266 protein-coding genes, 1 pseudogene and 1 riboswitch are annotated in these 331,797 nt (G+C 41.3%); of the genes and pseudogenes, 130 read left to right on the top strand and 137 right to left on the bottom strand.

The window, feature by feature from the left end; translation table 11 throughout:
* From RHS_RS10770 to RHS_RS10780, 3 genes are all read left to right on the top strand, one after another.
* Positions 1-1,389: histidine kinase (locus RHS_RS10770; protein ID WP_047833173.1), on the top strand; the 1,389-nt coding region annotated here is incomplete at its 5' end.
* Positions 1,382-4,087: a family 78 glycoside hydrolase catalytic domain gene (locus RHS_RS10775; protein WP_395022041.1), complete on the top strand. Its 2,706-nt coding sequence runs from the start codon at positions 1,382-1,384 to the stop codon at positions 4,085-4,087. The genes RHS_RS10770 and RHS_RS10775, both read left to right, overlap by 8 nt.
* Positions 4,088-4,105: 18 nt before the next feature.
* Positions 4,106-5,251, top strand: coding sequence for a glycerate kinase (locus RHS_RS10780; RefSeq protein WP_395022043.1), 1,146 nt, complete (start codon positions 4,106-4,108; stop codon positions 5,249-5,251).
* Position 5,252: 1 nt separating this feature from the next.
* Here RHS_RS10780 and RHS_RS10785 read toward each other — a convergent pair whose 3' ends face one another.
* On the bottom strand, positions 5,253-6,143 hold the full coding sequence (locus tag RHS_RS10785; RefSeq protein WP_047833174.1) for an AraC family transcriptional regulator: 891 nt from the start codon (positions 6,141-6,143) through the stop codon (positions 5,253-5,255).
* A 247-nt stretch (positions 6,144-6,390) separates the two neighbouring features.
* Here RHS_RS10785 and RHS_RS10790 point away from each other — a divergent pair, with 247 nt between their 5' ends.
* The 3 genes from RHS_RS10790 (at position 6,391) to RHS_RS10800 (ending at position 10,172) form a co-directional block, all read left to right on the top strand.
* Complete coding sequence (locus RHS_RS10790) at positions 6,391-7,584, top strand: uroporphyrinogen decarboxylase family protein (protein ID WP_047833175.1); 1,194 nt, start codon at positions 6,391-6,393, stop codon at positions 7,582-7,584.
* A gap of 97 nt (positions 7,585-7,681) precedes the next feature.
* Positions 7,682-8,122 carry a hypothetical protein gene (locus RHS_RS10795; protein WP_047833176.1) on the top strand — a complete coding sequence of 147 codons (441 nt, stop codon included), beginning with the start codon at positions 7,682-7,684 and terminating at the stop codon, positions 8,120-8,122.
* A 37-nt stretch (positions 8,123-8,159) separates the two neighbouring features.
* Complete coding sequence (locus RHS_RS10800) at positions 8,160-10,172, top strand: KUP/HAK/KT family potassium transporter (RefSeq protein WP_044295135.1); 2,013 nt, start codon at positions 8,160-8,162, stop codon at positions 10,170-10,172.
* A 117-nt stretch (positions 10,173-10,289) separates the two neighbouring features.
* Here the strand turns inward: RHS_RS10800 and RHS_RS10805 are convergent, their stop codons facing one another.
* Positions 10,290-11,180, bottom strand: coding sequence for an AraC family transcriptional regulator (locus RHS_RS10805; RefSeq protein ID WP_027292816.1), 891 nt, complete (start codon positions 11,178-11,180; stop codon positions 10,290-10,292).
* Between the two features lie 239 nt (positions 11,181-11,419).
* Here RHS_RS10805 and RHS_RS30800 point away from each other — a divergent pair, with 239 nt between their 5' ends.
* Positions 11,420-14,275 carry a cobalamin-dependent protein gene (locus RHS_RS30800; RefSeq protein WP_395022046.1) on the top strand — a complete coding sequence of 952 codons (2,856 nt, stop codon included), beginning with the start codon at positions 11,420-11,422 and terminating at the stop codon, positions 14,273-14,275.
* 29 nt (positions 14,276-14,304) lie between these two features.
* Here RHS_RS30800 and RHS_RS10820 read toward each other — a convergent pair whose 3' ends face one another.
* Positions 14,305-15,153, bottom strand: a complete 849-nt coding sequence (locus RHS_RS10820) for an AraC family transcriptional regulator (protein WP_047833177.1) — start codon at positions 15,151-15,153, stop codon at positions 14,305-14,307.
* Between the two features lie 265 nt (positions 15,154-15,418).
* On the opposite strand from RHS_RS10820, the gene RHS_RS10825 reads away from it, so the two are divergent.
* Positions 15,419-16,894 (top strand): alpha-L-fucosidase, encoded by a 1,476-nt coding sequence (locus RHS_RS10825; protein ID WP_047833178.1) that lies wholly within the window; start codon positions 15,419-15,421, stop codon positions 16,892-16,894.
* Between the two features lie 726 nt (positions 16,895-17,620).
* Here the strand turns inward: RHS_RS10825 and RHS_RS30805 are convergent.
* A complete protein-coding gene (locus RHS_RS30805; protein WP_255348041.1) occupies positions 17,621-17,743 on the bottom strand; it encodes a hypothetical protein in 123 nt (40 codons plus the stop codon).
* Between the two features lie 149 nt (positions 17,744-17,892).
* Here RHS_RS30805 and RHS_RS10835 point away from each other — a divergent pair, with 149 nt between their 5' ends.
* The 16 genes from RHS_RS10835 to RHS_RS10900 all read left to right on the top strand — a co-directional run bounded on the left by RHS_RS10835 (position 17,893) and on the right by RHS_RS10900 (position 35,222).
* Entirely contained in the window at positions 17,893-18,324 is a 432-nt protein-coding gene (locus RHS_RS10835) for a hypothetical protein (protein ID WP_027292820.1), read from the top strand.
* Between the two features lie 309 nt (positions 18,325-18,633).
* On the top strand, positions 18,634-20,445 hold the full coding sequence (locus RHS_RS10840; protein WP_047833180.1) for a sensor histidine kinase: 1,812 nt from the start codon (positions 18,634-18,636) through the stop codon (positions 20,443-20,445).
* Entirely contained in the window at positions 20,423-21,658 is a 1,236-nt protein-coding gene (locus RHS_RS10845; RefSeq protein ID WP_047833181.1) for a response regulator, read from the top strand. Before RHS_RS10840 ends, RHS_RS10845 begins: the two co-directional genes overlap by 23 nt.
* A gap of 114 nt (positions 21,659-21,772) precedes the next feature.
* A complete protein-coding gene (locus tag RHS_RS10850; protein ID WP_044294805.1) occupies positions 21,773-22,129 on the top strand; it encodes a helix-turn-helix domain-containing protein in 357 nt (118 codons plus the stop codon).
* Between the two features lie 73 nt (positions 22,130-22,202).
* Positions 22,203-22,622, top strand: a complete 420-nt coding sequence (locus tag RHS_RS10855) for a pyridoxamine 5'-phosphate oxidase family protein (protein WP_047833182.1) — start codon at positions 22,203-22,205, stop codon at positions 22,620-22,622.
* 306 nt (positions 22,623-22,928) lie between these two features.
* On the top strand, positions 22,929-24,770 hold the full coding sequence (locus tag RHS_RS10860; protein WP_044294807.1) for an extracellular solute-binding protein: 1,842 nt from the start codon (positions 22,929-22,931) through the stop codon (positions 24,768-24,770).
* A gap of 22 nt (positions 24,771-24,792) precedes the next feature.
* Positions 24,793-25,725: an ABC transporter permease subunit gene (locus tag RHS_RS10865; RefSeq protein WP_242849053.1), complete on the top strand. Its 933-nt coding sequence runs from the start codon at positions 24,793-24,795 to the stop codon at positions 25,723-25,725.
* A 166-nt stretch (positions 25,726-25,891) separates the two neighbouring features.
* Positions 25,892-26,764, top strand: a complete 873-nt coding sequence (locus RHS_RS10870) for a carbohydrate ABC transporter permease (protein ID WP_027292827.1) — start codon at positions 25,892-25,894, stop codon at positions 26,762-26,764.
* 42 nt (positions 26,765-26,806) lie between these two features.
* A complete protein-coding gene (locus tag RHS_RS10875) occupies positions 26,807-29,260 on the top strand; it encodes a glycosyl hydrolase family 95 catalytic domain-containing protein (protein ID WP_395022051.1) in 2,454 nt (817 codons plus the stop codon).
* 74 nt (positions 29,261-29,334) lie between these two features.
* Complete coding sequence (locus RHS_RS30810; protein WP_395022053.1) at positions 29,335-29,745, top strand: glycosyl hydrolase 2 galactose-binding domain-containing protein; 411 nt, start codon at positions 29,335-29,337, stop codon at positions 29,743-29,745.
* A complete protein-coding gene (locus tag RHS_RS30815; RefSeq protein ID WP_395022189.1) occupies positions 29,742-31,217 on the top strand; it encodes a glycosyl hydrolase 2 galactose-binding domain-containing protein in 1,476 nt (491 codons plus the stop codon). The genes RHS_RS30810 and RHS_RS30815 overlap by 4 nt, the downstream gene beginning before the upstream one ends.
* Complete coding sequence (locus RHS_RS30820; RefSeq protein WP_395022056.1) at positions 31,195-31,746, top strand: glycoside hydrolase family 2 protein; 552 nt, start codon at positions 31,195-31,197, stop codon at positions 31,744-31,746. The genes RHS_RS30815 and RHS_RS30820 overlap by 23 nt, the downstream gene beginning before the upstream one ends.
* 344 nt (positions 31,747-32,090) lie before the next feature.
* Positions 32,091-32,942: a TraX family protein gene (locus RHS_RS10885; protein ID WP_047833183.1), complete on the top strand. Its 852-nt coding sequence runs from the start codon at positions 32,091-32,093 to the stop codon at positions 32,940-32,942.
* 12 nt (positions 32,943-32,954) lie between these two features.
* Positions 32,955-33,323, top strand: coding sequence for a BlaI/MecI/CopY family transcriptional regulator (locus tag RHS_RS10890; RefSeq protein ID WP_027292831.1), 369 nt, complete (start codon positions 32,955-32,957; stop codon positions 33,321-33,323).
* Positions 33,268-34,899 carry a M56 family metallopeptidase gene (locus RHS_RS10895; RefSeq protein WP_161597383.1) on the top strand — a complete coding sequence of 544 codons (1,632 nt, stop codon included), beginning with the start codon at positions 33,268-33,270 and terminating at the stop codon, positions 34,897-34,899. Before RHS_RS10890 ends, RHS_RS10895 begins: the two co-directional genes overlap by 56 nt.
* Positions 34,900-35,012: 113 nt before the next feature.
* Entirely contained in the window at positions 35,013-35,222 is a 210-nt protein-coding gene (locus RHS_RS10900; protein ID WP_027292833.1) for a hypothetical protein, read from the top strand.
* Between the two features lie 230 nt (positions 35,223-35,452).
* On the opposite strand, the gene RHS_RS10905 is transcribed toward RHS_RS10900, so the two are convergent.
* Entirely contained in the window at positions 35,453-36,556 is a 1,104-nt protein-coding gene (locus RHS_RS10905) for a uroporphyrinogen decarboxylase family protein (protein ID WP_047833185.1), read from the bottom strand.
* Positions 36,557-36,681: 125 nt separating this feature from the next.
* On the opposite strand from RHS_RS10905, the gene RHS_RS10910 reads away from it, so the two are divergent.
* Positions 36,682-37,485: an AraC family transcriptional regulator gene (locus RHS_RS10910; protein WP_044294818.1), complete on the top strand. Its 804-nt coding sequence runs from the start codon at positions 36,682-36,684 to the stop codon at positions 37,483-37,485.
* A 65-nt stretch (positions 37,486-37,550) separates the two neighbouring features.
* On the opposite strand, the gene RHS_RS10915 is transcribed toward RHS_RS10910, so the two are convergent.
* From RHS_RS10915 to RHS_RS10940, 6 genes are all read right to left on the bottom strand, one after another.
* Positions 37,551-38,153, bottom strand: a complete 603-nt coding sequence (locus tag RHS_RS10915; RefSeq protein ID WP_027292836.1) for a response regulator transcription factor — start codon at positions 38,151-38,153, stop codon at positions 37,551-37,553.
* On the bottom strand, positions 38,131-39,696 hold the full coding sequence (locus RHS_RS10920) for a sensor histidine kinase (protein WP_047833186.1): 1,566 nt from the start codon (positions 39,694-39,696) through the stop codon (positions 38,131-38,133). Before RHS_RS10920 ends, RHS_RS10915 begins: the two co-directional genes overlap by 23 nt.
* Before the next feature lie 70 nt (positions 39,697-39,766).
* On the bottom strand, positions 39,767-41,857 hold the full coding sequence (locus RHS_RS10925) for an FtsX-like permease family protein (protein ID WP_047833187.1): 2,091 nt from the start codon (positions 41,855-41,857) through the stop codon (positions 39,767-39,769).
* 12 nt (positions 41,858-41,869) lie between these two features.
* Complete coding sequence (locus RHS_RS10930; RefSeq protein ID WP_027292838.1) at positions 41,870-42,616, bottom strand: ABC transporter ATP-binding protein; 747 nt, start codon at positions 42,614-42,616, stop codon at positions 41,870-41,872.
* A gap of 184 nt (positions 42,617-42,800) precedes the next feature.
* The gene (locus tag RHS_RS10935) at positions 42,801-43,979 is read right to left on the bottom strand and encodes a Gfo/Idh/MocA family protein (RefSeq protein ID WP_027292839.1); all 1,179 of its coding nucleotides are present in this window, start codon (positions 43,977-43,979) and stop codon (positions 42,801-42,803) included.
* A 12-nt stretch (positions 43,980-43,991) separates the two neighbouring features.
* Entirely contained in the window at positions 43,992-44,906 is a 915-nt protein-coding gene (locus RHS_RS10940) for a sugar phosphate isomerase/epimerase (protein ID WP_027292840.1), read from the bottom strand.
* Between the two features lie 407 nt (positions 44,907-45,313).
* On the opposite strand from RHS_RS10940, the gene RHS_RS10945 reads away from it, so the two are divergent.
* From RHS_RS10945 to RHS_RS10975, 7 genes are all read left to right on the top strand, one after another.
* The gene (locus RHS_RS10945) at positions 45,314-46,129 is read left to right on the top strand and encodes a sugar phosphate isomerase/epimerase (RefSeq protein WP_027292841.1); all 816 of its coding nucleotides are present in this window, start codon (positions 45,314-45,316) and stop codon (positions 46,127-46,129) included.
* 29 nt (positions 46,130-46,158) lie between these two features.
* Positions 46,159-47,319, top strand: a complete 1,161-nt coding sequence (locus RHS_RS10950; protein ID WP_047833188.1) for a substrate-binding domain-containing protein — start codon at positions 46,159-46,161, stop codon at positions 47,317-47,319.
* A gap of 117 nt (positions 47,320-47,436) precedes the next feature.
* Entirely contained in the window at positions 47,437-48,942 is a 1,506-nt protein-coding gene (locus tag RHS_RS10955) for a sugar ABC transporter ATP-binding protein (RefSeq protein ID WP_044294826.1), read from the top strand.
* On the top strand, positions 48,920-49,885 hold the full coding sequence (locus tag RHS_RS10960; RefSeq protein WP_027292844.1) for an ABC transporter permease: 966 nt from the start codon (positions 48,920-48,922) through the stop codon (positions 49,883-49,885). Before RHS_RS10955 ends, RHS_RS10960 begins: the two co-directional genes overlap by 23 nt.
* Before the next feature lie 57 nt (positions 49,886-49,942).
* Positions 49,943-51,118: a Gfo/Idh/MocA family protein gene (locus RHS_RS10965; protein ID WP_027292845.1), complete on the top strand. Its 1,176-nt coding sequence runs from the start codon at positions 49,943-49,945 to the stop codon at positions 51,116-51,118.
* A 594-nt stretch (positions 51,119-51,712) separates the two neighbouring features.
* Positions 51,713-52,288 carry a hypothetical protein gene (locus RHS_RS10970; RefSeq protein ID WP_047833189.1) on the top strand — a complete coding sequence of 192 codons (576 nt, stop codon included), beginning with the start codon at positions 51,713-51,715 and terminating at the stop codon, positions 52,286-52,288.
* Between the two features lie 45 nt (positions 52,289-52,333).
* Positions 52,334-52,540 carry a hypothetical protein gene (locus RHS_RS10975; RefSeq protein WP_047833190.1) on the top strand — a complete coding sequence of 69 codons (207 nt, stop codon included), beginning with the start codon at positions 52,334-52,336 and terminating at the stop codon, positions 52,538-52,540.
* A 161-nt stretch (positions 52,541-52,701) separates the two neighbouring features.
* On the opposite strand, the gene RHS_RS10980 is transcribed toward RHS_RS10975, so the two are convergent.
* The 3 genes from RHS_RS10980 to RHS_RS10990 form a co-directional block, all read right to left on the bottom strand.
* Positions 52,702-54,735, bottom strand: coding sequence for a LacI family DNA-binding transcriptional regulator (locus RHS_RS10980; protein WP_047833191.1), 2,034 nt, complete (start codon positions 54,733-54,735; stop codon positions 52,702-52,704).
* A gap of 196 nt (positions 54,736-54,931) precedes the next feature.
* Positions 54,932-56,077, bottom strand: a complete 1,146-nt coding sequence (locus RHS_RS10985; RefSeq protein ID WP_047833192.1) for an alpha/beta fold hydrolase — start codon at positions 56,075-56,077, stop codon at positions 54,932-54,934.
* A 73-nt stretch (positions 56,078-56,150) separates the two neighbouring features.
* Positions 56,151-56,741, bottom strand: coding sequence for a TetR/AcrR family transcriptional regulator (locus tag RHS_RS10990; protein WP_047833193.1), 591 nt, complete (start codon positions 56,739-56,741; stop codon positions 56,151-56,153).
* Positions 56,742-56,917: 176 nt separating this feature from the next.
* Between RHS_RS10990 and RHS_RS10995 the strand changes: the two genes are divergently transcribed.
* From RHS_RS10995 to RHS_RS11065, 15 genes are all read left to right on the top strand, one after another.
* Positions 56,918-57,601, top strand: coding sequence for a TetR/AcrR family transcriptional regulator (locus RHS_RS10995; protein WP_047833194.1), 684 nt, complete (start codon positions 56,918-56,920; stop codon positions 57,599-57,601).
* The gene (locus tag RHS_RS11000; protein WP_047833195.1) at positions 57,598-59,916 is read left to right on the top strand and encodes an FtsX-like permease family protein; all 2,319 of its coding nucleotides are present in this window, start codon (positions 57,598-57,600) and stop codon (positions 59,914-59,916) included. The genes RHS_RS10995 and RHS_RS11000 overlap by 4 nt, the downstream gene beginning before the upstream one ends.
* 3 nt (positions 59,917-59,919) lie before the next feature.
* The gene (locus tag RHS_RS11005) at positions 59,920-60,687 is read left to right on the top strand and encodes an ABC transporter ATP-binding protein (protein WP_047833196.1); all 768 of its coding nucleotides are present in this window, start codon (positions 59,920-59,922) and stop codon (positions 60,685-60,687) included.
* A 164-nt stretch (positions 60,688-60,851) separates the two neighbouring features.
* The gene (locus RHS_RS11010) at positions 60,852-61,736 is read left to right on the top strand and encodes an AraC family transcriptional regulator (RefSeq protein ID WP_027292863.1); all 885 of its coding nucleotides are present in this window, start codon (positions 60,852-60,854) and stop codon (positions 61,734-61,736) included.
* Complete coding sequence (locus RHS_RS11015; protein WP_027292864.1) at positions 61,733-62,191, top strand: GyrI-like domain-containing protein; 459 nt, start codon at positions 61,733-61,735, stop codon at positions 62,189-62,191. The genes RHS_RS11010 and RHS_RS11015 overlap by 4 nt, the downstream gene beginning before the upstream one ends.
* A gap of 1 nt (position 62,192) precedes the next feature.
* Positions 62,193-63,152, top strand: coding sequence for an ABC transporter ATP-binding protein (locus RHS_RS11020; protein ID WP_027292865.1), 960 nt, complete (start codon positions 62,193-62,195; stop codon positions 63,150-63,152).
* Positions 63,146-63,895 carry an ABC transporter permease gene (locus RHS_RS11025; RefSeq protein ID WP_047833197.1) on the top strand — a complete coding sequence of 250 codons (750 nt, stop codon included), beginning with the start codon at positions 63,146-63,148 and terminating at the stop codon, positions 63,893-63,895. The genes RHS_RS11020 and RHS_RS11025 overlap by 7 nt, the downstream gene beginning before the upstream one ends.
* A gap of 164 nt (positions 63,896-64,059) precedes the next feature.
* On the top strand, positions 64,060-65,118 hold the full coding sequence (locus RHS_RS11030; RefSeq protein ID WP_027292867.1) for a GGDEF domain-containing protein: 1,059 nt from the start codon (positions 64,060-64,062) through the stop codon (positions 65,116-65,118).
* A 333-nt stretch (positions 65,119-65,451) separates the two neighbouring features.
* Complete coding sequence (locus tag RHS_RS11035) at positions 65,452-66,009, top strand: GNAT family N-acetyltransferase (protein WP_027292868.1); 558 nt, start codon at positions 65,452-65,454, stop codon at positions 66,007-66,009.
* 154 nt (positions 66,010-66,163) lie between these two features.
* Positions 66,164-66,967 carry a response regulator gene (locus tag RHS_RS11040; RefSeq protein WP_047833198.1) on the top strand — a complete coding sequence of 268 codons (804 nt, stop codon included), beginning with the start codon at positions 66,164-66,166 and terminating at the stop codon, positions 66,965-66,967.
* On the top strand, positions 66,960-68,774 hold the full coding sequence (locus RHS_RS11045; protein ID WP_047833199.1) for a histidine kinase: 1,815 nt from the start codon (positions 66,960-66,962) through the stop codon (positions 68,772-68,774). The genes RHS_RS11040 and RHS_RS11045 overlap by 8 nt, the downstream gene beginning before the upstream one ends.
* Before the next feature lie 208 nt (positions 68,775-68,982).
* The gene (locus RHS_RS11050; protein ID WP_047833200.1) at positions 68,983-69,864 is read left to right on the top strand and encodes a carbohydrate ABC transporter permease; all 882 of its coding nucleotides are present in this window, start codon (positions 68,983-68,985) and stop codon (positions 69,862-69,864) included.
* Between the two features lie 12 nt (positions 69,865-69,876).
* Positions 69,877-70,692, top strand: a complete 816-nt coding sequence (locus tag RHS_RS11055; protein WP_044294850.1) for a carbohydrate ABC transporter permease — start codon at positions 69,877-69,879, stop codon at positions 70,690-70,692.
* 101 nt (positions 70,693-70,793) lie between these two features.
* A complete protein-coding gene (locus RHS_RS11060; RefSeq protein WP_047833201.1) occupies positions 70,794-72,320 on the top strand; it encodes an extracellular solute-binding protein in 1,527 nt (508 codons plus the stop codon).
* Between the two features lie 31 nt (positions 72,321-72,351).
* Positions 72,352-73,854, top strand: coding sequence for an arylsulfatase (locus RHS_RS11065; RefSeq protein WP_395022070.1), 1,503 nt, complete (start codon positions 72,352-72,354; stop codon positions 73,852-73,854).
* Positions 73,855-73,914: 60 nt separating this feature from the next.
* On the opposite strand, the gene RHS_RS11070 is transcribed toward RHS_RS11065, so the two are convergent.
* On the bottom strand, positions 73,915-75,207 hold the full coding sequence (locus tag RHS_RS11070; protein WP_395022073.1) for a hypothetical protein: 1,293 nt from the start codon (positions 75,205-75,207) through the stop codon (positions 73,915-73,917).
* A 75-nt stretch (positions 75,208-75,282) separates the two neighbouring features.
* The gene (locus RHS_RS11075) at positions 75,283-76,035 is read right to left on the bottom strand and encodes an AraC family transcriptional regulator (RefSeq protein ID WP_047833203.1); all 753 of its coding nucleotides are present in this window, start codon (positions 76,033-76,035) and stop codon (positions 75,283-75,285) included.
* A gap of 427 nt (positions 76,036-76,462) precedes the next feature.
* On the opposite strand from RHS_RS11075, the gene RHS_RS11080 reads away from it, so the two are divergent.
* The 6 genes from RHS_RS11080 to RHS_RS11105 all read left to right on the top strand — a co-directional run bounded on the left by RHS_RS11080 (position 76,463) and on the right by RHS_RS11105 (position 84,416).
* Positions 76,463-77,872, top strand: coding sequence for an ABC transporter substrate-binding protein (locus RHS_RS11080; RefSeq protein ID WP_047833204.1), 1,410 nt, complete (start codon positions 76,463-76,465; stop codon positions 77,870-77,872).
* Between the two features lie 56 nt (positions 77,873-77,928).
* A complete protein-coding gene (locus RHS_RS11085) occupies positions 77,929-78,801 on the top strand; it encodes a carbohydrate ABC transporter permease (RefSeq protein ID WP_160295798.1) in 873 nt (290 codons plus the stop codon).
* A 13-nt stretch (positions 78,802-78,814) separates the two neighbouring features.
* On the top strand, positions 78,815-79,639 hold the full coding sequence (locus RHS_RS11090; RefSeq protein WP_052377697.1) for a carbohydrate ABC transporter permease: 825 nt from the start codon (positions 78,815-78,817) through the stop codon (positions 79,637-79,639).
* Between the two features lie 40 nt (positions 79,640-79,679).
* Positions 79,680-81,470 (top strand): histidine kinase, encoded by a 1,791-nt coding sequence (locus RHS_RS11095; RefSeq protein WP_047833205.1) that lies wholly within the window; start codon positions 79,680-79,682, stop codon positions 81,468-81,470.
* 74 nt (positions 81,471-81,544) lie between these two features.
* Positions 81,545-82,615, top strand: coding sequence for a response regulator (locus tag RHS_RS30825; RefSeq protein ID WP_052377698.1), 1,071 nt, complete (start codon positions 81,545-81,547; stop codon positions 82,613-82,615).
* Positions 82,616-82,883: 268 nt separating this feature from the next.
* Complete coding sequence (locus RHS_RS11105) at positions 82,884-84,416, top strand: alpha-L-fucosidase (RefSeq protein WP_047833206.1); 1,533 nt, start codon at positions 82,884-82,886, stop codon at positions 84,414-84,416.
* A 145-nt stretch (positions 84,417-84,561) separates the two neighbouring features.
* Here the strand turns inward: RHS_RS11105 and RHS_RS30830 are convergent, their stop codons facing one another.
* The 3 genes from RHS_RS30830 to RHS_RS11115 all read right to left on the bottom strand — a co-directional run bounded on the left by RHS_RS30830 (position 84,562) and on the right by RHS_RS11115 (position 86,462).
* Positions 84,562-84,651 (bottom strand): FMN-binding protein, encoded by a 90-nt coding sequence (locus tag RHS_RS30830; RefSeq protein ID WP_081998859.1) that lies wholly within the window; start codon positions 84,649-84,651, stop codon positions 84,562-84,564.
* 48 nt (positions 84,652-84,699) lie between these two features.
* On the bottom strand, positions 84,700-85,311 hold the full coding sequence (locus tag RHS_RS11110; RefSeq protein ID WP_047833207.1) for a TetR/AcrR family transcriptional regulator: 612 nt from the start codon (positions 85,309-85,311) through the stop codon (positions 84,700-84,702).
* A 170-nt stretch (positions 85,312-85,481) separates the two neighbouring features.
* Entirely contained in the window at positions 85,482-86,462 is a 981-nt protein-coding gene (locus RHS_RS11115) for an Rpn family recombination-promoting nuclease/putative transposase (RefSeq protein ID WP_047833208.1), read from the bottom strand.
* A 311-nt stretch (positions 86,463-86,773) separates the two neighbouring features.
* Between RHS_RS11115 and RHS_RS11120 the strand changes: the two genes are divergently transcribed.
* Both RHS_RS11120 and RHS_RS11125 read left to right on the top strand, forming a co-directional pair.
* On the top strand, positions 86,774-88,513 hold the full coding sequence (locus tag RHS_RS11120; RefSeq protein ID WP_047833209.1) for an ABC transporter transmembrane domain-containing protein: 1,740 nt from the start codon (positions 86,774-86,776) through the stop codon (positions 88,511-88,513).
* Positions 88,510-90,297, top strand: a complete 1,788-nt coding sequence (locus RHS_RS11125) for an ABC transporter ATP-binding protein (protein WP_047833210.1) — start codon at positions 88,510-88,512, stop codon at positions 90,295-90,297. Before RHS_RS11120 ends, RHS_RS11125 begins: the two co-directional genes overlap by 4 nt.
* 278 nt (positions 90,298-90,575) lie before the next feature.
* Here RHS_RS11125 and RHS_RS11130 read toward each other — a convergent pair whose 3' ends face one another.
* Positions 90,576-91,463, bottom strand: coding sequence for a helix-turn-helix domain-containing protein (locus RHS_RS11130; RefSeq protein ID WP_395022078.1), 888 nt, complete (start codon positions 91,461-91,463; stop codon positions 90,576-90,578).
* Between the two features lie 153 nt (positions 91,464-91,616).
* On the opposite strand from RHS_RS11130, the gene RHS_RS11135 reads away from it, so the two are divergent.
* From RHS_RS11135 to RHS_RS11145, 3 genes are all read left to right on the top strand, one after another.
* Positions 91,617-94,424 (top strand): glycoside hydrolase family 3 N-terminal domain-containing protein, encoded by a 2,808-nt coding sequence (locus tag RHS_RS11135; RefSeq protein WP_047833211.1) that lies wholly within the window; start codon positions 91,617-91,619, stop codon positions 94,422-94,424.
* A 202-nt stretch (positions 94,425-94,626) separates the two neighbouring features.
* On the top strand, positions 94,627-97,002 hold the full coding sequence (locus tag RHS_RS11140; RefSeq protein WP_047833212.1) for a glycosyl hydrolase: 2,376 nt from the start codon (positions 94,627-94,629) through the stop codon (positions 97,000-97,002).
* A 223-nt stretch (positions 97,003-97,225) separates the two neighbouring features.
* A complete protein-coding gene (locus RHS_RS11145) occupies positions 97,226-97,915 on the top strand; it encodes a hypothetical protein (RefSeq protein ID WP_044294868.1) in 690 nt (229 codons plus the stop codon).
* Positions 97,916-98,006: 91 nt separating this feature from the next.
* Here RHS_RS11145 and RHS_RS11150 read toward each other — a convergent pair whose 3' ends face one another.
* Positions 98,007-99,839 carry an ABC transporter ATP-binding protein gene (locus RHS_RS11150; RefSeq protein ID WP_027292888.1) on the bottom strand — a complete coding sequence of 611 codons (1,833 nt, stop codon included), beginning with the start codon at positions 99,837-99,839 and terminating at the stop codon, positions 98,007-98,009.
* Complete coding sequence (locus RHS_RS11155; protein WP_047833213.1) at positions 99,836-101,572, bottom strand: ABC transporter transmembrane domain-containing protein; 1,737 nt, start codon at positions 101,570-101,572, stop codon at positions 99,836-99,838. The genes RHS_RS11150 and RHS_RS11155 overlap by 4 nt, the downstream gene beginning before the upstream one ends.
* Positions 101,573-101,787: 215 nt before the next feature.
* Between RHS_RS11155 and RHS_RS11160 the strand changes: the two genes are divergently transcribed.
* From RHS_RS11160 to RHS_RS11215, 13 genes are all read left to right on the top strand, one after another.
* A complete protein-coding gene (locus tag RHS_RS11160; protein WP_047833214.1) occupies positions 101,788-102,588 on the top strand; it encodes a MerR family transcriptional regulator in 801 nt (266 codons plus the stop codon).
* Between the two features lie 82 nt (positions 102,589-102,670).
* Positions 102,671-103,150 carry a helix-turn-helix domain-containing protein gene (locus tag RHS_RS11165; RefSeq protein ID WP_044294873.1) on the top strand — a complete coding sequence of 160 codons (480 nt, stop codon included), beginning with the start codon at positions 102,671-102,673 and terminating at the stop codon, positions 103,148-103,150.
* A gap of 74 nt (positions 103,151-103,224) precedes the next feature.
* Positions 103,225-104,262: a LacI family DNA-binding transcriptional regulator gene (locus RHS_RS11170; protein WP_027292892.1), complete on the top strand. Its 1,038-nt coding sequence runs from the start codon at positions 103,225-103,227 to the stop codon at positions 104,260-104,262.
* A gap of 418 nt (positions 104,263-104,680) precedes the next feature.
* Positions 104,681-105,724, top strand: a complete 1,044-nt coding sequence (locus tag RHS_RS11175) for an NAD(P)-dependent alcohol dehydrogenase (protein WP_047833215.1) — start codon at positions 104,681-104,683, stop codon at positions 105,722-105,724.
* A 242-nt stretch (positions 105,725-105,966) separates the two neighbouring features.
* A complete protein-coding gene (locus RHS_RS11180) occupies positions 105,967-107,109 on the top strand; it encodes an aldo/keto reductase (RefSeq protein WP_027292894.1) in 1,143 nt (380 codons plus the stop codon).
* Positions 107,110-107,584: 475 nt separating this feature from the next.
* Entirely contained in the window at positions 107,585-108,499 is a 915-nt protein-coding gene (locus RHS_RS11185; protein ID WP_047833216.1) for a YafY family protein, read from the top strand.
* A 3-nt stretch (positions 108,500-108,502) separates the two neighbouring features.
* Complete coding sequence (locus tag RHS_RS11190) at positions 108,503-109,096, top strand: uracil-DNA glycosylase family protein (RefSeq protein WP_047833217.1); 594 nt, start codon at positions 108,503-108,505, stop codon at positions 109,094-109,096.
* A 344-nt stretch (positions 109,097-109,440) separates the two neighbouring features.
* Entirely contained in the window at positions 109,441-110,724 is a 1,284-nt protein-coding gene (locus RHS_RS11195; RefSeq protein WP_047833218.1) for a hypothetical protein, read from the top strand.
* A gap of 99 nt (positions 110,725-110,823) precedes the next feature.
* Positions 110,824-111,054, top strand: coding sequence for a DUF6783 domain-containing protein (locus RHS_RS30835; RefSeq protein ID WP_081998860.1), 231 nt, complete (start codon positions 110,824-110,826; stop codon positions 111,052-111,054).
* A gap of 5 nt (positions 111,055-111,059) precedes the next feature.
* Positions 111,060-111,725, top strand: a complete 666-nt coding sequence (locus RHS_RS11200) for a response regulator transcription factor (protein ID WP_027292898.1) — start codon at positions 111,060-111,062, stop codon at positions 111,723-111,725.
* Positions 111,722-112,720, top strand: coding sequence for a HAMP domain-containing sensor histidine kinase (locus tag RHS_RS11205; RefSeq protein WP_047833219.1), 999 nt, complete (start codon positions 111,722-111,724; stop codon positions 112,718-112,720). The genes RHS_RS11200 and RHS_RS11205 overlap by 4 nt, the downstream gene beginning before the upstream one ends.
* 91 nt (positions 112,721-112,811) lie before the next feature.
* The gene (locus tag RHS_RS11210) at positions 112,812-113,579 is read left to right on the top strand and encodes an ABC transporter ATP-binding protein (RefSeq protein WP_047833220.1); all 768 of its coding nucleotides are present in this window, start codon (positions 112,812-112,814) and stop codon (positions 113,577-113,579) included.
* Entirely contained in the window at positions 113,569-115,290 is a 1,722-nt protein-coding gene (locus RHS_RS11215) for an ABC transporter permease (protein WP_047833221.1), read from the top strand. The genes RHS_RS11210 and RHS_RS11215 overlap by 11 nt, the downstream gene beginning before the upstream one ends.
* Before the next feature lie 134 nt (positions 115,291-115,424).
* Here RHS_RS11215 and RHS_RS11220 read toward each other — a convergent pair whose 3' ends face one another.
* The 3 genes from RHS_RS11220 to RHS_RS11230 all read right to left on the bottom strand — a co-directional run bounded on the left by RHS_RS11220 (position 115,425) and on the right by RHS_RS11230 (position 118,322).
* Positions 115,425-115,919, bottom strand: coding sequence for a DUF2798 domain-containing protein (locus RHS_RS11220; RefSeq protein ID WP_047833222.1), 495 nt, complete (start codon positions 115,917-115,919; stop codon positions 115,425-115,427).
* 173 nt (positions 115,920-116,092) lie between these two features.
* Positions 116,093-117,424, bottom strand: coding sequence for an MATE family efflux transporter (locus RHS_RS11225; protein ID WP_047833223.1), 1,332 nt, complete (start codon positions 117,422-117,424; stop codon positions 116,093-116,095).
* 76 nt (positions 117,425-117,500) lie between these two features.
* A complete protein-coding gene (locus RHS_RS11230; RefSeq protein WP_395022089.1) occupies positions 117,501-118,322 on the bottom strand; it encodes a MerR family transcriptional regulator in 822 nt (273 codons plus the stop codon).
* Between the two features lie 336 nt (positions 118,323-118,658).
* On the opposite strand from RHS_RS11230, the gene licT reads away from it, so the two are divergent.
* The 5 genes from licT to ptsP all read left to right on the top strand — a co-directional run bounded on the left by licT (position 118,659) and on the right by ptsP (position 125,019).
* Positions 118,659-119,504 (top strand): BglG family transcription antiterminator LicT, encoded by an 846-nt coding sequence (gene licT / locus RHS_RS11235; RefSeq protein ID WP_047833225.1) that lies wholly within the window; start codon positions 118,659-118,661, stop codon positions 119,502-119,504.
* Positions 119,505-119,591: 87 nt separating this feature from the next.
* Positions 119,592-121,586: a beta-glucoside-specific PTS transporter subunit IIABC gene (locus tag RHS_RS11240; protein ID WP_047833226.1), complete on the top strand. Its 1,995-nt coding sequence runs from the start codon at positions 119,592-119,594 to the stop codon at positions 121,584-121,586.
* Between the two features lie 11 nt (positions 121,587-121,597).
* A complete protein-coding gene (locus tag RHS_RS11245; RefSeq protein ID WP_027292906.1) occupies positions 121,598-123,049 on the top strand; it encodes a 6-phospho-beta-glucosidase in 1,452 nt (483 codons plus the stop codon).
* Positions 123,036-123,293, top strand: coding sequence for an HPr family phosphocarrier protein (locus RHS_RS11250; protein WP_027292907.1), 258 nt, complete (start codon positions 123,036-123,038; stop codon positions 123,291-123,293). Before RHS_RS11245 ends, RHS_RS11250 begins: the two co-directional genes overlap by 14 nt.
* Positions 123,294-123,396: 103 nt before the next feature.
* Positions 123,397-125,019: a phosphoenolpyruvate--protein phosphotransferase gene (gene ptsP / locus RHS_RS11255; protein ID WP_047833227.1), complete on the top strand. Its 1,623-nt coding sequence runs from the start codon at positions 123,397-123,399 to the stop codon at positions 125,017-125,019.
* Positions 125,020-125,187: 168 nt separating this feature from the next.
* Here ptsP and RHS_RS11260 read toward each other — a convergent pair whose 3' ends face one another.
* A complete protein-coding gene (locus RHS_RS11260; RefSeq protein ID WP_081820141.1) occupies positions 125,188-125,529 on the bottom strand; it encodes a YmaF family protein in 342 nt (113 codons plus the stop codon).
* A gap of 322 nt (positions 125,530-125,851) precedes the next feature.
* Between RHS_RS11260 and RHS_RS11265 the strand changes: the two genes are divergently transcribed.
* The 15 genes from RHS_RS11265 (at position 125,852) to RHS_RS11335 (ending at position 136,901) form a co-directional block, all read left to right on the top strand.
* A complete protein-coding gene (locus tag RHS_RS11265) occupies positions 125,852-126,181 on the top strand; it encodes a hypothetical protein (protein ID WP_047833228.1) in 330 nt (109 codons plus the stop codon).
* Between the two features lie 99 nt (positions 126,182-126,280).
* Positions 126,281-126,655 (top strand): GntR family transcriptional regulator, encoded by a 375-nt coding sequence (locus RHS_RS11270; RefSeq protein ID WP_152614199.1) that lies wholly within the window; start codon positions 126,281-126,283, stop codon positions 126,653-126,655.
* A gap of 20 nt (positions 126,656-126,675) precedes the next feature.
* The gene (locus RHS_RS11275) at positions 126,676-127,536 is read left to right on the top strand and encodes an ABC transporter ATP-binding protein (RefSeq protein ID WP_047833229.1); all 861 of its coding nucleotides are present in this window, start codon (positions 126,676-126,678) and stop codon (positions 127,534-127,536) included.
* Positions 127,533-128,168, top strand: a complete 636-nt coding sequence (locus RHS_RS11280) for an ABC-2 transporter permease (RefSeq protein WP_047833230.1) — start codon at positions 127,533-127,535, stop codon at positions 128,166-128,168. Before RHS_RS11275 ends, RHS_RS11280 begins: the two co-directional genes overlap by 4 nt.
* A gap of 155 nt (positions 128,169-128,323) precedes the next feature.
* The gene (locus RHS_RS11285) at positions 128,324-128,947 is read left to right on the top strand and encodes a DUF4317 family protein (protein ID WP_027292914.1); all 624 of its coding nucleotides are present in this window, start codon (positions 128,324-128,326) and stop codon (positions 128,945-128,947) included.
* 50 nt (positions 128,948-128,997) lie between these two features.
* Positions 128,998-129,112, top strand: a riboswitch (FMN riboswitch).
* Positions 129,113-129,319: 207 nt separating this feature from the next.
* Positions 129,320-130,432 (top strand): bifunctional diaminohydroxyphosphoribosylaminopyrimidine deaminase/5-amino-6-(5-phosphoribosylamino)uracil reductase RibD, encoded by a 1,113-nt coding sequence (gene ribD / locus RHS_RS11290; protein ID WP_047833231.1) that lies wholly within the window; start codon positions 129,320-129,322, stop codon positions 130,430-130,432.
* The gene (locus RHS_RS11295) at positions 130,414-131,055 is read left to right on the top strand and encodes a riboflavin synthase (protein WP_027292916.1); all 642 of its coding nucleotides are present in this window, start codon (positions 130,414-130,416) and stop codon (positions 131,053-131,055) included. Before ribD ends, RHS_RS11295 begins: the two co-directional genes overlap by 19 nt.
* 11 nt (positions 131,056-131,066) lie before the next feature.
* Positions 131,067-132,275 (top strand): bifunctional 3,4-dihydroxy-2-butanone-4-phosphate synthase/GTP cyclohydrolase II, encoded by a 1,209-nt coding sequence (locus RHS_RS11300; RefSeq protein WP_047833232.1) that lies wholly within the window; start codon positions 131,067-131,069, stop codon positions 132,273-132,275.
* Positions 132,276-132,737, top strand: coding sequence for a 6,7-dimethyl-8-ribityllumazine synthase (gene ribE, locus RHS_RS11305; RefSeq protein ID WP_047833233.1), 462 nt, complete (start codon positions 132,276-132,278; stop codon positions 132,735-132,737).
* A gap of 200 nt (positions 132,738-132,937) precedes the next feature.
* The gene (locus tag RHS_RS11310; protein WP_027292919.1) at positions 132,938-133,477 is read left to right on the top strand and encodes a methylated-DNA--[protein]-cysteine S-methyltransferase; all 540 of its coding nucleotides are present in this window, start codon (positions 132,938-132,940) and stop codon (positions 133,475-133,477) included.
* A 164-nt stretch (positions 133,478-133,641) separates the two neighbouring features.
* Positions 133,642-133,965 carry a PadR family transcriptional regulator gene (locus RHS_RS11315; RefSeq protein ID WP_027292920.1) on the top strand — a complete coding sequence of 108 codons (324 nt, stop codon included), beginning with the start codon at positions 133,642-133,644 and terminating at the stop codon, positions 133,963-133,965.
* Positions 133,966-133,967: 2 nt separating this feature from the next.
* A complete protein-coding gene (locus RHS_RS11320; RefSeq protein WP_047833234.1) occupies positions 133,968-134,312 on the top strand; it encodes a DUF1048 domain-containing protein in 345 nt (114 codons plus the stop codon).
* Between the two features lie 2 nt (positions 134,313-134,314).
* Positions 134,315-134,653, top strand: coding sequence for a DUF1048 domain-containing protein (locus tag RHS_RS11325; protein ID WP_047833235.1), 339 nt, complete (start codon positions 134,315-134,317; stop codon positions 134,651-134,653).
* 77 nt (positions 134,654-134,730) lie between these two features.
* Positions 134,731-135,936: a helix-turn-helix transcriptional regulator gene (locus tag RHS_RS30840; RefSeq protein ID WP_377143949.1), complete on the top strand. Its 1,206-nt coding sequence runs from the start codon at positions 134,731-134,733 to the stop codon at positions 135,934-135,936.
* Positions 135,937-136,304: 368 nt separating this feature from the next.
* Positions 136,305-136,901, top strand: a complete 597-nt coding sequence (locus RHS_RS11335; RefSeq protein ID WP_200889745.1) for a DapH/DapD/GlmU-related protein — start codon at positions 136,305-136,307, stop codon at positions 136,899-136,901.
* Positions 136,902-136,920: 19 nt separating this feature from the next.
* Here RHS_RS11335 and RHS_RS11340 read toward each other — a convergent pair whose 3' ends face one another.
* Positions 136,921-137,979 (bottom strand): tyrosine-type recombinase/integrase, encoded by a 1,059-nt coding sequence (locus tag RHS_RS11340; protein WP_044294926.1) that lies wholly within the window; start codon positions 137,977-137,979, stop codon positions 136,921-136,923.
* A gap of 145 nt (positions 137,980-138,124) precedes the next feature.
* Positions 138,125-139,084 carry a tRNA-dihydrouridine synthase gene (locus RHS_RS11345; protein WP_047833236.1) on the bottom strand — a complete coding sequence of 320 codons (960 nt, stop codon included), beginning with the start codon at positions 139,082-139,084 and terminating at the stop codon, positions 138,125-138,127.
* Positions 139,085-139,450: 366 nt separating this feature from the next.
* Here RHS_RS11345 and RHS_RS11350 point away from each other — a divergent pair, with 366 nt between their 5' ends.
* From RHS_RS11350 to RHS_RS11365, 4 genes are all read left to right on the top strand, one after another.
* Positions 139,451-140,209, top strand: a complete 759-nt coding sequence (locus RHS_RS11350; RefSeq protein WP_044288947.1) for a GntR family transcriptional regulator — start codon at positions 139,451-139,453, stop codon at positions 140,207-140,209.
* An 84-nt stretch (positions 140,210-140,293) separates the two neighbouring features.
* Entirely contained in the window at positions 140,294-141,676 is a 1,383-nt protein-coding gene (locus tag RHS_RS11355) for an NCS2 family permease (RefSeq protein WP_242858486.1), read from the top strand.
* 15 nt (positions 141,677-141,691) lie between these two features.
* Complete coding sequence (ade, locus tag RHS_RS11360; protein WP_047833237.1) at positions 141,692-143,455, top strand: adenine deaminase; 1,764 nt, start codon at positions 141,692-141,694, stop codon at positions 143,453-143,455.
* A 256-nt stretch (positions 143,456-143,711) separates the two neighbouring features.
* Positions 143,712-144,599, top strand: coding sequence for an aldose 1-epimerase family protein (locus tag RHS_RS11365; RefSeq protein WP_047833238.1), 888 nt, complete (start codon positions 143,712-143,714; stop codon positions 144,597-144,599).
* Positions 144,600-144,618: 19 nt separating this feature from the next.
* On the opposite strand, the gene RHS_RS11370 is transcribed toward RHS_RS11365, so the two are convergent.
* A complete protein-coding gene (locus RHS_RS11370; RefSeq protein ID WP_027292929.1) occupies positions 144,619-145,362 on the bottom strand; it encodes an EFR1 family ferrodoxin in 744 nt (247 codons plus the stop codon).
* A 270-nt stretch (positions 145,363-145,632) separates the two neighbouring features.
* Here RHS_RS11370 and RHS_RS11375 point away from each other — a divergent pair, with 270 nt between their 5' ends.
* Together RHS_RS11375 and RHS_RS11380 are read left to right on the top strand one after the other, a co-directional pair.
* A complete protein-coding gene (locus RHS_RS11375) occupies positions 145,633-146,175 on the top strand; it encodes a TetR/AcrR family transcriptional regulator (RefSeq protein WP_027292930.1) in 543 nt (180 codons plus the stop codon).
* A gap of 44 nt (positions 146,176-146,219) precedes the next feature.
* Complete coding sequence (locus RHS_RS11380) at positions 146,220-147,350, top strand: C40 family peptidase (protein ID WP_047833239.1); 1,131 nt, start codon at positions 146,220-146,222, stop codon at positions 147,348-147,350.
* Between the two features lie 426 nt (positions 147,351-147,776).
* Here the strand turns inward: RHS_RS11380 and RHS_RS11385 are convergent, their stop codons facing one another.
* The 6 genes from RHS_RS11385 to RHS_RS30850 all read right to left on the bottom strand — a co-directional run bounded on the left by RHS_RS11385 (position 147,777) and on the right by RHS_RS30850 (position 150,951).
* Complete coding sequence (locus RHS_RS11385) at positions 147,777-147,956, bottom strand: hypothetical protein (protein WP_047833240.1); 180 nt, start codon at positions 147,954-147,956, stop codon at positions 147,777-147,779.
* A gap of 249 nt (positions 147,957-148,205) precedes the next feature.
* Positions 148,206-148,340, bottom strand: a complete 135-nt coding sequence (locus RHS_RS30845) for a hypothetical protein (protein WP_395022100.1) — start codon at positions 148,338-148,340, stop codon at positions 148,206-148,208.
* Between the two features lie 5 nt (positions 148,341-148,345).
* Positions 148,346-148,732 carry a hypothetical protein gene (locus tag RHS_RS11395; RefSeq protein WP_047833242.1) on the bottom strand — a complete coding sequence of 129 codons (387 nt, stop codon included), beginning with the start codon at positions 148,730-148,732 and terminating at the stop codon, positions 148,346-148,348.
* 177 nt (positions 148,733-148,909) lie between these two features.
* A complete protein-coding gene (locus RHS_RS11400) occupies positions 148,910-149,149 on the bottom strand; it encodes a hypothetical protein (protein WP_047833243.1) in 240 nt (79 codons plus the stop codon).
* A gap of 804 nt (positions 149,150-149,953) precedes the next feature.
* On the bottom strand, positions 149,954-150,760 hold the full coding sequence (locus RHS_RS11405) for a choloylglycine hydrolase family protein (protein WP_395022104.1): 807 nt from the start codon (positions 150,758-150,760) through the stop codon (positions 149,954-149,956).
* A 23-nt stretch (positions 150,761-150,783) separates the two neighbouring features.
* The gene (locus tag RHS_RS30850; protein ID WP_395022106.1) at positions 150,784-150,951 is read right to left on the bottom strand and encodes a linear amide C-N hydrolase; all 168 of its coding nucleotides are present in this window, start codon (positions 150,949-150,951) and stop codon (positions 150,784-150,786) included.
* A gap of 189 nt (positions 150,952-151,140) precedes the next feature.
* Here RHS_RS30850 and RHS_RS11410 point away from each other — a divergent pair, with 189 nt between their 5' ends.
* The 5 genes from RHS_RS11410 (at position 151,141) to uvrA (ending at position 158,299) form a co-directional block, all read left to right on the top strand.
* Positions 151,141-151,857, top strand: coding sequence for a PadR family transcriptional regulator (locus RHS_RS11410; RefSeq protein ID WP_027292933.1), 717 nt, complete (start codon positions 151,141-151,143; stop codon positions 151,855-151,857).
* Positions 151,858-151,962: 105 nt separating this feature from the next.
* A complete protein-coding gene (locus RHS_RS11415; protein WP_027292934.1) occupies positions 151,963-152,721 on the top strand; it encodes an ABC transporter ATP-binding protein in 759 nt (252 codons plus the stop codon).
* 2 nt (positions 152,722-152,723) lie between these two features.
* A complete protein-coding gene (locus RHS_RS11420; protein ID WP_052430928.1) occupies positions 152,724-153,464 on the top strand; it encodes an ABC transporter permease in 741 nt (246 codons plus the stop codon).
* Entirely contained in the window at positions 153,464-154,480 is a 1,017-nt protein-coding gene (locus RHS_RS11425; RefSeq protein WP_047833244.1) for an ABC transporter permease, read from the top strand. The genes RHS_RS11420 and RHS_RS11425 overlap by 1 nt, the downstream gene beginning before the upstream one ends.
* Before the next feature lie 114 nt (positions 154,481-154,594).
* The gene (uvrA, locus tag RHS_RS11430) at positions 154,595-158,299 is read left to right on the top strand and encodes an excinuclease ABC subunit UvrA (protein WP_395022109.1); all 3,705 of its coding nucleotides are present in this window, start codon (positions 154,595-154,597) and stop codon (positions 158,297-158,299) included.
* Between the two features lie 121 nt (positions 158,300-158,420).
* Here the strand turns inward: uvrA and RHS_RS11435 are convergent, their stop codons facing one another.
* The 3 genes from RHS_RS11435 to RHS_RS11445 form a co-directional block, all read right to left on the bottom strand.
* Positions 158,421-158,996 (bottom strand): DUF1349 domain-containing protein, encoded by a 576-nt coding sequence (locus tag RHS_RS11435; RefSeq protein ID WP_047833245.1) that lies wholly within the window; start codon positions 158,994-158,996, stop codon positions 158,421-158,423.
* Positions 158,997-159,311: 315 nt separating this feature from the next.
* Positions 159,312-160,673, bottom strand: a complete 1,362-nt coding sequence (locus RHS_RS11440) for an MFS transporter (RefSeq protein WP_395022111.1) — start codon at positions 160,671-160,673, stop codon at positions 159,312-159,314.
* A 1-nt stretch (position 160,674) separates the two neighbouring features.
* Positions 160,675-161,634 carry a nucleoside hydrolase gene (locus tag RHS_RS11445; RefSeq protein ID WP_395022113.1) on the bottom strand — a complete coding sequence of 320 codons (960 nt, stop codon included), beginning with the start codon at positions 161,632-161,634 and terminating at the stop codon, positions 160,675-160,677.
* A 182-nt stretch (positions 161,635-161,816) separates the two neighbouring features.
* Between RHS_RS11445 and RHS_RS11450 the strand changes: the two genes are divergently transcribed.
* Positions 161,817-162,497: a cyclic nucleotide-binding domain-containing protein gene (locus RHS_RS11450; protein WP_047833247.1), complete on the top strand. Its 681-nt coding sequence runs from the start codon at positions 161,817-161,819 to the stop codon at positions 162,495-162,497.
* Between the two features lie 108 nt (positions 162,498-162,605).
* Here RHS_RS11450 and mmsB read toward each other — a convergent pair whose 3' ends face one another.
* The 9 genes from mmsB to RHS_RS11495 all read right to left on the bottom strand — a co-directional run bounded on the left by mmsB (position 162,606) and on the right by RHS_RS11495 (position 173,719).
* Positions 162,606-163,763, bottom strand: coding sequence for a multiple monosaccharide ABC transporter permease (gene mmsB, locus RHS_RS11455; RefSeq protein ID WP_047833248.1), 1,158 nt, complete (start codon positions 163,761-163,763; stop codon positions 162,606-162,608).
* 3 nt (positions 163,764-163,766) lie between these two features.
* Positions 163,767-165,305, bottom strand: a complete 1,539-nt coding sequence (gene mmsA, locus RHS_RS11460; protein WP_027292942.1) for a multiple monosaccharide ABC transporter ATP-binding protein — start codon at positions 165,303-165,305, stop codon at positions 163,767-163,769.
* Between the two features lie 81 nt (positions 165,306-165,386).
* A complete protein-coding gene (gene chvE / locus RHS_RS11465) occupies positions 165,387-166,583 on the bottom strand; it encodes a multiple monosaccharide ABC transporter substrate-binding protein (RefSeq protein WP_027292943.1) in 1,197 nt (398 codons plus the stop codon).
* 148 nt (positions 166,584-166,731) lie between these two features.
* A complete protein-coding gene (locus RHS_RS11470) occupies positions 166,732-167,775 on the bottom strand; it encodes a substrate-binding domain-containing protein (protein WP_044296331.1) in 1,044 nt (347 codons plus the stop codon).
* Positions 167,772-169,370 (bottom strand): response regulator, encoded by a 1,599-nt coding sequence (locus RHS_RS11475; RefSeq protein ID WP_047833249.1) that lies wholly within the window; start codon positions 169,368-169,370, stop codon positions 167,772-167,774. The genes RHS_RS11470 and RHS_RS11475 overlap by 4 nt, the downstream gene beginning before the upstream one ends.
* Positions 169,371-169,556: 186 nt before the next feature.
* On the bottom strand, positions 169,557-171,065 hold the full coding sequence (locus RHS_RS11480; protein WP_047833250.1) for a histidine kinase: 1,509 nt from the start codon (positions 171,063-171,065) through the stop codon (positions 169,557-169,559).
* The gene (locus tag RHS_RS11485) at positions 171,019-172,041 is read right to left on the bottom strand and encodes a substrate-binding domain-containing protein (RefSeq protein WP_044296333.1); all 1,023 of its coding nucleotides are present in this window, start codon (positions 172,039-172,041) and stop codon (positions 171,019-171,021) included. Before RHS_RS11485 ends, RHS_RS11480 begins: the two co-directional genes overlap by 47 nt.
* A 135-nt stretch (positions 172,042-172,176) precedes the next feature.
* Positions 172,177-172,587: a rubrerythrin family protein gene (locus RHS_RS11490; RefSeq protein ID WP_052377700.1), complete on the bottom strand. Its 411-nt coding sequence runs from the start codon at positions 172,585-172,587 to the stop codon at positions 172,177-172,179.
* Positions 172,588-172,669: 82 nt separating this feature from the next.
* Positions 172,670-173,719 carry a uroporphyrinogen decarboxylase family protein gene (locus RHS_RS11495; protein ID WP_047833251.1) on the bottom strand — a complete coding sequence of 350 codons (1,050 nt, stop codon included), beginning with the start codon at positions 173,717-173,719 and terminating at the stop codon, positions 172,670-172,672.
* 178 nt (positions 173,720-173,897) lie between these two features.
* On the opposite strand from RHS_RS11495, the gene RHS_RS30855 reads away from it, so the two are divergent.
* Entirely contained in the window at positions 173,898-174,782 is an 885-nt protein-coding gene (locus RHS_RS30855; RefSeq protein ID WP_138002132.1) for an AraC family transcriptional regulator, read from the top strand.
* A gap of 88 nt (positions 174,783-174,870) precedes the next feature.
* Here the strand turns inward: RHS_RS30855 and RHS_RS11505 are convergent, their stop codons facing one another.
* Positions 174,871-176,961, bottom strand: a complete 2,091-nt coding sequence (locus tag RHS_RS11505; RefSeq protein ID WP_047833252.1) for an exosporium glycoprotein BclB-related protein — start codon at positions 176,959-176,961, stop codon at positions 174,871-174,873.
* A gap of 29 nt (positions 176,962-176,990) precedes the next feature.
* A complete protein-coding gene (locus tag RHS_RS11510) occupies positions 176,991-178,061 on the bottom strand; it encodes a glycosyltransferase (protein WP_027292951.1) in 1,071 nt (356 codons plus the stop codon).
* Between the two features lie 273 nt (positions 178,062-178,334).
* Here RHS_RS11510 and RHS_RS11515 point away from each other — a divergent pair, with 273 nt between their 5' ends.
* Positions 178,335-178,958: a DUF4304 domain-containing protein gene (locus RHS_RS11515; protein WP_027292952.1), complete on the top strand. Its 624-nt coding sequence runs from the start codon at positions 178,335-178,337 to the stop codon at positions 178,956-178,958.
* 135 nt (positions 178,959-179,093) lie between these two features.
* Here RHS_RS11515 and RHS_RS11520 read toward each other — a convergent pair whose 3' ends face one another.
* The 3 genes from RHS_RS11520 to RHS_RS11530 are packed head-to-tail and all read right to left on the bottom strand — an operon-like array spanning position 179,094 to position 182,414.
* The gene (locus tag RHS_RS11520; protein ID WP_027292953.1) at positions 179,094-179,984 is read right to left on the bottom strand and encodes a carbohydrate ABC transporter permease; all 891 of its coding nucleotides are present in this window, start codon (positions 179,982-179,984) and stop codon (positions 179,094-179,096) included.
* A gap of 14 nt (positions 179,985-179,998) precedes the next feature.
* Complete coding sequence (locus tag RHS_RS11525) at positions 179,999-180,910, bottom strand: ABC transporter permease subunit (protein WP_047833253.1); 912 nt, start codon at positions 180,908-180,910, stop codon at positions 179,999-180,001.
* A 28-nt stretch (positions 180,911-180,938) separates the two neighbouring features.
* Positions 180,939-182,414 (bottom strand): DUF3502 domain-containing protein, encoded by a 1,476-nt coding sequence (locus tag RHS_RS11530; protein ID WP_047833254.1) that lies wholly within the window; start codon positions 182,412-182,414, stop codon positions 180,939-180,941.
* Between the two features lie 244 nt (positions 182,415-182,658).
* On the opposite strand from RHS_RS11530, the gene RHS_RS30860 reads away from it, so the two are divergent.
* Complete coding sequence (locus RHS_RS30860; RefSeq protein ID WP_395022124.1) at positions 182,659-184,413, top strand: sensor histidine kinase; 1,755 nt, start codon at positions 182,659-182,661, stop codon at positions 184,411-184,413.
* A gap of 97 nt (positions 184,414-184,510) precedes the next feature.
* Here the strand turns inward: RHS_RS30860 and RHS_RS11540 are convergent, their stop codons facing one another.
* From RHS_RS11540 to RHS_RS11565, 6 genes are all read right to left on the bottom strand, one after another.
* Positions 184,511-186,061 (bottom strand): response regulator, encoded by a 1,551-nt coding sequence (locus RHS_RS11540; RefSeq protein WP_047833255.1) that lies wholly within the window; start codon positions 186,059-186,061, stop codon positions 184,511-184,513.
* A gap of 216 nt (positions 186,062-186,277) precedes the next feature.
* Positions 186,278-188,002, bottom strand: a complete 1,725-nt coding sequence (locus RHS_RS11545; protein WP_161597331.1) for an ABC transporter permease — start codon at positions 188,000-188,002, stop codon at positions 186,278-186,280.
* Entirely contained in the window at positions 187,999-188,700 is a 702-nt protein-coding gene (locus RHS_RS11550) for an ABC transporter ATP-binding protein (RefSeq protein ID WP_027292958.1), read from the bottom strand. Before RHS_RS11550 ends, RHS_RS11545 begins: the two co-directional genes overlap by 4 nt.
* 189 nt (positions 188,701-188,889) lie before the next feature.
* Positions 188,890-189,288, bottom strand: coding sequence for a hypothetical protein (locus RHS_RS11555; RefSeq protein WP_027292959.1), 399 nt, complete (start codon positions 189,286-189,288; stop codon positions 188,890-188,892).
* A gap of 6 nt (positions 189,289-189,294) precedes the next feature.
* On the bottom strand, positions 189,295-189,735 hold the full coding sequence (locus RHS_RS11560; protein ID WP_027292960.1) for a LytTR family DNA-binding domain-containing protein: 441 nt from the start codon (positions 189,733-189,735) through the stop codon (positions 189,295-189,297).
* A 24-nt stretch (positions 189,736-189,759) separates the two neighbouring features.
* Entirely contained in the window at positions 189,760-189,963 is a 204-nt protein-coding gene (locus RHS_RS11565) for a hypothetical protein (RefSeq protein ID WP_047833256.1), read from the bottom strand.
* Positions 189,964-190,094: 131 nt separating this feature from the next.
* On the opposite strand from RHS_RS11565, the gene fabV reads away from it, so the two are divergent.
* Positions 190,095-191,261 (top strand): enoyl-ACP reductase FabV, encoded by a 1,167-nt coding sequence (gene fabV, locus RHS_RS11570; protein ID WP_044296346.1) that lies wholly within the window; start codon positions 190,095-190,097, stop codon positions 191,259-191,261.
* 2 nt (positions 191,262-191,263) lie between these two features.
* Here fabV and RHS_RS11575 read toward each other — a convergent pair whose 3' ends face one another.
* The 4 genes and pseudogenes from RHS_RS11575 to RHS_RS11590 all read right to left on the bottom strand — a co-directional run bounded on the left by RHS_RS11575 (position 191,264) and on the right by RHS_RS11590 (position 194,839).
* A complete protein-coding gene (locus tag RHS_RS11575) occupies positions 191,264-192,166 on the bottom strand; it encodes a site-specific integrase (RefSeq protein ID WP_047833257.1) in 903 nt (300 codons plus the stop codon).
* A 120-nt stretch (positions 192,167-192,286) separates the two neighbouring features.
* Positions 192,287-192,436: pseudogene (locus RHS_RS11580) on the bottom strand (ACT domain-containing protein); the annotation flags it as partial.
* Between the two features lie 2 nt (positions 192,437-192,438).
* Positions 192,439-194,175 carry a biosynthetic-type acetolactate synthase large subunit gene (ilvB, locus tag RHS_RS11585; RefSeq protein ID WP_047833259.1) on the bottom strand — a complete coding sequence of 579 codons (1,737 nt, stop codon included), beginning with the start codon at positions 194,173-194,175 and terminating at the stop codon, positions 192,439-192,441.
* An 85-nt stretch (positions 194,176-194,260) separates the two neighbouring features.
* Complete coding sequence (locus tag RHS_RS11590; RefSeq protein WP_047833260.1) at positions 194,261-194,839, bottom strand: TetR/AcrR family transcriptional regulator; 579 nt, start codon at positions 194,837-194,839, stop codon at positions 194,261-194,263.
* Positions 194,840-195,049: 210 nt separating this feature from the next.
* Here RHS_RS11590 and RHS_RS11595 point away from each other — a divergent pair, with 210 nt between their 5' ends.
* Positions 195,050-196,699, top strand: a complete 1,650-nt coding sequence (locus RHS_RS11595; RefSeq protein WP_047833261.1) for a diguanylate cyclase — start codon at positions 195,050-195,052, stop codon at positions 196,697-196,699.
* Between the two features lie 107 nt (positions 196,700-196,806).
* Here the strand turns inward: RHS_RS11595 and RHS_RS11600 are convergent, their stop codons facing one another.
* Positions 196,807-197,841, bottom strand: a complete 1,035-nt coding sequence (locus RHS_RS11600; protein WP_044288955.1) for a hypothetical protein — start codon at positions 197,839-197,841, stop codon at positions 196,807-196,809.
* Between the two features lie 194 nt (positions 197,842-198,035).
* Here RHS_RS11600 and RHS_RS11605 point away from each other — a divergent pair, with 194 nt between their 5' ends.
* The gene (locus tag RHS_RS11605; RefSeq protein ID WP_047833262.1) at positions 198,036-198,908 is read left to right on the top strand and encodes an AraC family transcriptional regulator; all 873 of its coding nucleotides are present in this window, start codon (positions 198,036-198,038) and stop codon (positions 198,906-198,908) included.
* Between the two features lie 179 nt (positions 198,909-199,087).
* Here RHS_RS11605 and RHS_RS11610 read toward each other — a convergent pair whose 3' ends face one another.
* From RHS_RS11610 to RHS_RS11635, 6 genes are all read right to left on the bottom strand, one after another.
* On the bottom strand, positions 199,088-200,224 hold the full coding sequence (locus RHS_RS11610; RefSeq protein WP_047833263.1) for an ABC transporter permease subunit: 1,137 nt from the start codon (positions 200,222-200,224) through the stop codon (positions 199,088-199,090).
* The gene (locus RHS_RS11615; protein WP_395022130.1) at positions 200,211-201,098 is read right to left on the bottom strand and encodes an ABC transporter ATP-binding protein; all 888 of its coding nucleotides are present in this window, start codon (positions 201,096-201,098) and stop codon (positions 200,211-200,213) included. Before RHS_RS11615 ends, RHS_RS11610 begins: the two co-directional genes overlap by 14 nt.
* Entirely contained in the window at positions 201,086-201,838 is a 753-nt protein-coding gene (locus RHS_RS11620; protein ID WP_027292971.1) for a bacteriorhodopsin, read from the bottom strand. Before RHS_RS11620 ends, RHS_RS11615 begins: the two co-directional genes overlap by 13 nt.
* The gene (locus tag RHS_RS11625; RefSeq protein ID WP_047833323.1) at positions 201,831-202,388 is read right to left on the bottom strand and encodes a sigma-70 family RNA polymerase sigma factor; all 558 of its coding nucleotides are present in this window, start codon (positions 202,386-202,388) and stop codon (positions 201,831-201,833) included. The genes RHS_RS11620 and RHS_RS11625 overlap by 8 nt, the downstream gene beginning before the upstream one ends.
* A 262-nt stretch (positions 202,389-202,650) precedes the next feature.
* Positions 202,651-203,922 carry a DUF4179 domain-containing protein gene (locus RHS_RS11630; protein ID WP_047833264.1) on the bottom strand — a complete coding sequence of 424 codons (1,272 nt, stop codon included), beginning with the start codon at positions 203,920-203,922 and terminating at the stop codon, positions 202,651-202,653.
* Entirely contained in the window at positions 203,912-204,436 is a 525-nt protein-coding gene (locus tag RHS_RS11635) for a sigma-70 family RNA polymerase sigma factor (protein ID WP_027292974.1), read from the bottom strand. Before RHS_RS11635 ends, RHS_RS11630 begins: the two co-directional genes overlap by 11 nt.
* Positions 204,437-204,672: 236 nt before the next feature.
* On the opposite strand from RHS_RS11635, the gene RHS_RS11640 reads away from it, so the two are divergent.
* Together RHS_RS11640 and RHS_RS11645 are read left to right on the top strand one after the other, a co-directional pair.
* Complete coding sequence (locus RHS_RS11640; protein ID WP_047833265.1) at positions 204,673-205,584, top strand: WYL domain-containing protein; 912 nt, start codon at positions 204,673-204,675, stop codon at positions 205,582-205,584.
* 74 nt (positions 205,585-205,658) lie between these two features.
* Positions 205,659-206,516 (top strand): prenyltransferase, encoded by an 858-nt coding sequence (locus RHS_RS11645; RefSeq protein ID WP_047833324.1) that lies wholly within the window; start codon positions 205,659-205,661, stop codon positions 206,514-206,516.
* A gap of 298 nt (positions 206,517-206,814) precedes the next feature.
* On the opposite strand, the gene RHS_RS11650 is transcribed toward RHS_RS11645, so the two are convergent.
* Complete coding sequence (locus tag RHS_RS11650) at positions 206,815-210,000, bottom strand: glycosyl hydrolase (RefSeq protein WP_047833266.1); 3,186 nt, start codon at positions 209,998-210,000, stop codon at positions 206,815-206,817.
* A 133-nt stretch (positions 210,001-210,133) separates the two neighbouring features.
* On the opposite strand from RHS_RS11650, the gene RHS_RS30865 reads away from it, so the two are divergent.
* Positions 210,134-210,994: a helix-turn-helix domain-containing protein gene (locus tag RHS_RS30865; RefSeq protein ID WP_395022136.1), complete on the top strand. Its 861-nt coding sequence runs from the start codon at positions 210,134-210,136 to the stop codon at positions 210,992-210,994.
* A 1-nt stretch (position 210,995) separates the two neighbouring features.
* Here the strand turns inward: RHS_RS30865 and mglC are convergent, their stop codons facing one another.
* The 12 genes from mglC to RHS_RS11715 all read right to left on the bottom strand — a co-directional run bounded on the left by mglC (position 210,996) and on the right by RHS_RS11715 (position 228,490).
* Positions 210,996-212,225, bottom strand: coding sequence for a galactose/methyl galactoside ABC transporter permease MglC (mglC, locus tag RHS_RS11660; RefSeq protein ID WP_027292979.1), 1,230 nt, complete (start codon positions 212,223-212,225; stop codon positions 210,996-210,998).
* A 54-nt stretch (positions 212,226-212,279) separates the two neighbouring features.
* Positions 212,280-213,779: a sugar ABC transporter ATP-binding protein gene (locus RHS_RS11665; RefSeq protein ID WP_027292980.1), complete on the bottom strand. Its 1,500-nt coding sequence runs from the start codon at positions 213,777-213,779 to the stop codon at positions 212,280-212,282.
* Between the two features lie 79 nt (positions 213,780-213,858).
* On the bottom strand, positions 213,859-214,974 hold the full coding sequence (locus tag RHS_RS11670) for a galactose ABC transporter substrate-binding protein (protein ID WP_047833267.1): 1,116 nt from the start codon (positions 214,972-214,974) through the stop codon (positions 213,859-213,861).
* 266 nt (positions 214,975-215,240) lie between these two features.
* On the bottom strand, positions 215,241-216,998 hold the full coding sequence (locus tag RHS_RS11675) for a heparinase II/III family protein (protein ID WP_047833268.1): 1,758 nt from the start codon (positions 216,996-216,998) through the stop codon (positions 215,241-215,243).
* A 31-nt stretch (positions 216,999-217,029) separates the two neighbouring features.
* Positions 217,030-218,337 (bottom strand): hypothetical protein, encoded by a 1,308-nt coding sequence (locus RHS_RS11680; protein ID WP_395022139.1) that lies wholly within the window; start codon positions 218,335-218,337, stop codon positions 217,030-217,032.
* 25 nt (positions 218,338-218,362) lie between these two features.
* Positions 218,363-220,087, bottom strand: a complete 1,725-nt coding sequence (locus RHS_RS11685) for a DUF2264 domain-containing protein (protein WP_044289197.1) — start codon at positions 220,085-220,087, stop codon at positions 218,363-218,365.
* 13 nt (positions 220,088-220,100) lie between these two features.
* Positions 220,101-221,231 carry a glycoside hydrolase family 88 protein gene (locus tag RHS_RS11690; protein ID WP_047833269.1) on the bottom strand — a complete coding sequence of 377 codons (1,131 nt, stop codon included), beginning with the start codon at positions 221,229-221,231 and terminating at the stop codon, positions 220,101-220,103.
* A 211-nt stretch (positions 221,232-221,442) separates the two neighbouring features.
* Complete coding sequence (locus tag RHS_RS11695) at positions 221,443-222,969, bottom strand: ABC transporter substrate-binding protein (RefSeq protein WP_044296353.1); 1,527 nt, start codon at positions 222,967-222,969, stop codon at positions 221,443-221,445.
* Positions 222,970-223,171: 202 nt separating this feature from the next.
* The gene (locus RHS_RS11700; protein WP_044288958.1) at positions 223,172-224,065 is read right to left on the bottom strand and encodes a carbohydrate ABC transporter permease; all 894 of its coding nucleotides are present in this window, start codon (positions 224,063-224,065) and stop codon (positions 223,172-223,174) included.
* 17 nt (positions 224,066-224,082) lie between these two features.
* Positions 224,083-224,997: a sugar ABC transporter permease gene (locus tag RHS_RS11705; RefSeq protein ID WP_047833327.1), complete on the bottom strand. Its 915-nt coding sequence runs from the start codon at positions 224,995-224,997 to the stop codon at positions 224,083-224,085.
* 156 nt (positions 224,998-225,153) lie between these two features.
* Positions 225,154-226,914 (bottom strand): sensor histidine kinase, encoded by a 1,761-nt coding sequence (locus RHS_RS11710; protein ID WP_047833270.1) that lies wholly within the window; start codon positions 226,912-226,914, stop codon positions 225,154-225,156.
* Entirely contained in the window at positions 226,904-228,490 is a 1,587-nt protein-coding gene (locus RHS_RS11715) for a response regulator (protein ID WP_047833271.1), read from the bottom strand. The genes RHS_RS11710 and RHS_RS11715 overlap by 11 nt, the downstream gene beginning before the upstream one ends.
* Before the next feature lie 181 nt (positions 228,491-228,671).
* On the opposite strand from RHS_RS11715, the gene RHS_RS11720 reads away from it, so the two are divergent.
* Together RHS_RS11720 and RHS_RS11725 are read left to right on the top strand one after the other, a co-directional pair.
* Positions 228,672-229,298, top strand: coding sequence for a TetR/AcrR family transcriptional regulator (locus RHS_RS11720; RefSeq protein ID WP_027292989.1), 627 nt, complete (start codon positions 228,672-228,674; stop codon positions 229,296-229,298).
* Positions 229,295-230,527, top strand: a complete 1,233-nt coding sequence (locus tag RHS_RS11725) for a cation:proton antiporter (RefSeq protein WP_047833272.1) — start codon at positions 229,295-229,297, stop codon at positions 230,525-230,527. Before RHS_RS11720 ends, RHS_RS11725 begins: the two co-directional genes overlap by 4 nt.
* Before the next feature lie 85 nt (positions 230,528-230,612).
* Here RHS_RS11725 and RHS_RS11730 read toward each other — a convergent pair whose 3' ends face one another.
* From RHS_RS11730 to RHS_RS11765, 8 genes are all read right to left on the bottom strand, one after another.
* On the bottom strand, positions 230,613-236,135 hold the full coding sequence (locus RHS_RS11730) for an Ig-like domain-containing protein (protein WP_047833273.1): 5,523 nt from the start codon (positions 236,133-236,135) through the stop codon (positions 230,613-230,615).
* A gap of 441 nt (positions 236,136-236,576) precedes the next feature.
* Complete coding sequence (locus RHS_RS11735) at positions 236,577-243,083, bottom strand: discoidin domain-containing protein (RefSeq protein WP_047833274.1); 6,507 nt, start codon at positions 243,081-243,083, stop codon at positions 236,577-236,579.
* 481 nt (positions 243,084-243,564) lie between these two features.
* Entirely contained in the window at positions 243,565-248,502 is a 4,938-nt protein-coding gene (locus tag RHS_RS11740; RefSeq protein WP_047833275.1) for an Ig-like domain-containing protein, read from the bottom strand.
* Positions 248,503-248,712: 210 nt separating this feature from the next.
* Entirely contained in the window at positions 248,713-249,927 is a 1,215-nt protein-coding gene (locus RHS_RS11745; RefSeq protein ID WP_207649237.1) for a Gfo/Idh/MocA family protein, read from the bottom strand.
* 7 nt (positions 249,928-249,934) lie between these two features.
* Positions 249,935-251,575, bottom strand: coding sequence for an ABC transporter substrate-binding protein (locus RHS_RS11750; protein WP_047833277.1), 1,641 nt, complete (start codon positions 251,573-251,575; stop codon positions 249,935-249,937).
* 55 nt (positions 251,576-251,630) lie between these two features.
* Positions 251,631-252,521 (bottom strand): carbohydrate ABC transporter permease, encoded by an 891-nt coding sequence (locus RHS_RS11755; protein WP_027292995.1) that lies wholly within the window; start codon positions 252,519-252,521, stop codon positions 251,631-251,633.
* Between the two features lie 14 nt (positions 252,522-252,535).
* Positions 252,536-253,516, bottom strand: coding sequence for an ABC transporter permease subunit (locus RHS_RS11760; RefSeq protein WP_027292996.1), 981 nt, complete (start codon positions 253,514-253,516; stop codon positions 252,536-252,538).
* Positions 253,517-253,737: 221 nt separating this feature from the next.
* The gene (locus RHS_RS11765; RefSeq protein WP_070041432.1) at positions 253,738-255,765 is read right to left on the bottom strand and encodes a hypothetical protein; all 2,028 of its coding nucleotides are present in this window, start codon (positions 255,763-255,765) and stop codon (positions 253,738-253,740) included.
* Positions 255,766-255,978: 213 nt separating this feature from the next.
* On the opposite strand from RHS_RS11765, the gene RHS_RS11770 reads away from it, so the two are divergent.
* A complete protein-coding gene (locus tag RHS_RS11770; protein WP_047833278.1) occupies positions 255,979-258,366 on the top strand; it encodes a helix-turn-helix domain-containing protein in 2,388 nt (795 codons plus the stop codon).
* 118 nt (positions 258,367-258,484) lie between these two features.
* Here RHS_RS11770 and RHS_RS11775 read toward each other — a convergent pair whose 3' ends face one another.
* Entirely contained in the window at positions 258,485-259,519 is a 1,035-nt protein-coding gene (locus RHS_RS11775) for a uroporphyrinogen decarboxylase family protein (RefSeq protein WP_047833279.1), read from the bottom strand.
* A gap of 27 nt (positions 259,520-259,546) precedes the next feature.
* The gene (locus RHS_RS11780) at positions 259,547-260,509 is read right to left on the bottom strand and encodes a uroporphyrinogen decarboxylase family protein (protein WP_047833329.1); all 963 of its coding nucleotides are present in this window, start codon (positions 260,507-260,509) and stop codon (positions 259,547-259,549) included.
* Between the two features lie 139 nt (positions 260,510-260,648).
* Between RHS_RS11780 and RHS_RS30870 the strand changes: the two genes are divergently transcribed.
* Positions 260,649-260,714 (top strand): DUF6783 domain-containing protein, encoded by a 66-nt coding sequence (locus RHS_RS30870; RefSeq protein WP_395022193.1) that lies wholly within the window; start codon positions 260,649-260,651, stop codon positions 260,712-260,714.
* A gap of 35 nt (positions 260,715-260,749) precedes the next feature.
* Here RHS_RS30870 and RHS_RS11785 read toward each other — a convergent pair whose 3' ends face one another.
* The 13 genes from RHS_RS11785 to RHS_RS11845 form a co-directional block, all read right to left on the bottom strand.
* Positions 260,750-263,020: an AraC family transcriptional regulator gene (locus RHS_RS11785; protein ID WP_047833280.1), complete on the bottom strand. Its 2,271-nt coding sequence runs from the start codon at positions 263,018-263,020 to the stop codon at positions 260,750-260,752.
* 177 nt (positions 263,021-263,197) lie between these two features.
* On the bottom strand, positions 263,198-264,754 hold the full coding sequence (locus tag RHS_RS11790) for an ABC transporter substrate-binding protein (RefSeq protein ID WP_047833281.1): 1,557 nt from the start codon (positions 264,752-264,754) through the stop codon (positions 263,198-263,200).
* A gap of 56 nt (positions 264,755-264,810) precedes the next feature.
* Entirely contained in the window at positions 264,811-265,695 is an 885-nt protein-coding gene (locus RHS_RS11795; RefSeq protein WP_395022151.1) for a carbohydrate ABC transporter permease, read from the bottom strand.
* Between the two features lie 15 nt (positions 265,696-265,710).
* The gene (locus RHS_RS11800) at positions 265,711-266,637 is read right to left on the bottom strand and encodes a sugar ABC transporter permease (protein WP_027291883.1); all 927 of its coding nucleotides are present in this window, start codon (positions 266,635-266,637) and stop codon (positions 265,711-265,713) included.
* A gap of 289 nt (positions 266,638-266,926) precedes the next feature.
* The gene (locus tag RHS_RS11805) at positions 266,927-268,042 is read right to left on the bottom strand and encodes a uroporphyrinogen decarboxylase family protein (protein ID WP_047833283.1); all 1,116 of its coding nucleotides are present in this window, start codon (positions 268,040-268,042) and stop codon (positions 266,927-266,929) included.
* A complete protein-coding gene (locus tag RHS_RS11810) occupies positions 268,039-269,064 on the bottom strand; it encodes a uroporphyrinogen decarboxylase family protein (RefSeq protein ID WP_047833284.1) in 1,026 nt (341 codons plus the stop codon). The genes RHS_RS11805 and RHS_RS11810 overlap by 4 nt, the downstream gene beginning before the upstream one ends.
* A gap of 87 nt (positions 269,065-269,151) precedes the next feature.
* Positions 269,152-271,368 (bottom strand): hypothetical protein, encoded by a 2,217-nt coding sequence (locus RHS_RS11815; RefSeq protein WP_047833285.1) that lies wholly within the window; start codon positions 271,366-271,368, stop codon positions 269,152-269,154.
* A 22-nt stretch (positions 271,369-271,390) separates the two neighbouring features.
* Positions 271,391-273,880, bottom strand: coding sequence for an alpha-mannosidase (locus RHS_RS11820; RefSeq protein WP_047833286.1), 2,490 nt, complete (start codon positions 273,878-273,880; stop codon positions 271,391-271,393).
* A 652-nt stretch (positions 273,881-274,532) separates the two neighbouring features.
* Positions 274,533-277,133, bottom strand: coding sequence for an ABC transporter permease (locus RHS_RS11825; RefSeq protein ID WP_047833287.1), 2,601 nt, complete (start codon positions 277,131-277,133; stop codon positions 274,533-274,535).
* Between the two features lie 12 nt (positions 277,134-277,145).
* Complete coding sequence (locus RHS_RS11830; RefSeq protein WP_027291890.1) at positions 277,146-277,814, bottom strand: ABC transporter ATP-binding protein; 669 nt, start codon at positions 277,812-277,814, stop codon at positions 277,146-277,148.
* Between the two features lie 170 nt (positions 277,815-277,984).
* Positions 277,985-279,016: a sensor histidine kinase gene (locus RHS_RS11835; RefSeq protein WP_395022156.1), complete on the bottom strand. Its 1,032-nt coding sequence runs from the start codon at positions 279,014-279,016 to the stop codon at positions 277,985-277,987.
* A complete protein-coding gene (locus RHS_RS11840) occupies positions 279,006-279,692 on the bottom strand; it encodes a response regulator (protein WP_047833331.1) in 687 nt (228 codons plus the stop codon). The genes RHS_RS11835 and RHS_RS11840 overlap by 11 nt, the downstream gene beginning before the upstream one ends.
* Positions 279,693-279,739: 47 nt before the next feature.
* Positions 279,740-280,612 (bottom strand): glycoside hydrolase family 43 protein, encoded by an 873-nt coding sequence (locus RHS_RS11845; protein WP_044296370.1) that lies wholly within the window; start codon positions 280,610-280,612, stop codon positions 279,740-279,742.
* 175 nt (positions 280,613-280,787) lie between these two features.
* Between RHS_RS11845 and RHS_RS11850 the strand changes: the two genes are divergently transcribed.
* The gene (locus tag RHS_RS11850) at positions 280,788-281,648 is read left to right on the top strand and encodes an AraC family transcriptional regulator (RefSeq protein WP_047833288.1); all 861 of its coding nucleotides are present in this window, start codon (positions 280,788-280,790) and stop codon (positions 281,646-281,648) included.
* A 35-nt stretch (positions 281,649-281,683) separates the two neighbouring features.
* Positions 281,684-282,139, top strand: a complete 456-nt coding sequence (locus RHS_RS11855) for a VOC family protein (protein WP_027291895.1) — start codon at positions 281,684-281,686, stop codon at positions 282,137-282,139.
* 177 nt (positions 282,140-282,316) lie between these two features.
* Here the strand turns inward: RHS_RS11855 and RHS_RS11860 are convergent, their stop codons facing one another.
* Positions 282,317-284,599, bottom strand: coding sequence for an extracellular solute-binding protein (locus tag RHS_RS11860; RefSeq protein ID WP_047833289.1), 2,283 nt, complete (start codon positions 284,597-284,599; stop codon positions 282,317-282,319).
* 184 nt (positions 284,600-284,783) lie between these two features.
* Between RHS_RS11860 and RHS_RS11865 the strand changes: the two genes are divergently transcribed.
* Genes RHS_RS11865 through RHS_RS11885 form a run of 5 tightly spaced genes read left to right on the top strand, consistent with a single transcriptional unit; the run spans position 284,784 to position 290,170 of the window.
* The gene (locus RHS_RS11865; RefSeq protein ID WP_160295843.1) at positions 284,784-285,665 is read left to right on the top strand and encodes an alpha/beta hydrolase; all 882 of its coding nucleotides are present in this window, start codon (positions 284,784-284,786) and stop codon (positions 285,663-285,665) included.
* Between the two features lie 32 nt (positions 285,666-285,697).
* A complete protein-coding gene (locus RHS_RS11870; RefSeq protein WP_027291898.1) occupies positions 285,698-286,735 on the top strand; it encodes a sugar ABC transporter substrate-binding protein in 1,038 nt (345 codons plus the stop codon).
* A 27-nt stretch (positions 286,736-286,762) separates the two neighbouring features.
* Positions 286,763-288,274 (top strand): ATP-binding cassette domain-containing protein, encoded by a 1,512-nt coding sequence (locus RHS_RS11875; RefSeq protein ID WP_047833290.1) that lies wholly within the window; start codon positions 286,763-286,765, stop codon positions 288,272-288,274.
* Positions 288,271-289,254: an ABC transporter permease gene (locus tag RHS_RS11880; RefSeq protein ID WP_047833291.1), complete on the top strand. Its 984-nt coding sequence runs from the start codon at positions 288,271-288,273 to the stop codon at positions 289,252-289,254. Before RHS_RS11875 ends, RHS_RS11880 begins: the two co-directional genes overlap by 4 nt.
* Complete coding sequence (locus RHS_RS11885) at positions 289,229-290,170, top strand: ABC transporter permease (protein WP_044296376.1); 942 nt, start codon at positions 289,229-289,231, stop codon at positions 290,168-290,170. Before RHS_RS11880 ends, RHS_RS11885 begins: the two co-directional genes overlap by 26 nt.
* A gap of 45 nt (positions 290,171-290,215) precedes the next feature.
* Here RHS_RS11885 and RHS_RS11890 read toward each other — a convergent pair whose 3' ends face one another.
* The 6 genes from RHS_RS11890 to dsdA all read right to left on the bottom strand — a co-directional run bounded on the left by RHS_RS11890 (position 290,216) and on the right by dsdA (position 295,741).
* Complete coding sequence (locus RHS_RS11890) at positions 290,216-290,557, bottom strand: arsenate reductase family protein (RefSeq protein ID WP_044296442.1); 342 nt, start codon at positions 290,555-290,557, stop codon at positions 290,216-290,218.
* A gap of 295 nt (positions 290,558-290,852) precedes the next feature.
* Positions 290,853-291,581, bottom strand: a complete 729-nt coding sequence (locus RHS_RS11895; protein ID WP_047833292.1) for an ABC transporter permease — start codon at positions 291,579-291,581, stop codon at positions 290,853-290,855.
* Positions 291,574-292,500 (bottom strand): ATP-binding cassette domain-containing protein, encoded by a 927-nt coding sequence (locus tag RHS_RS11900; protein ID WP_047833293.1) that lies wholly within the window; start codon positions 292,498-292,500, stop codon positions 291,574-291,576. Before RHS_RS11900 ends, RHS_RS11895 begins: the two co-directional genes overlap by 8 nt.
* Before the next feature lie 171 nt (positions 292,501-292,671).
* Positions 292,672-293,646: a sensor histidine kinase gene (locus tag RHS_RS11905; protein ID WP_395022164.1), complete on the bottom strand. Its 975-nt coding sequence runs from the start codon at positions 293,644-293,646 to the stop codon at positions 292,672-292,674.
* A 2-nt stretch (positions 293,647-293,648) separates the two neighbouring features.
* Positions 293,649-294,356 (bottom strand): response regulator transcription factor, encoded by a 708-nt coding sequence (locus RHS_RS11910; RefSeq protein WP_027291903.1) that lies wholly within the window; start codon positions 294,354-294,356, stop codon positions 293,649-293,651.
* 32 nt (positions 294,357-294,388) lie between these two features.
* Positions 294,389-295,741, bottom strand: a complete 1,353-nt coding sequence (gene dsdA / locus RHS_RS11915; RefSeq protein WP_047833294.1) for a D-serine ammonia-lyase — start codon at positions 295,739-295,741, stop codon at positions 294,389-294,391.
* Between the two features lie 385 nt (positions 295,742-296,126).
* On the opposite strand from dsdA, the gene RHS_RS11920 reads away from it, so the two are divergent.
* Entirely contained in the window at positions 296,127-297,068 is a 942-nt protein-coding gene (locus RHS_RS11920; RefSeq protein WP_027291905.1) for a class II fructose-bisphosphate aldolase, read from the top strand.
* A gap of 240 nt (positions 297,069-297,308) precedes the next feature.
* A complete protein-coding gene (locus RHS_RS11925; RefSeq protein WP_027291906.1) occupies positions 297,309-298,436 on the top strand; it encodes a carbohydrate kinase family protein in 1,128 nt (375 codons plus the stop codon).
* Between the two features lie 114 nt (positions 298,437-298,550).
* Here RHS_RS11925 and RHS_RS30875 read toward each other — a convergent pair whose 3' ends face one another.
* A complete protein-coding gene (locus RHS_RS30875; protein WP_052430942.1) occupies positions 298,551-299,483 on the bottom strand; it encodes an AraC family transcriptional regulator in 933 nt (310 codons plus the stop codon).
* A 322-nt stretch (positions 299,484-299,805) separates the two neighbouring features.
* Between RHS_RS30875 and RHS_RS11935 the strand changes: the two genes are divergently transcribed.
* Complete coding sequence (locus RHS_RS11935) at positions 299,806-300,840, top strand: TIM barrel protein (RefSeq protein ID WP_027291908.1); 1,035 nt, start codon at positions 299,806-299,808, stop codon at positions 300,838-300,840.
* Positions 300,841-300,941: 101 nt separating this feature from the next.
* Here the strand turns inward: RHS_RS11935 and pfkB are convergent, their stop codons facing one another.
* The 13 genes from pfkB to RHS_RS12000 all read right to left on the bottom strand — a co-directional run bounded on the left by pfkB (position 300,942) and on the right by RHS_RS12000 (position 314,745).
* Positions 300,942-301,853, bottom strand: a complete 912-nt coding sequence (gene pfkB / locus RHS_RS11940; protein ID WP_047833295.1) for a 1-phosphofructokinase — start codon at positions 301,851-301,853, stop codon at positions 300,942-300,944.
* A gap of 246 nt (positions 301,854-302,099) precedes the next feature.
* Positions 302,100-302,201 carry a sigma factor gene (locus tag RHS_RS30880; RefSeq protein WP_276327272.1) on the bottom strand — a complete coding sequence of 34 codons (102 nt, stop codon included), beginning with the start codon at positions 302,199-302,201 and terminating at the stop codon, positions 302,100-302,102.
* Between the two features lie 71 nt (positions 302,202-302,272).
* Positions 302,273-304,348 (bottom strand): heavy metal translocating P-type ATPase, encoded by a 2,076-nt coding sequence (locus RHS_RS11945; protein ID WP_047833296.1) that lies wholly within the window; start codon positions 304,346-304,348, stop codon positions 302,273-302,275.
* Between the two features lie 167 nt (positions 304,349-304,515).
* A complete protein-coding gene (locus RHS_RS11955) occupies positions 304,516-304,812 on the bottom strand; it encodes a DUF6110 family protein (RefSeq protein ID WP_027291912.1) in 297 nt (98 codons plus the stop codon).
* A 438-nt stretch (positions 304,813-305,250) separates the two neighbouring features.
* Positions 305,251-305,835 carry a maltose acetyltransferase domain-containing protein gene (locus tag RHS_RS11960; protein ID WP_047833298.1) on the bottom strand — a complete coding sequence of 195 codons (585 nt, stop codon included), beginning with the start codon at positions 305,833-305,835 and terminating at the stop codon, positions 305,251-305,253.
* A gap of 104 nt (positions 305,836-305,939) precedes the next feature.
* Positions 305,940-306,677 carry a creatininase family protein gene (locus RHS_RS11965; protein WP_047833299.1) on the bottom strand — a complete coding sequence of 246 codons (738 nt, stop codon included), beginning with the start codon at positions 306,675-306,677 and terminating at the stop codon, positions 305,940-305,942.
* A gap of 98 nt (positions 306,678-306,775) precedes the next feature.
* Positions 306,776-307,954, bottom strand: coding sequence for a Xaa-Pro peptidase family protein (locus RHS_RS11970; protein ID WP_047833300.1), 1,179 nt, complete (start codon positions 307,952-307,954; stop codon positions 306,776-306,778).
* Positions 307,955-308,027: 73 nt separating this feature from the next.
* Positions 308,028-308,390 carry a sensory rhodopsin transducer gene (locus RHS_RS11975; protein ID WP_395022172.1) on the bottom strand — a complete coding sequence of 121 codons (363 nt, stop codon included), beginning with the start codon at positions 308,388-308,390 and terminating at the stop codon, positions 308,028-308,030.
* A 93-nt stretch (positions 308,391-308,483) separates the two neighbouring features.
* Positions 308,484-308,873, bottom strand: coding sequence for an L-rhamnose mutarotase (locus RHS_RS11980; RefSeq protein WP_242881458.1), 390 nt, complete (start codon positions 308,871-308,873; stop codon positions 308,484-308,486).
* Positions 308,874-308,930: 57 nt separating this feature from the next.
* Positions 308,931-309,896, bottom strand: a complete 966-nt coding sequence (locus RHS_RS11985) for an ABC transporter permease (RefSeq protein ID WP_052377591.1) — start codon at positions 309,894-309,896, stop codon at positions 308,931-308,933.
* Positions 309,889-311,412 carry a sugar ABC transporter ATP-binding protein gene (locus tag RHS_RS11990; RefSeq protein WP_395022175.1) on the bottom strand — a complete coding sequence of 508 codons (1,524 nt, stop codon included), beginning with the start codon at positions 311,410-311,412 and terminating at the stop codon, positions 309,889-309,891. The genes RHS_RS11985 and RHS_RS11990 overlap by 8 nt, the downstream gene beginning before the upstream one ends.
* 16 nt (positions 311,413-311,428) lie before the next feature.
* Positions 311,429-313,540, bottom strand: a complete 2,112-nt coding sequence (locus RHS_RS11995) for a glycoside hydrolase family 20 zincin-like fold domain-containing protein (protein WP_047833301.1) — start codon at positions 313,538-313,540, stop codon at positions 311,429-311,431.
* 83 nt (positions 313,541-313,623) lie between these two features.
* Complete coding sequence (locus RHS_RS12000; protein ID WP_047833302.1) at positions 313,624-314,745, bottom strand: sugar ABC transporter substrate-binding protein; 1,122 nt, start codon at positions 314,743-314,745, stop codon at positions 313,624-313,626.
* Between the two features lie 322 nt (positions 314,746-315,067).
* Between RHS_RS12000 and RHS_RS12005 the strand changes: the two genes are divergently transcribed.
* A complete protein-coding gene (locus RHS_RS12005; RefSeq protein WP_047833303.1) occupies positions 315,068-317,329 on the top strand; it encodes an extracellular solute-binding protein in 2,262 nt (753 codons plus the stop codon).
* Between the two features lie 109 nt (positions 317,330-317,438).
* Here the strand turns inward: RHS_RS12005 and RHS_RS12010 are convergent, their stop codons facing one another.
* From RHS_RS12010 to RHS_RS12025, 4 genes are all read right to left on the bottom strand, one after another.
* Positions 317,439-318,290: a PocR ligand-binding domain-containing protein gene (locus RHS_RS12010; protein ID WP_395022180.1), complete on the bottom strand. Its 852-nt coding sequence runs from the start codon at positions 318,288-318,290 to the stop codon at positions 317,439-317,441.
* 163 nt (positions 318,291-318,453) lie between these two features.
* On the bottom strand, positions 318,454-319,383 hold the full coding sequence (locus tag RHS_RS12015; protein WP_047833305.1) for a ketose-bisphosphate aldolase: 930 nt from the start codon (positions 319,381-319,383) through the stop codon (positions 318,454-318,456).
* 111 nt (positions 319,384-319,494) lie between these two features.
* Entirely contained in the window at positions 319,495-320,988 is a 1,494-nt protein-coding gene (locus RHS_RS12020; protein ID WP_047833306.1) for an L-fuculokinase, read from the bottom strand.
* A 16-nt stretch (positions 320,989-321,004) separates the two neighbouring features.
* Complete coding sequence (locus RHS_RS12025; protein ID WP_047833307.1) at positions 321,005-322,402, bottom strand: L-fucose/L-arabinose isomerase family protein; 1,398 nt, start codon at positions 322,400-322,402, stop codon at positions 321,005-321,007.
* A gap of 220 nt (positions 322,403-322,622) precedes the next feature.
* On the opposite strand from RHS_RS12025, the gene RHS_RS12030 reads away from it, so the two are divergent.
* Positions 322,623-325,421 (top strand): ATP-binding protein, encoded by a 2,799-nt coding sequence (locus RHS_RS12030; protein ID WP_044297347.1) that lies wholly within the window; start codon positions 322,623-322,625, stop codon positions 325,419-325,421.
* A gap of 47 nt (positions 325,422-325,468) precedes the next feature.
* Here RHS_RS12030 and RHS_RS12035 read toward each other — a convergent pair whose 3' ends face one another.
* From RHS_RS12035 to RHS_RS12050, 5 genes are all read right to left on the bottom strand, one after another.
* Entirely contained in the window at positions 325,469-326,125 is a 657-nt protein-coding gene (locus RHS_RS12035) for a pentapeptide repeat-containing protein (RefSeq protein ID WP_044297345.1), read from the bottom strand.
* 22 nt (positions 326,126-326,147) lie between these two features.
* The gene (locus tag RHS_RS30885; RefSeq protein ID WP_395022184.1) at positions 326,148-326,336 is read right to left on the bottom strand and encodes an Ig domain-containing protein; all 189 of its coding nucleotides are present in this window, start codon (positions 326,334-326,336) and stop codon (positions 326,148-326,150) included.
* Entirely contained in the window at positions 326,320-327,078 is a 759-nt protein-coding gene (locus RHS_RS12040; RefSeq protein WP_027291926.1) for a 4Fe-4S binding protein, read from the bottom strand. Before RHS_RS12040 ends, RHS_RS30885 begins: the two co-directional genes overlap by 17 nt.
* A gap of 511 nt (positions 327,079-327,589) precedes the next feature.
* Positions 327,590-328,030: a DUF6773 family protein gene (locus RHS_RS12045; protein WP_047833308.1), complete on the bottom strand. Its 441-nt coding sequence runs from the start codon at positions 328,028-328,030 to the stop codon at positions 327,590-327,592.
* Entirely contained in the window at positions 328,027-328,227 is a 201-nt protein-coding gene (locus tag RHS_RS12050) for a helix-turn-helix transcriptional regulator (RefSeq protein ID WP_027291928.1), read from the bottom strand. The genes RHS_RS12045 and RHS_RS12050 overlap by 4 nt, the downstream gene beginning before the upstream one ends.
* 584 nt (positions 328,228-328,811) lie before the next feature.
* On the opposite strand from RHS_RS12050, the gene RHS_RS12055 reads away from it, so the two are divergent.
* Positions 328,812-329,750: a metallophosphoesterase gene (locus RHS_RS12055; RefSeq protein ID WP_052431052.1), complete on the top strand. Its 939-nt coding sequence runs from the start codon at positions 328,812-328,814 to the stop codon at positions 329,748-329,750.
* A gap of 99 nt (positions 329,751-329,849) precedes the next feature.
* Here the strand turns inward: RHS_RS12055 and RHS_RS12060 are convergent, their stop codons facing one another.
* Together RHS_RS12060 and RHS_RS12065 are read right to left on the bottom strand one after the other, a co-directional pair.
* A complete protein-coding gene (locus RHS_RS12060; protein WP_047833309.1) occupies positions 329,850-330,752 on the bottom strand; it encodes a hypothetical protein in 903 nt (300 codons plus the stop codon).
* On the bottom strand, positions 330,736-331,107 hold the full coding sequence (locus RHS_RS12065; RefSeq protein WP_047833310.1) for a hypothetical protein: 372 nt from the start codon (positions 331,105-331,107) through the stop codon (positions 330,736-330,738). The genes RHS_RS12060 and RHS_RS12065 overlap by 17 nt, the downstream gene beginning before the upstream one ends.
* A 295-nt stretch (positions 331,108-331,402) precedes the next feature.
* Between RHS_RS12065 and RHS_RS12070 the strand changes: the two genes are divergently transcribed.
* Complete coding sequence (locus RHS_RS12070) at positions 331,403-331,783, top strand: hypothetical protein (RefSeq protein WP_047833311.1); 381 nt, start codon at positions 331,403-331,405, stop codon at positions 331,781-331,783.
* The last annotated feature ends 14 nt before the right edge of the window (positions 331,784-331,797 follow it).

Below are 331,797 nucleotides of genomic sequence, written 5' to 3' on the forward strand. Positions count from 1 at the left end.
TCCTTGATACCTCCATCAGAAGCAGAGCAGGAAGTTCTTACAGGCAAATGGTATGAGGAACTCAGGGAGAGGAAAAGGGGCGGCGGATTTTCTCAGGGATTTTATGTCAAACAAGAGAATTCAAAAACCGTAAAGGTACTGGCTTACGGCAGGAATTTCCGGGTGCATGGACAGCGATTTACTGTAACAATTTTTCTGGACTATACAGAACTTTTTGGAAAAATAGAACGGTTCCGGGGACGGGAATTTGATAACTCGGCATGGCTGACATCCCAGAGGGAACCTCTTTTTCCAGAGCAGAATCATAAAGGGCAGGAACAGTTAGAAGAACTGATTGCTACTGGGCAGGAGGTTGTAGAAACATCCAAAGGGGTCTGCTATATTCGTCATATTTATCAGTATCCTTATATTTCTGTAGCTTTTGTTTCAGAAAAGAGGTTATATGGTGTTTTCTCTGAATATATCAGCATGATTTTTCTGTTTCTGGCAGCATTTTTTCTGGCTTCACTTATCGGTATATTGCTGATGATACGAAAAATTACGCGTCCTGTCTCTGATCTGTCACAAGTAATGTCAGAGGCGGTTAATCAGGATCTCAATGTCCAGCTTAATGTGGATTCTGATGACGAAATAGGAGATTTAAGCAGGATCTTCAATAATATGATGGTAGATTTAAAGGATTATGTGGAAAGACTGGTCGAAAAAGAAAAGAGAGAGCAGGAGATGCGCTTTGGACTTTTGGCAAGCCAGATAGATCCACACTTTGTGTGTAATACGCTCAATACAGTGAATTACCTTGCAAAACAGAAGCGGGATGAGGATGTGATTGTTGTCAGTACTGCACTATCAAATATATTGCGGGACAGATTGAGGCTGAAAGATTTTCAGATATATGATACGGTGAAGCAGGAGGTTCTGACGGTACAGAGGTATCTGAAAATTCAGGAATACCGATATGGAAAAAAGGTAGAGGTCAGTTGGAATGTGAGCCAGGAAGTGAAGGAATGTAACATACCTAAAAATCTGATACAGCCTCTGATAGAAAATTCTCTGTTTCACGGATTAGCAGATGAAGATACAGGAGAAATTGAAGGATACATAAAAATAGATATATATCAACGGGATAATGACCTTTTGATTCGTGTAACGGACAGCGGAAGAGGGATGACCCCTTCCAAAGTACAGAAACTTAGGGCAGAGCAGGCTGATACTTTCTTAAAAGGCAGAGGAATCGGCATATCGGGAATACGGGAAAGACTAAAGATTTTATATCACGACAAATATGCATTCAGTATCGAAAGTACAATAGGCAGGGGGACTGCAGTGCAGATAGAGATTTTAAATGTGTGTAAATCAGAGGAACTTATGGAGGTGGATAGTATTGAATAGTACAATGAGAATTGTAAATACCTATGTGGAGTACAGGGAGAATCCTTTGGGAATTGATGTAGAGAAACCCAGATTTTCCTGGATACTGGAAGATGAAAGACGCGACAGCTTCCAGGAAGCTTATCAGATTCAAACAGCAGCAGATGATGAATACGGGCATATATTATGGGATACCGGAAGGATTCATTCAAGCGATTCTATACAGATACCCTATGGTGGAGAACCTATGAAATCCAGAAAACGGTACTATTATCGCATTAAGGTATGGAATCATAAGTGGGAGGAAAGCGAATGGAGTAAAACGGCATGGTGGGAAACCGCTTTTATGGATTACCGGGAGTGGAATGCAGACTGGATAACACCGGAATATGATTTTCAGGCACCTAAAAGCGCCTGCCCCGTCATGCGTACTGAGTTTCAACTAACAAAAAAAGTAAAGAAAGCCAGGGTATATGTAACAGCAAAAGGGGTATATGAACTTCGCTTAAATGGAAATAAAGTTGGTGAGGATTTTCTTACTCCAGGATGGACTTCTTATAATAAACGGATTTTATATCAGACTTATGATGTAACAAAAATGCTTCAAACAGGAAATAACGCAATTGGTGCAGTGATTGGAAGCGGATGGTATAAAGGGGAACTTGGATGGAGATCCAGAAGAAATCTGTATGGTGGTAGGGAAGCTTTGATACTGGAACTTCACATCATTTATGAAGATGGGACTTCTCAGGAAATTCTAAGCGGACCAGACTGGACTTCTTCTTACCGGGGACCGATTCTTTATGCAGAAAATTATCATGGGGAGACATATGATGCGAGGCTTGAAATGCCGTGGGATATTTCCGGGATTGAGAGGGAAGCATGGTTTGGAGTACGACCAATGGGTAGAATGCCAAAAGATATACTAAGGGCACAGGAATGTGAGTGTGTGAAAATCCGGGAGATCCTCAGACCAAAGGCACTATTCCGTACCCCCAACGGAGAAACTATACTGGATATGGGACAAAACATGACAGGCTGGATACGTTTTCGAGTGAGTGGGAAGCCTGGCAGCAGGGTAGTTTTAACCCATGCGGAAATTCTGGATACGGATGGAAATTTCTATGTTGATAACTTAAAGGGAGCTAAGCAGAGGATAGAATATGTCTTAAAGGGCAAAGGAACAGAAGTATTCCAGCCTCACTTTACATTTCAGGGTTTTCGTTATGTTATGATAGAAGAATTTCCAGGTGAACCTCAGATAGAACAATTTGAAGGCCTGGTTTTATATTCAGATATGGAACGGACTGGATTTTTTTCCTGCTCAGATACACTATTAAATAAGCTTTATGAAAATGTGCTGTGGAGCCAGAAAGGCAATTTTTTAGATATTCCAACGGACTGTCCTCAGAGATGTGAACGTCTGGGATGGACAGCAGATATACAAATATTTGCAGCAACGGCTGCAATGAATATGAAAATTCCGCTTTTTTTAACGAAATGGCTCCGTGATCTGGCTGCAGAACAATTCGAGAGTGGCGGAGTACCCTGGGTGGTTCCTGATATTTACGATGATACTTATGCTTATGATCTCGCCGGATATACCGGTCAAAGTGAGCAGGTAGCTGCTGCATGGGGAGATGCGGCTACAATATGTCCCTGGACACTGTATCAGCATTATGGAGATATCCGTATTTTACAGGAACAATATGACAGTATGAAAAAATATGTTGATTACATATACCATCAGGGCGACAATCCCTTTTGTTGGGATACTGGACATCAGTTGGGAGACTGGGTGGCGCTTGATGCACCTTATGGCAGCTTTGTAGGTGCAACGGATACGGCCTTTGTTGCTACAGCCTATTATGCTTATTCCACCCGCATTCTGTATCAGGCGGCTGAAATAATTGGAAACCTGAAAGATGCAAGAGATTATCGTCAGTTATATGAGAAGATACGGAGTGAATTTCAAAATAAATATGTGAGGAAAGATGGCAGCCTGAGTGTAAAAACACAGACGGCAATTGTTCTGGCACTTCATTTCCAGTTAGTGCAGAACGAATTCAGGCAAGGCCTGGCAGATGAATTGGCAGCCTGGCTGGAAAGAACTAATTATGATCTGATAACGGGATTTGTAGGTACACCTTATATCTGTCATGTGCTCACTGCATATGGACATGCAGCTACTGCGTATCGTTTGCTTTTGAAACAAGATTATCCGTCTTGGCTTTATCAGGTTACAAAGGGAGCCACTACGGTTTGGGAACATCTGGATGGTCTAAAACCGGATGGCACTTTATGGAATCCGAGAATGAATTCTTTTAATCACTATGCATATGGTTCTGTAGCCGAATGGCTTTATAAAGGTGTTACAGGAATTAGTATTGGTGAGCATGGAGCAGGATACAGACATTTTCAGTTTGCACCTGAAATAGGAGGTGGTATCAACTGGGCAGAGACTGTTTTAACAACGATGTATGGAGAAATACGGGCATTCTGGCGACGATGTGAAGATAAAATAGACTTCCATTTGAAGGTTCCTGTAAATACAACAGCGGAAATCATACTTCCGGTAAGTCAATTGGAAAGTATTAGGGAATCAGGTAAGAGGCCGGAGCTTGGAAATGGCATACACCATATAAAAACAGAAGGCGCCCAAATTTATATCCATGTTGGTTCAGGGAATTATAATTTTGAGTGTATGGAAACTAAGTAGGCAAAGGCAGGTAGAAATATGAGTTTTAATTTGAAAAAATGTATTGTTATCCCAGACTCATTTAAAGGGACAATGACATCTTTGGAAGTGTGCCGGATCATGGAGCGTGCAATCAGAAAACATTTTCCAAACTGCCTGGTACACAGTATTCCTGTAGCTGACGGAGGTGAAGGAACAGTAGAATGTTTTGTGGCAGTGCTTGAGATGGAAAGGATAAAAAAGGAGGTTACAGGACCTTATGGAGAAAGACTGACTGCGGCTTATGCCGTTAAGGATACCATTGCAGTAATAGAAACTGCCAGTGTGGCAGGGCTGCCATATGCGGAGAGTATTGGCCATCTGTCTCCCAGAGAAGGAATGACCTATGGTCTGGGAGAGCTGATCAGGGATGCTGTGGGACGGGGATGTAAAACTATTATTTTAGGGCTTGGAGGAAGTTGTACCAATGACGGAGGAACCGGGATGGCACTGGCTGCAGGCGTAGTATTTTATGATAGCCATGGAAGGGAATTTACTCCCCGTCCCGATACGCTATGCAGGATTGCCGGTATAAACACGGAAAAAGCAGAAGAGCTTTTGGCAGGCTGTACAGTTATAGGTATGTGCGATATTGATAATCCCATGTACGGAGAATCTGGAGCGGCTTACATATTTGCTCCGCAGAAAGGAGCAGATTCGGCGGATGTCAGAATTTTAAACGAGAATCTCATAATATTGGGTCAGGTACTGGAAAAACATACTGGAAAGCAAATTGCACAAATGAAAGGAAGCGGTGCGGCAGGTGCCCTGGGAGCAGGGATACTGGGATTTTTAGGAGGAAAACTAGAATCCGGAATAGATACGGTTCTGGATCAGATTGAATATGAAAAAATGTTACAGGGGGCTGACATGGTTTTCACAGGAGAAGGAAGATTTGATAGTCAGAGTCTAAGAGGAAAAGTCATTGCCGGAACATCGAAGAGAGCAGGTGCATGCCAGGTCCCTGTTACGGCTGTGGTTGGCTCTATAGAGCCGGATACGGAAAAAGCATATTCCATGGGCGTTACATCCGTATTTTCCATAAACCAGAAAGCCGAAGATTTTCAAACCTCAAAATATTCCAGTAAAGAAAATCTGCATAAAACAATGGATAACCTGATGCGCTTTTACAAATCTGCAAGATAAGTTACAGCTTTAACAACACCTGCGTTTTCTTCCGATATGCGCTGGGCGAAATCCCAATGTATCTGGTGAAATATTTATTATAGTGGGAATGGTCATAGAACCCTAATGTGTGGGCGATTTCTGTGACAGGAGCATCCGTCAGAAGCAGGCGGATGCTTTTTTCAAGTTTGCATTCAATAATATAATTACTCAATGTGGAGCCGCTGATCTTTTTGACAATGCGGTTGACCTGCTGGGGATGCAGCATCAGGGTGTCAGAAATCAGAGAGATAATATCACCGCTCTGTTCATAAATATGTTCATTAATCAGCTCAGTTATCCGAATGATCCGTTCGTCAAGCTCATCTTTTTGAAAAGAATGGGATTGATAAAAGTTATCGCATAAAAGCAGTAGGATATTAAACAGACAGTTGAACTCATATAAATCAGATAGTTCTCCAGTTATCATTTTTTTTCCAAAATAAGCAGTAAAGAAGGCATCTGCAATAGACATGGTGTTTTCTTCTAATTCCAGATGGAGCGGAGCAGAAGAAGAATTTCCATGTTTTAATAAAAAATATTGCATCGTAGAGCAATGCAGCGATGCTGATGATAATTCATGAAACAACAATTTTGGCAGCAGATAGATATTTTTAACATGCCAGTTTTGTACCTGGGAAATGGCATGGGTTGAGCCTATGGGGATGAAGTAAATGCTCCCACGCTTCAGAGGATATACCCCATGGGAGGTGTGGTGTAAAGCACTCCCGTGGGTAGTGATGCCGATTTCAACAAATTCATGGGAATGTTCTCCCAGCCGCTCTGAATTCTCAAAAGAATAATCTTCTGAGAATATAGGGAGCGATGTGTAGTTATGTATATAATTTGTAGTTAAAATATTTTCACTTTTCATAATTAAATTATATATATATTACCATGAAAAATCAATAGTTATCATTAAAAATAAAATGAAAAGGCATTATTTTACACAAAGAAATACTTCATTTACAAGCAATTCAAATCCTTCTTTATTATAATAGAGTAAGATATCCCGAGACATGAGCAGAGAGGTATCTTACCCTCGCGGCAGCAGCCAGATGATCCCGCAAGCGCGCCCATTTGACTTGTTGTTCGCGGAAATGAAAAAGGAGAAAAATAATATGACGGCTGCGGAACGTATGTTTAAAACACTGAATTTTGAGAAAATGGATGGGGGAGGGGCTTTTGCGGAAACCTTCTTTCCCTGGGACTTAAGTGTAGACCGGTGGGTGCAGGAAGGGCTCCCGGAAAAATTTACTTCCTCGTATTTATATCCTATGCCCAAGGAGCGTTATATGAGGTATTTTAATGACTTAATGACAGAACACGTTTATGAATATGAGCAGTTTCTGGGATATGACGGAGTAAAAAGAATGTCATTTTGCATTCCGTTTAAAGGCTTTGACGAGAAGATTCTGGAGGATAATGAGGAATATATTCTGAAAATGGATGAAGATGGCTGGCAGAGAGCTTATTATAAAAAGCGCTCTCTGGTAAAAGAGATTAAGCCGGTTGTGGATGGGGAAGAGGCCTGGGAGCGGTTAAAAGAAAATACTTTGCGGGAAATTGAAAAATACTGTACGGACGAAAATCTTCAGCGTACATATGGCAAATACAAAGAGGGGCATGAACGGGGAGACTTTTCTATCCGGTTCCGGGCTTCCGGATTTTTCTGGACACCCCGGGAACTGATGGGTGTGGAAGAACAGCTAATGGCATTTTATGAAATGCCTGAATTACTCCACGAGATCAATGACTTTGTTCTGGAAATATATTTACACTTTTTTGATAAGATTTTTGACATCATTAAACCGGACGTTCTCTTATTTCCTGAGGATTTGAGCGGTGCAAACGGGCCGATGATATCACCTGGAATGTTTGACGAATTTGTAGGTTCTTATTATGAAAAATTAATTCCGTTTTTGAAGAAAAAAGGAGTAAAAAATGTATTCGTGGATACCGATGGTGATTTCCGGCAATTAATTCCTAATTTCAGAAAAGCAGGTGTGGATGGATTTCTGCCAATGGATGTTAATGCAGGAATGGATATCGTGAAGGTCAGAGAAGAGTTTCCGGACATCAAATTTATCGGGGCATACAATAAATTAGTGATCGCAGAGGGAGAAGAAGCAATCGACCGTGAATTTCAGCGGCTGCTTCCGGTAATCCGCCAGGGAGGATATGTGCCGGGAGCGGATCATCAGGTGGCACCTTCTACTTCTTTTCAAAATTATATGTACTATATAAAAAGATTAAAGGAAGTGATGCAGCAGGCTGGGGCTGACAGTAAAAAAGTAAGTGAAAGCTGCGGGTGAATTGCAGGATAATAATGAAGGTTGACACCAGGCTCTATTTGTGCTAATATGCCGATGAAATGAATATATTACATGCAAACATAGTATGGGAGAAAAAATGAAAAATAATATCTGGTCAATTATTTTATTGATTGCATTGTTTTTATGCCTCCCCGTTCTTTTTTATAGCAATAAGCCTAAGCAGCCCGACAGCATAAATCAAAAGCTGAATTCTCAGGAGTCAGTAGTTATCGGTATGAATCATGCAATACAACAGCTGGATACGCCGGATTTTCAAAACACTGAGACTATATTTAGGACCTGTTCAGTGGGAAATGAGGGGAAAAGTATTCAGGAGGTTTTAAGAAGCCAGAAGCTTTATTTAAGAGGGCTTTGTGCACTGCTTTTCTATACACTCTTTTTATTTGTATTTGGAGGTGTCTGGGGCAGGCCTTATGTTTTTTTATGCAATTGTTTTCAATTGATGGAAAAATATATGTTGATGATACGAACGAACCATCGAAAGGATGGAAAAAAAAGAACCCTTTCTTTTAGCTGATATAATTCAAAAGCAGTAAAGAGAAAGGGTGAATAATATGAGAAAACAGGAGAGTTCTGCGAAAATTCCTGTAAGTCTTGGCGCAGTTTTAATATCGATTGGAGTGGTTTACGGGGACATCGGGACTTCACCGATGTATGTAATGAAATCAATTATATATGGCAACGGAGGTTTGGCACATGTGGATGAGGAACTGATTCTGGGTTCATTGTCCCTGGTCATCTGGACGGTCATACTGCTGACTACGGTGAAGTACGTATTGATTGCCATGCAGGCGGATAATCATGGTGAGGGAGGAATTTTCTCTCTTTACAGCCTGGTGAAAAAATATGGAAAGTGGCTGATTGTACCGGCAATGATTGGTGGAGCTGCCCTGCTGGCAGATGGTGTGCTTACGCCGGCAGTTACGGTAACTACGGCTATTGAAGGACTTCGCAGTATTCCGGCGATGCATTCCTTATTGGGGAGCGGTCAAAATAAAATTGTAGTGATAACGCTGATTATCATTGCCGGTTTATTTCTGGTTCAAAAGGCGGGAACCAGCTCGATAGGTAAAGCATTTGGACCGGTTATGACGATTTGGTTTTTCTTTCTGGCAGCGGCAGGTATTCTAAATATTTCCGGCAATCCATTAATTTTTCGTGCACTTAACCCCCTGTGGGCTGTGAAAATTCTGATCAGTCCGGCTAATCATATGGGGTTTATGATTTTGGGGAGCGTTTTCCTTGCAACCACAGGAGCGGAAGCGCTGTACTCGGATATGGGGCATGTTGGAAAAGGCAATATCTATATAAGCTGGCCATTTGTAAAAATATGCCTGATACTGAATTATCTTGGACAGGGAGCATGGCTCATGGGAAATCAGAAGCAGAGTGCATTATACAGCATTCCCGATATGAATCCCTTTTTCCAGATGCTTCCGGAAGGAGTTCGTCCTCTGGCTGTTTTACTGGGAGCGATGGCTGCAATTATTGCTTCCCAGGCGTTGATCACAGGTTCATTTACCCTGGTATCCGAGGCAAGCCGGCTGGACTTGATGCCCCATATGCAGATATCTTATCCGTCTAAGACAAAAGGACAGCTTTTTATTCCGCTTGTCAATATGGTAATATGGTTTTTTTGTTCCATTGTCGTGTTATATTTTCAAACCAGCGAACACATGGAAGCGGCATACGGGCTGGCAATTACACTTACGATGCTGATGACAACGCTGTTGCTGTTTATTTATTTAAAAGATGAAAAGAAACAGAAGATTCCTGCATTTATTTTCCTGGTATTTTTTGGTGGTCTGGAAGGGACATTTTTTATATCCAGTCTCAGCAAATTTTCCAGGGGCGGATATGTAGCACTTTTAATAGCCCTGCTTTTGTTTGGTATTATGCTGGTATGGCATCGTGGAACTGCAATAGAAGCGTCTCAGGCGGTATGCTTTAATATCCGTGATTACCTGAAACAGTTGGGAAAACTCCGTCAGGATGTGGAATACCCAATGCAGACAGATAATCTGGTCTATATTACAAAGGAACCGGAAATGGAGGAACTGGATCGTGATATTTTATATTCCATTCTGGATAGAAAGCCTAAGAGAGCCCAGGCTTATTGGTTTGTGACGATTAAAGTAACAGATGAACCGTATACCCGTGAGTATAAGGTAGAAAATTTTGGAACCGATTATATATTTAGGGTTCAGTTAAGACTGGGATTCAAGGTTGATCAGAGAGTAAATGTATACCTGAGACAGATCGTAGAAGAATTAATTACAAGTGGAGAGCTTCCTTCCCAGCAAAGAGAATATTCAGTATATGAGCCTGGTGAGGTAGGCGATTTTGAGTTTTGCCTGATACGGAAACTATTAGTTCCGGAAAGTGATATTACAGCTTCGGGCAGAGCGGCAGTATCTTTAAAATATGCGATTCGCCACATTGCAGGATCTCCGGCACGGTGGTACGGGCTGGAAAATGCATCTCTGATGATTGAATATGTTCCGCTGTTTATTAAAATGAAAACTTTACGGCCGTTAAAACGGTTAACAGAGGAGACAGGAAAATAAAAATAAGTTAAAATTGAAACAAATATAGTTATACAATGAGAAACGGGCAAAGAAGAGGATCAATACTGTTCTTTGCCTCTTTTTATGGTTGTAAATTTTGCTGCATACGGGCTTTGGCTAATCCAATAACCCCTTACCCTCTTTATACCGTTTCCGCTCATCTCCCGGAGCATATCCGGTGTATTTCCGGAAAAGGCGGTAAAAATTAGACATATTGGAAAACCCACAGTCTTCAGCAATGTCTAAGATGCCTTCGTCAGATGTGCGCAGCATTTCCCTTGCTTTTTGAATGCGCATTTCGATTAAAAATTCCTGAAACTGCATATTCGTCACTTTACGGAAATAGGAAGAAAAATAATTTGGACTCATGCAGGAAATCCCGGCCACATCCTCCAGTTTTATTTTTTCACAATAATGTCTTTTGATATACTGAAAGGATTTTTCCAGCCTTTTCATGGCCTCTTTTTTTCCACCCAGTAATTCTCCTGAGGCATAAGAACGCTCACAGTTTCTGTACAATATGGTGAGAATTTTCAAGATATCGGATTTGATCATTAAAGCATACCCAACTTCCCGCTCCGTGTATTCCCGGTTAATCTCGTTCATAATATGGATAATCTCCCTGGCATATGGAAGTGTTCCGGGAATTTTATTTTGAAAATTACTGCCGCGTTCCACAAAAGGCAATAAATAATCATAGTCAAAAATGCTGGTCCGATCTGCAATAAAATCAGAACCAAAAATCAAGACAAGCAATGTCATTTCCTCACTTAATACTTCCCATCCATGGGCTTCAATATGGTTAAATAAGATAATTTCTCCTTTTTCCACTTCGTACTGTTTGCCATTTACAAAATATCTGGCATGTCCATCTAAAATATACGTGATCTCAAAAAAGTTATGCCAATGATATACCTCCGGTTTTTTAAAAGAATGCTGCTCAATATAAGTCCTTACTTCAAAAGGTTCCGCCTTATTTAATATAGTTGTATCCTGTGTAATGATCATCCGCAAATACCTCTCCGCAAAATTAATTCCCGCTGTTATCTGTATCTATTATAACGCTAATAATAAGATTTGTCTCATAATATTATTATCTGATCCATCGTAAGATAGTACATTCCCATCATAATAAAACAGAGGTTATTTTTACGTTTTCTATATAAAATAAAATGGTAAAAATTAACCAAGAGACTTGTGAAATAAAGTTTACAAAACTCATTGCGAACATGTTTAGGAGGTAGAACATGATTATAATTGGTGAAAAACTAAATGGGTCCATACCAGCGGTAGCAAAAGCAATTGCATCGAGAGATGCACAGTTAATCAAAGAGCGTGCAAAATTACAGGCCGATGCGGGGGCTGACTTTTTGGATGTATGTGCTTCTGTAGAAGAAGAGGAAGAGATAGAGACACTTCGCTGGATGATCGAACAGGTTCAGGAAGTAACGGACACACCGATTTGCGTTGATAGTCCAAGTGCGAAATCCTGTATTGGTGCACTGCCTTTTTGCAAGAGACCCGGATTGCTGAACTCCGTATCACTGGAAGGAGATAAGATTGATACTATATTTCCACTAATTGCAGATACAAATTGGGAATGTGTAGCTTTGCTTTGTGACAATGAAGGGATTCCGGATTCCGTAGAACGCCGCATGAAGGTATTTCATGGAATTATGGAAAAAGCCAGGGAATACGGGATTGATCCTTCCAGATTACATATAGATCCTCTGGTTGTAACCCTTTCTACAGATGAAACAGCATTACAGGTTTTTGCCAAATGCTGCAGATTAATAAAAGAGGAGTATCCGGATATCCATATTACCAGCGGGTTGAGTAATATTTCCTATGGATTGCCCGTTCGTAAAAATATCAACCAGGCTTTTATGGTGCTGGCCATGAATGCGGGAATGGACAGCGCCATTGTAGATCCGACCAATAAAAATATGATCGGCATGATTTATGCGACTACAGCGCTGCTGGGGAAAGATGAGTTTTGCCTGAATTATATAAAAGAATTTCAGGAGAAGAAAGAAACAGGAGTAGATATCAATGAGTTAACAAAGGACATGATTCCGGAAATGAAAGATGTCTTTTTGGCAACACAGCATGGTAAAAATAAGGAGATTGGAAGCCTTGTACAAAGCGCGCTGGCTGCCGGGTGTGATCCGGTTGATGTATTAAATGATGGCATGATTGGGGCTATGGCTGTGGTAGGGGACCACTTTAAAAAAGAAATTATATTCGTACCCCAGATGCTGTCTGCTGCCAGAGCCATGAAAGCGGGCGTAGAAGTTTTAAAGCCTCATCTGGCGACCGGAGGCGCAGGAAGTGCGGGAAAAATGATTCTGGGAACGGTGGCAGGTGATTTGCATGATATCGGTAAAAACCTGGTTGGTATGATGATTGAAAGTGCCGGATTCGAAGTAATCGATCTGGGTGTTGATGTACCAATTGAAGTTTTTATCAAAGAGATTGAAGAGCATCCCGATGTGACTATTGTTGGTTTATCCGCGCTTTTAACCACAACAATGCCATCGCTGCGCAATACGGTAGCAGCATTAAATAATGCTCCGTTTCGAAGCCGGATTAAGATTATGGTGGGCGGTGCGCCTATTTCACAGGCATTTGCTGATGAAATCGGAGCGGATGCTTATACAGCAGATGCTGCAGAAGCAGCTGACAAAGCAAAAGAGTTGGCAAAAGCTGGAACTGGTTCGGTACCAGTCTCTAGAACGGCAGTTATAAAAAGCATTGCAGGAGAAGATGGCTCAGTGACAGCTGGAGCTGAGAGAGTTGAAGCTGAGAGATTTAAAGCTGAGAGTGTTGGAGCTGAGAGAGTTGAAGCTGAGACAGAGAATGTCTTGTCCCAACTGGCTGGTATAAAGTTCACCGGAGTCAGCCCGGCAGTATCCGGTATCCCCTACAAAGAAAATATGGATGCAGTAAAAGAAAAGTTCACAAATTACTGGAAGCATAGAAATATAGGACGACCGCTTATGTGTGTCATAGCCAGAAAGCCGGAAATGGAAGCGTTTTCTGATGGAACTCCGGTAGAAGGCGGTTATCTGGATCAGATTTGCCAGGGTAAATATTATAATATGCCGGAAGAACTTAAGTGGAAGGATATGGAGGATAAATATCAAAATCCGGAGCAGATTGTAGCCCGTTACCGATATTTCTGTGAAACACATGATTTTCTGGGCGAAAGTTTTCCTAATTTGAATGTGGACTTTGGTCCAGGTTCGCTGGCGGCTTATCTTGGTTCCGACATTGGATTCAAAGAAGACACGGTTTGGTTCAAGCCCTGTCTGGACAGTTGGGATGGTGTATCCCGATTTAAATTTGACCCGGAAAATGAGTGGTACAAAAAACATATTAAACTGGTAACAAGATGCCGTGAACTGGCTGGTGATGATTTTTATGTAGATATGCCCGATCTGATGGAGAATATTGATGTACTGGCTTCCTTGCGGGGAGCACAGGAGATTTTGTTCGATATGTTAGATGAGCCAGAGACTATCGGTGAACGCATTGGTGAAATTACGAATCTTTATTATGACTATTACAATCGATTTTACGATGTAATTAAAGATGAAAAAGGAGGTAATGCTTATACAGTATTCCAGATATGGGGACCCGGACGTACGGTAAAACTGCAGTGCGATTTTTCCGCTATGATGTCACCGGATGACTTCCGCCAATATATTCAGCCATCTCTTAAGGCACAGGCTGATCAGGCAGACTATGTTCTGTACCATCTAGATGGTCCCGCTGCAATCAAGCATCTGGATGCACTTATGGAAATTGAAGGGATAGATGCACTACAATGGACAAGCGGCGATGCCGGACCGGATGGCACCTTACCGGATTGGGATGTCATTTACGATAAGGCAATCGCTGCAGGTAAATCCATCTGGGTGAAAGTATATTCCGGAAACTTCGAAGACTGGATTAAAAACGTAGACCGCCTGGTTCAGAAATACGGCTCTCACAGCCTGTTCCTGCTTTTCCCGGAAATGTCACGCAGGCAGGCGGATACACTTTTACAATATGCAGAAGAACATTGGAAGGATGTTCCGGGAACATTTTACGTTCGCTGATTTTCTAGTTAAATGAAAAACCTCCATTTTTATAAATGGGGGTTTTTGTCCGCTTTCCGATATTGTGAAGTAGTCATATGAAATTCTTTTTTAAAACAATTACAGAAATATTCTGCCGATGAAAAGCCTACTTTTTCAGCGATGAAAGCAGTAGAATCTGTGGTATTGCGAAGGAGAATACAGGCTGCATTTAGTTTTGCCCGCACCCGAAGTTCCTGGAAAGTTGTATGATAATGTTCCTTTAATAACCGCTGCAATTGCCTTATACTCAAACCCACCATATCCGCCAGTGATTCAGGTGTGATATCAGCGTAATAAGAGAGAAATGCCCGTTCAATCATCAGATACTTTTTTTCATCCGGCTGAATATCCGGTATTTCAGAGTGTGAGGTATAGCATGGAGAATAATCCCTTGCAAGGCGTATTAAAAATTCTGCGGCAAGATGAGGAAGAAGCAATTGGCTGCCGGTTGATTTTTGCTGTTCTTCTTCAAAAAGCCTGTCCAGTGCATTCCTGGTTTCGTAAGAAAGATTTCCAAACCAAAAGTTCTGTCCGATAAGAGTCAGGAGCAGAGGATCTTTTTCAGAAATCTGTTTTTGGCTTACGGTATAGTAGACTCCGATTTCATGCATGGTATCCGTTGAATCCGGTATTTGTTCATGGGAAACACCCGGTCCGGTCAAATAAAAGTCTCCGGCAGCCAGCTGATATGTTTCTGAATCAATATGAACCAAACCCCGTCCCTGTGTTATGGCATGCAATTCATAGCTGTCACTGCTGTGAACGTGCATGGGCATATAGGGCATTGGGCCGGAAGTTAGCGAGAGTACATGGAATTGGGTATTACCAAGGGAAAAGTGGATATTGACATCCCCCATAAGAGCCTCCTTAATGCAGATGGCGGGAATGAATGTTCAAACACGCTCTAGCCTGCGTTAATATAACAATAAATCTATTCTAATACAAAAGACGCTGGAAGGAAAGACAAATAGTTTTCTAAAATTGACACCTTATTGTAAAATGACGACATTATATCTCAGAACATGCCGTTCATTTCCCTGTTAATTATTTTGAAATTTACTATAATGAAGCTATCAAAACAGTAATCAAATGTTGTTTTTATTTGTAAATAAGGAGGATAAAATGTACGATTTAAAACCATATTTAGAGGAAATTGATAAAGTAATTGCCCGGGGACCATTTGCGGACAGCTGGGATTCACTGCAACACTATCAGGTGCCGGACTGGTACCGTAAAGCCAAGTTTGGAATTTTTATTCATTGGGGCGTTTACAGTGTTCCGGCATTTGGAAGCGAATGGTATTCCAGAAATATGTATATACAGGGGAGCCCGGAATTTGAACATCATGTAAGGACATATGGAGCACATAAGGATTTTGGTTATAAAGACTTTATTCCGATGTTTGATGCACCGAAGTTTGATCCGGAAGCATGGGCAGATTTATTCCAAAAAGCGGGAGCGAAGTATGTGGTACCGGTGGCAGAGCATCATGACGGATTCCAGATGTATAAAAGTGAGATTTCTCATTGGAATGCTTTTGAAATGGGACCTCACAGAGATATTTTAGGTGAACTGGACCATTCATTTAAAGAGAGAAACATGGAAACCGGAGCTTCCTCACATCGGATTGAGCACTGGTTTTTCATGGGACGTGGAAAAGAATTTGACAGTGATATCAAAGAACCCATGGAGCGGGGCGATTTCTACTGGCCTGCAATGCCGGAAAGAGATCATTACGATCTGTACAGTCAACCGGAACCTACAGAAGAATTTTTACAGGACTGGCTTTGCCGTACCTGTGAAATTATTGATCAGTATCATCCGAAGATTCTATACTTTGACTGGTGGATTCAGCATCACACGGCGAAACCCTATTTGAAAAAATTGGCGGCCTATTATTATAACAGAGCAGCTCAGTGGGGAGAAGAGGTTGTAATCAATTACAAACATGATGCATATATGTTTGGCAGTGCGGTAGTGGATATTGAAAGAGGACAGTTTGCGGAAATGAAACCGTATTTCTGGCAGACGGATACAGCAATTGCGTTAAATTCCTGGTGCTATACGGAAAATAATGAGTTCCGTCCAGCGGAAGATTTAATTTGTGACCTGGTTGACATTGTGAGTAAAAACGGATGCCTGCTTTTAAACGTAGGACCGAAAGCAGATGGATCGATTTCGCCGGAGGATACCAAAATATTACTTGAAATTGGAGAATGGCTAAAGGTGAACGGTGAAGCAATATATGATACCGGTGTGTGGAGAAAATATGGGGAAGGTCCTACGGAAATCGTGGAAGGACAATTCTCGGATAGTATTAAGAAGAACTTCACCCACGAAGATATCCGCTATACGGTAAATGGCAGTTATCTGTATGCAACCGCATTAAAATGCAGCCCGGATGGGAATTATACCTTAAAGGCACTGGGCATCCAGGATGCCTCCAGACAGGCAAACTTTCATGGAATTGTTTTAGATGCAGATGTTTTAGGATTCGAAGAAAAACCAGAATGGGTACGGGACGAAAACGGTCTGCATATTCATGTGAACACTGTACAGAGCTGTAAACCTGTTGTATTTAAAATTAGAATCGATTAAATTTGGGTTTAGCTGAGGAAGGACGCTTTGTAGATGTAGGTAGTGTACGGAAAGAGAAGGGGACGGACCAGGACATTGGTTTGGAATGCTTACCGCAGAACTGGCATTTACTAACCTTCCCAGAGCACTTTTTGGCGGCACGCGGGCATTCGCTCCGAAATCCTGATGCATTTCGCAGCTCACTGCCCGCTTACAATCCGATGGGAGCCAGTCGAATTGTATCCGCCAAAAAGCACTCCGGGAAGGTAAGTAAATGCTCAGCTCTGCTATACGCATTCCAAACCAATGTCCTGGTCCGCCCCCTTCTCTTTCCGAGATAGCATTCGTTGATACAAAGCTGGTTTTCTCAGCATGATGGGACCCCGGGGTGTGGCATGCCGGACGCGACTGGCATAAAGCAACTGATCTTGAAAACGGAATTTGTTTTTCATTCTGTAACCAGAAAAAGGAGCAAACTTCCATCTTCTTTTACGCAAACAGCCGAAACATACTGCGCAGCATCCAATAAAGAACAGCCCGTCACAGCCCAGGGGTTCCAACCTGCTGAGAAAACCAGCTTTGTATCAACAAATGCTATCTCGGAAAGATGGGTGTGGGAAACTGGTATGGGCGGAGGAAGCGTAGAGCAGAGCTGAGTATTTACTTACCTTTTCGAAGTGTTTTTTGGCGGATAGTATTCGACTGGCTCCCATCGGATACTAAGCGGGTACTGAACCGAGAAATGCATCAGGATTTCTCGGTGAATACCCGCGTGCCGCCAAAAAGCGCTTCGAAAAGGTTAGAAAATACCAGTTCTGCGGCCAGCTGACGGAGCCCATGCCAGTTTCCCACACCCATCTTTCCGTACACTACCTACATTTACAAAGCGTCTTAATCAGCTAAACCCAAATATACATTCCATACCATGTATATTTATGGCTCATATGGTAATCATAGGTATTGCAGGACAGGCCAATTTGTGCCTGATGTAAAATGTACGGAAAGGCAGATGGAATATTATGAATGCAAATGCAGAGTTATTAAATTTTATTTATCAGAATTCGGGAATGGGCGTAGATACGCTAAATCAGCTGCTTGATATTGTGGAAAGTGATGCGTTTCGCAAGCAGATCGAGAGCCAGTTAAAAGGATACCGGGAATTCAATGAAAAGTCGAAAGCAATGCTGAATGAGAACGGATACAATGAAAAAGATATCAGTGCTTTTCAGAAAATGACATCCAATGTTATGATTAATGTCAAAACAATGACAGATAAATCAAACAGCCATATCGCGGAAATGATGCTGACAGGAAGTAACATGGGCATTATAGATGCAATTAAGAGCATCAAAAAATATGAGCATGATGCAGAAAAAGATATTGTTTCACTGATGAAAAAACTTTTGGATTTTGAAGAAAAAAATGTAGAGAAGTTAAAAGAGTTTTTATAATTAAAAATAGAATTGACGTAAATCGATAAGCCGGAAATTTGTACATTGAGTAAACATTTACAAATTTCCGGCTTTTACTTTGTCTATTCATAGGAGGCCATTTTCTGTCCGGAGTGAAAGGCTGCGCTACGCGAATAAAGATAGAAAATACAGAAAATTAAAGGAAAACCAAGCTTTGTTTTGACAATAAAATACCCCTATGCTATCATAAATTTTATAGACATCCTGCATCTATCCGTGGGTCTGTCAGCACATAAGCGGTCAGACACGTTCCGGTGCAGGAAATGGTTACTATTGAGGGTGGGGTAAGTGAAGATTAAGGATAAGACAGCGGGAAAAAACAGCTTTTTTAACAAGATATTTCTGGTGTATGCGTTGATTACCATCATATCCAGTTTTGTCTTGTTTCTGATATTAACAGAAAATCTGATAACGATTAAGAAGGATCAGGCGTTGGAGATGAGTGGACAGGTCATCGAATCGGTTGATTCTTTTTTGCAGTCTAAAATTGTAGATGAAAAATCTATATATCAAAAATTATACAGAGATGATGAGAAGTGGGCTCATCTGATTGAAGAGATTATCAATGAAGAACGGCAGGATTATTATACGGAGCACTTACAGGAAGTCCAGAAAAATATCACACAGACGGTATATGCCGTAGATAACCAATTTAACGGCACTTTTTTGTATGGAAAAAATACTGGGAAGATATTGCAGTTTGGGTCATTTCAAAACTCGGGGGAATATCAATTTTTTGTGAATACGGTCCATGATTTTGCATATCTGGAAGAGTCAAAGACAAAACTGGTATCCGCACGGAATGAATATACAGGTAATAATTCTTTTTCTATTTTTATTTTTGACCCGATCCGTGATCCTGCAAATTTTGCAACTAAAATCGGGACGATGGCTATGTGTTTTAATGCCAAGAATATTCGCAATTGTTACCGGAGATTTGATAAATATATCAAGGGAAGTGTTTGGGTGATGGATGAAAATGGAGGTCTGATATATGATTCGTCGTCAGAATATCAATTAGAAGGAGCATTTCCCCAAATGGATCTGCTGATTGAAAGGGACAGCACTTTATCCGGTAAGGATATGATCTATAATTCTGTTTATAACAGTGAAGGCGGCTATTATGTAATCAATCCCATTCCTATGGCGGCGATTATGGATGATGTCAGGGTCTTGCAGTACAATATTTTCAAAGTTATGATTCTGGTGCTTTTATGCGCCGCACTTTTGAATTTTATCAGTACAAAGTTTTTTGCCAACCGGGTGAGGGCCATTAAGGAAACCATGGATCAGGTGAAACAGGGGAAGCTTACTAACTTTAAGAAACAGCGCAGATACCGTGATGAAGTGGGATATATACACTCGGAACTGATTGAGATGTGCGCCGTTTTGGATGCCCACATTAAGAAAGAGTATGTCTATCAGCTTCGTCAGAAGGAGATGGAACTCTATGCTCTGCAGGCGCAGATTGATCCGCATTTCTTATATAATTCACTGGAGGCAATTCGGATGAACCTGTATATGAAGGGCGAAGAAGAAGCAGGAAAAATGATTTGGATTCTCTCTGATATGTTCCGGAATATTATGAAAAAAGATGTGGTGGTAACAAACAGGGATGAAATGAATTATGTAAAATCTTACCTGGAGCTATATCGGTTCCGTCTGGGGGACCGCATGGAGTATGAGATAGAAGTCCATGAGGAGGTTTATCGCTATGCTACCATTAAGCATATTTTACAGCCTATATTAGAAAATGCACTGGTACATGGAATACAGGATGTAGGCACGGAGGAACATCCCTCCAGAATAAAAATACTGGCAGAGAAACAAGGGGAAGATATTGTATTTACCATTTCTGACAGCGGAAGTGGAATTGAAGCTGAGAGGCTGCAGGAAATCCGGGAGAACCTGGAAAAGGATGGGCTGTTTCAGAAATCCATCGGAATCTATAACGTAAATAACAGGCTGAGGATTGTATACGGAGACGATTATATGCTGCAGATTTTCAGCAAGGAAATGGAAGGTACAGAAGTAATATTAAAAATAAAAGCAATGAAGAAAAAGGAGTTGGAGAGTTATGTACGGGATATTAATTGTTGATGATGAGCCAATGATCTGCGAGGGACTGAAAGCATTTGCTGACAGATGGGACTATTCTTTTGAAACGGTGCTGACTGCACGCAATGGGGAAGAAGCCCTCGCGGTCATAGCGAAAGAGTCACCCCAGATTCTCATTACCGATATCCGGATGCCGAAAATGGATGGTGTGGAGCTGCTGCAAAGAATCCGGGAGTTAAAAATGGACATCCATGTTATCGTACTAAGCGGATATGATGATTTTGAGTATGTGCGGGCAATGGCGGTTCTGGGAATTGAAAATTATCTTTTAAAACCTGTCAGTCATGAAGAACTGGGACAGACATTAAAAATTGTGATCAAGCATCTGGATCAGGAACGCAACCTGAAAATGAAAGCCCAGCTGGACATTAATCTCATCCGTGAAAATATAATCAACCGCTGGATGTATGGATCTATTGGAGAAAATGAACTTCAGGAAAGAGCGGATTTTTTGGAACTGGATTTAGAAGCAGCGTCTTATCAGCCCTGTATTCTGCGTCTTCTTGGAAAAGATATGAAACGGGAGATCGAGCTTAAAAATCAAATACACCGTATTTGTGTTTCTATTTTGTCTGAAAGATGTGTCTGTTATTATTCGCGTAATTACGATGGGGATACCATAGTGGTCTTCTGCCGGAATGAGGAAGAAAAAGACCAGTTACCTATCATACAGGCAATTAACCAATGTGTGGAAATGGTATTAAATGAACTGCAGGTTAAATTGTATGTATTGCTGGGAAGTCCGGCTGAAGATTACTGGAAGGTGGCAGACAGCTTTGCAAAAGCAGTGGCTGGAGGCATTTATCTGGATAAAATTCCGAATGAGTCAGTTGGGGATGACCCGGAAGAAAGCAGCAACTCTTCACCGTTTTCCCTGCGATTGGCAAATTATGTGCTGGAGCATTATGAGGAAGATCTGTCCCTGAAATCCCTGGCTCAGCATTTCCGGGGCAATGCAGCCTATATCGGCCAGATCTTCAAAAGAGACATCGGCAGATCGTTTTCCGATTACTTAAAAGAAATCCGGATTGAAAAAGCAAAAGAGCTTTTGAAAAAGGGAAATAGCAGTGCGAAAGAAATATCCGCCAAAGTCGGTTTTCAGAATACTACATACTTTTGTGCTGTATTTAAAAAAGAGACAGGGGTTAGTCCCGCAGAGTACAAGAAAATATTTGGAGAAAATGCCCGTTTGTAAGGACTGGTACATCATTGCGTAATTAACAGTGAATTTAACAATGAATTTAACAATCCTCTGGCTTTATCCATTCAGATAAGAAACCGGAAAATAAATATACAGGAGGGATGCAGCATGAAAATACGAGGTGAGTATACATGTCCGTTAGAAATGACACATGATATCATAAAAGGAAAATGGAAGCCCATTATTTTGTGGCAGCTTAGTAAAGGCGGATTTTCACTATCCAATCTAAAAAAATCCATTCAGGGGGTCAGTCAAAAAATGCTCGTACAGCATCTGAATGAGCTTTTAGAGTATGGGCTGATAGACAAAACAATAAATGACGGTTACCCGCTAAAATCAAACTACTTTCTTACAGAGCGGGGGAAAAAGATTTTTGAAGCAGTATCAATTATGCAAAGCGTGGGAATAGAAATGATGATAGAAGATCATCGGGAGGATTTTCTGAAAGCACAAGGATTGTTATAGTTACAAAAAAGTGACTGATTTACGATTCTCCATGTCTCACTTATAATAAGGGTAAAAATAAGGAGGTGCTAAAGTGAAAGATCCGGTAAAAACAATTGGAAATTTAATTGATAAACAAAGCGTTTCATTTATAAGTTCTGTGGATGAATGTGGCTGTCCCAATACGAAAGCCATGTTACCGCCACGAATAAGAGAGGGAATCAAAGTGTTCTATTTTACAACGAATACTTCATCCATGAGGGTGGGGCAGTATAAGAACAATCCTCAGGCATGCATATATTTTTGCGATAAAAGATTCTTTAGGGGCATTATGCTGACTGGCACAATGGAGGTTCTGGAAGACCGTGAACACAAAGAGCTGATATGGCAGGAAGGTGATACCATGTATTACTCAAAAGGTGTGACTGACCCGGATTACTGTGTATTGCGTTTTACTGCCAGACAGGGCAGATATTATAGTAATTTCAGCTCAGAAACATTTGAAATTGAATAATTTTTGTATAAAAGTCTCTGTATCGCCTAACGGCAGGACAGAGATTTTTTTGTTTATAATATGCCGGGTATGAGCGCAAAAACACTATAAAATATATACGATATTCCTAACAATAATTTTTGTAACAATATATAATTATTTAAATTGTATAAAAAAATAATATGTTCTATGATATTTATAGTAAATAAATGCATGGCACTGCAAGGTTAGACAAAACGCATGTCTTGATGCATATTCTGGATTTTGGCCAATCAGAAGGAGTGTATTTACCGGGAAAATAAAAGATAAAAAGGTGGAGGTAAGTGGATGAAAAGAAGAATGAAATCTGTCGTAAGTATTTTGTTGGCAGCAGCTATGGTTTCAACTATGGCAGGATGTGGAGGCGAACAGGAGTCTGGAGCAGATGCCGGAAAAAAAGTGGATACGGGTGGGAATGCAGATTCCTCGGAAAATGGGAACGATGATGTGGTGACTTTGAAGATGTTCATACGGAATCAGTCCAAATACACAGGATTGCAAGAGGATCCCGTGGCAAAATATATCGAAGATAAATTGGGAATAAGAATTGAGCTGACCGTAGACTCAAGTCTTGGAAATACAACGGCACAAACAAGTACCTTTAATGAACTTCTGGCGACGAAGCTGGCAAGTAACGATCTGGATGATATTATGGATTTTGGTTCACCTGCGGGAAATCCGGAGATTCTAAATAATCTAAACAGGGCAGTGGAAGCCGGGATGATTATTCCATTAGATGATCTGGCAGCTAATACAGAGCATATCGGAAAAGATCCAAGGCTTACCATTCGAAATGAATACCGCAGAGACCATATGTATCAGGACGGACATTTTTACAGCCTGGGCGGCTGGGGCGGAATGGGACTGGATCAATTGCCCGGAAGTGCCAACTGGGTACGCTGGGATTTATACAAAGAGATGGGATATCCGGATATTAAGACAGATGAAGAGTTTCTGGATATGTTAAAAGAAATGCAGGATAACAATCCACAGACACCGGCAGGTGAAAAGATCTATGCTCTGGGCGGGGGTTTTGCGGATCCGCAGGGGATGGGCGATGGATTTGTCAACCGGGATTATCCTCTCTCCAAAGGTTACGAACCTATCGAAGGAAATTATGCAGTATATTTGAACCATGGGACGAAACAGGTAGAGGCACCATTATTAGATCCTGACAGTTTTTTCTGGAAAGGTGTAGACTTCTACTATAAAGCTAATCAGATGGGATTGATTGATCCCGGTGCGGTGACCATGAGCAGTTCCGAGTACAAAGAAAAAACGGACAAGGGCGGTTATCTTGCTGCTTTAAACGGCTGGCAGGTCATGAATAAAGAAGCACTTTTAGATGGTTTGGGTATGAAAGATTCCGGATATATGCCGATTAAGATGCTGGATGATGTGCAGTCTATGTCGATTTACTGGGAATCAGTTGTGGGTGGAAATGAATTTGCGATTACCAGTAAGTGCAAATATCCGGAGAAAGCAATGGAATTTCTGGACTGGTGCTTCTCGGAAGAAGGATCCCGCATGATTACGCAGGGAGCAGAAGGCATGGCATATGAAGTAAAGGACGGTATTCCCACGGTTACCGATCAATACGTAGCAGATAATCAGGGCGGCGTGGTAGATATGGCGGAAACATACGGAAAGTGGAAATATGCCGGAATTAACGCCTTCCAGCACATTGATGTAGATTCTGACGGCAATTATATCCAACCTGAACAGACACCGAATCTGGATAATTATACAGCGGTAAAGAAAGATGCCCTGGCATTCTACGGAGCGGACAGTTTTACGGATTATTTTAAAAATTATAAGACCAGAAGCGGTGAAAAGCTTCCAAATGTGATCTGGTCTACCTACACCAGCGGTATCGGCTCCAAACCGGATGATATCAAACAAAAGTATGCCCAGATTAATGAATATATGTATAAAGCAGTATTTAAGCTTGTTTATGCAAAAGATGAAAATGAATTTCAGACTTTAAAGCAGGAAACCATGGATAAGGTTGCAGGAATGGGTGTAGATGATGTAGTGAAATGGTACACGGACCGTTTTGACCAGCTGCACAAAGATCTGGATCCCATGATCGACAAAGCTATGACTGCTTATAAAATAGATTTAAAATAATAAGGCGAAAGGAGGTAGTTGTTTGAAAAATTTAATATGTAATGTCAGCGGCAGAAATGGCGCTACAAAGCGGAAGCTCTTGCTGATCAGCCTGCCCTTTATTATGTTTATATCGGCATTTTGCTATGCCCCTCTGGCAGGCTGGATTATTTCTTTTTTTAAATACTATCCGGGAATTCCCCTGAATAAGCTGGAATTTGTAGGTCTGCAAAATTTCAGGATGTTTTTCAGCAATGGAGAACAGGTATTAAACGTAGTAAGGAATACATTTGTACTCAGCGGGCTGATTATTATAACATTGCCGGTCCCGGCATGTTTTGCAATTCTATTAAATGAACTTTCCACCAGGCGGTTAAAAAAGGTGGTGCAGACATTTTCCACCATACCATATTTTATTTCATATGTATTGTTGTATCTGGCTTTTGTGACGATTCTTTCTCCTTCAGATGGAATGCTAAATACACTGCTGTATGAAAAACTGCATCTTATTGACCAGCCGTTAAATGTACTTACCAATCCCAAAACGGCATGGACAGTGCAGACCTGTACTTATTTATTTAAAAATATGGGTTACAGTGCCATTTTATATCTATCGGCAATAGCCAGTATCGATACCCAGCTGTATGAAGCAGCTGAAGTAGATGGTGCAGGCAGATTCCAGCGGATGCTTCACATTACGGTTCCCGGGCTGGTCTCTACTTTCGTTGTATTATTGGTTCTGGGACTTGGAAATGTGCTCTCGGGAGCAGGATTTGAACAGTATTATGTCTTCGGAAATGCCATGGTATTGGATAAGCTGGAAGTAATTGATACCTATACTTATAAAATGGGAATTGTACAGGGAAATTATTCCTTTGGTACTGCGATGAGTATGATGAAATCGCTGTTAAGTGTTGGGTTATTGCTGTTTTCTAACTCTATCGTGAAGCGTATTCGGGGCAGTTCTATCTTTTAAGATCACACTGCTTATTTAGGAATATCGTAAACCGGTTTGCGATATTCATGGGTTAAAAGTTGAAAGAAAATTGCTAAGTAGAAAGGAAGCCACACTGTGATTCTTTCAACTTGATTTATTTGTGGCAGTATTGCAGCAAGTCCTGCAATATGCAATGGGTGCAATAATGAAAAAAAAGATGACTGTATTCGATGTTATCAATATTATATTTATGCTTCTTGTGCTGATAGTCTGCATCTATCCCTTTTACTGCCTGTTAATCAGTTCATTCAGCGATCCCAAGCAGGCAGAAGGGTGGTTTTTCATATTTCCCACCAATGTATCGCTGAACAGTTACCGGGAAATCTTTGGCAATAACAGGATACTGCAGCCAATTGTGATTTCCCTGTCAAGAGCAGTAATTGGAACCGTGATCACGCTGGTGTGCTGCAGCATGTTTGCCTATCTGGTAACCCAGAAAGAGCTGCCATACCGCAAAGGAATCTATAAATTTGTTGTAGTTACCATGTATCTGAATGCAGGAATGATCCCCTGGGTAATCACCATGGTAACTTATGGATTGAAAAATAATTTCTTTGTGTATGTAATACCTACTGCCATGTCAGCGTTTTACATTATACTAATCAAAACATATATTGAAGGAATTCCGGCAGAACTGGAAGAGTCTGCAAGAATGGATGGGGCAGGATTTTTTACCACCTTCTTTAAAATAATTCTTCCGGTATCAACCCCGATTCTCGGCGCGGTAGCAATGTTCAGTGCGGTTGCCCAGTGGAATTCCTGGTATGATAACCTGATGCTGGTGCAGGATAACGGTTTAAAGACACTGCAGCTGATGCTGTATCAGGTAATTCAAAACATGAACGTAGTTATGAATGACCCAAAGACGGCAGGAACGGCAATGGTAATGAACCGCCCGTCTATTCTGTCGGTACGTTCCGCTATTGCAATGCTCACCATCATTCCTGTCCTGGCAGTATATCCGTTTATGCAGAGGTATTTTACAAAAGGAATTATGATGGGAGCAGTGAAAGGCTAATACAGCATCGCAGGCGGATCCCGCTATAAAGGGGGTTTAAGGTTGAAAGAAAATTACGATGCAGAAAGGACGCCACGATGTGATTCTTTCAATCTGTTTGATTGTGGCAGTATTGCAGCTTGCCTGCAATATGCAATGGGAATAAATATGAATAACAGAGATATATTATGGTATCGGCAGCCGGCAAAGAAGTGGATTGAGGCGCTGCCCCTGGGAAATGGCAGAATAGGGGCTATGGTATATGGAGGCGGGCTTTCGGAGCGGATCCAGATTGATGAATCTACGTTCTGGTCAGGAGAACCTTCTTCGGAAAACAACCGTCCTGGTACAAAAGAGCTGTTAGGTCAGATACGGCAGGTTTTATTAAATAAGGATTATGAAAAGGCAGATCATCTTGGCAGAAATCTAACCGGAAATAAAAATAATTATGGAACCAATATGCCTGTGGGGGAATTAGAATTAGACCTGTGTATGGAGGGGGATGAATGTAAGGCGTCTGATTTACGAAGAAGCCTGGATATCAGTGCCGGTATTGCAAATACAGAATTTACTATTTATAACAATCCATTTGTCCGGGAAGTATTCGTATCCGGTCCCCACCAGATCGTATTGATGAAGTTTTATTCCTGGCAAAAAGTAAAATTTCAGATTAAAATCCGTTATGACGGAATCGGAAATAATACCGGAATAACAGGAATAGAAGATGAGGATTACCTGATTAACGGGGATGCATTGGAAGACCTCCACAGTGATGGAAAATGCGGTGTTCATTTAAACGGCAGAATCCGTGACCTGACCGATGGGAAATCCAGATATGAATCCGGGTGTATTGTAATAGATCAGGCGACGGCAATAGAGCTGCGGATGGGGCTGGCAACCAATATGTTTATGGATGACGCGGATCATATGGTAAAAGAACAGCTGAATGCAGTGCAGAGCCAAACTTATGAAGAGCTAAAGGAAATCCATATTCGTGACGTGAAGGATCGGTATCGTAGAATGGATATCCGGTTGGAGGGTGGGAAAGAAACAGCTGTGGCAGAGAGAAAAACCGCAGGAATGGCAGAACCAGATACAGCCGCTCCTTGGAATCTTCCTACCGATGAAAGAATCGAACGGGCAGCAGCAGGTGCAAGTGACCCTGATCTGTATGCCCTCATGTTCCAATACGGAAGATATCTGCTGATCGCTTCCTCCAGGGAAGACGCACCGCTTCCCACTCATATGGGTGGTATCTGGAATGATAACATTTACAATCGGATAGACTGTACCCAGGACATGCATATTGACATGAATATACAGATGCAGTACTGGCTGGCAGGTGCCTGCAACCTTACGGAAGCATACTGGCCGCTGTTTCACTGGCTGGAGCAGACGCTGGTCCCCTCCGGCAAAAAGACAGCCAGGGAAGCATATGGGGCGAAGGGCTGGACTGCCCATGTAACGTCAAACCCCTGGGGTTTCACTTCACTTGGCTGGTCTTATAACTGGGGTGTTTTCTCCTTTGGGGGTGCGTGGACAGCCGTACTGTTATGGGATTATTACGAGTTTACAAAAGACAGGGCATTCCTGAAAGATTTCGCGTATCCGATTCTGGAAGGTGCAGCTCAGTTTGCAGTGGATTATTTATTTTTTGATGAAGTTACTGGCTGGTATATGACAGGACCCTCCTATTCTCCGGAAAATCAATTCTCCATAGATGGTAAAAACTATTTTCTGTCCCTGTCCACCACCTGCGATGTAGTGCTGGTCAGGGAGATTCTGGAAATTGCAAGAAAGGTTTCAAAGGAACTGGAGTGCGCCGACCTGGAATTGGTGGAGCGCATAGATCAAATATTGCCAAAGCTTCCGCCTTATCAAATCGGAAAAAAAGGGCAGATTCAGGAATGGATGGAAGATTTTGAAGAACCGATTCCAAATCACAGGCATACAACCCATCTGCTGGGGCTGTATCCATTTCATCAGATTGATGCCCGGGCAGACCAGGATTTAAAGCATGCGGCTCAGAAGACATTAGAGCTGAGGTATGAAAATTTTGAAATCACATCCTGGGGAATGGCGATGCTTGTGGGATATCATGCCAGAATGAACGATGGGGAACAGGCTTGGAAAATACTGAATGATACGGTTAAGAGACTGGTAAAACCTAATCTGGCATCGGTTATGAGCGATGAGACATCCATGTGGTGCGGTACCTGGGAACTTGATGGAAATACCGGAATTACAGCAGGGATCGGTGAGATGCTGTTACAGAGCTTTGAAGATCAGGTAGTAGTTCTGCCGGCACTTCCGGCGGATTGGAAGCATGGGCATTTGAAAGGCAGCCGTATCAGAGGCGGACATACCGCAGATGTTGAATGGGAAAATGGAAAGCTCATATCATTTCAGATAATGGGAGCGTGCAGTGATAAAAAGAGAATCCGCTATGGTGAAAAAGAGATGGAGGTCCAGCTGCAGGAGGGCATTTGGGCAATATTAGATCAGTTGAAGGATTAGGGCATGTCTGAAAAATCATTGCATCTATCTGCACGTCCCACTTTGCGGGTTAGATCTGAACAGGAGAACTCAAAATGATAGAATTAAATTTAAATGGAACCTGGGAAATGAGAGCCAGGGGAGAAGAAAGATGGATTCCTGCAGTGGTACCCGGATCCGTATATGAAGATCTGCTGCGGGAAGGAGAGATACAGGATCCCTTTTACCGGGATCATGAAGCGGGAGCCAAAGCAGTTTCCGAAAAAGATTACGATTACAGGCGCAGGTTTCTGGTGAGTCCTGAATTGTTAAGCATGGACAGTATCCAGCTGGAATGTCAGGGGATTGATACCATTGCAGACATTCATATCAATGGAATATTGGTGCGGCATTGTGAAAATATGCATATGGTTGCTGGAAGCAGAGGTAAAAGCAGCGTTAAGAATGGGAGTAAAATGAAATTACCGTATCCTTTACCTCACCTTACAGACAAATCGAGAACATAAAAGCAAAACATCCTTATATGGACCTGGACCGTCACCTCTTCCAGGCAAAAATGCAGATGAGAAAAGCAGCCTGTATGTTTGGATGGGACTGGGGACCTGAACTTGCAGATATGGGAATCTGGCGTCCGATTTGCCTCAAAGGATACCGGGCTGGCAGGATTCAGGAACTGCAGATACGACAGAACCACCGGTTTGGAAAAGTAGAATTGGTTTGTGATATAGAATGGGAGACCTTTTTGCCGGATACGAAGTGCGGGATCAGTATTTATTCCCCTGAGGGCGAAGTGCTCTGTGAAGAGGCAGCTGTTGATGGACACCTGACCTGTATGATAGAAAATCCCCGGCTTTGGTGGTGCATTAATTACGGAGAACAGCCGCGCTATATCGTATGTGCAAAGCTGTGGCATGAAAATGAAATCGTTCATATGCTGGAAAAGAAAATAGGACTGCGTACCCTGACAGTGAAACAGGAAAAAGACTGCTTTGGTGAAACATTTCATTTTGTAATCAATGATGTTGAAGTCTTTGCAAAGGGCGCAGACTACATACCGGAAGACAGCCTGTTTGGAAGAATACGGGAAGAAAAATCACGGCAGCTCATTGACAGCTGTATAAAAGCAAACTTTAACATGATTCGAATCTGGGGCGGAGGAGTATACCCCGCAGAAGCATTTCTGGATTATTGCGATCAGACCGGTATAATGGTATGGCAGGATTTTATGTTTGCCAATATCGTTACGATCTGGGAAGGAGATGAACGGGCAAATATGGAGGCAGAGGTAGTTCAGCTTACCAGAAGACTGCAGCATCATCCCTGTATTGCATTGCTTTGCGGAAATAATGAAACGGAGCTGATGGTCTGGGACACGATGGAACAGAAATATAAAGATATGTATGTACAGCAGTTTGAAGTGGATATGAAAGCCCTGGTCTCAAAAGAAGCACCGGATATCTTCTATTGGCCCAGTTCTCCGTCTTCTTCCGGAAGTATGCAGGACGTGGAAAATATGGATATAGGGGATACCCATGACTGGAACGTCTGGCATGGACAGAAACCATTTACGTATTTCCGGACAACTTTTCCCCGCTTTAACTCTGAATTTGGATTGCAGTCCTTTCCCTGCATGAAGACAATCGAAAGCTTTACCTTACCGGAAGACAGAAATATATTTTCTTATGTAATGGAGGGCCATCAGAAGAGTAAAAACGGAAATGAAGTGATAAATGCTTATATTGCACAATATTTTAAGTTTCCAAAAGACTTTGCATCCTTTGTTTATCTGTCACAGATGATTCAGCTGGAGGGCATTCGTTATGGGGTGGAGCATTGGCGGAGAAACCGTAATGACTGCCGCTGCATGGGGGCGTTATTCTGGCAGATCAATGACTGCTGGCCGGTTGCCTCCTGGGCAAGCATCGATTGCTTCGGAAGATGGAAGGCACTGCAATATGGAGCGAAGCGTTTTTTTTGAGCCGGTACTTGTCTCTGCCTGTGAAGAGGGGACAAAAGTAGAACTCCATCTTACGAATGAGACACTGGTGAAGGTACAGGGAACTTTAAAGTGGCAGCTGCGCCACGTGGAGCGGGGGATTATCAAAGAAGAGGAGTTTCTGTGTTCGGTAGAAAGGCTGCATTCTGAGTGTATCAAAGTAATAGATTTTCAGGAGGAATTGCAGCAAGAGGAAGATTACCGCAGATATTATGCAGCATATGTCTTTACCATGGAGGAGAAAATAATTGGAAGCGGAACAGTTATTTTTAAGCCTGCAAAACATTTTGATTTCCAAAAACCAGAGATTCACTGTGAAAAGCTGGACGGAAATACCTACCGGATTACCGCAGGGCAGTTCTGCAAATTTGTAGAAATCAGTTTTCATGAGGATTTGTTACTAAGTGACAACTATTTTGATCTGGTTCCGGGTATGGAGAAGATCATCACGACAGATAGACAGACCCGGGAAATACCGGTGATTACCAGTCTGTATGACAGCTATGATTAAGCTGCCCGTTAATATTATGCCTGAATTTGAACACGGATATAATGATTTTTCAGCCATATTTATTCCCATTTTGCAGGCAAGCCTGCAATACTGCCACAATCAAACAGGTTGAAAGAATCGCATAGTGGCATCCTTTCTGTATCGTAATTTTCTTTCACACTTTATTTTCTGAAGATATCTTTCCATTCTACTTCTTATCTTAATCTCAAGCCGTTTAACAGATCGTGACAAAGAACGTATCTGTCAGACGGCTTATCTGGTACAGTACACAGAAATGATATTTTATACTTGAAAAGATTTTCTTGACATTCTAATTAGACAAATGTATAATTCGAATAAGACAATTGTCTAATAAGAAAGAAGGTGTAAATATAAATACAAGAAAAATAAAAATAATTGCGGTACTTGCTATGCTGACCGATCATTTAATCTGTCAGTACTATGGTCCTGATTTTTTCTGTGTCAGGGATGTGGTAAGAGGAAACCTGTATGATTTCTTTGGAAGCTTTCCGGCAATAGAGGGAATAGCAATTAGATGTATTCAGGCACTGGCTTATTCAGTGGGAATCATCGGCAGAATGGCGGCAGTCCTGTTTTTCTTTCTGCTGGCAAATGGATTTCAACACACGAAAGATGTAAGAAAATATATCGGAAGGCTCCTGTTTTTCGGTGTGCTTGCTCAAATACCATATACGTTATTTGGTGAAGGCCATCTGATACCAATAACCGAAATGCGGTTTAACATTATGTTCACTATGGCAGTGGCTTTATTCGCTCTCTGGTGCAGCCGGCGCCTAAAATCCAGGCCGGTAATTGCCGCAATGGTGGTTCTGTTCCTTACATGGGTTACAGTAAAACTGGATCTGGAATATTCTTACCAGTGTGTTGCATATGTGTTTTTCTTCTATTACAGCAGGAATTTGAGCAAAGCAAAACGGGGTACTATCGGCGTTCTGCTAGCAGCAGGACTTCAGCTTTGGCGTTTCCAAAGTTTTCTATTTGATTTTGATATCCGGATGGTTACTACAATCGGAATGTACATAGCAGGGCATTGTCTTGCGGTTTTGCTAACTTTAAAGTACAATGGAGAAAAAGGAAAACAATCCAAAGCATTTCAATATTTCTTTTACGGATTTTATCCCGGACATCTTCTGGTGCTGGGATTGATACAGATGATGCTTTATCGAGTTGGTTAGGAGGATACAGACATGAAAAAATTACCGGATGCGGAATTTGAAGTTATGAAACAGGTGTGGGAATGTGAACAGCCGGTCACGGCTCCCATGCTAATGGAAAGAATGGAGGAAAAAGGCTGGAAGGCACAGACGCTGATCAGCCTGTTGATCCGACTGACAGAACGGGGGTTTCTAAGAAGTGAGAAAAGAGGCAGGGAGCGGATATACTGGACCCAGATTCAAAGAGACGAATATCTGGCATTTGAAACCCAGAACTTTGTAGAAACCCATCACAGTAATTCTATCAGCAGCTTGATGGCATCGCTGTATGATGGGGGAAAGCTGGATGACAACAGTATTGGGGAACTGGAGGCATGGCTGGCCGATTTGGAAAAGAGGTGAAACTTACCGGATGTTTGATTTATTAATTTCTCTTATCATTTCTTCTGTTTTAATGACTGCAGCAGCGGGGATATTATTAATTGTATTGCGTAATGACCTGCTGCAGTGGGTAGCTCCTTCCGGGCGGGCACTTTTATGGATGGTTTTAATCGCCGGATTGTTATTTCCTATGAAGCCTGTTGTATTTACTCCCATGGTGGAAGTAAAAGCGCCGGAATTTTTACAGAGTACATCCGTATTTAAGTCTGCAGAAGCTTTTACGCAGGATCGGGGGGCAGAAAAAGAAAACTATACATCTGGGGGAGTCACAACTCAGACCGGTTCATCTTTGGATTATGGGGTGCTTCTGTTCTGGGGAATCGTTGTGGTCTGGATATCAGGAGTGATGGTGGTGACAGTCCGGGGGCTTGGGAAATGGGTTTCTTTTCGGAACATGCAACGCAGATGGTGCCAGGAAATTAACGATCCATGGATGGATAAATGCCTGGAAGCAGCAGGCAGGCCCCTTGGTATAAAAAAATGCCGGAAGATATACCGTTGTCCTTTTGTGGAAACGGCTTTGCTTACCGGTCTTATTCACCCTGTTATTCTGGTACCGGAGAAAAACTATACCGAATTGGAAACAATTTTGATTTTACGCCATGAACTGGCACATTATATGAGATGGGATCTGTGGGGGAGAACAATTGCGGCTCTGGCATCAGCTTTACATTGGTTCAATCCTGCCGTTCGTTGGATATGCAGGGAATATATGCATCAATGTGAACTTGCATGTGATACACTTGTTTTAAATCAGGCAGATAAAGGACTGCGGTTTCAATATGCGTCGATTCTCATTGGTGCGGCAAGGACACCCGTCAAAAAATATCCCGTGTCGGTAGGTTTTCGCCTATCGGGGAATTTAGTTCATATGAAAGAACGTATCCGTGAGACTACAGAACATCTGCCCAAGAAGAAAGGAATACTGCCAGTCGCTGTTTTATGCAGTCTGGTACTGTGCTCCGGATCTGTTATGGCACTTGCACAGGACAAAGAGGGAGCAGATATTTTTCCGTACCAATCCATATCAGGAGGTATCGCAATCGTCTCTGATATAATGGGTGGTATCCAATCAGAAGCATATCCGGATACAGATTCTGATCCGGTAAAAGTACCCGAGGGTTATAAAGAGGTAAATGCAAATGTGGATGATGAAGGGATAACCTATCGTCTGGTTGCTGCCTTGTATGAGCAGGAAGGTATGGATATCCGCAATGATAAAATGGCAATCCGAATGAATAACGAGGATCTGGCATTGATAGATCCCAATGAGAAAATTCCGGTCAGCCCCATGACAGGAGGGACGCCGCCCTGGCTGGTAAAGGCGTATGTAAATGGCCGGGATGTTTGGGAGCTTATAAAGTACGGGTCAGATATGTCCGAAATAAAACAGAAGATCAGCAATGCTCTGATGGAAGCAGTAGGCGGAGACTATGACAGTAAAGAAGCGTTCAGTAATGCAGCGAGAGAAAAAATTACCCAGAAGATAGGAAATTTAGGAGATTTTGTAGAATTAGATATTTTGAACCGAGAATAATAAAAAAGGCAATAAATTTGTATGAGTTTTCAGTAAAAATACTAGACAAAATCCTCATTTGGAACTAATATATTCATATAGAATAAATAAGTGAATTTGAGGAGGATAATACTATGGCAAGAGGACAAAGAAAATCAATTGATGATCAAATCGAAGTATTGGATGGACAGATTGAAAAAGCGCAGGCGAAACTGGATGAACTTTTGAGTAAAAGAGAAGAACTGGAAGGCAAGAAGAGAGAAGAAGCGCTGGGTTATCTCTATGATATGATCCAGGAAAGCGGAAAATCCATCGAAGATATTATGATGATGATTACGGATTAGTACTACATTGCATCTTATAATTAGGTTTGTCTGAGTAAGGGACGCTTTGTAGATAGAGATGGTGCCCGGAAAACTTTAAGTAACGTTTCAAGTAAGGTTAAGCAGTGCTTCATACAGGCACTGCTTTATTTGTGTAAAAAAGTGACACAAGTGACAGAGCCGCAGACAATGGAGAAATTTCTTCTTGAGTCTGAGGCTCTTTCTTTAACCGGTATGGATTAGAAATAGCCTTATTTATAATACCCATAATCATGTGCAGCCTGGTACATGGCAATGATATTCTCTACGGGTGTATTATCCTGGATAGCATGTGTGGGGGCAAAATGATATCCTCTGCATTCCATCATAATATCCAGGGTTTCTTTGCAGACGTTTGTTACATCCTCACAGGACCCATAAGCAAGGGGGCCGGCGGTGGAGATACATCCTCTGAAATTAAGCCTGCCTCCAAAATGTTCCTTTAAATATTGGGGAGACATATTTACGGCTTCGGGCTGCAGGGTATCCACTCCTTTGATTCCGATTTCTACAAAATCTTCATATACCCAGCTTGATGATCCACAGGTATGAATCAGGGAGGGAATGTGGTAGGAGTCAGCCAGGTCCGCAAATTGCCTGTGGATTGGTTTTAATACTTCCCGGTAAAGTTCCAGGCTGATCATAGGGCCGATCTGTGTTCCCAGATCTTCACCCATCCAGAGAAAGTCAATCTGCCCCTTACATGCATGGAGCAGACGGTCTAACATTTTTAACTGAAAATTAGCACGTCGGCGGATCAGTGACATGGCAGCTTCGTCTTGGTCCAGCAGATGGCAGAGGATATCTTCTACGCCCATAATGCGGCCGTTAGAATTAATGATATCCGGCATACCGGCATGTCCTGTGAACAGTGCAAATTGATTACCGTAAGATTTTGCCAGCTCACATGCCGCCTCATAATCAAAACAATCCGGATCCGGTACCGGAAAATTCTCAAAAGCTTCATCACAGGCATCTTTTAATGGAAAATCACAGAAATCCCAATATCCGCCGGTGTCATGTTCCACCCAGCGCATGATGCTGCCTTCCAGTTGGTCGACCCTTCTGTTGGCTGGGACAGAGAATAATTCGGGTCCGGTATAGGGTGCCTGGATGGGACGGTAGTCTACACCTAATATCTGGAGAAGGGTTTCGTCATCGCATCCGTCAATGCCCAGAGCCTTTTTCAATCTTTCATGAACTGCAGGGTTTGCATCGTATCCGATGGTAACCCGGTCTGTTTTTTCATATTGAAAAGTGCGTTTTACTCTTTCCTTAGCGGTCATGGATTCTTTTCCTTTTTGAATTTTATACATAAGCACACTCCTTTGTATTTCTTTTTATGAAATTATGATATAATAGAATCGAATCAGTTACAATGCAGTAAAAGACCAAAAAATAAAAGAAATGACTCATATATATAAAACATGGGAGGTTAGAAATGAAGCTGAAAATGAATGTAATTAATCTATATCAGTGTGACAGCGGGTTTGAAACATCACGCAGGGTGTTTGATTACCATTATATGCTCTATGTTCACAGAGGAAAAGGGCGGTATGTCATAGGAAATAAAACCTGTCCTGCAATTATGGGGGACTTATTTTATGTGCCCCCGGGTGTGGGAAATACAATTTTAGCGGATGTGGAAGATCCCTTTTTATTATCCGGTATCGAATTTGTATTGCAGGATCAATCGCCGGAAAACAGAATGGCACTGGCAGGACTTTATCATAAGACGAATATTCTGAAAAATAGTTTTTTAGTGGAAACGATTCAGCAAATGGTAAAGGAGTATCACATCGGGCGTATGTATTCCAGCCAGATTTGCAGCAGCCTGTTAGGATCTCTGGTTATGAAACTGCTTCAGTCACAGGTTATGGGAGGTCAGGAGCAGGATCAGATGAAGGGCCAGATCCTGGATTATATTGTGGAACATATGCAGGAGGGTATCACTCATCAGGAATTATCTGCTGTTTTCGCCTGCCATAAAAGCACGATTAACCGGATATTAACTGCCTCCACCGGAATGAGCCTTAAAAATTATCTGATTGATCTGCGCCTGAAAAAGGCCGGGGAACTGTTAAAATACAGTAATAAATCCATGAGTGAAATTGCAGAGCTCTGCGGGTACCAGAGCAGTATATTTTTCTCGCGGCAGTTTAAACAGAAAATGGGGGTAACCCCTTTGCATTTTCGCAATTGCAGCGGTAATACGCCTGTGGGAATAATAACAGATACCAAATAAAAAGCAGTAATAATTGAGAAAGCGTCAGAGATCGGGCAAATCCCAATATCTGACGCTTTCTGGTTTCAAACAGGAGGAATATATCCGTGCTGCAGCCCCTTTGCAATTGCCTCCACAGAAGAGGAGACCTGTAATTTATCAAATATATGCTGCAAATGATTGGAAACGGTACGTTCACTTATAAAAAGATGGTATGCTATCTCTTTTCGTTTCAAGCCTTCTGCCATCAGTTGAAGCACCTCTTTTTCGCTGTCGGTCAATTCCTCGATATAAGAATCTGTATTTGGAAAATAAGTATTTCCCAAAGTAATGATCTGGAGTATACGCAGCAGTTCATCCGGAGAAACCGTTTTGCTGATAAATCCTTTTGCACCTAATTTACGTGCTTCTCTCCGGTAAACAGGCAGATCATACCCGGAGAGCATCACCAGTTTCTGCTGTGGAAATTCTTTTAAAATGCGCCTGGAAAGTGACAGTCCGTCTTCACTGCTGAGATGGTTCAGATTGATATCCATAAGGATGATATCCGGATTCAGCCGTATAATATCATCCCGGATATGTCTGGTATCCCGGATAGATGAAAAGGACTCTATGCCATCCTGGCCTTCTAAGGCGATTTCAAGGCTTTTGGCAAACAGGATATGGTCATCGACTAACAAAACTTTCATAAGAATGTTCTCCTTTCATAGGCATGGTTATATGAACCGATATCCCCCGGGGAGTGTTATCCTGAATCTTCATTTCACCGCACAAGGAAAGTGTCTGTTCCTGAATGGAGGAGATCCCTTTGTGATCGGATGTGGGAGAAAGCAAAATGGTATCTGCGCAGGAAGTGCCGTTGTCACTGACACACAGATGAATAGTTCCTTTGTCCTGGGACAATGTAACCCACATATAGTTTCCTTTGGAATGCTTATATACATTGGTGGCAAGCTCTTTTATAAATCGGTATATGATCAGGTGATAGGGTTCGACTAAAAATAAATCGTCCGGGCATGTAAAGGTGGTGATAATGGTACGGTAAGGAAATGACCTGCCCGTTTCTTCGATCAGGTTCTGATAATTTTCCTTCAAAGTCAATGACTTTACGAGCGCCGGATGATAGTCCTGCATTTGTTTCCGGATATTTCCGTTTAGTTCATCCAGAGTACTTAAAATGAGCTTCTGCACTTTTGGATCACCGGATTTACTCATCAGATTCTTAAGGGATAAGACATCCTGCAGCACCTCATCATGAAGGTAGTTGGAGAAATCAGCTTTTAACTGTTCTTCCCGCCGAATCTGTTCCAGTACTTTATTGTAGGAACCGGGATGGAGAAAGGAAAACTTCTGTATACGGAAATTCTGCTCCAGCATAATATTACACAAAAATACCAGCCAGATGAACAGATTAATGATAAGAAAATATCCCCGGAAGCTGAATTTCAATAAATAGGAAATGAGTATAACGGCTAAAGCAAAAAACAAGAACATAATCCATGCCTGTTTTTTATGAAATACAGATGATAAAGGAGTACTTTTCGACTTTTTTAACGATATGGCATGAATGTTAAAAAAGAACAGAAGTACAATCAGGTAAACACCAAAATTCTCAAGATGCCCCGGCACCTTAGCCGTGAGGATGCAGTATAATGCAAAACTTCCAAAGATCAGGAAAAACGAGGTAAGTATAGATTTACGCTCATTTTTCCAGACAAAACCCATCCGCTTGTGATGCTTGATCAGGATCAGGAAAAAACAAAAAACAGTGATGAGAAATTGAATTCCGAACATAAATGCAAATACCCGGGGAGAGATAAAAAGCCCGATAATGGATCCAATACAGGTAAAAAACATCAGTATTCCGGTAAAACGTTTATATTGATATCCGGTATCCTGAAAAAAGAATACCAGAGTAAATCTGGCTGAAGCGCATAGAATAACAGGACCCAAAGCGGTCAGTGCCACAGCGCCTGCCCGGGAAGGGTCCAGTGTAAACACAATGTACCAGCAATTTAAAGCAAGCAATCCACAGAACAGATTCAGCATCTTGTTATTTTTAAGGTTGCAGGTAACAATATAGGAGATATCAAGCAGTATCAGCGTTGAAATAAGATATGGAACTAAGCTTGTGGACTCGGATAATCGGCCCGGCCCGGTAATGTTTGCGATATATAACATGGTAATCAGGTGATTTGCTAAAAACAGCAATTTGATTTTTCTAGGTTTCATTCTTTATATCTCCATTTTTATATTCAGACACGCTCCAGAGCAGATTAAAACAGTATCAAACGAAACAATTTTAATTAGGACTTTGGGGAGCATGATGCACAGAACTGCTGAAAATAATCTTATAGCACGTTCTTTTGGTGATCATATAGTAAATCAGGTATATGGCGGCAGTCACTCCTACGGAGACTGCAACAGGTAAATATTGAATCAGTGTTTCTCCCAATAAATTCTGCATCAATCCCCGCTTATAAACAAGCAGAGCAAATAAACTGTCTGTTAATCCAATTATAAAAGGGATGCTAAAAAAAGTGAACACCTGATTTCTGATTATTATCTTAATTTTTTTGCTGTTGTAGCCCATTTTCTTTAAAATATCCAAGTCTTCTCTGGAATCAGTTATGGCTGAGACGTTATTAAAGTACAAAATGCTTCCTGTAGCGATGAAAAATAAAACCACCAGAAATCCGATCAGAAGAAAAGTTGAGCTGTTCAGGGTAAGTAATTCTTGAATCCGATGGGAATTACCCTGAAGATAAGGGCTGTTATCTGTGATTTTTTCCATGGCTGTATAGATAGACTCATTATTTTTTAATCCCGGACCATTTAGGCTTAACACAGTAGTCCTGGGATATGTCATCTTAACAAGCCGGTTATAAGCTTCATCGCTGATAATCAAAGTGCCGATACTGTTGGCAAAAGAAATGGGATTGGCCAGGGTAGTACTTTTCACTTTCAGATTCAGGGGGCCTTTATCGGTGAGCAGCGGATATACGCAGCCGGTTTCATCGGAACCATCTGCATTGGGTTCGTATTTCACCAGGATGCACTGGGTTTCTGTAAGAGAAAGTAAACCTTCCAGAGAATCAGATCTGCCCTGGGCAGTCATTAACTGCTCATAAGAGGATGCAGAAATACATTCAAATCCGGGCACTCTTGTGAGTTTTTCGTTATTTGCATCTCCTTTTGCACTGCCAATCTGATATTCTATGGGAAGTACGCTGGCGTCGGAGGTTACTTTTATAATGTCTGTAAGTGTAAGTGTAACGCCAGAAGAATCCATATTGTCCAGAAGGGAGTAATTTGTCACAAGGGTCTGATTTGATTCGAGGGACGGACTTTCCGCAAGGATGTGTTTGACTGCCGGGATCTGCTCCGCATTTTCCACCCGGAATTCAATCTCGGAAGGTGCAATGCGGGAAACTGCTGCAATGGGATAGTATAATGTAAGTGCCATCACTCCCGTAATGGTCAGGGTAGCGGCGGAAAAAAGAGTCAGCATTATGATGGTTCTGGCATTGCTTCGAATACGGTAAATAAAATTTGGGATAGTAATAATGCGCACTTCCGTATAAAAGCGTTTGCTGCGCCTGGTAAGAGACATAAAGCAGGGCAGGAAAGAATTGATAAAAAATATGGTTCCGAATGTTACAAGCAAGAGGGTCAGCATACCGATTGGAGTGAATCCGGCAGTAATCCACAGGGAATCTTTTCCCTGTAAAATATTTAATGCTAAAAAGTATCCGGATAAAATCATCAAAAGTCCCAAAATGGAAGGAACGATCCGGGTTTTCATATTCTTTTCTGCATGTTTCTCCAGGCGTATCAGGTTCAAAAGTGAAGTCTGCCGGATTACTTTTCCATTTGAAAGAAACATTGCAGAAATAACGGCGAGGACAAATATAGCTGTCTGGACTATAGCCCCAGGGTTAAAAAGTATCATTTTTTCATCTGATAAAGACAGATTCAAAAGTGCAGTAATAGAGGCAACGACACCTTTGTGCAAGAATCCGCCGGCCAGAACGCCGATGATCAGTGAAGCCGTACAAATAAAAAAGTTCTCCAGGGCTAACAGGCGCATGATAGCTGATTTTCGGTATCCCAGCAATGCATAGATGCCAAGCTCTCTGGTCCTTCGACGCAGAAAAAATCCATTAGAGTAAGTCATGTAGAAGACAACAAATGCCATAAGAAAAACAGAAACCGTACGGCACATCATTTCCACTCTTCCATCAGAAGAGATTTTTTCCAGCATTACGTCATTCATAGAAAAAGAGGTAAAAGCAAAAAAGATCGTTATTACTAAAGATGCTGATATCAGATATAGTGTGTAAAAGGAAAAGTTCTTTTTCAGATTTTTTATAGCTATCAAAATAATATTCATAAGGTTCTCCTGTCATGCATGATTTATCCGGGTGGTTTCTTCCATGATGGTTCCATAGAAGTCATTTCGGCTGATGCCATGATTCCAAAGTGTTTTCAGTATGCAGCCATCTTTAAAAAAGAGGATTCGTTTTGCATAACTTGCAGCAAATGCATCGTGGGTTACCATTAAGATCGTGGTTCCCAGATCTTTGTTTGCTTCGTACAGAGTATCCAGAAGCTCTGCTGCGGAACCGGAGTCTAAGGCACCGGTGGGTTCATCGGCAAATAATATGCTTGGATTTTTAATAACAGCCCTGGCGGCTGCGGCACGCTGTCTCTGCCCGCCAGAAAGCTCACCTGGATATTTGTCAAGCTGGGAAGCAATGCCAAACCGTTTGGCAAGCCTGAGGACATTGCTTTCGATTTCCCCAGGGGACATTTTTTTGAGGGTCAGCGGAACTGCTATATTTTCCCTGATCGTGAGACTGTCCAATAAAAAGTATTCCTGAAAAATAAAGCCTAAATGATCCCGGCGGAAATCAGCGGATTTCCGGTCTGATAAACTGTTTAAAAGAATACCATTGATGATGATCTCTCCGCTTGTAGGAGTGTCTATTGTGGATAATACGTTTAATAAAGTGGTTTTTCCAGATCCTGACGCTCCCATAATACCGATAAATTCTCCGGATTCAGCCTGGAATGAAATATGGTCCAGCCCCGGACGTTGGTTTTTCTGGTATATCTTCGTAACTTCATTTGCAGATAACAAAATACTCATAATAAAATCTCCTTTTAGAATTGGTATATGAGACAGTATAGAAAAGGGAGAGGAGGATTGCATGAGTAATTTGCGCAGGGTTATGAAAATATAATGCAGATGAGACCGTATGAAGCGCGGGTGTCTTTAACTGAAATATAAGAATTAAGCCAGGGTACTGCTTAAAAAACAGTACCCTGGCTATTTAATTTTCCGCTACCTCTTTTACCTTCGTCCATAGCCTTGTCTTAGCTGATTCTAATATGGCGTCTGAGATCAGCTCAATGGCGTAGCCATCCCGGAAATTAGGGCTGACTTCCTGGTCCTGCATGATGGCTTTGCAAAAATCATAACATTCTATAATTTTTGTTTCCGTATAACCAATGCCAAGTGCCGGAATTGGCCACAATCCTTCGCCATAGGGATGGCAGGGGCCCGTGTAAACAGTGCGGAAACCACGTCTGTCATCCCCGTCCTTAGCAAAGCATACCTGAAGTTCGTCTCTCCGTTCATAATTAAAGCAGATAGATCCTTCAGAGCCGTGTATTTCAAATGTAATATAATTATTCCTACCCCAGGCATTTCTGGTGGCTTCGATCGTACCAAATGCACCATTGGCACACTCAGCCATAAAACAGCATTGGTCATCTACATCTACTGACTGACGGATGCTGTCTGCACCTCCTTTTGTATTGCCGAGGCTGTCAGACATACCGGATTGTACCGGTCGTTCAGGAATGTAGGTAGCAGTCCTGGCATTCACACTGGTAAATTCTCCAACGAGATACCGGAGCATATCTACAACATGGGTTCCGATATCACCTAAGGTACCGCTGCCACAGATGTCTTTTTGAAAGCGCCAGGAAAGAGGTGAATCCGGATCAGCTGACCAGTCCTGCAGGTAGGTGCCACGGAAATCTAAAATTTTACCAATTGCTCCTTCTTCAATATATTTTTTAGCCAGCTGTACCGCAGGAGTTCTTCGATAATTAAATGCGACCATGGTTTTTACGTGATTATTTTTCGCTGCAAGATACATTTCTTTAGCCTGGCTGGTGGTCAGTGACAGGGGTTTTTCACAGAGAATATGTTTTCCGGATCGGGCAGCGGCGATTGCGATTTCAGCATGCACATTGTTGGGTGTGCAGATATCCACCACATCAATATCCGGGTCATTGATGATATCGTGCCAGTCAGTAGTATAGGATGCAAATGCAAATTTTTCTGCTGCGTCACGGGCAGCAGCTTCATTGATGTCTGCTATCGTTTTTTTGAAAGGGATAGCAGGTGCAGGCCAGAAGAACATAGGCATTCCGGCATAAGCTACAGAGTGGGCTTTTGCCATAAAGCCTGCTCCGATTAATCCGATATTTAAAGTTTTCATAGATCGTCCTCCTTAAATGATGAACTGACGCATATAGCGGTAACTAAGTTTCAGGGAATCGATGATTTTTTCCTTTGATCCTTCAAATGCTTTGTCTTCAATTTCGATGCAGGAACAGCCGTCATATCCTATGTCGGTCAGAGCAGATACATATTTACCCCAGTCCACATCCCCAAGCCCGGGAAGCTTTGGTGACATATATTCAAGAGGGTATGCCATAATACCTGTATCCTTTAATTTCTCCGGATAGATTTTAATGTCTTTATAATGTACATGAAAAATTTTCTCCCGGAATTCATAAAGCGGTCTCAGATAATCAATACCCTGCCAGATAAAGTGTGAGGGATCGTAATTAAGTCCAAAATGTCTGCTGGGTATCAGAGAAAATACTTTCCGCCAGATTGCAGGAGTAGTCATGAGATTCTGTCCGCCCGGCCATTCATCAGGACCAAAAAGCATGGGGCAGTTCTCAATTGCTATTTTCACGTCGTGTTTTTCAGCCAGCTCTATAATTGGCTTCCAAACCTTCTGAAATTCAGTAAGATTTTCTTCTATAGTCTTTGTCTGCATTCTTCCGATAAAAGTTGTAATCATAGGTACGCCGAGTCTGGGTGCGGCACAAATCATATTTTTTAAATGTTTAATATAGCAGTTTCTTTTTTCTGGATTTTCCGTAAGCATATTGGGATAATAAGCCAGGGCGGAGATTTCTATGTTTTTTTCGGTACAGTAAGCTTTGATTTCCTGGATTTTTCTTTCGTTCAGATTTTCGATATCAATATGGGTTACGCCGGCGTAGCGCCTGGATGCTTTTTCCACAGGCCAGCAGGCAACTTCCAGGCATTCATAACCAATGGAAACAGCAGTGTCTACCACTTCTTTAAAATCTTCCTGATCTAATATAGCAGTTACAAATCCTAATTTCATAGCAGTAATCCTTTCTTTTAAATGGGAGTATTCATTGAGATTCCACGAAGAGAATCTTGTGATCAGTGACCATACAAAAAAATATTTGCGCAAATTTTACTACAAATCCATCATAAACCGAAATACCTCTCTTTGTCAATGATAAAAACCAGTTAATCATAGAAAAAATAGATGGTTCAGAAAAATAAGAGAAAAGGAATAACAGGGGAGATAATAAAAATACACAAAAATAAAGGTGGGATCCCCCTATTTTCGATACTTTATTTGAGGAAAATATACAAAGTGATGATTTAGCAAGAGAAAAAAGAGAAATAATATTGACAATGCACAAAAGATAAGTTAATATAAAACCACAAAACAAATTTGCGCAAATAAATAAAAATTTAGCGAAAAAGGAGAGGTTTATTATGAAACTAGGATACATGACAAATGCTTTTGGTCCATTGACAGGTGATGGAGGCGGCGTTACCAGCATGAAAGATGTAGGTTACGTGACAATGTGTGATGATGAAGATGCGATTTCTAAAATTGCAGCCAGAGGATACCAATACATAGAAATATTTGAGGGCAATATACGCGCTTACAAAGATAATCCCGGTAAGTTCCTGGATATCTGCAGGAAATATGGTGTATCTGTTTTAGGCGTGTACGCAGGATGCCATTTTATTTATGAGGACGCGCTGGAAGACGAATTGTATAAATTAAAAGAGGTAACTTCCATTGCTAGTCAGCTGGGAGCCAGGCATATCGTACTGGGAGGCGGATCTATACACGGTTCGGGCATCAAGGAAGAAGATTATCCCAGATTGGCAAAAGGGATTGATCAGGCTGCTGAAATTATTTCAGAATACGGTTTAATCCCCAGCTATCATCCGCATTTGGGCTCACTGGCGGAAAAACCGGATCAGATCCATAAATTATTTTCCTTAACGGATATTTCTTTCTGCCCGGATATTGCGCACTTGGCAGCAGGCGGGTCTGATGCCCTTCAAATGATAAAGCAGTATTATGACAGAATTAAATATGTACATCTTAAAGATTTGAATTCAGCCGGTGAGTTTGTACCATTAGGAAAAGGACGCATCAATCTGGAAGAAATTATTTCCTATTTAAAGGATAAGGGGTATGAGGGCGACTGGCTCGTAGAGATTGACGGGTATTCCGGAGATCCCTGTGAAGCTTGTGAAACATCTTATGAATATTTAAAAGGAAAGCTACTGTAATCACAGAAAGTACGAGGTAGAAAGATAAGATGAAGAAGAAAATATTAAGTGTATTATTATCCGCAGTTATGGTTTGTTCTTTGGCAGCCTGCAGCACCACAACCGATACAGTGACAACAACAGAGGGAAATAAGGAAACAGCCGCAGGATCTTCTATACAGTCAGAGGATAATAAAACGGCCGCAGCCGGAGAAATCCTTTCCACGGGCCCTAACGGAGAGAGTGCTACTCCAGCCAGCGAATTGACGCTGACGGAGGAAGAAATTGCAAAAGTGAAGGAAGGCAAATATACAGCTGCCATTTCTTTTCACTATGGTGGAAATGACTGGTCTACTTCACAGCTTAAAGGTTTGACGGAGCGGTTTGCAGAGCTTGGTATTGAAATCGTTGCTACAACAGATGCTAATTTCTCCGCAGAACAACAGGTGGCTGATATTGAAACCATTATGGCAAAAAGCCCGGATGTTCTCGTAAGTATTCCAACAGATGCCACAGCGACTGCGGATGCTTTCCAGCGTGTTGCCGATACCGGTACGAAACTGGTATTTATGGATAATGTGCCGAAAGGTTTTAAGGCAGGGGAAAATTATGTGGGAAGTGTTTCGGCAGATAACTACGGAAATGGAGTAATAGCAGCAGATTTAATCGGAGAGGCATTAAATGGCGAAGGAAAAATTGGTGTTGTCTATTATGATGTGGATTTTTTTGTGACAAATCAGAGGCTGGAAGCATTTGAGAAAACCATGAAAGAAAAATATCCCAATATAGAGATTGTATCCAAAATGGGATTCCAGGATGAAAATGGCTGTGATGCTGTAGCGGATGCCATGCTGACACAGAATCCGGATATACAGGCTATTTTTGCTCATTGGGATATCCCTTGTGAAGGTGTGCTGTCGGCATTGCGTGCAGCAGGCAGGGATGATATTCTCCTGGCTACCATTGATCTGGGAAATAATGTGGCAAAAGAGATAGCAGCAGGCAAAATTTTAGGTCTTGGTGCACAGCTTCCATATGATCAGGGTGTGGCGGAAGCTAATATGGCGGCTTATGCATTACTGGGTAAAGAAGTGCCTGCTTATGTGGCGGTTCCGGCAAAAAGAGTAGATCATTCTAATATACTTCAGGCATATGAAGATGTATATCATGTACCTGCACCGGATTTTTTAAAGGATGCATACAAGGAATAGTCATTTCGGCGGCTATAGCGGGAATGAATTTTTAAATATGCTATAAGCCGCTTTGACAGAAACAGTTAATTTTCACAGGACGCATGAAAGGTGCCTGTGATATACATGGAGGTCAATATGAGTCAATATGTATTAGAACTAAAAGGGATAAAAAAGTCCTTTGGAGCCGTATCGGTCCTAAAGGGGGTGGACTTCTCTCTTACAAAAGGAGAGGTACATGCTCTGGTGGGAGGGAATGGTGCCGGTAAATCTACGCTGATGAAGATTATGACAGGCGTCTACACCAGGGACGATGGGGAGATCTATATAGATGACAGACAGGTAATGATTCACAGCACCCATGATGCGAAGGATAACGGGATTGCCATGATTTTTCAGGAACTGTCACTGGTGCAGACAATGACAGTGGCGGAAAATATATTTCTGGGAGAGGAAGTAACCAGACATGGCATCCGGGATACCGCCTATATGAATAAAAAAGCCAAGGAAGTTCTGGATGAGCTGGGGATTGCTGCAGATCCTGATGTTCCGGTCAATAAACTCAGCGTGGGGATGAGCCAGATGATTGAAATTGCCAAAGCAGTTTCCAAGCAGGCACGTATACTGGTTTTGGATGAACCAACAGCAGCGCTTTCTGATTCTGAGACGGCAGAATTATTCAAGATGATAGGGGATTTGAAAGAAAAAGGGGTATCCATGGTATATATTTCCCATCGAATGAATGAGATTATGCAGATAGCCGATTCCATTACCATATTAAGGGACGGTGTCATTGTGCATAACGATGCAGTCTGTAATCTGACCCTGGATGATATTATTGCACACATGATCGGCGGGGCAGGTGTGAATAAAAAGTTCGATTGGATAGAGCGCAAATATGATAAAAAGGGTGCGGATATTCTTACGGTTCAGCATCTGAATATTAACAGTAAGCTTCAGGATATTTCCTTCTCCCTTAAAAAAGGTGAAATCCTGGGTTTTGCCGGACTTATGGGAAGCGGAAGGACTGAAATCCTGGAAACTTTGTTTGGCGTCAGAAAAAAAGAAAGCGGTACGGTTTTGTTAAATGGAAAGGTAATCGAAGTGAAGAGTACCAGGGATGCTGTTAAAGCGGGGTTTGCCCTGATCCCGGAAGACAGGCGGAAACAGGGGCTGGTGCTGATTCATTCTGTTAAGGAAAATGCTATTTTGCCCATCGTAACGAAACTGAGAAAGAAGAAGATTCTGGTTGATGAAAAAGCAGCAGACGAAATGGTTGCAAAGAACATTGAGCAGCTGAATATTATCACGGATGGTATACAGAAGAGAATTAATCTGCTGTCCGGTGGAAATCAGCAAAAAGTTGTAATTGCCAAATGGCTGAATATGAATCCTCAGATCATGATGCTGGATGAACCCACAGCCGGTGTGGATATTGGAGCGAAGACGGAAATTATTGAACTGATCCGTAATTTTGCTGATGAGGGTAAGGGAGTAATTTTCGTGTCCTCGGAATTGACAGAGCTGATGGCGGTCTGTGACCGTATTATAATCCTGTATGATGGAAGGATTACGGGAGAAATAGAACGTAAAGAGATAAAAGCAGAGGAGGAGTTACAGTATGCAATCCAAAAAGGGGAATAGACTTGGGAATTTGCAGTGGGATAAGTATATGGTTTACATTATCTTTGTTGCCGTATTTATTGTATTCAGCGTAACGCTAGGAAATAAAGGGTTTTTAGGTGCGAATAACCTATTGAACGTACTAAGGCAGACGGCAATGATATCCGTAATGGCAGTTGCCTGTACCTTTGTTATGGCTGCGGGACAGATTGATTTGACGGTTGGAGCAGTTGCGGCAATGACAGCAATGATCGTGTCATTGATCCTGAAGAGTACCAACTCCATTTTACTCGCTTTGGCAGCCGGACTTGGATTTGGATGCCTGGTAGGTCTGGTAAACGGTATATTAATCACAAAACTTCGTCTGCCGGCATTTTTGGCGACGATGGGTATGATGCAGGTAGTAAGGGGAAGCGCAATGTGGATAACGGATACGGCGGCAGTTCCCATTGAAAATACAGGATTTAATTTTATCTTTGGAGTGGGAAATATCGCCGGCATTCCGGTTTTGATTTTATGGACGGTTTTATTTTACATAATCGGCATTCTGATATTTAACAAAACAGCATTTGGACGCCATACACTTGCGACAGGCGGTAATGAAGTTTCGGCAGGGTACAGTGGAATTAATACCGTAAAAGTGAAGATCACCGCTTTTATTATGTCAGGTGCATTTGCAGCATTTGCGGGAATCATGTATGCAGCGCGTCTACAGGCAGGCCGTTATTCTTATGGAGACGGGGACGAGATGTCTGTCATAGCTGCAGTAGTACTGGGCGGAACCTCTATGTCAGGCGGCACAGGATCCGTAATCGGTGCATTATTTGGATCTATTTTAATGGGACTTATTAACAACGCATTGATTCTGGCTGGACTTAGCAGCGCACAGCAGACAATTGTCAAAGGGGCAATCATTGTTGTTGCGGTTGCACTCAGTAATCTGGCGCAGAAGAAAAAGAACTGACAATGATAAGGATAAAAATTGAGCGTTCAAACACATTGAACAGAGAGGAAAATGACAATGAAAAAATTAAATGTAGGTTTAATCGGAGCAGGATTTATGGGAAAAGCACACGTAGTGGGGTATTCAAATTTGCCAAAACTATTTTGGCCGGCACCGGCAATGCCTGTTATGAAAACAATTTGTGATATTGAACCAGAAATTGCTGCGGATGCAAAAGAAAGATTTGGTTTTGAAAAATGGTGTTCCGATTACCGGGAAATTATTCAGGATCCGGAAATAGATGTTGTAAGTATCTGTACGCCAAACAATGCCCATGCAGAAATCGCCATTGCTGCTCTGAAGGCAGGGAAACATGTGATCTGTGAAAAGCCTATTGCTTCTACTTTGGAAGATGCAGAAAAAATGGCAAATGCAGCAGAAGAAGCGGCGAAACAGGGGATTATCAGCATGAATGCGTATCAGTACCGCCGGGTGCCTGCACTTGTACTTGCGAAAAAGTTCATCGATGAGGGTTCTCTTGGCAGGATATTGAATGTACGATGTACTTATCTGCAAAGCTGGTCTGCGGATCCTTCCTCACCGTTGTCCTGGAGATTTCAGAAAAAAGTGGCCGGAGCAGGTACTCTGGGAGATATTGCATCCCATGTAATCGATATCGCGCAGTATCTGGCAGGAGATATTGATGAAGTAGTGTCTATGATGCAGACTTATATTACCGAAAGGCCGGTACAGGAAGGGGGAACGGACCTTCTGGGAACAGTCAAGATGGATTCCAATGCAAAGAAAGAGGCGGTGGATGTAGATGATGAAGACTCATTTCTGGTTCGTTTCAAGAGCGGTGCAGTGGGAAGCATTGAAGCCACCAGAAATGCATGGGGAAGGAACAATTTTATTACTGTGGAACTTCATGGAACACTTGGCAGCGTATGTTTTAATTATGAGAGGCTTAATGAACTGCAGGTTTGCTGGGCAAACGATCCCGATGACAGGCGTGGATTTAAAACTATTTATACGGGTCCCGCGCATTTTTATGGAGATGCAACCTGGAATATTCCGGGCATGAATATCGGCTATGGAGAGCTGAAGGCGATTGAAATGTTTGACTTTGTAAGTGCAATTGTAAACGGAGAGCAGCCTTCTACCAGATTTTCCGTGGGATATGGAGTTGAGAAAGTTTGTGCAGCGGTAGCAAAATCTGCGGGCAGCAGGCAGTGGGAGAAGGTGCAGGAATAAGCGCTGAAATAAGGGCAGGATTATGAATAAGTAATGGAATAATTATTTAATGCCGGAGGATTTAATGATAGAGAAGGCGGGATAGGTTATGTACGGGTGTGTGTACATGATCTATTTCGTTTTTCGCGTTTTCTGATGACATATGCGCCACTACAGGCGAACAGTTTATAAGGGAACAACTATTCATATTATATTTGGGTTTAACTAAGTAAAAACGTTTTGTGTTTTGGGAGCGTATGGTAATGAACAAGTGCAGAATGTTCCTTGTTCTTTGAGCAGATCAAGGCTTTAACCAGACTATTCATTTTAAAATACGCAGAAAGAATGATTGCTGCATACGGGCAAAATATAACATATTATTTATAAAAAAATCTATTAAGAAAATGTTGCGATTAAAAATAAAAATAGAACTTGAAATAATGATATAAGTGTTGTATAATGTAAAAAAGAAATACAGAGATACATTTCAAAAACACTTCTACTTCAAAAATTCTTAAGGCTCATCACTAATCTGGTACATTTTCAGTACAGTTTCCCTTTAGATTTGATTATTAATTTTTGTGTCTTTGTATTCGGAATGAATAGGAGGAATTTATGACACAAGAAAAAGATATCGCAGCAAAAATATTTCTGGGCAAGCCGGAACACTTCGCAGACTTATATAACGGAGCGTGTTTTAACGGAAATCAAATCATACACGCCGAAGATTTGGTTCCGCTGGATTCAGCACAGGAATATCTGCCGGGTAAAACGGATGCCGCTAAAAGGTCAGTACGCAGAAACCGTGACATCATTAAGAAAGCAGCTCTTGGGGCAGATTTTCTAATTCTTGCCTGTGAAAACCAGGAGCATGTTCATTATGCAATGGTAATTCGTAATATGCTGTATGATGCTATGAATTATGCAGACCAGGTAAAGCTGTCCGGTGATCTGGAGAAGTTCCTTCCATATTTGCCGAACTATAAATTAAATGTTTTGGATGTAAAACGGATAGCGCATCTGGAATATTTTCAAACAGACTTAAGAGAAGTATTTGGCATTATAAAATATGCTGATGACAAGTGCCAAATGAAAGCCCATGTGGAGAAGAACAGGATCAGATACAGTAAGTTGCTTCGGGAAACGATAGAGATAATTTTTATCTTATTGGGTGAAGATTCAAAGATGTAAGAGATAATAGAACAGGCGCAGGTAAATGATAAGGAGGAATACGATATGTGTAAAACATTTGAAGATATGAGAAGTGAAGGCCGAATGGAAGGGCGTGTGGAAGGTCGGGTGGAAGGCCGAGTGGAAGGAGAACGGATGTTTGCAGAGCTAACGTTACATTTAATAAATGATAACCGAACCATAGATTTGAAAAAAGCGGTAACGGATAAAGATATAAGAGAAAATCTATATCAGGAATATAGTTTGGCATAACAGTATATCCCTTGAAATGGATATTACTGAGGCTGTAAAGCCCTCTGGCTATGCATGTTATGAGCACCGGTTTCCGGTGCTCTGCTTGGGTTTAGGACAGCATCACTTACTCACCTGACCCCAAATTATTCATAATGTTTTGCTAAAAGTGCGCTGCAAGGCTACTCTTTTGAAAAAATATAATTAGGATTTTCCTTCAGTGCCAGCTTTAATGCAGTAGAAGGCTCCGCTTTGAACACCTTCTTCCAGGATTTTAAAAGGTTTTCCGGTGTGACAACAATTGGTTCGATGCCGATAAAAGAAGGTGTCTTTTTATGAAGCAGAGCGTTGGCGGCTGCCATGGCGATTGCCTGTCCCTGCTCATAGGAACATTGGGCGCTGATCATTTTGATCATCCCTCCTTTTGCCAGATTCAGAGCGATAGAATAATCCAGATCTCCGGTTACGATGGCGATGTCCGTGCGTTCCATCTGGGTTAAGGCAGCCATTGCTTCCATAGCAGGCCCTTCCCATGAAACATAGAGTGCTTCGATTTCAGGATGTCGTTTTACCAGATCCAGTGTTTGCTTAAATACGTCTTCTTCGGAGCAAAATGCAATCGTACCGCAGATCAGGAGATCGGGATATTCTTCGGTTATTACCTGTTCGGCTGCCCGGTCTCTCTGGTTGGTAGCGTAAAAATTGGCGCCGTGTTTGATAAATGCCAGCTTTGTGAGTCCGTGCTTTTGCATATATTCGCCCAGACCGTGTCCCATATTGCGTCCGTGAGAGTGCTCGTTGACAGAAACACAGCAGACATAATCATCCGGTGTCAGTCCATCCGGGACATTGGTAATTAAAATCAGCCGGGAAGAGCTATGGGTAATATTTTGAAAGGCATGGGCAGTTTTTTCATTATCTGTCGGTATGGCGATCAGAATATCGGGTTCCAAAAGCTTAAGGCTTTCCAGTTGTCTGCATTGCAGTTCCGGGTTAAAGTGGGCATCAGTAATCGCTATGATAGAAATGCCCAGATTGTCAAAGATATCACGGATTCCTTTCTGATGCAGCTCCATCCATGCTTTGCCGGCATAGTGGAAAGAAATAGCAGCTGTGTAATTTTTCTCCCGCAGGGTCTGTTCTTCGGAAGGCGTCAGAGCCAGGGATTCAATAGTTTCTGCTTTTTCCCCGAAAGGTCCCCGTCCAATGCCGCAGGTGGAATCTCTGACGTTTAACTTGGAGGGAATGACTATTTTTCTGCAGGGCAGCAATGTAGGGGAATTAATGCGCTCGATCAGTGCACTAACTGCCAAATTTGCGATTTCAGCAGTATTCTGCTCTACCGTTGTAAGGGGGGGATTATGCAGTGCCGCCCAATCAAACTCATTGAATACCACCAGGGAAACATCATTCGGGCAGCTGATATTGTGCGAATCCATATAGTGCAGCAATGGAAGCAGAATAGAATAATTTGCTGCCAGTATGGCAGTGGGTGCATCATATCCTGTAAAAAGCTGGTTCAGCACATTATATATATCCTGTGAGTTGTGCAGATTGGTCACGATATATTTAGGGTTCGCTTCGATTCCGTACTCCTGCAGCGCCTGCATAAATCCCATCAGCCTTTTGGGTGAACGGTCCTGGGAAGATCCCAGATAAGCGATTTGTTCGTGCCCGTTTTTAATTAAATGTCTGGTTGCCTTATATCCCCCATCACAGCTGTCAGATACAATAGTGTCCGCTTTATAATTTTCCAGTTCTCTGCCCAGAATTACAACAGGGAAATTTACATGGTTCAAAAAGGATTCCTGAATGGTTTCTTCTTCATCAGGAAAGACAATGGCACCTGCGGCTTCCGGTGCATTAGTTAAGTAACGGTTAATAATATCCAATCTGTTTGGATCGTATGAGTACTCAAAAGATAAAAGTGTGTATGGCGTCTGTTTTAAAAGGGCTTCAGCCTGTATTTCGATTTGCTGCTGAAAATTACTCTTCCGGTTTGATTTCAGAAAGAGGATGTACTTGGTATCCGTTGCGGACTGCGTAAGAGATTTGTTTTTTTTGATTACAAAATTAGGCGGATGATCCAGCTCCTGGATTGCTTTTTCTACACGTTCCACAAGTTCCGGACTAACGAATCGGGTCTTATTTACAACGTGAGATACGGTAGAGGTAGATACACCAGCCATTTTAGCAATGTCTGTTATTGTTGCCATAGTAGTAGCTCCAATTCTTTAAATTTTATTTATAAGCATCTGTGATTCCTGTTATTTTATTATAAAATAGGAGAGCAAGGCTTGTCAATAAAATTTGCGCAAATTTTATCCGGCCTTTGATTCCGGCAGCTAAAACCGCAGCTGTTTGCATCAGAGTACTCAGTACGGCACGTATTCCGTGATTAGTTCAAAATCCTTAAAGCTTCAAATCTATCCAGGCAAGGATATAATCCAAAGCCAGTTGCACATTACCAACTTGACAGTGATGCGACGCGTTTTCTTCTTTCGTGAAGATTCGTCCGCTTACCGATTTTGCGTTTGTGAGAGCTTTCAATTGTTTTTCAAAATAAACAGTATAGATGTCCTCCGCGCCCGCGAGAATTAACACATCCTGATGAATCAATGGTGAGAGTGTTATGGTATTATAATTTTTAATGCATTTGAAGTAATCATAAAGAGTTGTGATATTACCAAAAACATGGCGGCCTTGTTGAAACAGCCAAAGTGAAAATAGATTTACTTTCATTATTTCCTCTATACTCTTCCATTTCGGACTATCCGGGACTTCCAATAAATTACTTATCAACTTCTGAAGCTCCTCCGGCGCTTTATCTAAAACCGCTCCGTAAAAATCATAAATTAAATCGTATAACACAACCCTCTTGATACGATTCTCATAAGCCGCCGCACGCGCCGCCAGATATCCGCCTAAAGAAATACCGATTAAAGTCACCTCATTTAACTGGAAATAATCTAAAATTACTTTGGTGCAGATTTCCCATTCCGGTTTCATTTTCATTTCACATCTGCTTAAAACCTCTCCTTGGCCAAATCCTTCAAACATGTAAACATTGAATCCTTGAGAGTATATATATTGCAAAAGCGGGACAAATTCCTGAATAAAGGAATCATATCCTCCATGTATGACAATATCGCCTTTGCTTTCTTCGGTATGGCACTTGTATATGACGGGAAAATAACCTGATTCAAAAGGGACACGGACATATGTTAGTCCGGCATCTTTATAAGCGGCCTGGTATTCGTTCATACATTGCTCATAGATCTGAGACTTTTGCAGCTGTTTGTTGACGTCGTCCTCATCGTCCAGCATAAAAAACAGGGCCGCGCGCAGGCATGTGGCCGAGGCGACCAAATCCCCATTATTGTGAAATGACTCAGCCCTGCTGAAAAACAACTTATGCCAATTTTCAAAATCTGTTAACTCCCTGCCTATTTCAGAAACTGTATCATAACTCAAGCAACCGAATGAATAAAATCTATTCAGTTGGAAATTGAAAACCGTATCCTTATGGAAATCATGAAAGCCTACTGGAAAATTCATTATGCTACCTCCTGTATATTGATTTATTATATAGGTTCATTATCTTGGTTCATTTCATTTAATTTAATTTAATTTAATTTAATACTGCCATCTCTGTATCCAATATTTTAGAAAGAAGAGATTCGATATGTCTGATTTTTTCTTCCATAGAATTTATCTCGGTATCGTGTATAACGGCGCTCATACCAAACAGAATAAATTGACTTAGCAAATGAATATTTGGTACAGGTGCATTCATAATCTTCTTTCCTAAACCTTCAAGAATTAACCGTTCAAACAAAGGAACTATTTTTAGTAATGTTCTGGAATGCAATATCGACATAATATCGGGATTTACTTTTTCAGTATACATCAGTTTATATTCGGTAAGAGAACCTGGCAGGAGGGTAAATAATTGATTCAGCTTTTCTTGAAAACTCAAACCGGTTGAATTGATAATTTCGGTTAATTTTGCGATGTATTTTTCGTTGTAATTTTCTAGAGCGGCTTCATAGATCTCATTCTTGGATTTGAAGTAGTGATAGAACATGCCAATTTCTCCATCTGCTTCCTTCAAAATAGAGCGAACGGACGTTTTTTCATAGCCGTTTTCTAAAAATTGTTTCAACGCAATTCCTATAAGTTCCTGCCGCCTCACATCCGGCGCTTTTACAATTCGGGACATAATTTTCTCCTTTCTTACAAAACAATGTTCTGTTGTTATAATAATAGCAACAGAACATTGTTTTGTCAAGAATTATTATTATTATTTACCTTGACGTTTCCACATGAACATGTTACTATCACCTTACCGACAGATAGTCGGTCTATAAAATGAAAAGATAAAGTGGAGGAAAATAAATGAGGGTCGTTAAAGAAGCTGGGGAACGCAGAAATGAAATTTTGGATGCTGCAGACGAGTTATTTGGAGAAAAAGGATTTGACGGAACAAGTACGAATGATATTCTCAGCAAGGTCAATATAGCAAGGGGGACACTGTATTATCACTTTAAGTCCAAAGAGGATATAATGAATGCTTTGATTGACCGCTATAATGTGCGTCTTTTAAGCAGAGCCAGGAAGATTGCAGATGATAAGAGCATTCCGGTGGATGAACGCATGGTACGCGTTGTTATGGCATTGAATATAGGAAGCGGGAGCGGTAAGAAAATAATTGAACATATACATAAACCGCAAAATGCACTTATGCATCAGAAAATACAAAAGGTTGTACTGAATGGTGTTCCGGGGATATTATCCGGTATTATCTGCCAGGGGATTGAGCAGGGGATGTTTTACACACCTTTTCCCTATGAATGTATGGAAATGATTATTGCATATACCAATATGGTTTTTGACGGTGATATGGTGGATCTGTCCGAAGAAGACCGCATTTCCCGCATCCAGGCACTGATTTTTAATATGGAAAGGCTCCTGGGAGCTAAAGAGGGTAGTCTTATGTATGTGATGCAGATGTTTGGCATAGACAAGGAAAATATGGGGGAAGTTCCCATGAAAAAAATCGGAAAGCAGGGAAATTTATGAATGACAGAATTATCCGAAACGACATGTTAAATAGTAAGGCAATAACTCTGATGACTGTAATTTTTGTGGCGGCGGCAGCAATGCTGGTTTCACTGGCAGCAATACTGGGGGTCAATCTATTTGGTGCTATTGATACCCTGATGACCCAGGCGAAGACGCCTCATTTTATGCAGATGCATGCCGGTGAAATTAATATGGAGCGTCTGGCTGAGTTTGCAGCCGCTGATGAAAATGTAGAGGAATTTCAGGTGCTGGAGTTCCTGGGCATAGAAGGATCACAAATGGTATTTGGTGAAAACTCTCTCTCCGATAATGTTCAGGATAATGGTTTAAGCGTGCAGAGTGAAAAATTTGATTTTCTGCTGGATCTGGGCGGTAATGTTATTCACGTATCGGATGGAGAGATTTATGTTCCGATTTGCTATGGGAAGGATCAAACGGTAAAAGTGGGTGACAAGGCGGTGATAAGCGGTAAAGAGTTTATCGTTGCAGGGTTTCTAAGGGATTCACAGATGAATTCTACCCTTTCATCTTCCAAGCGTTTTCTGGTTAGCAAACAGGATTATGAGGTTCTGAAAGGTACAGGAAGCAGTGAATATCTGATCGAATTTCGATTAAAAGATGCTTCCAAATTATCCGCATTTGAAACAGCATATACCAATGCAGGGATGGAAGCAAACGGTCCAATGATTACCTACCCGTTATTTAAAACGATTAATGCAGTCTCCGATGGAATGATGATCGGGATTATACTGCTGGTTAGTGTACTGGCAGTGGCAATTGCATTCATGTGTATACGTTTTACGCTCCTTGCAAAAATGGAAGACGATTATCGGGAAATTGGAGTGATGAAAGCCATTGGTCTTCGTGTATCGGAAATCAAAAAAATTTATCTTATAAAATATATCGTAATTGCATTGACCGGATCAATTCTAGGATTCGCCTTGTCTTTTCTATTTAAAGGGGTGCTGCTTGAAAATATCCGGCTGTATATGGGAGAAAGTGAAAATGAATTTGCTGCCCTGCTTTTTGGCATCATCGGGATACTGGCTGTATTTTCAGCGATCATAGCCTATGTAAACGGTGTCTTGAGACGCTTTCGGAAAATATCTCCTGCCCAGGCAATTCGTTTTGGAACTTCCAGGGAGAAAGCCGCCGGGACGAAATATTTTAGTCTGAGCAAGAACCGGCTGCTGGATACAAATCTGTTTCTTGGAGTGAAAGATGTTCTGGCAAGAAAGGGGATTTATGGTACGATGCTGGGTGTGCTGGTTCTTGCGGCATTTATTGTTATTGTTCCACAGAACCTTTACAACACTATTTCAGGAGAAAATTTCTTTACTTATATGGGCATCGGAAAATGTGATATACGGATTGACCTGCAGCAGACCGACCATATTCCTGAAAAAACAGCAGAGATTCTTGATACAATGAAGTCAGATCAGGATATCGAAAAATATGTGGTTCTGACAACGAAAACCTTTCCGGTTAAGTTGGATAATGGACTGGAAGAACGCATAAAAGTGGAGCTGGGAGATCATTCGGTTTTCCCGGTTCAGTATTCAAAAGGCAGAGCACCTTCCGGTGATAACGAAATCGCACTGTCTGTTCTGAACAGTGAAGAGCTTGGAAAAACGGTTGGTGATGTGGTTACATTGATAATAGATGGAAATGTAAAAGAACTAACTGTCTGCGGGCTGTATTCGGACATAACTAATGGAGGGAAAACTTCAAAAGCCTCTTTTCGCGACCAGTCACCGGATATCATGTGGAGTATGTTTTCTGCAAAGCTTGCTGATCATCCTTTCGTTGCGGAAAAAGGAGCCGAATATGCGCAGAAATTTGCATATGCGAAAGTTTCAGAGATTGATGAATATGTGAATCAGACGCTTGGAAATCTGATCAGTTCCGTTGGAAAGGCTTCATTTGCGGCAATGGCTGCATCTCTTTTCATAACCGCATTAATTACGCTGATGTTTATGAAAATGCTGGTTGCAAAAGACAGATATGCCATTGCTGTAATGAAAGCGGTAGGATTTAAAAATTCAGATCTTATAAAACAGTATATTTTCCGATCAGTATTCGTTCTGCTAATTGGAATTGTACTTGGTACTATTTTGGCAAATACACTTGGTGAATTGATCGCGGGTCTGGTAATATCTTCATTTGGCGCTTCGTCTTTTCAGTTCGTGGTCAATCCATTTTCAGCCTACCTCTTATGTCCGCTGATGATGGTATGCACGGTACTGATCGCAACGATTATCGGCACCAAAGGAGCAGGACAAATCAAAATATCCGACAATATAAAGGAGTAGCGCATGAAAGAAAATAAAAATATATTATCCGGTGAAAATATTGTTAAATCATATGGAAACGGAGCTGAAAAATGTAATGTTTTAAACGGAGTTTCTCTTTCTGTAAAAGAGGGAGAGTTCGTTGCAATTATGGGGCCGTCCGGATCCGGAAAATCTACACTGATGTTTGCGATGAGCGGCATGGATGAAATCGACAGCGGAAAGGTTCTGTTTGATGGGATAGATTTAGCTGGGTTTCGGGAAGAGGAACTGGCTGATATCCGCAGAACCAAAATGGGATTTGTATTTCAGCAACCGACTCTGCTGAAAAACCTCAATATTCTGGATAATATTATGCTTCCATCCATGCCGGGCAGGAGAAAAAAAGTAAAACAGCTTACAGAAAAAGCCAGGATGCTCATGAAGAAGACTGGAATCGGGAAATTGGAAAATCGTGATACCACACAGGTATCCGGAGGACAGCTTCAGCGTGCCGGCATATGCCGTGCCTTAATGTGCGATCCCAAAATTATCTTTGGGGATGAGCCCACAGGTGCACTTAATTCCAATGCGGCGCAGGAAATCATGGATATTTTTTCTAAAATCAATAGAGAAGGAACGGCGGTAATGCTGGTAACCCATGACCCTAAAATAGCAGCCAGGACAGAGCGTGTCCTGTTTATGCAGGATGGTAAAATAGACAGTGAACTGCGGCTACCCAAATTTGACGGAAGAGATTTTGAAGGCCGTACAGAGGAAGTGACAGGGGAGATGCTGAAGATTGGGATTTAATGCAGCTGAATTCTATTAAGCTGCCGGAGATAGAAGCCGGCAGCTTTTTCTATGGGTAAAGCAAGACAGGTTTCGCTAATTTAATTCTTACCGAAGATGACATCAAAAGAGAGGATATAAAAATTATATTATGCTAAACTGTAAAACAGAAAGGAGGCGGTGAGATGGAATGGCTGCGGCAGCTCAGCAGGGCAATCGATTATATAGAGGAAAATCTGGAAGGTGAGATATCTTATGACGAGGCGGCAAAATTAGCCTGTTGCTCCACGTACTATTTCCAACGCATGTTTTCTTACATAGCAGGAATTAGTTTATCCGAGTATATCCGCAGGCGGAGAATGTCTCTGGCGGCATTTGAATTGCAGGCAAGCAATATTAAAGTAATGGATGTTGGGATGAAATATGGGTATCAGTCACCCACATCTTTTAACCGTGCATTTCAGAGTGTTCACGGTGCAGCACCAACGGCAGCCCGGGTAAAAGGGACAATGCTGAGTGCTTATCCCCGGATTAGCTTTTCCATAACAGTAACAGGAGGTGAAAATATGAGGTACCGTATAGAGCAAAAAGAAGCATTTCGTGTAATAGGAGTAAGGACAGCCTTAAAAGAAGATTCAGAATATAATTTTCATATGGTACCAAAGTTTTGGAAAAAGATGCTGGATAGTCCGGCATATCAGGAAATATGTTGTCTGTCAGAAAAGAATGGTTCTGACATTTTTGGAATCTCTTCTTATGAAGATCCCAGGAATATCTATTACTATATTGCGGCCCGCTCAGACAGGGTGGTGCCAAAAGGCATGACGGAGCTTGAGATTCCTGCGGCTACCTGGGCAGTTTTTGAAGGGAATGATCCATATCGGGATTCGATACAATCAATATTTAGGCGCTTCCTGACAGAATGGCTTCCATTTTCCAATTACGAATATGCCCACCTGCCGGATATCGAGGTGTATCCCATGCAGACCGGTAACAAAATGAGCAGCAAAGCAGAGATCTGGATTGCAGTAACGAAGCCGGACGAAGAAAAATCGGAGGATAACAGATGAATTATAGCATAGAAATAAAGGAATTTGAACCGATACGCATTGCATTTATGCGCTATAAAGGTATGTCAGATAAAGCGAATAAAGTATTTCCCAATGTGTTCAAGTCAATCAGCGGCAGGTCCAATGGAGCTCCATTTTTCTGCTTTTATAAAATGGACCCGAATACAAAATATGCCGAGATGGAATTATGTGTTCCTACGAATGAACAACCAAAAGGAAATGGGATTGAAATAAAAGAGATGCCCCGGATACGTGCACTTTGCACAACCCATCTTGGTCCTTATGAAACATTGGGAAATGCATATGCTGCTATGGAACAATATGCAAAAGAGCGCGCTTTGCCTATACAAATGCCATTTCGGGAGGTTTATATAAAAGGTCCCGGAATGTTATTAAAAGGAAATCCGGATAAGTATGTGACGGAAATCATTTTTCCGTTAGGTGAGGAGGAATAGTATGTTTGCAATTGAAATCCGGGATTTGGTCAAAAAGTACAAAAACGGTGTCTGTGCCTTAAATGGATTGAATATGAACGTAAACAGCGGTGAAATCTTTTCTCTGCTGGGTGAAAATGGTGCAGGGAAATCATCCCTCATCCAGATACTCACCACATATTATACGCCTAGTTCCGGAAAGGTAATGGTATTTGGAAAAAATTTGTGCAGTGAGGCAGACTGGATCAGGACGCAGATTGCCTGCGTTTCCCAGAAAATATCAGTAGATGAGCACCTTTCCTTAATGGAAAATATGATATTTCAGAGCAGGCTGTATCGGGTTGAAAAGAAAACTGCCGAAAAGAGAATCGAAGAGCTGATAGAAACATTCCAGTTGTCCGGCTATAAAAATTATCCGGTTTCTTCTTATTCAGGAGGGGTGAAGCGCAGGCTGGATATTGCAATGAATATGATTTCCAATCCCGGAATTCTTTTTTTAGATGAACCTACGACAGGGATGGATGTTATGTCCAGAAATGCGCTGTGGAAGATGCTCCTCGCTATCCGTGAGAAATATGGTACTACCATCTTCCTTACAACCCATTATTTAGAAGAGGCAGAGCAGCTCAGTGATTCTATCTGCATTATCAGGGAGGGAAAAGAATTGATCCAGGGAACACCTGACAGTCTGAGAAAGTATCTGCGCAAGAACCTGATTCGTATCACCTTTCCAACTTCAAAGGAAGCAAAAGAACATCTGCCTTTATTAATGGAAACCGGTTTCGCTTTCGCGTCAGACAGAAGAGGCCATATGGTTACCCTGAGTGTCAGCAATAAAAGGGAAGCATTTACATCGCTAAGTCAATGGCTATTAAAAGAGAAAATCTTATTTGACGCAATTGAAATAGCAGAACCAAGCATGGAAGATATTTTTCTGGCATTCAATGGTTCCCAAAACAGTGAGGAGGGGTTATTATGCTGAATCTGCTGTGGAGAAATGTAAAATGGAGATTTAAAAACAGATTTACCATAATTATTACCATTCTTCAGCCAATGTTATGGCTGGTTTTATACAGCGTGGTTGCCGATTCTACGATGAGAGGAACCGGCATCAAGAACTATACGGCGTTTATATTGCCGGGTGTAATGTTCCTGGTAACATTTTCATCATGCAGCAGCGGCGGAATCATGAATTTCCTCATGAAAAATAACGGCAGTTTTTACCGAATCCTGATTTCACCGGTGAGGCGCAGTTCCATTGTACTGGCACAAATGCTGGAAGCGATATTCGTATCACTTTTGGAAACTTTTATCTTATGCGTGATCAGCCTCCTCTTTTCAGTACGTTTCGAAAATGGGATTCCGGGAATATTGCTCATTGGAGTTTTCGTGTTTCTGACCGCTTTTTTTCTGGCGGGAGCTGCATATACAATCAGTCTGTGCCTGCCAAATGAAGTGATATATGAAACTATAATGACGGCTATTGTTTTGCCGGTCTTTTTCCTGAGTTCAGCGTTATTTCCGTCTGAAAATCTTAAGGGTGGATTGAAGATCCTGGTGAATATCAATCCATTTACCCATGTCATAAATGCAATCCGTGGATTGATCATGGGGGAAACAGTTTCTGCTGTGCGGATACTGCCTGTGCTTCTGCTTTTTACAGGATTATGTGCCTGCAGTTTTTTACTTGCGATGTGGAAGATGAAAAGGGAAACGGCAAGCTGATAATTTAATATTGATCATTTAATATTGAATGACAGAATAGTAAATGTAATCGTCCCAATAAATACTGGATGACAGATGAATTTTATTTTGATATAATGATCAAGACCAATATATGGTAAATACAGAGGCGGATTTAAATGAGAAGCCCAGAGAGCAGGTGTATTATGAGTACGCTTATATATTCGTATGCCGTTCCCCTGACCGGTTTGTTGTTCTTGTTATATCTGATTAGCATTAATTACTTATTTAGTAAGGAACAGAACCGTTTATTCAAGAGTGCGGTCATTATCAATCTGGGTTTGATTGTAATCACCTCATTAGATTATATGTTCAGATGGGAAGCCAATCTTTCTATCTGGTATTTGCGAAGAATTACATCATTTCTAAACTTTTCATGCGGTCCTATTATACCCATGCTGCTGATGCGAATATTTTATAAAGACAAATTTAAAAAGATATATTATATACCATTATTTATTAATGCAGGAATTTGTTTTATCAGTATCTTCGTAAACATCGTATTTTACATAAGCACCGATAACAGCTATGACCGGGGAATATTATTTTTTCTGCCTGCTGCGACCACTTTATTTTATCTGATGCTGATGATTTTTTTTCCGGCACAGAAATATGATCAAGGAAAGAAGACGGAGCAGATAACCATCGCAGCCATCATGGCAACCATTATTCTAAGTATTTTTTTAGAAGTTAATTATGGATACTATTGCTTGAATTATGGATTTTCTGCTTTAGGCATTATTATTTATTACATATCGCAGAATATTAACTTCTTTGCTGTTGATTCCTTAACAGGAGCATATAACCGTCAAATGTTTAATCTGGCAGTCAGCAAAATCCAGAGTAAACAAGATTGCATGTTATGCTTAATTGATATTAATAATTTTAAATATATCAATGACACATTCGGACACGAAGAAGGAGATAAAGCCTTAGTATTTTTTTCGGAAGTCATTATTAAAAACATGAGGAAAATTGCTACCGTCTACCGCACCGGGGGCGATGAGTTCATGCTGATTGCTAAAAAAGAAAATGAAACAGTGTTACTGGACGCAATTGAAAAATCTATCAGAGAATTAAAAGAACGCAAGATCAGTTTTGCCTATGGTATGACTCATTATCGGGCAGTCAATGATATCCAGGATGCCCTGCGTGAAATAGATAAAAAAATGTATGAAAATAAAAAGAGGGCAACAGAATTATAATATAACTTCTAAGCTATCGCATAATTGCACGCTATACAAATAGTGATAAAGCGATAGCTCAGAGGTTATATTTTTGCGTAAAAATGTTGATGTATATTATTTACTGGTTGGAACAGGAAGACTGCTATCTGAGTACATCAGCGGCAATTCCTCCTAAGCTTTTGTTTTACCTTATTATACATTTGCAGAAAAGAAAAAGACAGTAAATAAATTATGCAACATCAAAAATAGTCTTTACATCGAACAGATGTTCTGTTATACTTGAAATAAGTATCCGAGAATATTTAAATGTTGTACAACTGGAATATTTAATAATGGAAGGGTGGTTTTTATATGAGTAACAAAAATGTCTTTACGGAATGTCCGTCTTATGAAACAGAACATTTTTTCCTGAGGAAGATGGAAATAAGAGACAGTGAAGATTTGTTTTTATGCTATTCCAACAAAGAGGCTGCAAGGTATTTTAACGGGGACAGCTGCAATGATGATTTTTACTATACGGATTATGAATCCTTTTTAAAATGTATGGACTACTGGGACAGCCGGTATGAAGCTCAGGATTTTGTGAGACTAACCATTGTGGATAAGGAAAGGAAAAAGCCAGTGGGGACAATTGAAATCTGTCCTTCAAAGAAATATTCCGTGGATGATAAGTGGATGGGAATATTGCGCATAGATATTCTTCCGGAATATGAAAAGGAAGAACCTTTCGGGGAACTTATGCGTGAAATATTACTGCATATATATACCGATTATCAGGTTAAGTCTGTTCTGATGAAAGCCCAGGAGAGTGCAGTAACTCGCAGGGCTGTTTTGCAGAAACTTTTCTTTGTACCGGCAAAAGAGGAATGCAATATTTCTTATCAGGATTATTTTATTTGTTATTGTTAAAGCGTGTTTTAGTGACTCAGCGCACTACATCTATCTACAAAGCGTCCCTTAATCAGCGAAACACCAGAACGTGTTTATAAAATCAGAGTTACCGGTAGACATTCGGTAAAAAGCAGGATATAGTTAGTATAAAGTGTTTAAAGGAGAGATACATATGATAATTCTGGTAGCAGATGATGAGCGATGGATCCGTAAGGGTATTATAAAGATGATCGACCAAAGCCGGTTAGTGGGAGAAACACAGGTTCTGGAGGCGGATACGGTAGAGGATGCCCTGACACTATTTGCAGAGTACCGTCCCCAGATCGTGATTTCAGATGTGAAATTTCCCACAGAAGATGGATGTACCCTTTGCGAACGAATTTATGCCATAGAGAAGCAGACGAGAATTATTATGATTTCCGGGTATGATGAGTTTGAGTACGTGAAACGGGCATTAGCCTACCGGGCAGTTGACTATCTCTTAAAGCCGGTGGATAAGCAGGTATTGAATAATACGATTCAAAGGTGTATAGAGGAATTAACTGCAGATTTGCATATAACGGAAGAAGGGCATAAAGAATCGGCGGATAGGGAACAGTCCGCGGGAGATGCAGCCAGATCTGTAGATATTCAGGATGTGATCAAGGATATTGAGGATACGATCAGAAAAAACTACAGTGAAAAATATACTCTTTCCGGTCTGGCTTTAAAATATCATTTAAGTGAAGCCTATCTGTCCACAGTCTTTAAGAAAAGAACAGGTATTTCCCTGACCTCCTATATTATGCAGGTTAAGGTAGAACGGGCGAAGGAATTAATGATGACGACTCAAGGGAAAATCTGGGATATAGCAGCGCAGGTGGGGTATCCGGATCAGCATTATTTTACAAAGGTTTTTAAAAAGGTAACAGGAGAAAGTCCTACAGAATATAAGACAAAGCTGAACAGGGAATTGTATGGAGAAGAGCATGTTTAAGAAGATAAAGAGTAAAATGCACTGGAAGGTAATGTCCAGCTATATCATTCTGCTCCTTGTGATGCTGGTTGGGATTTCTACGGCGGTTAATTATTTTAATACTAAATTTGTAAAAACACAGATTATTAATTACAATTCACAGGCAATGGCGAAAGTCACCTATGATCTGGATGCAATATTTAATCGTGTGGCTCAGTATGTGGCTAACAGTAATAACCAGCAATTATTTGAGAGCATCTGTTTTTCCGGTGAAGAACCTTATACATTTCAGACCCTAAAAAGCCAGGTTGATTTTGAGATGGATTTAAAAGACAATATCTATATTAATAATCTGGGAAATGTGGTAAATGGAGTTTTGATTTACTATGATAAAGATCATCATGTCTATGTAGGAGAAGGAATGTACTTAAACCGTTTTGACGTTAAGGAAGCGGATTGGTACCAACAGTTTGCCCAAATGAATAAAAATGATTTTATCTATGGTCCGGTAAAAGAAGACTATAAACCAGCGGGCCTAAGTAAATCAGAAGTTCTGCTTTATTTAAAGCGGATTCCAAGAAGTTCAAAGGGGATGGATGATTATGTTCCGTTTATCATGGCATCCGTAAAATTTTCGGAGATTTCCAGTATTTTTCGTCAGCTGGATTCACAGGACAGGGGAATTGTGGTTACGGATTATGAGGGAAATGTTATTTTCAGTCAGCATATTGCCCAGGAGAGTGCCCATAAAATTGCCCTAAGAATTGAAAAACCGGAAGAAAAGGCGAAGGACCAGAATTATACTACCATTTCCGATAAAGAATCCTTTATTACCAGTATGTACATACCAAGATACAAGTGGGTGGTAACTACAGTGGACTCTAACAGTGTTCTGTTTGAAAGTGTCCATCATCTAGTACAGACCATTAATCTGATCTTTATTTCCTGCGCAATATTGGGGATACTGGTATCCGTGTATTTATCCAAACGGCTGATGATGCCGGTTAAGGTACTGAATGACTTTATGGATACGATGGAGGAGGAACCGGAAGCCTTTATCAAAGTTTCCTCTAACGATGAGATCGGACATATTGCACAGCGGTTTAACAAAATGAAAAAAAGAATTCAGGAAATGGGGGCAAGGATATACCTGTCGGAAGTGCGGGAAAAACAGGCACAGATCAGTGCATTGCAGGCGCAGATTAATCCCCATTTTCTATACAATACACTGGATAATATCTACTGTATTGCCCAGATCGAAGAGATTGATACCATTGCGAATCTAACCCAGAATCTTTCGAATATGATGCGTTACAGCATTAATTGTAAGGAATCAAGGACTACTTTAGAAGCAGAACTGAATCACGTGAGATCCTATCTGGCGATCATTAATGAGCGTTATGACCATTGTGTGCAGTTGAAAGTGCATGTTACCAAGGAAGATGAGATGCTGGAAACGGTAAAACTGCTGATACAGCCGGTAGTGGAAAATGCGTGGGTACATGGAATTTTACCAAAGCCCGGGCATAAGGGAATAATTGATATCAGTGTGGTAAGAAGAGGGAATTATGTGGACCTTATTGTCTCGGATGATGGCAGGGGAATTGCAAAAGAGCAGTTGGATATGTTGAATAAATCGTTGAATTCATTTTCCAAAGAAATCCGTACGCCTGAGAATAAAGGGTTCGGGATTGCTTTAATCAATGTAAACGACAGAATTAAGCTTCTCTATGGGAAGGACTGCGGTATTCGGATTGAAAGTGAAGAGGGTATAGCCAGCCGCGTTATTATTACCCAAAAAGACAAAACATCATGCATTAAGAGATAAACGAATATTACGGTAATTGGATATGGACAAAAAGGTGTGTAAAATTATCATACACACCTTTTTTTTGTGCTTTCATATAAAAATAGTACACCAAACACAGAAAAATAATACAAAGATATATAAAAATAGTATTGATATAATTTGATTAACGTACAAGATGTACAAAAGGAGGAAAGAGAAGTGCAAAAAAAAGAGAAACTGGATTAAAATGATTAAACCTTATTTGTTTTTGATTCCAATATACATTTTTCTGGTTACATTTAAATACATTCCCTTTGGAATGGCAATTGAAAAGTCCTTTTTTAATTGGAACGGAGGTAACCTGAATGTGTTTGTGGGGCTGGATAATTATGCTGCAGCATTTAAAGACAGCGTATTCCTGGGATCATTAGTAACGGTATTGAAAGTAATGATCGCATATATCATAATCGTTGTGTCAATTCCGCTTTTGGCTGCAGAGTTGTTGTTTGCCATTAAATCGGCGAAAAAGCAATATGTTATCCGGACGGCATTTACTTTTCCAATGGTAATTCCCGGAGTAGTAATCATTTTGTTATGGAAATGGATACTGGCAGGAGATAACGGAGTTCTGAATATTCTGCTTCATAACATCGGCCTTTCTAATCTGGCGAGTCCCTGGCTTGGAGATACGAAGACAGCACTTGGATCTATTATTGCAATCGGCTTTCCCTGGCTTGGAATGTCTATGCTGGGAGGGATGCAGTTCCTGATTTACTTCGGAGCATTACAATCAATCTCCAGGGATGTATTTGAAGCTTCCAGAATCGATGGAGCAAATATTTTACAGCGGTTTATCAAAGTGGATTTGCCGTTAGTTTCCGGACAGCTGAAGCTTATGATTACATTGGCTATCATCAATTCCCTGCAGATTTTTGAATCGATCTATATTCTGACAAAGGGAGGACCAGTGACTTCTACCATGGTTCCGGCAGTTTATTTATACGAACAGGGCTTTACATACAAAAAGATGGGATATTCATCAGCCATTGGTATCATTTTATTTATCATCATAATGATTCTAACCGTTTTAAACAATAAATTCTTAAAGAGTGAAGACTTATCAGAATAGAAGGAGGGACGTATGAAATTATTTGCAAAAATCTCAGGCAGAGTAGTACTTGGCCTATTACTGCTCCTGACTTTATCACCGTTTTACCTGTTAGTAATCAATGCATTTAAACCTCAGAAAGAAATAATTATGAATCCTTTTATGTTTGCAGCGGAGTGGAGGTTCGTAAATTTTGAAAAAGCATTATCCCAGGTAGCAAGACCAATGATGAACTCTTTTGTTGTTACTTTTGCAGTGATTATTCTGACTATTATACTTTCGGTATTGGCAGCTTATGCATTTGTACGATTTACATTTAGAGGTTCCAGGGTATTATATTATGGTATTATAGCAATGCTGATGATCCCGGGATTTGTAATGCTGATTCCCCAGTTCATCCAGATATCGGAACTAAAGTTATATAATACGTACTGGGGGCTGATTTTACCGCCTACTGCCTACAGTGTTGCGATGGGGACATTTCTGACCAGAGGTTCAATGGAAGGACTGCCGAAAAGTCTGTTTGAAGCAGCCGAAATAGAAGGGGCGGGAGATATGGCAATTCTAATGAAGGTGGCAGCACCTCTTTCAAAACCCATCATAGCAACGATGACGATTATGACAGGATTATCTGCCTGGAATAACTATCTTTGGCCCCTGGTAGCAGCGACAGGAGAGAAAACCCAGCAGATTGCAGTAGCTTTGACGAAAATGGTAACCTCAGTGAATGACGGAAATGGTGTGTTGTTTTCGGGATACATTATTGCCTCCCTGCCGCTGATCATCCTGTTCTGTTTTGCAAGCAGATCTTTTGTAGCAGGATTGACCCAGGGATCCGTGAAAGGATAAGCGCGTCCAGAAAAAAGAGCGGATAGTTAAAGAAACTAATGAAAGCAGAAATAGGGTCGGTTCATGTGGGCCGGACTTTATATAAAAAGGAGGAAATGAAAATGAAGAAAAAAATAATTGCAGTTCTCTTAAGCGGGGCTATGGCGGTTGGATTGCTGGCAGGATGCGGAGCATCGGGCGGTGACAAAGAAACCGGTAAAGCATCCGGTGCGGCTAAAGATACCCAGGCGGGAAGCGAGGCAAATCAGGGGGAGGAATCTAAAAAAGATGAGTCGGCGGATGGTGAAAAGAAAGCAGGCGGTGGAGAAAATGTGACGCTAAAGTTTGTGCAGGATCTGGGTACGGACGAAAAGGCTAACCAGCTTACCCAGGATATTATCAAAGCATTCACAGATGATACCGGAATTCAGGTGGAGTTTGAGTCCATACCCACGGGAGATTACCGAACCTGGCTGACAACACAGTTTTCCGCGGGAGAAGGACCGGATGTGTATACAGATATTTTATATAATATCACTTCGGATTATGACAGTGGCTGGCTGTATAATTTTAAAGATCTCTATGACAAAGAAAGTGCTTATGATCCCGGACAGCCTTGGAGAGAGACCCTCCCGGATTCTATATTAGAAAGAATGGAACTTCCGGACAATGTGGTTCCGGGCTATCCATCTTCAACCAGTGTGGTTCGTATTTTCTGTAACATGGATTTGTTTGAAAAAGCAGGTGTGAAGAAACCGGAGACATGGGCGGAATTTATGGATGCCTGTAAAAAACTGAAAGATTCCGGAACGATACCATTTGGATTCCCCAATGCAACAATTGGAGATCTTTCCTGGCTCTGGTTTAACAACTCTGTTTCCAGTCAGCTGGATGAAGGGCTTGTTAAAGAACTGGACGAGTCCGGTAACGGCTATATTGAGTTAGGAGAAATCGCAAAAGGATTCGATGAAGGAAAAATTGATTTTACAAGTCCGCAGCTGGAAAAAGGATTTGATATGATGAAGGAATTTTCACAGTACTGGACCAGTGATTACAATGGACTGGATCAAAAATCAGCGCTGGATATGTTTATGCGAGGCGAAGTTGCAATGGTACAGGCACTTTCAACAAATCTCAGCCAGATTCAGGATGCCGTAGGGGATGACTTTAATTATGAAGTAATGCCGGTTCCGGTCATTACAAAAGATACATCAGAATATGCAATGGGGAAATCCGTAATTTTGGGCGGACAGCCGGATATCATTTATGCAATCAATAAAAACCTGGAAGGGGATAATGCCAGATTAGAAGCAGCAATTAAATTTGTTCAGTATATGTCTTCACCGGACATCCAGAAAAAGTTTGCTGACGGCATCTGTAGAATTCCGCTGGCAAATACAACAAAACTTCCGGACAGCTTAAGCGGATTTATTATTACGGAAGAACCCTTACGCATGGCTTATTATACAGGCATTAATGAAAAACTGCGTACTTATTTCCATCGGGCAGGACAGCAGTATCTGGAGGGCGGATTATCAACCGGAGAATTTGGAAAGATGGTAAATGATTCTTATAAAGAGGTACTAGACGAAGTGAAGGCAGAAAATGGCTGGTCGGCTGAAAATAATTATGGAATCGTAAAGGAATAACCGTAATTTAATCGGGAAAGGAGAGAACAGGATGGGAAAACCAAAGAAACGCCCAAACTTGATTTATATTCTGGCTGATGATATGGGTTATGGAGATATCTCGGCTTACAACGAAAATTGTCCTTTTCAGACTCCTAATTTGGACAGATTGTGCGAAAACGGCATACGTTTTACGGATGCTCATGCATCTTCCGCAGTCTGCACTCCATCCAGATACAGTATTTTGACGGGACGCTATAACTGGCGTTCCCGGCTGAAATCATATGTTGTGGGAGGATATTCAGCCCCCCTTCTGGAGCCAGGCCGTATGACTGTGGCGAATCTTTTAAAAGAACAGGGATACCAAACGGCAATGATCGGAAAATGGCATCTTGGAATGGATTTTGCCAAATTCGAAGATTTCCGGGAAGCGGAAGAATTTGGGGCAAGCGACGGAGTGGATTACGCAGGAAAAATAAAAGGATCTCCGGTGGAACATGGTTTTGATTATTACTTCGGAATCAGCGGATCTCTGGATATGCCTCCCTATGTCTATATCGAGAATGATCATTTTACGGCAAAGCCGGATCATGAGACCCAGAATACAGGCAAGAAATTTTGGAGGAAAGGTCCTGCAGCACCGGGGTTCGTACATGAAAATGTTCTGGATGAACTCACAGACAGGGTACTGGATAAGATAGAAGAGTATAAAGAAAATCCCTTTTTTATTTATTTTCCCATGCCTGCGCCCCATACACCGATTCTCCCGGCAAAACGGTTCCTGGGCAAATCGGGAACGAATACTTATGGAGATTTTGTATTGCACTGTGATGACGCAGCCGGAAGAATTACGAAAAAGCTGGAAGAACTGGGGCTTTTAGAAAATACGGTTATTCTATACACCTCGGATAACGGGTGTTCCCCAATGGCGGATTACGAAGAGTTAAAAGCAGCGGGACACAATCCCAGCTATGTATTCCGGGGTACAAAGGCAGATATCTATGAAGGTGGGCACAGAGTTCCGCTGATTATGCACTGGCCGGAATTGATCCCGGCAGGAGGCGTATGTGACCGGGTGGTCTGCCTTTGTGATCTGATGGCCACACTGGCTGATTATTTTGATTATCCATTGCCGGAAAATGCAGGAGAAGACAGTGTCAGCAATCTGCCGCTTTGGAAAGATGCGAAAGGACCGGAGGTCCGCAGAGATGTGGTACACCAGAGTATCGATGGTTCCCTTTCTATCCGAAAAGGGATGATGAAACTGGAAATGTGTCCCGGCTCCGGCGGTTGGTCAGATCCCAAACCGGGAGAGGAGGATCAAAATCTTCCCAGGTTCCAGCTGTATGATTTATCAGAGGATATTGGAGAACGTGTAAATGTGATAGAGCAGTATCCAGAACTGGCAAAGGAACTGCGTCATCAGTTAAAAGAATATATTTTGAATGGCAGAAGTACTCCGGGAGCACGACAGAAAAATGACGGACAGGAGGTATGGGAGACTATACTCTGGATGACAGAACCAGATGATATACAGCTAAAAATGTATCGATAAATGCATACCATAACAGGGATTTGTAATTGGGTAAAATTACAAATCCCTGTTATTTTAGTTTTACCCTGCATAATCCTCTGCAACGCGCATAGCAATTTTTTCCCATTCCCAGAGTCTTTTCGGGTCATATCTCACCGTGGAGATGTCCTTGAAAATAAGTTCCACATGGCATCCACTATCCGTAAGGGCCATAAAGTCCCGCAGATCTTTTTCAGCCTGATTGGAATCAAAGGTATTTCCTGCTACAATTACCGGATTAGGCTTTCGGCTGATTACGTAATCAGAACCAATTGCATCTATTATTTTTTCACTGTTGTTCCAGGGAGATGCTGATACCTTTCTAAGGTTGGGGATACGACGCAGTATATCCATTTTAATATCCAGCGGTTCACAACAGCCATAATAGGTCAAGCCAAAGCGTTCCAGCCATTTCAAGTCGTGTTCTACGGCAAATTCCCAATGCATCTCGGGAGAGACGGTAGAGAAAATCTGTGCGTTGGAACAGCCCCACATGTTTTTCGCCATCACATGGGAAGAATCATAGTCAGCTCCGGGAAGTTCTGTCGTATAGCCATATCCTCCGGAACCGATTCTGGTATTGTTATTATCCAGTGAAAGCAGGTTCATGGCTTCCAGCTGGTCCATTTCCTTCATCCATGCCTGTACCATGCGTTCGTAAATGTCATGCACTATATCCGGGCGGAGAATCAGATCCATAATTGCCTCCTGTACACCCCACCATCGTACCAGGTAGTCCCAGGGTGTATACCAGATGTGCTTTCTTCCCACCTTTTTCACGGGAAGAATATCCGCAAATATTTCATTCATGGCGGCAAATGTTTCTTCGGTTTCTTTAATGTCATGTGTAACAACAGGCATTTTAATCTTTTCGATATCTTCCGGTTCCGAGATCTGGATTTTAAAATGCCTGGATACTACGTCGTTATCCTGATCAGTAGATACGCAGGTCACATCTTCTTCAATTCCAAAACCGGTAGACGAAATAGCAAGTGGAGATTCCATATAAGGATTAACGACCATATCTCCAGGGAAATGATTCCACTGGTAGATTGTTTTTCGCAGGCTATCCTCTAACTTTCTGGCCCAGGGCTGCCGGCATCTCAACGTTAATTCATCATCCACATTCAATTCATGCCATGGAACTTCATTGATCCAGACCATTGGTTTTACGGATTTTTTGTCATTTAATAAAGCCCAGTTCTTTGCACGTAATGCGTTTCTGCTGTCGTCAGATATTTCTGCGATTCGATACCCCAGGGTGCGCAGAATATCTTTGTCCGAGTCTGTAAAACGGATCATATTAATTTTTGCACTCTTTTCTTCTTGTAACATATACCTACCTCCCGGTGTTGTTCTTTTCTAAAGGGTATCATGAATAGAAAAAAGCCACAACACTGTGGTGTGACTTTAAGGTTGCACGATGTGACTTTTGCGGTAGGTGCTGGGCGAAATGTCTATGTAGCTGTGAAAGGCTCTGGAGAAAGATTTTTCATCTGCATAGTCTGCGATCTGACAGGCTTCTGACACAGTAGCTCCCTGTGCCAGGGCAATGGCTGCCCGGTTCAAACGTGCGGAATAGAGATACTGGTTGGGTGACATTTGAAAAGTAGCTTTGAATTTACGTGAAAAGTAGGATCGCTCCATTCCCACATATGCTGCCAGATCACGCACTGTAATGCGTTCCGCTAAATGTGTATCGATATAATCCAGTACGCTTTTCATAGCAGGATGATCGGTTTTTTGCAGGGGAAGATCCTCATTAAGCAGTGTCAGGAATATATCAAAAAGCTGTTCTGTTTCTCTCTGATATCTGGATTGTCCCATAAATGAACGCAGACTTTGAAGGATATAATACATCGGGGTATTTTCTATTATTTTTACAATTCCCAGATCAATATAAAAATCCATCTTTATCTGAATGTGAAACCAGAGTACCTGCAGGGGATCTTCTTTGATATGCCAGAGTGTATACGGTTTCATTAAAGGCAGAATATAGAAAAATCCCGGTTCCAGTCGGATCTTCTGATCCCCTTTTTTGAGATATGCTTCACCACCGAGGATATAGTACATGCGGTAAAATAAAGCATTTTCATCTGTCATACCCCAGTCTTCCGAACAGACCGTATAATCACTCTGCAGCAGGGTAAATTCATGATTCATAAAAAGCAGCCTCCTTTACAAATCTCTTTTGTACCTTATTACTTTGCTGTTTCTTTCTTTACAGTTTAAGGTTTTGTAGATATTTAATATTTTGTTGTTTATAGTTTAGCATTTCGCAAAAGTAAAGTCACTTTCTTTTTAGTATCTGATTGCTGTATCCTGTTTGAATTCGCAATAAAGACACAGGGAGGACCAAACTGTAAGGCGGAGATTTGTAGTTAATCAGAATGAGTCGATTAGTTAGTATGTGAGAAAGAAAATATAAAAACATACAAAGTATATTGACTTAAACATCAAAAAAGTAAAAATATTAACGGTGAGGTAAATATATTTTATAGACGACATTATACATAATTGCTAAAATAGCATTATCAGTTAGCGCTAATGTGAAAAAAATATACGAAGAACCGAAATAGGAGGATTTAAGATGAAAAAGAGAATCATAAGTATTTTATTGGCGGTTACGATGTTGTCTGCAACACTTGCAGGATGTGCAGGAAATTCAGCGGATTCCGGGGAAAAGACCACCGGCAATAAGAAGGGAACCCAGGAGACAACAGCTGCAGGAGCGGATTCAGAAAAGGAGACAGGTGAAGAGCAGACGGCAGGAGAGGGCGAACCGGTCAAAATCAAATTCTTGAACCGCTGGGCAGAAGATACGGTTCTGGGAGCCGCTATATATAAAGCCTGTCAGGATTTTATGGAAAAAAATCCGAATGTTGAGATTGAATATGATGCCGTAGCAGGGGCGGACGATACGCAGTTTTATGAAAAAATGAAAACAGCGGCAGCTACAGGCGATATGTATGAATTGTTCCAGAATTATGGCGGCAGTACCATCTATTCCTACGTGGAAAGTGATGTTCTGTATGACCTTACCTCTGAGTTTGAAAAGGATAAGGAGTGGAAAGATAACTTTTTAGATCTGTTCAGTATGTGGGAATATCAGGCAAAAGAAGGTGTATATGGGGTTCCATTTACGGACTTTGCTACCGTTCTCTATTGTAATAAGGATATGTTCGAATCCAGAGGACTGAAATATCCGGAGACGATTTCAGAATTTGAAGCTGTCTGCGATAAGTTCCTGGAAGAAGGTATTACACCGGTTCCAATGTCAGGAGAAGGATGGCGTTTTGCACATCTCCTTTCCGGTCTGGTTATGAGAAAATATGGCGAGGATTATATTTATGACCTGGCAAATGGAAAAGAAAAGTACACCGGCGACAAGATGCTAGAGTTAGTAAATCTTATGAAATCCTGGCAGGACAAAGGGTATTTTGGCGAAAACATTGCATCCCTGGATTCTGCAACAGAGCAGGCACTTTTCTCAACGGAGAAATCCCCGATGATTGCAATCGGAACCTGGCAGCCGACCAATATTCTGGAAAACAATCCGGAATTTCTGGATAGAAAAGGAGTAGATGTAATCTGGTTCCCTGCATTTGATGACAAGATGGATTTAAAAGGAGGCTCAATGGGAGGTCCAAATGAAGGTCTGTCTATAGCTAAGAAAGATGAGGCAACTACCGCAGCAACCGTAAAGCTGGTAAAATACCTTACTTCACCGGAAGTCGTTACCGAGATATGGAAAGCAGATCCCACTCAGATCTTCGCAGTTAAGAGTGCAACACCGCCGGAAGAGATGAATTATTTAACAAAAGAATGTATTGACCTGATAAATAATACGGCAACTGGTTTAATGCAGGAAATCGACATGTACAGCACAATTGCTTCTTTACAGGACAGACTGAGAAATTCCCTTGCGGGCATGGTAGCAGGTAATTCTCCGGAAGCTGCAATGAAAGAGGTTCAGGACGAAATAGACAGCCATAATTAAAAATGATGCGCGGACAGGGGAGAAGCCTGTCCGTGTATATAAAGGGGGGACTTTCCGTGAAATGGATAAAAAAATATTATGTGCCGTTTTTCATGATTCTTCCGGCATTTCTATTAATCGCATTTATGTTTTTCACACCAATCATTCAGACTGTCTATCTGTCATTTGTGGAATGGAATGGCATCTGGCAGACGCCGAAAGAATTTGTAGGATTCAGTAATTATAAACGCATGTTCAGCGACCGTGTATTCTGGATCTGTATCCGGAATATGTTTATTTATCTGGCACAGGGTGTTTTAATTCAGGGTCCGATTGCATTTTTACTGGCTATGTTTATCTCAAAAAAAATACGGGGGCTGCGTGCATTTAAATTTGCATTCTTCCTTCCGGTTATTATTCCGATGACAGCGGTAGCAATTATGTGGAAATTTATTTTAAATCCAAACTGGGGTTTAATTAATGATATGATACGATTTTTTAATCCTGATTTTAACATGGACTTTTTGGGCAATCCCGATATTGCAATGTATTCGGTAGTACTGGTAAGTGCATGGGTATATATCGGCTTAAATATGGTTATTTTTTCAGCTGGTATGACAGCTATACCTGAAGAATTATATGAATCGGGCGAACTGGATGGAGCAACCGGAATAAAAAAAATTCTCTATATTACACTGCCCATGATGAAAGAAAGTTTAAAAGTATATGTCATTCTTATGATTACCGGAACCCTGAAGACCTTCGACCTGGTATTTGTTATGACAAAGGGAGGTCCAAATGAAGCCACGCAAGTGCCGGCAGTTAATATGTACCTGCAGACGTTCTCCTATGGAAAATTTGGCTATGGTGCCACGATTGCTACATTTATTCTGGTGGTGGGGTTAATTGGAAGTCTGATTGCAAATAAGTATCTGGTTGCAAAAGAGTAGAGGAGGCGAGATAATGAAAGTAAAAATCAAAAAGAAAATTCTCTATATACTGGCGATTTTGTGGGCATGTATGAATATCATTCCTTTGATTGTTGTCATACTGGGGTCTTTTAAAAATACCAACGAAATCTATATGGGGCCCTTTAAGCTTCCAGAGATATGGAGTTTTAAAAATTATGATAAAGCAATCCTGCGGTCCGGGGTTATAAAAGGCATTTTTAATTCTTTTACCTATGCCATTATATCCGTTATCCTGATTATGGTCATTGCGCTGATGGCTGGATTTGTTTTGTCAAGGTTCAAAGGAAAGCTGATTGATGGGCTGAATATTTACTTCATATTGGGAATTTTAGTTCCGGTACAGGCAACTTTTATTCCACTGGTAGGGACAATTGGGAAGCTGGGGATGCAGAACAATCCCGTTACGATGATTACTATATATGTAACGTTCAATCTACCCATGTCCATCCTGCTGATAACCGGGTATATGAGGGGAATTTCCAAAGAAATTGATGAGGCGGCAACCATAGACGGAAGCGGGACTTTTGGCATCTTCCGGAAGATGATTGTGCCATTATCCCTTCCGGCAATCTCTACAGCAGGTATTCTGGCATTTGTAAATATTTATAACGACCTCATCTTTGCGACGCTGTTTATATCAAAACCCAAATTTCAAACCATAACACAGGTAGTCAATAGTTTTTCTGCGCAGTATAATACAGATGTAGGAGCAACTTTAGCGGCAATGGTGGTAGCAATTATTCCGATGATTATCATTTTTATGTGTTTCCAGGAAAAAGTGATTGCAGGTTTATCAGCAGGGTCCGTGAAAGGGTAGGAATATAGAAAGGCGCGTACAGAAGGGGTATAGAGTGAGGATGAGATTACTGAGGAAGCTATTTAATGGGATTTCTTTAAAAAAGAAAATATTCGTATTGCTGGTACCTTGCATGGCGGGAATGCTTCTTATAATGCTGCTGCTTGCAGGGGTGTATTCCAATAATATGCTGGTAGAGAAAATGATTGACAATTCATATCAGAACCTGAATGTAATCTCAGAAAAATTAGATTTACTGACCCAGAATATAGAGAGCTATTCCGTATTGGTATTGACCAATAAAGATGTGCAAAAATGGCTGGAAGGACAGAAAAATGCCAATTATTCTGTGAAACAGGATGTATTTGCATATCTGTTAAATATCATCAAGTCTAATTGTATCAGTAATCTGATTATCCATACTTATCACGATACAGGAGAAGCCTTTTCTGTCAATAAGTTTATTGATCCCGACAGGAAAATAGAAGATACTGATTTTGTAAGGCAGTTTTATGGCATGCAGGAAAGCTATTTATGGAAACTTAATGAAAATTATTATTTTACATCCATGCCTCTTTCAGCCGGAAAATGTGTAATGTCATATTACAGGAAAATTTATAACGAAAACACGGTTGAAGTAGTCGGATGCGTAGAACTGATGGTGGATGAATCGGTAATTACAGAATTGTACGAGAATATTCGTCTGGCCGATACAGGACACTATGTGATTCTGGACCATTCCGGAAAAGTAGTTTCTTATAGAGACAAGGGAGAACTGGGGAAAGATTATTCGGATAAGGAATATTATAATGCTATCAGCCAGTCGGAAGGAAACCATAAAATTACTATGGGGAACCAGGAGTACCTGGTCACCAATAAAATGTATAAAAAGCTGGGCTGGAATATTGTAGGTATTGTTCCGGTTGCGGAAGTGGTTAAGGACAGCCGGCGGCTTCAGTTGTTTTTGCTTTTTCTGGGTGGTTTTTTTATCGTTCTCACGGTATTCATGGGAACTTTTCTTGCAAAATATGTATCGGATCCAATTATCCGTCTGAAGAAAATTATTATTCAGATCGGGGAAGGCAGACGGGATATAAAGATCAGCCAGGATCGGTCAGATGAAATTGGAGAGCTGTTTATCGCTTTTAGCAGGATGATAGAAAAAAACGATGATTTGATGAAAAACCTTTTAGAAGAACAGAATCGGAAAAAGGAGTATGAGTTAGCCCTGATCCAATCCCAGTTAAATCCCCACTTTTTGTATAATACACTGGAATGTATCTGTGGTATGGCGTCTCTGAACAAGACGGATGACATTATTTTTGTGGTTAAAGAACTGGCATTTTTTTACCGGGGAGTTTTGAGCAAGGGAAATAAAGTCATACCCGTGAAGACAGAGTTAAATATTATCGAACGATATTTTAATATCTTAAAATACCGTTATCCCAATAAACTGAATTACGAAATTGATTGTCAAAAAGAAGCAGAAAACTGTTCTATTTTAAAGCTGTGCCTTCAGCCAATTGTAGAAAATGCAGTACTGCACGGTCTCAGGGGAAAAAAGAATGACTGGAATATAAAAGTACAGGTTTATATAGAGAATGAGCGGGTAATACTCTGTGTCTATGACAGCGGCATAGGAATGGACAGCGAAAAAATCAAAGATGTTTTTAACCAGGATGAATGGGATAAAGAGAAAGTCAATTTTGGCATTAAGGCAACTGATGAAAGGATAAAATTGTGTTATGGAATGGATTACGGTATTCACATAGAAAGTGAACTGGGCAAATTTACAAAAGTATATTTTGTCTTTCCATACAATACCATAGACCACGCTCCAGAGTGTGTTTAAACATTGCTTTTATTAAGATGAGCGAATTATTTTAACGTAAAGACGTTATATAACAGGAAAGAAGTGAGGCTGACATGTATCAGATCTTAATTGTAGAGGATGAATTCTATGCCAGACAAAGATTGAAAAGCTGCATAGAATGGGAAAAGTATGGATTCACCATTGCCGAAGAAGCCGAAGACGGAGAAGAAGCTCTGCAAATATTGTCGGAGAAAAAGATCGATTTAATGATTGCAGATATTGAGATGCCGATTATCAATGGGATAGAACTGACAAGAAAATTATACGAACAAAACAGTACGGTAAAAATTATATTCCTGACGGGGTACGATGATTTTTCTTATGCCCAGAATGCCATCCATTATGGCGTAAAAGAGTATTTGCTAAAACCTGTGGAAGAACAGGAACTAAAAAAGGTTCTGGAAAAAATAAACGAAATACTGGATGGGGAACAGCAGGTGAGTCAGAGGGCGATTCTGGGAGAAATGTACTACAAGAAAATGAAAGAAGATTTGCTGGATAAAATGTATGAGGGGAGGCAGGAAGAAGTGAGCAGGCAGCTTTCGGAAATCTTTGCATATGCCCAGGAGCATTACACAAAGCCGGAAGAGTTTAACAGTTTATCCCAAAGCTTAATGGATGCGCTAAATGAATTCTGCGGTAAATCGGAGAGACAGAAAGAAAAGGCCCAGGAGATACCGCACTTTACCCCATATAAAGAATTTTTAATTAAGTTGTTTCTGGAAAAACTCTGTCAGCAGGGAGAAGAGAGAAATTCGGGTACAGAAATTATCATTGAGCTTGCCAGGCAATACATAGACCTTCACTATCAGGAAGCACAGCTTTCTTTGACTGTGATCTCAAACTCATGCTATGTGAATCCATCCTATTTAAGTAGGATATTCAATCAAATGACAGGCACTTCAATTCCATCTTATATAAAAGAACTGCGCCTTGCAAATGCTGTCCGGATGATAATGGACGGTGTCAGCTGTATAGATTTGCTGGCTGCTAAAAATGGTTTTCAGAATGCAGGTTATTTTAGCACCTGCTTTAAAGAGAAATTCGGTATGCGCCCCTCGGAGTATATTAAAAAAATGGAACAGGTGAAAGAGCATAATATGGGGCATAGTTCTTTGGGGTAGCATCTGGTATATCTGGTATTAAAGTGAGTATAAGAAGCTGATGTATTTGCAGGGCTTAGATATGTAGAAGGAATATAAGGAATATAAGGAATATAAGGAATTTAAGGAATTTAAGGAATTTTAAATAAGGAATTTAAAATAAGGAATTTAAAATAAGGAATTTAAAATAAGGAATTTAAAATAAGAAATTTAAAATAGGGAAGAAAAAATAAGGAAAAAAATAAGAAAAAAAATAAGAAAAAAAATAAGAAAGATAGGTGAAAGTAAGATGGGTGTACAACAAAAAGTTCAAGAAGAAGGCAAAGGAAAAGTTCAAGAAAAAGTCAGAGAGAGACTGTATGAAGTGGAGCGTGTAATTGCACAGGGGCCATTTCAGGACACCTGGGAATCTTTATGCACATATGAAATTCCAAAATGGTATCAGGATGCAAAATTCGGGATATTTATCCATTGGGGTGTTTATGCGGTTCCGGCATTCGGAAGTGAGTGGTATCCCAGGAATATGTATCTGAAAGGAACCCCGGAATATGAGCATCATTTAAAGACTTATGGTCCTCATGACCAGTTTGGCTATAAAGATTTTATACCTATGTTCCAGGCAGAACATTTCAGGGCTGATGAATGGCTGGATCTCTTTGAACAGTCGGGGGCCAGATTTATCATGCCGGTTGCAGAACATCATGATGGTTTTCAGATGTATGAGAGTGAACTGTCTAAATGGAATGCCAAGAACATGGGACCCAAAAGAGACATAATCAAAGAGTTAAAAGAAGAAGCGGGGAAACGTGATATTATATTTACTGTCTCTGACCACCGGGCAGAACACTGCTGGTTTTTCAATGGAGGAAGGGAGTTTGCTTCAGATATCAATGATCCTGCTTTTGAAGACTTCTACTGGAAGCAGCAGGATGGAGGAGATCTGGATGGAAGTGTGACACATGATATATATTCGGTTGCTCCCGGTAAGGAACATATGGATGACTGGCTCGCCAGAATGTGTGAGCTGGTGGACAATTATCGTCCTCAGATTGTCTGGTTTGACTGGTGGATTCAGAATGTTGCATTTAAGCCTTACCTGAAGAAATTTGCAGCATTTTATTATAATCGTGCAGCTGAATGGGGAATAGAAGTGGCAATTAATTATAAATACGATGCTTATGCTTATGGAAGTGCGGTATTTGATCTGGAAAGAGGACAACTGGATGCCATCCGTCCCCAGCTTTGGCAGACAGATACTGCAATTGCAAAAAATTCCTGGTGTTACACCTATGGAAATGATTTTAAATCACCGGTAGACCTGGTTGGGGATCTGGTGGACATTGTCAGTAAAAATGGCTGCCTGTTGCTGAATGTAGGACCAAAAGCGGATGGTACATTTACGGAAGAAGACAGAAATGTACTGCTTGAAATAGGAAACTGGCTGAAGAAAAATGGGGAAGGAATTTATGGCACCACATTCTGGCAGATATTTGGAGAGGGACCTACCAAGGTTGCCGGCGGATATTTTACGGATGTGGACAGAGCCCCATTTACCCCGGAGGATATTCGCTTTACGTATAAAGCAGGTGTATTATATGCATTTGTGATGAAGTTTCCTGAGGATGGGCAGGTAACTATTAAAGCCTGCGGCATTCCAAAAGTCTGCAGTGTTTCTACCAGTACGTTTGATGTAAAAGGCGTTGCCGTATTGGGCTATGATGCAGCGGTTTCATTTACAAGGGATGATGCAGGAATGCATGTAAAGGTGGAAGAAAAGATAGAGACACCTTACCCTGTTTGCCTGAAAATACAGATTGACTAGTTAGTGAGGACGGGATAATAATATAAATTGAAAATAAAATGATGGCGGATGCACGGGAGTACACTTTTTTAGTGCATCTGCCAAATTTTATATACACATTTATTTGTTCTGCCGAAATCAATCAAATAACAGGAGGCGCAGCGGGCTACCCTGACGATTTCCCATTTAGCAAAGCATTATCAACAGCCTTACGAATAGTATCGCTGCTGTAAGTGGCTGATGAGATGGCATCCACCTGAAGAGACTGTTCGGCTAAAAGCGATTAGTAAAAAGAAAATTATTTTTAGCATTCATCTAAAATCCCCCCTAATAAAATTCCTGCAAAGTTTACGCTAAGTTCATTGAAATTATCCAGTTTATATAGACAGTTTTCGGATGCACACATAACAAAACCCAGCAGGGCAGTAACGATCATCCAGGATGTATGAGCGGCATTTTCTTTAAATATTTTTTGACGTATTCCTTCTTCCAAAAGGCTGTTCATCATTCGGATGCCTTCATTGTCAGGTATAGACCCATTTTCAGACGCAAAAATAACATTTTTTCCGCTGTACATAACGGATTTTGTCATTTCCGCTTCTTCTGACAGGATTTTTATTACAAGAACCATAAGTCCCCGGACTTGCTGGTCAATCGGACAGGTCTGATGCTCTGTCAGAAATTGAGCGGCATTTTTTTCTACCTTAGTATAAAGCATAGCAGCAATATCATCTATGATTTGTGACTTGTCTTTATAATAGAGGTAAATTGTTGTGGGGGAATACTCAATTTTAGCGGCAAGCTTTCGAATGGACAAGGCCTCATAGCCTTCTTGATTGATAATTTCGGTTGCAGCATCCATTATTTTTCTGCACATCTGCTTTTTTTCATTTTCTCGTCTTTCTTTTATTCCCATATGTAAATTCTCCTGTGGTTAACGGTGTTAATATTTTTGATAATGTAATTGTAAGTAATATCACCAAATTTGTCAACACAAATAAAAAGACATTGAATGACTATCAGTTATGGGCACTTTTTGCTTTTAGCGTCGGTGATCACGATGCTTGCATGTATTATTACAGAATATCAATACAATCGATACTGCTGATACAACCTGTTCCTCACCGCCAGATCCGTAGTAGCCTGCATTAAATCCTTAATCCGGTTTTCCTGAAGTAAATAACGGGAAAGAGCGGCAAATCTGTTTTCTCCTTTTATGAGTCCTTCTTTTTCTCCTATGGAACGTTCTTCTTCTCTGATATCATCAAAAGCTTTACACATATTAAAAACAACTCCTTTCGTGTCTGTTGTGGCTGTGTTCTTTAAAGTATCCAGTTTGTCTGTTTCACCCAGAAGCAGGTGAATCAGCTCAAAAGTCTGAAGATCAAGTTTACTGTACCGGTCTTGATTTTTATTGATATGGTGTATTATTCCAAGTTTGTCTTCTGCATATTTCAATGCACCAAAGATCTCTCTCAATCCTGTGTTATAATAATCCAATTGATCAATTCTCCTGGCATCTAAAACATTTATCTCATAATTAGGTATCATTGCTTTCAGTTCATTCATCTCCGGAGAAAATGACAGGAGGTCATGAAGGCAATTGCCGGCGTCCCAGGGTTGTTTCCCGAAATAGACAATCAGAGTAACAACCGGAAGCAGTTTATCTTTTTTGCACATTCCAGATAAAAACTCTCCTGAATTTTTGAAATGTCTGGTACCATCGGTGTTAAAATTCAGATCCTGTACCTGTCTGGTATAATTCAACGCATCGTACAGCATGGAACGTATTACCATTGCATAATTTACGTCAGTTTGATTTTCGCATGCAAGAATAGCAAACTGAGCTCCCAAATGAGTTTTCTTGACCACATCGCGGTAGCGTCTAACTGCTTTTTTTCTTCCGGATTTATCCGGCAGGAGAATGGATTGATTGCATTCCGCAGGGGAAAGATCCTCCGGCTTTATGATTTGTTTACCACGGAATACAGTTCCGTTATAAATATCTGCAAAATGTTCAGGGTTTTCCAGATATTGATTGATGAATAAGTCTTTTTCTTGTGTCATGTTATCCTCCTCTTGAATAGGCAATACACGGACACTTGGAAATATTCATGATTCTGCACTAAAGGGAATAGGTACGGAAATTGTACAATAGAAAAATAGATGTCTTTAGAGAAAAAGAGAATTTTATATTTAAACAGTGACTATGCATTGCGTTTTTATTATTATACAATATCAGATTGCAAATATCAAGATAATATTTTCGAAATATAACTTGAATAGATATTTTTTCAATTTTAAGCAATACTACAGGTAGGAATAGATGATATTTAAAAGTTGAAACTTTAGATTTTTGTAGAAGGAGAATCATGCCTATGAAAAAGGTATTTAAAGAGGTGGGTAAGTTTAAAGCGGCGGTTTTCTTCATTGCTCTGACGGTAATTGGGGGTGTACTTTGTAATCTGGGGCTGCCTGCTTATCTGTCAGACATTATTAATAAAGGAATACCAACAGGTGATGCGGCATTTATTATCCGTACCGGAGGCGCTATGCTTATTCTCACGATCGTGGGGGCATTGTGCAATATTGCAACGGGTTTCTTTTCGGCACGGGTTTCTATGGGGATTGGCAGGCGGTTGAGAAGTGCGGTGTTTACGAAAGTTCAGTATTTTTCCAGGGCAGAGTTTGACCGTTTTTCTACGTCTTCTCTTATCACCAGGACCAATAATGACATTACCCAGGTGCAAAATTTTATGAATATGTTCCTGCGCATAGTATTGATGGCTCCGGTGATGTGTGTCGGAGGTGTCATCCTGGCATATTTAAAAAGCCCTTCTATGTCTATGGTGCTGTTTATTTCTATGCCGGTTATGATAGCAGCGGTACTTGTGATCGCACTGAGGTCAATACCATTATCGAAAATCATGCAATCCAAGATTGATCAAATCAATCTGGTCATGAGAGAAAAACTCACAGGAATCCGTGTGATCAGGGCATTTGGAACAACAGAACATGAGTCCGGACGTTTTTATGACGTAAATGAAAGCTTTATGAAGAATTCTATGCGGATGCAGCGAATCATGGGAACCCTGACGCCTGTACTTAGTCTGGTTCTCTATGGTACCAATGTAGCCCTGCTGGCATTTGGCGGATATCAGCTTACACGGGTGAATGGCATGCCGCTTCTGACCGGAGATGTAATTGCCGTGATTCAATATGTTATGCAGATCATGATGTCTGTAATGATGCTGGCTTTGATTTTTGTCATGTATCCAAGAGCTTCTGTTTCTGCATCCAGAGTCAATGAGGTACTTGATACTGAAGCAACTATTACGACAATAAATCCAAAAGAAGGAGCAGCAGATAAAAGGGGATTCTTGTCATTTGAACATGTCACTTTTTCTTATCCTGAATCTGAAGAACCGGTTATACACGATATTTCCTTTGAAACGAAACCGGGAGAAACTACAGCAATTATTGGTTCTACTGGAAGTGGAAAATCTTCTTTAATTAATTTGATTCTGCGGTTTTATGATGCCCAGGAAGGCAGGATAATGGTGAACGGGATGGATGTAAAAGACTATGATTTAAAGGAATTACGACGAAAAATCGGGTATGTTCCCCAGAAATCTTTTCTGTTTAAAGGAACGATTGAGAGCAATATTCAATTTGGTGATGAGCTGGCATCGGAGGACCGGATCGAGGATGCAGCTAAGATTGCCCAGGCATATGAATTTATTACTGCGAAAGAGGAAGGATTTGATACCGATATAACCCAGGGGGGCAGCAATGTTTCCGGCGGACAGAGGCAGAGGCTGGCTATAGCACGGGCTATTGTCCGAAAGCCGGAAATTTATATATTTGATGACAGTTTTTCAGCATTGGATTTTAAGACGGATCTGGCTTTGAGACAGGCATTAGAGGAGGAGACTAAAGATGCGGCAGTGATCATCGTAGCCCAGAGAATCAGTACCATTATGAATGCAGACCGTATATTGGTTCTGGAAGATGGTTATTGTGTAGGAATGGGTACGCATAAAGAATTGCTGAATTCATGCGAAGTTTATAAAGAAATTGTACATTCCCAGTTAAGTGAAGAGGAGGCGGGAGCATGATTGAACAGACGAAGACGATTAATATAATGAAGATTTTCAGGAGACTGTTCTCTTTTATGAAGCCCTACCGGCGAGGTCTCTATTTTGCTATTGTGTCTATTATTGTGGCTTCTGTTTTTAACAGCCTCGGACCGTTTATACTGGGAAAGGCGACGGATGCATTAGCGGGAATTGTAGTTAACGGCGTTCCTGTATCCACTGGTATCCGGAAATTTATAACAATCTTAATCGTGCTGGGTGTGATTTATTTATTGTATTGCATCTTCAAGTATCTGAGTACTTTTATCATTGTAGGTGTGTCTGAAAAAACAATATTTGACCTTAGAAATAAAGTGGATGGCAAATTAAAGCAGCTTCCACTTAATTACTTTGATACAAACCCATACGGAGATATTTTGAGTCGGGTAACCAATGATATCGATACGGTTTCCACTTCTTTGCAGCAGTCCATTGATCAGATACTGACCTCTATTTCCACTGCTGTTTTTATATTAATAATGATGCTGGTGGTCAGCCCTGCTTTGACTCTGATCGGAATAATAACGGTACCGCTGGCACTGATTATTTCCATGAAAATAGCACACAAATCCCAGTTTTTGTTCCAGGAACAACAGGGGACAGTGGGAAAATTAAATGGATATGTTGAGGAAATGTATACGGGACATACGGTAATCAGCGCTTATGGAAAAGAACCGGATATTATCCGTGATTTTGAAGAGACGAATGAGACACTGTACGCAGTTGGATGGAAAGCACAATTTTTATCGAGTCTTTTGCAGCCGATTACCCAGGCAATGACGAATCTTGGTTATGTACTGGTTGCGGTGATCAGTGGATTTTTATGCATAAAGGGTGCTTTGACAATTGGCATGATACAATCATTTATTCAATATTTGCGTCAATTTTCACAGCCGATTACCCAGACAGTTCAGATTACGAATATTTTGCAGTCTACAGCAGCAGCAGCTAACCGCGTATTTGAATTTTTGGACGAGAAAGAAGAAATACCGGAAGAAACCAATCCAGTTTTTCCGGAAAAAGTTTCTGGAGAAGTTACCTTCAGCCATGTAAGCTTTGGGTATCTTCCGCATAAAACGCTGATTAAAGATGTATCGCTGGAAGTGAGACCTGGAAGCAAAGTCGCTATCGTGGGACCTACCGGTGCCGGAAAAACTACGCTAGTAAATCTGCTGCTCCGTTTTTACGACATCAACAGTGGAAACATTTTAATTGACGGCATTGATATTCAAAAAATGGGACGGGAGTCTCTTCGTAGCATTTTTGGAATGGTTTTGCAGGACACCTGGCTTTTCCAGGGAACAGTTATGGAAAATATCCGGTATGGAAGGCTGGATGCTGCCGATCAGGAAGTTGTGGATGCCGCAAAAGCAGCGCATGCAGATCATTTTATAAAAGCACTTCCCGGAGGATTCCAGATGGTTCTGGCTGAAGGCGCTGCAAACCTGGCTCAGGGAGAACGCCAGCTGCTTACCATTGCCCGTGCAATTTTGTCTGATTCACCGATTATGATACTGGATGAGGCAACCAGCTCTGTTGACACCAGGACAGAAGTACTGATCCAGAAAGCCATGGCAAGACTCATGAAGAACAGAACCAGTTTTGTGATCGCCCATCGGCTTTCCACAATCCGAGATGCCGATATGATCTTATATATGCAGGAGGGTGATATTAAAGAAGTTGGAACTCATGAGGAATTAATCCGTAAAAAAGGATTATATGAAAAATTGTATAATAGCCAGTTTGCACAAAATAATGCAGGTTAAGATAGACTAATCAGATGTTATATAAATATAAAAGGAGCCTGGCAGTTCATAGGATTAAGCGCTAAGGACTACCAGGTTCTTCCTGGTTACTCAGGAGTAGTTCGCCATGATATTAAATCATAAGCGAACGAACTCTGGAGGGTAATCAAAATATAAAACTGTTAAAATATGATAGTATGATTAAACTTATCATGTTAACCAAGTGATTTACTTTTTCGCTGACCGTTTCTTCATTAAAACCTTAAACAAGTAAATATATACATAAAATCCACATCTGACTAAAGCAAAGTCATCCGGAATTGCTTCGGCGATAGATTCTTATATATCTTAAATATTTTAATGAAATAACTGGATGTACTAAATCCAACGGTTACCGCTATTTCTGTGATGCTCAGAGGGGTGGAAATTAATAATTTTTCAGCTTCGCTTACACGGATGTAGTTTAGGTATTCATTAAAGCTCATTCCCATAAGCCGATTAAAAGAACGTGAAAAATAACTGGAGCTAAGGCTGCATAATTCTGCCATTTCAGAAGCCTTTACCGGTTTTTCATAATTGACCGACAGATAGTTAAAAGCCGGGTTTAACATTTCGTACAGCTGCCGGTCCGGTTGTCTGTAATTATCCGGATGTTCTCCCGACCGGTGCCAATAGCGCAGTATCCATAAGAAAATGCTGCCGATATGGTTCTTAATGGCGAGCTCATATCCGTAGTCTCTTTCATGATTTTCTGTCATAATATTGTGAAATAACGTAGGAAGCATGGTGTCCCGGATCTCCGAATACGGGATTACTTTTTCATGTCTGGCATCTTCGGTGATAAATGGTAGGATGTATTCCAGCTCAAAGTGGTTTTGGGACATGCGGTTGTAAATCAAATCCGGCATGAACCGCACAACTATATACTCGCCTCCATTTTCAGACAGGGAGTCAATCTGATGCACTTCATGAGAGTTAATTAAAACCAGATCTCCCCCGGTAAAGGAGTGATAGGAACCGTTTAGATATACTTTAAATGTACCCGAAAGGCCATAAAGCATTTCTATATAATCATGGTAGTGCGCAGGATAGACGATTCCGGCACAATTCCTGGTTTCCAGATGGCACAAAAACTGGCACGGAACACCGTCTATATATACATTTTCTTCTTTCCAATAATGGATCATATTTGTTCCTTCCTTTTTTAGATTTATAAAGCATACACAAAGACTGTATGACAAAATTTTGCTATTTTTGAATGGAATTATTATATCATATAACAAAAAAATGGGATATACTGATTTTACAAAAGATGTAAAAAATATCCCGGAGGTAAAGATATGAGTAAGAATACAATAGGAGTTCCGTTGCCGGAGCTGGCCGATTACAGCAGAATTGCAGCCGCAGAAGGAGCAGTGTTATTGAAAAATGAAAACAACATGCTGCCGGTTTTAGAAGACGAGGTGGTTTCTGTATTCGGAAGATGCCAATTTGATTATTATAGAAGCGGTACCGGATCAGGTGGTGCGGTGAATGTAGAATATGTATGCAATATTATTGATGGAGTCCGCCAGAACAAAAAAATGAAACTCAATGATGAACTAGTAAAGCTGTATGAAGAGTGGATAGCCAAAAACCCTGCTGACGACGGAGGCGGCGGATGGGCAGCGGAGCCGTGGCATCAAAAAGAAATGATGATCACGGACGATCTTGCAAAAAATGCCCGGGAAAAATCTGAAAAGGCGATTTTTATCATAGGCCGTACTGCAGGAGAAGATCAGGATAATGCAGATGCAGAAGGGGGATACCGTCTGACTCAGGAGGAAAAATCAAACCTTGAAGTTCTGACACGTCACTTTGAACAAGTTGCAGTTTTATTGAATGTTGCAAATATTATAGATATGAGCTGGGCAGAAGATTCTGCTTATCAGGATCATATCAAGGCGATCCTATACATCTGGCAGGGAGGTATGACCGGCGGTCTTGCCGTTGCAGATGTCTTATCAGCAGAAGTAAATCCCAGTGGAAAACTGCCGGATACTATTGCCTACAGGCTGGAAGACTATCCTTCTACCAGTAATTTCGGAAGTAAAGAACAGAATTTTTATCAGGAAGATATCTATGTAGGATATCGTTATTTCGAAACCTTTGCCCCGGAAAAAGTGCAGTATCCTTTTGGATTTGGATTATCTTATACAAATTTTGATATAGAAGTGGCAGAAGCAAAGTCCACAGGTGATGGTGTTGATGCCAAAATAGAACTTGCAGTCCACGTTAAAAATACAGGTGCCTATGCTGGAAAAGAAGTCATTCAGGTTTACAGCGGAGAACCCCAGGGAGTACTGGGAAAACCTGTAAAAGAACTGCGTGCATTTGCCAAGACTGAGAAGTTACAGCCAAATGAAGAAGCAACATTGCTTATTAGTTTTCCGGTTGCAGCTATGGCTTCCTATGATGACAGCGGCATTACCGGAAATAAATCCTGTTATGTACTGGAAGCAGGTGCTTATGAAATCTTTGTGGGCAACAGTGTGCGTGACTTAGTGAAAGCAGATGTAGATCAAAAAGGTGCATATATCATCGATTCACTGACCGTATCTGAGACTCTGGAAGAGGCAATGGCACCTGTAAGGGCTTTCCAGAGAATAAAACCGGGCAAAACCGATAGCAAAGGAATTTATCAAATTACACAGGAAGAGACCCCGCTGCAGACAATTTTACTGCAGGACAGAATTACGGAGCGTTTGCCGGAAACAATGCAGCAGACCGGTGACAAAGGAATTAAGCTCAAGGATGTAGCGGAGGGAAAATCAGATATTGATGCTTTTATTGCCCAGTTAAACACAGATGAGCTGGCTTGCATTGTGCGCGGTGAAGGGATGAGCAGCCCAAAAGTAACTCCCGGAACGGCAGCAGCTTTTGGCGGTGTAGGTGATGCATTAGTAGCATATGGAATCCCCATCGCCTGTGCGGCGGATGGCCCTTCCGGAATTCGGATGGAAAGCGGATTAAAAGCTACGCAGATGCCCATCGGAACCTTGCTGGCTTCGTCCTGGAATATTCCGATGATGGAAGAACTGTATGAATTAGAAGGAAAAGAATTAAGGAATAACGAAATTGATACCTTGCTGGGGCCGGGTGTGAATATACACAGAAACCCGCTGAACGGACGTAATTTCGAATATTACTCGGAAGATCCTTATCTGACCGGATGTTTTGCCTGCGCGGCAGTAAAAGGAATACGCAAATCAGGTTGTGTGGGTACAGTGAAGCATTTCGCAGGAAATAATCAGGAAACAGCTCGTTTCCATGCAGACTCTATTATTTCAGAACGGGCACTTCGTGAAATTTATTTGAAAGCTTTTGAAATAGCAGTGAAAGAAGGTCAGGCAACATCCATCATGACTTCTTACAATCCGGTAAATGGTCATTGGTCAGCTTCTAATTATGACTTAAATACCACTATACTGAGGGGTGAATGGGGATACCATGGAATCGTCATGACCGATTGGTGGGCAATGATGAATGATAACGTAAATGGCGGACCTGCAGATAAGAAAAACACTGCATTCATGGTACGGGCACAAAACGATATTTACATGGTTGTCAATAATAATGGTGCAGAAGTAAATGCCATGAACGATAATACACTGGAATATCTGGAAAAAGGATGTCTTACGATAGGCGAACTTCAGAGATGTGCAAAAAATATATGCGAGTTCCTGATGCAGGTTCCTGCCTTTGAAAGAAAACCGGAAGAAGCAGCCAGAATTCAAAAATTTGCGGCAAAGAAGTCCACTGCAGAAGGTATAACAGAAAGCATAACAGCAGACCAAACCTGTTATTTACTGTCTGAACTACCGAAGATCACACCGCAATATGGGGAAACCGTATGTCTGAAAGTAGAAAATCCTGGAATATACAGCATTGTAGGCGAACTTTCTTCACAGGGAACAAATCAGGCACAGGCAACTGTAAATATGATTTTAAATGGGGAAGTCATGACCACGGTCCAACTCAACGGTACCGACGGAAATAAAATCACGCAGAAGCTCATCAAGGTTGAACTGGAACCCGGTTATTATGAACTGCGTCTGGATTTGGTAAAGCCGGATATGACAATTGGCTGGATTGAATTCAGAGGGTAAAAAAACAATAAATATTCATATATAATTTTACAATTATAGTACTTTCAGGGAAACTCCTGGGAAATTCATCCGGTATAAGCTTTCTGCTTAGCCGAAAGGATTTGCCTGGAGTTTTTCAATTTTTATTTTTTCATTTTGTCAAATGCCTGTCACATGAATCCTTTATGGTATGTAATGTACAAATTTAAAGGAGGGTTAATAAATGACAAAAAGAAAGCTTTTGAACCTATGTCTTGGAATTGGGGTCATCATGGGGGTTTTAACCGGATGTGCTTCAAAAATTTCAACAGATGAAACAAATGATAAAGTTCAGCATCAAGAAACAAATGATAACGTGCAGTCCAAAAGTACAAAGTTTAATGAGCCAGGGGATGAAAATGTTAATACATCATCGCCAGCCTATGAAGTGAATCCGGAAACTTTTACTTTGGAGGTAAAGAAGGGTAAGGAAACCGTGGTTGTTTCCCAACCCGGTGAACAGCGTCTGGTAGAAAATTTCACACAGGAAAAAGGTGTGACCAGTTGGTTATATCCCAAGGAGAAAATAGCAGTAACCATAACTCCTGCTGAAGATTATCTGGAGGTTTCCGTACGTTCAGAAGAAGAAATGGATAATGAATTTAACTGGCCTGTTATTTCCGGAGATATGTATTATCTTCCTTTGGGGGAAGGAAAAAGAGTACCAAAAGATGATCCCGTCTGGAACAACTATCTGAAAGGAACATCCGTTTCCGTTATGGAGCAGCTTTCTATGCCATTTTGGGCTGCGGCACAGGGAGAAAACGCCGTAGTTACGGTTTTAGAAAATCCATATCGCAGCGAGCTTATGTTTTCAGAAACCAGCGAGAATATTTTTACCCTAAAACACGAATACCCGGAAATCGATCCGGAAAAAGAACAGCGATTCCGGTTTTACTTAACAGAAAATGACCCGGTTGCAGCGGCTAAAATCTATCGCAGTTACGTCATGGAAAAGGGACAGTTTGTAACTTTAAAAGAAAAGGAAGCACAAAATCCAGATATCCAAAAACTTTATGGTGCACCCCACATTTATCTTTGGGGGGAGTTAATCATTTCCTCGGAAGATGTGAATTGGCAGGCATTTCGCGGCTCCATTGACAGCAGTGTGACGGAGTGGTTAAAAACGCGTATTGCACAATTAGAATCGGGTGATGAAGCAATCAATGCCTTAGATGAAATAAAGTCTCAGGATTATGTAGGTGAATACCAAAAGGATATTGTCTGCCGGGCTTTGAGTGAAATTTTGAAACATGATGATTTTTATCAGGAGGAAGCTTTACACATCCAGGATCCATTTATGCAAAGCTGCATTAAGAAAGGATTGGATAACCTTAGTGATTCAGAGCAGCTGCAATTTCATAAACATGCTCTGGCTGCTAATTTACCTGAGGTATTTTTAGAAGTGGATAATTGGATGAATCAGGAAACGGTAAATCTTGTCCGGGAGTTGAAAGAAAACGGGATAGACCATGCCTGGATCGGGTTAAACAGCTGGGAACAGGCATATGCCAAGCCGGAGCTGGTAGCAACTGCAGTTTCTAAGGACTATTTAATTGGACCGTATGACTCCTACCATTCCATCCACAAACCAGGTGAAGAACAATGGATTACGGCTGCATTCCAGGATACGTCCCTCTATGAAAATGCGGTAATTGAAGATAAGAATGGGGAAAAAATCACAGGATTTCAGAATGTAGGACGAAAACTGAATCCGACATTATCCATACCCGCCGTAGAGCATCGCCTGCAGAGCATCGAAGGAAATGGAGTGGGATTTAACTCCTGGTTTATCGATTGTGATGCAACAGGAGAAATATATGATGATTATACACCGGAACATTTGACAACCCAGCAGGAGGATCTGCAGGCAAGACTGGAACGGATGTCATTAATACGGGACAGCAATAAAGTAATCGGTTCGGAAGGAGGCAGCGATTTTGCCGCTTCTACCATAGCATTTGCCCATGGAATAGAACTGCAGAGCTTTTCCTGGATGGATGAGGATATGAAGAACAATAAAGACAGCGAATACTATATAGGCAAATATTATAATCCAAAGGGCGGGGCCGCAGAACGTTTTACACGGCAAGTTCCTGTGAAAGAGCAATATGCACAGATATTCCTGAATCCCAGGTATGATGTTCCGCTGTATAAACTGGTTTACAATGATTCTGTAATTACCACATATCACTGGGACTGGTCAACATTTAAAATTAAAGATAAAGTGGAAGACCGTATGCTTAGAGAAGTTCTCTACAATGTACCGCCGCTCTATCATCTGGACAGCACAGAATGGGAAAAATATAAAACAGCAATTACAAGCCATACTGCTGCCTGGTCACAATTTAGTAAAGAAGCCGTACAGGAAGAAATGACGGATTTTGAATACCTTACTGATGATGGACTGGTGCAGATGACAAATTATGGAGAACAATTAACGGCAGTGGCTAATTTTACAGATGCAGATTTTCAATATGAAAATCAAAATATACCTGCGCATTCTGTGTTGATGAAGCAGAATGGGAATAGTGTAATCTATACTCCTGAAGCCGGATAATATTTATATGCGTATTAACTAGAATAGCAATTAATCAAATTCACCATGCAAAGACCATGCCATTAACCGGTATGGTCTTCTTTGGGAAACAGCGGCAGTGGATTTTTGTAGTGGTTTTGAAATCGCAACATGACATACAGTTGTCCTGTTTCCTGTGATATAATAAAGAAAAATTATTTCCGGTGCATGATACCGGTATTCTGTAAATGAAAGGATAAAAACAATGGATGAAATAAAAACAATCAAGTGTTACAACGATTTTATAAAATCACTTTTAATAACCGGAATGAGTATGGGTGGAACCAATGATGAACAAATCTTTTCCCTGTGCAATTATTTTGGTGAGGAAATTGAGTGGCATACGGAAAAAGCAGATACTGATCCCTGGGAATGGCGTATGAGGGTCTTAAATGAACGGGATGATATTGCCTATGGAAAGCTGTTTTTTAAAAAGAGTGGCTTCATTACAAAAGAATGGTATCCCTATTTTTACGCCGCACGCCGTGACAAAACCAGTTTTGAAGAAGCGTATGCCCAGGGAAAGATCAGCCATCCAGCCAAAATAATTTATGAAATATTAAAAGAGCAGAGAAGGATGCCCCTGCATCTGCTGAAACAGGCAGGCGGATTCTCGAAAGAAGATAAAGCTGCATTTGAACGTGGTTTAACAGAACTGCAGATGAAAATGTATATTACCATGTGCGGACAGAAGAAGAAACTATCGGAAAAAGGAGAGGAGTATGGGTGGTCATCTACTGTATTCTGTCTCGTGGAAGACTTCTTTCCGGATGATATGTTAGAAGAAGCCGGACATATAAAAGGCGAAGATGCATTACAGCGAATTTCAGATCAGATCATGCGTTATAATCCAAAGGCAGATTCCAAGAGGATAAAAAAATTTGTTTTGGGATAATGTTGTGTGTATGTAGGGCGTAAGTGAAGGATTGTATTCCTCCATTTACGCCTTTTTATCAGGAACAAAAAATAGAATATATCTGATAATTCTATGCAGATGCCTCAAACTGACTGTTATAAAGAGAAGCATAAAATCCATCCTGCATTATCAGGTCATTGTGCGTACCGCGTTCTATAATATCCCCATCCTTTACCACTAAGATTAAGTCTGCATTTTTTATAGTAGAAAGACGGTGTGCAATGACAAAGCTTGTTTTATCTTTCATCAGATCAGCCATGGCTTTCTGAATCTCGACCTCGGTTCTGGTATCTACGCTGGAAGTCGCTTCGTCTAATATCATAAAGGAAGGGTTGGTCAGCATCGCACGCGCGATTGTTAAAAGCTGCATCTGCCCCTGTGAGATGTTGGATGCCTCGCTGGATATCACGGTATCATAACCATTTGGCAGCGTACGTATAAAATGGTCACAGCGAGCAGCACGGGCAGCTCTTTTAATTTCTTCCGGTGTAGCGTCCATTTTTCCATAGGCTATATTTTCTGCGATGGTACCTTCAAACAGCCAGGTATCCTGCAGAACCATCCCAATGCGGCGGCGCAGTTCTCCACGGGGCATGGCTGAAATATCCACACCGTCTACGGAGATGCTGCCGCCATTCAGATCATAAAAACGCATAAGCAGATTAATAAGTGTCGTTTTTCCGCCACCGGTAGGACCTACAATAGCGATCATTTCATTTGGATGCACTTCCAGATTCAGATTGTGCATTAATATTTTCTCCGGAGAGTATCCGAATTTTACTTGATTAAAACTTACATGGCCATTGGATGGAGGTAAATAGCCATTAGCTGCATCTGCCGGTTCTTCCTCTTCATCCAGAATGGTAAACACACGTTCTGCACCTGCAATTGCTGCCTGAAGAGAAGTAATGACATAAGATGCCTGAGTGACAGGTTCTGAAATTTGGTTTTCATATTGCAGGAATGCCTGGATGATTCCCAGGGAAATCTGTCCCTGCAGAACCAGATATCCTCCCACCAGGGCGGTTGCCACGAATCCCAGCTGATTAATAATACGGATTGCCGGATAAATGGCAAAATTTGCAAACTGGGCTTTCCGGTTAGCCTCAAACTGTTGATTGCTCAGTGCCAGGACTTCATCAATCGCTTCAGACTGCTGGTTAAATACTTTAATTATGCGGTTTCCGGTATAGAGTTCTTCCACCTTGCCATTTAACTCACCAACTGCCGCCTGATTCTGTGCAAAATAGCGCTGACTCAGATCCGAGACAAATTTGGTTGCCACCGTACTGGCAGCTACTGAGACAAGGACCAGAAGGGATAGACCTGGACTTAATAACAGCATGGCCACTGCAGTAATCAGAATGGTAAAGACTGAGGATATAAACTGCATCAATCCCACCTGCAGGACCTCCGAAACCTTTTCCAGATCATTGGTAATGCGGCTCATTATATCTCCTGTTTTATGGGAATCAAAATAGCGCAGCGGCAGTTTCGTGATTTTTGCACTGATGTCCTGCCGAAGTGATAACGTAAATTTTTCTCCAACACTGGCTATTATATATTGCTGTATATAAGAAAGGATCCAGGTTGCCAATGCAGCAGCACCAATCATCAGAACCGGAACCAGGAGCGCATCGCTAACTAAGAACAAAATGTCTGATCCTTTTTTATAAGCTTTTAAAGCCTTTAAGAGATTGTCTATCCCGGCACCTACCATAAGTGGCATTAATGCATAGGCTGCGCTGCTTAATAAAGCCGTAAGCAGAACTAAAATCAGTTTGCCTTTTTGGTTTGACAGACGTTTCAGCAGGCGTTTTACCGTTGCTTTTGTATTTTGTGGTATATCCGAAACCTCTATGTCAACAACGGGTTTCTTTTTTGTGAATTTATTTTGTTTCATACTGCTGTAACCTCCTCTGATGATAACTGGCTTTTTGCAATCGCCTGATAGACCTGACAGTTTTGCATTAATGCTGTATGCTTTCCGATTCCTGCGATTTTGCCTTCGTCCAGTACAATAATCTGGTCAGCATCCATAATGGTACTGATTCTCTGGGCGATAATTAACTTTGCTGTCTGTGGTGTTTCCTTTTTTAATGCTCTTCGCAGAGCCGCATCTGTTTTAAAATCCAAAGCGGAAAAGCTGTCGTCGAAGATCAGAACCGGTGATTCTTTGATCAGTGCACGGGCAATTGACAGTCTTTGCTTCTGTCCGCCGGAGAAATTGGAACCGCTTTGGGATACCGGGGCATTCAATCCATTGTGCAGACCGTCTACGAAATGTTCGGCCTGGGAAATACGAAGAGCTTTTCGCATCTGCATTTTTGTGGCTGTTTTACATCCCATGCGCAGATTATCGGCAATAGTACCACTGAATAAGAAAGCTTTTTGCGGCACATATCCAATGTTTTCCCGCAGTTTTTCCTGTGACATTGTACGTATATCAGTTCCGTTTAAACTAATTTTCCCGGAATTTATATCATGCAGACGAAGCATGAGATTGGCAATGGTGCTCTTTCCGGATCCGGTGCCTCCAATGATTGCAGTCGTCTTTCCGGCATAACAGGAAAAGGACAGATCCTGTAAGACCGGTTCCTCTGCACCGTGGTAAGAAAACGTCACGTGTTCAAATTGAACCGCCGGTCCTTTTTGCAGGGAAGAGCTGTTTTTCATCTGAGCATCTTTAATCTCAGGCGTCATGTGGAGCACCTCTTCCAGGCGGTCAAGGCAGGACTTCATTTTTGGAAGGGTCACACTGGATAATGCAGCCATAATCAGATATCCCAACGTCATAATCGTATATTCGGTTACTGCGGTAATTTCCCCGATCTGCATGGTTCCTTTCAGAGACATTAAGCCGCCAAACCAAACAATCGCAGCCATAGAAAGTCCCATCACAAGCCAAACGGTGGGATTGAGGAGCGCAAACAGTTTATTCAGCTTGATCATATTATCCGCATATCTGGAAAAAGCCTTGTCACAGCGGTGCTGTTCATAAGTACCATTGTCAAAAGCACGTATAACACGGATTCCGGTAATGGATTCCCGTACAACCTGATTAATATTGTCCATTCTCAGCTGAATCTGTGCGGAAAGAGGACCTGATTTTTTCAGAATTATCCATGCAAGTATTAAGAAAAACACAATGCAGAGCACTGGAATCAAAGTAAGGGACAAATTTACCTTTGCAGTCATAATAACAGATGCAATAACCATAAGAGGAGCCGGAACAACCAGCTGGAAGATCATCCCTAGGCTTTGCTGTAAAACGGAAATGTCAGATGTTGTTCGTGTAATCATGGAAGAAACACCGATACTGTCAAATTCCCGAAGAGACAGCTCCTGGCTTTTGCAAAAAACGGCATTTCGCATATCCCTGCCAAAAGCAGCCGCCAGATCTGCAGAATAAAAGCTGCCAAGTACCGCAACCGCTGTAGTTATAACTGCAGCGATCAGCATCTGTATGCCTATTGATAGAATGGCATTCATATCTTCCTTCATAATGCCTTTATCTACGATTCCTGCGATTAAAAACGGTATATACAGAGTGCCTGCCACCTGCCCCAGAAGAAGGAGCAGCATAATGGCTGATTTTCCTTTGTTTTTTAGAAAAAAAGATTTTAAAAATGTCATAAATACCTCCATCATGTAATAAATAAGTTGCTAATTTTGCCACTAAATGGTACTATAAACTATGAAGTTACTTTACAGTCAAGTATTTTTTTTGAAGTTTTTTTAGAAGAGGTCAATATTTTTATTTGGACTGGATCCAGAGAGAAAGAATGAAAAAACATAACTACTAATTCAGGGATGGCACAAGCCAGCATGCGCTATTAAGGGGTATAAAAATGAAGAATAAACAATATATGACGATCAGTGAATTTGCACGTCTTACGGGAATAAAACGTGCCAATCTGATTTTCTACGATAAGATTGGCCTGTTAATTCCCGAACACCGTGGAATGAATGAATACCGGTATTATACCCGTCGTCAGCTGGGTTCTGCTTACCTGATCGCAGCCCTTCGGGAACTGGGAATTGGAATTGAGGAAATCAAACATTACGCCAGAGGACGGACACCCGAGCAGATGATAAATTTGTTTCAGGCACAGGAAGAAAAAATTCAGGCAGAAATCACAAAACTCAGCCGGATGCAGGAAATGATGAGATTATATACGAACATGGCAAACGAAGCACTTTCCGTAGATACTGATCAGATTGTGATTCTGAAGAAGAAGAGGGAACCTGTTTTTCTGGGGTGTCCGATTGAAAAGAGCCAGATTGGGGATGAGGAAATGATATCTTTCTATAACTATGCTGAAGAGCACGGGATGGAGCTGGGATATCCGATAGGGGTGGTGATTGCAAAACACATTCTGGAAAATAGATCCATCGACCCGGTCTACCGGTATTATCTGAAAGTAACGCAGGGCGCCAACGGCTACAAACCCGCAGGCTTATATGCTACCGCTTATGGCCGCTGCAGTTACGGACAATCACATAAGGTTTACGAAAGGTTATTTCAATATCTGAAAAGTGAAAATATAGAGATTTACGGAGATGCTTATGAAGAATATCCGCTAAATGAAATAGCTATGCAGGACGAAGAAGAATATCTTGTGAAAGTAGAAATTTTGGTGGGAAAATAGCTGATTCCACCTGAATTCTACCTCCAGGGGATTGGAATTTCAGGAAATAAGGGATATATTTATATGGAAAGGCGGTGTTTAAATGGAGCAGTTAAAAATCGGAAAATTTATTTCTGCCAAAAGAAAGGAACAAAATCTCACACAAGAAAAACTTGCTGAGATGTTAGGCGTATCCAATAAGTCTGTTTCCAAATGGGAAACGGGAAAGTGCATGCCGGACTGGTCTTTACATATGCGCTTGTGTGAAATACTGAATATTTCCATGAATGAATTGCTATCCGGAGAAGCAATCAATGAAGAAAATCTGAACCATATAGCAGATGAAAATGCATTAAAACTTTTAAAATTATTAGAAAAGCTTAATTCACAAAAAAATTTATTTATCGGTTTATTTCTTGTAATGGTTGGGCGTATACCGGTTTTTGAAGCAGGAAATAACGCAGGCGATGTGCAGCGATTTTTTGCGGGCCTTTCGGTTGGGCTGTCAGTTGGGATAACTCTGATAGGTCTCGGATGGTTTGCCTATGCTTTAGTGCAGATGGGAAAAACGAATAAAGAATAAAAAAACGAAACATTCCCTCTTGCAATTTAGTAAAATATTTAGTAATATTAATTAAATTGCAATGGAGGTGAATTATGGCACTAAAAGCAAAAGATATTGCTGAGATGATCGGAGTTTCTACGGCAACGGTTTCTCTTGTCCTGAATAATAAACCTGGTGTGGGAGAGCTGCGGCGACAGGAAATTATCCGGAAAATAAAAGAACTCGGCTGTGAATACATGTTGAAAGAAAATGTGGTGAATAGCGGGAGTATTGGCTTTGTAGTGTATAAAAGAAGAGGGAATATCGTCAATGAATCTCCATTTTTTACCTGTATTCTGGAAGGAATAAATTATAGTGTCAGTAAATACGGCTATCACTTAAATTTTATTTATCTGGATAAAAAAATGTCCGCAGAAGAACAGGAATGCTTACTGGGGAATGCTCATTGTAAAGGGCTGATTATATTTGCAGTGGAAATGCAATATGAAGATCTTGCGGTTTTCAAAGAATCCGGGCTGCCCTTTGTGGTACTGGATAATTCTTTTCAGGAAAATGATATTGATGCGGTAGCAATTAACAATACCCAGGGTACGAGTAAGGCACTTTTGCACCTCTATGAAATGGGGCACAGGGATATCGGCTATCTTCGCAGCAAGGTGAGGATCAACAGTTTTGATGAACGGTATATGGTATATAAGAACCAGTTAAAACGGCTGGGACTGGCATTTAACCGAGAATATGTCGTAGATGTAGGGTACTCGGAAAATGAAGTAAAGCAGGGAATATTAAATTATCTCAAAAGTAATTCGAAGCATCCGACTGCATTTTTTGCTGAAAACGATCTGATAGGCTGCAGTGCAATCCATGGAATTCAGGAAGCAGGACTCAGCGTGCCGGATGATATATCGGTTGTCGGTTTCGATGACCGTCCCATCAGTGAAGTAGTGAAACCCGGACTCACCACAATTAATGTTCCTAAAAATATATTTGGACCTGCTGCTGTAGATCTGCTTATATCGAAGATGGAAAAAGCAAGGGAACAATCTATAAAAATTGAAGTCGGAACCAATTTAATTATAAGGGAAAGTGTAAAAAAGTTAGAAAACCATCCGGAGGTGAAAACAGAATAGATACCTGGCAAGAGGCAGATGGAGATGTAAACATCTGCTTCTTTTTTTATGCCTGTTCACAGTATGGACTCCGTCCGCTGGCCATAAACTTAATTGACTGTAGTGCTGTAACTATTCTTTGCTAAACAATCTTTACTAAATATTATTTACTAAATAAGAGAAAAAAGATATTTATTAATAAATTTTACTTAATTAAATTAAAACATATTCTTGACAGATAAAATATACATTGCTATAATACTTTTAATAAACATGGCCAGCAGATTAAACATATAGTATCTATATTACTTTTTTGTAAATCAAACAATACTTAATTAAATTTAGTAAATTAGTATATATGTAAAAAAATACATTCACATCCTGCAAATAGGTATTTATGTAAAGAAATACTATCACATCCAGAAAGAAGGGGTTTAAAATGGAAGGAACAATGAAAGTAGCAGTTATGACCGGTCCGTTACAAATGGAATGGGAGGAAAGACCTATTCCTCAGCCGAAAAGGGGAGAACTGCAGATTAAGTTAGAATATGTGGGCGTATGCGGGTCGGATCTGCATTTTTACTCAGAAGGAAGGCTTGCGAACTGGGTACCTGATGGACCATTGGTTTTAGGACATGAACCAGGAGGAGTAGTAACTGCAATAGGGGAAGGGGTTACCGGATTTATGGTGGGAGACCGGGTTGCATTAGAGCCGGGGGTTCCCTGCGGTCATTGCGAAGACTGCCTGAAGGGACATTATAATCTATGCAAAGAAGTAAAATTTATGGCTATACCTAAAGAAAAAGACGGGGTCTTTTCCGAATATTGTACACATTCTGCAAGCATGACCTTTAAACTGCCTGACCATGTATCAACATTAGAAGGAGCGCTAATGGAACCGCTGGCGGTTGGAATGCACGCCTGTGAACTTTCCAATGCAAAGCTGGGTGAAACAGCGGTAGTACTGGGTGCAGGCTGTATTGGATTGGTTACACTGATGTCCTTAAAAGCCAGGGGTGTCAGTGAAATTTATGTTGCGGATATTCTGGATAAACGTCTGGCTAAAGCAAAAGAACTTGGGGCGTCCAGAGTATTTAACAGCAAGACAGAAAATATCGAAGAGTTCGTAAAGACTCTTCCAGGCGGAGGGGTGGATCAGGTATATGAATGTGCCGGAAACAGGATTACAACCCTTCAAACATGCCGTTTGATTAAAAGAGCGGGGAAAGTAACCTTAGTAGGTGTGTCTCCGGAACCTGTGCTGGAACTGGATATTGCCACTTTAAATGCAATGGAAGGCACCATTTATTCAGTATATCGTTACCGGAATCTTTATCCCGCTGCAATTAGCGCAGTGAGCAATGGACTCATACCTCTAAAAGCGATTGTATCCCATACATATGACTTTAAAGACGTTATAAAAGGTGTTGATTATAATCTGAATCACAAAGACGATGTGATAAAAGCAGTGATAAAAATGTAACAAACAGCAGGTGAGATCATTCGATCTTATCTGCTGTTTTATATCTTGAGAACCATATCCGGTAAGTCGCTTTGTAGACTTATGTTAGAACACCACATAATAATCACCAGTGCAAAATTTAAAATTAATCAACAGAACTGGATCAACAGAACTGCCTATATAAATGATATGAAAAAGCTCGTTTTTATGCTATACTGGACTTAAAATAAAAATACGGTAATACAGGAAAGTGAGGTTAAAAAATGCAATACAGAACTTTGGGAAAAACAGGTCTTCGTGTCAGTGAAATTGGTCTGGGTGCAGAATGGTTAGAGCGGCATACGTTAGAAGAAATTAAGGAAGTTATCAAGCGATGTGAAGAGAGCGGTATCAATATTTTAGACTGCTGGATGGCGGAACCAAATGTACGTTCCAATATAGGAACCGCGATCAAAGGCCATCGTGACAACTGGATTATTCAAGGACATCTGGGCTCTACGTGGCAGGACGGCCAATATCTCAGAACACGGGATATGGCAAAAGTAAAAGAAGCTTTTCAGGATTTACTGATCAGACTTGACACAAGTTATATTGATCTGGGAATGATCCATTTTGTAGATGAAACGGCTGAGTTTCATCAAATTGTACAAGGTGAGTTTATGGAGTATGTCAGGGAACTGCGGGATCAGGGCGTCATACACCATATTGGGTTGAGCACTCACAATCCGGATGTTGCAAAACTTGCTGCATTACAAGGCGAAATTGAGATGATATTATTTAGTATCAATCCCGCATTTGATATGCTCCCCGCCACAGAGGATATGACACAGTATTTCAGTGAGTCATATGCAGATGAATTAGGAGGAATAGCTCCCGAGCGTGCAGAGTTATATCAGATCTGTGAGCGTGAAAATGTTGGCATCAATGTCATGAAAGGTTATGCGGGGGGAAGGCTGTTTTCGGCAGAAGCTTCACCTTTTGGTGTAGCACTGACACCGGTCCAGTGTCTGCACTATGCATTAACCAGACCGGCTGTTGCCAGTGTACTCGTTGGATATGATACTACTGACCACGTAGACCAGGCAGTAGCTTATGAGACAGCTTCAGAAGAAGAAAAAGACTATGCAACTGTTCTTGCAGGGGCACCAAGCCATGCATATTCCGGGCAATGTACCTATTGCGGTCACTGTTTGCCATGTCCAAGCGGCATTGATATCGCAATGGTACATAAGCTTTATGATTTAGCTGAAATGCAAAAAGAACTTCCGGATACCATAAAAGCTCACTATTTCGGTTTATCTGCAAATGCAGAGGACTGTATTGCCTGTGGCGGTTGTGAAGAACGATGTCCATTTGGTGTTCCGGTTATCAAACATATGGAAGAGGCAAAATTATTATTTCATTAAATTTATGCTGTCTAATATTTGGGTTTAGATGAGAAAGGACGCCAGGCTGTACGCTGTCGGCAGTTATTTCAGATGTTGAGATGGATATAAATTTGTTTGAATTTTTTTAAAAACTATACGTTTCTAAAGAACAGCTTACAATTACAGATTGTGATGCTGTTCTTTTTGATATGTATGGAAAGTTTGAATCCTCATCACAGTACGATTAACCATAACTCCCGGGTTCCACCATGCTGATAAAGATAAATACAGTTTTGTATCGGAAAATGAGTATTGGAAAGATGAGGTGTGGAGTAATTGCATGGACGTCTTAAGCGTAGATCAGATCTGCGACTTCCAAGGTGATTTTAGAATAATAATATCAAATCACTTTTCGAAGGAAAAATTTGCAAAAAGTTTACAGTAAATATTGACACACATCGTCAGGGTTTTCATGATATGATAGAACTTATCTATAACGAAAGAGGTGAATTGGATGTCCGAGGGCCGTTTATTTAAAATTATCTATTATCTTTTAGAGAAAGGGCGGGCAACTGCTCCGGAACTTGCCGAAAAGTATGAAGTGTCCATTCGGACTATTTACCGGGATGTGGACATGCTCAGCAGTGCCGGAATACCTGTTTATGTCACAACAGGCAGAAAGGGCGGCATTCAGTTGATGGATCATTTTGTCCTGAATAAATCTATTCTATCTGATAAGGAAAAACAGGAAATTCTGATGGGACTGCAAAGCCTTTGTGCAATACAATATCAGGACGCGGAAGATATTCTGACAAAAATGGGTGCTGTTTTCCAGACGGCTCAGACAAAATGGATCGAGGCAGATTTCTCACGTTGGGGAATTTCCAGAGAAAATGAACAAAAAATATTTAGTATTTTAAAACAGTCTATTTTGGAAAGCAGAGTTCTTTCATTTACTTATTATGCTTCCTCCGGCGAACACCTGCAAAGAGAAGCCGAGCCATTGAAACTAGTCTATAAAGATAAAGCCTGGTATATTTATGCATTTTGCCGCTATCGGTTAGAGAAGAGGCTTTTTCGGGTTTCCAGAATGAAGAAAATCACACTTACAAAAGAGCAGTTCTGCAGGAAGATTGGAACCGATGATCCGGTATTCCCCAAGTCGGCAGTTATGGGGCAGGTTATGGAAATAGAATTGCATTTTCCGGATGAAATGGCTTACCGTATCTATGATATTTTTGATGATCAGGATATTACAAAGCTTAAAAGCGGATATAAGGTGACGGCCGCCGTGCCGGAGACCCAATGGCTGTATGAGTTTATTATGTCTTTCGGGGACAAAGTGGATATCGTATCACCGAGACAGTTAAGCGAAAACATCATAAAGCGCTGTGCAAATGCATTACAGCATCACAGGAAGGAGCTATAATACATGAATATAAAAAATGAATTGGAACGTTTGCCGGGTAAAATTGTAAATATGCAGTTTAGTAATGCTGATATTCAGCCCGAAAAAATAAGGGCGATTATGATTAATGAAGTGGTTCCTGCCGATCCCGGACAGGATTTTTATGGCGGTGGGATAACCGCTTATTTGGAAACGGCAATCCCCTTATTCCAGAAGGCAGGTGCTGATGTACACAACATAGACGATATTGGTGATTTGGGGGTTTATATCACCAATGCAGTGAAAATTCCAAAATCAGAATACGCAGTCAGCCGGGAAGATATCGAAAAAAGCCTTCCGTTTCTGGAAAAAGAACTATCATTCTTTCCTAATGTAAAAGTAATTATGCTTATGGGGGATGTTGCAAAAAAAGCATTCAATCTAATAAGCAAAAAGGAGACAGGGAAGAATGCAATTCCTGCTATCTCCACTTATAAAATGCGAAATAGTGAATTCTTCTACAAAGGGATTCGTTTAATGCCATCCTATATCATGACCGGACAGAATATCTTGATAGAAAAGTCTAAATTTCAGATGGCAGCAGAAGATATTGGAAACATGATTCAAATGATTCGGTAATAATTTAATTTCAATAAAGCCTGACAGGGAGCTGCCAGGCTTTATTTATATATTAGTCTCAAAAAAAAGCCATTTGAACAGGATCACAGCGAAACGAAAAAACTCTTTCCTCAAAAAAATAGGATAATAAACATTATAAAGCAGGCTTGGAATGATAAAAAACATTACCTAAATATTCTGTGTATTGCACATCAACGTTTCTTAACGGTATAATAAAAATCAATTGGTAATGTGCTGAAGAATACTAAAATTAATAGATACAGTACGAAAGAATCAGTACAAAAAAATCATATATTATCCAAAAACATAATACTAAAAGCATAGAAAGACACGAGGTATCCAAAATGCACACCATAAAAATGGGCTTTTCACAAAAAAACATCACCCCTTCAAATTCGATTCAAACCGTTGGATTTGGACGAACGGATGAATGGTCAAAAGGTATTTTACAGCCACTGTATGCACAGATCACTATCTGGGAATCAGATAACGGAATATGCTGCCTTGCCGCGATCGACCATATCGGTTTTTCAAAACAGCATGCCGACTTTTTGCGGGATGAAATTGGGAATCTATTATCTGTTTCCAGAGAAAAGGTAATGCTTTGCTTTTCCCATACGCATGCAGCTCCTAACGATAGCAGTGCTCCGGAATATTTTAAATTCCTCTGCAAACAGGTAAAATCCGGAGTATCAGAGGCAATCCGGGATTTAACACCTGTATATGCTGCCTGGGGCAACGCTTATACGGACATTGGTGTGAACCGACGCAGCAGTTGTGAGGCATTAGACAGAAGAATCGGTATTTTAAAAATCTGTGATGCAAAAGAAGGGGCATTGAAATTAATTCTTCTTCGCCTTACCGTTCACAATAATGTGCTGAAAGCTGATAATTATCTGATTTCACCGGACTTTTTCGGAACTGTCCGGGATGAATTACAGTCCCAATACGGATGCCCGGTCATGGTAACTCAGGGTGCTTCCGGAAATGTGGCGCCAAAGTATTTTAAATCAAAGATTCTGCCTCCGGATGCCAATGACAGCCGATTTATCCGCTCTGATGCGGCATTAAACGAGATGGCGCAGACTGTGCTTCAGGAAACAGAACCGGTCATAGCATCTCTCATTCCCAGGAATTTGGAATCTATCTCCATGTATTCCGAAAAAATCACTCTTTTTTCAGATGTTCCATCCTATGACCGGGCACTTGCAATTGCAAAAGAAGCAGCAAAAGCCTGTGGCATAGATGGAACAGCATGGCTTATGGAAGTAGAGCGTCTTTTACAAAACCAGATTACTGTACAGGAGGAGGAAATAGAAGTTCAGTATTTTTTCCTGGACACATTTTGCCTTTGTGGTGTGGCGAATGAAATTATGTGTGAATTTGCACTGCGAATTTCCGAAATGCTTCAAAATGAGTACTTCTATTTTGGCGGATATACCAATGGGTGCACCGGCTATTTCCCAACGGAAGAAGAATTCGATAAGGGCGGTTATGAAGTTTATTGGTCCATGCTTTTTTATTTTAGGTACCATGGCCGTGTCTTTCCGCTGCAGCGGAACTCCGCAGCAGAATTAATCCGATTTGCTGCTGATAATGCCAGAGGTATAAAATTCCCATTGTCATAAAGTTTTCACTATGATACTATCATTACAGAAGAGTAGTAGTCCATAAAGCTTGAATTACCGATAAATACTTATATCTCAAACTTTTTGGAGAGCTGCGAAATGCATCAGGATTTCGCAGCGAATGCCCGCGTGCCGCAAAAAAATACTAGAGCGTGTTTGAAAATTCATTCCTGCCATCTGTACGCCCCACTTTGCGGCAGATTTGCCCCGAATTCAGGTTACGTAGCCCGCTACGCGCCCTTCATCCGGGACAAATCTCCCACAAACTGTGACGCACAGCTGCCAGAAAGCAATTTTAAAAAACGCTCTAGAGCATGTGATAGGAGCTAATACATATGAAATTGTTATTAATAGAAGATGACCGGATCCTGTGCCGGGAGCTTGCGCGGGAACTGGGCAGCAATGGGTATGAAGTTAAACTGGCAGATGATTTTGACCGGATAGAGGATTTAGTGAAAAAAGGTGATTTTAAGCTTATACTGCTGGATATATCCCTTCCTGGCAGGGATGGCTATGAAATCTGCAGAAGCATCCGCCATTTTTCAAAAATCCCTATTATGTTTCTGACCAGCAGGGATTCCGACATGGATGAGTTGTACGGGATGACTCTTGGAGGAGACGACTATATCCGCAAACCTTACAATATGCCGATCCTGCTGGCACGCATTGCGGCATTGCTCCGCAGAAGCGGTTTTGGGTTATCTGAGGACCGCAGGCTGCTCTGGGAGGATTTTACCCTGTGGCCGTCCAAAGGGAAGCTGTGCAGAGGGGAGCGCGAAATTATCCTCACCAGGCAGGAAACCCTCCTTTTGTCGTATCTGTTTTCCCATCCACAGGAAATTGTTAAAAGAGTGGATTTGATAGAGGAACTCTGGGATAATCAGGTGTATATAGACGACAATACCTTAAGCGTCCATATGACGCGGCTCAGAAGTAAGTTAAAAGAGCTGGATGCCGGTGATCTCATCCAGACACGATACGGTCAGGGGTATCAGCTTTGAACGGGCGGTTATACTGGCAGCAGCGTCTGACCTATATTCTGATACAGCTGATCGGTCTGTCAGGTGCATGCATCTACTTAAAAGCGTTGAAGCTGGGATGGTGGCAGATTTTGCCGCTGTTTTTTGTATGTCTGGCGGTGATTTTCTGTTATAATCTGCTGCGTTACCGGAAACAGCGGGCATATTTTCGTAAAATGGCAGTTTTGGTTGACCAGCTGGATGAAAAGTACCTCTTCCCCCAGATATGGAAAGATGCGAAATCCTATGAAGAAACGGGTTATCTGTGCCTGCTTCGGGAATGTACAAAATCTATGCTGGAGCAGGTAGAGCTTAGTAGGCGTGAGGGCAGGGATTATCAGGAATGGCTGGAAACTTATGTTCATGATATGAAGCAGCCCATCTCCGCTATTAAATTAATTGCAGAACGGATGCGGACCGAAGACAGCAGGGATATTCTGTTGGAGTTGGAAACCATGAACCACCATTTAGAACAGGTTCTCTACTATGGGAGAAGCGAAAGTCCCCATACCGATTTTATATTTAAAAAGGTGAATTTCCTGGATGTTTTAAATGAGTGTTTATCCATGAATAAGCAAATGTTGATTCAAAACCGGGTGCGGATAGAAATCCCGGAGTTTTTTCCGGAAGTATATGGAGACGAGAAAGGTATTTTATTTTTACTGAACCAAATGGTATATAATGCCGCTGTTTATCGGAGAGACCAGGATCCGGTCATTCAGTTTACTTATAGCATTCAGATGGATATTCTGCATTTTTTCATACGGGATAATGGATGCGGCATTACAGCGGAAGATTTACCGAGAGTTTTCGAAAAAGGTTTCACCGGAAAGAATGGCAGAAAAAATCTGTGTTCTACCGGAATGGGGCTCTATCTCTGTAAAAAGCATGCAGAGGATATGGGCATTGGATTAAGCATACAGTCAGAGGAAAATATCTATACGGAAGTATGCATGGCATTACCTTTGCGCCTGTAGAGACAATTCTTACGAAAAGGAAAGATTTCTGTAAGAAAATATGCTATGTTCCAAAGTGCACAGGCGGTATGCTATATCTGAGGTGATAAACATGAAAACTTTATTAAAAATAGAACATATCTCTAAATATTATGGAGAAAATGCAAATGTAACAAAGGCTCTGAATGATGTGGACTTTTCGGTCGAAGGAGGAGAATTTGTGGGAATTATGGGTGCCAGCGGTTCCGGGAAAACAACGCTGCTTCAGTGTGTTTCTACTTTGGATGATCCCTCCGCAGGGAAAATATTTTTAAGGGATCGGGAGATCACACAGCTGACGGAACAGGAGATTGCACGTTTCCGGAGTGAGCATCTGGGATTTGTCTTTCAGGAATATAATCTGCTCGATACCCTTACCCTGGGAGAAAATATTGAACTGGCTCTTACCATACGCAAACTGCCCCAGGAGGAAATAACACCAAAGGTAAATACCATTGCGGAAAAGCTGGGCATTCGTAGTGAACTTCATAATTTTCCATACGAAGTATCCGGAGGGCAGAAACAGCGCTGTGCCTGTGCAAGAGCGCTGGTGAATGAACCGGACCTGCTGCTTGCCGATGAACCTACCGGCGCACTGGACTCCGCATCCAGTGCCATGCTCTTGGATGCTATGAAGGATCTGAATAAATCTCTTGGGATTACAATTCTAATGGTTACCCATGACGCTTTTACCGCCAGCCACTGCAGCCGTATCCTGTTTCTGCGTGACGGCAAGATCTTTACGGAAATGCTCAGAGGAAATAAAGACAGAAAGAAGTTCTTCCAGGAAATCCTGGATGTGATGTCCATGTTAGGCGGTGATGTTGCTCATGTACGCTAAACTTGCCTTGCGTAATGTAAAAAGAAGCCTGGGTGATTATGCCGTTTATGTTCTTACACTTATTTTAAGCATTACGTTAATATTCGCATACAATTCCCTGCTGTTTTCCGATGCAATAGCTTCATTTAACAAACTGATGGGGCAAATGATGAGTATCCTGTTATGCGTAACGATAATGGTTGTACTGATTCTGGGGTGGCTGATTTCCTACATAACCCGTTTTATTTTTGAACAGCGCAGCCGGGAATTTGCCTGCTATATGACAATGGGAATGGAACGCAGAACCATGAGCCGTCTTTTTCTGACGGAACAGCTGATAATCGGTATTTCCACTCTGTTTGTTGGAATTGTATTGGGTAATTTCTTTTATCTTGTTTTAAGCCAGGTGATTTTCCGGATGTTTGATAAGAGTTATTATATGGATTTATCGTTTCAATTACCGGCTGTTGGCTTGACCGTTCTCTGCTTTTTTATTATGTTTGCCCTTTCACTGCAGCGTCAGAACAAAATCTTAAAGAAGATTCGTATTAAAGAACTGATGCATTATGAAAGGAAAAATGAAAAATCCTCTACAAATAAAGGGAAACATATAAAAGCAAAGCTTATTCTCGCAGTTTTGACAGGTATTTTTGGAATCCTATGCCTTGGTACTGCATTTGTCCAGAAGTTATCCGGCTTTTTCGGAATCTTTTTAATGGTTTCGGGTGTACTCCTGCAAGGCATCAGCCTGCTGCTATTTTACAGGCACCTGTCTGAAAATATTCTGATTCGTTATAAGAAAAATGAAAAACGCCGCCTGCATCATCTTAATATCTTTTTTTACAGACAGCTAACAGGAAGGCTGAAGACGAACGGAAAACAGATGGGCGTCATTTCCATTCTGTTACTTCTGACCCTGCTGGGACTTGGGGGCGCTGCCTTTATGGCAAATTCGTATGAGACTAGTCTGGCAAAATCAGTCCCTTTCGATATAGAGGTTTCCGAACGCTACGGGACTTTGGATATAGAATCCTGCAGAGATTTTGTCAGACAGCGAAGTACGGTAACAACAGAGCATTCTTATCATATCTATCGGTTAAATGACAGTGAAATTATCGCTACGCTTCTGAAAAAGAAACGGTCCGAAGAAAATGAATTTGAAGATTTGGCAGACAGCCAGAATAAAGACCGTGCCATACGGCTTTCTGACTATAATGCACTGCTGAAAATGCTGGGCAGGGAAACAGTTTCTTTGAAAACAGATGAATATTACATTCAGACAGATGAAGAATATTATGCAGGAAAATTTGAAAAAGCACTTCCTACTCTGACAACCGAAGGAAAAGAGTATAAATTGAAGGCTGTTCAGAAGAGTGATTTTGCACAAAATATGATTAATGAAAGCGGTACTAACACGGGTTCTATCTTAGTTTTGCCGGATGAAACACTCAATACACTGACCGGAGAACGGCAGTGCTATTTTGCCATGACAGCAGATCGTGAACAAACGGAATACAAATATGAACTCAGGCAATTTTTAGAGGAAAAGAAAGTAAGTGAAGGTGCCAGTTTTATTGCAGTATACACTTATGCAGGAGAAAAATCAGAACTTCAGGCAATCTATATGATGCTGGCATTTATCTGTTGTTATGCAGCTTTTATCTGTATTTTTATCTGTGCGACGATTCTTGCCGTCCAGCTTCTGAGCAGCAGTAAAAAATCATCAATATGAGTGTTTTACTCTTTACAAGGCAGACGCCCGATAGAAACTTGTACAGGGCACATCATCCCCTTGCGTTGTCCAGCAGGGGATTGTTGGTGCCGGTACCGGCAGTGGTATATAAATAAGATATCATTCGCTTTGAATTAACATTCAGGTTCCGTTTGTGGTACGAAATTTTCAAGCTGCTTTTTGAATAAAGACCGGAAAACCAGTCTCACAAGCGGACCTGCAAAGAAAATCTGCCAGCACAGTGCCATTGGAAAGTTCATGGCTGTTGTCTGAAACCAGACTGCAACAATATCTTTGCCGGGATTTTTAAATAGAATGGTTGCTGCCAGACTCATAAGGGGGCACATCAGGCATACGATCATGGAGGAAATTGCCAGCAATATAAAAATCGGGCGGTCTTTTGGGGTTACAATACGAAATGCAAGCATGTGGGACAGTTTTTCGACTGCAAAAAATTCCAGTACAAATGCAAGCGGCCACATAATGACCAGTTCATGAAACGCCAGAAGGAATACCTCGTTTGTCATTCCCCCCCGATTGATTGCTATGTTATAACAGATCATAGCATAGACCATGGCGAAGGCCATGAGAATTGTGAAAATAATATTTTGTGCTTTGGTTTTTGGCATTTTTGAATCTCCTTTTCTAAAAATGGGCGCAAAAATACACGTGTGTTGTTCGTTAATCAGGCGAGCGTAATGCACACATGTATCGTTTCCAATTAAAACCAAAGTATTTTTGTCATATGAATTTTTAACGGAAGTAAGTATAACATACAAATTAGATTTTTGTAAGCATTTTTTTAAATTAATGGAAGTTCAAAAGACTCGTGATGTACTTTTACATCGGCGGGCCCTCTCTTATAGAGCCATGTGCAAAATAGCAGTGCCAGAATCTCAGTAACCGGAAAAGTGAACCATACAAAGAAAAGACCTTTAAAATGAAACAGCCAAGCCAACGGTACCAGAAGAATTATCTGGCGGAGAATCGTAACACTGATACTGGCATTTCCTTTATTGACCCCCTGGAAGTAAACAGTAAACATGATTACAAAGGCAGCCGGAATAAAACTTACAGAGATAATACGAAGTGCTGAACGCCCGATTTCCAAAATCTCTTTGTTATTAGAAAAAATCAGTATCAGCTGTTCTGGCACGGTTATAAATATAATACATCCTGCCAGCATCACGATGCATGAAACAACGATAGAACAGCGAAGCGTCTGCTTCACACGGTCATGATCTTTTGCTCCATAGTTGAAACTGATTATAGGCAGGATTACCTGCTGTAATCCCATAAGAGGAATAAAAAAGAATGTCTGCAATTTATAATAAATTCCCAGCACCGTCACGGCACTTTCCGTAAATTGTTTTAATATCAGATTCAGCCCCACTATATAAAGTGTGTACAGGGATTGCATAATGATCGAAGGAAGTCCTGTTTTATATATTAAAATACAGTTTTGCAGACTTAATTTTCCCTTTAACGAACATTTATGCATTACTGAAATAAGAACAATCATCATGGCACACCATTGTCCAATGACCGTTGCGATGGCAGCCCCCTGTATCCCCATTTCCGGAAACCCCAAACGCCCGAAAATTAAAAGGGGATCTAAAACCACGTTGATAAAGGCCCCCACAATTTGGGCATACATAGGGAGAAGCATATTTCCTTTTGCCTGCAGTATCTTCGTGCAGTTAGCTTCTACAAACATTCCCAGGGAAAAAGCAAAGATAATTTGGCAGTACTGAATTCCCAATTCCCGAACAATAGGCTGATCTGAAGAAAATTGACAATAGGTATTCATGCATAATAATCCTAGTATAGTAAAAACCAGAAAGTTAAATAATCCTAAAAATAATCCGCTCTTAATAATATTATTCTGGTATTTCAAATCACCTGCTCCGTCCATTCTGGATATCAGAATGTTAATGCCGGTTCCGGTACCCGTTGCAATGGCGGTCATCAAAAGCTGGATCGGAAAGATGATCGATAGCGCTGTCAATCCTTCCGCTGAATGCTGTGCTACAAAATAACTGTCCACAATATTGTAGACAGACTGAATCAATAAGGCAAGCATAACCGGTGGGCACAATTTTAATAATATTTTCCATATGGGTGTCTGTTTCATAGTAACTCATCCTCTTTCTTTTTTGCAAAGGATAAAGGATGGAGTAACTACATTGTCAAGTATTTTTTTATTTATGTTATTTTTTTACTAAATGGGCTTTTATTTCGCAGTAGTAATCGTCTATGTAATCGAATAACTGCAGCCCCAATTCTTCTGCGTATACTTCGTCTGTTGTGTATCCATTGACATTCAGCCATTGTATCAGCGGCTGGAAATCTGCAGTATCCTTTATGATACGCACAATACAGACCGCATAGTATCCCGCGGGCAGCACATAGAGATTTTCGGATTGGACATGTGCATAACCGGAATCCGCAATCTTTAAATATTCCCTGTACTTACATACCCTCCCATCTACCATTTGATCCTGGTCAATGAGATAGCCATATTTTCTCTGAATGGTACTTACATACTGCAGCTCATCTTTGGCGGCTTCCTGCAGATTGGCATGATAAGAACTTACATCTCTTTTCAAAACCCCGGCTATGACAGTTTCTTCATCGAGCCATTTCATCTGCACATCTGCAAGATTTACGCCGGAAGAAATCCGCCGGTTTTCCTGGTCATACCATAGAATATCATCCGCTACCTGCTGGTAATAGGCGCTTAAACGCAATGCTTCATTGCGATAATCCAATAAAAGCTGTGTTATTTTCGCATTATCATGAAAATTAAGAAGCTGTTTTACTTTTTCCAGAGGTACACTTAATTTACGGCATGTTGTTATAATGTCCAGCTGCCATAAATTCCATCGGGAATAATATCGGTACTGATTCTTTTTATCTGTATAATCCGGTGTCAGTAATCCTATTTTATTGTAGAAATGCAGTGTATCTTTTGAAATTCCGGTAATTTTGCTGACTTCTCCAATCAGATAATATCCTTCTTTCAACTTCATCCTCCTTCAATAATTTATTTTGCCTTTTATTCAGGCTGTAGAATTTTATTATAATACCGCAGAAACTTTGTAATTACAATAAGCAATGACAATTTAACCAAAAATGATAGTGAAAATTTGGAAGAAACAGAGAAACTACATGGAATGAGGCGGATACGATTGACTTCTGATTTGGTCTATGCTATGATTTCTGCAAGTAAAGGATAGTGATTGTGCAGACAAGCTAAACCTGTATGTAGAGATAATTTTGAAAGCCCATGCTTTCATGTTTATTTGTGCATATAGGTTTTTTTATTGCCAAATTACACTTTTGGCATCGTACAGGGGGAAAAGTAAATGAGGATATTTAAAGCTCTGAATAACAATGTGGCGGTCGTGGTAGATGATAAAGATCAGGAAAAAATCGTTATGGGCAGGGGGATCTGCTTTAAGAAAAAAGCAGGAGATGATATTGATCCGGAGATGATTGATAAAATATTCTTTCTATCCGCTAAGGATGCACATAACAAATTCCAGGTACTGATTCAGGATATTCCGATAGAGCATATAGCTATCGGAGAGGAAATTATTTCAGAAGCCAGGGTACGTCTTGGAAAGAAACTTAACGATATGATTTATATTTCCCTCATTGACCATGTACATACTTCTATCCTCCGCTTTCTGGATGGAGTAACTGTAAAAAATGTTTTGTTATGGGATATTCGAAGATTTTATAAAGATGAATTTCAAGTTGGGCTCTGGGCTTTGGATCTGATTCAGGAGAAATGTAAAGTGCGGTTACCCGATGATGAAGCCGGTTTTATAGCGCTTCACCTGGCAAATGCCCAGATGGACCAGGAAATCATGCACAATATGTATGAAATTACAAGGATTATGCAGGAAATAGCCAACATCGTCAAATATTTTTATCAAATTGAATTTAATGAAGATGATGTCTATTATTACCGTTTTATCACTCATTTGAAATTTTTTGCAAAACGTCTGATTGACCACAATATTTATGATGAAGAAGACAATGACGATTTGTGGGATGTTATTAAGTCGAAATATCAGAATGCTTTTCGCTGTGTAGAAAAAATTACGCAGTTTATTTTAAAGAAATATGAATATCAGCTGTCGAAAGAAGAGCAGATTTATCTGACGATTCATATAGAACGTGTGGTTAATAAGGCAGTAAGTTAATACCGCACATCATGCCATGTATGCCAGGATGGTGACATTTAGTTGGCCAAACCTTCAGAAAATAAAATTATTAATGGAGGACAAAAAATGGGTAAGTATGAGAATCTGGCAAGAGAAATTGTTAGTAATGTAGGCGGCAGGGAAAATATCAGCAGCCTGACACACTGTATCACAAGGCTTCGTTTTAAACTGAAGGACGAAAGCAAAGCAAATGATGATATCATCAAAGATATGGATGGTGTCGTCACCGTTATGAAAAGCGGCGGACAATATCAGGTCGTAATCGGGAATCATGTGCCTGAGGTATATGCCGATGTTATGCCTCTGATTGACTTAGAAGAGGACAGTACAGACAAAGAGGATGATGCCCGGTCCCAAAATCTGTTTAACAGGGCGATTGATGTTATCTCCGGTATCTTCCAGCCAATCCTTGGAATTATGGCTGCCTGCGGTATGGTAAAAGGTTTTAATGCCTTGTTTATAGCACTGGGATTATATTCAGATACCAGCGGCGGTTATCTGGTATTAAATGCAATCGGAGACGGGTTATTTAACTATATGCCATTGTTCCTTGGCTACACGGCAGCGAAAAAGTTTCGTTTAAAACCGATGCTTGGTTTAGTAATCGGTGCCATTATGTGTTACCCCACCATACAAAACAGTGCTCTTGCAGCCGGAGGGGATGTGCTCTATACCCTGTTTCGCGGAACTGTTTTTGAATCCAGCGTGTACACGGAGTTCTTTGGAATTCCCCTGATTGCAATGAATTATACGGGAACCGTAATTCCGGTTATTTTTGTAGTATACTTTGCATCAAAATGTGAGAAGTTTTTTAATAAATTTATTCCGGATCTGGTGAAATTCTTCTTTGTACCAATGCTTACACTGGTTATCGCTATTCCGGCCGGATTTTTGCTGATCGGTCCTTTGGCTACATTCGGGTCTGCCATCATTGCTGAAGCGGTTATGTCCGTTCGTAATTTCAGTCCCATGTTAGCCGGAGCCATTGTAGGGCTTACCTGGCAGGTTCTTGTAATCTTTGGTTTGCACTGGGGTTTTATTCCGGTTTATATCAATAACATTATGACAAACGGTTATGATAATGTAATGATGCCGTTCTTCGCATGCACCTTTGCAACTTCAGCAGTGGTTTTGGCAATCTTCTTTAAGACCAAAAATAAGCAGCTCAAAGAAATGGCTCTTCCAAACTTTATTTCCGGAATTTTTGGTGTCACAGAACCTGCTATTTACGGTATTCTGCTGCCGCTCAAGAAACCTTTTATCATTAGTTGTATAGTAGGCGGTATCGGCGGCGGATTTTACGGAGCCTTTAACTTCCGGAAATTTATGATGGGCGGCATGGGCATATTTGAATTTCCCGCTATGATTGAACCGGATGGCAGCATGGGCAATCTGATAGTGGCCGTTGCAGGAGTAGCAATAACGATGGTGATTGCTTTTGCGGCTACCATGATTTTATATCGGGATAAGGCAGTAACGGAAACAGTAAATAAAGATGGAAACGAAAAAGTAAATGCAAAAGAAAACGTTTACGACAGTGTACAGGATAGTCGGCAAATCCTTGTTTCGGCTAAGGCAGTGAATGAAGAACAGAAATCCATGTATAAACAAATGGATATTGGAAGCCCTGTCAAAGGGAAAGTCCTGAAGCTGGAATCCATCAAAGATGACGCATTTGCTTCCGGTGTTCTGGGGAAGGGTGCAGCCGTTTTACCGGAGGAAGGTAATGTCTTCGCTCCTGCAAACGGAGTGGTTTCCACCCTGTTTCCAACACTTCATGCCCTGGGAATGGAAACGGAGGAAGGTGTTGAAATACTGATCCATATCGGATTGGACACGGTGCAGTTAAATGGAGAAGGATTTGAAGCTATGGTCAAAGAGGGTGACCGGGTACAGAAGGGACAGCTTCTGATAAAATTTGATAAAGATTTTATAGAAGAAAAAGGCTTCTGCCTGGAAACTCCGGTGATTGTTACCAATTCAGATGATTATCTGGGTGTAATAGAAGTTGCCGGCAATCAGATAAATCCGGGCGAAAACCTGTTGAAAATACTGCGATAGGAGGTGAGGTTATGGGATTTCCAAAAGATTTTATGTGGGGCGGCGCTACGGCAGCCAACCAATGTGAGGGTGGTATCCTGGAAGGTGGAAGAGGTGCCGCTAATGTAGATGTGTGTCCGGCTGGCGAAGACAGAAATGCGGTTATTACCGGACATCTGAAGATGCTCGAGATGGATGATGTACATAGCTATCCCGCAGCGGAGGCGATTGATTTATACCATCATTTCAAGGAGGATATCCGGCTTTTTGGTGAAATGGGATTTCGGGTATACCGCTTAAGTATTGCCTGGACCAGAATATTTCCAAAGGGCGATGAAGAAGAACCAAATGAAGAAGGCCTGGGATTTTATGAAGAAATTTTTAAGGAATGCCAAAAGTATCAGATACAGCCGCTGGTAACCATTTCTCATTTTGATTGTCCCATCTGGCTGATCCAAAAATACGGCGGATGGCGCAGCAGAGGGCTCATTGATTTTTATCTGCATCTCTGCGAAGTGCTGTTTACCCGTTTTCGGGAATATGTGACTTACTGGCTGACATTCAATGAAATTAATATGATTCTCCATGCTCCGTTTATGGGTGCAGGGATTTATTTTGAAGAAGGCGATAATGAAGAACAGATTAAGTACCAGGCCGCTCATCATGAATTGATAGCCAGCGCCCTTGCCACCAGAATGGCACATGAAATCAATCCGGAAAATAAAATAGGATGTATGTTTGCGGCAGGAAGTGCCTATCCTTATACCTGTAAACCGGAAGATGTATGGGAGGCTTTGCTTACAGATCAGGAAAATTATTTTTTTGTGGATGTTCAGGCAAGGGGATATTATCCGTCCTATGCAGTAAAGCGCCTTCGTAAAAAGGGCATTTTCCCCCTGATAGAAGATGGGGATGCTGAAATTTTAAAGAAGTATCCGGTGGATTTTATATCCTTTTCATACTACAACAGCAGATGTATCGCAGCACCCGGGGGCGGGCAGGATGAGGCTGAGGGAAATCTTTTTAAATCAGCTAAGAATCCCTATCTGAAATTCAGTGAATGGGGATGGCCGATTGACCCTCTGGGTCTGCGGATTACCTTAAATCATGTATATGACCGTTACCAGAAACCACTGTTTATTGTAGAAAACGGTCTGGGAGCTGCCGATGTGCCGGATGAGAACGGATATGTAGAGGATGATTACCGCATTGAGTATCTGGATGCACATATCCGCGCTATGATGGCGGCTGTGGAAGAAGATGGTGTGGAACTGATCGGATATACATCCTGGGCACCGGTTGATTTAATCAGTGCCGGAACCGGTGAGATGAAAAAACGCTATGGATTCATCTATGTAGATAAACAGGATGACGGAAGCGGGACTCTTGCCAGAACAAAGAAAAAATCATTTTATTGGTATCAGCGCGTAATAGCGACAAATGGAGAATATTTAAAGGAGGACAAGAACAATGAAGAATTTTAGTTATGTAGTCAAGGATGAGGTAGGAATTCATGCAAGACCGGCAGGTCTGCTGGTAAAAGAGGCAAAAAAGTACGAAAGTAAAATTACGCTGTCAAAAGACGGCAAGTCAGCGGATGCAAATAAACTGATGGCTGTGATGAGCCTGGGCGTCAAATGCGGGCAGACCGTGGAAATCGTAATTACAGGATCCGACGAAGAAACTGCGTATCAGGGTATGAAAAAATTCTTTGAAGAAACCTTATAATCGCTGACAAACGAGCCGGAGCGTATTTGCAAGTGTGACGTAAGTCTGTCCGGAAGCAATTTAACACACGCTCAATGCTCTAAAAATATTGAGGAGGCAGAAAATGCTAAAATTATCAGGAAAATCGGTATATAAAGGAATCGTTATGGGACCTGTTGTGGTCTTCAAAAATAGCGATCACCAGGTGAAACGTAAAAAGATTGAAAATGCAGAATTGGAAATTGAAAGAGTGGAAACGGCTCTGGAAGCGGCAAAAGAGCAGCTCCAGAAATTATATGATAAGGCGGTAAAAGAAGTAGGCGAAGCCAGTGCTGCCATTTTCGAAGTCCACCAGATGATGCTGGAAGATGAAGATTATCTGGATTCCATACACAATTCCATCCGGACAGAAATGATCAATGCGGAGTACGCCGTTGCCGTTACCGGAGATAATTTTTCTGCAATGTTTGCCAACATGGATGATGACTATATGAAAGCCAGGGCAGCGGATATCAAGGATATCTCCAATCGCCTGGTTCAGAACCTGGAAGGAAAGGACGGGCTGGACTTAAGTACCATGGAAGCTGCAATCATTGTGGCAGATGACTTAAGCCCCAGTGAAACCGTTCAGATGGATAAAGACAAAATTCTGGCATTTGTAACCGTGCATGGCTCTACCAATTCCCATACGGCGATCCTGGCACGCATGATGAATATCCCGGCACTGATCGGAGTACCGGTGAATCTGGAAGAAATTCAAAGCGGTATGGAAGCGGTAGTGGACGGATTTACCGGGGAAGTAATATTTGAGCCTTCCGTGGATTTATGCAGCCAGACCAAAATCAGAATTCAGGAAGAGAAAGAAAAGCTGGAGCTTCTAAATACGTTGAAAGGCAAAGAAAATGTAACCCTTGGCGGAAAGAAAATCAATATTTATGCTAACATCGGAAGCGTAGGGGATGTGGGATATGTACTGGAAAATGATGCCGGAGGCATTGGGTTATTCCGCAGTGAATTCTTATATCTTGGAAAATCGGATTTCCCAACAGAAGAAGAGCAATTCCGGGCATACAGACAGGTCGTGCAGATGATGGCAGGCAAAAAAGTAATTATCCGTACATTAGATATCGGAGCGGATAAGCAGGTAGAGTATTTTAACCTGGGCAAAGAAGATAACCCTGCTCTGGGTTATCGCGCAATCCGTATCTGCCTGAAACAGCCTGATATATTCAAGACGCAGCTCCGTGCACTCTTTCGTGCAGCCGTATACGGAAATCTGTCGATCATGTATCCAATGATTACATCCACGGAAGAAGTCCATCAGATTTATGAAATTGTAAATGAAGTGAAAGAAGAGCTGGATAAGGAACAGATTCCTTATAAACTTCCGGAACAGGGGATTATGATCGAAACACCTGCTGCAGTCATGATCAGCGATGAACTGGCTGAAATCGTGGATTTCTTCAGCATTGGAACAAATGATTTAACCCAGTACACGCTGGCAATTGACAGGCAGAATGAAAAGCTGGATGACTTTTATAATCCCCACCACAAGGCGATTCTGAAAATGATTCAAATGGTGGTGGACAATGCCCATAAGTATGGAAAATGGGCGGGTATCTGCGGAGAATTAGGTGCAGACCCCGAATTGACGAAGAAATTCATCCGTATGGGCGTAGATGAGCTGTCAGTTGCTCCTTCCATGATTCTGAAACTCAGAAAACAGATTCGTGAGATGGCGGATTAAATATTGATAACAAAAATGGGACTTTTACGCTAACAGCAGTGAAAAGACCGCAAAAGGATGCCGCAACAGCTTTTTGACCAGCTGCTTTGCGACATCCTTTTTTATTACTTAACCCCTGCATATTGCAGGCAAGCCTGCAAGCCTGCCATCAATAAATAGTTTGAATTTTTAATCACCAATAGGATTCTCGATTAAAGTAGCAGCAATAAATCTATGACAATGCCCATCTTCTATTTCTGTCTGAGAATCAATAAAGTGCACATGGCGCTCATCGCCGCATTTGCCAACCGGAACCTGCAAGCCCGTTGTTACACAAATGGGATGGAAGTGATCTTCATAAAAATCTGTTTTCGAAGTAAATTTGTGGATGTGTCCACCGGGGACTTTTATTATTTCTTCTGTCACACCTGCAAAGCGGTGGTTGTGTGGATCTTCATTCAGTTCGGCAAGGCGAACGCTTCCCAGCACCTCGTGAACGTGTGTTTGCATACATTTTCTGTTACAACTCATAATTACCTCCATTTCTGCACATTGTAGCGCATACAATTTTGTACCGCATCCGGAACAAAATTTTCTATATCAAATTATTCAATATCGGATAATACAATATAAAAGAAAAAAACAAATTTGTTCGATAAATTAGATTTATCTCAATATTATATGTTTAAAAGAGTAAATTGGTGATAATTATAAAATCCGTATTGTCCTTTGAATAATCAATAGAATAACAAAATTTATTGCGAATCCGGCTGTTGTATATTGACAGGTGTTATATAGTGTATTATAGTGTTATATATAAGAGGTGCAAATATGCAAGCCGGAGGTGAATTTTATGAACGAAAAAGGATTTGTTAAAATAGCTTCTGTGGGAAGTATGACGGAGGCTGAGCAAATGATCTGTGTTTTAAAAGAGAACGGTATTATGGCATGGCGCCAGGGCAGCATAATGGACATATATATGGGAGACTCCTATGCTGGTGAAGATATCATGGTCGCTGAAAGAGATGAAGATCCTGCAAAAAAACTATTGGAATGTTTCCCTCAGATTCAAACAAAAATGACTTATCAAAAGAGAAACCTGTCAAGGACGCAGCGAATTTTAGGATGGGTATTATTAATTATCATGGTTCTGTGTATTTTGGTTCCGGTTATCCTGCTGTAAGTTGGGAAATAGCCGCTAAGTTGTACAGAGAGTTTAAAAATAGCCGCGAAGTCCTCAGCGAGTTTGAAAAAGAGAGGTGGAGAACGGAAATTGGAAATTATGATAAGCCACAAAAGCAGCAAACCAATATATGAACAAATAGGCTCACAGATTAAGGATATGATACTGACTGGCGAATTAAAAACCGGTGATATGATTACTTCTGTAAGAAGTCTGGCAAAAGAACTGGGAATCGGTGTGCTTACAGTCCAGAAAGCATATGACCGGCTTCAGAAGGAAGGTATTATTGAAACCGTGGTGGGAAAAGGAACCTATATCACGAATCATAATTCCGGTGGCCTGGAAGACCAGCGCAATCAGATATTGGAAGTCAAGGCGATGGAATTAATCGCTCTTGCAAAGAAATATAACATAGAACAAGACAGCGTTATTGGATTGATAAAGCTGCTGTTCGATGATTCACATATTGATTGATACTGAAAATGAGGTGCTATATGAAAAATATTCTTGAAATCAATGATATTACAAAAAAGTTTGCATCATTTACTCTTGATCATGTTCAATTTTCCTGTCCCGAAGGAGCTATTATGGGGTTGATTGGCCCCAATGGAGCCGGAAAAACTACCGTCATCAATTCTATTTTGAACATTATTAATTTAAACGAAGGAGATATACGGATTTTTGGCAAAAATTATCAGGAACTGACGAAAGAAGATAAAGAAAATATCGCAGTTGTGTACGATGATAATAACCTTCCGGAACATCTTACTTCCAAAGAGGTCAATAAAATTTTTAGTAAAATGTATCTAAAATGGGATGAAAATTTATTCCATCACTATTTACAGCGGATGGAGATACCGGAACATACTGCGGTCAAAGAGATGTCAAAAGGCAACAAAGTAAAACTAAATCTGGCGGTTGCGTTGTCCCATTGTCCCAGGTTGTTGATTTTAGATGAAATCACAGGATCGTTAGACCCCATCATGAGAGATGAAATACTGAAATTATTTCTGGAATTTATTCAGGATGAAGGCAATAGTATTCTTTTCTCATCCCACATTATTACAGATCTTGAGAAGATTGCAGATTATATTACCTTTATTAATAATGGCCATGTTATTTTCAGTAAAGAAAAGGATGAACTGCTCTATAATTATAGTCTGGTGCATTGCAGGGCTTCAAAATTTCATGAACTGGACAAAAGTGGTATGATAGCTTACCGGGCAGAAGGGAACCATGTAGACTTTATCCTGGACAATACCATGGGGAATCATTTCAATCAGGAAGAAATATTGATAGAACAGCCTGGCATAGAAGAAATTATGCTGATACTTGCAAGGGGGACAGTGGTATGAACGGATTAATAAGAAAAGATATTTACAACTTAAATAAAATAAAAAACATGTATCTGATTTTGACCGCCATTTTAATCGCCTATTGTTATGCAACAAAAAGACCTGCTTTTATTACTTCAATACCGATACTGATTTTCAGTACAACTGTAACTTCTACCTTTACAATGGACAATAATGTGAAATGGGATAAACTTGCTGTGCCGGCGATGCTGAGCAGAAATGAAATTGTTCTGAGTAAATACATTCTTCTTTTAGAGATTATAAGCGTGGGAATTCTGGCGGGCTTTCTAATAAGTTTGCCTGGGTTAATAACCCATCGTACCGATTTCATCCTGTTTTTGGAAATGACCATGGCTGCAGCCGCAATTGCGTTGTGTGCCGGCAGTTTGTCCATTGGATTTATATATCTGTCTGAAAATGCAGTAGAAAAGATGGAACTGCTTACAATATTTTCATATGCGGGATCTGCAGTTATCGTATTTGGCAGTTCAAAACTACTAAGTATTTTAAATGACTCTCTAAAGCTTCCGAGAATCGGTCTTTCCATCATTAATCTTTTTATTGTATTTATTATTTATATTGTTTCTTATAAGACAGCAGTCAGAGCCTTCAAAGGCAGGGATATTTCTTGATTTTACGACAGATTGTTTAAACGTGTATTACACCTGTCAGCGTTTCTGATTTACAGCATTACAGTAACCGGTTTTATTTTGGTGACATAACCCCGGGGAGTATGTTAAAATAGGGCATGAAATATTAGATAGAAGGGACAGACAAGATTATAATTATGATTAACAGAGAAGATATGCTGGAATTGACCAGACGAATGACACCTGCCAGAACGTCTGTGACGAGGATTGCAGGATGCTATATGGATGCGGACGGTGAAATCGATGGTACGTTTAATACTAATTTTTTAAAGCTTTCTGCTGGTGAAAAGGAAAAGAAGTTAAAGATTGCAAAAGAGATTCCATTTTCCCGAACAAATGAGAATCTGAAAAGATATCAATTTCCAAGTGATTCTATGGGACCAAACAGTATGTGGCGGCTTCTTATGGGAATGAAATCCTGTGGGCTTAAGAATGATGTATTGATGGAAACATTCTATGAACTGATAGGGGAATCCTATCATTCCGACCATGATTATGCCGTGATGGTGTACCATGACCGGTATGATATACCGGTGAAAGCATCGGATCATGAAAGAGTGGGAGAGTCAGAAGAAGTCTACGAATATCTCATTTGTGCCATATGCCCGCTAAAAGGAGATTATGAGCCGGATAGTCCTGAGTGTGGATTCCTGTTTCCGGCATTTGCTGACAGAAGTTCAGACCAGAATTGTGTGGATGTGTTCCAGGCAGATACCCTGCATCCACATATGGAACTTTTGAAAATATTAAAGCGTGCCTGAAATAACTTGACTTCCAAAGAAAACCTGTTTATAATAAATTTCAATTGAATAGAAATCTTCAGGGCAGGGTGCAATTCCCTACCGGTGGTAAAGCCCACGAGCCGTAAGGCATGATTCGGTGTAATTCCGAAGCCGACAGTATAGTCTGGATGAAAGAAGATGTTAAAGCAGTTTTATGTGCTTTTTGTGCTCTGGAATGATATTATCATTTCAGAGTTTTTTGTTAAATGCGCATAGGACCTCCATTTTACATGCCTTGAGTAGATTTTATTCAAGGCATGTATTTTTTTGGAGGTGAAGTGTGAAAGAAAAGCATTTTTACTTATTAAGGCAGGATCGCAGGCAGATCTGCACTATGCAGGAGGTATAAAAATGAAGGATTTAGAATACATGAAGCAGGCCATAGAACTTGCGAAAAAGGGAAGTGGATTTACAAATCCCAATCCCATGGTTGGTGCAGTGATTGTAAAAGAGGGTGTGGTGATCGGACGGGGATATCATGAAAGTTACGGCGGTCTGCACGCTGAACGAAATGCTTTAAAGAACTGCAATACTTCAGCCAAGGGGGCAGAAATGTATGTAACCCTGGAACCCTGCTGTCATTACGGAAAAACTCCGCCTTGTACAGAAGCTATTATCAATAGCGGTATTACGAGGGTGGTAATCGGCACACTTGACCCCAATCCTCAAATGTCCGGGAAAGGAGCCGCCATTTTACAAAGAAATAAGATTCGTGTAGAAACAGGTGTCCTGGAAAAGGACTGTAAAGCACTCATTCGTACCTTTGCAAAGTTCATTACAACCGGGAAACCCTATGTGATGATGAAGTACGCTATGACCATGGATGGCAAAATAGCCACGTATACAAAACAGTCTAAATGGATAACCGGTGAAAAAGCAAGATACCAGGTACAGGAAACCAGACATCAATATTCCGCCATTATGGCAGGCGTAAACACGGTTATCCAGGATGATCCGCTGCTGAACTGCAGACTGGAAAATGCTTCAAATCCGGTTCGCATTATCTGCGATACCCATTTACGGACACCCCTGGATTCCCGAATTGTTCAATCAGCATCAACCTATTCTGCTGAAACCATACTGGCAACCTGCTCCGCTGATGAAAATAAGATACAGCAATACCTTAATAAAGGCTGCCGTATTATACAAACCAGTGAAAAGGACGGACATGTGAATCTGCATGAACTTATGGGGGTTCTTGGAAAGATGGGCCTGGACAGCATACTTTTAGAAGGGGGCAGCATGTTGAATTGGAGCGCATTGCAGCAGGGAATTGTGGACGGGATTCAGGCATATATTGCACCGAAAATTTTTGGCGGCAGCCACGCCGTATCTCCTGTGGGCGGTATAGGGGTAGCCCTGCCGGCTGAGGCATTTCTGCTTGCAGACACCCGGTTCATACCAGTTGGCAATGATTTTTTGATGGAAAGTGAGGTGGTCTATCCATGTTTACAGGAATCATAGAGGAAACCGGCAGCATTTCAGCCATTTTGAAAAATGGAAATTCGATCCGTCTGACGGTGCATGCAAATAAGATTTTACAGGATATAAAAACCGGTGACAGTATTGCAGTCAATGGGATCTGCCTCACGGCAGCCGGTTTTACCGCATCGGCATTCACAGCTGACGTTATGCACGAAACCATAGCACGTACTTCCCTTTCACACTTAAGGCACGGAAGCATTGTCAATCTGGAAAGAGCCATGTCCGTGAACGGGCGGTTTGGGGGACACATTGTTACCGGACATGTGGACGGAACGGGTACCATCATCAAAATAGAAAGCGATGCAGCAGCCCAATGGTATACCGTCAAAACATCTCCAAAAATCATGCGGTATATTGTAGAAAAAGGTTCCATTGCAATGGATGGCATCAGTCTGACGGTAGCAAAGACAGACAGAGACCGTTTCTGTGTTTCCGTAATTCCCCACACGATGGGACATACGGCGCTGGCATCGAAAGCGGTTCATGATATAGTGAACCTGGAAAATGATTACATAGGAAAATATATTGAAAAATTCATCTTGGACGGAAACGAAAATTCTTCAAATTTAACGCGGGAACTACTTGCGAAATACGGATATTAGGAGGTATGGAAATGAAGTTTGATTCTGTAAAGGAAGCGGTAAGTACACTGCAGGCTGGTAAAATGATACTGGTACTGGATGATTGGGACAGAGAAAATGAAGGAGATTTAATCTGTGCTGCAGAATATGCAACAACGGAAAATGTAAACTTTATGGCAAGCTGTGCAAAAGGCTTAATCTGTATGCCCATGAGCCGGAAACTGGCGGAAAAACTGTGCCTGCCCCCAATGACTGAAACGAATAACGATAATCATGGAACAGCATTTACCGTTTCCATTGATTATAAAGAAACCACAACAGGTATCTCAGCCGTGGAAAGAGGTATGACGGCCCGCATGTGTGTCTCTGATGGCGTTCTGGCAGAAGATTTCCGCCGCCCGGGCCATATGTTTCCGCTGATTGCAAAAGATAACGGGGTTTTGGAAAGAAACGGACATACCGAAGCAACCGTGGATCTGATGCGTCTGGCGGAATTAAAAGAATGCGGCCTTTGCTGTGAAATTATGAATGATGACGGGAGTATGATGCGATCCCATGACCTGCTGAAATTTGCAGAACAGTATCAGATTCCCTGCATTACCATAAAAGACTTACAGGAATACCGTAAAATCACTGAGAAATTGGCAGAGTGCGTATCCATTACCAAAATGCCAACCCGGTATGGTGATTTCATGGCACATTGTTATGTCAATAAATTGAATCAAGAACATCACATCGCTTTAGTTATGGGGAACATAGCAGATGAAAAGGAGGTTCTGTGCAGAGTCCATTCCGAATGTCTCACAGGAGATGTATTCGGTTCCTTAAGATGCGACTGCGGACAACAGCTTGATGCGGCTATGAAAATGATTGCAGATCATGGAAAGGGGGTACTGTTATACATGCGTCAGGAAGGACGGGGAATCGGATTAGTAAATAAACTGAAGGCTTACCATTTGCAGGATGGCGGTATGGATACCTTAGACGCAAATCTTGCATTAGGATTTCAGGGGGATTTGCGTGAGTACTACATCGGTGCGCAGATTCTGCGGGATTTAGGTATTCAATCGCTGCGCCTGCTTACGAACAATCCGGATAAGGTGTACCAGTTAGAAGATTATGGTATAGAAATTACGAAACGCATGCCAATACAGATTAAGGCGACTCCCTACGATAAATTTTACTTAAAAACAAAACAAACCCGCATGGGACATCTTTTAAACTTAGAGGAGGAAAAATAAATGAGAATATATGAAGGTAATTTAGCAGCAGAAGATATCAAGGTGGGTATTGTTACCGCACGGTTTAATGAATTTATAACATCAAAGTTACTGTCGGGTGCCATAGACTGTTTAAAACGTGAAAATGTAAAGGAGGATCAAATTGAGGTGGCATGGGTTCCGGGGGCATTTGAAATTCCTCTGATTGCTTCTAAAATGGCACAGAGCAAGAAATATGATGCTGTCATATGTCTGGGCGCAGTCATTCGCGGAAGTACCAGCCATTATGACTATGTATGCAGCGAAGTTTCAAAAGGGATTGCCCAGGCCAGCCTTTCAAGCGGCATTCCGGTATTGTTTGGAGTGTTAACAACAGACAATATTGAACAGGCAATCGAAAGAGCCGGAACAAAAGCGGGTAACAAAGGGTTTGAATGTGCCCAGGGAGCCATTGAAATGGTTAACTTAATGCGTTCTCTTTAGTGAAAGTAAAATATTGTAATATCATTTTTTCTATACAAAAGCATTAGGCAAAGAAGAATCCTAAGTTCAGGAATACGGGATATGTTTTTTAGTGAACATGTGGTAAAATTATAATACAGGAATAAGAACGTACTTTAAATTGATTTGGGCTGCGCAGATTAAATCGACGCAATCGCTTTATACATCAGGAGGAGGGTAAAATGTATTATTTTACAAATGTTCAATCACCGCTGGGTATGCTGTCCATTGCCTGTGATGGTGAAAATATAACAGGGCTGTGGATAGAGGGACAAAAATATTTTTTAGGTTCCGTTTCAGATAAAATGGTAAGGATGGATGATCTCCCGGTGTTTCTAACCGTAAGAGAATGGTTAGACAGATATTTTGCCGGAGAGAAGCCGGAGATTTCCGAACTGCCTTTGCGCCCGGCCGGTGGGGAATTCAGGCAGGAAGTCTGGAAAATCTTATGTGAAATTCCTTACGGGGAAGTCGTAACTTACGGCTCCATTGCAAAAAAAATGGCAGAGATAATGGGCAGAAACAGGATGTCCAGCCAGGCAGTGGGCGGTGCTGTGGGACATAATCCAATTTCCATCATCATTCCCTGTCACCGGGTTGTGGGTACAACAGGCAGTCTGACCGGTTATGCAGGAGGTATCCACTTAAAGATAAAACTGCTGGAGCATGAGGGCGTGGATATGTCACATCTTTTTATTCCGAAAAAGGGAACGGCACTTTAAGAAAGCATGAATACATACCATTCAAAAAAGGGTATATGGGCTGTCATATGCCCTTTTTGGGTGGAAAAAAATACCCCTTGACACCTAAGCTACTAAGTGTTACGATATACCAGTACTAAGTAATACTGCATACAAGTTATACCAAGTAGAAAGGAGCGGGACAATTGGAAAATTTAACCGAAATACTAAAGGGTGTTCTGGAAGGCTGTGTGCTGGAAATTATCAGCCGAAAGGAAACCTATGGCTACGAGATTACCAGGCACCTGAATGCACTGGGGTTTACAGATGTGGTGGAGGGTACAGTGTATACGATATTAATCCGGCTGGAAAAAAATAAATTAGTTGAAATAACTAAAAAACCATCCGACATGGGACCTCCAAGAAAGTTCTTTACCTTAAACGAAAACGGGAGGGAAGAGCTGCGGAAGTTTTGGGAAAAATGGGACTTTGTCTCTTCCAAACTCAATCAATTAAGAGAGGAGCAGTGAAAATGAAAAAATCTTTTATGGAACTGGTAATAGGTGACCTGAATGAAAAGCGTGCCTGGAGGCAATTTACAAAACGCGTGAATGCCCTTCCGAAGGAGTATCGATATATGTTCAAAAAAATCCTGCATTATTTTTACAACTTTGGCTATAATCTGGAGATGCTCACGGACTTGTTGGAATTGTTTGAAGTAAATGCTGCCGAAGGGAAACTCATTCGCGATGTGGTAGGCAATGACGTGGCATCCTTCTGTGATGAGCTAATCCACGCAAACGCTACAGACACCGTCACTCCAAGGGAACGGTTAAATCGTGAGATCTTGGAACACTTTCAAAGGGAGGGAAAATAAGTATGGATAATATCATCAAAAAAATGATTGGTGACAAAAAGGAATACCGTGACCAGATGGCCAGGGTGAATGTTTTGCCAGAAGACTATCGTTTTGTATATCAAAAGATACAGAACTATATGTGGAGCTTTTCAAGCGGAAGTGGATTTGATATGTTGAAAACACAGTATGACCTGATTGATCTGTTTGAGGATGGTGCGGCTCACGGCAAACACGTTCTTGATGTGACCGGCGAAGATGTGGCATCTTTTTGTGACGAACTGATGCAGGGAAATAAACTTTGGACGGACCATTACCGCAAACGCCTGAATAGTAAAATGAACCAAAAGGTAAATAAGTAAATTAATTGATGCATAAAAAATGCAGAGGTTTTTCACCACATATCAGGAGGTACCCATCATAATGCGGAGGTTTACCAGTGACTAAAAGTAGTAATTACCTAAATAGATTGTCATTATTAACCGGAACAGGATTTTTTATCTTAGAAAATAATATTCTGGAAGAGTGCGGGAAAAGCAGCGGTTCAAATCCGATTGCCATATGTAAAAATTTTCAGGAAAAATTATTACATATGGCAGATGCCAAAAGTGTTCCTGTTTTATATCAGGACGGGTATCAGATCCTCTGGGGCTGTGTAAAACAAAAGGATCAATACATTTTAATAGGACCCATGAGCATCAAAAACCTGAGCAGGCTGGAATTGCATCACTATTACCGTGAATATGGCATACACGCAGGAGAGGAAAAAACGCTGCCGGTCTTTACGCTGTCACAGGCTTTGGCAATTGTGCAGATGGCTTCCGTGGAATCTCCTGTCATTACCTGTTCACAGGAAACAATAATTAGAGAAAATCATTTGGCGCAGGGATTGCACGATGGTATTGAGGAGGCGATACTTCGGTTTCAAATAAAAGAAGATACAGCCGGAATTTATCATCATACCTATCAGGAAGAACGCCAATTATTAGCATGTGTCAGAGAAGGAAGGACAGAAGATGCACTGAAATACAATATGGTTATCGATGAAGGAACCGGACGTCTGTCAAAAAGGGAAGTAAACCATTGGAAAAAAGTAGTGATCGTAGCCATTACTCTGTGCACCAGAGCCGCAATTGAGGGCGGCGTTTCACCCGCAGCTGCCTATCAGCTGAGTGATTTTTATATACAGAAATGTGATGAATATGACAACGTTCCGGCATTAGTGGAATGTAGAAATCTTGCGGTAAAACAACTGACAGAGCAGGTGAAAAGAAGAAATGAGGGACGAGGCAGCTCTAATTATGTAGACCAGTGCAAAGACTATATAAGCAAGCATTATAAGGAAAAAATATATCTGAATGATTTAGCGGATGCACTTGGACTAAGCAGCACTTATCTGTCACGCCTTTTCTCTAAAGAAACCGGAATGAAACTTCAGGATTATATCAATTGGTTTAAAGCAGAACGCGCAGCAAATTTACTTGCATATTCGGAAGAGACAATCGCACACATTGGGGAATATGTAAATTTTCCGACACAGAGTTATTTTGGAAAGATATTTAAAAGATATAAGCACATGACCCCTAAGGAATACAGAAACTATTATAAATCATCCGAATTTGCTTCCGAAAGAGATAATATATAGCAAATTAAGGATAAGAACGACATAATATTGGTATGCACATTACCTCCTTCAATCCTGTTTAAAATAAATCATCCAAGTTTCTGGAATAATAAAACCGATACATAATTTCGAAATTTATTTTATGCCTGTCCCCCATAGACCTTTTTGAAAAAATCTATGGTCGGGAAGTCACAACCCTTCTGGACCTTGAGCGGATACCACGCTTATGAATAGGTTTTAACTATTTAAATCTATTAAATATAAGTATTTGCTATATACGTGTGCCGGATTTATACTATATCTAAGGTGATGGCTGCCAAAGCCACATTGAGTATTAAGATTATTAAAATAAAATTATTAATAATCAAGTTAATTGGAGGAGAAATATGATTGAATTAAAAGAATTTTTAGAATTTATGGACAGTGGAAAAACCATTACAGGTGGTACGAAGATACATGCTTACATGCATATGCTTTCTCAAGAAGCATTAAAGCTGACCGCAGAATTAAACGGGTGCTATCATGCCCCGGATGAAATCAGAGGGCTCATGGGACAATTAACCGGGAAGCCGGTGGACGAATCATTCTGCCTATTTCCGCCTTTTTACACAGATTGCGGCAAAAACCTTACCTTTGGAAAAAATGTGTTTTTGAACTCCGGATGTAAATTCCAGGATCAGGGAGGAATATCCATTGGGGACGGCTCCCTGATTGGTCATAATGTGGTCCTTGCAACCTTGAATCACAGTCTGGATCCGGAACATAGGGGAGACTTAATCCCGGCACCAATTCGCATCGGTAAAAATGTGTGGATAGGATCCAATGCAGTTGTTCTTGCAGGCGTTACTATTGGTGATGGAGCTGTAATCGCGGCAGGAGCAGTTGTCACAAAAGATGTCCCTGGGAAAACAATTGCAGGCGGAGTACCAGCCCGGGTTATGAAAGCCATTGAATTAGAGAACGAAACTGTGAATTTGGATACATAAATGCCAAATCTGCAACGCACTATCTTTCCCGCAGCTTCACCGCTTTTGAAGCAGCCCTTCGCCTTTCATCTTTCAGTTTCGCATAATGCTTTTTCGTTGTATTTACATCAGAATGCCCCAGTACATCAGCAACGATATAAATATCTCCTGTCTCCTGATATAATGCCGTACCATAAGTAGAGCGGAGTTTATGAGGGGTAATTGTTTTTACCGTAACCGCAGAACTGTATTTCTTTACTAATTTCTCCACAGCATCTACACTAATGCGTTTTCGAAGATTGGAAAGAAATAATGCATCTTCGTGCCCCGCAATTGGCGTAATGGAATTTCTGGACAATTCCAGATAATCCCTCAGGCCATCTTCAACTTCTGACCCAAAATAAACAACCATCTCATTCCCGCCTTTTCGTATAATGCGGATTCCGTTGTTTTTAAAATCCACATCGGAAATATTAAGCCCCACACATTCAGACACACGTATTCCGGTTCCCAGCAGAAGCGTAATGATTGCCAGATCGCGGTATTTATGCTTATTATAATGATAAAGCTGAACACCGGATAATTCATTTCCACAGTTCTCTATGTGATCCAGCAGATTTGCCACCTCATCCGGATCCAGCTGGATAATCGCTTTATCACTGAGTTTGGGCATATCCACCATGCGGGCAGGATTGGCAGGAACCAGTTGTCTTTTGCACAAATATTCGAAGAAGCTCCGGATACTTGACATCTTTCTTGAAATTCCTGTTCTGGAATTCGTCTCGTATGAGCCGCTTTCATTGGTAGTATACGCTTTCAGATATTCCTGGTATTCTTCAAAATCCACCGGTTGAAGCAGTGAGAGATCATCCAGTTTGATATCTTTTAAATTTTTCCCCGCCAGAACGGGATTGGTAGACTGTAAGAAGCGGAAAAATACACGTAAATCATATGCATAAGAAATTCTTGTCTTATCACTGGTTGTCGGCTCCTTTGCCCGAAAGAAATCTTTTACATATGGCGGCAGCTCCAGAAGCATTTCGCGCAGCTTTTCCGTATTCATAATTTTTTCCTGATCTCTGTATGTAAGATTAGCCATTGAACCCTCCAAATGATTTCATTTTTTATTACTAAAGTGCTAAAATTATAACACATAGCTGAGAAAAATACCAGGTTAAGCGGTTAAACAAAATATTTTTCCGCGTAGCCTGCCAATACCAGCCTCTCTGCTGAGTACAGACAACCTATAATGAAATAGAAGTTATATGTTCAATCAGATCCTGTTCCCGAAATAAATTTGAAACAGCAATTTCATAATCGGTCAGCTTTTCTGACTTTTTAATTTTTTTTAGATATTTATCGGGATTCGTAAACATACGTCCCATATAAAACCAAAGCTCTTTCATTTTAAATAGAACATTCTTTCCTCCAGAAATTGTCTCCAGATAACCATGGTATATTGTATCATGAAATTGCCGGAAACTGACTTTGCCAAGCACCGTATGAGTTTCAATACCATTTAACAATCCAGGATTCATCAGCAGCCCCCTGCCAAGCATAATCGTATGTATATCGGGGAATTGTTCCACAAAGTTTTCGTAATCCTGAACTGTAAATAGATCTCCATTATAGCAGACCGGATTACCGGATATTGCCAGAGCATCGCCAAATACTTCAAGATTAGGTGTATTTTTGTAATAATCTTTTTGAATTCTGGGGTGAATGATCAGTTCTTCCAAATGATATTTATTAAAAATCTCTATTAGTTCATAAAATTCTTTCGGGCTGTCTTTTCCAATTCTGGTCTTTATTGAAATCTTCATTTCCAATTCCGAGCATACTTTATCCAGAAACTGATCCAATTCATCACGGAAGGCAAGAAAACCGGATCCTTTCCTTTTAGAAACCACCGTGCCGGAGGGGCAGCCAAGATTCAGATTTACTTCGTCATATCCCAATTGTTTTAATTCCAATGCCGTCCAGATGAATGCATCTGCCTGATTCGTCAGAATCTGAGGAACCAGATGAATTTGATTATTATGTTCCGGCATGATATCCTGCATTTCCCGGTATGAGAATCGCCGGTTCTGGTTCGGGACAAGAAATGGCGTAAAATATTTATCTACACCTGGGTAAAATTTATGATGGGCATTCCGGTAAATATATCCGGTAATGCCTTCCATCGGGGCAAAATAGTAGCGCATGATGTCTTCTCCTGTTTATCGTTTGGGTTTGAGTTTGGGTTTGGATTTACTTTTAGATCATTATATACAAAGAATCTTAGAAAGACAACCTGAGATTTCAGTTTTGCGAACCCGTTCCCAGCTAAACACGGGTATAGCCCGGACGTGGGATCCGGGCTATGAGTCAAATATATTAACATTAGTTGTTAATATACTCGTAGTTTAATAGATACCGCGAAAAATGTCAATATATGGGATGACACGATTTGAAACACATAAAGTGTCATAGAGCATGTTATCAAGAGTGTTAGAAAATATCTTGACGTTTACTGTCAGATATGATAAAAGTAATAAGGTAATACCTTTAACGGGAAGGATGTGGGTGAAATGGAAATTCTGCCGATGGAAAAGGTTAATTTAAGCAATTCTGTGAAGGCATATTTAATAAAATACATCCGTGGAATGGACGCGAAACTTGGAACAAAGCTTCCGCCTGAGAATGAAATGGCGAAAAATTTTTCGGTCAGCCGCGTGACGATCAGGCGGGCACTGGATGATCTGGAAAAAGAGGGGCTGATCCTGCGGATACATGGGAAGGGAACATTCGTAAATCCGGATGCGCTTCAAATTAAGACCAGCTTATTGCCCGGTGGGGAATTCCGCCAGTTGATACGGGATTCGGGTTATGAAGCAAAATTCGAAATACAGCGGTTTGAAAAGCTGCTCAGCGATGGAGAAGTAAGCAGGAAACTGGAAATTCCGTTAGGAACTCCATACTATCTTCTGGAAAAACTTTATTTTGCGGATCAGCATCCGGCAATTGTCAGTATTGACAGAGTTCCCTGCGAATATTTTAATCAGGACCCTGATTCAGCGGAACTGAATGAACTATCTATTTTTCATATCTTGAAACATAAAGCAGGATGCATTATAAAGCGGGATAAAATTGAGATCGAAACCATGGATTTGGCAAAAATGAAACATTACAGCAGCTGCAGTGAAAAAATGGAATGCAGCAGTGTGTTGTGCTTTCATGGTATTAATTACGACCAGAATAACCGTCCGGTTATTTTAGATACAGAATTTTATAATACAGATTACATACGGTTTAATATGATTAGGGTAAAAGATGTTTACAAAGACTAAGGTTATTCTCGAATAGCCTTTTCTTATAGAAAAAGTAAAGGTAATACCATATTACCCATATTATCAATGAAGGAGAAAAGAGAAATGATGGAGAGTAAACAAAAACAAACCCCTATGCTGGAGAAGATTTTTCATTTATCGGAACGGGGTACCAATGCCAGGACCGAGATGGTTGCAGGATTGACAACTTTTTTGACTTGTGTGTACATAGTAGCCGTAAATCCGGCTATATTATCTGCTGCCGGAATGGACACAAAAGCAGTGTTCTGGGCGACTGCTTTAGCTTCTGCAATTGCCTGTATCTGGATTGGATTCTGGGCAAATCTTCCCTTTGCACTGGCGCCTGCAATGGGTCTTAATGCATATTTTGCCTATTACGTGGTTAATACTCTGGGTCTGACCTGGCAGAATGCATTAGCCTGTGTATTTATATCAGGTGTCACATTTATGCTTTTAAGCATCCTGAAAGTACAGCAAAAAATTGTAGATGCCATGCCGGAATGCATAAAATTATCAGTCGGGGCAGGTATCGGATTTTTTATCGCATTTACCGGGCTGCATCAGGCAGGCATTATCACAGCATCCAAAGATACGCTTTTAACATTAGGAGATTTATCAAATCCCGGTGCCCTCCTTGCTTTAGCCGGAATTTTTGTCATGGCTGTTCTTGTAATCAAACAGGTTAAGGGCGGCATACTCATCGGCATCCTTGCTATAACCGTTATTGGCATATTCATTACAAATCCACTGACCGGAACTTCTTACACGCAGCTTCCGGAAACCCTTGTTGCATTTGATAATCCGGTTAAAGCTCTGGCTCCAACTTTAGGCCAGTTATCCATAAAGGGAATGTTTACCGGCGCACCAGTGGTCGTCTTAGGCGTTATATTTGCAATTATCAGTTTTCTGTTTGTAGATTTATTTGACAGCATCGGCGTATTGCTGGGTGTTGCATCAAAAGCCGGGCTGTTGGACAAAGACGGTAACCTGCCATGTGCCGGAAAGGCTTTATTCGTATCTGCAGGAGGTGCCGCTATCGGTGCTTTGCTTGGTACTAATACCGTTACGATCTATGGTGCGGAAAGTACTACAGGTATTGCCGAAGGCGGACGTACCGGAATGACTGCCTGTGTTACAGGAGTGCTGTTTCTACTGGCGCTGTTTTTCTCTCCGGTATTTTTAATGGTTCCATCCATCGCAACGGCACCTGCCCTTGTTATGGTAGGTATTTTTATGATAGAACCCCTCCGCAATATTGATCTGAAAGATATTTCCATTGCACTTCCCGTATTTTTAACCGTTGCATTTATGCCATTTTCCTATAATATCGCCTATGGTATTTTGTTTGGTATGATTGGCTACACCGTAGGTAAAATAGCAGCCGGAAAGTCTAAAGAATTGACTGGCACTGTAAAAGTACTGACTGTCCTGTTCATTATTTATCTCGTACTGGACATTATTTTATAAATCAGGAGGAACGCTATGCGTACATTTGAAGAAATAAAAAATACCATTGAAACAGGGCTTGGAAAATATCCCTGTGATTTAAAGCTGAAAGATGTCTGTCTTGTTAATGTATATACCAATGAAATTTACCGGACAGATATATACATCAAAAATAAACGTATTATTTCTATTGAACCAAATGCTGATCTTGAAGCAGAGGAATGTCTCGATTGCAGCGGTAAATATGCAATACCGGGATTTATTGATACTCATATGCACTTTGAGTCAACGATGCTGTCTCCCGAAGCATTAGCTTCTGTAGTAGTTCCGCAGGGCACCACCACCTTATGTGCTGACCTTATGGAAATTGCCAATGTAGCAGGCGAAGAGGGCCTAAGAGAGATGTTAGTATCCATGGACCGCCTGCCTTACCGTATGCTTATCGAAGTATCTTCCAGAGTTCCTACCGCTCCGGGCTTAGAAACAACCGGCGCCATCCTTGGGGAAAAAGAAGTAAAGAAGATCATGGAGTGGGAAGAGAGCATCAGTCTGGGTGAACTGGATCCGTCCAAAATCTTATTTGTCAAAGAAGAATACATCCATAAAGTTGCTGACACTCTTGCACAGAGAAAAATTGTGAATGGTCATGCCATCGGTAGATTAGGCCAGGAACTTAACGTATATGCCAGTTCCGGTATTTCCGATGACCATGAATGCGTGAATGCAGAAGAAATGCTGGCCAGACTCCGTGTGGGCATGAAAGTTCTGATTCGTGAAGGCAGCAGTGAACGAAACGTAGAAGAACTGATAAAGGGAGTTGTAGAAGAGCATATTCCACTGGAAAACCTCATGTTCTGTACCGATGATAAACATGCCAGGGAAATCCAGCAGGAAGGACATATTAATTACAATGTCAACCGTGCAATAGCACTTGGTATCCCTCCTATTGAAGCAATTAAAATGGCCACCATCTACGCAGCAAAACATTTCCGGATCGAAGATGAGGTAGGAAGTATCACTCCCGGAAGGCTCGCTGATATACAAATTGTCAGTGATATTACGAATATTAAACCTTCGGTTGTTATTTTTGAAGGAGAAATTGTTGCAAAAGACAATGCACTCCTAAAGGAATGTAAGGTAACAGAATACCCCGAGTGGATTAAAAACACCGTGATTCTGAAAAAACCGGTTACCGAAGAATCTTTTTTATTTAAGGCAAAATCCGGTGGTACACAGGCAAATGTACGTGTGATTGATTTAATTCCCAGCCAGATTATCAATAAAGAAATGATAGACATTTTGCCAATCAGGGATGGTGAAATTATTCCGAATACAGACCGCGATATTCTAAAATTAGCCGTAGTCGAGCGTTACGGAAAATCAGGTGATATCGGTATGGGATTTGTACATGGATTTGAATTGAAAAAGGGCGCTCTGGCATATTCAATGTCACACGACCACCACAATATCGTTGTTGTTGGTACCAATGATAAAGATATGGCGGCGGCAGTGAACGGAGTAGCGGAGATGAACGGCGGTCTTACCGTAGCATGCAATGGGACGGTAACACACCGGATGTGTCTGCCGATCGGTGGATTGATGAGTGAAAAGAACGCGGATGAAATCATGGAAGAACTGGACGTAATGAACGATGCGGCAAAGAAACTGGGATGCAATATGCCTGCTCCCTTTATGTCATTGAGTTTTATTTCTCTGCCCACCGTACCGGAATTAGGCCTTACTGATAAAGGACTGATCGATGTATTAAATCATAAACTAATTGATGTTGAAATTATCTAAATAGAGGGTGTTTGAAAACAGGCTCTATTTATACAAATGCTAAATGTGCAAAATGACTGCCCCGCAAAAGCTGTTTCCGGTTTTTGCGCCAGTAATTTTGCATTTTTTCTATATTATGGCAGAAGCAGTTAAAACTAATAGAAAATCCGTCCGGGTTGTAGTAGAATAATATTAATGATGTGCATTCACAAATAGGTTTTGCAAATAGTGTAATTTGTACTGTACATAAATTTCTATATTGAAAAGGAGACAGGTTATGAGCGAAACAAGAGTATTAGAAAACGAAGCGTTACGAATAGAAGTGAATGATTTTGGTGCTGAACTTGCACGGGTTTATGATAAAAATGCCGGCAGAGAGGTTTTATGGAATGCAGACCCCGCTTATTGGAACCGCCACGCCCCAGTACTATTTCCTTTTGTTGGTGCACTCCAGGATGAACAGTATCAATATAATAATAAAAGTTACCGGATGGGACAGCATGGATTCGCAAGAGACAGTGTATTTACATTAGAAGAACAGCAGTCCACCCTCATTTGCCACAAACTCACCTGGACAGAAGACAGCTTTAAAAAATATCCATTTAAGTTTTCCCTTTATATAACACATATTTTATCAGAAAATGTAATCAAAGTCTGCTGGAAAGTAGTAAATGAGCAGGAGGAAGCAATGTATTTTGGGATCGGAGCCCATCCGGCATTTCTTGCCCCTGTTAAAGCAGAAGAGAAGCAAGAGGATTATTATTTAAATTTATATACTGATAAAGAGAATTACACATGCCTGCGCATTAACGAAAAAGGACTGGCACTCACAGAAACACCGGAAACGTTTGCGGCACAGGGTGGATTCTGTCCACTGAAAAAAGATCTGTTTAAGGATGGCGTATGGATTTTTGAAAATGCACAGCTGCAAAAAGCTGGACTTGCATTACCCGATAAAACCCCTTATATTGAAATCAATTGTGAGGGCTTCCCCTATGTAGGAATCTGGACGAAACCAGGTGCCCCCTTTGTATGCCTGGAGCCATGGTATGGCCGTACAGACGATGCCGGATTCAAAGGAAAAATCCAGGACAAAGCCGGGATTCAAAAGTTAAATGCCGGAGAAACTTTTGAGGCGGATTACACCATAACCGTATGCCATTGAAGTGGACTCACAAATTTAATCAGCGCCTGATATATGGATTTTGATAACGTCCCCTATTAATTGTCTTTTTGCCGCAATTGATGGCTTTTTGCGGACAATAGTGCAGGCAGGCAAAACAATATTCGCAGTTGTGATGCCATTCCGGTATCCCGTTTTCTATTGAAATATTGGATACCGGACAGATTCTTTTACATTTTCCGCATCCGTTACATGAAGATTGGACGGTAAAGTTTTTATCTTTTTTCGCAAGTTCTTTATGCATGAAATTGTGGTAAAGATTGAACAGCGGGTGGTAAAATTTCGGTTTTAATTTTCGCCGGTTTCGTACATCAGCAGCGATTACTTCGATTTTTTGCTTTGCTGCATGAAATAGCTTTTCCTGTTCAGAATTTGTCTGAGGTTTAAACATCGGCGTATAGTTCTCCGGCATTTTAATTGCGTATTCCGCCTGAAGGCAGACACCCTGAGCTTTCAATATCTTACGGGCAAATGGAAGAGCATTCCCAGTCATGTTTCCCATATTTGCCACTGCAAAGCAATAGGTTCCTTTTTGTATTTCCACATTTGTCAGAAATTCACGAACAATATGGGGCAGACCTAAAAAATATACGGGAAATACAATACCTGCACATCCGCTCATAGTAGTTCCTTTTGCCAGTTCCGGAGTTATGTTTTCTGTTTTACAATCAGGTAATATAGCAGCCAGTTCTTCTGCGATCATCTGGCTGTTTCCGGTGCCTGTAAAATAATAAATTGTGGTCATAAATTTTCCTCCTAATTTCTGTTTCTATATTTCTGTTTCTATATTTCTGTTTTTATTAAAATGTTACACTTGTGTCATTTGTTGAAGTCGAGTATAATCAAATTACACATTTGTGTCAATAGTTTTGCCCCAGGTTACACAATGGCATATGATTTGTGTCATTCTATCCGCTAAACTATGATCATGAAAAATATAGCAAAAAAATATAGGAAAACAGAAGAAAATGCAGAAAGGATTGCAGCTTTAGCTGCAATGTAAACCAGGTATAAGATGGAGAAAAGTAATAACCCGATTTCGATTCGTTCACGTCAAATGATTACAAACGCTTTAATGCAATTATTGAAAGAAAAGCCATATGAAGAGATTACCGTAACAGATATTGCAGAACGTTCGCAGTTGGTTCGCAAAACTTTTTATAGAAATTTCTCTGGAAAGGATGAGATTATCGAATGCTATTTGCATGATATCTGCAAGAAATTTATAGGTGAACTGGAGAAAAAACAGGTCTGTAATTATTATGAATATGCGCTTACTGTATTTCAGTTTTGGAAACCATATGCGAAGATGCTGATTTTTCTAAATAAGAAGAATTTATTTGATTATTTTGAAAAAGCATTTGATAAAATCACGCCGTTGGCAAGTAATTTTTTCCCTTGTGAGGTCATTGAGGAGAAAAGGTTTGAATATTACTGTTATATCTATGTATGCGGCGGATTTCGCCAAATTCTGTGCGAATGGCTTTTACACGGAACAACAGAAACACCGGAGACTATGGCTGAGTATTTTAATCGGTTTCGAAGCGGTATTTTCTGAACAGTTATTAACTGCTTTCAGAATAGGGAGGGAGAGTTGTTGTTATGAAAATACATAGGTCACACCTAATATTTATTTTTCTTTTCGCAATTCTATTCTTATTTTTAACGCAAAGCATACATACAGAAGCAGCCCGTAACAAAATTTCCATGTTTTCACACCGTACTTTCCAGGTAAAGTTTGGAACCAGCAATGAAATTCCTATTTTTTATAGTTCCGCAAATTCCAGGACACTGGGACTTAGTAATGTATCGAAGCGTTATCGTGTCATAGCCTCCAGCTCTAAGAAAAAAGTGGCAAGCGTAAACTATAGAAAAACACGTCTTCCCTACAGACTGCCATATATGAAACTTCAACAGGCTGGAAGAACACTCATTACCGTTAAAGTTTATAATACAAAAAATAAATTTATCGGAAAATACAGTTGCATTTTAACGGTTCAGGCAAATAAAAAAGTTGCGGGGCTATTGAAAAAAGCCAAAAATAATACGATACTTGCAGTTGCCAATGCTGCCAATGTTGTTGTTCATGCAAAACCTGCTGCTTCGGGAACAGTACTCGGGACTTTCGAGCGAAATTCTGCTGTTTTAGTTGCGGCATCCAGGTTAAACAGCAGCAAAACAACACAGTGGATTCCGGTTTATATGCATCACATGGCGGGAACGAACGGACAAAAGAAAGTTGGTTATGTGCTTGCCACCCAGGTTAGTCTGGAAGGTGTGAAAACAAGTCGTTTTTCGGATGACAACCGGCGAAATCAAATATGTAAATTTGCGATGAATTACCTGGGGACCCCCTTTGTCCTGGGCGGAACATCGTTAATCTATGGCACCGATTGTTCGAAATTTGTCAAATATGCTTATGAATTGGGAGGCGGTGTGTATAGTGTATCTGCACCTGGAGGAAGAACCGGCATTTATCCCCATACCGATTCGCTTTTGAATTATGGAGTCCAAATACCCAAAAATCAGCTGCAGCCAGGGGATATCATATTATATAAAGACAATGATCCCTGCTGGGGGCCGGTCGGCCATGTAGGAATCTATATTGGAAGCGGATTTATCATAAATGAATCCGGACATTACGGCGAAATTTATCCCTCAGGCGGAGTCCGTATTTCTCGTATTAACTATGGTAACCGCATCGCTTACATGTTTCGTAATATTTTAGATTAAATGATGCGCTTTAAAATCAAATTCGGTTGATTAGATAGATAGTTACGCGGAAAAATCGGTATTTGTCCGCTTAACTATCCTTACTGTCCGACTGGGGATAACCTGTAATTAAGGATACGTCACACAGCCAGACATTTATTAAATATTTACATTAAGTACCCATGTAGCAAACGCTCCATTTATAGTGGAAACCTCAAAAACGCAATGTTTAAGGAATTCAAATTTTGTTACTAAGATTTAAGCAACGTGTCCTAGAACTTTACACCACTTCACCACAGGCATGTTTCATACTTAATTTAAATATTTTAAAGTTTATGGGCTATGCCCTAACTTTTTACACGAAACGATGAAACAAGATTTTTTGGGATAAAAGAACGTTCCGATTCTGTTTTTTCAGCACCGAGATAATAAAGCCAATAACCATCCTCAAGCAGAAAAAATATAAGTTACACCAAAAGATAATAAAAGTCCTTGTAAAATTTCCAACGCACCGTAAGCCACAACCACAGTCGCATTCACTGTACGCTTATAAACACCAAAAACAGATGCAAAACAAATAATTCCTGTAAGAAACATAACACAAAATTTTATTCCTATTTTTCTCATTGTTCCTCCTTTATAAAAAGAAGAGAGGAACAAGTCCCCTCTTCTCCTAAAAACTATTTCGCAAATCGCTTTACGAACTTGACAATAAAGCCAAGGACAATAATACCGCCAACCACACCTAGAATAAGTGGTGTATTAGTTGTAACAGAACTGGACATACTAGTCGTTAAACCAGAAACCCACGTGTTTACAGATGCAGCAATTGTATCTGTTATATTAGCAGCAGCCAACATATATTCACCTCCTTTATTATGTTTTATGTATTAATTTAATTATTGAAGCAATAACGTAAGAAACAACAGAAAGCCCAAAAGCAATACCAATTCCCGTTATTATTCCAATACTTAACACCTGTAGTAAATCGCTTAAAATATTTGCATTCATCAGCATCACCTCATAAACCTTGTTGCAAAAATGCCAGATAGTAATCCCGCAACAAGACCAACACCAACAAGCAATGCAAGACCAATAAAATACATATTAGAAAGATTTTCATTAAGCTTGTCAACTCCATCAAAAGATTCAGAAAGCTGAATTGTTAATGTTTCTAAATTCTTATTTACATCAGAAAGACCGTTCGCAACATCCTGTCCTAAATCATCGACAGAAATTGCAAATGTTTCCTGAACTTTATCGGTAGTTTCCAATAAAGTTCTTCCTAATTCTAAATTCAACTCTTTAAGCAGGTCATGCATGTCCTCATTTGTCATATTATAAAAATCATATTGATCAAAATTCAAGTCTAAAGCTGGGCTTGAAAAAACGTTATCCTCCAACTGCATCCCTCCTTAAAACATATCACCGAAACACGAATTCCTGCATTGGCAAGCCTGTCTTCACAACCATGAGCAGACTGTTATCTAAATAAGTAAACAAGGTATAGCTTGTTGGTAAACAACCGCATAAAGCGGTTAGCAGGCTCGTACCGTCGCCTACTTTGCTATAATATATTACTACTTTGCAGGAACAGCCGAAACAAGCTGTGCAGTTGCCTTGTTATTGTAATCATAGACATGTAATTCACAGTGAATCACAGAATAACATGGAAGCTTAACAAGTTCATCCTTTAATTTCGCATCCAATTTTGCCATAAGCACGTCCCCATTATCCAGAAGCTGTGCCTTATAATACTGCTTTCCCTCAAATTCACTAACCTTTATACCGCCTAAAACACAATTTCCCTTTACTACCATAAAAATACCTCCTCATTTTCTTTTCTTACTGTCACACTAGACTTTTTTAAATTATTGTATTATAATTAATAAAAATCGATAGTTAAACACTTCGTTCCGGACAAATAACAGTTTTTCCGCTAAACCCTAAACGTGGCGCTCCATTGTGGAGAATGAAAGTCGCACCACAGGATTTACCACTACACTGCTTTCCGTTGCGGAAAAACATATTGCGTATTTGTCCGCGTAACTAATGAGGGCTTACCTACCTCTTGGTTACATATCACTCTGCGGTATGTTCACCATAGATCTTACTTAACCCATAACTTAAATAATTAGTCAAGATTTTAGTACCCTATGACAAAAACTTTTTCATTCTTCTATCTCGTTTAATCTAATGCTCTTACGTTGAATCGTTACACGGCCACTATATATTATTTTCACGCAGCTATAAGTAATTCTAGTTAGTTTAATATTATATAATTGTTATATAATTACGTTTTGATTGTTATATAACTACGTTTTAATTGTTATATAATTACGTTTTATTTCATATTCAGTCTATATCATAGTTTTTTTAAGTTTATATATAAATACTTTGCATTATTTTATAAGCGCGAATCTGTATATTCCTGTCTGTTGTAATGAAAATTCAATTCCATTATGTCATTAATTCTACGTTCTACATATTTATATTTTATTATTCTTTACTAGTATCATTTAAATTATATATCAATTTCACAATATCACACTGTCAGCCTCAAATAGTTTACATAATTATATTATGTAAACTATTTATGAATTTATACCCAATACTCACTCAAATCAGGAAGTACTGTTATAGGAAACCGTTTTCATCAACTTTCCTAAAGATATCGGTTCCTTGCAATTAAATTCATCACGATATAGCCTAGCAGTCATAATCTGACTATTGTAATAGGTTTTATAAAAATATTCTCCTGTATTGACATTCATAAATGCTGTGTACTGAGTAAAGTCATCGGTTCCGCGATGTGTAGCAACTACTCCTTTCGGTATGGAAACCCCCTCCATGATATGAAAAGCCGTAATTACTGCTTCACTTCCACTGGACGGAATAGGTGTGTTGCTCTTTTGGAATGATGTTCGTACAAATCTTGAAGGCGGTGAATAATCTCCAGGTAATCCGATAGCTCCACTGCCCTGCCCAAACGGTGATAATACTACTTCTCCCCACTGTTCTTTTTCTGATTGATGCGGAGATACATTCATATAATTTCGCAAATTAGTCATATGCCATTCAAAATCAGGACTGTTGGATAGCACACCGATTGGATTATCGAATAAATGGATTCCGCTCTTTGTACATTCAATAACCATAGATTTTCCACTTTTATCTGTAATCATCCAGTGTAATGGCGCTATGGAATTCGTTAAGGAATCTTCTACTCCAATTATTCTGATTCTATGCATGATCGATTCCGCCTGTGATACGGATGCACACATTCCCAACAAAAAGTTCACCAGTTCAATAGCTGCAATGGAGATTTTCTTTACCTCCGGCAATACAGCTGTCTCGAAATGGGCATACCCCGGAAAATATAGCGCTGCTGCGGCAAAACCCATCTCATTCACTCCATCTACAAATATCAAATCGGAAATATCCTGACCGATTCCTATAAAACTATATTGATTATATATTTTAGCTCAGATTTTTTAGTGTTGCTCCAAACATAATTTCGGGGCACTAGGAAAAGCTCCGGATCTAATGTAAAAGAAAAATCCATTGTTCTGCCAAAAAAAGTTTCACCTTCAGCAGTTTGCATTGTCATTGCTGTACACATATGGTAACCCTCTTTTCTCAGTTATCTGGCAATATGCCTTCTCAAATAAATATTCTGCAAAGTTCATAGATATACCAGATTTTTTGATATTTCAAATCCAAGGTCAGCCGATGTCTTTAAAGAAATCGGTTGACAATATCCAATGTTGGTGATATGATTTATCCAAGATTGGATAGGAGGTGATCAAATATGATACGTTCACTGATTTTATACTATTTAAATGTGAAACCAACCCATGGATACGAAATCCAGAAATTTTTACAGGTCGCCGGGATTGATAACTGGGCTAAGATACAATCCGGTTCCATCTACTATGCTCTTACGAAACTGGAGAAAGACGGTTCTGTAGAGGTTTTGCGCGAAGAAAAGACGGGTGCCCGAATCCGTAAAATCTATGTTATTACCGAAAAGGGAAAGCAGGAACTGAGGGAAAATTTACAGATGGAATTGCTGACCCCCATCACCCCCATTGGTTCTGATAAATTTTTTATTAATAATATTCTTGACGAGTTACCGAAAGATGCAATCATTGCTGCCTTGAAGAAGCATCTTTCTGACCTCACCAGCCAAAAAGAATACTGGGAAAAATGGCGGCAGACAAAAGTCGTAAAGGACAAAACTCCCGGAGCGGAAAGAATCGCATTTGATATGACAATTGACAGTCTGAAATATCAAATTCTCTGGCATGAAGAAATTTTGTACAATATAGACCAGTATATATCTCTGGGCAAAGAAACCCGACGTATTATACAGTCAATTGACTTCTCTGCCGTTGACAATGAAGATACGGTTACGGCATCAGCCAAACTCGTAGATATCCAAAAACTGCGTGACGAAATTGTAAACAACCCGTCTAAGGCGATTGAAAATGTTGATAAGCTGATTGAGCAGTTAAAGCGAAAGTAATATGTTATAAAGCACGTTATGCCAGCGTGCTTTATAACAAAATCATATATCCAATATTGGATAATAAAGTTTGAATAAATCACAATGACTATAGGAGGATATCAAATGAAACAGACCGTATTAGAGGTTAACAATCTCTGCAAAAGTTATGGAGAAAAGAAAGTGGTAAACAATGAAAATTTTATCGTGCATACTGGTGATATTCTGGGCTTCATTGGTCCCAACGGAGCTGGTAAAAGCACCTCTGTCAATATGATTACAACACTGGTGTCACCTGATAGTGGCTCTATCCTTTTTCATGGCAAAGACATCGCCAGAGAAAGTAACCGTTTCAAAAGATCTCTGGGGGTAGTACCTCAGGATCTGGCAATCTATGAAGATTTATCTGCATATGAAAATGTCCGGCTCTTCTGCTCTCTCTATGGTTTCAAAGGCTCCGAATTGAAAGACCGGGTAAAATATTCGCTGGAATTTGTGGGATTATGGGATCGGCGTAAAGATATTCCGGCAAAATTTTCCGGCGGTATGAAGCGCCGGTTAAATATTGCCTGTGCTATCGCCCATACCCCGGAACTCCTGATCATGGATGAACCTACTGTCGGCATTGACCCACAATCCCGCAATAACATTCTGGAAGCTGTTAAAACACTTCATGCCAGAGGGACAACTGTAATCTATACTTCCCACTACATGGAGGAAATTGAAGCTCTTTGTAATCGAATTGTGTTAATTGATAATGGTGTTGTGCTAGAAGATATGGAAAAACAGACATACAAAAATAAATATGCCAATCTGGGACTTTCAACTCTGGAAGATATTTTTCTGCATCTGACCGGTACGGATTTAAGAGATATGGAGGGGTAAAAATGAGACAATTTAACATACTATTCTACTTCGGCTTAAAACGCCGGACGAAAGATTTTTTCATTCTTTTTTATAACATTGTTTTCCCAACGGTCATTATTATGTTGCTGGGATACCTGACTTCAACATCGTATGGCGATGGATTTACGTCTTACAATTACTACACCGTTACGGTCATACCATTTTGTGCTTTAATGGGAATAAGTACGGTTTCCTATGCTTCTCAGGATGAAAAACTGCTTCATACTTCTTATCGGTATATTGCCGCACCAATCACTCCAAAACAGATTGTTCTGTCAAAATTCTGTTCCTGTGCAGCGGTACTGTCAATCTGCAATATTATTGCCTTACTTATTGGAAAACTTTTATTCCGGCTTGATTTTTATGGCAATATTTTCACAGTTATTATTCTTCTGATTTGCGAAACTGTTGCCGTTACAGGAGTTGGTTTATTTTTAGGGCTGGCATGTAAGAATTTGGATACTCTGCGTAATTTTTTAAATATCCCCATTGTTATATCCGGATTCCTTGGCGGCGTATTTTTCCCGGTCAGTTCATTCCATCCTGTGCTCTCAGCGCTTATAAATCTCTCGCCTCTGACATGGATTAATCGTGGCATCATCTCCTGCCTGTATGATAACAGAACACTAATAATATACGTAATTTCAGCTGTACTGTCAGCAGTTGGCATCGCTATGATGCTGTTGACAATCCGTTTTTTCAAAAAGGAGGCCTTTATCTGATGACTATACTTAATATCTTACAAAGCAATTTCAAACGCAAACTTGCAAACAAAACACATTTTACCATCATGCTGGTGCTTCCAATACTAGTGGTCGTTCTTGGTATCGCAGCCAATATAGCAAGCAGGCCTTCTTTTACAATTGGCGTATTAAACCCGGTTCCAACTGTAAAATCAGAACAGATCATTGATACATTAAAGTTAACATCCGGAATAGAAGTAGAAAATGCTTCTCCCCTTACCATGAAAACAGATATCATAACCGGACGCTATTCAGCGATCATTGAATTTTCCAATGAAACCTTTCATATCAGTTCCATAAAAGACCAGCAAACCACAGATATACTTTCTGTTATTGTTGAAAAATATTTTGAAAGTCCCACACCGATAGATATCAAACCGCTATTTGGATCTTCCCTGGGCATGGCGCAGCGTATCAGTGCATTTGTTGTCCTTTTTCTGATGATATCAGCAGCAATTAACGCTTCTTTTATCACAAAAGATAAAAGAAGCGGAACTCTGCGCCGTATCCAACTTTCACCATGCACCGCCACTTCCTATGTAGCCGGCAATGTACTTTTTAACTCTGTGATTACTTATTTTCAGTATTTTATCGCCGTGTCAGTGATTGAACTGTTCCGTCTGAATACAGGGATCAGCTATGGAAATTTCCTGTTTATGGGTATCTGGGTGACTCTTTTTGCTGCTGCTTTTAGCACATGTATGGCCTCTTTATTTCATGAGGAAATGCAGGTTAATCTGTTCTCCGCCTGCATTGCTATCATGCTCTCTCTGATCGGCGGAACATTTACTGCATTAGAAAGAATGCCCCCGATGCTGCAGAGAATCAGTATGATCAGCCCAATTCGTTGGTTTATCGACAATGTGAATGCTATGGTGCAGGGGGAGTCGTGGTTTCAGGGGATAAGATCAATTATCATACTGTCTCTGTTTATAGCAGGTTTATTTATAATAGCAGCAATTGGAAACCGGAATTACGCTGGGCAAAATCACTGAAATGGCTCACGCAGCATGGTGTTTTTCAATTGCTATTGACTCTCACATAATGTCAGGGTATAAAGTAGAAACGTTCCATACGATGACATTGAAAAACCGGAGGAGAGAGACGAAATGATTAAAAATCACAAAGATTATGTTATAACCCCAATCGGAACTATTTATAAAGAAAATGGAAATCAGCTGATTTCCTTAGAAAGCGAATATCGCAAGGGGCTGAAATTCATTTCCCTGTTCAGCCACGCAATTATCATTTATAAATCCATTCATTCCCCAGCCAATATTATACCTACCTGCCTCTCTCAAAAAACAGTGCAGATTTATGAAGCAGATGAAGATTCAGGCTTACTTACTATTAATGAACTCCAGTTAGAGGAGGATATTCTGACTCTATATGATATCAAGGCTTATTTTCCTAACGAGGATTGTGTCAAAAATGTTTCCATACCACAGTTCCCCGTAAACCTGGACACTCTTGCCCCTGTATCCTGCAATGATTTATTGCAGATAGGAACCATTCATAAGGAAAAAGGCGAATATTTCCTGGAAATACCCGTAGATTTTCAATACTATTCCAAGCTTTTAAAGGGCTATTCCCATATAAAAATCTGCTGGTGGTTCCACAAATTCGATAAACCGGTCTTCCGCAGAACCCTGGAAGGCCAGCCGCCTTATGAAAATGCGCCCAGAACCGGGGTATTCGCATCCCGCTCTCCGGTTCGTCCCAATCCCATTGCCTTAACAACTGCACGGATCTTATCCATTGATGAAGCCCATGGAAGGATTCACGTATCTCAGCTAGACTGCTTTGACAAAACCCCTTTTCTGGGCTTTAGCCTGTATCATCCGCAAACCGATCAAGTAAAGGACTGCCGTCTGCCTGACTGGCTGGCACATTGGCCGAAATGGCTGGATGACAGAGGTTTTGAAAAGACCGGTGATGTGCGTATCCTTCCTTCTTCTATTGAAGTCCTGAAAAAATACACGATGAAACAGGAGGCAGAATCCCATCCTTCTGCCCATAATTCAATTTTTTCTACCGACGATGAGGATTTTGCCGGACATACCGATGGTATTGTCATAAAAGGTGCAAGACAAAATAATCTGAAAAATATTAACGTAACGATTCCCTATGGCAAAATAACAGTCATGACCGGTGTAAGCGGAAGCGGTAAATCAAGCCTTGCATTCGATACGATATTTGCAGAAAGCCAGCAGCGCTTTTTTGAAAGCATGTCACTGTCTGAGCGTTCTCAGTTTAAGTTGATGAGCAAGCCTCAGTTTGACCAGATTACCGGTCTGCCACCTGCCATCGCAATATCCCAGCGCAATGCGAATAGAAATCCCAGGTCAACCGTAGGTACCATGACCGATATATATGATCTCCTGAGGTCATTGTTTGCAAATATCGGTGTCCGTCACTGTCCGGAATGCGGAAATTCTATTGAGCCCCTTACCGCATCTGAAATTATTCACCTGCTGCTTAACTGCATGCCGGGAACCGTTCAGGAAATACGGCCATTTCATTCTGATTCTGCACTGGCTACATTAATTGTACCTGAATTTCTGACAGAAAAAGAATGGAAAAATACAGATCATTATTACCGCAGATTAAAAGATTCTATAGAAAAAGCATTGAAACTGGGCAGTGGAGCCATAACCGTCAAACTAACTTATCCAGGAATGCCGGAAGATAAAATTCATTTTCAGACAACGCAAATGTGCTATCACTGTGACCACGTTCTGTTTGAGCTGACACCATCCAGCTTCAGTTTTAATAATCCCGAAAGTATGTGTCCCGTGTGTAAAGGTCTTGGCCGTATCATGGAAGCAGATATTCATAAAATCATCACGAACCCGGAATTATCCTTATTGGACGGTGCTTCCCCATTTTGGGGGAATCTGCGGAAATTCCTGAAATCCCCCAATGCCAACTGGATGAAAGGAGAAGTACTCGCTCTTGCTATGGACGAAAATATTGATCTGGAACTGCCCTGGAGCCAACTGCCTGAGGATTTTAGAGAAAAAGCATTGTTTGGCGCAGGTGAGAAAGAGGTTTCATTTATGTATGAAAACCGTAATGGGCGAAATGGCACCATTACGCGAAAAGTGGAAGGTGCATACCATATCATTCACAGACTTTTTAAATCCAGTTCCGGAGATACGGCAAAACAGATTGAAGAAACATACATGACAGCAAGAACCTGTGATTCCTGCAATGGGGAACGCCTGGCTGCGGAAAGCCGAATGGTGACCATAGCAGATACCAGATTTCCGGATGTGGTACAAATGTCTATGGAACAGCTGCAAAACTGGATCACTTCACTGCCTGCCAGTCTGGAACCCACAAAGATCAATTTAGCACTTCCCATCCTAAAATCGATGTTCAAGCGTTTAAGCAATTACATGGATGCAGGACTCTCCTACCTGACTTTGGACCGCTCTGCCCCAACTCTATCCGGGGGAGAATTGCAGCGTCTGCTATTAGTAACACAGCTAAGCAGCGGAATATCTAATATACTATATATTTTAGATGAGCCCACAACAGGTCTTCATTCAAAAGATACCCATAAACTTTTGGATCTGATAAAGAAACTGCGGGATATGGGAAATACCATGATTGTAGTCGAACATGGTGTTCAGGTAATGCTTGCCGCAGATAAAATTATTGATATTGGTCCTTATGCAGGGGAAGCCGGAGGTTATATAACTGCACAGGGCACCCCCGGGGAACTGATGCAAAATAGCGCGTCCCAAACAGGCGCTTACCTTTCCGGCAGGCAACGGGTAAGCATTCCCGGTAGAACTCTTTTACATGATAAAGATTCCTGGGTTCAACTGACAGGTGTTAAAGGCAATAACCTGAAAAATATCAGCATTTCATTTCCGGTACAGGCCATTACCTGTATTACGGGAGTTAGTGGCTCCGGTAAGAGTACTTTAGTGGATCAGGGTATTTTCCCGGGTATTCAGAACTATCTGGACGGTAAAAATGTATCTTGCTGCGGTTATGATTCCGTCATGGGCGCCGATCATTTTACAAAAATTATTCATATCACACAAAAACCAATCGGACGGTCCAGCCGCTCCACGCCGGCTACTTATACTGGCATTATGGATGAAATCAGGCTTCTATTTGCCCAGACTGATACAGCCAGAGAAAAAAGTTTTAAGCAGAGCCATTTCAGTTTTAATAGTAAAGATGGTCAATGCCCGGTCTGCCATGGATATGGCTTTCAATCCCTGGATACACAATTTATGCCTTCCGCTGCAGTTGAATGCCCTATGTGCAAAGGCAGGAAGTTTAATGACGGGGCACTGACCGTATCTTATAACGGGAAAAATATAGCCGAAGTAATGAATATGAGTATCAAAGAGGCTCTTCAATTTTTTTCCGAAAATCAGAAACTTCATACGATGCTGAATACCTTAACGGAGATCGGACTGGGATATTTAAAATTAGGACAGAGTTCACAGACATTATCCGGCGGTGAAGCCCAGAGAATTAAACTAGCCACAGAACTATCTGTAAACTCTTCCGGCAGAACACTCTACCTGCTGGATGAACCGACTACCGGACTCCATTTCAGTGATATTCAGAACTTACTTATTATGCTGGATAAAATCGTACAGAATAAAAATACAGTTATTTTAATTGAACACAACCTGCAGGTAATCAAAAATGCAGACTGGATTATTGACCTTGGCCCGGAAGGGGGAACGAATGGCGGAAATGTTGTCTGCCAGGGAACACCTGCAAATTTCTCCAGATGTAAAGAAAGTTATACCGGGGCAATGTTGAAGGAAGTTATAGAATAAAAACACTTTAACCGCAGAGTCAGTTACGACATAAAAACCACAGATACACATCATCGCATGTACTTGTGGTTTTTTATTATATCAGGATTTCTAAGTTATCTTACAGTCTTGTTTTCTGCCTCTATTTCCCACCCCGGATATCATTCAAAGTACGAAGTTCTAAAGAAACATCCGCAAAATGACGCATGCCTCCTTTTCCGGCCGGCGATTGCGCAACCAAGCCTACCTGAATCTTTTTCTGCATGGGCAGGGAACAGATTCTTGCCATCATATAATTCTCACCATCCAATGAATAATGAACTGCAAAGACATTGTCTTTACGCGCCAGCTGCAGCCATACCTGAGTTCCCTCTATATTCACACCATTTGCATCATCAGAAGTCTGATTTGTCATAACAGTTACAACGGAATGGGTACCAATGTCTGTATACTCAAAGCATGCTTTTGCCCATAAACGCTCATTTTCTAATGCAAGAAGAATACAGGCATCATAGACATCGGTAAAATCATGGCTCACTTTTGAGCGCAGTACAAAGTCTCCTTCTACTTCCTGATAGAAAAACGGGGCATGTGTTTCAACGCTGCCATTGATTGGGTTAACAAAGTAATTTGTTTTTTCCGGTGCGAAAATATGTATTCCATTTTCATCTACTGTACTTTCAGTATCCATATTCCATTTAAATTTAGAGCAATCCATTATTCTTCCTCCTGCAGTTCCCTTATTTAACTTTTAAAGTCATTGTATGTATCCAATATGCTGCTTATCTGCTTATGCTGCCATTCACAAGACCTCAGATTTACACTACGTTATCCGCTGGATACCGTTTTTGGGATTTTAGCGTGAAGTCTTTCTGGTAGAATCTATGGAAGTCATGCATTGCCTTGTTATTTTCAGATTCATGCAGCGTTATGCTTTAATAATACCGCGTATACTCCTGGAATGCAATAACAAAAAAAGTTTGCTCTTTTTACAGCAGGAATATGGGAGTATCTGATCAGTCCGGCAAAATGCTTATTGATAAAATGCCTTCATCGATTTACGGAAACTTAGCAAACTGATGATAGCCGCCACTGACAAAATAATTAAAATATTACTGTAAACATACACGCCTTCTGATACAGGAGCAATCGCATGTATTTTTAAATAATCAACGATCATAAAACGGCTGCATACTGCAACACCAATGGAGGAACTGATATTGATCGTCAGATCATTGATGCCGATACCTCTGCCTACTTCAGCCGGTGGCAGGGAACTGGTTACGGTATCCAGCATTGGAGAATAAATCGTATTATACCCTGCAAAAAATAGTATACCCGCCACACTTAGAACTATTTTTCCTTTATTCATGAAGAAAGCAGCGCACAGAAGACCCAGGAAAATCATGAATGCCCCCAGGCTGATTGTCTGATATCTGCCAAGCCGTGCCGTGATTTTATCCCCATTCATGCCCACAACTGCAGCCGCAATATATCCGGGCAGCAGGATATAAGAAATAAGATCCAGAGACCGGGGATACAAGGTACTTACTATAAAGGTACAGATAAAAGCAAATACAAATTGTGCCAGGTACAGTGCAAATACCATTATTACTGCCTTTGTATATTTTTTGTTTTCTCTGAAAAATCCCGGTGTGACAAATGCATCTTCTTTCTTGCTGATATAAATTAAAAATACAATCAGCACAAGGATTTCAATCCCCGCATAGATTGGCCTGAAATCACTCAACATCAGCATAATCACTACAATGCATATGCTGAACAATCCAATACCGAATACATCTACATGTTTTATTTTCCCTTCATTCTCTACCGGAGCATACTTCCATATAATTGGGATAAATACAGCTGCCATCAGAGAAATTAAAAACAGTGCTTTCCAATTAACATAGGTTGCAAAAACACCTCCCGCCAGTACACCGCATGCCTGGGCTATCTGAAAACAGGCTGTGAACCAGGCAAAGTATTTTAGTTTTTCTTTCCCTTTTGTATATCGTGATGTGATGACCAGATATAAGGAACTGATTGCCGCCTGTCCTACGGTCTGCAGCACCCTTGCAGCTACTACCATATAAAAATAATTTTGAAACAGCAATCCGAATGCAGAACCTGCCACAAATACCGTAGTCCCAAGAAGCAGCAGTTTTTTCACCGGTATATAATCGGAAAGTGTTCCATAAACCACACTGCATACACCCAGGGCTACGGTACTGAGTGTTACAATCATACTTACTTTACTGGCTGAAACATGAAATTCTTTCGCTAACACCGGAGAAACCGTTACGAATGCCTGAACCATTAAATTGGAAAGAACGAACAGACTTAACAGACAGGGCAATAGTTTTCTTGTATTCTTTTCATTATCAACGTCCATTTTATTCCTCCCGGGCTTTGCTGCAGCGTGTAAAAAGGTTCTGCATGGTATCATCCAGATCTTTTACCAATGCTTTATCATTCACTCCTATGCATACCTTTACATTGGGGTTCACATCCCTCAGCTTCTCCTGACTCCCTATGGTTCTTCCTGCTGCCGCACCTTCTGTGACCACGGTCATATGCATTGGAAGCATCTGAAACCAATGGGGATTTTTTGCTGCGGCAACCGCTGAAGGATCATGGAGATAACATCCCCCAATAGATATGTCATGTTCTCCTATATAGTAATCTGTCATGTCTGCAAATACGCTGCCTGCAGTGCTGCCTGTTTCTCTCCATTTCCTGGTAGACTCTTTTGTTAAGACTGACCGTTGTGTCACATCCAGCCCCACCATTGTAACATCTACTCCGCTTTCAAATAAATACTTTGCCGCATATGGGTCCTGTGAGATATTTGCTTCCGCATATGGGGTAACATTCCCCGGTATTGTCAAGGCTCCTCCCATGATCACCACCGGTCCCATAAACTCCGCGATTTCCGGAGCTTTTATAAGGGCTGATGCCAGATTTGTCATGGGTCCCGTTGCAACAATCACAAGATCTTTTTTATATTTTTTTACAGAAGATATCAAAAAGTCAACACCCGGCATATCTTCTTTGTTTCTCTGGGCTTTTATCATTGAGACCTGACCAACACCATTTTCTCCATGAATTCTTGCACTTACTTCCAATCTTAAAAATCCAGGTTTCTTTAATGCATGTTTTTCACCTTCATAGACCGGAATGGATGCCTCATTACACATTTCCAGAATATTCAATACATTTTGTACTCCCATATCCGTATAGACATTTCCATAAGTTCCTACAACCCCCAGTAAATCAATTTCCTCACTTCCCAGTACATAAGCCAGAGCCATTCCATCATCAATCCCCGTATCCAGATCTAAAATCATCTTCATCTTTTCTTCTCCTTTCATCCACCCTGGAGCCTGTTTGAAAATAATAAAAGCAATTTTCAAATCCCTCTGGTGAATTCTGCATATTATTTGTTTTTCTGCGCTTTTATATTGTGCATATTTGTAATATAATATTTTTATGATATTTTTTCACTGACAGTTGTCACTAACGAGGAGGTTTATTTTTGAAATTTATTGAAGATGCAAAACAAAAAAACTGGTATATTGAAAAATACCAGATTCACACTATGTTTCACTCTAATATCAGAGAGCATATGCAGTTAGCCGTTTATCAGGAAAAAGAATATGTTTATCTTCAGGGGGATTTGCTGCAGGGATTGTTTGTTTTTCTCACTGGTGAGTGGAAAGTATATTATTCTCTCGAAAATGGCAAGGATGCTGTTTTCCGCCTGCTAAAACGCCCCCGCATCGTAGGTGAAATAGAATTTATACTGAACTCGCCAGCTACAACAACCATCCAGTCCACAAAGCTATCCTATGCTGTTTATCTTCCCTTTCAGCAGTGCCGCAGCCTGTTAAAAGCAGATGCCGTTTTTCTTGGAAATATTAGTTATAATATGGCTGAGGCTCTTTATATAACTAATAATAATGCATCTATTAACCAATATTATTCCCCAAAAAGCCGCATTGCATCTTTTATTTTATCCATAGAAAAGGATGGTCATTTTACATTTAACTATAAACTCCTTCCGGGGCTTACCGGTATGAGCGACCGCCATATGTTCCGTATCTTAAATGATTTTATTCAGGATGGATACATTAAAAAATCGGGGGATTATTATACTATTTTAGAATATGGGGCATTAGAAGAGATTTCATGCGAAGCATATATTTATGAGATCTAATTCTTTCATAAATAGTGCATTAAGTGAATACTACAAAAAAATGGACGGCAACCTGCCGTATTAAAACGTAATACGGCAGGTTGATAACTAAATGTCCAGAGAGTTTTATTATTTAGAACGATTTTTACTTACTACATCAAAGATAACTGCTGCCAGCAGTACCAGCCCTTTTACCACTTTCTGGTAGTTGGCATCCACACCCATGATATTCATTCCCAGATTGATTACCCCCATCAGAGTTGCACCGATAATAACGCCGGGTACCGTACCGGTTCCGCCATACGCAGAAGCTCCGCCGATAAAACAGGAGCCGATGGCATCCATTTCATAGTTGTTTCCTGCTGTAGGATTAGCTGAATTTAATCTTGCAATGGTAACCATTGCCGCAACTGCCGCCAGTAATCCCATATTCAAATAAGCAATAAAATACACTTTATTCGTGTTGATTCCAGATAACTGGGTTGCCTTTTCATTTCCGCCTACGGCATAAAAATAACGTCCGATTGTTGTTTTCGATGTGATATAAGAGTAAATGAGTATCACCACTAAAACCCAGATTAAAACGTTGGGAATTCCTTTATATTGTGCAAGCCGGAACATAAAAGCCAGGATCACGATGCAGATAATAGCTGTTTTTATTACAACGCCTGCTAAATTCTCTGTCTCGTAGCCTTTTTTTATTCTGCCTGCACGACCTTTAAATACTACGAAAATGTAGATCAAAGAAGCCAGGATTCCTGCCAGAACACATATAATGTTAATGCTGCCGCCAAATGGGTCCGGTATGTAATTGTTGAACAGCGCAAGGTAATGCTCCGGCATTGGCGCTACCGTGCGGCCATTCAGAATTACGTTAGACAGTCCGCGAAAAACCAGCATACCGGCAAGTGTTACGATAAACGGAGGGATACGGACGAATGCAATCCAGAAACCCTGCCATGCTCCAATTAAGATACCAACTAAAACCATAATCAGGATGACCAGTGCCATATTCATATTTTTATTGACCATTAAGGTTCCGCCTACAGCACCTACAAAACACACAACTGAACCTACGGACAAATCGATATTTCCTCCCGTAAGGATACAAAGCAGCATACCGGCTGCCAATATGAATACATAGGCATTCTGGGCAATCAGATTTGTCACATTCTGAGGCAGAAGCATCTTACCTCCTGTCTGCCAGGTAAAGAATAAGGTTACCAGAACCAGAACGATTACCATGGTATATTTTTTTATAATTCCTGAGACTTTTGCTTTATCCATTGTCTACTCTCCTTTACTCGATTTTAAAATACATGCCATAATCCGCTCCTGGGTTGCTTCTTGCCTGGTAAGTTCCCCGGCAATCTTTCCTTCATTCATAACATAGATACGGTCAGACATTCCAAGTACCTCCGGCAGTTCCGATGAAATCATAATCACCGACTTTCCTTCTGATACCAGATCGTTGATAATACAGTAAATTTCATATTTTGCTCCTACATCAATACCTCTTGTAGGCTCATCCAGGATCAAAATATCCGGTTCTGCAAACATCCATTTTGCCAGCAGGACCTTCTGTTGGTTTCCTCCGCTTAAATTCCCCACATTTTGTTCTACGGAAGGACATTTTGTCTTCAGCCGTTCCTTATACTCCACAGCAACCTGATATTCCTTATCCTGATCTATCACCGTCCTTTTGCTGATGGCTGAAAGATTGGCAAGGGTCGTATTTATTTTAATGGGATTGGAAAGGATCAGCCCGTTTCCCTTTCGGTCTTCTGTTACATATGCCAGCTTTTTCCGGATTGCATCTCTTACGCTTCTCAGATGCACTTCTTCCCCATTCAGGAAAAGTTTCCCGGAAATATTAGTACCATAGCTTTTTCCGAAAATGCTCATGGCTAGTTCTGTTCTTCCGGCACCCATAAGCCCGGATATTCCAACAACCTCACCTTTGTGGACTTTAATGGAGACATTGTCGCAGACCTTGCGTTCTGTATACAACGGATGGTGTACCGTCCAGTCTTTTACCTCCAGAAGGACCTCTTTTTTTACAAATTCCGGACGCTTAGGAAAACGGTCGGTTAGGTCTCTGCCTACCATTCCTTTTATGATACGGTCTTCTGATATATCATCTGTCTTTTTATCCAGTGTCTCTATGGTTGAGCCATCCCGGATGACTGTAATTTTATCTGCTACATAGGCAATCTCATTTAATTTATGAGAAATAATAATCGACGTCATTCCCTGGCTTTTGAACTTTAAGAGCAACTCCAGCAATGCCTGTGAATCTGCTTCATTTAAAGATGCTGTCGGCTCATCCAGAATCAAAAGTTGCGCTTTCTTAGCCAGAGCTTTTGCAATTTCTACTAACTGCTGCTTTCCTACCCCGATATCTTTAATCAATGTTCTTGAGGATTCCTGCAGCCCTACGGTTCTTAAATATTTATCAGATTCTCCGTATGTTTCATTCCAGTCAATCGATAAACGGTTTCCTTTTTCATTTCCCAGATACATATTTTCCCCAATGGTCATATAGGGAATCAGCGCCAGTTCCTGATGTATAATTACAATTCCTTTACCCTCGCTGTCCTTTATGTTTGAAAAATTACAAACTTCACCCCGGTAAGTTATATCTCCTTCATAAGTTCCGTGGGGATAGATGCCGCTAAGTACATTCATCAAAGTAGATTTCCCTGCCCCGTTTTCTCCTACCAGCGCATGGATCTCACCTTCTTCTACCTTAAGATTTACATTATCAAGAGCCTTAACACCGGGGAAGGTCTTGGTAATATTTTTCATTTCCAATAGTATACCTGCCAATTGAATCCCTCCTGTTCTTTTAAAAAGGACATTGCTTTCAAAGCGTGATACGCCTTTTGCAACGTCCTTTTGCATGGCATTTTATTTCAGGTCATCCTCCGAATAGTATCCGGAATCTATTAATAACTCTTTATAGTTATCCATAGTTGTAACAATTGGGTCACAGAGGAAAGTCGGAATAACACCGGTACCGTTATCATAGGATTTAGTGTCGTTAACTTCAGCTTCTTTTCCCTGCATGATGGCATCTACCATTTTAACCGCCTGGTTTGCCAGTTCTCTGGTATCTTTAAATACTGACATGGATTGTTTACCTGCAATTAAATTCTTCACATTGGCAATATCGCAATCCTGCCCTGTAATAATTGGCCATTCTGCCATACCTGCAGCTTCCAGAGCATTTTCAACCCCAAGAGCCGTTGAGTCATTAGAACAAAGTACTGCATCCAGCTTATTGGCACCGTCTGCATAATTACCGGAAATAATCGTATCCATTCTGTTCTGGGCTGTCTCTGTGGACCAGTTTGCTGTTGCAACTGTTGCAAAATCGATCTGACCTGAAGGAACTACCAGTTTACCGGAATCAATGTATGGTTTTAATACGTCCATTGCTCCATTGTAGAAGAAGTTGGCATTGTTATCACCGGGATCCCCAGTGAAGATTTCCAGGTTAAACGGCCCGTCAGCATTTTTCAGATCCAGTTTTTCTTCAATGTATTCCCCTTGTTTGGTTCCTACTTTATAATTGTCAAATGTAGCATAGTAGCTAACTGCGTCGGAATTCATGAGCAGACGGTCATAAGAAATAACAGGAATTCCTGCTTCTTTTGCCTGCCCGAGTGGGGTTCCAAGTGATTCGCCGTCAATAGAGGCAATTACCAGAACTTCACATCCGTTGGAAATCATATTTTCCACCTGGGAAACCTGTGTAGCCACATCGTTGTTGGCATATTGTATGTCAACTTCGTAGCCTGCCTTTTTAAGCTGTGCTTCCATATTGGTACCATCCTGATTCCATCTCTGGAGATCCTTTGTGGGCATTGCTACGCCAACAAGCTTTCCGCCTCCAGTGCTGCCGGCTTCATCTGCCTGCGAATCAGCCTGACTGTTTTCCTGGCTTTCCGCCGCACTGGTATCTGCCGCCGCTGTTGCCTCCGTGGCCGCTGTTGATGTACTTTCCTTTGATGTTGCCGCCGTATTACTTGCAGATCCACATCCAGCCAGCATACCTGCTGCTACTACACCTGCTGCTAAAATACTCACAACTTTTCTTTTCATTCTAATACCTCCCTGGTTATCGTCTCGTTTTTCTTTACACCCATAATATACCACTTTAGAAACAGGACTTGTTTGCGACATCCTGCAGATTTTTATGATCATAAAAAAATGCCCTGAAAATACAGGACATTTTTGTTGCAAAAAAATACTATAAATCCTTCACATTCAAATATACATCTTCTGCCGAATGAAAATCGCTGTCTATAATTTCTTTTTGCATATTATCTTTATTAACTGCTATCGGCATGAGCTTCATATAAGGCACGTTATAAGATCCGTCATATATGGTTTCATCTGTCTTAATTTCTTCTCCTTTTCCCATTTTAACGGCATATTCAGAAGCCGTTTTTGCCAGTAAATCCACAGATTTGTATACGGTTACTGCCTGGGTCCCTTCCACAATTCGCTGACAGGCGCTTAAATCCCCATCCTGTCCCACAAGTACTACCTTACCTGCCATCCGGTTTTCCGCCAAAGCGCGAAACGCCTGATTTGCCAAATCATCATTGCCGCACATTACACCGGCGATATCTCTGGTTTTTTCCAATCCCTTATTTACTTCATCATATGCAATTTCAGAAAGCCATCCCTCACAATTGGCACTGTACACGATATTCAGCCCGGAGCCATCGATTGCCTTCAGGAATCCTTCCTCTACCATAGAAACATTATGGTCTGTTACCGGTCCTTTAATCATGAAGATATTGCCGCCTTTTGGCAGATTTTCTGCCATTGCCTCTCCCATCAGCCGGCCTACCTCTTCATTATCAAAAGATAAATAAAGATCTACATCTGCATTTTCAATTAACCGGTCATAGGCTATAATCTTGATTCCTTCCGCTTTTGCTTTTTGTGTTACTTCAGAAATTGCTTTTCCATCTACCGCTATGATCACCAGGACATCTACTTGTTTCTTAATGCAGTAATCAATTTGGGCAATCTGCTGTTCCACATCTCCATTGGCATTTTGGACATTTACCTCCGCCCCTTTCATTCTGGCAAACCGTTCGAACACGTCCCGGTCTCTAAGCCACCTTTCGATTACAAAGGAATCAAAACAAAACCCTATCTGGATCTTACTGCTTCCGGTAACCTCATGCTGTATATCTTTTTGATTTTTTCCTGCACATCCTCCCAGAAATATACAAAAGCATAAACAATATGCCAGTAATTTCACATAATTTTTTCTCATCCACCTAACCTCTCCCTATATTCACTGGGTGTTACCCCTTCCTGTTTTTTGAAAATACGGCTGAAGTAATTGGGATCCCCATATCCTGACATCAGACAGATTTCCTTAATACTCAGCTCTGACCTTTTTAAAAACTCCTTAGCATTTCCGATTCTGGTTCTCGTTAGATACTCTATAAAATTTTCTCCGGCTTCTTCTTTAAATACTTTGCTGAAATAATAGGGGCTGATGTTTACCACTTTGGAGACATCGTCAAGGGAAATATCTCTGGAATAGTTCTCCTTAATATACTGCTTTGCCTTCCAAACGACACTTTCCGTCTGTTCTTCCTGCTTTCTTACAATATTGTGGCATACTTCTGTAATTTTATCTAAAAACCACCTGCGGAGATCAAGATAATCTTCAAATCCGGTCACCTGGGACAGATAGTCCCGTCGATAGCGGAATCCATAGGTCATCCCGCCATGTAAAAAGGCTTCTTTTTCTGCAACCATGACAAATTCCAGTACCTTGATCTGAATATCTTCTCTGCAGGCTTCATAATTTTGTACCATCCAGTCGAAAAAAACATTTGCCTGGGTTCTCGCTCCACCTATGTCTGCCTTGGCGATCATCTGAAACAACTTCTTTTCTGTTTCAACTGGATAATCTCCATCGTAATCGCAGCCGATTGGAAGATCCTCGATATGTGCCACTCTCCCCTTCCCCTCCTGGAGTGCTTTTACCGCTTCTTTGTAAGAATCCTGCAGTTCATCCATTGACTTCACTCTGCCTATTCCCGCTTTAAATCTTGCATCAATGCTTTTTTCCAGCCGCCGAATGAGATTCCTCATTTTCTCTATGACCTGAATCCGGTCGTCATATTCCAGTGCCGACTGGCTCCACGGAACATAAAGTGCGATTTTATTTGACATAATGGGACCGATACAGCAGCTGAAGTATCCTTTGACTACTTCCCTAAAATCATCATAAAAGCCCTGTGCTTTCACGCTCATTCCCACAGCATTTGTCAACATCCCATTTTCGATGGATTCCCCGAACTGGATTACCATCATAAATCCATAGTCATCTTCAATATCAAGCAGTTCTTTATAATTTCCGGTATCGGTGGGCAGGCCATCCTGCAATAACAGGTTGTAAATAAATCCGCTTTCAATAATAGGGATTACTGTTTCCAGCTTTTCCTGTATCTTCAGATTCTCACTGCGCTTTTTCCGCTCATCTTCTACCACGCCCATTGCTCTGACCAGTACGTCTATGATCACTTTCCGGTTTACAGGTTTCGTGAGATATTCCAATACCCCTAGATTGATAGATTCTTTAGCATAACCGAACTTATCATAAGCAGTAATTACAATAAATATGGTACTGCTGTTAAATTTCTGAATCTCTTTCATTGCCTGAATCCCATTAATTCCTGGCATCTGAATATCCATAAATGCAATATCCGGGCGGAATGTTTCCGCCAGTTCAATCACTGCCCTTCCGGTTTTTGCACAGGCAATCTCTACCTGCCCCTTAAAATTAGATTCGATTGTAGTTTTGAGGGACTCAAGCATAATCCCCTCATCATCTGCCAATAGTATTCTATACATCCTGTTCCTCCTCTTCCCTTGTACACTAGTGCCTCCCGGCGTAAATATGCCACTATATAGCACCCGCTATCCGCGCCAGCTGCACGTCTGTGAATCTAGTCGTAGCCCGCTACGCCGTCGATTCACAGACGCACACCTGACACAGATATCAGGCACTATATATCGACGTATTTACGCCGGGAGGCACTAGCAATTCTTCAGAGGGATTTTCAGCGTTACTTCTGTTCCCAGATCGATTCCTTCACTATGTATGGACAGTATCCCTTCTGTATTGTAATACAGTTCGAGCCGGTTGATCACATTATCCAGCCCGATTCCCGTTGAATCCGTTTCCATGCTGGTGCCAGCCGCTTTCTTCTCCATGACTTCCCGTATGCGTTCCTGCTCCATTCCCTTGCCATTATCTATAATGCGAATCTGTATTCCGTCCTCTGCACTTTCCACGATCATACGGATGGTTCCTTCCCAATCAATATTCCGGATACCATAATTTACCGCATTTTCTACAATGGGCTGAAGAATCATACTTGGTATCTTAACATCATGAAAAGAAGTGTCTACTTCTTTTGTAAAGTGAATATCCCCTGCAAACCGGACATTCAGGATATAGATATAGTTGTCCACGGTTTCGATTTCTTCTTCCAGTGTGGCATCTTCTGTCATTTTCCTTACATTATAGCGGAAGAAATCTGCCATGCGTTCTATAAACAGACAGGTCTTCTCAGCGTCTTCCATCATTGCAAGCTGCGCTCCCGCATTCAGCGAATTGAACAGGAAATGGGGATTAATCTGTGCCTGCAGATATTTCAGCTGCGCATCCTTGAGATGGGTCTCCATAAGCAGCTCCCGCTCCATCATCTTTTGTTCCTTCTCCATGCTTACCGTAATTTTGGCAATGTATTCTTTAATGCTGAATACCATCTGATTAAAAGCCTTCGCAACAATCCCCACCTCATCATTTCCGCTGACCTCTAACAGCGGGGCATCCAGATTTCCTGCCGCAACTTCATTTGCAGTCTTTGCCAGGCTGGATAATGGACGGATGATACTTCTTGTAATCAAAAACAATAAAAAGGTGTTGAAAATACAGACCAAAACCAGGATTATGGTACTTGCAATCTCCATAAAATTCAAAGATCCAAGCAAAACCTGATAGCTGTTGGAATTTGCCTTGAACTGCATGTTATTCAAACTGTAAATATAGGCGTTAATATATTGGTACAGCTTTTGCGCCTCCTGGTAAGAATCTTTATATTTCTGGGTATTACTGGCACGTTTTGCCTGAACGGTGGCATCCACAACTTTGAGATAGGTGTCGGACATATTTCTTATGTTTTTCTCCAGAAGTTTCATCTCGTTATCGGTAGTATCCGCATTCAGACGACTGATAAATTCCTGATAATTCTGGTTATTCCGATAATAATCTTCCAACGCATCAGAGCTTCTGGTCTTCAGATACTCGAAAATATCACCCTGCATATTTCCCAATGCATCTGACAAATCATTCAGACTTACATTACTTGCATAGATGCCGTCAATTTTCTGTATGGTCTGGTTTACTTCCCCATATAACAACAGGTTGCTGGTCAGCAATATAATAGAAGTAAAAGCAAAACTCAGCAAAAGCTTTGTACGGATGGATAAATTTTTAATGATTTGTCTGCTCTTCTTCACTTTCCAAATACTCCTGTACATTATTTTGGTTGATTAGATATAGGTCTACACTATTAAAGTCACTGACATACCCCATCTTGTCATACTCCAGCAATGCATCGATGCATTTTATTCCCATCTGTATTGTATCAATCTCAAAGGTGGCGGGAACCACATTTCTTTTGATTGCATTCAAAATCTTTTCCGAGGGGTGATAGCCTATGATTGCCACTTCTCCAACTTTATTATAATCAATCACAGCCTGATAGGCACATTCCGTATCCACCTCATCCAGGCAAACCAGAATATCCGGAAGCATATCTTCATCCCGGAAAATACTTCGAATGGTTTCTTCCGAGTCAAATGCAGTCTGGTTCTTTACCTGATAAGAAGCTATTTCTATCTTTGATTCCTTTCCCAATGCGTCCTTCACAGTTGTTTTCATTTGGGCAAACACAAGATTTTCATTTCCATTTTCCGTCTCTCCCTTTAATAATACCAATACCTTTTTGGTATCATCCTCTATGTTCCGAATGATCTCCTGTCCATACTCTTCACCCATCTGTACGCTGTTTATTCCAATGAAGCTTCTCCTCTTCGTCTGTGGTGCATCATCCAATACAGTTACAACAGGTATTGCCTCAGATGAGGCTTTGTTAATCAGGGTCTCTATCTTCTTACTTCCATCCGGATGGACGATGATTCCGTCTGCCTTTGCAGCAATTCCCACCTCCATCAGATCTTCTATTCCGTAATCCACCGACAGATCTGCACCTGCAAGTTCCAGATAGATTCCATTTTTTGCGGCTTCTTCTTTTGCACTGCTGTACACTGCCTGCCAAAAGGAGGATTTCATGTCTTCTGTAATAAGTACATAATGCTTCTCGTATTTTTGAAACTCATTTACCGGATCTAATTCACTTTGCCGGATCATGCGGTCATAATAAATCCAGCCTCCAGCCGTCACTGCCCCAAGCAAGAGTATTCCGGTAACGGCTGCGTATATTTGCTTTTTCATAATTTCCTCCGATTGTGCCATAAAATCCGCATTTATTTACTCATTATACTATATCAAAAATAAAAATAAAAGTGCCGGTTTACCTTATTGGTAAAACCGGCAAGTAATCTTTATTTCTATTTTTATTATTTTGTTTCAAAAAGTACCGCCTGACTTGATATTCTGAGCTATCTGTTCAAACCGGAAATCATGATGCCGGTCTGCTTCCGCAACGCCGCGGAACAGACGTGCCATATCATAAAATCCCTCTTTTCTTGCTGTATCTGCATACTCTTTATACCTCTGTGCCCAGTCAAAGTACTCTGTATGATAAGTATCCGCTACATTTTCATAAGTACCCGGTACTGCTCCCATATTCAGCTGCTCTAACCAGAGTCTGGCATTTTTCAGTTCATCATCGGCTGTCTCTGAAAAAGCCCCGCTGATATCCTGATATCCATCTGCTTTTGCTATCTCACTGTATATTCTGTATTTTGAACTGTTCTTTAGTTTCTCTTCATAAGCAGTCTGAAGATTTTTATATGTTTGGCTTTCTATAAATTCCATAATATCCGCCCAAATAATGATTTATAACATTGTATGTATTATTTATAACTTATTTACTAATATATACAAAATTACAAAAAATTTATTCACCCCTAAACTGTCGGACGATTTCAATCATATTCAGGTAACCTTCTGTGGGCACATAGTCCGGAATGGAATTTCCTGTTCCAGCGGCTATTCCGCCATGTCCTTTACACTGTTTCAAAATATCTGTTATATATTCTCTCATCTCTTCTTTGGAGGCATGACAAATTATATCCACATCAAATCCTCCGAAGTTCCCGATTCTGTTCCCGTAACGCTTTACCCATTCCGGAAATGGTGCGATCTGGTCTTCGTTTGAATGCTTTGCATCGATTCCTATTTTATCAATTATATCATCCATAACGGAAAATATACTGCCGCAGGAATGTAATAAAAATGGCTTATTGTATGAATGCACCAAATCCACAATTGGCTTATAGCGCGGCAGTATCAAGTCTTTAATATCATCAGAGGATAATAACGTATTACTCTTATAACCCAGATCATCTCCAAAACGGAGTACACAATAGATATCTCCAAATTCCTTCATAAACCGCGTCCATATTTTATAATTGGTCTCTCCCACTTTTTGGAACAATTCACGGTAAAGTTCTTCATCATCAGCCGCTATATAGCACAATTCCTGAAAGCCTGTCACTTCCTGGACGCATTCGAAAATGCCGTTTCCCACACCGCCGATTGCTTTCATCCCTTCCGGCATGCATTTTCTTAATGCTTGAAAGTACCTGCTGTTCTTCTTAAAATAATATTCCGGTATCTCATCCCAGGGATAATGGTCAAAGTCATCCCGGTCCTTAATAACCGGATCGACCCGGCTGTCACCAAGGGCACCGCTTCCAGGCATAACAGTACCAATGCACTCTTCGAAAGTTACTACATCATACCCATATTTTTTGAAAAAGCTGCAATACGTGGCAAAAAACTCTTCTACATCTTTGTCATCTCCTTTATAAAGCCCTTCCATATCTTTTCCCATAATTTCTCCTATTTTTTTATAAGATACATTATGTTCATATAAAGGCAGCCTGACTGCCTCCTGATTTTTGGCAGCCTGAACAACATATTGGTAATTAGGTTGAAATTCCATGTATTTCTCCTCTCTGTTTTTTGTTTTTGTTTATTTATACAACATGCATAATTTATTTTTGTTTTACACTATTACATTATTGACTATTTACAATATTCATTATATGATTATTAAAAAAATAATGCAATCAGTTACATACACTGTACAAAATTAAAGGTCGTAAAGGAGAAGATTTATAGTGGAACCAACGAACTGGAAAGATGAATATTTTAAATCCGATGTACGTACTGTTCTGGCAGAGGAACAACTGCAGATACCCGGGCTTCGGATTCTTGCAAAACACACTTTAAGAAATGCCATTCCGCCTCTTAACTGGCATTACCATGAAAATGCCTTTGAAATTACCATGTGTACAAAGGGCGCACTTTCTTTTTCCAGTACTGATTCCAATTATAAAATCTCCGGAGGCGATGTTTTTATTACCACCCCAAACGAAATTCACAGTACCGATGAAGTTCCACTGTCCCTGGGGGAAGTATACTGGTTCCAGTTAGAAATCAGTGATCCCTCGCGATTCTTATTTTTGGAACCAGGCGCAGCCGAAGCACTTATCGCCGGACTTAACGAAATTTCTCACCACGTTGTGAAAATAAATGCGAAGGAATCCGAGTACCTTACACAAGCTTTTTATTTTGCGCAGACAGAAGGAAACCCATATGTAGTGGCTAGTTTCATCAACTTGTTTTTACATATTCTCATACTTGCTTCACAAAAAACAAAATTTCAGCTTACTCCGGATATCGGGAGATCCTTAAATTATATTATGGATCATTTGACAGTGGAGATTTCACTGGATGAGCTTGCTGCCCAGTGTCTTCTTTCAATCTCTCAATATAAACAAAAGTTTAAAAAACAGATTGGCATCTCTCCCCGAAACTTTATTAACCAGCAGAAAATAGAACTTGCCAAGTCTATGCTATTAGACGATAATTCCATTACTGATACTGCCATGGGTCTGGGGTTTAATACCAGCAGCTATTTTGCTACGGTGTTTAAACGTTATACATTTTATACTCCTACTGAATTTTTAGCAAATCATAAGAAAAAACCGGATATAGATTGAATCAGTTAAGGCTGCCACATTTGCGGCAGCCTTCTTTATCAAATTCAGTTTATCATAGCTCTTCTAAAAAACCGTATATTAATTTAAATTATACAATTGAGAGGCCTGCACTTGCATAACCAACTACGGAATTCACTAATGTCAATCCGGTAGCGGATGCTGAAAATACAAGCAGCAATCTTGTCTGCGCAGTGACTGCAATATTTAATCCGGTTGTGATACCATTACTGATATTTCCAATGGATATAAGTCCGGTTAACGCCGGAGCCAGAGTCACGATTGCACCTGGTATAGGTGAAAAGATATTGTTCGGTGTAACAGACTGGTACAACTGTGCCTGGATGGTAACGGTACTGCCAACCAGAGTAAGTGCCAGGGTGGTACTGAAATATGCGCTCAATGCAGTTATTGTTCCTGCTCTTGGAACAGAAAATGCAAAGTTGGTCAATGTGCCTGCAGCATTTGTTAAATCAATTGTCGTACCTAATATTCCTACGGAAGGTGCTGATGATCCAAATCCAATCAGACTTGGGATACCTACCAGTCCTCCTGCAATAGTAGTCATTGTAATCGGGATGCCGGATGAAAATGGGATGATAGCTCCACCGCCATTTAAGCCTGCTGCTCCGGTAGCCCCTGTGGCACCGGTAGCTCCCGTTGGGCCTGTAGCTCCTGTGGGACCTGTAGCTCCATTCGCTCCGGTATTTCCCGTGGCTCCTGTTGGACCTGTGGCTCCATCCGCTCCGGTATTTCCTGTGGCTCCCGTGGCTCCCGTTGGGCCTGCCACTCCGTCAGCCCCAGTGTTTCCGGTTGCTCCGGTTGGACCTGTAGCTCCATTCGCTCCAGTATTTCCCGTCGCTCCTGTGGGTCCTACTGCTCCATCCGCTCCAGTATTTCCTGTCGCTCCGGTGGCTCCTGTCGGACCTGCTGCTCCGTCAGCTCCGGTATTTCCCGTCGCTCCTGTGGGACCCGTCACTCCGATTGCTCCGGTATTTCCTGTTGCTCCTGTGGGACCTGTAGCTCCGTCAGCTCCGGTGTTACCCGTTGCCCCTGTGGCTCCCGTTGGACCTGCTTCTCCGTCAGCTCCGGTATTTCCCGTTGCTCCGGTCGGGCCAGTCGCTCCGGCTGCTCCCGTATTTCCCGTTGCCCCTGTGGCTCCGGCGGGACCTGCGGCTCCAGTTGCTCCGGTGTTTCCCGTCGCCCCTGTCGGGCCGGTTACTCCGGTTGCTCCGGCTGTTCCTGTGGCTCCTGTTGGGCCTGTAGCTCCGGCTGCTCCCGTGTTTCCTGTCGCTCCTGTGGCTCCCGTTGGACCTGCCTCTCCGTCAGCTCCGGTGTTTCCTGTTGCTCCTGTCGGGCCGGTTACTCCGGTTGCTCCAGCTGTTCCGGTTGCTCCGGTTGGGCCTGTAGCTCCGGCTGCTCCCGTGTTTCCCGTCGCTCCGGTGGCTCCTGTTGGGCCTGCCTCTCCGTCAGCTCCGGTGTTTCCTGTTGCTCCTGTCGGGCCGGTTACTCCGGTTGCTCCAGCTGTTCCGGTTGCTCCGGTTGGGCCTGTAGCTCCGGCTGCTCCCGTGTTTCCCGTCGCTCCGGCTGCTCCCGTGTTTCCCGTCGCTCCGGCTGCTCCGGTATTTCCCGTTGCACCTGTGGCTCCGGCGGGACCTGCTGCTCCATTCGCTCCGGTATTTCCCGTTGCTCCTGTAGGACCTGTGGCTCCATTCGCTCCGGCTGCTCCCGTGGCTCCCGTTGGACCTGTCACACCATTGGCTCCTGTATTTCCTGTCGCACCGGTGGCTCCAGTTGGACCGGCTGCTCCGGCGGCACCTGTGGCTCCTGTGGCTCCGGTTGGACCCGTTACTCCATTTGCACCTGTGGCACCTGTTACTCCGGTAGGACCTGTCACCCCGTTAGCTCCGGTATTTCCTGTTGCCCCTGTGGGGCCTGTTGGACCTGCCGCTCCGGCTGCTCCGGTATTTCCCGTGGCTCCGGTTGGGCCTGTGGCTCCCGTGGCTCCGGTAGCTCCCGTTGGGCCTGTAGGTCCCGTAATTCCGCTGTTTCCTGTACAACCTGTACAGCAATGAGGCTTACAGGTTAATCTGATTGTCTCGCATGCTTCCACATCATTTGGTTGTTGATCGCTGCCACAATTATCATGGCAGCCATAACGACTCTCAAAATCATTCGACATTATATTCTTCCTCCACTCTGAAATAAATTTTAGTTTCGTTTCCCAAAAAACTCCTTGTTACTTAAATAGGAGGGATGATTTGGTCTCACTTTTCCCGCAGACTCATTATACATCACCGCCTTTTCATTATCGCCAAGCGCATAAAAGCATACGCACAGCTGAATAAACGGGATGAAATCATAACAATCTGTTTGTACAAAAGTCCCTTTGTCATCCACTCTTTTACAAGACAGCGCCAACCTATACCAGTAAACCGCTAACTGATATTGTTTTAGATCCAGAAAATGCTTGCCAATATCGCAGCACACTTCCGCTCTTGGCTCATCATATTCAAAACTTCTGAAATAACAAGACAGCGCTTCTTCCGGCTTCCCCAGCTGATAGTCACAATATCCCATAAACTGACAAGCCGAAATATTATTTTCAATCCACCCCTGCTTCCCATCCAGAAATTCTTTGAATTGTCCATAGGACTCTTCATATTTTCCATGGTAATAGAGTTCCCTCGCATAGTAAAACTGTTCTCTAGGTACTAAAACTTCGCCATTATTAACCATATTTTGAAAAATCCTCAGATTTCTCATAGGGTCTGCCACTTTTAACTTTCTGTGTGAAATTGCAATATCGCTATATTCAATCAAACCAGATGGAGATATAGCTTCATGAATGGCTCCTTTCCATTGAAAGGAATCAGAACGACGCAATAGTCTTTCTCGATAATATGTGAAGATAGGTTTACCATCCTCATCAAATGCAGTATTATATTTCATCATCACAACAGAAACAGTTGGATTCAGGTTTTTCTTCAGCTCCAGGAGCTTATCCTGATCCTCCTGCAACAGTACATCATCTGCATCCAGCCACATACAATATTCGCATGAAGCTTTTGAAAAAGAATAATTTCTGGCTTTCGAAAAATCATCGCACCATTCAAAATCATACACCTGCTCCGTAAATTTCTTTGCAATTTCTTTTGTAGCATCTGTTGAACCGGTATCTACGATGATGAGTTCATCAGCAATTTCTCTTACCGTAGATAAGCATCTTTCCAGAACACATTCCTCATTTTTAACAATCATACATACACTTATCGTGACCATTTGCATTTCCTCCTTTTTTAAAATATGCTTCTACCCGCAAAGAAGGAACAAATTGGTCATGTCAAAAAATCTACTATTTAATACATTTTTCAACAAAAATCCAGAATTCTATTGTATAATACAAATTATGCGCTGATTTATAACCCTGCTTTTTAAACGCAGCAGTAATTTTAAAACAGGCTCTAAGATTATCTCAGCCAAATGAAAGTGAAATCATCATTAGAATATAACAAGGGAGGGAGTCACATTCATATTTCAAAATCTGCCGGCTTTATGGATAGCAAAGATGATCCTATCGCCTACAATGATTTAAATCAGAAAGTAAAAGTTTTAATAAGAAATATCTTTGAAGAAACATTCAAACCTCTTGGTTTCAGACGGAATGGACAGAATTTCAGATTATATCAGGACAACGGTTTATGTAAAATCGTTAATTTCCAGAAATACAGATATCATCATAACCAGAACTGTAGTTTTACCGTTAATATTGGTTTATATTTTGAAAAAAATATGGTAATCCAAAACAAAAATTTTTGTGAATCCCAATGCCAGATTAAAATACGGCCATATCACGAATTCTATGGAGAAGAAAAATGGTGGTCTGTTAATGACGATCATAATTTTGATCAGTTTACAAATGAGGTCCGTTCCTTTTTGGAAAATCGTGCTCTGCCCTGGCTGAATGAATTTGAAAAAAAGGAAGATGTAATTGCAGAAATGCTAGACAAGAAGGCTATAGAAAAATATAATTATTATCTGCTGCATTATGACAATGCCTGTTTGCTGGCAGAATGCGGCTACCAGGCACAACTATATCCCTTACTCCTGGAAAATCAGGAAAATAATAATACTCCGGAGATGGAAGAGCTCATCCGGCATATTAAAAATACATTATAGCTGTCTTATATCAGGATACAGATAATTCCGCCCGTCTAATCAGATTGCATTGATCAGGCCCGGCGGAATTATTCTATTCAATATTTAACTTAATACAAAAGAGCACCGTTTTCCGAATCCTCTTTGTGTGACGCGTTACCCCTTCACTGCGCCAATAGCAATCCCCTTTGCAAAATATTTCTGCAAAAATGGATAACAGCACAAAATAGGTACCATCGCTACAAATGCAATTGCCATACGAACCGAAGCTGAAGGAATATTAGCTGCCGCTACTGACCCTCCGCCGGACATGCCGCTTGACAGTACTTTTATATCGGTTATCATTTTATTCAATAAATTCTGGATGCCATAAAGATTTGTATCCCGGACATAGTACAAGCCGTTTGTCCAGTCATTCCAATACCCCAAACCTGCAAACAGTCCCATCGCAACCAGAATTGGTTTGCCAAGCGGAAGCACAATTGTCCCAAAAATACGAAACTGACTGGCACCGTCTATTTGAGCCGCTTCAAACAGCGCATCCGGAATGCTGTTTGCAAAAAAGGTACGTATAAGCAGCACATTCATGGCACTCATGAGAAATCCCGGCATAATATAAGCCCAAATTGTATTATTAATATGGAATGTTCCCGACCACATTAGATAACTTGGTACTAATCCACCATTGAACAGCATGGTGAAAAATACATAAAATGTAATTACTCTCTTAAATGGCAGATTCTTCAGGGATAACGGATATGCTAAAAGTGCACTGAGCAAAGTGTTTCCCACCGTTCCGATCACCGTAACCAGAATCGTAATACCATATGCCCGAAAAACGCCGGCTGCATTTTTTAAGATATAACCATAGGCTTCCAGGCTGACCTCCTTTGGAAAAAAGGAATAACCATCCCGGATTAATGCGTTTTCCGAGGTAATGGAGGACATAAACAATAAAATAAACGGTATAATGATCAGGATTGTCACGATTGCCATGACCGTATTTGCCAAAACCTGAAATCTTAGGCTGCTTTTACTCTGTATCATTGATCAATTCCTCCTTAAAACAGTGCATTTTCTTTACTAAACCTGCGAACTGCCATATTAGCGGTCAGTACCAGGATAAATCCAATCACGGACTGATAGAATCCGGCAGCAGAAGCCATGCCGATATTTCCAACCTGAAGTAATCCCCGGTAAACATAAGTGTCAATAACATTGGTGGTGCTGAACAACTGACCGGAATTCTGGGTTACCTGATAGAACAGTCCGAAATCTGCATAGAAAATTCTACCAATGTTAAGCAAAGTTAATGTAATGATACTGGGGGCAATACTTGGCAGCGTAATATATTTGATCTGCTCCCATTTACTGGCTCCATCCAGTTCTGCCGCTTCGTAAAAAACCGGATCTATCCCGGTAATACTGGAAATATAAATCAGGCATCCATAGCCTACACCCTTCCAGCAATTGACAATTACTAGAATAACAGGCCAATATTTAGGCTCCTGATACCAGGCAACCGGTTCTTTGCCCAGCGCCGGAAGAATTGTATTATTCATTAATCCATTATCCGCGCTGAAAAATGCAAATGTAATATAACTCACGATAACGATTGACATCAGAAATGGCAGCAGGATTGCACTTTGGTATACCGTCTTCAGCTTTTTATTTCGCACATCACAGATAAATATTGCAAATATGATACCCAAAACTGTATTCAGTGTTATAAAAACCATATTATACAGAAGGGTATTCCTGGTTATCGCAAATGCATCCTTTAACAGGTATTCAAAGTTTTTAAAGCCTACCCAGGGGCTTCCAAATATGCCGTCTACTACATTAAAATTTTTAAAAGCTACCACAAGGCCCGCCATTGGCACATAATTATTGATGAACAGATAGATCAGACCCGGCGCCATCATTAAGAACAGCGGAAACCACTTTTTTATCTGATACTTTTTTGCAGTCATTTTACAGCCTCCTATCCCAATCTCCGGTTTATTTCTGATCACTTAACCATTTGTCAAACTGTTCCTGTTTTTCCGCGATTACTTTATCTATTCCTGCGTCTTTCAGTGCCTGGATAAATTCTGGCAATGTTTTTTCCGGATCTACTGTACCGGAACCCAGAGCAGAGATATACTGGGATTTTACGTTGCTGAGTGCTGATATTTCATTACTCACTCCGGAAGGATCATAGGTAAATCCAAAAGCTTTTGATTTCAGTGCCTTATCATTCATTTCTTTCGTTTCTTTCCAGACATCCGGGTCATCCCCCTCCCAGATATACATATCGAACTGATTAAATAACTGCCATCCTTCATTTAAGTGATAGGCTGCATTTTCACTGGTTACCCCTTCCGGATAGGTAATGATCCCCTTTTCCTCATCGGCAACTACATAGTCTTTGCCCTCTTCTCCCCAGTTCAGTAAGTTCAGAATATCTGTATTTCCATAAATGTAATCCAGGCACTGCATGGTTTTTGCCGGATCTTTCGTTGCATTGCTGATTCCATAGGTAAGCCAGGATACGGAACCGCTGAACAGCTCTCCAATAGGAACAATTTCCATATCATAATTACAAAGTGCTTTTGCCCTCTGGTCATATCCCGGTTTGGTCGGACTGAAATAAGAGAAAGCAGAACCAGCCTTGACCTGTGCCTCATTCCCGTCGGTGGTGGTTGCCCCGTCCGGTGAAATATATCCTTTTTGCTGCCAGTCATGAAGTTTTAATATCAGATTTTTATAAGTATCCGTTTCATAATAGTTTACTACTTCCGTACTCTGCCCGCTGTCCATTAACACACCATAGCCATCTGTCAGTGGATCCATTACTTCATATTTCACATCCGGTGTGGTTCCATTACAGCTTGCAATCATATACATATCCGGATTTGCTTCTTTTACTTTTGCATAAACAGCATCCAGATCTTCGTATGACTTAATTGCTGAAGAATCAATACTAAGCTCATCTATAATGTCCTTACGCATTACCACCGCACTTTGGGTAAACCATTCTCTTGCTGTAGTAACACCATATACATAGCCATTAATATTAGATGCTTTTACTACTTCTTCTCCAAGAATCTTTTTCATATTTGTACCATACTGGTCTATTAATTCATTCATATCAATTACCTGTTTTGCATTTACCACAGAACTTGCCTGATCTATAAGCACCGGTACAATATCCATCTTTTCCCCTCCGGAAAGTACCAGTTTTAATGTCTCAGCATAAGAACCCCAGCTGATGGGCGCAAGTTCAATTTCCATATTGATGTCTTTACGCATAATTTCGTTCACAGCATTTTGAATTCTGTCTGTATCCGGCTGCTTATCTCCGATATATGCCAGTGTCACCTTATAAATTTCACTGTCTCCCGCGCTTCCTTTGTCTTCTTTTTTCCCACATCCGGAAGCTCCTGTGAGCAACAAAACCCCCGCCAACAATATTGATAATAATCTTTTTTTCATTTCCTTCCACCTCTCGTTTTTATTCATTTGATATCCCCGTCGCTTGCTGTGGGGTAATTGACTTGATGAGGCAATTATATATATTTTCCTATGTGAAATATATCATAATCAGGACATTTTTCTAACAAAAACTAGACACAAATTCAAAACATCTCTATTTTTTGCTATACAGAACCCATGCTTCCTTATATAATCTAATCACAGACCCGGAACGGGTAATACAAAAACTACTGGAGATCAACCTATGAAAAGAACAAAAAGTGCCAGACACCAGCATTCAATCAGTTATTATTTCCGAATTGTACTGCTTTGCTTTATCCCTGTCTTTATCCTTTACTTTATTGTCAGCAGTATCATTATCTCCGTCCTGCACAAACAGACCATGTCCTTTATCGAGACATCCGCTTCTTATTATACAGAGGAAATGAATACGTCTCAGGCGGCCATCAATTTATTCTTAATCGATTATGTATCAAATAAACTGTCCGAACATGTTGATTTTGAAAACCGAAATACCGTCTCCTACATTCAGGATGTCAAATCTATTCAGGCAGATGTCAAACAACTCCGTAACTATTATGGAACCCAATATAATTATTTTGTATATGACCGCAATGCAGATTATTTTTTCCCCTGTAATACCACCGGAACCTTTTATTATAAAGACCAGAGCGAACAGATTCAGGATGAAATTTTATCGGTGGTAAATACACCTGCCTCTGCGGCAGTTTCAGACCTTTGGAGCAATTACCAGGCAGGCTCTACAGTGTTCCTTATGAAATATTATCAATATAATGACTACGTAATGGGATGCTGGGTGGATGCAAAAGATTTTATAAGACCTTTCGCATCCATGAATCTGGGCCCAAAAGGTTTTATTACTTTAACAGACGAACAGGGGAATCCGGCAACGAATCAATCCCTGGTAAAAGAACAGAATATTTCCCTGACCACTCTAAACGATACGACCAAACAACTGTCACTGTTCAGCAAATACCTGATTCTTGGGTTTACCCTAAAAAAAGACCGGGTCAGCATTAAAATCATTGTAGACCAATTTGGTGCCTACGGTTCTATTTTCCTCGTTCAGATTGCAATATTTGTTTTCGTAATGATTTTGGTTGGGTTACTATTGTTAATGACCTTATATATGCGCCAGCAGGTTTTAAAACCTATTCGCTATTTTTCTGAAAATCTGGCAGTTTATCAGGAAGATGGACCTGTTCTGGATTTTAAAAGTAATGATATTATTGAATTAGAACTGGCAAATACCCAGTTTAAGAATCTGATACGGCAAATAAAGAAGCTGAAAATTGATATCTATGAAAAAGAACTGGAACACATGCAGATTCAAATGAACTATATGCAGCTGCAAATCCGCCCTCACTTTTTCTTAAACTGCCTCAACAGCATCTACAGTATGGGACAGACTGAGTGTTACGATGAAATGAACCAGATGATTGTATCCACTTCAGACTATTTTCGTTACATCTTTCAGTGCAAAGAGGATTTTGTCCTTCTGGATCATGAATTTACCCATACCAGGGACTATCTGGAAATTCAGAAAATCCGTTATGGATCCGGGTTCTATTATCACCTGGAGCAGCAGTCGGAAACAAAAGGAATACAGATACCTCCCCTCATTATACAGACATTTATCGAAAATTCAATCAAACATACTGTAACACTGGATGAAGAAGTGCACATTTCCTTATCAGCAAAGCTATTTGAATTACCGGATAAAAATCGACTGGAAATCCTCATTACCGATACTGGCAAAGGTTTCGATCCGGAGACCCTGGAAATATTAAATAAAGAACGCAGTCTGTCAACCACAGACGGCCACCGAATCGGAATTACCAATACCATCCACCGGCTGGATATGCTCTATGAAAACCAATACAGTATCAGCTTTTCCAATCTGAAAGACGGCGGAGCATCCGTATGCCTTCTGCTGCCAGCTAACAGAGTCCATACAAGTATCCCACTCCCATCTTGACCTGCATGACCCAGCCTAAACAAAGCGTCCCCTTACTCAGCGAAACCCAAATTTAAGTTGAAGTTGTGCACAGTAGTATTAAAATATCACAAATCATTTACTCCATTTTTTTCCGATATTCATTGGGTGTACAGCCTACCAGTTCCTTAAAAACCTTTGAATAATAAGAATAATTGCTAAATCCTGTATCTAAAGCGATCACATTAATAGGAATATCTGTATTAGCCAGAAGATCTTTTCCCTTTTCCACGCGAACCTTCATAACATAGTTATTTACAGAAATTCCTGTTTTCTTCTTGAACAGTTTTCCCAGATAATCCGGATTCAGATATACAATATCAGCAAGCGTCTTCTTATTAATTTCCTGCTCATAATTTTTCTCGATATATCCGGTCACAATATCGATGACCGACTTTGATTTTTCTGCAAATCCAGCATATTCCACTGCCCTTGTGATCATGTGTTCAAAACAGCTCTGATAATCCTCAATGGAACTCAATGCCCTTTTTTCATAATATCCGCTCTTCTCATCCATAAACAGGCGGTGTCCTTCGATTTCTTTTTCCTGCAGATAAGACAAAACCAACTGTTCCACATCCCGCTTAAATTTCCAAGCCACAGTATAAGTAAAAGTTTTCTTCTGGCACTGCTCCTGAATATATTGTCGAATGGACGTCAGAACCTGCTCCTGATTATTGTGTTTGAGAAATATTTCTATCTGGCTGATACAGGCAGGCGCATATGCCGATTCCTTTTGCAAAGCAGGCGGATATTCACAGATATTGTTTCTGCAGAACAAATCTCTAGAACAGACATTGGTCAGCTCCTCAAAAGTGTCCGCACATTCCCAAAGGGAAACCGGCTTACTCATACAAAAACCGGAATCGTAACCCATACACCGCCCAAGATTCTCCATTACTGATTTCAAAATCTGTTTCACCGCTTTTGATCCGCTGACTTTTTCGTCCAAACGAATAACCGCCAGGTAATAAAACATCTGCAAATCCATAAGAATCTCTGCCTTTGTCCGGTTCTGTAAAAAAACCTCACTCCATATATTCTTAAATGAGAAATCCAGTACTGCTTCCGTATACTCTGCCGTCTGATCATATCCGGGATAAATTCCTGCAAAGATGAGTATGAAAGTTTCTTCTTCCCGGTAATCCAGTTGTTTTTGTTCTGCCTTACGCATGAGCAGTTCTTTTTCATCTGTTGTTTCTCTTTGCAGCAGTTCCTGCCAGAATAGTTGAATAATACTTTTTTTCGCCTTTTCCTGTTCCCGGATCTTCTTTATTGCCTTTTGGATAATTTCAGTCAGTTTCCCGTAGTTCACTGGTTTTAACAGATAATCCAGACAGTCCAGCTTAACAGCATCCTGGGCATAGTCAAATTCAGCGAAACTGGTTAATATAATCGTTTCTATAGGAAGCTTTTCATCCCGAACCCAGGCAAGCAGTTCCAATCCGCTTCCCTGGGGCATTTCTATATCACACAGCATCAGCTGTATTGTATTTTCCTCAATCACTTTTCTCGCCTGGCGGATATTATATGCCGTGTAGACCCGTTCTACTCCCAGTTCGCGCCACATGACCTTCTTCTCCAATGCAGACACAACGAAACGGTCATCATCTATTATCAGTACGTTCATTTATTTCATTCCTTATCTTTTCATCAATTTTCAAACAGGCTAGTACTAATACATTATAATGTAAAGGGGCAGGATAGAAAAGTGTTTCGGTGTAATTTATTAAATTAAATCTGAGAATACATAAAAGAAGACTGCTTTTACACCACGAAAAAGTAGTATAAAAGCAGTCATCAAAGACCTATCAGTCAGGCGGTGCCAAAATCTTACCATCACAATTTAAGTCGTATAAGTAGCAAAATCCTCATTTCTTATGATCCTTTTTACCCCGGCATGAAAACTGCCCTGTACCAGTATATAAACAAGATTCAGAAGCACAAATATACCCACTAAAATAAATCCATTCGTTTGAAACGGTATATAATCCCCAATCTGCAAAGAGAGAGTCCGAAGGATTGAACGCACTAACATAATCCCCGGAATCAACGTGAGTATAAAGGAAATCCGCATGATGGGTCCATAGATATTAATCAGCATTTTCCGGATTTCTTTTACCTTATACCCCATGAGGTGAAGAATCAGAATATCCCGGGTACTGTCTTGAAAATTAATATAAAGGGCAAGAAAAAGAAGAATACAGCCAACTGCACAGCCCATCACCTGATTAATAACCGCACTGCTCTTATTGGAAACAGAATCTCGTTCCAGTTTATCTATCCTTTGCGCTTTTGTTATCACATCGCCACCCAGATTCAGATCTTTCATGCTCCATATACCATTGCAGTAATCCGAAGGCTGCGACAAATGCTTTGCCAGTTCCTGTTTGGAAATATATACTGAATCTGTCGCCGCATTAAAAGCAATGCCTGATATAACTACCTCATATTTACTATTATCAAGAGATAACATAACCCTGTCTCCCACCTGAAACCCATAAATATCATTTAAGGCAGCACCAATCACCACCTCTTTTTCTCCGGGAATGGAAAGAGGTTCTTGCTCCATATCTATCAATTCAAACAGTCCGTTTCCCACCTCCACACCAATCACAGTCTGCTTTACCTTTACACTTTTATTCTCTATCACACTATCGGCAGTTAAATATGGCTGAATTTCCTGCTCCCTTTTTGCTTCTGTGTCGGGATAAGGTATTGGTTCACGAAAATGAGTATCGTATAAATAATTGTGCCCCCTCGTCAGGGACTCAAAGATTTTCTGACTGCTTAGATTTAAGGAATATCCAAGGATAAACATGACAGAAAAGCTCGTAACGGAAATAATGATTAATAGAACAGCCACCGGCTTACGAAGTGCCAGGCGAAGAGCACTTCTGTTTTTAGGGGGAAATATTTCTGCAATCATATTGGCAAACCGCAAGCCAATAGTATATTTCGATTTTTGAATTACACCTGAAAGCAGCAATCCGCTTTCTTTTCTTCTTATATAAAAATAATTACAAAAGGTAATGAGTAGAAATACTGTTAACGGAAACATCACCCCCACAAATATACTCTTTCCATCCAGTGCCTTTATTAGCCCTGCCAGCATATACGTCTGTTCACCGGCACTTATCAGAATATCAGAAGCAAAATACCCGCCACCGATACCGGTAAGACTTCCAACTGCTGTAATCGCGGCTGTAAAAATAAGAAAAATACTCCGAATCTCCCTATCTTTAAACCCAAGTGCCTTCAGGCATCCAATCTGTCTATTTTCCAGCTTAAAAAAGCGGTAATAAAACATGCTGAATACGAATCCTGTCATACATGTAAATGCTAATAATACGTTTCCTGCAAGAATCGTGTTGGAATTCAGACCGTTAAGGTACAATAACTGTTCTTTACTTAGTGAAGCCAGCCCTTTTAAAATTTTCCTGTTCCCGTCTATGGAGAAATGGACAAAAAAGTACATAAACGATGTACAAAACGTCAAAACAAGCAGTAATGCCGTATATATTTTATTTTTCAATAATTCCCTGAAAAGCTGTTTATATAATAATTTCATATGCTTCCCCATACCATTTCTTCTGCCTGAATCGGATTAGCCTGATGCCGGTCCTGATGAATTCGTCCATCTTTAATGGTTATGATGCGGTCAGCAGTTTCTGCAATCTGCAGGTTATGGGTTACAAATATCACCGTAATACCAAACGCTTTCTGTAAGCTGTGCAGTAAAGATACTACTTTTTTGCTATTGGATTCATCCAGAGATCCGGTTGCTTCATCACAGTAGAGAATATCCGGCCTTTTAATGACCGCTCTGGCAATCGCAACTCGCTGCTGCTGTCCGCCCGATAAATGTGCTGGAAATTTATCCATCAGATCATCTATTTCCAAAATCTCAGTCAATTGATGAAAATCCAATGCTTCCACATGTTTATTAATTCCTATTTCGATATTTTCCCGAACATTCAGATTGTTTAGCAACAGATAATTTTGAAATATATTTCCGGTATATAACCGTTTCCAATCGGCAAGTTCTTCTTCTGACATCACAGTAATTTCTTTTCCTTTATGGAATACCGTTCCTGTGGTAGGTTTTAGAAGTCCGGAAAGTATATTTAGCAGGGTAGATTTGCCGGATCCGCTAGGCCCAAGCAGGACATTAAAGGTATTTTCTCCTATGTCTAGTGTGATTCCATTTATTACTTTTTCCTTATCAAATGTTTTCGTAATACTGTCTGCTTTTAATATGGATGTCATATCCTGCCTCATTCTATCTTTTTATTTTCAATCTTTCATTCTTTTAAGCTTTGGTCTTTAACTTTTAACTTTTTAATTTTCTGTTCTTATAATTCTTTTAACTTTTCACTCGTTACTTTTAACCTTCTTTAACCTTTAATCTTTAATCTTTTAATCTTAATCATTAATCTTTTATCTTCTATTATTCAATTACTCTGTTATTTCTTTGCGCAGCTCTAATTGTTGATTAATATATTCCACATCTGTCTGCATTCGGAATATGCCAATAAAGCATCCGATCAGATATACTGCTATTCCCAGCAGAATCAGAACCCAGAGGGGTGTACTGCTGTACCAGCCAAAAAAATATCCAGATAAAATCAAAACAGCCAGTACATAACCGATTTCCACCGCGATTTCTACAATAAAAAACTTACTTTCAAAATGCTGTAATAATGCAAGCCCCAGATGGATGAAGATATTAGCAACTAATGTCTGGTATACACTTACAATAAATAAAAAACGCGCATGATAGAGTGTTGCAACAAAAGCAAGTAAGACCAGGGAAAGTCCGGTAGTTGCAAGACAATTTTTCATCATATTTTTCAATTGCTGTCACCTCTCCTGTAATTTTTCCCGAATGGAGCCCACATATTTTCTAGTAATATTGATCTTTTCTCCATTTGTCAATGTAGCCTCCATTTTACTGTTCAGCAGAGGACGTATACCGGTCAGCACATTCAGATTGATGATACATGCTTTGCTGACCTGCACAAATCCGGCATTCTCCAGTTCTTCCTTCAATTGATACAATCGCAATTCCGAACGGTATACTGCATCACGGCAATACACAAATGTTCTCTTATCCACACTCTCTATATAATAAATATCACCTGCATTGACCCATAATTCACTGGAATCAAAAGTACATTTTACCGTTTTGTCCACCGTCTCTATGAAAGCAGCAAGCCGTTTTACGGTCTGATTCAATCTGGCATATTTTATAAGTACCTCTATATCTTCCTGTGTTAAGTCTTCTTCTAATTTTACCTTCATATGTTTCCTCCAGTATAAAGTATTTTAAGCCATTGGCAATAGCTGTTGTACTAAAGTGCAGATATTACGTACCAACATGCAGTCGGATTCCTTTGGATTTATAAAAATATAGTAGGACGGTGGTTTTGATTTGTCAACAATAAATGCAGCACTGGTAAGCGTACTGGATGCCCCTTCTCTGTCCATAATCCGCGAAGCGGCATCCTTAATTATGATATGTTTTTTCATACTATCATATTTCATCTTCATAACACTATATAATTAAATTCTAATCTGGAAATTATGTATTGGCTTTTCCATTAGAATATGGTAGAATTTGTTTTGATATTCAAAGTATCTATTATAAGGAGGAAACTGAATTGGTAATTGAACCAAAAGTTAGAGAATTTATCTGCACTACTGCCCATCCGGACGGCTGCCGTGAAAATGTAATGAGACAAATAGAATATACAAAAAAACTAGGTAATACAGAGGGTCCAAAGAAAGTCCTGATTATCGGATCTTCTACCGGATATGGTCTGGCGTCGCGAATCACCGCCACATATGCCTGCAATGCTTCTACCCTAGGCATCATGTTTGAAAAGCCTGCTGCCCCGCCCCGCAGAACCGCTACACCAGGCTGGTATAATACGAAAGCATTCGAAGAAATCGCACAGGCTGATGGTTATTATGCAAAAACAATTAATGGAGATGCCTTTTCTGAAAAAGTAAAGCTGGAAACAATAGACATCATAAAAAAAGACCTTGGGAAAATCGATATGGTTATTTACAGTCTTGCAGCTCCACGCAGAACTTTAGGTGACGGTACTGTTTATTCCTCAACCTTAAAAACGGTGGAGCAGGATTTTACTAATAAATCATTAAATCTTAAAGATAATTCTATTTCAGAAGCTACCATTCATCCTGCATCGGAAGAAGAAATAACAGCAACGGTTAAGGTTATGGGCGGCGAAGACTGGATGGACTGGATGAAAGCCCTTTCTGAAGCTGACGTACTGGAACCAAATGCCGAAACAGTTGCATATTCTTACATAGGACCAAAGCTGACCTATCCGGTATATTACAATGGAACCATCGGCATCGCAAAGAAGCACCTTTACGATACCTCCCTTCAAATAAATAAAGATTTTTCCCATAAAGGAATTCATGCATATATATCCGTAAATAAAGCCCTGGTTACCCAGGCAAGTTCCGCCATTCCCATTGTTCCGCTATACATGGCGATACTTTATAAGGTAATGAAGGACAAGAACCTGCATGAAGGGTGCATTGAACAGATCAACCGGCTCTTCCGGGAGAAATTAAATTGTGGATGTCCGGTTGCTGACAAGGAAGGCCGCATCCGTCTGGACGATTATGAAATGAACGAAGATATTCAATCCCAGGTCATGGAATATTGGGATCAGGTAAATTCCGAAAATATAAATCAGTTAGCAGATATGACCGGATACTGGGATGATTTTTATCATATGTTCGGATTTCGGTTTGATGATGTGGATTACACAAAAGATGTAACGCTGGAGTAAATTCAAACAACGGGCGGTTCTATCTTTATTTTTACAAGATCGTTTGCCGCCTTACTAAGATTTTCATTGTATAACACGTTGTCGTAACGCTTTATATGCATCTGAGTGATGCCAAGCTGGCCTGCAACCTGCTCCGGCTTGGCACCATAGGCGAACATAATGCTGCCGCAGGTATTTCTCAGGTCCCTGGCACTGTATCCCGGTACACCTGCAGCCTTCGTGAGCTTCTTCATCATTAAATGGCAGTATTGAACATTTAATTTACTTTGTGAACGGTTGTAAAACAGATATTCACAGTCTTTTCTTATGCTTAAGTAATGTTCCAGAACTGCAGCTACATCTTCCGGAACATATCGTAGTTCATCACTTTCCTTTAAGATTATAAAGACTCCATTTGGATCAGCCACAAGATCATTGGGTTTTAAGGCACAGACTTCTGTAGAAGAAAGTCCCATACGTCCAAATAGGACCAGCATGGTATAGTACATTGGGTTGCTTTCTGCCACTTTTAAAAGTGCATCCAGATGTTCCATGGGAACAGGACTAACAAGCTGATCTGCTGACACCAGTCTGATTAAATATTCATAGAAAAAATCCTCAAATCCAGCCGGTGCCTGATATTTTGCTTTATCACGGGCAACGTACTCGGAAAATTTATGGATTTCACGGATCTTCTTTCCCATCGTTGTCGCTTTCATTTTTCCATCTCTAACTTTTGAAAGCAAATATTCATAATATCTGTCAGCCTCTCCTTTTTTCGTCTGCAAAAGATCCTTCTTGCAAAAATCAATATACTCATTTATATCACCGCAATAGCTGCTGCGGGAAATAGCTTCCAGCTTTTTTGAAAAATCCAGCCAGGCATTGTTAGTTTGCCAGGAAGCATATTCACTGGGTTTTCTCATAAATGTGGCCTCCTTCCGTAAATTTAGATTTGATAAAGCAGAACTTCACTAAAATTTATAATAAGTTTAACATACTATCATATTAGATGCAATTCCTGATAGCCTCAATTGCCACACTTCCACCGTCATGCGGGAAATGGAGATATCCTCTGTTGAGCCTACAGTTAAACTATTTAAATTATAGGATTTACCAGAAAACAAGCCTGCAATGCGTGCCAAAATACCAACTTCATTTTCAACTAAAAGACTGATCCATCGTTTTTTCATCATCGTTAATTTCCACCTCCAATTATCATATCTTTCAGGGGATTTCCCGGAGGAACAATCGGCAGTACGTTTTCTTCCCTTTCTATTATAAATTCAATCACCGTAGGTACCTTTTCATTTTTCTTTGCCTTTAATAATGCATCCTTAATATCTTCTTTTTTCTGTACCCGGATACCTGTGGCACCATAACTTTTTGCCAGATGAATAAAATCAGGGATATATTCCGGGCAGCATTTCGTTGGCGTATTGCATGTAATGGAACAGCTTTTTCGGTAGCGCATACACGTACTGGAATATCTTTTATCATAAAACATCTCCTGCCATTGCCGGACATTTCCCAAGTATCCATTATTAAATATGCAGATGATAATCGGCAATTCATAGACAATGGCAGTTGCCATTTCCTGTATGTTCATTTGAATACCTCCATCACCGCAAATTGTAATTACATCCTTATCCGGATTTCCTAATTTTGCTCCAATGGCTTCCGGAAAGCCGTACCCCATCGTGCCTAAACCGCCGGAAGTCAACATTTGCTTATCCTCTGTTAATTCCAGAAACTGAGTAGCCCAGAGCTGATTTTGTCCTACATCCGTCGTAATTACCGCATCATCAAAGGTGTCGTTGATTTCATTTATAACGGCCAGTGGTGTCACACCCGTTGCCCTTTTTTGCTCTGTTTTAAGCGGATGCCGCTGTTTCCAAGTGTAAATCTGTTTTATCCATGCTTCTATTTCTAAAGGTTGTGCTTTATCCAAAAGTGTAAGAATTGCATTTTTAGCATCTGCCACAATCGGAATATCAACTACGATATTCCTGGAAATAGATGCCGGATCAATATCCACATGGATAATAGCTGCCTTTTTAGCAAACTCACTTACTTTTCCGGTGATCCGGTCGTTAAAACGAACTCCGATGGAAAAGAGTACATCACATTCACTAATTGCAGTATTTGCCGCATAACTGCCATGGATACCAAGATTGCCGATATATAGAGGATGATTGGTTGGAACGGCACCTTTTCCCATAATCGTAGTTACAACCGGTATACCAGTTTTTTCTGCCAGTTTTGTCATTTCCCTGCCGGCATGAGCAATGTTGACTCCGCCGCCTAAAAGGAATAATGGTTTATCCGAGCTCCCCAGGCATTCCAATGCCTTTTTAACCTGGCCAATATGTACTGCAGTGTTTGGTTTGTAACTCCTAACTTCAATTTGTTCGGGATAAAGATCACTTCCCATTTCCTGTTGGATATCTTTTGGCAGGTCAACGACAACCACACCGGGCTTACCGGATTTTGCAATATAAAATGCCTTTTTGATGGCCGCTGCCAAATCCTCACGTTTACGCACCGTAATGGCATATTTACTGATGCTTCTGGTGATACCGACAATATCAACTTCCTGAAAAGCATCATTTCCAATCAAATGAGTTGGCACCTGACCGGTAAAGCAAACCAGGGGTACGCTGTCATAATTGGCCGTTGCAATACCTGTTACCAGGTTTGTTGCACCCGGACCGCTTGTAACCAGACAAACTCCCACCTTACCCGTTGATCGTGAGTAACCATCAGCGGCATGGATCAATCCCTGTTCATGGCGGGGCAGAATAACATTGATACCTTCTGTTCCATAAAGTGCATTGAATAAATCTATGGCCTGCCCGCCGGGATAAGCAAATAGCGTATCTACCTTTTCTTCTTTTAATGCTTTCACAAATAAATCTGCTCCTGATATTTTCATTGTATATTCCTCCTTTTTGTATGCAAGTACTTGCTTGCTATATAGCTATTTTTTAACGGTACGCTCATGAGATTGTACCGTTGCTTTATTTTTGTAATATTCCATTAACAAATGTTGTAACCGTTTGTTTTATAAATAGATCCCGATCTGTTTTAATCAGATTTTGTTCAAAGGAAGCACTGAGAAATGTATAACCAAATGTGCTTGAAAAAATAGTCATTGCCAGACATTCAAAATCTGAATGTGATACCTTACCCTTCTGCTCCATTTTTACTAAATAATCAGTTAACGAAGATATAAATGTCTGTGGTATTTTCATAATTAATGGAGCTACTTCATCATAGATCTGCGGAGCCCGAAGTCCAATCGAAAGTTTTACAAAATCAGATGTTATCCGGTTCATGTATTCCATCATAAACATCTCCAGATCCGGCTGTAAATCCCACTGAACATTTTGAAATATCTCCGGAGTGATATTTCCCCTCCATTTTTCCTGTTCCATTCCACACATTATTATTTGCTTTTTATTCGCAAACTTCCGAAACAATGTACATTCATTCACCCCTGCTAACCTGGCAATGTCCTTCGTGGTTGTCGCCACATAACCTTTACCTCTTACTAAAGTCAATGCAGCATCTATTATTTTTTGGCTTGTATCATCCATTTTTCTCGCCTTTCTGTTATGCAAGTAAGTACTCTCATTCTATTAAATATAGTGGGTCTTGTCAAGCAGTTATTTATAATTAAACTCTATATACAAATTCTATAAATCGCTCTATTGGGTTTACTATTCTGTCTCAGGATATAATACTGGTGTAGTAACTGTTATAAAATAAAGAAAATACAAAAATCATTAAAAAAGGAGCGATTTCTAATGAAATCTTTAAAGACTAAAGTAATTGCACTTGTTTTGGGATGCATGCTATTATCTTCATTTGTCATTGGAAGTTTCAGCATTTTAAGTTCAAAACGTGCCGTATCAGCCGATTCTGCCCAGATCATGAATTTAATTTGTGAAAATAAAACACAAGAAATCAGCGCTCTTCTATCCAGGATTGAACAGTCAGTTAACACACTGACCCTCTATGCTTCCAGACAGATAGAAAGCACTGAAAAATTTAAAACGGATTCTGCTTATGTGGATCAGTACACAGAACATCTAACAGACATTGCAATCAATGCAGCAACAAATACAGAAGGTGCCATGACTGTTTATATACGTTATAATCCTGAATATACCAGTCCCACATCCGGACTGTTTTGCAGCAAAAGCAGTACTGACAGCACCTTTCAACCGCTAGAACCTACTAATCTTTCCCTCTATGATTCATCTGATACCTCCAGGGTCGGATGGTTCTATGAACCTGCAAAAAACAAAAAGGGCACCTGGATGGCACCTTACTTGAACGATAATATCAATATTGAAATGATTTCCTTTGTAATTCCATTTTACGTTGATGATGTATTTATAGGTGTTGTTGGAATGGATATTGATTTTAGTGTACTTCAGACAATTGTTGACGAAACTAACGTTTATCAAAATGGGTATGCATATTTAACAGATGAGAAAGCTAATCTCATTTATCATCAGGACTTGCCCCGGGGTACATCGTTAATGGATTATAATAATGGGGAGTTTCGGGAAGCTGCAGAAATGCTTCTTCAAAATTCCAGCGAGAACTCTCTGATATCTTATAGCTATCACGGCTATCAGCGAAAAGCTGCATTTCGCAGCCTGCAAAATGGAATGAGGCTTGTACTAGCCGCTCCTATCTCAGATATCGACAAACAGGCTAACCTGCTGATACTGCAGATTTTGATTGCATCATTTGTGATTGTGGCGCTTACCGCCATACTAACCTTTATTTTTACCAGGCGACTTGTGAAACCACTGCTGGAACTGACTGCAGCAGCACAAAAAATAGCTGCGGGAGATTTAAGCATTTCCATAACTCATCATTCCAATGATGAAGTAGGAACTTTGGCTGAGAGCTTTCGTGAAACTGTCAAACATCTTCATAAGTACATATCCTATATCAATGAGCTTGCATATCGTGATCCACTCACAGGTGTAAAGAATAAGACTGCATACCTAGAAGTTGCAAACAAAATGGATGAGCTTGCCAGATTAAAACGGCCCGAATTTGCTGTGATCGTTTTTGATATTAATGGGCTGAAAAATGTAAATGATACCTATGGACACGACTTTGGTGACATACTAATCGCAGATACCTGTAAAATCATCTGTCATACTTTCAAACAAACTCCCATCTACCGGATTGGGGGGGATGAATTTGTGGCGCTGTTAGAAAATGATGATTATAAAAATAGTATCCAATTACTGAATCAGCTGCAAAAGGATATTGATGCTTACAATGAACAGCCACATAATACAATCGAAATTTCTGTAGCAAAAGGAATTGCTGTCTATTCAGAGGCAACTGACTATACATTCCAGGATGTATTCAAAAGGGCTGACAATGCGATGTACTATAATAAAGCAAAAATGAAATCCAGCGTTTAAGTACAATTTATAAAAACAGCAGTAAATATCTTTACACATATTTACTGCTGTTTTCCTGGAAACAAATAAAATCTTTCCGCGGGGCGGAATTTTTTACCACGCACAAGCTATATCTCTTTTGATGTCGCAACTGCAATAAACCGTTCCTCTTTATCATTACATGCACAGTAATAATGGTATACAATCCCATTATTTTTCAGCACAAATGGTTTATGGGCGAAAGTATTCTCCCACTCTTCTTCAGGCTCAATCAGGGGCTGCCCTTCCCATTTCCTCCAGTGCACCAAATCCCTGGATACCGCAAAGGTGTCAAAAGCAGTACATATACCGTCTTTAGACATTGCAATAAAATAATTCATTACCCACAGATCCCCCATTTTTATAATCTGAGGATCACCGGAAATGAAGTTTCCTTTGGTGTCTCCGTTATCTATGACGGGATTTTCTCCATAACGTTCCCACCTCTCCATGTCTTCCGATACGGCAATCCCGATTCGCTCCGGCATATCAGCAGCTCCTTTGCAATTATAAAACATCACAAACGGATAGCCTAAAGTTTCCTCATCATCGCGAAATACATATGATTTGTACAGGGTAAATGCTTCAAACCACCTGCTGTCCTCATCGTCCATGCGCAGTATCGGCTCGGCTTTTACTTTCCATTCTTTTGCCTGGGTTGGATCATCGGTGCATGCCAGACCAATATGCAGTGGCGGTGTCTCATAACCAGGAAGCGCTCCTCCAATATAGGTTGCCCAATATTTTCCCTGATAAGAATGCAGTGCATGATCTCCTTCCCATGCGGTGTCCATCAATGCCAGACCTGCATCTACCTGACATCCGTCCCAGCCTGCCTTGCTTCTGGTGAGAATCCTTCCGCTTTCCTCCCAATGCAGTAAATCAAAGCTTTTAGCAAGATAGGTATCATATCCCATATTTTCTGCACTGGGATTTATTGCTGTGTACATCATATACCAGATTCCGTCTTTTTGGAAGATTGTGGGGCAGTCTGTCAACTGCTGTTCCTTTTTGATGACTGCTCCCCATTTATAAGGTGTCTGCAGTTCTCTATATACTCGTTCCATCTCTTCATTGGAAACAAATGGAGTATCCTTTATATTTTTTTCTAAAATTGGTATCATGCTGATTTTCCTCCTGGTTCTTCATGCTTTTGCCTGTTGACAAGCATAATTATATAGAATATATTTAGGAAAGTATATGTTTTCCTGGAACCGTCATTTGTTATTTTGGAAACTAAAGCAGTATTTATCATTCAGTATAGTATCCATCTTTTCAAAGCTTCCATTTACAATAAATAATATGAAAGGGGATTTTTATGCCTGTATCTACATATAAAACAGCCTATCTATCCAATCTCTCCCACAGCATGCCTTCTTTTATTTTTTGTGGGCGTAAAGACTTTGTGCCAAACGAAGTTCATGTTAAAAGAATTTTTCCCGCATTTAACATCATGTTTGTCCGTTATGGCTGTATACACATTATGGAGGATAACCAGCTTTACATTTTAAAGAAAGGGGACTGGTTTATACAGACTCCGAATCTGCTGCATTATGGGGTGCACCCCCAGCCGGATCCGGCATCTTTTTATTTCATACACTGCATGCCCCTGGAGGAATGGAATATCAGTGATCGGGGTGTTCCCACTGCGCCTTCTATGGAAATCCTGGACACCGGTTCAGGCATGTTTCCGCCCTATTTTAAACTGCAGATGCCATTGCAATCTTCCTGTTCAGAAAGCACAATGGAACTGGCCGAGCAATTCGTAACACGATACCATCATAATACCCTGTTGGAAAACCAGAGTTCTTTTCAACAATTGCTTCACAGTATGATTCAAAAATCACGCAGATTTACATCGGAACAAAACATTGGAGATGATATTGCAGCTTATATGTATCTTCACTTTTTAGACCGAAATTTCAATCTGGATCTGCTATGCAGTAAATTCGGATTTACCCGGCAGTATGTTACAAAACTGCTAAAAAAGAAAACAGGGAAATCGTTCCTGGAATACATCCGTTATCTTAAAATTGACTATGCCAAAAAGCAGCTGTCTGCAGGAAACGTACAGATAACTGCTTTGGCTGAAAAACTGGGATACAGTGATACGGCAGCTTTTAGTCATATGTTTAAAAAAGAGCTGGGGGAGTCCCCCAACTCTTATTGTAAACGCGTATTTCAAGCATAGGATAGAGAAAATATAGTGTTTTACTTTGCAACACTGATGCAAAAATGCTGTTACTAACATGAATAGCTTACAGTGTTTCTCTCACGGTTCAAAGCGCTTGGTCGCGTACATCGGGCCGTTCATATATGGGATTATGTCCCGCCCCAGGAACAACGGTTAAGGTTTTTACCTTGTATAGTCTATCCCGCCTGGTACCTCATATATTTCCTTACGCCGAAGATACTGCCTCCCAGAATCAAAAGGAATGAACACCCATAACTTAAAAAACGTTCTATTGGCATTCCCCCTGTCAATATATTAGCAGGCAGATAGATTGGAAACCATTTGACTATCATACTGCATAACATAATAAACCTGGTAGGTCGTAACGGCGACAAAATGATTGAGTAAATAATTAAAGGCAGAAGATACATCAGCAGTCCCCAGATCAGCGCAGCAAAACTCTGTTTATGCCTGGCGGAAAAATATAGCGTTATACAGGTGGTTACCCAGGATGCAATGAGTCCTGTTACCACATATTGTAACAATACATCTCCTACTGTTCCATAATTTGTTTTTGAAAAAGCCAAATCTGGAAAAACCAGATCTGCACTTACGGAAAACCCACTGATTCCATATGCGGCTGCAAAAGCACTAAATACCAGGGCAGTGACCGCCAAATATAAAATTGAAGAAAAGCATAGTGCCGCCAATATTTTAGAAACTGCACTTTTTCGTCTTCCATGTACGGTAATCAGAAGGATATCCGCCGTATGCAGAGCATATTCATCGGAAAATACAGGCGCTGCCGCAATGATAATCAGAACGGAAGTGATCACCATAACCATCATCTGCATCTCCCGAAAATCGTTTCCCCATCCATCTGTGTAACCAAAAGTGTGCGATCCATCCATTAGCTTAGCTATATTCGGTGAATCCTGCTCAGTAACCAGCCTGATTTTTTCTTCTCGGTCAAACCTTTTCGTTGTTAAATTTTCCGTGATATATTGATTGATGCTGTTTTCATAATATCCTTGTTCTGTATTTCCGGTTTTAACGTCTACATCCATTTGGTCAGCTTCAATGGTATATCCAAACCGTTTTATGATATCCTGCACTTTTTCTGTTGTCAACGGTCCCGCATACTCCTGAGCTGTCTTGATATTTTCCCTGATTGCGGCTGTTCTGGTATAGCATTTTCCATCGATATACATATATTCACTGCCAAGAACCGACATCCAGAAGTAAAATGCCAGAAACAGGAGACTACCGATCAAGCCGAAATATATTATTTTTTTTGAATAAATTTTGAACAATTCCATTTTAAAAATTGTCATGCTGTCCACCCGCTTCCTCTGTAAAATACAAATATACATCTTCCAGATTTGGTTCTTCCGGGACAGCATTTTCCATAGGCTTTTCTTTTGCAATAATACGAAGCATTACCTGTCCATTCATATTTTTCAGGTTGCTGATGGCATATTTACAGTTATATTCTTCAGCCTTATTTTCAGGAACGAGACATTCCCATACGCTGCCTCTGGCAAATTCTGTAAGATCATCGGGCACTCCCTGTTTTATAATCCGCCCCTTTTTCATGATCAATATTCTGTCTGCTATATACGCAATATCCGAGACAATATGTGTGGATAAAATTACGATGCGGTTGCTGCCAAGTGCGCTGATAATATTGCGGAAACGGATTCTTTCCTTGGGATCTAGTCCTGCCGTAGGTTCATCTAAGATCAGGATTTCCGGATCATTCAGCAGAGCCTGGGCTATTCCAAGCCTTCGTATCATCCCTCCGGAAAAGGTCTTTATTTTCTGTTTTGCCTCCCCAGACAGACCTACCAGTTCTAATAGCTCCCTGCATTTTTCTTTTGCCATTTCCTTTGGCAATGCTTTTAATGAAGCCAGATACATCATATAGCTCCATGCCGTAAAATCCGGATAGTAACCAAATTCCTGTGGAAGATATCCCAGCATTCTCCGGTAATCTCCACCCAGTTTCTGGATCGGGCTCCCATTACACAGAACCTCTCCTTTAGTAGGCCGCAGTATATTACATATCATACGTAGCAGCGTTGTTTTACCTGCCCCATTGGCACCCAGAAGCCCATATATTCCATTGTTAAAAATAAGGTCTATATGGTCAACTGCCGCCTTTTCGTTGTACTGCTTACTTACCCCCTCCAATTTTAATTCCAGCATAATTCTTTTCCTCCCGTCTTCAGTTTACGTAATAATGCATAAATTTCAATTGCCAATAATATGGTTCCAATTAAGAATACTGCTGTCCATACCGGCAGATAAACTGTGCGGTAAACCCTGGGAATGACAGCCGGTATTGCCGATCCGATACATAAGAAAACAGCCAGGATTATCTGTATCCATTTTCTTCCTGAATTTCTGCCTGCAGACACAAAAAACAGGTAACAGACATTTGACACCACAAACGGAACTAAGATATACAAGCACACTGCAAAAATACTGTACTTCATTTTATCTGCCACGCTAAAAATCATTGCCGTCAAAATACAAAGGTCTATTGCTCCTGAAATCAGCATTTTTATACTCCATATCTGTCCCAGATTCAGAAAACAGCTCTGCTCCAGTTCTGCCATATTCCAGGACAGGCTGCGGCTGATTTCAAATACAGACACCAGTCCCATCAAGGCTGCCAGCATGGATGCCCCGATCAGATACTCCTGCATTTTATCCGGAACCACCCCATACTGTGTAAATAGCAGGATTGCTGCAGCTGCTAAAAGTGCCTGCCCGCTCCAATATTCTTTGGAAATATATTGTAACTGGATTTTCAGTATCTGAAGTTTGGAGGGGCTGTACCTGACTTTCTTCAATTCAACATCCTGACGGATATGATTTAATGCCGCTGCTCTTCTATCCTGGTCAATGAAAATCCGTGGGTCCGGGATATCCTTTTTATTCATAGAAATCCTCCTTCTTCAATAGATGTTTTATCTTCTCCATTCCCTGCTTCATTCTGGATTTCACCGTTGCCGTCTTCGCACCGGTCATTTTACTAATTTCTCTGTATTTCATTTCATAATAGCAATGAAGAATAATGACCTCTTTCTGCATCTGCGGAAGAGCTGTCAGCGCCTTCCATATATAGCCCGAATTTTCTTTCTTTATCATTTGAAACGTCAGATCATCTCCCGATATCTGTTCTGCTTCATATCCCGCTTCTTCATCATTGAGGGAAATATCCACCTGCCGTTTTTTCTCTCCATGATAAAAATCACGGCAGACATTCATTGCTATTGTCAGAAGATATCCTTTTAAATTGCGGTAACGGTAGTTATCTATGTAACGAATAAAACGAAGAAATGTTTCCTGGGCAAGATCATAGGACTGGTCCCGGTCTCCGGTCTGATAACAACAAAACCGGTAGATGTCATCATAATATTTTTCTGCTATATCATTTAGATATTGTTTATTGCCATGTTGTACTTCATGAACCAACTGCCTGTCATCCAAGTATCTTCCTCCTCCTATGTCTTTTTCTCCATAGCTTCTCTTTCCTTCTAAAACTAAACTTTTTCTCCATAACTTTTCTTTCCTTCTAAAACTTTTTCCTCCATAACTTTTCCTCCACAACCTGTCTTTCTTGTTAAAATTGACCCTTATATTTAATATAACTGATCTCTGCACAAAAAGGTTTTAATTATTTCAAAAAAATACTGCAGGCCTACACATTTTTAATGTGAAGCCTGCAGTATCATATAAATTTGCACTTATTTTATTTGGTTAAATCTATGTCTATGCCGTACAATGCTCTGGAAGCCATTGCTTTCTGGTCTTTTTCCTTAAAAGTAGAGATTGCATTTTCTCCCACATAGACAGACAGTTTCGTTATTTTCCTTCCCTGCAGCGGATATACCTGATAAGATCCGTTTTGGGAACCTTCCTCATAGCTAAAATCCAGTTTTTGGCCATTTTGATCGAAAACTGCCGCTGCATAATCACCGGTTGTCGCAATCCAGTAATTCTCATCTATCTCTTCATCAGTCAGATCCTTCCAAGTATTCCCCTCCTTAAGTGCCGCTGCTTTACCCTCTTTATAATATTTTTTCTTAACTGCAAAGATCTCTTCCTGATTGGCATATAAGCCAGGCAGTATGGTTTTCACCTTGACCTCATACGGTGTTACGATCACTTTTTCTATACCAAATCCATTGCTTTCCTTATTTATATCATATACTTTTACAGAATCTGTATCAACCTTGACATTTAAATCCATCTGCCAATTCCCCTGTGTTGTAACCAATGGAATTATTGGCTCATATCCTTCCTTAAACTTAGGCTTTTCATTTTCTCCTACCGGTATCTCATATTCCTTTTCATTTTTTATCGATTCCTCTGCCAATTTACTGTCTTCATAGGTTATCGAATCCAGATTCAGCTTAAGATTGAAAGATTTATCTGATTGGGTGTAGTCCTCATCCAGATCTATTTTCATCATTCCCTGAAATGTATGTTCATCAATTAAACGCCCTTCTATTTTGCTTATTGCATTATCCTGCAATTCTCCTCCTTCACTAATCCGGGCATTACCTTCGAGCATTAAAGTTGGCAGATGCGTTATTCCATCTTCGTCAGTGTACTCATCATACATATTCTGAAACGGCTGCTCTCCCGAAATGGAAAGTGTTACATAAATGGAACTTCCATCACAATAAGCCTCTTCTGCTTTCACTAACAGCCCTGCATCATTTGATTCCATAGCAGCACCCTCCAGATTTTGTGCCTTTTCAGAAAAATTTCCTGAAAACTCTACTTCATTTTCTATATCTTTAAAAATCCCCCCAATCACCGGTATCTCAGCTGCTAAAACAGGATTATAAAATCCCCAAATAAAAAATGCTGTAATTAAGGCTACTGTACTTCCGGCGCCCAAGGTCACCTTTTTTATTACCTGCTTTTTACGGATTTTTTTCACCTGTTTCATGCCTCCCATAATTGTTTCATCCAAACGATCCGACGTAGGTACCTCATTCCAATTATTGAACATAAATATAATCCTCCTTTAAGTATTTGCGTAATTCTTCCCTGCCTCTACTCAGATATGCTTTCACTGAGCCTTCCGGAATATCTAATATATCTGCAATCTCATTTACTTTTAAGTCATCAAAATATTTCAGTAATATAACATTTCTATATTTTTCTGGTAGTATATCGATAGCTGCATACAGATCCCATTTTTCTTCCAGTGATACTTCCCCTTCCGGGGCTGAAAGGGGAAGGTCATCATATGGTACCTGATCTTTGTGGCTGCGGAAATAATCTTTTGATGCATTGATTAAAATTCTGGTCAGCCATGTTTTAAAATATTTTGGTTCTTTCATAGTTTTAATAGACGAAAACGCCTTGACCACGCAATCCGAGACGATGTCCAGAGCAGCATCTTCATTTTTTGCATAAAGATACGCAGTCCGGTACAAATAAAGCTTATGCATCTCGATTAATTGCCCGTAAGCATTCACATTGCCATGCATTGCTTTCTTCGCCAGTTTTATTTCATCCAATTTTTCTTACCGCCTTCCTCATGTTTTTCCGGAAAAATCATGTTTTGTAAGATTTGTTTTAATTTTACACTATTTAGACGCGTTAAAGAGGGAAATGGTTACAAATAATTGAGAAAATGATAAGAACTTTTAGAAATGATCTAAAGGATTTTAGATCCTGACCGGCTTGAATTTATCAGCAAAAACTTGACATTCCATGTCTTGTTTCATATGATGATATCTATGAGGTGAAACAAATGAAAAGTAATCGTATGTTTGGCATATTATGCATTTTATTAGAGCAGAAAAAAATCACTGCAAAGGAGCTTGCATCCTATTTTGAAGTATCTGTCCGAACCATTCACCGGGATTTTCTGGATTTATCCAGTGCCGGATTTCCGGTTACCGCTCAGCAGGGAATCGGAGGCGGAATTTCGCTGATGCCGGATTTTTGCTATAGTAAATCAGCTCTTAATAGAGATGACATGGACTTCCTTATTGCCGCCATTCAGGGGCTGGCAAGTATCGACGATCAGGTAAAAATCAAAACCCTTCTGGCAAAACTGCGTTTCAGCAATGAGGATCATTTATTGTTGGAAAATGATGTGATTATTGATTTTACTTCCTGGAATCAAAAAAGCACGTTGACTCACAGTATCAAAAAAATCAGATCTGCGATTGCCGGTCACCAGCTTTTAGAAATGTGCTATTATAGCGGAAGCGGTTATTCCCGTAGAACAGTGGAACCCTATAAATTAATTTTCAAAGAAGAAAACTGGTATCTTTTTGCTTATTGTACCTTCAGGGAAGATTTTCGTATATTTAAGGTCAACCGTATCACTGATTTAAAAATCCGGGAAACCACTTTTGTAGAACGGAAAAATTATAAAATTCCTTCTTTGAACAGTCAATTTGCAAATAACAGCGGTGTTCAGGTCTCCATAAGAATGGATCAATCCTTTGAATTTCTGGCAATTGATCTTTTTGGTTTTGAAAATATAAATACAATAGATAACAATTTATTTATTACATTCTCAACCGAGAATCCCCAATGGGTGATCAGTACCATCGCCAGTTTGGGAAATAAGGCTGAAATACTTGAACCGGACAGCCTGAGGAAGGAAATGAAGCAATTTCTAAATCAGGCGAAGAATTTATATGAAATATGACAGACTGTTGTCTTATTTATGCTTTATACTCTGATTTAGGAATAAAAACAGATGAGAAACGGAAGGTGCTGGAAATGACTGTAGAAAAAAAGATTATAGAAAAACAATATTTTTCTGATATTGAGGCAATATTATCCCACAAACAGGATAATGGTGCAGATTATTGGGCTACACCTGATAAGAATCTGATTAAAGGTTCTCCATTTTCAACTTTGGAAAGTGTACTTTATCTATTGGATTTAGGTTTGAATCCGGATGATCCTGTTTTAAAGGCATGTGCAGAACTGATATTCAGTGTCTGGAGGGAAGACGGACGTCTGAAGTTAACCCCAAAGAGCGCGATCTATCCGTGTCATACCACCCATGCTGCCAGTATACTCTGCCGCATGGGATATTCTTCTGATGAAAGAGTTAAAAAGACATTACAGCATCTGCTGGATACACAGTACCACGATGGCGGATGGCGCTGTAATAAATTCAGCTTCGGCAGGGGACCGGAAACGGAATACTCAAATCCCCATCCAACTCTGAATGCCCTGGATGCTTTCCGGTACAGCAATGATTTCGGCAAAGAACCGGCGCTTGATCAGGCTGTTGATTTCCTGCTTTCGCATTGGACAATCCGTAAGCCAATTGGTCCATGCCACTACGGAATCGGCAAGTTATTTATGCAGGTGGAGTATCCGTTTCGCAGCTATAACCTCTTTTTTTATGTCTATGTCCTATCATTTTATGAACGTGCGAGAAAAGACAGCCGCTTCCTGGATGCATTTCATGCACTGGAATCCAGAATGTCGGACGGACAGATTGTAGTGCAGCGTATCAACCGGAAACTGTCCGGGCTTACGTTCTGCAGACAGGGAGAACCCAGTGCATTGGCAACATTGCGGTATCAGGAAATTCTGAAGAATGTGGAACCAAACACGCTCTAAAACGAACAATTTCATCTTAAATTGGGGTTTAGCTGAGTAACCTGACAATCGTTTGATTACCTATAATGGACTTGGACATGCAGCCTACGAAGAAGCCAAAGACTTTTATACACAAGTGAAAGATTTTCTATTGAATTGATTTTGACGACCTTTCGGCTTACAATGAGCAAGTACACCAATTAGTTAGCACTGCATTGGTTTGAACAGACAAAAGGATGGCAACGGAATATGCTTCCGCTGCCATCATCATTTGGAGACAGTCCATTTATCGGCTGAAATTCAGTTAATCGGTATTACCTTAACAGCTTTGAAAAACACGGATTCCTTCCTGCATTCCATAAGGAATCAAATCGTATTTATCTGCCCTGGGTCTTCCAAACCGTGGTGACTGCCTCCACATCTCCGGCCATGCCGACCTGCGCGGCTGATCTGCGCAGTGGTGGGGTCCCAGAAGATTCTTGAAGCCGCCGCAGACCCGGACTATTATTTCGTTATTTCCGGGAACGCAGTATTCTGTAATGTCAAAGAGATAATTTCCATTTACTCCAACCAATCCCGTTTCTATCCCGTTTACAAATAAGGAAGCACAGGTGGTCTCCATCTTCGGAACGGATACTATCACTTTCCCTGCTTTTTCTTTTGAAAATGTATAGCTGTACAGCACGGCCCCTTCATACATAGGATATCCCTGTTCTATCCAGGTTCCGTACTGAAGTTTTTCCTTCTTCGTAATAGTCCAAATTCCTTCTCTTGGAACTACATGGAATTCACCCCGGATATAAACAGGCTCTACTTCCAGTCTGACATCAAATCTATCGGTTTTTAAAACTACAATATTTTCGCCCTTTTTCAGCATCCCGGCAATATCAGCGACTGCAGTAAGGTCATCCAGATAATATCCTTCTCTCCATATAACAGGTTTCCCGTTTAGCATAACTTCATACTGCTGCCCCTGTTCTGCTGCAAGCTCCGCTATTTCCGGAATATCTTCCACGCAGAAGCGGTAAGACGCCGTAAACCCAGTGCCTTCCCCAAATTGATTGCTGTCCAGATAACGTCTCTTATACTGAACCTGGTTATCCCAGGGATTATCCGGATATCCCCGATGCCGGTAGACCTCTTTGCCCGCAAACAGCGCACACATATCCTTATATATCCTGCCGTCCAGCTCCAGATCACAGTAATCTATAATCATGCTGTTTTTTGATTCGGCTTGGATTTTATCTAACACTACCGGAATTTCTGCTTTGTCCTGTACTGCTGGTTTTGAGAAAGTTTCATCTGCGGAATTAATCTCTGGCTCTGACTCATCTGCACCCGGTTGGCCTACCAGGAACATTGCTGATTCATAACGGTCTAAATCCAGTGAAAAAGAAACTTTTCCATCTTTTTCCTGATAAGGATACACCTTTGCTTTGCCATCCCATAAGTCCAGGTATTTCACCTGCCTGCCATCTAACGTTATTACATTTTTCACTTTGCCCAGACTGTGGTTCACAAAATAATAGACATTGTATTTCTCATCTAACACACGTCTCATATGCTCCACTCCTGTCTCAAAGGGGTGCTCTGCTTCGATTCGGCTGTTTAAAAATTCACGCAGCTTTCCCGACATTTCATAAGGGGTATTTACCATTATCCAGTTCTTATGATGACATAATTTTTCTTCCACAACATGGCTTTCCCTGCCCTCCACGTAACCTCCCGGAATGCCAAGACTGATTACATGACCGCCTTCGTCAAGGTATTTCTCCAGCAGATCCACCGTGGTCTGAAGCATATTTTTCATTTCACCGGTTATCAGGATTACCTGATACTCCTGGTTTTTCAGCTGTATCCTGCCGGATATGGATTTGCCATGACGCTTTATAATGTCTTCATTTCCAAGATCAAAATCCCACTGATCATCGATTAATTGCTGCATGGCGGCATAATACGGACGCATATCCGGTGTCTTAGCCAGATCATCCTTTACAACTAATCCCGATGGCTCCCCGTCCATAATTCTCATATATCCGGTAAGTGTGGGGTGCATCAGCAATACGCGCTGTTCCATATGTCCCTGGGATAAAAGTGCGCATACCCTTCCAAAATAATCATTCACACCAGTAAACTGCTCCCACCAGGGCTGTCTCCAGTCAAATGACTGGGGATGATCCCGCTTTCTGGCTCCGATATAGGAGGTATAGGTCAGATGCTCATTGATAAAATTAACACCATTTACCATTAGCCAGTCCCCGATTCTTTTGAAATCCGCCAGTGTGGAATCCCATCCCCCGGCACCAAACGCTTCGCAAAAACATCTTTCCTGTCCGAATTGGTTAACGGCACTTCTTAATTCCTGCATAATTAAGCCCACATGTTCATTGGGCCGCTCCAATAACTTATCATTGACCAGCATATCAATTGCAGGCCATCCCATATATTCAAAATTTGCCATAATATTAGGTGATGTGGTACCAGCGCTCGCCCTTGGCCAATCATCTTCCATATAATGTCCGGTAAGAGCAATCCCGTGTTCCTCACACCATTTTGACAATGGCAGCACAAAATTCCGTACCCACAATTCCCGTGTTGTATCATAATAATCATGGCGTACTTCTTTATCCGTATGTACAAACCACTCTGCTTCTGAGTCCGTAAACAAAGACGGGAGGTAGTCCTCCAGATGATATCCATTTCTCTTGTAGAATTCATGGGAAAACCAATAGCTGTAAGGCAGTGCTTCACTTCCGGCAGTTCCATACACACCGCTTCCGGTTATGGCAGGCTCATCCATAAAAATTGCCGGAATCGCCTTGCCGAATTCTCCGCCAAAGTGATCATAATAAGGCTGGTATACCTTTTCGATAAATGTATCTGTTACTTCTCTGCGCAGGAGGTCTACGTTAGCAAATCCTGCCATCCATCCGGTCGTCTCCCCTTTTACAAACCCCATGATGATAAACCAGTCTGATGTTTCTGCCCACTTATTTCCCGGAAGCTGGGTAATGTCTTTTAATAATCTGATCTTCTCACCAATTTTCTTCCCGCCAGCTATCTTCTCGCAGGCAAATACCCGGACCTGGCTGATATCGTCAAACCATTTCTCTGTCTTTTCTTTTGTCTTCAGCTGATCTTTATGTACCAGCTGATAGCTGACGGAAGTTCCAAGGCAATCCGGCAACTCTGCCGATACATGCCCCCCTCCAAATCCGGAAGGATATGAATTTTCATCATAGATATAGAGCTTCATTTCCCGCTTTTTTGCCGCATCCAGGGCATATCCCCATTGTTCAAACCATTCTGCGGATAAATAGGTAATTACCATTCCGGGTCTTGGATGTACGATTGCCCCTCCGAAACCATGGCTTTTTAATTCATCCAGCGCATGGTCAATCTGGCAGTCTGTCATGGTATCATTCCATACCCACAGCGGAGCCGTCCGCATAATTGCACTTGGATTTTTCAGTTCCTCCATAAATTTTTCCAGTTGAAACCCCATAAAAAATACCTCCGTTCTTATAATAGATATTGCGATTTCTCATCTTCTGCGTTATCATCATTATATCAAGGAATAACCAGTATTCAATCATAATAATTGCGGAATAATATCAAATAATTGCGGAGGTATGCATATGATTCATTACAATATGGATGTCCTGAAGGACTCTTTTACTGCGGCTGTTGCACCTGATTCTGTTAATGCTCCTTTTCCTTTTTCTGTACTGGCAGACGGTATTTTTTCGACCGGACAGAATTATTTTACGGAGCGCTCCGGACAGAATTTTCATATTCTTCTCTATACCCTTTCAGGAGAAGGACTGATTACCGTAAGAAACCAGCAGATTACCCTTTCCAGGCATCAGGCGGTTCTTCTGCCATCTTATGAATACCATCGATATCAGAACGCATCCGCCAGTCCCTGGGATTTTGCCTGGGCACATCTGTCCGGTAGCGGTGCAGCTGACTTTGCAGCTTCTTTAAACATGGAAAAAGTCCATGCTATTTCCCCAAACGACACCGACCATTTTTTCGAAACTTTCCAGAATTTGTACCGGATCACAAAAGAAGGAACACTGCTTTCCTGCGCCCGGTGCAGCCATTGTATTTCCGGATTGCTGACCGGAATGCTGGAGGGTCTGGTACAGGATACCGGTCTGTCCTCCCCCGGGAATTCGGATATTGCCACTACCGTGGAATATTTACAGATGCATTACCAGGAGGCAGTCTCCATTGATGCCCTTCTGGAAAAAGTGCATTTTTCCAAATTTCACTTTATCCGTCTTTTCAAAAAGCAGGTGGGCACAACCCCCTACTCTTATCTGACGGGTTACCGCATCAGCCAGAGCAAACGCCTGCTGTGTACCACCCACGACAGTATCAGCGATATTGCCAATCAGGTAGGATTTACCGGCGAGAGTAATTTTATCCACCAGTTTAAATCCATCGTAGGTGAGACACCTGCGGCATACCGGAAAAATAATTGGGGTTTCTAAACTATTTTTTCCTATATTTGGTAAGATCAATTGCAACTGCTACAGCAATGATAATACCCTTAATCACCTGCTGCCACATTGGGCTTACGGCGATAAACTGCAGTCCGTACTGGATAACGGAGAAAATCAACACACCGCTGACGATTCCGCTGACTTTTCCAATACCACCGTTTAAGGAAACACCGCCCACAACGCAGGCCGCAATTGCATCCAGTTCATATCCGTTACCGTACTGATTTGTGGCTCCCGCTGTTCTTGCTGCTTCCAGTACTCCGGCAACACCATATAAAACAGATGCCAGAACGAAAATCCCCATAATGGTTTTGAATACATTCACACCGGAAACGATTGCTGCTTCCCGGTTTCCTCCGATTGCATACACGTTCTTGCCAAATTCTGTTTTGTTCAGGATAAACCAGATGAGAACTACGAAAAAGATGGCAATGGGAACTAAAATAGAGATTCCCGGAAATCCGCCGATTTCAAGAATTTTTTTCTGTCCCAGCACGATAAAATCACTGCGGATACCGCCGATGGGCTGGGATTTGTTTGGTGCCATGTCAAAATAAAGGGAACATGCTCCATACACAATTACCTGTACAGCTAACGTGGCAATAAATGGATGCATGTCGAATTTCGCTACTAAAAATCCATTTAAAATTCCAAACAGGGCACATGCCGCAATTGCTAAAAGAATTGGAAAAATGACTGCCATGTACGGAAGGTCCGGAAAGAATCTGTTGGCATAATCAGCCGTCTGCAGCATGGAAGTCGAAACGACTGCCGCCAGACCAACCATACGTCCCGCCGAAAGGTCTGTACCTGCTATCAGCAGTGTAAAACAGATTCCCAGTGCTACAATCATTTTTGTAGATGACTGGGTTAAAATATCCAGCAATACCTGCAGCTGCATAAAACGCGGCTGGATAAACATAATCACGACAATTAAAACCAGAAGTGCGATCATAATCGCATTATTTGTAATAAACCTCTTTGCCGTCTTACCTGACAGCTCTACATCTGTACCGTGGAATCTCCGGGCTGCAAGCTGATTGATTCCATAACCCAGGGCTGCTAACCCTACCAGGGCTACATACAGGTAAAGATCATAAAAGACTGCCGGATCTAATGCCCAGTATAGAACAATACCCAAAGCCAGCAGCAGAACTCCTGCTGTAATAAATGAAACGGCAAATGGCTTACGCGCAACCATCTTCCCTGATTTCTGCATATGTATTACCTCTCTCTCTATCAAACTTAAAACCTTGCACAAGGATTAAGAACTTTATTTCATAAATTTCGTTGCACAATTCATGACACTTACCGAGTCTGCTTCTTCTGTTTCTAAAATTCCGGTTACCCGGCCTTCGCACATTACCATAATGCGGTCTGACATTCCCAGTAGCTCCGGCATTTCCGATGAAATCATAATGATAGATTTCCCCTGACTTGCAAGCTTGTGCATAATTGTATAGATTTCATATTTTGCCCCTACATCAATACCTCTGGTAGGCTCGTCCAGAATTAAGATATCCGGTTGGGTCAGAAGCCACCTGGCAAGCAGTACTTTCTGCTGATTTCCTCCGGACAGGTTCTGGATTGCTTCTTCCAGGTTAGGAGTCTTAGTCCTTAACTCTGTATTTGATTCCTTTGCAGCTTTTACCCGTTGGCTCTCTCTCAATATTCCCATGCTGGCATATTTTTTCTGGTTGGCAATCACGGTATTATCCAAAACAGATAGAATCCCGAATATCCCGGTTGCCCTTCTTTCCTCGGTCAGCAGCGCGATCTTTTCTTTAATCGCATCCCGTGGGGATCTGATCGCCAGTTTTTTTCCATTCTTTGCAATGGTTCCTTCCGCAATCTCCCTTAATCCAAAGATCGCTTCCACCACTTCTGTTCTCTGGGCTCCTACCAGTCCGCCAATACCCAGAATCTCACCTTTTCTTAATTCAAAACTAACATTTTGAAAAGATTTGGGAAGCGGTGAACATAAATTTTCTACTTTTAGTATCACTTCATCAAGAGGCGAATATTCTTTTGGAGGAAAACGGTTGGTCATATTTCTTCCTACCATCCTGCTGATAATCAAGTCCGTTGTCAGGTCTTTCGCATCCCAGGTACCCACATACTGTCCGTCCCTCATAATGGTTACTTCATCTGATATCTTCAGAATTTCCTCCATTTTATGAGAGATATAAATGATCGCACAGCCTTTGTCCTGGAGCTGGCGTATGATCTTAAATAAATGGTGTGTCTCATTTTCCGTAAGTGACGAAGTGGGCTCATCCATGATAATAATCTTTGAATGATAACTGACAGCTTTTGCAATTTCAACAAGCTGCAGGCTGGATGCAGACAGGGAGCCTGCCAATGCCTGGGGATCTACGTCCAGATCCACTTCCTGGAAAAGCTCTTTTGTCTTACGGATCATATTTTTCTTGTCTACAACAATTCCCCTTTTGGGAAATCTTCCAAGCCATATATTCTCCATTACAGGCCTGAAACGAATTGGATGCAGCTCCTGATGAATCATAGAGACTCCCAAATCTAAAGCCTGTTTGGAGGTCATGATTTTTTCAGGCTTCCCATCCAGGATGATTTCCCCGCCATCTTCATGATATATTCCGAACAGGCACTTCATTAACGTTGATTTCCCGGCACCATTTTCACCCATCAACGCATGTACACTCCCTTTTTTTACAGTAAGGCTGACCTGGTCAAGTGCCTTTACCCCTGGGAATACTTTCGTAATATTTTTCATTTCTAATACGATATCTCCCATGCTGCCGCTCCTTTCTATCAGAAGGGCTGTTACATTAACATACTGTCAATGAACAACCCTAAGTCTGATATCTATCCCTTTATTTCATATATTCCTGATAATTGTCGGCAGTTACTTTTACATAATCAATCCAGACATATTTGCCGTCGGTAACCGGATAGCCGATATTCTGCTCATTAATTTCTTTGCCTTCTACTGCTGCTTTTGCAACATTAATGGTAGCATTTCCCTGATTGGCTGCATCGTTTAATACGGTACCTAACAGAGAACCATCTTTCATCGCTTCCAATGCAGGAGCTGTGGCATCCACACCAACTACCGGAATATATTTTGCTTTGTCTTCTTTATTGTAGCCCTCTGCCTTCAATGCCTCTACAGCCCCCAGTGCCATATCATCATTATTGGAAATAACTGCCTCAATCTTGTCCAGTCCCTGTCCGGTAATAAAAGCTTTCATTAAATCCGTTGCTTTTGCCTTGTCCCACATAGCGGTATCTGCCGCCAGTTTTTCTGTTTTAAATCCGGCTTCTTCAATGGCTTTAATCGAATATTCTGTACGGAGTGTCGCATCCTGATGTCCAGGTTCGCCCTGAAGCATTACGTACTGGATGGTGCCGTCACCGTTTTTATCAGCATCCGGATTAGCTTTAAAGTAATCAGCAATAATTTCTCCGGATAGCTGACCGGACTGCTCTGCTTTCGCACCTACATACCATACCTTATCGTAGCTTTTCATATCCGTTTCTTCCGGTTCACGGTTTAAAAATACAATAGGAAGACTCTTTGCTTTTGCCTTTTCTATAATAGGACCTGCGGCAGTTCGGTCTACCGGGTTAATTGCAAGTGCAGTTACGCCCTTAGTAATAAAGGTATCTACCTGTTCATTCTGGGTAGGCTGCTTGTTCTGGGAATCCACCAGTTCAAGTTCTATTCCCTCTGCTTTTGCCTGGTCTGTCATAGCTGTTCTTACACCTGTCATAAAGGTATCATCGAATTTGTAAATTGCAGAGCCGATCATTACATTCGCGTCACTTTTCGTTTCGCCGGATGTACTGCCCGCATCTTCGGCAGCGGACTGGGCAGTTCCCGTGGCCGCGGTTCCTCCGCCTCTTGTTCCGCACCCGGACATAACACCCATTGTCATAACTGCTGCTGCTCCGCAAGTCAGAACCTTCATTACTGTCTTTCTTTTCATCTTAAAATCCTCCTTTTTTATATCTCGAATAAGATATGGAAAAATACGATTATGTAAGGCTTATAATTTGCCTTTTCGTTTTTCTTCGTCATTATAGCATTTAAGTATAAAAAGGCTTTAGTATTTAATTTATTAGATTTTATACTATTTTGGGCTTCTTTTTCCTCCAATTAGGAGATTATTAAGAGATTGGTACTTTTTAGGCAAAAAAATTCAGATACCGATGATTTGGTATCTGAATTTTTTCTATAGCTGTGGAACCTGTTCTATTTACAATAAATCCGAAATTTAGATTTTCCATATCCATCATTTACATCCACCTGCCACTGTATCAGAAATACATGTTCTGTTTTACCTGCATGATTCTTATGTTCCATAACCTGATAAGATATTTTTACATCCGGATCATCTATCTCTACTGTACAATCCTCATTCCCTCCGCAGATCTGCACTTTATTGCCCCTGATTCTTGGCACATACCTGGTAACCAGATTTTCCTTAACATCCACCAGTCCGTTCCCGCCTGTAAAGGTATCTGTAATCTGCATCATACCGGTTTCCCTATTGAATCTGATTCTCCTGACAGCTTCATCCAGTTCGTCCAGATCATATGCATTTCCAAAACTGATTTCTACATTGCCATTCTTATCTGCTTCAAACCGGTCACAGGCAAAACGCTCACCTTCCATTTGTAAACTGCCATTAATTACAGGTACATTATGGCCAAGGGAACTATTGCACAATATTTGGTAACGCTTGCCGCTGAAATAATCTTTCGTATACTCCCCGGCCCCCAGATCAGCCAGAAGCATGGTATTTTTACTTAGGTACAAGAAACTGCCCACATCATTATGGTTATGATGTTCCGCATTATTGCCGCCTTTAGCCGCCATGCCGCACATATTACCACTCTGTGCAATATACCACTGAGCCTGTTCAAAAATGACAGGCTCTTTTACCAGCCCACTGTGTACTTTTCCATGAACAGAGTTATTTGTGTCAGGGCAAGGCTGTATGCGTTGGTATTGATTTTCTGAAATTTTCTCCAGATAAGCTTCTACCCATATATAATCCCGGTAAAGTGTCATAAAACGATAACAGCTGTCTGAATCAAATGCTGCCGCACACTTTCGGTTTGGAAACCGGACATTCGGAAACCTGCCCGCCAGATAACAGGTCAGGCCCATATGAAAACAATCGTTCATATATCCATCCGAAAAGCTTACGGTCAATCCTGAATCAAAATAACATTTCTGCTGAAACTCTGCTATGGAGGCTATTTTCTCATCTGCCATCAAGTCTGCTGCCCCATGGCTGTATTCCAGATACTGTTGGGAAAAACCTGCATAATATGCCATTCCATATGAAAAATACGCCAGTCCTTCCATGCAGGCACCATCATCCGTAAATCCTTTCAGATAATGTGTCAGGGAGTATCGGATCCGTTCCAGACATTTCTCCGGTACATCTTTTAATAAATAAATACTTGCACTTCCTATTGCCCCCGCACATACGGCACACCAGTTATTGGTATTGTATTCCCAGGGCTCGCAGGGTGCCTCTGACTGATAAAATGGAGTCAGAACACGGCTTATCACTTCTTTTTTCACATGTTCTCTCAGATCTTTTTTCAAATCCTGTTGAAATATAGTGATCAGCTCTGCCAATGTCTGCCCGGTCTCACAGGCAAATAGGTCCACTGTATTTCTCCAATCCGGATTGTTTTTACGATCTGTATGAGCAGGAAGCGCCCAGCTGTTCTCCATACAGACTGCTTCAATGACTTCTTCCAGTTTATTTAGATCTTCTTTTTTTCGCCCAATCCAATAAGCCATTGCATATACCGCCAGATATTTCCTTCTGATAAAATAATCTTCTTCATAGATCATACGGTTTCCTGTCTTTTCGAACAGCGAAAATTTCTCTTCCGTTAATTCCGGCATGGGCTGGTTTCTCAGCTCCAAAGCATAATTTTCCACACAGCTTCTGTATTCTGCCAGATATTTTTCCAGGTACTCTTTCATACGATTAACTGACCGCCTATCCTTTTTATTCTCACATTTCTATATTACCAAAGTATTGATCCTGAATGATTTTATTCTCTAATTTATTTTCAATCAGTTCATTTTCTTTAAAAACATTAAAAATACAGTTATTGATGCTGACTTTCGTAGTTCCATAGTCTTCTAACGCATGATTTCCATGAAAACAAATGGTGCTGTCACCAATTACGGAATTTGTTATATGCACGATATCTACCGGAGTGCCGATCTCCATAAGGTGTATTTTCTTTTTATGAAGAACCCGGATGCCATCAAATAATACTTTTTCCTGGTAAGGCACCTCAGCCCCGGGATAATAAGACCTGCTGTATCTGTCATTATCAAAATGTATGGAAAAACCGGTTCTGGGTTTCTGCAGGAAAATATTACGAAACATTACATTTCTTACGCCTGCAGTATAGGTTATCTCATTCTGTACAACAACCCAGTGTATTCCTTCTTCGATTTCCATACCCTGTTGGTGAGAAGGGCAGATGGTGGATATATATTCTGTCCCGTCTGCATCTTCTTTGACACGATATAGCTTTCCATTGGCAGCCACCGTATCTGATTTCTGCAATTTTATCCCCGGAAACCAATCTGTCCAGCCCCCGGCCAGCATACGGCAGAAATATCCGTCCGTAGTCTCTCCATCATGAGTCAGATCCTGGCAATTATCGATCAGACCATCCTCAATCCATCCCAGTTCCGGATTTCCCACATCGTAATCATGTCCGTTCAAAGCAATGGCGTCGTCATAGGTGTCGAAGATTCCATCCCGAATTGTAAAGCGCCTTCCCCTGCCTAAATGCACACCGTCTTTATCCCCTTTTATAATTATATTCTGTATTGTAATATCTTCAAAAGTGCAGACCTGTATGCCATACTGCAGTTTCCCCAGATCCATGCACCGAAACCCCGTAATCAGCAGATCCCGGATGTAGAAAAAAGCTAATTGGCCATGAAGCCCCTCAACCTCAAACTTTCTGATGTCATTTCCATTAACAGCCAGATGCAGGTTATGGATCTGAATTCCGGTATCATAGATTCTTGTCAGTGCGCCCTGATTTAAAAATACATGAGCGTATTTTCCAAGGTCTTCTGTTTTTTGTATGATAACACCATTTCCAAAAATCAATGTGGTGCAGCTGCTCAGATAGACTGTCCCTGCCAGCCGGTAGGTGCCCTGCCTGGTTATAAGAATTGTCCCGCCATCTTCTACAGCAGACTGCAGGGCTTTTTGATTTTCAACGCCGTCAGCATCCGGGGAGAATCCATAGTCAAATGCATTTTTAAATCCTTCTTTTAATAATGTTGTCATTGAATCGTTCTTCCTTTCTTTTGTCTCATTGGCTTTCATGCTGCATTACGGATCCTTCTACATATACTTCTACGATTGTGATCCCTTTTTTTATTTCATATTGGAGATAGGGAAGCAGGGTTCTTGGATGGAGCAGGTTTACATTTGCTTCGCACAAAATCACTTTGCCCATTCCCTGTCCTTGTTTTAATTCTATGCGGCTTCTTCCCCGGTTGCTGCGGGTCTCTGCATATCCCTCACGTTCTGTGCAAATGACCTCATTTATTTCATCCACCGGCAGTGGAAATCCACCCTCTGCAGCCATACAGTCCTCTTCTGCCCTGATGATATGGCGCCTGAAATGGCCTGCTCCATTTGGAACCAATACCGTCTCTACTTCTACCCCGCTCATCGGGCTCCACCATGAGAGAATCCTGTCTTCACTGATCTTAACCCTTTCACACCTGCGCCTTACATGATAATATCCGTCTCTGTAAAAGGCGAGCATATTATCAGGTGCTGTCTGAGCCAGGGAACAGTATGAGCGCGGTGTCTGAAATCCAAAATAACTGGAATAGGCAAATTTACTATATTTTTCAGCACAATGAACCGGTTCCCACTCTGCATACTGTCCGGAGGTAAGCGCTGTAACATATCCATCCTTACCTCTTTGCATCATCATCATAGGCTGCTTTAAAACACGAAGTTCCTTTAACTTTGGCAAAGGTTCTTCTTCTGCCTCCCAAAATGGATGATTGGATGGCAGTGCCAGAATTAAAAAGCTCTTAAATGCCCAGTAGGGTGAATTAGGTGAATTATAACCTTCCCCCACTGTCAGATTCGGGTAACAGTAACCCAGCGTCAGCTTATCCTCACAGTCCAGAATCGGCTTTTCAAACCAATATCGAAAGTGCCTGTTTATGATTCCTTTCATTACACCCCAGGAGAATACTTCTTCGTCTGCAAAAGCCATTGCACACCAGAATCCCGCCTGAGCAAACCGGTATGTAAGAGAACGTCCATAGGGAAGCGCTTCCCCCCGCTCACCAAACCAGTAAATATAATCTTCTGCAAATAACCTTGCCCGCTCTCTGTATTTGGCAGATCTTACAGGATCCTCATTTTTTTGTACCTGTGCATAGATTAGAGAATAGAAATGCATGGCAAATCCAATATAATAATCTACCTGCTTTGTGGCTCCGTCTGAATACCAGCCATCCCCCAGATAGAAGTCATCTATCCTGTTCAAATCCTGTTCCAACTGTATCTCACTATATTCTGCATTTACATTCTTCAAGCCGCAATTAACCAGTACCCGGAAAAAAAGCCAGTTATTATCCGATATTCTGTGCTGGTTTATCTGCATCAGCCACTCATGAAAGTTTTTCTTATCTTCCAAAGCAAGCGGCTCCCAGACTTTCCCGGGAGCCAGCAGCAAAGCCAGACCAAAAACTGCCATTTCCACGTAAGCCTGTTCGCCATCTCCGTAGCTTCCCCAGTATTCCTCAGATTTTTTATCGCTTCCATGCATAATTCCCCGGCAGATGAACTCATCCAGGCTGCTTTCACCGCCTCCTGCCCACAGCGGTACCAAACCCCAAAGTATTCTTGAGAAGCCTTCTAACCCAATTGTGCTGCTGCCATAGTGCGTTGCCGTATATCCGATATTAAGCCTTGCTTTTCCCGGGGAGTAATATTCCTTTAAAGCATCTGCCATCGTTAATAATGCCTTACTGTAATCTTCCCTGGTTTTAAAATTGTTACGATCCATTTCTGCTCCTCTCTTACCAAAACAGCACATCGCTTTCTGCTATTTTCATCAGTGCTTCTATAAAATAATAATCTCCATAGATAATTGGAATATTTGTTCCTTCCCCATACCGTTCGGTTCCGCAGATTACAATTCCATCTTTATTCATATCCCAGCTGCAATAGTTTTTCTCGATACTGCGGAGTATTTTTACTGCACATTTCTGGTACAGTCCTCTTTCTTCCTCCGGTACAGCTTTCCCGATCTCCCACAAACCGCACGCTGCTATCGCTCCTGCCGTGGTATCTTTGTAAACCGGTTTTTCAGGTGCACGGAAATCACAGGGCGGCACATAATCCCTTTCCAGAGACAGTGCAGCCAGAAAGTAGTGTGCCGTCTTTTTAGACGCATTCAGGTATTTTTCATCTCCCGTATGCAGATAGCTTAATAGGAATCCATAGATTGCCCATGCCTGTCCTCTGGTCCATGCAGAACCTTTCTGAAATCCCTGTCCACCCATTTCCTCTATGAAGTTCCCATCCTGAAGGTCAAATGAAACAATATGCCGCACACTTCCATCCTCACGGATAAAATGATCCATCACCTTATCCGCATGACTTTTGGCTATATAGTAAAAACGAGGATCCTTCAGTTCCCTGCTTGCCCAATAAAGAATAGGTATATTCATCATACTGTCTATGATTGCCCACCCTCCATTCTCTTCTCCATTCCAGGCTCTGATGAAATTCCCCCGTATGTTGAATCTGGATGCCAGCACCGATGCCGCATGAAGTCCTCTCTTTCTGGACCTGCTGTTTTGCGTAATCCGATAATCTGCCACTGCAGAAGTCAGCCACATGAATCCCGCATCATGATGCAAACCTTCAAAATGATTAAGCGGAATATCCAGCATACTTTCATAATCTTCAGCCAGTGTCCTGTACTTTTCATTTTTGGACATCAGATAGAGTTTCCAGAGTATGCCGGGATAGAAACCATTGGTCCACCATTCATAATCATGCTCATATTTTGATTCCCGGAATCTTCCCTGCTCTAATGTATAAGGGAAAAAATCTTTGGGATTTCTGTCCGTTATTACGCTATATTTTTCCTGAATTCGCTGCAGCACCTCTGCAGCCCAGATCTGATCCTCCGTTTTGCTCATACTTATACCTCCTGCATATCGCAGGTCTGCCTGCGATACTACCTTAATAAGTAGTTTGAAAGTGCTTTCCTTTCAAACTTGACACCATGAATAGCGCAAGCCTGCCTGTGCTATTCCCAAATCAGTAGTGTGAAAGCGATTTTCTTTCACACTTTCCTCCATTGAAAAACTGTACCATCCTAAATGGCATAGAATGATACAGTCCGGTTCTCTATTTACTTTTCCATGTATCAATCTGCTTTTGCAATTCTTCTACGATTACCGGCAAGCCCGCCTGTTCTAATTTTTCTTTCTTCTCTGTAATAAATGCATCGATGTCATTGGCGGTAAACTGGCCGTTAAAATACTCTTTATTCACTGCAGACACCTGCGCTAATTCGGCTTGTACATTCGACGGGTTGAAAGTAAATCCACGTAGTACGGACACCTGGGCTTCTCTATTCAGTTTATCTGTTTCTTCCCATAATCCTTCTTCCTGACCCGGTAAGTACCATGCATTAAACTGGTTACCGATTTTCCATGCGTATGCGCTGTAATTATAGGTAGAATCCTCTGCCGGTTCCACACTGTTTTCTCCTGTTTTTGTATAATGGGTTCCTTCTAAGCCAAATAATAATTCATTAAAGATTTCCTTATCCGTGTATACCAGATTTAACAATTTCATTGCTGCTTCCGGATTCTTGGAATTGATATTTACAGCTGTCATCGTTTCAATTCCGGATGTTGACTGAACATAAGAACCTTCAATAGGCACTGCGATATATTCAACTCCCTGTCTGGAGGAGAATTCTGCACCCTGTCCCGGTTTATAAGCACTCAGGGAGCACACATAGCGGTTTGCTTTTACGTCTGCAGAATTATCTGTCACGGTTGCAATATCCTGTCTTATATATCCTTTTTTGTACCACTCATTATCCAGTTTCATCTGTTCTTCAATAACATCGGTAGCCGGGATTAAGGTTGCCTCCGGGTCATCCTTTCTAATATATGCACTAGAATTATTAGCTACCGTTGCCAATCCTTCATATTCTTTTTCAATTGCAGGATCTACCCTTTTATCGATTGCAAATAAAGCAGGCTCATTTTTGACGATTTCATCCATAAAAGGTTCCAGTTCCCGGATATCTTTTAATGATGTTTTATCAAATCCGTACTTGTCAGCATATTCCTTCTGAATTACAACGCCCAGCTGTCTTGCAATCACCTGCTGGTTTGGAACCGCATAGAGTTTTCCGTCTACTTTTGCAACATCCAGCAGCCATTCCGGCATAGAATCTTTGATCCCCTGACCATACTGCTCAAACAATTCATCGATAGGCATAAATGCGTCTCTGGAAATATTCTCATCAAAGCTGTTTAGCCAGTTTGAAGTAAATACAAGATCAAAGTCTTCTCCGGCTGTACTGGCAAGCTTCATTTTATCGTTAAATTCACCCTGTGGAATTACATCCATTTCCAATTGGATATTAATTTTCTCTTTCAGCTTCTTGTTCAGATCTTCCATAACCATATCATGATCCTGTGCCTTGTCACCGAATACGCACCATTTTACGGTAACTGTTTCATCTGTACTGCTGTCTTTTGCAGTTGTCCCAGCTTCTGATTCCTCTTTTGTACCGCTCTCACTGGATTCTGTCTTCACTGCCTCTGTTGTTTCCTTGCTGCCTGTGGAACATCCTGCAAGCATACTCGCGGTCAATACACCCGCCATACCTAAAGCCGCTAATCTTCTTTTCATTAATAAAATCCTCCTTCAATTGTTTTATATAATAAATGTTTGCACAATTATTTCTTATATGAGCTTGCTTATATGAGATTGCTTATATGAGCTTGCTTTTCTGATTCTTGCTTATATAATTCTTTCTTTTCGATTCTTGCTTATATAATTCTTGCTTATCGATTCTTTCTTTTCGATTCTTGCTTTTTTGTTTCTGGCTTCATCATCCTTTAACAGCTCCCACCGTCATACCTCTTGTAAAGTATTTCTGGAAAAACGGAAAAATCAATAGCATGGGGCCTATGGCAACAACCAGCATCGCCATTCTCAGATTTTCTCCAGGCAGGTCCTGAAGATTTACCATTGCAGGCGCATTCTGCATTGCATCCAGCAGCGCCCTCAGATTCATCATCATCCTTTGCAGCAGATATTGAAGCGGCACCAGTTTGTCATCTCTGATATAAAGCATTGCATTATACCATTCATTCCATTTCGCCAGTGCACTTAAAAATGCTACCGTAGCGATTACCGGTTTGGATAATGGGAGTGCCAGTTTAAAGAAAATATGATATTCACTTGCCCCGTCTATTTTTGCTGCCTCAAACAGTGCTTCCGGAAGCTGTTTGAAAAAGGTCCGCAGCATAATTATGTGGAAAACATTGATCAGGCTTGGCAATACCAGTGCCATTAAAGTGTTTGTCAAATGCAGATACTGGGTATTAATAATATAGCTTGGTACCAGTCCCCCACTGAAAAGTGTAGGGAAGAAGATGAAAAATGTCAGTCCTCTCTTAAACCGGAAGTTACTCCTCGCCAGGCAATACGCTGTCATTGACATGAACATGACTCCCAAAAAAGTACCTGCTATTGTGATAATAATTGTAACCATATAAGAATTAATAATCAGTTCCGGGTTCTTAAACAAGTATTGATAAGCTGTAAAGTCAATTTTCCTTGGCAGCACTGAGAACCCGTTTACCGCCAGATCTGTTTCCCCGGAAAGGGAAGCAGAAATGATAATCATAAATGGCAGGATACATAAGATTCCAAAAACGATAAAGAAGATATGTACCAGTATACTTGTTTTTTCTTTTTTCTGATCCTTTATCTGACCCATTTTTTACTCCTCCTTTCTTAGAACAATGCATTATCCGGCGACAGTTTTTTCACTATAAAGTTGGTCGTCATCAGTGTCACAAAACATATGACAGACTGGAACAGTCCCACTGCACTGGACATTCCGATATTCCCCTGCTGCATTAATGCCCGGAACACATAAGTGTCAATAACATCTGTTGTAGGGTAAAGTGCTCCCACATCCCGTGTAACATTATAGAACAAACCGAAATCCGCACGGAATATTTTTCCTACATCCAGTATTCCCATGATAATAATAATCGGCACAATCTGAGGCAGCGATACGTACCAGGTCTTTTGCAGTTTTCCTGCACCATCTATTTCCGCCGCTTCATACAATTCATTATCCACACCCATTAAAGCAGCATAATAAATAATACTTCCAAGCCCCACACCCTGCCAGGTCTTTGTTATCAGTAAAATAAACGGCCAATACTTCGGTTCTGAATACCAGGATATTCCTTCTTTTCCAAAGAACGCTAATATCTGATTCATTAAACCTCTGGTTGGGTCCAGCAACGCATATACGATATATCCAACTGCAACCCAGGATATGAAACTAGGAATAATCGATGCTGTCTGATATATTTTTACATGTCTGGCTTTCTTAACTTCGAACATTATCAGTGCAAATATAACACCGCAGATAATACCGATTACAATAAACATCAGGTTTAATCCGATTGTGTTTCTGGTTACTCTCCACGCATCCTGGGACTTTAAAAAGAATTCAAAATTCTTGAATCCCACCCATGGACTGCCAAATATCCCTTTTGGCACTTTGTAATCCTTAAAAGCAAGAACAACCCCGGACATTGGCCAATAGGAAAAAATGGACAGTAATATAATGGTAGGCAAAGCCAGCGTTAACAACTGCAGATTATCTTTGAAATGTCCCTTCTTCCCTTTCACTTTTCTTCTCTCTTTTATCAATTGATTCCCATCCTTTCTCTTCGTTTCTGTTGTGTTTACTCCATAAGTATACTGAATATTCCTGGAAGTTAAAATGACACAAAACGGAAAAAAGGGGGTACAAATTTGACCTGTGCACCACTTCTGACAACACTTTTAACTATTGATTAAGGGGAATCTAAGCTTTACTGTGGTTCCAACTCCCTCCCTGCTGTCAATGACAATGCCATATTCCTCACCAAAATAAAGCTTCAGCCGCTGGTTGACGTTTGTAATGCCTATATGCCCGCTTTCCCTGATCATCCCACTTCGCATATTCTGGTTGAGTTCTGCAACTTCCTCTTCCTTCATTCCAAGGCCGTTGTCCTTCACACACAGCTGCGCCACTCCTTCTGTGATCTCTCCGGAAACACTGATAATTCCTTTATTACTCAAATGCTTGATTCCGTGATAGATGGCATTTTCAATAATGGGCTGTAAAATAATGCGTATTGTCTTACAGGTGTACAGCAACTCCGGTATTTCCCAGACCACCTCAAATTTATCCTCATAGCGCTTTTTCTGTATCTCAAGGTAGCACTTACAATGATCTATTTCCATTTTCAAAGGGATGATGATATCCGTATTTTGTAATGACATCCGCAGCATTTTCGATAGCGCTGACGTCATTTCAGAAATCTCATTTTTCCCTCCCAAAAGGCCAATTGCCATCCAATTAATCGTATCCAGTGTATTGTTAATAAAGTGGGGGTTAATCTGGGACTGGAGTGCCACAGACTGTGCTTTTTTCAACAGTCTGACCCGTTCTAAAAGCTCCTCCTCCACATCCTTTTTCTTACGAACGGTCTTCTGAATGGAATCCATAATATACATCAATTCATCTTTGCCTTTGAGCATATCATCCTCCCCTGTCAATATATTGCTGTACTCCTTAATTGAAGAAAATATTGTTTCTATGGGACTGAAAATACGTATGGAAATTAAAGTTGCAAGACAGAACGTAATCAGAACCATAACCAGCAGAAATGTCAGCATAAAATTGCGGATTGTACTTAATTTATTCTGATAAGTCTGAAGATCAAAGTATGATATCACCTCCAGTCCTGACTCTCCCAAAGACTTTGAAGAAATACAGAATTGCTGGTTAATAACGGCACTGTCCTTCTTACTTTCCCGAAATCCTTTCATGTTTTCTATTGGCTTGCCTGTCTGCTGCATATCGTTGGACAACAATATATTTGCACCGTCACTGACACAGATCTGAGCCTCATCTGACAGATTTAGTTCCTTTATTAATTCATCCAGCCGGAGATTCATAACAATTGTTCCGGTACAAAGTGACCCGTAACAGATATCCTGAAAGATAGACAGCTGCATCTGGGGATATCCCCGTTCATTGCTGGTAGTCAGCATAACCCACTGCCTGTCCTTTTTTGCCTGCCCCGTATACTGCAGCAGGCATTCCCTATCCCCAAAAGTTTCAAAATCACTGATCCCCTCCATGGTAATCACCTTATCACTTTTAAAAGAATGTATATAAATGCTGTCTATATAATCTTTGGAAACTACCGGCAGCCTGATCAGTTCCGAGATACTCTTAACCTTATAATTCAGCTGTCTGATTTCTTCCGTATCATACATGTAAAGCTCTACATTTGAATTAAATCCAATGTAAATTAACTGGGTTCTGGCTTCTTTTACCACTCTTTCCAAACCGGAAACAGCCTGATTCAAGATGGTTTCGTTATAAGACTGAATTTCATTTTTCTGCATATTATTATAGGAATAATATGCCAGAACAACCGTGCCTGAAATCGGAACAATGATTAACATTAAAAGCAGTATCAGATTCTTAATAAACAGGCTGTTAAACTTATAATCCTTTACATATTTTTTTACCACTCTGCTAAATTTCATCTGTTCCTCCGCCTATATTTAATACTTTCCCCCGGTATTCACTTGGATTCATTCCCGTCTGCATCCGAAAAAGCCTTGAAAAATACCTGGGTGTTTTATATCCCAGAGCTTCACTTACCTGATAGGTTTTATATTGGGGATTCTTTAATAATTCGATTGCTTTTTCCATCTTCATTCTAGTTACAAACTGTGTGAAATTTTCCCCGGTCTGCTTCTTAAACAGCCTGCTCAAATAAGACGAACAGATAAAAAGCTGATTGGCAGTCTCTTCCTGTGAAATATCTTTGTGGATATTATCAATAATATAACGCTTTGCTTTACTGATTAAAGCCGTTGTATCATAGTACTCTTTCTTTTCCTCTGCCAGTTTGATCCGGTCAAAGATACGGTCACAATAAGCTTTTAACTCTTCCACACCACTAAAAGACAACACCTGGGAATAATTAAAGTATGTACGCAGGGAATCGGATAATTTTACGTTTACTTCCTTTATTACCGTGTTCATTGTGGATAAAATCTCTATTACAAAATTATTGCGGAAGATAGAAGGCGCTGTATTTAATTCCTCCAGTATACTGTGAAAGATCTTCTGGGCGGTGACCATATTTCCCAAACTAATATTGGACATAATCAGTTTCTTCTGCTCCTGAAGGTGCTGTTTTAAGCTCTCTTGGGAATACCCCTGGCTAAAAATCCCCTCCTGGATTCCATTGATGTCAAATATATTATGATAAATCTGTTTTATTTCATATCCAGCCTGAAAATGAAAGCTGCTCATTAGTTCCTGTACCAGCAGTTCCAGCTCTCTCTTGCAGATTTCAAGTGCATCTGTTTCATCACTCTGCTTTATCAGAACACCGAATATTTCCAATATTTCCCCTGATTTAAATACCAGATGGAAATACATTTCTTTATGATAAATCTGTAGAAAATGATGGATATTTATTTCAAACTGGTCATAATTGTACTGCCAGACATGCTTCATAAATTCCGGATAATTTTCTATCCGGATATCAGCAAGCAGGCAGTGGCACAGGTTGATATCCATCTGTGGATATAAGACAGCCATCCTGCTTCTGATATACTCCTCGCTTCCAGCCACACCTAATATCAGATCTGAGAAAAAGCGTTCTTCCAGCAGCGGAATTGCCTCCTCCATCCGGTATTTTTCTTCCTGCGCTTTCCTTTCCTGTTGTTGTTTCTGATCCAGTTCCAACTTCAGCTTGCTGAATGTTTCTATTAAATTGTCAACATCAATGGGCTTTAGCAGATAATCTTCTGCTCCGTATTTAATTCCCTGCAGTGCCAGTTCAAATTCCTGGTAGCCACTGATCAGAACTACTTTACATGGCATTTTGTGGTCAAATACATACTTTGCCACTTCAATGCCCGAAATATGGCTCATTTTAATATCTGTCAGAATAACATCCGGTATTGCATAATCCAGATATTCAATGATTTCCTGCCCATCCGTAAAGATATCTGCAATCTCAAACCCCAGATCATTCCAGTCGACTACATTTTTTAAACCTTCCCTGATTATTTTTTCATCATCTGCAATCAATAACTGATACATTTTTTCCTCCTTCTCATTTACACTGTCTGCTATTAGACAGTTTTTCTCCCTTTATCCCTGTCAATACCTCGTTGAAATTCATTTCTATTCATCCATATAAATAATTGACCACCCGGTCTATTTCTGTTATACTACAAATAGACCGGTCGGTCAATTATTATTTATCAGGAGGAACCATTCATTGAAAAGAGAATTGAAAACATTACAAAGCCGAGAAAAAATATTGCATGCGGCTATAACTGAATTTGGCAAAAACGGATATGACAAAGCATCCTTAAATGCAGCGCTGGCGCAGAGCGGCATTTCAAAAGGACTGGTATACCACTATTTCAAAAATAAAGATGAATTGTATCTGTGCTGCGTAAAATCATGCTTTCAGGCTTTAATGGAATACCTGAAAACAAATTGCACCAGTACCAATCAGTCTAAAATCCGGCTTCAGGAATATTTTGATACACGCCAGCGTTTTTTTACGGAAAATCCCTTTTTTATACGCATTTTTTTCAATGCTGTCATACAGCCTCCTTCTCATTTGAGCACGGAAATTAATCTGCTTAAGAAGGACTTTGACCAGCTTAATCTTCAGCTATTCGAATCTGTACTGTCCGGGCTGCCCCTTCGGAATGGAATCTCGATTGAAGATGCCTGCTCCTATTTCAGTGCCGTTCAGGAAACATTTCACCAACAATATTTTAAAGAACTTTCCAATTGGGATACCGACAGCAACTTTATTGAAGTTCACGAAGAAAAGGTACGAAAATCGGTAGATATGATTTTATATGGCATCGCAAAGGAGGATAATTTATGATACCTGCAATTTTACGACTGGCAGCAGCAATTGCTTTGGCATATGCAGCTGGTAAATTAGTCTCAAAAATCAAACTGCCCGCAATTTTAGGCTGGCTCATCGCAGGCATGATTCTGGGACCTCATGCCCTCCAATTATTAAATGTTTCACTACTGGACATGAAATGGTACCAAACTTCCAACCATGTACTGGAATGTGCTGTAGGACTGATGATCGGTACCGAAATTATCTGGAAAAATATAAAGCGTTCCGGCAACCAGATTATTGTAATTACAGTTGCCGAATCTCTGGTAACCTTTGCTGTAGTTACGCTTACTTTTGGCGTGATCTTTTATATTTTCCAGATACCGCTCTATCTTGCTGCTATTATGGGAAGCATCGCGCTTGCTACAGCACCTGCTCCATCCTTGTCCATAGTAAGGGAATTCCATACAAATGGCCCGGTAACGAAAACTTTGATTCCCCTTGCAGCAATTGATGATATTATTGGTGTTGTAATCTTTTTCACGATTATATCAATTGTATCTGCTCAAATATCCGCATCTGCCATGCCAGTTTATATGATTATACTCACCCCCGTTCTTCCAGTGTTAATCGGATTAGTAATCGGCATACCCGCAGGTTTTCTGTTCAAAAAAACATCTTCCGCAAACCTCTGTTTTATAGAACTGTGCCTCTTTATCCTATTAGCAGCCATATGCGGATTTATATTTAATACTTATATCCTTCCGGAACCTGTTTTGAATTTTATGTTAATCGGAATGGCATTTTCCGCTGCATTTTCCAATATTATTCCGGAAGAACAGCTGTCCACACTTATGAAAAAATTCAATCCTGTTCTGGGATTCGCCCTGATAGCAGTTATCCTGAATCTGGGCGCTCCGCTGGATTACCACCTGATTCTGGGTGCCGGCATATTTACGGTTATCTACATTTTGTCCAGAGCTTTCGGCAAATACAGTGGTGCCTATCTTGGAGCGCGGCTCTCTCATTCCCCTGAGGTGATCCGAAGATATCTGGGATTCACCCTGCTTCCCCATTCAGGTGTATCGCTGGTCTTTACCGGAATTGCCGTTGCTGCACTGGAGGGTCCTGCACCGGAATGTGCCCACATTATTCAGGGAACAATTGCAGCTGCTGCCGTAATTAATGAAATTATAGCTGTTATTCTGGCACAAAAGGCATTTAAATGGGCCGGTGAAATTCCAGAATGTGATGCAGCTGTTTAACTAAGCAGCGCATCAGCTTTCATCAGGCAGGCGGCAATGAGAAAATAATTCTCACTGCCGCCAATTTTATACCTTTATACGATTCCTACTTTGCCTTTATTGTGATCGGGCTGCTGTAACGGCCATAGATATTCTTGCCTTTTACTTTACAATAAGTTTTTACTTTATAAGTGTAAGTCTTACCTTTTACCACCTTGTGATCAACGAATTTGAAAGTTTTATTATTTACAACTGCAATCCGCTTCCATGATCCTCCGCTCTTCTTAAAGATCCGGTATCCCGTAACTCTGGAAACTTTATTCCAGCTTATCTTGTTCTTTCCTTTATAAGCCTTTCCATTTATGGATACAGCCTGTGGTACCGCCTTAATTGTCTTACTTTTCCATTTACTGTAAACAGTTTTTTCTCCTGTTTTCTTATATGCTTTCACAGCAAATGTGTAATTCTTTCCAAGGCTTCCTTTCGTGTAGTAAAAATAGGTTCGGTTCTTTTTCACCGTTTCCAGCTTTCTATATGTCTTACCTTTTTTCAGATAAATAATATATCCGTCTGCTCCTGCTATTTGATTCCAGCTCAGTTTCACATTATCTGTTTTGCTGTTTTGTGCTTTTACCGCCACTGTCGCTGCTTTTAATCCGGCTGCTGCCGCTTTATCAGAATCCACTTTCAGATTCCTAATGGCTTTGTCCAAAGCTTCTGTCTGGGCATTCACTGTACTTTGTAATGCATTCGGGTCATCTGCCGTCTTTTGCGCCTGGGAAATGGCTGCGGTCAGCGCACCGTAAGACTGGTCTGTATAATTACCCGGTTTAATTGCCTTTGCTTCCTCAATCTTTGCCAGTAATGCACGTTTGTCCGGTTTGACAGGCTGTACTTCTTTTTTAACCAGACCTTTTACAGATGCGATTAATGCATTGGCTGCCTGATCAACTTCTGACTGCTCTGCATTATCATTTCCTAATACTGCCCGGGCATAGGCTAAAGCATCCAGCATCTGATCTACGCTTTTCTGTGTATACAGGGTGAGATCTATTCTATCTGCCTGTCCGACAGCATCTTCCAATGCCTTGTAATCTGCCCTGAGCCGAAGTGCCTCTAAACGGATACGAAGCTCTTTTAAAATGCTGTTAACGGCTGACTGGCTCTTTGGATTTACGGCTTCTTCTTCTGCAAGCCGCAGTGCATTTACAAATTCCTGCTTGCCTGCTTCTCTGTAAGCATCCAGTTTTCCTGAAATTTCCGCTGCCCTTTCAAGTTCCTTGCTCAGTCTTTCCAGATCAATCACCAGCATGCTGTTCATCGACGCCAATAATTCTTCATAGGCCTGCTGCAATTCACTTTCTAAAGGCTGGTCATCCTCTAACAGCTGATTCGCCTGCTCCATTGCCAGTAAGAATCTTTCCCTTGTTTCCTCAGGATACTGTTCTATCTTTGCAGCCATGATTTTCCCTGCTTCTGTAAGAGCAGCTAAAGATTCTCTCACAGATTCCCCGTATTTTACCTGGATAACAGCCTGCGTTAATTCATATGCTATTCTGTCTGTTTCTTGTTGTGATGCACTGCCATCGGCTAAAATTTCCTTTGCCATAAGAAGTGTGTTCCGGTAGAATTCTGCTGTCTCTTCTGCCGTATTTGCAAGATCTTCCTCTGTAATTGTGCTTTCTGCATCCGAGATGATCTTATCCAGCCCGTCTTTGCTGACGCCGTCTTGCGTTACCGTCACACTGCATTCTGCATGTATTTCAGGATAACCTTCCGGATACACCCGTACTGTTGTCTCCCCCTGAGTGATGCCGGTAACTGTTCCCTGCGTAACTTCTGCTGTTGCTGGATCATCTGAAGACCATACCAATGATATTTCTAATCCTTCCGGCATCATCTTCGCACCAAGTGTGATGCTCTCTCCGGCTTTCATGTTAACTTCTGTCTGATCCAGTTCAATGCTTGCCGGTGTAATTACTTTCACCAGATTTAATATGGCATTTTCCAGTTCTGCATTCTTCGCATCTACTATTTCCTGGGCTGCCCCGTCGTTTTGTAATATTTCTTTTGCGGCCTTAATTGTGTCTTGTAAAGCCTGATAACTCTCTTTTGTGTAGCCGTCCGGTAATATCGCTTCCGCTTCCTTTAGGGTTTCTGTCAAGGCATTTTTATCTGCGGTAACTATCACTTTACACTCAGCCTTTATGTCCGGGTAGCCCTCAGGATATACGCTTACTGTTGTAGTTCCAATGCGGTATGCCGTCACTGTCCCTTCCTCTACCCTTGCAATTTCATATTCGTGAGCCAGCCAGTTTAACGTTACTTCTGCGTCATTTGGTGTTACTTCAGCATGAAGCTCTGCCGTATCGCCAACTTTCATTCTTAATTCCGTCTGGTCCAGCGAGATGGTTTCCGGAACTATTTCTTTTATTTTGGAAAATTCAATCTTCAGGTCATCGAAATAGACATTAGATGTTCCATTTCCGCCTGAGCCTGACCAATAATCTCCCAGCGCAACTGTATTAAATCCTGTCCGGTAATCGGTAGTATCAATCAGGGTATCATCTATGTAGAGTTTGCAGTCTTCCCCCGACGAATAATCCCATTTCAGTTCATGCCATCCCTCCGTACGAACAACCTCTGACCGGTAGTTCTGGCTTCCGATACGGTAATAGTATTTATCCGGTGATCCGGGTGCCCGGGTTTCGATTCCCATTGCTATGAAGTCGCTTGTAGAAGGGTCTTTGTCATCCGTAGTTACATTTGCCACTACCTGGGTTAACGGCGCTTTTGTCATATTATCGTATAACCAGACAGAAACAACCCCGTTTTTGACTTCGTTAAATTCTTTTGAAATAACAACCATATCCTGGTCTATTTTAAAACTTTTTTCTCCGCCATGTGCTTTCTCAGTGCTAGTCACAGGAATTCCTTTTTCTCTGTTCCATCCCGTAAATTCATTATTTTCATATTCAAAATCATAGGTGAGTACATCCGGATCCTCGTTAGAGGTGGTAAAGCAATATGTCTCACTTGTTTTCGAAGTGCAGTCCATGCCATCACCCACAGCAGTTACACGCCAGTAGTAGGCATTGCCTCTCTCCAGGGCTGACGCATTTGCCCAATCATTTTCTGTGATCTCTGAGTAGATTACGTCATTAAATTCTGCATCCCGGGATACCTCCACAAAATATTTTACTGCATTTTCTGCTTTGTTCCAGGTCAGTTTCACACCATCGATAAAAGTGAGATTTTCTGAATTATTTTCCGGTGATGTTAATACCGGTGTGCCGGTTTCTGTTTTCACAACCGTTCTGTACTGATCTGAATACAGACCCACTTTTGTTACATCAAAGTGGTTTTCTCCCATGACTTCTTTAATCATGGAATTCTCTTTCACTTTAAACTGGGATAAAGAAGAATTCTCAAATCCGATATCTGTTCCCGCGGGCAGCGCATGTTCCCGTTCTACCGTTCCCAGTTCGTCTACTCTTTTGCTGATATTGCCATATGGATTGGCAACACCTGCCAGTATATTGTCCTTTATAACTGCATTGGCCGGTTTGCGGGCATTCAGAAGATTCCCCTCACTATCACAGGTTTCCATATCCATTACCGCCAGATCCGGATATTTCTCATCCCACAATGCTTTGTCATAGCGCTCGTCGCTTCTTAAATCCATAAGTTCGGCATAGCAGTTCCCATTAGGTTTCTGTGCATGATAATATGCCCAGCCTTCACCCCGGTTATCATAATGAAGACCTCTTCCTTCGTTTTGGTTCAATACAATATTATTGGTAAATACGTTATCCTGCCCGCCGCCTAACAGCATGACGTATCCGGTAATATTATTGAATAAATTGGAAGTGATTTCAATACCGCTGGATAAATCGTCACAGTATACTCCGGCAGAACCAAGGCCTCCATTGGAGTAAATATCGTGAAGATAATTATTGGTAATCTTTACGCCCCGGTAGGTCCATGTTCTTACTGAATAGATGGCTCCGCAGTCGGAAGTCTCGTAGCACACATTAAATATATCATTGTTGCTGATCACATGATCATTGCCATCGTAGCTGATTGCCATGTGGGGAGCATTATATATCTTGTTATTGGATGCCGTATTTCCACATCCGAAAATTTTAACAGCTGGTGTGTAGGTTCTGTTAATTACCGAGAAATCACTGATATCATTATTGACTGCCCGGTTATTGCCCGGAGTCAGGGTATAACGGTCGCCGCCTCCCAGAAAGATTCCTCCCTGTCCGGTTCTGGTGATATTACAACTGGTGATGGTATTATTAAATCCACCGTGAGCACCAGTATTAATAGTCTCGTAATCGGTGCCTTCTATTCCCACTACTACTGCCTTTTGCCCTAAATCCGAAAAACCGCAGCCACCGATTGTGACATTATTACAATCTACTAAAGAAATACCATGACCGTTGGAATATCCAAAGTTCATATTTTCTACTTTTATGTAAGACGCATTTTCCATGCTGATAAACGGTGTCCGCGCCATTGAAAGTGCTACCTCGCTATCGGAAAGAGCTTTCTCGGGATACAGGTATAATTTTCCGTTTTCTCTGTCCAGATACCATTCTCCCGGCTGGTCTACTTCGCAAAGCAGGTTAAAAGCGTAAAAATTCTTACCGCCAAACACCCCGTATCTGGAGGGCTGAAGTGCTGACATCTTCATTCCGGCAGCAGTTTCCTCAAGCTTATTAATCTTCATCGTATCATCTGCCCAATCCCAGCAGAAATAGCCAAATACCCACAAGTCACTTTCCAGGGACCACAGCGGGTACTTATTTTTAAACACAGATCCTTCCACTGTGAAGATGCCGCCTTTTTGATTGATCCATTCATCCTCCGGATATTTACATTCACATGGAATTCCACTGTTTTTGCTGCAATCCGGGCAGGTTCCGTCAGGATTCGGCATATGGTCTCTTGGAACGAAGCCTTTTTCCAAAGCTTTAGACGTCTTGATAAATCCGCTGTTTGGATACCTGGAAAGACGCTGATCTTTTCCATCTACAGAAACGGATATACCCGGTGCCTGTGAAGGCCATCCAAAACCATTCTTTACAATCTCACCAAAATCTGTGATACCCTCATTCGCCGTAATATCATATACGACTATCTGATCACTTGCCGCCTCCGGCAGCCTTGCCAGAATTTCCGAATCTGACACCGGTTCGAATTTTTCACCGGGCAATACCAGATTGCCGTAGAAATTAACCTCTTCATCATTATATGCTCTGTATACGATGGGATTTTCTTCAGTTCCGGAATCTTCTTCCGTCAGATGAAAACTGTCTCCCAGCCGCCTGTAGGTTCCGCCTTTTACATTTACCGCAACTCCGCCGTCCGGCAAACCCCTTGTTTCTTTTAGAACTTTTACGGCATCTCTTGCCGCCTCCAGGCTGGCAAAGGGCTTATCGATACTTCCGTCATTCGAATCATCGCCGTCAACTGCCACATAAAATTCTTTCCCCGGTTGAAAATCCCGGGCAGCTTCCGTATGACCGGAATCCGACGCTGCATTTGCCGGTAATACGCTCGTCAAAAGCATCGCAGACACCATAAATAAGCTCAGTACTCTTTTCAATCTACTTTTCATACCTTCTACCTCTTCTTTACATAAATTTGTATTTCTTTCATCTCTCTGTGCATCCTCCCCGTATCTGTCTTTCCTCCTTTCTCATTGAAATATATAGATTTTTCTGTATAATAAAGGTACTTCGACTATGGAGCTTCCTTTGCCGTGCCCTTATTACCTTTTGTATAACCGCCCGTAACAAGATCATTTCACCTAGTACTATTCCGGACAGTAATAATAGTGACAGCACTGTCCGGATGGAGCACTATTTTTAACTTTAATATACTTAATTTACCATTTTACGGCAATGTCAGGATTCTGCTATTTGGTGCTACTATTTTGACCAGTTTTTAGAAACCGGCGGAACTTTCATGTTTTCATGAACATTCCAGGCTAAAAAAGGGATATCATAACCTTTTAATGGCTACGATATCCCTTTTTTGACCTGGATTAGCAAATGAATTACTTTTTGGTTTTCACTTTCTCTGTTTTACTGTATGCCCCGTATACCTTCTTTCCGGCTGAATCCTTTTTGAATCCCCGGACCTTTACATAATACGTCCTGCCTTTTTTCAATTTCTTAATTGTCTTACCTGTATTTTTTGTCTCTAAAACCTTTCTTCCTTTGGTCATTCTGGAATTATTTCCATAAACAATCTCATAACCGCCTGCATTTTTTACTTTTTTCCAGCTAATTTCCATGCTGCCGGCTTTTTTACTCTGGGCTTTGCTGATGGATGCCTTTGCAATCTTGATTTTCTCCCATTTTGCGTAAACTTCGACGTTTTTCCGTGTTGATGATGGAATACTGGTTATTTTCTTTTTATATTTTTTATCCGAATACCAGCCCTTGAAAGAATATCCTTTTCTGGATGGTGCCTTCAAGGTTACTTTTGACTTATAACAGGTTTGTGGATTCCGCCTGCTGTTGGTTCCTTTATTCAGGTTATATTTAATTTTATAACCTGACGTTACTTTACAGGACGCATATTTTCCACTGCCGTCAGCCGCCTGTACTTTGATCACAGCGGTTCCGTATCCCTTTGCCGTCACTTTACCTGTTTGATCAACTGTTACAGCTTTTGCGTTGCTTGTGGTCCATACCACATTTTTATTCAACACATTGGAGGGGGAAACTGCTGCCTTTAACGTAAATGATTCTCCCTTTGTAATCGTTTTGGAAACTTCATTTAGAGTAATTTTTTCAACACTGCTTCCTACCGTTACTTTACAGTCTGCATATTTTCCGCTGCCATCGGCTGCTTTTGCCCGGATGACTGCGGTTCCATATCCAACTGTGGTGACTTTACCGGCCTGGTCTACTCCTGCCACCTTCCCATCGCTGGTGGACCATATGATTTTTTTATTATCTGCATTGGATGGTAAAACTGTTGTCTTCAGTATAAAACTTGTTCCTTTTACAACTGTTTTTTCTGTTTCGCTCAGTGTAATTTTATCTACCTTAACTTCCGGGTCCGGTGTGGGTACCGGTACGGATGACTTCTTTATCCGTATTTCTGCAGCTGCCTTTTTATCTGAACCATTTACGGCACCTTCCACAAAGATTACACCTGGATCTGCCACCATATCCGGTGTTATGTTATCCCATTTTACCGCTTCTTCTTTTGTAGTAAGATCACTGTAAACTGCAGTAACTTTCTCCGGCATTTTGGGAATAACCCCTGTTGCGGTCTCTGCATACACCGGATAATATCCTGTAATTGTACTTTCCTGAGTATCTGGTGCACATAATATCTTTATTTCAGCCAGTCCCCGTTCACTTGCTGCCTGATGGTATTTTTCTTCGGGATCAATGGTAAACTTTATGCCAGAAGCTTTTACCGGCTGCTCCAGTTCCACAAGATTATCCTGGGAATTTTCCCATTTCATATCCTGCACTGATTTTTCATACACTTTCTTTCCGGTATGATCATAGAATTCCAGTAATCCTTCTCTTATGGCATTCACTTCATGTCCACGCTCATTCAGTATCACTTTCTCAATCATTTTTTCTTCATCAAAACTTAGTTCAATCCATGGAGAATGATCGGATTGTTTTGCAGCCCAATGGGTTTTCGTATCTCCATCTATTGCTTTTTCGGCTGTATACCGTTCGTCTGCGTCATTACCATCCGGTGTTCCGGTACGGGAACGTACGGAAGAAACTCTAACGTCTGCTTCCGGTGCAATATTGCTTCCTGCTGCTTCTAATGTTATGGTATTGCTGACTGCCGTTACACCGTCAAGAGTTACTCTGACACTTACTTTTACCTTCTGCCTGGTTGGTATTTCCTGCGGCATGCAGATGATGTCAGCGCCTTCCACCTTCTGCAGGGGGGCTCCTTCACTAAAGATATATTCTACCTGAGCGTCCGAAAGTCCCGCCGGTTTCTTTGTATTTAACATGCCCTGAATCCGAACGGCTGCCGGATGATTAACACTGACTGTCTCCGTATCAGCAGTCAATGTGACCTTCTCTAGATAATCGCCAAAGAAAATATGGCCATTCTTATCCACATCAGCGTACAGAGAAGTCTCTGCAATTGCTCCGGCTGCCACAGCAGTTACCGTTATCCGGGTTCTGCCCCCGGACACAGCTTTCAGTTTGAAATTGTCATAAACGGAAATGATCTGGGGATTGCTGCTTTCTACGGAAATGTCTGCTCCGCTTATATCCATTTTGGCACCTGTTCCATCATATCCGGTAATCACAAGTTCTGCGTCAGTGTCGGTAAGTTTCTCACCTTTTGCTGTAAGCTTTGACAGACGTCCTTCCATAGATTCCCCGTTTAATGAGACTTCCAGAATATCAACTGCACTGCCGTTACTTCCCTTGGGGAAATTCAGTCTCACATATTTTGCAGTAACTGGTTCCACGTTATAAATATCGGAAAATCCAAAATATGCTTCTTGTCCTGCTGATGGTGGTATCACGGTTTCTACTGTTCTCCATGCCTCCCCGTCATCGCTGATCTGAATCTCCATTTCCTTTGGTGTATTATAGTATTTCTGGCTGCGTGTATTGAAATGAATTTCTACATTTTCAATTTTACTTTGATTCTCCAGCTCAAAGGATAAGAAGGATTCTCCCTTTCCGGACACGGACCATTTCCCTGCATCAAAATCTGCACCTGTTATAAGTTCTCCGTCCAATGCCCGCTGTGGTGCATAATCCTCAATCTGTCCGCTTGCGGTGACTTTCGCACCAGCCATTAAAGACTCATATGGCTGAATATCCATATATACCCTGTTTGTGGTAAATGTTTTGCCATCCAGCTGCACTTCTGCCCATACGGCAGCACGGGTAGTTTTCTCTACAGACTTTGCAAACAGCTTTCCGTCTTTAAAAGAAATGAGATCACTCTCTGTAATAGCCACCGGAGTATATTTATCACCACCATCCAGGTCTACGATTCCACATTTCATCGTTATCTGTGCGGCATTTAGTCCAATGGAACCGCCCTTGTCGGATCTGCCCTCCAGATAATATGGATATCCTTCCAGATTGTGAAAGCTTCCATAAGCGCCTTTTTCGTCTACCCACAAAGACGCTCCTATCATGTTTTCTCCAACATAAACTTTACCATTTGCTGCCTTCACTTTTAAAGTGTCTTCCTGCGTAACTCCCTCATAAGTACCGGTTACCGTTATTTCTGCCTCACCATTACCTTTCGGTATTACGAGTCCTGTTTCATCCACTGATGCCACCAACGGGTCTGAGCTTTGGAAAGTCACTTTTTCCAGATTTGCTTTTAATGCCTGATACGTCATATAACCCTCTGCTTTTACCTGCAGGCGGTCATCTGAGAGCTGCTCACCTGTTGCAGTTATATTTGTCAGCTGATAGCTGCGCTGGGTATTATCCGTTACAATCTTGATAATGGTGTCAACCTGATCTTCTGTGACATCTGTCAAATCTATGCTTACGAAGTCCCCATCCTGGGTAAAGGAAAGTTCCTTGTCTTCATTGAGCCAGATTACTTTTTCAACGTGATCCCTGATCGGATCAGCCACCAGAGTCTGATCGGATATTGCATCAAATCCAATTTTTCTGTCCGGACCTTTCATAATATGCAGATACACGTTATTGTCTCGGGACATTGCATATCCCCATTTTGGTCCATGCCCATCTTCGAAATGGTCAATATTGCCTGCTCCATCATCAGCACACTGACAATCCGATCCATTCAAAAAGCAGGGCTGGGTTCCGGTGGTAGATTCATGACGCTCCGGCTTCCCTTCCGGGGCAAACCAAGCCGCCAGTTCTTCTCTTGCATCCACAAATTCCTGAACTGATTTTGGATATCTTTGTGCTACATCCTCGGGAGAATCCCAGTTAGTACCTCTGCTCATTAACGGCATCTGGTCATTATTATCTACCATGCCTCTTCCGGCATTCATAACCATCTCCTGGGATACAAGCCGGTAGTCATCCCTTCTTGCATAGTACGGTGTATAATTATTTTTTGTATGCAGGGATTTCCATGGTTCCATAATAGTGCGCTTCGTTAATTTCGATCCCCGCTCATGTCCATAGATACCGCTGCATTCCCCGGTTCTTAAATCCGGATCTCCGTATTCCGAACCCCAGACGTTGGCATTGATAATAATTTCATCGCTGTAGTTGCGCACATTGCTGTACATGACATCATAATTTGCACCGCCCATTGCCTGGGGACCGTCAAAATAAAGGTATGCCGGATCGTAGCGTAAAATTAAATCCTCCACATTCTGCACAAATACATCGGTAGAGTAATGCTGCAGTCCGCCTCCCTCTGTAGCATAATACAATCCAAACTTCATTCCATAGCGCTTTACTGCTTCCTCAAACTGCTTTAATCCATCTACCACATTTCCGTTTTCATCCTTTGGCAGATATTTATTCCTGTCGTGGTTCGGATCTGCAAAACGGGATGGCCAGTAGTAATTCTGCTGCAATGCCTCAATGGATACCAGGGAATGCCCCTGTCTGCTGGCACGTTCTGCCCACAGATCTGCCGAAAAATTCGGATCTGCAAAATACTGGTAGACAGGAATACAGTGGCTTAATGCGCTGACACGTCCTTCCTCAAACCATTTATTCGGGCGTTCTTTGACCTTCAGTGTATAAGTCTGCTGTGCAGCAGCCCCATCCTTGTCCGTTACCTGTACGGTAAAACTGTAATCACCGGGGTCTGCTTCTACGATTCCCCCTATGGTTCCATCTTTCTTAAGCTCAAGTCCATCCGGAAGCGCTCCTTTTGTTACTTCCCAAGTATAGTCAGGCCTGCCTCCGTCAGCCATGAACTGAAAAGGGGATGCTTCCAGATTAAACTGATTCTGATTATACTGAGATTTATTCCACACGTAAGGCCACTCCGTATATCCTATAGGCAAAATGTTCTGGGGCAGGCCTCTTCCCGGCTTTCCATCCTGTACCACATCATCAGCAGAAAGCCCCGTCGTGGTGATGGATAAATCGCTGTCTGTTCCCGTCACGGAATAGGTTAAACCTTCCGGCTCATTACCGTCTTTATCTGTAATCCTGCCATAAAATCCAAGATAGTACACATCATTATCTTTTGCAACCGGCACTCCATTGGCATTCTTGTCATCTGTATAAGTATGCTTGATCTGGAGCAGAATCTTATTCCATCCTTCTTTGAGCTGAATGTCCTTAACTGCCATATCCTTCTGTACTTCAGAAGGCTTGGATGGACTTGTGACTGCAGTATCATTTACATACAGACGGTGTTCACCGCTGCTGCCAAAACGAAACTGTACTATCTGTTCTATATCACTATATACGTATGTATGGGCATACACATATTTATTTTTAGTGTCAATGCCCTTTTTAACACCGTAATATCCATATAAGTCCTGGTAATCATCATAGGTACGGTTCCAGATGCGGTCATCGAAATACTCCCATTTCTGTCCGTCAAAAGTCATGCTTTCTCCCAGTTTTGGAACGATGGTTTCTTTCGCTGCTGTCTTTTCCGTAAGTAATTCTTTTACTTCTCCCTGGGTTTCAGTTTGTTCTGTCACCGCCTCTGATGCAGCTGTTTCTTTCGTTGTTTCCATCGCTGCTTCCGGCATTATCTCTGGCATTGTCTCTGGCGTTGTTTCTATCGCTGTCTCTGGCGCTGTTTCTGGCTCTGTTTCTATCGCTGTTTCTGACGCTGTTTCTGGCTCTGTTTCTATCGCTGTCTCTGGCGCTGTTTCTGGCTCTGTTTCTATCGCTGTTTCTGACGCTGTTTCTGACGCTGTCTTTTCCTCTGTTTCTTCCGTTAACATTTCCTCTTCTGGTAACCCGGCACTTACATTCAATAAGCTTTTCACAGCTATTTCCGTATCTTCCAGTGGATATGGGTATACTTCTATTTCGCTGATTCCTGTTATGCCAGGATATGGCTCAAGCCCGTCATCAACGATTACCTGCAATTTTTTCACATTTTCAAAAGGAATCTCAGGCTGGTATACAGTTGGATAATCGGCATTTTGACAGGTACTTTCTATTCGTATCGGATCACTTGCAGTACCGTCTTCATAAGTAAAAATCAGATCATACCATTGGTTTCTATGACGTCCGTCATTCCACAGTGTGATCCCAACACTGCCTACCGTAATTGGTTCATTCCATTCCAGCTGTGCCCAACAGGGAATCTCTGATCCTTCTGTCACCCATTGGTTTCTGACGGACCCATCGTTAAGAAACTCCGGTGGATTCGAACTAAGAGTAGCGGACGATGCAGAAGCTGCTGCCTGATTGGCTAAATTTGGATTGTCCGGGATTTCCGTGCCATAAATCTCATCAGCAACCGGTGACTCAAAAGGTCCTGCAACCAGCCATGAATTTATGAATGAGGCTGTTCCATTTACATGCTGCGCGTTTACTATAAGTGGGTTCCAAGACCCTGCTGCCAATATGGCTGCCATTGAAAGTGCTGTGGTGCGCTTCCACAGATTTTTAAAAAATCTTTTTTTCATTATAACCCTCCTGATTTAGAATGAGAATACCTTATCACATATTTCACTAATTTCAGACACTAAAAAGTACTGTTTTTATAGATATTACCTGTTTTTATCACTCTTATTTTTAATAATTTCTCACATTTTTACAATGTTAAACCTTTCCGTTTCTGACCAATGACGTTTTCGGCACCAGGGCGCAGAAATTACTGATTTCTCAGGGTGCTTCATTCTTTCTGTTTACGGAAACTTTATAAATCACATTATAGCAATCATCCGATTCTTACTGTGAGGAAGTATTTTACTTGTTTATGGGGATTATTTTTACCCGCGTTCGTACAAAGTTGTGAAAATTGCTCCCTGACAGCTGTCTGGCAGGAACTGATCTAAACTGCTGTTCTTAAGTCGAAACTTTAAAAAACAGCATCAAAAGCCGCTCCCAAATACACTCTGGAAGCGGCTCTCTTAACCCAATTCTTTTTAATTTTACTTCTGATTTTTACTTTTTAATTTTCACTTTCTCTGTTTTACTGTATGCCCCGTATACCTTCTTTCCGGCTGAATCCTTTTTGAATCCCCGGATCTTTACATAATACGTCCTGCCTTTTTTCAATTTCTGAATGGTCTTGCCTGTCCTTTTTGTCTCTAATACCTTTCTTCCTTTGGTCATCCTGGAATTATTTCCATAAACAATCTCATATCCGTCTGCATTTTTTACTTTTTTAAAGTTTACTGCCATACTGCCGGCTTTTTTACTCTGGGCTTTGCTGATGGATGCCTTTGCAATCTTGATTTTCTCCCATTTTGCGTAAACTTCCACGTTTTTCCGTGTTGATGATGGAATACTGGTTATTTTCTTTTTATATTTTTTATCCGAATACCAGCCCTTGAAAGAATATCCTTTTCTGGATGGTGCCTTCAAGGTTACTTTTGACTTATAACAGGTTTGTGGATTCTGCCTGCTGTTGGTCCCTTTATTTAAGTGATAGTTGATTTTATAACCTACCGTCACTTCACAGGATGCATATTTTCCGCTTCCGTCTGCTGCCTGTACTTTAATGGTAGCCGTTCCATAACCTTTTGCTGTCACTTTACCGTTCTGGTCTACTGTCGCTGCTTTTGCATTGCTGGTGGACCATACCACATTTTTATTCGCTGCATCTGCTGGCAATACCGCTGCTTTCAAAGTGAAACTTTTCCCTTTTAACAACATTTTCTTCGTTTCATTTAGCGTGACTTTATTTACCTTTACTTCCGGTTTCGGTTCTGGTTTCGGTTCTTGTTTCTTTGGCAATACGGTTACAATGGCTTTTGCCTTTAATGCTGTACCATCCACAGAACCCAGTACCGTAAAGTTACCGGGTACTGCTACCTGCTTATCCGTGATTGGCTCCCAGCGTGCCGATACCATGGCTGTTGTTCCGTTATTATAGGAAGCCTTCACCGTCTGGGGCAGCTTCGGGATGATTCCCTGGACTGTATCCGCCTGAACTTCTTCCAAACCTGTGATTTCCGGCTTATGGGTTTTGATCACATAGGTTTTTTCAACTACTTCACTGTAGAGGGAATCACCGACGATTGCAACGCATTTTAATGTCACCGGATTATCATTTTCCGGCAGTACAAAGCTTTCATCATAGTAGATACCATGTTCCGGGTCTTTGGGATCACTTCCATCCAGCGTGTAGAATATCTGATCCTTTTTGGATGCAGGTGTGATTTTAACTTCAACCGGCTGCTCATATGTTCCGGAATCTGGTTCCACACTCGGCTTGGAGGTCTGGACTTTCGTCACTTTCATGTCATCGATATCGTATTCTCCCCCAAGGGAATTAAAGCCGATACCTCCGGACTTTAAAGTTCCATCCACTACAGTTCCTACCAGATTGCCATCCAGATAACTGCTGATCTTATCACCGTCTGCTACAACCTTCAGATCATACCATCTTCCTGCAAACGGAGGATTCAATGGCTCCAGTCCTATCTCTTCCGGTGTCTTGGCGAAGAAATTCTTATCACCGGAGGACCGCATATAAAATTTTAATTTACCTGACTTCTCCATCATTAATGTATAGCGGCGGGGATTTGATTTGCTGTTAGGATCTTCTTCAAAACGAACGCCTCCCGAAAATACGTCGTATGCTCCGCCAAGGGGACCTTCCCCGGTCCATCGATTCAACCGCACCCTGGCTTCCAGTACATAGTTCTTCCAGTCGCTGCCGCCTGTATAATAGAAGGTATTATCCTGAGAATTAATACGAAGATACTGATTATCATCTTCCCTGATTAATTCTTTTACCATTTTTCCGCCTCCTACCCCTTTCCAGTCAGGCAGTATATCCTCTGCATTCATGGAAGTTACAGCTGTTTTCTGTATTTCCATTTCCTGCTCATTAGCCTGGGGCAAGCCGGTTATTTTTTCTTCTGTGATTTGCTTTTCTGTGAACTGCTCTTCTATATTGCTAACCTTCTCTTTTGTCTCCGGTGATTCCGTCTCCGGTACTTCCGTCTCAAGTACTTCTGTTACCGGTACTTCCGTCTCAGGCACTTCCGTTTCAAGTACTTCTGTCACCGTTTTATCTCTTACCCGAACTTCCGTTTCTGTCTCAGAAGCATTCTGGTTTTCCAATTCTTCATTTGCAATATCACTATACTGCAATGCATCCTCCCGATGACTTTTGTTACCTGCATCGTCCGCAGTCATCTCATAGCTTTCAAAATCCTCTTCATACAAAACCCTGTCTTCCGGCTCAGCAGGTGGTTTTGGCAGCGGCACTTCGCCTGCTGGGGGAGCTTCCACGCCTCCATAAATCATAGCTTCATCGTAGTACACGGTGCCTTTTCCTGCATCACATCCAATTTCCAGAGTATCAAATCCTCTGCTGTTTACCTCTTTCACCAGCCTGCCGTCAATATACATCTGTAATGTACCGGGCGTACTGTAATCGAACTTCAGCTCATGCCATCCAAAAAGACGCGGAACATTTGTGGGGATCTTTTCACCGTTTATGTTCATGTAATAGCAATCCCATTTCCCCCACTCTATGCCAAGACCAAACATCTGGTCTTTTGTCCCTGTGCTTACATAAGAAAGAGCATTTCCAGAATTCTGAACGCCGGAATCATATCCAGCCATATTGCCGGACTGGCGGTCAAACATTTTAACGGTAACTGTTTTATTCAGAAGATCCTGAAACGTTCTGGATAATACACTGTCCTGGTTTACGATGAGACCCTGTTTTCCCACAAACGGGTCTTCTGACATCCACTCTGTGGTAATCTCCGGCTGTGCATTACGGAACGTCCATTTGCGTTTCTGGATACCCTTTTCGAAATCATCTTCAAAATATATGTCTTCCGGTTTTTGGCTGGTTTCCTTCTCTTCCATATATTCTATTGGGAAGCCCTCGGTCAATCCAATCTTATCATACTCCATTTTGGAATCATCAAATTCATCCAGATGATTTACCAGGGTTCCATAGTCGATATTTACATTGTCAAAGAGAATATCATCTTTGTACTGCAATATAGTATTGACTTCAATATTAAAGTTCATGGGATTGACAGATTTCACATTATGTAGTTCAAATCCGGAACATCCCATATCCAGGTTCATATTGTTGGGACTTAAATCCCTCATGGTAGGATTGGCACCGGTGCTGTCGATTACCATCTGGTTGATGATATTGGGTTTCCCCTTGCCGTCTTCATTTCCATGAAACAGCATACATCCAAAAAATGCGCCGTCATCCCCGCCGTCCTGCTGGCAGTCATGTATGTAGCAGTATTCATAACGGTTGCTATGGGTATATAAGTGCTTCATCGCATCATAATTTTTATCGGCTCCATTTTTTTCCCTGCTTGTTCCGCCTGTGGTAAAAATTCCTCTTCTGGGTGAATTATACACCTCGATATTAGAAAATGTACTGTGGCTTACCTGCTGTACCGTTAACCCGGAAGCCTGTCCGATTAATTCACCAATATCATGTATCAATACATTTTTCACCATATTGTCCCTGGAATATCCATCTCCGTTTTCATCTCCTGCCAGTCCCGGATAACCGCCGTCCATACTGATACCACCATGACCGGTATAATCAATCAGACAATTTTCCACCAACGCATTTGTATTGGCATCATACATAGCAATGCCAAACATTCCCGAGTTGGTCAGATGACAGGCTTCAATCCGGATTCCGTCGGTATTTTTCAGCGTCATCACCCTGTAGCGGAAATCATTCTGTTCCCTCTGTTCGCAGTAAGATGGCTGCGTACTTCCTTTGGATTCGTTTGGCCAGAATCCCAGCGCTGCTCCGGTATCCTTTGCATTCCAGCCGTAGGCATACCAGTCTGTGCTCTCCGTATCCTTCATTTCAATACCACGGAAGGTCAGATTGCTGACTTTAGAATTTCTGTCTTCGCCCTCTGCGCGGATTACCTCTTTTACCAGAGGGATGATAACCTGCTGATCTTCTATATTTCCTGACGGATAGTAATACAGATCCCCGGTTGTCTTGTTGTAATAGTACTCACCCTCCTGATCCAGTAATGCCAGATTGCCCTGCAGGAAATACCGTGCATTGGTTCCGGTAGTATATTTAGGGCGATAACGGGCAGAACCATCCAAATCAATTTCTTCATCTTTATAATGCAGCCTGCGCTGTGCAGTATTGATTCCTTTCAGAGGAATTGTATCTGTCATCCAGTCCCAGTATCCGCCGTCCCACATATATACAGAAGCATCCAGATCGCCCCGTGCCTCAGCGTTTGATAAACCGTCTGTCACCGTCTGCGGCAGATCCCCTGCTTTCCACTGCAGGTCATGCACTCCGCCCCCCGCAGTAAACAGATAAGGCGTCATTGCTGCTGTAAACCCCTCATACTGATCCAGGTTAGGGTAACGTGCCTGGGTTGCCCGACTGTCATTGACGTACAGCGTATTTAAGCTCCGGTCTGTTCCAACGTTCGTTTTATAGACAAGACCTTCTGCCTCTGCCGGAAGGTCGGCATCGGTTGCCCCTTCCCTCTGCACCAGCTCCCAATCACTGTTATCCACGGGTTTCCCCCCAATTAATTTAGCACGGGCAACCCCATCCTTACTGGTATAGACAATCTGATGTCCATTGGTGCCGGAATCTTCGGGTCCAAATTCTACCGTTTCATCCATATAGTACTCTCCGCTGTCCAGATACACATAGATATCCCCTGTCATATCGGAATTGATTTTCTGCACTTCACTTCTGGCTCTTTCCAGGGATGCATATGGCTTTTCCTGACTCCCGTCCCCGGCAGCATCATCACCTGCCGGGGAAATATAGATTTCTTTTTGTACCCCGGATGCCTCTGCTGTCACGGAATACGGTGCCGACATGCCCAGGGTGCCCGTCAGCATGGCTGCAGACATTAAAACCGCAAGCTGCTTTTTCATCTTATACATATCTTTTCTCCTTTTTCATACAGATTCACTTAAATCCCACAATAAGTTTTAGTAACCGGCATTACCTATAAGCCGGATACAGTTCAGGGTGGATATGCAAATCTTAGCATAGTCCACCCTGTAGTAATCCTTCTTCAACCAGAAACAGTTACGCTCTGAACATATCATGAACTCTTTTCGTTTTCACTTAACCGCAGGCACTGATCCTGATTATGATACCGCTTTAAATACTTCCTCTTCTGAAGATTCTTTTGCCGCCATACAAACTTTTGCACTTATGATACCTTCCCCAAGAGGTGCCACTGATTCTGTTGTTTCTCCCAGAATCAACTGCACAAAATTCCGTGCCAGTTCGTAATCTCCTCCACCATGCCCTGCAGGCGGAGTGCCTATCTTAATCACAGATACCTGATCACTCATATGATCGTACACCTTGATTTCATCTGTTGTAAAATTAAATTCCAGCGTTCCTTTGTATCCATACAACCGCGCGCCCCGCCTTGCTGCTCCTTTTCTTGCGAAAAAATTCTGTGAATAGACTGCGTGCATACCGGATTCATACCGGATCAGCATACTGCCGCTGTCTTCGTTTCCGGTATCTACCCCATAACAGCAATAATCACTTCTTGGGATATCATTTCTGGTCTGGGTAATATGATAGGTGCTTTCCATGCAGCTGCCGCAGCAGTCGCACTCACTGCAGCGCAGCCCTGCCCTCATATTACCTTTGAAAATCTGCTTTGATTTCATCCCACAGACCTGCACCGGTTTTTCTCCGGTCAGATAATTGATTACGTCCACATCGTGGGTTGCCTTCTGTAAAAACATACCTTGAGATACCGCTTCATTCCGATACCAGTCATGGAAATAGACAAAACCGTAAGGAACGTCATTAAATGCCTGTACATGCTCTACTTTTCCAATGACACCGCTGTCTATGATTCTCTTTGCTTCCCTTACCATCCTGGTTACCCGAAGCGGAAAAGACACTACCACAGGAGCATGAGGTTCTCTGTCACAGCATTCCAGAAGCTCCAGATCTTCTCTTGTGACACCTACGGGTTTTTCCAAAAATAATGGAATCCCCCGTTTCATTACCATTTCTGCCAATTGTGCATGGGTATCACAGTTGGTGCCTACTAAAACACCATCCAGTTCTTCCTGATCCAGCATCTCTTGTGCCGTATCATAAAAGTGTATTGATTCCGGATCCATCGGACATTTTCTCCATAAGCCGTCAATTTTGTCAATTTCCATTTCATGCATGATTTCCCTGGAATCCGTCTTGGTTAAAAGCGCTTTCACACGTTCCGGATTTTTATCAGCTATTGCTGTAATCTGTACTTTTTCCAATAGGCCCATAAATTCATCTGCCAGCATATCCATGCGGACACCATAACCTATTACACCCAGCTTTACCATCATTCTCCCCCTATTTTGCCGCCATCCAGGCATCCATCTGTGCCTGTTTTTCAGCAATGACGTTATCTACGCCTGCAGTTTCCAGTCTCTTTAAAAAGTCAGGCAGTGCCGTTTGGGGATCAACAGATCCTGAGCTTAAAGCAGGAACCATTTCTGTAATCACAGAGGTACAGTTTGCCAATTCCGTCTTGACTGGTGTGGGATCAAACACAAATCCGGTTACCGGTGAAATCTCAGCTTTCTTATCTTCTTCAAATACCATGCTCTGGGATTGTTTCTGTAAATCTCCTGCTTCATTGCGGTTATATAATGCTCGGGTAAAATCAGGACTGTAAGACTGTCCAATCTGCCATTCATTAAAGTTAAAGTTATATTTTCCTTCCTGCAAAGCATAGGTTCCGTCATCGCCATATACGTAATCCACGCCTTCTTCACCCTGTGTGATCAGCAAATACAGTTCGTCATTTGTATTCAAAAGCTCAATTAATTCAACTGCTTTTTCAATATTTTCAGACTGAGCATTCACTGCAACGGCAGCCGTAGGTCCTGCCGCAGCAGGAATTACTGTTCTGGTTGTGGAAACTGTTCCAGCCGGTGCTATATCTTTGGTACACATACTCATTTTTGCAGAATCCTCATTACCCGGGAAGTCCACGCTGTCCGGCCATCCTGACCCGACTTCTGCAATCATCTTCGCTGCTTTTCTGTCCGGGCTGGTATCTTTCACCGTAGCACCGTCTTTTCTGACATAGCCTTTTTCATACCAGTCACGCATAATCGTACAGAATTCTGCAAATTCATCGGTACCAAATTGATTAATTACTTTATCCGGTTCATCAAAACGAATCCAGCCCGGGGTAGCCATATCTCCAACAGCTTCCATATCCCAGAACAGAGGTTCATTCGCAAATAAATTCCAGGTGGAGGAAGTTTCCCAGCCTATCATATCCGGGTGTTTCTCCAGCGCTTTGCCTATGAAATCCCCAGTCATCTGAAGTGCTTCCAGGGTAGGTTTACCCTTAACTGCTTTCCAGTCAAATCCTACCTCATCCGCCAGATCTGTCCTATAACGGAAGCCTTGTCTCTTTGCAACGCCCCATTGCTGGTAGTTTACGGAGCCATAGATTTTACCATCCACCTTAACGCCTTCCCACAGGCCTTCCGGAATTCTCTTATAAGTTTCCGGTGCATATTGGGGAATTAACTCTGTAAGATCTGCATAAGCGCCTTTTGCCGCATTTTCATAAAAATTAATGCCGCCCCAGTTTGCGGTAAAACATAAGTCCCAGTCATCTCCTGAATTAATCATCAGGTTCATTTTTTCTCCATAAGTAGCACTGTCAATCATAACCAGGTTCAATTTTGCATTAATCTCTTTTTCAATGATCTGGTTCGCTTTTTCCATAATACGCTCAGCATCATTTACCGGTCCGTTCATCATATAAAAGCTTAATTCTACCGGATCGCCGGAAGCTTCTTTTGTTTCTTCCTTATCCCCATCCTTGCTTTCCCCGGTACCCGCATCACTGCCCGGATTCTCCGTACCATTTGTTTCTTTCGATGTTTTCTCTGTTGCTGCTCCACATCCTGTGAATGTAGTTGCCAGCATTGCCCCAACAAGTAAGACTGCTATCAGGTTCTTTCTTTTCATGTTGTCTTCCTCCTTAAATTTAATTTATTATTTTTCTGATTTTCATCAGTAAAAATCACTCTTTTACTGCTCCAATTGTCAATCCTTTTTCAAAATACTTCTGGAGCAGCGGATATAATAGTATGATTGGTCCGATTGCCAGAACACAGGTTGCCATTCTCGCACCCTCGCTTGGCAGTACCCCCAGTGCCTGTTCAATGGAACGGGAAGCCTGGGCATTGGATTGCAGATACCCGATGTTATTCATTAATGACTGCAGCAGATACTGCAATGTATATAATTTCGGGGTTTCAATATACAGGGAACAGGTCATCCAGTCGTTCCAGTATGCAATTGATACAAATAGTCCAATCGTTGCCAGGGATGGTGTGGACAGAGGCAGTACGATCTTAAAAAATGTCCGGAACTCTCCGGAACCGTCAATTCTTGCCGATTCAATCAGCGAATTGGGAATGGACTTAAAAAAGTTTTTCATAATCAGTACATTTACAGCCGATACCAGATTGATTAAAATTAAAACCCAAATGGTATTCTTTAGATGCAGGTATCTGGTCATTAACATATACTGCGGCACCAGACCGCCGTTAAACAAGACCGGTATGTATACAAAGAATGAGATTTTTTCTCTCCAAGTCACTTCATCTCTCGTCAGCGAGTATGCCAGCATAGCGGTGATCAGAAGATGCAGTGCCGTACCCATAACCGTTACCACAATCGTTACTACATATGCCTGTGCCACAGATGCCGCTCCGCTGAACACATAGCGGTAAGAGTCCGTGCTGAACACTTTCGGAATAAAATGATAACCATCCACCATCAGAGAGGTTTCCCCGGTAAATGAAATCCCCACAACCAAAAGCAGCGGCACGACACAGATTAAACTAAGGCATAAAAAAATCGTATGAATGCCTACCTTAAAAACACTTACAGTTCTTTTCTTTTTCATAGGATCTCCTTCCCTTAAAATAGTGCGCTGTCCGGATCGATTTTCTTAATGATTTTATTGGAAATCAGAACCAGGGCAAATCCAATTGTAGACTGATAAAGCCCCACTGCCGCTGACATTCCATAATCATTAATTTTTTTCAGGGATCGGAAAACGTAAGTATCAATGACATCTGTTGCCGGATATAGTGCACCTGCATCATTTGGCAGGGTATAGAATGCATTCCAGTCTCCAAGACCGCCGTTAAACAGCTTTCCTACCCAGAGCAAGGACAGAACGATCATGGTTGTACGGATCAGAGGCAGTGTAATAAACTTAATCTGCTGCCATTTCGTAGCTCCATCTAACTGTGCCGCTTCATAATAGTCTGTATTGATACCCGCAATTGCAGCAACATACAGGACAGAGTAGTAACCGACATTTTTCCAGAGATAAGCCAGCGGCATAATCGCTCTCCACTTAGACGGCTCGCTGTACCATTGTATCCCTTCTATCCCGAATTTTCCCAGGACATTATTAATAATACCTCTGTCTACGCTTAAAAAACTAAATAATATATACTGAATAACGATCCAGGATAAAAAAGTAGGAATCAGTATGGCGCCTTTATAAGCAGCGGATACATATTTGTTTTTCACTTCATTTAACAAGATGGCAAGTGCCACCGCCACTACCGTTACCAGAACTGCTTCTATAATATTGTACAGAATCGTATTCATCGTAACAATTCTTGCTGTATCGGATTTAAAGAAAAACTCAAAGTTCTTAAATAAAGGGTTGATAAATTCACTGCCGAAAATCCCATCCGTGGGTTTATAATTTTTAAAAGCCAGTATTACCCCCGGCATTGGCAGATAAAAAATCAATGTGATCATGAAAAGTCCCGGAGCCATCATTAAATAAAATGGCATTTGTTTTTTTACCGATCGTTTCCAATTACGCTGCCCGTTTACTGCAAAACTTTTACCTTTCTTACGATTACTTATTTTCTTCATTCTAAATTTCCCTCCTTAATCTGTTCCCTATTATGCCCTTAATGCCTACGCTTTTCAACAAAGATAATTTCGAAAACCTTCGTTTTCTTCCTGTTTTAGCATTTTTATACCCCTGCATACCGCAAACGGGTCTGCGGTACTGCTTCAATAGAAAGTATGGAACGCTTTTGTTCCATACTTATCTCTCTGAAAACGAACACTTTTCAGGATTACAGCAGATTTCATGATTTTAACACGATGCAGCGGGAAGTCATGTGCTCCAGCATGACCGGCAAAAGTATCCCGCCTTCCCTTTTTTCAAATTGCAGCGGAACCGGCTTTCCTTCTTCTCTGGAAATTTCAAATGCGTCCTGTACCGGAAATGGAAGATCTAATTTCACATTTTCAAAATCATCCGTTGCATAATTGAACAGTAACAGCACTTGCTGTCTCTCCCGGCTAAAATGACTTACGGTTACATAGGGACAATTTTCTATGATTACAGGCTGCCGTACATCCTTCATGGATAAGATGAGGTGCCTTAGCATTTCCTGTCTCACCGGGTTTAACAAAAAGTTATGCCTGTCACGCATATGGCCGTAGGGCAGTATCACGGCGCGGTTCGTTACATAGACAACTCCCTCTCCTACGACAGAACCATCCGGCGCTTTTAGCACAGAAACTGTCTGGTGCGGCTCTTTTGTATACGTTATATTAAGGTAATCCCCCGTTTCCCCCATGGTCTGAGCAGAAATCCTGGCATACGGCAGGTTCTGGAACCGTTGTTCTGTAATCACCTGTTCGTAGCTGTGCTTACCGGTATTTGCCGGATACCATTCACAGGAAGTAATTCCCAGCAGACAGCCAAGCCCCATATCCACCAGGGTTTCCACTGCTTCTCCTTCCAGCAGGAGGACATTGTCAGAAAACATCTTCGTGATTTCACATGGTTTTAAATTTCGAAAATACTGTCCGCTGACCGCCATAATCTCTCCTGTTTTGGAACAGTCATCACAATAATGGTTCGCCATGCCAAATGCAGAAAGGTATTCTGCCCAGAATGTCTCCCAGGGCTGTATGGCTGATAAACATCTTGTTCCGTCTGTATGTATGGTATAGGAAGAATTGCTGCTGTACATCACACAAATGCCTTTTTCCTCACTGCCTTTCAGATGCAGACCTGTGATCCCGGTTAAATATGGTTTTGCCCTGCTTAGCAGTTCATCATATTTTTGTTCCTTATTTATGCCGTTCCCTATCATATCGAAGAGATTCATGGTGATTCCGTCTGCCCCTACAGCCAGGGCACTTTCTATTTCCAGGCGTGTAAAACGGTGAGATTTAGAAAATGTTGTATGGGGGAAATTATCCAGCTCAGGCCAAAGCTGCGCCTGGCCTTTTGTCATGGCTGCACTCAGTTTGGTAGTCTTTTGGAAATCCAATGCATACTGGCGGGGCGAAGCTTCTGCATATGCCGGCAGATGCGGGCGGTTCAAAGGCGCCGTCTCACCTGATAAACCGGAGAAAATACCGTTCCAGTCACGTCCCTCCACGCAGTGCACCTCCGGACCGGAACTCATAAGTCCCATCCTTGTATGGGGAGATATCTCATGGACCGCCTCACCCAGAAGAGCTGCAAAACCACACATGGTATCTCTTGCGGTATCCAGCCACACCTTCCGGTAAGGATGCGGGGAACCCTGGCACAGAATGCCCTCCAGAAAACTTTCCATATCCACTTCTTTTCCTATACGTTTGGCAAACTCTCTCTTATGCAGTTCACAAAAGCATCCTCCCCATTCCAGCGGGGGATGGTTGTGCAGCCTGAAATCATCTTCAATCCATATAACTGCAAAATGAAGATCTGCATACAAACGATAAACAGCTTTGATATAGTCCTGAAATTGTTGATCCAAAGGGCAGGCTACTGCGTCTGCTTTCCTGCCGTTATAATCAGCCATAGTGGTAAAATTCTGATCTTCTGCTAAGGTTCTTCCCCGGTCTGCATGGAGAACCGTTGTCCAGGGGTTTAAGGATACGCTGATTCCCTCTTCATTTAACTTGGGTTTAAACTTTTCTATCATTTGAAGCCACTCTTTTGTCTTCTCCAATGATAAATGCCCCTGATTGACTTCTTCCATATTCAGAAAAAACTGGACATCATCAATCTGTGCAGATTTACAAAACTTCAATAAATCATAAAACTTCTCTTCTGCGTAAAAATCCGGGCAGATGCCAATACGCAGCGAGTAAGTAAATTTTTCATTCATTCTTCTTCTCCTTCACTTATTTTTTCCCATTATGCTTTAATTACCGGAATTTCACAACGATGACTCTTTACAAATTCACGTATTTCTAAGAAATATACCTCTCTGAATTTTAATCTTTTCTACGAATAATATCACTTTCCCCAATCCTCTATTGAATCTTTTCTTATTTTTATTATAATGATATTATCAAAAGGCAAAGGTGGAAGAAATAAAATGAAAGCATTTATATTTAAAAAGCTGCATACAGACTCACAAAAAAGCAGGAGCTTTTTTAACAGCACGCTCCTTAGCTTACTTGCAATATCTGTAATTATTACCATTCTTCTTTCTTCTTTTCTTTCCATTAACTATGGAAAAACTTCGCTGAAACTGACTTCCGGTTTTAACCAGAACCTGGTATCACAGACAAATTATACCGTGGAACAGCTCAATGACAATATACAGCGGGTGACCCGTTCTCTCATTAATAATAATGACATTATTTCGTTTCTTTATATGAATAACCGCTCTTCCACCACTCCGATTCTGGCAAGCCGCGTACTGGATAACCAGCTGGTTGTACTTCCTTATGTTGAAAGCATCTATCTCTATAACGCGCAGCTGGATTTATTCTTTTCGTCTAAAAACGGCAGCCAGTCAGGCAGCAGTGAATTTACAGATTCGGATTGTGTAAAGTTGGTGACAGACCCGGACTTTATCGCCGCTTATGATAAACACCCGATTCCAAGAAGGATTAACGAAATGACCCAGAATGCTGAAATTCTCTCCTACGTCTACTATGATTCCTACACCGGCAAGGACGGACGCAGGAATGCTATTATAATTAATACTTACGCTTCCTCTCTGACAGATGCCATCCATTCCATGAACAGATATAAAGAGGGAACCCCTATGGATTTCATTGTAATGGATTCTGACATGACCGTATTAAGTTCTGTACTGACCCCCAGGCTTCTGGAAAATGCCGACACATTCTCATCCTTTAAGGAAAAATTTGCAGACGATAAACGATTCGGCAACGGTTTTTTTACCATTGATAAAACCCGCTATTTTTATTCCTTTACACGTGACAATGTGAATAACTGGTACCTGATCAGCTTGGTTCCCTCCAGTATTATTTTTAAAGATATTATCTCAGCCGTACTGATCAGTTCCGCCATTATGATATCTGTTTTTCTGTTCTGCATCCTCCTGTGCTTATTCTTTGCCAAGAGGCTGAATACACCGATACAGAAAGTAACCCACTTGCTGGAAGACCAGGCCTATGGCGATTCCGATGTAAAGCTTCAGGTTCCAACTGAATTTCAGCATATTCTGACAGTATTTGAATCTTTGCACCAGAACAATCAAAAATTGAATACTTTAAAGAAAAAAAATGCCCAAAGCTATAAAGAGTCTTTCCTGAACAGCCTGGTCACAGGAAACCGCACTGAGCCTGTTGACAGCACTCTGCGCGCACTGGAGTCCCAGAATCTTACTTATCTTACAGACCAGCCGATATGCATGGCTGTCCTGAAAATTGATAACTACCAGGATTTTCTCAATGCCAACGCACCGAATGAATTATGGGTATTCCGATTCTCAATCGCTAACATCGCCGAGGAAATTGTCAGACAGTCCTTCACCTGCAATCTTTTCAGCCGGGAAAATGACAAATTTGTAATATTAATTAATTGCGGGAAAGAACTTCCCAATGAAGCTTTCCATCAGAAGCTGCAGAACATATTCCTTTCCATTCAAAAAAACGTAGACCGGTACTTAAAGCTGTCATTAACCGTGGCATACAGCACCCTTTTTAAGGGTCTGGAACACTTGCCCAGCATGTATATCAATATGGAGAACTCACTGCTGCAGAAAATACGTTACGGACACTCCAGTATTATCAGCCCGCAGATGATGGATGACCTGAATTCCGATATTTTCTTTTTCCCTAAGCAATTATCAGAACGACTGTCTTCCGCTGTATTAAATGGAAAAACGGGACAGGCTTTGGAAACCTACCAGAAAATTTCCCAACAGCTCTTTTCCTATGACTATAATGAGATTATGTCTTCCAGCATACGGCTTATTTATGACTTGTATTTTCAGATATCCGATAAATATCCTGTTTTGAAAGAAGACTGCATGACACTATTAAAGGACTGTCTGGTTGACCTGAAAAATGTAGAAATTGCATCTGATATCAGCAGGCTCATGGATACTTTACTCCAGTCCCTCTGCAGCAAAATAGCGTTTCTCCATGATAATCCATTCAGCCAGAATACGGATATCGTAACACAGCGTATCTGCCAGATCGTAGACCGGGAATTTTCCAACCCCTCTTTATGCCTGAGTTCTATCTCAGAAGAGATTGGGCTTTCCCCCAATTATATCGGACAGATTTTTAAATCAGCCATGCAGAAATCTGTTGCCCAGTATATCACAGATCTTCGAATGGAAATGCTTGCCCACTATCTGAATGAGACAAAACTTCCATTAAATAAGATCCTGGATAAAATCGGCATGGAAAAAAATAATTACTTTTATACCCGCTTCAAGAAGTACTTTAAAGTATCTCTTGGTGAATACCGCATGAATACACACTTACGTAATGATGAGTAATGAAAGAAAGGCTGTCCCCGGACGATCGTCCGGGGACAGCCTTTTAGAAAACTCTCTTACCATCTTATTTTTCACTCTCTGCAGGAATCACTGAAAATGCATCCTGCAATAATATGATTCATTCTTTGCCACTCCCTTCTATAACGGGATACAGGGAGGCTTCGTACAGTGCTTTCAGATTCTGTATTTTCCAATCCGGGGTTGATCCATTCCCCATAGTCATCATCAGGCGTCCATCCCTTCTGCCATATGCTTTCATCAGAAATGCAATTTCTTCCGTTACCTCTTCTGCAGAACCAAAAGCCATCAGATACTGTACATCCACGCCTGCTAAAATACAAATCTGCCCGCCAAATTTTTCCGCAATCTCCTGCTCATTCATGGTATTCTTCTGGATAGGATGGATCACATCCAGTCCGATTTCAATCAAATCGGGCAGAAACAGCTCAATATTGCCGCAGCTGTGCAGCCAGAAATGAGTTCCCAGCTCATGTGCCTTGTCAATGAGCTTTTTATAATATGGTTTGAAAAACTCCCGGAAAATATCCAGGGAAAAGAAAGGTGCCGTCTGTGTCCCAATATCATCGGATACAAAAAAACCATCTACATCCAGCTCTTCTTTTGCCCGCTCCATAATCCGCATATAAAAATCCGTCAGTCTGGTAAATAAACGGTGAATTTCTTCCGGATACAGATAAAAATCAGTAAGCGCATTTTCCATTCCCCGCAAGGACCAAAGCCGCTCAAAAAAACAATACCACCATCTTCCCAGCAGGTAACGCCCATCCTTTTCTTTTTTTCCCAAAATAAGAGCCGGTGATTTTGGATCTGGAAAAGTATCATAGAATTCCCCCGCATCCCCCCAGTCCTCAATCAGACACTGAGCATCCAGCCCCCTTCCCTCCAAACTATGTTTTCCGGGTGCCGCCCAGTAAAAGTCAGGATCTTCTTTTGGTCCCTCAGTCATTCCCGGCATCTGTAAAAATACTTCATCCACATCACAGGGGTACTTCTCCAGCCAGGCATTGCGTTTTCCGGCATCATTTTCAAATACATTATCATAGATCCAGATATCATATAGGAGCGGAATTCTTTTCGCTGCCCCTTTTCCCTCAATTACACGTAACACATCCTCTTTTTTCAATACTTCCATGCTGCATCCTTTCTTTGTGTACCTTCACTAATCGGAATAAATCCCGTATTTCTGCCAGATCTTCCACATTCTTTCATACCGCTCTAATGCCATGCCCGTATATACGCAGTTAGAGGTGGAGAAGATGTATCCCCTTCCCGCCTCCATTCCCTCACGCAGAGATCTTTGTACTTCAGCGTCGCATTCATCATCCGTTCCAGTCTGTAGCAGACCGCAGTTTACATTTCCGATAAGTGCAATGCCGTCTCCCACAATCTTTCTTGCTTCTGCCAGATTTACGCCCCCCTGGGGATCCAGGGAATGGATCGCATTTGGTTTGCAGTCGGCAATCTGTTTTAAAATGGGCATCACATTCCCGTCTGTATGTTTGATAGAATAATACCCCATTTTTCTGTATTCACTGATGATTTCTTTTAAATAGGGGATGATCAGTTCTTCGAACTGTTCCGGGGAAAAAAATGGATTTGTATTAAAGCAATAATCGGAACAAAGGGTGAATCCATCCAGTAAATGACCTTTTCGGTCCAGCTTATCAGCAAAAGCAGCATGCTCCTCTACTCTTCTCTTAGATATCTCATTTAGTTTTTCCGGCTCCTCCAGCATCTGTACTGCAAAATCAATCATGGTATCCCCATCCGGAATTGCCCAGGTCGGATCTCCATGCATCATCAGATAATATTCATCTCCTGACTTTTCCCGGATGGTTTCCAGTAACCACTGGATGTTATCAAAACCCCCCGGGTTGGAGTGTACAAAAATTGCACTGTGATCATATCGCTTTGCAGTATCGATATAAATATCAGCAATCTCCTGAATATGAAGCTTCTGCTCCGTGTAACTCATCTGATTCCACTGTTCATAGAATCTGTGGCTGGGATGTACCTTTCCAAGTGCCTCCATGGTAAGGAAAAATACCAGTTCAAAATGGGGCACCCTTCCCCCGATATCCTCACATTGTAAGGTCTTTATAAAACGTTCTTTGTGTGTCATATTAATACCCGTCACATATTGCAGGTTAGCCTGCAACACAGCCACTAAAAACAAGTTGAAAGAATCATCTCGTGGCTTCCTTTCTATATCATAATTTTCTTTCAACTTTAGAGCGTGTTTTAAAATTGCTTTCTGACAGATGTGCATCACAGTTTGTGGTAGATTTGTCCCGAATGAAGGGCGCGTAGCGGGCTACGTAACATGAATTCGGGGCAAATATACTGCAAACAATTCGAGGCTTTATTTAACTCCTTTTTGTTCCCTGAATTTTTCCCGGTATGCCTGCGGGGTCACGCCTATTTTTTTCCGGAAATAAGTATAAAAATAATTTGTGCTCACAAATCCGCATTTTTCTGCAAGATCTTTTGCTGCCCGCTCTGTATTCTCCAATTCCTTTAACACCCACTGCAGGCGTTCCCCATTTATATAATCCGCCACAGACATTCCCATATCTTTTTTAAACAGCCTTCCTAAATAATTTGGTGATACACTGAATTCATCTCCCAGCTGTTCCAGTGTGAGATTAGGATCGGAAAAGTTTTCTTCAATATATTTTTTTACTTCATCCAGCTTCCCGATCACTCCTTTTTTAACTGCTGCCTTTTCCTGCTTTTCATGTATTTTTTCAAAAAGCTGTAGGAACAGTTCATCCACTTCAGCAGCCTTTTCACATGCTGTCAGCTGAACTAAGAAGTCATTTGCTTCGGTTTCATAAAAAGAAAAGTCCTTTACACTACGGACAACAGTTATGCCCAGCCAGATAATCGCATTCATATATTCCACCATACTGCACTTTTTAAGTTTCTGTGTAAAGCTCTGGTAGACCTCCCACACATCCTGTCCGGAACGAACTGCCTTAGGCAGGCTGCCCGCCTCCAGCTGCTGGAACTCCGCCTGTTCTCCATGCTCTGTCTGAATCTGTTCGTATGTAAAATAAGTATTCGGCGGATAAAAAAAGCTTTCCTGCATAACCGTTTTCAGATTGCTGTTCACTTCCGGAACCTTTTCCAGATTAACAGTTTCTTCTGATCCGACCAGGGAAAAATTCCATTCAATAAAAACTTTCACATTTTCACAGAACGCGTGGAAACACTCACTGATCTTCTCCTGCATTCCATCCTCCTGCGTTGTTTCCAGAAGAAACGTCAGTGTGTGATCCCGGTTAATTAATCCCATTACCTGAAAATACTTCCCAAAAGTTTCTTCAAATATATTCTGAAAGCCATATTTGATATCGTAGGTACCGGTTTTTCCATAAATATCCCGGAATTTTTTGTACGCTTCCAACTGTAAAATCAACACGGCATACTTCTGGTTTTCGTCAACGGAGAATCCAAAGTTATCTATCTGCTGACGCAGCTGGTTTTTTCCAAAAAGCTTTCTGTTGTGAAGAAAATCGCTTAAGAATCCTTCTCTCAGAAGATACCGGTCCGAACGCCTTTCAGACAGGGCATATTTTTTTTCCAGCCTTCTATGTATTTTCAAAATGGTTACTGAATTAGCCAGGGCTATTACAACGACCGCAATTACAATAGTAAGCGTAAATCCCACGATCCAGCGGCGCAGGTCCAGAAGAACATGGAACATTGAATTCCACCTGGTAATTTTGACATAATTCCATTGGCTTTTGCCTGAAAAAAGATAGGAGAAAAAATATTTCTCTCCATCCACCACTGCTTCCTGATACTTAATCCCTTTTTCCGCCAATTGAAGTACCGTTTCCCTCATCTTCGCAGTCTCTTGGACCGGATAGGTCTGTAAATCCACAAGCCTTTCATTCTTTTCATCGATAATAAGCATCCGGCTGTCTTTCAGAATCTCCATATCCAGAATTTCCTGCAGCATCTTATCAAATTTCATATTGACAATAACCACACTTCCCGTTTTTTTCTGTTCTGCTGCATATAATAGATAAGAATAGACAACCTCCTTTTTCTCTGTCTGATTGGAATATTTCGTTGTCATCTCTCTGCGGATCAGATTTTGTGTATGATACTTTTGCGGATTTTCTAAGATGCTTACTATATTCTGATCAGAATATTCTGCTTTTCCCACTGCCCCAAACCTGCTTCCGGAGGTGATAAAAAGATCCAGGTCATTATTATAAATATAGATGGATTCAACTTCGGGATTCGTATTCTGGTACAGAGAAAGCTGGTTGCGCACCTTGCTCAGGGTGATACTGTTCAGCGTCTGTCCCGAAACGGCTGTCAGCAGTTCGGAACAGACGTCATCAAGCATTACCTGGGTGGCAATCATATTGGCTGTGCCGTTGGCTTCCTCAAAATCCGTCTGCACCTGTGAAAATGCCTGCATGGACATCCGGATATTCTGATCGATAATGACCTTTTTCACCATGCGGTACATCCATCCCGAACCCGCCAGAATCACTACCAGCATACTTACGGAAATCCCAAGAAAAATTCTGCGAAATAATTTTTGATTCTCCATCTGCTTCTGGTCTTTATACTTACGAGCAAGATATCCCTTGCAGCTTTCCATCAATTTCATTTCACTTCCCCCTGTCAGCTAATTTTATAATAATTTTCTAACAGAACCCTTCTTTTTGCAACTACAAATTGTGGCAAAGACTTCTTTTTTTATCACTTTCTTCTTTTTCCATGAAAACGCCGTGGGTGGAAAGCTTCATCTACCCGCGGCGTTACATATTTATCTCTGTATATCTTATTATTTTGAAGCGAGGAATTCATCAATCTGCTTCTGCATTTCAGCCATCACTTTATCAATTCCTGCCACATTTAATTTTTCCAGGAATTCGGCATTCGTTTCTTCCACAGGCAGCTCACCGCCCACAAGGCTTTCATACTCTTTTACAACTTTAGACACATTTGTCACTTCCATTTTGACTGCCTCCGGATCAAAGGAAAAACCAAGGATCGGAGATGTCTTCGCACTGTCATTCAGTGCCCTGGTCTGCTCCCAGATATCTTCCGGCTGTCCGGCAAGTGCATAGGTGTTGAATACATTTCCCAATGCCCACGACTGACCATGGGAATAACCGCTGTCAGAAATCAGTTCAATTGTATTCTCACCGGTCTTTTTATAATGTGTTCCTTCGATACCGTAGGAAATCAAATTTATGGCATAAGGATCTGTGTTGATCAGTTCCAGATACTTCAGTGTTTCTTCCGGATGTTTGGAGGTTGTGGAAATGCCATACATGGTTGCAATTACACTGTTAGTGGAAATATAAGGATCCGTTGCCGCCGTAGCCATTACACATTCATATCCTGCTCTTGCGGATTCTTCGGCTTCCACACCGGGCTTATAAGTTCCGGAATAAAAGGCAGACGTCTTTTTTGCAACACGCTGGCTCTCGCCGTATTCATCCATATATCCGCATTCGCCGTCCAGAAGCCCTTTTTCATTCAGACTGACCAGCTCATTCAGCATATTTTTCCATTCATCTGTTGCATAGAAGTTTACAACCTTAGCGGATGTATCATCCATCTTAATCGCACCGGCTGCCATGTAATCGCTGATATATTCATATCCGCAGTAATCCGCTGCCTGGGCACGATTTACCCCTCCTACCTTTGCACCAAACTGATCAAAGGCTTTCTGTGCATACTCACCCAAATCTGTGAGGTTTTTAACTGTACTAATATCTGTTGCTGTTCCGTCCACATAGTCTTTTGGCATCAGTGCACCGATCTGGCGGGCCACAATCTGCTGGTTTGGTACTGCATAAATTCCGCCTTTTACTGTAGCTGCCGTCCATATATAGTCCGGAATCGCCTTCTGAAGTTCCGGTGCAGCCTTTGGCAGCAGCTCTGTAATATCTATAAATGCACCTTTTACCACATTGGTATTGTAAGGATTCAGCCAGTTTGACGTAAAGCAGGCATCATACTCTTCACCGGATGCAATAATGGTCTGGATTTTATCACCGTAAGCGCCTCCATGGAATACATAGTCTACGGTTACCCCTATTTTTTCTTTCGTATACTCATTCAGTGCTTCCATTACTGCCTTTCCGTCTGTCTGCTCCGGAACCGGTGTATGAATTTTCAAATTGACAACTTCCTTGTCTTCTTTTTTCTCCGCTCCGCCGCCGTCTCCTTCTTCCGATACGTCATTTTTGCCGCCAGTCTTACTGCCGCTTTCCGCTTTTGCGTCAGTTTGGGCACTTTTCTCTGAATTACTGTTTCCGCTGCATCCAGCCAGTGTCCCCATTACCATTACTGCTGCCATTCCAAGAGCAATCAAATTTTTCCTTCTCATCTTTATTCCTCCTCATAAAATTTATATGTAATTGACATAGCAATTTACATTCTTTATCAGCCTTTTACGCCTCCGACAGTCAATCCTTTTACAAAATATTTCTGGAAAAACGGGAATACAGCCAGCATAGGTCCTGCTGCAATCACGCACATCGCCATACGCATAGATTCCGTGGGCATGTCTACCATGCTGATTCCCATTCCGGATATTGCTGAATTCTTGATCATTTCCTGTACATCCCGCATCAGAACATAAAGCCGGTACTGGAGATTATAAAGCTCCCGGTTATCAATATACATAAGCGGCTGGAACCAGTCATTCCAGTAATTCAATGTTATAAACATCCCTACCGTTGCCAGGGCGGGTTTTGCAAGGGGCAATACAATTTTCGTAAATATTGTCAGCTCCCCTGCACCATCCACGGTGGCTGCTTCCATCAGCGATGCCGGAAGCTGGGTGAAAAATGTTCGCATTAAGATGATAAACCATGGAACAATCAGCATAGGCAGCAGCATTGCCCAGATCGTATTTTTTAAATGCAGGTATTTTGTCAGCCATATATAGGTAGGAACCATACCGCCATTCAGCACCATGGGAATAATCAGAAATACCGTCAGCGGTTTGCGCCAGGCATAGTCTTTTCTGGACAGGACATATGCAATCATGGAATTCAGTGTGAGCCCGATTACAAGCCCCAGAACTGTAACTAAAATCGTCACACCATAAGACCGGAGTATTGCAGCCGCATCCTTAAATACAAATTTATACGCATCCAGCGTCATGCCTTTTGGAAAAATTCCATAGCCCTCTTTCATGATTCGGATATCACTGGAAAAGGAAATGGATACCACCGTGATAATGGGAATTACGCATAGTAAACAACACAGACCCAGAAATGCATAAATGATTATTTTAGGGCCTAATGATAAATCTTTCTTCATCTTTATTCCTCCCATTTAAAATAATGCACTGTCTTTGTCCAGTTTCCGTACAACCAGATTGGAGCCCATAATCAGTACAAATCCTATCACTGCCTGGAAACATCCCACAGCGGAACCAATTCCGATATCACCGGTTACACGCAGTGCCCTGTATATGTAAGTATCCAGTACATCTGTAGTTGCATAAAGTGCACCCTGGTCTCTTGTCAGATTGAAAAACAGTCCGAAATCCGCATACATAATTCTTCCTACCTGAAGAATTACCATTACTATAATAATTCCTTTCAGCATTGGAAGCGTTATCTTCCATACCATCTGCCATCTGCTTGCTCCATCCAGAGCTGCTGCTTCATAATAGGTATCATCAATTCCCATCAGACCTGCATAATAGATTACACTGTAGTAGCCCGCCATCTTCCACGCATACATAAAAGTCAGTATTACCGGCCAGTATTCTGACCGTGCATACCACGAAATACTGTGCAGCCCCAAAAATTGCAGCAGCTGGTTTATGATACCATAGTCATGATGCAAATACGCATACAAAAGATAACCCACTACTACCCACGACATAAAATATGGGAAAAACATGATCGTCTGTGTTACCTTAATCATTTTTCTGCTTCGCACTTCGTTCATCATCAGGGCAATTGCCACTGAAACAACCAGGGTTATACCGATAAAAAGTACATTCAGTCCAATCGTATTTCTAAGTACTACCCACGCATCGTTAGATTTAAAGAAAAATTCAAAATTTTTAAATCCGATCCAGTCACTTCCTAAAAATCCCTTGTCATACCGAAAATCTTTGAAAGCAATAATCAGTCCTGCAATAGGAACATAAGAAAACAGGAAAAGAATTACGGCTGCCGGCAGGGCCATTATGGTTAATGTCGTATTCTTTTTTCTGGAAACGCGTCCTCTTTTACGTTTTTCCTTCATCTTTATACCCATTGCTTATTGCAGTCTTGCCTGCAATACTGCCACAATAAACAGGTTGGAAGAATCACACCGTGGCTTCCTTTCTTTATTAAAATTTTCTTTCAACCCTCTTCCCCTTTCCATTTTATCAGCGGTTTCATTGTTTTACAAAACTCACTGCCGCTCTGTGCATATTCTCACGCATTTCTTCCTTTTTTACAACTTTTAAATCCTGCAATTACTTTGTTTTATAGAGAAAATGGACTTTCAAATCTGTACTTTCAAAAATTAACCTTATTCACAATGGCTATCAGCTTCCCTGATCATCGCCAGACTGGATATCAGCTTCCCTGATCATCGCCAAAATATTTTCCGGCGGAATTATATCCACCATCGTATTACAGGTAGAGAGAATAAAACCGCCTCCGGGGCTTGCTGCCTCTATGGTTTTTCGGACATCTGCCTGCACTTCTTCCACGGTGCCAAAGCACATGATATAGTCCAGATCAATATTTCCCCACAGACACAGCCGGTCACCATATTTATCCTTAATCCTGCGGATATCCATACCGGCAGAAGGCTGCAGGGACTGAATGCCGTCAAATCCGCATTCCACCAGATCGTCCATAACGCTGTTCAGGTTCCCGTCGCTGTGAAGAAATACCGGAATATTTTTATATGCCTTGATTTCCCGAATCATCTGCTTATAAAACGGATATACATTCTCTTCCATCACGTAGGGAGGCAGAAATACTCCGGTATTAAATGCCATATCGTCCGCAATAAGAATGGCATCCGCCCCCTTATCCAGGAATAATTTTGCTTTTTTTATCTCAAAAGCAATTACTTTTTCCGTTAATATATGGGTTTCCTCCGGATATGTAATGCAATTCACCATATAGTCTTCCATGGGATACATTTCATTCAGCATAGAGATTGGTCCACCCACCTGGGCAAACACAAAGAAATCCGTCTCCTTTGCGTACTTTTCAACCAGTTCCCCGGTTACCCTGGCAATATCCGGCTCCTGATATTCCTCGGCATCCTCGATATCAACCGGAGGCTTCAAAAGACACTTACTCTCCTCTCCGGCCAGGAAAGTCTGTCCATACACACTTTGCAGCACTTTTTTGCCGTCATCCGTCTGACCTATCTCCCATTCCGGCCAGTCCCCCACATTGACCAGATCCATATGCAGTAATTCCCGTACCTTTTTGTCTCTTTCAAAATGCTGGTGATCCGTCGGATAATCCTCTCCCAGAAGTTTATTGGCGATCTGTGGCTGAATATATAATTCCCCTTTTGGGACTCTGTCACTTTCCATATGTCGTATTGCCGCCCAGACACGCTCCTTTTTTGACATCCGGACCGTGTTTTGGTTTGTTATCGGATTTGCTGCCTGATCTGTTACCTGATTATTCATCATCCAACTTCTCCTTCCTTTTTCCCTGCCCATGCCTGAAATACTTCATATACATTTTCCGGTTTTGCTCCCGGACCAAATTCGCACTGGGCAATGCATCCGCCGCGTTTCCACAGAGTCTCCCGCACTTCTTCCACTGCATCCCGGATATCGGCGGGACTTCCTTCAACCAGAAGATGCTGCCGGTCCATTTCACCCCAGAACGTGATCCTTCCCGCCAAAGGTTCCAGATTCTTTACACCCATACAGAAGATCTGGGAATTGACAGCATCCAGCCCCATTTCTGCTAAATCCGGTAAGATATCCAGAATATATCCGTCAGAGTGCATAAAAATTTTTTTATGATGTCTTTTGGCAATTTCAATATAATCCTGATACATAGGTTTGAAGATTTCACGCCAAATCCGGGGATTAATCAGCAGACTGCTCTGGCTTCCCCAGTCATCCATAAAGTTGATCGCATCCACTTCTGTCTTAGCCCATTCCTCCAGCAATTCGCAATAAAAACTATGCATTTTTCCCATCCAGTTTTTCATCCGTTGCGGAATGTCCATTAAATCCATGTAGAGATTCTCCGTTGTTCTGATAAACTGCAGCTGTTCAAAGGGCCTTGGGCAGCATCCGCAAGTCACAAAACGATCCGTGCTTCTGCAGAATTGATTCACCTGATCCCGGTCAAAACTCAGCCATTCCCCGGGGATGTGAATCTTATCCGCATCCTCCCAGTCATCATCCTGAACCAGTGCATCCCGCACTTCACCGATAACTCCTTCCTGAATATTGGTAACAATACAGCCCCATGCATCCCGGCTGATTCCATATCTGTACGGCTCCCCTTCTTCAATCGTTTTCTCCTTAAAATTGCACACTGCTCCAATTATATCATCGGGAAAATCTCTGTGTATCTTATTAACCATCTCCTGGTGATTCCACTCGCTCCATGGCAGTGTCCACATCTGCCGCGGTACTATTCCGGTCTGATTTCTGAATTCCAGTGTTGCATATACCAGTTCTCTTGGTGTCATTATTCTACCTCTCTTCCTATTATAAAATACTTTTTGATATTCTTTTTTGTATATCGGTTCACTGCTTCCTAAATACATCTTGCAGGTTTATTTCTCTATTATTACATTTCGTTCCATACCGGCACAAATTTCGATTTTCCTCATGTCTTCATAATACAGATGGCCCATAGAAGCAGGATTCCGGCTATGGTCCGCCATTAATGTTACTACTGCATTGTAACGGGTAGGATTTGAGATTTGCAGTAGTATTTCTCTCTCGTCTTCTTTTATAATCTGAGCATTGACATGATCCGAGCACTGCAGTACTTTTCGGTCCAGATCCAGATAAATTCCCGGAATCTCTACATAGGTCAGAAGCATTGACACTTCGGGCCAGTTGGAACCATACAGAAATTCTCCTATTGTTTCCTTTCCTTCCCAGTCGCTGGTCTGCACTCTTTCATTGAAATATCCGGCGGGAAGTGCACGCCCTGCCAATGTATCAACGGGTCTTTCCTGCAGGGAAACAAACTGTGCCAATGCATGGCTGATCCGGCTCATCCAATTCAAATATTTTTGATCCCCCGTATAGCGGTAAAGTTTCAGCATTGAATTTCCGGACAGGGTGCAGATTCCGGGTGCGGAATGTTTATTCTGGGCATTTGCAAATATGGTTCCCCTGGTGTGAGCCCTCATTTTTGCCGCGGTGCTTCTCTCCGGTAAGTGGAAATCATAACTCATTACCCAGGTGACCGCCAATTCAAAAGCTTCTCTGGACGCCTGCAGCCATTTTTCTTTTCCCGTCGTCTCATAAAGCTGTACACAGGATTCCAGAAAACCAAATGCAGATTCACTGTCCGGTGCCTGACAGATTTCTCCGGGTCCTCCGTTCATCATCCCTTTTTTCAAATAGTCCTCCCAATAGAGATCCCCCAGTGCTTCGGCTGTTTCCAGATATTCTGGTTTTTGGAAATATTCATAAGCCAAAGCCAGCGCTGCACAAATAATGGCTGCACTTGCCGTATCTCCCTGTAAAAGCGTTTCCTGCTGCATGTTAATAAATTGTCCCAGCTGTCCGTTCTTTCGAAAAAACCGCACGAATGCATCTGCCTGACATGCTATACTGCATTGCATTTCTTCTGTCATTTCCCCATGACGCTTCAGATAAAAAGCCTGTTTCAGAAGAAAATATAACAGATCTGCATCTTTTCTCACCAAAAGAACCGGACTGTTTTCATTCAGAAAGTCATCTCCATAGCTCTGCCCATTTGCATACATCGGGATATACCACCCATTATCCCGCTGCAGGTGTTTCGTGATGAACTTCAGGCTGGAAACTGACTGACTGCGTGCCAGCCCCTTGTCTTCCAGAAGGAATGAATAAGTATTCATACCTCCCCCCACCCAGCCTGCCTGCCAGAAAGAAGGCGGAACATCATTCTCTGTCCCCACACGGAAATATCCCTCTTCCGTAAAATTCATCTTGTTATATTTATCTTTGACTGCATCATAAGCTTTTGAAAATGGGATGTCACAGAACTCCTGGCCCGTTTCCATTTCTTCCCGCAGTTCATTGAATTTCATAAAATACTGATTTAGATTATCGGCGGGAAACTGATAATACCGAATTTCCATTTCCAATCGTTCCCCTTCCAGCAATATCATTCCCACATCATCCGATGGCGCCTCACAGGTTGGATAAAAACCGGATCCATCGGGGAGCTCTCCAAAAAAGTATTTTTTCTCTTCTCTGACAGCCGGACAGGAAACCCCAAAAACAGCTCTCTCTACATTGTCTGTTACTGTAAATCCGGTATATCTCCCATGCACCATATGATTTGCCAGAATCAGAACACCTTCCTTTCGGTCCTCCTGAAAATATCCCATGGCAGGAGTACTCATATCACCGGACCGCAGCTGGATACTGGAAGTTTCCCCCTTATAATTGAGATGGGGAATGTCTGTAATTACCCGGTCCCATCCCTCCTCAGTCTTTCCTACGTGATAAGGAGGATAGGAAAGCCGCTTGCTTTTCATCCTGTTCCCGTCATAAACAGCTGCCGGCATAAATACATATTCTCGTCCTGTCCAGCCTTCTTTTATAAATTCCAAAGAGATAGAAACCGGCTCTTCCAGACGATGTATCATCTCCGTGCGTATAAGAAAACGCTGCTCATTGCCTTCGTCACTTCGGATACACTGAATCCTGCAGGGAAATTGTTCCAGATCTTTCCACTGTTCATTTTCCCCTCTGTCCGGCTCCCAGCGTTCCTCCTTAACCGGTATACTTCCATGAAACTGTTTAAATACGACCTGATATTGCATTTTATTTCCTCCATTTTAAATTTTATTTTTTTATCTTCGGGATAACGGAAGGAATCATCGGACATTCAGCCATACGGCATGTTTCCGGATCCAGTTCCAGCGTTTTAATTTCATAGGGATTCAACCATACCCTTTTTTTTGCTTCACCCCAGAGACTGACGGTTACCTCTCTTGCCATTCCGGTACTTTCAAATAACCGCATAAGGTATGTATCACTTCCCCGGATTTTTTTCATTGCCCCCAGAATGCAGCCGGGGTCTGAGATTACAATCCATTTCTTTTTTACAGATGCCTTTTCTGTTGGAAAAAATGCTACCGCCAACGGTTTTTCCTGGAATATTGCAGCCTCTGATGCCACATTTTCCATGCGCTGCTTAAAGCTTCCTCCCCCAAGGCGGAAACAGAAGTTTCGTTCGCCCTGATCCATGCATGGAATACTCCTGTCCTGGTCCAGCAAAGTCCTCTCTTCAATGGGATGTGCAGAATAAGCTGCGGAATGGATCAGGGAAATCCTCATGGTTCCATCCCGGAAATCTCCCCCATAGCATCCGTTATTAATACAGGTTAATGCACCATCTTTTTCTTTATCAAAAACACCGCACCATCTTTGAAACACTCTTTCTTTCTCACTTGCTTCATATATCTGAACACCATAAGCCGTTTCACAAAGATTTTCTCCATTCAGGCAGGTGGGTATTTCCAGTTTTAGCATTTTGCCTTTTTCCATCCATTCCACAGAAATCTCCAGATCCACATCCTTTCCTTTTTGAGGCAATATATAATGTATCACTGCTCTGGAATTATGATATCGAAATAAAGCTTCCACTATGGTTCGAACCTGGCCGTTCTCGATAATCCGCACACTTTCCAACTGGGCATCCACACCGGAGAAAACCGCACCTTCCTCTTTTTCCATCAGCAAAAATCTGCCTTCCTCTTTTGGAAAGCTCTGCACATTCATTGCCCAGGGATCAAATCCGCTGTCCCGCACGGAAAGCCCAAATGCCCCTTTCTTCAGATACTCAATTCCGTCTATTCTCAGGGAATCCATCAATCCTGTTTTTTTGCTGATCACAGCCTCTATATGCTCCCCGGTAAAAGAAATCTCTGTATTTTGTTCCTGCCGCTCCATTTCTGGCTGCTTCTCCATAAACCTGATCGTACAGTCATACCGGTTCATCTGCATGGGTTCCAGTTCAGCGTAAAATGCTACTTTTTTTCTCCAGTCCAGATTCATATTGCACGCTTCTTTTTCTACCTGGCATGGAATCACTGTATCCCTATAACAGATCTTTGGCATTCCAAAGCTGGAATCCCAGTTCTGATTCTGCATCTGGAATTCACAGGTTACTACTCCTTTTACCGGATAGGGATGGGGATTGTAAATTAATATGGGATATTCTCCCTCTTTTGCCGGCAGCTCCCCTTGCGCCAGGGCAAAAAATGCTCTGTTTTTCTGTTTTTCCAGCAGTTCCATGCCATAGTTCATGATCCGTATACCGGACTCTTCCACTGACTTCACCGCTGAGCCGGGTAAAATATCATGGAATTCAGCAGTAAGCAATGCTCTTTCTGCTTCTTTTAGCTCTTCTTCGGGATATTTCATCTTTTTCTGGAACACTGCTGCAGATACCATTTTTTCCGTCATATACAGCAGTCCTTCCAGTTTTCTGTGCATCTGTTTGATTCTGATCTGGGCAGTATAACATCCTACTGCCCAGGGATTCAGATCACGATCATATTCAGGCAGAATTTTATGTTCATTTTCAATCTGCTCAAAGTAGGACTCCGGAATAGAATGTCTCAGTTCACACTGGGGATTTTCCTTTCTTTTATTTAGAATCTGCGCCATATCCACATGAGAAGGTCCGCCCCCATGGTTACCGATTCCCCACAGAAGCAATCCCGTTTCCTGTTCCCGGTGGCTCTTCAGAAACTCTGTGATTTTCTTTCCCGCTTCTCCCATCAGTGAATTATAATGTTCACTGGAACGATGTCCTTTTATACTGGAACCATCAAACCCAATCCATAAAAAGTCATCATCCGCAAGCTGGCAGTCCTCCTGGGACGGGCGGCAGAAAATATAGGAATCATACCCTGCCTTGTGCATAATCTGTACCATCCCCCTGGAGTGTCCGAAAGGATCGAAATTCACTGCTGTTTTGGGAAGTACTCCGAATTTCTCATCAAAATATTCTCTTCCCGCTTCCATCTGACGAACAAAAGACTCCCCGGAGGGCATATTGCAGTCCGGCTGTAAAAACCATCCACCCATAATATGCCATTTTCCTCCTTTCACCAGATCCTGAATTGTTTGAAATAAATCCGGTTCATATTCTTCTACCCATTGATACAGTAATGCTTCATTATGATTAAAAATAAAGCCATCATATTCTTGGCAGAATCTGGCTGCTATCCGAAAAGTAGATAATGCCGCTGCTATCCCCTCTTCCCAGTCCCACAGCCAGACAGGATCCAGATGTGCGTTACAAATCATATGTAATTCTTTCATTCTTGTATTTCTCCATTTCTGTTCTATTAATTCCCCCAGACAGCGAATCAGGTAAAAATACCTGCATTGCAATTATTCACTGCCAGACTTAAATACCCTGCAGATTAAGACAGAGTATTTGACTCTACTTTATAAAAACTATCCCCGGATCACAACTACAAAATTTAATCTTTCCTTTGATTTTTAACAATTCATCTCTTTGATTTCCATCACTCCTCTTTTTCTCTGCAAAGTCAGATACCCCGCAGGAAACTGCGGGGTATCTGACCAACGCGCCTTTTGCCAAACGAACCTAGAAGTATTACCGTGTTTAGGTCACTGCCGCAAATAAAAAAGCTGATGCATGAAACGGCATTTAATGCCTTTTTTGCAACAGCTTTCCACCATGTTACTTGTATTTCTCATAGTATTTTTCAGCGATATCATAATTCAAGTTAAAACGTTTCTGTAGATTTTCAACAATTCGATCATGAAAGATACCCTCTTCCAGATTATATTGTATAAATACTTCGATGCCTGCTTCCCGGCCGGATATAAGCAGAATCATGATACCCTTAAGTTAGAGTTTGTTCAGTTAGCGTTCGACAATTCTGACTAATACAAAACTGCAGCACAGATGCTTTCCCATCCATACTGCAGTACCTTCACATATTTATTCTGTTTCTCTCAGCTGCTCAACAATACTTCCTTTATGAAATATTTTCAGCGATATTGTTGGCACAATAATGGCTATCAGCAGAAAGACAACACAGATAATCACTGCCGGAATGATATTCAGATGGAAGGTCATAAACCAAATATTCGAACTGATCATCCGCACAAGCGTCACTCCTAAAATTCCTGAACTGATGATTCCAAGGATACCTGCACCCAAAGCATAGTATATTCCTTCCAGGGTCATCATCCGGTTTAACTGCTTTTTCGTCATACCGATACTCTGCATTGCTGCAAATTCATGACGTCTGGTGATAATGCTGGTGATAACCATATTTATAAAGTTTATTATGCCGGCGATTCCCATTACAATTCCTATAATACCACCTATGACGTACACTACCTGCTGGGTTTTCTTTACATCTGCTTTTAGCAGGCTAACGGAATTATAGCTTCCGTTTGGATTTTCATTCTGAATATAATCATCCAGAAATTCCTCCATCTGCATTTCATATTCCGGATCTATATTAAAGGAATAACTCAAAAGTGTAGGATTTTGATAAATTGTTTCAAAGTCGTTCTGAGACATATAGAAATACGGGCTGTCATTTCCTACCTGGACTACACCTGTATTAATTGAGGGAACCTCATATTCTACATCGTTCAGAAGCGCCTGAGCCAAAACCGTAAATGTTTTTGCCTTCTTTCCGTCTACATAAACATCCACCTTCTGGCCAATTTCACAGTTGTATTCTTTGACAGAAACATTGCCACTGCCCCGGACCTCGCTGACTCCTTCAATTATATAGTTTCCTTCTGCCAGCTTCTCCCGCAATACGTTCAGGTCTTTTTCGCCGTTTACAATAGTCATTCTGGATAAAACAGCATCTGACATTCCAAATGCATTACACATTGGACGTTTATCATCTGCAAGTGTAAAAGACTCACCCTCTGCTGTAATTCCATAACTGTACCCGTCACTCTCTTCTGTATCCACGATCTTGAAACCATAATCAAAGCTGACACTTTTATCATCCAGTGTATTTTTAAATAGACGTCCGCCATCTATCACACCAGGTTGTTCTTCCACTGCCTTTACCATATTTTCATCCAGCGCGTCGTCATGGTGAATAAACCCTTTCATATTATTAAACGTGTTGGAACTGGCAATAATAAAGTCGGTTTTACTCAGGGACTTGATCCATTTATCAGTATCAAAGCTTCCGGCTATTACGAACACAGAATTTAATAACACGGTACATAACAGTAAAGAAATCATGATAAATGCAGTTCTGGTCTTATTCCGACCCAAATTTGCCCATGCCATATGTGTAATTCTGGAACCATTTTTTCGTTTGCTGGTTTTTTTCTTACATACCGCGCTGTCACCCACATATCTGGATGCTTCCAGGGAAGAGATTCTGGATGCTTTTTTTGCAGGTTTGCGGACACTTAAATAAACTGTTATTACGGCAAAAAGTGCAGCTCCTATAAAAATTATGGGATTTGGTGATACTTCCACGGTAATTCCTTTATTTGTATTCGCAAACATATCCATTACAGAAGGCAGTACACTCTTCCCAAGGAAAAATCCTAATATCAATCCGATCGGTATTCCGATGCAGGAAAGCCACACTGCCTGCCTGTTTACCATCTGCCTGATCTGTTTTTTTGAGGATCCAACCGTACGCAAAAGTCCGTAGTGCCTGATATCCTGAGCTACTGAGATATCAAAAATATTGTAAATCAGTAAATAGCCGCATATGATAAAAAGAACTGCAAAGCCGGCAATACCAATAACCAGTTTCATATTTAACGGAGGATTTGTGACTTGATTCACTGCACTTAGAATATAATCAGGATCTTCTCTGTCCTCAGGTTCTCCTCCTACTGAACGGATAAAGGAAAATAACTGATCCTGAATATTTGCATTACTTTTTAATACAATATCAGAGAAATAAGTGCCTGCCATTTCCAGATCCTGGCGGTAAGTGTAAGGAAATAATGCGTCATTTTCCGTCATAAACGCTTCCGAAACAATCATCATGCTGACCGGCATGCCGCCAGCTTCCCACCAGCCGGACAATACCATATCAAAATGGTGTATTTCTCCCCGGAGTTCAAATTCTACCGGGATCTTTGCCCCGACCTCTGGTGTAATTCCAAGATCCTCCAATGCTCTATCAGTAGTTGCAATTTCATTCGCCGCCCGGGGTGCCTTTCCATGGGTAGGCACACTAAAGGTCAGCTCCTGCTCTACTGCATCCATATAGTCCAGCTCAACATTGTGATGGTTTGTATTTGACAGAAAACCGATTGGACGCCTCTCTCCCACCGTTTCCACCATGTCACTTTCTTTCAGCTTCTGAAACTGGTCTGCCGTCATGTAACGCAGGTCTGCATCTGCCTTACTGCCTTTTTGTTTCTGGCTAGTCAGAGTCATTGACTGGGATGCACCGATTCCAATCGTTATGATGGAGGTAAACAACAGTGCGGTGAGCGCAATTGCTGTCACCGCTGCAATATTTCTCATTTTATTTTTGAAAAAACTGCGCTTTGCCAGTTTATCAACGATTTTTTTATTATTATTTTCCAGCATCTGTTTTCCCCCCTAATTGGCAATCCTTCCGTCTTCAATCCTGATAATTCTGTCTGCCAGCTGCGCAATCTCATTATTATGAGTGATCATGACGATTGTCTGATGAAATCTTTCACTTGTCATCTTCAGCAGTCCCAGTACATCTGCACTGGTTTTACTGTCCAGATTCCCAGTGGGTTCGTCAGCAAGAATAATAGCCGGCTTTGTAATCAATGCCCTTGCAATTGCCACACGCTGCTGCTGTCCTCCGGATAAATTATTGGGCATATTAGTAAGCTTATCCTCCAGGGTAAGCATCCCAGCCACGTCCTTCAAAAAATGTTTATCAATCGTACCGCCATCCAGTTCCACTGGAAGAACAATATTTTCATAAGCATTTAAAATAGGAACCAGATTATAATTCTGGAACACAAATCCAATATTGCGTCGCCGGAAAATAGTCAGCTGTTCGTCATTCATTTTTGCAATTTCCTTATCCCGGATCTGCACACTTCCCGATGTGGGAATATCCAGGCCTCCCAGCATATTGAGCAATGTGGATTTACCGCTTCCAGAAGTTCCCACAACTGCCACAAATTCTCCCTGCTCTATTGATATATTTACACCATCCAATGCTCTTGTGATATTTGGATCCATCCCATAATATTTTTTCAATTCCCTGGTTTCTAATATAATACTCATATAAATTGTTCCCCTTTCTTTTGATGACTTTATCTTACCATTCAATTATCTCAAACTTATCTCAAAAGCAGATTATCTCGAAACTGTGATAATCTGCATACATAAGTGACGCCTGGCGGCACAAGGAGCATAAGGGCAGACATCTGTCCCTATGCTCCTTGGAAATAATCTCAATTAGGAAGGTAAATCATAAATTCTGCCCCTTCCCCGGGCTTGGATCTAACTTCCACATACCCACCCTGTAAAGTTATGATCTCCCTTGTAAGATATAAGCCTATCCCCACTCCTTCCTGTTCATGTACTTCTTTTTCCCGATAAAAACGCTTAAAAACAGATGCCTGGTTCTTTTCCGGAATCCCTTTGCCGGTATCGCGTATTCTGATTCTGGTATAAAACTCCTGCCGCTCTGCAAAAACAGCAATTTTCCCGCCGCACGGTGTATATTTCACCCCGTTATCCAGGATATTCGATATCGCCTCCGCCGTCCATTTTACATCATGACACAGGAAAAGATCTTCGGGACAGTCAACCGATATATCGATCTGCTTCTGTTCTGCTTTTGGAAAAACGCTGTTTAATGACATTCCAAGTGTTTCGTAAACGGAAGCTCTTTTTTTCCGCATCTCAAATATGCCGGTTTCCAGTCTGGACATTTTAATCATTGCTTTTATAAGAAAATCCAGTTTATTTACCTGAACCGTAATGGAATGCAGGAATTCTTTCTGTTTTTCACGTTCTACTTCCCGATCCTGCAAAATTCCGGCATACATTTTTATATTTGCAACGGGTGTCTTTGTCTGGTGGGAAATATCCGATACCAGACTCTGAATTGCCCTCTTTTCTTCCAGACTGTTTTGATTATGCCGCTGTAAAATTTCATATAGCTTCCTCAGTTTAGACTGCAGCTTCGATAAAAGTGTCTCGCTGATCTCATCAAACACAATATTTTCCTTTTCATCCAGCATCTCATCCAGGCAGGTACTCATTGAATCTGTAAAACCTGTTATCTGTCTGCGCATAACTGCAATTACCACTGCGCCAATTCCTAAAAATCCGATTCCAAATCCAAGCAAAAGCACTCGCATGAACGGATTATCCGTCACATTCCAAACCAGAATGCCGAATATTGCAAGCATTAAAATACCTGCTCCATAAAATATTTTGTAAATCCATACTGTCTGCAGCTTAAACTTAGCACCCATGATTCTCACCCGCCCATTGATACCCCATACCATAAATCGTCTTGATATATTTATGGATATCATCTTCAATCTTGGAACGAAGCCGGTTTACATTTACCGCAAGGGCATGTTTATCTACAAAATTGCCTTCACTGTCATACAGATGTTCTAACATTACCTGATGCGTCAGAAGCTGTCCGGGATGTGCCGTTAAAAGTTTCAGCATTTTATATTCCGTTGGTGTCAGTGGCAGCTCCTGATTCTTGATTCTGGTTTCCGGTTTGTCAAAATCAATCTGTAAATAAGAATCCCTGTACTGATTTTTATTTTCTGTTTTTGAACACCGCTTTAAAACCGCCGCAACCCTTCTGCGAAGCAGCTCCATGCTAAACGGCTTTGTAATATAGTCATCTGCTCCAAGGTCAAACCCTCTGACGGCATCACTTTCCATATCGCAGGCAGTTAGGAATATAACAGCAGTATCCTTTGTCATTTTCAACTCCTGTATAAATTGAAATCCATTGCCATCCGGAAGGTTTACATCCAGGAAAATCAAGTCAAATGTCTGTTCTGTCAGAATGTTCCGCCCTTCCTCCAGGGAAAAGGCGGATACTATTTCATAATTCTCTGCTTCCAGATCAAAGCTCAAGCCTGTATTTAATGCTTCATCATCTTCTATAATCAATATCCTGCTCATATTGCCTCCCTTCGTATTACGTCCTTTCAGATATTTCTCCTGCATCATTATACGTATATTTTCCCATCCTCTTCCTGTATCTTATAAAATACCGGCCGTTCCTTAAGAGTTTCATTCGGGGAATGAAGGGATAACATCAACGCTCCCTCTTTCGTTTTAAAAAGCATCCCGTGCCCGCCGTCTTTCTTAAATAGCAGTTTCGGTTCCTGCTCCCATTTTCCTGAGATATCTCCATTATCGCTTCTGGCTATGGCCTCCGTATACCCTTCTTCTCCAAAGCTCGACCAAAGCATTAATAAGGTGCCGTCCTGACAGCGATGCATAAAGGGTCCATCGGTGCAATAACATTCCACGTCCTTGCCAAGCCTGTCCGTATCCAGCTTCTTTATCCAGGGAGCCTGCGATGCCCTAAATAATACCTTCGGTTCGCTGACGGGTTTTTTCAAATCCTCAGATAATGCAATGGCACACACTTCCCCGTCACCTATTTGTACCCATTCATGGCAGAAAACGATGTAAGGAACCTGGCTGGAATCAATATATAACGTTCCGTCCAGACATTCCCACTCTTTGGGTGTAACCGGAGATTCGCTGTGCACTTGAAATGGTCCCAGCGGATGAGCAGATCTTAGGATCTGGGTACCCCTGCAAACCCCATCTGCCTTAAAGGAAGCAAAAATATAGTAATTTCCCCGATATTTATGGCACTCCGGTGCCCAGTAATTCTGATCTGCCCAAAAGCCCTCCGGTTTATGGAAAACTTCAACCGGTCCTGTCCACTCGTTAAGATCCTTGCTGTAATAACAATCCAGTCCGTCATCACTGCCCCAGCATCTGGGGCCTCTGGTGCCATACATGTAATAGGTATCTCCGTCTAATAAGACAAAAGGATCGCGTATATTAATTTCATTTGTTTTCATATTAATTTTCCTCCATATTTTCATTGCTTTTTATTTTAGCACTTGCAAATACATAATTCCAGAACTTTTTATGTGTAATCTTTAAGTGATCATTCCTGATTGCAGTCCTTCAGACATAAGTGCTACTTGACATTTTCTGCCTTATTTTCCTATAATAGCTTAGGCGGTGATAAGAATGATAGATAAGACAGCAATCAGCAATTATTATGACAACAGACGCATTTTACTAAAAACAGATGATTATTTATATGTGCTCCCAGATACAGCATTGAATCCATACATATCAAATTATACCCTTACTTTTCCCAACGAAAATATAATATCTGATCAATATACGGTTATTCCACATGGAAGTTCAACACTTGTCTTTCATTTTGACGGAAATAAGATGGAAGGAGATTTATTTGGTGCTGCAACAATAACTAATACAGTGGGTAAACAGGCAAAAGACGCCATATTGATCCTGATTATTGAATTTCAGCCCTGGGGGCTTTTTCCATTTATAAAAGAAAATCAGGCAGATCTGGCAGACAAAACATTTTCTCTGGCTTTATTTCAAAAAAGTTTGCAGAATTTTATTTTTAAGATTATTGAAAAGTCAGGGAGTGTTGATTTCCTTTTTTCTGAATTAGACAAACTCTTACTGATGTATATTGCAAAAAATTATGAAAATGAACAGTATCAAGAAAACCAAAGTTTAAAAATGGCCGCAAATCATATCATTCGGGCAGGCGGCTCGATATCTTCAAAAGACATTGCAAAATCCGTTCATTATAGTGAACGGCATTTAAACAGGATTTTCAAACAATACATCGGAACCAGTACAAAATCCTTTGCTCGTTTAGTCCGAGTCAATAAGGCGATTCAGTTACTGCAAAATACAAATGCACCTACAACGATCGCTCATGTGGCAGACCTGATGGAATATTATGACCATTCTCACTTTACCCGGGATTTTAAATTGATTTGCGGTGTTACACCAGCTCAGTATTTAGAAAACATGTCCGATTTTTACAACGAAATATCTAAATTTTAATTATATAATGTAGGCAGCCAAAGGAGGTGAATGAAATGAAATATGGTGGAACGCTGATCGCAGTTCAGAACATGGAAAAATCAAAATATTTTTATGAAACCGTAATGGAACAAAAGGTAACCATGGATTTAGGTGCCCATGTATCATTTGAAGGTGGATTATCCTTACAAAGCAATTATGCAGAATTAGTGGATGCAGGTCTGAAGCCTTTAAGTAAAGAAAACAATTTTCAATTGTACTTCGAAACAAATGATCTAGAGAAATGGTACGAAAAAATAAAACTTATTCCGGAAATTGAATTTTTACATGGCATAAGGGAGTACCCGTGGGGACAGAGAGTCATGCGGTTTTACGATTTTGAACAGCATATCGTTGAAGCGGCGGAAAGTATGGAGAGCGCAGCAAAGCGCTGTCTGGCGCAGGGATGGTCTGTTGAACAGACTGCAAAGAAGACTATGCTGCCTGCTGATTATATCAGGCAGTTGTTGTAGGTGAACATTTTTTTCACTGACTCCGTCAGCTGGCCGCTAAAAAACACTTTCGGAAGGATAGAAAATGCCAGTTCTGCGGCCAGCCGACAGAGTCCATGTAATTCCTCCACGCCCCTTCTTTTCGTACACTACCTGCTGAAACAAAGCGTCCCCTTACTCAGCGAAACCCTCTGTAAACTATATAAACAGCCTGTTCATCTCCCGCTGCATCCTGCTAATCATATCCTGAATCTCATCTTTATCCGGTATACTACCCGATTCTAATTTTTTAAGCATAGGCAGCAAATATTTATATATTTTATCTTCCTCACCTTTCTCACTGATAATCTTCCCATCTGCCGTTATTGGTGTCAGCCTTTTCTTAGATTTTTCAAATCCCCACAATGCTTTTGGAAGCCATGGATATAAAGAAACCATATCGTAATTACGATATACGGAAATATTGGGTGACTGACCTCCTAATATGGTATGTGCGATAGCAATCTCAGATCCCGAAGCCCATTTTATAAATTTAAATGCATGTTCCGCTTTTTTTGAATTATGACTGATTCCCAAACACCACCCCGCCATAACCGAAGTGCCGGGAAGGGTTGTATATCCAAAATCATTTACAATAGAGGAATTAGAACGTTCGACAATATCTGTTGCATAATTATAAAAGGTACATAGCATTGCAGTTTCTCCAGCCATAAAATGCTGAACGGTATCCGATGGCCTGTCACTTAAAAACTCAGGCGTAGAATATTGTACAGCTTCCAACAGGCTGCGCAGTCCCTTTTTTATGGCATGGTTATTTATAATAATATCATTTTGACTGTTATACAAGTCTCCATGATAATCCCATATTCGCGGCATTAATTCACATACCAGCTGCTCCGGATAAGAAATAGACATAGTATGCCCATATGGCACCGGGGAATCCGGATTGTAAGACCTGGTAAAATATTTTGCCAATGTATTAAACTGAAACCATGTTTGTGGAATTTTTAGCGGTACCATGAATCTTTTATCCAAATCCCTGGCAATACTTTCACTCTGGAATAAACTCTTCCTATAAAACAAAAGCTGAGTACATGCCATATAAGGTAGTGCATAATGCCTGTTTTTAAACATACTATAATGATCCATTGTACCTGTGAGATAATGTTCTGTATGAAAATCAGAATCCTGCATCATTTCATCCAGACATAAAAGGCAGCCCTTATCTGCAAAATAGGGAAGCCAGGGCAAATCGAATAAAATAACATCTATGTCATCCCTGCCACTCTCAAAATAATCACAAATATATTCAAAAGCATTTTCAGGAAGAACCTTCTTTATGCGTACATTAATTTTCTCTTTTGCATAAAAATCAATCAGCAGCTTGGATAAACCACTGACAGAACTCTCATCGTCTAATAATAGAACACAGATCTCATCTTCAAATATCAGGCTATTTTCTTCAGCAGATTCATGGTAATCCTTAATATCTTTTAAGAGAAAACTATCCTGAAAACACAATTCTTCTTTCTCAAATACGATCGGAGATTTAATATTTTTCAATAGCAGTTTTCCCGCTTCTTCTCCTATATTGTAGGCAGAACGGGATGTCTTAATAATGATTTCATCGTGATAAAAAACATCATCTACCGCATCACCCGTGGTGACAATTGATATATGTTTCCGTTCATCTATATGATAGATCTTCATAGCATATTTAATACCTTCTGCCAACCGGTAAGAGGTTGTAAAAATAATATCGGGTATATCATCTGCTCCTTCAAATAACTGGATTCCTGCCCGAAATCCACACTCTCTAATCGCTGTTGTGGAAATCACAATATTTTTCTCATAAGAAATGTCCTTATCTACAAATGCTTCCTGATACCCCTTCAAAGCCATTCTGTTTTCAGCAAATTCATAGGGCCCCAGGATCATAGATATTTTACGGAAACCTTTGTTCAGTACTTCTTTCGTAAGCCGGTAAAATAAATCTTCATGATCCACAGATATAAAATTACAATCTAACTCCTGCGGTTTGTGATCGATTAAAACATAAGGTATTCTGGAACGCTCCAGTTTTTCAAATATAGACAAATTATCAGGCTGGCAGGAATATAGTATTATCCCGGAAACACTCCTTCCTATGAGATTTAGAACTGCTTTCGTCTCTTTTTCCGTATTATTATCCGATAACTCAAGAACAAAGTTTTGATCATACTGGGAGAAATAACCCTTGATGCTACTTATTATCTTTTCTAAATATGGATCGGAAATATTGGGAAAGACAATACCTATATCATTATTTTTCTGCATTCTAAGTTCTCTTCCGGAATTATGGACTACATAATTCAGACTCCTGATTGCTTCATCAATACGGGCCGCCGTCTCTTCCCCCACCTTCTTTTTATTATTGATATAGTTAGAAACTGTAGCGATTGAAACACCTGAGCGCTTAGCTACATCCTTGATATTTGCCATATTGAAGACCTCCTTTCACATATTTAATCTTTCAGATTTTATTGACCTCAGTATACTAAAGCCGATAAGCAAAAGCAAGTAAATAAATCAGTTAAACGTTTTACTAACTGGTAGTAAAATAGAATTGAATCAAAAATTTTACTATGCTATACTTAAACTATTAAAAGAAAGGACAGAAATGCTTATGGAATTCAGAAAATATTTTTACAGCTGCGGTGTTAAAAAATCCATGGTTATCAATATTGATGAACAATTCTTAGAACAGAAGCTCCCCATCATTTTACTCTGTCACGGACATTCCAGACATAAGAATGACGGGCTTGATGTTTTGTCAGACCACCTGGTTCAAAGTGGATTTTGTACTGCACGATTTGATTTTAGAGGATGCAGTTCACTGGATCCGGACCGATATGAATTGTACTGTGCAACACAATGGCCGGAAGATCTTTTAAGCGCAGTTTCATATATCTCTACACTTCCCTGCGTAGATAAAAATCGAATCGGAGTTGCCGGAATCAGCATGGGCGCCTCGACTGCAGTATATGTCAGCGGCATCGATACACGAATTAAAAGTACTGTCTCCATGTCTGGTATCGGAAATTGTTATGAATGGATGAAAGGAGTCTGGTCCAGAAATGAGGGGGATTTTCAATATTTTCTAAAAATATTAGAAAAAGATGAAGAAATTACAGCTGCAACTGGAAAATCCCAGTTGATTCATACACTGGAAATGTATCATTCCAGTGAAGAAGAAAAAAAGAATCTCCAACTAGACAGCTTCCTGAATAATGACATCAACGCATTCGTTTCACTATCATCTCTTCGTAATATGATGAGTTACAGACCAATTGAAAAATGCGGTTCCATTCATCATCCCATCTTCTTTGCACATGGTGAAAAGGATGAACTGGTACCCGCTGAGGAATCCATGCAGATGTATCAAGCGGCTGCATCTTCCATAAAAAAAATAAAAATCTATGAAGGTATTGATCATAATATCCCAATGGACCCCAACCGGCAGATTGTTTTTGAAGACATATCCAAATGGTTTCAAGAAACTTTATAAATAAATATATTTAATTAAAAGGAGAATGAATTATGAAAAAAAAATTATTATCTGTTCTAATGTGTGCAACAATGGTTACCGGACTTTTGGCTGGATGTGCTTCTGCCCCAAAGGATACTGCTGAAAAATCTACTGCAGCTGCTTCCAATACTGCCGATACAAAGTCAGCAGAAGCTTCAGGCGAAACTAAAAGTACCACGGCCAATTTAAAAATAGGTGTTGCTTATTGTCAGCTCAGTGCGCCGGCTGTAAAAGTTTTTGCACAGGGAATACAAGAAAAAGCAAAAGAACTTGGAATCGAACTGATTGAACTGGACGGTGGGTGGGACCCCAGTAAGCAAACAGATCAGATTAACTCTCTCGTATCACAGAAAGTAGATGGCATTGTTTTAAATCCCGTAGATGGAACTTCCATCATTCCTGCTGTAAAAGCAGCACATGAAGCCGGAGTCCCTGTTGTCATGGGTGCCATGAATATTGATGAAAGCGGCAGTGAATACATTACTTCATTTGTAGGCGCTGATGATGAAGATGTCGGAAAATCTGCAGGCGAAATGCTGAAAAAAGCCTTGGGCGAAAAAGGCGGCAAAGTTGCTATCGTTGAAGGAAGCGCCGGAACCTCCGCGCAAATCCTGAGAACGAAAGGTTTTGAAGAAGCTGTTGCCGGAAGTAATATTGAAATTGTAACAAAACTGGCCGGTGACTATGACAAGGCAAAAGCCATGACTGTTACAGAAGACATTCTTACTAAATTTCCTGATATTGCCGGTATCTGGGTTCACGATGATACAATGTGCGTAGGTGTGGTACAGGCTATGAAGTCTATGGGTGTAACAGGAAAAGATGTGGCCGTAGTCAGCTATAATGGAAGTAAAGCAGGTGCCGACATGGTTAAATCAGGAGAAATTATTGCTACCTCCGTTCAGCCACTCGTTGAAGAGGGACGTACCTCTCTTGATGTTCTTGTAAAAGCAATAAACGGCGAAAAAGTCGAAAGCTGGTATAAAGATAAAATAGATCTCTTAGACTCTACAAATGTAAATGATTATGACCCGTCTCTTCTCTGGTAAACTGAAACACAAGAAAAGAGGGTATTTATGAAGCAAACTACAGATGACTACATCTTAAATTTAAAACATATTACCAAAACGTTTCCAGGCGTGACAGCCTTAAATGATATCTCTCTGAAAGTTAAAAGAGGGGAAGTTCTTGGGCTTGTGGGGGAAAATGGTGCTGGTAAATCCACGCTTATGAAAGTACTTACCGGAGTAATTGCAAAAGATTCCGGCACCATAGAAATCGATCAGAAGGAAGTGCGGATTTCTTCCCCTCTGGAAGCCCAGCAACTTGGACTTAGTATCATATTTCAGGAATTTAACCTGGTTAACTCCCTCAGTATCGCCGAAAACATTTTTGTAGGAAGGCTGAAGAAAAAAGGAATTCGCGGCATCGATTGGAAGAATATCTACGAAGAAGCCGCCATTCTTCTTAAAAAGGTAGGATTGTCCATTGACCCGAAAGAAAAAGTAGAAAACTTAAGTGTTGCACGCAAACAAATGACTGAAATTGCAAAAGCTTTATCCTTTCAATCTAAAATTATTATTATGGATGAACCTTCCGCAACTTTGACTTCTAAGGAATTAGACAATCTATTTGCGATCATCGATCAGCTAAAGGCATCCGGAATTACTGTAATCTACATTTCACACCGTTTAGATGAGATATTCCGCCTCTGTGACCGTGTAACCATTATGCGTGATGGTGCGGTGATTGATACAAAACCAACTCAGGAACTGACAAAAGAAACAATCATATCAAAAATGGTTGGAAGAAGTATGGATCAGGAATATCCACCACGAGAAGGCACATTCCAATCCGAAGTTGTATTAGAGGCATTAAATCTTACCAGAGACAAAGCATTTCAAAATATTTCCTTTCAGTTACATAAAGGAGAACGCCTTGGCATCGCAGGGCTGGTCGGTTCAGGGCGTACAGAAATCGTCCGATGCATCTTCGGCGCCGACAAGTTAACTTCCGGTAACATTACCTTAAACGGAAATCCAGTACATATAAATTCTCCCAAAAACGCCATAGATATGGGAATTGCCTTTGTTACCGAAGACAGGAAAAATCAGGGACTGATACTCGAAGAGTCCCTGAGTGTCAATACCTGTCTGGCAGCCTTACATAAAGTTACGTCATTAGGATTTGTAGACAAATCTCTTGAAAAGAAAGCTGCACTTTCTTATATTAAAAAACTTCACATCAAGACATCCGGTACGGAAACTTCCGCACTGAGTTTAAGCGGAGGCAATCAGCAGAAAGTCGTTCTGGCAAAATGGCTCTTTACGGATGCGCAGATTATCATACTGGACGAACCTACGAGAGGAATCGATGTAGGTGCAAAGTACGAACTATACCAATTAATAAACCAATTGGCCGACGAAGGTAAATCCATTATCATAATCTCTTCCGAATTACCGGAAATCATTAATATGAGCGACAGGCTCCTGGTAATCCATGAAGGAAATCTAAAAGGGGAATTATGCGGAGCGGATAAGACCCCTGAAAATATTATGAAAACTGCAATCTTAAGGGAGGAAAAATGAGAGAGAAACTGTTTAAATTTTCAAATTTGATTTTGCTGCTTATTTTCATCCTGATTGCATCCTTCACAGCAGATAATTTTTTAACTGTTCAGAATTTAATTAACGTAATTCGGCAATGCTGCATTCTTGGACTTTTAACCATCGGCATGTCCTTTGTATTAATCTGCGGTCATATGGATCTGTCTATTGGAAGTATCATGACATTTACCGGGATCATTGCCATCTCTTTCAGTTCGAAAATGCCTGCCGTTCCCGCTATACTTTCAGCACTTTTCGTGGGGATCTTATGTGGACTGGTAAACGGTCTGATTGTTGTCCTCACTCATGCAAACTCCGGAGAATCTCTTATGATCACATTTGGAACCCAATTGCTTTTTTCTGCATTAAGTCTGTTATACACACAGGGGTTTTCTCTGGAAGGAAGCAATTCCAGTTTCTATAATGCAATCGGAACCGGAAGTATCGGAAGATACCTGCCCATTCCTGTCATAATCTATTTCCTGTTAGCTATCATCTTGTCCGTAATAGAAAGCCGCACAACGTTTGGACGTAAAATGCATATCACAGGCTTTAGTACCGTATGCAGTCAATTATCCGGTATACAGACGGGACTTGTAAAGTTAATATGTTATGGAATATCAGGGATAATGGCTGGAGCTGCAGCCATTGTATTAACTTCCCGTACCCTTGGTGCAACACCGACTGCCGGGACCGGTTATGAAATGGATGCCATTGTGGCTGCCGTTTTAGGAGGAGTCAGCCTGTCAGGCGGTGTTGGAAGTATCGGCAAAGCTTTTGTTGGGGTTCTTACTTTGGGCATTCTTGGAAATGCAATGAATTTGTTGGGATTCCAGACTTTTGATCAAAATATCGTAAAAGGTCTTGTCTTGATTCTGGCAATTGCCTTTGAAGTTTGGAACCGCAAGCATAATATGCAGATCAGGAGGGCAAAAAATGTTAATCATCAAGAAAATCATTAGAGAGCAGAAACCACTAATTGTACTCCTCGCTATTATTATTGTAATGAGTATTGCTTCTTCATTTTTCCTTACCATTGATAACATAACAAATATTTTAATTCAGGCATCCATCTACGGAATTATGGCATGCGGTATGACTTTTGCAATTATCGGTGGGGATTTTGATTTATCCGTCGGTTCTATTATGGCATTATCCGGTTTGATCAGTGTACTTGCAGAACCATATATTGGGCAAATATTCTCCATTATGATGGGTATTCTCTCAGCCTGCCTCCTTGGACTGGTAAATGGATTTTTAATTGCAAAATGCCATATCAGCTCCTTTATTGCAACCATCGGAACCTCCTATATTATAAAGGGAATTGCCCTTAAAATATCTGATGGCAATCCCATCATCAGTAAAAATAGCTGGTATGCAGAAATTGGAAATGGAAAACTATTTGGTATTCCTTTCCTGATTTTACTTCTTATCGCTCTGGTTCTGATAACCTGGTATATTTTAACCTCTACCCGCTTTGGAAGAAATATCTATACTATGGGTGGAAATTCAGAGGTTGCACACAATAGCGGAATAAATATTGCATTTTATAAAATTTCGGTATTTATTTTAAGTGGTTTAGCCGCGGGTATAGCCGGAATTTTGAATTCTTCAAAATTAAACACTGCTTCTGCATTGCAGGGAGACAATGCCGCTCTCTCTGTCATCACCGGGGTAGTTATTGGCGGTACCAGCCTGATTGGAGGGGTTGGCAGTATTGGGAAAAGTATCATTGGAATCTTGATATTCAGTGTTATTACAAATGCACTTGATTTATTAGGTGTCTTTTCTTACTATCAGACAGCCATCAGAGGTATTCTTCTTATATTGATTATTGGCCTTGGAGCCTGGAGCAGAGCAAAAATTAAGAGTGAATAAGTCTACTCCGACTTACTCACTCTATTTTAATCCATTCCTCTTCTTCTACTTCCACATTTTCCAGACATCCGGCTGAAATCCCACTGTGGCAGATGCCCCATTTCTTACAATAGGTGTCTTTAGAATCTGCTGATTCTCCAGAACCTTCTCGGCTTTATCTTCCTCAGCAATATATCGAACCAGCGCTAAGATATCCTTGTCCCTGCTCTTTTCATCAAGCATATTGTCAAGCCCGCCCACTGCCTGCCTAACTTTATTGAATTCGCCTTTGCTCATCCCTTTTTCTTTCATATCAATAAACTGAAAAGAAATGCCCCGTTCTTTGAAATACCGCTGTGCCTTTTTCGTATCGAAACATTTCGTTGTTCCAAATATCTGTATATTCATTTTAATTATTCCTTTCAACAATTTCCTGAACTCTGCCAACGATTCCACCCTCCAGCATCAGTTCTGAGATTTTACTCTATAATTCTTCCCGTGGTACAACAGTTCAACAAGGCATGAAATAAAAGCCCTGCGTTCTGCCGCATGTTAAACCCTTGCCCTGTTGAATCTGTGAGATGGCTGCTTCAATGATCTTTTCCATAACCTCTATGGATTTTTTCATAGCGTTACTCCTTTTGAACAGCATTTAACATTGTTCAAATTATTATATCTGGCATCGTCCGCTATGTCAATAGAATCACAGATCCTGCTTTGAAAATGAACGCACTGCCATCACTACGCCCGTGGCCATACAAATTAAAACGGAACAGACTGCAGCATAATAATACGGCGTTGATGGATCCAGCATGGCTCCCACTGATACTGCTGACCAGGGAATAATGCTGGCCAAAACAAGCATTTGCGGTGAAGTCTGCCAGGCAGCCAGGCCAATGACCGCAAACAGAAGAGTCAAAAGTAACGAGGGATAAAATAATTTTTTCTGCTTAACTGCTGCATAGAGAACCGGTGACAGACTACAAAACTGAAACAGGCAGCTCTTGGTAACAAAAAGCAAAGGTGCCCACATATCTGCCATACGGAACCGGGACGGAAATAAAAGCCTGTATCCCAACAGTGCAATTCCATCAATTCCTATGATTAAAACCAAATTCCACAAAACCCAGATCAAAAACTTTTCCAGTATAAATGCTGTTTTGGATACCGGAGCCGTAAGCACATTAATAATTGTGTTATCCTGGTACTCCTTTTGAACCAGAAAAGTAAGAAACAACCCATTCATAACTGAGAATGTGATACCGGAAAACATATTCATCGTACGTATCCACTCATCATAATTCAGTGCTGAAACTATGAACAATTCCTTTATAATCAGTAATCCTGGCACTGCCCAGACTATAACCGTCAATATCCAGACCATCTTACTTTTTCTTAGTTTCAAGATTTCTGCTTCAATCAGATTAAGCAATTCCCTCACCTCCCGTAATCTTCTTAAAATAATCCTCCAGACTATCCTTGTAAATCTGCAGGGAAGATACGCTGATTCCGGCATTGTAAAAAGCTTCATTGATTTCGGACGGATTCTGCTGGACATCATATATACGAATAAAATTATCTGATTCTACTGTATATTTTTTTATTTGAAGTTTCTTTTCCAGTTCCAATACCGCTTTGGGGACGGATGAAACCTGAACTAAAATATACTTTTCATTTTTCTTTCTCAGCTTTAACATATCGCTTTCTTCCAGAAGATTTCCCTCATGCAGAATCCCAATATCATCTGCAAGCTGCGCTACCTCTGACAGAATATGACTGGAAATTATGATTGTTTTCCCCTGCTCCACGCTTAACCTCTTCATAAATTCCCGCATTTCTGCAATGCCAATGGGATCCAGACCGTTTGTTGGCTCATCTAAAATCAGCAATTCAGGATCATTTAAAATGGCATTGGCTATCCCAAGCCGTTGTTTCATTCCCAGGGAATACGCGGAAAAAGTTTTCTTATCCTTCCAGGGCAGCCCCACTACATCCAGGGCATCATGTACTGCATTTTTCTTTACCGTCCCTCTTATCTTCGCAAATACTTCCAGATTCTGGGTTCCGGTAAGTCCCGGATAAAACCCGGGTATTTCGATTACTGAACCAATACGGGAATAGACCGATTTACCACTCTCTTTTAAATTATTTCCAAAAAGATAAATCTCTCCTGCTGTAACGGATACCAGTTTTAATGCCATCTTCATAATCGTAGTCTTCCCGGCACCGTTTCTGCCAAGCAGCCCATAAATCCTTCCCTTTTTCACATGAATATTTACATCTTTCACTACCGTACGGCTTCCGTAGGTTTTTTTAAGCATGTTTGTCTCCAATATAAATTGATTGCCCATGTATTATCTGCTCCTTTTATTAATATAGGAATATCTTAACATATGAACCTTACCAAAACCTTACCGGCAGCTTGCATTTATCATGTTTCCGAAGTGTTTTTGGAGGATAATATTCGACTGGCTCCCATCGGATACTATCCGCCAAAAAGCACTCCGGGAAGGTAAGAAAATCTAGATCATTTTCATCCTTATGATAAATTCACATCCCGCCTTTTGGCTGTCCCTGCCCCCTTGTCCCGGAATACAGTGTTCCTGGCTGAAATGTCCCTGGCCGCTTCGAACTTCAATGGTTCCCTGATGCGCCTTTACAAGCTCCTTTACAATGGAAAGTCCCAGACCATTTCCTTTGGTCCCCCGTGCAGCGCTGCATTTATAAAGCCGCTCAAAAACATGGGGCAGATCATCTTTCGAAATTCCACTCCCGTTGTCTGCAGCGTGTATTTCCAAAACATCTTTACTGCATACAGTACTTAAGAAAAAAACGTCGCCGCCACTGTGTGCCAATACATTCTGTATCAGATTATTCATGATTCTCTGAAACGCACTGCGGTCTATTTTACATATTAATTTTTTATCATCCGGTATATTTATTTCAAAATCAAACCCATTATTTTCCAGATGGGGTATCCAATCAGTCATGATGGTACGGAGTAACTCATATACATCCGTTTCCTGGAACAGATAGATGCGCTCTCCCGATTCCAGCTTAAGCCATTCAAAGAGCGTATCTACATAATCCTTCAGGTTATATGATTTCTTAAGAGCTGTGTCAATATACATCTCCCTGTTCTCTTCGTCTACAAGGTGGCTTGACAATGCTTCCAGGTATCCTGCCACCGACGCCAATGGAGTTCTGATGTCATGGGAAAGGCTGGTGATCAGGCTGCGGTATGTTAATTCCGATTGTTTCTGCCTGTTCATTTCCTCTTTCATATTAACCATAATTGCATTTATTTTATAGATCAGCTCTGCTGTTAAACTGTTCTCATGATCGATCATGCGCCTGTCCGGATTCCCGTCTGCGATTTCATCCAAAATCACTGATGCCTCCCTGAGTTTCCTTTTTACATAGTGCTTTTGTAAAAGAAGTATGATCACACTTGCCAGTAACGCTGTGCAGACAAAACTTAGAATCATCGTTACCATGACTATACCTCCCGGTTAAAGCGATATCCCACTCCCCGCACTGTTTGTATATAAACAAACTCCTGACCATCCGGTTCCAGTTTTTTTCGAAGTCTGCTGATATATGACATAATATTGCTGTCATCAAATCCATATTCATTTGCCCATACCTGTTCATAGAGCTGTTCCTTGGTGAAAATTCTCCCTTGATTGGAAGCCAGAAAATATAACAGATCGAATTCTTTTGCCGTAAGATAGACATCAGCTTCATTTAACAGCACTGCGTGGCTGCCAATATCAATTACCAAATCCTGAAAGCGAAGCACCTCCAATTGAGTATTCCCCTTCTCTTTTTCATTCAGCACCGTATAACGCCGGATTAACGAGTTCACCCGGGCAAGAAATTCCTTTATTCCAAACGGCTTGGTCAGATAATCATCGGCCCCCAGCTCCAGACCGGTAACTTTATCACTTTCATCGGCTTTTGCCGTCAGCATCAATACCGGTATGGAACACAGATCCCTTATTTTCGTCAGCACTGAAAAACCGCTGATATCCGGAAGCATAACATCCAGAACAATAAGCTTATAGTCACCAGCCTCACGCAAAAAACGAATTCCTTCCATGCCGGTTGCTGCCACATCAGCCCAATGTCCATTGTGCTCAATGCATTGTTTTAATAGAATTCCTAATTCTTTATCATCATCAATAATCAATACTTTTTCGGTCATACCGCTTTCCTTCCTATCATAAAACAAATGGGCTAAAGCGTATTTAATTCCTTCAAATACGTCCCCATATACTCCTTGCGTATCTCCTCCGGCACGAGGCTGCCACCGGTTGCCCATGCAATATGCACTGCCTGATCCATTTTCCCGTACAGATGATTCTCCATCAGATATTTCTTTGTCTCCGAATATTGATTCAAATGGATCGGTCCGGTAAATGCCGCGCAGGCACTTGGTTCCAAAAAGATACCCTCCATTTCTATTAAATCACGCATATAATCATACAGATGCCCATCCCTGACCGTAAAGATTCCACTTAACAGTGGTTTCATAATGCTGCCTGCTAATCCGGAAGGGCGCCCCACAGCCAGCCCGTCTGCATGGGTTTGCCCGGATAATCCGATATCCTGTACGGAAATGTTCTGATGCAGCCCGGTTGCCATTCCCACAAGCATACACGGTGCTTTAACCGGCTCCGCAAAGAAGCAGTGGACACAATTTTTGAATAGTTGTTTTAAGCCAAAACTGATGCCGCCCGGGGCTCCGCCAACTCCGCAGGGAATGTATACAAAAAGAGGATGCTGGGAATCAATGCTGATTCCCTGATCCTTCAGCTGCCCAATAAGTCTCTTTGCTGCTACTGCATAGCCCAGGAATAGATTTCGGGAATTTTCATCATCTACAAAATAACTATTGGGGTCCATATCCGAACATCTTCTGCCGTTTAAAACTGCCTCACTATAATCCGATTCATATTCCACAACCTTGACTCCATGGCTTCTCAGCAAGTCCTTTTTCCACTGTTTTACATCTGCCGACATATGTACAATGACCTTATATCCGATTGCGGCACTCATAATGCCAATGCTCATCCCCAGGTTGCCGGTGGAACCAACCTGTATGGTATGGTCATTGAAAAAGGACCGGCTTTTGTCCGCTGCCAGGATTTCATAAGAATCCTGAAAAGAAAGCAATCCATGTTCTAATGCCAGATCCTCTGTATGCTTCAGTACCTCATAAATGCCGCCCCTTGCCTTGATGGAACCCGCAATTGCAAGATGACTGTCCTGTTTTAATAACAGCCTGCCGGTCAGGGCGCTCTGATATTTCTCATTTATGTATTCCTGCATTTTAGGAATGGGCGACAGTACAGATTCAATAATTCCGCCCTGTTCTCTTGTCTCCGGAAAACAAGTTGCTATAAACGGAGCAAAACGGTTCAGACGCTCCTCTGCCTCGTCGATATCTTTCATGGAAAGTTCAAGATCTTTTGCGGCAAGTTCAAATGAAACCAGATCCGGATTCATCCAGACAGACTCTCTTTCTTCTATTATAGAAGATAAAACCGGAGTATTTCTAATCAGGTCTGCTGTTTCATATATTTTCATTATTTATTTACCTCTTTCTTCTTTTTCACTATTATCTTCATTATTATGCAGGAATGATGCCGTAGTTTCCCCTATAAATATTTAGAATTTATATCCTGAAAATATTATCTTTTAATTATACAAATTATTTAGATTCTGATTCCGGCATCATGTTTTTAGAACTGTTTCCATTATACCCGATTATCATCCATTCAGCCAGTAGCACTCCACATATAATTTTCCATTTTTTAACCAATATACCTTTCCTTATCCTCACATAGTTCGTCAAAATACCCATTTATTTTCGTATATAGCAAATTAGTCTACTAAAAATAGCTAATTTAACAACACAAAAGTACCGTTTCCGTTTAACATAAATTTATCAATACTTATGGAGGTAAATGAAATGCTGGTAAATATGAATGATGTACTGATACCCGCCAAAAAAGGAAAGTATGCCATCGGTCTATTTAATGCAGTAAACCTGGAACTTGCCAGAGGAATTATCGCTGCTGCAGAAAGTACCGGTTCTCCCGTGATTATGGGAACTGCAGAAGTACTTTTTCCTTACGGTCCACTGGAAGAATTGTCCTATTATCTGCTGCCTATGGCAAAGAAAGCAAATGTTCCCATTGTCGTCCATCTGGACCACGGCCTGAAAAAAGAAACCTGCATAAAGGCACTGGAACTTGGCTTTAGTTCTATCATGTATGACTGCTCTACCGATTCTTACGACGAAAATGTGAGAAAAGTCAGAGAAATGGCTGAAATCGCACACTCCTATGGTGCGAGCATCGAAGGTGAATTAGGGCATGTGGGTGACAATGAAGGTTCTTTTGAAGGTGATTCACATACAAATGATCCTTCCAGATTTTATACAGATCCTGCACAGGCGAAAGATTTTGTGGAAAAAACAGGTGTGGATGCACTTGCAATTGCGGTTGGTACTGCACACGGAGCTTACAAACTTCCGCCCAAACTGGATTTTGAGCGGATTCGAACAATTGCCAATACTATCTCCGTACCTCTGGTACTCCATGGCGGTTCCGGACTGACAGATCAGGATTTTAAAATGGCTATCCGGGAAGGTATCAGCAAGGTAAATATTTTTACGGATATCAATGTTGCAGCCGTAGAAGCAGCTTTCCGGGATTTCCAGTCTATGAACAAAGGCATCATCGATTTGATTCCGGCAGCGGTAGAAGCAACAAAACAGGAAGTAATGAAAAAAATTGAACTCTTTGGTTCCACCGGAAAAGGGCGGAATACGGATCTGGTAAAAGAGCTGGAGAGAAACCCCGCATTCATCGAGCGGATCGTAAAAGAAGTACTGCTGAAACTGCAGTAGACAATCAGGAGGTAAAGTTTGAAAAAAAACGCTTTCAAACTACTTATTATGGCAGTATCGCAGGCAGACCTGCGATATGCAGGAGGTAAAGTTTGAAGAAAAGCGCTTTCAAACTACTTATTATAGCAGTATCGCAGGCAGACCTGCGATATGCAGGAGGTAAAGTTTGAAGAAAAGCGCTTTCAAACTACTTATTATAGCAGTATCGCAGGCAGACCTGCGATATGCAGGAGGTAAACTATGAGTGAAGCAAAAGCAAGTGTCGTGGTGGCAGGACATATTTGTCTTGATATTACACCGGACTTTCCGAACATTAAAATTGATAAAGTAGATGATATGCTGGTTCCTGGACGATTGATTCAAATGGGATCCGTAGATGTACATATTGGGGGATGCGTATCCAACACCGGTCTTGCACTGAAAATACTGGGAGCTAATGTAAGTCTGATGGGTAAGATTGGAAATGATGATTTTGGCAGTATCGTCTCCGACCAGATCAAATCACACAACGCCATTAACAGTATGAGTATCTCCGGGGAAGAAGATACTTCTTATTCTGTGGTAATTGCTCCAAGAGGCATTGACCGCATTTTCCTGCACCACTCCGGTGCAAATAATTATTTTTACGAGCAGGACCTGGATTTTGACATTATCAAGGACGCACGTCTCTTCCATCTTGGTTATCCGCCGCTGATGAAAAGCCTGTATGCTGACGGCGGCAGTGAACTGCTTAAAATCCTGCAAAGGGTGAAATCCCTGGGTGTTGCCACTTCCCTTGACATGGCAGCCGTTGATGAAAATGACGAAGCCGGAAAGGTGGATTGGGAAGCAATTCTGGAAAAAGTCCTGCCTTACGTAGACTTTTTTGTTCCAAGTATCGAAGAACTGGCTTATATGATTGACCGCCCCAGATACCGGGAATGGATTGCCAGAGCCGACGGCCGGGACGTTACCAGTATCCTGTCCGTGGAAGAAGATATTGTACCTCTCGCCCAAAAGCTCCTTGCCATGGGCTGCAAAATAGTATTATTAAAATGCGGTGTTCCCGGGCTTTTCCTTGCCTCTTCTGATCAGGAAACCCTGGAGAAAATAGGGGAACGCCTGGAATTCAATGCCGGCGCCTGGACAGGCATCCGTCATTTCGAACCCAGCTTTAAACCGGATAAAGTGCTCTCCGGCACCGGAGCAGGCGATACCAGCATCGCAGCCTTTCTGTATGCAATCTTAAATAACTACTGCTGGGAAGACTGTATGAAATATGCCACTGCTACCGGAGCATCCTGTGTCACTGCATACGATTCCTTAAGCGGACTGAAAAGTTTTGAAGAGCTTAAGAAAAAGATGGAACAGGGCTGGGAAAAAGTATAGATGCTTTGCTGAGTCGAGGACACCTAAAACATACCGTGATACGTTTCAAAAAACACAGCATATTACAACTACCGGTTGTGATTTGCTGTGCTTTTTCACTAAAAATACTGCTTCCTACATTCGCTTTTCTAATAACCGCAGACACTCTGCTTCTCCGAGGAACATCTGGGCAGTAGCTGCTTCCTTTTCTTCTGCTTCATTATAAATAATCCGTACTTTCCCTGTTTTTCGAAATTCCTTAGGCGTCATGCCCGTTTTTTTCACAAAAATCTGACTCAGATAGCGATAATCGGAAAATCCACAGGTAACGCAGATATCGGTCAGACTTAAATCCGTCTGGGCAATCAGGTATCTTGCCTTTTCAAAACGAAGGAGGGTTACATATTCCTGAAATGACATATTGAAATTGTCCTTAAAAAAATGAGAAAGGTAGGACAGAGACAGACCTTCCTCTTCTACTAAATCCGAAAGCAGTATCTTAGAAGTATAATTCTCATCTATAAATTTTGTAATACGGGACAGCCTCTCCAAATGCGCATTCCTGGAACGTCTCTCCAGCTCTGTAATCCGGTGGTACGGGCAATAGTACAAAAGTCTGTAGAAAATATCGCAGAGTAATGACATACATTTAAACTCATAATTGGCATTTCTCAAAAAATACAGGTATGCACATTCTTCAATTTCCCTTTGTACCATGTACTTTATTTTCTGGGAAAAATATTTTCCGATATCCACAGAATCAAATTCCAGATTGTAAATATCCGGGTAAAACCGGGCACAAAATCCCGAGGAAATCTGCAATGATAATATAACTGCGCTGCCTTTTGAGGTATGCAGCTCATGTGGACGCCTGGGATTAAAAAGAAATACGGAGCCATCCGAAAATAAATAGGTCTGCTTATTGCAAAAAACCTCCACCATTCCGGATAGAACCATACAAATCTCAAACTCTTTATGAAAATGGGGCTTCCTGTGGGAAAGCTCCACAATAAATATTTTAATATCATTCAGAAAATTATGTTCCACAAATTCGTATTCTTGATCCATATGCCGCCTCCACAGGAACTCGGTTCCGTTTAAATAATATCTGCTTCCATTCGTTAAACTGCTGCTTACGATAATACACAATCTTGGATTACTGATATTTCTGTCTCCAGGTTGTGCGTGATCTGTAATTAACAATGGAACAAACTCTGACTACAGTATACCTGAATAGCCGATGAAAGAAAAGCTAAAAAAGCAAATTAGTCATATAAAATCAACATATATATGAAAGTTAATTTTTTTGATTACAGTATAATCAAGTTATAAAGAATTATGGTAAAGCAAAGATTTGCTGAGCCATACAAACACATAAGGAGGATACAATATGTCAAGATTTAAATTTTCCGTGGGTCCCTGGAACGTACATACCGGAGCAGATTCCTACGGTCCCGCTACCAGAAATGATATTCCTTTTGAAGAAAAGGTAAAGAAATTTTCAGAAATGGGATTTTCCGCAATTCAATTCCACGATGATGATGCAGTGCCAAACCTGAATGATTTAAACGAAGAAGAGATCCGGGCAGAAGCCAGAAAATTAAAAGAGCTGCTGGACAAATACCATATGGCTGCTGAATTTGTAGCGCCCAGACTCTGGATGGATCCCCATACCATTGACGGCGGATTCATGTCCACTTCCAAAGAGGACAGGGACTTCGCCATGTGGAGAGCAAAAAGGTCTATTGATATTGCCAATGAACTGGGCACCGATATGCTGGTTATCTGGCTGGCAAGAGAAGGCACATTATGCGCAGAGTCCAAAAGCCCTGTATGGGCAACCAGGCAGTTAATCGAAGCCATCAACGAAATGCTGCGCTATGATTCTAAGATCCGCGTAGTCATAGAACCCAAACCCAACGAGCCGATTGACCGGAGTATCTGCGGCACCATGGGCCATGTAATGGCAATCTCCGCAGCTACCATCGATCCTTCCAGAGTGGGAGGCAATCTGGAAAGTGCCCATGCAATATTAGCAGGCCTTGACCCTTCCCATGAAATCGGTTTTGCACTTGCAATGAATAAATTATGGACAGTACATTTAAATGACCAGAACGGCATTAAATTTGACCAGGATAAATCCTTTGGCGTGGAAAATCTCCGCCAGGCATTTAACCAGATCAAAGTACTGATGGAAAATAATTATGGTTCCAACGGGGAATATGTAGGACTTGATGTAAAGGCAATGAGAACAACTACCGACGAAGACAGCTATAAACACCTGGAGAACAGTCTGAAAATTGTAAAGGCACTGGAAGACAAAGCAGCACGCTTCGATTACGATTTCCAGAAAAAGTGTGTGGAAAACAGAGACTTTGAAGGTCTGGAAATGTATGTTATGAATCTGCTTATGGGGATTGAATAGCGATTATATAATTTTTATCCAATGGGGGGCTAACATGTCCCCCATTTCCTTATATCTAAAAATATCTTTCTTCTGTCTATATCACCGCGATGATTTTCAGATTAAATCTGGCTTACCGACACCTTTGGCAACAGATTTATTATTTCATCCCGCTCTGCCAGATCTTCAGAAAACGCTGTGGCACTTCCTGCCGATGCCGCAAATTTTAGCGCCAGTGGTACAGAACTTTCATATCCTTTTAAGAATCCTGCAACCATAGAGTCTCCGGCGCCTACCGAATTTTTCACAGTCCCAAAAGGTGCCTGTATCCGGTACACGCTGCCATCTTCATCACCGAATATAGCACCATCCCCTGCCCTGGAAACCAGTACTTTTCTGGCCCCCATTTTCTGTATCTCTTTGATGCAGCAGATGATTTCCTGTTCATTTGTGCAGGAAACCCCGAACACACCGCCTAACTCATGATGGTTTGGCTTGATCAGAAATGGATGGTAGGGAAGCGTTTTAACCAGCAGTTCTCTCTCTGCATCTACCACGACTTTTACATTCCGGTCTGCCAATTGTTCCATAATTTTCTGATAAGCATCGGACGAAAGGCAGGCAGGAATGCTTCCGGCAAGAACAAGGGTATCGTCTCCGGTCAACACTGAAATTTTATCCAGCAGCTGCCTGAATTCATCCTCCGTAATATCTGGTCCATTGCCGTTAAGATCTGTTTCTGTTTCGCCCTTTACCTTTACATTAATTCTGGAATTCCCCCGGGATAAAGCCACGAAATTTGTATGTATTCCCTGCAATTCCAACTGTCTGACGATTTCATTTCCCGTAAAACCCGCCTGGAATCCCATTGCCACACTTTCTGCCCCCAGATGCCTGAGAACAATAGAGACATTGATACCCTTTCCCCCGCAAAAAAGGTTCTCCGAGCTGCTCCTATTTATTTCTCCTGAACTCATATGGGGAATATGCATAATATAATCCAATGCGGGATTAAATGTCACTGTGTAAATCATACCATCTCTCCTTCTACAGGGCCCCTGATGACATCCACCTGGGATTTCAGCCATTCCGTCGTATTTACATCCAGGCCATCGTCGATGATCATGTTCGTTTAACTCATCCCTTTGAGCCTGCTTTGGTATTATTATACTGGAAAATACATTTACTTTCAACTTCCAATTCCACGTATAGGAATCAATACATAATGACAATTTTCTTTGTAGAGACCTTGTCTTCCCTTGCTGTTCCAGTCTTTTCATCTATAACTCACCTTCAAATCGGTGAATATTCTGCATCGCCTTAAAAAAAGCTTCCTGGGTAATTTCTTCCGCTAATGCCTTATCATGGCACAGACTCAGCAAATATTGATTTGTTCCCGCTCCGAGTTGTTTCCTTGTTATTTCCGATTATTTCTGTGTTGTTTTGGGGTTGTTTATTCCAATACGTTTGTCATACTTTTCAAACTGATCAACAATGTGGAAGTATTATGCAAAAGTGCAGATGTGGCAGGTGCCAGCACCCCGGTTACTCCCAGCACAATAAGTCCCAGATTAAATCCAATCACACTTCGGTAATTCCAGTTAATTCTTTTCATCAATCCCTTACTGATCATCTTTAACGTCACCAGTTCCCACAGATCATCCGCGGAAATTGTGATGTCGGCAATCTCTCTTGCCAAAGCCGCACCTTCACTGATTGCGATTCCCACGTCTGCTGCGGATAATGCCGGAGAATCATTGATTCCGTCCCCTATCATGATCACTTTATGACCATCTGTTTTGACCTTTTGTACAAAATCTGCTTTATCTTCCGGCAATACTTCGGAATAATATTCATCAACTCCCACCGCCTTTGCAATGGCTTTGGCAGTCCGTTCACTATCCCCTGTCATCATTACAATTCTCTTAAATCCGGAGCTTCTCAAAGCGCCTACAACAGCTTTTGCTTCTTCCCGAAGAGGATCTTCAATACATATAATTGCCGCCAGCTCTCCGGCAATCGCAAGATATAAGTGGGAATATTGATCCGGCCTTGCGTCAAACTTTTCCAGTTCCTCCGGCAAGATGCTGCTTTTTTCATCTTCAAAAACAAAATGGCTGCTTCCGATCAGGACTTTTTCTCCATTAATATAAGAAGCGATTCCATGTGCCACAATATATTCTACTTTTGTATGCATCTCCTCATGGGTCAGATTTCTTTTCTTCGCCTCCTGTATCACAGCATTTGCCATGGAATGGGGAAAGTGCTCTTCCAGACATGCCGCAATTCTCAACATCTCATTCTGGTCTCGCCCACCAAACGTAATGATATCCGCCACCACAGGTTTCGCTTTGGTTAAAGTTCCTGTTTTATCAAACACAATGGTATCTGCCTCAGCCGCAGCTTCCAGATATTTCCCACCTTTCACCGTGATGTGGTGATTCCCTGCTTCCCTCATGGCAGACAGTACTGATATGGGCATAGCCAGCTTTAAAGCACAGGAGAAATCCACCATCAGGATGGACAGTGCCTTTGACACATTCCGGGTGATCAGATAAGTGATCACCGTTCCTCCCAGACTGTATGGAACCAGTACGTTTGCAAGATTAGATGCTTTTCCCTCCACAGAAGATTTCAGCTTCTCTGATTCTTCAATCATAGTAACAATTTTCTCATATCTGGTAGCCCCTGCTGCCTGCTTAACCCGGATTGTGATTTCTCCTTCTTCTACAACAGTACCTGCATAGACGGTTGATCCGCTTTCTTTTTTTACCGGCATGGATTCTCCTGTCAGGGATGCCTGATTTACCATGGATTCCCCATATGCAACCATACCGTCCAGAGGAATCAGACTTCCCATATGGACTGTCACCAGATCACCTTCATGGACCTGGGAAATGGGTACTAATACTTCTGTCTCTCCCTGATTTAACCAGACCTTCTCAATGTTCAAAGACATGCTTCTTGCAAGATCATCCAGGGATTTTTTACGTGTCCATTCTTCCAGGATTTCTCCTACCCCCAGCAGAAACATTACCGATCCGGCAGTTCCAAAGTCTTTTCTTAAAATGGACACCGCAATAGCCGCCGCATCCAGAACTTCCACCTTCAGCTTTCTTTTCCAGAGGCTTTTTACGCCTTTTATAATATATTTAATGGACATCACTGCGGTATAGAGGACTTTTACCGGTGCCGGTAAAAAAATCTGGGTTATTGCCCGAAGTGCCACCTTATTGACCAGTTTCTCCTGGTATTTCTGGTTAAGAGCCCGCCCCGTATGCTCGGGAACCAGGGCTTCTGCCTCTTCCAGATCATACCGGAAATCTTTCACTGCTGTTAACAGCTCCCGGCGTTTTCCCTCATAACAGATAACCGCATCTGATGTTCGGTTATATACCTTTGCTTCTTTTACCTGGGGCAGGGAAGAAAGGTAGTACAGCAGCAGGTCTGCTTCCCCCAGCGTCATAGTATTCTGCTTTATATGAATACGCATCCTGCCGGGAATGTCATGTTTAATCACAAAATTCATCGTCTATTCCTCGTTTCCTGTGTATTAGAGCGTGTTTTAAAAAAATTGCACCCGGTCTGTCGACTTTACAGGCTGCAACCAGCCAGGTCCAAGCAGTTTTAAGACATGCTCCAGAATGATTCTTCCAATCATAAAAGCCTGCGAAATATTTCACCGCAGGCTTACCCTTATTCACATTCCTGATTTTCTTTACTTTCTTCTGCTCCGGAATCTTCACATTCACAACAGGCATCTGCCTCTTCTTCACGAACACGGTTGATTTCCTTTGCTTCTGCCAGTATATCTTCTGCGTTTTCCTGAACCTTTGTTGTGGTCTTCATAACGCAGTCTTTGGCACGCAGAACTGCTGCTGTACAATTTGTATAAACTTTCTTGGCATCTTTACTTGCCAATACCTTAACTCCTGCAGTACCGAATAGTACTCCACCTGCAAATGTTGCAATTTTTTTCCAATTCACATCCATCTCATATCATCTCCTTAGTTATTTGTGCTTATGACCTGTGTAAAAAACCATGATTAAACAGAACACCATGGCGCCTGCCCAAAACTTATGTTGTTTCATTTTTACCACCCTTTTGGAGCGTGTTTCAATTACTTGTATCAAGATGTCGGCCCGGTATAAGGCAGAAATGGCTCTGGGACACGCAATTGATGCAATGAATTTCTAACAGGCTCTAATCCTTTTTATTTGTTATTTTACCAGTCTCAGAGTTGAAGTCAACACTTTCCGCTTCTATTGATAAACCTTATCATTAATGGTAAATTTTGTAAATGCCGCTCAGTTTATGTAACTTCTGAACGGCATTTCTATACATATTTTGAAAATCTGTCTGATACCCGGGTACTACGGCACACAGTTTTTAAGCGTCTTTTATAAACACCCCCCCACTTCCCGGGGCATCTACCCCCGGTACTTGTCATCATCTGCCGGCGATATTTCCCTTATTACCCGGCAGGGATTTCCTCCAGCCAGGACATTAGGCGGAATATCTTTCGTAACAACACTTCCAGCGGCGATTACTGTTCCTTCGCCGATCGTAACACCTCCCAGGATGCATACATGTCCGCCAATCCAGACATTATCTCCTATTTTAACAGGCCATGCATACTCCAGCCCGCTGCCTCGCAATTGTGCGTCAAATGGATGCCCAGCAGCATAAATGCCGCAATTGGGCGCTATCATTACATGATTACCTATCTCCACTTTGGCACCATCCAATATGATAAGATTATAATTGGACAGGAAATCATCTCCGATCTCAATATTGAATCCCATATCACACCGGAAGGGCTGTTCGACTACAAAATTCTTTCCGATTTTGTGTACAATTTTAGGGATAAACACCTCCCTTGCCTGAATATCTCCGTGGGGAATCTGATTATATTCATAACAGAGGTTCTGGCATTTTACCCGGTTGGCTGTTACTTCTTCATCATTCTGAGCATCATATAAAATACCTGCTGCCGCTTTTTCTCTTTCTGTCATACGTTCCTCCAAACCTACATTTTTATACCCCGCAATAGCGCAAGCGGGCTTGCGCTATTCCCAATCAGCAGTGTGAAAGCGATTTTCTTTCACACCTAGCTCTCTTACCGGATTATTTTCTCCAGTGCTTCCAACGCACACTGCACCATATGATCGCCCAGTTCTTTACTGGTTTCCACGGAATTCAGTGCGAACCACTCCGTATTTTCTTTGGTTTTTTCCAGATTTACGTGGTTCGGATACAGCGCGTACATCAGGCTGGATTCATATTTACCCGCATGGTCAAACCCTCCGCACTTTTTCTGTGCCTCAGCGCTCAGAAGCGGAATCACCTTGATATAGGAGAAGGGATCATCCCCAGAACCCAGGTTCTGATAATAGTCGGCATAGTCATTACTTCCCCACCATCCTTTTCCTCTGGTTTCCTCCATATATTCCATGATGACTTTTTTCGCAGCCTTATGGCATGCCAGTGTCATTGGCATTAGCCCGGCTTCCTCCGTCTGGTGGTGAGCCACACAATAAATATTTTTAACGCCCCCATAAATCATCGATTTTAGGATACAATAAATATAATTTTCATAGACGTCCACATCAACATGGATTGTTCCGCTTTCGGGACCTGCTACTGCCCAGCTTGCCACCCCATACCAGACAGGCGGGCAAAGGACAATTTCTTTTTTCTTTTCCAGTTCCCGCATAACACCATTTATAACCATGGTATCCGTACCATTGCTGGCGTGCAGCCCATGATACTCGATAGTACCGATTGGGATAATAAACGGTACCTTTCTTTCCTTCGCATCCTGAAGTTCCTGAAACATTAGATCTACCATTTGCATCGTTTTTTCATTCCTTTCTTTCTGTTAACCTACAAATTCTGCAGTCTGTCGGTTTATTTTAGAGCGCAAGAGCCTGTTTAAAAATGTGACCTGCCGCGTCAGAATTCCAGCTCATACAGTTTTCCAATCTCCGGTGACAGTATGTCACAGCCGTTCTCCGTAACCGCAATTCCTTTTTCCCAACGTATTCCAAAGGTGTCTGTAGAAATAAAGGTATCTGCCTGAAATGTCATATTGGGCTGTAATGCATAATCCGATATTGTTTCTACCCACGGTGCCTCAACTTCAATCATTCCAGTACCATGCAGAGGACCATATACAAAATTTTCTTTGTAGCCGTTGTCTGTAAAATACTGATAAAAATTCTTTGCAATATCGGATGCAGTCACGCCTGCTTTCACCTGCTGAACCGTCCACCTATGCGCTTCTAATCCAAACATGACCACTTCTCTTCTGCGACCTTCTAACTTTCCAAGGACAATGGGGTAACCGATTGCTGCAGAATATCCGTCAATCTTTGCTGATAAATTAAGCTGTACGATATCTCCTTTTTCAAACTGACGATACGAAGACCTTGAAATTGCGTGGCGGGTAGATGCCTCTGAAAAAACATACATAGGCAATCCTTCGTATTCTGCCCCATGTTCATATACTACCCGTTGGGCAACTCCTACCATCTGCAATTCGGTCATTCCCGGTTTAATTTCATTAATTACATGCTGGGTTGCCAGTTCTGCTATACGGTATCCTTCCCGCAGGCAATTTATTTCGTTCATAGATTTAATCGAACGAAGCTCCACCATAATATGGTCTGCCCTCACAATTTCCGCCTCCGGAAATGCTGTTTTGATTCCTTCCATTATTATAACGGATGTATCTAAATAACTTGCCACGCCGATACGCAATTTTTTTCCGGTTATCTGCAGCGCCTTAAATACATCCTGATAGGTATCTGCCTTCAGTTCCGGATATGCAGGATCTGCACCTTCCCGGTATTCTTTTAAAATGAAAATTTTATCGATTCTGGAACGGTCAGCGGCAAAATGGCGGCTTTCGGGACCTACCATCAAAGCAGCATCCCCGTCCGGGGTAATCGCTACGCCGCACCGTTCAAACAACGGCCAGAAACCGGAAAAGTATCTTCCATTTGCATAGTCTGCCTCATTTGAATTGACAATCAGTACGTCCAGCCCTTCTCTGCTGATAATCTTCCCTGCTTTTTGTGCTCTTTCTTTGTATTCCTGATCGGGAATACAGATTGCTCCATGTCTGTTCATATTTTATCCTCCATTTTATGCTTTATTTTAATTTAATTTTTTATATATTTTATGATAGGTTCATTAAAAACCATCAATCACAGCAGTATCCAGTCGTAGTATAAAAGCTTACCTGCCGTGGTTCTGCCCTCCCATACTGCGCCACTATTGGTACGTCACTTTCCAGCAAGATGGCATACTGCTGTTCAAAGCGGGCGGTATGCGGTCCAAAGTCCTTAGTTTCATTTGTCCGAAGGCAGCGTACCCTCTGGCCCTCAACAGTAACATGAATGTCCTTTACCGGCGGGCTGTCCGTATATAACAGCGTAATTGTAACGTGGGCATCCGACTGTCCTGTATTCGTAATGATTACTGATTCATGTCCCGGAATTGTGTTCAACCCTTCCGGAGGAAGCTCTGCATCAGGAAAGACCCAAACCTTTTTTCCATAACTCATTTTGACTTCTCCTTTCACTATTCCAGTTTAGCATTTGTAATTTCAACAACGTGATGCGCTATTTAAATATTGTGATTTGTAATTCCAAGAACGCTATACCAGATAATAAATTTGTTTCATATCATGATAAAATTCACTGTCAGCAGAAAATGCACATTTTTCAAAGCAGGGCTTCGTATGAGTCCACCACCTCTTTGTTACCTCATCTGCTTCCATAAGCGCCATATCTTTTTCATAGTCACTGCCGGTATATTCAAAATAGGAAAACACCAGATCGTCCTGGACAAAGATGGAATAGTTCCTGATATTACAGGAATGGATCACCCGGCTTACTTCCTTCCAGACATTTGCGTGCAGTGATTGGTACTCTGCTATCTTGTCTTTCTTTAAACGTCCAATCTGTCCGAATATCTTCATTTTTTTATATCCATATTGCAGGATTGGCTGCAATACTGCCACAATAATACAGGCTGAAAGAATCACATGGTGGCTTCCTTTCTATATTAAAATTTTCTTTCTACCCACTTCTAATTGTAAGTACTATTCCTTCTTTGAGAAAGAATCAATCAGTACCACAACAACCAGGATAATTCCTTTGACTACCCACTGCCAATATGTATTAATTCCCATCAGAACCATAATGTTGGAAATGACCTGTAAGAACAGCGCCCCAATGACAATACCAAAAACTCTTCCACGTCCACCGGTAAGTGAGGTTCCTCCCAGCACGCAGATGGTCATAACATCAAAGAGCAGGTTATCCCCCAGGGTAACATTGCCTGATAAGGTCTTAGATGTCAGTCCCAGCGCTCCGATCGTGGTAAGGATTGCGCACATCACAAATGCCAGGATTGCAATAAAGTTTACGTTCAATCCGCTTAATCTGGATGCTTCCTTATTACCTCCCACTGCGAAAAAGCTGCGCCCAATGGCGGTATGGGCCGTGAAAACATTTAAAATTACGGCGACCACTATCATAAGAATTACAGCATAGGGTACGATTCCCAGTTTCCCCAATGCCATCTGCCCGAATTCATCGGACAAACCCGAAATGGGCAATCCGTCGGAATAAATATAGTTAATTCCTTTTAACATATTCATAATAACCAGGGTGGCAATGAACGATGGCATCTTTCCATATACCACCAGACACCCGTTCACCACACCCACCACGATCGCAATAAGTACAACCAGTAAAAATGACAGCCAGATGGGAAGTCCCATGTTCACTGTAAATCCAGCAAAAAAAATGGATACCATACCAATCGTAGAAGAAATGGACATATCCATTTCACCAATTAATATGACAAAAAATTCTCCCATAGCTATGATTGCCACAAAGGAAGCCTGACGAAGAACATTCATGATGTTTGTTGTGGTACGAAAATCACTGTTTAAACAGCACAGGGCAAACAGTGCTATAAATAAAAATGCAATCATCCAGTCATTCAGCAGAGTCTTCATTCCTTTGGTATATCTCTTTGATTTTACTTTATAATCATTCATCCGTTTTCACTCCTAACAAATTATTGATAATCACTTCCTGTGTCTTTCGCTTGCCTTCCACCATATCTTTCATTTCACCTTCATACATGATATAGATTCTGTTGCAAAGCCCCAGAAGTTCTTCCATCTCAGGCGACACCAGAATAACGGCTTTGTTCTGCCTTGTGAGTTCATGGATCAGCTGGTAAATTTCAAATTTTGCACCGATATCAATTCCTCTGGTCGGTTCATCCAAAAGGAAGATTTCCGTATCCCGCAGCAGCCATTTGGCAATGACTATTTTCTGCTGATTGCCGCCCGACAGCTTTTTTACATTCTGCCATAAGGAATAATAGTTTAGATTCATTTTCTCATTTATTTCATAGGATGCCTTCAGCTCTTCTTCATGATTTTGGAAGATTTTCATTTTCTTAAATAATTGCATAGAAGCTAATGTGGTATTATCTTTGATATTAAATTTCATATTCAGGCCAAGGGTCCGCCTTTCATCCGGCACCAGTCCCATTCCCATTTTCATAGCCTGAAGCGGGCTCCTGATTTTCACAGGCTTTCCTTTAATCAGTACCTCACCCTTTGTCACGGGGTGGCTGCCGAAAATTGCCTGTACCAGTTCCGTTTTACCGGCACCCAGCAGCCCTGCCAGCCCCACAACCTCTCCTGCACGGACTTCCATATTGATATTATGAAAAGCTTTCGGTGCCGACAGGTCTTTCACTTCAAGAATTACTTCTCCCAGATCTTCATTCAGCTTTGGATAAACATTTGTCAATTCCCTGCCGATAATCATTTTCACAAGCTTTGCATTATCAATATCTTTTACCTGCCCGGAATGGATGAATCGGCCGTCACATAATACCGTATAAGAATCACAGCAGGCAAATACTTCGTCCAGCCGGTGTGAAATATATATAATTCCGATTCCTCTGCTTTTTAAAATACCAATGATTCTGAAAATATTCTGGATATCCTTTTCCTGCAGCACGGCAGTCAGCTCATCAAAAACGATTATCTGCGGATTTTCAAGCATTGCTTTGGCTAACTGGATAATCTGCTGCTGCGCCGTCCGAAGCCTTCTAACCGGCACATGAAGGTCAACCTCACATTGCAGGAAATCCATCAATTCCCCGGCACGTTCTTCCAGGGCTTTCCAATCAATGAACCCATGTTTCCTTTTATACCTTCCCACAAATATATTTTCCACACCATTCATATCTTCCATCAGGGTAAATTCCTGGTGTACAATGGCAATTCCTTTGCTCTGTGATTCCTTAACACTGTATGAAGGTATCTTAATATGCTCCCCTTTCACGAAAAGTTCGCCCTTTGTCATCCTGTTCTCGCCGGTAATACATTTTGACAGTGTAGATTTCCCTGCGCCATTTTCTCCAACCAGAGCGTGGCACTCTCCCGGCATCAGTGTAAAATTCACTTCAGACAAAGCCTTTACTCCCGGAAATTCCATGGTACAGTTTTTTATTTGAACCAGTGGTGTAGCCTCTGTTTTTTTATCCTCCATCTTACCAACTCCTTTACTATAACCATAGCCATCCAAGCGCTTCCACCCCGGAGCAGATAATATCTGTGTCCGGTGCTTCCGGGTGTCTGATATTATGTATCAGTCTTTTTATTTCGTGATATGGGAACATGCAGCTCTTTACTCCCGTTTCCGCTACCGGATTCAGATCAAAAAACATTTCTTTTGCAATATCAAAATCCCGTTCATTGAGATATAATATTTCATCCAGGAGCTGCTCCCTAATGACTGGCTGTTTTGCTTCCTCATAAGCAAGTGCCTTTAGAACCATTTCTATTATCACTGCATTTCGGCGCTGAGCATTTTCCCATTTGTCAAAATGAGGCAGCCAGCAGCACATTTTGGGATTGTGTTTTGCCTGTTCCTGCAGATATCTGATTTTACCCATTAGGTTTTCATGGTTTCCTTTTGCCGCCATTAAGGCTGGAATATCTGCCTGAGTCATCTTATTTTTCTGGAATGGAAATGGAGTGGTATAGAGTGGAATCTGACTCTCATGAACCGTGACCATATTTTTCATTACATAGAGAACGGTATCCCCTAATTCTCCGAAATTAATCTCACATGCCAGTTTATAAAATGCCTCTTCTTCCATATCGGATCCCCAGCCATAATTGCCGTGGGCAAACAGATGCATGCACAGGCCATACCATTCAAACATAAATCCGTTAATACCGTGAACCCTCATTTTAACACTGCCCCGGTGCTGCCGGATATCTGTCTCAATTACCTGTTCATTTGCTTCATCCTCATACCGGATTACATTGGACTGAAACGTACGGTACAGGCGCCCCATGGTGGAAGTGATGGAATTTGCTTCCGTATCCCGCCCCCAGATCCGGTCTCTGCCAAAGACTTCACACCACTTCGTAAATTCAGCCTCCGGCACATACAGACCCGGAGCCCAAAACAGCATGATATCCTCCGGCATGGATTCCACACAGGTTTTTAAAAATGCAGGATCCTTTTCCAGCGGCGGCTGCCTGAAGGCACGGATTCCAATTACTGCCTCCGGATTAATTTCCCGTACAGCCTGATAAATCTTATTTAAAAGCCACATATTTGCCTTGTGTTTTGCTTCGCCAGGCGAAGCCGTTCCCTTATGCCATCTCTTTTTGCAGGTTTCACATTCACAGTACCAGAAGCCTTCTTCACTTTCCTCCAGGGTAAATCCGTCAAACCCGGTTCTGGCAATCTGGCGCATGGATTCCACGATATAATCCACCGTTCCGGGATAACTTAAGCACAGAGAATCAAAATCATTTAAAAATTCACCTGTTACCGGCGGTTTCATCCTTGCCTGAGTATGCTTAATGGTATAGGCGCCATTATAAGAATTCAGTCCCACATAGGCAAATATCTTCACTCCCAGCTTATGTGCCAGTGCCGTAAAACGCTCCAGAAATGGTTCTTCCAGATTCGGATGTGAATAACGAACCGTCAGCCATCTCCGGTTTTCGGCATTCCATATTTTCACGGGCACATTTTGAAACACCGTTTCTTCATATCCCGGCAGATCAAACGGCCAGTATCCATACAAGACCAGATTCAGCTGGTTAATTTTATTATCCAGACAGATATTCAGGTATTCTGCCCATTCTTCATACCCCCATAGCTGGCTGTCAAACCCGATCCGCCCGTAGCCCGCATACCAGGAAAATGTCTGGGCTACTGCTCTGACCGGTATCAAAGGATAATCCAGGATACTGCAGCATGGTAGCCGGAATCCCCCATTTAAACCCCTGGCTGTCAATTGTTTCACCGTAGTAATACCGTGGATATATCCTTCTTTCTCTTCGTAATACAGCGTGATGCCCTCTTCGCCGATTTCCAATACATACCCCTGGGTGCGGAACAATTCCCTGTCATTGGTTTCCGCCTCAAAATTGCCTAATGTGCGGATAATTCGAATCCTTAATTCCCCTTCTTCTACTCTTTCTCCCTGAGAAATATTAATTTCCGGATAGTTCCAAAATCTTAATTTTGTAATTTCCAATACGTCTGCTGCAGATTCTCTGTTCCCTTCCTGCGCGATTCTGATACTGGAAAATTCCTTCGTCGTTCCTTCCAATTCAACCAAATTCCTCGGTTGCGGCAGTAAATGAATCATAATCTTGAACCTCCTCGTCCTTTGACACGAATGGCGGCTGCTACTCCCGCCATTCGTTACTATTCATTTATGATGCTGTACATTTATCCCAGCCAGGACCAGTTTTTCCAGTCATAATCACCAATATTGTCTTTTGTAATAGCATCCGGTTCCGGCAACTCATATTTTTCCGGCAGCTTTTCATTATTTACCAATACCCGGTACATGGCATCTGTTGCCTGATACCCCAGGACTACGGGATCCTGAAGCACTTCTGCCAGCCATTTGTCATTGCCTTTTTCTATCCAGCCAAGTACATCTATATCTCCGGCAATACCGATAAACTTTATTTCTTCCCTGCCCTGTGCCACAGCTGCATTGTAAGCTCCTACCACTTCTGCATCATTGTGTCCGCAAACTACATCGATGGCTGCCTCTCGTTGGAGAACGTTTTCCATAAGCGTCTGTGCGGAATCACGGTTTCCTGCTCCGGTATCCCCTTCTTCTATAACGTTTGCGTCTGGGTATGCCGCCAGAACTGCTGATTTGAACCCTTCAAAACGGTCCTGGGATACCTGCCCGGAAGTGGGGCGTGATATAAACAGGCACGTGGGATCTTTTTTCTCCAGCGTATCTAAATACTTTACGGCCTCCTGTCCGGCTTTTTCTCCCAGAGCTTTCATATCATGCCCTACAAATGTAGACCAGACCACATCGCTGTCTGACTTTACATCCTGTGCATAATCTCCTACTACAAAAGGTATCCCCTCACCCACATACTGTTTCATTGTAGGAATTGCTGAAGATGCGTCCGCCGGGAATAAAATAATGCCGTCACATTTCGATGCAACCATGTTTTCAACATTGGTCAGCATTGTCTGCACATCAGACCTGGAATCTTCAAAAGTAAAGTCGATTTCCACGTTATCTTTATCCCCATTCTCCTTAAGCCATTGCTTACAGCCATCAATTACCCCCTGATACCAGGTGTACGCCGTCAGCTCCATAATCGATACGCCTATTTTTAATTTCTTTTTTTCACCGGCTGCATTTTTATCCCCTGTTTTTGTTTCCTTCGCCTGGGTTTCCCCGGCGGCGGCTGCAGTTCCAGCTTCTGTTTTTGTTTCAGCAGCCGTCGTTCCTGTTGTTTTCTGATCTGCCCCACACCCAGCCATCATACTTGCAGCCATTGTTAACCCCATAAGTAATGCAATTGCCTTTTTCATTTGTATTCCTCCTTCTCCATTTGTAAAATGTTTTTTCTTCGTCATCTTGACGAAAGATTGTGTGTTTGACATCTTCATTTTAATGTTATTGCACATAATAGTCAATATTTTCATTTAAATTTTTAATCAATTTTATTTAAACGTTTCACTCTGCTTTACAAAAATTCCTTTGTATGCTATTTTTATATTTATACTTTACCTTGTAAGGACTGATGCTGTACCATAATGCTTTGATATATTTTCAATTACAAGGCACTGGCTTTACTTTTGAACATGAACAATATTATTGATTATATTATGATGTAAAGGGAGGTTTACAGATATGGCTACCATCAAAGACGTTGCGAAACTTGCAGGTGTTTCTATTGCCACTGTGTCAAATTATCTAAACAATACAAAGCCCGTCAGCAAGGCTGTCAGCGCTAAAATTAAAGAAGCCGTGGAGATTTTACAATATTCCCAGAATCTGCCCGCCAAAAACCTGAAATCAAATACTTATACGGATATCGGGGTAATCCTGCCCAACTTTAATGACTCCTATTATGTTCAGCTTTTTCAGGGGATTGAGAACTTTTTTCAAAATACAGGTTATTATATTAACTTATCTTTTTCCTATGATATCCCGGACTTTGAAAAAACCATTGTTAATAATTTTTTAAAAAAGCAGATTTGCGGATTGATTCTGGTATCCTGCCAGCCGGACAACTGGAAATTCTACTACGAGCACTTTACCTCTGCCCAGAAACCCATTGTTCTGATTGACCGTAATATCCACAGCCTGGATGCCAATTTTGTTTCTTTTGACAATTATTCCATAGTCCATTATATGACCAGGAATCTGATAGATCATCAGTATAAAAATATTTTTCTTATGAGCGGTCCGGAACAATATACCTGTGAAAGCAACTGTATAGAAGGGTTTAAGGCTGCATTTGCAGAAACAGAGCTTCCCTTAAATCCCGATGCTATTATTACAACAGCCGCCAGCAAGGAAGATGCTTTCCGTAAAACCATTAATATTTTTAAAAAAGAAAAACCGGAGACAATTATTGCTACTTCCGAATCCATTGCAACCGGGATTATTGAAGGCTTAAATATTCTGGGATTCAACAAACAGGAAATTCCGGTCCTCTCCTTAGGTGAAGAACATTGGAATCTCCATACACATTCTTTTGCATCCATGTCTGCTGCCCGCCCTGCCCTGAAGCTGGGACAGACTGCTTCCTCTCTTTTATTTGAGCAGTTAAGCGCCCCTTTTACAAAAGAAACAGAGAAGATCATTTTAAAAAATCCAGCATTGGAAAACAGGCTGTCTTTTTGCAACTGTAAAACAATCGAAGAAAAGCCCCCTATGGATGGTTCCGAAAAAACCGTGATCCGGATTTTAATGCTGGACACTCCCCAGATTCACGTATTAGAGGGGCTGCTTAAGAATTTTGAAAATCTGACCGGCATCCATGCAGAGATTACCATATTGCCACACCATAATCTCTATGAAACCATACTGGATATTGACAAAATGCCGGAAGATCAGGTATACGATGTTATCATGTATGATTTACCCTGGCTTTCCACCCTGGCAAGCTTTCATATTCTGGAGGATATTACCGAAGAACTGTCCTCCTTTGACCTGGATATATTTTTTCCGGACTGCCTGCAGTATTTTAGCAGTTTTAACCATAGGTACTATGGTATTCCATACATGTATGCTCCCCAGATTTTTTATTACCGGAAAGATTTATTTGAAAACTTAACGCTGAAATCTGCATATGAACGAAAGAATAATATTACCCTCCGGCCTCCGCTGACTTTAAAGGAATTTAATACCATCGCAGAATATTTCACTTCCGAGACAAACGTAATTGACTATGGAATTACCATTCCTGCTGCCTATGACGAATGCCTGTCCCCTGAAATCTATATGCGGCTGCGGGCATACGGCGGCAGCTTATTTGATTCCAGGGGGAATGTATGTCTGGACTCTGCCCAGTCACTGAAGGCTTATATTAACCTGATTCGTTCCGTAAAATGCGCAAAGCCCAACTACCGTACTGCGACGGATGTGGTAGCCGTAGAAGATTTCCTAAAAGGAGATACTGCAATGCTGATTACCTACCCCTCATTTTTAACCGATGTAGTAGATCTGCGAAAAAGCAGCATGATCGGGTCGATTGGCTATCATCACATACCAGGCAGAAGTCCCTTATTAGGTGGCTGGGGACTTGGAATATCCAGTTACTCCCATAAAAAGAAAGAAGCATTTCAGTTTCTGAAGTGGACCTGTGATGAACAGGTCGCCAATTATTTAACCCTGCTGGGCGGGCAATCCGCCATTACCTCCACCTATACAAATGATGAATTAATAAAGCTATACCCCTGGCTGCCGCTGTATCACTCCACCTATAAATACACCAAACCAACGCTTCCCCCAAAGTCCAAAAATGATACCATTCTTTCGCAAAAAGAGATAGATTCCATTGTCTGCAAATGGATCTATCCGTTGCTGGATGAAAAGATTGAAGTACAGGAGGCAATTACACGAACCCACAGTGAGCTTGAAATACTGGCCGCCAGATACAAATAGGCCAGATACAAATAGGCCATTTACAAATCTCTCATTATAAACGTGCTCCGCCAGGCGCGCACCCGAAAAAAGGATCTCTCCATGACTCCATGGAAAGATCCTTTTTCGCTTAATCCGTTACATCCTGCTGATATATTTTTCGATATTTCTTTGCAGGCATACCCACCGTCTTTTTAAAAACCCTGCAAAAATAATTATAGTCGGAGAATCCCGCTTTTTCGGATATCTCGGTGATGGGATCGCCGGAGTTTTTCAAATAATCTTTAGCCGCCTCAATCCTTTTCTGCTTAATGTACTCCGCAATTCCCACTCCCAGATATTGCTTTGCAGCTTCATACAACCGGCTGCGGCTGACTTTAAACACATTACACAAATCTTTTACCGAGATATCTTCCGAGATATGTCCCATTATATAGAGATTTAATTTATGTAAGAACTGTTCCTTTTCCATAAAGATCATTTCTTTCAATAAAACATAAAACGTACAGGCTTCCAGAATCTTAGCCGCTGCCAGAATCTGTTCGCGGCTCTTATACTTAATTTTTGAAAATGCCTCTTCGTAACCGGGCTGATAAATCTGATATTTTTCACAGACATTACGTAGGTTAGTAAAAAGTTCCTCTCTGCTGCTAATATCGCTAATCTGCCCAAACATAACGTATCCGATGATAATACCGTTATCCTTTAGCGGTGCCGCTGCCTCAATCAATCCGGCATGACATTCATACACCATAAGCTCGCTGTTACGCCTGCAGTAATCAAAAGAATTCTGATTACATTCGATGCAATGCTTCCGGGTTACCGGATTTCCATGCATAATTGCACAGAACTCACAATGCCCGGTTGGATAGGAAAGTATCTCATGGTAATCACTGTCAAACAGAACCATTTTGATATCGGTTAAGGTATAGAAATCTTTCATTAATTCTTTTAGTTTTTTATTGTCTAGATTAAGATTCATCGGCTTGTCCTCTGTTTGATCATATTTACTGGCCCGCACTGGGTTATCCGTTCACGTAATCGGTTATCTCCTTAAAATCTTAATTTCATAGTACCAAATAAACAAGAGAACTGCAAGAATTAAACTGCAGAGAGAATTCATTCCGGTACACAATTGATAATACCTAATGTTTTTTACCGCTAAAAACCTCCAAGGCTGACTTCACATTACCCTTCATTGCATCGATTCCCCATTGCACAATTTCATGGTAATACACCGGCTTTTCCCGGCCTTCTTCCACAGTTGCATAATAGAGATTATATTTTACACCCCCATTTACAAAGGGCATCTTTTTAAATCCAAATTGTCCCTCTACTTCCTCCCCTCCGGCTTTTGCCATATAGGTATAGTAGTTCACTTTCCGAATCCCTTTTTGTATTACCGTCTTATAATCCTCTTCGCTGACACCGGACCCGCCGTGCATTACAAGAGGAATATCAACTCTTGCCCTGACCCGGTCCAGTACATTCATATCCAGCTTCGGCTTTTTCAAATACAATCCATGAGCAGTTCCAAAGGAACATGCAAGTGCATCTATCTTTGTCTCCCTCACAAACCGTCCTGCGTCTTCCGGATCTGTATAAACTTCTTCTGCCTGGTCATCGTGATTGGATTCATGTCCCAGACCCAGTTCCCGTTTTCCAAGGACACCAATTTCTGCTTCAACAGAGGCTCCTGTCCGCTTTGCCATTTCTACTGCAATACAGGTATTTGCAACATTTTCCTCATAGCTTAAGGCAGATCCATCGTACATAATGGATGTGAAGCCGATATCCAGCGCCTTATATAAATAGCTCAAACTGGTTCCGTGGTCTAAATGTACACATACCGGCACCTTTGCTTCTGTGGCACACCTGATCATGATTGGTCCAATCAATGAAATAGGCATCATCTCCTCATGGATTTCCGCGTGCATGATAATTACCGGAACGTCCAGTTCTTCAGCCCCTCTGATCACAGCTATGATACTCTCCAGGTTCGGTGTATTAAACGAACCTATGGCACATTTTCTCGCCTGGGCAAGCCTAAGTATTTCCTTTAATGATACTAACACAATATTCCTCCTCTTGTTCTGCTTACTTTCATTACATATTCTAACCGCATATGTTATTCCATCCGGATAACAATTTCCCGGTTCCGGTGAAATGTCATATTTACCTTACTTTTACTGCCCCATTAAATGCCGGACAGACGGATAGAGCTGTCTGTATTTTTGATAATACTGTTCATATGCCTCCCTTTGTTCCTGCCTGGGGTAATATGTCTCTAATTCCTTTACCATCGCCTCAGCCGCCTCTTCCAGATCCCCAAATATATTGCAGGCAATCCCGGTCAGCATTGCGCTTCCGGCTGCTCCTGCCTCGCTGGATCCCAGCGATACGATAGGAACTCCTAAAATGTCCGCTTTCATCTGCATCCAGACCCTTGAATTCGCACCGCCGCCCACAGCTTTCAGTTTCTTTATGACGATTCCCGCCTTTGCCAGTTCCTCCATATTCAGCCTCATTTCATAGACCACTCCTTCCAGCATTGCCCGGTACAGGTCCGATACATTGTGTGCGGCAGTCAGCCCTGTAATTGCCCCTTTGGATCCGGAATCCATGTAGGGGGTGGCAGCTCCGGCAAAATGGGGAAGTACCAGAATTCCCGTTGGCCCATCTTGCATATTGCTTTCCAGCACTTCATAAACAGAGGATTTTTCCCGGTCAGCCAATGTCTTTTCATACTTTGCAAGATTATCAATATACCATTTCACCAGTGCTCCTCCGGTAAAAGAAAATGCATAACAGAGATATTTTCCCGGAAACACATAAGGAACAATGGCATAGCTTCCCTGATACAGCACATCGTTTTTAGGTATTCCGGTAAACACAGGGGTAATACACTCTACGGTGCCTGCCCCGTCAACTGCCGCAGCATCACCGAAAACACGGGATCCGATTGCCGCAGCCACCTGGTCATGGCTGACAGACACGATTATTGTTTCCCCAGAAAGTCCCAAATCCCCTGCAACCGCAGTTTTTACGGTACCTGCACAGGTTCCTGTGGGAACTGTTTTGGAAAGCAGCTTTTCCTTAATCTGCGCTGCTTTTAATATTTCCCGGCTCCAGCATAATTTCCGGATATCAAATGCCATGGTTCGGGACGCAATCGAGTAATCGATCTGAGGATTCCCAGTTAACATATAGATAATATAATCTTCCATAAGCAGAATCCTGGCAGTCCGGTTATAAATATCCGGCCGGTGTTTCCGCACCCACATCAGTTTCGAAATACTGTACATACAATGTGGTTTCAGCCCGGTAATATCCGCTATATACTTCTCTTCCAGCTTCTCCGTCAATTCCCTGCACTCCGCATCTCCCCTGGGATCTGTGTAAAGCATACAAGGTGCCAGCGGAGTATCGTTCTCATCTAACAGCACAAAGGTCTCTCCAAAGCTGGTGACACCGACCCCCTGAATATCCGGGCAATGTTCTGCTGCTTCCCGGATGACCTCCCGAACGGACTTCCATATGTATTCCACACGGATCTCCTGTACTTCCCCTCCTCTGGAGGAGGGATAATCCCGGTATGCTTTATACCGGTATGTTCCCTGATTATCATAAACCGTGAGTTTACAGCCTGTTGTTCCAATATCCAGCCCTCCAATTGCCATTATGATCCCTCCAATCCTAAATTTCCATCCAGTCATAACCCAGATAGCGGATAAATGCTTCCTTAAGAATCTTCTTCATGTGTCCCATTCCAACAGCAGTATGGTGACGGTATCCATTTTGCCCCAATTGAATTAATTTAGGCTGTAAATTTTCAATAACCGCTACCCCGCCGCAGCCAAAATACCCATCTTCTATGGGGTCTTCCGTAAACTTCCCTTCTCCGGCATACACGGTTAGTTTTCCGTTCTCCGTTTTACAATTGGAATAAGTCATCGGAAATGCTTTTATCCGTCCTTCGTTGCTGCCCCACCCGCATCCCGGGTTACCTTTAGCAAACATTTTGTGGTCGGTCACAGTACCTTTTTCCGTCATCAGGCTCTGTGCAACGGGACCGCAATGGAACAGAATTACCTTATCCGGATCGTCTGTGTAATTATTGTTCCAGTCTAACACAGTTGTAGGCCTCCCGGATGCCAGCTGCATTGCATACATATTAATCGCAGAGCAGAGATCTATTTCACAGGATGCCACAATTCCCCTGTCATTTAATTCACTCAGCAGTACACAGGGTGCAATACCAAGGATTTCATGCATCTCGTCCCAGCAGCGCAGGGCAATGCAGTCCAGGTCATAGTCCGCAATATATTCATCTATTACAATACTCACCTTTGCAAGTACCACGGTTTTATCTGCCGGCACACAACTGAAATCCGTATAAGCAACCAGGCTTTCCACCTTCTCAGTCACCCGGCTGTCGCTTTCATCCATATTCTGCACTTTAAAAATAAGTTCAGACAGATCAAAGGTTTCCACTGTTATCCCATATTTCTGAAGTGTGATCTCATCAAAACGTACCGTTTTAAATTTACTTGTCCTGGCTCCAATGGCACCAATAGAAAAGCGTTTCATGCCATTTACAATCCGGCAGATTCCTGCAAAATCACGCAGATTATCAGCAAATGTTTTGGACAGCGGATGTACTACATGAGGCTCAAGCATGGTGAAGGGGATTCCATATTGGTGGAACACATCTGCAAAACTGAACTTCCCGCAATAGGAATCTCTTCTGTGCTCAAAATCCATTTTTCCGATTTCATCGGGGTATGCATGAAGCAGGATTGGAACTCCCGCGTCCTGTATCGCTGCAACTCCTCCATTTTCATCCCCAAAATTAGGCAGGCACATAATCACCCCATCATATTCCCCTTCATGGCTTTTAAGCCAGGCTGCATAGCGTTTCCCTTCTGACCTGGTCTCAACCGCTCCATATCTGGTCATCTCTTCATCCGGGATCAGATACTGAAATCCAGCATTTGTAACAGCCTCTGCCATTTCCTTTCTGGCTCCCGCAATTAATGTCTCCGGGAAAAACCCTCTGTTGGCAAAATACAGCGCAAATGTCAATTGTTTCATTTCCCTGATACCTCCTTATTTTTTATTGATATTTTAATCATATAAGATTTTTTCCAATAATAATAGAGATGTATGTACGAAAAACTGTAAATTCGTCCAGAATCGCAGCATTTTGTTTTTTCTATATTCAGGCTTGTTATTCCATTTATTTAATAATATAATATCATTAGTACTAATTTGACAAAATTCTCGTAAATATATTGTATGGAAGGAAAACTTTATGAAACCATATACCAGATGCTTTGCCTTTAGCCTGGCACTTATCCTGCTATTTTGCACCGTGTCCCCAACACTTTACGTGTCTGCCGGCAGCACTTCCAGCGCCCCCGCACCCCGCCGGGTACTAAAAGTCGCATACCCCACGACCAGGGGATTATCTGAAACGGATGTGAAGGGAAACCGTATAGGCCAGGTAGCAGATTTCTTAAATGAAATTTCAAAATATACCAACTGGGAATATGAATTTGTCGAGGGCGACGGCTCTGATCTGATGAACCGCATTACAACGGGCGAGCTTGATCTGATGGGCGGTATGTTCTATGACGAAAGCTATGAGGATTGGTTTGATTATCCCGAATACAACATTGGTTATAACCATGCCGTACTTTTTGCCAGGAAAGATGATACCAGTATCCGAAGTTATGATATTCAGACCTTAAACGGAAAAACAATCGGTGTATTTGAGAAAGCAGCGGATAAAATAGAAAGACTGCAAAGATATCTGGATCTCAATGGCATTACCTGTAAACTGCGGTATTATTCTAATGCAGATATGAAGAATGATTCGCTTCATTACCTTCTGGCAGAGGGAAAAGTAGATCTTCTTCTTGGCAATGATCTGGAAGCGGATGGTACATTCCGGGTCGCGACCAGCTTTCAGGCACAGCCCATGTATATTGTTACCACCCATGGAAAACAGGATATTCTGGATGAACTCAATCAGGCAATGGGTTATATTCTGAATGCGAATCCCAATTTTGCCCAGGATCTCTATGAAACGAACTTTACCGGCATTGCTGATACAAAACTTAACTTTACACCAGAAGAAGAAGATTACATCCGTCAGGCAGAACCGATTCGGGTTGCCGCTATTTCCCAGTGGCATCCCTTATACTGTCTGGAGGATGAGAGCGATCATAACGGTGTTGTTCCCGAATTTCTCAAGAAAATCGAAGAAGAATCCGGTCTCTCTTTTGAATTTGTTTTTGCAGATAATTACGAAGACTCCATTCGTCTGGTCCAGGACAAAAAAGCGGATATGCTTGGATGTTTCCTGGATTCTGATTCAACTGCATCAGAAAAAGGATTAGCACTCACTGCTTCCTATTCTTCTATGAGCAATATCATTATTAAGAATAAATTCGCAAGCTATCCCTCGGATGGTTTAACTGCCGCTGTTTTAGACGGGAGAACGCTTCCCGCCTCCATTAATGCAGATAAGATCAAGATCTATCCTACAACGCTGGAGGGAATCAAAGCGGTCAACAAAGGAGATGCCGATTTTATATACGGTTTGTCTGCAGGCATGGAAAGAGATCTGCAGTCGGGCGGATTTCAAAACATCACTATACTAACGACAAACACTACGAAAACAAAAGCAGCTTTTGCCCTTGCCAAACCGATTTCACCTACATTGCTGACAATATTGAATAAATCCATCAGCAATATAACCACTGAGGATAAAACGACAATTACCAACCGGAATATGGTTTCTCTTGGGTATAATAATATTACATTGTCCGCACTGGTATACTCCAATCCGCTGGCGTTTATTTTAACAATCACCGTATTCCTGCTGTTGCTGGTAGCCATTTTAATGATTATTGTCCGCTCCCGGGTCAGAAATACCCTGATGAGGAATGAACTGCAGAAGGCGGAAGCAGCAAATCGTGCTAAGAGCGGTTTTCTCTCCAAAATGTCACATGAGATCCGTACACCCATGAATGCCATTGTCGGTTTGTCAAACCTCGCCAGTATGTCCGATGAAGTGACTCCCGCAATAGCGAATTATCTTCAAAAAATACAGTCCTCGTCCCACTACCTGCTGGCTCTGATCAATGACATCCTGGATATGTCAAAAATTGAAAACGGAAAAATGGTTCTATCTTCGGAGGATTTTTCTTTATCCATGATGCTGAATGAACTGGAAAGCATGATTCAGTCCCAGGCTGAGCAAAAGGGACTGAATTGCTGCTTTCAATATCAACTCGCCCATGATTGGTTTACCGGTGATGTGATCCGTCTGAAACAGGTGCTGACAAATCTCATGTCCAATGCCCTGAAATTTACCCCGCCGGGCGGCAGCATCCGTCTGGATGCCCAGGAGCTGTCACATTCAGAGACAAATGCCTGCGTCCGTTTTTCTGTACAGGATACCGGGATCGGAATTCCGGAAGATGAAATAGAGCGGATTTTTTCAGCATTTGAACAGGCGGGAACCTCTGTTTCTAAGAGTTCCGGTACCGGATTAGGTCTTCCCATCAGCCGGACCATCGTGGAATTAATGGGCGGTAATTTAACGGCAGAAAGTACTCCGGGAAAGGGATCTGAATTTTCTTTTACCCTGGAGCTCCCGGTCTGTGCAGTAAAGCCCCAGCAACAGACGGATGAGCCGGAAACGCTTACACAGACCGACCTGACAGCCTTTCGGGTTCTTCTGGCAGAAGACAATGATCTGAATGCTGAAATTGCTTCAGAGCTTTTGGAAATGCAGGGTGCTGCTGTGCAGCGTGCCCAGAACGGGCAGGAGGCCGTAGACCTGTTTGAAAATAATCCAGCGGGATATTACCAGTGCATACTTATGGATATTCAGATGCCTGTTAAAAATGGTCTGGATGCCGCCAGAGAAATCCGGGCAAGCGAACATCCTGACGGGAAAAATATCCCAATCATAGCCATGACCGCCAATTCTTTCAAGGAAGACATGGATGCGGCATATGCCGCCGGAATGAATCACTTTGTACCGAAGCCAATCGATGTCAACCACCTGTTCCACGTATTAGGTGAAATTTTAAAATAACAAAATGGAAGCACTCAGAAAATTGAGCGCTTCCATTTTAATTAATTTTATTCTTTTATGACCACACCAAGAAGCCGTATCAAATCTGCTGCCTGATAAGCATCAATAACGGCTCCCTGCAGCTCCTGATAAGAATCAGATACAGTGATTCCTGCTATCTGGCTCTGTGTAAAATTGATTCCCTTTAATGGAGTCCTGAAAAAAGATGCCTGGTTCATTTTTACGTTATTCAATTCCATATACGTCAATTTACATTCCGTTATATTGGCATGTTCTGCATCTGCATCCTCCATAACAACCACATCCATTTTTGCATGATCCAAGTTAACAAACCGCATATTACAATCTGCAAACTTTGTATGCTTCCATGTGCTGCTTCGAAAGTCCGTCCCCATCATCTTACAGGAACGCATCTCACACCGGCTAAAGTATCCGTTTTCTATACGGCTGTTAGATAAGTCGCAATTTTCAAAGCGGACGTCCACAAAGCTCGCAGTTTCCATATTACAATTGAGAAACCGGCAGTTTTGAAATAGTACCCCTGCGAATTCCAGACGGGATAAATCGACGCCGCCCAAGTTTATATTCTGTATCTGTTTATGACGGATACAGTCCTCTTCTTCCTGTATCTTTTTTATGTAATCCTGAAAATCATCTGTTATGACTTCCAGGTCTTGTTGTATTTCTGGTTTTTTTCTTTTCATTTTTCTTATCTACTCCTCAATCTTAATGATCATTTGGCTTCTTCACTTCTACCAGACAGTAACCTTGCGCGCACCCTTCGGACATAGCTAAGATATTAGCCCTTCCTTCTTGAATTGCCTTTACCCTTCCCTGATTATCCACAGTGACTTTTGACGTATTAGATGATGACCATTGTACATTAGGATCATTTATATTAGATAAAAAGCTCATTTCCCTTATGTTGAGAACAAACTTTTTTCATCTTCATTGAAGCTATTTTTAGCTTTAAGTTACTAACTGTTCGTGCCTTAGCAGGACAAAGATCCACGCATCTCATACATGTTATACACAAGGCATTGTCAGTCTTTTTAAGTTCTGTAATTGATATTGCTCCAACTGGACACATTTTTGCACATAATCCACAATTCATGCAGCCTTTTCTGACCTTTGGCTTTAATGGAACTCCGTTATATTCCCTATATGGATAATTTCCCGGTAGTTTTAATGGCTCACACTTTAACGATTTATTAATCTTGTCTAATATTCGTTTTGAAAAATCGCCAAGTTCTTTCTTGTCTGCATCATCTGGTCGTCCTGTTGCAAATTGATGCATGATAGAATGTTCTGCGATGGCTGCAATTCCTGCAATACAATTAAAATTTCTTTGAGTTAAATATTCCTGTAATTCTTTAAGTGTATCTTCATAAGCTCTATTTCCATAAGAAGCCACTAATATAGCACTTACACCATTTCCTTTAAATTCATTCATTCTTTCCAATGCTACCGAGGGAACTCTTCCTCCATAAGATGGTACACCGATAATACATATATCATTCTTATTAAAAATAAAATTAGAATTGAGTTCTCTATTTGCTAAATCAATTTCTATATAATCTTCAAAACTCTTTGCAATCTCTTTAACAATATTTTCAGTGCTTTTTGTGGGACTAAAATATATTACATAAACACTCATTACTAAATCCTCTTTTCTCTCTTCTTAAATTCCACCTTGACCACCCATTTCTATTAGTCAAAAGTATTTCTTGACGAATCTCGTCACACAGAATTATCATAATCGGTCTGGCAAGCTACTATGTTGAAATAAATTCACGCCTTTGAGTTTCAAATTCATTATCCAAAACGCCCCTCCAAGGGCAAACCTACATAAACCATTATATTACTTTTTATGATTATTTCAATACTCGTTCGGGCATCCAATTGCGTAAACATAATATGGATGCTACATCAGGTCAAAGTGACGACCCTATAAGTGGTGAATCTGGTTAGAAATAGGCTATTAGCAATGTTAGCCGGATGTGTACAAGAGAATAGAGAAAATAGTAAAAGTATAGACGATCAAACGGAGATAAAGCTCCTGTGTCATATCAGCATACCACTGGAGCTTATTTGTACGTCTGATAAAATATCCATTTTATTCAGATATATCATCTTCATTTAATTTTTTATCAATAGCTTCTTGTTTTTTATTGTTTATAAAATAAAAAAATCTCTAAAACAATAAATGCAAGAGCTGTAGTACTAAGAAACGTGATTCCTGAAACCAGAGCAAGATGAATAGGAGTAGGGTGTTGGATTTTATCGCTGTAGTTTATATAGTTAATAATAGTACTGATAACGGAAACAGTTATTCCAGTTACTAAGCTATTAATAACAATGATTACTTGCCCTCTTTTTTTAGAATTAAATATGTCGTTGCCAATTATGATATTAGCAATAACTACATAAATAGACATACCGATAACTATTAAAAATTCAACAGCATATTGTGTAAACGGAGCTTTATACAAATATTGTTGAATTAAAACAGTAATCAATAGGACAAGCCAGACTATTTGAAACCCATGACTTTGAATTTTTCTCTTCCCATTTATAACTCTCTCATCTTTCAGTGTTTGATTTTTCATAGAATTTCCTCCCAAAATAAATCATTTAATGTTTTACCAAGTGCCTTGCATATTGCAATACATAAGTTAAGTGTAGGGTTGTAATCTCCTGCTTCAATAAGACCAATCGTTTGCCTGGTGACTCCAACAGCTTTTGCCAAATCATCCTGGTTCATATCACATTCAATTCTTGCAATTTTCATTCGCTTATTCTTCATGATCCCCTCCTTATATTATATAATATATACTATACAAAACATAATGTCAACTATATATTGCATTTTGTTGTAAATATCTCACATATAAGCCCATCTATGACTCTGCTTAATCTCCCCAAAACTCACCTGTAAGACGAGACGCCACTTTGTAAAGTGAAAAGCCATCTTTGTAATTAACAATTGAATTTTTGTAAACGAAATGCCACTTTTGTACTCGAAAAGCATGTTTTTTAAAACAGATGCCGCTTTTGTAACCGGAAAATCCACCCCTAATGTGATTCATCATCCGTCTGATATCGTCCTGCGTTAGATTCCCAAAGCTTGTCCCTTTGGGAAGGATTCCTGTGTATCAGTTCATGATTTACTTCGATAGCACTTTTTTGGTATAAACTTCCGGCTTTTTGTATCGTTCCCGAAATTTCACTTTTCGAGGAAGATCAATGTTTCTGATGTCGAACAAACGAAATTTACTGATTGGTTTTTATTGTATTTTCTTTTATATCATTTTATGATAAAATAAATAATTATAGGAATCACTTAATTTCCTATCAGTTATACAGCACATTGAAATCGGAGGAATTTTCTTGAAAAGCAGAGAAAATGAAATAAAGCAGGATAAAACCAAAAATACAAAATGCAAACCAAAGAAGAAACACAGGAAGCTAATCATGCTGCTTGTCCTTGTTCTTACAGTTATGATCTATACCGGTGTTTCATTTTTACTATCAGCAAATAAGATTACCGTGGAACAATACAGCTATGAATCAGATAAAATAGACCAGCCGGTTACAATTATATCTTTAGCTGATTTACATAGCCATTCCTTTGGGAAAAATAATAAACGGCTGATCCGGGAAGTGGAAAAACAAAAACCTGATATTATATGCATTGTCGGAGATGCCATTAATTATTATGACGAAGAGGATACGTACATCACTTCATTAATCAGACAGCTGATGCGGATTGCTCCTGTATATTTTAGTCCGGGCAATCATGAAATAAGTATGTTCAATAATCACAGATACATTAACCTCAAACAGGATATCGAACAGGCAGGCGCTTTATACCTGGATCAGACCTATCTGGACATCACGGTAAAGAATCAGAAGATCCGCATTGGCGGTTTATATGATTATGCTTATAATTATGCGGGAGTTACTTCAGAACAATACAGACAAAAGAGCAGTTATCTGTTTTTGAAAGATTACGAAGAGACGGATATCTTTAAGCTTATGCTCACCCACCGTCCCGAGAGCTTTTTGGATCAGGAAGAGGATGCAAGATGGCAGATCGATCTGGTGTTATCCGGACATGAACATGGTGGACAGATACGGCTTCCATTTATCGGTGCATTGTACTCTTCTCACATGGGAGGTGTATGGCTTCCAAACTTCGTATCCGGCTATCAGGTAATGAATGGTATCCCCATGGTGATTTCCAGAGGGCTTGGTACCTACAAAGGAAAAAATGTTCCGCTGCGTTTCAATAATATTCCAGAGATTACGAAAATAGAGTTAAAATAAGCCTGCACCGCAGTGACTGTTCTTCCCAGAGCGAATTTTTAACACGTTCTGGTGAACAGCCATTCCGGTACAGGCTTTTGCGTATATTCTGAAACATCACTACTCCAATGTATCCCGTCTGTCAATTACGCTGATACTGTCTACCGTATTTTTATCTGAATCAAGTATAATTTCTGTAACAGCAGGAGAATCTTCTCCTTTCTGGACGATATAAACGGTGGATTCTGGTGTTTCTTCTTTCTTATATTTTACTTTCTTTAATAATTTCCGAAGTTCCTTTCCAGACATTCCTCTGGTAATTCCTGTTGGAATCATCGTTTCTACATCTGCAGTTTTGGATCCTGCAGAAACTCTCGTAATATAACAATTTTCAATAGATTCCGGCCGGGAACTATAATTCTTAACCGTGGTCTGCAAAAACTGACCCATTTTCGTTAAAATGATCTGGGTATCAGACATACCAGCTACTTCCTGATTGTCATTCTTCACATTGGATACCAGTTGTTCCAAAGTCCATCCATGGTCTAAAAATTCTCTCACCGGTACCGGCAGTTCATACAATTTATAATCATATTCTACAATAGAACTGTAAATATCATCGCCCAGATCAATGGGCTGTTTGTAGCGGTAAGGCTCTTCTAATTTACGATATGCCCCCATTACTGTAATACTTTCCATCTGCAGTTCCCGGTAAATTGGACGGTAACAGTGCATATCGATACTGTCCAATATCTTAGTTCCATTGTCTATATTTAATAAAATATTCTGTCCAGAATCATATTCATAAGAAAGCTGGGTATCTGCTTCCAATTCATATGTATTATTGGGGGGGCCGTATAAATACTCAATCTCTGCCTGGTTGGTGACTCCAAGCGTTACCCCTTTTGGCAAAACCACCCTGGCAGAATCCTCAGTCAGCATAGAGGTATCAATAATAATGCCTGACACGCTGCAATCCACCAATTTCTGTTTTTTTGACGTATCATTAAAAAAACTGGGCATATATTGCTTTTCCATCTTTAAAAAATAACTTATCCTCTGATATCTCAAGCGGTTTTAGTTCCTGCCTCAGGGAATCCGTTGTTTCAAATCCCTGATCGGTTAAATCTGTATAACTCATAGGAAAGGTCAGTTTCTGTTTTCCTAATTTAATGGTAAAGCTATATTGATTTTCCATTGGATCTGCTGAGCGGTTATCTGCCTGTTCCATCACTTTAGCTTTTGCCGAAAATTCTACAGCCGTTTCGCCGCTGCCTGAAAAGCGGGGCTGTTCAATTACCGTAACCTTATTTCCGCAGCCATTAAGCATTAAAATTGAAAGGAATGCTGCGCCTATATATGTGATTTTTTTCTTCAAAATATATCCCCTTTGTAAATTAATACCTATATTTTATCACAGGGTATTTTGATTTACAATATATCCCAAAGATATTCTGTAACGTAAAATTGGGATTATCGGGGCCAGCGCTTTTCTCTGCAGGGCAAATCAGGAAGAGGACGGTGCGGTTCTGACTCGGGAGTTTGACAGTTGAACTAACTAAAAATCTATTGCAGGTCGCATAAATCCTGCTTTTTTTGTGTCAACTTTTTTTGATTATAGTATGTTATTTTCTGTTATTATGTGATATAATGAGGTGTAAGGAGGGATGCATATGAATCTTCATATCTCGAAATCAAAAAATTCAGAATCATTTTATGTTGCAAAATCCTATGTCAAGGCTAATGGCAGCACCACGTCCGCTATTGTTCGCAAACTTGGCACTTTAGACAAACTGCTCCTGGAGCATGGCCCTACCAGAGACGATGTTATTGCATGGGCTAAAAATGAAGTAAAAATGGAAACTCAAAAATTTAAGGAAGAACGTCAGACCAAAACGGTCCAAATCTCTTTTCATGCTGACAGACAGATGGATTATGACCAGCAGAAGTTTTTTCGAGGTGGCTACCTTTTTCTCCAGTCCATTTATTACAGTCTTCAACTAAACAAAATTTGCCGGAAACTGAAAAATAATACAAGTTCCAGTATGATATAAATGCGGTTCTCTCT

Origin of the sequence: Robinsoniella sp. RHS, assembly GCF_001029355.1 — a bacterium.
GTDB lineage: Bacteria > Bacillota > Clostridia > Lachnospirales > Lachnospiraceae > Robinsoniella > Robinsoniella peoriensis.

Coding starts and splice junctions, on each gene's coding strand:
- RHS_RS10780 (WP_395022043.1), top strand. CDS start 4,106: ATGAGTTTTAATTTGAAAAAATGTATTGTTATCCCAGACTCATTTAAA.
- RHS_RS10785 (WP_047833174.1), bottom strand. CDS start 6,143: ATGAAAAGTGAAAATATTTTAACTACAAATTATATACATAACTACACA.
- RHS_RS10790 (WP_047833175.1), top strand. CDS start 6,391: ATGACGGCTGCGGAACGTATGTTTAAAACACTGAATTTTGAGAAAATG.
- RHS_RS10795 (WP_047833176.1), top strand. CDS start 7,682: ATGAAAAATAATATCTGGTCAATTATTTTATTGATTGCATTGTTTTTA.
- RHS_RS10800 (WP_044295135.1), top strand. CDS start 8,160: ATGAGAAAACAGGAGAGTTCTGCGAAAATTCCTGTAAGTCTTGGCGCA.
- RHS_RS10805 (WP_027292816.1), bottom strand. CDS start 11,180: ATGATCATTACACAGGATACAACTATATTAAATAAGGCGGAACCTTTT.
- RHS_RS30800 (WP_395022046.1), top strand. CDS start 11,420: ATGATTATAATTGGTGAAAAACTAAATGGGTCCATACCAGCGGTAGCA.
- RHS_RS10820 (WP_047833177.1), bottom strand. CDS start 15,153: ATGGGGGATGTCAATATCCACTTTTCCCTTGGTAATACCCAATTCCAT.
- RHS_RS10825 (WP_047833178.1), top strand. CDS start 15,419: ATGTACGATTTAAAACCATATTTAGAGGAAATTGATAAAGTAATTGCC.
- RHS_RS10835 (WP_027292820.1), top strand. CDS start 17,893: ATGAATGCAAATGCAGAGTTATTAAATTTTATTTATCAGAATTCGGGA.
- RHS_RS10845 (WP_047833181.1), top strand. CDS start 20,423: ATGTACGGGATATTAATTGTTGATGATGAGCCAATGATCTGCGAGGGA.
- RHS_RS10850 (WP_044294805.1), top strand. CDS start 21,773: ATGAAAATACGAGGTGAGTATACATGTCCGTTAGAAATGACACATGAT.
- RHS_RS10860 (WP_044294807.1), top strand. CDS start 22,929: ATGAAAAGAAGAATGAAATCTGTCGTAAGTATTTTGTTGGCAGCAGCT.
- RHS_RS10870 (WP_027292827.1), top strand. CDS start 25,892: ATGAAAAAAAAGATGACTGTATTCGATGTTATCAATATTATATTTATG.
- RHS_RS30810 (WP_395022053.1), top strand. CDS start 29,335: ATGATAGAATTAAATTTAAATGGAACCTGGGAAATGAGAGCCAGGGGA.
- RHS_RS30820 (WP_395022056.1), top strand. CDS start 31,195: ATGGAGCGAAGCGTTTTTTTTGAGCCGGTACTTGTCTCTGCCTGTGAA.
- RHS_RS10890 (WP_027292831.1), top strand. CDS start 32,955: ATGAAAAAATTACCGGATGCGGAATTTGAAGTTATGAAACAGGTGTGG.
- RHS_RS10895 (WP_161597383.1), top strand. CDS start 33,268: ATGACAACAGTATTGGGGAACTGGAGGCATGGCTGGCCGATTTGGAAA.
- RHS_RS10900 (WP_027292833.1), top strand. CDS start 35,013: ATGGCAAGAGGACAAAGAAAATCAATTGATGATCAAATCGAAGTATTG.
- RHS_RS10905 (WP_047833185.1), bottom strand. CDS start 36,556: ATGTATAAAATTCAAAAAGGAAAAGAATCCATGACCGCTAAGGAAAGA.
- RHS_RS10910 (WP_044294818.1), top strand. CDS start 36,682: ATGAAGCTGAAAATGAATGTAATTAATCTATATCAGTGTGACAGCGGG.
- RHS_RS10915 (WP_027292836.1), bottom strand. CDS start 38,153: ATGAAAGTTTTGTTAGTCGATGACCATATCCTGTTTGCCAAAAGCCTT.
- RHS_RS10920 (WP_047833186.1), bottom strand. CDS start 39,696: ATGAAACCTAGAAAAATCAAATTGCTGTTTTTAGCAAATCACCTGATT.
- RHS_RS10925 (WP_047833187.1), bottom strand. CDS start 41,857: ATGAATATTATTTTGATAGCTATAAAAAATCTGAAAAAGAACTTTTCC.
- RHS_RS10930 (WP_027292838.1), bottom strand. CDS start 42,616: ATGAGTATTTTGTTATCTGCAAATGAAGTTACGAAGATATACCAGAAA.
- RHS_RS10935 (WP_027292839.1), bottom strand. CDS start 43,979: ATGAAAACTTTAAATATCGGATTAATCGGAGCAGGCTTTATGGCAAAA.
- RHS_RS10940 (WP_027292840.1), bottom strand. CDS start 44,906: ATGAAATTAGGATTTGTAACTGCTATATTAGATCAGGAAGATTTTAAA.
- RHS_RS10945 (WP_027292841.1), top strand. CDS start 45,314: ATGAAACTAGGATACATGACAAATGCTTTTGGTCCATTGACAGGTGAT.
- RHS_RS10950 (WP_047833188.1), top strand. CDS start 46,159: ATGAAGAAGAAAATATTAAGTGTATTATTATCCGCAGTTATGGTTTGT.
- RHS_RS10955 (WP_044294826.1), top strand. CDS start 47,437: ATGAGTCAATATGTATTAGAACTAAAAGGGATAAAAAAGTCCTTTGGA.
- RHS_RS10960 (WP_027292844.1), top strand. CDS start 48,920: ATGCAATCCAAAAAGGGGAATAGACTTGGGAATTTGCAGTGGGATAAG.
- RHS_RS10965 (WP_027292845.1), top strand. CDS start 49,943: ATGAAAAAATTAAATGTAGGTTTAATCGGAGCAGGATTTATGGGAAAA.
- RHS_RS10970 (WP_047833189.1), top strand. CDS start 51,713: ATGACACAAGAAAAAGATATCGCAGCAAAAATATTTCTGGGCAAGCCG.
- RHS_RS10975 (WP_047833190.1), top strand. CDS start 52,334: ATGTGTAAAACATTTGAAGATATGAGAAGTGAAGGCCGAATGGAAGGG.
- RHS_RS10980 (WP_047833191.1), bottom strand. CDS start 54,735: ATGGCAACAATAACAGACATTGCTAAAATGGCTGGTGTATCTACCTCT.
- RHS_RS10985 (WP_047833192.1), bottom strand. CDS start 56,077: ATGAATTTTCCAGTAGGCTTTCATGATTTCCATAAGGATACGGTTTTC.
- RHS_RS10990 (WP_047833193.1), bottom strand. CDS start 56,741: ATGTCCCGAATTGTAAAAGCGCCGGATGTGAGGCGGCAGGAACTTATA.
- RHS_RS10995 (WP_047833194.1), top strand. CDS start 56,918: ATGAGGGTCGTTAAAGAAGCTGGGGAACGCAGAAATGAAATTTTGGAT.
- RHS_RS11000 (WP_047833195.1), top strand. CDS start 57,598: ATGAATGACAGAATTATCCGAAACGACATGTTAAATAGTAAGGCAATA.
- RHS_RS11005 (WP_047833196.1), top strand. CDS start 59,920: ATGAAAGAAAATAAAAATATATTATCCGGTGAAAATATTGTTAAATCA.
- RHS_RS11010 (WP_027292863.1), top strand. CDS start 60,852: ATGGAATGGCTGCGGCAGCTCAGCAGGGCAATCGATTATATAGAGGAA.
- RHS_RS11015 (WP_027292864.1), top strand. CDS start 61,733: ATGAATTATAGCATAGAAATAAAGGAATTTGAACCGATACGCATTGCA.
- RHS_RS11020 (WP_027292865.1), top strand. CDS start 62,193: ATGTTTGCAATTGAAATCCGGGATTTGGTCAAAAAGTACAAAAACGGT.
- RHS_RS11025 (WP_047833197.1), top strand. CDS start 63,146: ATGCTGAATCTGCTGTGGAGAAATGTAAAATGGAGATTTAAAAACAGA.
- RHS_RS11030 (WP_027292867.1), top strand. CDS start 64,060: ATGAGTACGCTTATATATTCGTATGCCGTTCCCCTGACCGGTTTGTTG.
- RHS_RS11035 (WP_027292868.1), top strand. CDS start 65,452: ATGAGTAACAAAAATGTCTTTACGGAATGTCCGTCTTATGAAACAGAA.
- RHS_RS11040 (WP_047833198.1), top strand. CDS start 66,164: ATGATAATTCTGGTAGCAGATGATGAGCGATGGATCCGTAAGGGTATT.
- RHS_RS11045 (WP_047833199.1), top strand. CDS start 66,960: ATGTTTAAGAAGATAAAGAGTAAAATGCACTGGAAGGTAATGTCCAGC.
- RHS_RS11050 (WP_047833200.1), top strand. CDS start 68,983: ATGATTAAACCTTATTTGTTTTTGATTCCAATATACATTTTTCTGGTT.
- RHS_RS11055 (WP_044294850.1), top strand. CDS start 69,877: ATGAAATTATTTGCAAAAATCTCAGGCAGAGTAGTACTTGGCCTATTA.
- RHS_RS11060 (WP_047833201.1), top strand. CDS start 70,794: ATGAAGAAAAAAATAATTGCAGTTCTCTTAAGCGGGGCTATGGCGGTT.
- RHS_RS11065 (WP_395022070.1), top strand. CDS start 72,352: ATGGGAAAACCAAAGAAACGCCCAAACTTGATTTATATTCTGGCTGAT.
- RHS_RS11070 (WP_395022073.1), bottom strand. CDS start 75,207: ATGTTACAAGAAGAAAAGAGTGCAAAAATTAATATGATCCGTTTTACA.
- RHS_RS11075 (WP_047833203.1), bottom strand. CDS start 76,035: ATGAATCATGAATTTACCCTGCTGCAGAGTGATTATACGGTCTGTTCG.
- RHS_RS11080 (WP_047833204.1), top strand. CDS start 76,463: ATGAAAAAGAGAATCATAAGTATTTTATTGGCGGTTACGATGTTGTCT.
- RHS_RS11090 (WP_052377697.1), top strand. CDS start 78,815: ATGAAAGTAAAAATCAAAAAGAAAATTCTCTATATACTGGCGATTTTG.
- RHS_RS11095 (WP_047833205.1), top strand. CDS start 79,680: ATGAGATTACTGAGGAAGCTATTTAATGGGATTTCTTTAAAAAAGAAA.
- RHS_RS30825 (WP_052377698.1), top strand. CDS start 81,545: ATGTATCAGATCTTAATTGTAGAGGATGAATTCTATGCCAGACAAAGA.
- RHS_RS11105 (WP_047833206.1), top strand. CDS start 82,884: ATGGGTGTACAACAAAAAGTTCAAGAAGAAGGCAAAGGAAAAGTTCAA.
- RHS_RS11110 (WP_047833207.1), bottom strand. CDS start 85,311: ATGGGAATAAAAGAAAGACGAGAAAATGAAAAAAAGCAGATGTGCAGA.
- RHS_RS11115 (WP_047833208.1), bottom strand. CDS start 86,462: ATGACACAAGAAAAAGACTTATTCATCAATCAATATCTGGAAAACCCT.
- RHS_RS11120 (WP_047833209.1), top strand. CDS start 86,774: ATGAAAAAGGTATTTAAAGAGGTGGGTAAGTTTAAAGCGGCGGTTTTC.
- RHS_RS11125 (WP_047833210.1), top strand. CDS start 88,510: ATGATTGAACAGACGAAGACGATTAATATAATGAAGATTTTCAGGAGA.
- RHS_RS11130 (WP_395022078.1), bottom strand. CDS start 91,463: ATGATCCATTATTGGAAAGAAGAAAATGTATATATAGACGGTGTTCCG.
- RHS_RS11135 (WP_047833211.1), top strand. CDS start 91,617: ATGAGTAAGAATACAATAGGAGTTCCGTTGCCGGAGCTGGCCGATTAC.
- RHS_RS11140 (WP_047833212.1), top strand. CDS start 94,627: ATGACAAAAAGAAAGCTTTTGAACCTATGTCTTGGAATTGGGGTCATC.
- RHS_RS11145 (WP_044294868.1), top strand. CDS start 97,226: ATGGATGAAATAAAAACAATCAAGTGTTACAACGATTTTATAAAATCA.
- RHS_RS11150 (WP_027292888.1), bottom strand. CDS start 99,839: ATGAAACAAAATAAATTCACAAAAAAGAAACCCGTTGTTGACATAGAG.
- RHS_RS11155 (WP_047833213.1), bottom strand. CDS start 101,572: ATGACATTTTTAAAATCTTTTTTTCTAAAAAACAAAGGAAAATCAGCC.
- RHS_RS11160 (WP_047833214.1), top strand. CDS start 101,788: ATGAAGAATAAACAATATATGACGATCAGTGAATTTGCACGTCTTACG.
- RHS_RS11165 (WP_044294873.1), top strand. CDS start 102,671: ATGGAGCAGTTAAAAATCGGAAAATTTATTTCTGCCAAAAGAAAGGAA.
- RHS_RS11170 (WP_027292892.1), top strand. CDS start 103,225: ATGGCACTAAAAGCAAAAGATATTGCTGAGATGATCGGAGTTTCTACG.
- RHS_RS11175 (WP_047833215.1), top strand. CDS start 104,681: ATGGAAGGAACAATGAAAGTAGCAGTTATGACCGGTCCGTTACAAATG.
- RHS_RS11180 (WP_027292894.1), top strand. CDS start 105,967: ATGCAATACAGAACTTTGGGAAAAACAGGTCTTCGTGTCAGTGAAATT.
- RHS_RS11185 (WP_047833216.1), top strand. CDS start 107,585: ATGTCCGAGGGCCGTTTATTTAAAATTATCTATTATCTTTTAGAGAAA.
- RHS_RS11190 (WP_047833217.1), top strand. CDS start 108,503: ATGAATATAAAAAATGAATTGGAACGTTTGCCGGGTAAAATTGTAAAT.
- RHS_RS11195 (WP_047833218.1), top strand. CDS start 109,441: ATGCACACCATAAAAATGGGCTTTTCACAAAAAAACATCACCCCTTCA.
- RHS_RS30835 (WP_081998860.1), top strand. CDS start 110,824: ATGCATCAGGATTTCGCAGCGAATGCCCGCGTGCCGCAAAAAAATACT.
- RHS_RS11200 (WP_027292898.1), top strand. CDS start 111,060: ATGAAATTGTTATTAATAGAAGATGACCGGATCCTGTGCCGGGAGCTT.
- RHS_RS11210 (WP_047833220.1), top strand. CDS start 112,812: ATGAAAACTTTATTAAAAATAGAACATATCTCTAAATATTATGGAGAA.
- RHS_RS11215 (WP_047833221.1), top strand. CDS start 113,569: ATGTACGCTAAACTTGCCTTGCGTAATGTAAAAAGAAGCCTGGGTGAT.
- RHS_RS11220 (WP_047833222.1), bottom strand. CDS start 115,919: ATGCCAAAAACCAAAGCACAAAATATTATTTTCACAATTCTCATGGCC.
- RHS_RS11225 (WP_047833223.1), bottom strand. CDS start 117,424: ATGAAACAGACACCCATATGGAAAATATTATTAAAATTGTGCCCACCG.
- RHS_RS11230 (WP_395022089.1), bottom strand. CDS start 118,322: ATGAAGTTGAAAGAAGGATATTATCTGATTGGAGAAGTCAGCAAAATT.
- licT (WP_047833225.1), top strand. CDS start 118,659: ATGAGGATATTTAAAGCTCTGAATAACAATGTGGCGGTCGTGGTAGAT.
- RHS_RS11240 (WP_047833226.1), top strand. CDS start 119,592: ATGGGTAAGTATGAGAATCTGGCAAGAGAAATTGTTAGTAATGTAGGC.
- RHS_RS11245 (WP_027292906.1), top strand. CDS start 121,598: ATGGGATTTCCAAAAGATTTTATGTGGGGCGGCGCTACGGCAGCCAAC.
- RHS_RS11250 (WP_027292907.1), top strand. CDS start 123,036: ATGAAGAATTTTAGTTATGTAGTCAAGGATGAGGTAGGAATTCATGCA.
- ptsP (WP_047833227.1), top strand. CDS start 123,397: ATGCTAAAATTATCAGGAAAATCGGTATATAAAGGAATCGTTATGGGA.
- RHS_RS11260 (WP_081820141.1), bottom strand. CDS start 125,529: ATGAGTTGTAACAGAAAATGTATGCAAACACACGTTCACGAGGTGCTG.
- RHS_RS11265 (WP_047833228.1), top strand. CDS start 125,852: ATGAACGAAAAAGGATTTGTTAAAATAGCTTCTGTGGGAAGTATGACG.
- RHS_RS11270 (WP_152614199.1), top strand. CDS start 126,281: ATGATAAGCCACAAAAGCAGCAAACCAATATATGAACAAATAGGCTCA.
- RHS_RS11275 (WP_047833229.1), top strand. CDS start 126,676: ATGAAAAATATTCTTGAAATCAATGATATTACAAAAAAGTTTGCATCA.
- RHS_RS11280 (WP_047833230.1), top strand. CDS start 127,533: ATGAACGGATTAATAAGAAAAGATATTTACAACTTAAATAAAATAAAA.
- RHS_RS11285 (WP_027292914.1), top strand. CDS start 128,324: ATGATTAACAGAGAAGATATGCTGGAATTGACCAGACGAATGACACCT.
- ribD (WP_047833231.1), top strand. CDS start 129,320: ATGAAGGATTTAGAATACATGAAGCAGGCCATAGAACTTGCGAAAAAG.
- RHS_RS11295 (WP_027292916.1), top strand. CDS start 130,414: ATGTTTACAGGAATCATAGAGGAAACCGGCAGCATTTCAGCCATTTTG.
- RHS_RS11300 (WP_047833232.1), top strand. CDS start 131,067: ATGAAGTTTGATTCTGTAAAGGAAGCGGTAAGTACACTGCAGGCTGGT.
- ribE (WP_047833233.1), top strand. CDS start 132,276: ATGAGAATATATGAAGGTAATTTAGCAGCAGAAGATATCAAGGTGGGT.
- RHS_RS11310 (WP_027292919.1), top strand. CDS start 132,938: ATGTATTATTTTACAAATGTTCAATCACCGCTGGGTATGCTGTCCATT.
- RHS_RS11320 (WP_047833234.1), top strand. CDS start 133,968: ATGAAAAAATCTTTTATGGAACTGGTAATAGGTGACCTGAATGAAAAG.
- RHS_RS11325 (WP_047833235.1), top strand. CDS start 134,315: ATGGATAATATCATCAAAAAAATGATTGGTGACAAAAAGGAATACCGT.
- RHS_RS11340 (WP_044294926.1), bottom strand. CDS start 137,979: ATGGCTAATCTTACATACAGAGATCAGGAAAAAATTATGAATACGGAA.
- RHS_RS11345 (WP_047833236.1), bottom strand. CDS start 139,084: ATGCGCTACTATTTTGCCCCGATGGAAGGCATTACCGGATATATTTAC.
- RHS_RS11350 (WP_044288947.1), top strand. CDS start 139,451: ATGGAAATTCTGCCGATGGAAAAGGTTAATTTAAGCAATTCTGTGAAG.
- RHS_RS11355 (WP_242858486.1), top strand. CDS start 140,294: ATGATGGAGAGTAAACAAAAACAAACCCCTATGCTGGAGAAGATTTTT.
- ade (WP_047833237.1), top strand. CDS start 141,692: ATGCGTACATTTGAAGAAATAAAAAATACCATTGAAACAGGGCTTGGA.
- RHS_RS11365 (WP_047833238.1), top strand. CDS start 143,712: ATGAGCGAAACAAGAGTATTAGAAAACGAAGCGTTACGAATAGAAGTG.
- RHS_RS11370 (WP_027292929.1), bottom strand. CDS start 145,362: ATGACCACAATTTATTATTTTACAGGCACCGGAAACAGCCAGATGATC.
- RHS_RS11375 (WP_027292930.1), top strand. CDS start 145,633: ATGGAGAAAAGTAATAACCCGATTTCGATTCGTTCACGTCAAATGATT.
- RHS_RS11380 (WP_047833239.1), top strand. CDS start 146,220: ATGAAAATACATAGGTCACACCTAATATTTATTTTTCTTTTCGCAATT.
- RHS_RS11385 (WP_047833240.1), bottom strand. CDS start 147,956: ATGAGAAAAATAGGAATAAAATTTTGTGTTATGTTTCTTACAGGAATT.
- RHS_RS30845 (WP_395022100.1), bottom strand. CDS start 148,340: ATGAATGCAAATATTTTAAGCGATTTACTACAGGTGTTAAGTATTGGA.
- RHS_RS11400 (WP_047833243.1), bottom strand. CDS start 149,149: ATGGTAGTAAAGGGAAATTGTGTTTTAGGCGGTATAAAGGTTAGTGAA.
- RHS_RS30850 (WP_395022106.1), bottom strand. CDS start 150,951: ATGTGTACAGCAATGACAATGCAAACTGCTGAAGGTGAAACTTTTTTT.
- RHS_RS11410 (WP_027292933.1), top strand. CDS start 151,141: ATGATACGTTCACTGATTTTATACTATTTAAATGTGAAACCAACCCAT.
- RHS_RS11415 (WP_027292934.1), top strand. CDS start 151,963: ATGAAACAGACCGTATTAGAGGTTAACAATCTCTGCAAAAGTTATGGA.
- RHS_RS11420 (WP_052430928.1), top strand. CDS start 152,724: ATGAGACAATTTAACATACTATTCTACTTCGGCTTAAAACGCCGGACG.
- RHS_RS11425 (WP_047833244.1), top strand. CDS start 153,464: ATGACTATACTTAATATCTTACAAAGCAATTTCAAACGCAAACTTGCA.
- uvrA (WP_395022109.1), top strand. CDS start 154,595: ATGATTAAAAATCACAAAGATTATGTTATAACCCCAATCGGAACTATT.
- RHS_RS11435 (WP_047833245.1), bottom strand. CDS start 158,996: ATGGATTGCTCTAAATTTAAATGGAATATGGATACTGAAAGTACAGTA.
- RHS_RS11440 (WP_395022111.1), bottom strand. CDS start 160,673: ATGGACGTTGATAATGAAAAGAATACAAGAAAACTATTGCCCTGTCTG.
- RHS_RS11445 (WP_395022113.1), bottom strand. CDS start 161,634: ATGAAGATGATTTTAGATCTGGATACGGGGATTGATGATGGAATGGCT.
- mmsB (WP_047833248.1), bottom strand. CDS start 163,763: ATGGATAAAGCAAAAGTCTCAGGAATTATAAAAAAATATACCATGGTA.
- chvE (WP_027292943.1), bottom strand. CDS start 166,583: ATGAAAAGAAAAGTTGTGAGTATTTTAGCAGCAGGTGTAGTAGCAGCA.
- RHS_RS11470 (WP_044296331.1), bottom strand. CDS start 167,775: ATGAGAAAAAATTATGTGAAATTACTGGCATATTGTTTATGCTTTTGT.
- RHS_RS11475 (WP_047833249.1), bottom strand. CDS start 169,370: ATGTATAGAATACTATTGGCAGATGATGAGGGGATTATGCTTGAGTCC.
- RHS_RS11480 (WP_047833250.1), bottom strand. CDS start 171,065: ATGTACAGGAGTATTTGGAAAGTGAAGAAGAGCAGACAAATCATTAAA.
- RHS_RS11485 (WP_044296333.1), bottom strand. CDS start 172,041: ATGAAAAAGCAAATATACGCAGCCGTTACCGGAATACTCTTGCTTGGG.
- RHS_RS11490 (WP_052377700.1), bottom strand. CDS start 172,587: ATGGAATTTATAGAAAGCCAAACATATAAAAATCTTCAGACTGCTTAT.
- RHS_RS11495 (WP_047833251.1), bottom strand. CDS start 173,719: ATGGAATTTCAACCTAATTACCAATATGTTGTTCAGGCTGCCAAAAAT.
- RHS_RS11505 (WP_047833252.1), bottom strand. CDS start 176,961: ATGTCGAATGATTTTGAGAGTCGTTATGGCTGCCATGATAATTGTGGC.
- RHS_RS11510 (WP_027292951.1), bottom strand. CDS start 178,061: ATGGTCACGATAAGTGTATGTATGATTGTTAAAAATGAGGAATGTGTT.
- RHS_RS11515 (WP_027292952.1), top strand. CDS start 178,335: ATGGATAGCAAAGATGATCCTATCGCCTACAATGATTTAAATCAGAAA.
- RHS_RS11520 (WP_027292953.1), bottom strand. CDS start 179,984: ATGATACAGAGTAAAAGCAGCCTAAGATTTCAGGTTTTGGCAAATACG.
- RHS_RS11525 (WP_047833253.1), bottom strand. CDS start 180,910: ATGACTGCAAAAAAGTATCAGATAAAAAAGTGGTTTCCGCTGTTCTTA.
- RHS_RS11530 (WP_047833254.1), bottom strand. CDS start 182,414: ATGAAAAAAAGATTATTATCAATATTGTTGGCGGGGGTTTTGTTGCTC.
- RHS_RS30860 (WP_395022124.1), top strand. CDS start 182,659: ATGAAAAGAACAAAAAGTGCCAGACACCAGCATTCAATCAGTTATTAT.
- RHS_RS11540 (WP_047833255.1), bottom strand. CDS start 186,061: ATGAACGTACTGATAATAGATGATGACCGTTTCGTTGTGTCTGCATTG.
- RHS_RS11545 (WP_161597331.1), bottom strand. CDS start 188,002: ATGAAATTATTATATAAACAGCTTTTCAGGGAATTATTGAAAAATAAA.
- RHS_RS11550 (WP_027292958.1), bottom strand. CDS start 188,700: ATGACATCCATATTAAAAGCAGACAGTATTACGAAAACATTTGATAAG.
- RHS_RS11560 (WP_027292960.1), bottom strand. CDS start 189,735: ATGAAGGTAAAATTAGAAGAAGACTTAACACAGGAAGATATAGAGGTA.
- RHS_RS11565 (WP_047833256.1), bottom strand. CDS start 189,963: ATGAAAAAACATATCATAATTAAGGATGCCGCTTCGCGGATTATGGAC.
- RHS_RS11575 (WP_047833257.1), bottom strand. CDS start 192,166: ATGAGAAAACCCAGTGAATATGCTTCCTGGCAAACTAACAATGCCTGG.
- ilvB (WP_047833259.1), bottom strand. CDS start 194,175: ATGAAAATATCAGGAGCAGATTTATTTGTGAAAGCATTAAAAGAAGAA.
- RHS_RS11590 (WP_047833260.1), bottom strand. CDS start 194,839: ATGGATGATACAAGCCAAAAAATAATAGATGCTGCATTGACTTTAGTA.
- RHS_RS11595 (WP_047833261.1), top strand. CDS start 195,050: ATGAAATCTTTAAAGACTAAAGTAATTGCACTTGTTTTGGGATGCATG.
- RHS_RS11600 (WP_044288955.1), bottom strand. CDS start 197,841: ATGATACCAATTTTAGAAAAAAATATAAAGGATACTCCATTTGTTTCC.
- RHS_RS11605 (WP_047833262.1), top strand. CDS start 198,036: ATGCCTGTATCTACATATAAAACAGCCTATCTATCCAATCTCTCCCAC.
- RHS_RS11610 (WP_047833263.1), bottom strand. CDS start 200,224: ATGACAATTTTTAAAATGGAATTGTTCAAAATTTATTCAAAAAAAATA.
- RHS_RS11615 (WP_395022130.1), bottom strand. CDS start 201,098: ATGCTGGAATTAAAATTGGAGGGGGTAAGTAAGCAGTACAACGAAAAG.
- RHS_RS11620 (WP_027292971.1), bottom strand. CDS start 201,838: ATGAATAAAAAGGATATCCCGGACCCACGGATTTTCATTGACCAGGAT.
- RHS_RS11630 (WP_047833264.1), bottom strand. CDS start 203,922: ATGTTCAATAATTGGAATGAGGTACCTACGTCGGATCGTTTGGATGAA.
- RHS_RS11640 (WP_047833265.1), top strand. CDS start 204,673: ATGAAAAGTAATCGTATGTTTGGCATATTATGCATTTTATTAGAGCAG.
- RHS_RS11645 (WP_047833324.1), top strand. CDS start 205,659: ATGACTGTAGAAAAAAAGATTATAGAAAAACAATATTTTTCTGATATT.
- RHS_RS11650 (WP_047833266.1), bottom strand. CDS start 210,000: ATGGGGTTTCAACTGGAAAAATTTATGGAGGAACTGAAAAATCCAAGT.
- RHS_RS30865 (WP_395022136.1), top strand. CDS start 210,134: ATGATTCATTACAATATGGATGTCCTGAAGGACTCTTTTACTGCGGCT.
- mglC (WP_027292979.1), bottom strand. CDS start 212,225: ATGCAGAAATCAGGGAAGATGGTTGCGCGTAAGCCATTTGCCGTTTCA.
- RHS_RS11665 (WP_027292980.1), bottom strand. CDS start 213,779: ATGGGAGATATCGTATTAGAAATGAAAAATATTACGAAAGTATTCCCA.
- RHS_RS11670 (WP_047833267.1), bottom strand. CDS start 214,974: ATGAAAAGAAAGACAGTAATGAAGGTTCTGACTTGCGGAGCAGCAGCA.
- RHS_RS11675 (WP_047833268.1), bottom strand. CDS start 216,998: ATGAAAGAGTACCTGGAAAAATATCTGGCAGAATACAGAAGCTGTGTG.
- RHS_RS11680 (WP_395022139.1), bottom strand. CDS start 218,337: ATGACAACATTATTAAAAGAAGGATTTAAAAATGCATTTGACTATGGA.
- RHS_RS11685 (WP_044289197.1), bottom strand. CDS start 220,087: ATGGATCGTAACAATTTTAAAACCAGGGAAGATTACAGTAAGGCATTA.
- RHS_RS11690 (WP_047833269.1), bottom strand. CDS start 221,231: ATGAGCAAAACGGAGGATCAGATCTGGGCTGCAGAGGTGCTGCAGCGA.
- RHS_RS11695 (WP_044296353.1), bottom strand. CDS start 222,969: ATGAAAAGAAGATTAGCGGCTTTAGGTATGGCGGGTGTATTGACCGCG.
- RHS_RS11700 (WP_044288958.1), bottom strand. CDS start 224,065: ATGGGTCAGATAAAGGATCAGAAAAAAGAAAAAACAAGTATACTGGTA.
- RHS_RS11710 (WP_047833270.1), bottom strand. CDS start 226,914: ATGAAATTTAGCAGAGTGGTAAAAAAATATGTAAAGGATTATAAGTTT.
- RHS_RS11715 (WP_047833271.1), bottom strand. CDS start 228,490: ATGTATCAGTTATTGATTGCAGATGATGAAAAAATAATCAGGGAAGGT.
- RHS_RS11725 (WP_047833272.1), top strand. CDS start 229,295: ATGATACCTGCAATTTTACGACTGGCAGCAGCAATTGCTTTGGCATAT.
- RHS_RS11730 (WP_047833273.1), bottom strand. CDS start 236,135: ATGAAAAGTAGATTGAAAAGAGTACTGAGCTTATTTATGGTGTCTGCG.
- RHS_RS11735 (WP_047833274.1), bottom strand. CDS start 243,083: ATGAAAAAAAGATTTTTTAAAAATCTGTGGAAGCGCACCACAGCACTT.
- RHS_RS11740 (WP_047833275.1), bottom strand. CDS start 248,502: ATGTATAAGATGAAAAAGCAGCTTGCGGTTTTAATGTCTGCAGCCATG.
- RHS_RS11745 (WP_207649237.1), bottom strand. CDS start 249,927: ATGATGGTAAAGCTGGGTGTAATAGGTTATGGTGTCCGCATGGATATG.
- RHS_RS11750 (WP_047833277.1), bottom strand. CDS start 251,575: ATGAAAAGAAAGAACCTGATAGCAGTCTTACTTGTTGGGGCAATGCTG.
- RHS_RS11755 (WP_027292995.1), bottom strand. CDS start 252,521: ATGAAAAAGAAAAGAACTGTAAGTGTTTTTAAGGTAGGCATTCATACG.
- RHS_RS11760 (WP_027292996.1), bottom strand. CDS start 253,516: ATGAAGAAAATAAGTAATCGTAAGAAAGGTAAAAGTTTTGCAGTAAAC.
- RHS_RS11765 (WP_070041432.1), bottom strand. CDS start 255,765: ATGAATGAAAAATTTACTTACTCGCTGCGTATTGGCATCTGCCCGGAT.
- RHS_RS11770 (WP_047833278.1), top strand. CDS start 255,979: ATGAAAGCATTTATATTTAAAAAGCTGCATACAGACTCACAAAAAAGC.
- RHS_RS11775 (WP_047833279.1), bottom strand. CDS start 259,519: ATGGAAGTATTGAAAAAAGAGGATGTGTTACGTGTAATTGAGGGAAAA.
- RHS_RS11780 (WP_047833329.1), bottom strand. CDS start 260,509: ATGACACACAAAGAACGTTTTATAAAGACCTTACAATGTGAGGATATC.
- RHS_RS11785 (WP_047833280.1), bottom strand. CDS start 263,020: ATGAAATTGATGGAAAGCTGCAAGGGATATCTTGCTCGTAAGTATAAA.
- RHS_RS11790 (WP_047833281.1), bottom strand. CDS start 264,754: ATGAGAAGGAAAAATTTGATTGCTCTTGGAATGGCAGCAGTAATGGTA.
- RHS_RS11795 (WP_395022151.1), bottom strand. CDS start 265,695: ATGAAGAAAGATTTATCATTAGGCCCTAAAATAATCATTTATGCATTT.
- RHS_RS11800 (WP_027291883.1), bottom strand. CDS start 266,637: ATGAAGGAAAAACGTAAAAGAGGACGCGTTTCCAGAAAAAAGAATACG.
- RHS_RS11805 (WP_047833283.1), bottom strand. CDS start 268,042: ATGATGAATAATCAGGTAACAGATCAGGCAGCAAATCCGATAACAAAC.
- RHS_RS11810 (WP_047833284.1), bottom strand. CDS start 269,064: ATGACACCAAGAGAACTGGTATATGCAACACTGGAATTCAGAAATCAG.
- RHS_RS11815 (WP_047833285.1), bottom strand. CDS start 271,368: ATGCAATATCAGGTCGTATTTAAACAGTTTCATGGAAGTATACCGGTT.
- RHS_RS11820 (WP_047833286.1), bottom strand. CDS start 273,880: ATGAAAGAATTACATATGATTTGTAACGCACATCTGGATCCTGTCTGG.
- RHS_RS11825 (WP_047833287.1), bottom strand. CDS start 277,133: ATGCTGGAAAATAATAATAAAAAAATCGTTGATAAACTGGCAAAGCGC.
- RHS_RS11830 (WP_027291890.1), bottom strand. CDS start 277,814: ATGAGTATTATATTAGAAACCAGGGAATTGAAAAAATATTATGGGATG.
- RHS_RS11835 (WP_395022156.1), bottom strand. CDS start 279,016: ATGGGTGCTAAGTTTAAGCTGCAGACAGTATGGATTTACAAAATATTT.
- RHS_RS11840 (WP_047833331.1), bottom strand. CDS start 279,692: ATGAGCAGGATATTGATTATAGAAGATGATGAAGCATTAAATACAGGC.
- RHS_RS11845 (WP_044296370.1), bottom strand. CDS start 280,612: ATGAAAACAAATGAAATTAATATACGCGATCCTTTTGTCTTATTAGAC.
- RHS_RS11850 (WP_047833288.1), top strand. CDS start 280,788: ATGATAGATAAGACAGCAATCAGCAATTATTATGACAACAGACGCATT.
- RHS_RS11855 (WP_027291895.1), top strand. CDS start 281,684: ATGAAATATGGTGGAACGCTGATCGCAGTTCAGAACATGGAAAAATCA.
- RHS_RS11860 (WP_047833289.1), bottom strand. CDS start 284,599: ATGGCAAATATCAAGGATGTAGCTAAGCGCTCAGGTGTTTCAATCGCT.
- RHS_RS11865 (WP_160295843.1), top strand. CDS start 284,784: ATGGAATTCAGAAAATATTTTTACAGCTGCGGTGTTAAAAAATCCATG.
- RHS_RS11870 (WP_027291898.1), top strand. CDS start 285,698: ATGAAAAAAAAATTATTATCTGTTCTAATGTGTGCAACAATGGTTACC.
- RHS_RS11875 (WP_047833290.1), top strand. CDS start 286,763: ATGAAGCAAACTACAGATGACTACATCTTAAATTTAAAACATATTACC.
- RHS_RS11880 (WP_047833291.1), top strand. CDS start 288,271: ATGAGAGAGAAACTGTTTAAATTTTCAAATTTGATTTTGCTGCTTATT.
- RHS_RS11885 (WP_044296376.1), top strand. CDS start 289,229: ATGTTAATCATCAAGAAAATCATTAGAGAGCAGAAACCACTAATTGTA.
- RHS_RS11890 (WP_044296442.1), bottom strand. CDS start 290,557: ATGAATATACAGATATTTGGAACAACGAAATGTTTCGATACGAAAAAG.
- RHS_RS11900 (WP_047833293.1), bottom strand. CDS start 292,500: ATGGGCAATCAATTTATATTGGAGACAAACATGCTTAAAAAAACCTAC.
- RHS_RS11905 (WP_395022164.1), bottom strand. CDS start 293,646: ATGGTAACGATGATTCTAAGTTTTGTCTGCACAGCGTTACTGGCAAGT.
- RHS_RS11910 (WP_027291903.1), bottom strand. CDS start 294,356: ATGACCGAAAAAGTATTGATTATTGATGATGATAAAGAATTAGGAATT.
- dsdA (WP_047833294.1), bottom strand. CDS start 295,741: ATGAAAATATATGAAACAGCAGACCTGATTAGAAATACTCCGGTTTTA.
- RHS_RS11920 (WP_027291905.1), top strand. CDS start 296,127: ATGCTGGTAAATATGAATGATGTACTGATACCCGCCAAAAAAGGAAAG.
- RHS_RS11925 (WP_027291906.1), top strand. CDS start 297,309: ATGAGTGAAGCAAAAGCAAGTGTCGTGGTGGCAGGACATATTTGTCTT.
- RHS_RS30875 (WP_052430942.1), bottom strand. CDS start 299,483: ATGGATCAAGAATACGAATTTGTGGAACATAATTTTCTGAATGATATT.
- RHS_RS11935 (WP_027291908.1), top strand. CDS start 299,806: ATGTCAAGATTTAAATTTTCCGTGGGTCCCTGGAACGTACATACCGGA.
- pfkB (WP_047833295.1), bottom strand. CDS start 301,853: ATGATTTACACAGTGACATTTAATCCCGCATTGGATTATATTATGCAT.
- RHS_RS11945 (WP_047833296.1), bottom strand. CDS start 304,348: ATGAATTTTGTGATTAAACATGACATTCCCGGCAGGATGCGTATTCAT.
- RHS_RS11955 (WP_027291912.1), bottom strand. CDS start 304,812: ATGGATGTGAATTGGAAAAAAATTGCAACATTTGCAGGTGGAGTACTA.
- RHS_RS11960 (WP_047833298.1), bottom strand. CDS start 305,835: ATGACAGAAAGAGAAAAAGCGGCAGCAGGTATTTTATATGATGCTCAG.
- RHS_RS11965 (WP_047833299.1), bottom strand. CDS start 306,677: ATGCAAATGGTAGATCTAATGTTTCAGGAACTTCAGGATGCGAAGGAA.
- RHS_RS11970 (WP_047833300.1), bottom strand. CDS start 307,954: ATGAACAGACATGGAGCAATCTGTATTCCCGATCAGGAATACAAAGAA.
- RHS_RS11975 (WP_395022172.1), bottom strand. CDS start 308,390: ATGAGTTATGGAAAAAAGGTTTGGGTCTTTCCTGATGCAGAGCTTCCT.
- RHS_RS11985 (WP_052377591.1), bottom strand. CDS start 309,896: ATGAATGATTATAAAGTAAAATCAAAGAGATATACCAAAGGAATGAAG.
- RHS_RS11990 (WP_395022175.1), bottom strand. CDS start 311,412: ATGGAGGATAAAAAAACAGAGGCTACACCACTGGTTCAAATAAAAAAC.
- RHS_RS11995 (WP_047833301.1), bottom strand. CDS start 313,540: ATGATTCATTTACTGCCGCAACCGAGGAATTTGGTTGAATTGGAAGGA.
- RHS_RS12000 (WP_047833302.1), bottom strand. CDS start 314,745: ATGAAAAAGGCAATTGCATTACTTATGGGGTTAACAATGGCTGCAAGT.
- RHS_RS12005 (WP_047833303.1), top strand. CDS start 315,068: ATGGCTACCATCAAAGACGTTGCGAAACTTGCAGGTGTTTCTATTGCC.
- RHS_RS12010 (WP_395022180.1), bottom strand. CDS start 318,290: ATGAATCTTAATCTAGACAATAAAAAACTAAAAGAATTAATGAAAGAT.
- RHS_RS12020 (WP_047833306.1), bottom strand. CDS start 320,988: ATGGCAATTGGAGGGCTGGATATTGGAACAACAGGCTGTAAACTCACG.
- RHS_RS12025 (WP_047833307.1), bottom strand. CDS start 322,402: ATGAAACAATTGACATTTGCGCTGTATTTTGCCAACAGAGGGTTTTTC.
- RHS_RS12030 (WP_044297347.1), top strand. CDS start 322,623: ATGAAACCATATACCAGATGCTTTGCCTTTAGCCTGGCACTTATCCTG.
- RHS_RS12035 (WP_044297345.1), bottom strand. CDS start 326,125: ATGAAAAGAAAAAAACCAGAAATACAACAAGACCTGGAAGTCATAACA.
- RHS_RS30885 (WP_395022184.1), bottom strand. CDS start 326,336: ATGAGCTTTTTATCTAATATAAATGATCCTAATGTACAATGGTCATCA.
- RHS_RS12040 (WP_027291926.1), bottom strand. CDS start 327,078: ATGAGTGTTTATGTAATATATTTTAGTCCCACAAAAAGCACTGAAAAT.
- RHS_RS12045 (WP_047833308.1), bottom strand. CDS start 328,030: ATGAAAAATCAAACACTGAAAGATGAGAGAGTTATAAATGGGAAGAGA.
- RHS_RS12050 (WP_027291928.1), bottom strand. CDS start 328,227: ATGAAGAATAAGCGAATGAAAATTGCAAGAATTGAATGTGATATGAAC.
- RHS_RS12060 (WP_047833309.1), bottom strand. CDS start 330,752: ATGCCCAGTTTTTTTAATGATACGTCAAAAAAACAGAAATTGGTGGAT.
- RHS_RS12070 (WP_047833311.1), top strand. CDS start 331,403: ATGAATCTTCATATCTCGAAATCAAAAAATTCAGAATCATTTTATGTT.